Origin of the sequence: Nonomuraea sp. NPDC050478 (assembly GCF_044458265.1) — a bacterium.
GTDB lineage: Bacteria > Actinomycetota > Actinomycetes > Streptosporangiales > Streptosporangiaceae > Nonomuraea > Nonomuraea ferruginea.
Map to the genome: position 1 here is coordinate 270,383 of NZ_JBITHT010000002.1, position 449,052 is coordinate 719,434.

Annotated in this window: 412 protein-coding genes and 2 pseudogenes (1 of these 414 running past the window's edge); 216 read left to right on the top strand and 198 right to left on the bottom strand. The window is 72.0% G+C overall.

Annotation, left to right across the window (positions count from 1 at the left end; translation table 11 throughout):
* The 3 genes from ACIBF7_RS09265 to ACIBF7_RS09275 form a co-directional block, all read right to left on the bottom strand.
* Positions 1–1,654, bottom strand: the start of a protein-coding gene (locus tag ACIBF7_RS09265) for a LamG-like jellyroll fold domain-containing protein (protein ID WP_397196837.1). The gene continues 5,852 nt to the left of window position 1, outside the view; 1,654 of the gene's 7,506 nt are visible here — the first part of the coding sequence; its start codon is at positions 1,652–1,654; its stop codon lies off the left edge, out of view.
* Positions 1,655–2,179: 525 nt separating this feature from the next.
* Positions 2,180–2,584 carry a hypothetical protein gene (locus ACIBF7_RS09270; protein ID WP_397196838.1) on the bottom strand — a complete coding sequence of 135 codons (405 nt, stop codon included), beginning with the start codon at positions 2,582–2,584 and terminating at the stop codon, positions 2,180–2,182.
* An 84-nt stretch (positions 2,585–2,668) separates the two neighbouring features.
* The gene (locus ACIBF7_RS09275) at positions 2,669–2,923 is read right to left on the bottom strand and encodes a DUF397 domain-containing protein (RefSeq protein WP_397196839.1); all 255 of its coding nucleotides are present in this window, start codon (positions 2,921–2,923) and stop codon (positions 2,669–2,671) included.
* 142 nt (positions 2,924–3,065) lie between these two features.
* Between ACIBF7_RS09275 and ACIBF7_RS09280 the strand changes: the two genes are divergently transcribed.
* Both ACIBF7_RS09280 and ACIBF7_RS09285 read left to right on the top strand, forming a co-directional pair.
* Positions 3,066–3,278, top strand: coding sequence for a GntR family transcriptional regulator (locus ACIBF7_RS09280; protein WP_397196840.1), 213 nt, complete (start codon positions 3,066–3,068; stop codon positions 3,276–3,278).
* 227 nt (positions 3,279–3,505) lie between these two features.
* Positions 3,506–4,828 carry a serine/threonine-protein kinase gene (locus tag ACIBF7_RS09285; RefSeq protein ID WP_397196841.1) on the top strand — a complete coding sequence of 441 codons (1,323 nt, stop codon included), beginning with the start codon at positions 3,506–3,508 and terminating at the stop codon, positions 4,826–4,828.
* Positions 4,829–4,890: 62 nt separating this feature from the next.
* On the opposite strand, the gene ACIBF7_RS09290 is transcribed toward ACIBF7_RS09285, so the two are convergent.
* From ACIBF7_RS09290 to ACIBF7_RS09305, 4 genes are all read right to left on the bottom strand, one after another.
* Positions 4,891–5,289 (bottom strand): hypothetical protein, encoded by a 399-nt coding sequence (locus ACIBF7_RS09290; RefSeq protein ID WP_397196842.1) that lies wholly within the window; start codon positions 5,287–5,289, stop codon positions 4,891–4,893.
* A gap of 188 nt (positions 5,290–5,477) precedes the next feature.
* Positions 5,478–5,936: a VOC family protein gene (locus tag ACIBF7_RS09295; RefSeq protein WP_397196843.1), complete on the bottom strand. Its 459-nt coding sequence runs from the start codon at positions 5,934–5,936 to the stop codon at positions 5,478–5,480.
* A gap of 161 nt (positions 5,937–6,097) precedes the next feature.
* A complete protein-coding gene (locus ACIBF7_RS09300) occupies positions 6,098–6,763 on the bottom strand; it encodes a lytic polysaccharide monooxygenase (RefSeq protein WP_397196844.1) in 666 nt (221 codons plus the stop codon).
* Between the two features lie 180 nt (positions 6,764–6,943).
* A complete protein-coding gene (locus ACIBF7_RS09305; protein ID WP_397196845.1) occupies positions 6,944–7,270 on the bottom strand; it encodes a DUF6285 domain-containing protein in 327 nt (108 codons plus the stop codon).
* Positions 7,271–7,316: 46 nt separating this feature from the next.
* Here ACIBF7_RS09305 and ACIBF7_RS09310 point away from each other — a divergent pair, with 46 nt between their 5' ends.
* The 6 genes from ACIBF7_RS09310 (at position 7,317) to ACIBF7_RS09335 (ending at position 13,233) form a co-directional block, all read left to right on the top strand.
* On the top strand, positions 7,317–8,498 hold the full coding sequence (locus ACIBF7_RS09310; protein ID WP_397196847.1) for an acyl-CoA dehydrogenase family protein: 1,182 nt from the start codon (positions 7,317–7,319) through the stop codon (positions 8,496–8,498).
* Positions 8,495–9,442, top strand: a complete 948-nt coding sequence (locus tag ACIBF7_RS09315; RefSeq protein ID WP_397196848.1) for a phosphotransferase family protein — start codon at positions 8,495–8,497, stop codon at positions 9,440–9,442. Before ACIBF7_RS09310 ends, ACIBF7_RS09315 begins: the two co-directional genes overlap by 4 nt.
* 27 nt (positions 9,443–9,469) lie before the next feature.
* The gene (locus ACIBF7_RS09320; RefSeq protein WP_397196849.1) at positions 9,470–10,189 is read left to right on the top strand and encodes an ABC transporter ATP-binding protein; all 720 of its coding nucleotides are present in this window, start codon (positions 9,470–9,472) and stop codon (positions 10,187–10,189) included.
* Positions 10,186–11,007, top strand: a complete 822-nt coding sequence (locus ACIBF7_RS09325; protein WP_148032004.1) for an ABC transporter permease — start codon at positions 10,186–10,188, stop codon at positions 11,005–11,007. The genes ACIBF7_RS09320 and ACIBF7_RS09325 overlap by 4 nt, the downstream gene beginning before the upstream one ends.
* 32 nt (positions 11,008–11,039) lie before the next feature.
* A complete protein-coding gene (locus ACIBF7_RS09330) occupies positions 11,040–11,732 on the top strand; it encodes a class I SAM-dependent methyltransferase (protein WP_397196850.1) in 693 nt (230 codons plus the stop codon).
* A gap of 88 nt (positions 11,733–11,820) precedes the next feature.
* Positions 11,821–13,233 (top strand): NAD(P)/FAD-dependent oxidoreductase, encoded by a 1,413-nt coding sequence (locus tag ACIBF7_RS09335; protein ID WP_271277447.1) that lies wholly within the window; start codon positions 11,821–11,823, stop codon positions 13,231–13,233.
* Here ACIBF7_RS09335 and ACIBF7_RS09340 read toward each other — a convergent pair.
* The 3 genes from ACIBF7_RS09340 to ACIBF7_RS09350 are packed head-to-tail and all read right to left on the bottom strand — an operon-like array spanning position 13,221 to position 16,530.
* Positions 13,221–13,874 (bottom strand): TetR/AcrR family transcriptional regulator, encoded by a 654-nt coding sequence (locus ACIBF7_RS09340; RefSeq protein WP_148032007.1) that lies wholly within the window; start codon positions 13,872–13,874, stop codon positions 13,221–13,223. The two genes, ACIBF7_RS09335 and ACIBF7_RS09340, sit on opposite strands and share 13 nt — an antisense overlap.
* Positions 13,875–13,911: 37 nt before the next feature.
* Positions 13,912–15,675 carry a bifunctional sugar phosphate isomerase/epimerase/4-hydroxyphenylpyruvate dioxygenase family protein gene (locus ACIBF7_RS09345; RefSeq protein WP_397196851.1) on the bottom strand — a complete coding sequence of 588 codons (1,764 nt, stop codon included), beginning with the start codon at positions 15,673–15,675 and terminating at the stop codon, positions 13,912–13,914.
* Between the two features lie 12 nt (positions 15,676–15,687).
* Positions 15,688–16,530: a shikimate dehydrogenase gene (locus tag ACIBF7_RS09350; protein ID WP_364235435.1), complete on the bottom strand. Its 843-nt coding sequence runs from the start codon at positions 16,528–16,530 to the stop codon at positions 15,688–15,690.
* A 195-nt stretch (positions 16,531–16,725) separates the two neighbouring features.
* Here ACIBF7_RS09350 and ACIBF7_RS09355 point away from each other — a divergent pair, with 195 nt between their 5' ends.
* The 5 genes from ACIBF7_RS09355 to ACIBF7_RS09375 all read left to right on the top strand — a co-directional run bounded on the left by ACIBF7_RS09355 (position 16,726) and on the right by ACIBF7_RS09375 (position 22,770).
* Entirely contained in the window at positions 16,726–18,069 is a 1,344-nt protein-coding gene (locus tag ACIBF7_RS09355; protein WP_219544367.1) for an MFS transporter, read from the top strand.
* Between the two features lie 105 nt (positions 18,070–18,174).
* Positions 18,175–18,960, top strand: coding sequence for a hypothetical protein (locus ACIBF7_RS09360; RefSeq protein ID WP_364235431.1), 786 nt, complete (start codon positions 18,175–18,177; stop codon positions 18,958–18,960).
* A complete protein-coding gene (locus tag ACIBF7_RS09365) occupies positions 18,957–20,054 on the top strand; it encodes a hypothetical protein (RefSeq protein WP_148032011.1) in 1,098 nt (365 codons plus the stop codon). Before ACIBF7_RS09360 ends, ACIBF7_RS09365 begins: the two co-directional genes overlap by 4 nt.
* Positions 20,051–21,478 carry a hypothetical protein gene (locus ACIBF7_RS09370; RefSeq protein ID WP_364235428.1) on the top strand — a complete coding sequence of 476 codons (1,428 nt, stop codon included), beginning with the start codon at positions 20,051–20,053 and terminating at the stop codon, positions 21,476–21,478. Before ACIBF7_RS09365 ends, ACIBF7_RS09370 begins: the two co-directional genes overlap by 4 nt.
* Complete coding sequence (locus ACIBF7_RS09375) at positions 21,475–22,770, top strand: AAA family ATPase (protein WP_271277442.1); 1,296 nt, start codon at positions 21,475–21,477, stop codon at positions 22,768–22,770. The genes ACIBF7_RS09370 and ACIBF7_RS09375 overlap by 4 nt, the downstream gene beginning before the upstream one ends.
* On the opposite strand, the gene ACIBF7_RS09380 is transcribed toward ACIBF7_RS09375, so the two are convergent.
* A complete protein-coding gene (locus ACIBF7_RS09380; protein WP_364235421.1) occupies positions 22,767–23,705 on the bottom strand; it encodes a GNAT family N-acetyltransferase in 939 nt (312 codons plus the stop codon). The two genes, ACIBF7_RS09375 and ACIBF7_RS09380, sit on opposite strands and share 4 nt — an antisense overlap.
* 65 nt (positions 23,706–23,770) lie before the next feature.
* On the opposite strand from ACIBF7_RS09380, the gene ACIBF7_RS09385 reads away from it, so the two are divergent.
* Together ACIBF7_RS09385 and ACIBF7_RS09390 are read left to right on the top strand one after the other, a co-directional pair.
* Complete coding sequence (locus ACIBF7_RS09385; protein WP_271279209.1) at positions 23,771–24,091, top strand: STAS domain-containing protein; 321 nt, start codon at positions 23,771–23,773, stop codon at positions 24,089–24,091.
* A 72-nt stretch (positions 24,092–24,163) separates the two neighbouring features.
* A complete protein-coding gene (locus tag ACIBF7_RS09390; protein ID WP_148032014.1) occupies positions 24,164–24,595 on the top strand; it encodes an ATP-binding protein in 432 nt (143 codons plus the stop codon).
* A 5-nt stretch (positions 24,596–24,600) separates the two neighbouring features.
* Here the strand turns inward: ACIBF7_RS09390 and ACIBF7_RS09395 are convergent, their stop codons facing one another.
* On the bottom strand, positions 24,601–24,774 hold the full coding sequence (locus ACIBF7_RS09395) for a hypothetical protein (RefSeq protein WP_187281195.1): 174 nt from the start codon (positions 24,772–24,774) through the stop codon (positions 24,601–24,603).
* An 80-nt stretch (positions 24,775–24,854) separates the two neighbouring features.
* Positions 24,855–25,814, bottom strand: a complete 960-nt coding sequence (locus ACIBF7_RS09400) for a Ppx/GppA phosphatase family protein (protein ID WP_148032015.1) — start codon at positions 25,812–25,814, stop codon at positions 24,855–24,857.
* Positions 25,815–26,046: 232 nt separating this feature from the next.
* On the opposite strand from ACIBF7_RS09400, the gene ACIBF7_RS09405 reads away from it, so the two are divergent.
* Positions 26,047–26,862: a formylglycine-generating enzyme family protein gene (locus tag ACIBF7_RS09405; protein ID WP_219544449.1), complete on the top strand. Its 816-nt coding sequence runs from the start codon at positions 26,047–26,049 to the stop codon at positions 26,860–26,862.
* A 4-nt stretch (positions 26,863–26,866) separates the two neighbouring features.
* Positions 26,867–28,012 (top strand): UDP-N-acetylglucosamine--N-acetylmuramyl-(pentapeptide) pyrophosphoryl-undecaprenol N-acetylglucosamine transferase, encoded by a 1,146-nt coding sequence (locus ACIBF7_RS09410; RefSeq protein WP_364235415.1) that lies wholly within the window; start codon positions 26,867–26,869, stop codon positions 28,010–28,012.
* Here ACIBF7_RS09410 and ACIBF7_RS09415 read toward each other — a convergent pair.
* The 9 genes from ACIBF7_RS09415 to ACIBF7_RS09455 all read right to left on the bottom strand — a co-directional run bounded on the left by ACIBF7_RS09415 (position 28,009) and on the right by ACIBF7_RS09455 (position 41,251).
* Positions 28,009–28,902 carry a hypothetical protein gene (locus tag ACIBF7_RS09415; protein WP_148032018.1) on the bottom strand — a complete coding sequence of 298 codons (894 nt, stop codon included), beginning with the start codon at positions 28,900–28,902 and terminating at the stop codon, positions 28,009–28,011. The two genes, ACIBF7_RS09410 and ACIBF7_RS09415, sit on opposite strands and share 4 nt — an antisense overlap.
* Positions 28,903–29,003: 101 nt before the next feature.
* Positions 29,004–29,873 carry a hypothetical protein gene (locus ACIBF7_RS09420; RefSeq protein ID WP_364235412.1) on the bottom strand — a complete coding sequence of 290 codons (870 nt, stop codon included), beginning with the start codon at positions 29,871–29,873 and terminating at the stop codon, positions 29,004–29,006.
* Positions 29,874–29,945: 72 nt separating this feature from the next.
* On the bottom strand, positions 29,946–30,839 hold the full coding sequence (locus tag ACIBF7_RS09425) for a hypothetical protein (protein ID WP_397196852.1): 894 nt from the start codon (positions 30,837–30,839) through the stop codon (positions 29,946–29,948).
* Between the two features lie 48 nt (positions 30,840–30,887).
* A complete protein-coding gene (locus ACIBF7_RS09430) occupies positions 30,888–32,864 on the bottom strand; it encodes an MMPL family transporter (RefSeq protein ID WP_397196853.1) in 1,977 nt (658 codons plus the stop codon).
* Between the two features lie 141 nt (positions 32,865–33,005).
* Complete coding sequence (locus ACIBF7_RS09435; RefSeq protein WP_397197253.1) at positions 33,006–33,653, bottom strand: response regulator; 648 nt, start codon at positions 33,651–33,653, stop codon at positions 33,006–33,008.
* Complete coding sequence (locus tag ACIBF7_RS09440; RefSeq protein ID WP_397196854.1) at positions 33,650–34,750, bottom strand: sensor histidine kinase; 1,101 nt, start codon at positions 34,748–34,750, stop codon at positions 33,650–33,652. Before ACIBF7_RS09440 ends, ACIBF7_RS09435 begins: the two co-directional genes overlap by 4 nt.
* Complete coding sequence (locus ACIBF7_RS09445) at positions 34,747–36,159, bottom strand: hypothetical protein (protein ID WP_397196855.1); 1,413 nt, start codon at positions 36,157–36,159, stop codon at positions 34,747–34,749. Before ACIBF7_RS09445 ends, ACIBF7_RS09440 begins: the two co-directional genes overlap by 4 nt.
* Before the next feature lie 128 nt (positions 36,160–36,287).
* Complete coding sequence (locus ACIBF7_RS09450) at positions 36,288–39,317, bottom strand: NACHT domain-containing protein (protein ID WP_397196856.1); 3,030 nt, start codon at positions 39,315–39,317, stop codon at positions 36,288–36,290.
* A gap of 71 nt (positions 39,318–39,388) precedes the next feature.
* On the bottom strand, positions 39,389–41,251 hold the full coding sequence (locus ACIBF7_RS09455; RefSeq protein ID WP_271279203.1) for a propionyl-CoA synthetase: 1,863 nt from the start codon (positions 41,249–41,251) through the stop codon (positions 39,389–39,391).
* A 141-nt stretch (positions 41,252–41,392) separates the two neighbouring features.
* On the opposite strand from ACIBF7_RS09455, the gene ACIBF7_RS09460 reads away from it, so the two are divergent.
* From ACIBF7_RS09460 to ACIBF7_RS09470, 3 genes are read left to right on the top strand one after another with little or no spacing between them, the layout of a single operon-like run.
* Positions 41,393–42,031 (top strand): DNA polymerase beta superfamily protein, encoded by a 639-nt coding sequence (locus ACIBF7_RS09460; RefSeq protein ID WP_397196857.1) that lies wholly within the window; start codon positions 41,393–41,395, stop codon positions 42,029–42,031.
* Entirely contained in the window at positions 42,028–42,759 is a 732-nt protein-coding gene (locus ACIBF7_RS09465; RefSeq protein ID WP_148032022.1) for a DNA polymerase beta superfamily protein, read from the top strand. Before ACIBF7_RS09460 ends, ACIBF7_RS09465 begins: the two co-directional genes overlap by 4 nt.
* Before the next feature lie 15 nt (positions 42,760–42,774).
* Positions 42,775–46,071 (top strand): AAA family ATPase, encoded by a 3,297-nt coding sequence (locus ACIBF7_RS09470; protein WP_397196858.1) that lies wholly within the window; start codon positions 42,775–42,777, stop codon positions 46,069–46,071.
* A gap of 247 nt (positions 46,072–46,318) precedes the next feature.
* Here the strand turns inward: ACIBF7_RS09470 and ACIBF7_RS09475 are convergent, their stop codons facing one another.
* Positions 46,319–47,095: an arylamine N-acetyltransferase gene (locus ACIBF7_RS09475; RefSeq protein ID WP_271280058.1), complete on the bottom strand. Its 777-nt coding sequence runs from the start codon at positions 47,093–47,095 to the stop codon at positions 46,319–46,321.
* 43 nt (positions 47,096–47,138) lie between these two features.
* Positions 47,139–48,062 (bottom strand): GNAT family N-acetyltransferase, encoded by a 924-nt coding sequence (locus tag ACIBF7_RS09480; protein ID WP_397196859.1) that lies wholly within the window; start codon positions 48,060–48,062, stop codon positions 47,139–47,141.
* Positions 48,063–48,197: 135 nt separating this feature from the next.
* On the opposite strand from ACIBF7_RS09480, the gene ACIBF7_RS09485 reads away from it, so the two are divergent.
* Together ACIBF7_RS09485 and ACIBF7_RS09490 are read left to right on the top strand one after the other, a co-directional pair.
* A complete protein-coding gene (locus ACIBF7_RS09485; RefSeq protein ID WP_219544352.1) occupies positions 48,198–49,112 on the top strand; it encodes a hypothetical protein in 915 nt (304 codons plus the stop codon).
* A 25-nt stretch (positions 49,113–49,137) separates the two neighbouring features.
* Positions 49,138–49,659 (top strand): hypothetical protein, encoded by a 522-nt coding sequence (locus ACIBF7_RS09490; RefSeq protein ID WP_397196860.1) that lies wholly within the window; start codon positions 49,138–49,140, stop codon positions 49,657–49,659.
* Between the two features lie 10 nt (positions 49,660–49,669).
* Here ACIBF7_RS09490 and ACIBF7_RS09495 read toward each other — a convergent pair whose 3' ends face one another.
* Positions 49,670–50,464 carry a class I SAM-dependent methyltransferase gene (locus tag ACIBF7_RS09495; protein ID WP_271280060.1) on the bottom strand — a complete coding sequence of 265 codons (795 nt, stop codon included), beginning with the start codon at positions 50,462–50,464 and terminating at the stop codon, positions 49,670–49,672.
* Positions 50,465–50,597: 133 nt separating this feature from the next.
* Between ACIBF7_RS09495 and def the strand changes: the two genes are divergently transcribed.
* Genes def through ACIBF7_RS09510 form a run of 3 tightly spaced genes read left to right on the top strand, consistent with a single transcriptional unit; the run spans position 50,598 to position 51,989 of the window.
* Positions 50,598–51,149: a peptide deformylase gene (def, locus tag ACIBF7_RS09500; protein ID WP_397196861.1), complete on the top strand. Its 552-nt coding sequence runs from the start codon at positions 50,598–50,600 to the stop codon at positions 51,147–51,149.
* A gap of 59 nt (positions 51,150–51,208) precedes the next feature.
* On the top strand, positions 51,209–51,640 hold the full coding sequence (locus tag ACIBF7_RS09505; RefSeq protein WP_397196862.1) for a CBS domain-containing protein: 432 nt from the start codon (positions 51,209–51,211) through the stop codon (positions 51,638–51,640).
* A 10-nt stretch (positions 51,641–51,650) separates the two neighbouring features.
* Positions 51,651–51,989, top strand: coding sequence for an MmcQ/YjbR family DNA-binding protein (locus tag ACIBF7_RS09510; protein WP_148032030.1), 339 nt, complete (start codon positions 51,651–51,653; stop codon positions 51,987–51,989).
* 25 nt (positions 51,990–52,014) lie between these two features.
* On the opposite strand, the gene ACIBF7_RS09515 is transcribed toward ACIBF7_RS09510, so the two are convergent.
* Positions 52,015–52,953 (bottom strand): hypothetical protein, encoded by a 939-nt coding sequence (locus ACIBF7_RS09515; RefSeq protein ID WP_364235381.1) that lies wholly within the window; start codon positions 52,951–52,953, stop codon positions 52,015–52,017.
* An 87-nt stretch (positions 52,954–53,040) separates the two neighbouring features.
* Between ACIBF7_RS09515 and ACIBF7_RS09520 the strand changes: the two genes are divergently transcribed.
* The 8 genes from ACIBF7_RS09520 to ptsP are packed head-to-tail and all read left to right on the top strand — an operon-like array spanning position 53,041 to position 59,736.
* Entirely contained in the window at positions 53,041–53,802 is a 762-nt protein-coding gene (locus ACIBF7_RS09520; RefSeq protein WP_148032031.1) for a DeoR/GlpR family DNA-binding transcription regulator, read from the top strand.
* On the top strand, positions 53,799–54,809 hold the full coding sequence (pfkB, locus tag ACIBF7_RS09525) for a 1-phosphofructokinase (RefSeq protein WP_397196863.1): 1,011 nt from the start codon (positions 53,799–53,801) through the stop codon (positions 54,807–54,809). The genes ACIBF7_RS09520 and pfkB overlap by 4 nt, the downstream gene beginning before the upstream one ends.
* A 53-nt stretch (positions 54,810–54,862) precedes the next feature.
* Positions 54,863–56,101, top strand: coding sequence for a mannitol-specific PTS transporter subunit IIC (gene mtlA, locus ACIBF7_RS09530; protein WP_397196864.1), 1,239 nt, complete (start codon positions 54,863–54,865; stop codon positions 56,099–56,101).
* 3 nt (positions 56,102–56,104) lie between these two features.
* Entirely contained in the window at positions 56,105–56,413 is a 309-nt protein-coding gene (locus tag ACIBF7_RS09535) for a PTS lactose transporter subunit IIB (protein ID WP_148032034.1), read from the top strand.
* Entirely contained in the window at positions 56,406–56,831 is a 426-nt protein-coding gene (locus ACIBF7_RS09540; protein WP_148032035.1) for a PTS sugar transporter subunit IIA, read from the top strand. Before ACIBF7_RS09535 ends, ACIBF7_RS09540 begins: the two co-directional genes overlap by 8 nt.
* Positions 56,828–57,832 carry a zinc-binding dehydrogenase gene (locus tag ACIBF7_RS09545; RefSeq protein WP_271276246.1) on the top strand — a complete coding sequence of 335 codons (1,005 nt, stop codon included), beginning with the start codon at positions 56,828–56,830 and terminating at the stop codon, positions 57,830–57,832. The genes ACIBF7_RS09540 and ACIBF7_RS09545 overlap by 4 nt, the downstream gene beginning before the upstream one ends.
* A 10-nt stretch (positions 57,833–57,842) precedes the next feature.
* The gene (locus ACIBF7_RS09550) at positions 57,843–58,124 is read left to right on the top strand and encodes an HPr family phosphocarrier protein (RefSeq protein ID WP_397196865.1); all 282 of its coding nucleotides are present in this window, start codon (positions 57,843–57,845) and stop codon (positions 58,122–58,124) included.
* Complete coding sequence (gene ptsP / locus ACIBF7_RS09555; RefSeq protein WP_397196866.1) at positions 58,117–59,736, top strand: phosphoenolpyruvate--protein phosphotransferase; 1,620 nt, start codon at positions 58,117–58,119, stop codon at positions 59,734–59,736. Before ACIBF7_RS09550 ends, ptsP begins: the two co-directional genes overlap by 8 nt.
* 4 nt (positions 59,737–59,740) lie before the next feature.
* Here ptsP and ACIBF7_RS09560 read toward each other — a convergent pair whose 3' ends face one another.
* Positions 59,741–60,376, bottom strand: coding sequence for an NAD(P)H-binding protein (locus ACIBF7_RS09560; protein ID WP_397196867.1), 636 nt, complete (start codon positions 60,374–60,376; stop codon positions 59,741–59,743).
* Positions 60,377–60,398: 22 nt separating this feature from the next.
* On the opposite strand from ACIBF7_RS09560, the gene ACIBF7_RS09565 reads away from it, so the two are divergent.
* Positions 60,399–61,094, top strand: coding sequence for an HAD family hydrolase (locus ACIBF7_RS09565; protein ID WP_148032040.1), 696 nt, complete (start codon positions 60,399–60,401; stop codon positions 61,092–61,094).
* A gap of 62 nt (positions 61,095–61,156) precedes the next feature.
* Positions 61,157–62,581 (top strand): NADP-dependent phosphogluconate dehydrogenase, encoded by a 1,425-nt coding sequence (gene gndA / locus ACIBF7_RS09570; RefSeq protein WP_148032041.1) that lies wholly within the window; start codon positions 61,157–61,159, stop codon positions 62,579–62,581.
* Here the strand turns inward: gndA and ACIBF7_RS09575 are convergent, their stop codons facing one another.
* Positions 62,582–63,334, bottom strand: coding sequence for a thioesterase family protein (locus tag ACIBF7_RS09575; protein WP_261808599.1), 753 nt, complete (start codon positions 63,332–63,334; stop codon positions 62,582–62,584).
* Positions 63,335–63,429: 95 nt separating this feature from the next.
* Here ACIBF7_RS09575 and ACIBF7_RS09580 point away from each other — a divergent pair, with 95 nt between their 5' ends.
* Together ACIBF7_RS09580 and ACIBF7_RS09585 are read left to right on the top strand one after the other, a co-directional pair.
* Positions 63,430–64,221: a TIGR02569 family protein gene (locus tag ACIBF7_RS09580; protein WP_397196868.1), complete on the top strand. Its 792-nt coding sequence runs from the start codon at positions 63,430–63,432 to the stop codon at positions 64,219–64,221.
* 55 nt (positions 64,222–64,276) lie between these two features.
* Complete coding sequence (locus ACIBF7_RS09585) at positions 64,277–64,708, top strand: type II toxin-antitoxin system PemK/MazF family toxin (protein WP_148032044.1); 432 nt, start codon at positions 64,277–64,279, stop codon at positions 64,706–64,708.
* Between the two features lie 24 nt (positions 64,709–64,732).
* On the opposite strand, the gene ACIBF7_RS09590 is transcribed toward ACIBF7_RS09585, so the two are convergent.
* Genes ACIBF7_RS09590 through ACIBF7_RS09600 form a run of 3 tightly spaced genes read right to left on the bottom strand, consistent with a single transcriptional unit; the run spans position 64,733 to position 67,166 of the window.
* On the bottom strand, positions 64,733–65,140 hold the full coding sequence (locus ACIBF7_RS09590) for a cupin domain-containing protein (RefSeq protein WP_148032045.1): 408 nt from the start codon (positions 65,138–65,140) through the stop codon (positions 64,733–64,735).
* A complete protein-coding gene (locus tag ACIBF7_RS09595) occupies positions 65,140–65,961 on the bottom strand; it encodes a phosphoenolpyruvate hydrolase family protein (RefSeq protein ID WP_219544339.1) in 822 nt (273 codons plus the stop codon). The genes ACIBF7_RS09590 and ACIBF7_RS09595 overlap by 1 nt, the downstream gene beginning before the upstream one ends.
* Entirely contained in the window at positions 65,958–67,166 is a 1,209-nt protein-coding gene (locus ACIBF7_RS09600) for a Tm-1-like ATP-binding domain-containing protein (RefSeq protein WP_397196869.1), read from the bottom strand. Before ACIBF7_RS09600 ends, ACIBF7_RS09595 begins: the two co-directional genes overlap by 4 nt.
* A 34-nt stretch (positions 67,167–67,200) precedes the next feature.
* On the opposite strand from ACIBF7_RS09600, the gene ACIBF7_RS09605 reads away from it, so the two are divergent.
* The 4 genes from ACIBF7_RS09605 to ACIBF7_RS09620 all read left to right on the top strand — a co-directional run bounded on the left by ACIBF7_RS09605 (position 67,201) and on the right by ACIBF7_RS09620 (position 71,681).
* A complete protein-coding gene (locus ACIBF7_RS09605; RefSeq protein ID WP_397196870.1) occupies positions 67,201–68,619 on the top strand; it encodes an FAD-dependent oxidoreductase in 1,419 nt (472 codons plus the stop codon).
* 220 nt (positions 68,620–68,839) lie between these two features.
* On the top strand, positions 68,840–69,502 hold the full coding sequence (locus ACIBF7_RS09610; protein WP_397196871.1) for a DUF3152 domain-containing protein: 663 nt from the start codon (positions 68,840–68,842) through the stop codon (positions 69,500–69,502).
* Positions 69,503–69,627: 125 nt separating this feature from the next.
* Complete coding sequence (locus tag ACIBF7_RS09615) at positions 69,628–70,770, top strand: MBL fold metallo-hydrolase (RefSeq protein WP_148032050.1); 1,143 nt, start codon at positions 69,628–69,630, stop codon at positions 70,768–70,770.
* Positions 70,767–71,681 carry a pirin family protein gene (locus ACIBF7_RS09620; RefSeq protein ID WP_397196873.1) on the top strand — a complete coding sequence of 305 codons (915 nt, stop codon included), beginning with the start codon at positions 70,767–70,769 and terminating at the stop codon, positions 71,679–71,681. The genes ACIBF7_RS09615 and ACIBF7_RS09620 overlap by 4 nt, the downstream gene beginning before the upstream one ends.
* 5 nt (positions 71,682–71,686) lie before the next feature.
* On the opposite strand, the gene ACIBF7_RS09625 is transcribed toward ACIBF7_RS09620, so the two are convergent.
* The 4 genes from ACIBF7_RS09625 to ACIBF7_RS09640 form a co-directional block, all read right to left on the bottom strand.
* Entirely contained in the window at positions 71,687–74,500 is a 2,814-nt protein-coding gene (locus ACIBF7_RS09625; RefSeq protein WP_397196874.1) for an AbfB domain-containing protein, read from the bottom strand.
* 175 nt (positions 74,501–74,675) lie between these two features.
* Positions 74,676–75,164: a hypothetical protein gene (locus tag ACIBF7_RS09630; protein WP_271276238.1), complete on the bottom strand. Its 489-nt coding sequence runs from the start codon at positions 75,162–75,164 to the stop codon at positions 74,676–74,678.
* Positions 75,165–75,373: 209 nt separating this feature from the next.
* Positions 75,374–76,384, bottom strand: coding sequence for a hypothetical protein (locus ACIBF7_RS09635; RefSeq protein ID WP_271276237.1), 1,011 nt, complete (start codon positions 76,382–76,384; stop codon positions 75,374–75,376).
* Between the two features lie 142 nt (positions 76,385–76,526).
* Positions 76,527–77,645, bottom strand: coding sequence for an FAD-dependent oxidoreductase (locus ACIBF7_RS09640; protein ID WP_397196875.1), 1,119 nt, complete (start codon positions 77,643–77,645; stop codon positions 76,527–76,529).
* Positions 77,646–77,731: 86 nt separating this feature from the next.
* On the opposite strand from ACIBF7_RS09640, the gene ACIBF7_RS09645 reads away from it, so the two are divergent.
* Entirely contained in the window at positions 77,732–78,280 is a 549-nt protein-coding gene (locus ACIBF7_RS09645) for a DUF305 domain-containing protein (protein WP_397196876.1), read from the top strand.
* Positions 78,281–78,289: 9 nt separating this feature from the next.
* Here the strand turns inward: ACIBF7_RS09645 and ACIBF7_RS09650 are convergent, their stop codons facing one another.
* The gene (locus ACIBF7_RS09650) at positions 78,290–79,147 is read right to left on the bottom strand and encodes an SMP-30/gluconolactonase/LRE family protein (protein WP_397196877.1); all 858 of its coding nucleotides are present in this window, start codon (positions 79,145–79,147) and stop codon (positions 78,290–78,292) included.
* Positions 79,148–79,206: 59 nt separating this feature from the next.
* Between ACIBF7_RS09650 and ACIBF7_RS09655 the strand changes: the two genes are divergently transcribed.
* The 4 genes from ACIBF7_RS09655 to ACIBF7_RS09670 all read left to right on the top strand — a co-directional run bounded on the left by ACIBF7_RS09655 (position 79,207) and on the right by ACIBF7_RS09670 (position 82,507).
* Complete coding sequence (locus ACIBF7_RS09655) at positions 79,207–80,025, top strand: class I SAM-dependent methyltransferase (RefSeq protein WP_397196878.1); 819 nt, start codon at positions 79,207–79,209, stop codon at positions 80,023–80,025.
* Positions 80,022–80,672: a TetR/AcrR family transcriptional regulator gene (locus tag ACIBF7_RS09660; protein ID WP_397196879.1), complete on the top strand. Its 651-nt coding sequence runs from the start codon at positions 80,022–80,024 to the stop codon at positions 80,670–80,672. Before ACIBF7_RS09655 ends, ACIBF7_RS09660 begins: the two co-directional genes overlap by 4 nt.
* 109 nt (positions 80,673–80,781) lie before the next feature.
* Entirely contained in the window at positions 80,782–81,603 is an 822-nt protein-coding gene (locus tag ACIBF7_RS09665; RefSeq protein WP_148032058.1) for an MBL fold metallo-hydrolase, read from the top strand.
* Between the two features lie 76 nt (positions 81,604–81,679).
* Positions 81,680–82,507, top strand: a complete 828-nt coding sequence (locus ACIBF7_RS09670; protein ID WP_397196880.1) for an alpha/beta fold hydrolase — start codon at positions 81,680–81,682, stop codon at positions 82,505–82,507.
* 262 nt (positions 82,508–82,769) lie between these two features.
* Here ACIBF7_RS09670 and ACIBF7_RS09675 read toward each other — a convergent pair whose 3' ends face one another.
* On the bottom strand, positions 82,770–83,519 hold the full coding sequence (locus tag ACIBF7_RS09675) for a hypothetical protein (protein WP_271276231.1): 750 nt from the start codon (positions 83,517–83,519) through the stop codon (positions 82,770–82,772).
* 1 nt (position 83,520) lies between these two features.
* Complete coding sequence (locus tag ACIBF7_RS09680; RefSeq protein ID WP_271276230.1) at positions 83,521–84,288, bottom strand: DUF4239 domain-containing protein; 768 nt, start codon at positions 84,286–84,288, stop codon at positions 83,521–83,523.
* A gap of 171 nt (positions 84,289–84,459) precedes the next feature.
* Between ACIBF7_RS09680 and ACIBF7_RS09685 the strand changes: the two genes are divergently transcribed.
* Positions 84,460–84,801 carry a hypothetical protein gene (locus tag ACIBF7_RS09685; protein WP_261808604.1) on the top strand — a complete coding sequence of 114 codons (342 nt, stop codon included), beginning with the start codon at positions 84,460–84,462 and terminating at the stop codon, positions 84,799–84,801.
* Between the two features lie 3 nt (positions 84,802–84,804).
* On the opposite strand, the gene ACIBF7_RS09690 is transcribed toward ACIBF7_RS09685, so the two are convergent.
* Entirely contained in the window at positions 84,805–85,440 is a 636-nt protein-coding gene (locus ACIBF7_RS09690; protein ID WP_219544325.1) for an Lrp/AsnC family transcriptional regulator, read from the bottom strand.
* Positions 85,441–85,548: 108 nt separating this feature from the next.
* Here ACIBF7_RS09690 and ACIBF7_RS09695 point away from each other — a divergent pair, with 108 nt between their 5' ends.
* From ACIBF7_RS09695 to menC, 8 genes are all read left to right on the top strand, one after another.
* Entirely contained in the window at positions 85,549–87,123 is a 1,575-nt protein-coding gene (locus ACIBF7_RS09695; RefSeq protein ID WP_397196881.1) for an ABC transporter substrate-binding protein, read from the top strand.
* A gap of 2 nt (positions 87,124–87,125) precedes the next feature.
* The gene (locus ACIBF7_RS09700) at positions 87,126–88,208 is read left to right on the top strand and encodes an ABC transporter permease (RefSeq protein ID WP_397196882.1); all 1,083 of its coding nucleotides are present in this window, start codon (positions 87,126–87,128) and stop codon (positions 88,206–88,208) included.
* Positions 88,205–89,080 (top strand): ABC transporter permease, encoded by an 876-nt coding sequence (locus tag ACIBF7_RS09705; protein WP_148032063.1) that lies wholly within the window; start codon positions 88,205–88,207, stop codon positions 89,078–89,080. The genes ACIBF7_RS09700 and ACIBF7_RS09705 overlap by 4 nt, the downstream gene beginning before the upstream one ends.
* The gene (locus ACIBF7_RS09710; RefSeq protein ID WP_219544323.1) at positions 89,077–89,850 is read left to right on the top strand and encodes an ABC transporter ATP-binding protein; all 774 of its coding nucleotides are present in this window, start codon (positions 89,077–89,079) and stop codon (positions 89,848–89,850) included. The genes ACIBF7_RS09705 and ACIBF7_RS09710 overlap by 4 nt, the downstream gene beginning before the upstream one ends.
* A complete protein-coding gene (locus tag ACIBF7_RS09715; RefSeq protein WP_148032065.1) occupies positions 89,847–90,758 on the top strand; it encodes an ABC transporter ATP-binding protein in 912 nt (303 codons plus the stop codon). The genes ACIBF7_RS09710 and ACIBF7_RS09715 overlap by 4 nt, the downstream gene beginning before the upstream one ends.
* The gene (locus ACIBF7_RS09720; RefSeq protein ID WP_397196883.1) at positions 90,755–91,825 is read left to right on the top strand and encodes a M24 family metallopeptidase; all 1,071 of its coding nucleotides are present in this window, start codon (positions 90,755–90,757) and stop codon (positions 91,823–91,825) included. Before ACIBF7_RS09715 ends, ACIBF7_RS09720 begins: the two co-directional genes overlap by 4 nt.
* 133 nt (positions 91,826–91,958) lie before the next feature.
* Entirely contained in the window at positions 91,959–92,723 is a 765-nt protein-coding gene (locus ACIBF7_RS09725; RefSeq protein ID WP_397196884.1) for a GNAT family N-acetyltransferase, read from the top strand.
* Entirely contained in the window at positions 92,720–93,820 is a 1,101-nt protein-coding gene (gene menC, locus ACIBF7_RS09730; RefSeq protein ID WP_271276226.1) for an o-succinylbenzoate synthase, read from the top strand. Before ACIBF7_RS09725 ends, menC begins: the two co-directional genes overlap by 4 nt.
* A gap of 31 nt (positions 93,821–93,851) precedes the next feature.
* Here the strand turns inward: menC and ACIBF7_RS09735 are convergent, their stop codons facing one another.
* Positions 93,852–95,120: an IS701 family transposase gene (locus ACIBF7_RS09735; RefSeq protein WP_397196885.1), complete on the bottom strand. Its 1,269-nt coding sequence runs from the start codon at positions 95,118–95,120 to the stop codon at positions 93,852–93,854.
* A 464-nt stretch (positions 95,121–95,584) separates the two neighbouring features.
* On the opposite strand from ACIBF7_RS09735, the gene ACIBF7_RS09740 reads away from it, so the two are divergent.
* Positions 95,585–96,196, top strand: a complete 612-nt coding sequence (locus tag ACIBF7_RS09740) for a hypothetical protein (protein WP_271276224.1) — start codon at positions 95,585–95,587, stop codon at positions 96,194–96,196.
* Positions 96,196–97,686, top strand: a complete 1,491-nt coding sequence (locus ACIBF7_RS09745; protein ID WP_345482589.1) for a hypothetical protein — start codon at positions 96,196–96,198, stop codon at positions 97,684–97,686. The genes ACIBF7_RS09740 and ACIBF7_RS09745 overlap by 1 nt, the downstream gene beginning before the upstream one ends.
* A 76-nt stretch (positions 97,687–97,762) precedes the next feature.
* Here the strand turns inward: ACIBF7_RS09745 and ACIBF7_RS09750 are convergent, their stop codons facing one another.
* The 8 genes from ACIBF7_RS09750 to ACIBF7_RS09785 form a co-directional block, all read right to left on the bottom strand.
* Entirely contained in the window at positions 97,763–98,449 is a 687-nt protein-coding gene (locus ACIBF7_RS09750; protein WP_271276222.1) for an ABC transporter ATP-binding protein, read from the bottom strand.
* On the bottom strand, positions 98,446–100,254 hold the full coding sequence (locus ACIBF7_RS09755; protein ID WP_271276221.1) for a dipeptide/oligopeptide/nickel ABC transporter permease/ATP-binding protein: 1,809 nt from the start codon (positions 100,252–100,254) through the stop codon (positions 98,446–98,448). Before ACIBF7_RS09755 ends, ACIBF7_RS09750 begins: the two co-directional genes overlap by 4 nt.
* The gene (locus tag ACIBF7_RS09760; RefSeq protein WP_261808607.1) at positions 100,254–101,192 is read right to left on the bottom strand and encodes an ABC transporter permease; all 939 of its coding nucleotides are present in this window, start codon (positions 101,190–101,192) and stop codon (positions 100,254–100,256) included. The genes ACIBF7_RS09755 and ACIBF7_RS09760 overlap by 1 nt, the downstream gene beginning before the upstream one ends.
* Positions 101,193–102,752 carry an ABC transporter substrate-binding protein gene (locus ACIBF7_RS09765; protein WP_271276220.1) on the bottom strand — a complete coding sequence of 520 codons (1,560 nt, stop codon included), beginning with the start codon at positions 102,750–102,752 and terminating at the stop codon, positions 101,193–101,195.
* Between the two features lie 95 nt (positions 102,753–102,847).
* Positions 102,848–104,434 carry a CdaR family transcriptional regulator gene (locus tag ACIBF7_RS09770; RefSeq protein ID WP_271276219.1) on the bottom strand — a complete coding sequence of 529 codons (1,587 nt, stop codon included), beginning with the start codon at positions 104,432–104,434 and terminating at the stop codon, positions 102,848–102,850.
* Positions 104,435–104,457: 23 nt separating this feature from the next.
* Entirely contained in the window at positions 104,458–105,300 is an 843-nt protein-coding gene (locus ACIBF7_RS09775; protein ID WP_397196886.1) for a serine hydrolase, read from the bottom strand.
* 5 nt (positions 105,301–105,305) lie between these two features.
* Positions 105,306–106,619 carry a serine hydrolase gene (locus ACIBF7_RS09780; protein WP_271276217.1) on the bottom strand — a complete coding sequence of 438 codons (1,314 nt, stop codon included), beginning with the start codon at positions 106,617–106,619 and terminating at the stop codon, positions 105,306–105,308.
* On the bottom strand, positions 106,583–108,499 hold the full coding sequence (locus tag ACIBF7_RS09785) for a S9 family peptidase (protein WP_271276216.1): 1,917 nt from the start codon (positions 108,497–108,499) through the stop codon (positions 106,583–106,585). Before ACIBF7_RS09785 ends, ACIBF7_RS09780 begins: the two co-directional genes overlap by 37 nt.
* Positions 108,500–108,800: 301 nt before the next feature.
* Here ACIBF7_RS09785 and tuf point away from each other — a divergent pair, with 301 nt between their 5' ends.
* Complete coding sequence (tuf, locus tag ACIBF7_RS09790; RefSeq protein ID WP_271276215.1) at positions 108,801–109,967, top strand: elongation factor Tu; 1,167 nt, start codon at positions 108,801–108,803, stop codon at positions 109,965–109,967.
* 46 nt (positions 109,968–110,013) lie between these two features.
* On the opposite strand, the gene ACIBF7_RS09795 is transcribed toward tuf, so the two are convergent.
* Positions 110,014–111,465: a serine/threonine-protein kinase gene (locus ACIBF7_RS09795; protein WP_271276214.1), complete on the bottom strand. Its 1,452-nt coding sequence runs from the start codon at positions 111,463–111,465 to the stop codon at positions 110,014–110,016.
* Between the two features lie 103 nt (positions 111,466–111,568).
* Here ACIBF7_RS09795 and ACIBF7_RS09800 point away from each other — a divergent pair, with 103 nt between their 5' ends.
* Complete coding sequence (locus tag ACIBF7_RS09800; protein ID WP_219544309.1) at positions 111,569–111,904, top strand: hypothetical protein; 336 nt, start codon at positions 111,569–111,571, stop codon at positions 111,902–111,904.
* Positions 111,905–111,919: 15 nt separating this feature from the next.
* Here ACIBF7_RS09800 and ACIBF7_RS09805 read toward each other — a convergent pair whose 3' ends face one another.
* The gene (locus tag ACIBF7_RS09805; RefSeq protein ID WP_148032079.1) at positions 111,920–112,207 is read right to left on the bottom strand and encodes a putative quinol monooxygenase; all 288 of its coding nucleotides are present in this window, start codon (positions 112,205–112,207) and stop codon (positions 111,920–111,922) included.
* An 86-nt stretch (positions 112,208–112,293) separates the two neighbouring features.
* Complete coding sequence (locus tag ACIBF7_RS09810; RefSeq protein ID WP_397196887.1) at positions 112,294–113,472, bottom strand: MFS transporter; 1,179 nt, start codon at positions 113,470–113,472, stop codon at positions 112,294–112,296.
* Positions 113,473–113,577: 105 nt separating this feature from the next.
* Between ACIBF7_RS09810 and ACIBF7_RS09815 the strand changes: the two genes are divergently transcribed.
* Positions 113,578–114,069 (top strand): Lrp/AsnC family transcriptional regulator, encoded by a 492-nt coding sequence (locus tag ACIBF7_RS09815; RefSeq protein WP_271276212.1) that lies wholly within the window; start codon positions 113,578–113,580, stop codon positions 114,067–114,069.
* A gap of 2 nt (positions 114,070–114,071) precedes the next feature.
* Here the strand turns inward: ACIBF7_RS09815 and ACIBF7_RS09820 are convergent, their stop codons facing one another.
* From ACIBF7_RS09820 to ACIBF7_RS09830, 3 genes are all read right to left on the bottom strand, one after another.
* Positions 114,072–114,569 (bottom strand): hypothetical protein, encoded by a 498-nt coding sequence (locus ACIBF7_RS09820; RefSeq protein WP_364235277.1) that lies wholly within the window; start codon positions 114,567–114,569, stop codon positions 114,072–114,074.
* 390 nt (positions 114,570–114,959) lie between these two features.
* Positions 114,960–115,319 carry a hypothetical protein gene (locus tag ACIBF7_RS09825; RefSeq protein ID WP_271276210.1) on the bottom strand — a complete coding sequence of 120 codons (360 nt, stop codon included), beginning with the start codon at positions 115,317–115,319 and terminating at the stop codon, positions 114,960–114,962.
* On the bottom strand, positions 115,316–118,138 hold the full coding sequence (locus ACIBF7_RS09830; RefSeq protein WP_271276209.1) for a glycoside hydrolase family 2 TIM barrel-domain containing protein: 2,823 nt from the start codon (positions 118,136–118,138) through the stop codon (positions 115,316–115,318). Before ACIBF7_RS09830 ends, ACIBF7_RS09825 begins: the two co-directional genes overlap by 4 nt.
* Positions 118,139–118,211: 73 nt before the next feature.
* Here ACIBF7_RS09830 and ACIBF7_RS09835 point away from each other — a divergent pair, with 73 nt between their 5' ends.
* Positions 118,212–118,766, top strand: coding sequence for a dihydrofolate reductase family protein (locus tag ACIBF7_RS09835; RefSeq protein WP_271276208.1), 555 nt, complete (start codon positions 118,212–118,214; stop codon positions 118,764–118,766).
* Positions 118,767–118,771: 5 nt separating this feature from the next.
* On the opposite strand, the gene ACIBF7_RS09840 is transcribed toward ACIBF7_RS09835, so the two are convergent.
* The 6 genes from ACIBF7_RS09840 to ACIBF7_RS09865 form a co-directional block, all read right to left on the bottom strand.
* Positions 118,772–120,148, bottom strand: a complete 1,377-nt coding sequence (locus ACIBF7_RS09840) for a M20 family metallopeptidase (RefSeq protein ID WP_271276207.1) — start codon at positions 120,146–120,148, stop codon at positions 118,772–118,774.
* Entirely contained in the window at positions 120,145–121,293 is a 1,149-nt protein-coding gene (locus ACIBF7_RS09845; RefSeq protein ID WP_271276206.1) for an amidohydrolase family protein, read from the bottom strand. Before ACIBF7_RS09845 ends, ACIBF7_RS09840 begins: the two co-directional genes overlap by 4 nt.
* A gap of 154 nt (positions 121,294–121,447) precedes the next feature.
* Positions 121,448–124,834, bottom strand: a complete 3,387-nt coding sequence (locus tag ACIBF7_RS09850; RefSeq protein WP_271276205.1) for a phosphodiester glycosidase family protein — start codon at positions 124,832–124,834, stop codon at positions 121,448–121,450.
* 62 nt (positions 124,835–124,896) lie between these two features.
* Positions 124,897–126,975, bottom strand: a complete 2,079-nt coding sequence (locus ACIBF7_RS09855; protein WP_364235261.1) for a hypothetical protein — start codon at positions 126,973–126,975, stop codon at positions 124,897–124,899.
* A 103-nt stretch (positions 126,976–127,078) separates the two neighbouring features.
* Positions 127,079–128,287, bottom strand: a complete 1,209-nt coding sequence (locus tag ACIBF7_RS09860; protein WP_397196888.1) for an amidase — start codon at positions 128,285–128,287, stop codon at positions 127,079–127,081.
* Between the two features lie 252 nt (positions 128,288–128,539).
* Positions 128,540–129,544, bottom strand: coding sequence for a Clp protease N-terminal domain-containing protein (locus ACIBF7_RS09865; RefSeq protein ID WP_397196889.1), 1,005 nt, complete (start codon positions 129,542–129,544; stop codon positions 128,540–128,542).
* 218 nt (positions 129,545–129,762) lie between these two features.
* On the opposite strand from ACIBF7_RS09865, the gene ACIBF7_RS09870 reads away from it, so the two are divergent.
* The 4 genes from ACIBF7_RS09870 (at position 129,763) to ACIBF7_RS09885 (ending at position 133,425) form a co-directional block, all read left to right on the top strand.
* A complete protein-coding gene (locus ACIBF7_RS09870; RefSeq protein ID WP_271276201.1) occupies positions 129,763–130,362 on the top strand; it encodes a hypothetical protein in 600 nt (199 codons plus the stop codon).
* 166 nt (positions 130,363–130,528) lie between these two features.
* The gene (locus tag ACIBF7_RS09875) at positions 130,529–131,251 is read left to right on the top strand and encodes a VIT1/CCC1 transporter family protein (RefSeq protein WP_271276200.1); all 723 of its coding nucleotides are present in this window, start codon (positions 130,529–130,531) and stop codon (positions 131,249–131,251) included.
* Between the two features lie 171 nt (positions 131,252–131,422).
* The gene (pgi, locus tag ACIBF7_RS09880) at positions 131,423–133,054 is read left to right on the top strand and encodes a glucose-6-phosphate isomerase (RefSeq protein WP_345482591.1); all 1,632 of its coding nucleotides are present in this window, start codon (positions 131,423–131,425) and stop codon (positions 133,052–133,054) included.
* 14 nt (positions 133,055–133,068) lie between these two features.
* A complete protein-coding gene (locus ACIBF7_RS09885) occupies positions 133,069–133,425 on the top strand; it encodes a spore germination protein GerW family protein (protein WP_219544297.1) in 357 nt (118 codons plus the stop codon).
* Positions 133,426–133,475: 50 nt separating this feature from the next.
* Here ACIBF7_RS09885 and ACIBF7_RS09890 read toward each other — a convergent pair whose 3' ends face one another.
* Positions 133,476–135,182, bottom strand: a complete 1,707-nt coding sequence (locus ACIBF7_RS09890; RefSeq protein ID WP_219544296.1) for an IlvD/Edd family dehydratase — start codon at positions 135,180–135,182, stop codon at positions 133,476–133,478.
* A gap of 96 nt (positions 135,183–135,278) precedes the next feature.
* Here ACIBF7_RS09890 and ACIBF7_RS09895 point away from each other — a divergent pair, with 96 nt between their 5' ends.
* Together ACIBF7_RS09895 and ACIBF7_RS09900 are read left to right on the top strand one after the other, a co-directional pair.
* The gene (locus ACIBF7_RS09895; protein WP_219544295.1) at positions 135,279–137,582 is read left to right on the top strand and encodes a phosphoketolase; all 2,304 of its coding nucleotides are present in this window, start codon (positions 135,279–135,281) and stop codon (positions 137,580–137,582) included.
* Complete coding sequence (locus ACIBF7_RS09900) at positions 137,558–138,739, top strand: acetate/propionate family kinase (protein WP_271276198.1); 1,182 nt, start codon at positions 137,558–137,560, stop codon at positions 138,737–138,739. Before ACIBF7_RS09895 ends, ACIBF7_RS09900 begins: the two co-directional genes overlap by 25 nt.
* Before the next feature lie 6 nt (positions 138,740–138,745).
* On the opposite strand, the gene ACIBF7_RS09905 is transcribed toward ACIBF7_RS09900, so the two are convergent.
* The 4 genes from ACIBF7_RS09905 to ACIBF7_RS09920 all read right to left on the bottom strand — a co-directional run bounded on the left by ACIBF7_RS09905 (position 138,746) and on the right by ACIBF7_RS09920 (position 141,381).
* The gene (locus ACIBF7_RS09905; RefSeq protein WP_148032098.1) at positions 138,746–139,129 is read right to left on the bottom strand and encodes a response regulator transcription factor; all 384 of its coding nucleotides are present in this window, start codon (positions 139,127–139,129) and stop codon (positions 138,746–138,748) included.
* Positions 139,126–140,187 carry a PAS domain-containing sensor histidine kinase gene (locus ACIBF7_RS09910; RefSeq protein ID WP_271279531.1) on the bottom strand — a complete coding sequence of 354 codons (1,062 nt, stop codon included), beginning with the start codon at positions 140,185–140,187 and terminating at the stop codon, positions 139,126–139,128. The genes ACIBF7_RS09905 and ACIBF7_RS09910 overlap by 4 nt, the downstream gene beginning before the upstream one ends.
* A 31-nt stretch (positions 140,188–140,218) precedes the next feature.
* Entirely contained in the window at positions 140,219–140,626 is a 408-nt protein-coding gene (locus ACIBF7_RS09915) for an ATP-binding protein (protein WP_271279530.1), read from the bottom strand.
* A gap of 92 nt (positions 140,627–140,718) precedes the next feature.
* The gene (locus ACIBF7_RS09920) at positions 140,719–141,381 is read right to left on the bottom strand and encodes a response regulator (protein ID WP_271279529.1); all 663 of its coding nucleotides are present in this window, start codon (positions 141,379–141,381) and stop codon (positions 140,719–140,721) included.
* Positions 141,382–141,531: 150 nt separating this feature from the next.
* Here ACIBF7_RS09920 and ACIBF7_RS09925 point away from each other — a divergent pair, with 150 nt between their 5' ends.
* The 3 genes from ACIBF7_RS09925 (at position 141,532) to ACIBF7_RS09935 (ending at position 143,928) form a co-directional block, all read left to right on the top strand.
* On the top strand, positions 141,532–142,014 hold the full coding sequence (locus ACIBF7_RS09925) for a cation:proton antiporter regulatory subunit (RefSeq protein ID WP_148032100.1): 483 nt from the start codon (positions 141,532–141,534) through the stop codon (positions 142,012–142,014).
* A 6-nt stretch (positions 142,015–142,020) separates the two neighbouring features.
* Positions 142,021–143,181 (top strand): cation:proton antiporter, encoded by a 1,161-nt coding sequence (locus tag ACIBF7_RS09930; RefSeq protein ID WP_148032101.1) that lies wholly within the window; start codon positions 142,021–142,023, stop codon positions 143,179–143,181.
* Between the two features lie 147 nt (positions 143,182–143,328).
* On the top strand, positions 143,329–143,928 hold the full coding sequence (locus tag ACIBF7_RS09935; protein WP_364235242.1) for a pentapeptide repeat-containing protein: 600 nt from the start codon (positions 143,329–143,331) through the stop codon (positions 143,926–143,928).
* Positions 143,929–143,935: 7 nt separating this feature from the next.
* On the opposite strand, the gene ACIBF7_RS09940 is transcribed toward ACIBF7_RS09935, so the two are convergent.
* Complete coding sequence (locus ACIBF7_RS09940) at positions 143,936–144,928, bottom strand: aldo/keto reductase (protein ID WP_364235239.1); 993 nt, start codon at positions 144,926–144,928, stop codon at positions 143,936–143,938.
* 135 nt (positions 144,929–145,063) lie between these two features.
* Here ACIBF7_RS09940 and ACIBF7_RS09945 point away from each other — a divergent pair, with 135 nt between their 5' ends.
* Positions 145,064–145,921, top strand: a complete 858-nt coding sequence (locus ACIBF7_RS09945; RefSeq protein ID WP_364235236.1) for a helix-turn-helix domain-containing protein — start codon at positions 145,064–145,066, stop codon at positions 145,919–145,921.
* Between the two features lie 30 nt (positions 145,922–145,951).
* Here ACIBF7_RS09945 and ACIBF7_RS09950 read toward each other — a convergent pair whose 3' ends face one another.
* Complete coding sequence (locus ACIBF7_RS09950) at positions 145,952–146,959, bottom strand: hypothetical protein (RefSeq protein WP_364235234.1); 1,008 nt, start codon at positions 146,957–146,959, stop codon at positions 145,952–145,954.
* A 78-nt stretch (positions 146,960–147,037) separates the two neighbouring features.
* On the opposite strand from ACIBF7_RS09950, the gene ACIBF7_RS09955 reads away from it, so the two are divergent.
* A complete protein-coding gene (locus ACIBF7_RS09955) occupies positions 147,038–147,370 on the top strand; it encodes a hypothetical protein (protein WP_364235232.1) in 333 nt (110 codons plus the stop codon).
* Between the two features lie 81 nt (positions 147,371–147,451).
* The gene (locus tag ACIBF7_RS09960) at positions 147,452–148,546 is read left to right on the top strand and encodes a serine hydrolase domain-containing protein (RefSeq protein WP_364235229.1); all 1,095 of its coding nucleotides are present in this window, start codon (positions 147,452–147,454) and stop codon (positions 148,544–148,546) included.
* Here ACIBF7_RS09960 and ACIBF7_RS09965 read toward each other — a convergent pair.
* The 6 genes from ACIBF7_RS09965 to ACIBF7_RS09990 form a co-directional block, all read right to left on the bottom strand.
* The gene (locus tag ACIBF7_RS09965; RefSeq protein WP_271279522.1) at positions 148,530–149,654 is read right to left on the bottom strand and encodes an FAD-dependent monooxygenase; all 1,125 of its coding nucleotides are present in this window, start codon (positions 149,652–149,654) and stop codon (positions 148,530–148,532) included. The genes ACIBF7_RS09960 and ACIBF7_RS09965 overlap by 17 nt on opposite strands.
* Positions 149,651–151,312 (bottom strand): MFS transporter, encoded by a 1,662-nt coding sequence (locus ACIBF7_RS09970; RefSeq protein WP_187281201.1) that lies wholly within the window; start codon positions 151,310–151,312, stop codon positions 149,651–149,653. The genes ACIBF7_RS09965 and ACIBF7_RS09970 overlap by 4 nt, the downstream gene beginning before the upstream one ends.
* An 85-nt stretch (positions 151,313–151,397) precedes the next feature.
* Positions 151,398–152,798, bottom strand: coding sequence for an FAD-binding oxidoreductase (locus tag ACIBF7_RS09975; protein ID WP_148032110.1), 1,401 nt, complete (start codon positions 152,796–152,798; stop codon positions 151,398–151,400).
* 78 nt (positions 152,799–152,876) lie between these two features.
* On the bottom strand, positions 152,877–153,164 hold the full coding sequence (locus ACIBF7_RS09980) for a hypothetical protein (RefSeq protein ID WP_148032111.1): 288 nt from the start codon (positions 153,162–153,164) through the stop codon (positions 152,877–152,879).
* A gap of 466 nt (positions 153,165–153,630) precedes the next feature.
* Positions 153,631–154,479, bottom strand: coding sequence for a DUF2382 domain-containing protein (locus ACIBF7_RS09985; protein WP_148032112.1), 849 nt, complete (start codon positions 154,477–154,479; stop codon positions 153,631–153,633).
* A 140-nt stretch (positions 154,480–154,619) separates the two neighbouring features.
* Positions 154,620–155,240 (bottom strand): DUF4142 domain-containing protein, encoded by a 621-nt coding sequence (locus tag ACIBF7_RS09990; protein WP_187281202.1) that lies wholly within the window; start codon positions 155,238–155,240, stop codon positions 154,620–154,622.
* 182 nt (positions 155,241–155,422) lie between these two features.
* On the opposite strand from ACIBF7_RS09990, the gene ACIBF7_RS09995 reads away from it, so the two are divergent.
* On the top strand, positions 155,423–155,710 hold the full coding sequence (locus ACIBF7_RS09995) for an iron-sulfur cluster biosynthesis family protein (RefSeq protein ID WP_148032115.1): 288 nt from the start codon (positions 155,423–155,425) through the stop codon (positions 155,708–155,710).
* Between the two features lie 70 nt (positions 155,711–155,780).
* Here the strand turns inward: ACIBF7_RS09995 and ACIBF7_RS10000 are convergent, their stop codons facing one another.
* The gene (locus ACIBF7_RS10000) at positions 155,781–156,755 is read right to left on the bottom strand and encodes an acetylxylan esterase (protein ID WP_148032116.1); all 975 of its coding nucleotides are present in this window, start codon (positions 156,753–156,755) and stop codon (positions 155,781–155,783) included.
* 98 nt (positions 156,756–156,853) lie between these two features.
* Between ACIBF7_RS10000 and ACIBF7_RS10005 the strand changes: the two genes are divergently transcribed.
* The gene (locus tag ACIBF7_RS10005) at positions 156,854–157,126 is read left to right on the top strand and encodes a hypothetical protein (protein WP_271280295.1); all 273 of its coding nucleotides are present in this window, start codon (positions 156,854–156,856) and stop codon (positions 157,124–157,126) included.
* Between the two features lie 6 nt (positions 157,127–157,132).
* Here the strand turns inward: ACIBF7_RS10005 and ACIBF7_RS10010 are convergent, their stop codons facing one another.
* The gene (locus ACIBF7_RS10010; RefSeq protein WP_219544282.1) at positions 157,133–157,639 is read right to left on the bottom strand and encodes an isoprenylcysteine carboxylmethyltransferase family protein; all 507 of its coding nucleotides are present in this window, start codon (positions 157,637–157,639) and stop codon (positions 157,133–157,135) included.
* Positions 157,640–157,864: 225 nt separating this feature from the next.
* Positions 157,865–158,731 carry a hypothetical protein gene (locus ACIBF7_RS10015; protein WP_271280294.1) on the bottom strand — a complete coding sequence of 289 codons (867 nt, stop codon included), beginning with the start codon at positions 158,729–158,731 and terminating at the stop codon, positions 157,865–157,867.
* Here ACIBF7_RS10015 and ACIBF7_RS10020 point away from each other — a divergent pair.
* The 4 genes from ACIBF7_RS10020 (at position 158,724) to ACIBF7_RS10035 (ending at position 161,084) form a co-directional block, all read left to right on the top strand.
* The gene (locus tag ACIBF7_RS10020) at positions 158,724–158,870 is read left to right on the top strand and encodes a hypothetical protein (RefSeq protein ID WP_271280293.1); all 147 of its coding nucleotides are present in this window, start codon (positions 158,724–158,726) and stop codon (positions 158,868–158,870) included. The genes ACIBF7_RS10015 and ACIBF7_RS10020 overlap by 8 nt on opposite strands.
* Before the next feature lie 111 nt (positions 158,871–158,981).
* Entirely contained in the window at positions 158,982–159,707 is a 726-nt protein-coding gene (locus ACIBF7_RS10025; RefSeq protein WP_271280292.1) for a L,D-transpeptidase family protein, read from the top strand.
* Positions 159,708–159,763: 56 nt separating this feature from the next.
* Positions 159,764–160,306 (top strand): GNAT family N-acetyltransferase, encoded by a 543-nt coding sequence (locus tag ACIBF7_RS10030; protein WP_271280291.1) that lies wholly within the window; start codon positions 159,764–159,766, stop codon positions 160,304–160,306.
* Between the two features lie 13 nt (positions 160,307–160,319).
* A complete protein-coding gene (locus tag ACIBF7_RS10035; RefSeq protein ID WP_219549129.1) occupies positions 160,320–161,084 on the top strand; it encodes an SDR family NAD(P)-dependent oxidoreductase in 765 nt (254 codons plus the stop codon).
* A gap of 48 nt (positions 161,085–161,132) precedes the next feature.
* On the opposite strand, the gene ACIBF7_RS10040 is transcribed toward ACIBF7_RS10035, so the two are convergent.
* From ACIBF7_RS10040 to ACIBF7_RS10075, 8 genes are read right to left on the bottom strand one after another with little or no spacing between them, the layout of a single operon-like run.
* Complete coding sequence (locus ACIBF7_RS10040) at positions 161,133–162,560, bottom strand: aldehyde dehydrogenase family protein (RefSeq protein ID WP_219549127.1); 1,428 nt, start codon at positions 162,558–162,560, stop codon at positions 161,133–161,135.
* Positions 162,561–162,583: 23 nt separating this feature from the next.
* On the bottom strand, positions 162,584–163,933 hold the full coding sequence (locus ACIBF7_RS10045; protein ID WP_345482593.1) for a P1 family peptidase: 1,350 nt from the start codon (positions 163,931–163,933) through the stop codon (positions 162,584–162,586).
* Positions 163,930–165,111: a M20 family metallopeptidase gene (locus ACIBF7_RS10050; RefSeq protein ID WP_261808616.1), complete on the bottom strand. Its 1,182-nt coding sequence runs from the start codon at positions 165,109–165,111 to the stop codon at positions 163,930–163,932. Before ACIBF7_RS10050 ends, ACIBF7_RS10045 begins: the two co-directional genes overlap by 4 nt.
* Positions 165,108–165,908, bottom strand: coding sequence for an ATP-binding cassette domain-containing protein (locus tag ACIBF7_RS10055; protein WP_397196890.1), 801 nt, complete (start codon positions 165,906–165,908; stop codon positions 165,108–165,110). Before ACIBF7_RS10055 ends, ACIBF7_RS10050 begins: the two co-directional genes overlap by 4 nt.
* Entirely contained in the window at positions 165,871–166,791 is a 921-nt protein-coding gene (locus ACIBF7_RS10060) for an ABC transporter ATP-binding protein (protein WP_271279295.1), read from the bottom strand. Before ACIBF7_RS10060 ends, ACIBF7_RS10055 begins: the two co-directional genes overlap by 38 nt.
* Entirely contained in the window at positions 166,778–167,611 is an 834-nt protein-coding gene (locus ACIBF7_RS10065; protein WP_219549119.1) for an ABC transporter permease, read from the bottom strand. Before ACIBF7_RS10065 ends, ACIBF7_RS10060 begins: the two co-directional genes overlap by 14 nt.
* A complete protein-coding gene (locus ACIBF7_RS10070) occupies positions 167,608–168,555 on the bottom strand; it encodes an ABC transporter permease (protein ID WP_219549117.1) in 948 nt (315 codons plus the stop codon). Before ACIBF7_RS10070 ends, ACIBF7_RS10065 begins: the two co-directional genes overlap by 4 nt.
* Positions 168,552–170,054 (bottom strand): ABC transporter substrate-binding protein, encoded by a 1,503-nt coding sequence (locus ACIBF7_RS10075; RefSeq protein WP_148032127.1) that lies wholly within the window; start codon positions 170,052–170,054, stop codon positions 168,552–168,554. Before ACIBF7_RS10075 ends, ACIBF7_RS10070 begins: the two co-directional genes overlap by 4 nt.
* A gap of 86 nt (positions 170,055–170,140) precedes the next feature.
* Here ACIBF7_RS10075 and ACIBF7_RS10080 point away from each other — a divergent pair, with 86 nt between their 5' ends.
* From ACIBF7_RS10080 to ACIBF7_RS10100, 5 genes are all read left to right on the top strand, one after another.
* Entirely contained in the window at positions 170,141–170,896 is a 756-nt protein-coding gene (locus tag ACIBF7_RS10080; RefSeq protein WP_148032128.1) for a FadR/GntR family transcriptional regulator, read from the top strand.
* Between the two features lie 46 nt (positions 170,897–170,942).
* Positions 170,943–171,893 (top strand): adenylate/guanylate cyclase domain-containing protein, encoded by a 951-nt coding sequence (locus ACIBF7_RS10085; RefSeq protein WP_271279296.1) that lies wholly within the window; start codon positions 170,943–170,945, stop codon positions 171,891–171,893.
* A 90-nt stretch (positions 171,894–171,983) separates the two neighbouring features.
* Positions 171,984–172,451, top strand: a complete 468-nt coding sequence (locus ACIBF7_RS10090; RefSeq protein WP_148032129.1) for a SigE family RNA polymerase sigma factor — start codon at positions 171,984–171,986, stop codon at positions 172,449–172,451.
* Positions 172,448–173,452 carry a hypothetical protein gene (locus ACIBF7_RS10095; protein WP_397196891.1) on the top strand — a complete coding sequence of 335 codons (1,005 nt, stop codon included), beginning with the start codon at positions 172,448–172,450 and terminating at the stop codon, positions 173,450–173,452. Before ACIBF7_RS10090 ends, ACIBF7_RS10095 begins: the two co-directional genes overlap by 4 nt.
* Before the next feature lie 35 nt (positions 173,453–173,487).
* The gene (locus ACIBF7_RS10100; protein ID WP_397196892.1) at positions 173,488–174,369 is read left to right on the top strand and encodes an MsnO8 family LLM class oxidoreductase; all 882 of its coding nucleotides are present in this window, start codon (positions 173,488–173,490) and stop codon (positions 174,367–174,369) included.
* A 41-nt stretch (positions 174,370–174,410) separates the two neighbouring features.
* Here the strand turns inward: ACIBF7_RS10100 and ACIBF7_RS10105 are convergent, their stop codons facing one another.
* Positions 174,411–174,662, bottom strand: a complete 252-nt coding sequence (locus ACIBF7_RS10105; RefSeq protein WP_148032132.1) for a hypothetical protein — start codon at positions 174,660–174,662, stop codon at positions 174,411–174,413.
* A gap of 345 nt (positions 174,663–175,007) precedes the next feature.
* On the opposite strand from ACIBF7_RS10105, the gene ACIBF7_RS10110 reads away from it, so the two are divergent.
* The 6 genes from ACIBF7_RS10110 to ACIBF7_RS10135 all read left to right on the top strand — a co-directional run bounded on the left by ACIBF7_RS10110 (position 175,008) and on the right by ACIBF7_RS10135 (position 181,435).
* Positions 175,008–176,033 carry an XRE family transcriptional regulator gene (locus ACIBF7_RS10110; protein WP_364235192.1) on the top strand — a complete coding sequence of 342 codons (1,026 nt, stop codon included), beginning with the start codon at positions 175,008–175,010 and terminating at the stop codon, positions 176,031–176,033.
* Positions 176,021–177,130: a hypothetical protein gene (locus ACIBF7_RS10115; protein ID WP_397196893.1), complete on the top strand. Its 1,110-nt coding sequence runs from the start codon at positions 176,021–176,023 to the stop codon at positions 177,128–177,130. The genes ACIBF7_RS10110 and ACIBF7_RS10115 overlap by 13 nt, the downstream gene beginning before the upstream one ends.
* Before the next feature lie 96 nt (positions 177,131–177,226).
* Entirely contained in the window at positions 177,227–177,748 is a 522-nt protein-coding gene (locus ACIBF7_RS10120; RefSeq protein ID WP_148032135.1) for a GNAT family N-acetyltransferase, read from the top strand.
* A 40-nt stretch (positions 177,749–177,788) separates the two neighbouring features.
* Positions 177,789–179,309, top strand: coding sequence for an acyl-CoA synthetase (locus ACIBF7_RS10125; RefSeq protein ID WP_397196894.1), 1,521 nt, complete (start codon positions 177,789–177,791; stop codon positions 179,307–179,309).
* Positions 179,310–179,369: 60 nt separating this feature from the next.
* On the top strand, positions 179,370–180,431 hold the full coding sequence (locus tag ACIBF7_RS10130; RefSeq protein ID WP_271279301.1) for a spore photoproduct lyase family protein: 1,062 nt from the start codon (positions 179,370–179,372) through the stop codon (positions 180,429–180,431).
* Positions 180,432–180,499: 68 nt separating this feature from the next.
* Positions 180,500–181,435: a hypothetical protein gene (locus tag ACIBF7_RS10135; protein ID WP_397196895.1), complete on the top strand. Its 936-nt coding sequence runs from the start codon at positions 180,500–180,502 to the stop codon at positions 181,433–181,435.
* 8 nt (positions 181,436–181,443) lie between these two features.
* Here ACIBF7_RS10135 and ACIBF7_RS10140 read toward each other — a convergent pair whose 3' ends face one another.
* Genes ACIBF7_RS10140 through ACIBF7_RS10150 form a run of 3 tightly spaced genes read right to left on the bottom strand, consistent with a single transcriptional unit; the run spans position 181,444 to position 183,067 of the window.
* Positions 181,444–181,815, bottom strand: a complete 372-nt coding sequence (locus ACIBF7_RS10140; protein ID WP_397196896.1) for a DUF6069 family protein — start codon at positions 181,813–181,815, stop codon at positions 181,444–181,446.
* Positions 181,812–182,468 (bottom strand): VC0807 family protein, encoded by a 657-nt coding sequence (locus ACIBF7_RS10145; protein ID WP_148032140.1) that lies wholly within the window; start codon positions 182,466–182,468, stop codon positions 181,812–181,814. The genes ACIBF7_RS10140 and ACIBF7_RS10145 overlap by 4 nt, the downstream gene beginning before the upstream one ends.
* The gene (locus ACIBF7_RS10150; RefSeq protein ID WP_219549101.1) at positions 182,465–183,067 is read right to left on the bottom strand and encodes a TetR/AcrR family transcriptional regulator; all 603 of its coding nucleotides are present in this window, start codon (positions 183,065–183,067) and stop codon (positions 182,465–182,467) included. The genes ACIBF7_RS10145 and ACIBF7_RS10150 overlap by 4 nt, the downstream gene beginning before the upstream one ends.
* 62 nt (positions 183,068–183,129) lie before the next feature.
* Here ACIBF7_RS10150 and ACIBF7_RS10155 point away from each other — a divergent pair, with 62 nt between their 5' ends.
* From ACIBF7_RS10155 to ACIBF7_RS10170, 4 genes are all read left to right on the top strand, one after another.
* Positions 183,130–184,233, top strand: a complete 1,104-nt coding sequence (locus ACIBF7_RS10155; protein ID WP_397196897.1) for a glycerophosphodiester phosphodiesterase family protein — start codon at positions 183,130–183,132, stop codon at positions 184,231–184,233.
* Between the two features lies 1 nt (position 184,234).
* Entirely contained in the window at positions 184,235–185,647 is a 1,413-nt protein-coding gene (locus tag ACIBF7_RS10160; protein WP_345482594.1) for a tetratricopeptide repeat protein, read from the top strand.
* A 10-nt stretch (positions 185,648–185,657) separates the two neighbouring features.
* Positions 185,658–186,476 carry a PIG-L family deacetylase gene (locus ACIBF7_RS10165; protein ID WP_148032142.1) on the top strand — a complete coding sequence of 273 codons (819 nt, stop codon included), beginning with the start codon at positions 185,658–185,660 and terminating at the stop codon, positions 186,474–186,476.
* 189 nt (positions 186,477–186,665) lie between these two features.
* Positions 186,666–187,583 carry a carbohydrate kinase gene (locus ACIBF7_RS10170; RefSeq protein WP_397196898.1) on the top strand — a complete coding sequence of 306 codons (918 nt, stop codon included), beginning with the start codon at positions 186,666–186,668 and terminating at the stop codon, positions 187,581–187,583.
* A gap of 3 nt (positions 187,584–187,586) precedes the next feature.
* Here the strand turns inward: ACIBF7_RS10170 and ACIBF7_RS10175 are convergent, their stop codons facing one another.
* Positions 187,587–188,153 (bottom strand): NADAR family protein, encoded by a 567-nt coding sequence (locus tag ACIBF7_RS10175; RefSeq protein ID WP_219549090.1) that lies wholly within the window; start codon positions 188,151–188,153, stop codon positions 187,587–187,589.
* Between the two features lie 149 nt (positions 188,154–188,302).
* Here ACIBF7_RS10175 and ACIBF7_RS10180 point away from each other — a divergent pair, with 149 nt between their 5' ends.
* Entirely contained in the window at positions 188,303–188,485 is a 183-nt protein-coding gene (locus ACIBF7_RS10180) for a hypothetical protein (RefSeq protein ID WP_397196899.1), read from the top strand.
* Positions 188,486–188,525: 40 nt separating this feature from the next.
* Here the strand turns inward: ACIBF7_RS10180 and ACIBF7_RS10185 are convergent, their stop codons facing one another.
* Complete coding sequence (locus tag ACIBF7_RS10185; RefSeq protein ID WP_397196900.1) at positions 188,526–189,710, bottom strand: RNA-guided endonuclease InsQ/TnpB family protein; 1,185 nt, start codon at positions 189,708–189,710, stop codon at positions 188,526–188,528.
* A 179-nt stretch (positions 189,711–189,889) separates the two neighbouring features.
* Here ACIBF7_RS10185 and ACIBF7_RS10190 point away from each other — a divergent pair, with 179 nt between their 5' ends.
* From ACIBF7_RS10190 to ACIBF7_RS10215, 6 genes are read left to right on the top strand one after another with little or no spacing between them, the layout of a single operon-like run.
* Positions 189,890–192,625: a Na+/H+ antiporter subunit A gene (locus ACIBF7_RS10190; protein ID WP_397196901.1), complete on the top strand. Its 2,736-nt coding sequence runs from the start codon at positions 189,890–189,892 to the stop codon at positions 192,623–192,625.
* On the top strand, positions 192,622–193,233 hold the full coding sequence (locus ACIBF7_RS10195) for a Na(+)/H(+) antiporter subunit C (protein WP_148032147.1): 612 nt from the start codon (positions 192,622–192,624) through the stop codon (positions 193,231–193,233). The genes ACIBF7_RS10190 and ACIBF7_RS10195 overlap by 4 nt, the downstream gene beginning before the upstream one ends.
* Complete coding sequence (locus ACIBF7_RS10200; protein WP_397196902.1) at positions 193,233–194,765, top strand: Na+/H+ antiporter subunit D; 1,533 nt, start codon at positions 193,233–193,235, stop codon at positions 194,763–194,765. The genes ACIBF7_RS10195 and ACIBF7_RS10200 overlap by 1 nt, the downstream gene beginning before the upstream one ends.
* Positions 194,762–195,358 (top strand): Na+/H+ antiporter subunit E, encoded by a 597-nt coding sequence (locus ACIBF7_RS10205; protein WP_397196903.1) that lies wholly within the window; start codon positions 194,762–194,764, stop codon positions 195,356–195,358. The genes ACIBF7_RS10200 and ACIBF7_RS10205 overlap by 4 nt, the downstream gene beginning before the upstream one ends.
* Positions 195,355–195,615: a monovalent cation/H+ antiporter complex subunit F gene (locus tag ACIBF7_RS10210; protein WP_148032150.1), complete on the top strand. Its 261-nt coding sequence runs from the start codon at positions 195,355–195,357 to the stop codon at positions 195,613–195,615. Before ACIBF7_RS10205 ends, ACIBF7_RS10210 begins: the two co-directional genes overlap by 4 nt.
* Complete coding sequence (locus ACIBF7_RS10215) at positions 195,612–195,914, top strand: monovalent cation/H(+) antiporter subunit G (RefSeq protein WP_148032151.1); 303 nt, start codon at positions 195,612–195,614, stop codon at positions 195,912–195,914. Before ACIBF7_RS10210 ends, ACIBF7_RS10215 begins: the two co-directional genes overlap by 4 nt.
* Here ACIBF7_RS10215 and ACIBF7_RS10220 read toward each other — a convergent pair.
* The gene (locus ACIBF7_RS10220) at positions 195,888–196,451 is read right to left on the bottom strand and encodes a DUF6328 family protein (protein WP_222708972.1); all 564 of its coding nucleotides are present in this window, start codon (positions 196,449–196,451) and stop codon (positions 195,888–195,890) included. The two genes, ACIBF7_RS10215 and ACIBF7_RS10220, sit on opposite strands and share 27 nt — an antisense overlap.
* A 28-nt stretch (positions 196,452–196,479) precedes the next feature.
* Positions 196,480–197,274: an alpha/beta fold hydrolase gene (locus tag ACIBF7_RS10225; protein WP_397196904.1), complete on the bottom strand. Its 795-nt coding sequence runs from the start codon at positions 197,272–197,274 to the stop codon at positions 196,480–196,482.
* Between the two features lie 79 nt (positions 197,275–197,353).
* Between ACIBF7_RS10225 and ACIBF7_RS10230 the strand changes: the two genes are divergently transcribed.
* Positions 197,354–198,496 (top strand): acetate/propionate family kinase, encoded by a 1,143-nt coding sequence (locus tag ACIBF7_RS10230; protein WP_397196905.1) that lies wholly within the window; start codon positions 197,354–197,356, stop codon positions 198,494–198,496.
* Here ACIBF7_RS10230 and ACIBF7_RS10235 read toward each other — a convergent pair.
* Both ACIBF7_RS10235 and ACIBF7_RS10240 read right to left on the bottom strand, forming a co-directional pair.
* On the bottom strand, positions 198,493–199,593 hold the full coding sequence (locus ACIBF7_RS10235; RefSeq protein ID WP_397196906.1) for an arabinogalactan endo-beta-1,4-galactanase: 1,101 nt from the start codon (positions 199,591–199,593) through the stop codon (positions 198,493–198,495). The two genes, ACIBF7_RS10230 and ACIBF7_RS10235, sit on opposite strands and share 4 nt — an antisense overlap.
* A 12-nt stretch (positions 199,594–199,605) precedes the next feature.
* Positions 199,606–201,594 (bottom strand): beta-galactosidase, encoded by a 1,989-nt coding sequence (locus ACIBF7_RS10240; protein WP_397196907.1) that lies wholly within the window; start codon positions 201,592–201,594, stop codon positions 199,606–199,608.
* Between the two features lie 158 nt (positions 201,595–201,752).
* On the opposite strand from ACIBF7_RS10240, the gene ACIBF7_RS10245 reads away from it, so the two are divergent.
* The 4 genes from ACIBF7_RS10245 to ACIBF7_RS10260 are packed head-to-tail and all read left to right on the top strand — an operon-like array spanning position 201,753 to position 205,817.
* Positions 201,753–203,075: an ABC transporter substrate-binding protein gene (locus ACIBF7_RS10245; RefSeq protein ID WP_397196908.1), complete on the top strand. Its 1,323-nt coding sequence runs from the start codon at positions 201,753–201,755 to the stop codon at positions 203,073–203,075.
* A complete protein-coding gene (locus tag ACIBF7_RS10250) occupies positions 203,072–203,980 on the top strand; it encodes a carbohydrate ABC transporter permease (RefSeq protein WP_271275838.1) in 909 nt (302 codons plus the stop codon). The genes ACIBF7_RS10245 and ACIBF7_RS10250 overlap by 4 nt, the downstream gene beginning before the upstream one ends.
* Positions 203,980–204,825 carry a carbohydrate ABC transporter permease gene (locus ACIBF7_RS10255; RefSeq protein WP_148032158.1) on the top strand — a complete coding sequence of 282 codons (846 nt, stop codon included), beginning with the start codon at positions 203,980–203,982 and terminating at the stop codon, positions 204,823–204,825. The genes ACIBF7_RS10250 and ACIBF7_RS10255 overlap by 1 nt, the downstream gene beginning before the upstream one ends.
* A complete protein-coding gene (locus tag ACIBF7_RS10260; protein ID WP_397196909.1) occupies positions 204,822–205,817 on the top strand; it encodes a LacI family DNA-binding transcriptional regulator in 996 nt (331 codons plus the stop codon). Before ACIBF7_RS10255 ends, ACIBF7_RS10260 begins: the two co-directional genes overlap by 4 nt.
* Positions 205,818–205,838: 21 nt before the next feature.
* Here the strand turns inward: ACIBF7_RS10260 and ACIBF7_RS10265 are convergent, their stop codons facing one another.
* Complete coding sequence (locus ACIBF7_RS10265; protein WP_397196910.1) at positions 205,839–208,376, bottom strand: DUF6493 family protein; 2,538 nt, start codon at positions 208,374–208,376, stop codon at positions 205,839–205,841.
* Positions 208,377–208,453: 77 nt separating this feature from the next.
* Here ACIBF7_RS10265 and ACIBF7_RS10270 point away from each other — a divergent pair, with 77 nt between their 5' ends.
* Together ACIBF7_RS10270 and ACIBF7_RS10275 are read left to right on the top strand one after the other, a co-directional pair.
* Positions 208,454–209,431, top strand: coding sequence for an aldo/keto reductase (locus ACIBF7_RS10270; RefSeq protein WP_397196911.1), 978 nt, complete (start codon positions 208,454–208,456; stop codon positions 209,429–209,431).
* On the top strand, positions 209,428–210,168 hold the full coding sequence (locus ACIBF7_RS10275) for an SDR family NAD(P)-dependent oxidoreductase (protein WP_397197254.1): 741 nt from the start codon (positions 209,428–209,430) through the stop codon (positions 210,166–210,168). The genes ACIBF7_RS10270 and ACIBF7_RS10275 overlap by 4 nt, the downstream gene beginning before the upstream one ends.
* 101 nt (positions 210,169–210,269) lie before the next feature.
* Here the strand turns inward: ACIBF7_RS10275 and ACIBF7_RS10280 are convergent, their stop codons facing one another.
* Together ACIBF7_RS10280 and ACIBF7_RS10285 are read right to left on the bottom strand one after the other, a co-directional pair.
* A complete protein-coding gene (locus tag ACIBF7_RS10280; RefSeq protein WP_271275834.1) occupies positions 210,270–211,082 on the bottom strand; it encodes a MerR family transcriptional regulator in 813 nt (270 codons plus the stop codon).
* A gap of 84 nt (positions 211,083–211,166) precedes the next feature.
* A complete protein-coding gene (locus ACIBF7_RS10285; RefSeq protein ID WP_397196912.1) occupies positions 211,167–211,907 on the bottom strand; it encodes a sugar phosphate isomerase/epimerase family protein in 741 nt (246 codons plus the stop codon).
* A 195-nt stretch (positions 211,908–212,102) separates the two neighbouring features.
* Between ACIBF7_RS10285 and ACIBF7_RS10290 the strand changes: the two genes are divergently transcribed.
* Entirely contained in the window at positions 212,103–213,092 is a 990-nt protein-coding gene (locus ACIBF7_RS10290) for a hypothetical protein (protein WP_397196913.1), read from the top strand.
* A 93-nt stretch (positions 213,093–213,185) separates the two neighbouring features.
* On the opposite strand, the pseudogene ACIBF7_RS10295 reads toward ACIBF7_RS10290, so the two are convergent.
* A pseudogene (locus tag ACIBF7_RS10295) lies at positions 213,186–213,515 on the bottom strand (O-methyltransferase); the annotation flags it as partial.
* Between the two features lie 29 nt (positions 213,516–213,544).
* On the opposite strand from ACIBF7_RS10295, the gene ACIBF7_RS10300 reads away from it, so the two are divergent.
* Entirely contained in the window at positions 213,545–214,297 is a 753-nt protein-coding gene (locus tag ACIBF7_RS10300) for an NUDIX domain-containing protein (RefSeq protein WP_364235148.1), read from the top strand.
* Here the strand turns inward: ACIBF7_RS10300 and ACIBF7_RS10305 are convergent.
* The gene (locus ACIBF7_RS10305) at positions 214,294–215,364 is read right to left on the bottom strand and encodes an ADP-ribosylglycohydrolase family protein (RefSeq protein WP_271275832.1); all 1,071 of its coding nucleotides are present in this window, start codon (positions 215,362–215,364) and stop codon (positions 214,294–214,296) included. The genes ACIBF7_RS10300 and ACIBF7_RS10305 overlap by 4 nt on opposite strands.
* Positions 215,365–215,419: 55 nt before the next feature.
* Complete coding sequence (locus ACIBF7_RS10310) at positions 215,420–216,736, bottom strand: M64 family metallopeptidase (RefSeq protein WP_397196914.1); 1,317 nt, start codon at positions 216,734–216,736, stop codon at positions 215,420–215,422.
* 229 nt (positions 216,737–216,965) lie between these two features.
* On the opposite strand from ACIBF7_RS10310, the gene ACIBF7_RS10315 reads away from it, so the two are divergent.
* Positions 216,966–217,922: a LysR family transcriptional regulator gene (locus ACIBF7_RS10315; protein WP_397196915.1), complete on the top strand. Its 957-nt coding sequence runs from the start codon at positions 216,966–216,968 to the stop codon at positions 217,920–217,922.
* Between the two features lie 46 nt (positions 217,923–217,968).
* Here the strand turns inward: ACIBF7_RS10315 and ACIBF7_RS10320 are convergent, their stop codons facing one another.
* Positions 217,969–219,183, bottom strand: coding sequence for a P1 family peptidase (locus tag ACIBF7_RS10320; RefSeq protein WP_397196916.1), 1,215 nt, complete (start codon positions 219,181–219,183; stop codon positions 217,969–217,971).
* A 232-nt stretch (positions 219,184–219,415) separates the two neighbouring features.
* On the opposite strand from ACIBF7_RS10320, the gene ACIBF7_RS10325 reads away from it, so the two are divergent.
* Complete coding sequence (locus tag ACIBF7_RS10325) at positions 219,416–220,591, top strand: esterase-like activity of phytase family protein (RefSeq protein ID WP_364235134.1); 1,176 nt, start codon at positions 219,416–219,418, stop codon at positions 220,589–220,591.
* A 396-nt stretch (positions 220,592–220,987) separates the two neighbouring features.
* Here ACIBF7_RS10325 and ACIBF7_RS10330 read toward each other — a convergent pair whose 3' ends face one another.
* Both ACIBF7_RS10330 and ACIBF7_RS10335 read right to left on the bottom strand, forming a co-directional pair.
* Positions 220,988–221,278, bottom strand: a complete 291-nt coding sequence (locus tag ACIBF7_RS10330; protein ID WP_271275829.1) for a hypothetical protein — start codon at positions 221,276–221,278, stop codon at positions 220,988–220,990.
* Between the two features lie 188 nt (positions 221,279–221,466).
* Complete coding sequence (locus ACIBF7_RS10335; RefSeq protein ID WP_397196917.1) at positions 221,467–221,679, bottom strand: DUF397 domain-containing protein; 213 nt, start codon at positions 221,677–221,679, stop codon at positions 221,467–221,469.
* 153 nt (positions 221,680–221,832) lie between these two features.
* Here ACIBF7_RS10335 and ACIBF7_RS10340 point away from each other — a divergent pair, with 153 nt between their 5' ends.
* The gene (locus ACIBF7_RS10340) at positions 221,833–222,099 is read left to right on the top strand and encodes a winged helix-turn-helix domain-containing protein (RefSeq protein ID WP_271275849.1); all 267 of its coding nucleotides are present in this window, start codon (positions 221,833–221,835) and stop codon (positions 222,097–222,099) included.
* A gap of 33 nt (positions 222,100–222,132) precedes the next feature.
* Here the strand turns inward: ACIBF7_RS10340 and ACIBF7_RS10345 are convergent, their stop codons facing one another.
* Together ACIBF7_RS10345 and ACIBF7_RS10350 are read right to left on the bottom strand one after the other, a co-directional pair.
* Positions 222,133–222,654, bottom strand: coding sequence for an opioid growth factor receptor-related protein (locus ACIBF7_RS10345; protein ID WP_271275827.1), 522 nt, complete (start codon positions 222,652–222,654; stop codon positions 222,133–222,135).
* Positions 222,655–222,661: 7 nt separating this feature from the next.
* Complete coding sequence (locus ACIBF7_RS10350) at positions 222,662–223,600, bottom strand: macro domain-containing protein (protein WP_397196918.1); 939 nt, start codon at positions 223,598–223,600, stop codon at positions 222,662–222,664.
* 160 nt (positions 223,601–223,760) lie between these two features.
* On the opposite strand from ACIBF7_RS10350, the gene ACIBF7_RS10355 reads away from it, so the two are divergent.
* The 7 genes from ACIBF7_RS10355 to ACIBF7_RS10385 all read left to right on the top strand — a co-directional run bounded on the left by ACIBF7_RS10355 (position 223,761) and on the right by ACIBF7_RS10385 (position 229,746).
* Entirely contained in the window at positions 223,761–224,693 is a 933-nt protein-coding gene (locus ACIBF7_RS10355; RefSeq protein WP_397196919.1) for an HNH endonuclease, read from the top strand.
* A gap of 93 nt (positions 224,694–224,786) precedes the next feature.
* A complete protein-coding gene (locus ACIBF7_RS10360) occupies positions 224,787–225,362 on the top strand; it encodes a TetR/AcrR family transcriptional regulator (protein WP_397196920.1) in 576 nt (191 codons plus the stop codon).
* Positions 225,346–226,488 (top strand): prolyl oligopeptidase family serine peptidase, encoded by a 1,143-nt coding sequence (locus ACIBF7_RS10365; protein ID WP_364228012.1) that lies wholly within the window; start codon positions 225,346–225,348, stop codon positions 226,486–226,488. Before ACIBF7_RS10360 ends, ACIBF7_RS10365 begins: the two co-directional genes overlap by 17 nt.
* A 73-nt stretch (positions 226,489–226,561) precedes the next feature.
* The gene (locus tag ACIBF7_RS10370) at positions 226,562–227,512 is read left to right on the top strand and encodes an alpha/beta hydrolase (protein ID WP_364228009.1); all 951 of its coding nucleotides are present in this window, start codon (positions 226,562–226,564) and stop codon (positions 227,510–227,512) included.
* A 148-nt stretch (positions 227,513–227,660) separates the two neighbouring features.
* A complete protein-coding gene (locus ACIBF7_RS10375) occupies positions 227,661–227,963 on the top strand; it encodes a hypothetical protein (RefSeq protein WP_148032174.1) in 303 nt (100 codons plus the stop codon).
* A gap of 186 nt (positions 227,964–228,149) precedes the next feature.
* The gene (locus ACIBF7_RS10380) at positions 228,150–228,527 is read left to right on the top strand and encodes a hypothetical protein (protein ID WP_219549009.1); all 378 of its coding nucleotides are present in this window, start codon (positions 228,150–228,152) and stop codon (positions 228,525–228,527) included.
* A 31-nt stretch (positions 228,528–228,558) separates the two neighbouring features.
* Positions 228,559–229,746 (top strand): serine hydrolase domain-containing protein, encoded by a 1,188-nt coding sequence (locus tag ACIBF7_RS10385; RefSeq protein ID WP_397196921.1) that lies wholly within the window; start codon positions 228,559–228,561, stop codon positions 229,744–229,746.
* On the opposite strand, the gene ACIBF7_RS10390 is transcribed toward ACIBF7_RS10385, so the two are convergent.
* The gene (locus tag ACIBF7_RS10390) at positions 229,740–230,396 is read right to left on the bottom strand and encodes a GntR family transcriptional regulator (RefSeq protein WP_148032177.1); all 657 of its coding nucleotides are present in this window, start codon (positions 230,394–230,396) and stop codon (positions 229,740–229,742) included. The two genes, ACIBF7_RS10385 and ACIBF7_RS10390, sit on opposite strands and share 7 nt — an antisense overlap.
* 443 nt (positions 230,397–230,839) lie before the next feature.
* Here ACIBF7_RS10390 and ACIBF7_RS10395 point away from each other — a divergent pair, with 443 nt between their 5' ends.
* Together ACIBF7_RS10395 and ACIBF7_RS10400 are read left to right on the top strand one after the other, a co-directional pair.
* On the top strand, positions 230,840–232,477 hold the full coding sequence (locus tag ACIBF7_RS10395; protein WP_397196922.1) for a flavin-containing monooxygenase: 1,638 nt from the start codon (positions 230,840–230,842) through the stop codon (positions 232,475–232,477).
* 65 nt (positions 232,478–232,542) lie between these two features.
* A complete protein-coding gene (locus ACIBF7_RS10400) occupies positions 232,543–233,493 on the top strand; it encodes an alpha/beta hydrolase (RefSeq protein WP_271275817.1) in 951 nt (316 codons plus the stop codon).
* Between the two features lie 58 nt (positions 233,494–233,551).
* Here the strand turns inward: ACIBF7_RS10400 and ACIBF7_RS10405 are convergent, their stop codons facing one another.
* The 6 genes from ACIBF7_RS10405 to nhaA all read right to left on the bottom strand — a co-directional run bounded on the left by ACIBF7_RS10405 (position 233,552) and on the right by nhaA (position 241,332).
* On the bottom strand, positions 233,552–235,774 hold the full coding sequence (locus tag ACIBF7_RS10405) for a hypothetical protein (RefSeq protein ID WP_397196923.1): 2,223 nt from the start codon (positions 235,772–235,774) through the stop codon (positions 233,552–233,554).
* Positions 235,775–235,847: 73 nt separating this feature from the next.
* The gene (locus ACIBF7_RS10410; protein WP_271280012.1) at positions 235,848–237,254 is read right to left on the bottom strand and encodes a hypothetical protein; all 1,407 of its coding nucleotides are present in this window, start codon (positions 237,252–237,254) and stop codon (positions 235,848–235,850) included.
* 70 nt (positions 237,255–237,324) lie between these two features.
* Entirely contained in the window at positions 237,325–238,284 is a 960-nt protein-coding gene (locus ACIBF7_RS10415; protein WP_364227993.1) for an arabinan endo-1,5-alpha-L-arabinosidase, read from the bottom strand.
* A gap of 198 nt (positions 238,285–238,482) precedes the next feature.
* Positions 238,483–238,794: a hypothetical protein gene (locus ACIBF7_RS10420; RefSeq protein WP_271280010.1), complete on the bottom strand. Its 312-nt coding sequence runs from the start codon at positions 238,792–238,794 to the stop codon at positions 238,483–238,485.
* A 75-nt stretch (positions 238,795–238,869) separates the two neighbouring features.
* The gene (locus ACIBF7_RS10425) at positions 238,870–240,021 is read right to left on the bottom strand and encodes a CdaR family transcriptional regulator (RefSeq protein ID WP_271280009.1); all 1,152 of its coding nucleotides are present in this window, start codon (positions 240,019–240,021) and stop codon (positions 238,870–238,872) included.
* 54 nt (positions 240,022–240,075) lie between these two features.
* On the bottom strand, positions 240,076–241,332 hold the full coding sequence (gene nhaA, locus ACIBF7_RS10430) for a Na+/H+ antiporter NhaA (protein ID WP_271280008.1): 1,257 nt from the start codon (positions 241,330–241,332) through the stop codon (positions 240,076–240,078).
* A gap of 231 nt (positions 241,333–241,563) precedes the next feature.
* Here nhaA and ACIBF7_RS10435 point away from each other — a divergent pair, with 231 nt between their 5' ends.
* From ACIBF7_RS10435 to ACIBF7_RS10445, 3 genes are read left to right on the top strand one after another with little or no spacing between them, the layout of a single operon-like run.
* Complete coding sequence (locus ACIBF7_RS10435) at positions 241,564–242,712, top strand: glutamate--cysteine ligase (RefSeq protein ID WP_271280007.1); 1,149 nt, start codon at positions 241,564–241,566, stop codon at positions 242,710–242,712.
* A gap of 12 nt (positions 242,713–242,724) precedes the next feature.
* The gene (locus ACIBF7_RS10440) at positions 242,725–244,500 is read left to right on the top strand and encodes an N-acetylglutaminylglutamine amidotransferase (protein WP_219548675.1); all 1,776 of its coding nucleotides are present in this window, start codon (positions 242,725–242,727) and stop codon (positions 244,498–244,500) included.
* On the top strand, positions 244,497–246,326 hold the full coding sequence (locus ACIBF7_RS10445; RefSeq protein ID WP_397196924.1) for a S9 family peptidase: 1,830 nt from the start codon (positions 244,497–244,499) through the stop codon (positions 246,324–246,326). Before ACIBF7_RS10440 ends, ACIBF7_RS10445 begins: the two co-directional genes overlap by 4 nt.
* A gap of 16 nt (positions 246,327–246,342) precedes the next feature.
* Here ACIBF7_RS10445 and ACIBF7_RS10450 read toward each other — a convergent pair whose 3' ends face one another.
* From ACIBF7_RS10450 to ACIBF7_RS10460, 3 genes are all read right to left on the bottom strand, one after another.
* Positions 246,343–247,371, bottom strand: coding sequence for a glycosyltransferase family 9 protein (locus tag ACIBF7_RS10450; RefSeq protein WP_397196925.1), 1,029 nt, complete (start codon positions 247,369–247,371; stop codon positions 246,343–246,345).
* Positions 247,368–247,631, bottom strand: coding sequence for a hypothetical protein (locus tag ACIBF7_RS10455; protein WP_397196926.1), 264 nt, complete (start codon positions 247,629–247,631; stop codon positions 247,368–247,370). Before ACIBF7_RS10455 ends, ACIBF7_RS10450 begins: the two co-directional genes overlap by 4 nt.
* Before the next feature lie 69 nt (positions 247,632–247,700).
* Complete coding sequence (locus tag ACIBF7_RS10460; protein WP_397196928.1) at positions 247,701–248,714, bottom strand: TerC/Alx family metal homeostasis membrane protein; 1,014 nt, start codon at positions 248,712–248,714, stop codon at positions 247,701–247,703.
* 216 nt (positions 248,715–248,930) lie between these two features.
* Between ACIBF7_RS10460 and ACIBF7_RS10465 the strand changes: the two genes are divergently transcribed.
* Positions 248,931–249,563: a pyridoxamine 5'-phosphate oxidase family protein gene (locus ACIBF7_RS10465; protein ID WP_222708974.1), complete on the top strand. Its 633-nt coding sequence runs from the start codon at positions 248,931–248,933 to the stop codon at positions 249,561–249,563.
* Here ACIBF7_RS10465 and ACIBF7_RS10470 read toward each other — a convergent pair whose 3' ends face one another.
* Positions 249,564–250,586 (bottom strand): zinc-dependent alcohol dehydrogenase family protein, encoded by a 1,023-nt coding sequence (locus tag ACIBF7_RS10470; protein WP_397196929.1) that lies wholly within the window; start codon positions 250,584–250,586, stop codon positions 249,564–249,566.
* Positions 250,587–250,755: 169 nt separating this feature from the next.
* Here ACIBF7_RS10470 and ACIBF7_RS10475 point away from each other — a divergent pair, with 169 nt between their 5' ends.
* The 3 genes from ACIBF7_RS10475 to ACIBF7_RS10485 are packed head-to-tail and all read left to right on the top strand — an operon-like array spanning position 250,756 to position 254,500.
* Positions 250,756–251,274, top strand: a complete 519-nt coding sequence (locus ACIBF7_RS10475) for a (2Fe-2S)-binding protein (protein WP_271279942.1) — start codon at positions 250,756–250,758, stop codon at positions 251,272–251,274.
* Positions 251,271–252,263, top strand: a complete 993-nt coding sequence (locus ACIBF7_RS10480; protein WP_364227977.1) for a xanthine dehydrogenase family protein subunit M — start codon at positions 251,271–251,273, stop codon at positions 252,261–252,263. Before ACIBF7_RS10475 ends, ACIBF7_RS10480 begins: the two co-directional genes overlap by 4 nt.
* Positions 252,260–254,500, top strand: a complete 2,241-nt coding sequence (locus ACIBF7_RS10485) for a xanthine dehydrogenase family protein molybdopterin-binding subunit (protein ID WP_397196930.1) — start codon at positions 252,260–252,262, stop codon at positions 254,498–254,500. Before ACIBF7_RS10480 ends, ACIBF7_RS10485 begins: the two co-directional genes overlap by 4 nt.
* A gap of 48 nt (positions 254,501–254,548) precedes the next feature.
* Here the strand turns inward: ACIBF7_RS10485 and fdhA are convergent, their stop codons facing one another.
* The 8 genes from fdhA to ACIBF7_RS10525 form a co-directional block, all read right to left on the bottom strand.
* Positions 254,549–255,769, bottom strand: a complete 1,221-nt coding sequence (gene fdhA, locus ACIBF7_RS10490) for a formaldehyde dehydrogenase, glutathione-independent (RefSeq protein WP_219548689.1) — start codon at positions 255,767–255,769, stop codon at positions 254,549–254,551.
* Positions 255,770–255,818: 49 nt separating this feature from the next.
* Entirely contained in the window at positions 255,819–256,703 is an 885-nt protein-coding gene (locus ACIBF7_RS10495; protein ID WP_148032194.1) for an MIP/aquaporin family protein, read from the bottom strand.
* Positions 256,704–256,782: 79 nt separating this feature from the next.
* Positions 256,783–258,570 carry a SelB C-terminal domain-containing protein gene (locus ACIBF7_RS10500; protein WP_397196931.1) on the bottom strand — a complete coding sequence of 596 codons (1,788 nt, stop codon included), beginning with the start codon at positions 258,568–258,570 and terminating at the stop codon, positions 256,783–256,785.
* A complete protein-coding gene (gene selA / locus ACIBF7_RS10505; protein ID WP_364227966.1) occupies positions 258,570–259,868 on the bottom strand; it encodes an L-seryl-tRNA(Sec) selenium transferase in 1,299 nt (432 codons plus the stop codon). The genes ACIBF7_RS10500 and selA overlap by 1 nt, the downstream gene beginning before the upstream one ends.
* Positions 259,869–259,971: 103 nt before the next feature.
* Positions 259,972–260,895, bottom strand: a complete 924-nt coding sequence (gene nrfD / locus ACIBF7_RS10510) for an NrfD/PsrC family molybdoenzyme membrane anchor subunit (RefSeq protein ID WP_345482599.1) — start codon at positions 260,893–260,895, stop codon at positions 259,972–259,974.
* Complete coding sequence (locus ACIBF7_RS10515) at positions 260,892–261,668, bottom strand: 4Fe-4S dicluster domain-containing protein (RefSeq protein WP_148034666.1); 777 nt, start codon at positions 261,666–261,668, stop codon at positions 260,892–260,894. The genes nrfD and ACIBF7_RS10515 overlap by 4 nt, the downstream gene beginning before the upstream one ends.
* Positions 261,669–261,672: 4 nt before the next feature.
* Entirely contained in the window at positions 261,673–264,849 is a 3,177-nt protein-coding gene (fdh, locus tag ACIBF7_RS10520; protein ID WP_397196932.1) for a formate dehydrogenase, read from the bottom strand.
* A gap of 79 nt (positions 264,850–264,928) precedes the next feature.
* On the bottom strand, positions 264,929–266,092 hold the full coding sequence (locus ACIBF7_RS10525; RefSeq protein WP_397196933.1) for a cysteine desulfurase family protein: 1,164 nt from the start codon (positions 266,090–266,092) through the stop codon (positions 264,929–264,931).
* Positions 266,093–266,357: 265 nt separating this feature from the next.
* Here ACIBF7_RS10525 and ACIBF7_RS10530 point away from each other — a divergent pair.
* The 4 genes and pseudogenes from ACIBF7_RS10530 to ACIBF7_RS10545 all read left to right on the top strand — a co-directional run.
* Positions 266,358–266,474 (top strand): annotated as a pseudogene (locus tag ACIBF7_RS10530) (FmdB family zinc ribbon protein); the annotation flags it as partial.
* Between the two features lie 12 nt (positions 266,475–266,486).
* Positions 266,487–266,639 (top strand): hypothetical protein, encoded by a 153-nt coding sequence (locus ACIBF7_RS10535; RefSeq protein ID WP_246640836.1) that lies wholly within the window; start codon positions 266,487–266,489, stop codon positions 266,637–266,639.
* A 27-nt stretch (positions 266,640–266,666) separates the two neighbouring features.
* On the top strand, positions 266,667–267,923 hold the full coding sequence (gene fmdA / locus ACIBF7_RS10540) for a formamidase (RefSeq protein ID WP_397196934.1): 1,257 nt from the start codon (positions 266,667–266,669) through the stop codon (positions 267,921–267,923).
* Between the two features lie 115 nt (positions 267,924–268,038).
* Positions 268,039–270,117 (top strand): histidine kinase, encoded by a 2,079-nt coding sequence (locus ACIBF7_RS10545; protein WP_397196935.1) that lies wholly within the window; start codon positions 268,039–268,041, stop codon positions 270,115–270,117.
* A gap of 22 nt (positions 270,118–270,139) precedes the next feature.
* On the opposite strand, the gene ACIBF7_RS10550 is transcribed toward ACIBF7_RS10545, so the two are convergent.
* The 4 genes from ACIBF7_RS10550 to ACIBF7_RS10565 form a co-directional block, all read right to left on the bottom strand.
* The gene (locus ACIBF7_RS10550) at positions 270,140–270,262 is read right to left on the bottom strand and encodes a hypothetical protein (protein ID WP_397196936.1); all 123 of its coding nucleotides are present in this window, start codon (positions 270,260–270,262) and stop codon (positions 270,140–270,142) included.
* 91 nt (positions 270,263–270,353) lie between these two features.
* A complete protein-coding gene (gene cobM / locus ACIBF7_RS10555; RefSeq protein ID WP_397196937.1) occupies positions 270,354–271,097 on the bottom strand; it encodes a precorrin-4 C(11)-methyltransferase in 744 nt (247 codons plus the stop codon).
* Positions 271,098–271,100: 3 nt separating this feature from the next.
* Positions 271,101–271,283, bottom strand: coding sequence for a hypothetical protein (locus ACIBF7_RS10560; RefSeq protein WP_397196938.1), 183 nt, complete (start codon positions 271,281–271,283; stop codon positions 271,101–271,103).
* Complete coding sequence (locus tag ACIBF7_RS10565; RefSeq protein ID WP_397196939.1) at positions 271,280–271,666, bottom strand: pyridoxamine 5'-phosphate oxidase family protein; 387 nt, start codon at positions 271,664–271,666, stop codon at positions 271,280–271,282. The genes ACIBF7_RS10560 and ACIBF7_RS10565 overlap by 4 nt, the downstream gene beginning before the upstream one ends.
* Positions 271,667–271,762: 96 nt before the next feature.
* Between ACIBF7_RS10565 and ACIBF7_RS10570 the strand changes: the two genes are divergently transcribed.
* The 3 genes from ACIBF7_RS10570 (at position 271,763) to ACIBF7_RS10580 (ending at position 274,235) form a co-directional block, all read left to right on the top strand.
* Positions 271,763–271,903, top strand: a complete 141-nt coding sequence (locus ACIBF7_RS10570; protein ID WP_364227939.1) for a hypothetical protein — start codon at positions 271,763–271,765, stop codon at positions 271,901–271,903.
* A 243-nt stretch (positions 271,904–272,146) separates the two neighbouring features.
* Entirely contained in the window at positions 272,147–272,707 is a 561-nt protein-coding gene (locus ACIBF7_RS10575) for a hypothetical protein (RefSeq protein WP_271278567.1), read from the top strand.
* A gap of 136 nt (positions 272,708–272,843) precedes the next feature.
* On the top strand, positions 272,844–274,235 hold the full coding sequence (locus ACIBF7_RS10580) for a PepSY-associated TM helix domain-containing protein (protein ID WP_397196940.1): 1,392 nt from the start codon (positions 272,844–272,846) through the stop codon (positions 274,233–274,235).
* On the opposite strand, the gene ACIBF7_RS10585 is transcribed toward ACIBF7_RS10580, so the two are convergent.
* The 4 genes from ACIBF7_RS10585 to ACIBF7_RS10600 form a co-directional block, all read right to left on the bottom strand.
* A complete protein-coding gene (locus tag ACIBF7_RS10585; protein ID WP_397196941.1) occupies positions 274,232–275,356 on the bottom strand; it encodes a DUF917 domain-containing protein in 1,125 nt (374 codons plus the stop codon). The two genes, ACIBF7_RS10580 and ACIBF7_RS10585, sit on opposite strands and share 4 nt — an antisense overlap.
* Positions 275,341–276,933 carry a hydantoinase/oxoprolinase family protein gene (locus ACIBF7_RS10590; protein ID WP_271278564.1) on the bottom strand — a complete coding sequence of 531 codons (1,593 nt, stop codon included), beginning with the start codon at positions 276,931–276,933 and terminating at the stop codon, positions 275,341–275,343. The genes ACIBF7_RS10585 and ACIBF7_RS10590 overlap by 16 nt, the downstream gene beginning before the upstream one ends.
* Before the next feature lie 29 nt (positions 276,934–276,962).
* Complete coding sequence (locus tag ACIBF7_RS10595) at positions 276,963–278,294, bottom strand: cytosine permease (protein ID WP_271278563.1); 1,332 nt, start codon at positions 278,292–278,294, stop codon at positions 276,963–276,965.
* A gap of 247 nt (positions 278,295–278,541) precedes the next feature.
* Positions 278,542–279,879, bottom strand: coding sequence for a WD40 repeat domain-containing protein (locus ACIBF7_RS10600; RefSeq protein ID WP_397196942.1), 1,338 nt, complete (start codon positions 279,877–279,879; stop codon positions 278,542–278,544).
* 330 nt (positions 279,880–280,209) lie between these two features.
* Here ACIBF7_RS10600 and ACIBF7_RS10605 point away from each other — a divergent pair, with 330 nt between their 5' ends.
* Entirely contained in the window at positions 280,210–281,367 is a 1,158-nt protein-coding gene (locus tag ACIBF7_RS10605) for a cytochrome P450 (RefSeq protein ID WP_397196943.1), read from the top strand.
* Here the strand turns inward: ACIBF7_RS10605 and ACIBF7_RS10610 are convergent.
* Positions 281,357–281,578 carry a hypothetical protein gene (locus tag ACIBF7_RS10610; RefSeq protein WP_397196944.1) on the bottom strand — a complete coding sequence of 74 codons (222 nt, stop codon included), beginning with the start codon at positions 281,576–281,578 and terminating at the stop codon, positions 281,357–281,359. The genes ACIBF7_RS10605 and ACIBF7_RS10610 overlap by 11 nt on opposite strands.
* A 399-nt stretch (positions 281,579–281,977) precedes the next feature.
* Between ACIBF7_RS10610 and ACIBF7_RS10615 the strand changes: the two genes are divergently transcribed.
* The 3 genes from ACIBF7_RS10615 to ACIBF7_RS10625 all read left to right on the top strand — a co-directional run bounded on the left by ACIBF7_RS10615 (position 281,978) and on the right by ACIBF7_RS10625 (position 285,145).
* A complete protein-coding gene (locus ACIBF7_RS10615) occupies positions 281,978–283,009 on the top strand; it encodes a TerC/Alx family metal homeostasis membrane protein (protein ID WP_397196945.1) in 1,032 nt (343 codons plus the stop codon).
* A gap of 547 nt (positions 283,010–283,556) precedes the next feature.
* Complete coding sequence (locus tag ACIBF7_RS10620) at positions 283,557–284,426, top strand: alpha/beta fold hydrolase (RefSeq protein WP_397196946.1); 870 nt, start codon at positions 283,557–283,559, stop codon at positions 284,424–284,426.
* Between the two features lie 335 nt (positions 284,427–284,761).
* Positions 284,762–285,145, top strand: a complete 384-nt coding sequence (locus ACIBF7_RS10625; protein WP_148032211.1) for an STAS domain-containing protein — start codon at positions 284,762–284,764, stop codon at positions 285,143–285,145.
* Positions 285,146–285,213: 68 nt separating this feature from the next.
* Here ACIBF7_RS10625 and ACIBF7_RS10630 read toward each other — a convergent pair whose 3' ends face one another.
* Genes ACIBF7_RS10630 through ACIBF7_RS10640 form a run of 3 tightly spaced genes read right to left on the bottom strand, consistent with a single transcriptional unit; the run spans position 285,214 to position 288,991 of the window.
* Entirely contained in the window at positions 285,214–286,368 is a 1,155-nt protein-coding gene (locus ACIBF7_RS10630; protein ID WP_397196947.1) for an FAD-dependent monooxygenase, read from the bottom strand.
* Between the two features lie 14 nt (positions 286,369–286,382).
* Positions 286,383–287,387 carry a reductase gene (locus ACIBF7_RS10635; protein WP_397196948.1) on the bottom strand — a complete coding sequence of 335 codons (1,005 nt, stop codon included), beginning with the start codon at positions 287,385–287,387 and terminating at the stop codon, positions 286,383–286,385.
* On the bottom strand, positions 287,384–288,991 hold the full coding sequence (locus tag ACIBF7_RS10640) for a CocE/NonD family hydrolase (RefSeq protein ID WP_397196949.1): 1,608 nt from the start codon (positions 288,989–288,991) through the stop codon (positions 287,384–287,386). Before ACIBF7_RS10640 ends, ACIBF7_RS10635 begins: the two co-directional genes overlap by 4 nt.
* Before the next feature lie 167 nt (positions 288,992–289,158).
* Here ACIBF7_RS10640 and ACIBF7_RS10645 point away from each other — a divergent pair, with 167 nt between their 5' ends.
* A complete protein-coding gene (locus tag ACIBF7_RS10645; RefSeq protein WP_397196950.1) occupies positions 289,159–289,617 on the top strand; it encodes a GbsR/MarR family transcriptional regulator in 459 nt (152 codons plus the stop codon).
* Positions 289,618–289,726: 109 nt separating this feature from the next.
* Here ACIBF7_RS10645 and ACIBF7_RS10650 read toward each other — a convergent pair whose 3' ends face one another.
* Positions 289,727–291,241, bottom strand: coding sequence for an FAD-dependent monooxygenase (locus ACIBF7_RS10650; RefSeq protein ID WP_397196951.1), 1,515 nt, complete (start codon positions 291,239–291,241; stop codon positions 289,727–289,729).
* Between the two features lie 101 nt (positions 291,242–291,342).
* Between ACIBF7_RS10650 and ACIBF7_RS10655 the strand changes: the two genes are divergently transcribed.
* The gene (locus ACIBF7_RS10655; RefSeq protein ID WP_397196952.1) at positions 291,343–291,954 is read left to right on the top strand and encodes a TetR/AcrR family transcriptional regulator; all 612 of its coding nucleotides are present in this window, start codon (positions 291,343–291,345) and stop codon (positions 291,952–291,954) included.
* A gap of 140 nt (positions 291,955–292,094) precedes the next feature.
* Here ACIBF7_RS10655 and ACIBF7_RS10660 read toward each other — a convergent pair whose 3' ends face one another.
* Entirely contained in the window at positions 292,095–292,361 is a 267-nt protein-coding gene (locus tag ACIBF7_RS10660) for a GlsB/YeaQ/YmgE family stress response membrane protein (protein ID WP_148032218.1), read from the bottom strand.
* Between the two features lie 259 nt (positions 292,362–292,620).
* Between ACIBF7_RS10660 and ACIBF7_RS10665 the strand changes: the two genes are divergently transcribed.
* The 4 genes from ACIBF7_RS10665 to ACIBF7_RS10680 all read left to right on the top strand — a co-directional run bounded on the left by ACIBF7_RS10665 (position 292,621) and on the right by ACIBF7_RS10680 (position 297,134).
* On the top strand, positions 292,621–293,979 hold the full coding sequence (locus tag ACIBF7_RS10665; protein WP_378525099.1) for a TrkH family potassium uptake protein: 1,359 nt from the start codon (positions 292,621–292,623) through the stop codon (positions 293,977–293,979).
* Between the two features lie 71 nt (positions 293,980–294,050).
* Positions 294,051–294,716 carry a TetR/AcrR family transcriptional regulator gene (locus ACIBF7_RS10670; RefSeq protein WP_397196953.1) on the top strand — a complete coding sequence of 222 codons (666 nt, stop codon included), beginning with the start codon at positions 294,051–294,053 and terminating at the stop codon, positions 294,714–294,716.
* Complete coding sequence (locus ACIBF7_RS10675) at positions 294,709–295,581, top strand: ABC transporter ATP-binding protein (protein WP_271280381.1); 873 nt, start codon at positions 294,709–294,711, stop codon at positions 295,579–295,581. The genes ACIBF7_RS10670 and ACIBF7_RS10675 overlap by 8 nt, the downstream gene beginning before the upstream one ends.
* Positions 295,578–297,134, top strand: coding sequence for a hypothetical protein (locus ACIBF7_RS10680; protein WP_345482603.1), 1,557 nt, complete (start codon positions 295,578–295,580; stop codon positions 297,132–297,134). Before ACIBF7_RS10675 ends, ACIBF7_RS10680 begins: the two co-directional genes overlap by 4 nt.
* A gap of 24 nt (positions 297,135–297,158) precedes the next feature.
* On the opposite strand, the gene ACIBF7_RS10685 is transcribed toward ACIBF7_RS10680, so the two are convergent.
* The 8 genes from ACIBF7_RS10685 to ACIBF7_RS10720 form a co-directional block, all read right to left on the bottom strand.
* Positions 297,159–298,460: a TrkH family potassium uptake protein gene (locus ACIBF7_RS10685; protein WP_148032222.1), complete on the bottom strand. Its 1,302-nt coding sequence runs from the start codon at positions 298,458–298,460 to the stop codon at positions 297,159–297,161.
* A 230-nt stretch (positions 298,461–298,690) separates the two neighbouring features.
* Positions 298,691–301,477, bottom strand: a complete 2,787-nt coding sequence (locus ACIBF7_RS10690) for a glycosyl hydrolase family 95 catalytic domain-containing protein (protein WP_397196954.1) — start codon at positions 301,475–301,477, stop codon at positions 298,691–298,693.
* Between the two features lie 123 nt (positions 301,478–301,600).
* Positions 301,601–305,074 carry a ThuA domain-containing protein gene (locus tag ACIBF7_RS10695; protein WP_397196955.1) on the bottom strand — a complete coding sequence of 1,158 codons (3,474 nt, stop codon included), beginning with the start codon at positions 305,072–305,074 and terminating at the stop codon, positions 301,601–301,603.
* A 217-nt stretch (positions 305,075–305,291) separates the two neighbouring features.
* Positions 305,292–306,125 carry a sugar phosphate isomerase/epimerase family protein gene (locus ACIBF7_RS10700; RefSeq protein ID WP_397196956.1) on the bottom strand — a complete coding sequence of 278 codons (834 nt, stop codon included), beginning with the start codon at positions 306,123–306,125 and terminating at the stop codon, positions 305,292–305,294.
* Between the two features lie 36 nt (positions 306,126–306,161).
* The gene (locus tag ACIBF7_RS10705) at positions 306,162–307,358 is read right to left on the bottom strand and encodes a substrate-binding domain-containing protein (RefSeq protein ID WP_397196957.1); all 1,197 of its coding nucleotides are present in this window, start codon (positions 307,356–307,358) and stop codon (positions 306,162–306,164) included.
* A complete protein-coding gene (locus ACIBF7_RS10710) occupies positions 307,345–308,295 on the bottom strand; it encodes an ABC transporter permease (protein WP_271279602.1) in 951 nt (316 codons plus the stop codon). Before ACIBF7_RS10710 ends, ACIBF7_RS10705 begins: the two co-directional genes overlap by 14 nt.
* A complete protein-coding gene (locus tag ACIBF7_RS10715) occupies positions 308,292–309,254 on the bottom strand; it encodes an ABC transporter permease (RefSeq protein WP_364227870.1) in 963 nt (320 codons plus the stop codon). Before ACIBF7_RS10715 ends, ACIBF7_RS10710 begins: the two co-directional genes overlap by 4 nt.
* A complete protein-coding gene (locus tag ACIBF7_RS10720; protein ID WP_148032229.1) occupies positions 309,255–310,694 on the bottom strand; it encodes a sugar ABC transporter ATP-binding protein in 1,440 nt (479 codons plus the stop codon).
* Between the two features lie 280 nt (positions 310,695–310,974).
* Here ACIBF7_RS10720 and ACIBF7_RS10725 point away from each other — a divergent pair, with 280 nt between their 5' ends.
* Genes ACIBF7_RS10725 through ACIBF7_RS10755 form a run of 7 tightly spaced genes read left to right on the top strand, consistent with a single transcriptional unit; the run spans position 310,975 to position 317,553 of the window.
* Positions 310,975–312,105: an inositol-3-phosphate synthase gene (locus tag ACIBF7_RS10725; RefSeq protein ID WP_397196958.1), complete on the top strand. Its 1,131-nt coding sequence runs from the start codon at positions 310,975–310,977 to the stop codon at positions 312,103–312,105.
* Positions 312,102–312,947: an SCO3242 family prenyltransferase gene (locus ACIBF7_RS10730; RefSeq protein ID WP_364227861.1), complete on the top strand. Its 846-nt coding sequence runs from the start codon at positions 312,102–312,104 to the stop codon at positions 312,945–312,947. Before ACIBF7_RS10725 ends, ACIBF7_RS10730 begins: the two co-directional genes overlap by 4 nt.
* Positions 312,917–313,810 carry a sugar phosphate isomerase/epimerase family protein gene (locus ACIBF7_RS10735; protein WP_397196959.1) on the top strand — a complete coding sequence of 298 codons (894 nt, stop codon included), beginning with the start codon at positions 312,917–312,919 and terminating at the stop codon, positions 313,808–313,810. The genes ACIBF7_RS10730 and ACIBF7_RS10735 overlap by 31 nt, the downstream gene beginning before the upstream one ends.
* Positions 313,755–314,261: an EboA domain-containing protein gene (locus tag ACIBF7_RS10740; RefSeq protein ID WP_148032232.1), complete on the top strand. Its 507-nt coding sequence runs from the start codon at positions 313,755–313,757 to the stop codon at positions 314,259–314,261. Before ACIBF7_RS10735 ends, ACIBF7_RS10740 begins: the two co-directional genes overlap by 56 nt.
* Entirely contained in the window at positions 314,262–315,107 is an 846-nt protein-coding gene (locus ACIBF7_RS10745) for a TatD family hydrolase (RefSeq protein ID WP_271277162.1), read from the top strand.
* Between the two features lie 2 nt (positions 315,108–315,109).
* A complete protein-coding gene (gene eboE / locus ACIBF7_RS10750; RefSeq protein ID WP_397196960.1) occupies positions 315,110–316,222 on the top strand; it encodes a metabolite traffic protein EboE in 1,113 nt (370 codons plus the stop codon).
* Positions 316,222–317,553 carry a nucleotide pyrophosphatase/phosphodiesterase family protein gene (locus ACIBF7_RS10755; protein ID WP_397196961.1) on the top strand — a complete coding sequence of 444 codons (1,332 nt, stop codon included), beginning with the start codon at positions 316,222–316,224 and terminating at the stop codon, positions 317,551–317,553. The genes eboE and ACIBF7_RS10755 overlap by 1 nt, the downstream gene beginning before the upstream one ends.
* A 48-nt stretch (positions 317,554–317,601) precedes the next feature.
* On the opposite strand, the gene ACIBF7_RS10760 is transcribed toward ACIBF7_RS10755, so the two are convergent.
* The 3 genes from ACIBF7_RS10760 to ACIBF7_RS10770 form a co-directional block, all read right to left on the bottom strand.
* Positions 317,602–319,338 carry a ThuA domain-containing protein gene (locus tag ACIBF7_RS10760; protein ID WP_219548845.1) on the bottom strand — a complete coding sequence of 579 codons (1,737 nt, stop codon included), beginning with the start codon at positions 319,336–319,338 and terminating at the stop codon, positions 317,602–317,604.
* Positions 319,339–319,350: 12 nt separating this feature from the next.
* On the bottom strand, positions 319,351–322,170 hold the full coding sequence (locus tag ACIBF7_RS10765; protein ID WP_397196962.1) for a carbohydrate-binding protein: 2,820 nt from the start codon (positions 322,168–322,170) through the stop codon (positions 319,351–319,353).
* A gap of 83 nt (positions 322,171–322,253) precedes the next feature.
* Positions 322,254–324,635, bottom strand: coding sequence for a ricin-type beta-trefoil lectin domain protein (locus ACIBF7_RS10770; protein ID WP_397196963.1), 2,382 nt, complete (start codon positions 324,633–324,635; stop codon positions 322,254–322,256).
* A gap of 354 nt (positions 324,636–324,989) precedes the next feature.
* Here ACIBF7_RS10770 and ACIBF7_RS10775 point away from each other — a divergent pair, with 354 nt between their 5' ends.
* On the top strand, positions 324,990–325,727 hold the full coding sequence (locus ACIBF7_RS10775; RefSeq protein ID WP_219552531.1) for a FadR/GntR family transcriptional regulator: 738 nt from the start codon (positions 324,990–324,992) through the stop codon (positions 325,725–325,727).
* 24 nt (positions 325,728–325,751) lie between these two features.
* On the opposite strand, the gene ACIBF7_RS10780 is transcribed toward ACIBF7_RS10775, so the two are convergent.
* From ACIBF7_RS10780 to ACIBF7_RS10795, 4 genes are read right to left on the bottom strand one after another with little or no spacing between them, the layout of a single operon-like run.
* Entirely contained in the window at positions 325,752–326,903 is a 1,152-nt protein-coding gene (locus ACIBF7_RS10780; protein ID WP_397196964.1) for a mandelate racemase/muconate lactonizing enzyme family protein, read from the bottom strand.
* A gap of 25 nt (positions 326,904–326,928) precedes the next feature.
* A complete protein-coding gene (locus ACIBF7_RS10785; protein WP_148032241.1) occupies positions 326,929–327,756 on the bottom strand; it encodes a carbohydrate ABC transporter permease in 828 nt (275 codons plus the stop codon).
* Positions 327,756–328,649, bottom strand: coding sequence for a carbohydrate ABC transporter permease (locus tag ACIBF7_RS10790; protein ID WP_219552528.1), 894 nt, complete (start codon positions 328,647–328,649; stop codon positions 327,756–327,758). The genes ACIBF7_RS10785 and ACIBF7_RS10790 overlap by 1 nt, the downstream gene beginning before the upstream one ends.
* Before the next feature lie 55 nt (positions 328,650–328,704).
* Entirely contained in the window at positions 328,705–329,943 is a 1,239-nt protein-coding gene (locus ACIBF7_RS10795; protein WP_397196965.1) for an ABC transporter substrate-binding protein, read from the bottom strand.
* A gap of 167 nt (positions 329,944–330,110) precedes the next feature.
* Here ACIBF7_RS10795 and ACIBF7_RS10800 point away from each other — a divergent pair, with 167 nt between their 5' ends.
* Positions 330,111–330,881: a FadR/GntR family transcriptional regulator gene (locus tag ACIBF7_RS10800; RefSeq protein ID WP_148032243.1), complete on the top strand. Its 771-nt coding sequence runs from the start codon at positions 330,111–330,113 to the stop codon at positions 330,879–330,881.
* 405 nt (positions 330,882–331,286) lie between these two features.
* Positions 331,287–332,618 (top strand): ricin-type beta-trefoil lectin domain protein, encoded by a 1,332-nt coding sequence (locus tag ACIBF7_RS10805; protein WP_397196966.1) that lies wholly within the window; start codon positions 331,287–331,289, stop codon positions 332,616–332,618.
* A gap of 309 nt (positions 332,619–332,927) precedes the next feature.
* Here the strand turns inward: ACIBF7_RS10805 and ACIBF7_RS10810 are convergent, their stop codons facing one another.
* Entirely contained in the window at positions 332,928–334,151 is a 1,224-nt protein-coding gene (locus tag ACIBF7_RS10810) for a cytochrome P450 (RefSeq protein WP_397196967.1), read from the bottom strand.
* A 64-nt stretch (positions 334,152–334,215) separates the two neighbouring features.
* Positions 334,216–335,157: an RNA polymerase sigma-70 factor gene (locus ACIBF7_RS10815; RefSeq protein ID WP_397196968.1), complete on the bottom strand. Its 942-nt coding sequence runs from the start codon at positions 335,155–335,157 to the stop codon at positions 334,216–334,218.
* Positions 335,158–335,386: 229 nt separating this feature from the next.
* Here ACIBF7_RS10815 and ACIBF7_RS10820 point away from each other — a divergent pair, with 229 nt between their 5' ends.
* From ACIBF7_RS10820 to ACIBF7_RS10840, 5 genes are all read left to right on the top strand, one after another.
* Positions 335,387–336,238 (top strand): SDR family NAD(P)-dependent oxidoreductase, encoded by an 852-nt coding sequence (locus ACIBF7_RS10820; RefSeq protein WP_148032247.1) that lies wholly within the window; start codon positions 335,387–335,389, stop codon positions 336,236–336,238.
* Positions 336,239–336,287: 49 nt separating this feature from the next.
* The gene (locus tag ACIBF7_RS10825; RefSeq protein ID WP_397196969.1) at positions 336,288–337,481 is read left to right on the top strand and encodes an NAD(P)/FAD-dependent oxidoreductase; all 1,194 of its coding nucleotides are present in this window, start codon (positions 336,288–336,290) and stop codon (positions 337,479–337,481) included.
* A 268-nt stretch (positions 337,482–337,749) separates the two neighbouring features.
* Positions 337,750–338,427, top strand: a complete 678-nt coding sequence (locus ACIBF7_RS10830; protein WP_148032249.1) for a response regulator transcription factor — start codon at positions 337,750–337,752, stop codon at positions 338,425–338,427.
* Positions 338,424–339,794 (top strand): sensor histidine kinase, encoded by a 1,371-nt coding sequence (locus tag ACIBF7_RS10835; RefSeq protein WP_397196970.1) that lies wholly within the window; start codon positions 338,424–338,426, stop codon positions 339,792–339,794. The genes ACIBF7_RS10830 and ACIBF7_RS10835 overlap by 4 nt, the downstream gene beginning before the upstream one ends.
* A 68-nt stretch (positions 339,795–339,862) precedes the next feature.
* A complete protein-coding gene (locus ACIBF7_RS10840; protein WP_397196971.1) occupies positions 339,863–340,879 on the top strand; it encodes a serine hydrolase domain-containing protein in 1,017 nt (338 codons plus the stop codon).
* A 554-nt stretch (positions 340,880–341,433) separates the two neighbouring features.
* Here the strand turns inward: ACIBF7_RS10840 and ACIBF7_RS10845 are convergent.
* Genes ACIBF7_RS10845 through ACIBF7_RS10885 form a run of 9 tightly spaced genes read right to left on the bottom strand, consistent with a single transcriptional unit; the run spans position 341,434 to position 349,928 of the window.
* Entirely contained in the window at positions 341,434–342,060 is a 627-nt protein-coding gene (locus ACIBF7_RS10845) for a nuclear transport factor 2 family protein (RefSeq protein ID WP_397196972.1), read from the bottom strand.
* A 13-nt stretch (positions 342,061–342,073) separates the two neighbouring features.
* Positions 342,074–343,501: an aldehyde dehydrogenase family protein gene (locus tag ACIBF7_RS10850; protein ID WP_397196973.1), complete on the bottom strand. Its 1,428-nt coding sequence runs from the start codon at positions 343,499–343,501 to the stop codon at positions 342,074–342,076.
* A 17-nt stretch (positions 343,502–343,518) separates the two neighbouring features.
* Positions 343,519–344,184, bottom strand: a complete 666-nt coding sequence (locus ACIBF7_RS10855) for a 3-oxoacid CoA-transferase subunit B (RefSeq protein ID WP_397196974.1) — start codon at positions 344,182–344,184, stop codon at positions 343,519–343,521.
* Positions 344,181–344,843: a 3-oxoacid CoA-transferase subunit A gene (locus ACIBF7_RS10860; protein WP_397196975.1), complete on the bottom strand. Its 663-nt coding sequence runs from the start codon at positions 344,841–344,843 to the stop codon at positions 344,181–344,183. The genes ACIBF7_RS10855 and ACIBF7_RS10860 overlap by 4 nt, the downstream gene beginning before the upstream one ends.
* Complete coding sequence (locus ACIBF7_RS10865; protein WP_397196976.1) at positions 344,840–346,033, bottom strand: thiolase family protein; 1,194 nt, start codon at positions 346,031–346,033, stop codon at positions 344,840–344,842. The genes ACIBF7_RS10860 and ACIBF7_RS10865 overlap by 4 nt, the downstream gene beginning before the upstream one ends.
* Positions 346,030–347,031: an LLM class flavin-dependent oxidoreductase gene (locus ACIBF7_RS10870; protein ID WP_397196977.1), complete on the bottom strand. Its 1,002-nt coding sequence runs from the start codon at positions 347,029–347,031 to the stop codon at positions 346,030–346,032. The genes ACIBF7_RS10865 and ACIBF7_RS10870 overlap by 4 nt, the downstream gene beginning before the upstream one ends.
* Positions 347,032–348,123: an ABC transporter substrate-binding protein gene (locus ACIBF7_RS10875; protein ID WP_397196978.1), complete on the bottom strand. Its 1,092-nt coding sequence runs from the start codon at positions 348,121–348,123 to the stop codon at positions 347,032–347,034.
* A 15-nt stretch (positions 348,124–348,138) separates the two neighbouring features.
* On the bottom strand, positions 348,139–349,005 hold the full coding sequence (locus ACIBF7_RS10880) for a hypothetical protein (RefSeq protein ID WP_397196979.1): 867 nt from the start codon (positions 349,003–349,005) through the stop codon (positions 348,139–348,141).
* A gap of 32 nt (positions 349,006–349,037) precedes the next feature.
* Positions 349,038–349,928 carry a DUF6282 family protein gene (locus ACIBF7_RS10885; protein ID WP_397196980.1) on the bottom strand — a complete coding sequence of 297 codons (891 nt, stop codon included), beginning with the start codon at positions 349,926–349,928 and terminating at the stop codon, positions 349,038–349,040.
* Positions 349,929–350,122: 194 nt separating this feature from the next.
* Between ACIBF7_RS10885 and ACIBF7_RS10890 the strand changes: the two genes are divergently transcribed.
* The 5 genes from ACIBF7_RS10890 to ACIBF7_RS10910 all read left to right on the top strand — a co-directional run bounded on the left by ACIBF7_RS10890 (position 350,123) and on the right by ACIBF7_RS10910 (position 354,187).
* Entirely contained in the window at positions 350,123–350,902 is a 780-nt protein-coding gene (locus tag ACIBF7_RS10890; protein ID WP_148032259.1) for an IclR family transcriptional regulator, read from the top strand.
* Positions 350,903–350,967: 65 nt separating this feature from the next.
* Positions 350,968–351,756, top strand: a complete 789-nt coding sequence (locus ACIBF7_RS10895) for an ABC transporter ATP-binding protein (protein WP_148032260.1) — start codon at positions 350,968–350,970, stop codon at positions 351,754–351,756.
* An 8-nt stretch (positions 351,757–351,764) separates the two neighbouring features.
* Positions 351,765–352,658, top strand: a complete 894-nt coding sequence (locus ACIBF7_RS10900) for an ABC transporter permease (RefSeq protein ID WP_148032261.1) — start codon at positions 351,765–351,767, stop codon at positions 352,656–352,658.
* 3 nt (positions 352,659–352,661) lie between these two features.
* Positions 352,662–353,432: an HpcH/HpaI aldolase/citrate lyase family protein gene (locus tag ACIBF7_RS10905; protein ID WP_148032262.1), complete on the top strand. Its 771-nt coding sequence runs from the start codon at positions 352,662–352,664 to the stop codon at positions 353,430–353,432.
* Positions 353,429–354,187: an SDR family NAD(P)-dependent oxidoreductase gene (locus ACIBF7_RS10910; RefSeq protein ID WP_397196981.1), complete on the top strand. Its 759-nt coding sequence runs from the start codon at positions 353,429–353,431 to the stop codon at positions 354,185–354,187. Before ACIBF7_RS10905 ends, ACIBF7_RS10910 begins: the two co-directional genes overlap by 4 nt.
* Positions 354,188–354,979: 792 nt before the next feature.
* Here the strand turns inward: ACIBF7_RS10910 and ACIBF7_RS10915 are convergent.
* The 6 genes from ACIBF7_RS10915 to ACIBF7_RS10940 form a co-directional block, all read right to left on the bottom strand.
* Positions 354,980–355,156 (bottom strand): hypothetical protein, encoded by a 177-nt coding sequence (locus ACIBF7_RS10915; protein ID WP_271277133.1) that lies wholly within the window; start codon positions 355,154–355,156, stop codon positions 354,980–354,982.
* Between the two features lie 399 nt (positions 355,157–355,555).
* Positions 355,556–356,764 carry an acyl-CoA dehydrogenase family protein gene (locus ACIBF7_RS10920; RefSeq protein ID WP_397196982.1) on the bottom strand — a complete coding sequence of 403 codons (1,209 nt, stop codon included), beginning with the start codon at positions 356,762–356,764 and terminating at the stop codon, positions 355,556–355,558.
* Positions 356,765–356,867: 103 nt separating this feature from the next.
* Positions 356,868–357,704, bottom strand: a complete 837-nt coding sequence (locus ACIBF7_RS10925) for a carbohydrate ABC transporter permease (protein WP_271277131.1) — start codon at positions 357,702–357,704, stop codon at positions 356,868–356,870.
* Positions 357,701–358,582, bottom strand: a complete 882-nt coding sequence (locus ACIBF7_RS10930; protein ID WP_397196983.1) for a carbohydrate ABC transporter permease — start codon at positions 358,580–358,582, stop codon at positions 357,701–357,703. Before ACIBF7_RS10930 ends, ACIBF7_RS10925 begins: the two co-directional genes overlap by 4 nt.
* Positions 358,582–359,943: an extracellular solute-binding protein gene (locus tag ACIBF7_RS10935; protein ID WP_397196984.1), complete on the bottom strand. Its 1,362-nt coding sequence runs from the start codon at positions 359,941–359,943 to the stop codon at positions 358,582–358,584. Before ACIBF7_RS10935 ends, ACIBF7_RS10930 begins: the two co-directional genes overlap by 1 nt.
* An 11-nt stretch (positions 359,944–359,954) precedes the next feature.
* Positions 359,955–361,832 (bottom strand): glycoside hydrolase family 127 protein, encoded by a 1,878-nt coding sequence (locus ACIBF7_RS10940; RefSeq protein WP_397196985.1) that lies wholly within the window; start codon positions 361,830–361,832, stop codon positions 359,955–359,957.
* Positions 361,833–361,959: 127 nt separating this feature from the next.
* Between ACIBF7_RS10940 and ACIBF7_RS10945 the strand changes: the two genes are divergently transcribed.
* The 4 genes from ACIBF7_RS10945 to ACIBF7_RS10960 all read left to right on the top strand — a co-directional run bounded on the left by ACIBF7_RS10945 (position 361,960) and on the right by ACIBF7_RS10960 (position 369,898).
* Positions 361,960–362,985 (top strand): LacI family DNA-binding transcriptional regulator, encoded by a 1,026-nt coding sequence (locus ACIBF7_RS10945; protein WP_219544610.1) that lies wholly within the window; start codon positions 361,960–361,962, stop codon positions 362,983–362,985.
* Positions 362,986–363,059: 74 nt separating this feature from the next.
* Positions 363,060–364,988 (top strand): Ig domain-containing protein, encoded by a 1,929-nt coding sequence (locus tag ACIBF7_RS10950; RefSeq protein ID WP_397196987.1) that lies wholly within the window; start codon positions 363,060–363,062, stop codon positions 364,986–364,988.
* A 276-nt stretch (positions 364,989–365,264) separates the two neighbouring features.
* On the top strand, positions 365,265–366,653 hold the full coding sequence (locus ACIBF7_RS10955) for a glycoside hydrolase family 43 protein (protein ID WP_397196988.1): 1,389 nt from the start codon (positions 365,265–365,267) through the stop codon (positions 366,651–366,653).
* Positions 366,650–369,898, top strand: coding sequence for a discoidin domain-containing protein (locus ACIBF7_RS10960; protein ID WP_397196989.1), 3,249 nt, complete (start codon positions 366,650–366,652; stop codon positions 369,896–369,898). The genes ACIBF7_RS10955 and ACIBF7_RS10960 overlap by 4 nt, the downstream gene beginning before the upstream one ends.
* A gap of 19 nt (positions 369,899–369,917) precedes the next feature.
* Here ACIBF7_RS10960 and ACIBF7_RS10965 read toward each other — a convergent pair whose 3' ends face one another.
* Together ACIBF7_RS10965 and ACIBF7_RS10970 are read right to left on the bottom strand one after the other, a co-directional pair.
* Positions 369,918–370,841, bottom strand: a complete 924-nt coding sequence (locus ACIBF7_RS10965; RefSeq protein ID WP_148032371.1) for a glucosyl-3-phosphoglycerate synthase — start codon at positions 370,839–370,841, stop codon at positions 369,918–369,920.
* A 42-nt stretch (positions 370,842–370,883) separates the two neighbouring features.
* Entirely contained in the window at positions 370,884–372,356 is a 1,473-nt protein-coding gene (locus tag ACIBF7_RS10970; RefSeq protein ID WP_378525098.1) for a helix-turn-helix domain-containing protein, read from the bottom strand.
* A 258-nt stretch (positions 372,357–372,614) separates the two neighbouring features.
* Here ACIBF7_RS10970 and aceA point away from each other — a divergent pair, with 258 nt between their 5' ends.
* From aceA to ACIBF7_RS10985, 3 genes are all read left to right on the top strand, one after another.
* Positions 372,615–373,901, top strand: a complete 1,287-nt coding sequence (aceA, locus tag ACIBF7_RS10975; protein WP_148032372.1) for an isocitrate lyase — start codon at positions 372,615–372,617, stop codon at positions 373,899–373,901.
* A 140-nt stretch (positions 373,902–374,041) separates the two neighbouring features.
* Positions 374,042–374,575: a SigE family RNA polymerase sigma factor gene (locus ACIBF7_RS10980; RefSeq protein ID WP_364227758.1), complete on the top strand. Its 534-nt coding sequence runs from the start codon at positions 374,042–374,044 to the stop codon at positions 374,573–374,575.
* Positions 374,572–375,849 carry a TolB family protein gene (locus ACIBF7_RS10985; RefSeq protein WP_397196990.1) on the top strand — a complete coding sequence of 426 codons (1,278 nt, stop codon included), beginning with the start codon at positions 374,572–374,574 and terminating at the stop codon, positions 375,847–375,849. Before ACIBF7_RS10980 ends, ACIBF7_RS10985 begins: the two co-directional genes overlap by 4 nt.
* On the opposite strand, the gene ACIBF7_RS10990 is transcribed toward ACIBF7_RS10985, so the two are convergent.
* The gene (locus ACIBF7_RS10990) at positions 375,842–376,675 is read right to left on the bottom strand and encodes a siderophore-interacting protein (RefSeq protein WP_397196991.1); all 834 of its coding nucleotides are present in this window, start codon (positions 376,673–376,675) and stop codon (positions 375,842–375,844) included. The genes ACIBF7_RS10985 and ACIBF7_RS10990 overlap by 8 nt on opposite strands.
* A gap of 131 nt (positions 376,676–376,806) precedes the next feature.
* A complete protein-coding gene (locus ACIBF7_RS10995) occupies positions 376,807–377,787 on the bottom strand; it encodes an alpha/beta hydrolase (RefSeq protein ID WP_219544604.1) in 981 nt (326 codons plus the stop codon).
* Between the two features lie 349 nt (positions 377,788–378,136).
* On the opposite strand from ACIBF7_RS10995, the gene ACIBF7_RS11000 reads away from it, so the two are divergent.
* The 3 genes from ACIBF7_RS11000 to ACIBF7_RS11010 are packed head-to-tail and all read left to right on the top strand — an operon-like array spanning position 378,137 to position 380,365.
* Positions 378,137–378,832 (top strand): ABC transporter permease, encoded by a 696-nt coding sequence (locus ACIBF7_RS11000; RefSeq protein WP_397196992.1) that lies wholly within the window; start codon positions 378,137–378,139, stop codon positions 378,830–378,832.
* Positions 378,825–379,613 carry an ABC transporter permease gene (locus ACIBF7_RS11005; RefSeq protein ID WP_148032378.1) on the top strand — a complete coding sequence of 263 codons (789 nt, stop codon included), beginning with the start codon at positions 378,825–378,827 and terminating at the stop codon, positions 379,611–379,613. Before ACIBF7_RS11000 ends, ACIBF7_RS11005 begins: the two co-directional genes overlap by 8 nt.
* A gap of 8 nt (positions 379,614–379,621) precedes the next feature.
* Entirely contained in the window at positions 379,622–380,365 is a 744-nt protein-coding gene (locus ACIBF7_RS11010; protein WP_397197255.1) for an ATP-binding cassette domain-containing protein, read from the top strand.
* Here the strand turns inward: ACIBF7_RS11010 and ACIBF7_RS11015 are convergent.
* Positions 380,362–380,820 carry a hypothetical protein gene (locus ACIBF7_RS11015; protein ID WP_271279999.1) on the bottom strand — a complete coding sequence of 153 codons (459 nt, stop codon included), beginning with the start codon at positions 380,818–380,820 and terminating at the stop codon, positions 380,362–380,364. The two genes, ACIBF7_RS11010 and ACIBF7_RS11015, sit on opposite strands and share 4 nt — an antisense overlap.
* 146 nt (positions 380,821–380,966) lie before the next feature.
* Here ACIBF7_RS11015 and ACIBF7_RS11020 point away from each other — a divergent pair, with 146 nt between their 5' ends.
* Together ACIBF7_RS11020 and ACIBF7_RS11025 are read left to right on the top strand one after the other, a co-directional pair.
* Positions 380,967–381,503 carry an MFS transporter gene (locus tag ACIBF7_RS11020; RefSeq protein WP_148032379.1) on the top strand — a complete coding sequence of 179 codons (537 nt, stop codon included), beginning with the start codon at positions 380,967–380,969 and terminating at the stop codon, positions 381,501–381,503.
* A 48-nt stretch (positions 381,504–381,551) separates the two neighbouring features.
* Entirely contained in the window at positions 381,552–382,262 is a 711-nt protein-coding gene (locus ACIBF7_RS11025; protein WP_397196993.1) for a YcnI family protein, read from the top strand.
* Positions 382,263–382,331: 69 nt separating this feature from the next.
* Here the strand turns inward: ACIBF7_RS11025 and ACIBF7_RS11030 are convergent, their stop codons facing one another.
* The 3 genes from ACIBF7_RS11030 to ACIBF7_RS11040 are packed head-to-tail and all read right to left on the bottom strand — an operon-like array spanning position 382,332 to position 385,385.
* Positions 382,332–383,285: an ABC transporter permease gene (locus tag ACIBF7_RS11030; protein WP_397196994.1), complete on the bottom strand. Its 954-nt coding sequence runs from the start codon at positions 383,283–383,285 to the stop codon at positions 382,332–382,334.
* Positions 383,272–384,249 carry an ABC transporter ATP-binding protein gene (locus ACIBF7_RS11035; protein WP_364227735.1) on the bottom strand — a complete coding sequence of 326 codons (978 nt, stop codon included), beginning with the start codon at positions 384,247–384,249 and terminating at the stop codon, positions 383,272–383,274. Before ACIBF7_RS11035 ends, ACIBF7_RS11030 begins: the two co-directional genes overlap by 14 nt.
* The gene (locus ACIBF7_RS11040) at positions 384,246–385,385 is read right to left on the bottom strand and encodes an outer membrane lipoprotein carrier protein LolA (protein ID WP_271277675.1); all 1,140 of its coding nucleotides are present in this window, start codon (positions 385,383–385,385) and stop codon (positions 384,246–384,248) included. Before ACIBF7_RS11040 ends, ACIBF7_RS11035 begins: the two co-directional genes overlap by 4 nt.
* A gap of 127 nt (positions 385,386–385,512) precedes the next feature.
* Between ACIBF7_RS11040 and ACIBF7_RS11045 the strand changes: the two genes are divergently transcribed.
* Entirely contained in the window at positions 385,513–386,187 is a 675-nt protein-coding gene (locus tag ACIBF7_RS11045; RefSeq protein ID WP_148032384.1) for a response regulator transcription factor, read from the top strand.
* Complete coding sequence (locus tag ACIBF7_RS11050; RefSeq protein ID WP_148032385.1) at positions 386,180–387,538, top strand: cell wall metabolism sensor histidine kinase WalK; 1,359 nt, start codon at positions 386,180–386,182, stop codon at positions 387,536–387,538. Before ACIBF7_RS11045 ends, ACIBF7_RS11050 begins: the two co-directional genes overlap by 8 nt.
* Before the next feature lie 148 nt (positions 387,539–387,686).
* Here ACIBF7_RS11050 and ACIBF7_RS11055 read toward each other — a convergent pair whose 3' ends face one another.
* Positions 387,687–388,556 (bottom strand): LysR family transcriptional regulator, encoded by an 870-nt coding sequence (locus ACIBF7_RS11055; protein ID WP_148032386.1) that lies wholly within the window; start codon positions 388,554–388,556, stop codon positions 387,687–387,689.
* Between the two features lie 783 nt (positions 388,557–389,339).
* Here ACIBF7_RS11055 and ACIBF7_RS11060 point away from each other — a divergent pair.
* Together ACIBF7_RS11060 and ACIBF7_RS11065 are read left to right on the top strand one after the other, a co-directional pair.
* Positions 389,340–390,347, top strand: a complete 1,008-nt coding sequence (locus tag ACIBF7_RS11060; protein WP_397196996.1) for a neutral zinc metallopeptidase — start codon at positions 389,340–389,342, stop codon at positions 390,345–390,347.
* Between the two features lie 1,596 nt (positions 390,348–391,943).
* Positions 391,944–393,266 carry an LCP family protein gene (locus ACIBF7_RS11065; RefSeq protein ID WP_397196997.1) on the top strand — a complete coding sequence of 441 codons (1,323 nt, stop codon included), beginning with the start codon at positions 391,944–391,946 and terminating at the stop codon, positions 393,264–393,266.
* A 64-nt stretch (positions 393,267–393,330) separates the two neighbouring features.
* On the opposite strand, the gene ACIBF7_RS11070 is transcribed toward ACIBF7_RS11065, so the two are convergent.
* Complete coding sequence (locus tag ACIBF7_RS11070) at positions 393,331–394,011, bottom strand: glycoside hydrolase family 25 protein (protein ID WP_187281232.1); 681 nt, start codon at positions 394,009–394,011, stop codon at positions 393,331–393,333.
* 213 nt (positions 394,012–394,224) lie between these two features.
* A complete protein-coding gene (locus ACIBF7_RS11075) occupies positions 394,225–396,261 on the bottom strand; it encodes a spermidine synthase (RefSeq protein WP_364227716.1) in 2,037 nt (678 codons plus the stop codon).
* Positions 396,262–396,444: 183 nt separating this feature from the next.
* On the opposite strand from ACIBF7_RS11075, the gene ACIBF7_RS11080 reads away from it, so the two are divergent.
* Complete coding sequence (locus tag ACIBF7_RS11080) at positions 396,445–397,800, top strand: S8 family serine peptidase (RefSeq protein WP_364227713.1); 1,356 nt, start codon at positions 396,445–396,447, stop codon at positions 397,798–397,800.
* Between the two features lie 7 nt (positions 397,801–397,807).
* Here ACIBF7_RS11080 and ACIBF7_RS11085 read toward each other — a convergent pair whose 3' ends face one another.
* On the bottom strand, positions 397,808–398,533 hold the full coding sequence (locus ACIBF7_RS11085; RefSeq protein WP_397196998.1) for an ABC transporter permease: 726 nt from the start codon (positions 398,531–398,533) through the stop codon (positions 397,808–397,810).
* Positions 398,530–399,270 (bottom strand): ABC transporter ATP-binding protein, encoded by a 741-nt coding sequence (locus tag ACIBF7_RS11090; RefSeq protein WP_397196999.1) that lies wholly within the window; start codon positions 399,268–399,270, stop codon positions 398,530–398,532. The genes ACIBF7_RS11085 and ACIBF7_RS11090 overlap by 4 nt, the downstream gene beginning before the upstream one ends.
* A gap of 65 nt (positions 399,271–399,335) precedes the next feature.
* Between ACIBF7_RS11090 and ACIBF7_RS11095 the strand changes: the two genes are divergently transcribed.
* Positions 399,336–399,971 carry a TetR/AcrR family transcriptional regulator gene (locus ACIBF7_RS11095; protein WP_397197000.1) on the top strand — a complete coding sequence of 212 codons (636 nt, stop codon included), beginning with the start codon at positions 399,336–399,338 and terminating at the stop codon, positions 399,969–399,971.
* Here ACIBF7_RS11095 and ACIBF7_RS11100 read toward each other — a convergent pair.
* Positions 399,968–400,273, bottom strand: coding sequence for a DUF4190 domain-containing protein (locus tag ACIBF7_RS11100; protein WP_148032393.1), 306 nt, complete (start codon positions 400,271–400,273; stop codon positions 399,968–399,970). The two genes, ACIBF7_RS11095 and ACIBF7_RS11100, sit on opposite strands and share 4 nt — an antisense overlap.
* A gap of 86 nt (positions 400,274–400,359) precedes the next feature.
* Between ACIBF7_RS11100 and ACIBF7_RS11105 the strand changes: the two genes are divergently transcribed.
* The gene (locus ACIBF7_RS11105) at positions 400,360–400,818 is read left to right on the top strand and encodes a nitroreductase family deazaflavin-dependent oxidoreductase (RefSeq protein ID WP_271277668.1); all 459 of its coding nucleotides are present in this window, start codon (positions 400,360–400,362) and stop codon (positions 400,816–400,818) included.
* Between the two features lie 57 nt (positions 400,819–400,875).
* Entirely contained in the window at positions 400,876–401,688 is an 813-nt protein-coding gene (locus ACIBF7_RS11110; RefSeq protein ID WP_271277667.1) for an ion transporter, read from the top strand.
* A gap of 31 nt (positions 401,689–401,719) precedes the next feature.
* Here ACIBF7_RS11110 and rpsD read toward each other — a convergent pair whose 3' ends face one another.
* Positions 401,720–402,334 (bottom strand): 30S ribosomal protein S4, encoded by a 615-nt coding sequence (rpsD, locus tag ACIBF7_RS11115; protein ID WP_148032396.1) that lies wholly within the window; start codon positions 402,332–402,334, stop codon positions 401,720–401,722.
* Positions 402,335–402,400: 66 nt separating this feature from the next.
* Here rpsD and ACIBF7_RS11120 point away from each other — a divergent pair, with 66 nt between their 5' ends.
* Both ACIBF7_RS11120 and ACIBF7_RS11125 read left to right on the top strand, forming a co-directional pair.
* Positions 402,401–403,129 (top strand): DUF2470 domain-containing protein, encoded by a 729-nt coding sequence (locus ACIBF7_RS11120; protein ID WP_271277666.1) that lies wholly within the window; start codon positions 402,401–402,403, stop codon positions 403,127–403,129.
* A 76-nt stretch (positions 403,130–403,205) separates the two neighbouring features.
* On the top strand, positions 403,206–403,724 hold the full coding sequence (locus ACIBF7_RS11125) for a hypothetical protein (protein WP_271277665.1): 519 nt from the start codon (positions 403,206–403,208) through the stop codon (positions 403,722–403,724).
* 344 nt (positions 403,725–404,068) lie between these two features.
* Here ACIBF7_RS11125 and ACIBF7_RS11130 read toward each other — a convergent pair whose 3' ends face one another.
* The gene (locus ACIBF7_RS11130) at positions 404,069–405,271 is read right to left on the bottom strand and encodes an ROK family transcriptional regulator (protein WP_219544588.1); all 1,203 of its coding nucleotides are present in this window, start codon (positions 405,269–405,271) and stop codon (positions 404,069–404,071) included.
* 136 nt (positions 405,272–405,407) lie between these two features.
* Here ACIBF7_RS11130 and zwf point away from each other — a divergent pair, with 136 nt between their 5' ends.
* The 4 genes from zwf (at position 405,408) to eda (ending at position 410,766) form a co-directional block, all read left to right on the top strand.
* Positions 405,408–406,883, top strand: coding sequence for a glucose-6-phosphate dehydrogenase (zwf, locus tag ACIBF7_RS11135; RefSeq protein ID WP_271277664.1), 1,476 nt, complete (start codon positions 405,408–405,410; stop codon positions 406,881–406,883).
* 5 nt (positions 406,884–406,888) lie between these two features.
* Positions 406,889–408,835 carry a phosphogluconate dehydratase gene (gene edd / locus ACIBF7_RS11140; protein ID WP_271277663.1) on the top strand — a complete coding sequence of 649 codons (1,947 nt, stop codon included), beginning with the start codon at positions 406,889–406,891 and terminating at the stop codon, positions 408,833–408,835.
* A gap of 232 nt (positions 408,836–409,067) precedes the next feature.
* Positions 409,068–410,027: a glucokinase gene (gene glk, locus ACIBF7_RS11145; RefSeq protein WP_271277662.1), complete on the top strand. Its 960-nt coding sequence runs from the start codon at positions 409,068–409,070 to the stop codon at positions 410,025–410,027.
* A 127-nt stretch (positions 410,028–410,154) separates the two neighbouring features.
* On the top strand, positions 410,155–410,766 hold the full coding sequence (gene eda / locus ACIBF7_RS11150; RefSeq protein ID WP_148032403.1) for a bifunctional 4-hydroxy-2-oxoglutarate aldolase/2-dehydro-3-deoxy-phosphogluconate aldolase: 612 nt from the start codon (positions 410,155–410,157) through the stop codon (positions 410,764–410,766).
* Here eda and ACIBF7_RS11155 read toward each other — a convergent pair whose 3' ends face one another.
* Positions 410,767–411,348 (bottom strand): hypothetical protein, encoded by a 582-nt coding sequence (locus tag ACIBF7_RS11155; RefSeq protein WP_271277661.1) that lies wholly within the window; start codon positions 411,346–411,348, stop codon positions 410,767–410,769.
* 134 nt (positions 411,349–411,482) lie between these two features.
* Here ACIBF7_RS11155 and ACIBF7_RS11160 point away from each other — a divergent pair, with 134 nt between their 5' ends.
* The 4 genes from ACIBF7_RS11160 (at position 411,483) to ACIBF7_RS11175 (ending at position 414,391) form a co-directional block, all read left to right on the top strand.
* Positions 411,483–412,541 (top strand): helix-turn-helix domain-containing protein, encoded by a 1,059-nt coding sequence (locus ACIBF7_RS11160; RefSeq protein ID WP_397197002.1) that lies wholly within the window; start codon positions 411,483–411,485, stop codon positions 412,539–412,541.
* Between the two features lie 94 nt (positions 412,542–412,635).
* Positions 412,636–413,631: an alpha/beta hydrolase gene (locus tag ACIBF7_RS11165; RefSeq protein ID WP_397197003.1), complete on the top strand. Its 996-nt coding sequence runs from the start codon at positions 412,636–412,638 to the stop codon at positions 413,629–413,631.
* Between the two features lie 122 nt (positions 413,632–413,753).
* Positions 413,754–413,972, top strand: a complete 219-nt coding sequence (locus ACIBF7_RS11170; protein WP_219544582.1) for a hypothetical protein — start codon at positions 413,754–413,756, stop codon at positions 413,970–413,972.
* Positions 413,973–414,169: 197 nt separating this feature from the next.
* Entirely contained in the window at positions 414,170–414,391 is a 222-nt protein-coding gene (locus ACIBF7_RS11175) for a hypothetical protein (RefSeq protein WP_397197004.1), read from the top strand.
* Between the two features lie 84 nt (positions 414,392–414,475).
* Here ACIBF7_RS11175 and ACIBF7_RS11180 read toward each other — a convergent pair whose 3' ends face one another.
* Complete coding sequence (locus ACIBF7_RS11180) at positions 414,476–415,075, bottom strand: hypothetical protein (protein ID WP_397197005.1); 600 nt, start codon at positions 415,073–415,075, stop codon at positions 414,476–414,478.
* Between the two features lie 154 nt (positions 415,076–415,229).
* Here ACIBF7_RS11180 and ACIBF7_RS11185 point away from each other — a divergent pair, with 154 nt between their 5' ends.
* From ACIBF7_RS11185 to ACIBF7_RS11225, 9 genes are all read left to right on the top strand, one after another.
* Positions 415,230–416,342, top strand: a complete 1,113-nt coding sequence (locus ACIBF7_RS11185; RefSeq protein ID WP_397197006.1) for a hypothetical protein — start codon at positions 415,230–415,232, stop codon at positions 416,340–416,342.
* On the top strand, positions 416,309–416,617 hold the full coding sequence (locus ACIBF7_RS11190) for a hypothetical protein (RefSeq protein WP_397197007.1): 309 nt from the start codon (positions 416,309–416,311) through the stop codon (positions 416,615–416,617). Before ACIBF7_RS11185 ends, ACIBF7_RS11190 begins: the two co-directional genes overlap by 34 nt.
* 186 nt (positions 416,618–416,803) lie before the next feature.
* Entirely contained in the window at positions 416,804–418,153 is a 1,350-nt protein-coding gene (locus ACIBF7_RS11195; RefSeq protein ID WP_148032411.1) for an extracellular solute-binding protein, read from the top strand.
* Positions 418,153–419,118, top strand: a complete 966-nt coding sequence (locus tag ACIBF7_RS11200; protein ID WP_261808636.1) for a carbohydrate ABC transporter permease — start codon at positions 418,153–418,155, stop codon at positions 419,116–419,118. The genes ACIBF7_RS11195 and ACIBF7_RS11200 overlap by 1 nt, the downstream gene beginning before the upstream one ends.
* Positions 419,115–419,936, top strand: a complete 822-nt coding sequence (locus tag ACIBF7_RS11205) for a carbohydrate ABC transporter permease (protein ID WP_308248885.1) — start codon at positions 419,115–419,117, stop codon at positions 419,934–419,936. The genes ACIBF7_RS11200 and ACIBF7_RS11205 overlap by 4 nt, the downstream gene beginning before the upstream one ends.
* Entirely contained in the window at positions 419,933–421,195 is a 1,263-nt protein-coding gene (locus ACIBF7_RS11210) for a 6-phospho-beta-glucosidase (protein WP_219544577.1), read from the top strand. Before ACIBF7_RS11205 ends, ACIBF7_RS11210 begins: the two co-directional genes overlap by 4 nt.
* Positions 421,192–422,160: an N-acetylglucosamine kinase gene (locus ACIBF7_RS11215; RefSeq protein ID WP_219544576.1), complete on the top strand. Its 969-nt coding sequence runs from the start codon at positions 421,192–421,194 to the stop codon at positions 422,158–422,160. The genes ACIBF7_RS11210 and ACIBF7_RS11215 overlap by 4 nt, the downstream gene beginning before the upstream one ends.
* Positions 422,157–423,983 carry a glycoside hydrolase family 9 protein gene (locus ACIBF7_RS11220; RefSeq protein WP_397197008.1) on the top strand — a complete coding sequence of 609 codons (1,827 nt, stop codon included), beginning with the start codon at positions 422,157–422,159 and terminating at the stop codon, positions 423,981–423,983. The genes ACIBF7_RS11215 and ACIBF7_RS11220 overlap by 4 nt, the downstream gene beginning before the upstream one ends.
* A 22-nt stretch (positions 423,984–424,005) precedes the next feature.
* Positions 424,006–425,283 (top strand): ROK family transcriptional regulator, encoded by a 1,278-nt coding sequence (locus tag ACIBF7_RS11225; RefSeq protein WP_397197009.1) that lies wholly within the window; start codon positions 424,006–424,008, stop codon positions 425,281–425,283.
* Between the two features lie 60 nt (positions 425,284–425,343).
* On the opposite strand, the gene ACIBF7_RS11230 is transcribed toward ACIBF7_RS11225, so the two are convergent.
* Both ACIBF7_RS11230 and ACIBF7_RS11235 read right to left on the bottom strand, forming a co-directional pair.
* Positions 425,344–426,300 carry a cyclase family protein gene (locus tag ACIBF7_RS11230; RefSeq protein ID WP_397197010.1) on the bottom strand — a complete coding sequence of 319 codons (957 nt, stop codon included), beginning with the start codon at positions 426,298–426,300 and terminating at the stop codon, positions 425,344–425,346.
* A 121-nt stretch (positions 426,301–426,421) separates the two neighbouring features.
* Positions 426,422–427,585 carry a VLRF1 family aeRF1-type release factor gene (locus ACIBF7_RS11235; RefSeq protein WP_397197011.1) on the bottom strand — a complete coding sequence of 388 codons (1,164 nt, stop codon included), beginning with the start codon at positions 427,583–427,585 and terminating at the stop codon, positions 426,422–426,424.
* Between the two features lie 188 nt (positions 427,586–427,773).
* Here ACIBF7_RS11235 and ACIBF7_RS11240 point away from each other — a divergent pair, with 188 nt between their 5' ends.
* The 5 genes from ACIBF7_RS11240 to ACIBF7_RS11260 all read left to right on the top strand — a co-directional run bounded on the left by ACIBF7_RS11240 (position 427,774) and on the right by ACIBF7_RS11260 (position 431,632).
* On the top strand, positions 427,774–428,952 hold the full coding sequence (locus ACIBF7_RS11240; RefSeq protein ID WP_397197012.1) for a cytochrome P450: 1,179 nt from the start codon (positions 427,774–427,776) through the stop codon (positions 428,950–428,952).
* Positions 428,949–429,137: a ferredoxin gene (locus ACIBF7_RS11245; RefSeq protein ID WP_219544573.1), complete on the top strand. Its 189-nt coding sequence runs from the start codon at positions 428,949–428,951 to the stop codon at positions 429,135–429,137. The genes ACIBF7_RS11240 and ACIBF7_RS11245 overlap by 4 nt, the downstream gene beginning before the upstream one ends.
* Positions 429,134–430,234, top strand: a complete 1,101-nt coding sequence (locus ACIBF7_RS11250) for an NAD(P)/FAD-dependent oxidoreductase (RefSeq protein ID WP_397197013.1) — start codon at positions 429,134–429,136, stop codon at positions 430,232–430,234. Before ACIBF7_RS11245 ends, ACIBF7_RS11250 begins: the two co-directional genes overlap by 4 nt.
* Positions 430,235–430,246: 12 nt before the next feature.
* On the top strand, positions 430,247–431,167 hold the full coding sequence (locus tag ACIBF7_RS11255) for a LysR family transcriptional regulator (RefSeq protein ID WP_397197014.1): 921 nt from the start codon (positions 430,247–430,249) through the stop codon (positions 431,165–431,167).
* Between the two features lie 69 nt (positions 431,168–431,236).
* Positions 431,237–431,632 carry a RidA family protein gene (locus ACIBF7_RS11260; RefSeq protein ID WP_148032420.1) on the top strand — a complete coding sequence of 132 codons (396 nt, stop codon included), beginning with the start codon at positions 431,237–431,239 and terminating at the stop codon, positions 431,630–431,632.
* On the opposite strand, the gene ACIBF7_RS11265 is transcribed toward ACIBF7_RS11260, so the two are convergent.
* The 4 genes from ACIBF7_RS11265 to ACIBF7_RS11280 form a co-directional block, all read right to left on the bottom strand.
* The gene (locus ACIBF7_RS11265) at positions 431,629–432,621 is read right to left on the bottom strand and encodes a DUF5937 family protein (RefSeq protein WP_397197015.1); all 993 of its coding nucleotides are present in this window, start codon (positions 432,619–432,621) and stop codon (positions 431,629–431,631) included. The two genes, ACIBF7_RS11260 and ACIBF7_RS11265, sit on opposite strands and share 4 nt — an antisense overlap.
* 92 nt (positions 432,622–432,713) lie before the next feature.
* Positions 432,714–433,781 (bottom strand): ABC transporter substrate-binding protein, encoded by a 1,068-nt coding sequence (locus ACIBF7_RS11270; protein WP_397197016.1) that lies wholly within the window; start codon positions 433,779–433,781, stop codon positions 432,714–432,716.
* Positions 433,778–434,311, bottom strand: a complete 534-nt coding sequence (locus ACIBF7_RS11275) for a SigE family RNA polymerase sigma factor (protein WP_397197018.1) — start codon at positions 434,309–434,311, stop codon at positions 433,778–433,780. The genes ACIBF7_RS11270 and ACIBF7_RS11275 overlap by 4 nt, the downstream gene beginning before the upstream one ends.
* A 77-nt stretch (positions 434,312–434,388) precedes the next feature.
* The gene (locus ACIBF7_RS11280; protein WP_271280189.1) at positions 434,389–435,297 is read right to left on the bottom strand and encodes a LysR family transcriptional regulator; all 909 of its coding nucleotides are present in this window, start codon (positions 435,295–435,297) and stop codon (positions 434,389–434,391) included.
* Between the two features lie 85 nt (positions 435,298–435,382).
* On the opposite strand from ACIBF7_RS11280, the gene ACIBF7_RS11285 reads away from it, so the two are divergent.
* The 5 genes from ACIBF7_RS11285 (at position 435,383) to ACIBF7_RS11305 (ending at position 441,888) form a co-directional block, all read left to right on the top strand.
* Complete coding sequence (locus ACIBF7_RS11285) at positions 435,383–436,243, top strand: FAD binding domain-containing protein (protein ID WP_397197019.1); 861 nt, start codon at positions 435,383–435,385, stop codon at positions 436,241–436,243.
* Position 436,244: 1 nt separating this feature from the next.
* Positions 436,245–436,712 carry a (2Fe-2S)-binding protein gene (locus tag ACIBF7_RS11290; RefSeq protein ID WP_148032426.1) on the top strand — a complete coding sequence of 156 codons (468 nt, stop codon included), beginning with the start codon at positions 436,245–436,247 and terminating at the stop codon, positions 436,710–436,712.
* Positions 436,709–439,057 carry an aerobic carbon-monoxide dehydrogenase large subunit gene (locus tag ACIBF7_RS11295; protein ID WP_397197020.1) on the top strand — a complete coding sequence of 783 codons (2,349 nt, stop codon included), beginning with the start codon at positions 436,709–436,711 and terminating at the stop codon, positions 439,055–439,057. Before ACIBF7_RS11290 ends, ACIBF7_RS11295 begins: the two co-directional genes overlap by 4 nt.
* The gene (locus ACIBF7_RS11300) at positions 439,054–439,830 is read left to right on the top strand and encodes an XdhC family protein (protein ID WP_397197021.1); all 777 of its coding nucleotides are present in this window, start codon (positions 439,054–439,056) and stop codon (positions 439,828–439,830) included. The genes ACIBF7_RS11295 and ACIBF7_RS11300 overlap by 4 nt, the downstream gene beginning before the upstream one ends.
* 117 nt (positions 439,831–439,947) lie before the next feature.
* Positions 439,948–441,888: a protein kinase gene (locus ACIBF7_RS11305; RefSeq protein ID WP_397197022.1), complete on the top strand. Its 1,941-nt coding sequence runs from the start codon at positions 439,948–439,950 to the stop codon at positions 441,886–441,888.
* Between the two features lie 29 nt (positions 441,889–441,917).
* On the opposite strand, the gene ACIBF7_RS11310 is transcribed toward ACIBF7_RS11305, so the two are convergent.
* The 3 genes from ACIBF7_RS11310 to ACIBF7_RS11320 all read right to left on the bottom strand — a co-directional run bounded on the left by ACIBF7_RS11310 (position 441,918) and on the right by ACIBF7_RS11320 (position 445,933).
* A complete protein-coding gene (locus ACIBF7_RS11310) occupies positions 441,918–442,796 on the bottom strand; it encodes a carbohydrate kinase family protein (protein ID WP_397197023.1) in 879 nt (292 codons plus the stop codon).
* Between the two features lie 384 nt (positions 442,797–443,180).
* Positions 443,181–444,206 (bottom strand): LacI family DNA-binding transcriptional regulator, encoded by a 1,026-nt coding sequence (locus ACIBF7_RS11315; RefSeq protein WP_271279752.1) that lies wholly within the window; start codon positions 444,204–444,206, stop codon positions 443,181–443,183.
* Positions 444,207–444,463: 257 nt separating this feature from the next.
* Positions 444,464–445,933, bottom strand: a complete 1,470-nt coding sequence (locus ACIBF7_RS11320) for a glycoside hydrolase family 13 protein (RefSeq protein ID WP_148032431.1) — start codon at positions 445,931–445,933, stop codon at positions 444,464–444,466.
* 229 nt (positions 445,934–446,162) lie between these two features.
* Here ACIBF7_RS11320 and ACIBF7_RS11325 point away from each other — a divergent pair, with 229 nt between their 5' ends.
* The gene (locus ACIBF7_RS11325) at positions 446,163–447,446 is read left to right on the top strand and encodes an ABC transporter ATP-binding protein (RefSeq protein WP_271279751.1); all 1,284 of its coding nucleotides are present in this window, start codon (positions 446,163–446,165) and stop codon (positions 447,444–447,446) included.
* A gap of 84 nt (positions 447,447–447,530) precedes the next feature.
* Here ACIBF7_RS11325 and ACIBF7_RS11330 read toward each other — a convergent pair whose 3' ends face one another.
* Entirely contained in the window at positions 447,531–448,715 is a 1,185-nt protein-coding gene (locus ACIBF7_RS11330; protein WP_148032433.1) for a hypothetical protein, read from the bottom strand.
* Positions 448,716–449,052 lie beyond the last annotated feature (337 nt).

Consider the following 449,052-nt stretch of genomic DNA (forward strand, 5'->3'; position numbering starts at 1 on the left):
GTCCATCGGTACCGACATACACGACGGGCTCAGTCGCCCCGAACTCGTAACCGAACTCACCCGCGGACAAGATGATGCCGTTCTGCGAGGTCTTGAACCAGGCCTCGATGGACACTCGGTCCTGGAGCCGCGACAACAGGTAGAACGGTAGTTGGACATACGACTTGGTGAAGCCGCCGGCAGTATCCGTGCTGCCGCCCAAGGCGCCGGGGCGGCCCGGTGTCACGCTCTTGTAGACGCCGGAACGACCGTCACTGCCCTCGTTGGCGGCCGGGTCGTACTGGGCATCTCCAAGCCGCCAGTAGCCGACTGGGTCGGAGTCGCGGACGAGTCCCCTGTAGCGCGATCCATCCTGGTAGGAGTAGGTCGCACAGTTCGGTGCGGCGACCGGGGCGCAAACCGATGTGAGTGTGTCGCCGCTGTAGGTATAGGTCCAGGTGGCGCTCACACCATCCACCGGATCGGTAGAGACCGACGCTACGCGCGAGCCCGACCAGGTGAAGTGCAGAGACCGTCCGCCTGTGGCTGTGGCACGGCTCATTTTGCCGTCACCGCCGTACTCCAGGGTCTGCTCACGACCTCGTGCGTCTGATATGCGCAGCAGTCGTCCGGAAGAATCGAAGTAGAAGCTGGTCGACGACTTGTCCATGAGGCGCCAGCCACCGCTGTCCACTTCGGCAAGCCGAGCCTGCATTCCAGGAGGCGGTTGATAACTGCCGTCTCCCTTGTCGGCGAAACGCAGCCGTCGGCCGTCGGGATAGTGAACCAGGAGCCCGTCGGGTTCCTCCACCAACTTCATGTCCCAGACGGTCGACCAACCCGCTCCGAAAATTCCATCGGTCCGGGTGTCCAGGCTGTTGTATGTCCGGGTCACGGCAAGAGGGGGGCCGGCTACGGATACCTGCGCGTCTGTTACGGTCGTCGCGTAATTCCCGGGAACCGGGGAGAACTCCTTGTCTCCCCCCGCTCCCAGGAGGGAGCTGTTCAACGGCTGGCGAGGGCCGGTGGTGAACGACTGCCTGTCGCTCTGATCTGAGCTGTTGGACGCGGGGTCGACGACGCGCACCCACCATTCGTATTGCTGACCCCACTTGAGTCTGCCCGCCGGGACACGCCAGGTGTTCTTTCCCTGCTGCCTGCCCGACTGGAAACACTCCGGGGAGGGTGGCGGATTCCCGGCTTCCTCTTCTTCCAGCACTTCGCACACGTTGTAGTAGAAATCGAAATCGGCTTGGGTGCCCCCACCCATGCTGGTCGCCTCGACAGTGAGGAGGGGCGTCACCGTTCCCGTGAGTGTGCCGTGTTCCGGATAAGTGTCGTCGATCAGTGGCCAGCCCAGGACTGCCTGCTCGCGCTGCTCGGCACGCACGACCCCGGACGGCAGTTCCCGGGAGGAGGCATTTTCTTGTGCCCGGGGAAGCCGATCCTCCAACGGCAAAGCGCCTCGCACCGGCGCTTGCGGATTGTCCTCATGTGGCTCAGCGTCGTTCTCGGCACGAGTGACCGCACCATTCACCACACCTGGCAGGACGCCCGCCGTACCCATCATCTGTTTCGGTACGACTACGTCCGCTTGCTCAGCATTGTTCGTATCCGCAATGAGCGAATCGGCCTGGGCGGGGTCAACTGAGAGCGTGAACAGCCCTGGCAACATAGCCGCGAGCAAGAGTGAAACAAGCCATGCCGAACGAGCCCATGACAAATTCCGGCGCATACGCCGTCACACTCCGAACCCAACGAGGCGCCAGAAACGCCGACCGTCAACCCCATCCGGCTGACAGACAATGGGCCGTCTGACTCGCTCGGCTCGGAGCTGTATAGCAAACGGGCAAAGCGTAACTTTTGCATGATCACCCGACAAGGGGCACTTTAGTGATCATGTAGGGACGGAGTGCAACCTTCCTGTTGCGTGACAAGCTTGGCGTCTTACTTGTCCTCAACTCCATACGGCGTCGCTACCGAGGAAAGAAGGAAGCCTTCCCCAGCGAGGGAAGGCTTCTGTTGAGGGCAACTCTCTGTCATCTCCGGCCACCAGATCCAAGGCCAACCAGCAGCCCTGAACCGGGGATCTACCCCGGATCAGAGCGCATCTCCTGTGAGGAGGCAATCCCGCAGTCGCGAAGGGGCGGCGGGTGAGGTCCCATGCATTGGTCACTCGACAACCATGACCTCCGAGCGATTATGAAGACCGGCCACGGGCCGGGCATGGGTGGGGAGCATGCCGGTTGGGGCAGCAGATCACGCCGATGGTGACGAACCGGCCGCCGTGCAGCCACTCGCCCCACTGCACATCCACGCCCCGGGGCAGCAGGTCGCGGGCAGTGTCCAGCCGTTCGTTGACCGGGATCTGCTCGGGCGGCAGGAGCGCCGTGCGGGCTTTGGCGTACTCGTCGGCCATCCAGACCACCGCCGCGGCCACTTCCTCGAAGGTGGCCGCCATCCGCGACCTGTGTTTGAGCAGCCAGTCGCCGGTGCGCATCGGCGGCAGCAGAGAAGTGAGGAATTCGGGTGAGGTGGGGCGGCGGTCGGCCTCGTTGGCGCGTTCCGTTCCGGGTCCGGTCCATTGGTAGGCGTGCCAGTGCATGATGGAGCTCTCCCGGTAAGTTCGGGGATGGGCGGCCCTGCTTGCTTCGATCAGGCAGGGCCGCCCGTCTTACGGGGGTGACCCCTACAGCGTGGACAGGCCGGCGGCGCGAAGCTCGTCACCGGTGAACCGGAGCGTCCCGGCATCCGGGTTCTTCGAGTCACGCACCGCGTAAGCGTCCTCCACCCCCGGGATGGGCGCGATCAAGACACAGGTGTCCATCTCCTCCTCCTGCTGGTTGCCGCCGCAGGCCCGGCTGAACGACACCCCTTCGAGGTGACAGCCGTACAGATCCATCAGGTGATCTCCTCTCGTCTCGTTGACGAACTGTGACGCCATGGATGCGAATCGTCACGAGGAGACAGTAGTGCAGTAATGCTGTAGTACGCCATGTCATGCAGCCGATCGCTAACACAATCTGTGGCGACCTATTCTGATCTCCGTGGTGGAGCTTAAGCCGAATCGCCCCAGGTGGCGCCAGGTGTACGAGATCATCCGAGGTCGGATCCAGAACGGCGCGTACCCTCCTGGCTCTAAGATTCCCACCGTGTTGGAGCTGGTCGCGGAGTTTCAGATCGCCAACGTGACCGCGCAGAAGGTCTACAAGAAGCTCCGTGAGGACGGCTTGATCTACACCGAGCCCGGAATGGGCAGCTTCGTGGTCGAAGATGAAGGTGACTCTCTCCAACCGTAAACGCGACGGAGAAGGCCGCTCTGGTGGATGAGTGAGAGCGGATCGCTGCCGACGAACTACAGCACGTCCCGGAGCGGGCATCGAACTCGACCGCGGACGATTGCCCACAGACGCGATGACCGTCGCCTTCGCATAAGCGCACCGGACAGAGCGAACAGGCATGCACCGATATCGGTGGCTGTACTCTGATCAACTGTTCGTGCCGAGCACGATGGCGGGAGACGGTCATGAGTTCGAGGCTGGCCGGTGACGTGGTCGGCGGGCGCTACCGGCTGGTCGCCGAACTGGGGTCCGGGGGTTTCGGGCGGGTCTGGCGGGCCCGCGACACGACCCTCGACGTGGACGTCGCGATCAAGGAGCTGCGGCTGCCGGCAGGGCTGCCGGAGAACGAACGAGCCGAGCGGCTGGCGCGCGCCACGCGCGAGGCCCGCAATGCCGCCCGGTTGCGCAAGTACGACGGCATCGTCGCGGTCCACGACGTCGTCGTCGACGGCGGCCTTCCTTGGATCGTCATGGAACTCGTCGACGGCCGCTCACTGAGCGAGCACCTCGCGGAGCACGGACCGCTTCCGGCGGGCAGGGCCGCCGAAGTCGCCGCGGCCCTGCTGACGGCCGTCGGCGCGGCGCACCGGGAAGGTGTCGTGCACCGCGACATCAAACCCGCCAACGTCATGCTCGCCGAGGACGGGAAGGTCCTGCTCACCGACTTCGGGACCGCGATCCACAACACCGACACCGCGCTGACCGCCACGGGGATGCTCATCGGCTCGGCCGAGTACACGGCGCCCGAGCGGTTGCGCGGCACCGACGGCCTTCCCGCCGGCGATCTGTTCTCCCTCGGCGTGACCCTCTACCAGGCCGTCGAGGGCGTCTCGCCGTTCCGCCGCGACACCCACGAGGCGACGCTGGCCGCGGTGCTGCTGGAGGAGGCCCCGGCGCCGCGACGGGCCGGACCGCTCACGCAGCTGATCACCCGGTTGCTGGACAAGGACCCGCAGCGCAGGCCGACCGTCGCCGAAGCGCTGACCATGCCAGGGGCACAGCCCGCCGCCGAGGTCCACGTGCAGCGCGACACCAAGATCCTCCCGGCGCGGCCGAAAGCGTGGCAGCCCATGGGTGTTGCCGCGCTGATGGCGATCATCACGGCGGTCGGCGTCGCCGGGCTCCCCGATGCCGGCGGGACGTGGGAGCACTTCGAGCACTACGGGGACGATGCCGTGCTCAGCGTCGCCGTGCTGATCGTCGCCGTTGCCGATGTCGTCCTCACCGGCTTGCTGTGTGCCGGTCTCGCGTGGTTCCTGCCGGTGCGCGCAGGCAAGACCGTCACCGCGCTCGTCGGTGTCGCGGGGTTCGTCTTCGGTTGCGGTGCGGCCGCGTTCGCCTTCCACGGCGCGGGCGAGACCTTGCGGAACACGATGGAGCTCTCAGGGCGAGAGTCGGCGACGGTGTCGCTGGCCCTGATCAGCATCGTCGTCCTGGTCGCGGCCGGGTTGGCCTGGAACGCTCGACACCGGGTCTGTCACGTCGCAGGTGGACTGAGAGGCTCCTGACCGATCGGTCCCGGTCAGGAGCCACGGAAGAGTTGCTCCTCAGCGCCACGCGACCGCGTCGGTCACTGAATCCAGTCGAAGCGGCCGGGTCCGCAGTAACTCTTCCCATTGATCTTTCCGCATACCTGGTACCAGATCTGTACACGACGACTGACGGCCCCGGAGATCGAGAACGAGACCTCGTTTCCGGACCCGTAGAGACGTCTGATCTGCCCGCTACCGGAAACGCTGGGCCTTTCCCAGTAGAGCCCTGCCTCGGTCGCTCCTTCTTCGACCTTCAGCGTGAACGAGTTACGGCCCTTGCTCATGTTGTGAGTTCCGCTGTTGAACCATGCCTTGGCGACCGGCCGGTCATTCCAGTAGGCGGCGCTCTCGCTGGTCGCCGCGCTCGCCGGTGACGCTGCGAAGACAAGGGGCAGGGCGATCGCGGCGGCAATGGTCGATCGGATGGAACTACGCATCGAGAAACTCCTGAAAGTCAGGGACTGGCACCCTCCGTGTTCGGCGGGTGCCTGAGGTTGCACTCCCAAGAATTTCCAGCCTCGCGGAACGGCGCCAATCTTTTCGGCCGTGACGCAAATGCGCAGGTCAAAAGGACCGGGCCCGTGCACCCATTCCAGCCGGCCGGGAAAGCCGAGGCTTGACGCAGTCAGGTGCCGGTGCCGAATCCGTCCATCGCTTCCCGCTCCTCCAGGCTCTGCAGCTCCTGGAACACGGTGATGTGCATGCCACCCGGCGCGTCCAAGCGGGCGTTCAGCGACTGCCACGGCGTGACGGTCGGCGGCGCGACCTCATCCGCTCCCCCGGACGTCAGACGGTCAACGGTCTCCCGCGTGTCGTCCACCTCGAACGCGACCCGGAACTTGGGCGCCACCTGCCGCCCCACCTCCACGTCGTCGATCATCCGCTTCTGCGCCGGATTGGCGATCTCCAGCGTCGCCCGGCCCGCCTCCAGGATCACCACCTCGGCTCCGTCACCCCCGGAGAAGGCGGCCTGCTCCGGCAGCCCCAGCACGTCCCGATAGAAAGCGACGGCAGCCTCGTAATCCTCCGCCTCCACAACCAGACGCAACTGCCGGACCGCCTTCGGCTGACGCTCGCTCGACATGTCATGCCCTCCACAGAAATCCTCCGGCGTGGCCCACCCGTGTGATGCCTGGAACGCCGCGCAACCCATCGTGCTCGAACCGGATCCGGGCGTCGAATGGAGGCAAGACATCGAGCGGCCGCGCGTCCATGCGCGCGGCCGCTCGCGGAGACGGCGACGGGTCAGGTGAAGTTGACGTCGCTGCAGAAGTAGTACGTCTGGTCCATGTGGGACGCCTTCCAGATCGTGTAGATCACGTGGCGGCCGGTGCGCGAGCCCTTGGTCAGGCTGGTGATCAGGTAGTTCTCGGCGGGCGCGTACCGGGGTGTCTCGCGGACGAGTTCCAGGTGGTCCCAGCCGAGCGGGGTCGTGGTGGCGTTGTAGCCCTGGCGGGTGATGTAGACCCTGATGTAGTCGGCGCCGTGGCGGGCCTGGTCGTGCAGCCGCATGCTGAACGAGCTGCCGACGTTCGTCGTGGTCCAGGCGCCGGGGGTGTCCATGGAGCGGTAGCGGCCGTCCTGGGTCCGGCCGGCGCTGCAGAGCTGGCCGTTGGGGACGGCGGCCTGGTGGTTGCCGCCGACGTTGTCGCGGTAGAGGCCGTTCCAGTTCCACATCGCGTTGGTGTTGTCCTGCCAGGCCTGCCAGCACATCGGGTCCTGCTGCTGCATGGCGGGGTTCTGGAAGTCGCTGCCCCAGCGCAGCCAGCAGCCGTAGTTGCGGGAGGCGGGGTCGACGATCGAGCCGTGCGCCGAGGCGGTGCCGGTCAGGGGCATGGCGAGGAGGGTCACCGTGGCGGCGAGCAGCGCGAGGATGCGCCGCGCCAGGCGGCGGGGTCCGGCGTGGGACATAGTGCGGTCTCCGTGTTCCGGTAGGGGGCCGGTGGTGGGAGCGCTCCGTCCGGTGACGGTATCTGACCGCGGAAGGCGACGCCAATGACGGCGTGATGTCAAGGGCCGAAGTGGACGAACCTACCAGGGGATGAGCTGGGGAAAGGGCTTTCCGAAGCAGGCTCGTACGGGCTGAAAATTTCAGCGGTAGTCAGGGTTGGCGACGGCGAGTTTGGCGCGTACGGCCTCCTTCAGGAAGGGCGCCAGCATGGGGTTGTCGTCGAGGCGGCCCTCGCGGATCGCGGCGGCGAGCTCGGCGTCGGAGGCGACGCCGAGGGCGGCCAGGCGGGTCTCGTGGTCGAGGGCCTGGGACGGGCCGAGGTCGATCTCGCGTTCGACCATGGCGAGGACGTTGATGGCGACCCTGGTGTGGAAGCGGACCCGGCCCTCGGCCGCCGGGAGCACGTCCGTTTCGAGGAACTCACGGACCGCGGCGACCAGCTGGGCAGATGTCGGGGCGTCGTGCATGCTGTTCTCCGTTGACCGGACAGTCGTTTTCGGTTGAGATCCTTGCATGAGTTTCGCCGTGCCTGACAGGGTCCGCCCGCTGCGGGATGCCGTGTACGCGTTCATGACCGAGCGGGTGGAGCCCGCGGAGCGCGCCATCGGGGAAGGCGGCCGGGAGGCGCTCCGCGAGCTGCAGGAGGAGGCGAAGAAGGAAGGGCTCTGGGCGCTCGGGCACCCGAAGGAGCTGGGCGGCGGCGGGCTGCCGTTCCTCGACTACGTGTACGTCAACGAGGTGCAGGGGCGCAGCGAGTACGGGCAGCTCGCGCTCGGCACGTACACCTTGCAGGACTCGCTCATGCTGTACGAGCACGGGACCGCCGAGCAGCGGGAGCGGTATCTGGCGCCGCTGGTGCGGGCCGAGATCTCGCCGAGTTTCGCGATGACCGAGCCGGCGGTGTCGAGCAGCGACCCGACGCAGATCGCGACGCGGGCGGTGCTCGACGGCGACGAGTGGGTGGTCAGCGGGCACAAGTGGTTCACCACGGGCGCGTCGCAGGCGGCGTACACGACCGTGATGTGCCGGACCGAGGAGGACGCGCCGCCGCACCTGGCGTTCTCGATGATCCTGGTGCCGACGGACACGCCCGGTTACACGATCGTCCGGGAGACGCCGGTGCTCGGGCTGAACGGGTCGCACTGCGAGGTGCGGTACGAGGACGTGCGGGTGCCCGCGGCCAACCTGCTCGGGCCGCGCGGGCACGGGTTCGTGATCGCGCAGAAGCGGCTCGGGCCGGGGCGGATCTTCCACTGCATGCGGTGGCTGGGGCAGGCGCAGCGGGCGTTCGACCTGATGTGCCGCCGGTTGCACGAGCGGACGGCGTTCGGCGAGCCGCTGGCGAAGAAGCAGCTGATGCGGCAGCACGTGTTCGACTCGTACGCGGAGATCCAGGCGGCGCGGCTGCTGACGCTGCAGGCGGCGGAGGCGGTCGACGCCGGGGGCGACGCGCGGGTGGAGATCGGCGCGATCAAGGTGGTCGGGGCGCGGATGCTGCACAACGTGATCGACCGGGCAATCCAGGTGCACGGGGCGGCGGGGCTGACTCCGGACACGCCGCTGGACCGGATGTACCGGCACGCGCGGGCCGGGCGGATCTACGACGGGCCGGACGAGGTGCACATCGACTCGGTGGGGCGGCGGATACTCGGCGAGTACGCGGGCGGCGGCAACTGGGAGTTCGGGCTCCGGTGACCGACGTCGACGCGGTGGTGCGGGAGGCCTTCGGCGGCGGGGCCTCGGTCGAGGGGCGGGTGCGGCTGCCGGGCGGGGCGTCGCGGGAGACGTGGGCGCTGGACGTGGTCACGCCTGACGGGGTACGTCATCCGCTGATCCTGCGGTCGGGGGCCGAGGGCGGGCTGGGCGCCGGGCTGGCGGCCGAGGCGGGGTTGATGCGGGCCGCGCGGGAGGCCGGGGTGCCGGTGCCCGGCGTGGTGGCGGCGGCTGATTCGTACGTGCTCATGGAGCGGATCGAGGGTGAGACGATCCCGCGGCGGATCCTGCGGGACGACGCCTTCCGCGAGGCGAGGCCGCGGCTGGCCGCGCAGTGCGGTGAGGCGCTGGCGGCGATCCACCGGATGCCGCTGTCCGCGCTCCCCCAGGCCGATGACGGAAGCGACGATCCGCTGGAGCAGTGGCGGGCTGCGCTGGATGCGGCCGGGGAGCCGCATCCGGTCTTCGAGCTGGCCCTGCGGCGCCTGGCGGCGGCGCGGCCGGAGCGCGGCCGGCGGACCGTGGTGCACGGCGACTTCCGCAACGGCAACCTGATCGTCGGGCCCGAGGGCGTCAGGGCGGTGCTCGACTGGGAGCTGGCGCACGCCGGCGACCCGCTGGAGGACCTCGGCTGGCTGTGCGTCAAGGCGTGGCGGTTCGGGTCGCCGCTGCCGGTGGGCGGTTTCGGGTCCTACGACGACCTCGTGACCTCGTACGAGAAGGCGTCGGGACACCCGGTGGACCGGGAGGCGCTGCGCTGGTGGGAGACGTTCGGGGTGCTCAAGTGGGGCGTCATCTGCGTCGTGCAGGCCAGGCGGCATCTCACCGGCGAGTCGCGGTCGGTGGAGCTGGCGGCGATCGGGCGGCGGGTGTGCGAGAACGAGTGGGACCTGCTGGCCATGCTGGAGGAAAACCCGTTGCGGTGACTCACGCCGGGGCAGCACGCTGAAGCGGTGGCCATCCTCGAGGCGATCAAGCTGGTCAAGCGGTTCGGCCCGGTCACCGCGGTCGACGAGGTGAGTTTCGGCGTAGGCCACGGCGAGGTCGTGGGGCTGCTGGGCCTCAACGGGGCGGGCAAGTCGACGACGCTCCACATGCTGCTGGGGCTGATCACTCCCGACGCGGGCCAGGTGCGGGTCTTCGGGCTGGATCTGGCGCGGCACCGCGTCGAGGTGCTCAGCCAGGTCAACTTCGCCGCCAGCTACGTGGACCTCCCTGGGCCGCTGCTGGTGCACGAGGTGCTGGACGCGTTCGCCCGCCTCTACGCGGTGCGGCGGCCGAAGGCGCGGGTGGCGGAGATGATCGAGCTGCTGGAGCTGGGGCCGCTGCGCGGGCGGCGGATGATGGACCTGTCGTCCGGCCAGCGCACCCGGGTGCAGCTGGCCAAGGCGCTGCTGAACGCGCCCCGGCTGCTGGTGCTCGACGAGCCGACGGCCAACCTCGACCCCGACGCGGGCGACCGCATCCGCGGCCTGCTGTCGCGGGTGGCCAGGGAGAACGGCAGCGCGATGCTGATCACCTCGCACAACATGCGCGAGGTGGAGCGGATGTGCGACCGCATCTGCTTCATGGCGGCCGGGCGGATCGTCGCCGCGGGGACGGCCGCGGAGCTGGCCGGTCATTACGGGGCCGTGGACCTGGAAGAGGTGTTCCTGAAGGTGGCGCGCGGATGACGACTCTGACGCTGCCCCCGCTCGGGGCGGCCGCCCGGCGGCAGCGGATCCTCGGCGTGGTGCGGCGCGACTTCGCGGCGTTGCGGCGCAGCCCGATCAGGATGTTCGAGATCCTGTTCTGGCCGACGGTCGAGCTGGTGCTGTGGGGGTTCGTGACGCTTTTCCTGCAGTCGCAGCGGGTGCCGTTCGTGGTCACGTTCCTGCTCGGCGCGGTGCTGCTGTGGCAGGTGCTGCAGAAGGCCAGCAACGAGATCTCCATCGCCTTCCTGGAGGACATCTGGTCCAGGAATCTGCTGAACGTCCAGGTCAGCCCGTTGTCCAGCGTGGAGTACGTGACCGGGCTGATGCTGTTCGCGCTGGGCAAGGTGGCGGTCGCGGTCATGGTCATGGCGGGGCTGGCGTACGCGCTGTACGGGTTCGGGGTGATGACCCTGGGCGTGGGGCTGGTGCCGTTCATGGGGGTGCTGCTGGTGTTCGGCTGGTCGCTCGGGCTGGTCGGCATCTCGGCGGTGCTCAGGTTCGGCGAGAACGCGCAGGTGATCGCCTGGTCGCTGGTGTTCGTGGTGCAGCCGCTGGCGGGGATCTTCTATCCGGTCTCGGTGCTGCCTGAGCCGCTGCGGGTGGTGGCCTGGTTCACGCCCGCGTCCCACGTGTTCGAGGGGATGCGCACGGTCATGGCGGGCGGCGCGGTGCCGTGGGACCGGATGGCGTGGGCGGCGGGGCTGAACGTGGTCTACGTGGCGGCGACGCTGGCGCTGTTCGGGTGGGCGCTGCGGTATGCCCGGCGGCACGGGAAATTGTCCCGGTTCGGCGACTGACGGCGCGTCCTTCCGGGATTAGTGTCGAACGCATGAAGATCACTCCGAACAGCGGGACCGGGTCCGGGGCCATCACCCCCGACGGTTCCTCCGTCGAGGTCTACAAGAGGATCAAGCCGCGCGAGGAGCCGGACGTCGTGGCCGGCCAGGTGCCGGCCGGCGGGTCGGTGCTCGACCTGGGGGCGGGCGTGGGGCGGGTGACGCACGCCCTGATCGAACGCGGCTACGAGGTGGTCGCCGTCGACGAGTCGGCCGAGATGCTGGCCGAGGTGCGCGGCGCGGAGACCGTGTGCACCCGTATCCAGGACCTGCGGCTGGGGCGGCGCTTCGACGGGGTGCTGATGGCCTCGAACCTCGTGCACACCGCCGACGAGGAGGGACGGCACGGCCTGCTGGAGGCGTGCGCGCGGCACGTGGCCGGGGACGGGGCGGTGCTGATCCAGTGGACGCCGCCGGAGCGGCACGACGCCTGGGAGGTCGGCCGCGGCCGCACCGAGGGCGACATGCGGATCGAGATGTCGGCGCTGGAGGAGGTCGCTCCCGGCGTGGTCAACGCCACCATGCGGTCCGTGTGCGGGGAGCACGAGTGGACGCAGTCGTTCACCTCGCGACGGCTGTCGGACGACCAGCTGGCGGCCGCCCTTGAGGCGGCGGGGCTGCGGCTGGACCGGTTCCTGACCGACGACAGAACCTGGGTGAAGGCGGTGCCCTCGACCGGTTCGTGACCGGTTCCGCCGCTCGGTGAGGGCTCTGGAGCGGGCGCTGATCGACTGGCAGACTGCCCCCAGGGGAAACGCCATCCGGGAGGTAACCGTGTCCGACGAGTTCGACGTCATCGTGATCGGAGCAGGCCCGGCCGGTGAGAACGTCGCCCAGCGGGCGGTGCGCGGCGGGCTGTCGGCCGCGGTCGTGGAGGAGCGGCTGGCGGGCGGCGAGTGTTCCTACTGGGCGTGCATCCCGAGCAAGGCGCTGCTGCGCCCGGTCGAGCTGGCCGCCGACGTGTCCCGGGTGCCGGGCCTGGAGGTGGGGCCGATCGACACGCGGGCGGTGCTGGCCCGCCGCGACGAGGCGGTCAGCCGCTACGACGACGCCGGCCAGGTGGGGTGGATCGAGAGCGTGCCCGCCACGTTCGTGCGCGGGCGCGGCAGGCTCGACGGCCCGCGCCGGGTCGTCGTCGACACCCCGGACGGCGGCGAGCGGGTGCTGACCGCCCGCCACGCCGTGGTGCTGGCGACCGGCAGCGTCGCCTCGGTGCCGCCGGTGCCGGGGCTGAGGGAGGCGGAGCCGTGGACCAGCCACGAGGTGACCGCCGCCTCCTCGGTGCCCGACCGGCTCGCGGTGATCGGCGGCGGTGTGGTCGGCTGCGAGATGGCGCAGGCCATGCACGGGCTGGGCGCCAGGCAGACGACGATGCTGGTGCGCGGCGGAGGGCTGCTGGAGCGGATGGAGCCGTTCGCGGGTGAGCTGCTGGCCGAGTCGTTCGCGGCCGCCGGGATCGACGTGCGGCCGCACACCTCGGCGGAGCGGGTGGAGCGGCCGGAGCCGGGCGGCAAGGTGACCGTCCACCTGCCGGAGGGCCCGCCGATCGAGGCCGACGAGGTGCTGGTCGCGACCGGCCGCAGACCCGCCACCAAGGGGCTGGGGCTGGAGAGCGTCGGGCTGCCGGCGGACCGGCCGGTCGAGGTGGACGACAGCCTGCGCGCCACCGGCGTGGACGGCGGCTGGCTGTACGCGGTGGGCGACGTCAACGGGCGCAACCTGCTCACCCACATGGGCAAGTACCAGGCGCGGGCGTGCGGTGACGTCATCGCGGCCCGGGCCAGGGGCGAGGCCGACGACCTGCCGGGGATGCGCGCGGTCGCCGACGGGTTCGGGCCGCCGCAGGTGGTGTTCACCGACCCGCAGATCTGCTCGGTCGGGCGCACCGAGTCGGCCGCGCGCGAGGCCGGGTTCCGGGTGCGGGCGGTCGAGTACGATCTCGCGGACGTGTCCGGCGCCTACCTGCTCGGCGACGGCTACCGCGGCCGGGCCAAGGCGGTGGTGGACGAGGACCGCAAGGTGCTGCTGGGCGTCACGTTCGCCGGGCCGGGCACGGCCGAGCTGCTGCACTCGGCGACCGTCGCGGTGACCGGCGAGGTGCCGCTGGAGCGGCTCTGGCACGCCGTGCCGTCGTTCCCGACGGTGAGCGAGGTGTGGCTGCGGCTGCTGGAGGCCTACGGTTTGTGACCGCCGCGCAGGTAGGCGACGGTCATCTCGCCCACCATGCGGCGCAGCCGGTCGCGGTGTTCGGGCGCGGCCATGTCGCGCCCGAACAGCGCGCCGAACGTGTGCTGGTTGGCCACCCGGAAGAAGCAGAACGCGCTGATCATCATGTGCACGTCGACGGCGTCGGCCTCGGTGTCGAAGTCGCCGCTGGCCCGGCCCGCCTCCAGGATGCGCTCGATGACGCCGAGCACGGGCGTGCCGAGGTTGGCCAGGGCCTGCGACTTGCGTATGTGCTCGGCCCCGTGGATGTTCTCGATCGCGACGAGCTTGATGAAGTCGCGGTGGGCCTCGTGGTGGTCGAAGGTCAGCTGCGCGAGCGTGCGGATCGCCTCGACCGGCGCCAGGTGCTCCACGTCGAGGTCGCGCTCGGCGGCGCGGACCTCGGAGTAGGCCTTCTCCAGGACGGCGATGTAGAGCTTCTCCTTGCTGCCGAAGTAGTAGTAGATCATGCGCTTGGTGGTGCGCATCAGCTCGGCGATCTCGTCGACCCGCGCCCCCGCGTAGCCGCGCCTGGCGAACTCCCGCTGGGCGACCTCGAGGATCTCCGCCCTGGTGCGGTCGGCATCGCGCCGTCGCTCACCGGTGGCTGGCTGCGAGGTCATGTGACTCCACGGGACGGCGGGGACGATACGCCTCATCCTATGACCGCTCGGCGTGCTGCACGGCCAGCCGGACGGCCGCGTTGGCGGCGCCGTACCCGTCGTAGCCGCCGATCCGCTGCACCAGCTCGAAGAACACCCGGCCCGCCGTCACCGTGTACAGGTGCAGGAACTCGCCCTCCTCGTCCCTGTCGTACAGCAGCCCCAGCTCCCTGATCTCCGGGTCCGTCCCGTACCGGGCCTCCAGGTTGTCGTAGTAGTTGGCCGGGATGGGCAGCAGCAGGCCGGGATGGGCCGCGCGCAGCCGCCGGGCGAGCGCCCGCAGGTCGCGGACGGCGAACGCGACGTGCTGCCGGGACGCCTGGCGGGCGACCGTCCTGGCGATGTTGACGACCAGGCGGGTGCCGCCGCCGGCCATGGCGCGGCTGCGCAGCAGGCCGTACGGGTCGGCGACCTCCAGGCTCTCCTGGGGGCGCAGCCCGAGCACGCCGCGGTAGAACAGCGACGCCTCGTCGAAGTGCTGCCAGGGCTGGGTGAGCGCGACGTGGTCGATCCCGGTCACGTCCCCTTCCGGTACGGGCTCCGTACGGGGGAAGTCGGCCGTCCAGTCGGGGTGGTCGGCGTGGCCGGTGCGGCAGAAGAACAGCGCGGTCCCGTCGGGGGCGGCGATGGCGTCCAGCGGCGCGTCGCGGGGCGCGCGCTCGCGCGGCAGCACCGGCGCGAGCAGTTTCCCGGCCCGTTTCACCGAAGCGGCCGGGTCGGGCGTCTCCAGCCCGATCGCCACCAGCGCCGGCTCCTCGTCGGCCGATTCCGCTGGGGCCGCGTTGAGGAGGACGCGGGCGCCGCCCTGCTCCCAGAGCTCGACCGGTTTCGTCCGATGCGTGCCGGTACGGGCGAAGCCGAGGGCCGACAGGATCCCGGAGAGCTCGGCGGAGCCCTCGGTGGCCAGCTCGGCGAAGGCGAACCCGGACGGCACCACCGGCGGCACCCCGTCCGGCGTCAGCGCCTCCTCCAGCGCGATCAGCGACCGCATCGCGTCCAGCGCGGTCCGGCGGGCGTCGGACTGCCGGAAGACGTCGTTGAACACCTCCAGCGACAGCGGTCCCGCGTACCCGGTGGCCAGCACGTGCCGTACCAGGCCCGTCACGTCGAAGCCGCCCTGGCCGGGGAAGCAGCGGTAGTGGCGGCTCCACTGCAGCACGTCCATGGCCAGCCGGGGCGCGTCGGCGAGCTGCAGGAAGAACACCTTCTCCCCCGGGATCGCCTCGATGCCGATGGGGTCGGAGCCGCGCGACAGGATGTGGAAGCTGTCCAGGCAGACGCCGAGCGCGGGATGGTCGGCCGTCCGCACGATCCGCCAGGCGTGCAGATACTCGCTGACGTGCCGTCCCCAGGCGAGCGCCTCGTAGGCGACCCGGATGCCGTGCCCGGCGGCTCGCTCGGCGAGCAGGCGGAGCTGGGCGGCGGCCAGCTCGTCGTCGGGCCGGGCGTCCGGGGAGACGTTCGAGCAGACCAGCAGCGTGTCCGCGCCGAGCCGGTTCATCAGCTCGAACGTGTACTCGGCGCGGCGCAGGTTGCCCTTGAGCACGTCGTCGGGCACCGCCTCGAAGTCGCGCAGCGGCTGGTACATGTCGATGCCCAGCCCCAGGTCGTCCGCCCGCAGGCGGATCTCCTCGGGCGGCAGCGGGCAGGCGACGAGGTCGTTCTCGAACACCTCCACCCCGTCGAAGCCGGCCGCGGCGATCGCCTCCAGCTTCTCGGTCAGCGTGCCGCTCACCGACACGGTCGCGATGGACTTGCGCATGGCGTCCTCCTGTCAGGCGGTGACGAGTTCGGTCAGGTGGGCGAGCATCCGCTCCGCGTCCGGTTTCCTGCCCGTGAACAGGTGGAAGGCGTGGGCCGCCTGGAAGACGACCATGCCGCCGCCGTGGAGGGTGCGGCAGCCCAGGGCTCGGGCCTGGCGCAGCAGCTCGGTCTCCAGCGGCCGGTAGACGATGTCGGCCACCCACAGGTCCGGGCGGAGCAGGGCGGCGGGCAGCGGCAGGCCGGGGTGCCCCGCCATGCCGGTGGGGGTGGCGTGCACCAGCCCGTCGGCGTCCGGCAGCAGCTCCGGCAGGTCGTCCGGGGCCGCCGGGCGCGCCCGGCCCGCGCCGAACCGCTCGGCCAGCTCCCCCGCCAGCGCCCGGGCCCGGCCGGGCTCGGCGTCCACCACCGTCAGCTCGCCCGCGCCCAGCGTGAGCAGCGCGTGCGCGACCGCCGCCCCGGCGCCGCCCGCGCCGAGCTGCGTCACCCGGCGGGTGGGCGCGCCGGGCAGGTCGCGCGCGAACGACTCGGCGAAGCCGGTCCAGTCGGTGTTGTGCCCGACGGCGCGCTCGCCGTCGAACACCACCGTGTTGACCGCGCCCAGCGTGGCCGCGTCCGCCGACAGCTCGTCCAGGTGCGGGAGCACGGCCCGCTTGCAGGGATGGGTGATGTTCAGCCCGTCGAAGCCGAACCGCCGCGCGGCGCGGACCAGCTCCCCCACCTCGGCGGCGTCGGCCGCCTCGATCAGGCGGTAGACGTACGGGATGCCGAGCCGGACCGCCTCCCGCTCGTGCAGGGCGGGGCTGAGTGACGGCCCGATGCCGGAGCCGATGAGCCCGATCAGGTAGGAGGTCATGCTCACCCTCATGAGTTATGTACGAACTAGTGAGTTAGTCATAACATCTCCGGAGCCGTCCCGTGAAGAGACTCTTGACATGAGATCGCGGTCACAGGAGCATGGCGAGCAATTAACTATCTAGTTCGTAACAAGTGCGGGGCCCGGACGGGGGCACGGTCCACACTGACGACGCCGCACCAACAGGGAGCCATCGTGACCGACCAACCCCCCGGCGCCCGCCAGGGCACGCCGCGCAAAGCGGCCGTCGCGGCCTGGATAGGCAGTGCGCTGGAGTACTACGACTTCTTCATCTACGGCAGCGCCGCCGCCCTCATCTTCTCCAAGGTGTTCTTCGACGAGTCCGATCCCACCACGGCGACCCTGCAGTCGCTGGCCAGCTTCGGCGTCGCCTACGCCGCCAGGCCCGTGGGCGCGTTCATCCTCGGTCACGTCGGCGACAGGTTCGGCCGCAAGCGCATCATGGTGTTCACGCTCGTGCTCATGGGCGTGTCGACGTTCCTCATCGGCTGCCTGCCGAGCCGCGACCAGATCGGCGACCTCGCCCCGGTGCTGCTGGTCGTGCTGCGCATCATGCAGGGCCTGTCGGCCGCCGGGGAGCAGGCCAGCGCCAACTCCATGACCCTGGAACACGCCCCCGAGCACCGGCGCGGCTACTACACCAGCTTCACGCTCAACGGCACGCAGTTCGGGCAGATCCTGGCCACCGTCGTGTTCATCCCGGTGGCGGCCATGCCCGAGGAGCAGTTGCTGTCCTGGGGCTGGCGGGTGCCGTTCTGGATGAGCGTGATCGTGGCCGTGGTCGGCTGGGTGATCCGGCGCAAGCTGGAGGAGACGCCGGCGTTCGAGCGCGAGGTGGCCCAGGGCACGGTGCCGCGGATGCCGCTGTCGCTGCTCTTCCGCGACCACTGGGCGAGCGTGGTACGGGTGGTGTGCGCGGCGCTGATCGCGACGGTCAGCACCATCTTCACCGTGTGGGCGCTCAACTACGCCGTCGAGAACGTCGGCCTGGACCGGGCCACCATGCTCTGGGTGAGCACCGTGGCCAACACCGCCGCACTGCTGGCCATCCCGCTGTGGGCCATGCTGTCGGACCGGATCGGGCGCAAGCCCGTGTTCCTCATCGGAGCCGTCGGCAGCCCGATCATGATCTTCGCCTACCTGGCGGCGATCAACTCCGGCAGCTACCCGATGATCTTCCTGGTCGGCATCCTCACCCTCGGCGTCGTCTACAGCGCCTCCAACGGCATCTGGCCCTCGCTCTACGGGGAGATGTTCACCACCAAGGTGCGGCTGTCGGGTATGGCCATCGGCACCCAGATCGGCTTCGCCGTCGCCGGCTTCGCCGTCGCCTCGGCGGCCGGCATCGTCTCCCCCGGAGGCTGGCTCGGCCTGCAGGGCTGGGTCGGCGTCGGCATCTTCACCGCCATCCTCTGCGCGATCAGCGCGGTGGCCGTGGCCACGGCGCGCGAGACGCACAAGGTCCCCACGGACCAGCTCGGCCTCCCGCCCGCCGACCGCGTCACCACCTCCGCCTGACCCTTCCGTACGCGGCCGCGCCCTTCCCGGGTGCGGCCGCGTACGCGTCTCCGGGACACGCACCGAAATACTGGTAATTACTGGAACCCCTGATACCCTCGCGCCATGAGTGACCGGCTGGACGAGCTCGAACGGCGCATCGACGAGCTCAGGGCCGGTGTGCGCAGGGCCATGCGGGCCAGGGACGGCTCGGCGGCCAGGGCGCTGCGGGCCGAGCTCCGCACCGCCGAGAAGGCGTGGGACTCCCTGGTGAGCGGCGAGAAGCCCAACGGGAAGACGCAAGGGCCGCGGCTGGTGACCGTGCGCGAGCAGGTGCACCAGGCGCTGGAGCTGCTGGGCGCGCCCGCGCAGGCCCGGCTGGTGGTGGCGGTGAGCGGCGCGTTCCAGGCCGGCACGATCCGCAGCTCCCAGCTCACCAGCCTGCGCAGGGACGAGGAGCGCTCGTTCCGCTCGTCGCCGTTCGGGCGGCCCTACTACCTGTGCGCGGCGCTGACCGACCGGCTCTCCCCCGCCCGCGGCTACCTCACCGTCAGCACGTGGCCGGTGGAGCGCCGGGTGGTGGGCCCGCTCAGCCCCCGCGTCGACTTCCTCACCTGCGCGATCCGGATCGCCGAGCACACCGCGGGGCGGCGCTCGCCCGACGGCGACCGGCTGTTATCCAGGATGGCGCGCAACATCCCTGGCGCCGGTGACGAGGTGCCGCCCGACCCGGCGCGGGTGGCCGAGGCGGCGCGGCGGGAGCTGGCCGTGCACGCCGGGCGCGACGCCGGCGACCGCGCGGAGCTGGCGGGACGCGCCGACACCCAGCTCGATGACGTGGCCCGGCTATTCGGGGCCACTACGCTGACCACTGTTCCAAGATCAGTCATGGCTATGGGAGGCGGCCGATGAACCGGCTCGACGCGCTGCGCGGCACCACACCGCCGAAGCCGCACGACGCCAGGGCGATCGCCGCGCTGGCGGCCAACCCCGGCTGCACGCGGCGGGCGCTCATGGACGGCGCCGGGATCGACAAAGACGCCGTCGCCCGCCACCTGGGGTTCCCCGCCCCGTTCGGCCAGTCGCCGTTCGCGATCACCCGGGGCAACGCGTTCGAGGCGCTGGTGAAGGCCGACGGGTGCGCGGAGCTGATCCGGATGCTGCGCGAGCTGCTCGGCCTGCCGATCGACGAGGTGGCCTACCACGACGTGGAGAACGTCGGCGCCCACCTGCGCCACACCCACACCCGCGCGCTGATCGACCGCGCGGCCAGGGGCGAGGGCGTGGGCACCGTCTACGACCACCCGCTGTTCACGCTGGGCATCGCCGGCCACACCGCCTATCTGGAGCCCGACGTGGTCGCGTTCCAGCTCGGCGGCCGGTTCCACATCGTGGAGATCAAGTCGTTCGCGGTGGTCGACGGGCAGGCCGACCCGGCCGCGGTGGCGGCGGCCGCGCGGCAGGCGGCGGTGTACGTGCTGGCGCTGCGGACGCTGCTGGAGGAGCTGGGCCACGACCCGCTCCGGGTGGCCGACGACGTGGTGCTGGTCTGCCCGGAGAACTTCGCGAACCGCCCGGTGGCGACGCTGGTCGACGTGCGCCGCCAGCTCGCGGTGCTGCGCCGCCAGCTCTCCCGGATGACGAGCCTGGACCGGCTGCTGGACGCGCTGCCCGAGGACGTGACGTTCGACCTGGCGCCGGACGCCGACGGGCGGCCGGCCAGGCCGGTCGCGGAGCTGGCCGACGCGGTCCGCAGGGCCGAGGCCCGCTACGCGCCCGACTGCCTGTCCACGTGCGACCTGTGCTTCTTCTGCCGCGACGAGGCCCGCCAGGAGGGCGCGTCCGATCTGCTGGGCCGCGCCGTCCGCGACGAGCTCGGCGGCGTGGCGTCGGTGCGGGAGGCGCTGGCGCTGGCCGACGGCTCGCGCGCGCCCGCGCAGGGCCAGGAGGAGATCGCCCGGCTGCTGCGCGGCGCCGAGCGGCTGCGGCGGGAGTGCCTGGCGTGAGCCTGCTCACCTCGCTCGCCCGGCTGCGGGCGATCGACGAGGGCGTCGCGCAGCCGATCGCGACCGTCCGCCACTGCCACCTGTCGGCGCGGCCGATGGTGTTCATCCCGCTGAAGCTGTCGGGTGAGGCGGCGGCGCCGCTGGCCGCCATGCTGGGCACCGACCCCGCCGAGCCGCGGCTGCTGGCGGTGGCCCAGCCGCGCAACCGCGACCTGCGCTTCGCCTGGACGGCCGACCTGGCCGGGGTGCTGCTGCCGTACGTGGCGGGCTTCACGGCCGAGACCGAGACGGTGGAGCGGCGCGGCGCCGACCCGTACGAGCGGGCGCTGGACGCGCCGCAGCTGATCGTGCCGAACCGGGCCGGGGTGGCCTTCACCCGGCTGCTCGGCCGCTCCACCCGGTTCCGGCGCACCGACGGGCCGTTCCCGGTGCCGGAGGGGGTGCCGCTGCTCGGCCGGTGGCTGACGTACTTCGCCGAGCGCGCCGCGTACCCCGGCTCGTCACTCATGCTGGCCGCGACCGACGAGCTGGCCCGTCACTGGGCGAGCGGGCAGAGCGCGCTGGAGGACGCCAACCTGGCGGCGCTGCTCGCCTGGATCACCGACGGGCCCGACGACGCGGCCGAGGACCCGCTGATCTGGCCGCCGGCCGGCCCGGCCACCGATCCGGGGTTCGACGCGGAGGTGCTGGCGCCGGCGATGGAGAGCGGATCGGCCGAGCGGATCACCGAGGCGCTGCGCACCCAGCTGGAGCCGACGTGGCGGCTGGTGTGGCGGGCCGTCGAACTGCTGCGCGGCCTGGAGCCTGGCGCGAGCGTGGCGCAGCGGTGGGAGCACGACCGAGGCTCGTTCAGCGGCATGACCGCGCAGCTCGCGGAGGGGGCGCCGCCGCAGGCCCGCCGCGACGGCGCGGTGGCCGCGGCGGCCCGGCTCTCGCGGATGGAACGCGCCCAGGCCGCCTACGAGGTGCAGCGCGCCTACGACGACCCGCTGGTGATGGCCGAGTACCGGCTCACGGGCGAGGCGTTCGCGGGCGAGGTCGTCGACACGGCGCCCGGCAACACCGAGGGCGAGGGCCGCTCGCGCAAGCTGCGCCCGCTGGTGACGGTCAAGACCGACGATCCCGTACGGATCCCGCCCGGCACCTCGCTGGGCACGCCGGAACGGCGCGGGCAGGGGGCCGAGCTGGTGTCGGCGGGCGACGGCCTGGTCACCTTGAAGATCACCAAGGGCATGGGGCGGGGCAAGACCCCGGCGCCCGGCGCGGTGCCGGAGATCGGCGAGCGGGTCTGCTACAGCTCGCTGACCGACGAGTTCCAGGGCGCGGCGGCGCTGCCGGAGCCGGAGGCGACGCCGTGGACCCACGGCGGCCCGCCGCGCCCGTACGAACCGGCCGACGAGGACGCCCGGGAGGAGTGGTCGTGATCCCTGAGCCCACGCCCGAGCCCACGCCTGAGGAGGTCATCCGGCGGGTGCTGGCCGACCTGCCGGGCCATCGCGGCGTGGTGGTCGACTCGCCGCCCGGCGCGGGCAAGTCCACGCTCGTGGTGCGGGCGGCGGCGCACCTGGCCGCCACCGGCGAGCCGCTGATGATCGTCGCCCAGACGAACGAGCAGGTGGACGACCTGGTGACGCGGATCTGCGAGAAGCATCCGCGGCTCACGGTGGGCCGGCTGTCGGCGGGCGGCTACGTGCCGCGCAAGCGGATGCTGGAGCTGCCAGGGGTGACCTTCGGCACCCGCGTCCAGGATCTCGGCGATCCGGACGTCGTCATCGCCACCGCCGACAAGTGGGCCTGGATCAGCGGCCGGACGTGGCCGTGGGCCATCGTGGACGAGGCCTATCAGATGCGCTCCGACAAGCTGCTGCGCATCGCCGGGCTGTTCGAGCGGGCGTTGTTCGTGGGCGACCCCGGACAGCTCGACCCGTTCTCCATCGTGGACGGCGACCGGTGGTCGGGGCTGTCGTGGGATCCGCTGCAGAGCGCCGTGTCGGTGCTGCTGCGGCACAACCCCGACCTGCCGGTGCACCGGCTGCCGGTGTCGTGGCGGCTGCCCTCGTCGGCGGCGCCCGTGGTGTCGCGGGCGTTCTACCCGTTCACCGGGTTCCGGTCGGGCACCGGGCCTGGCGACCGGCGGCTGGAGCTGGTCACCGGCGGCATGGGCACGGTGCACGACCGGGCGCTGGAGGAGGCGGCCCGCTCCGGGTGGGCGCTGCTGGAGCTGCCGAACCGGCACACCGTGCGCACCGACGCCGAAGCGGTGGAAGCGGTGGCGCTGCTGGCGGCCCGGCTGATGCAGCGCGGCGCGGTGGCGAGTTCGGAGCAGGGCGAGCGGCCGGTGACGGCCGACCGGATCGCGGTCGGCGCGGCCCACCGCGACCAGGTGGCGGCGATCAGGAACGCCGGGCTGCCGCCGGAGATCACCGTCGACACCGCCAACCGGCTGCAGGGCCGCGAGTACGACGTGACGATCGTGCTGCACCCGCTGTCGGGGCGGCGCGACGCGACCGCCTTCCACCTGGAGTCGGGGCGGCTGTGCGTGCTGGCCTCGCGGCACCGGCACGCGTGCGTGGTGGTGGCGAGGGCGGGCATCGCCGAGCTGCTCGACGCGCATCCGTCGGCGGAGCCGGTGCAGCTCGGGGTGCCGGTGAAGTTCCCCGACGGGTGGGAGGCCAACCAGGCGGTGCTGGACCACCTGGCGGCCCACCGGGTCTAACCGGCTTCGACGGTGCGCCGCCAGATGTCGATGACGAGGACCGGGCGCATCCCCTCCGACTCGTACAGGCCCAGCGCGGGGGTGGTGTTGTTGGTGTCGACGTGCAGGATCGTGCCCTCGCGGCCGCGGGCGGCGTCGGCGGCGATGGCGGTGCGCAGCAGCAGGCGGCCCAGGCCCCGGCCGCGGAACTCGGGCCGCACGGCGAGCGTGTCGACGTAGCCGCAGCCCTCGTCGGCGGCGAACTGGTTGTTGCCGAGCACCATCGCGGCCGCGCGGCCGTCCACCCTGGCCAGGGTGAGCTGGCTCCAGTCGGTGGTGGGGATCGCCTGCCTGCGGGCGTACCAGCGGTCGTAGTCGACGTAGGCGTGGCCGAAGTGGTCGGCGAAGCCCTCCTGGTACACCTCGTGGGCCTCGCGGCGGACCTGCTCGTTCTGGCCGCCGTGCAGGGTGACGCCGGGCGGCGGCGTCGGTGGCTCGACGGGGCCGTCGAAGTCGACGCGCATGCGGTGGAAGCTGGTGGCGGCCGCGAACCCGTACCCGGTGACGAGCGCCTGCTTGGCCCGGTCGGCCCGGTAGACGCCGACGTCGGTGACGGCGGCGGGGTGGCCCGCCTCGCGGGCGAGCGCGCCCGCGCGCTCCAGCACGAGCGGCCAGAGCCGCTCGGCGAGACCGGCCACGCCGGGGCGGACGATCACGTCGGCGTCGACGATCTCGCTCGCGCCCTGGCGGCGCGCCCACGCCCAGCCGTCGAGGCGGCCGTCCGGGCCGTGCGCGAGCCAGGCGTCGCTGTCGAGGTCGAAGCCGGGCTCGGCGAGCTCGCCCGCGATGTCGTCGAGGGTGAGGTCGGGCCGTCCGAGCACTTCGGTGTCGCAGGCGGCGCTGAGCTCGTGGATGGCCGGGGCGTCTCCGGCACCCGGTCGGCTGAAGTGATGCATGGGGTGATTGTCATGGTTGTGCCCCTCGCCGCGCGCCGTATTTTCGTGGTGGTTAGGCTGTGAGGGTGCCCGACAAGACCCCGCTGCAGATCGAGATCGACTCGTCCGACAAGACCACGGTCCAGCTCGCGGTCCGCGGTGACCTCGATTTCGACACCGCGGACGAGCTGTCGTCGGTCCTGCTGGGTGACGGATTCGAGCGGGTGGACGTCGACCTGTCGGGGCTGGGGTTCATCGACTCGTCGGGGCTGGCGGCCCTGGTCCGCCTCTACCAGCGGGTGGCCGCCGAGGACGCGGTGCTGCGGGTGGTCGCCGTCACGCCCTATCTGCGCAACCTGATGCGGATGACCGCGCTCGACCGCCTGTTCGGCCTGCCGCCGGGCTGAGCGTCTCCTTCCGTAACGAATGCTTCGCCGGATCATGGGCAGAGGCATTCTCGACACCGAAGGGAGGCGCCGGTGGAGACCACGATGGCGCTGCGGCTGCCCAGGGATGCGGCGAGCGTGCCGCTCATCCGGCAGATGCTCGACGGCACGCTGAACTCGCTGGGTGTGGAGCCGGAGATCCGGGACGACATCGAGCTCATGCTGACGGAGGCGTGCTCCAACGTGGTCAAGCATGCCGCGCCGAGCGACGAGTACACGGTGAGCGCCATGGTCTACGACGATCTGTGCGTGATCCGGGTGGTCGACACCGGCCATGGTTTCGACCCGGCGTCGGTCAGGGACGCGACGCCCGGGTCCGAGAACGGGCGGGGGCTGCAGATCATGCGGGCGCTGGCCGACGACGTCCGCTTCACCAACAAGCGGGAGAACGGCGCGGTGGTGTGCCTGGAGAAGCGGCTGCGCTACTCACCGGGCGCGGCGGGGCCGCACTTCATCCGGACGTGAGGACGTCATGGCTCACGGCCGCTCCGCCGGGCGGAGCCACCGTGTGTCAGGACGATCCCGCTCATGGAGGCCATCAGCGCCAGCCAGATGAGCACGGCCACCGCGATGCCCAGCACCGCGAGGAACGACAAGGAGAGGGCGACCAGCAGCGAGCCGATCGCGCCGAGCAACGTCCACACCCCGTCAGAGTTGCCCGCCGGTGCTCGTTCTCTGCAGTTTCATCGCGGTCAGTTGCCTGTTATGTGGCGATATATCCCTCTTACTCGGTGGCTCCGTCGGGCGCCTCCAGCCGTCCCGGCAGCGCGTCCAGCCGGCGCAGGATGACGCCCTCGCGCAGCGCCCACGGGCAGATCTCCAGCCGCTCCACCTCGAACAGGTCCATCACCGCGTCGGCCACGATCGCGCCCGCCGCGAGCTGGGCCGCCCGCCCCGCCGACACGCCGGACAGCTCGGCCCGCTCGGCGGCCGTCATGGCGGTCAGCTTGGCGGCCCAGTCGGCGGTGTCCTGCCGCGACAGCGAGCGCGGCACGTGGACGCCGTCGCTGGACGGTGCCGCCCCGGCGATCCTGGCCAGCTGCTTGAAGGTCTTGGAGGTGGCCACCGCCCGGTCGGCCCCGCCGTAGCGGACGACGGAGCCGACGGTGCGGGCGATCTCCGCGCGCACGTGGCGGCGCAGCCGGCGCACCTCGTCGGCGGACGGCGGGTCGGCGGTGAACCAGTCGCGGGTCAGCCGCCCGGCGCCGAACGGCAGCGACACCGCGACGTCGGGCTCCTCGTCGACCCCGGCCGCGATCTCCAGGGAGCCGCCGCCGATGTCGAACGCCAGCAGCCGCCCGGACGACCAGCCGAACCAGCGGCGCACCGCCAGGAACGTCAGCCTCGCCTCGTCGCGGCCCGACAGCACGTCGATGAGCACGCCGGTGTGCCGCTGGACCTTCTCCAGCACCCGCTCGCCGTTGGCGGCCTCGCGCACGGCGGAGGTGGCGAAGGCCAGCAGCTCCTCCACGCCCTTGTCCTCGGCGATGACCACGGCCTGCTCGACGAACGCGCGCAGCCGGTCCACGCCCTCGGCGGACAGCTTGTCGTCCGGGCCGAGATGCTCGCTGAGGCGCAGCTCCTCCTTGTGGGAGAACGCCGGGATGGGACGGCCGCCGCGGTGGGCGTCCACGACGAGTAAATGGACGGTGTTCGAGCCGATGTCCAGCACGCCGAGTCGCATGGCGATGACGCTACAGGCAGGCGCTTCGCCCGCGAAGCGGAGGCCGGGGGGCGACGACCGCGTGATCGTGGGCATGCCGGGGCGACTACCCTTCCTAGAGGTCGTGACACATGGGAGGAGCCAGATGAGCGCGTGCTGCGGGCCCGCCAGGGAGGCCGTCACCGGGGCGGACGCCCCCGAGGCGCCGGTCCTCGTGATGCCCGGGCCGGCGCGGCGGGAGCCGCCGCGCGGGATGGTCCGCGTCCCGGGCGGGACGTTCTCGGTGGGCGGCGACGACCCCGACGCCAACCCGGAGGACGGCGAGGGCCCGGTCCGCGAGGTGAAGCTGGATGCGTTCCTGATCGACCCGACCTGCGTGACGAACGCGCAGTTCGCCAGGTTCGTGAAGGAGACCGGATACGTGACCGAGGCCGAGCGGATCGGCTGGTCGTTCGTGTTCCGCCAGTTCGCCTCCCGCGGCGTCATGGACGCGAGCGTGCCGCAGGCTCCCTGGTGGGTCGGGGTGGAAGGAGCCTCCTGGCGCTCCCCCGAGGGGCCCGGCTCGTCGATCGGCGACCGGCAGAACCATCCGGTGGTGCAGGTGTCGTGGCACGACGCGACCGCGTACGCGCGGTGGGCCGGCAAGCGGCTGCCGACGGAGGCCGAGTGGGAGACGGCCGCCCGCGGCGGCCTGCGGCGGACCCGCTATCCGTGGGGCGACGAGCTGGCGCCGAAGGGGCGGCAGCGGTGCAACATCTGGCAGGGCCCGTTCCCCTCGGCGCCGAGCAGGGGCACGATGCCGGTCAAGTCGTTCCAGCCGAACGGCTACGGCCTCTACAACGTGGCGGGCAACGTGTGGGAGTGGACCGCCGACTGGTGGGACACCCGCTGGGAACCGTACGCGGAGAACCCCACGGGCCCGGCCGAGGGCACCATGAAGGTGATCAGGGGCGGCTCCTACATGTGCCATGACTCCTACTGCAACCGCTACCGGCTGGCCGCCCGCACCGCCAACACCCCCGACTCGGCCACCGGACATACGGGTTTCCGGTGCGCGGCCATAGTCTGAGCCCATGTCACAAACCCTGCGACTGCTGATCACCGGCGGCGGCACCGGTGGTCACACCTACCCGGCCCTGACGACCCTGACGGCCATCCAGCGCCGGCAGGTGCCGCACGACGTGCTCTGGGTGGGCACGGCCAACGGCCTGGAGGCCAGGATCACCGCCGAGCACGGCATCCCGTTCAAGGCGATCACGACGGGCAAGCTGCGCCGCCGGCCCAACCTGCGCGAGCTCGGCACCAACCTGGCCGACCTGTTCCGCATCCCCGTCGGGGTGTTCCAGGCGATCGGCCACGCCGCCCGCTACCTGCCCGACGTGGTGCTGTCGACCGGGGGCTACGTGGCGGTGCCGATCGGGGTGGCGGCCAAGCTGATCCGCAGGCCGCTGGTCATGCACGAGCAGACGACGGTGGTGGGGCTGGCCAACCGGATCCTGTCCAGGCTGGCGACGCGGATCGCGCTGTCGCACGAGTCGTCGCTCGAACACCTGCCCGCCAAGGCCAGGGCCAAGGCCGTGGTGACGGGCAACCCGATCCGGCCCGAGCTGCTGCAGGGCAAGCGGGCGGCGGCCTACGACCTGTTCGGGCTGACGTTCGAGGTGCCGCTGATCTACGTGACGGGCGGCGCGCAGGGCAGCAAGCAGATCAACACACTGATCGCGGAGGTCCTGCCCAGGCTGCTGCCGCACGCCCAGATCGTCCACCAGTGCGGCCCCGCCTGGATCGAGCAGATGCGGGCCGTGGAGCTGCCGCCCGAGCTCGCCGACCGCTACCACCCGGTCCCCTACGTGGGGTCCGAGCTGGCCGACCTGTACGCGGCGGCCGACGTGGTGATCTCGCGCAGCGGAGCCGGCACGGTGTCGGAGCTGACCGCGATCGGCAAGCCGTCGCTGCTGATCCCGCTGATCCCGACGGGCGGCGACGAGCAGCGCAAGAACGCCGGCTATCTGGTGTCGGCGGGCGCGGCGCGGGCGCTGCTGGAGCCGAACCCTGCGGCCGACCAGCTGCTGGCCGAGCTGATGCCGCTGCTGGCCGACCCGGGCCTGCGGGCGGCGATGGGCGAGGCGGCCCAGAAGCTGGGCCGCGTGGACGCCGCCGACGTGCTGTGCGACCTGCTGCTGCGGACCGCCCAGCCCGCCCGGCCCGCCGCGGCCTAGGACCGCTCGCCCGGCTCCAGGTGGCGGAAGGCCTCGTGCGCGGAGCTGAGGCTGCGCCGCAGCGCCTGCTCCAGTTGGTCGGCGTCCTCGGCGAGCCGGGCGATCTCCGGCACCGCGAACGCGTCGGCCCCGGTCTCGGCGACCAGTTCCTCGTACTGGTGGATCCGGCCGCGCAGCTCCTCGACCTGCTGGTGGGCGCGGAAGGCGCGCTCGGCCTCGGTGACGTTGGCCGCGTAGCGTTCCAGCGCCTCGACCCGCGCCACCACGGCCTCCTCGCTGCTGTCGAGGGCCCGGGCGAGCGGTTCGGCGACGGCCGCCACCTCGGGGGTGACGGCGCCGGTGACGGTCTCGCGGTGTCTGGTGCGCAGCGCCGACAGCTTGGCCAGCAGGCGGGCGATCTCCCACTCCTGGGCGGGCAGCATCACCGCGTTACGCACCCCGTCGAGCAGCCCTTCGGCGTTGACCGACGACTCGTTGACGGTGGCGATGGCCCGTTGCGCACGGGCCAGCAGCCTGCGCGAGGCCTCGTCGAGGTCGTCGGTGAGCACGTAGCGGCCCTCGTACCAGCGCAGCTGCTCGTAGACCTCGCGGGCGAGCACGGCCTCCTCGTCCTCGTCGGTGAGGTCGTTGCGGATGAAGGCGACGAGCAGCACGGGCACGCCGACGAAGGCGAGCAGCAGCAGGCCGATGCCGCGGCTCATCAGGCCGAGCGCGATCAGCAGCACGGCGACGGCGGTCACGGCGACGGCCACGCCCTTGGACTGGGCGACGCCGGCGCGGGGCGGCGGCTCGGGAACCCAGCCGCGGCGCATCCTGACCAGGACCTGGCCGCTGTCCCTGATCAGTCGCGCGTCCTCCGGTGGCACCCCTGGATCCACCACGACTTCCACAAATCCGGATCCTATGGGAACTCTGCCCTTCGAGCTCGATTCTTTGTACGACAAACGGCGTGCGACCCTCCCTGTTGGCGGACGGCGGGGTGAACGGCCGATCACCCCTGTAAGTGACGGAACGCTTCGTGGGCCGACGTGACGCTGTCGCGCAGCGCCTGTTCGAGCCGGTCGGCGTCCTCGCTGAGCCGGCTCAGCTCGGGCACGGCCGAGTCGTCGGCGCCGGACTCGGCCAGGAGCTCTTCGTAGCGGGGCAACTGGGCGCTGAGCCGCGCGATCTGGTCGCGGGCGTGGTAGGCCCGCTCGGCCTCGGCGACGTGGCCGGCGTAACGTTCCAGCGCCTCGACCCGGGCCACGACCGCGCGCTCGCTGCTGTCGAGCACCTGGGCGAGCGGCTCGGCGATCGCCGCCACCTCGGGGGTGACGCCTTCGGAGACGACCTCCCGGTGTCCGGACCGCAGCGCCGACAGCTTGGCCAGCAGGCGCGCGATCTCCCACTCCTGGGCGGGCAGCATCACGGCGTTGCGCACGTCGTCGAGCAGCCCTCCGGCGTTGACGTGGGACTCCATGACCGCGTCTACGGCGGCCTGGGCGCGGGCCATGAGCCGGCGGGCGCTCTCGTCGAGGTCCTCGCGGAGCACGTAGCGGCCCTCGAACCTGCGGGCGCTGTCGTAGACGTGCCGCTCGACCACCTGGCGCCGCTCGGCCTCGGCGTCGGGCCTGGGTTTGGCGAGCACACCGGCGATGAGCAGCGCGGCCAGCGTCATGACGACGACGAACGGGGTGTAGAGGCCGGCGAGGAAGAAGTCGAGCCCGGCGCCGACGGCGACCAGCGCGACGAGCGTGGTGGTCATCCGGGTGACGAGCCCGAGAGCCGGAGGATGACGCCTGTTCGGCGGGGTCCACCCGGCGCGGATGCGCAGCAGGAGCTTGCGATGGTCACGGAACAGGTCGGCCGTCTCGGCAGGCACCGTCGGCTCCACTACCACCTTCGCATGACGACCCGGCACATTAAGGATCCTATGTGGCGGTCTGTCCGAACGTCAGCCTTCTAAGTAGCGAAAAGCCTCATGCGCGGAGGTGACACTTCGCCGCAGGGCGCGTTCCACGGAGTCGGCGTCCTCCGCGAGGCGTTCGATCTCGGCGACGGCCATCGTGCCGGCCCCGGTCTCGGCCAGCAGTTCCTCGTAACGCGGCAGCCTGGCGCGCAGCTCCTCGATCTGCTCGCGGGCATGGTAGGCCCGCTCGGCCTCGGCGACGTGGCCGGCGTAACGTTCCAGAGCCTCGACGCGCGCGACCACGGCCGCCTCGCTGCCGTCGAGCGCGCCCTGCAGGGGCTTGAGCACGGCCGCGACCTCGGGGGCGAGACCCCGGCCGAGGAGTTCGCGATGGTCGGCGCGCAGCGCCGACAGCTTGGCCAGCAGGCGGGCGATCTCCCATTCCTGCTCCGGCAGCAGGAGCGCGTTGCGCGGGCCGTCGAGCAGCCCTTCGGCGTTGACGTGGGAGCGCAGCACGGTGCCGACGGCCTGCTGGGCCCGGTGGAGCACGGCCGCGGCCTCCTCGTCGAAGTCCTGCGGGATCAGGTAGCGGCCGTGGTGCCGGCGGGCCTTCTCGTACAGGGCCCGCTCCTGGGGCCGGTGGTCGTCGTCGACCGCCTCGCTGATGTTGGCGATCTTGACGAGGACGAGGAAGACGAACCCGCCGAGCAGCAGGAACCCGGCGGGGGCGGCCGGCGAGTCCAGCAGCACGGCCATGAGCGCGATGACGAGCGGGGTGGCGGCGAGCAGCGCCACGCTGGAGGTGTTGCGCCGCCTGGCGGGGACCGGCAGGGCGGCCGGGGGCACCCAGCCCGTCCGGATCCTCGACAGCAGCGGGGCGTTGGCGCGCAGCATCCCCGCGGTCTCCGGCGGCACCGCCGGATCGACGACCACTCCCACGCTCTGCCCTGGCACCTCGGCGCCCCCAACGCTCCTCTGTTCCGGATACTACGAAACATCCCGCTCGGGTGTCAGCCTCGCGAAGGACAGGCCGGGGAACCACCAGTTACGGTCACCGAGCACCTCCATCGCGGCGGGCACCAGGACCATCCGCACGATCGTGGCGTCGACCAGCACTCCGGCGGCCAGCCCGACCCCCATGACGCGCAGCGCCCGGTCGTCGAACGCGCCGAAGGCGGCGAACACGCAGAACATGATCGCGGCGGCGGCGGTGATCACCCGGGCGGTCCCGGCGAGCCCGGCGGCGACCGCGGCGCTGTTGCCCAGCCCGTTCCGGTACTCCTCGCGGATGCGGGAGACGAGGAACACCTCGTAGTCCACGGACAGCCCGAACGTGATCACGAACAGCATCATCGGCACCCAGGCGTCGATCGGCCCGCCGGTGCCGAGCCCGAGCACGTCCCACTGGAAGACGGCGACGACCACCCCGTACGCGGCCCCGATCGACAGCAGGTTGACCAGGATCGCCTTGACGGGCACCGCCACGCTCCTGAACACGGCCATGAGCAGCGCCAGCGAGGCCAGCAGCACCGCGCCGACCGTCCACGGCAGCCGGTCGGCGGCGTGGTCGGCGAAGTCCACGGCGGCGGCGGTCGAGCCGGTCACCAGGACGGGCTCCGGCAGCTCGGCGCGGAGCCGGCGCACCAGGCCGGCGGTGGCCTCGTCCTGCTGCGCCGTGGCGGGCACGACGAGCGCGGCCCGCTCCCCCAGCGGCGTCACGCCCGCCACTCCCGGCGTGGCGCGGGCCCGCTCGACGGCGGCGCCGAGCGGGCGGTCGGAGGCGAGCACGAGCGGCGACCCGGCGCCCGGCCCGAACGCGCCGGCCAGCAGGTCGTGGGCGCGCCTGGTGGTGTCGGTGACGGGCCGGTCGGACGCGTCCGACCAGCCGGTGCGCAGGTCCAGCGCGGGCAGCGCGAGCCCGGCGAGCAGCGCCGTCGCCAGCAGCCCCGCCGTCCACGGCCGGCGCTGCACGGCCCTGCTCCACCGCGCCGACCACGGCTCCCCGCCGGTACGGGCCGGCAGCGAGAACCGGTCGATCCGGTGTCCGATCATGGTCAGCAGCGCGGGCAGGAGGGTGAGGGAGGCGAGCATGACCATGAGCACGCCGCACCCCGCGGCGACCGCGATGCCGCCGCCGAGCCCGGGGCCGAGGAACACGATGCCGGCGCCGGTGACGATGACGGTGACGCCGGCGAACAGCACGGACCTGCCGGCGGTCCGCATGGCCGTGCCGGCGGCTGTCTCGACCTCCTGGCCCTCGTGCAGTCCGGTGCGGAAGCGGGTGACGATGAGCAGGGCGTAGTCGATGCCGACGCCGAGGCCGAGCATGATCGTGAGGTACACGGCGAAGTCGGGCGTGGCGACCAGGTGGCCGAGCAGGGCGAGCAGGCTGGTGCCGGAGACGACGCCGACGACCCCGATGGCGATCGGGAGGGCGGAGGCGAGCAGTGACCGGAACGCGTACAGCAGGATCGCCGCCGCGGCCACCAGCCCGACCCCCTCGGTCAGGCCGCCGGGGGTGAAGTCGGCGAAGTCGTCGCCGGCCAGTTCGGCGGTGACGGCCCCGGCCTCGAAGCCGTCACGGACCTCGGCCAGCTCGCGGGCGGCGGTCTCGTCCGGGTAGTCGATCGGGATCGTGCCGACGGTCGCGTCCGGCGAGATGCGTGCGTATGAGGTCTCGGCACGGACCCCCGGGACCTCGTTCATCCTCGCGACAAGCCCGTCCACGGCTTGGCGTGCGGCCGGGGACTCGACCCCGGCGGGGGCGGACACGACGAGCGTGCCGGGCGGTTCGGCGGGTGCGGGCCCGAGCAGCTCGGCGGCCCGCCCGCTCTCGCTGCCGGGCAGCGCGAACTCACCGGCCACCGGCGCCGGGTTCCAGGCGGCCCCGGCGACAAGCGCGGCGACCAGCGCCAGCCAGGCCAGCAGGACCAGCCGCCGGTGGCGGATACAGAATCGGATCATGCCGCCGACGCTAGGAACGGCCCCCCGCGCCGGTCGTCCCCCCACCACGGTCCCCCGCCTACCACACCCGCGGCATCCAGCACCGAATGACGGAGGATCAGAGGTGGGTGCGGGTCGTCCCCCGCCACACCCGCTGCGTGGTCAGGGGTGGTGGCCGGGGCGGGTGAGGCCGGTTTCGTAGGCGATGACCACGAGCTGGGCTCTGTCGTGGACGCCGAGTTTGGTCATCATGCGGTTGACGTGCGTCTTGACGGTGGCGGGGCTCATGAACAGCTCGCCGGCGATCTGGTCGTTCGTGCGGCCGTGCGCGACGCGGGCGAGGACCTCACGCTCGCGGCCGGTGAGGGGGGCGAGCCGGTCGTCGTTCACGCCGGGCCGGGCGGCGAACTCCTCGATCAGCCTGCGGGTGACCCCCGGGGACAGGAGGGCGTCGCCCCGGGCGGCCACCCGGACCGCGTGCCGGATCTCGGCCGGTTCCGCGTCCTTGACCAGGAATCCGCTGGCACCCGATCGGAGCGCCTCGTACACGTACTCGTCCAGGTCGAAGGTGGTCACCACGACGACGCGGGTCCGCCCGGAGACGATGCGGCGGGTCGCCTCCAGCCCGTCGACGCCGGGCATCCGGATGTCCATCAGCACCACGTCAGGCCCGAGCCGGGCCACCTCGCGCACCGCCTCGGCCCCGTCGGCGGCCTCCCCGACGACGGTGAGATCGTCCTCCGGGTCGAGCAGCGCGCGCAGCCCCGCCCGGACGAGCGGCTGGTCGTCGGCCAGCAGGACGGTGATCACGCGGGCATCCACGCCGCCACCCGGAACCCGCCCGCCGGACCGGCGCCCGTGGTGAGTCTCCCGCCCGCGGCCTCCACCCGCTCGGCCATCCCCCTCAACCCATGGCCTCCCGCGTCCAGACCGAGGGTGCCGGACGGGCCGGTGCCGTCGTCGTCCACGCGCACGCGCACGCCCGCCTCCTCGTACGCCAGCGTCACCGTGGCGCGGGTGGCGCCGGCGTGACGGATGGTGTTGGTCAGGGCTTCCTGGACCACCCGGTAGACGGCCAGGTCCACGGCGGGCGGCAGCAGCCGGGGCTCGCCGGTGGTCTCCAGCGTGACCGGCAGCCCGGCGGTCCTGGCCAGGGCGGGGAGCTGGGCGCTGCCGGGCAGGGGATGCCGGGGCCGGAGCACGCCGAGCACGCCCTTCATCTCGGCCAGCGCCTGCCGGCTGGAGTCGCGGATCACCTGGAGGGCGTCGCGGGCTTCCGGCGGCCCGCCCGCGCGGGCGACGGCCTCGGCCGCGACGGCGGCGTGCAGCGCGATCACCGACACCGTGTGGGAGGTGACGTCGTGCAGTTCCCTGGCCACCCGCAGCCGCTCCTCCTGGGCGCGGCGCAGCGCCTCCTCCTCGCGGCCGCGCTCGGCCTCGGCGGCGCGGCGCTCGACTTCGAGGGTGTAGGCGCGGCGGGCCCGCGACACCTCGGCGGGCTGCGCGGCGACGAGGACGAGCAGCGCCCAGATGACCACGGCCACCGCGTTGTCCACCCCGGGGTGGAGCACCGCCGCGACCGCCGGCACCGCGACCAGGAACGCCGCCCCCGCCCAGCCCGCCGCCCGGCGGCCGGTCGAGATCGTGGCGAAGACCGAGATCAGCGCCGGAGCGGGCCAGAACGCGTACGCGTAGCCGAGGGTGAACAGGGCGGCGACCGCCCCGGCGCTGATCGCCAGCGCGACCTCCGGCCTGCGGGGCAGCCAGGCGAGCGCGAGCACGGCCGTGACGAGCAGCGCGTAGCCGGCCGGGTCGAGGGGCGTGGCCCCGGGCTGGTTGTCGTAGGCCATGACGGTCGAGTACAGGACGACCACCGCCATGCCGCAGACCAGGGCGAGCGTCCTCACATGTTCACGGTAGTGCGCTCGTCCCCCGCCGCGCGATACCGCGGTCGCGGTATCCCGTGTACGGCGAGCGCGGCGGCGACGCAGGCCGGCGGGATCGCGGGCAGCACGTACCGGTGGTCGAAGTCGAGCGCGGCGACCGGCGCCACCAGGAGGAACGCGGCGAACGCCCACGGCAGCAGCGCGGGCCGCCGCCGCCCGACGGACCCGGCGGCCCCGGCCAGCATCAGCACCCCGAAGAGGGTCCCGTGCAGGAACCACGGGTACGGGTAGGCGGCCAGCACCGATCCCCACGGCTCCACCGACCGCATCCCCCTGATGTCCGGGTCGTAGTCGGCGCGGACCGCGCGCACCAGCTCGTTGTCGGGCACGGTCCAGACCCCGTACGGGAACGTGGAGGTCGGCGTCATCCGGTCGGGGTGCGGCACCGGCTCCCAGGTGAAGGCGAGCGCGGTGTCCCCGGCGATCTGCCGCAGGTAGTCCAAGGGCTGGGCGGCGATGGCGCGCAGGGCGAAGGACCTGGCCAGGTCGTTGTACGCGAACCGGTCGCCGGGCAGCAGGTTGAGCGAGGCGCCGGGCGCCCACACGTACTCGGAGGCGGCGTCCATCACGGTGCCGTTCGGGCAGAGTCGCGCCTCGGCGGGCGGCGGCTGGATGACCGAGCAGTCGGCGAACGTCATCGTGCGGGCCCATAACGCCACGCCGTCGGAGCCGCTGAGCGCGAACCGGTCGTGGTGGCGTTCGTACCATCCGGCGTAGGCGAGCAGCGGCAGCGCGCCGGCCACCAGCAGGACGGCCGCCCGCCGGCGCCGGCCCCGCCTGAGCAGGAGCCAGAGCGCGGCCAGGCCGATCAGCGGCACGGCGGCGGTGCGGGTGAGCCCGGCCAGGGCGAGCAGCAGGCCGGCCCCGGCCGCCGCCCGCGCGGTGACCTCCTCCCGGCGGCCCAGCACGAGCAGCGCGGCCATCACCAGGAAGATCGCCTGCAGGTCGGACAGGATCGCGTGCTCCAGCCGGACGAACGACGGGTCGAACAGCACCGGCAGCGTGGCGAGGGTGGCGCCCCAGCCGGGCAGCCCGCGCGAGCGCAGCAGCGCGTACATCAGCACGGCGACGCCCAGCCCCATCGCGTGCTGCACGCCCGCCACGAGTTCCACGCTGTGGAAGGGCCGCAGCAGCCACAGGAAGGCGGAGTATCCGGCGGGGTGGAAGGCCCCGTTCGGCCGCATGCGCACGGCGGTGTCGAGGTACGTGAACGAGTCGTACCAGTACACCATCGCGGTGTCGTACCCCAGCATGACCAGCACGCGCAGCGCGGCGGCGAGCACGAGCACGGCCGCGAACAGGCGGTGGCCGGCCGGTCGCGCCACGGCGGAGCGGCCTGGCGGGACACGGAAGGCGAGGACGGACGCCATGGCAGAGGTTCCCCCGGACGGGCCGGGCGGATCCCGGCGCGGAACCGCGGTTCAGCGGTCGGCGGATACCCTAGCGGTACTTGATCAAGCTATGTCGGCATTTATCCCGCAAAGTCCGGGCGAGCCGGTCAGGGGCTGTGGATCTTGCGGAGCACGTCCTCGGGGATGCCCGCCTCGACGAGGCTCTCCCAGCTCTCGAACCGTTCGGCGATCATGGCTTCCACGAGCGGCCGCAGCAGCGCGTGGTCGGCGCCGGCGTGCAGCAGCTCGCTGACGATGCGGCCGCGGCCCGCGAACGGCAGCCGGGCGCCGTCGATCGTGACCGCGTGCGCGATGAGCGCGAGCAGGCGGGCGTCGGGCGGCAGGCCGGGGGCGGTGGCGGCGGTGATCGCGTCGAGGTAGCGGGCGAGCCGGTCGTCGGGGTTCAGGGGCTCGCCGGTCAGCAGGTCCCGCAGCAGCCGGGGCAGGCTGGCCACCCGGCCCCGCGGGCGCAGCAGGAGCGGCGGGTCGGCGCCCTCGTCGAGCAGGTCGGCCAGCAGGTCGGTGTCGGGGTTGAGCAGGTACGCGCGCTCGGCGAACACCCTGATCCGGTGGCGCAGCACGGTGGCGCGCCGCCCGAGGCCGTGACCGAACCACCAGCCGAGCCCGTCGCCGCCCGGCGGTTCGGCCGGCCCGCCGAGCAGGATGTCGCGCTCGCCGTGCTCGGAGACCCGCAGCGCGGGCATGGCGGCCAGCAGCCCGCTCCAGCCGCCGTCGCCGAGCTGGCTGCGCCACAGGTGGGCGTGCGAGGTCCACCGCGCCAGCGGGTCGGGGCCGCCGAACAGCTCCGACACCAGTACGGGCGCCGCGGACGCGGCCACGATGAGCAGGGTGAGGTTGGCGGAGTAGGCGGCCAGCCGCCGCGTGACCGGCCGCCGCACCGGCTCGAACGCGGTGAAGGAGCGCCGCCGCCGCTCGTACAGCGACTCGCGCAGCAGCACGCCGAGCAGTTCCACGGCCCGCTCGCGCTCCCGCGCGGGCAGCCCGGCGAGCAGTTCGACGGCGAAGCCCACGATCGGCCCGCGCTCGGCCAGGCAGGAGAACGAGGTGACCGCGTACAGCAGGTCGTCGTCCAGGTCCTGGGCGGGCGCGGCGGCCAGCTCGCCGCCGGTCAGGTCGTGTCTCCTGACCAGCTCGCGCACCGCGAACACGGCCAGCCAGCCGACGAGGAACTCGCCGAACGTGGCGTGCGCGAACTCGTAGCCGTCTGTCCCGTTCCCCGGACGGTGCGCGGACGTACGGCGCGCGAAGAAGAACCGCCTGGTGGCCCGGTCCGCCCCGCTGCCCGGCCCGCACAGCGCCGCCAGGTCGGCGTCGAGCGCGGCCGCCGCGGCGACCGGCCGGCCGCGGGCGAATATCGACAGCGCGACCGCCCCGAGCCGCACCAGCTCCCGGTCGACGAGGGCGCGCAGCCGGGGCGGCGGCAGCCCGACGGCGGAGGCGTCCCTGGCGACCTCGCGGCGGGCGAAGCCGCGGATCAGCGCCTCGTACAGCTGGGCGCGGCCGATGGGGCCCGCGCCGCGCACGCCGTCCCCCGTGGCGTCGTGCAGGGCGAGCAGGAGCAGGAGCAGCGGCTGCGTGGCGAGCTCGGGGTGGGCCAGCGCGTCGCCGGCGGACAGCGGGGCGCGGTCACGTCGGGCGAGCACCGCCCGGTTGGCCTGGTCCCAGATGTCGAGCCAGCGCCGCACCTGGTCTTCCTCGAACGGGCGCAGCTGCAGCACGACCAGGCCGTCGGGGAAGCGCACCCGGTCGGCCACGACGGTGCGGCCGGTGACGACGACGGCGACGGGCCGGCCGACGCGGTACTGCCTGGCCTGGAACTCCTGGATCTGCTCCAGGTAGTCGTGGCGGCCCTCGCCGGCGGCCTGGACCAGCTCGTCGAACCCGTCGAGCAGCACCACCGGCAGGGCCTCCTGCCCGGCCTCGACCAGCTCCTCGAAGCGCACGTCCTCGCCGAGCGAGGTACGCAGCCCCTGGTCGATCTGGGACAGCACGGTGGACTCCGCCACCACGTCGTGCAGCCGCACCCGGATCGGCAGGAACTCCGACCCGGCCAGCCGCGCGGCCAGCACCTCCACGAGCGTGGACTTGCCGGCGCCCGGCTCGCCCAGCACGACCAGCGGCGCCTGGGTGGCGCCCAGCGAGGTGAGATGACCGACCAGGAACGCCTCGGTGTCGGGCAGCGCCCGCTGCCCGGCCCACCAGCTCCTGGCGGCCGGCCTGGGCGGCTCGGCGGCGGTCCCCGCCAGCTCAGCGACCCGGCAGCGCGGGGTGATGTAGCCCTCGCCGAGCAGCGGCAGCGTCACGTCATCCGGCGGCTCGCGGCCGGCCATCAGCGGCTGGTCGAGCGCGCCGGCGGCCAGCCGCACCAGGTGGATGACGGGCCGGTCGCCGGTGCGCGGCGGGGCCAGCTCCGCCAGCAGCCGCGCCACCCGCGACAGCCCGGCGCCGGGCGGCGGCTGCTCGGCGGCCAGGCTCCACCTGCCGAACTCGGGGCGGTCCAGGGCGAGCAGCCGGTAGTCCTCGTCGTAGACGCGCAGCGCGTGCGCCTCCGGGCCGTCGGCGAACAGCGCCGGCAGCCGGGCCCGGTCGCCCGCCGGCAGCTCGCCCCACACGGGCAGGCCGCGCGCGTACGACAGGAGCGCCTCCGACATCCGCCGGTGGACCAGCCGCACGGCCTGCCGGGTCTCCTCGTACGGGCGATGCGGCTCGGGCGTCGGCAGCCCGGTGGCGAGCAGGCTCCTGACGAGGGCGGCGTACCGCTCGGCCGCCTCCGGGTGGCGGGTGTGGTCCAGTCGCTCCAGGGTGACCGGGGGCCTCGCCTCCTCGCCCAGGGCCTCGAAGTACGCGGAGACCACGATCACGGCGTGGGCCGCGGCCAGCCGCCGGGTCCTGACGAACCGGGTGTCGCCGCCGCGCCGGGCGGCGACCCCGCGCACCGTGTCCTCGGTGTAGCGGACGATCTCGCCGCGCAGCTCCACCAGGCCCGCGGCGGGCACGGCGGCGCCGCCCCAGCCGGTCGGAGGCACGGCCGCGGCCCGCTCGACGGCCTTGGCCAGCCGGGGCCGCTCACAGCCGAGGATGTCCAGCGCGCCCGCGTAGCTCAGGATGTCCGTCATCGGCGTCTCCGAAGAGCGTGAGAGCTCCCATCATGACGCCGTTGGTCCGGCTTTGGAGGGTTGTCGGATGCTCAGCCCTTGAGCGCGTCGGTGATCTCCGTGAGGGCGGCGGGGTCCTCGATGGTGGACGGCACGCGGTAGGGGGTCCCGGCGGCGATGTCGCGCATGGTGCCGCGCAGGATCTTGCCGGAGCGGGTCTTCGGCAGCCGGCTCACGACGACGGCCCTGCGGAAGGCCGCGACGGGACCGATCCGCTCGCGGACCAGGGCGGTCAGCTCGCGCTCGACGTCGGCGGGGTCGCGTTCCACACCCGCCTTGAGCACCACGAGCCCGACCGGGAGCTGCCCCTTCAGCTCGTCGGTCACGCCGATGACCGCGGACTCGGCGACGTCCGGGTGGTCCGCGAGCACCTCCTCGATGGCCCCGGTGGACAGCCGGTGCCCGGCCACGTTGATGACGTCGTCGATGCGGCCCATGACGAACAGGTAGCCGTCCTCGTCGATGCGGCCGCCGTCGCCGGTCAGGTAGTGGCCTGGGTAGCGCGACAGGTAGGCCTCGGTGAAGCGGTCGTCGTCGCGGTAGAGGGTCGGCAGGCAGCCGGGGGGCAGCGGCAGCCGGACCGTGACGGCGCCCTCGACGCCGGGCGGGCACTCGTTCCCGTCGTCGTCGAGGATGCGCATGTCCCAGCCGGGTACGGGCTTGGTGGGCGAACCCGGCTTGACCGGCAGTTCCTCGATGCCGACGCAGTTGGCGGCCATCGGCCAGCCGGTCTCGGTCTGCCACCAGTGGTCGATGACCGGGATGCCGAGCAGGGCCGAGGCCCAGTGGTAGGTGTCGGGGTCGAGCCGTTCGCCGGCGAGGAAGAGGTAGCGCAGGCTGGACAGATCCCACTTTTTGGCGAAACTGCCGGACGGGTCTTCCTTTTTGATCGCGCGGAACGCGGTGGGCGCCGTGAACAGCGTACGCACCCCGTACGTCGACACCACCCGCCAGAACGCGCCCGGGTCGGGCGTGCCGACGGGCTTGCCCTCGTACAGGACGGTCGTGCAGCCCGCGAGCAGCGGGGCGTAGACGATGTAGGAGTGGCCGACGACCCAGCCGACGTCGGAGGCGGCCCAGTAGACCTCGCCGGGCGCGGCGCCGTACACGTTGGCCATGCTCCAGTGGAGCGCGACCGCGTGGCCGCCGTTGTCACGGACCACGCCCTTCGGGGCGCCGGTGGTGCCGGAGGTGTAGAGGATGTAGAGCGGGTCGGTGGCGGCCACGCTGACGCATCCGGCGGGTTCCGCGTCGCGCACGGCGCTCTCCCAGTCGAGGTCGCGGCCCTCGGTGAGGTCGGCGGGGTGCTGCTCGCGCTGCAGGATCACGCAGTGGGCGGGCCGGTGCGACGCCCGCTCCAGCGCGGCGTCCAGCAGCGGCTTGTACTCCACCAGCCGGGACGGCTCGATCCCGCACGACGCCGACAGCACCACCTTGGGCCTGGCGTGGTCGATGCGGACGGCCAGCTCGCTGGCCGCGAACCCGCCGAACACCACCGAGTGCACCGCCCCGAGCCTGGCGCAGGCGAGCATCGCGACCACGGCCTCGGGCACCATGGGCATGTAGATCACCACGGTGTCGCCGGCCCCGACGCCGAGCCCGCGGAGCATCCCCGCGGTGCGGGACACCAGGTCGAGCAACTCCCGGTAGGTGTAGCGGCGCGCGGACCCGGTGACGGGGCTGTCGTAGATCAGCGCGTCCTGGTCGCCCCGGCCCGCCGCGACGTGCCGGTCGACGGCGTTGTGGCAGGTGTTGAGCCGCCCTCCGGGGAACCACCGCCCGCCGTCGTGGGCCCGCTCGGGCTCCACGTCCCAGTCGACGCCCCGCGCCGCCTCGCGCCAGAACTCCTCCGGCGCCTCGATGCTCTGCCGGTAGACGGACTCGTAGCTACGCATTTCCGGAGCACTTCCCACGACTCAAGACTGTGTCAGCAATCGACGATCATCAACCCGGAACGGGCAACAAAGCCCTAAATTGGGGGATTCGGGCTTCGTGCTGGGCTCGGTGCCGACCACTGGAGGTAGGAGTCGATCCTCATGGGCGATGACCTGATCCTGTCCGTGGTGACCGGTTCGCGCGCGTACGGGCTGGAGACCGAGGCGTCCGACATCGACCGGCGTGGCGTGTTCGCGGCGCCGACCGAGGCGTTCTGGCGGCTGGACAAGCCGCCGACGCACCGCGACGGGCCGCTGCCCGAGCAGTTCTCGTGGGAGGTCGAGCGGTTCTGCGTGCTGGCGCTGCAGGCGAACCCGACGGTGCTGGAGTGCCTGTGGTCGCCGATGGTCGAGCTGGTCACGCCCGCCGGGCGGCGGCTGCTCGACCTGCGCCGCGCGTTCCTGTCGGACCGCGCCCAGGAGACGTTCGCCGGGTACGCGGACGCGCAGTTCCGCCGGCTGGACCCGGAGGCGCCGAAGTGGAAGCAGGCCATGCACATGATCAGGCTGCTGCTGAGCGGCCTCCATCTGGTCCGGCACGGCGAGCCGCGCGTCCGGATGGGCGACGACCGCGAGCGCCTGCTGGCGGTCAAGCGGGGCGAGGTGCCGTGGGCGGAGGTGGACGCCTGGCGCGCGCGGCTGGTCGCCGAGCTGGCGGCGGCCGACTCGGTGCTGCCGGAGCGGCCGGACCGGGACGCGGTCGAGGAGTTCCTGATCGGCGTGCGGAGACAGAACCTGTGAACCTGCCCGCCTGGTTGCCGGAGATCCCGGGTGAGCAGCCGTACCCGCTGGTATTCGCCACCGTGAGCGGGGCCCATCTGTACGGTTTCCCGTCGGCGGACTCGGACGTGGACCTGCGCGGCGTGCACGTGCTGCCCGCCCGGGAGGTCGTCGGGCTGGTCACCGGGCCGGAGACGCTCGACGCGACGTGGACGCGGGACGGCGTCGAGGTGGACCTGGTGACCCACGACCTGGCCAAGTTCTGCCGGTTGCTGCTGAGCCGCAACGGCTACGTGCTGGAGCAGCTCCTGTCGCCGCTGGTGGTGGCGTCGTCGCCGGTGCACGAGGAGCTGGTGGCGCTGGCGCCCGCGTGCCTGACGCGCCATCACGCCCACCACTACCTGGGGTTCGCGCGGACGCAGTGGCGGCTGTTCGGGAAGACGGGCGAGCTGAAGCCGCTGCTGTACACGTTCCGGGTGCTGGCCACCGGGATCCACCTGATGCGGTCGGGCGAGCTGCGGGCCGACCTGACGCAGCTGTATGAGTACGGACCCGCGTACCTGCCCGAGCTGGTGGCCGCCAAGCGGGAGGCCGAGCACGGCGCCGCGCCCGTGATCGCCTCGGCCGCCGCGGACGTGGCGAGGATGACCGCGGAGCTGGAGCGGGCCGGGGACGGCTCGGCGCTGCCCGGCACCGCCTCCGCGCACGCCGCCCTGCACGACCTCGTGGTCCGGATCCGCCTGGGGTAGCGCAGAATCGGTGCCATGACGTTCGTCGGCAGGCGGGAGGCGCTCGCGGCGATCAGCGGCGTGCTGGCCGCGGGTGCGGGATGCGTGCTGGTGGAGGGCCCCGCGGGGATCGGCAAGACCCGGCTGCTCGCGGAGGCCGCCCGCCTCGGCCGCGCACGCGGCCTGACGGTGGCCGCCGGTCGTGCCACCGAGCTGGACCGGGTGGCCCCCTTGTCGACACTGCGCTCGGCACTGGCCGGAGTCGTGCTGATCGACGTCACCGGTGGCGCCGATGTCCGGCAGGCCGCCGAGACGGACCCCACCGGCCACCCCCTCGACCAGCCCCATCCCCTCACGATCACCCACGACGACGTCCGGCGGGCCGCCGATTCGGACTCCATCGGCTATCCCGTGGATCGGGTGGAGATGATCGGGGAGGCGCTGGAGCGGTTCGCCGGGCCGTTGCTCGTGGTGCTGGACGACGTGCAGTGGGCCGACGAGCTGAGCCTGCTGGCGCTGCGCCGGCTGGTGCCGGGCGGGTCGCCGGTGGTGTGGCTGCTGGCCCGGCGGCCGCTGCCCGAGCAGGAGTCGCTGGACCGGCTGGAGGCGGTGCGGGTGCCGCTGCCGCCGCTCAGCCAGGAGGAGGCGGCGGAGCTGAGCGGTCACCTGCTGGGATCGCCGCCGTCGCGACCGGTTCTGGAGCTGGTACGGGCGAGCGGCGGCAATCCGTTCCTGCTGGAGGAGGCGCTGTCGGCGGCGCGTGAGGACGGCCGGGTCAGGATGGACGGCGGCTTCCCTGAGGCGGTGGAGCGGCGGCTGCTGCCGCTCGCGGCGGGGACGCGGCGGCTGCTGGAGGTCGCGGCGGTGCTGCGGCGGCCGTTCTCGGTGCACGAGGCGGCGGGGGTGCTCGGCACGCCGGTGGCCGGGGCGGTCGCGGCGGTGGAGGAGGCGGTCAGGGCCGGGGTGCTGGTGGACGAGGGCGGGCGGCTCGCGTTCCGGCACGACCTGATCAGGGAGGCGGTGTACGGAGGGCTGCCGGAGGCGGTCAGGAGCGCGTGGCACCGGGAGGCGGCCGCCGTGCTCAGGGCCGAGGGCAGGCCCCCGGCGGAGCTGGCCGAGCACCTGCGGCACGGCGCCCGCCGGGGTGACGCCGCGGCCGTGGCGGAGCTGCGTGCGGCGGCGGCCGGCCTCAGGGCCACCGCCCCGTCGGCCGCCGCCGACCTGATGACGCGAGCCCTCGACCTCTCGGACAGCTGGGATCCGGCGTTGGTCGCGGACGCCGTACGCCTCCTCGCCTCGGCGGGCCGCCTCGCCGATGCCCGCACCCTCGCCGACGACTGCTCCACGAGACCGTACGCCCGTCCCTGGTCTCCTGATACCCCGGCTCTCCCAGGTGATGAGAACGACCCGATGGACGGCCCCACCCCCCGGCGGCACGCACCCAGAGAGCCGAGCACGAGAACGGCGACGGCATCGGCGGACGCTCCGAGCGGGCAGACGGAAGCCGGACGGCTGGACACACCCGAAGAGCCGGGCGCGAGGACGGCGACGGCACCGTTGGACGCCCCGAGCGGGCAGACGGAAGCCGGACGGCTGGACACACCCGAAGAGCCTGGCGCGAGGACGGCGACGGCACCGTTGGACGCCCCGAGCGGGCACACGGAAGCCGGACGGCTGGACACACCCGAAGAACCGGGCGCGAGGACGACGACGGCATCGGCGGATGCGCTGGGCGGGCGGCTGAGTGCTGGGGAGGAGGCGGCGATCTGTCTCGGGCTGGCGGAGGCGCTCAAGCATGCCGGCGACGACGCGGGTGTGGTGGAGCGGACGGGGCGGGCGCTGGCGCGGGCCGGGGTGCCGGTGGAGGCGCGGGCGCGGCTGCTCGCGGTACGGGCGCACGCGCTGATGATGACCGGACGGATCGACGAGGCCGACGCGGCGGCGGCGGGAGCGGTGGCCAGTGGGGAGCCGTTCGGGCAGGTGGTGGCGTTGCAGGCGCGTTCGACCGTGGCGCTGTTCCGGGGCGAGCCTCGGGTGGCGCTGGAGCATGCCGAGCGGGCGGTACGGATCGCGGACGCGGCCGGGGGTGAGGTGGCGCACAGGCATCCACGGCTCTGGCTGGGCGCGGCCCTGACCGTGCTGGACCGGTTCGAGGAGGCGGACGCGGTGTACGCGGCGGTCGCGCGGGAGTCGGGCGCGGCGGGCACGGCCTGGTCGCTGCCGTTGCGTCACCGGTTCAGGGCGGATCTGCTGCTGGCGTGGGGCCGGTTGGACGACGCGGAGGCGGAGGCGGAGGCCGGGCTGCGGGTCACCGCCGAGCTGTCGGCGATGGCCCTCGCACCGGCGCTGCTGGCGGTGCTCGGCCACGTGGCTGCGCTGCGCGGCGACTCGGAGGCCGCCCGCCGCCACTTCCGCCAGGGGGCCGAGCTGGCGGGAAGCGGCCCCGGCCTGGTCCACGACGAACTGCGCTTCCGTACGGCACTCTTCGAACGGTCGCTCTACGGGCACGGGACGACGGGCAGGCGGATAAGGAGAGGCGAGGAGTCGGCCGACCGCGATCAGCGGGCTGGCGGAACGCCGACCCACCGCGATCAACCCACTCACGGAACACCGACTCACCCCGATCAACCCACCCACGGAACACCAACCGACCGCGAACAGCCCACCCCCGAATCACCGCTCAACCGCGATCAGGCAGCCCGAGGAACACCAACCGACCGCGATCAGGCAGCCCGGGGAACACTGGCCCACCGCGATCGGCGGGCCCTTGGGACGTCGGATGGTCTGGGTCGGGGCCGTGACGCGCCGGGGCTGGGGTGGCTGGGTGAGGAGGGGAGTGCGCTCACGTACCTGTTGTTGCAGGAGCCGTGGGCGGCGGCGCGGCTGCGTGGGGAGCCCGGGGTGGTGGCGGGCATCCGGGCGCTGGCCGCGCGCAACCCGGAGGTGATGTCGTTACGGGCGGCGGCCGCGCACGCGGAGGGGCGGCTGGCCGAGGCCGTCGAGCTGTACCGGGCGGCGCCGCGACCGCTGGGGCTGGCCGCGGCGCTGGAGGAGGCCGGGCGAAGGGACGAGGCGCTGGAGGTGTACGCGGCGTGCGGCGTCAGGAGGGACGCCGCCGGGCGCCCGCCGACCGGGTGGGCCGCGCTGACCCCGTCCGAACTGAGGGTGGCGCGGCTGGTCGCCCGGGGGTTGACGAACCGGGAGGTGGCCGCCGAGCTGTTCGTGTCCCCGCACACCGTCGACAGCCACCTCCGGCACGCCTTCGCCAAGCTGGGCGTCAGCAGCCGGGTCGAGCTGGCCCGGCACGCCCTGATCAGCGAGGGCCTCACCTGACCCACGCCCAGCCCGGCGGGGCCCGCGCCCGGCCTGAGGCCTCGCTGACCCGCGCCCGGACAGCGAAGGCGGCTCCGGGCCCGCGCCCCGGCCGGAAACCTCGCTGACCCGTGCCCCGACAGCGAAGGCGGCCCCGCGCCAGAGGCCTCTCTGACCCGCGCCCAGACGCGGCGGGGGCGTCCCCTTGCCCAGGCCGGAAACCTCTATGGCCCGTGCTCGGACAGCGAAGGGATGCCGGGCGAAGGCCTCAGTCTGGACGGCCCTCGGGGTAGATCAAGGGCAGCAGCGACGCGGCGTCCGCTTCGGAGATCGTGATGCCGATGCGGTCGCGCAGGCCGTCCCGCAGGCCCTCCGCCGTCCGCGCCCCCAGGTGCTCGATCCGTACGCGCTCGCCGATCGCCGTGCGCTGGGCCAGCACGTGGGAGAGGAACGGGGAGCGGGGGTGGGTGGCCACGTAGTGGTTGGCGACCTCGAAGTCGCTCGGGTAGTGGGGTTCGTCCGTGCGGAACCCGTACAGCTGCTCCTCCCCCGCGTGCAGGATCCAGAGGTCGCCGTCCCGGGTCAGGCGCCACCGCCAGGGGCCCGCCGAGGCGGTCGCCTCCTCGGCGAACGGCATCGGCTCCACCAGCCCGTCGCCGCCGAACCCCACGTCGGCCAGCCACCGCCGCCCGTCCGCGGTCACCAGCAGCATGGCGTGCGAGCGCGGCAGGTGGGAGCGGCCGCCGAGCCGGATGCGGGCCAGCAGCCGCGTCACCGGGAAGCCGAGGCGTTCCAGGGCGGCCGCGAACAGCAGGTTGTGCTCGTGGCAGTAGCCGCCGCGGCCCCCGGTCACCATCTTGTCCTGCAGGGACTTCGGGTCGAGCGGGATGCCCCTGCCGAGCACCACGTCCAGGTTCTCGAACGGGATGGCGGTGACGTGCGCGCGGTGGACCGCGCGCAGCGTCGCGGCGGACGGGGTGCGCGGGCCGCCGTGGCCGATCCGGTCGAGGTACGCGTCCAGGTCGAGATCATCGATGTGCCACATGGCTCAACCGTGCCGGAGCGGGCGGCCCGCGCGCATCACGCGTTCACGGGTTCGCGGAGAGCACGAGCCTGACGGCGAACAGCTCGTACCCGGCCCGCTCGAACGCCCGCGCCATCGGCGCGTTGCCCGTGTCGGTGTCGGCGACGACCCGGTCCGCGCCGCGCCCGGCGTGGCTGCGGGTGATCTCGGCGAGCAGGTCGCCGGCGTAGCCGTGGCCGCGGTGCTCGGGCAGCACGCCCAGGTAGCCGACCACCGGCCCGGAGGCGTTGGCGGACGGCAGCGCGAACCCGGCGAGCTCGCCGGAGCGGGTGTGGGCCAGCCGCCACCACGACCGGTCACCCGGCATCGCCAGGTAGTCGGCCAGGTCCTCCCTGGCCTGGGCCTCGGCGTCCTTGACGAGCAGCGCCTGCCGGGTGTGGTGGTCGAGGCTGCCGGCCGACGCGGCCGCGAAGGCGGCGACGAACGCCTCGTCGTCGGGCTCCTCCCGGAAGACCAGCCTGCCGGACGCCTCCGGCAGCGGCCGGTCCGGCGTCCACGCGTACCGGAGCCGTTCCAGCTCGTCGGTCAGGCCGGCGCGGCGGCAGGCCTCCTGCCGCCAGTCGACGGCGGCGGTGACGGCGTCGTTGCCGCGCCAGCCGACCGGCAGGAACACGTGGTAGGCGGGACGTGCGCCGAACGCGTCATGGGCGTGGCGCAGCAGCTCGGCCGCGAGCGCGACGCGGTCGGTGACCGAAGGATGGGTGTGGAGGCAGTCGAGCGCGAGCGGCCCGGCGCCGGGGAAGCCCCACCAGACGGCGCGGGCGAGGATCTCGCCGTTCTGTTCGGCCACCCAGATCCGGTCGTGGTGGTAGTGGCCGTCGGCGAGGAAGGAGCGCAGCCGTTCAGGATGGGCCCAGCTGACGGGCTCGTCGACGGCGCAGTCGAGCAGGCGGCCGAGATCAGGCGCGGCCGTGGGACGGAAAAGCACGAATCCTCCGAAGAGCGGGGTCGGACGCGGTGAGCGTCCGGAAGGAGCGGGACATCTCAGCGCCTCCTTTCGTCCGGTCTTACGGGGTAGGGGGACCATATCGCACTTGTCAGAAAGGTCCGACAGGATAGGGGAATGCCCGCCTACGAAGACGTTTTCCCGCTCCAGCCGCCCGTCCGTCTGCCGCCTCAGGACGAGCTCGTCGCCGCCGTGCGCGCGGCGCCGCTGGCGGCCGAGTTCCTCGACGGCCAGGAGGACGTGCTGGAGGCCTGGGGCGAGGTGTGCAGGGACCGGCTCGACGAGGGCCTGCTGCTGGAGGTGGTGCGCCTGTTCGTGGCGCGCGAGCCCGCCGTCGGCGACCCTCCCGCGGAGCTGGTGGCCTTCGGCCTGGTGAAGGGCGCGAACCCGTACGAGGCGACGCCGGTCGGGCTGTGGATGGGCCGGAGGCTGATCGGGGAGCTGACCGGGCAGGAGGTGCCCGTCATGGGCTCGCTCGCGGAGCGCGACGGGGCGGGGCTGCTGCTGGGCCTGCGCTCGTACCCGGAGGCGGACCGCGACGAGGAGCTGGCCGGCTGGCTGGCCCGCCGTGACGCGGCGGGGGCGGCCAGGGAGATCGCGGGCGTGCTGCCTGCGGTGAGCCCGCTCAGCCGGGCGATCGGCATCGAGCTGCTCGGCTTCCAGCTGGGCGACGAGGGCCGCCGGGCGCTGGACGACCTGGTGATCGAGCCCAAGGTGGGCGCGGTGATCGCCGCCCGGCTGAGCCGCGACGACCGGCAGCCGGCCACCGAGGAGATCGGCTGGGTGCTGGTGGACATGGCGGCGGCGCTGCTGGAGTTCGGCGGCGAGCCGTCCGAGGTGGTCGAGTCGGTGGCGGCCGGCATGGAGACGGACGAGCAGGCGAGCACGATCACGCTGCTGGCGCTCTGCGACCACCCGGCCACCGAGCCCGTGCTGCGGGTGTTCATCGACTACCACCCGGACGCCGGGGTGGCCGCCGCCGCCCGCAAGGCGCTGCGCCGCCTGCACGGCCTCGCCGCGGCCCGCGGGTGAGGGGCCGGGGGTAGAGTCGGCGACGATGACGAAGCATACGATCACCCGCCTGACCGGGACGATCCTCGGCGACACCTACGGCTGCGACTGCGGGGCCCAGCTGGGCGGGCGGATGGCGGCCGAGGTGCACGCCGCCGAGCACCACCAGTGCTCGGTCTGCCTGGGTTCGGCCGAGGAGGAGCCCGCGCCCGGCCTGACGCGTCCCTGCACCTCCTGCGCCGGCACCGGGCGGCGGCGCGAGCAGATCAACTGGCAGCTCGCGCACGCCGAGGCGGAGCGGCTGGTCACGCCCGTGGTGGTGCGCTCGGTGGTGGACGCCTTCGACGGGCCGTTCCGCCTGTCGGAGGTCGCCGACGCGGTGCGCGACGGGTTCGGGCTGCCGCCGGGCCGCCTGCCGGTGGGGCCGCGGGTGCGCGACCTGCTGCTGGAGATGCAGGCGGCGGGCGAGATCACCATGGTGTCGGCGCCGGACGAGCTGATCGACGGCACCGACGTGGTGCTGTTCCGCGACCCCCAGTGGCAGCGGGCGCGCACGCTCGGGCTCTGACCGCCGGTCGTCAGGCGCGGCAGATGATCTCGCCGTGCAGGATCGACATCCAGCCGTCGTCCGACCCGGCCCATGCGCGCCAGCCGTCGGAGACGCGCCGCAGGTCCTCCGCGGTGGCGGCGCCGGTGGCCAGGGCCTGCTCGGCCATCGCGGAGCGCAGGATCCGGTCGGCCCACATGCCGCCCCACCAGGCGCGGTCTTCCGGGGTGGCGAAGCACCAGGTGGACGAGGTGGCGGTGACGTCGGTGAACCCGGCGGCGCGGGCCCATGACAGCAGCCTCCGGCCGGCGTCCGGCTCGCCGCCGTTGCCGCGCGCCACCTTCTGGTAGAGCTCCATCCAGGTGTCGAGCGCGGGCACGCGCGGATACCACGCGAAGGCCGCGTAGTCGCTGTCGCGGGCGGCCACGACGCCGCCGGGCCGCGCCACCCGCCGCATCTCGCGCAACGCCTGCACGGGGTCGCCGACGTGCTGGAGCACCTGGTGGGCGTGCACGACGTCGTACGACCCGCCGGGGAAGGGCAGCGCGTGCACGTCGGCGACGGCGAAGCCGACGTTGCCCGCGCCTCTGGCCGCCGCCTCGGCCCTGGCCAGCTCCAGCGCCTCCTCGCTCACCTCGGTCGCGGTCACACTGGCCACCCTGGCGGCCAGGTCGGCGGTGATGGTGCCGGGGCCGCTGCCGACGTCGAGCAGGACCGCCTCGGGCCGGAGGTGGGGCAGGAGGTAGGCGGCCGAGTTGCCGGCGGTGCGCCACCGGTGGGAGCGCAGCACGGACTCGTGGTGGCCGTGGGTGTAGACGGCGTTCATCGGAACTCCCTCGTCTCGCCTGATGTCCGGCACGCTACCATTCATCTCGCCATACGAGAGAATATGTCTCATTATATGGATATATGGCGCTCGACCGTACACTGTTCCGGACGACTACGGAAGGGCGGTCGCCATGGGAGAGGTCCGGCCGATCGTGCGCGTGGGCGACCCGGTGCTGCACGCGCCGTGCGAGCCGGTCACCCGGTTCGACGACGCGCTGCGGGCGCTGGTCGACGACATGTTCGCGAGCATGTACGCGGCCGACGGCGTGGGGCTGGCCGCCAACCAGATCGGCGTGCCCCTGCGGGTGTTCGTCTACGACTGCCCGGACGACGACGGCGTCCGCCACCGGGGCGTCGTCGTCAACCCCGCGCTGAAGCTGCCGGGCGTCGGCGAGCGGCGTCTCGACGCGGGCGAGGAGGGCTGCCTGTCGGTCCCCGGCCAGTACGCCCCGCTCCCCCGGTCCGACCGGGCCACGGTGCACGGCTCCGACGCCGAGGGCCGGCCCGTCACGGTCGAGGGCACCGGCATGCTCGCGCGCTGCCTCCAGCACGAGACCGACCACCTCGACGGCCACCTCTACATCGACCGCCTCCCGGCCAAACGCCGCAAGCAGGTGCTGGCCGCGTACGAGCAGTCCCTCACCACAGGGCAAATTCCGACAAACAACCCACCCAGCACGTGAGCGACGGCAAATCGGGTAGATGGTGCTCCTCCGGAAGCAATCCATCGAGGAGACACACCATGGGCAGACACACCATGGCCAGAACCGTGGCAGACGTGATGACCAGCCACCCCGCGACCGTCGACGGCGACCAGCCGGTCAGCGTCGCCGCCGCGCTCATGCGCGACAACGACACCGGCGCGATCATCGTCAACGACCACGGCCGGATGGCCGGCATCGTGACCGACCGCGACATCACGATCAGGTGCGTCGCCGACGACAAGGGCCCCGACACGCCCGTGCGCGAGGCGTGTTCGCCAGGCGTCGAGGCCGTCTGCCCGGAGACCAGCATCGACCAGGCCGTCCAGCTCATGCGCCAGCACCACGTACGCCGCCTCCCGGTGCTCGAGGACGGCCGCGCGGTCGGCATCCTCAGCATCGGCGACCTCGCGATGGAGCGCGACCCGGACTCGGCGCTCGCCGACATCTCCGCGGCGGAGGGCAACCGCTAACGTTGACCACGTGGTCACAGTCGAGGACGTGCGGCGGCTCGCGGCGACTTTCCCGCGGTCATCGGAGCACCTGATCAGAGACCGGATCAAGTTCCGCGTGGGCTCCATCGTCTACGTCGCGTTCTCGCGCGACGAGACGCTGATGGGGTTCGCCTTCCCGAAGGAGGAGCGGGCCGCGCTGGTCGCCGCGGAGCCCGACAAGTTCCTCCTGCCCCCCGAGTCCGATCTGCGCTTCAACTGGGTCGTCGCGCGCCTGGCCGTCCTCGACCCGGACGAGATGCGCGAGCTGGTGCTGGAGGCGTGGCGGATGGTGGTGCCGAAGAAGGTGTACGCGGCCTACGTCGGCTAGCGCGACGGGGCCGCCCTTCAGCCGTTCAGGTGACGCTGCGATAGAGCCCCGCGGTGAGCTTCGTGATCCGGTTCACCGAGCCCCGCCACGCGCTGCCCGCCGGGTGCGCCGTCAGCACCGCCATCACGTACCTCTCGTCCTTGCCCACGAGCCCGGTCGTGTAGAGCACCGGCCGGCCGTAGTCGGGCACGCGCGCGTCGGCGGCGCGCGAGGCGACCAGGGAGATCGACGCGCTCTGCGTCCTGGCGTCACACCTGACCGGCGGCGTCAGCCCGAAGCCGGACCAGCCCTGCTTGACCGCCTTGCGGCCGGGCACCCCGTCGGGGATGCCGAAGGTCTGGTCGAAGCCGTCGCTGCCGCACGGCGTCGCCGCGCGCAGGTGGCCCAGGATCGTGTCACGCACCCGGGGCGAGGCGGTGTCGAGCAGGTAGCGGTAGGTCCGCACGACGTCGTGCGCGCTCAGCGTGGCGTAACCCCAGAAGCCGGGCTTGGACGCGGGCGGCGGCGTGGTGTCCGGCAGCCGGAGTTTGCGCGCCATGCGGGTGACGATGGCGCCCTTGCCGCCCCGGTCCCAGAACGTGGAGGCGGCGTCGTCGTCGCTCTCTCTCAGCATGATCTTCAGCAGCCTGGCGTCGGCCGCGGAGACGGTCCTGCGCGACTCCAGGAAGTCGATCGCGATCAGGATCTTGATGACCGAGGCGGAGCGGTACTTGCGGTGCGCGTGCCGGGTCGCGACGAACTTGCCGCGCTGCCGGTCGAACACCAGCCAGGACGCGGTCGTGCCCGGCGGGACCTTGGGCGGCCGCGCCGTACGTGACGCCGTGGCCCGGGCGGGCGGGCTCTCGGCCGACGAGCTCTGCGAGGTGCCGCTCGACGCGCGGGCGGGGCCCGCCGCGGGGCCGGCGACGCATCCCGCCGCGAGGGGTACGGCCGCGGCGACCGCGGCCCAGGGCTTCAATCGCATCGCACATACCTATCAGAGTCTTGACCAACCACAGAAACGGGGATAAACAAAGGGGAAACCAACCCGAAACGGCGGTGAACCAACATCATGTACGCCGAGGAGCGGCAGCAGGACATCCTGCGCAGGGCGCGCGTGGCGGGCCGCGTCGACGTGGTGTCGCTGGCGGCCGAGCTCGACGTCACCACCGAGACCATCCGCCGCGACCTGACGGCGCTGGAGCGGGCCGGCGTGCTGCGCCGCGTGCACGGCGGCGCCATCCCCGTGGAACGGCTCGGCTTCGAGCCCGCGCTCGCCACCCGCGACGAGGTGATGACCGCGGAGAAGGAGCGCATCGCCAAGGCCGCCCTGGCCGAGCTGCCCGACGACGGTTCGGTCATCATCGACGCGGGCACCACGACGGGCCGCCTGGTCGGCGTGCTGCCCGCCGACCGCGAGCTCACCGTGGTGGTCAACTCGCCGCCGCTCGCCACCGTGCTGGCCGCGCGGAGCAATCTCAACGTGATCATGCTCGGCGGGCGGGTACGCGGCCGCACCCTCGCGACGGTGGACGACTGGGCGCTGCAGCCGCTGGCGCACCTGCACGTGGACGTGGCGTTCATGGCCACCAACGGCTGCTCGGCCGAGAAGGGCCTGACCACGCCCGACCCGGCCGAGGCGGCGATCAAGCGGGCGATGGTGCGGGCCGCCGAGCGCAGCGTGCTGCTCGCCGACCACACCAAGTTCACCAACACCTACCTGGCGAGCTTCGCCGCGCTGAGCGAGATCGACGTGGTGATCACCGACGCCGGAGTGGACGACGCGCTCGCCGCCGAACTGTCCGCCGCCGGACCGCAGGTGGTCCGCGCATGATCGTGACCCTGACGCTCAATCCCAGCCTGGACCGCACGATCGAGATCGCCGCGCTGGACCGCGGCGCGGTCATCCGCGCCGCCGCCGCCCGCCTCGACCCCGGCGGCAAGGGCGTGAACGTCTCCCGCGCCCTGCTGGCCAACGCGGTCGCCTCGCGCGCCGTGGTGCCGTTCGGCGGCGACGAGGGACGGCAGCTCGTGCACCTGCTCCGGCAGGAGGGCCTGGACATGGTGACCGTGCCGGTGGCCGGCCGGACCAGGTCGAACGTGACGCTGGCCGAGCCCGACGGGACCGTCACCAAGATCAACGAGCCGGGTACGGCGCTCTCCCCCGGCGAGCTCGACACGATCGCCGACTCCGTGCTGGCCGAGGCGCGCGAGGCCGACTGGGTGGTCGCCTCCGGCAGCCTGCCGCCCGAGGTGCCCGGCGACGTCTACGCCCGGTTGTGCCGCCGGTTCGCCGGGGCGGGCATCCACGTCGCGGTCGACACCAGCGGCCCGCCGCTCACCCGCGCGCTCGGCGCCGCGCCCGCGCTGATCAAACCCAACCTGGAGGAGCTGGCCGACGCCACCGGCGTGGCGATCACCTGCGTCGGCGACGTGGTGGCGGCCGCGGCCAAGCTGCGGGCGGCGGGCGCGCGTACCGTGCTGGCCAGTCTCGGCGCCGACGGCGCCGTGCTCGTCGAGGACGGCGGGTGCTGGTACGGGGAAGCGCCCGTCGCCGAGCCCCGCAACGCGGTCGGCGCGGGCGACGCCATGCTCGCCGGGTTCCTCGCGGGCGGCGGAAGCGGCGAGACGGCGCTGGTGGAGGCGCTCGCCTGGGGCGCCGCCGCGGTCAGCCTGCCGGGCAGCCGCATGCCGGGGCCCGCGGACATCCGCCGCGACGCCGTCCGCGTCTCCCGCCCCGACCCCGCCCGCCTCCTCATCTCGCCGCTCCCCCGTACCCCCGTGACGGTGCGCGCGGCGGCCACCGGGGCGGCGCCGCATCCGCCGCCGTCCCCCCGCTGACTTACGGCTCACCCACGCACGAGCCTGCTCACCCCCCGAAGGAGCAATGTCCCATGGCCGACACCTATACTCCCCCGGTCTACGGAACCGGCGCCAAAGCCACGATCCAGCGGATCGGCGGTCACCTGGCGGGGATGATCATGCCGAACATCGGCGCGTTCATCGCCTGGGGTCTCATCACCGCCCTGTTCATCCCCACCGGCTGGGTGCCCAACGCGGCGCTCGGCGCGATGATCGACCCGATCATCAAGGTCCTGCTGCCGGTCCTCATCGCCTATACGGGCGGCCGGATGGTGCACGGCCAGCGCGGGGCCGTGGTGGGCGCCGTGGCCGCGATGGGCGTCGTGGTGGGAGCGGACGCCCCGATGTTCCTCGGCGCGATGATCATCGGTCCGCTCACCGCCTGGATCCTGAAGAAGGTGGACGCGTTCACCGAAGCGCGGACCCGGGCCGGGTTCGAGATGCTGGTGGACAACTTCTCCGCGGGCATCATCGGCGGCGCGATGGCGGTGGCCGGCGTGCTGGGCATCGGCCCGATCGTGCAGGTGATCACCGGCGCCGCGGAGGACGCGGTCGGCTGGCTGATCGCCACCGGCCTGCTGCCCTTCGCGTCCGTGCTGATCGAGCCGGCCAAGGTCCTGTTCCTCAACAACGCCGTCAACCACGGCGTCCTCGGCCCGCTCGGCGTGACCCAGGCGGCGGAGACCGGCAAGTCGATCCTGTTCATGCTGGAGTCGAACCCCGGCCCCGGCCTCGGCCTGCTCCTCGCCTTCATGTTCTTCGGCCCGCGGGCCATGCGGCCCAGCACGCCGCCCGCGATGATCATCCACTTCTTCGGCGGCATCCACGAGATCTACTTCCCGTACGTGCTGATGAAGCCCCGCCTCATCCTGGCCGTCATCGGCGGCGGCATGGCCGGCGTGTTCACCTTCATGGTCACCGGCGCCGGTCTGGTCGCCACGCCGTCGCCGGGCAGCATCTTCGCCTACCTGGCCGTCACGCCGCGCGGCGGCCTGTTCGCGTCCATCGCGGGCATCGTGGTCGCCACGGCCGTGTCGTTCGCCCTGGCCGCGCTGCTGCTGGGCTTCGGCCGCGGCGAGAAGGAGGAGCCCGCCGGAGACCTGCCGGCCGAGGGCGCTCCCGAACCCGCCGGCTCCCACCGGGCCGGCGCCGACGACACCGTGCCGGACGTCGTGGCGGACACCCCCGGCGAGCAGCCCGCCAACGGCGAGCGCCGCGACTCCGGCGAGCCCGCGCAGACCGAGACCCGTACCGCCAGCAAGGAGGCGTGAAGCATGCCCAGCATCGACAGCAAGGACATTCACAAGATCATCGTTGCCTGCGACGCGGGGATGGGCAGCAGCGTGATGCTCGCCAGCCAGCTCCGCAAGCAGCTCAAGGACTCCGGGGTCGCCGTCGAGCACACGCCGGTCAACAACATCCCCGCCGACGCCGACGTCGTGCTCTGCCACGCCGGGCTGGCCGCCAGGGCCAGGGCGGCGGCGCCGGGCAAGGTGCTGGTGCCGTTCCAGATCTTCCTGGGCGACCCGGCCGTGACCAAGCTCGTCGCCACGATCAAGAGCGGCGGCACGGTCGATGCGTGAGGACCTGCTCGACCCGCGCGCGGTGCTGCTGCACGAGAGCGCGGCCGACCGCGAGGAGGCCATCCGGCGCTGCGGGCGGGTCCTGGTCGACATCGGCGCGGTCGCGGAGCCGTACATCGACGCGATGCTGGAGCGCGAGCGCTCGATCTCCACGTACGTCGGGGAGGGCGTGGCCATCCCGCACGGCACCGCGGCCGCCAAGGAGGACGTCAGGCGCGACGCGATCTGCGTCGTGCGGTTCCCCGGCGGCGTCGACTGGGACGGCGAGCCCGTCACGGTCTGCGTCGGGATCGCGGCCAAGGACGACGGCCACGTGCCGCTGCTGGCCGCGCTCGCCGAGATCCTCCTCGACCCGGACCGGGCGCGGACGCTGCGCGAGGCGACGGAAGCACACCAGGTGATAGAGGAGTTGACGTGAAGGTCGCCAGATTCCACGCGCCGGGCGACATCCGGATCGAGGACGCGCCGGAGCCGGTCGCCGGCCCCGGCGAGCTGAAGATCCGGGTGCGCAACTGCTCGACGTGCGGCACCGACGCGAAGATCTACAAGTTCGGCCACCACCACATCCGGCCGCCCCGGGTGATGGGCCACGAGATCGCCGGCGAGGTGGTGGACACCGGCGAGCGGGTGCAGGTGATCGCCGCCATCCCGTGCGGCGCCTGCCCCGACTGCGCGCACGGCCGCATGACCGTGTGCCCGAACCAGGAGTCGATGGGCTACCACTACGACGGCGGCTTCGCCGAATACATGATCATCCCGGCCAAGGTGCTGGCCGTGAACGGGGTGAACGCGATCCCGTCCGGCGTCGGGTTCGCCGAGGCGTCGGTGGCCGAGCCGCTGGCGTGCGTGCTCAACGGGCAGGCCCTGGCCCGGGTGGGTACGGGTGACGATGTGGTGGTGATGGGAGCGGGCCCGATCGGCTGCCTGCACGTGCGGCTGGCGCGGGCGCGCGGCGCCGCCCGGGTGTTCCTCGTGGACGTGAACACCGACCGGCTCGCGATGGCGGCCGAGCTGGTACGCCCCGACGCCGCGATCGACGCCGACCCGGTGGAGCAGGTGCTCAAGCTGACCGGCGGCCGGGGCGCGGACGTGGTCATCACCGCGGCCGCGGCCGGCGCCGCCCAGGAGCAGGCCGTGCTGATGACCGCCCGCCAGGGACGCATCAGCTTCTTCGGCGGTCTGCCGAAGGACGACCCGTTCATCCGGCTGGACTCGAACCTGGTGCACTACCGGGAGCTGACCATCGTCGGCGCCAACGGCTCCAGCCCCGGCCACAACGCCGAGGCCCTCCGCCTGATCGCCGAGGGCGCCGTGCCGGTCGCCGACCTGATCACCCACCGGCTCCCGCTGTCGCGGGTGCTGGACGGGATCGGCCTGGTCAGCCAGGGCGCGGCCATCAAGGTCACCATCGAACCGTGAGGAGGCACCCATGCCCGAGAGGACCGTGGCCGTCGCGTCGGCCAGCGGGCTGCACGCCCGGCCCGCCAAACTGTTCGTCCAGGAGGCGGCGCGGCTGGGGGTGCCCGTGCGCATCCGGGTCGGGGAGAAGTCGGTCCCTGCCCACAGCATGCTGGGCGTGCTGTCGCTGGGCGCCGTCCACGGCACCGAGGTGACCCTGGAGTCGGACGCCCCCGGCGCCGACGAGGCCCTCGAAGCCCTGGTGACCCTTCTGTCCCGTGATCTGGACGCGGAAGAGGCCCTGGATGCCTGACCTCCAGCCCTCCGGCCCGGCCTCGCTGGCCGGGCTGGGGGTCAGCCCGGGGCGGACGGCGGGTCCGTGCCTGCGCATGGCCGGGCCCCCGGCGCTGCCCGCCCCGAACCCCGTCACCGACACCGGCGCCGAGCTCGCCGTCGTCGGCGAGGCGCTGGAGGCGGTCGCCGAGGACCTGCGCCGGCGCTCCGCCGCCGTGGCGGGCGGTGACCGCGGCGCCGCGGAGATCCTCGACGCGCTGGCCATGATGGCCGACGACCCCATGCTCAAGGAGGAGGCCGAGCAGGGGGTGCGCGACGGACTGGACGCCCCGCACGCCCTGGACGCGGCCTTCGCCCGTCACCGCGAGGCGCTCGCCGCGCTGGGCGGCTACCTCGCCGAGCGGGCCGCCGACCTGGACGACCTCAAGCACCGCGCGGTGGCCGCTGCCCTCGGCGTGCCGATGCCGGGCGTGCCGTCGCCGGGGCACCCGTTCGTGCTGGTCGCCGAGGACCTCTCCCCCGCCGACACCGCCGGGCTGGGCCCGGACGTGCTGGCGCTGGTGACGGTGAAGGGCGGCCCGACCAGCCACACGGCGATCCTGGCCCGCGGCCGCGGGCTGCCCGCCGTGGTGGCGTGCGCGGGCGCCGCGCACCTGGTGGACGGCACGTACATCGCGGTGGACGGCGCCACCGGCGAGATCGTCACGGGCGTCACGGAGGAGGACGCGGCACGCGTCCGCGAGCAGGACAGCGCCGAGCGGGCCCGGCTCGCGGCCACCAGCGGCCCCGGCAGGACCGCCGACGGCCATCCGGTCAAGCTGCTGCTCAACATCGGCTCGGCCGCCGACCTGCGCCCGGACGGGGAGGGCGTCGGCCTGTTCCGCACCGAGTTCCTGTTCCTGGACCGCAAGCAGGCGCCCACGTACGAGGAGCAGGTCACGGCCTATGCCGACGTCTTCACCGCCGTCCCGTACGTCGTGGTGCGCACCCTCGACGCCGGCACCGACAAGCCGCTGCCGTTCCTCGGGCTGCCCGAGGAGCCGAACCCGGCGCTGGGCGTCCGCGGTCTGCGCGTGGACCGGGTGCTGCCGGACGTCCTGGACACCCAGCTGGACGCGATCGCCGAGGCGGCCCGCCGCACCGGGGCCGAGGCGTGGGTGATGGCCCCGATGGTCAGCACCCCCGGTGAGGCCGCCGCCTTCGCGCGCCGCGCCCGCGCCCGCGGCATCGCCCGGGTGGGCGCGATGGTGGAGGTCCCGGCCGCGGCCCTCCTGGCCGACCGTCTGCTGCGCGAGGTGGATTTCCTGAGCATCGGCACCAACGACCTGAGCCAGTACACCTACGCCGCCGACCGGCAGCATCCCGCGCTGGCCGACCTGCTGGACCCGGCCCAGCCGGCCCTGCTGCGCCTGGTCGAGCTCTGCGCCGAGGCGGGCCGCGCGGCCGGCAAACCGGTGGGCGTCTGCGGCGAGGCGGCCGGCGACGCGAGGCTCGCCCCCATCCTGGCCGGTCTCGGCGTGACGAGCCTCTCGATGGCGCCCGTCTGCGTCCCCGCCGTCCGCGACGCCCTGGCCCGTCACACGCTGGAGGAGTGCAGGGAACTGGCCCGCGCGGCCCTGGACGGCCGCTGACCGTTCACCTTGAGGCGACGGCTTCGGGGATGGGCGTGTCGCCGGAGACGAGTTCGAGCGTGCGCCGGCCGGGAGCGGTCAGCAGGGCGGCGACGACGGCGGCCACGTCGTCGCGGGGCACCGAGCCGGGCGGCACCTCCGGTTCGAGCCGGACCCGGCCGGTGCCGGGCTCGTCGGTGAGGCGGCCGGGGCGCACGATGGTCCAGTCGAGGTCGCGGCGGCGCAGGTCGTCCTCGGCCTCGGTCTTGGCCGTGATGTAGGCGGCCCACACCTCGTCGGTGCCGGCCGCGGGCGGCCGGCCCGCGCCCATGGAGGAGATCTGGACGAACGTGCGCACGCCGGCCCGCTCGGCGGCGTCGGCCATGAGCACGGACGCCCCCCGGTCGACGGTGTCCTTGCGGGCGGCGCCGCTGCCGGGGCCGGCGCCGGCGGCGAACACGATCGCGTCGGCGCCGCGCACGATCCCGGCGACCTCGTCGGGGCTCGCCTTCTCCAGGTCGCACACCACCGCCCGGGCGCCGGCGGCCTCGACGTCGGGGACGTGCGCGGGGTTGCGGACCAGGCCGACGGCGGCGGAGCCGAGCAGCCTGGCCAGCCGCAACGCGATCTGCCCGTGTCCGCCCGCGATGATGATCCTCATGGCCCCATGGTGTCATGGGGGTATGCACGACTTCCCCGAGGCGCCCGCTCCGGCGTTTCTCTTCGACCTCGACGGCACCCTCATCGACAGCGTCTACCAGCACGTCATCGCCTGGCGGCAGGCCCTGTCGGGGATGGGCATCGACCTCGCGGTGTGGCGCATCCACCGGCGCATCGGCATGAGCGGCGGCCTGTTCGTGAACGCGCTGCTGCGCGAGACCGGGCTGAAGCTCACCCAGGCGCAGATCGACGAGTTGCAGACGACGCACGCCGACGCGTACGAGCAGCAGGTCGAGTCGGTGCGGCCGCTGCCGGGCGCGCCGGAGCTGCTGGCGGAGCTGTCGTCGCGGGGCGTGCCGTGGGCGATCGCGACCAGCGGGTACGCCCGCACGGCCCGGCTGGCGCTGGGCATGCTGGGGCTGCCGGATGACGCGCCGCTGGTGACGCGCGACCTGGTGCGCCGGGCCAAGCCGGACCCGGACCTGTTCCTGGCCGGAGCCGCGCTGCTGCGGGCCGATCCGGCGCATGCCATGGTGGTGGGCGACAGCATCTGGGACCTGCTCGCCGCGCGCCGCGCCGGCTCGCTGGGGATCGGGTTGCTGTCCGGCGGCTACGGCAGGGACGAGCTTGAGCGTACGGGGGCGTTCCGGGTGTACGCCGACCCGGCCGACATGCTCGACCGGCTGGACGAGCTGGGCGTCCGGCACGGCGACTACTAGCGGGAATACCGGCCCGAACCTGTGGGCTGGAGCCTGCGTACCACCCATAGAGGAGCTTTCACATGGACTTGGCAGACATCGGCGTCACCGGCCTGGCCGTCATGGGCCGCAACCTGGCCCGCAACCTGGCCAGGCACGGCTACGCGGTGGCGGTGCACAACCGGTCGGCGTCGCGCACGCACGCGCTGGTGCGGGAGTTCGGCGGCGAGGGCACGTTCGTGCCGTCGGAGGAGCTGGCCGACTTCGTGGCGTCGCTGAAGCGGCCGCGGCGGGCGATCATCATGGTGAAGGCCGGCGCGGGCACCGACGCCGTGATCGACGCGCTCGCGGAGCTGATGGAGCCGGGCGACATGATCGTCGACGGCGGCAACGCGCACTTCGAGGACACCCGGCGGCGGGAGGCCGCGCTGCGCGCCAAGGGCATCCACTTCGTCGGCACCGGCATCTCCGGGGGCGAGGAGGGCGCGCTGAACGGCCCGAGCATCATGCCGGGCGGGTCGAAGGAGTCGTGGGAGGCGCTCGGCCCGATCCTTCAGGACATCGCGGCCCAGGTCGACGGGGTGCCGTGCGCGGTGCACGTGGGCCCCGACGGCGCCGGCCACTTCGTGAAGATGGTCCACAACGGCATCGAGTACTCGGACATGCAGCTGATCGCCGAGTCCTACGACCTGCTGCGCCAGGCGCTCGGCGCCACCCCGGCCGAGCTGGCGGAGGTGTTCCGCGAGTGGAACCGGGGCGAGCTGGACTCGTACCTGATCGAGATCACCGCCGAGGTGCTCGACCAGGTGGACGCGGAGACCGGGAAGCCGTTCGTGGACGTCGTGGTCGACCGGGCCGAGCAGAAGGGCACCGGCCGGTGGACCGTGCAGAGCGCGCTGGAGCTGGGCGTGCCGGTGACGGGCATCGCCGAGGCGGTGTTCGCGCGGGCGCTGTCGGGCCATCCCGAGCAGCGGGCGGCGGCCAGGGAGCTGGCGGGCCCGTCGGTGTCCGGGGTGGGCGCCAAGGAGCTGATCGAGGACGTGCGCCAGGCGCTGTACGCGTCCAAGATCGTCGCGTACGCGCAGGGCTTCGACCAGATGGCGGCCGCGTCCAAGGAGTACGGCTGGGACCTGGACCTGGGCGCGATGGCGACGATCTGGCGCGGCGGCTGCATCATCCGGGCCAAGTTCCTGGACCGGATCCGCGCCGCCTACGACGCCGACCGGACCCTGCCGACGCTGCTGGCCGACCCGACGTTCGCGGCCGCGCTGGGCGTGGCGCAGGAGTCGTGGCGGCGGGTGGTCACCACGGCGGTCCAGATCGGCGTGCCGACGCCCGGTTTCTCCTCGGCGCTGGCCTACTACGACGGGCTGCGCCGCGACCGGCTCCCGGCCGCGCTGGTGCAGGGGCTGCGCGACTATTTCGGCGCGCACACGTACCTGCGCGTCGACCGGGAGGGCGCCTTCCACACCGACTGGTCCGGCGACCGCGCGGAGCGGCCCGCCTGATCAGCCGCGCAGCGGCACCGGGTTGGCCAGGGCGGTGACCACGCAGAACCCGAACGGGCCGGTGGTGTCGTGCAGGGTGACCTGGCCGGTGGCGACGCCGGCGGCGGCGACCCGGCCGGTGGCCTCCATGCCGATCAGCTCGCTCCCGGGCATCCGGGCGAGGGTGAGCGTGTAGTCGGCGTTGATGAAGGCCACGCCGCCCTCGGCCATGGAGGTGAGCGGGCTGGCGAAGTCGCCGGCGAGGGCCGTGCGCACGATCGGGGTGAGCTTCTCGTCGTCGACGAGCGGGCGGTCCTCGCGCATCCACAACCGCCGTTGGCCGGGCACCCACCACATCTCGAACGGCGGCTCCCAGCCCGTCGAGGGCTCCGGGGGGCCGTCGGGCGGGGTCTCGTCCCACGGGTCGGTGAGCACCGGCTGGTTCTCCGGCTGCTCGCTGGTGCGCAGCAGGACGGCGCTCACGCGGCCGATCACTCCCTGCTCGGTGCGGATCGTCGCGTCGGCCACCCGGATCCGCCGCCCGTCCCTGACGAGCGCGGTCTCGACCGTGACCGGCAGCATCGGGCTGTTGCGGAACAGGTCGACGGTGAGCCGGGCGACGTGCAGGTCGGGGTCGGCGTAGCGGGACTCGATGGCGCGGGCCGCCAGCCCGCCGAGCAGGCGGCCGTGCAGCATGCCCGGCGACCAGGGGCTGTGCGCGTGGGCGGCCGGGACGAACTCGGCGCCTTGGGAGGTGAAGAACGGGGACGTCACAGAATGAGATTCTAGAGGAGAGCCGCCCGGCCAGGTCGTGCGGCTCGGGCGCCCCGGCTCTTGAACATCCTCGCGGGGCGGCGAAGATCGGAGATATGACGGTCCTACCGCCCGCGGGCGTGCTCGCCGCATTCGGCCTTACCGGCGTCCCCGAGCCGCTGCCCGGTGGTGAGGGCCGCGCCGTACGGGTCGGCGGCGCGGTGCTGAAGCCGGTCGACGGCCGCGAGGAGGCCGAGTGGAGCGCCGGGTTGTTCGAGCGCCTGCCGCCGTCGGTGTCCTTCCGCGTCCCCCGGCCGATCAGGGCCGGTTCCGGCACGTACGTGGTCGGCGGGTGGACGGCGTCCGAGCTCCTCCCCGGCCGGACGGGAACCAGGAGGTGGGCGTCGCTGCTGGCGGTCGGCCGGGCCTTCCACGAGGCGTTGCGGGACGTGCCGCGCCCCGATCTGCTGGACCGGCGCGTACACCCATGGGCCGTCGCGGACCGGGTGGCGTGGCAGGAGGAGGACGTCGCGCTCCGGGGGGACGCCGGGCCGATGCTGGCCGAACTCCTCGGGCTGATCGCGCCGGTCGCCGCGCCCGCCCAGCTCGTGCACGGCGACCTGACGGGCAACGTGCTCTTCCACCGGGGCAGCCCGCCCGCGGTGATCGACTTCTCCCCCTACTGGCGGCCCGCCCCTTACGCGGACGCGATCGTCGTCGCGGACGCCCTTCTCTACCACGACGCCGAACCGGACCTGGTGGAGGCCATCGGCGAGGACGCGCCGCGCTGGCTCGCCCGCGCGCTGGCGTTCAGGCTCGTGGCGCTCGGCCTGCTCACCGAGGATCCCGCCCCCGATGAGCTGGCCCGCTTCGCCGCCGTCACCCGGCTGGCGAGAGCGAGCCTCTGACGATCCGGTGTGACCGCGGGTGCTGGGCGGGCGGGGCGGCCCGTAGAATCCGCGGGTGCGTGACATTGGAGAGGACCCGCGGCCCGTCAGGGGCGCCGTGCGGGAGGTGCGGTCCCTGCGGGAGGCCGCCACGCTGGCCTACTCGCCCGACCTCGACGGGCTCGCCGATCCCGGCGAGATCGTGTGGGCCTGGGTGCCGTACGAGGAGGACCCGTCGCGGGGCAAGGACCGGCCGCTGCTCGTGGTGGGCCGGAGCGGGCGCAGGCTGCTGGGCATGATGCTGTCCAGCCGGGGCGACGACGGGCCCGACTGGTACGAGCTGGGCGCCTGGGGCCGCGACGGCAAGACCTCGTACGTCCGGCTGGACCGGGTGTTCGAGCTGGACGAGGACGACATCCGGCGCGAGGGCGCGGTGCTCGACGCCGACCGGTTCACGCGGCTGGCCGCGCTGCTGATGAGGACGTACGGGTGGGCCGCGGGACGGTGAGTCCCGCGGTGAGTCCCGCGGCGGTCAGGCGGGGCGCCAGGCGGGGATGTCCCCCGCCTGGTGGAGGTGGAAGTCGGGGGCGGCTTCCAGGGCCTTCTCCTCGCCGCCCGGCGTGTAGGTGACGATCAGGCGGAGCGGGCGCCAGGTGGTGTTGAACGTCGAATGGTAGACGCCCGCCGGGATGTGCACGGCGTCGCCCTCGCGGATCGGGAACTCCTCGCCGTCGCCGACCATCTGGCGGGCCTCGCCGGAGATCACGTACAGGACCTCCTCGGCGTCCGGGTGGTTGTGGCGGGCGTGGCCCATGCCGGGGTTCACGATGACCTCGCCCAGGGTGCTGCCCGCGCCGGCGATCGCCGACGGAGTGACGAACCACTTGATCGAGCCCCAGCCGAACGTCATCGTCGGGACCGCGTCGGGATTGATGAGCATCAGATCTCCAGGTTCTTGAAGGCGGCGACCTGCTCGGTGATGGCCCGCTCGGTGGGCAGGCGCTCGACGGAGGACGCGCCGAAGAAGCCGGCCACGCCCTTGGTGCGCGCGAGCACGTGCTGGGCGTCCTGCGGCTCGGCGATCGGCCCACCGTGACACAGGACGAGGACGTCGGGCCGGACGGCGACGGCCGCGTCGCGCATCGCCTGCACGCGGGTCACGGCCTCGTCGAGGGTGAGCGAGGTGCCGGCGCCGATGCTGCCCTTGGTGGTCAGCCCGACATGCGGCACGAGCACGTCGGCCCCGGCCTCGGTCATGGCCCGCGCCTGGTCCTCGTCGAACACGTACGGCGCCGTCACCAGCTCCCGCTCGCGCGCCAGCCTGACCATCTCGACCTCGAGGTCGTACCCCATGCCGGTCTCCTCCAGGTTCTGCCGGAACACGCCGTCGTACAGACCGACCGTCGGGAAGTTCTGCACGCCGGCGAATCCCATGGCCTTGAGCTGGTCGAGGAAGCGCGGCATGACCCGGAACGGGTCGGTGCCGCAGACCCCGGCCAGCACCGGGGTGTCCTTCACCACGGGCAGCACCTCGGCGGCCATCTCGACCACGATCTGGTTGGCGTCGCCGTACGGGAGCAGCCCGGCGAGCGAGCCGCGCCCGGCCATCCGGTAGCGGCCGGAGTTGTAGATGATGATCAGGTCGACGCCGCCGGACTCCGCGCACTTGGCGGACAGCCCGGTGCCCGCGCCCGCGCCGATCACCGGCCTGCCCTCCGCGACGGTCGCGTGGAGCCGTTCGAGCACTGTCTGCCGGTTCACCGCTTGCCTCCGATCATCTCGTGGAGCCGGTCGGCCATCGCCCGCCCGAACTCCGGGTCGTTGATGTGCAGGTCGAGCCGCACGGTCGAGGGGAAGGACGCCAGCGCGGCGAAGCAGGCCCCGTCCGCCTCCGGGTCGTGGAAGGGCATGCCCTCGGCGTCGAGCGCGGACACCCCCTTGAGCGGCACGAACAGCTCGGCCGGTCCGCTCGCCCCGGCCAGCTTGGCCGCCACCCTGCGGCCCAGCTCGGCCATCTCCTCCGGGGTGGTGCGCATGAGGGTCACGGTGGGGTTGTGCACGTACAGGTTGCGGCGGCCGAACCGCTCGGGGACGGTGTCGCGCGGCCCGAAGTTGACCATGTCGAGGGCTCCGGGCGCGACCACCTGCGGCACGCCGTGCCGTCCGGCGGCGGTCAGCCGGTCGGGCCCGGCCGACAGCACGCCTCCCACCAGGTCGTCGGCCAGCTCGGTGGTGGTCAGGTCGAGCACCCCGGCGAGCATGCCGCTTGCGGCGAGCCCTTCCATGGCGCGGCCGCCGCCCCCGGTGGCGTGGAACACCAGCACCTCGTAACCGAGCTCGCGCAGCCGCTCGCGGGCGGCGTCGACGGCGGGCGTGGTCACCCCGAACATGGTCGCCCCGACGAGCGGCCGGTCGCCCTCGGCGGCCCGCTGCTCCCGGTAGGCGGCGGCCATCCCGGCGGCCGCGGCGGCGGCGTTGCCGAGGATCGCCCGGGACAGCCGGTTGACGCCCGCGATGTCGACGACGCTGTACATGAGCGTGACGTCCTTCGCTCCCACGTACGGGGACACGTCGCCGGACGCCATCGTGGAGACGATCAGCTTGGGCAGGCCGATCGGCAGGTCGCGGACGGCCCTCGCGGCGATCGACGACCCGCCGCTGCCGCCCACGGCCAGGACGGCGGAGACCCGCCCCGCCGCGTGCAGCTCTTCCAGCACCGCCGCCGCGCCCTCGCCCATCGCGGTGACCGTCGCCCCCCGGTCGCCGGCCGCGCGCAGGGCTTCCAGGTCGGCGCCGGCGGCGGCCGCGACCCGGTCGTTCGGGTGGTCGACGGGGTACGGCACGCCCGGGTCTCCGGTGCCCGCGTCGATCACCACGACTTCCTGGCCCAGCTCGGTCAGCCGGTCGCGCAGCCATCCGTATTCCTCGCCCTTGGTGTCGAGGGTGCCGATGAGTACGACTGTCATCCTCCGACGTTAACCCGGATGGGATCATGGGGGCATGCGTGTCGTGGTCATCGGGAGTGGCATCGTCGGGGCCGCCGCGGCTCACCGGCTGAGCGGGCGCGGCGTGCCGGTGACGGTGGTGGACGGGGCGTACCCGGGGCAGGCCACCCAGGCGGGGGCCGGGATCGTGTGCCCGTGGGTGGACCATCCGGACGACGAGGACTGGTACCGGCTGACCCGTGAGGGCGCCCGCCGCTACCCGGGGCTGGTGTCGTCACTCGGCGAGTCCCTGGGGTACGCGCGGGTGGGCGCGCTCCTGGTCGCCGGCGAGCCCTCCGACCTGGAGCCGGTGCGCGCCCTGCTGGCCCGGCGGCACGCGGAGGCGCCGGAGATGGGGGACGTGGTGGACGTGGCGGCGCCGTCCGTCCTGTTCCCTCCCCTGGCGGAGGACCTGAGCGCGCTCCTGGTGCCGGGCGCGGCGCGCGTGGACGGGCGGGCGGTGCGGGACGCCCTCCTGCGCGCGGCCATCCGTCAGGGGGCGGAGCTGCGTACGGGCACGGCCACGCTCACCTCGGACGGCGGGGTGCTGGTGCGTGCGGTCCGTGAGGCGGACTCCCACGGGCGCGTCACGGGGTCGCCCGGGGCTCCGGCCGACCGGGAATCCTGGCGTCAGGCCACCCCGGGTTCCCCCCAGGGCCCGCCTTCCGCACACGGAACGCATCCGGCGTCCGAGGCGTCTCCGTCCGGGGCCGTCCGCGACGCCGCCGCAGGCGCCCCGCACGAACCCGGCTCACCGTACGGGGACGAGCCGGAGGCCACGCTTACGGCGGGCACCCCGCACGAACCCCGCTCACCGTACGGGGACGAGCCGGAGGCCACGCTTACGGCGGGCACCCCGCACGAACCCCGCTCACCGTACGGGGACGAGCCGGGGGCGGGCGGTGAGGGGACGCTGGTCGAGGCCGACGTGGTGATCGTGGCCGCCGGTGCGTGGAGCGGGGAGGTGTGCCGGGGGCTCGGGGTGGAGCTGCCGGTGTTCCCGCGCCGGGGGCAGATCGTGCACGTGACGCTGGAGGGCGTGGACACCTCGCGGTGGCCGATCGTGCTGCCCCACGTCGGGCCGTACCTGCTGGGGTTCCCGGGCTCGCGGGTGGTGGTGGGGGCGACGATCGAGGACGCGGGGTTCGCGCCGCGGGTCACCATGGGCGGCCTGGACGAGGTGCTGCGTGCGGGCCTCCGGGTGGCGCCCGGCCTCTCCGAGGCGACGGTGACGGAGACCAGGGTGGGGTTACGGCCGGTGCACGCACCGGGCCCGCCGCTCATCGGACCGGTGAACGACCGGGTGATCGTGGCTACGGGCCTGGGCGCGTACGGCCTGACAGCGGGCCCCTTCACCGGACGGGTAGCGGCCGGACTGGCACTGGGCGAGGAACCACCCCTCAACCTCCGCCCATACCACCCCCGACTCCCCTGACCTCCGACCACCAGCCCAGCCGCGTCGTCGCCTCGGTCCTCTGACAGGACAGTCGGGCCGCTGACCTGGGCCCTCTGACAAGGCTGCAGGGTCGCTGGTCTCCGTCTTCACCGGTGCCGGCGCAGCCGGGTTCCCTGATGGCTGTCGGTCGCCGGTAAGGGGGGTGACGTCGTGGGTACGATCTGTGACATCCCCCGCGTGTGGTCGTGGGGAGGCGTCGTTGCGCGCGTTGGTGGTGCTGCTCGTCGTGGTGGCGGGGTGTGCCGTGTCGGTCCCGTCGAAGCCTCCGCCGTCTCCTCCGGGGACGAGCGCGCCGCCGCCGAGCGCGCCGCCGCGTGCGGAGCCCGAGGTGCCGCGGCAGGCGTCGGGGAGGTACGAGGTGGTCCCGGGCGGCGCGATGGCGAGGCGGGGGCGTGGGAAGGTGATCCGCTACCTGGTGGAGGTTGAGCGGGGGCTGCCGTTCGAGACGCGGGCGTTCGCGGCGGAGGTGCACCGGACGCTCAACGACCCGCGCGGCTGGGGCCGGTTCCGGCGGGTGGACGGGCCGCCGGTGCGGTTGCGGGTCGCGCTGTCCAGCCCGCGGCTCACCGACCGCGAGTGCGTGCCGTTGCGGACCAGCGGCGACCTGTCCTGCTGGAACGGCTCCCGCTCGGTCATCAACGCGCGCCGCTGGGCCGAGGGCGTCCCGCAGTACGGCGGCGACCTGGCCGCCTACCGCCGGTATCTGATCAACCACGAGGTGGGGCACGCGCTCGGCCACCGCCACGCCAGGTGCCCGAGACGCGGCCGGCTCGCGCCGGTGATGGCGCAGCAGTCGAAGTCGTTGCACGGCTGCCGCCCGAACCCGTGGCCGCACCCGGAGCGTGGCCGCGAGGAGCGTTGACGTGGAGAGCACGGCGGCGGTGCGGTCGGCGCGCTCCGATCTTCCGCGATCTATCGTACCGATAGGGAACATCGGGGCTCTCCCGCCGGGTTGACGCGGGAGGACGTTTTCCAGGGGGTGTGAGCATGGCGGGTTTCCGGACGGCACGGCGCGTGCTGGCGGGTGGCGCGGTTCTGGCGGCCGCGGGCTGGGCGCTGCGCCGGGTGCCCGCGGAGCTGGGGCTGCGGCCCCTGGGCTCCGGGCCGGTCCGAGCGGGCCGGATGCGGCGCTCGCCGCAGTTCCGTGACGGTGTCTTCTTCAACCGGATGCCGGAACCGGTCACGTTGATGACCGCGCCGCCGGTCGGCGCGATCGCCGGGCTGCTCAGGAACAAGGAGCTGCGCCGGCCGCCCGGCCCCGTCCCGGTGCTGGCGCCGCCGTCCGGTGAGCCCGCTGCCGGCGGGCTGCGCGCGACCTGGTACGGGCATGCCTCGACGCTGGTGGAGATCGAGGGCAGGCGGGTGCTGCTCGACCCGGTGTGGAGCCGGCGGCCGTCTCCGTCGCAGCTGGTCGGGCCGAAGCGGCATCATCCGGTGCCGGTGCCGATCGGCGGGCTGCCCCAGGTGGACGCCGTGGTGATCTCGCACGACCACTACGACCATCTCGACATGGCCACGGTGCGCGCGCTCACCCACACCCAGAAGGCGCCGTTCCTGGTCCCTCTGGGCATCGGCGCCCACCTGGAGCTCTGGGGCGTGCCGGCGTACCGGATCATCGAGCTCGACTGGGACGAGGAGGCGGAGGTGGCCGGGCTGCGGTTCACGGCCACCGCCGCCCGCCACTTCTCCGGCCGGTCGTTCACCCGCAACGACACGCTGTGGGGGTCGTGGGTGGTGGCCGGGGCCGCCAGGCGGGTCTTCTACGCGGGCGACTCGGGATACTTCCAGGGCTATCGGGGCATCGGCGCCGCCCACGGGCCGTTCGACCTGACGATCATGCCGATCGGCGCCTACAGCCCGTCCTGGCCGGACATCCACATGACCCCTGAGGAGGCGGTGACGGCCACCGTCGACCTCGGCGGGAGGCTGATGCTGCCGGTGCACTGGGCGACGTTCACGCTGGCGCCGCACCCGTGGGCCGAGCCGGTCGACCGGCTCTGGCACGAGGCCAAGGCACGTGACGTGCCGTTCGTGGTGCCCAGGCCCGGTGAGGCCGTCGACACCGCGGACCTCCCCGCCGTCGACACCTGGTGGGAGATGCTGGGCCCGGCCCGTACAGTCGGGGGGTGAGCAACCTGGAACCGGACCCCTCCGAGATCCTCTGCGGCCCCGGCGGCGGCGCGGGCGGCGAGACGCTGGAAGGGCGCGCGGTGCCGCTCGGCGGCCCGCGTGCCATGACCGTGACGCGGACACTCCCCCACGTGCACCGGCGCATGATCGGCGCCTGGTGCTTCGTCGACGCCTACGGCCCGGAGCAGGCGGAGATGCGGGTCGCGCCGCACCCGCACACCGGCCTGCAGACCGTGAGCTGGCTGGTGGCCGGCGAGGTGCTGCACCGCGACAGCCTGGGCAGCCTCCAGGCGATCCGGCCCGGCAGTCTCAACCTCATGACGGCCGGGCGCGGCATCTCCCACTCCGAGGAGTCGCGGCTGGGCACGCTGCACGGGGTGCAGCTGTGGGTGGCGCTGCCCGGCGGGCACCGGGAGGTCGCGCCCGCCTTCGAGCACCACGCCGTGCTGCCCGTGCTGTCAGGGCCCGGCTACGCGGCCACCGTGTTCATGGGCGCGCTGGGCGGGATCCGCTCGCCGGCGACCGCGTACAGCCCGCTCGTGGGGGCGGAGATCGCGGTCGACGGTGACGCCGAGGTGCCGCTCGATCCCGCGTACGAGCACGGGCTGCTGCTGCTCGACGGCGAGGTCGCCGCGCTGCCGCCGGGGCCGCTGCTGTACGTGCCGCCGGGCCGCGAGGTCGTGCGGCTGAGCGGCGCCGGGCGGGTGCTGCTCGTCGGCGGCGAGCCGTTCGCCGAGGAGATCGTCATGTGGTGGAACTTCGTCGGCCGGAGCCACGACGAGATCACCGCCTTCCGCAAGGAGTGGATGGAGGGCGACGGGTTCGGCACGGTGCGCGGCTACGACGGCGCGCCGCTGCCCGCTCCCGCGCTGCCCGGCACGCGGCTCAAGGCCAGAGGCCGGGTTCGCTAGGCCGTTCACGGGGCCCACGGCGCGGCCAGCTGCCACGTGCTGTCGGCCGTCAGCGTCTGCGGGCGGTTCCACGCGGTTCCCGTGCCGTTCGCCGACCACACCTCCGCTTGGTAGTGCCGCAGGTACGAACCCGGATAGTTGATCGATTCGAGGGTCACGCCGTCGCCCTGCAGGCCGGGCCGGGCGCACCAGGTCGCGTCCTGGGCGAACAGCGCGCTTCCGTCGTTCGCGTCCATGCGCACGCGCGAGTTCGCGTGGCGGAGGAACCGTCCCGGGTAGTTGACCGACTCGAAGGCGTAGCAGCTGGAGTCGGCGAGCCCGCGGCGGATGGTCCACGTGGCGTCGTTCTTCAGCAGCGCGCCGCTGCCGGAGTTGACCACCGCGGTGGACGCCAGGCTGTCGGCGTGCCGCAGGTAGCGGTCGGTGAAGCCCCAGGTCCGCACCTGCAGCGACCGGCGCGCGTCCACGGGGAGGTCGGCGGAGCTGCGCCACAGGGCGGGGGCGCTGACGTCCCAGGTGGCGTCGGCGTCGAAGGTGGCGCCGCCGTCGAAGGGGTTGGGGCCGCTCGGCCTGGCCAGGTAGACGTTGTCCGAATGGTGCCGCAGGAACGCCCCGGGGAAGTTCAGCGATTCGAACGAGGCGCCCGTGCCGGTCCGGCCGGGGCGCGCGCACCAGGTGGCGTCCGCGGCGAACGACCCGCCGGTGCTCGCGTCGAGCCGCACCACCGAGTTCGCGTGCCGCAGGTAGCGGCCGGGGAGGTTGACCGACTCGAACGAGTGGCAGCGGGCGTCGGCCAGGCCGGGCACGGCGCGGAACGACGCGTCCCTGCGGGCGAGGTCGGGGCTCGTCGTGGTGATCACGTCGGTGCGCGCGACGGAGTCGGCGTGCCGCAGGTAGCCGCCGGTGTGGGCGGGGGTCGTCACGCGGAACGAGCGCACGTGGCCGGCCGTCAGCCGCGGCGTCGCGTTCTCGTTCGCGGCGGCGGCCAGGAGGTCCCGGTGGGCGGCGCGCACCTGGTTCGTGTCGACCTTCTGGACCCGGCGGTCGTAGGTCATCAGGCCGTTGTACTCGCCTTCCAGGTCGGTGATCTCGGTGTAGACGGACCCGCTCAGGCCCTTCTTGGTGACCAGCTCCCGCAGGTCGCGGACCATGCCGGTGTAGCGGTCGCCGAGCTGCGCGCCGCTGGTCAGGTGCTCGTAGGCGAAGAAGCCGCCGTGCGGGCTGTACTCGTGACCCGGCGTGCGCAGGCCGAGGCCGCCGAACTCGCCCAGGATCGAGACGCGGGTGGAGGAGGGCGCGGGAGCGTCCGGGCCCGTGTACACGTGCCAGTCGACCATGTCGCCGTTGCCCGGGTCGCCCAGCGAGTTGCAGCAGTTGAACCCGCTGTGCCCGTTGACCAGGCGGGTCGGGTCCTGGTTCTTGACGTTCTGGATGACGCGGCGGGTGTCGGCGAGGTTCCACTCGCCCCAGCCCTCGTTGAACGGGACGTAGGCGACGACCGCGGGTGAGCTGCGGTGCTCGTCGACGATCTCCCGCGCCTCGGTCTCGAACTGCTGCGCGTGCGCGGGGGTGATGTTCCTGTTGGACGCCTGCATCGACGGGATGTCCTGCCACACCAGCAGGCCGAGCCGGTCGGCGTGGTAGTACCACCGCTGGGGCTCGACCTTGATGTGCTTGCGCACCATGGTGAAGCCGAGCTCCTTGTGCTTCCGCAGGTCGAAGGCGAGCGCCGCGTCCGTGGGCGCGGTGTAGAGGCCGTCCGGCCAGTAGCCCTGGTCGAGCGTGCCGAGGTGGTAGACGAACTCGCCGTTGAGCGTGGGCCGCAGCACCCCGTTGACGAGCCGCTTGCCGACCTCGCGCATGCCGAAGTAGTGCGTGGTCCGGTCGACGGTCCGCCCGGCGCCGTCGCGCAGCGAGATCCGCAGGTCGTACAGGAACGGGTCGTCAGGCGTCCATCGGCGGGCGTTCGGCACGGGCACGCGGAACTCGGTGAACGCGCCGGTGGCGGTGCCGACGACGGTGGCGCCGTCCAGGGCTTCGGCGAGCACGGAGTGCCCGCTGACGTTCCCGCGCGTGAACACGCGCACCCGGAGCGTGTCGTCGCTCAGGCTGGGGTACGTGTCGACGCTGGAGATGGACGACGTGGGCGTCGGCTCCAGCCACACGGTCTGCCAGATGCCGGACACGGGCGTGTAGAAGATGGCCGACGGGTCGCGGGTCTGTTTGCCGATGACCGGGTGGCTGCCGTTGTGGCCGGAGTCGGTCGGGTCGTACACCTTGACGATCAGCTCGTTCGTGCCGCCGTCGAGCGCGTCGGTGATGTCGAACTCGAAGCGGTCGTATCCGCCCCGGTGGCTGCCCATCGCCCGGCCGTTGACCCAGACCGACGCCTCCCAGTCGACCGCGCCGAAGTGCAGCTGCACCCGGCGGCCCTGCCAGGCGGGCGGGACCGTGAACGTCCGGCGGTAGAAGAGGTAGTGGCGGTCGTCGCCGGCGGGGCGCATCACGCCCGACAGGGCGGACTCGACCGCGAACGGGACGTTGACGCGCTCCGGCAGGGTGACGCCGAACTGCGGCGCGCCGTCGGTCGCCGACTGCCTCAGCTGCCACTCGCCGTTGAGGTTCAGCCAGTCGGGCCGGGTCATCTGGGGGCGGGGGTACTCCGGTAAGGGCGTGCCGACGAGGGCCTGGCTCGTCCACGGGGTCGACAGCGGCGGCGGCTTGGCCGGCGCCGCGTGGGCGGGCTGGGCGGCGAGCGGCAGCCCGGCGAGGAGGGCGAGCAGGAGCGCGCACGCCCTGGCGCGATGGCGGGTCTTCATGGATATCTCCGTTGGGGGGTGGGAGACGGCCGGATCGGATGGTAACCCCGGGCGACAGCCGGGCCGGCAGAGCCGACATGACGTATACGTACACCTTGGTGCGCGCCACCGGCACCCCCGGTCATGGAAGAAGGCCCGCTCGGGCGAGCGGGCCTTCTTCGTCGCGGTCGTCTGATCAGATGGTGACCTGGTGCCAGGCGCCCCGCTTGGTGAGGTTGTTGCTGTAGTAGCCGATCTGGCTGACGCGGATGCGGACCTTGTCCACGTTGTGCTTCCAGAACGTGAAGTTCTTCACGTGGCCGGCGTTGCACAGCTTGTAGGCCCCGGCCTCGTCCCACTTCCAGTTCGGCTGGTAGAGGTGGTGGACCCGGATCTGCACGAACGCGCACTTGCCGCCCTGCTGCAGGGTGCGGAAGTCGAGGTCGTACAGCTTGCCCTTGATCCGGACGTCGTTCTTGGTGTGGGCCGGGTTCCAGTTGGCCTTGACGGTGCCCTTGGCCTTGGCCTTGAAGTTGCTGGAGTAGTAGGAACCCCAGTTCTGCGTCGGCGGGTTCATGATCAGGGGCTGCGGGTCTGTCGAGGCGGCGGCCGGAGCGCCCATGACCACGGCGGTGGCGGCGGAGGCGGCGGCGAGCGTGAGAACGGTGCGAAGCGAGCGGCGCATGACTTCTCCTTGAGGGATGAGTGCTCCCCGGGCTTCTCCCGGGGGCCCCGTGTGCTGTCGGGGTGTGCACCACCTTGATAAGGCCGACCGCCTGCCGGACGCTTGCTCGTGCGATGCCGCGCGCCTGCAGCGCACTGTATCCGTGGTTGCAAGCGCTGACTTACCGCGTTTTCCCGGCCGTCCCGGCTTCGACGGCGAGGAAAGCGCGGCTAGTAGACCGAGATGTGCGGGTGGTCGTAGTGGTTGGCCGTGGTGCCGCCGCGGTCGGTCATCACGCGCCAGGAACCCGTCCTGACGTGCCAGATCCGCTGCCGGTAGATGATGTACATGATGCCGAGGCGCCGGGCGTTCTTGATGGCCCACTCGGCGATCGCGTGGCCGCGCTGGACCTCGGCCGGCGAGGGGAAGGCGCCGCCCCGGCTGAGCATGAAGTCGCAGGCGCGGCCCAGGGGGTGCTCGCCACCGTCCTGGATGGGCCGGTAGCAGCCGATGCCCGGCCCCGTCCCGAAGCGTCGCTCGATGAGCGACTTGACCAGCCGCATGCGCGGGGTGACGTTGTCGGACCCGTCGGGGAGCTGCGGCACGAACGTGCCGTCGGAGCGGCGGCCGGGCGCCTTGTGCAGCTGGTCGATCTTGTCCCTGATCTTCTCGATCGTGGCTTCGGCCTTCTCGCGCCGGCCGGCGAGGTCCTTCACGGTGGCGTCCAGCTCGTCGGCGCGGGCCTCCGCCTCCTCCTTGGCCTGCCGGTGGCCGTCGCGCACCCGGGCGAAGCCCGACAGCTTGGCGTGCTGCTCGTCGGCGAGGTGCCGGGTGAGCGCCAGTCTGCGGATCAGGCCGCCCCGGTCCTCGACGCCGGTGAGCAGCGCCATGTTCTCGGACCCGCCGGTCATGTACTGGGTGATCGCCATGGCGCGCAGCTCGGTGGCGTGCCGGTCGAACACCTCCTGGGATCCGGCCAGCTTCTCACGGGCGGCCTTCTCGGCCTTCTCCGCCTGCTGCTGCTCCCGGCGGCCGTGGTAGTAGTCCTCGATCAGCTTGTCGGACTCCTTCTGGAGTGCGGCCAGCTCCTTCTCCAGCTTCTTGACCGAGGGCTTCGGGTCCGCGAGCGCCGTCAGGGGGACCGCCGCGGTCAGGCCGGGACAGAGTGCCGTCAGGAGGGCCGTCGTGCCCAGAACTCGGAGGAGGCCGCGCCGCCTGCCGGCGGAGGACGCAACGGCCACGCTTCTCCTTCGCCACGTGGTGCAGGACGCGTTTCCGGGCCTGGACTGCACGGGCCGGTCGCGCCCACTATCGAGGCAAAATAGTAGGGGATCTTTCGCTCACCTGTGGCCAATCATGATTTATCCGCATCGGATGTGGTGCTCAGGCGGCGGCTCTGGTGAGGAGCCGGTCGACGGCGCGGGCCACCTCCCGGCCGGCCCGGTTGGCGCCGATCGTGCTCGCGGAGGGCCCGTATCCGACCAGGTGCAGGCGAGGCTCCCGGACCGCGCGGGTGCCGTCGACCTTGATGCCGCCGCCGGGCTCCCTCAGCCGGAGCGGCGCCAGGTGGTCCAGCGCCGACCGGAAGCCGGTGGCCCAGACGATCACGTCGGCTTCCTCGTACCGTCCGCCGGGCCAGACCACGCCGCCGGGGGTGATCCGCTCGAACATCGGCCACCGGCGCAGCGCGCCCGCCTCCAGCGCCTGCCGGACGACGGGGGTGGCGCCGAGGCCGGTCACGCTGACCACGCTCCGCGGCGGCAGGCCGGCGCGGACCCGGGCCTCGACCTGGGCCACCGCCTCGCGCCTGGCCTGCTCGCCGAAGTCGTCGCCCCGCAGGTCGGGCGGCCGGCGCGTCACCCAGAACGTCTCCCGTGCGACCCCCGCCAGCTCCGCCAGCACGTGCGCGGCCGAGTGGCCGCCGCCCACCACGACCACCCGCAGCCCGGCGAACTCGGCGGGCCCGCGATAGGAGACGTAGTGCAGCTGCCGGCCGCGGAAATCCGCCGCGCCCGGATAGTAGGGCCAGTACGGGCGCGTCCACGTGCCGGTGGCGTTGACCACAGCCCGCGCGGCCCACCCTGCGACGACCTCCCCGGCACCGGCCGACGCCGCATCGGTGCTGGAGGTCACGGCGGTGCCGAGGCGGGCGGTGATCAGGAGGCGGTCGGCGGGGCCCGGCTCGACGGCGGTGACCTTGGCGGGGCGGCGCACGTCCAGGCCGAGCTCCCGCTCGTAGGCGGCGTAGTAGGCGGGCACGACGGATGCGGCGGGCCGGTCGTCGCCGTCGCGGGCCGGGTCGCGGCGGACGCCCGGCAGGTCGAAGACGCCGTGGACCTTGTCCATGGTGAGCGTGGGCGAGCGGTGCCGCCACGCGCCGCCGGGCCCGTCGTCCGCGTCCAGGACCAGCGGGTCGTAGCCGAACCGGCGCAGGAAGTAGGCGCTGGACAGCCCCGCCTGCCCGGCGCCGATCACCACCACGTCGACCTCGTCCATGTCCATGCCAACCATCCGCGCGAGCCGGCTCTTCCCCGCTGGTCGTCTACTCTGAGAGAGCGCTCTCACGTCCGTCGTCGTCAGGAGAGTCCATGCGGTGTCCCCCGGCGTGCGCGGCCCTGCTCGCCGCGTTCCTGATCACCTCGTGCGGCACGGGCGGGCACGCTCCCCCGCCCACCCCCGTGGCGTCGGCGAGCGGGTTCAACGGCACCGACGCCGCGTGGCTGCAGCTCATGATCCCGATGGCCGGGCGCGCGCTCCCGATGCTGGACCTGGGCGCCCGGCGCGGTTCCACGCCGGAGGTGCGGGAACTGGCGGCGTCGCTGGCCGGGGCGCACCGCGACGAGCTGGACCGGCTGCGCGAGCTGCGCGCCGCGGCGGGGCTGCCGGACGTGAACGCGCACGAGGGGCACGACATGCCCGGCATGGTGACAGCGGCCCGGCTCGACGCCATGCGCGGGGCCCGGGGCAAGGCGTTCGACCGGCTGTTCCTGGAGAGCGTGCGCGCGCACCTGGACCAGTCGGTCAAGGTGACCCGCGGCGAGCGGGACTCGGGCGCGGACCCGCGAGCCCTGGCCATGGCCGCCGATCTCGGACGGACGCGCACCGAGCAGTTGAAGGCGCTGTCCGCCGTGGAGTGACGGAGGAGGTCAGAGGGTCGTCTCCAGGACGGGACGGCCCCGTACTCCCGGATCGGCCGTGAACAGGGCGCCCGCGAGGGGCTGCTCCGCGCGGTCGACGCCGACCGCGGAGGTGGTGATGAACAGGCGGTCCAGGCCGTCGCCGCCGAACGTCACCGCGGTGACCTTCCGCACCGGCAGCTCGACCACCGCGTCGAGGGTGCCGTCGGGGGCGTAGCGGTGCACGGCGCCGCCGTCGAAGAGCGCCACCCACACGCCGCCCTCGGCGTCGACGGTCAGCCCGTCGGGTTTGCCCCGGTCCACGGTGACGAACGGGCGGCGCGCGGTGAGCCCGTGCTCACGGTCGTAGTCGAGGACGTCCACCCGGCCGGTCATGGTGTCGGCGTAGTAGGCGCGGTCTCCAGAAGGGCTGAAGTCGAGGCCGTTGGAGATGCCCACCCCGGACAGCACCACGGTCAGCGACCCGTCGGGCGCGGCCACGTACAGGGAGCCCTTGCCCGGGGTCTCGTCCCAGGCCATGGAGCCGATGTAGAAGCGGCCCTCGGGGTCGCAGCCGCCCTCGTTCATCCGCACCGACGGGTCCTGCCACGCCTCGCCCAGCGAGCGGAGCGGCGCGTGGAGGTCGTCGGCGTCGGCGAGCAGCAGCTCGCGTTCGGCGGCGACGAGGAACCCGCCGCCCGCGCGCGGCCTGATGACGGCGGCCAGCGATCCGGCGTGCCTGCGCCGCACGCGCCCCTGCGCGTCGAGCGCGAGCAGGTCGCCGGCCAGCATGTCCACCCAGCGCAGGCCGCCCCAGCGCGGGTGCCACGCGGGGCCCTCGCCGTGGTGGGCGACGGGTTCTGTCACGGGATGTGCGGAGATCGCCATGCGGGCATGCTAACATCATGAATGCACGTTCATGAACGCATGTTCATCCAGGAGTTGGTATGACGATCGTCAACACTCACCAGGCCGAGGCGTGGAACGGCTACGAGGGCGCCCACTGGGCCGGCCACCACGACCGCTACGACGCCATGAACGGCGTCTACAACGAGCACCTCCTGCGCTTCGTGCGCGACGGCGACCGGGTGCTCGACGTCGGGTGCGGCGCCGGCCAGCTCACCAGGCTGGCGGCGCGGCGGGGCCGGGAGGCGACCGGGCTCGACCTGTCGGCGCCCATGCTCGCCAAGGCCCGTGAGCTGGCCGCCGCCGAGGGGGTCGGCAACGTGACCTTCACCCAGGGCGACGCCCAGGTGCACGACTTCGGCGAAGGCGCTTACGACCTGGCGGTCAGCCGGTTCGGCATCATGTTCTTCGCCGATCCGGTGGCCGCCTTCCGCAACATCGGGAGCGCGCTGGTGCCCGGCGGGCGGGTGGCGTTCCTCAGCCTGCGCGACATACCGGAGCTGGTCACGGTGCTCGGCGCCATGGCGGCCCACCTGCCGCCGCCGCCCGAGTCGCCCGACGGCACCTCCCCCGCCTCGCTCGCCGACCCCGCCCGCGTCCAGGAGGTGTTCACCGCCGCGGGCTTCACCGATGTGGAGGTGACCCCGGTGGAGGCCGACCAGGTGTGGGGGCGCGACACGGAGGACGCGGCCGCGTTCCTCGCCGGGTGGGGGCCGATCCGCTACCGGCTCTCCCTCGCCGATCCCGCCTCCGCCGAGCGCGCCACGGCCGCCCTCGCGCCGGCCCTGCGCCCGTACGAGCGGGCGGGCGCGGTACGGCTGCGCGGCTACGCCAACCTGATATCGGCCGTACGGGCATGAGCCCTCGTAAAGCGGCAGCCGTCCCCGGCAGTGAGTCGTTGCCCGCGCACCTCATCGCGACGGCCGAGCGGCTGATCGCCCGGCACGGCGCGGCGGGGCTGACCGTGCGGGCCATCGCCAAGGAGGCGGGGGTCGCCGACGGGGTGCTGTACAACCACTTCGCCGACAAGGAGGAGCTGATCGCACGGGCGCTGCTGGCGCACGTCCGGACGGTGGAGCGGAGCCTCCCCGCGCTGCCGGACGGCTCCGGCGAGGGTGACCTGGAGACCGGTCTGCGGGCGTACGTCGACTACGGGGTGGCGCTGCACCTGGCGATCCTGCCCGCCTTCGCCGGGCTCCTGGCCCAGCCGGGCGTCCTGGCCCGCTTCGCCGAGCTCGGCGGCGGCCCCGGCCTCCTCCGAGGGCACGCCGAGGGGCCGGACGGTTTGCGGGGGGCGCTGACGCGTTATCTGCGGGCGGGGCAGGCGGCGGGCAAGGTCGCCGCGCGGGCCGACGCCGAGGCCGCGGCGACCATGGTGGTCGGGGCCTGCCACGAGCTCATCCTGCCGCACCTGTTCACCGGCACCCCGGCCGGCGAGATCCGGGTCCCGCCCGGCTTCGCCGACCGCCTGGTGGCGACGTGCCTGAGTGGCATCGCCCCTGGCTGAACCGTACGGGCGGGTTTGGCGTCAGCAATCGGTGGCATGGGGTCACTTACTGGACGAAAAGGGACAAAAGTCCTGCCCGACCGTTCCACCCGCAGGAGATGAGGACGCCATGCCCGCCACCGGCCGGGGGAGCCTGCTGTTCATCGGGAACGCCACCACGCTCATCCGCTACAACGGTTTCAACCTGCTCACCGACCCGAACTTCCTGCACCGCGGCCAGCGCGCCTACCTCGGCTACGGGCTGACGACCAAGCGCCTGACCGAGCCCGCGCTGCGGATCGACGAGCTGCCGCCGCTGGACGCGGTGGTGCTGTCGCACATGCACGGCGACCACTGGGACCGGGTGACCCGCAAGGGCCTGGACCGGGACACGGAGATCGTGACGACCCGGCACGCGGCGCGGCGGCTGGGCCGGCAGGGGTTCAAGCGGACGACGGGCCTGTCCATCTGGCAGCAGCACGAGCTGCGCGGCCCCGGCGGGTCGGTGACGATCACCGCGCTGCCGGCCCGCCACGCGCCCGGCTCCGCCGAGACGCTGCTGCCTCCCGTCATGGGGAGCATGCTGGAGTTCTGCGACTCGGAAGGGCTGCCCGACCTGCGGCTGCTCATCAGCGGCGACACGCTGATGGACCGGCGGCTGGAGTCGATCCCGATCCGCTTCCCCGACGTCGACGTGGCGGTCGTGCACCTGGGCGGCACGAAGCTGCTCGGCCTGATGACGGTCACGATGGACGGCGAGCAGGGCTCCCGCTACGTCGACCTCGTCGATCCCACCACCGTGGTGCCGGTCCACTTCGACGACTACGCGGCGTTCGCCTCGCCGCTGAGCGACTTCAAGCAGCACATGCTGAGCTGCGGCCTGGACGATCGCGTGGTCTATCTGGAACGGGGCCAGAGCCTCCAGCTGACCGGGCGCCGTTCCAGCGTCTGAGCCCTTGCCTTAACACCAGGCGCGTGGTTCACTGCACTCAATGGAGATCGGTGCTCTCTGATTGGAGCGGTGAACTATGGAAGCGCTGGACGTTCCCGGCGGCCGGATCGCGTACCGGGTCAGCGGCGAGGGCCCGCTGGTGGTGCTGGTCCACGGTATGGGCGACACCCACCGCACCTTCCGCCACCTGATCCCCCGGCTGGCCGGCCATCGGGTCGCGGCCATGGACGTGCGCGGCTACGGCGCCTCCGGCACCGGCTGGCCCGGGTACGGGGTGGACGCGATCGGCTCCGACGTGCTCGCCCTCATCCGCCAGTTGGGCGGCCCGGCGACGGTCATCGGCCACTCGATCGGCTGCTCGTCGGCGGTCTGGGCGGCGGCCGAGTCGCCGGAGTCCGTCTCCGGCCTCGGGCTCATCGGCACGTTCTCCGGTGAGACGAGGGTCAAGGCGTGGATGCGGGCGGCGTCCTGGCTCGTCGGCAGGAACGCCGGGCTTTGGGGGATGTTCCTGCGTACGAGCTACCCCTCGGCCCGGCCGGACGACTTCGACGCGTACCTGGCGGAGCTGAAGGCGGCCCTGCGCGCGCCCGGCGGCATGGTCCCGCTGCGCGCGCAGATCGCGCTCTCCCTGGCCGGGGTGGCGAACCGGTACGCCGAGGTCACCCAGCCGTCCCTGCTGGTGATGGGCGGTAAGGACGCCGACTTCCCCGACCCCGCCGGCGACGCCGCCCGCACCGCCGCCAAGCTCGGCGGCCCTGCCGAGGTACGCGTGATCGACGGCGCGGGCCACTACCCGCACGCCGAGATGCCCGACCAGACCGCCGAGGCCCTGCTCCCCTTCCTGGCAACGGTCACGCCACCCCTTGCGACCCACCACCGAAACGACCGCGCACCGACCAGCTGACCCGCAATCACCGAGCGGCACTCACCCGACCGGGGTGGTCGGGGTGAGTGACTGAGGGCGGGACAGCACCCACCCGACCGGGACACCCACCCGGCCTGGACCAGCGAGCGGCACTCACCTGATCGGGTAGTCGGGCGGAGCTTGCCCGGCTTGGATCAGCGCGGGGTTCACCCGGCCGGGCGGGCAGTGGACGTCTGATGCCGGCGGGCCGGCTCCTTTGCCTGTGTCGAGGGCGACCGGCGGTCAGGCCGGTTGTGGGTGGTTATTTGACGGCGCCGAAGGCGACGGCGGTGGCTGAGGCGATCACGGTGGTCAGCACCGCCATCAGCAGGACGGTGGCGAGGGGGTTGGGCCGTCCTGGTGGGTCGGGGCGGGCGGCCACGATCCTCAGGTTGGAGGTGGGGGTGGGCTCGGCCTTCGTGGGGGTCGGGGTGGGGGTCACGACGGGCGGCGACACCTGGGAGGCGTGCCAGGTGCTCTCCGGGGCGGGGGTGGCGCGGCATCTGCCGATGTGGACGTGGGAGCGCGGGGTCTCGACGCACACGGCGTCTCCGTACACCCGCACGTCAGGCACCGACACCAGCGGCCCCGGCCGCCGCTTCCCCGGCACCCGGCCCTCCCCGACGGAGACCCCGGGCGGCTCGACCCGGGGTTTCGACACCCGGGGTTTCATTACCCGAGGCTCGGCCAGCCGGGGCTTCGACAACCGGGAATCCGGCGTCCGGGACCTCGGCCGGGACAGGTTCCTGGCCAGCCGTTCCGCCCGCTCCCCCAGCTCGGCGGGGTCCGGCGGGCCGTGATCGGCACGTACACCTGTCACGGACCAACGCCCGGCGCGATACGACGCGCCCTCGACACGGCTGACACGCACGGGCGGGAGATCCGAGGGCGCGACGGGACGGACGAGCGGTGGGGCGGGGCCGCTGCCGCGCGCCGCCGGCTCGGCGGGCAGGCAGGCGGAGAGGGTCAGCAGGGTGATCGCCACCAGCAGGGGGGCGAGGGGACGTGGCATGTCAGACGCCTCCGGCGATGCGGGCGAACTCGTTCAGCGCCGCCGTGAAGGCTTCCGGGCCGACTGCCAGAGGACCGTCGAAGGCGCGGGCGATGTCCCAGGTCAGGTAGGTGCCGAAGCCCAGGAGGGCGGCCATCGCCGCCAGCGGCAGCAACGTGATCCCGCGCGGCCGGGCCCCCGCGAGGAACGGGAAGAAGATCACCGCCAGCCCGGTCAGGACCGTGAGGGACAGGAGCCCCGCCGGCGGGGTGGCGGCGGCGTCCGCGGCACGCTGGGCGCGGGCCGCGCCGATGGCCGAGAGGTGGCCGAGCGTGGTGGTCCTGGCCTCCCGCTCGTCGTCGTCGTCCGAGGTCAGCTCGATGATCCGGGAACGCAGCTCGTCGAGCCTGACGCCGCCCATCGGGTCGAGCTCACCCCGGGCCATCCGCGGCCATTCGTCCTCCACGACAAAGGTCGCGTACTCCCGCAACCCGGTGCGGATCGGCTCCACCATGACGGACGGCAGCCCGGCGGCGGCCCAGTAGGCGTCGACCACGGCGCGGCTCTCGACCTGGGTGTTCTGTCTCGCCGCGTCGGCGGTGGTCCAGGGGACGATCACGGCGATCGCGAAGACCAGCAGGAACAGCGCCGAGAGCATGGCCCCCGCGTGCCCGGCAGACGGCCCGTCGGCGCCGCGGTCGTCACTCCCCTTGCCCGCCAGCCGGAACGTGAAGGCGGCGGCCCCCACCAGGGCAACCGCCGCCATGACCGAGAACACGTACGCCACCATGACGATCTCCTCGTTACCGACGGTGATTTGACCAACACATTAAGCGATGTGATCGGAATAGCCAAGGATTCGCCGGGCCCGGCTGGACGGATCGCCGCCCAGCCGGTCGCCGTCGCGCCATCCGTCCAGCCGGTTCCCGGCCGCGGGCGCGCAGCCTCCACGATGGAGCGCGTGAACCTACTCAACGGCCGCAAATTCGTGATGGTGAGCTCGACCGCGAGCAAGGTGGACCCCGACAGCCCCACCGAGTTCGAGTACTGGGAGGAGGACGGCCTGGTGTGGGGCAGCTACACCGGCGACACGGTGACCCTCGGCCGCTTCGTCGGCACCCGGGAGGGCGAGCGGGTCTCGATCTCGTACGTGCACGCGCTGGTGGCGGGCGGCACCGCGGCGGGACGCAGCGACAGCCGGGTGGAGAACGAGTCGGACGGCAGGCTGCGCCTGGTGGAGGAGTTCATGTTCGCCGGTGACGACACGCCGCACGTGAGCGTGTGCACCGAGGTCGTCGCCTGACCGTCAGGTGTCCTTGCGCAGCGCCGCCCTGCCCTCGGCGGCCTGCACGAAGCGCATCTTGCCCAGCGGCACGTCCCCCGGCGTCTCGGGGGCGGGCCGCCGGGCGGGGCGGGCCCGCTCGCGGTCGCTCGGCAGCACGTAGGGCCGCTTGAGCACCTCGTCCAGGATGAACACGGTCTCGGTGGCCTTGACCGCGGGGATGTTGGCCAGCCGGTCGGTCACCATGGCGTGCACCTCGGCCACGTCCGCCACCCTTACCAGGATCATCGCGTCGTGCTGCCCGGTGGTGATCGCGCAGTACTCGACCTCCGGCATGCGCGCCAGCTCGGCCCTGAACTGCTTCCACATCTGCTGCCGGACGGTCACGAAGATGAGCGCGGTGATGCCCAGTCCGGCCTTGACCGGGTCCACCTCGGCGGTGAAGCCCTTGATGGCCCCCTCCGCGCGCAGCGCCTCGAAACGGGTGTAGGCGTTCGCCCGGGAGATGCCGACCCGCTCCGCCAGGGACGCGACCGAGATCCTGCCGTTCTCGCGGAGGACCTCAAGGATCTTCATATGGGTGGAGTCCAGGTCGAGCCCGATGCCGATCCGTCCAGGGTGCGTGCCCCCGGTACCACCATTTCTGGAAATTTCAGTCATTGTTACCTCGCACTCATTTATATCCGTCTCAGTGACCGCACAGAACCTGGACAGATTGACGGACAATCCTGGGCGTTCCCGTTCGAACCGTCCACTTGGAGGACCTACATGGCGACCCGCTCGCAGACGGCGGCAGTGCTGCTCGCCGGTGCGCTCGCCCTCGCCGCCTGCGGAAGCGGCGGCGCACAGGCCCCCGCCGCGCAGAGCGGCGGCAAGACCCTCGTCATCGACACGTCCTTCGACCTGAAGACGGCCGACCCCGGACGCACGTACGAGCCGACCGGCCTCATCGTGGGCAAGGCCACGTACGAGACGTTGCTCACGTTCGACGGGTCGGACGTGACCAAGCCCGTCCCCGCCCTCGCCGAGTCCTACGAGCTGTCCGACGACGGCAAGGTGCTGACGCTCAAGCTCAAGCAGGGAGCCACGTTCGCCGACGGCTCCCCGATCACGGCCGACGACGTGGTCTTCTCGCTCACCCGGGTCCGTGACATGAAGGGTAGCCCGTCGTTCCTGCTCGACGGCGTGGAGGTCGAGAAGACCGACGACACGACGGTCACGATGACGTCGGAGAAGGCCAACGCCGCCCTGCCGTACATCCTGCCGAACCCCGCGCTCGGCATCCTCAACAGCGACGTGGTCAAGGAGAACGGCGGCACCGCCGACGCCCAGGACAAGGCCGAGCAGTACCTCAACGCCAACTCGGCAGGCTCCGGCCCGTACCAGATCGAGACGTTCAACGTCAGCAGCCAGGTCGTGCTGAAGGCGAACCCGCAGTACCACGGCGACAAGCCCGCGTACGAGAAGGTCGTCATCCGCAACGTCGAGTCGGCGACGCAGAAGCTCAACGTGCAGCGCGGCGACAGCCAGCTGGCGCTGAACCTGTCCGGCGACCAGGTGGCGAACATGCCGGACACGCTGCAGGTCAAGAAGACCGCCTCGGCGAACGTCTTCTTCCTGCTGGCCAACCAGGACTCCGAGATCAGCGACGTGACGACGAACGCCAAGTTCGTCGAGGCCGTCCGCAAGGGCGTCGACTACTCGGGCCTGCTGGAACTGGCCGGCGAGGGCGCGGCCAGGGCGCCGGGCGTGATCCCGTCCCAGATCCTGGGCGCGCTGACCGAGGGCGAGGCGGTCCAGCGCGACGTGGAGGGCGCCAAGGCGGCGCTGGCCGAGAGCGGGCTGTCCAACCCGACGGTCAAGCTGGAGTACCCGACCGAGCTGACCGTGAACGGCCTGTCCTTCCAGCCGCTGGCCGAGCGCGTGCAGGCCAACCTCAAGGAGGTCGGCATCACGGTGGACCTCCAGCCCGCCCCGGTGACGACGGCGCTGGACAACTACCGCAACGGCAAGGAGGAGATGGGCCTGTGGTACTGGGGCCCTGACTACCCCGACCCGAACGTCTACCTGGCGTTCCTGCCCGGCCAGCTCGTCGGCGAGCGCGCCGGGTGGAAGGCCGGCGCGAACAAGGAACTGGAGGAGCTCGGCGAGAAGGCGGCCACCGCGATCGGCGACGACGCCCGCACGCAGGCCTACCAGGAGGTGCAGCGCAAGCTGAACGAGTCCGGGCCGTTCGTCCCGCTCATCCAGCCGAGCCAGAACATCGTCGCGGCCACCTCGGTCACCGGCATCGAGTACCACCCGGTGTGGCAGGTCGACGTCGCCGACCTGGGCGTGCAGTAGAAGTGCCCGCGAGCGTGGAGAAGGGCGCGACGGTCACCCCGCCGCGCCCCCGGCGGCCGGCGCTGCCGCCGCTGGCCCGGTTCCTGATCCGCCGGGTGCTGATGGCCATCCTCCTCGCGTGGGGGGTCACCCTGGTGACGTTCGTGCTGACGAACCTCGTACCAGGCGACCCCGTGGCGGCGAACCTGGGCCAGCGGGCCATGAACGACCCGGAGATCGTCGCCCAGTGGCGGGCCGAGCACGGGCTGGACAAGCCGCTGTGGGAGCAGTACGGCCTGTACCTGCAAGGGCTGGTCCAGGGTGACCTGGGCGACAGCCAGCAGAGCCACCGGCCCGTCAGCCAGGACCTGGCGGAGGCGGTGCCGGCCACGCTGGAGCTGGCGGGCGCGGCCATCCTCATCTCGCTGGTGCTCGGCGTGGCCTTCGGCGTGATCGCCGCGCTGCGCCGCGACCGGCTCTCCGACCACCTGCTGCGGCTGCTGAGCCTGATCGGCATCTCGGTGCCGACGTTCTGGCTGGCGCTGGTGGCGTTCTACGTGTTCTTCTACCGGCTGCAGATCACCCCGGGCAGCGGCCGGGTGGACCCGGCGCTCGGCGCGCCGCCCCCGGTGACCGGGCTGCACACGGTGGACGCGCTGCTGGCCGGCCAGTGGGACGTGTTCGGCTCCGCCGTCGGCCACCTGATCACGCCCGCGCTGGTGCTGGCGCTCTACACGATCGGGCTGCTGACCCGGTTCACCCGCTCGGCGGTGCTGGAGGTGCTCGGCCAGGACTACGTACGCGCCGCCCGCGCCAAGGGCCTGCCGGGACGGGTGATCCTGTTCCGGTACGTGCTGCGCTCGGCGCTGGTGCCGGTCATCACGGTGGCGGGCCTGGCGTTCGGCAGCCTGCTGTCCGGCACTGTCCTGGTGGAGGCGATCTTCGCCTGGCCGGGCATCGGCCAGTACGCCTACAAGAGCGCCACCACGCTCGACCTGCCCGCGGTGATGGGCGTCGGCCTGGTGGTGGGCGTGGTGTACCTGGTCATCAACCTGATCGTGGACGTCCTGTACGGCGTGATCGACCCCCGAGTGAGGTTGCGATGAGGCGGGATCCCCTGGCCCGCAAGGGGCTGCTGGGCCGGCTGCCGCAGGCCTGGCGGCAGCCGCTCGCCGTGTCCGGCGTGGTGATCGCGGTGGCCTGGCTGGTGATCGCGGTGGCGGCGCCCTGGCTGGCGCCGCACGACCCGCTCGCCCAGGAGCTGCCGCGGCTGGCGCCGCCGGGGCCCGATCACTGGTTCGGCACGGACCAGCTCGGGCGCGACATCCTGTCGCGGGTCATGCACGGGGCGCGGGTGTCGATCCCGCTGACCCTGGCGCTGGTGGCGCTGTCGTTGCTGATCGGCGGTCTCCTCGGCGCCTGCGCCGGATATTTCGGCCGATGGGTGGACGAGACGATCATGCGGCTGGCGGACCTGGTGTTCGCGTTCCCGACGGTGATCCTGGCCATGGTGGTGGCCGCGGCGCTCGGCGCCAGCCTCACCAACGCGGTGCTGGCCGTGCTGGTCGTGGCCTGGCCCGCGTACGCGCGCGTCACCCGCGGGCTGGTGCTGGGCGTGCGGGAGCGGGAGTTCGTGCTGAGCGGGCGGCTGCTCGGCTTCTCCGCGTGGCGCTCGCTCCGCGTGGACGTGCTGCCGAACGTGACCGGCCCCATCCTGGTGCTGGCCACGCTCGACATCGGCACCGCGCTGCTGCTGCTGTCCGGCCTGTCGTTCCTGGGGCTGGGCGCCAAGCCGCCGTCGCCCGAGTGGGGGGCGATGGTGTCGTCGGGCGTCGAGGTGTTCGACAGCTGGTGGGTCGCCACCTTCCCGGGCCTGGCGATCCTGACCGTGGTGCTCGCGTTCAACTTCCTCGGCGACACCCTCCGCGACGCCCTCGACCCCCGGACCGCTCGCGCGATCAAGGAGCGTGCGCTGTGACGCTGGCGATCACTGACCTGAAGGTGACGATCGGCGGGAAGGACATCCTGCGCGGCGTGGACCTGACGCTGGAGCCCGGCCGGGTGCACGGCCTGGCCGGCGAGAGCGGCTCGGGCAAGACCATGACCGGGCTGGCCGTGCTCGGCCTGCTGCCGCACGGCTCCCGCGTCACCGGCGGCATCGCGCTGGAGGGGCGCGAGCTGCTCACGCTGCCGCCCAAGGAGCTGAACAAGGTGCGCGGCGGCGAGGTCGCCATGGTCTTCCAGGACCCGGCCACCAGCCTGCACCCGATGCTGACCGTCGGCAGGCAGCTCACCGAGCACATGCGCCACCACCTCGGCCTCGGCAGGGCCGAGGCTCGGGACCGGGCCGTCGAGCTGCTGCGCAAGGTCCGCATCCCCGGCGCGGAGGAGGCGTACCGGCGCTATCCGCACCAGTTCTCCGGCGGCATGCGGCAGCGCATCGCGATCGCGGTGGCGCTGGCCTGCTCCCCCAAGGTGCTCATCGCCGACGAGCCGACGACCGCGCTGGACGTGACCGTGCAGGCGGGCGTGCTGCGGCTGCTGCGCGGGCTCTGCGACGAGCTGGGCCTGGCGGTGCTGCTGGTCACGCACGACCTCGGCGTCATGTCGGCGGTCGCGGACGAGGTGAGCGTGATGAAGGACGGCCTGGTCGTGGAGACCGGGCCGCGCTCCCGGGTGCTGCGCGAGCCGGATCACCCGTACACTCGCACGCTGCTGGCGTCGCTGCCCGACGCGGAGGTCTCATGAGTAGCCTGCTGAAGATCGACGACCTGGTCGTCGAGCACCGCACCCCCGGCCGGCCCGTGGTCAGGGCGGTCGCCGGGGCGAGCCTGGAGGTGCGCGCGGGCGAGGTGGTGGGCCTGGTCGGCGAGTCCGGCTGCGGCAAGTCCACGCTGGCCCGCGCCGTGGTCGGGCTGAACCGGGCCGCCTCGGGGTCGATCAGCTTCGAGGGGACGCCGGTGACGCCGCTCGGCCTGCGCCGCAGGACGATGACCGGGGTCCAGATGGTGTTCCAGGACCCGTACGCGTCGCTGAACCCGCGCCGCCGGGTCGGCGACCAGATCGCGGACGGGCTGCGGGTGGCGGGCGACGCCACGAGCAGTCCGGCCGACCTGCTGGAGCGGGTGGGGCTGCCGCGCGAGTTCGCCTCCCGGCACCCGCACGAGTTCTCCGGCGGGCAGCGGCAGCGGATCGCGATCGCGCGGGCGCTGGCCGCGCGGCCGCGGCTGCTCATCGGCGACGAGCCGATCTCGGCGCTGGACGCCTCCGCCCAGTCCCAGGTGGCCACCCTCATGCGGGACCTGGCCGTCTCCTCGGGGGCGGGGCTGCTGTTCATCAGCCACGACCTGTCGGTGGTGCGGCTGATCGCCGACCGGATCGCGGTCATGTACCTGGGGCGGATCGTCGAGGTGGGCGACACGGCCGAGGTGTGGGCCGAGCCTCGTCACCCGTACACGCAGGCCCTGCTGGGGGCGATCCCGAAGCCGGACGGGATGGGGGTGCTGCCGGCCGAGCTGCCGGGCGACGTCCCCGACCCGGCGGACCCGCCACAGGGATGCCGGTTCCATCCCCGGTGCCCGCTGGTGATGGACGTGTGCCGGGTCAAGGAGCCGGAGTTCGGGCCGGTCGCCTGCTGGCTGCACGAGCCGTCGTGACCCCGCCGGACCCCTCCCAGCCCCCGCCGGACCTCCGGCCGGTGGGCGGCGTGCGGGAGGAGCGGACGCGCCCCGCCGTGTCCGTTCCGGTCTCCGGAGGGGACCGGCTGAGTGCCGTGCGGGCGGGGATGGCGGCGGACGGGATCGACGCGCTGGTGCTGCGGCCCTCGCCGGACTTCCGGTTTCTCGGCGGGCGCGGTGACGGCTTCCTCGTGGTGACGATGGACGGGGCCGCCGAGACCGCGGACCCGCGCCCGTACCTGCCGCCGGGGGTGCGGCGGGTCGGGGTGGACCCCGAGATGCGGGTGCGGGAGCTGTTCGGGCTGGCCGTCGACGCGGAACTGGTCCCGGCCGCGCAGGTGCTCGCGCCCCTGCGGCTGCGGAAGGAGCCGTACGAGGTCGCGATGGTCGAGCGGGCTGCACTCGCCGCCGACTCCGTGCTGGCCTGCGCCCCTGAGCTGTCCTGGTTCGGCGCCACCGAGCGGGCCATGGCGACCCGGCTGCGCGTGCTGGCGCTGGAGGCGGGGTGCGAGGAGGTGCTGTCGGTGCGGGTCACGGCCGGTCCAGGCACCGCCGCGCCGGGGAGCGCCCCATCTGACCGGGTGATCAATCCGGGGGACGCGCTGCTGGTGTCGCTGAGCGCGCGCTGGGACGGTTACTGCGCCGAGGTGGCCCGGGTGTTCGCGGTCGCCGAGCCGCCGGAGGACTACGACGCCGTGTACTCGGTCGTGGTGGCGGCCCGCCACGCCGGGATGGCGGCGGCCCGGCCGGGCGTGCCGGCCGCGGCGGTGGCGGCGGCCGTGGCGCAGGCCGTCGACGACAGCGGCTACGGCCGGTTCGCGGCGCCCGGGGCGGGCCGGGGCGTCGGGCTGGGCGCCGACGAGAGCCCCCGGCTGCGCGCGGACGACGACACGCCGCTGGAAGCGGGCATGGTGCTCTGCCTGGAACCGGCGATCTACGTACCCGACCTGTTCGGCGCCCGGGTGGCCGACATCGTGGCGTGCACGGAATCCGGCCCCCGCCCCCTGACCACGGCCCCCTCCTCCCTCCCCGTCCTCGAACGCTGACCCCGCCCAGCGCGGGCTCCTCGGGCGGGGCGACGAAGAAGCCCGCCGTCTTGGTATGCCCGGACGAATCCCGGCGGGGGTGCGGTGGCATAACGTCGCGGTGACATCCGACCCACGGAGAGGGCCGACAGCTTTGAACGCCATCAGAGAGCTCCACGGCATCGCGGAGTTCGAGCAGGTCATGGCGCTGTTCGAGGACATCTGGCACTTCGAGCCGGCCGGGCGGCCGATCACCGCCGAGCTGATGCTGGCCATGGCGCACGCGGGCAACTACGTGGCGGGCGCCTTCGACGGCGAGCGGCTGGTGGGCGCGTCCGTGGCGTTCTTCGGCGCGGACGCCACGCTGCACTCGCACATCACCGGCGTGCTGGGCTCCCCCGGCACCGGGTTCGCGCTGAAGCTGCACCAGCGGCAGTGGGCGCTGGAGCGCGGGGTGCGCCGGATCACCTGGACGTTCGACCCGCTGGTGCGCCGCAACGCCCACTTCAATCTGGCCAAGCTGGGCGCCCGGCCCGAGGAGTACCTGCCGGCCTTCTACGGCGTCATGGACGACGCGATCAACCAGGGCGACGAGGCCGACCGGGTGCTCGCGGTCTGGCCGATCACCGACCGGCGCGTCGAGGCCCTCGTCTCGGGGGCGCGCTCCCCCGTACCGGTGCCGCCGGACGCGGTGGTGGCCCTCGCCGGCGAGGGCGGGCGCCCGGTGCCCGGCCGCGCCGACGCCGCCACCGTCCTGGTCGCCGTGCCCGAGGACGTCGAGCGCCTGCGCCGCACCGACCCCGGCACGGCCAAGGCCTGGCGGCATGCCGTACGGGAGACGCTGGGTGACATGCTGGCTGAGGGACGCAGAGTCACCGGATTTCACGACAAGTCGTACTACGTAGTGGAGAGAGCGTGAAGATCACTGGAGTCGAGCTGCGCCGGGTCGCGATGCCGCTGGTGGCCCCGTTCCGCACCTCGTTCGGCACCGAGACGGCCCGCGACGTGCTGCTGGTGCGGGTGGTGACGCCCGACGCGGAGGGCTGGGGCGAGTGCGTGGCCATGTCGGAGCCGCTCTACTCCTCCGAGTACGTGGACGGCGCGGCCGAGGTGATCCGCCGCTTCCTCCTGCCGAGGCTGCCCGCGAGCGTGGACGCGCAGTCCGCCGGCCGGGCCATGGAACCGGTCAAGGGACACCGGATGGCCAAGGCCGCGCTGGAGACGGCCGTGCTGGACGCGCAGCTGCGGGCGTCGGGCGAGTCGTTCGGCCGCTACCTCGGGGCGTCACGCGACCGGGTGCCGTGCGGGGTCTCGGTGGGCATCATGGACTCGATCCCGCGGCTGCTCGACGCGGTGGAGGGCTACCTGTCCGAGGGGTACGTGCGGATCAAGCTGAAGATCGAGCCCGGCTGGGACATCGAGCCGGTCCGCGCCGTCCGCGAGCGCTTCGGCGACGACGTGCTGCTCCAGGTGGACGCCAACGCCGCCTACACCCTGGCCGACGCCCGCCACCTGGCCCGCCTGGACGCCTTCGACCTGCTGCTCATCGAGCAGCCGCTGGCCAACGACGACTTCGTCCAGCACGCCGCGCTCGCCCGCCGGTTGCGCACCCCCGTCTGCCTGGACGAGTCCATCGAGTCGGCCGAGCACGCGGCGGCGGCGATCGCCCTCGGCTCCTGCTCCATCATCAACATCAAGCCCGGCCGCCTGGGCGGCTACCTGGAGGCCCGCCGCGTCCACGACCTGTGCCGGGCCAACGGGATCGCGGTGTGGTGCGGCGGCATGCTGGAGACGGGCCTCGGCCGCGCGGCGAACGTGGCGCTGGCGGCCCTGCCCGGCTTCACCCTCCCGGGCGACACCTCCGCCTCCCGCCGCTACTTCGCCACCGACCTCACCGAGCCCTTCGAACTCTCGGACGGCCACCTGGCAGTGCCGACGAGGCCTGGCCTCGGCGTGGACCCGATCCCGTCCATCCTGGACGAGATCACCACGTCCAAGGAGTGGATCCCCCTCTAGTACGGCAGCCGCCATTCATTAGTTGACCTGGCTATATGCAGTGGCCAGGCGGGCTCGGTGATGGAACCAGCGGGCGCGGGCTTGATGGCGGCGTCGCCAGGTCGACCAGTGGACGGTGTGTTCCAGCGTCGGTGGATGTCCGGTGACGGCGTTGAACAGGCGCTTGACCTCGGCGACCGTCAATGGGATCAGGCCAGGGTCGGCCGGCGTGGGTGTCGGTTCCATGCCGGGCTGCTGCGGCGGCGACGGCGCAGACGGCCAGGCCGGCCATGACCAGCACGAGGTGCCGCAGTAGTGCCTCATAGAGGCGGACCTGGGACTCGTCCAGGCCGAACTGGTCCTTGCCGGCCTGGAAGCTCTCCTCCACCGGCCATCTCAACCCGGCGGCTGAGATGAGGCGGGCCAGGGTGGCCGGCTGACCGGCGGGCACGTAGCAGTAGTGAAAGGCCAGTTCACCGGTGGTGCGGTGCTTGCGGACCAGCAGGAAGTGGGCAGGGCTGGCGGTGGCGATCCACGCCCAGGCGTAGGTGCGTTCCCCCTTGGAGCCGTGCCCGGCTGAGCGGATGGTCCACCGGCGTTTGGGCCGCAGGTGCTTGGCCACGGCTTGTTCACAGGTCAGGCAGGTGCCGCCGCCGAGGGTGAGGGTGAAGGTGGCGCGGATGCGCAGCACGTAGGCCTGGCCGTGGTTCTCCAGATAGGTGCGTAGCTTGGTGCAGGCGCCGTAGACCTCGTCCCCGGTCACGAAGTCCAGGCGCACGCCGTCGGCGTAGGCCTCGCGCAGCAGGCCGATGGCCAGTTCGCCCTTGGTCGCGAAGCTGAGATCTGGCGGCAGAGCGGTGGTGATGGCGGTGACCGGGTCGCTGATCTGCTCGGCGGGGATCCATTGCCGTGCGCCGATCAGCGCGTGCCCCACGCCGGCGCGCGCGTAGGCGAGGTAGACGGTGTTGATGCCGTTGTCGATGCCGCCGGCGCAGCCCATGTGCTGGCGTTTGACGCCTGCCGTGGCCGTGCCCTTCTTCTCCTGGCCGGACTCGTCCAGCACGCCGACGGTCAGGCTGCCCGGCCGGGTGGCGGCATCCAGCCGGGCGACGGCGAAGCGGCGGACGGTACTCATCGCGCCCGCGGTGTCCCATCGGGCCCGGTTCAGCAGGCGCTGGGTGGCGTCCGGACGGCGGTCACCGATCCACTCGGCGATCGTCCAGCCGTTGCGCCGGGGCAGCTCGGACATCACGGCCCGGACGTACTTGGCGGCCTGCAGTCGCGGTTCGATCCGGGGGAACATCGGGGCCAGCGCGGTCATGAGGTCGTCGAGGTTTTGTTGCGCCCGCCTGGCCTCTACGATGAGGGCAGCAGCCGCTTTGGATCTTGTTCTCGTCACACAGACATGATCACGAGCGGCTGCTCTCGTTGTACGGGGATCCCGCCAGAAACTCACGTCCGGCCCGGCACCACGTCTTCCCAGCTCACACAGCAAATGGCGGCTGCCGTACTAGGCTTGCTTCTTTGTTCCCTAGATCGTCGTGAGGACTCTGGGGATGGGGCTGCGTTTGACGTTCTGCCCATGTCGTAGCGGTGCGCGGGGGCCGCTGATCAGCTGGCCGAGAAAGATCCACTCTATAATGCAATCGGACAAAGCGCACATATGCCTATAATGTATTATCAATACAATTTCGGCGCGCACCAATCAGGCAATAAGCGCACCTAGGCTTGCAATATGTTACAAACAAGCTTGCGCGGCGATTCTCGCTGTATATGATCCGATGCATGACGTGGTGGCAAGGGATACTTGCAGCGGGAACGGGGGGACTTTTCGCAGTCATAGGCGTGCTGATCGGCGTATGGGCAAATCGCAGGAAGATCGCGGCCGAAATTGCGAAACTAGGGGCTGACGCAACGAAGGTGCCACTCGAGGCCGAGAAGATAAGAGTGGACATCGAGAAGACGTTGCAGGAGGCCGAGAAACTGCGCCTGGAAACCCAGAAACTGCGACATGAGATCGGCACTGTGATAACTGCCGTGGACACTGCGAACTCCGGCCACAGTGAGAAACTGGAACAGATTCACGCGGCCGTGGAGGAGGCGGTGAGAGATGTGCGGGAGCTGGATAGCGCGGTGAAGAAGCGCATGCACTGGCAGATAGAGCCGGAAATGCTTCGTGTGTTGACCGCCCTGGTGCAACGATCGGGCCACGCGCTGAACGGCAGGCTCAAACACGCCGAGATGATAGAGACGATTAGCTCTGTCGAAAATACCGAGCCAGCCGAAAGAATAGTCGAGGCGTTGATGAACGAAGGATATATGCGTTCCAGCCCTGACAGTAGATACGAAGTGACGACCAAGGGCCGGCAGGCACTGTCACGGGGAGGTTCCTTCTGATGGCGCGTAGGTCATGGCCGATCAGCAGAATCAAAGAGAACGCGGGGGAAGGAGTGCTGGAGATACCGAGTCTCGCCATACTCCGGTACCGCACTCCTGAAGAGTTGATCTCCAATTTCACCCAGCTGTGGGGTGTCGAACCCACAGCGGTGAGTCTTCCGGCAACAGAGTTCGACGGCCCTCTCTTCGGGGTGGATGGACTTCGGGGCATCAAGTTCTCCACTTATGCCAGCGTCTCCAACGTCCTCAATGGTTTTGAGGACGTCGTCCAGGAGTTCGCCTCCCGCGGCATGGGCATCGTGCTCACCATCTGTCCGAACCTGTCTTTCATCCCAGGCGAAGGGCTATCGGTTCGCGACATCCTCGGTGACGCGTCGCCACAACTGTGTGTGGCGAATCCGCGGAGCGTGGAGGTGATCGCCGCCATCCTGGGCACAGGCGTCGATATCGTTAGAGAAGTATGCGCACAGCAGCCGGGAAAGCTGCAGGGCATCGCCATCGACGCGACCGACCTATGGCCGATGGGCGGAAGCCTGGGGCGCGTGGAGGCCACATGCTTCTGTGCGTTCTGCACCCAGCACTTCGACAGGGTGGCGCCGGATCTCCTGCTGAGGTTCAAAACGTTTCCGAATCCTTGGAGCCTGTTGCTGAAGCCCAGCAACACCGGCATCGGATTCGTTGACGAAGTCGGCCCGCTCACCAGCCCTGAGGAGATCGTCGGCCTGTCACGCCAGCGAGGCTACGTCGAGCAGTTCCAGAATGCCGCCGAGTCGTATCTGCTGGAGAATGCGAATCTCCTTCTGCGCTACATGCGGGCAAGGCACGAACAGACAGTAGGCGCAATAGCGGCTATCTTCGACCAGGCCTGCCACGAGCTGGACGATCTGCCTCGAAGGATACTCATCATCGAAGGCGAGCGGTATGGGTGGACCACAGGCATCTGGGCCGAGGAATTGGATCTGGCCTATCCCGCGGGCGATAGAACATTCGATGAGGTATGGCTCAACGCGAACCCCAACTTCATCCTTACGAGAGTTCCTTACCGAGTCTACATGTGGCGCAGGTCGCGCTACGTCATCTCCTCGTTCTTCGATCTTGCCGCCAGCGCCACGGATCCGACTCGCCGGGCTATATCCCAAATAGCACTGAGACCTCCCGGGCAAATCCGGAAGATTCTCTATCAGCGCTTCTATCAGATGCTGGCATACGGCCTGAACAGCGAAGGAGCGCTGCTGTCGCTGCCGGGAGGGCTCAGGCGCGGGGGAGCATCCGGGGAAGGCGACAGCACGCGGCTGGGATTCGTCGGCGTGTCACTCGATCGCGAATTCGGCGAGCGCTTCATCAATCAACTGAACATCGCCCCCGGCCAAGTGGACATCCTCGGCGACCAAGAGGCTGAAGCTCACCAGTCCCAAGCCGGTGCTTTGAGCAATATAGACCCCCATATCATGCAGCTCTTGCTGCATCAGTTCCAGGCCAGAGAAGGCTAGACATCGCCGGCTTCCTCCTCCCTGAGGAAACGGAGGAGCCGCAGGACCTCTCCGGGTCGTTCGACGCCGACAAACTTCAGCGGCGCAGGCGCGGCACCGCCTCCAGGAGGGTCCGCGTGTACGGATCGGCGGGGCTGGAGACCAGGTCCACCGTGGGGCCGTGTTCGACGACGCGCCCCCGGTGCATGACGGCGATCTCGTCGCACACGTACCGCACCACCGCCAGGTTGTGCGAGATGAAGAGGATCGGCAGCCCCGTCCGGTCGCGCAGGGATCGGATCAGGTTGAGGATGGACCCCTGCACCGACACGTCCAGGGCGCTGGTGATCTCGTCGGCGACCAGGAGGTCGGGGTCGGCGGCGAGGGCGCGGGCGATGGCGACGCGCTGGCGCTGGCCGCCCGACAGCTCGCGCGGGTAGCTCGGCGCCGTCTCCGGGGGCAGGGACACCATGCCCAGCAGGCGGGTCACCTCGGCGGCGCGGGCCCGGCGCGGGAGGTGGAGGAGGGCTTCGCCGACGGAGTCGCCGACGCGCATGCGCGGGTCGAGCGAGGCGTACGGGTCCTGGAAGATCATCTGGATGCGGGAGGCGCCGGTGACGCTGCCGGTGTGCGGGACGAGGCCGCTGACGGCGCGGGCCACGGACGACTTGCCGCTGCCCGACTCGCCGACGAGCCCGACGATGCGGCCGGGCGGGATCTCCAGAGTCACTTTGTCGACGGCGGTGAACGCGCCGTACCGGACGGTCAGGTCGTCGATTCTCACGAAGCCTCCCAGCAGGCGACCCGGTGGTCGTGGCCGTGTGCCTCCAGCGCGGGCCGGTCGGTGGCGCAGCGGCCGGTGGCGAGGGGGCACCGGGGGGCGAACGCGCAGCCGGCGCCCACCTCGGCGGGCGCCGGCTGGCGGCCGGGGATGCTGGCCAGCGGGAGCGCCCGGTCGGTGTCCATGTCGGGCAGGGACGAGATGAGCGCCCGGGTGTACGGGTGGGCGGCGCCGTCGGCGAGGCGGTCCACGGGCAGTTCCTCCACGACCCGGCCCGCGTACATGACCACCACCCGGTCGCACAGCTCGCCGACCACGGCGATGTCGTGGGAGATGAACAGCGCGCCCGCGCCGCTCTCCTCGACGACCTCGCGGAGCAGGCGGAGGATCTGGCGCTGGACGGTGACGTCGAGCGCGGTGGTGGGTTCGTCGGCGATGATCAGCTTCGGGTCGCCCATGAGGCCCATGGCGATGACGGCGCGCTGGCGCATGCCGCCGGAGAGCTGGTGCGGGTGCCGCGCGGCCTGCTTCTCCGGTTCCGGCAGGTGGACGTGGCCGAGCCGGTCGACGGCGCGCCGCCGGGCGTCCTCGCGGGTGGCGCCCTGGTGCACGACGGCGACCTCGGCGAGCTGGCCGCCGATCTTGAGCGCGGGGTTGAGCGAGGCCATCGGGTCCTGGAAGACCATGGCGAGGGAGGTGCCGAGCTGCTTGCGGCTCAGGTTCGGCACGTCCTCGCCGCACAGCCGCAGCCGCTCGTGGCTGACGGTCCCGGGGTACGGGACGAGCCCGCCGACGGCGGCGGCGGTGAGCGACTTGCCGCTGCCCGACTCGCCGACCAGTCCGACGATCTCGCCGGGCCGCACGCTCAGTGACACGCCGCGCACCGGGGTGACGCCGCCGGGGAAGGTGACCGTGAGGCCGGCGACGTCGAGGACGGCGCCGGGCTGGGTCTCCCCCGCGTCCGCGGCGGCGGCCGGCCGTTCCTGGCGGGAGCGCGGAGTCCGTACGGGGGTGCGGGCGGCCCGCCTGGCCAGGGCGTCGCCGAGGAGGTTGAAGCCGATGCCGGCGAGCGCGATGGCGGCGGCCGGGCCGAGCGCGACCTCCGGGTGGATGTAGATGCGGCCGAAGCCGTCGAAGAGCAGCCTGCCCCAGTCGTAGTCCGGCGGCTGCACGCCTAGACCCAGGAACGACATCCCGGCCAGGCCGAGCAGCGCCCCGCCGAGCGCCTGGGTGAGGTTGAGTATGAGCGGCTCGGCGATGTTGGGCAGCACGTGCCGGGCGAGGATGCGGTGGCGCGGCACGCGCAGCATGCGGGCCGCGGCCACGTAGTCGGCCCCGGACACGGAGGCGGCCAGCGTCTGGGTGAGCCGGGCGAAGCCGGGGGCGATGGCCGCGCCGATGCCGAGCACCGCGCCGCGCGCGCCGAGCCCGGCGACCACCGCGGTGAACATGGCCAGCAGCAGGCCGGGGAAGGCGACGAGCGCGTTGACGGCGCCGGTGACGAGCCGTCCGGCGCGGGCGGGCAGCACGGACGGGAGCGCGCCGAGCACGATGCCGGCGCTCGCGCCGATGAGCGCGGCGGCCAGCGCGAGCTGCAGCGAGTACCGGCCGGCGACGAGGACGCGGGCGAGCAGGTCGCGGCCGAGGTTGTCGGTGCCGAGCGGGTGCGCGGCCGAGGAGCCCTGCAGGATCGCGCCGGCGTTGACCAGTTCGGCCGCGTCCCCCCAGATGGGCGGCCCGATCACGGCCAGCACCACCATGAGCGCGGCCAGGGCGGCGCCGGCGATGGCCGCGGGGGTGCGGAGCATCACGACTCCTTGATGGCGGAGGTCGGGTCGAGCACGCCGAGCACGACGTCGACCAGGAGGTTCACGAGCAGGACGATGGTGCCGTAGACGAGGATCACGCCCTGGGCGACCGGGTAGTCCTTCTGGGTGATCGCTTCGACGATCTTCCCTCCGAGCCCTGGCCAGGCGAAGACGTACTCGACCAGCACGCTGCCGGCGATGAGCGAGCCGAGCAGCAGCCCGCCCAGGGTGAGGGTGGCGGTGAGCGTGTTGGGCAGCACGTGCCGCAGGTGCAGCCGGGCGGCGGGCAGCCGCTTGGCCCTGGCCAGCCTGACGTAGTCGGTGCCGAGCACGCGCAGCGTCTCGACCCGGGCGATGCGGGCGATCATGGCGGCCGGTCCGAGTGCCAGCGCGAGCACGGGCAGCAGGTAGGACTCGGGCCCGGCCTTCCCGGCGGGCGGCAGCAGTCCCAGGCCGATGGCGAACACCGCCACGAGCGCGATCGCGTACAGGAACTCGGGGATGGCCACCACGGCGCTCGTGACGGAGCCGAACGTGGCCTCGGTGCCCCGGTTGCGGCCGTTCTCGGTCCGTACGGCGGCCCACATGCCGAGCGGGACGGCGGCGAGCAGCGCCACGACGGTGGCGAGCAGGGCGAGTGCCAGCGTGTTGGGCAGCCGGGCGGCGATCACGGCGGTGACCGGCTCCCCCGTGAGGAACGAGGTGCCCATGTCGCCGGTCACCAGCCCCGACACGTACGCGGCGAGCTGCTCGTGCGGCGGCAGGTCCAGGCCGAGCGCGGCCCGGCGGGTCTCGACCAGCTCGACCGGGGCTGCCGGGCCGAGCGAGGCCCGCACGGGGTCTCCGGGGATCAGGTGGATCATCGCGAACGCGGCCAGCACGAGCACCGCGAGCGACACCGCGAACCGGACGAGCCGCCGGATGAGCGGACGGCGCACTCAGCCTCCTTGGGTGAGCCGGAACGAGCTCGGGTCGAACAGCCCGCCGGCCATCCGGAAGGCGGCGTTCTTGGTGGCGATGAGCGTGGTGTTCCCCACGACGGGCACCAGGTCGGCGCTCTCGAACAGGGCGGACTCGGCCTGGCCCCAGAGCGCGCAGCCCTCCTCTCCGGGCGTGCCGTTGGCCTCGGTCACCAGCTCGGTGTAGCGGTCGTTGTCCAGGTGGGCGAAGTTGGCGCCCTTGGGCGCGGCCGGGCCGGAGAGGAAGCCGACGAGCTGCGACGGCAGCGTGACGGTGATCGGCAGCCAGACGGCGTCCCAGTCCTGGGTGACGTTGAGCGACTCCGACAGCTTGGTGTCGAGCACGCCGTTGAGCTTCACCTCGGCGCCGGCCTTCTTCCAGGCGGCGGCCATGTACTCGGCGGCGGCCTGCACGCCCGGCCCCCGGGTGGTGGCGTAGAGCAGGCGCAGGCTGAGCCGCTCGCCGTCCTTGACCCTGATGCCGTCGGGGCCGGGCTTCCAGCCGGCGGCGTCGAGCGCGGCGGCGGCCGCGGCCTCGTCGAAGGCGGGCACGTGGCCGGTGACGGTGTCGCCGGGGCAGGCGCGGGGTTCGACGACGAGCCCGGTGGCGGGCCGGCCGGTGCCGCCGGAGGCGATGCCGCCCAGCTCGGTCAGGTTGAGCGCCTGGGTGAGCGCCTTGCGGACGACGGGGTCGGCGCCGGGCCGGCCGTCGCCCTGGTGGTAGAAGAACTGGCCGTTGCCGACGGGAGTGACGATCTGCCCGATGCCGGGGGTGGACTCCATGCGGGCGCGGTCGGGGCCGAGGAACTGGGCGCCGTTGAGGGTGCCGGCGACGAGCAGGTTGGCGGCGGTCTGCTCGTTCGGCACGACCTTGAGCACGACCTGCTCGGGCAGGTCCGCGCCGGTGCCGCTGCTCCCCCAGGCGTAGTCGCGGCGCACCTTGAACGTGTAGTGGTCGCCGGGCGCGGCCTCGGACAGCACGTACGGGCCGGAGCCGGAGGTGCCGCGGGCGAGCAGGGAGCGGTCCTCCACCCCCTTGCCGCAGACGATGAAGATGCTCCTGGCGCTCTCCAGGATGAAGCCGAACGGCTCCGGCGTGGACAGCGTGACGGTGCCGTCGCCGGCCTCCGCCTTCATGCCCACCGGTACGAACACGCCGTAGACGGGCGACTTGGTGTCCGGGTCGGCGATGTGGTTGATGGTGCCCGCCACGTCCTCGGGGGTGACCGGGGAGCCGTCGGAGCAGGTGACGTCCTTGCGCAGGGTGAAGGTGACGGCGTCCGGCTTGACGTCCCACTTCTCGGCGAGCCCGGGGACGATGCCGCCGTCCTCGCCGGCCCGCACGAGCGTGTCGTACGCGATCGAGAGCACGGTGTTGGTGACCGACAGCACGCCCGTCGCGGGGTCGAGCACGCCGGGGTCGGCCGGGATCGCGTACGTGAACGTGCCGCCGGTGGACGTGGGCGCCGCCTCGGGCGTGCCCGCGCCACATGCGGTGGCCAACAGGGCCAGCGCGGCGGCGCCTGCTGCTTTCTTCATGGGAACTCCGGGAGGTGGGAGGTGATGCCCCACCTTTTCCGCTTGCGGCGGCTCGTTCTTCGTGCCCGCCCACGAAATCCGCGCGCGCCGTCGTGCTACGGCCCGAAGATCCGCATCTGCAGCATGACCGTGAGCCTGGCCTCGGGGTCGGACAGGTCCAGGCCGCTGATCTCGACCAGCCGCTTGAGCCGGTAACGGAAGGTGTTGGCGTGCACGTGGACGCGCGCCGAGGCGGCGTTCACGTCGCCGAACGCGTCGAGGTAGGCCCGCAGGGTGGCGGCCAGCTCGCTGCCGTGCTCGCGGTCGTGCTCCAGCAGCCGCTGGTAGGGGCCGGTGGGGGTCTGCTCCTCGGCGCCGGCCACGTCGGCGACCTGCAGCAGCAGCGACTCGAAGTGGACATCGGTGTAGCCGGCGGCCTGGCCGGAGGTGCCCCGGGCGCGCAGGACGCGCAGCGCCCGGTCGGCGTCGGCGCGGGACCTGGACGCCTGGGCGAGGGTGCCGGCGAGCCGGCCGACGCCGATGTTGGCGGGGTGGCGGGGGCCGACCCGGGCCAGGAAGTCCTGGGCGATGCGCACCGCGCGGGCCTCCTCGTCCTCCGGGCCCGCGGTGAGCGGCAGCACGGCGTACGCGACGGAGCCGACGAGCGCGGCGGCGGCCTTCGGGTGGATGGTGGCGACGTGCAGGGCGAGCGCGTCGCAGAAGCGCTGGCGGTCGCTCTCGCCGCGGGCGGGGTCGCCTTCCTGCTGGTCGGTGAGCTGGGCGGCGAGCACGCACAGCCGCTGGGTGGCGATGCCGAGCCGGCCCGCCGCCTCGGCCGCGCCCGTCCCGCCGGCGAGGACGGTGGACAGCAGGTCGGCGCGGAGCCGCCGCTGGGCGTCGGCGCCCGCCCGGTCGCGCAGCAGCCGCAGCGCCACGATCTTGGCGGCGTCGGCGAGGGCGCGCTGCCGCTGCTCGGTGAGCGGCTCGCCCACCGCGGCCCAGATCGAGCCGAGGATCTCGTCGCCGGAGCGGACGGCGACGGCGGCCCGGTCGAGCATGTCGGCGGGCAGCTCGATGTGGATGGGGTCGCGGCTCTGGTAGAGCTCCTTGAGCGCGCCGCGCTCGTCGAGCATGCGCCGGTAGCGCTCGGGCACCTGACGGCCGAGCACGGTCTCGACGCGTCCGGGGTCGGCCTCGTCCTGCCGGCCGGAGAAGGCCAGGACGCGGGAGGAGCGGTCCTCGATGGTGACGGGCGCGTCGAGCAGCGCGCAGACGGCGTTGGCGAGGGAGAACAGGTCGCCCTGCGGCTCGTCCTCCGGCCCGTCGAGGTCGCCTTCGGCCAGCAGCGAGCGCAGCAGCGCGGCGACCTGCGACCAGGAGGCGGCGCGGGTGAGGCCGAGCACGGCCACTCCGGTCTCGGTCACCGCGGCGCGGACCCGTTCGTCCACCTCGACCGGCAGTTTGACGACGATGCCCGCCGCCCGCGGCGCCCGCTCCAGCAGGGCGCGGACGCCGTCGGCGCCGCGCACCCCGACGGCGAGCACGATCCCGCCCGGCGCCACCATCGGCTCGTCGTGCGGGTCGTAGATGTGCACGCCGGTGACCTCGGCGTCGAGGTCGCCGGGCGCGGCGGCCACGTCGAGGACGGTGCTGCCCAGGTCCTGCAGGATCCGCCCCAGGCTGGCGCGCGGGCGGGTGGTCATCCACTCACCATAGGGGGCGGCCGTCATGGGCCGCGCAACCGGTCCACCGCCAGCCGGGCGGCCCGCCCGATCACCGCGTCGGCGGCCGGGTCGCGCCCGCCCAGCTTGTCCGTGCGCAGGAACACCGCGACGGCGTAGCGGCCGCCGTCGGGGTACTCGACGACGCCGGCCTCGTTGCGCACCCCCCACAGCGTGCCGGTCTTGCCGGAGACCCGGACCTCGTCGCCGAACCCGGAGGCGAGCCGGTGCGGCCAGATCTGCCTGCCCATGACCGCGCGGACCTCGGCGCACGCCTCGGCGGGGCCTGCCTCGTCCCGCCAGATCCTGGCGAGCAGCGTGGTGATCTCGCGCGGCGTTCCCGACGTGGTCCGCGCCCGGTCGCGCACGGCCAGCGGCTCGATCAGCTCGCGCGGCATCCCGTCGAGCTCGACGGTGCCGAGCTCGGCCTCGACCTGGGCGAACAGCTCGGCGCAGCCGCCGATGAGCCGGGTGCGGCGCAGCCCGAGCCGGGCGAGCGTGGCGTGCACCCGGTCCAGGCCGACCCGGCGCAGCAGCACGTCGGTGGCCGCGTTGTCGCTCATCGTCATCATGAAGTGCGCGAGGTCCCGCAGCGTGAGCGAGACGTCGTCGGCGCAGCCCGAGGTGCCGATGCCGCCGTCCTTGTCGGCGGCGGTGACGGTCAGCCGCTCGGTCCGCGCCAGCTCGCCCGCCGCCGCCTGCAGGGCGTACTCCAGCAGCACGGCGATCTTGAACACGGACGCGAGGACGACGGGCTCGTCCGCGTCGAGGCATGACTCGCGGTCGCCGTCGACGTCGCGGGCGTGCAGGAAACCCCGCGCGCCCGCGCCCTCGAACACCTCACGCACGCCTTTCAGCCCGTCCGGGGCGTGGCGCGGGCGCCCAGGTGCACGTACGGGGAGCCGTCGGGCAGCTCGAAGAACACGGCCGAGAGCCAGTCGGGGTCGCCGTCCCTGCGGCCGACGAAGGTGACCTCGTCGACGGGCCGCAGGTCCAGCTCGACGGGCTCGTCCAGCGCGGCCAGCTCGCCGGTGGACTCCATGCGCAGCCGCAGCCCGCCCTCGCGCTCGCCGATCGTGATGCGGGACCCGGCGCGCTCGTAGACGCCGGCGTAACGGGCGGAGTCGACCTGGACGGGCTGCTCGGGCGGGCCCAGCCTGGCGGGCACGGTGACGCCGTCGAGCTCGGCGAACAGCTCGGTGACGACCCGGTGGGTGAACGCGCCGCTGTGGCCGCCGTTGACGGTGACGCAGGCGATGGTGCCGGTGCCGGGCAGCATCCAGAGCATGGCGTGCTGGCCGATGGTGTTGCCGCCGTGGGAGACGACCTTCCGGCCGTCCCACTCGTCGAGGATCCAGCCGATGCCCCACTGCCTGCCGAGCGTGTGCGGGTTGGGGATGTCGATCTGCGGCTCCCACATGGCGGCCGGGTTCTCCAGCAGGCCGCCTTCGAGATGGGCGCGGGCGAAGGCGACCACGTCGGCGGGGCGGGCGCAGATGAGCCCGGCGGGTCCGGCGGAGCGCATGAGCCCCCAGACCGGGGCGGGGTCCCCGTTCTCCATGTGGCCCATCGCGGCGCGGAAGCGGAGCACGTCCTCGGCCAGGGTGGCGGTGTGGGTGAGGCCGAGCGGATCGATGATCCGCTCGCGCAGCACGTCGTCCCAGCGCTTGCCGGCCAGCTTCTCCAGCACCCGGCCTGCGACGATGAAGCCGGAGTTGCAGTAGGACTGGGTGACGCCGAGCGGGTGGTTCTGGGCCAGGTCGGCGCAGGCGGCCACGTACTTCTCGACGCAGTCGTCGCCGCGGCCGGTGTCCAGGAACAGGTCGCCGTCGATGCCGCTGGTGTGGGAGAGCAGGTGGCGGATCGTGACGGTCTTGGTCACCTCGGGGTCGGCGACCTTGAACTCGGGCAGCACGTCGACGACGGGCGTGTCCAGGGTGAGCCTGCCCTGCTCGATGTCCTGCATGAGCAGGGTGGCGGTCCACACCTTGGTGACGGAGCCGATCTGGAACAGCGAGTCGGGGGTGCTCTCGACCCCCGTCGCCTTGTTGAGCACCCCGGCGGCGAACTCGTGGAGCTCCCCCTGGTGCAGGTAGGCGAGGGCCGCGCCGGGCACCTCGTATTCGGCGATCAGCTCGGCGAGCCGGTGACCCATTGCTGCAGCCACGCGATGATCCTCTCGTTGTAGTCGATCCGGTGTGAGGGGCGTCCGTTGAGGATGAACAGGTGGGAGGCGTCTGGATAGCGCACCAGCCGGACGGGCACGCCGCGCTCGCGCAGCGCCGCGAACCACTGCTCGGCCTGGCCCACTGGGCAGCGGTCGTCGGTGTCGCCGTGCAGCAGGAGGGTGGGGGTCGTGACGTCGTCCACGTGGGTGAGCGGGGACTGGGGTACGACATCACCCCCGCATTCAAACATTTTCAGGAAATATCCCATATCGGAGGTTCCACCCATGCTGACCAGGTCAGTCACGGCACCTCCGGGGATGGCGGCCTTGAACCGCCCGGTCCGCGTGGACAGCCAGCAGGTCATGTAGCCGCCGTAGCTGTAGCCGGTGACGGCCAGCCGCTCCGGGTCCGCGACGCCCTCGGCCACCAGGTCGTCGAGGGGGCCCAGGAAGTCCTGGGTGTCGGCCAGCCCCCAGGCTCCGGCCGCCGCCTTGTAGAAGGCTTCACCGTACCCGTCGCTGGCGCGCGGGTTCAGGGTGAGCACGGTCCAGCCGCGTGCGGCGAGCACCTGGTGGTAGAGGTGCGCGCCGTCGAAGACGGGCGCCCAGGCGTTGTGCGGGCCGCCGTGGATGTCGAGCAGCAGCGGCCCCGGCCCGTCCAGCGTCTCGTCGCGCAGCACGAACCCCTCGACGGGCGTGCCGTCGGCGGCGGTGAACGCGCGGCGGACGGGGGTGAACAGGTCCACGTCAGCGAGCGCGTACGAGGTGAGCGCGCCCTCTGGCGCCGGGGTCTCGGATGGGTCCGGCGGTGACTCTCCCGATGTCTCGGATGTTCCGCCCGGCGGGAGATCCGTCAGGTACACCTCGCCCGCGCTGCGGGCCGTCGCGGCGACGTACGCGAGCTTCCCGGCGGCGGTGCCCGCACCGGCCACCACGGCGTCGCCGCCGACGACCTTCACCGCCGTCCCTCCGGTCAGGGGGACGGTGTAGAGGTGCGTGCAGCCGCGGTCGCGGGCCGCGAACAGCAACTGCCCGCCGGCGAGCTGCGGCGCGGCGCCGGGGTAGCCGGGCGCGCCCATCATGACGTTGCGGTCCAGCCCGGTCTCCAGCTCCCGCGCCCCGTCCGCCTCCACCAGGTGGAGCCGCGTGTGCCCGACCGGCTCGACCGGCCCGGCCACCACCAGCCGACCGCCGAGCCACCACACACCGGTGGCGATCACTTCGGGACCGGTCAGCCGTTTCGGCTCACCCCCGCCCGCCTCGACCGCGTACACCGAGCTCGACAGCCGCAGGTCGCCGTCGGGCTCCATCCCGGCGGTGAACGCCAGCCGCTCCCCGTCCGGCGCCCACGAGGGCTGCCCCGCGTGGAAGCCGCCCTCGGTGAGCCGGACGGTCTCCCCCGACCTCACCTCGGCGACGAAGACCTGCGTGGTGATCCCGCGCAGCAGCCCGGCGCCGTCGGCCTTGTAGTCCAGCCGGTCCGCCACCACGGGAGCGTGCGGGTCGAGCTCGCCGTGCGGACCCGCGTACGCGATCCTGTCGCCGCCGGGCGACCACACCGGCGCGCCCGCTCCGAGCGGCGCGGCGGTGAGGACGCGCGGCTCACCGCCGTCCATGGGCAGCAGGTGGATCTGCGGCCGGCCCTCGACGGGCCGCAGGTACGCCAGCGTGCGCCCGTCCGGCGACCAGCGCGGGCGGCTCCCCTCGGCGAGCCGCCGGGGCTCCGCGCCGGGGGCGGCGAGCCAGATCTCGTCGTGGTTCCCGTCCGGCACGCGCCGGGCCGTGGTGAGCGTGTACGCGACCGCGCCGCCGTCCGGCCGCGGCTGCGGATCGGACGGCACGGCCAGGCGGAACAGGTCGTCCAGCGTGATGCGGGGCATGAGCGAACGCTAGGCCAGCACCGTCACGCCTTCTTCGGTCTGCAGGACGAACCGGGGCCCGCGCCTTGTCCGCCGGACCAAAGGGAATATTCGATTGCCCATCGCTGCTGACAGCAGCACCATGGTCATCATGATCCGGCACGCGCTCCCGACGACGCCCGCCCGCGCGGGCGCGTTCGAGCGTGCCTGCGACGGCCTGGAGCGCTGACCTCTTCCCGTTCGTCCCGGAGTGTGACCCGGCGGGGAGAGGTAGACGGCCCTGCACGGGTCACCACGCATCCAGGTTCGCAAGGAAGGGATCATGGCCAAGCAGGCCTATGTGCGGAACAAGCCGCACCTCAACATCGGCACGATGGGCCACGTCGACCACGGCAAGACCACGCTGACCGCCGCCATCACGAAGGTGCTGGCGGAGCGCGGCCAGGCGACGTACACGCCGTTCGAGCGGATCGACCGCACCCCGGAGGAGCACTCCAGGGGCATCACGATCAACATCTCGCACGTCGAGTACGAGACCGCCACGCGGCACTACGCCCACGTGGACATGCCGGGCCACGCCGACTACGTGAAGAACATGATCACGGGGGCGGCGCAGCTCGACGGCGCCATCCTGGTGGTGTCGGCGCGCGACGGCATCATGCCGCAGACCAGGGAGCACGTCCTGCTCGCCCGGCGCGTGGGCGTCGAGCACCTGGTCGTCGCGGTCAACAAGGCCGACGGGGCCGACCCGGAGCTCACCGACCTGGTGGAGCTGGAGCTGCAGGACCTGCTCGGCGAGCACGGCTTCGGCGGCTCGCCGATGGTGCGCGTCTCCGGGCTGCGGGCGCTCGAGGGCGACCCGGCCTGGACGGCGTCCATCGACGAGCTGCTCCGTACGGTCGACGACCACATCCCGGTCCCGGTCCGGTACGTGGACGCGCCGTTCCTCATGCCCGTGGAGAACGTCATGTCCATCACCGGCCGCGGCACGGTCGTCACCGGGGCCATCGAGCGCGGCGCCGTCCGCGTCGGCGACCCGGTCACGGCCGTCGGGCTGGGCGGCGACCTGTCCGCGGTCGTCACCGGCGTCGAGACGTTCGGCCGCACGATGGAGCGCGGCGAGGCGGGCGACAACGCCGCCCTCCTGCTCCGGGGCGTCCAGCGGCACCAGGTCAGGCGCGGCATGGTGCTCGCGGCCCCGGGCAGCCAGGCGGCGCACCGGGCGTTCACCGCCCGGGTGTACCTGCTGACGGCGGAGGAGGGCGGCCGGCGCAAGCCGATCGCCTCGGGCTACCGGCCGCAGTTCTACCTGCGCACGACGGACGTGCCGGGTGAGCTGCTGCTCACCTCGCCGGCCCGGCCGGGGGACACGATCGAGGTCCCGGTCACCCTCGGCAAGGCGGTCGCCCTGGAGCCGGGCCTCGGCTTCGCCATCCGCGAGGGCGGCCTGACCGTGGGCGCCGGCACGGTGCTCGCCGTGACGGACTGAACCGTGGTCGCCGGGACCTCTTCGGAGGTCCCGGCGACCAGCGGCGTCAGCTGAAGCCCTGGGGACAGAGGAAGGTCTTGATGCTGCCCGGCGCTCTCGCGAGGAGGGCCGGGCGGTCCGACAGTGAGCAGAAGTTGCTGCCGATCTCGGCGTCGACGAACCGGGCTCTGTTCCGCGTCGCGATCAGGGAGATCCCGCCGACACTCGGGGACTCGATCTCGGCCGCGAGCCAGGAGCCCGCGCATTTCCTGCCCCCGACCGCGGCGTCCTGCGGCAGGCTGCCGCCGTTCATCGCGGCGACCTGCTGGAGTATCGCGCTGTCGGACGGGCACGGCGCGGTGGTGGCCGAGGGGCGCGGGCTCGTCTTCCTCGCGGTGGGCGTCTTCACGGGGGTCCTGCTGGGAGTGGGCGACTCCTCGGCGGTCTCGTCCGCCGTCGCCGTCTCCTCCGGGCTCTCGCTCTCATCCGGCTCCGGGCTTTCGCTCCCGCCCGGCTCCGGGCTTCCGGACCGCGTGGACGAGGAAGAGACGCCCGGGCTCCGCAGCGCCTCCGGCGTCCCAGCCGCGTTCACCGTGAAGGCCACGCCGACGGCCGAGACCGCCGCCACGACGGCGACGGCCGACCACAGCGGCACCACGGGGCGCCTGCCGGGCACCGGCATGGGGGTTGTCGCGCCCCTCCTCAGCGCGGTGACCCGGGCGAGCAGCTCGTGCGTGGCCGGCCGCGCCTTCCGATCCTTGGCGAGCGCGCTCCGTACGAGGTCGCGGACGCGCGGCGGCACGCCGGACAGGTCGGCGTCGACGCTCATGACGCGGTAGGCCAGGACATCGGGGGCGCCGGTGCCGAACGGCGGGCGCCCGGTCGAGGCGTACACCATCAGCGCGCCCCAGGCGAAGACGTCGGCGGCCGCGTCCGCCTGGTCGCCCCGGTACTGCTCCGGGCTGATCCAGCCGGGGGTGCCGATCAGCGCGCCGGTCCCCGTGAGCCCGCTCTCGTCGAGGGCGCGGGCGATGCCGAAGTCCAGGACCTTCGCGCCGGAGGCGGAGAGGATGACGTTCCCGGGTTTGAGGTCGCGGTGCACGACGCCGGCTCGATGGATGTCGGTGAGCGCTTCGGCGATGTCGGCGCCGAACGACAGCAACTCGTCCGGCGGCAGCGGCCCGTTGCCCTGCACGTGCGTGCTGAGCGTCGGGCCGGGCACGAACTCGGTGGCCAGCCAGGGAGGCATCGTGGCGGTGTCGGCGGCCAGCACCGAGACCGTGCAGCGCCCGCGCACCCGGGACAGGAGATCGACCTCGCGCACGAAACGGGCATGGAACTGCGGATCGGCGGCCAGCCCCGGATGGATGACCTTGACCGCCACCCGGGCGCCGTCCGCCGCCACCCCCGCGTAGACCACGCCCATGCCGCCGGCGCCCATCCGGCCTTCGACGCGGTACGGGCCGATCACCTCTGGCTCGTCCATTGCCCGGGGGCCGAAGCCGCGGGGGTCGCTCATCGGGGCTCCCGATCGCCGGGGTCATCGCAACGGCAATGATCCTAATGATCTGGGCGTGGTGGTGCTCCATGGCATACTGGCGGCCCCGCGGCATGGAGGTGCCATGTTCGAGTCCGTCAGATTATGGCTGGTGATCGCCCTCGGTTTCCTGACGAGCGCCTGCGCGCTGGGGAACAACGTCCTCTGGGCCGGCGCGATCGCCTGCCTTCCGGTGATCGGCTACATCGGCGTCCGCCGGCTGCGCCACGGGAGCGCGCGCGGGACCGGTGACGTGTTCGGCGCTCTCACCTGGACGCTCGTGGGAGCCATGGCGTTGTACCTCGGCTGTGTGCTCGCCTGGCCGTTTCCCACAGGGCTGGTCGTCTCACTGTTCTTCCTGGTCGTCGCGATGATCATCGGTATCCGGAAGGACGTCTCGGCACGCTACGCGGGCGACTGAGGACCGGCTGACGGCTCAGGTCAGCGAGCGCAGGTCCGCGACGTCGTACTCGGTCACCGAGGCGGCGAGTATGGCGTCCTGCTGGGTGTCGTCGGGGCCGCTGCCGCGGAACGCCTCGACGGCCGCCCGCGACTCCCAGCGTTCGAAGATGTTGACGCGGCCGGCGTCCACCAGGTCCGCGCCGATGGCGAAGTCGAGGCAGCCGGGTGCGCGGCGGGCCAGCTCGACGACGCCCTCGCAATCCGCCAGATAGCGCTCGCGCCGGTGCGGATCGACGACGATGTGCCCCGCGACGATGACCATGTCCTGCTCCTCTGCCGAGTTCGTCCTGACCGTCGTGGTTGTGACCGCCGAGCGAGCCGGAACTCATCGGTGCGCGCACGAGAGGGTCACCTTCGCGCAGGGGCGCGCCGGGTCCGGGCGAGCGTGACCGCGGCCAGGACGAGCAGGGCCATGGCGACCGGCGCGAGGACGGTGTACCCACCAGAGGAAAGGACCATGGTGGAGGCCAGGCCGGCCACGGCGGCCGCGCCCCAGAGTCCGGCGTCGACCGCGCCCTCCACGCGCATCCGGTCGGCCCCCTCCGGCAGCCCCGTGGCGAGGCCGGCGCTGCCGCCGATGAAGCAGAGGTTCCAGCCGTACCCGAGCAGGAACAGGCCGGCCGTCAGCATCGGCATGCGGCCGGGCCCGGCCGCGGCCAGGGCCACGGACAGCGCCATGATCGCCAGCCCGGCGGCCATCACGGGCCGCGCGCCGTACCGGTCGATCAGGTGGCCGGTGAGCGGCGAGAACGCGAACATGCCGAAGGTGTGCGCCGCCAGCGCGGCGCCGACCGCATCCAGGCCGTGGTGGTGCAGGTGCATGTCCGGCGGGGCCGCGGTCATGATGCCGACCATCACGACCTGCGCCGCGGCCATCACCGCGAACGCCGACCGCGCGGCGGGCCCGTGCACCAGGTCGCTGAGCCGTGCCCGCCCAGGGACCGGGCGTGCCCCGGATCCCGCCAGGGCGGCGGAGACGGCCATGGCCGCGGCGCAGGCGACACCGGCCAGCAGGAAGGGGCCGGTGAAGGCGATCCATCCCAGCCCGGTCGCGACCGTGCTCGACGGTGCGAGCAGCAACGGCCCGCCGACCGCGCCGAGCGTGCCGCCCCAGACCACGGTCCCGATCGCGAACCCGCGCCGCGCCGGTGGATACAGGTCCGCCGCCGCGTAGCGGGACAGCTGGGCCCCGGCGTTGCCCACCCCCAGCAGGAGCATGCCCAGGGTCAGCGTGACGATGTCGTACGAGGCGACGGCCACGAGCGCGAGGCAGGCCCCCGCCGTCGCCACCGCGAAGCCGAGCACGAACCCGGCACGCCGCCCGGCGCGGTTCATCACGCGGGTCAGTGCGAGGGCGCCGGCGCCGGTGCCGACGATGCCCGCCGTCACGGGCACGCCGGCCCACGCGAGGCCGAGGCGGTCTGTGGCGACGAGGGTGCTGACCGCGCTCGCCGCCGCCATCGCGGCGTTCATGAGCGCGGTCGCCGTGAACAGGGCGGTTATGCTGCGCCGGTGTCTATTGATCATCCCTTTACGATAGGAATGTCGGTTTTGAGAATGAAGGGGATCTGAACGGTCCTGCGGCGGTTACGCTTCTCGAACGTGATGCATGATCCGGTCAGAGGTTGACGAATGGACAGACAGTTGGATCGTACGGACTGGCGGATCCTCGCCGAACTCCAGCGCGACGGCCGTCTCTCGTACAACCGGCTCGGCCGCCTCGTCAACCTGTCGCCGCCCGCCGTGGCCGAGCGGGTGCGCCGTCTGGAGGAGGCCGGAGTGATCACCGGATATCAGGTCACGATCGATCCGGCCAAGGCGGGGCTGCCGCTCACCGCGTTCGTCCAGATGCGCTGCGCGCCGGGCCGCTGCCTGCTGAAGACCACCACGGCGGGGGACTATCCCGAGGTCGTCGAGGTGCACAAACTGACGGGCGACTCGTGCACCATGCTCAAGATCCGCACCGCCTCGATGCGCCATCTGGAAGGACTGCTCGAACGCCTCGGCGGGCACGGCGAGCTCACCTCGTTCGTCGTCCTGTCCACCCAGTACGAGGGCCGTCCCGTCGAACCTCCGGCCTCCGAGCTCAGACCGGTGACCGACTCCGCCGGGTGGAGCCGCTGACCCTACTTGAGGGACAGGATGCGGCCGTGGTACTTCGGGTGCTTGGTCTCCCAATAGCGCCAGCCCTCCACCTTGGCGGGGACGTTGGCTATGCCGCGGTCGATGAGACGGTGACGGCAGGTGCCGAGCACCGACCAGGCCGACCAGCCGACGCGGTAACCGAAGACGCGGTAGCGCATGTTGCCGTACATGCCCTTGCTGACTTCCCGCGTGTACTCATGGCCGGCGAAGACCATATGGCGCTCCTCCAGGTGCGGGATTCCCAGCCGGCGCAGGTTGCGCACCACGTCTCCGGTGGTGAGGGAGATCTGCTTCTCCGACTCGGTCTCGAGGAAGGCGAGCACCTCGTGCTCACGTGTCACACTCACCGTCATCGTGCCGCCCGGCCCGTCGATGAAACGGGTGCGTGGAATGTAGAAGTTCCGCGGCGAGAGCCGGTGGATCTTGAAGAAGACCCTGGACTCGCACGTCGCGTCGACGTCCCCGAAGCCCCACCTCACCCGCGGAGTCGGGGTCGGGGTCTCCGTCGGGCTCTCGGTGGGGCTCTCCGTGGCGCTGGGCGTGGGAGTCGGGGTAGGACTCGGGGTCGGGCCCGCGCTCGCCGACGGGGACAGGGTGGCGACGAGGGCCGCGGACAGGGTGCCCGCCGCGACCAGTATCGCCGATCTCCCGGCCGGGCGACGCCTTCCCGGCCCGGACGAGGCCACTCTTCCTGGTTTCGCCGTGGACATGTCGGTGAGCTTCCTTTCGACCGGGTCCGTACGATGCTCGCAGCCGACCCGAGCCGCAGGGCGACGGCTCGCCGGTTCCTCCTTTCTGGTACCTGGAAAGAATGGTCGACAAAGGGACCAAGCCGTTCATCGCAACCGGCCCTGGAGGATGATCCGTCTTCACGACGGCGCGTCGTGAAGAGCTCCGATCGGGGCGACCACGTGGGAGCCGCCCTTGCAGCGCCACACGGGCCGCCGCGCCTCGAAGTCGACGTGCAGCCCGAAGTCGTGTGCCGGGCACTCCGGCCACACGATCCAGAGCACCTCCATCATCAGGTCCTGCATGCACTCCGCGACGTTCGCCACGTCGTACTCGGTGTCCGCGCTCAGGTACGCTCCCCCGCTCCAGTACCTGCCGTCCTCCAGGGCGAGGAAGAGCGTCTCGTCCCACCCTTCGGCGAAGTGGAACCGGTGGCGGGCCCTGACCTCGGGCGGCAGGTCGGCGATGACCGTCTCCAGGGCCCGTTCCAAGGGAGTCACGACGGCTCGAAACGGAGGCGGAAGGTGGCCGGGCGGGCGCGCAGTTCGTACCGCGCCAGGGTGGCCGGGCCGCAGGCGGCGCTGCCGATGCCGTGCTGGGCCAGGTCCAGGGTGAGATGGAGGCGGCCGTCCGGGACGAGGTCGGGGCGGTGGGCGGCGGCGTCCAGGGCCGCGGTGCTCCAGGGGCGGACCGTCAGGCCGAACACCGGGGCGCCGGTGATCCGGATCCCGGCGAGCTCGGCCCAGCGGACGGCGGCGCGGTGGCCGTTCTCCTGGGGGTAGACGTACGGGGTCTGCATCCCCTCCACCGTGCTGGTCCACCGGCCGACCCGGGTGGCCATACCGGTGTCCGGGTACGCCTCCCCCGGCCCGAGGCCGTACCAGGTGACCGTCCGCGGGACGGACGGAAGCGTCAGGGCGAGGCCCAGGCGCGGGATCGGCTCGGGCCAGTCGCCTTCGGGGACGATGTCGACCCGGAGGTCGAGGGCGTCGCCCGAGGCGGTCCAGGTGTAGGTGGCGCGCATGCCGAGGTCGGTCGCGGCGGGCGCCACCCTGGTGCGGACGGTGAGCGCGTCGCCGGGCTCGACCGCGTCGACGCGGTGGGTGAGGCGGTGCAGGCCGAGCAGGCGCCAGCGGAACTCGGTGCCGTCGTAGCGGTCGTTGTCGATCGGCGCCCGCCACAGCTCCAGCCGAGGACCTTCGACGTCGAGGCCGAACAGGCGGGTGAGACGGCCGGTCGCCCCGTCGAACACCGCCCCGCCGACCTCGATCTCCGCACCATGAGCGGCTGAGGCGGCGTCCCTGCGGTGAGCGGGTCCATCGGCACGGCGCGGGACGGCGCGGAGGTCGTCCGGCCCCGTGTACGGGGTGCCGTCCGTGTCGAGGGGGACCTGGGCCCACGCCACCTCGTGCCCCGCGTCCGCCCACGGCTCGTCGCGGGCCAGGGAGGCGCGGACGGTGAGCCAGCGCTCGCCTTCCCTCTCCGGGAAGACCGGCAGCTTGACCTCGCCGCCCTCGGCCGGGACCTCCAGCGGGAACGACGCCAGGGGCACGCCCTCCGCCTCGACCTCGCCGGAGAAGGCCAGGTGGGACAGGTCGCGGAAGCCGTACTTGCTCCGGATCGTCACCGAACCCTCCGAGAAGGTGAACGCGACCGGCTCGAACACCTTCTTCAGGTCCAGGAGCCCGGGTGACGGCGTGCGGTCGGGGAAGACGAGGCCGTCGACGACGAAGTTGCCGTCGTGGACGGGCTCGCCGTAGTCGCCGCCGTACGCGTACCCGAGCGCGGGATGCGCCAGGCCGTGGTCGATCCACTCCCAGATGAAGCCGCCGGCCAGCCGCGGATAGCGCTCGAACAGCTCCTGGTACTCGGCGAGCCCGCCGGGGCCGTTGCCCATCGCGTGCGCGTACTCGCACTGCAGGAACGGCATCGCGCGCCGCCGCGCGTCCAGCTCGGGGTCGTCCAGCGGGTCCTCGGCGCCCCTGCCGATCGCCTCGACCTCGGCGTGCGAGGCGTACATGCGCGAGTACACGTCCGTGTGCTCGCACGAGCGGTCGCCCTCGTAGTGGATGGGCCGGGACGGGTCCCGCTCGCGGGTCCACTCCGCCATGGCGCCGAGGTTGCGGCCGACGCCCGCCTCGTTGCCCAGCGACCACATGATGACGCTGGGGTGGTTCTTGTCACGCTCCACCATGCGGCGCATCCGGTCGAGGCACGCCTCCTCCCAGCGCGGGTCGTCGCTGGGGTTGCGCCGCCAGCCGACCTGGCCGAAGCCGTGCGTCTCCAGGTCGCACTCGTCGATCACCCACAGCCCCAGCTCGTCGCAGAGGTCGAGGAAGGCGGGGTGGGGCGGGTAGTGGCTGGTGCGGACGGCGTTGACGTTGTGCCGCTTCATCAGCAGCACGTCCTCGCGCATGGTCTCGTACGAGACCGCCCGCCCGTGCTCGGGGTGGAACTCGTGCCGGTTGACGCCCTTGAGCAGCAGCGGCCGCCCGTTGACGAGCAGCACCCCGTCCTCGATGGCGACGGTGCGGAAGCCGACGCGCAGCCGGACGGTCTCCCCCGGCGCGCGCAGCACCGCCTCGTACAGCCGCGGCGTCTCGGCACTCCACGGCTCGGCTCCGACGGTGACGCGCTCGCCCGGCCCGAGCCCGGTGATGCCCAGCTCGGGCACGTCGAGGGCGCCGTCGCCGTCGAAGCTCAGCGTGCCGCGCCCTTCCTCGTACGAGGCGCGCACGAGCACGTCGGCGGCCGAGCGGGTGAGGGTCACGTCCCGGAAGATGCCGGGAAGCCACCACTGGTCCTGGTCTTCCAGGTAGGAGGCGGCCGACCACTGGTGGACGCGCACGGCCAGCACGTTCCGTCCGGGCTTGAGCCACGGCCCGGCGTCGAACTCGGCGGGCAGCCGGCTGCCGGTGGTGAAGCCCAGCTCGTGCCCGTTCAGCCAGACCTTCGCGTACGATTCGACGCCCTCGAAGCGGAGCCTGCCGCCGCTCCAGCCGTCCGGCAGGTCGAAGGCGCGGCGGTAGTCGCCGGTCGGGTTCTCCGTGGGCACGTGCGGCGGGTCGACGGGGAAGGGATAGGACACGTTGGTGTACGCGGGAGCGCCGTGGCCGTGCAGCGGCCAGTGCGACGGCACCGGTAAGTCGTCCCAGCCCGTGTCGTCGTAGCCGGGGTCGGCGAAGCTCTCGGAGACGGTCGCCACCGGTGACAGGCGGAACCGCCAGGTGCCGTCGAGGTCGAGCGAGGGGGCGTCCGAGCGCAGGGCCGCGCGAGGGTCGAGGCGGCCGGAACCAGGGGTGAAACGTTCGCATTCCATCGCCTGCCGAGCCTAGAGGTTCGGCGCGCTTTCGTCAGCGACGAGTTTCCGGCGGGACGGCGGTCTACCGGGCATGAGCGATGTGGTGCTGAACATGACGGTCTCGGTCGACGGGTTCGCCACCGGGCCGGACGAGGATCTGGAGCGGCTCCACCGGTGGATCTTCGCGGAGAGCGCGGAGGACGCGGAGATCAGGGCGGAGTTCGCCGCCGAGCCGGGCGCGTACGTGATGGGGATGGGCATGTTCCGGTCGGGCCTGGAGCCGTGGGGTGACGCGCCGCCGTTCCCGCACCCGGTGTTCGTGCTCTCCCACACCGAGCGGGAGCCGCTGGTCAAGCCGCCGGCGACGTTCACGTTCGTCACCGGCGGGATCGAGGACGCGGTCGCCCGCGCGCGGGCGGCGGCCGGGGAGCGGGACGTGTGGGTGGTCGGCGGCGCGGACGTGTGCCGGCAGGCGCTGGCCGCCGGGCTGGTCGGCGAGCTGCGGCTGCACGTCGCGCACGTGCTGCTCGGCGACGGGCTGCCGCTGTTCGGGAAGCTCCCGCTGCCGGCCGACCTGGAGGAGGTCAGGACGGTGACGACGCCGGGCATGACGCACCTGACGTTCCGGGTCGCCAGGAACGCCTGATCCCGTCAGGGGATCACCCGTTCCTGGGGATGCCGGCGGACACCCCTCCCGTTGACGCCCGGCGACGGGGACGCGGCGAGATAGCCGGCCAGGAGGCTTTCCGCGACCTCGCCCACGGTGGCGTCATCGGGCAGGAACTCGGGGGTGTGCAGCCCGGCCCGCGTGTCGACGCCGACGAACATCATCAGCGACGGCATCAGCTCGCCGTACTGGGCGAAGTCGTCGCCGCCGCACGAGCGCAGCTCCTCGCTGACCGACCGCCCGCTCTGACGCAGCAGCGCGCCGGTGCGCATGGCGAGCGCGGCGTCGTTGACCAGCACCGGCTCGCCCCGGTGGACCCGGACGTCGGCCTCACAGCCGTAGGTGCGCGCCATGTCCTCGACGAGCTGGGCGAACTGGGCGTGCAGCGTCTCGCGCGCCGGCTGTGACAGGGTGCGCAGGGTGCCGTGGGCGACGGCCTCGGCGGGGATGGCGTTCGGCGCGGTGCCGGCGTGCACGGTGCCGAACGTCACCACGGTCGGCACCATCGGGTCGGCGGTCCGGCTGACGAGGTGCTGGGCTCCGGTGATCACCTGCGCCATGGCGACGATCGGGTCGCGGGCCAGGTGCGGGTAGGCGGCGTGCCCGCTCACGCCCCTGAGCGTCACCCGGAACTCGTCGGCGGAGGCGTTGACCGCGCCCGGCGTGCAGGCGGTCACCCCGGCGTCCAGCACGGGCTGCACGTGCGCGCCGATCATGGCGCAGACGTCGTTGCGGGCCAGGGCTCCCGATCGGACGATGTCGGCGGCGCCCGACGGGTGGCTCTCCTCGCGTGGCTGCAGCACGACCATGAGCGGGGCCGGCCGCTGCTGGGCGGTCACGGACTCGTACCCGGCCTCGGGCCGGCTCTCGTGCGTCTCCAGGATGGCGGTGACCCTGGCGACCGCGCGGGCCAGCGCCACGACGGCGGCCAGGTGGACGTCGTGGCCGCAGGCGTGCATGGCGCCGTTGTCGGCCGCCCAGGGCACGCCGGTGCGCTCGACGATGGGCAGCGCGTCCAGTTCGCCGCGCACGCCCACGGCGGGGCCGGGGCCGCCGATCCTGACCAGCGCGCCGGTCCCGGCGACGTGCTCCACCGGCCCTTCCGGCAGCGCGTCCAGCACCCGTCTGAGCGTGGGCGCCTCCTTGCCCGACACCCTGGGGTCGGCGTGCAGCTCGCGCCGCAGCCGCTCGGCGGCGGGCAGCTCGGCGTGCAGCGCCTCCCGCAGCAGCACCTCGCGGTGGTCGGAGCCGAGGTCGGCGTGGGCGTCCGCGCGCCGGCCGGAGAGCTGATCGGATCGCAGCTCAGCACGGTGGTCCGTACGCCGGTCGGAGTGGCCGTCCGGGCGGGGATAGGAGGTCACGCGGCGCCCCCGAGCCGGTAGAGGCGGCGCGCGTTGGTGGCGCCGATCATGGTGGCGACCCGGACGGCCTGGCCCGCCGACCACTCCCCGTCGGTGACGAAGCCGCCGAGCACCCGCGTCATGGCCCGCCGCCACAGCTCCGCGCCGAGGAAGTGCAGCTCGGCCGGGCCCCATCCGTCGGACGAAAACATGATCTTGGCGAACGGGGCGATCTCCAGGCTCTCGGCCACCACCGCGGCGCTGCCCGCACCGGTGTGGTGGACGGCCAGGCCCAGGTCGAAGAACACGTGCGGGTACGCGTGCGCCAGGTATCCGGCGTGGCGGTGGAACGGGTAGCAGTGCAGCAGCACCAGCGGCACCCCGGCCGGCTGCGTCCGCTCGATCAGCCCGCGCAGCAGCAGCGGGTCGGCGCGGCGCAGGTCCAGGTCGGGGTCGCCGATCCCGGTGTGGAACTGCAGCGGCAGGCCGGTCTCCAGCGCGGTCCAGATGAGGTGCCGCAGCAGCACCGGGTCCGCCAGGCGGCCGCCGGCGGCGAGCCAGCGGCCCGCGGCCTCGGTCACCTCGGCGGGCGAGGGCGGGTCCGGGTCGAGGTCGAGCCCGTGCCGGTAGGCGACGATGCTCTTCAGCGCGCGGGCGGTGCGGATCCGCTCCCCCAGCGCCTCGGCGAACCGGCCGGCGAAGCCCGCGGCGGACACGCCGGAGGCGGCGACCTGCTCGGCCACGGCCTCCAGCCGCACCACCTCGTCGACCGGGACCGCGGCGAGCTCGGCCATGCCGGACGGGCCGACGACCTCGTCGGCGCGGTAGCCGGTCTCGATCAGGTAGTGGCCCGCGCCCGCGGCGCCGAGCAGCAGCCGGTTCACCGCGACGACGCCCAGCCGGGCGCGGCGGGCCAGGTACTCCTCGGGCGAGATGAACGCGTCGAGTCCGAGCACGGGCGCGCAGTGGCGCAGGATGGCGTGGCCCAGCTGCGAGTCGAACGGCGTCATCCAGTCGGGCGCCGGCCCGTGGGCCTCGGTGATCAGCTCCTCGAAGGCGGCACGCGACAGGTCGCGGCCCGTCACCCCGTGGGCGTGCTGGTCGACCAGCGGCAGTTCCTCGATCGTCCGATGGAGCCCGGACAGCACGGTGAGTTCACTGGCCATCGGCGCCCCCGCCCGGCTTCACCTCTACGCGCGACACGTACGTTCTTCCCCTTCGCGGACAACGGCCTCAACCCGAACCGTGCCCGCGTGCGGGGCCGATGAACGTGGGGACGGGCACGACCTGCGCGCCCGTCCCCGCGGATCAGGCGGTCGATCAGGCGGCTGACCTGGCGGCGACCGCCACGGCGGCCTGCTCGGTGACGCCGTTGACGGTGACCGCGACCGTCACCTGACCCTTGCGCAGCGCGGTGAGCGTGCCGGTCTCGGGGTCGAGCACGGCGACGTGCCACGGCTTGGCCTTGGCCCGCGGTCCCACGTGCAGGTTGGGCGAGCCGGACCAGGCCGCCGACACCGGGTAGGCGACGGGCACGTCACGGCCGTCCTGCCGGACCGTGGCCGTGACGGTGGCCGGGGTGCCGGTCTCGACCCTGGCCGGGGCGGTCAGCGTGAGCCGGTCGACGTGCGGGCGCAGTTCGGCGCCGATCCACTCGGGGGCGTCGGCGAACCAGTTGCGCCTGACGTGCTCGGCCTCCTTGCCGGTGACCGGGTCGACGCCCCACAGGGACCAGCCGGTGAAGCCGCCGTCGCCCGCCGGGGTGGACGGGTTCTTGGCGGCGTTGCCGTTGATCACGTAGGGCACCGCGTCCACCCGGGAGGCGTGGAAGGTGCCCACGTGCCCGCCGATGAACGCCGCGCCCTTGCCGGTCTCCCGCTGGAAGTCGGCCAGCCAGCCCTCCACCAGCGCGGCTTCCTTGCGGTCGCCGAGCTGGCTGCCCTTGCCGGGGGTGGGGTCGCGTGGCGGCACGTGGAACAGCACCGCGACCGAGCCGATCGAGCCGTCGTCCGCGGCCCGGTCCAGCTCCGTACGGAGGAGCTCGATCTGCTCGAAGCCGCCGCCGCGCAGGTTGAGGCGGGAGGTGTCGAGCGTGACGAAGCGGGTGCCCTTGTGGTCGAAGGTGGTGTACGTGTCGCCGAAGACGGCCTTGAAGTTGTCGATGCTGCCGCCCATCACCTCGTGGTTACCCGGGATGTAGTGATATTTCAGATCATCGCCGAGTTCTTCGTCGAGGATCCGCTTGGCCAGCGCGAAGTCCTCCGGCGAGGCCTCGTCCACCAGGTCACCGTTGACGAACAGGAAGTCCGGCTTCGCCGCCTTGATCTCGCGGAGCGTGCGGCGCGCGCCCGCGACCAGGTCGCTGTCCGGGTCCCGGGCGACGAACTGCGCGTCCGACATGACCGCGAACCGCCACGGCCGGTCGGCCACGTCCGGCTTGACCACCGGGTCGGCGACCTTCTCCGCCTCCGGCGTCTCCACTGACGGCGGCACCTTCGCGACCAGGCCGTCGATCAGGATCTCGTTGGTGTAGGAGGCGGTGGCCTTGGTCTCGGCCACGTAGAAGCGCCGCAGCTTGAGCGGGTAGCTCACGCCCGGCGGCACCGCGAACTCGACGAACTGCCAGCCGGTCCACGTCATGTACGGGCCGCGCAGGATCTGCGACTGCCCGAGCGCGTCGTAGAACTCGAGGCTGGGCCACTCCCCCTTGCCGGTGGAGTGGATCCACAGCCCGAACGCCTGCGGCTGCCCGTCCACCACGAGCTGCTCGGGCGGGCCGGCGTAGGCGGCGCGGGTCGCCGTCGACTGGGTGAAGTCGTACGAGAGCTTGAGCCCGCCGCCGCTCTGGCCCGGCGCGGCCGAGAGCGAGCCGGTGGCCCGCGCGGCGGCGAACGTCCACGAGGCGGCGTTCTCGAAGTCGGCGACCGGCTGGTCCTCGAAGCCGACGGTCACCGGCAGGGCGGTGCTGATCTTGCCGACCTTGGCGGTGATCAGGGCGGAGCCGGTGTCCTTCTTGGCCTTGACGGTGAAGGATCCGTGCTCGTTCGCGGTGACGTCGAGCAGGGCGCGGTCGTAGTCGAGCGACAGGTCGGCGGGCTCGATCGGGGCGGTGTTGCCGTTGCGGTCGTAGCCGACGACGCCGAAGGTCGCGGTGTCGTCCGCGCCGGCCAGGCCGACCCGGTCACTGGTGACGCCGAGCCGCTGGAGCGGCTGGAGCACGGTCAGCTCCAGGGAGCCGGTGGCCTTGCCGCGGGCGGCGGTGACGGTCGTGGTGCCTGGCACCAGGGCGTGGAACCTGCCGTCCCTGACGATGCCGTGGACCGCGGGCTTGCTCCGCCAGATCGGCGCCCCGGACGCGGGCCCGTACGTCTCGTCGTATCCGGCGGCGGTCAGCCGCCGCGTGAGGCCGGGGAAGACGCGCTCGGGGCGCCCGCCGCCGATGGGCGCCGCGCCGGGGGCCCGGCCGGGGTCGACGGCGGTCTCGACCCAGAAGCCCTTGAGCTTGCCGCTGCCCTCGGGGGCGTAGAGCGCCAGGCCGTTGGGGACGTGCCGCTCGCCGCCGTCGGACGGGCTGTTCTCGACCTGCGGGGCGGCCTGGCCCGGCTCGCGGGCGAGCATGGTGGAGGAGCCGCCGCCGTCGAGGTTGAGCGCGTCGGCCGCGCCCAGTTCGACCATCATCGCGGCCAGCTCGTTGAGCGTGACCCCGCGGCTGTCGGCCTGGCGGCCGTCCACGGTGAGCAGGTACATCTTCTTTCCGTCGGCGGAGAAGCCGACCGCGGTGCGCGGGTGCGCCGACTGGTCGGTGGAGTTCTGCGCCTTGCCGTCCTTGACCAGCACCCAGTTCCCGCCGACCGCGGCCTTGACGTCCCCGCCGTCGGAGGCCTTCGGCCGGTACGCGACCTCGACCTTGTCGCCTGCCTTGAGCCCGGCCAGGGCGGCGGCGCCGGCGTCGCGGCCGAGCAGGATCGAGGTCCCGGCCGGGATGGGGCCCTCACCGGCCTGCCCGCGGACCGCGGCGACCACGCCGTCCTTCAGCTCCACCTCGGTGACGGCGGTGGCGCCCTCGACGGCGCGGGCCCGGGTGTAGGACCCCCACAGCGGGGTGAACAGGCCGACGCCGCCTGACTGGATGCGCTGGTTGAACTGGGTGAGCGTGACCGGTGAGCCGCCCTCGGGGGTGGCGGTGCCCTCGAAGTGCATCTTGAGCACCCGGCCGACGCCGTCGCCGCTGATCGCGACCGCGTTGTCGTGGCCGGCCATCGGCGACTGGACGAGTTCGCCGGTCTGCACGCCGATGCCCTGGGCGGCGCCCGAGTTGTTGATGTCGAAGAAGTCGCCGTTGACGGCGGCGACCGCCCGCGACCGCTGGGCGGGGCCGGACAGCGGCTCGGTCTTCGACACCTCGCCGGAGTACACGTAGTCGGCGCTCGCCCCGCCGGCGAGGTCGGCGGTGAGCGCGTCGGCGCGCAGCCACCCGAGCGGGTCCAGCCGGTCGAAGGAGGTGAGGGTGATGCCCGGGGCCACCGGCCTGGTCTTCTTGGCGGTGTCGAGCCGGTCGCCGGTCGCCTGGGCGGCGACCAGCGTCGAGAGGGGCGGGTAGGACGACGCCGTCGGCGCGTCCTCGATCGGGGGTGCGGGATCGGCCTGTGCGGGCGCGGCGGCGGTGAGCACGAGCGTCGCCGCGGCGAGTAAACGGAGGGTCTGCACGACCGAATGCAATCGTCCGTGCATATAACTTTCAAGACCTTGGGGTGAACTAAAAGAAAATTTCAGATCTTGGCGGCGACAGGGGCCTCCTCGGACGCGGGCTCCGCCAGCGGCTCGCTGTGGATCCCCGCGTACAGCACCAGCGGCACGGCCACCGCCACGACCATCGACAGCACGGCGGTGCCCGAGTCGTTCACCAGCATCCCGACCACCCCGCTGACCAGCGCCCCGATCAGCCCGGCCTTCAGCATGGGCGCGCGCTCGAACGCCTGCGGCACCACCCCGGCGCTGATCTTGCCCGGTCGCATGATCGCGAAGATCAGGAACGCCAGGCCGGTGATCACGATCGGCATCAGGTTGGGCGAGAGCATGGTGTTGAGCATGGCCCCGAGCTTGCGGAGGATCATCGGCATGAACGTCCCTTCGAGCACCATGCCGACGAACCTGCCCAGGTGGGTCTGCGACGGCGCCGGCCGCAGGTAGTCGAGCACCGCGAGCGCCGACACGGTCACCCCGCCCAGGGCGCAGAACCCGACGAACTTCAGCACCGACACCCGCTTGCCCGCCACCAGCAGCGCGGTGACCGCGATGCCGGGCACGAACGCGATCACGCCGCCGAAGTCGCTGCCGATCCCCGGCCAGCCCGCCAGCAGCATCGCGGCCACGCCCAGCGTGGAGACCAGCGCCACCGCGGCCCGCCGCCGCCCGGCCCGCACCAGATGGTCGGCGGCCACCGCGGCGGTCATCAGCACGGAGGTGGCCAGCAGCGCGAACGGGATGTTCGCCAGCCCGTAGTAGCGCCCGCCCACCACGGCGGTGTAGCCCATGAGGCTGTTGAACTGCAGGTTGGTGCCGGTCAGCAGGTCGGCCACCATGACGATGCCGATGATCGCGGCCACCACGCCGGGCGGCCCCAGCGGGCCGCGCCGCCACGGCCCGAGCACGGCGAAGGCGGTGATGGCCGAGGCGATCGCCACCACGCCGGTGAGGACCAGCGCGATCGGGTACGGGCCGTGCCCCCAGGGGAACACGTTCACCGCGTACGTCGAGACGGGCACCGCCGCCAGGCCGAGCGCGACCACGCCGACGGCGCCGGCGTTCCTGCGGCGTGACAGCACGTAGTAGGCGATCGCGTAGAACGACACCGTGATGACGGCGAAGCCGGTGAAGAACAGCCCGGTGGTGTTGCGGATGCCGGTGCCCATCATGTCGGCCCTGCGCAGCTCGGCGACGGCCTCCTCCAGCGGCAGCCGCTCCCCCGCCTGCCAGGGCAGGCCGATCACGGTCGGCGGGACGGGTATGCCCGCGGCGGTGAGCACGGTCGGCGTGGTGTCGGTGATGATGACGATGTCGCCGCGCCGGGTCGAGGCGGTGCCGAGCAGCGCGCCGGACGCCTCGGCCCGCTTCCACATGGCCACCCGCAGGTGCGGCACCGACCCGTGGTCGCCGATGCCGCTGAGCACCACCTGGGCGCCGGCGGGCAGCTTCGCCAGCGCGGCGCCGACCTCCGCGTCGGCGGCCCGCACGGCCTCGCGCCGCCGCTCCGGGCCGAGCGCGTCGGGCACCGCGGGCAGGTGGCCGCCCGCCAGGTAGGGGCGGATCAGCTCGTCCACGTCCACGGCCAGCACCCGGCAGCGCGACCAGTCGGCCAGCGCGGCCGGCTCCGGCGCGTACACGTCCACCTTGCCGCCGGCGTCGGCCAGCGCCAGCGCGGCGCCGGGGCCGACGGCGGTCGTGCAGTGACCGGCGGCGTGCACGGCCGCGCCGAGCGTGCCCGCGTACGTGCCGTCACGCCTCGCGCGCAGCCCGTCGAAGCCCGGCACCCGGGCGCCCTCGCCCGTGCGCTCCGGTTCGGGCGGCAGCCCGCAGCGCTGCCCGACGGCGGAGCGGACGCCGGCGGACACCGACAGCCAGCCGTCGAACGGGCAGGCGAGGGTGCCCACGGTCTTCACCGACACCGACCCCAGGTCGCTCTCCCCGGCCAGCCGCCACAGGTTGGGGGTCGCCTGCGGGTCGACGTCCTCCCAGAGCAGACCGGGCACGCCGATGAGCGCGACCGGGGGCTCCTCTTGCGCGGCGTGCGCGGGCGGCGCGATCCACCACAGCGCCGACGCGACCAGCAGGAAGTACGCCCACCTCACCGTTTGCCCCCATGCGGAGAAGGAGTCAGGTACGGCGACGCGGATCCGGCCGCCGGGGATCAGCAGGCAACGTAGCACGCCACCCCGTGGTTAGGCTCCCTCCTTATCCGGGGGCTTCCGCGCGCTCGATCTCCGCCGCGGCGGCCAGCACGACGTGTTCCTCCCACGGACGGCCGACCACCTGGACGGCCGAGCCGCCGCAGGGCACCACCACGACCGGCGCGCCGGTGAGGCTCCAGGGCAGCGTCCACAGGTAGTCGTCCGTCTCGGACTCCCGCCACGGCGGCGGCTCCTCGGCGGCGGGGATGACGAGGACGTCGGCCCGCGCGGTGGCGGCCAGCATCCGCCTGCGGAACCGGTCCCAGTCCCACAGCACCCGTACGTTCTCCTCTCCGCTCAGCCCCGCCCGGTCCCAGTAGCGCCGGGTCAGCTCCAGCGCCTCCTCCCGCACGTCGGGCAGCGGCCGCTCCGCGACGGCCGCCCCCGCCTCGGCCAGCGTCCGCACCGCCCGCGCCGTCGCCTCGTGGCCGCCGGCCCCGGCCATGGTCGCCACCCGCAGCCCTGGGACGCGCACGGCTCCCGGATCGGCGAGCGGCACCGGCGGCGTCCCGCCGTCCATCCCGTCCGGCCCGGCGATCACCTCCAGCGTGGCGGCGAGGTCGGCGACGGTCCCGGCGATCGGGCCGATGACGGTCCTGCCGTCCTCCAGCGATCCGCAGCGCGGGAAGTGACCGGTCAGCGGCACCCGTCCGAACGTCGGCTTCAGCCCTGCCACCCCGCACCAGGCGGCGGGCAGCCGTACGCTCCCGCCCGAGTCGCTGCCCAGCCCGAGCGGCACGGCACCGGCGGCCACCAGCGCCGCCGTCCCCGACGACGACCCACCGGGCGCCCTGCCCGGATCGCGCGGATTGCCGGTCTTCCCGTGCACGGGGTTGTCGGCCATGGCACTGCTGATCGCGACCACGACCGCCCCGGCGGCCCGCAGCCGCGCCACGGCCGTCGCATCCCGCTCAGGCCGCCGCCCCGGGCTCCCCGACGTCCCCCCGGCCGCCCCGCTCACGGGCCAGCCTGAGACATCGATCCAGTCCTTGACGGTGACGGGCACCCCTTCGAGCACCCCGCCCTCACCGGCCCGCAACCGCCGATCAGCCCGCTCCGCCTCCGCCATACTCCACCCGGCATCAACGGCGGCCACACCCCCGAACCGCTCCCCCGCCCACCGCACCCGCTCGATCGCCTCCCGTACGACGTCGACGGCGGTCGTCTCGCCTGCCCGTAACCCCTCCGCCAGCCCCAACGCGCTCCGCACCATGCGCGCATCCTGACATGTCCCCCGTACGACGGACATCGCGCTTCAGTCCGCGGGACGTCTTCGATAGCCCCCCGCTCCACCGGGAGGCCGGCGGTGTCCCGGCCATGACGCGGTTGCCGTCGACGCCCCGGCCAGGAACGGTGGGAAAGGTACCGCCTCACCAGGTGGCGGCGATGACGACGCCCACCATGACGACGGCCACGACGGCGTAGCGGAACGCTCTGGCGCGCAGGACTCGGGTGATCCGCATTGTCAGTCACCGGAGGCCGGGCCGAGATGCTCCTCCAGCCGGGCGATCCGCTGGACGAGGGGCTGGAGTTGCTGCCGCACGGCCACGGCCACGAGCGCCGCCAGGTCCGGCGCGCCGGGCGACTGGCCGGACGGTTGCGCGGCGGACTCGGCGCGTAGGTGGACGTAGCCGGCGAGGGCCGCCACGACGGCGCGGCGGGTCGGCCGGTGCTCGGCGCCCAGCCCGCGCAGCACCTGACCGGCGATCCCGTCGGGTTCGGCGACGAGCCCGAGGAGGAGGTGCTCGCATCCGACGTAGTTGTGCCCGAGCGAGGTCGCCTCGTTGACCGCGGCTTCCAGAGCGTTCGCCGCGCCCACGCCGAACCGGCGCACCTCTGAACCCGGCTCGCCCGCCCCGGGTTCTTGCACCGGGCCGCTGCCCGGCTCGGGCTCAGAACCCGCAGCCCGTCCCGGCTCGCCGCCAGGATCCTGTCCGGCTCCGAGACCTCCGGACGACATACGACCGCCCGGAGAGTCAGGACCTTCCGCACCTCCCGGGCCCGTAGAAGCTTTCGCAGTCGTACGACTCTCCGGGGACGTAGAACCTTCCGCAGATGCACGACTTCCCGGGGACGTGCGCCCTTCCGCAGACGTACCACCTCCCACGGACATCCGGCCAGCGAGGTCGCGGGTTACCTGGCCGGGGTCGATGTCCATGGCGCGCAGGACGTGGAGGGCGAGGTTGGTGCCCTCCGCCAGCATGCCGGCCAGGAGGTGCTCGGTCTCGACGCCGCCCGCCCCCGCCCGCGACGCCGCGAGCTTGAGCACGGTGCGGGTGCGCGGGGTCAGCAGGGTCAGGGCGCCGGTGGGACGGTCGAGGTCGACGTCGGACAGGGCCGTCTCACGGATGGCCGTGACGCGGCGTACGGCCTGCTCCAGGGCGCGCTGGCAGATGGACGAGACCGGCACGCCCGCCTGCTTGACCGCCTCCGCCAGGTCGTCCGGCAGATACACGTTGATCTTCGGCACGTCACCTCCCCAAGGACTGCCCCCATCATAACCCCCATGTAACCCCACCGCTCCCGACAAGGCCGGGAGTCTTATTCACTGGCATTGGGGCAGATGTCAGCGCAGACTGGAAAGACGGCGATACACCACAAAGTGGAGCACCCGTGGACAATCACCTTGATCACATGCCGGTTCTGTCCCGTGGCAGGCATCGCAACCCGAAGCGTGGTGCTTGCTTCATGGAGTTCGCGTCCTATCTGGCCGGAGAACGGTGGAGCGACCACCCGGCCTGCACACACCCGCTGCTGGCCGCGCTGGCCCGCCTCGTCAACGACAACACCACCGACGAGAGCCGCAGCCGCCTCATCCACCTGGTCCCGTCCATCATCGGCCTGACCAGCACGGACCTCCGGGTCGACGCCCACATCGCGCTCCGCTGCGCGACCACCGCCCTGCCCGTCGCCGCCGCCGAGCGCCAGCTCGCCCTCGCGGTGTCGGTGCTCGCGGCGGAGGAGATGCTGGCCCGGCTGAACGGCGTCCCGCCCGGACGGCTGAGCCCGCGCAGCCAGGAGGCGATGGACCAGGTCCCGCAGGCGGCGGCCCAGGCACGCAGGTTCAGCCGGGCAGCCAAGATCACGGAGAAGGGCTTCCGCAGGTACGCGGCCCCGAACGCGGTGCAACTGGCCGTGGTCGGGATCGTGCAGGCCTGCATCGAGGACCCGGACACGATGCTGCGCGACCTGCTGACGGCGGCGATCGACGACTGCTCCCGCCTGATCCAGGACACCGGGACGACGACCCCGGCCGTGCCGCTGCCCGTCGCGCAGACGGCGTCCTGAGAGTGTCGTTCGTCACCCTGGCCCGCCTTACTTAGGAGGGCCTAAAACACTCGTCCACCTGTTCGTATACGGCGCAGAACCGCAGGTCAGGCAAGCCTCTCCTTCGTTGCGGATCTTTCCGACATTTACCTAATGTCGATGGAAATGCAGCAATAGGAGGGATTTCATGACCATCGAGCTGGAGCGGACGTACACCCCCGAGATGCACCACAGCCACCGTGACGTCACCGGCGGGTGGCTGCGGCCGGCGGTGTTCGGGGCGATGGACGGGCTCGTCTCCAACTTCGCGCTGATCGCCGGTGTGGTGGGGGCCTCGGGTCCCGGGCGGGGCGCCGTGCTCGCCGGGTTCGCCGGGCTGGTGGCGGGTGCGTGCTCGATGGCGGCCGGCGAGTACACGTCGGTCAAGTCCCAGACGGAGCTGATGCGCGCCGAGATCGCCGTGGAGCGGCGCGAGCTGGCCCGCAACCCCGAGGGCGAGCGCGCCGAGCTGGCCGCGCTCTACCGGTCCCGCGGGCTGGAGCCGGAGCTGGCCGAACAGGTCGCGGCCGGGCTGTCGGCCGATCCCGACCAGGCTCTGCGGGTGCACGTGCGCGAGGAGCTCGGGGTGGATCCTGACGACCTGCCTTCGCCGAAACTGGCGGCCGTCTCGTCGTTCTGCGCGTTCTCCGCCGGGGCGCTGGTGCCGCTGGTGCCGTTCTTCTTCGGGGCGTCGGGGCTGGCGCTGGCGGTGGTGCTGAGCGTGCTCGCCCTGTTCGGGTTCGGCGCGGTCGTGGCGCACCTCACGGCCCGCCCGTGGTGGGTGGGCGGCCTGCGCCAGCTCGTGCTCGGCGTCGGCGCCGCCGCGGTGACCTTCGGCATCGGCCACCTGCTCGGCGTCGCCGTCTCCTAGACCCAGCCGTCTCCTGATCCAGCCGTCTCCCGGCCCAGCCGTCTGCTGATCCATGCGCGGAACCCGGCTCCGGCAAAGAGTCCGCTCCGCCATGCGCGGAATCGGAACCTCCGGGTATGCGGATACGGGACGATGGCGTGATCGGTTTGTGACGGCCGCGAGGAGGGCGACGTGAACGGCGACATCACCCAGAGCCAGGAGTGGGCGGCGCTGGAGAAGCACCATGGTGAGCTGGCGGGCATACACCTGCGCGAGCTGTTCGCCGACGACCCCGGCCGGGCCGGCCGCATGACGCTGACGGCGGGCGACCTCTACCTCGACTACGCCAAGCACCGCGTCACCAGTGAGACCGTCGGGCTGCTGGTGCGGCTGGCCGAGCGGGCGGGGCTTCGCGAGCGCATCGAGGCCATGTTCACCGGCGAGCACATCAACGTCAGCGAGGATCGCGCGGTCCTCCACACCGCGCTGCGCGCCCCCGCCGACGCCGCCCTCGTGGTCGACGGCCAGGACGTCATCGGCGACGTGCACGCCGTGCTCGACAAGATGACCGCCTTCGCCGACCGGGTGCGCGCCCAGGAGTGGCGAGGGGCCACCGGGCGACCCATCGCCACCGTGGTCAACATCGGGATCGGCGGCTCCGACCTCGGCCCCGCGATGGCCTACGAGGCGCTGCTCGACTACGCCGACGCCGGCATCGAGGCCAGGTTCGTCTCCAACATCGACCCGGCCGACATCACCGGCAACCTCCGCGGACTCGACCCCGCCACCACGCTCTTCGTGGTCAGTTCCAAGACTTTCACCACGCTCGAGACCCTCACCAACGCCAGGGTGGCCCGGCAGTGGCTGGTCGGCGCGCTGGGCGAGGACGCCGTCGCCAAACACTTCGTGGCCGTCTCCACCAACGCCGCCAAGGTCGCCGAGTTCGGCATCGACACCGACAACATGTTCGGCTTCTGGGACTGGGTCGGCGGCCGCTACTCCTACGACGGCGCCATCGGCCTGTCCCTGATGATCGCCGTCGGGCCGGCCAGGTTCCGCGCGATGCTGGCCGGCTTCCACGCCATCGACCAGCACTTCCGCACCGCGCCTTTCGAGGCCAACATGCCGGTGCTGATGGGCCTGCTCGGGGTGTGGTACGCCGACTTCTTCGGCGCCCAGACCCGCGCCGTGCTGCCCTACAGCCAGCGCCTGCACCGCTTCCCCGCCTACCTCCAGCAGCTCACCATGGAGTCCAACGGCAAGTCGGTGCGCGCCGACGGCGCCCCCGTCACCTGCGACACCGGCGCCATCTTCTGGGGCGAGCCGGGCACCAACGGTCAGCACGCCTTCTACCAGCTGCTCCACCAGGGCACCCACCTGGTGCCCGCCGACTTCATCGGCTTCGCCGAGCCGTACGAGGACCGCGAGGGCATGCACGACCTGCTCACCGCCAACCTGTTCGCGCAGACCTCGGCGCTCGCGTTCGGCAAGACGGCCGAGGAGATCGCCGCCGAGGGCACCGCCGCCGCGGTCGTGCCGCACAAGGTCATGCCGGGCAACCGGCCCACCTCCACCATCCTCGTCCCGAAGCTCTCCCCGTCGACCCTCGGCCAGCTCGTCGCCCTGTACGAGCACGTCGTGTTCGTCGAGGGCACCATCTGGGGCATCGACTCCTTCGACCAGTGGGGCGTGGAGCTGGGCAAGAAGATGGCGCTCGACCTGGCACCCGCGCTCACCTCCGACGAGCCGCAGGCCGCCTTCCCCGACCCCTCGACCGAGCGGCTCGTCCGCGTCTACCGCGAGCTGCGCGGCCGCCCGTCGTGAGCCACCATGAGGGCATGGACATCATGGAGATAGCGGAGAAGTCCAGGGACTCCGCGAACGTCAAGAGGGTGTTCGGCGACCCCGTGCAACACGGCGACGTGGTCGTCATCCCCGTCGCCAGGATCGCCTACGGCGGTGGCGGCGGCACGGGCCAGGGCGAGGACAAGAAGGGCGACAGCGGCAGCGGCAGCGGCGTCGGCTACGGCGTGGCGGCCACCCCCGCCGGGGTGTTCGTGGTCAAGGACGGCGAGGTGCGCTGGCAGCCGGCCGTGGACGTCAACCGCATCGTGGCCGGCGGCCAGATCGTCGCCGTGGTGCTCCTGCTGACGCTGCGCGCCGTCTTCAAGCGCCGCCGTCGCCGCCGTCACTGACGCCCGGGGTCGGCCAGAGACTCCGGGCGCCGCGCTTCCGGTGAAACCGCTCAGTGGGACTCGCGGCCCACCCCGTCGCCGCTCGAACCGGTGAGGAAGTCCAGGTCGACGCCCCGGTCGGCCTGGAGCACGTGGTCCACGTACAACCGCTCCCAGCCGCGTACGGGCCGGGCGTGGCCGGTCATGACCGGCTCCCGGGCGGCCAGTTCGGCCTCCGGCAGGTCCACGTCGAGCCGCCTGGCCGCCACGTCGAGCACGATCGGGTCGCCGGTGCGCACCCTGGCGAGCGGCCCGCCGGCGGCGGCCTCGGGCGCGGCGTGCAGCACGACGGTGCCGTAGGCGGTGCCGCTCATGCGGGCGTCGCTGATGCGCACCATGTCGCGCACGCCCTTGGCCAGCAGCTTGGCGGGCAGCGGCAGGTTGCCCACCTCGGGCATGCCGGGGTAGCCGCGGGGACCGCAGCCGCGCAGCACGAGCACCGACGTCTCGTCCACGTCCAGGTCGGGCGAGTCGAGCCGGGCGTAGACGTCCTCGACGCTGTCGAACACGACGGCCCGGCCCCGGTGGCGCAGCAGTTCGGGCGAGGCGGCGGCGGGCTTGATGACGGCGCCGTCGGGGGCGAGGTTGCCGCGCAGCACGGCGATGCCGGCGTCGGGCAGCAGCGGCTCCGCGCGCCTCCTGATCACGGTCTCGTCCCAGATCTCGGCCCCGGCCAGGGAGCCGGTGAGCGGCTCGCCGGTGACGGTGATCGCGGACGGGTCGAGCAGGTCGGCGACCTCGTTCAGCACGGCGCGCAGGCCGCCCGCCCTGAACATGTCCTCCATCAGGTGCCGGCCGGCGGGCTGCAGGTCGACGAGGAGCGGGACACCGGAGCCGGTGCGGTCGAAGTCGTCGAGGTTCAGCTCGACGCCGAGCCGGCCGGCGATGGCGAGCAGGTGGACGACGGCGTTGGTGGAGCCGCCGACGGCGGCCAGGGTGACGATCGCGTTGAGGAACGAGGCGCGGGTCATCACGTGGCTGGGGCGGCGGCCCTCGCGCACCAGCTCGACGGCGAGGCGGCCGGTGTCGTGCGAGCGTTCCAGCAGCCTGCTGTCGGGGGCGGGGATTCCTGCGGTGCCGGGGATGGTCATGCCGAGCGCCTCGGCCATGCACGCCATGGTGGAGGCGGTGCCCATCGTGTTGCAGTGGCCGCGGCTGCGGATCATGGAGGACTCGGACTCCAGGAACGCCTCACGGGAGAGCGTCCCGGCGCGTACCTCCTCGCTGAGCCGCCACACGTCGGTGCCGCAGCCGAGCGGGACGCCGCGGAAGCGGCCGGTGAGCATGGGGCCGCCGGGCAGCACGACGGCGGGCAGGTCGACGGAGGCGGCGGCCATGAGCAGCGACGGGATGGTCTTGTCGCAGCCGCCGAGCAGCACCACGCCGTCGATCGGGTTGGCGCGCAGCATCTCCTCGGTGGCCATGGCGGCGAGGTTGCGCCAGAGCATGGCGGTGGGCCGGACGTTGGTCTCGCCGATGGAGAGCGCGGGCAGATTGAGGGGGACGCCGCCGGCCGCCCAGATGCCCTGTTTGACGCTGTCGGCGACCTCGTTGAGATGGGAGTTGCAGGGGGTCAGGTCGGAGGCGGTGTTGGCGATCGCGATGTGCGGCCGTTCGCCGTCGAAGGCGTCCCGGGGCAGTCCTCGGCGCATCCACGCGCGGTGGATGTACGAGTTCCTGTCATCGCCCGCGTACCAGTGCGAGCTGCGCAAAACCATAACGGCACCTTAGCCATCGAATCATGGCTAACGGTAGCAATCGTCTACGGAACGTGCCTTGTTCACCATGGCCATAACGGGGGCACTTGTCGGAGCATGGACGACATCGATGCCTATTGGCGTGCGGCCAACTACCTGTCGGTGGGCCAGATCTACCTGCTGGACAACCCACTCCTCACCGAGCCGTTGCGGCGCGAGCACGTCAAGCCGCGCCTGCTCGGCCACTGGGGCACCACCCCCGGGCTGAACTTCTGCTTCGCCCACCTGAACCGCGTCATCCGCGAGCGCGACCAGGACATGATCTACATCGCCGGACCCGGGCACGGGGGCCCCGCCGCCGTGGCGCACTCCTGGCTGGAGGGCTCGTACACCGAGCGCTACCCCGACGTCACGCAGGACGAGGACGGCATGCGCCGCCTGTTCCGGCAGTTCTCCTTCCCCGGCGGGATCCCCAGCCACGTGGCGCCGGAGACCCCCGGCTCAATCCACGAGGGCGGCGAGCTGGGGTACGCGCTCGCGCACGCGTACGGGGCCGCCTTCGACAACCCGGACCTGGTGGTGGCGTGCGTCATCGGCGACGGCGAGGCCGAGACGGGCCCGCTGGCGGCGAGCTGGCACTCCAACAAGTTCCTCAACCGGGAGCGCGACGGCGTGGTGCTGCCGATCCTCTCGCTGAACGGCTACAAGATCGCCAACCCGACGGTGCTCGCCCGCATCCCCGAGGACGAGCTGCTCAAGCTCATGGAGGGGTACGGCTACCGCCCGCACCTCGTGGGCCCGGACCACGAGGAGATGGCGCGCACCCTGGACGAGGCGTTCGAGCAGATCGCCGCGTACCGGGAGGGCGCCGAGAAGCGCCTGCCCATGATCATCCTGCGCACGCCGAAGGGCTGGACGGGCCCGAAGGTGGTCGACGGGCTGCCGGTGGAGGGCACCTGGCGCGCCCACCAGGTGCCGCTGTCGGCGGTGCACGACAACCCCGAGCACCTGGCGATGCTGGAGGAGTGGATGCGCTCCTACCGGCCCGACGAGCTGTTCGACTCCGGCGGGCGGCCGGTCCAGGGCATCCTGGACACGGTGCCGCGCGGCGAGCTCAGGATGAGCGCCAACCCGCACACCAACGGCGGCGAGCTGCTCACGCCGCTGCGGCTGCCGGACTTCCGCGCCCTCGCCGTCGAGGTCAAGGCCCCCGCCACCCAGTCGACCGAGCCGACCCGGGTGATGGGCAGGCTGCTGCGCGACGTCATCGAGCGCAACCCGCGCACGTTCCGGCTGATGGGCCCGGACGAGACCGCCTCGAACCGGCTCAGCGCGGTCTTCGAGGCGACCGACCGGACGTGGGAGGCCGGGCTGCTGCCCACCGACGAGCACCTGGGGCCGGCCGGGCGGGTCATGGAGGTGCTCAGCGAGCACCTGTGCCAGGGCTGGCTGGAGGGCTACCTGCTGACCGGCAGGCACGGCCTGTTCAACTGCTACGAGGCGTTCATCCACATCGTCGACGCGATGTTCAACCAGCACGCCAAGTGGCTGGAGTCGTCGCAGAAGATCCCGTGGCGGCGTCCGGTGGCGTCGCTGACGTATCTGCTGTCGTCGCACGTGTGGCGGCAGGACCACAACGGCTTCAGCCACCAGGACCCGGGCTTCCTGGACGTGGTGGTCAACAAGAAGGCATCGGTGGTGCGGGTGTACCTGCCGCCGGACGCGAACACGCTGCTGTCGGTCACGGACCACTGCCTGCGCTCACGCGACTACGTGAACGTGATCGTGGCGGGCAAGCAGCCGGTGCTGGACCTGTTCGGCATGGACGAGGCCATCGCGCACTGCACGCGCGGGCTGGGCATCCTGCCGTGGGCGTCCACGGACGCCGGCAGCGAGCCGGACGTGGTGCTGGCCTGCGCGGGCGACGTGCCGACGCTGGAGACGCTGGCCGCCGCCTCGATCCTGCGCGAGGAGATGCCGGAGCTGAAGGTCCGGGTCGTCAACGTGGTCGACCTGATGCGGCTGCAGCCGCCGTCGGAGCACCCGCACGGCATGCCGGACTCCGAGTTCGACACGCTGTTCACCACCGAACGGCCGATCATCTTCAACTTCCACGGCTACCCGACGCTGATCCACCAGCTCACCTACCGGCGCACCGGGCACGACAACCTGCACGTGCGCGGCTACAAGGAGGAGGGCACCACGACCACGCCCTTCGACATGTGCATGCTCAACGACATCGACCGCTTCCACCTGGTGATGGACGTGATCGACCGGGTGCCCGGCCTCGGCTCGAAGGCCGCCCACCTGCGCCAGCGCATGTCCGACGCCCGGCTGCAGGCCCGCGCCTACACCCGCATGTACGGCGAGGACGCCCCCGAGATCAGTTCGTGGACATGGCCGCACACATCCTCGTCCTGAACACGGGCTCTTCCTCCATCAAGTACGAGCTGATCGACGCCGAGTCGGGAGCCCGCCCCGCGCGCGGCGTCATCGAGCGGATCCACGAGGGCGAGGGCCTGCTGACCCACCATGCAGGCGACGCTCCCCCGTACCGGAGGAAGTGCGTCTACGCGGACCACGAGCAGGGCCTCGAAGCGGTGCTGGAGGCGTTCCGGACGGTGGGGCCGGAGCTGGACCCGGTGGCGGTCGGCCACCGGGTGGTGCACGGCGGTGAGCGGTTCGGCGAGGCGGTGCTGGTGGACGAGCCGGTGGTGGCCGCCATCGAGGAGCTGGCGCCGCTGGCTCCGCTGCACAACCGGGTGAACGTGACCGGCATCCGGGTGGCGCAGGCCGCCTTCCCCGGGGTGCCGCAGGTGGCGGTGTTCGACACGGCCTTCCACCGGTCGCTGCCGCCCGAGGCGTACACCTACGCGGTGCCGCGCGAGTGGCGCGAGCGGCTGGGCGTGCGCCGGTTCGGCTTCCACGGCACCTCGTGCGCGTACGTGTCCCGCAGGGCGGCCGCGTTCCTGGGCCGCGACCCCGCCGGAGTCAACCTGATCGTGCTGCACCTGGGCAACGGCGCCAGCGCCACCGCGGTCGAGGGAGGGCGCAGCGTCGACACCTCCATGGGCCTGACCCCGCTGGAGGGCCTGGTCATGGGCACCCGCTCGGGCGACGTCGACCCGGCGCTCTGCGCGTATCTGGGCCGGGTGGCCGGGTTCGACACGCAGGACGTGGAGGAGGCGCTCGGCCGCCACGGCGGCCTGCTCGCGCTCGCCGGCACCGGCGACATGCGCGAGGTGCGCCGGCGCGCGGCGGACGGCGACGGCGAGGCGCGGCTGGCGCTGGACGTCTACTGCCGGCGCATCCGCAAGTACGTGGGCGCGTACTACGCGGTGCTGGGCCGGGTGGACGCGATCGTGTTCACCGGCGGCGTCGGCGAGAACGACGCGGCGACGCGGGCCACGTCGCTGGCCGGGCTGGAGAGGTTCGGCGTCGCGGTGGACCCGGCGCGCAACGAGGCCGCGGGCGGCGGCGAGCGGGCGATCTCGCCGCCCGGGGCGGAGGTCGCGGTCCTGGTCATCCCCACCGACGAGGAGTGGGAGATCGCCCGTCAGGCGCTGGAGCTGATCTGAGGGAGGTCAGGAGGTGGCGGCCGTGCGCCGCACGGCCGCCACGATGTCGCTGTTGGGCAGCCCTTTGAGCAGATACTCGCGGACGCCGACGCGGCGCATCTCGTCGACGGAGCGGGAGTCGCCGTAGGCGGAGAACGCCATCACCCTGGTGGCGGGCGACAGCCGGCGGATCTCCCTCGCCGCCCACGCCCCGCCGCCGGGCATCCGCACGTCGAGGATGGCGACCGCGGGCAGGTGGCGGACCGCCAGCCGCACCGCCTCCCGGGCGTCGGCGGCCACGGCGACCACGTCCAGGTCGGGCTCGGCCGTCAGCACCTCGGTGAGCACCTCGCGGATCAGCGGCTGGTCGTCGCCGATCAGGACGGTGAGCCGGTCCGGCGCGGCGCTCATGACCGCCTCGGCCGCACCGCGGGCACCCAGAACTCCACCGTGGACCCCTCGCCGGGACTGCTGTGGAGCTGCCACCAGCCGCCGGAGATCTCGGCTCGCTCGCGCATCTCGATCAGCCCGAAATGCCCCATCCGGGAGGAGCCGTCGCCCTGATCGGCGAAGCCGACGCCGTCGTCACCGACCTTGACGTGCACGCCCTGGTCGGCGGAGGCGAGCGAGACCCGCACGGAGGAGGCGTGGGCGTGCTTGCGCACGTTGGTGAGGGCCTCCTGGCAGATCCGGAACACGGTGATCGCGGTCTCCGGCGGCGGCTCCTCGTCGAGGTCGGGGACGAAGTCGTAGGTGAGGCCCGCGGTGGAGACGACCTGCTCCAGGTAGCCGGACAGGGTGTCGACCAGGCCGCCGCTGTCGAGGCCCGGCGGGTGCAGGAAGAAGGCGAGGTTGCGCAGGCGGCCGACGGCGGCGTTGACCGTGTCGTTGAGGCGCAGCACGGCTTCGGCGTGGTCGCCCGGCAGCTGGGAGGCCAGCAGTTGCAGGCGCATGCCGACGGCCACCATCGACTGGATGGTGTCGTCGTGCACGTCCCAGGCGATGCGCCGCCGCTCCTTCTCCTGGGCCTGCACCAGGTGGGCGAGGAGCCTGCCGCGCTCGTCGAGCGCGCGCTCGGCGTTGCGGCGCTCGCTCATGTCGCGGGTCACCTTGCCGAACCCGCGCAGCCGGCCCTCGCCGTCGCGCAGGGCCGTGATCACCACGTTGGCCCAGAACCGGGTGCCGTCCTTGCGCACCCGCCAGCCCTCGTCCTCGAACCTGCCTTCGGCGGCGGCGGTCTCCAGGCCGCGGGCGGGTCTGCCCGCCGCGATGTCCTCCGGCGGGTAGAAGATCGAGAAGTGACGGCCGGTGACCTCGTCGGCCGCGTAGCCCTTGATGCGCTGGGCGCCGGAGTTCCAGCTCATGACACGGCCGCCCGGATCCAGCATGAAGATCGCGTAGTCGCCGAGGCTCTGCAGGAGGAGCTGAAGGTCGACGTGCTCGTGCTCGGGCATAGTGCAGCTTCGCACGGCGGTGTCCCTCTGAGGGACCCGCACCCCCTCAATCGGCGGTGGTGACAGCGGTGAGAGGGGCCGCGAGCTCACACCAGACCACCTTCCCGCCCTCCTGGAGCGAGGTGCCCCAGGCGATGCTCAGTTCTTCGACGACGTGCAGCCCCCAGCCGTCGGACGGGCCGGGGCTCCGCGGCCTGGGCAACGCGTCGCTGGAGTCGCCGACCTCGACGCGGATGTGGCCGAGACCGCCGGCGATGCGCAGCACGGGTGCCCCGGCGCCGTGCACGAGGGCGTTGGTGACCATCTCGGAGACGACGAGCAGCACGTCCTCGAAGCGGCCTCGATAGCCCCACGTCATCAGGGTGTCACGGGCGACCTGCCGGGCGACGGAGATGCTGCCCATCTCCTCCGCGAGGTGGTGCTCCACCATGTGCGAGTCGAGTCCCGTGCCCATGGTCCTACTTTCGGCCACCCGAAGCCCGGCCGCGAGACGCAACCGCGCCGACCTTTCTGGTGCTGGTGCGGAACGGGACTGGTGCAGGTGCATCAGTCGAGCAGGCCCTCACGCCGGGCGATGGCCACCGCCTCCAGCTTGGACCGGGCCCCGAGCTTCTCCAGCACCCGCTGGATGTGGTTGCGGGCGGTGTTGCGGGCGATGCCGAGCCGCTCGCTCAGCTGGTCGGTGCTCACTCCCTCGGCGAGCAGGTGGAGCGTCTCACGCTCCCGCCCGGTCAGCGCGCCCCGGCCCGCCCGCCCGCGGCCGGCGAGCTGGTCGAGCACGGCGGGCAGCAGGCCCGGCCCGAACGCCACCCCGCCCGAGGCCACCTCGATCACCGCCGACTCGAGCTCGCGCAGCCCCGACGACTTCACCACCAGGCCCGCGCCACCGGCCTCCACCACGCGCACGGCGATCGCCGGCGTCGCCTCGGCGGTCAGAACCAGCACGCGGGCGCCGGGGGCGGCCTGCGAGATGCGGCCGATGGCCGTGATGCCGTCGCCGTCGGGCAGCCGCCGGTCGAGCACCACCACGTCGGGCAGGTGGGCGCGGGCGTCGGCCACGGCGGCGGCCACCGATCGGGACCTGGCCACCACCTTGATGCCGGGGTCGTGGTCGAGCGCCATCGCGATCGCCTCGGCCACCATGTCGTGGTCCTCCACGAGCAGAAGTCGCACGGGGGCGGGCGGGTGCGGCCCCTGCGAGGGTGACACGGCAGCTCCCCTTTTACCTGCTCCCGACGATTGTCTTCTCCGCACACTACCGTTCACCTGCTATGTCGGTTCCTCTCGGTGCCGACACTATGGGTGGAGATTGGTAATGTTCTCCCGTTGTTTTCGGATCAAGATGGATGGGATACAGCCGTGGAGGTCGAGCAGACGGCGCTGCCGGGGATAGGGCTGCGCCATGAGTTCACCACCCATTCAGGCCGAAGAATCGGGGTGATCTCGCACCGCACGGGGCGGCGTGATCTCGTCATCTACAGCAAGGACGACCCCGACCGGGCCTGCGAAGCAGTCAAGCTCAACGACGAGGAGGCCGACGCGCTCGTCGAGCTGCTCGGCGCCCCGCGCATCGTCGCGCGGCTCAACCAGGCGCACGCCGAGGTCGAGGGCCTGGTCAGCCTCCAGCTGCCGATCCCGGCCACCTCCCCGTACGTGAACAGGCCGATGGGCGACGCGCGCGTGCGGACCCGGACGAACGCGTCGATCGTCGCGATCGTCCGCAACGGGCAGGTCTACGCCAGCCCCGGCCCCGACTTCGTGCTCCTTCCCGGCGACATCGTGGTCGTGGTGGGCAGCGCGGACAGCACGGCCGAAGTCGGCGACATATTGGCTGAAGGCTAGGGCCGGGTGCATCACACAGCGATACTCTTCCTCGAATTCGGGGCCGTTCTCCTCGGCCTGGGCGTGCTCGGAGCGCTGGCGCTGCGCGCCGGCATCTCCGCCATCCCCCTCTATCTGATCGCCGGGCTCGCCTTCGGCACCGGCGGCGTCCTTCCTCTGGCCACCAGCGAGGAGTTCATCTCCATCGGCGCGGAGATCGGCGTCGTCCTCCTGCTGCTGACGCTCGGCCTGGAGTACAACGCCGACGAGCTGGTCTCCAGTCTCAAGGGCAACGCCCGCGCCGGCATCGTCGACCTCGTGCTCAACGCCGCGCCCGGCGCGATCCTGGCGCTGCTGCTCGGCTGGGGGCCGGTGGCCGCCCTGGCGATGGCCGGCGTCACGTACGCGACCTCCTCCGGCATCACCGCCAAGGTGCTGAGCGACCTGGGCTGGATCGGCAACCGCGAGACACCGACCGTGCTGTCGCTGCTGGTGTTCGAAGACCTCACGATGGCCGTCTACCTGCCGATCCTGACCGCCACCCTGGCCGGGCTCAGCCTGCTCAGCGGGGCGATCGCGGTGGGCATCGCGCTGGCCACGGTGACCGTGGTGCTGCTGATCGCGCTGCGGTTCGGCAAGTGGATCGAGGCGTTCGTCTCCAGCCCCAACAACGAGGTGCTGCTGCTGAAGGTCGTCGGCCTGGCGCTGCTGGTGGCCGGCATCGCCCAGCAGCTCCAGGTGTCGGCGGCGGTCGGCGCCTTCCTCGTCGGGATCGCCCTGTCCGGCCAGCTCGCGCACGACGCGCAGGCGCTGCTCGCGCCGCTGCGCGACCTGTTCGCGGCGGTGTTCTTCGTCTTCTTCGGCCTGCAGACCGACCCGACGAAGATCCTCCCGGTGGCGGCTATCGCCGCCGCGCTGGCGCTGGTCAGCATGCTCACCAAGCTGGCGACGGGCATGTACGCGGCCAGGCGGGCCGGCATCTCCAAAGCGGGTCAGGCCCGGGCGGGCATCGCCCTGGTGCCGCGCGGTGAGTTCAACATCGTCATCGCGGGTCTCGCGGTGGCGGCCGGCGCCCACCCCGACCTGGGTCCGCTGGCGGCCGCGTACGTCCTGATCCTGGCCGCCTTCGGCCCGCTCGCGGCCAAGCTCGTCCAGCCTCTCTTCGAAGCCATCGCCAAGCGCGCCTGACCGGCCGCGCGCTCTTCCGTTTCTGTCGGTGGGGTGTGGGAGGTTTGCCTCCGATCATCGAAGGAGGCGGCTGACGGTGGAGTTCACGGACAACGCCGGCGGCGACCGCGTGGTCGTCGCCGGCGAGCGGGTGGAGGCGGGCGCGCGATGACGACACGCGTGACGGCCGACACCACGATCGGCCCCGACGAGTGGGACGACCGCGACCTCGACGGCGAGACCTTCCGGCGGGTGCGGTTCGTCGACCTCGACATGATGGAGATGGCCGACGACGGCACGACCTTCGAGGAGTGCACGTTCAGCAACGTCCGCTTCAACGTGTCGGTCCACGCCGACGCCGCCTTCGTCGCGTGCACGTTCGGGAGCTGCTCGTTCTTCGACGCCACGTTCAACGGCTGCAAGCTGACGGGCAGCACGTTCTCGGGGTGCACCTACGGGCTGCTCAAGGTCGACGGCGGCGACTGGTCGTTCACCTCGCTGGCGGGCGCCGACCTGCGGGGCAGCACCTTCGACGGGGTCCGCCTGCGCGAGGCCGACCTGTCGGGGGCCAATCTGACGGGCGCCACCCTGCGCCGCTGCGACCTCAGCGGCGCCGCGCTGCGCCGGGCCGACCTGACCTCGTGCGATCTGCGCGGCAGCGACCTGAGCACGCTCGACCCGTCGGCGGTCACCCTGCGCGACGCGACCGTCGACCCCCACCAGGCCACGGTCATCGTCACCGCCCTGGGTCTCCAGGTCCTCCCCTGATCCGGTGTCAGGGGCGGCCGTCGAGGCGGTCGATCCGGGTGCCGAAGACCCCGCCGGCCTCGGCGATGAAGTCGGCGGGGAAGCCGCGGGTGAAGGGCGCCGCCCGGGCGAGGCGGTCCATGGCCTCCTCGGGGAGGGTGACGTCCGCCGCGGCGAGGTTGTCGGCGAGCTGGCCGGGGGTGCTCGCGCCGACGATGGGGTGCACCACGCGCGAGCGGGCCCGGGTCCAGGCGATCGCCACCTGCGACGGCGTGACGCCCAGGTCGTCGGCCACGTCCATGACGGCTCTGGCCGCCGCGTGCTCGCGTTCCGTCACCGCCCCGGGCTCGATCCTGGTGGGGGTCTCGGGAGCGGGGCCGGCGGTGTACTTGCCGGACAGCACGCCTTGGGCGAGCGTCGCCCAGGCGGCCACCGTCAGCCCCGACTCCTCCGCCATCGGCAGCAGCTCGCGCTCGACGTCGCGCCACAGCAGGCTGTAGGGCACCTGCAGGCCGGCGAACGGCGTCCATCCGCGCCACTCCGCCAGCGTGTTGGCCCGGCTCACCACCCACGCCGGCGCATCCGATATCCCGACATAGAGCACTTTGCCTGCCCGTACCACGTCGTCGAGGGCCCGCATCGTCTCCTCCAGCGGCGTGTGCCGGTCCCAGATGTGCACCCAGAGCAGGTCCACATAGTCGGTGCGCAACCGCCGCAGGCTCCGCTCCAGGGAGAGCACGAGGTTCTTGCGGTGGTTGCCCGCCGCGTTGAGGTCGCCGGCGTCGCGGGTCAGGGTGTACTTGGTCGCCACCACGAACCGGTCCCGCCGCCCTTCCAGCACCTCGCCGACCACGCTCTCAGACTCGCCGTAGGCGGAGGCCGTGTCGACGACGTTGCCGCCCGCGTCCTCGTACAGGTCCATCATCGCGCGCACCCCGGGCGTCACCGCCCGCCACGTCATGGCGCCGAGGAACAGCTCCGACACCCTCAACCCGGTACGCCCGAGCAACCGGTACCTCATGGCCGTCTTCCCTTCACTCGTCATTCCGTACGGGGTCCACCATGGCGGGGCCGCCGGCCGGGGAGGGAGACCGGGCGGAGACTGGCCCTGACAGGGCCACGATGCGCGGGCGCCGTCCCGCCTAGACTGCCCTGCGTGAGCGGGAACGAGCTGGCCGCCTACCTGCGCGGCCTCCGGGAAGCGGTCAGACCGGGCGACGTCGGCCTGCCGGAGGGGCCGCGGCGCCGCACCCCCGGGCTGCGCCGGGCCGAGCTGGCGACGCTGGCGGGCATCAGCGTCGAGTACCTGACCCGGCTGGAGCAGGGCCGCGACCGCAACCCGTCCGCCCAGGTGCTGGGGGCGCTCGCCGACGTGCTCGGGCTGAGCTTCGAGCAGCGGCTGCACCTGCGCCACCTGGCCAAGATGGCCGGCGGCGACGCGCTGCTCTGCTCCGCCGCCGCGTCCTCGCCCGCGCGCACGGTGCGGCCCACGCTCCGTGCGCTGCTCGACCGGCTGGAGCCGGCCCCGGCCGTCCTGCTCAACCGGCTGGACGACGTGCTGGCGCACACCGCCGGCTACGCCCTGATGGTGGCGGCGCTGGGCGTCCTCGACGACGACCGGCCCAACCTGGCCCGCTACGTGTTCACCGACCCCCGGGCGCGGGCCGCCTTCCCCGAGTGGGGCGCGGTGGCCGCCGGGCGGGCCACCGCCCTGCGGCTGGCGGCCGCCATGGGTGACGGGCGGGCCGGACACCTCGTCGAGGAGCTGACGATCACGGCCGGTGCGGTGTTCACCGAGCTGCTCCACGCCCCGCCGGCGCCGCCCGCGACCCCTTACCGCGAGCGGCTGGCCCATCCGGGCGCGGGCGAGCTCCGGCTGGTCGTGGAGTCCCTCGATTTGGCGGACGCCGACCAGCGGCTCGTCGTCTACCTCCCCGCCGACGAGACCACGGCCGCGGCCCTGGACCACCTGACCGGCCGCCAGCCCGGCGCCCTCCACGCGGTCACCGCCTGACCCAGGGCGCCGCGGGGAGTGCGCGCGTGGTCAGGCGGGCGGGGCCAGGTGTCCGGCCGTGCGCCGGAGGGACGGGAGGGCCGCCAGGACGGTGGCGGCGCGGGCCTGGCGGGCGGCGGGGGTGTCCGCGCCCAGGTCGGAGAGCAGTTCGAGGAGGGCGTCCTCGGGGGCCGGCCGACCAGCCGCGGCGAGCTTGAGCAGGCAGCGCGCGTAGGTGGCCGCCAGCCAGAAGACCGCCTCCCGGTGCAGGCCGGCGTCGACGAGGGCGCGGCTGCCGCCGACGGCGATCGGCCGGGCGGCGGCGGTGATGTCGGAGTCGAAGCGGTAGGCGGGGGCGTCCACCCGCGCGGCCGTGTCGAAGAGCCGCTCCAGCCCGTCCAGATGGCGCCGGACCCGGCCCGGGGTCATGGTGGCGCAGCCGAGCAGGTCGAGGAGGTGCTCGTGGTGGTCGGCGAGGCCGCGCCCGTCGAGCAGCTCGCGGGTGGCCGCGTACCGGCGGCGGACGGTCGGATTGCGCAGCCCGGCGACCAGCAGGACGTGCGCCGTCACCCCGGTGCCGAACAGCCACGCGTTCACCTGGCCGGGCAGCGGCCCCGGCGAGCCGGCGCCGGCCAGCCGGGCGCGGACCGTCTCCAGGGCGTGGTCACAGCGGGCCAGCACCCAGCGCCGCCCGGCGAACCGGCGGGACACCTCGCGGCCGAGGTCCCTCAGCCGCCCGGTGGGGTCGGCCAGCACGCCGGGCCGGTGGAAGGCGCCGGCCAGGTGGTAGTCGCGCAGCACGGCCTCGGCCGACTCCACCCGGGTGGCGGGCAGGAACGACACGTCCAGGAGCGCTCCCCCGTACCGGACCTTGCGCCCGTGCCCGGCGGGCTCGTCGAGCACCACCATCACGTCCACGTCGGAGTGCGGCGGCAGCGCGGAGCCGGGCGGCGCCCACAGCGCCGAGCCGGTCAGGAACGCGCCGCCGAAGCCGGGCAGGCGGGCGCCCTCGTCGCGCACCCACCGTCGGGCCGTGTCCACGGCTTCCCCCACGCGCACGCCCGCCATCGTACGGGAGGTACGGCGCTCGCACCTGAGGGTAGGTTCGCGGCGGGCGGTCATGGGCAGCGAGTTGACATGAACGTGGCGGATCCCGAGCTGGAACGCCTGGTGTGCCAGGAGCTCAGAGACGCCGGATTCGCCGTGGCGCCGTCCCGCAAGCCGAGCGACGGCGGGCTCAGCGTGTGGTGCGACCCGGAGCGCGGCGTGGTGGTGCGCTGGAGCGTCCCGTCCGGTGACCCCTCCCGTCACGACACCATCCGCACGGCCGTCCGGCTCGCGTTACGCACGATCCTCGGCGCGGCCGGGTTCGAGGTGGCGGAGGTGGCCGGGCGGGCGGAGCTGGTGGTCACCGCGGCGGGCCGCCCGCCGCGTGAGGACGGCGCGAAGCCCGGGCTCACGACGCCATGACGCCGCGTCCTCCGTGGCGGGGCCGGCCCGCCGATGGCTTCCTGCCACCGGGGCGGTCATACCAGCGTTAAGGTGACAGACATGCAGAAGATCGTGCAGGACATCGCCGACGAGCTGGTGGCGTCGGGCGCGGAGCGCGGGCTGCAGGTGGCCGTCTACCGGCGGGGAGAGCTGCTGGCGGACGTGGTGGCCGGGGTGGCGGACGCGGCGACCGGGCGGCCGTTCACGTCAAGCACCCCCGTGTACGCGACCTCGACCGGCAAGGGCGTCACCGCGGCCGTGGTGCACGTGCTGGCCGAGCGGAAGGTGTTCTCGTACGACACGCCGATCGCCGAGCTGTGGCCGGAGTTCGGCGCGCGCGGCAAGGAGCGGGCGACGATCCGCCACGCCCTCTCCCACCAGGCCGGCGTGCCCGGTGTGCCCGAGGCGACCACGCCGGAGGACCTGTGCGACTGGGACCTGATGTGCGCGGCGATCGCGGACGCCGAGCCGTGGTGGGAGCCGGGCACCCGGTGCGGCTACCACCCGCAGACCTTCGGCTACCTGCTGGGCGAGGTGGTGCGCAGGGCCACGGGCAAGCGGATCTCGCAGGTGCTGGAGGAGGAGGTCGCCGGGCCGCTCGGCGTCTCGGGCGAGCTGTTCTTCGCCGTGCCGGAGGCGGAGCTGGGCCGGCTGGCGCGGATCGAGGAGGTCGCCCCGCCGGTGACGCCGCCGCCGTCGCTGCGGAACGGGATCCCGTTCTTCCGGGTGGTCGGCGGCTACACGGCGGCGCCGATGGCGGCCATGCCGGACGCCGGGTTCAGCAACCGGCGCGACGTGCTCACGGCCGAGATCCCGGCCGGCGGCACGATGACCGCCCGTGCGGTGGCGCGCGTCTACGACGCGCTGCTGACGGGCGAGCTGGTGCCGCCGGCGCGGCTGCGCGAGCTGTCGGCGCCCGCGGTGCGCGGCCTCGACGAGGTCACCGGCGTCGAGGCCGCGTGGGGGCTGGGCTACGCGATCGGGCTCACCCCAGGGCTGGCCGCGCCCACCGTGTTCGGGATGCCGGGCAGCGGCGGCACGGTGGCCTTCGCCGACACCCGGACCGGGCTGGCCGTCGGGATCCTGAAGAACCGCATCGGCGACTTCGCCACCGTGGACCGGATCGGCTCGGCGGTGCTCAGCGCAGCACCCTGACGTACCCGTCGCCGATCGGCTCGGTGTCGCCGAACACGTGCAGGTCCTCGCGGAACACGTCCAGGTAGGCCGCCTTGTCGTGGAACGTCCCTGACAGCGCGTCACCGTAGTCGATCAGCTCGCCGTGCGCGTGCCTGCGCGGCTCGTACCCGGTCTCCAGCCCCTTCTCCAGCAGCGCCGGGTCTCCCTCGGCGGCGCAGATGATCCCGGCGAGGATCTCGGCGTCGTGCATGGTGTAGCTCATGCCCATGCCGGTCATCGGGTGGCAGGCGAACGCGGCCGAGCCGAGCAGGGCGGCGTTGCCCTTGTGGTACACCGGCACCCGCATCGCCGCCACGGGGATCTTCTGCCAGTGCGCGGGGCCGAGGACGTCGTAGGCGTCGTCGTTCTCGGTGACGAACTCCTTGAGCGCGTCCACGAGCAGGCCGTGCCCGAACACCTCGTCGTCGTCTTCCAGCGGCAGGCCGACGAACACCCGGGCCTGCTCCTCGTTGACCGGATACAGGTAGCTGAACCAGCCCTCGGAGTTGAAGTAGAGCCGGTTGAGCCGGGCGACGCTGGCGGTCAGCGGCACGGTGGCCACCCGCAGCATGTGCGGGTAGGAGGTGGTCTCCTTGGTGATGCCGAGCTCCTGGCGCACCATCGAGCGGGTGCCGTCGGCGGCGATGACCACCCCGGGCCGCAGCTCGCGGCCGTCGGCCAGGACCAGCCGGGCCACCCGGTCGCCGTCGCGCTCCAGGCTCTCGATCCGCGAGTCGAACCAGAACTCGACGCCCTCCATCGCGCAGGACGAGTAGATGACCTCGACCAGCTCGCGGTAGGGGCGGATGAGGAAGCCGTCGGGGTAACGGCATTCCTGGATCGGCTCGCCGTCGTGGTAGTAGCGGACGATGTCGCGTTTGAGCGAGTGCCGTTCCACCAGGCTCCCCAGCCCGTGCCGGGCCAGGACCGCCATGCCGGGGCGTTTGACGAAGTCGGCGCCGGCGGCCGGGATGGCCGTGCCCTGCTCCACGACGACGACGCTCCGGCCGCTGCGGCCCAGTAACAGGGCCAGGAAGCAGCCGCCGAGACCGGCGCCGACGATCGCTACGTCGCAGGATGTCGTCATTGCCATGATGAGAGCCCTTCTGGTGTTCTTGCGAGACGCGTGCCCCCGTGCACGCGGGGTTGCGAGCCGGGCCTCATGGCGTGGGCCTGGCCCCGCCCCAGCTGGGGCGGTACCGCCGGGACCGCGGCGTGGCCGGGGTCGGCGGCGGGCTGCGGGGGCAGCAGCGCGTCGGCTTCGGCGGCGACCGTGGCCAGCTGCATGCGCAGCTCCAGCAGCATCTTGCGGGGCACCAGGACCATGACCTCGCCGGTGGCGTGCGGCATCCGCAGCATCTTGATCAGGGCGAGCGTGCCGACCAGCACGGAGACGGCCACGCACACCGCCAGCGCGCTGGCCAGACCGCCCATGGGGCCCACCATGAAGGGATGGCCGATGACGACCGACACGGTGGCCACGCCGACGGCGCCGCCGACCATGCGGGACATGACGGCCGCGCCCACCGCGGAGGCGTACTGGTGCGGCTGGGCGGCCAGGGTGGTGGCCATGGAGGTGCCGGGCGCGAGCGCCCCCACCCCGACGCCCACGCCGACGCTCGCCGCGAGCCCCCACAGCGTGGGACCGCTCTGCGCCAGCGCCACGACACAGGAGCCGCCGCACGCGGTGGCGCCGACGTAGATGAGCCCGTACGGGCCCAGCTTGCGCACGACCTTGCCGCCCAGCCACGCGGTCACCGCCACGGCGACGGAGGTGGGCGTCAGCCACAGCGCGACCTCCAGCATGGGGAAGCCCAGGTGCAGGAGGTAGAGCGGCTGCAGCGCGAGCAGGCCGTACGACAGCACGCCGAATCCCCAGGTCGCGAGCCAGCCCCAGGCGAAGCCGGGCCGCCGCCAGAGCGTCAGGTCGACGGCGGGCACCCGGTGCCGGCGGGACCGCAGGAGCGACAGGACCAGCAGGACGAGCGCGCCGGCGGCCAGGTAGGCGCACACCACGCCCCACGAGGTCGCCTTGGAGATGGCCAGGACGATGGCCCCGATCGAGGCGGCCAGCAGGACCGCGCCGAGCATGTCGGGCCGCGTCCGGGCGCCGCTCCGGCCGGCGGGCAGGCCGGGCGGCAGCCAGGTGGCGGCGAGCAGCAGGAGCATGCCGACCACGACGACCGGCGCGAACAGCGCGCGCCAGCCGAACCCTTCCGCCAGCCAGCCGCCGCCCGCCTGCATGAGCAGGCAGCCGACGCCGGACGCGGAGCTCCACAGCGCGATGGCGCCGCGCCGCTGGTGCTCGGGCAGCTCGCCGAGGAGCACGGCGAGGCTGGCCGGGATCATGGCGGCGGCGCCGACCCCCTGCACGGCCCTGGCCGCGAGGACCATCGGCCAGTCGGGCACGGTGAGCGTGGCGAGCCCGCCGAGGACGAACACCACGAGCCCGATGATCAGCACGCGGCGGCGGCCGAACAGGTCGGCCCAGCGTCCCGCGGTGGCCAGCAGGGCCGCGATCGGCACGAACGCGGCGCTGGTCAGCCAGAGCAGGTCGTTCAGCGGCAGGGCGTTCCCGGCGTCGCCGTGCTGCATCAGGCCGACGGCGAGCGTGGTGGCCGTGGTGTCGGCCATGACGGTGAACATGACGCCGGCGCCTACCAGCCGCAGCAGCGTGCCGCGCCCGCGTGCGGGCTTTCGCGTGACCGGGTATGAGCCCGTCTCGACGACTGGCGACTGACGCAACGTGGCCACCTCCATGAGAGCCCGGATGTCGTTCCCGCCGCCCGGCGCGCCGGGCGGCGGTCGTGCCTTCCCGTCCCCGCCGCCGTCAGGCGCTGTAGCGTCCCGGCGACACCAGTCCGTACGGGTCCAGCGCGCCCTTGAGCCGGTAGAGCATGGACAGGGTCGCCGTCGAGGACTGGGCGTAGACGTCGGCGGCGGCGTTGTCGATGTCGGAGCGGTAGATGGGGCAGCCGTAGCCGCGCAGCAGGCCGTTGGCGTCCTGGCGCAGGCGGTGGGCGCGGGCCGGCGCGTCCGCCACGCCCCGGTCGAAGAAGATCTGGATGACGCCGTTGGCGAGGTTCCTGCTGACCATGTTCCACTCCATCATCGCCGCGGTGCCGTTGCACTCGACGGCCGCGCGGAGCACGGTCAGGAGGTTCTCGGTGGAGATCTCGTCCATCGGGAGCTTGGGCAGCAGCACGAGGAAGCCGATCTGGCCGGCGTCGACGTCGTCGCAGGAGGTGACGCCGAGCGCGTTGTGCACGCTCAGGCAGTTGGGGATGCCCTGGGCCATGAGCGCCCGCGGGTAGAGGGGGTCGTCGGGGCTCACCGCCGCGGCGTCCAGGACGCGGAGCCCTTCGGCGCCCTCGACCTCCAGCAGGTGCTTGCGCAGCAGGTCCTCGGCCAGGCGGACGGTCTCGCCGCTGCCGAGCAGCGGGCCGACGATGGTGAGCAGTTCGGGGTCCACCCCGTCCGGGAGCATCCAGCCGCCCCGGCTGGGCGTCAGCGACAGCTCGCGCACCCGCAGCAGCCCGTCGGCGGGGTTGCCGTTGCGCAGGAACGAACCCACCGCGCCCACGGCCCGGCCGGCCTGGTCGCGCGGGATGCGGGCGTGCACCAGCCCGATGGCCTGCGGGCGGGGCACCAGCGCGATGACGCCCGCGGTGATGATGCCGAGGTTGTGCTGGACGAAGGCGCCGGTCAGGTCGGGACCGGCGACGGCGCCGCGGTAGCGGCCCCAGTGGTCCAGCCCGCCGGTGCTGACGAGGCTGCCGTCGGCGAGCACGGCCTCGAGCCCGGCGAGGTCGTGCACGCGGGAGCGGATCGAGCCGTCGCCGCGCTCCAGCGCGTTGCCGACCACGGAGGTGTCGGCGCACGAGGAGGTGACGTTGAGCATCCAGTCGGTGTCGCGCAGCTCCTCGGCGAGCTGGCGCTGGGTCACTCCGGGCTCGATGACGGCGAAGCCGTTCTCCAGGTCGAGGCTGCGGATGCGGTTCATGGCGCTGAGGTCGACGACCACGTTCTCGTCCTTGGCCGGCACGCCGGAGCCCATGCCCCAGTTGCGCCCGGTGCTCAGCGGATATAGACGACGCCCCTCGACGGCTGCCCGCCGCACCACGGCGCGTACCTCGTCGACGTTCTGGGGCCGCGCGACGCCCGCGATCATCCGCGCGCGGTGTGCTCCGACGTCGCGTACTGCTGACGCCAGTCGCGTGTGACCTTGCATGACACTCCTTGGTGAGCCGAGACATTCCCCGCGGGTCGCCGGCCGCTTCGCCGGGTCTCCCCCCTCATTGGTTCGCGATCAGGCGGTGCGCTTGAGCAGGTCGTCGATGGAGCCGATGGCCCTGTTCGATATCTCCCGGATCTGCCACAGCCGCTCGGTGACCTGGGTGTCAGGCTCGATCGGCTCGGGTGCGGCGATCTCTTCCAGGTGGTCGTAGACGGCCAGACGCGGCTTGGGCGGCTGCCGGTCTCCGTCGTAGGGGTGGCGGTAATCGGGGTGGACGTGCATGGCGGGGCTCCTACCGAACGGGTTCTGGGTCGCGGTCGGCCGTGACGTCGGTGCGGCGCCGTCGGGGGTAACGCTCATCTCGCTGGTCACCTCCCCTTTCAGGACATCCGCGAAGTGCTCTGTAAACCCTGAACTACTTGTTCACGCCCTGATCCTGCCATTTACCGTCAAGCTGTCAACTGCTACTTAACGAATGCGTTGGAATGCCCTCGTGGGTCACAGGGCGGCTCGCAGGAACCTCCAGGCGCGCCGGTCAGCCGGCGTGGAAGACCGCGCGAAACCGTTCCGGTAGTGCTCGGAAAGGGGATCTCGGCCGCGGAAGGGGGCCACGGGCGAGCCGTCCGCCATGTAACCCGAAGGTCAGGCGCGGCTACCCTGCGGGAGGGTAAGAGAGCAACCACGGAGTAACGGGTCGTGACAGCCCGCAAGCGGGATCAGGCCCGCCCGAATTCGGGGGTTTCGTTGCGCTATGTGAGTTCTTTCATCATCTGAAAGCGAGGGCGCGACCGTGCGCCCTCGCCTGAAAACCGCGCGAAAGAGGGCGTCAGCGCCCGCGTCGGTCGTCGCGCTCGTCGCGCTCGTCGATCGTCGCGCCGTCCCGGTCGACCTCGAAGCGCTCCTTGCGGACCTCCCCCTGCACCGTCTCGTCCTTGCGGACTCTCTCCTTGTGCAGGCGCACGCGCTCGACGGGCCGGGTCTCCTTGCCGACGACCGGGCGCTCCTCGTACAGGGTGATGGACTCCTCGTCCTCCTCCAGCTCGCGCCCCTCCAAGGGCTGGCCGCCGGAGATCGGCTCGCGCTCGATCACGACCTCGTCGTGCTCCAGCGGGATGCTCTCCTGGACGTTCTCGCTGTCCACGTACTTGCGCAGCCGGACGTGGCCGGCCTCCCTCGTCTCCTTGCCGACGTGCATCGTCTCCTCGGAGCGGGTCATGTCGACATCCCGCTCGGTCCCCCGCGCGCCGCGCCGCTCGGGCGCGGGCCCGGTGACCTTTCCGGTCATCCCGGCGGTCGTTCCGGACGTTCCGGTCGTTCCGGTGGTCGTTCCGGTCGTGCCCTCGGGCTTGCGCTGGCTGGGGATGGTGGACGGCTGCATGCCGTAGTAGCGGTAGAGCCCGGCCTCCTCCTCCAGGGTCAGGTGTTCGTCCACGTCGATGCTGGGCGCGCCCTTGATGATCTCCTTGACGAACGGGACGCGCAGTTCGTTCCCGGACCGGCGCGAACCGGTCAGCGGCACGAAGTTCTGCTTCATGCCGAACATCCCGGTGCGCACCGTGACCCACTCCGGGTCCCCCGTGCGGTCGCTGAGGTAGACCTGGCCGACCCTGCCGACCCGCTGACCATCGGAGTCGATGACATCGCAGTCGAAAAGGCTCCGGATCTCTGTCTGCATAGCCACGACGATTCCCCCGAATTGTTCGTTCTGACGGCCGCTTCGCCGGACCGACAGGTGGCTCAAGACGGGCAAATACCCCCATACCTGCACAAACGCACGCTCATCCGGGATGTTTTGCGTAATTCGGGGTTGACGCCTCAGGAGTTCTCCGGGGCCGGGGCGCCGCTGTCCGGCGCCGGCGCCTCCCCGCCGGGGATCTTGCCGATCTCGTCGAGATGCATCTCCAGCGCCGGGAGCGCCTTCTCCGCCAGCTGCTTCACCTGGGGCGACGTGCCGCTCTGGATCTCGGTCTGCGTGGCGGTGATGGCCTTCTCGTGCGCCTTGCGCATGGCGATCAGGAACTCCTGGTTGAAGTCGGCGCGCGAGGCGTCGCGGAGCCCGGCGATGACCTTCTTCTGCTCGCCCGAGGTGTTCTTGGGCAGGCTGACGCCGAGCTGCTCGGCGGTCTTCACGACCTCCTGATCGAGCTTGGTGTGGTCCTCGACCAGCATCGTGCCCAGCCTCTGGACCGCCTCGGAGGTGCTCTTGTGCTGGGCCAGGTCCCCCGCCTGGATCTCGGCCATGTTGCCCTGATGGATCTCCCGGAGCCAGATCCGGTCCTGGTCGGAGGGCTGAGCGGGAGAGGCCGTCCCCGGCGAGGCCGCGGTGGGCGAGGCGGGCGTGGCGAGCCCCGCGGACGTGCTGGGGCCGCTGTTGCAGCCGGTGACGGCCGTCACGGCGGCCAGGAGCAGGGCGAGGTACGGGCGCGGAACGGACATGCTGAATCCCCCGACGATCTGTGATGGTGCGTTGACGGAGAGTCATCCAAGCGCGCCCGACGGGCCCGGCCCGCCACGCCACGCCGGTTCGCCGGTAAAAGTCCCGGCCACAAAGGTTAGGACCCGGACAGACCGGGGAATGGCAGGCGACTCATGTACGTCGAATCCGAGGAGGAGCCGTAGTGCTCACCCTGACAGCTAATGCAGCCCAGGCGATCCGCAATCTCACGGCGGGCGCGCCCGAGCCGGCGCAGGGCGGCATCCGCATCGCCTCCAGCGATGACGACGCCAGCTCGCTGACCCTGTCCCTGGCCACGGCTCCCGAGCCGGCTGACGCGGTCGTGGAGTCGGAGGGCGCCCGCGTCTACCTCGACCCGGTGGCCGCGACGGTGCTGGACGACAAGTCACTCGACGCCGGCGCCGACGACCAGGGGGCGGTGTCCTTCCTGGTGACCGAGCGCGCCGGCTGACACCGCAGCTCGGCACGCCGCCGGGTCCGGCACGATCCACGTGCCGGATCGGCGGCGTGCCAGGCGGGCGTCAGGCGAACAGCGCGGCCAGGTGGCGGCGCTGCTCCTCGCGCTGGTAGCCGCTCCCGCCCTCGTGGCCGTTCCACGGCCACACCGTGATCTCCTTCGGCCCCTGCCAGTGGTTGTAGGCGGCGAAGACCGTCGACGGCGGGCAGACGAAGTCCATCAGCGCCACCGAATACAGCGCCGGCACCGTGCCACGAGCCGCGAAGTTGACCCCGTCGAAGTACGAGAGCGTCCGGAACACCTGGTCGGCGGCCTCGCGCCGGGTGGCGAGGAACCGGACCAGTTCCTGGTACGGGTCGCGGTCGGTGATCTCGACGGCCCGGCGGAAGTGCGTCAGGAACGGCACGTCCACGAGCGCCGCCGCCACCGACGGGTGCAGCGCGGCGGTGGCCTGCGCGATGCCGCCGCCCTGGCTGCCGCCTGACACCACGATCCGGCCCGCGTCCACGGACGGGTGGGCCGCCGCCGCGTCGACGGCCCTGACCGCGTCGGCGAACACCCGGCGGTAGTAGTAGTCGTCCGGGTCCATGATCCCGCGGGTCATCATGCCGGGAGCCTGCGGGCCCGCCGCGCCGTGCGGGTCGCCGGTGGCGCCGGGCGACTGCACGCTGGCGCCGCCGTGGCCGCGGGTCTCCATCACGAACACCGCGTACCCGGCCGCCGGCCACATCAGGTGGTCGTGCGGGAAGCCGCGCCCGCCGCTGTAGCCGATGTAGTGCATCACGCACGGCAGCGGGGCCCCGGCGCCGCGCGGGATGAGGAACCAGCCGTTGATCCGGTGCCCGCCCCACCCGGCGAAGGAGACGTCGAACGCGTCCACGTGGGCGAACGGCAGCTCGTACGGGGTGAACTCCGCGTCCAGCGCGAACTCGCGGGCCTCGGCGAGCGTGCGGGCCCAGAACGCGTCGAAGTCGGCGGGTTCGTCACGGTCGGGGCGGTAGTCGCGGAGTCGCTCAAGCGGCAGATCGAACAGGGGCACAGATACTCCAACCTTTCGGGATGGAGACATTTCATCGCATTCACGCACATCAGCGCCACAGCGTGCACGATCATCAGGAATCCGGGTAGCTGACCCCCGTGAACGTGCACCTGTTCCAGACTTCCCGCCCCCACCTGGCGCCGGGCATGATCCTCGACGCCCCTCTGGACTACGACGACTTCATCCTGGGGTTCGGCGACGAGACCGAGGCGCGGGCCGAGCTCTTCTTCATCGGCGGCCGCCCGTTGCTGGTCGTCGGGGGTTACATGACCATGGACGGCACCGTCGTCGACGAGCGCATGTGGACCGTCAGCGAGGTGATCGTGAGCGGCGACCGGCGCATCCTGCGCCTGGGGCACCCGCTGGAGTGACCGGCGTCAGGGGTGGTACGGCCGGACGCGCGGCCACCACCCGGGCACGGCGCGGCGGTATCGCTCGTAGTCGGCGCCGAACCTGCCGAGCAGGCGCGGCTCCTCGTACCAGTGCGCGAAAGCGCCCATCGCCGCCCCGGCCACCGCCGCGTACACCAGCAGCCCGGCGTCGCCGAACAGCAGCGCCTGCCCCAGGATCGCCGCCAGGACGCCCACGTACATCGGGTTGCGCACGTGGCGGTAGAGGCCGCCGACGACCAGCCGCCCGGGCGCCGCGATCGGGGCCGGCGTGCCGGAGCCCTCGGCGACGAACCGGACGAACGCGTCCACGACGACGGCCGCCCCGGCCAGGAGCAGCAGCACGCCCGCCACCCTGAGGGGGATCATCCATGCGCCGGGCAGGGGCGAGCGCGGCTCCCAGCCGGAGACCCACCAGGGGCCCAGGCCCGCGACGACGCCCGGGGCGGCGAGGAAGAAGATCGCACTGCCGATCGCGGCTGATGTCCTGCGCATGGCCCACCCCTTATTTCATCACATGATGACTTCTTCGGATCGGCCCGTCAACCCCGGGGAACGCGAAATGCCGCACCCGTCGAAACGGGTGCGGCATTTCGTCCGCACGATGAATCACCGAAGGGAATCCGCCTGCCGGACTTTCGCCACGGCCTGCGGCCGGGCCGGAAAACGAGCGGCGGGTTCATTCCCCTCCGCTACGGGCGACGAGCCCCAGCGGCTTTTTCAGGCGGTCTTCTTCTTCTGGTCGGTGCGCCACCACGGCTCGCTGCCGTTCTCGACGAACGGCCACACCCACCACTTGTTGTTGTGGTGGTGCTTCTTGGCGTAGTAGCCGTGACCCCACTTCTCCTTGTGAGGAGCCTTGTACTTGCCCCAGTCGCCGCGGGCGTGGTCACCGTTGTACGTGTCCCACTCGGCGCGGTCGCCGTCGCCGTACTTCTCCCACTCGCCGCGGTCGCCGTTGTACTTCTGCCACTCGCCGTGGTCGCCCTTGTACTTGCCCCAGTCACCGTGGTCCTGGATGCCGTTGTACGTGTCCCGCTCGCCGCGGTTCCGGTCGCCGTTGTACTTGTCCCACTCGGCGCGGTCGCCCTTGTACTTGTCCCACTCGCCGCGGTCCTCGTTGTACTGCTTCCAGTCACCGCGGTCCTGGTAGCCCTTGCGCCCGTCCCACTCGCCGCGCTCGTCGTCGCCCTTGCGCTTGCCCCAGTCGCCGTCGCGGTCCTTGTGCTTGAACCCGTCGTCGTGGTGGCGGCCCTTGTGCTCGAACTCGTCGTCGTCGACGTCATCGTCGAGGTCGCGGTGGTGGTGGTGACCCTTGTTCTTGAAGAACCAGTTGCCGTCGTGGTGGCGGTGCCCGCAGTTGTGGCAGCCGCGACGGTGCCCGCAGCTGTGGCACCTGTAGCGGTGCCCGCACTTGCGGTGCTTGCAGAGAATCGGCTTCTCGTGCACGACGACGGCGGTACCGGCCACCTGGCCGGTACCGGCGACGGCCTGTGCCGCGGGGAGGAGCGTCGCTCCGGCGGCGGCCGCCGCCAGCGCGAGACCGGCGACCCGCCTGCCGGAGCGGATACGGCTTGCAATGTTCATGGGCGATGGTTTCCGTTCATGGTTCATCGATCTGGAAGCGGGCTCTGAAACGCCTCGCGACAGCCGCGAACATACCCTTGCCGCGAAGCAGGACTATCTCGCCACTCAGCAATACCGGTTCAAAAAAACGCCATTCTAGGGAACCAAAAAGAAGGCGGCCCAAAATGTCCGAATTTGTCCTGGCCTGCTCTTTACAGAATGAGACCCTCCGGCGGGATCACCATTTCCTAACAAGGGATACGTTAACTCCGTGATCAACGCCTGCCGCATTCTCGCGCTCGTCCTGTGCCTCGCTCTCCCGACGGCCGCCCCTTTCATCTCCCCGGCGGCGGCCGACGACGGCTGGGGCGAGGACGAGGAGATCGACCTGCGGCCCGGAGACCGCGGCGAGGACGTCAGGTGGCTCCAGCAGCGGCTGCGCCAGATGGGCTACCTGTTCACCAAGGCGACCGGCAGCTACGACAAGGACACCCGCTTCGCGGTGTGGGCGTTCAGGAAGAGCCAGGGCATGCAGGCCGCGAACATCGTCGACACCGACGTGTGGCGGAGGCTGACCCGGCCCAGGAAGGTTCGCCCGCTGGTGAAGACCGGGTCGGCCAACCGGGTCGAGATCGACCTGCGCCGCCAGCTCCTGACCGTCTACCGCCGCGGCCGGCCGGTGCTCATCTCGCACACCTCGACGGGCGCCGGGGTGCGGTTCTGCCAGGGCGGCCGCTGCCGCGTCGCCGTCACCCCGATCGGCGACTTCCGCGTCTACAAGCGCGCGCCCGGCTGGACGACGGGCCCGCTGGGCTCGATGTACAACTCGCTGTACTTCGTGGGCGGGGTGGCGATCCACGGCGGCCGGAAGGTGCCGTCGTGGCCCGGCTCCCACGGCTGTGTGCGCCTCCCCATGTCGATAGCCGACCGTCTCTACCGGATGGTGACCATCGGGGAGCCGGTGTACGTCAGGCAGGGCCACAAGCTGAAGGGCTAGGCCGCCGCGCCGAAAATCCGTCGAGGGGCGCGGGACCGGCGATTACCGTGTGCCGGATGGACACGGAACGCCTCATCCTGCGCCCCTTCACGATGGACGACGCCGGCGAGCTCGTCCGCCTGCACAACGACCGCGACGTCATGCGTTTCCTCAACGGCGGCAGGCCGACGCCGCGCGAGACGATCGTGCGCGAGACGCTCCCCCGGTTCATGGCGTCGGGGTTCTTCGCCGCCGAGGAGCGGCGCACCGGCGCCTTCATCGGCTGGTTCCACCTGCGGCCGGGCGGCGAGGGCGAGCTGGAGCTGGGTTACCGGCTGCGCCGGGAGTCCTGGGGACGCGGGTACGCGACCGAGGGGTCGCTGCGGCTGATCGAGCGGGCGTTCGCCGAGCTGGGCGCGCGCCGCGTCTACGCCCAGACGATGGCGGTGAACCTGGGTTCGCGCCGGGTCATGGAGAAGTGCGGGCTGCGGCACGTACGCACCTTCTGGGAGGACTGGGAGGACCCGATCGACGGCGCGGAGCAGGGCGAGGTCGAGTACGAGCTGCTCCGGGAGGAGTGGGAGGCGCGACACCACCTGGTGCACTGGTCTGACCAGTGACTAAGGTGCTGCCATGAAGGCATACGAGGGGTTGTTCCGCCTGGACGGGCGGCGTGCGGTGGTCATCGGGTCGGGCAGCGGCATCGGCAGGGAGGCGGCGCTGGCGCTGGCCGCGCACGGCGCGACGGTGGTGTGCGCGGACCGCGACCTGCCCTCCGCCGAGGAGACGGCGTCCCGCTGCGGCGGCACGTCCCTGGCGCTCGACGTGCTGGACGGCGCGGCCGTGCACGCCGCGGGCGCCGAGCTTGAGGCGGACGTGGTGGTGTTCACCGCGGCCACCAACGTGCGCAAGCGGCTGCTGGACTACACGGCCGAGGAGTTCCAGCGGGTCGTCGACCTCAACCTGAAGGCCTCGTTCGAGGTGGTCCGCGCGTTCGGCGCGGGCATGGTGGCGCGCGGCCGCGGGTCCATCATCGGCTTCGCCTCCATCCGCGCCGCCGTCACCGAGCCCGGCCAGGGCGTCTACTCGGCCACCAAGGCCGGGCTGGTGCAGTTGCTGCGCACCGCGGCGGCCGAGTTCGGGCCGCACGGGGTGCGGGTGAACGCGATCGCGCCCGGCGTGGTGGAGACGCCGCTCACCAAGCAGATCAAGGACGACCCCGGCTGGTACGGGGCGTACGCGGCCAAGAGCGCGCTGGGCCGCTGGGCCACCGCCGGGGAGCTGGCGGGCGCGGTCGTCTACCTGGCCGGCGACGCCGCCAGCTTCGTCACCGGCTCGGTGCTGTACGTCGACGGAGGCTGGACGGCGGTGGACGGCCGCTTCGACCCGCCCAACTGACGGCGGACCAGGAGCCACCCGTCCCCGCCGGACGCCTGTCATCCGTCCTCAGGGGCGGATGATGGCCATCCGGGTCACGGTGAGCTCCTCGATCGCGAACCGGGGGCCCTCCCGGCCGACGCCGGAGTCCTTGACGCCCCCGTACGGCATGTTGTCGGCGCGGAAGCCCGGCACCTCGTTGACCACCACTCCCCCGGCCTCGATCCGCTCGATCGCGGCGAAGGCGGTGGCCAGCGAGCGGGTGAACACCGAGGCGTGCAGCCCGTACCGGGAGGCGTTGACCGCGGCGAAGGCGGCCTCCAGGTCGGGCACCGGGCGCACGCACACGACGGGGCCGAAGATCTCCTCGTCCCAGGCGGCGGCCCCGTCGGGCACGCCGGCCAGCAGCGTGGGCGCGATGGCGCGGCCGTCGCGCACGCCGCCCGTCACCACCTCGGCCCCGGAGGAGGCGACCCAGTCGAGCACCCGGTCGGAGGCGGCCGGGTCGATGAGCGGCGCCACCCGGGTCTCGGGCAGCCGCGGGTCGCCCACCACCACGTCCTTCATCCGTGCGGCCAGCAGCTCCCGGAACCGCGCCGCCACCGGCTCCTCGACGAGCACCCGCTGCACCGAGATGCACGCCTGGCCGGAGGCGTAGTAGCCGCCGCGCACCACCGCGTCGGCGGCGGCCTCCAGGTCGGCGTCGGCGGCCACCACGAGGGCGGCGTTCGAGCCGAGTTCGAGCAGCACCTTCGTGGGGGCGGCGTTGCGGGCGATGGCGTGCCCGGCCGCGGCCGAGCCGGTGAACGAGACGGCGCCGATCCGCCGGTCCTCGACCAGCGTCCGGCCCACCTCGACGTCGCCGGTGACGAGCTGCACCGCCGCCGGCGGCAGCGCGCCGGACTCGCGCAGCAGGTGCACCAGCCAGAGCGTGGCCAGCGGCGTCGCCGGGGCGGGCTTGACGATCACCGGGCACCCGGCGGCCACCGCGGGCGCGATCTTGTGGGCGGCCAGCAGCAGCGGGTAGTTGAACCCGGTGATGCCGACCACCACCCCGATCGGCCGCCGCGTCCAGAACCCGATCAGGCCCTCCCCCGCGGGCAGCAGGTCCAGCGGCACGGTCTCGCCGTGCAGCCTGGCCACCTCCTCGGCGGCCGTGACCAGCGTGACCAGGGTGCGCGCCACCTCGACCCGGCAGTCGACGAGCGGCTTGCCGGTCTCCAGCACGAGCAGCCGCTCGACCTCCTCGCGCCGCTCGGCCAGCGCGTCGTGCGCGGCCATGAGGGCGCGGCGGCGGGCGTGCGACGGCAGCGCCGCCATCGCGGGCGCGACCGCGAGCGCTTCCTCGACCGCCCGCGCGGCCAGCTTCGCGTCCCCGACGGGGGCGGGCATCACCACCGAGCCGTCGTACGGGAAGATCACGTCGGCTTCGGCGGCCGGTTCGACCCATCCGTCGCCGATGGGCAGCCCGGACGGCCACGCATCCTGATATTTCACGCTTTGATCCCCCTTGGTGTGCTTCATGACGTACGCATCGCGCTCGGGAACACGTCGAGATAGGCCGGCGCGCCCTCCCTGCCGGTGGCGGCCAGCACGGCGTGCGCCACGGCCCGGCTGAACACGTCGGCCCCGGCGGCGAGCAGGTCGTGCAGCTCGGCCCCCGGCGGCTCGTCCTCCCCGGCCCGCTCCCCGAACACCCGCTGCTCGCCGCCCGGCGCGGGCAGGGCGCAGGTGGCGACGGCGAAGATCGTGTCGCCGTCGACCATGGTGTGCGCGGGGCGGATGGCGCGGGCCAGGCCGTCGTGCGCGACCGCGGCCAGCTTGGCGCACTGCGCCTTGGTGAGCGTCAGGTCGGTGGCGACGACGCCGATCGTGGTGTTCAGCGAGGTCACCCCGGACGGCCGCCACGCGGCGGTCTCCTCGGCGCTCGGCTCCCGCAGGTGGTCGAACTCGCCGGGCAGCCCGTACCTGGCCCCGGCCAGGGCGCCGCTTCCTGGATCGAGCACCGACCCGGCGGCGTTCACCACAGCCAGCGCGGCGACGGTGGCCCCGGAGGGCAGGATCACGCTCGCGGTCCCCACCCCGCCGGCCAGCCCTCCGGCCACCGCACCCGCGCCCGCGCCGACGGACCCGCTCACATGCCCCGCCGCGCTCACCCCGCACGCCCCTCCAGACGCGGCGCCCGCCTCGCCATCGGCGGCCGAGGCCGAGGTGAAGGAGCCCCGCGCGGACACAGCAGCGCCGCCTGACGCGACGTACGGACCACCGGCGGGGCCGACAGGCGCGACACCGCTCGTCCTGGCCGGCTCGACGTCGGCGGCCGAGGAGGCCCGCGCGGAGGGAGAAGCGCCGGGCGCGGCGTGCAGGGTGCCGTGGCCCGTGACGGGGGCGGCCGGGCGGGCCGGCTTGACGCCGGTGGCCGGGGTCGCCGTGAGAGAGGGAGCGGGGTGGAGGGCGGCGTCGTGGGCGGCTTCGCCGAAGGCGGCGTCCGGGGTGGCGCGGAAGGCGCCGCCGCGGCCGAGGTCGTAGATGACGGCGGCGGGGACGATGGGGACGACGCCGCCCTCGACGGGGAAGCCGACGCCGGCGTCGGCGAGGCGGGACATGACGCCGCAGGCCGCGCTGAGGCCGTACGCGCTGCCGCCGGTCAGGACGATGGCGTGGACGCGTTCCACGAGGTTGCGCGGGTCGAGGAGCTCGGTCTCGCGGGTGCCGGGGGCGGCGCCGCGGACGTCGACCCCGGCGACCATGCCGCCCGAGGGGGCCAGCACGACGGTGGTGCCGGTCCGGTAGCCGCCGCCCGCCCTGTGGTGGTGGCCGACGCGCAGGCCGGCCACGTCCAGCAGGGAGTTGGTGGCACCCGGTGTCACGTCAGGTTCCGGGTGAGGAAGCGCCTGGCCGCCTCGGCGAACACCCGGGTGCAGCGGACGATCTCGTCCACCTCGACGTACTCGTCCGCCTGGTGGGCGATCCACTTGCCGCCCGGGCCGTACACGACGGACGGGACGCCGCCCCAGTGGGTGAGCACGGTGCCGTCGGTGGAGCCGGGGACGCCGCCGTAGACGGGCTCCTCACCGGTGACGTCGCGGTGCGCGGCGGCCAGCGCGGCCACCACCGGGTCGGAGACGGGCACGTCCACCGGCGGCCGGTCCACCAGGATGCTCACCTCGGACGCGATCCCGTCCCAGGCGGCCAGCTCGGCCACCCGGTCGGCGACGTCCTGGTGGCCGACGCCGGGGATGGTGCGCACGTCGACGAAGACGGACGCGGTGGCGGGGATGACGTTGACCTGCTCCTCGCTGCCGGCCCGGACCACGGTCGGGGTCACGTACACCTCGCCGAGGTGCTCGTGGGCGGGGAAGCGCTTCTGCAGCTCGGCCTGGAGCTCGCGCAGGCCGGTGAGCAGCGCGCCGACGGCCTGGACGGGGTTGCGGCCGTGCTGCGGCATCGCGCCGTGCGCCATCTTGCCGGTGAAGTCGACGCGCAGCCGCAGCGCGCCCTTGGCGACGGCGCAGATCTCGCCGGCCTCGGGCTCGGCCACGATGGCGCCGTCGACGTCGGCGGCCAGGCCCTGGTCGACGAAGTGGTGGGCGCCGATCATGAGCCCTTCCTCGTCGGCCAGCGCGCACACCTTGATCCGTCCCGGGAACGGTCCAGCGAGCTGCAGCGCGCGGGTGGCGTAGAGCGTGGCGGCCAGGCCGGACTTCATGTCGGCGCTGCCGCGCCCCCACAGCTTGCCGTCGCGGATCTCGCCGCCGAACGGGTCCACGGTCCACTCCGACAGGTCGCCTTCGGTGACGACGTCGGTGTGGCCCTCGAACATCAGGGTGGGCCCGTCGCCGCCGCCGCCCTCGACCACGGCGACCACGTTCGGCCTGCCGGGGGCGGCCTCGTACACGACCGGCTCCCAGCCCCACTCGCGCATCCTGGCCGCCACCAGGTCGGCGGCGGGCTGCTCGTTGCGGCCGCGCGCCGGGTCGTTGGTGCTGGGGACGCGGACCAGCGCCCGGGTGAACTCGACGACGCCCTGCGCGTCCACTTCGATCACAGCAATCCCTCCAGGGTGGGTACGGCCCGCAGCAACGCCCGGGTGTAGGGGTGGCTCGGCTCGATCCAGATGTCGTCGACGGCGCCGGTCTCCACGATCTCACCGTCGTTCATGACGGCGACCGTCTCGCACACGTGGCGGACGACGGACAGGTCGTGCGAGACGAAGACGAGGGTGAGGCCGTGCTCGTCGACGAGGTCGGCCATCAGGTTGAGTATCTGCCCGCGTACGGACACGTCGAGCGCGCTGACGGGCTCGTCGGCGACGAGCACCTTGGGCCGGGGGGCGAGCGCGCGGGCGATGGCGATGCGCTGGCGCTGGCCGCCGGAGAACTGGTGCGGGTAGCGGTCGGCGGCGGAGGCGGGCAGCCCGACCTCGTCGAGCAGTTCGGCCACCCGGCCGCCGACGGGCTCGCCGAGCGCGACGAGCGGCTCGGCGACCAGGTCGCGGACGCGCATGCGCGGGTCGAGCGAGCTCATCGGGTCCTGGAACACGATCTGCAGGCTGTGGCGCAGGAAGCGCAGCCGCCGTTCGGGCAGGCCGGTGATCTCCTGGCCGTCGAACCGGATGGAGCCGGCGGTGGGCTGGTCGAGCCCGCACAGCAGCCGCAGCAGCGTGGACTTGCCGGAGCCGGACTCGCCGACGATGCCGAACCGCTCGCCCTTGTGCACGGTCAGCGACACGCCGCGCAGCGCGTGCACGGCTCCGCCCGGCTTGGTGAGCGAGGTGCGGGGCCGTTGGTAGACGCGGGTGAGGTGGCTAACCTCGATCAGCGGGGTGCCAGCATGCGTGGGCATGGCCCTCTCCTGTCAGCGCCGGGACTTTCTCACACGTCACGTCGGCGTGCGGGCAACGGTTGCGGAAGACGCATCCGCCGGGGAACCGGCCGGCGGGCGGGACGCTGCCCTTGATCGTGGGCAGGCGGGTGCCGCGCGGCGTCAGCTTGGAGGCGGCCAGCAGGCCTTCGGTGTAGCGGTGGCGGGGCCTGGTGAACACCTCGCGGATCGGGCCGCTCTCCACGACGCGTCCCCCGTACATGACCAGGACGCGCTCGCAGACGGAGGCGACCACGGCCAGGTCGTGGGTGATGAACAGCAGCGCGGGCGCCACCTCGGCGATGAGGTCGAGCATCTGCTTCTGCACGGTGACGTCGAGCGCGGTGGTGGGCTCGTCGCAGATGAGCAGCTCGGGCTCGTTGGCGAGGGCGATGGCGAGCATGACGCGCTGGCGCTGGCCGCCGGAGAGCTGGTGCGGGTAGGCGCGCGCGACCTGTTCGGGGCTGGGCAGGCGGACCCGGCCGAGCAGCTCGACGGCGCGGGCGCGGGCCTGCTCGCGTGGCTTCCCGTGCAGGGTCATGACCTCGGCGACCTGGGCGCCGACCCGCATGAGCGGGTTGAGCGCGGTCATCGGCTCCTGGAACACCATGGACATGGCCCGGCCGCGCAGGTCCTTCAGCCGCGACTCGGGCACGCCGACCAGGTCGCGGTCGCGCAGGCGGGCCCGCCCGGCGGCGGTGACGCCCTCGGGCAGCAGGCCCATCAGCGACAGCGCGGTCAGCGACTTGCCGGAGCCGGACTCGCCGATGAGGCCGACCCGCTCGCCGGGCCCGATCCGGAACGACACGTCGTGCACGAGCTCGGCCGCGTGCGCCCGCACGGTGAGGCCCTCAACGCTCAGCACGGATCCTCCTGAGCTTGGGGTCGAGGTAGTCGCGCAGGCCGTCGCCGAGCAGGTTGAAGCCGAGCACGGCCAGCGCGATGGCCAGGCCGGGCCACAGGGCCAGGCGCGGCGTGGAGAACAGCAGCTCCTGCGACTCCTGCAGCATGCGCCCCCACGACGGGGTGGGCGGGCGGGTGCCGAAGCCGAGGAACGACAGCGCGGCCTCGGCCAGGATGGCGATGGCGAACGACACCGACGCCTGCACGATCAGCATCGAGCCGATGTTCGGCAGCACGTGCCGGAACGCCACGGGAAGGCGGCGGCGGCCGGCGGCGCGGGCGGCGAGGATGTAGTCGGTCACCATGACCTGCATGGTCGCGGCGCGGGCGACCCTGGCGAAGGCGGGCACCGTCGCCACCCCGATGGCGATCATCGCGGTGAGCGTGCCGGCCCCGTACACCGCGCCGAGCATGACGGCCAGCAGCAGCGCGGGGAACGCGAACACCAGGTCGTTGGCCCGCATGACGAGCTCCGACAGCCAGCGCCAGCGGGTCATGCCGGCGATCACGCCGAGCGGCGTGCCGATCAGCGCGGCGATGCCGACGGCCACGATGCCGACGTAGAGGGTGGTGCGCGCGCCCACCATGAGCTGGCTGAAGGTGTCGCGGCCGAACTTGTCGGCGCCCAGCAGGTAGCCGTCGCCGGGGCCGTGCAGCTTGTTGCCCGCGTCCACGAGCACCGGGTCGTGCGGCGTCCACACGAACGACACCAGCGCCATCGCCACGACCAGCCCGACGAGGACGGCGCCGCTGACGAGGCTCGCGTTCAGCCGGCCCTTCATCGTGCCCCCCGCAGCCGGGGGTCGAGCGCCGCGTAGGCCACGTCGACCAGGAAGTTGATCAGCAGGACGGCCAGCACCAGGACCATGACGACGCCCTGGACCAGCAGCAGGTCGCGGCCCGCGACGGCGTTCAGCAGCAGGTCGCCCAGGCCGGGGATGACGAACACCCGCTCCACCACGACCGCGCCGATGAGCAGCGTGGCCAGTTGCAGGCCGAGCACGGTCACCACCGGGACGGAGGCGTTGCGCAGCCCGTGCCGCCACAGCGCGCCCATCCGGCCGCGTCCCTTGGCGCGGGCGGTGCGCAGGAAGTCCTCGCGCATCACGTCCAGCACGGCGGAGCGGACGTAGCGGGTGAGCACCGCGCCCTGCACGAGGCCGAGCGACAGCCACGGCAGCAGCAGGCCGCGGAACCACTCGACGGGGTCCTCGGCCAGCGGCACGTAGCCGCCCGACGGCAGCACCTGGGCCTGCACCGCGAACACGAACACCAGCAGGATGCCCGCCAGGAACGCCGGGATCGCGATGCCCACCTGGCTGAAGGCGCTGATGGCGACGCCGAGCGGGTTGCGGTGGTGCACGGCGGCGAACGTGCCGGCCGGCACCGCGATCAGCAGGGCCACGAGCATGCCGCCGCCCACCAGCACGGCGGTGACGCCCAGCCGGTCGTTGATCTGCTCCCCGATCGGGGAGCTGGTCACGTACGAGGTGCCGAAGTCGCCGGTGGCCAGCCCGCCGAACCAGTCGAAGAACTGGGCCGCCGCCGGCCGGTCGGTGCCGAACTGCTTGCGCAGCTCGGCCACCGCCTCGGGGGTCGCGTTCACGCCCAGCGCCACCTCGGCGGGGTCGCCCGGCAGCACGGCCATGAACGAGAACACCAGCACACCGGCGACCGCGGCGCTCAGGACGAACACCGCGGCCCTCTTCAGCAGGTACAGGATCACTGCTTGGCGAGACCGGTGAAGTCGAAGGACTCGGAGATGGCGTTCTTCGGCAGGCCGGTCACGCCCTTCTTCGCCACGATCAGGTTCGGGAAGCCGAACAGGAAGTCGGCCGCGGCGTCCTCGGACAGCAGCTTGGCCGCCGCCTTGTAGTTGTCGGTCTGCTCCTGCTCGGTGCCCTCGTCGGCGGCGGCGAGCAGCTTGCCGAACTCGGGGTTGTCGTAGCGGAAGTAGTAGGACTTGTCGGCGAAGATGCGGATGTCGCGGGGCTCGACGTGGTTGATGATCGACAGGTCGTAGTCGGCCTTGGTGAACACCGAGTCCAGCCAGCGGGCCGGGAACTCCAGCGGCTCGATCTCGGCGTTGATGCCGACCTGGGCCAGCTGCGACTTGACGACCTGCGCGCTGGCGACCGCGTACGGCAGGTTCGGGATGCGCATCTTCACGTCGTACGTCTTGCCGCCCAGCAGTTCCTTGGCCTTGGCGACGTCGTACGGGTAGTCGCCGGTGCGGTCCTCGTACCACGGGTCGGTCGGCGGCACCATCGACCCGATCAGCTGGCCGCGCCCGGCCCAGGCGGTGTCGAGCAGCGCCTGGTGGTCGATGGCGTGGCGGACGGCCTGGCGCACCTTCTTGTCATCGAACGGCGGGCGGCCGTTGTTCATGGAGAGCACGACCTCGCCGTTGGTGGTGCCCTCGATGGTCTCGAACCGGTTGGGGTCGGCGAACTGCTGCAGCGACTCGGGCGCCTGGACCGCGGAGATGACGTCGATGCCGCCGGTCAGCAGCGCGTTGTTCATCGCCGTGGCGTCCTTGAAGTACTTCAGCGTCACGGACCCGATCTGCGGCTTGGTGCCCCAGTAGCCGTCGTTGGAGTCGAGGCGGATGTGGTCGCCGCGCCGCCACTCGCCCAGCTTGTACGGGCCGGTGCCGACAGGGGTGTTGGCCAGGTCGGAGACGCCGGTGCGGCTGAACATCGCGCCGAGCCGGGTGGCGATCGTGTAGAGGAAGCTGTTGCTCGGCTTGGAGAGCGTGACGACCGCGGTGGCGTCGTCCTTCTTCTCCACCTTCTCCACCACGTCGAGCTGGGAGGTGATCTTCAGCTTCCAGTCGCTCTTCAGCCGCTCGAACGAGAAGACCACGTCGTCGGCGGTGAAGGCCGCGCCGTTGGTGAACTTCACGTCAGGCCGCAGGGTGAAGGTGTAGGTCTTCAGATCGTCCGAGACCTCCCACTTCTCGGCCAGCAGCGGGACGATCTTGCCGTCCTGGTCGAGCTTGACCAGGCCCTCGTAGACGTTCACCAGCAGCGCCTGCGGGATGGCGGCGCCCTCGGTCGAGGTGAAGTCGAGGTTGGCCGGCTCGGCCACGAACCCGACCGACAACGTCTGCGCCTGGGGGGCCTGCTGCTCGCCGCCCGCGGTCTCGGATCCGCCGCCTCCGCCGCAGGCGGCGATGCTCAACAGGAGACCGCCCGCGGCGATCCAGGTCCCGATTCGCCTCATGTCCTTCAGCCTCCTGGCTAGTGCACTGGTCTGACCAGTAGGCTGCACATTGCCAGTCCGCTACGGCTCAGGTCAAGGGGGCTTCAATGGGTGGTCCACGGTTCGAGCCGGTGCGGACCGTACGCGCTTACGAGCGGATCGTGGAGCAGATCGAGGAGGCCGTCGAGACGGGGGCGCTCACGCCGGGCCAGCGGCTGCCGAGCGAGCGCGATCTCATGGCGCAGTTCTCGGTGAGCCGCTCCACGGTGCGTGAGGCGCTGCGCGTGCTGCAGGCGCGCGGGCTGGTCCAGTCGCGGCCCGGGGATCCCAACGGCGCCGAGGTGCAGCCGTTCTCGCCCGCCGCGCTGCACAAGTCGATGACCACGCTCGCCCGGGTGGACGAGCTGTCGCTGGGCGAGCTGGTGCAGTTCAGGATGGTGCTGGACGCGTCGGCCAACCTGCTCGCGGCGCGGCTGCGCACCGACGAGCAGCTCGCCGAGATGGACGCGGCCATCGAGCGGATGCGCCGGGCCGCCGAGGTCAGCTACGACGAGTTCAGCGCCGCCGACGTGGCCTTCCACGACGCGGTGGCGCGGGCCTCGCGCAACAAGCTCATCGAGATCAGCACCGGCGTGGTCCGGTCGATCGTGCTCAACCTGATAGCGGGCAAGATCGCCTCGTCGGACGACCGGGTGGCGCTCATGCGGCGCAGCATCCGGCACCACGAGGAGGTGCTCGACGCCGTGCGCGCCGGCGACGGGCCGCTGGCGGCCCGGCTGTCGCGGGAGACGATGTACGACTACTACGTCGACTACGTCCCGGCCGACGAGCGCCCCGCGCTGCGCGCACTGCTGGAAGAGTGAATGGTGCCGGCGGCGCAATCCGGGTAAAGAGTGTTATGTTGCAGCCGTGGCTGGGGAGGAGTCGGTGGCCGAGGCGTTCCTGCGCGAGCCCCGCCGCTACACCAGCCACCAGGTGGCCGAGATGGCAGGGGTGCCGGTCTACCGCGCGCGGCGGTTCTGGCGGGCGCTCGGCTTCGCGAACGTGGCCGACGACGCGGTGGAGTTCACCGACTCCGACGTCGAGGCGCTCAGGACCCTGCTCGGCATGGTCAGCGACGGCCTCTACGACGAGGAGCACATGCTGCTGATCGCCCGCTCACTCGGGCGGGCGACGGCCCGGCTGGCCGAGTCGCAGGCCGAGCTGGGCGCCGAGGAGCTCGACCAGGCGGGGGTGCCGCTGGCCGAGCGGCCCAGGGCGTGGCGCCGGCGGGCCGAGCGGGTGGTGCCCGACCTGACCGGGCTGCTGGTCTACGCCTGGCGGCGCCAGCTCGCCGCCGCCGCGGGGCGGCTCGCCGTCCAGGACCTCAGCGCCGTACGGGTCACGGTCGGGTTCGCCGACCTGGTCGGGTTCACCAGGCTGAGCAGGCAGATCACCGAGACCGAGCTGGCCGCGCTGGTCGACAGGTTCGAGGGCCGCTCGGCCGACATCGTCACCTCCTACGGCGGCCGGGTGGTCAAGACGCTGGGCGACTCGGTGCTGTTCGTGGCGGACAAGTCGCATGTGGCCGCCGACATCGGGCTGCGGCTGGTGGAGACGCACGCCAAGGGCCGGGGCATGCCGGAGCTGCGGGTGGGCCTGGCGGCCGGGCCGGTGGTGTGGCGCATGGGCGACGTCTTCGGCACGACCGTCAACCTGGCCAGCCGCCTGACCGCGCTGGCCCTGCCGGGGACGATCCTGGCGGACCCGCAGGCGGCCGAGGAGCTGGAGGACGACCGGGCGTTCCAGCTCCGGGCGGTGGACCGGCTGTCGGTCCGGGGTCTCGGCGAGCTGGTCCCGTTCACCGTGACCCGCGCCTGAGCGCCGCCGGGCAACCGGGCCGTCGTCCCATCGCGTCTGTACCGTCAGCAACGCTCTGATGGGGAGGCGCATCCCGTGGCGGATAGAGCCATGTTTCAGGACTTCGTGGTGGCCCGGTCCGACCGGCTGTTACGCACCGCGTACCTGCTGACCGGCGACTGGGGCCTCGCCGAGGACCTGCTGCAGGAGTCGCTGACCAAGGCGTGGTTCGCCTGGCCGCGGGTGGACGAGCCGGAGCCGTACGTCCGCCGTGTCCTGGTCACCACCTACACCTCCTGGTGGCGCCGCAGGTGGCGGGCCGAGGTGCCCAGCGCGAGCCTGCCGGACTTCCCCGTACGGGATGACGACGCCGGGGAGCGGGCGGAGCTGTGGCGCGCGGTGCGCGGGCTGCCGGCCAGGCAGCGCGCGGTGATCGTGCTCCGCTTCTACGAGGACCTGCCGGTGGCCGAGGTGGCCGCGCTGCTCGGCTGCGGGACCGGCACGGTCAAGAGCCAGACGGCCAAGGCGCTGGCCAAGCTGCGGGTGAACGAGTCGATCATGAAGGAGCTGCGGTCATGACCGTTCAGGATCTCCGGGACGCGCTGCGCGAGCGGGCCGACGGCCCTTCTCCGGCGAATCCGTCGCGCCACGAGCAGGTCCTGGCGCGCGTCCGCAGGGCCCGGCTGGGCAGACGGGTGACGGCCGGCGTGGCGGCGGGGGCGGCGGTGGCCGCCGCCGTGGTGCTGGGTGCGGCGGTCATGCCCGGCCCGGCAGCGCCGGAGACCACCGTCGCCGTGCGGCCGGCGGCGAAGCTGCCCGAGCGGTTCACCGCCCCGGACGGCACCGCGTACCGGCGCGTGGCGGTCACCACGATCCGGGCGGGCGGCGCGGACCGGGCGACGGTGCGGGTGCCGGTCACCGGCGAGCGGCTCGACGTGGCGGCCGTGTGCGAGGGCGACCTCCAGGTGAACACCGGCGTGCGCGTCGCGGTCGACGGCCGCTCCAGCGGCCCCGGCTTCGGCCGCTGCTCGGCCAGGCGGGCGCTCCAGCCGCTCACGGTGCCCACCGGCGCCCGGGAGGTGAGCGTCACCTTCGACACGACCACCACCGGCACGGCCTGCGTGGTGCAGGGCGGGACGTGCCGGCCCGTGCCGCGGACCGAGGGCACCTGGACGCTGGGCGTCTACGCCTGGACGCCGCCGGACGCGCCCGTGCGGCCGGAGCCGGTCAAGGACCTGCCGGACAGGCTCGGCGGCCGGCCGCTCCTCGACGCGCGGACCGGGATGTGGCCGGCGGACGACACCGTGCGGTTCGAGTTCGACGCCACCGGTCGGTCCTTCGGCCTCGACCAGATCTGCGCCGGCGACCTCGCCGAGCGGCTCCGGTTCGAGATCACGGTCGACGGCGGGGTGGGCCACGGCAGCGGCTGCGTCGTGTGGCGGTCCGGCCCGTTCCCGCTGGCGATGAGCGAGCACAAGACGCGGCCCGGTGAGCGGGTCGTGGTGACCGCTCGGATCACCGTGGACGGCGGTCATCCCCACCGCCCCGTCCGCTGGTCGATCGGGCTCTACGGCGAGTAGGAACCATTTCCCGCCCGCCCTTGTTGCACCGGGATATGACACCGCTCTCGATCCTCGACCGTTCGCTGGTCCGGCAGGGGCAGTCGCCGGCGTCGGCGCTGCGCGACACCGTGCGCTTCGCCCGCGAGGCCGAAAAGCTCGGCTACCACCGGTTCTGGGTGTCGGAGCACCACAGCGTCCCCGGCGTGGCGGGGTCGGCGCCGACCGTGCTGGCGGCGGCCGTCGCGGCGGCCACCTCCCGCATCAGGGTGGGCACCGGCGGCGTGATGCTGCCCAACCACCGGCCGCTGGTGGTGGCCGAGCAGTTCGGCGTGCTGGAGTCGCTGCACCCGGCGCGGATCGACATGGGCCTGGGGCGGTCGGTGGGGTTCACCGGCGCCCAGGACGCGTACCCGGGGGTGCACGCGCTGCCGGCGGAGGGCCTGCGCCCGCAGGTGTTCGTGCTGGCCATGGGCGCGGGCGCGGACATCGCCGCCGCGCACGGCCTCCCCCTGGTGATCGGCGGCGGAGCCCCGGCCGGGGCCGCCGCCCGTTACCGGGCCGCGTTCCGGCCGTCGGAGTGGAGCGCGGCGCCGTACGTGATGGTGGCGGCGAACATCGCGGTCGGCGAGACCGCCGAGCAGGCGGCGCTGCTGCAGGTGCCGGAGGCGTGGTCGACGGCGCACTCGCGGGTACGCGGCGTGTTCCCGCCGCTGCGCCCGCCGGGCGAGATCCTGCGGATGGACCTGCCGGAGCGCGAGCGCGCGCTGCTGGAGGACGCCCGCAAGGGCCAGATCAGCGGGACGGCGGACGAGGTCGCGACGCGGCTGCGCGACCTGGTGACGGTGACGGGCGCCGACGAGGTCCTGGTGACGATGAACACCTACGACCTGGACGACCGCCTGGAGTCGTACCGGCGGCTGGCCGCCCTGGCGTGAGAGATGGGCGCCGTCTTCGCGCCCATCTCACCGTACGGCCGTCAGCTGAGCTCCAGGATGAGCGCCAGCTGCGCGATGAGCACGACGGCGACCGTGCCGACGGCGGCCAGCGCGACGACCATGAGGGACGCGCGGAACAGCGCGGTGACGACCTTGCCGAGCCGGCGGACGGCCGAGATCACGGTCCAGCCGGCGAGGACGGCCAGGAGGTAGAGGAGGCCGCGGGCCATCGCGACGCCCTCAGGGCTGGCGATCGTTTCCATGAGTGCGGGAAGGGCAGAGGTGACGAACATGGTGGGGTCCCTGTGGTTCGGCATCGAGGGGCCTTGGAGCGTGCGGCACTCCGGGGAGTGACGCCTGTTCGTGAGGATGCTCGCCCGGGCGGCGCGGTCTCGCCGGAGGGTCTCTGATCGTCATCTGAATCCCCGTCTGAACTTCAGTAAATCTTCAGCCCCTGACTGAAGACTTGCCCTCCCTTTGATGCATTAATCCCTCTCCTGGGTAAGTCGTAGTGGATTAGAATGGCCGCTTCGCCGATGCGGCCCCGAAGTTTCGGCGTTGGCCTGCGTGTATGCCCTCGCCCCCGGCAGTGGGTAGAGGTTTACTTAAGGTGTTGAACCTCGGATGGGGGTGTCCTCATGGCGGATTCCGGCCAGGCCCTAGCGCACCGGCTCCGGCAACTGCGCCTTCAGCAGTGGCCCGGCAGGAGAGTCAAGCAGCCGCAGCTGGCCCAGGCGCTCAACGTCAGCGTGCCCCTCATCTCGTCGTGGGAGAACGAGGGCAACCCCAAGGTGCCGCCGGTCTCCCGCCTGGAGGCCTACGCGCTGATCTTCTGCAGCCGCCGCTCGCTCAGGGACGACGACCTCGTCCCGGTCGCCGAGGACGAGCTGACCGCGGAGGAGTCACAGCTGCGCGACAAGCTCCTGCAGGAGCTGCTCGACCTGCGCGCGGCCGCTCTGGACCAGAGACCGTCGAGCGCGGTCGTCAACCCGTGGCAGTTCGACGACGGCAAGCAGGTCGTCATCGTCTGCGCGCGGCTTCCCGGGGAGTGGCTGGCGCGCATGCCCTACGTCGATCCCGACGACCCGCACCACATCGAGCTCTACACCTACGCCGACCTCGACGCGCTCTTCGAGCTGCACGGCCACATCCGCGCCTTCAACCCTGCCAGCGAGGTCCGCCGCCACACCCCGGACGAGCTGGAGCCGGACGACCTCACCTCTCATCTGGTGCTGCTCGGCGGCGTCGACTGGAACGACCTGACCACCAACGTCTTCCAGGACCTCGGGCTTCCGGTCGAGCAGGTGAACGACTGGGACGGCGAGCACGGCCCCTACTTCTCCTCCTCGGACCGGCGTTTCCATCCCAAGCTGAGCGGCGGGCGGCTGCGCGAGGACGTGGCGCTGTTCTACCGGGGGGAGAACCCCTACAACGCCGAGTGCACGCTCACGATCTGCAACGGCATGTACGGCCGCGGCACGCTCGGGGTGGCGCGGGCCCTGACCGACGTCAAGTTCAGGGACCGCAACACCGCCTGGCTCCAGGAGCGCTTCGGCGGCCACGAGGCCTACGCGCTGCTGAGCAAGGTCCGCGTCGTCAACGGCAAGGTCATCACCCCCGACTGGACGCTCGACGAGCTGAGGCTGGTCGAATGGCCCGGCTGACCTCGCCGGCGTCGCATCACCATCCCTCCCACCGGCATCTGCTCCAGGCGACCGGCGCGCCCGCGGGCATGGCCAGGATCGACGCGATCGTGGTGCCCACCGCCCGCCCGAGCCGTTACCTCCGGCACGCCTCCCATCTGGCGGAGGTCCTGGGCTGCCCGCTGGTCGTGCTGTGCAGCGGCAGGTGGACCAGCGCCGAGCGGGTGCGGGCCGGGGCCGCTCCCGGCGCCGACGTGATCGCCATCGACTTCACCGCGAGGTCGGCGGCGCGGCTGCCCGCGCTCGAGACGTCCACCGCGCTCCCCCCTAGGCTGAGACGGCACACCGACACGGCCGCCAAGCGCAATTTCGCGCTGGCGCTGGCCAGGATGGCCGGCTGGGAGCGCATCGTGTTCCTCGACGACGACATCGAGGTGGGAGCGCCTGACGACCTCCGCAGGGCGGCCGGGTTGCTCGACGACTTCGACGCGGCCGGGCTGTCGATCGGCGGGTTCCCGGACAACTCGGTCGTGTGCCACGCCTTCCGCGCCGTCGGCGGGCATCAGGAGACCTTCGTCGGCGGTGGCGCGCTGGTCGTGGAGACGGTGCGCGACGTCGCGTTCTTCCCGGACGTCTACAACGAGGACTGGTTCTATCTGCTGAAGGAGGACGGGCTGCGCCCGCTCGCCGTCACGGGCCTGGTCAAGCAGGCGCCCTACGACCCGTTCCGCACGACCGAGAGGGCCAGGGCGGAGGAGACGGGCGACGTGCTGGCCGAGGGCGTGTTCTGGCTGCTCGACGAGGGCAGGACCCTGCGGGAGGCCGATCTGCGGCATTGGACGGAGTTCCTGGCCAGGCGCCGCCTGTTCATCGAGAGCATCCTCGGCCGCCTGCCGCGGGCCCGGGTGAGCCCGGACGAGCGGCGGCGGATGGAAGAGTCGCTCAAGGCCGCGCGCGGGCGGCTGGCCCTGATCAGTCCCGAGCTCTGTCTCGGATACCTCGACAGGTGGCGGGCCGACAGCAAGGTGTGGCGGGAGTTCGTGGAGCTGCTGCCCCGCGGCAGGCCCGTCGAGCAGGCGTTGCGTTATCTCGCCACGCCCGGCCGGGGCGCGCCGTGACCTCCGGGCGGCGATCCGCTGTCTGTTTCGTCCTTTTGTGACAGATCACCGCGATAAGCTGGTTGCCCGCCGTTTCGCCGCTTGATTGTAGAAGTCATGCTGCATGTCCGGATCCGAGCTGCCGTGCACGGGGATCTCGTCGCCCTGGTCAACTCCCTCGGGCAGGAGCCGTACTTCCGGGAGCGGCTGGCGGGTCAGCGGGAGAAGCACGGGGTGCTGCTGGTCGCGTGGGACGGGTTCACCCCCATCGGGGACGTGTACCTGTGGCTGGACCCGGCCGAGGAGCCGGAGGTGCGGGAGCGGCTGCCCGGCGTGCCGTTGCTGACCCACCTGGAGGTGGCTCCCGAGCATCGCAACCAGCGGATCGGCACCCGGCTGATGGGCGCCGCCGAGCGGCGGTTACGCGAGCTCGGCCACGACCGGGTGGCGCTGGGCGTGGATCCGCGCAACCGCCGGGTGTGGCCGCTCTACAGGCGGCTCGGTTACGTGGAGTGGCCGCATCCTCCTGTGCCGACCACGCGCCGGATCTACCTGCCGGGCGGGCGGGTGGAGCAGGTGCCCGACGTGTGCCGGATCCTGGTGAAAGATCTTCGTGAACCTCGGGCCGGCGAAGGCTAGGATTCCCGAACGAAGTTCGGCCAAGTGAGGGATGTCCGGTATGACGACTCGCCAGCATGCCATCGGAGACCTGTTGCGCCGCTCCGCGGCCCGCTATCCCGCCAAGACCGCCATCATCTACGGCGACCTGCGGCAGAGCTACGCCGAGCTCGACCGTACGGTGAACCGCACCGCCAACGCGCTGGCCTCGCGGGGCGTGGGCAAGGGCGACCGGTTCGCGATCCTCTCGCACAACGACCACGCGTTCGTGGTGGCCTACTTCGCGCTGGCCCGGCTGGGCGCGATCTCGGTGCCGATCAACTTCATGCTGGGCCCGGAGGAGGTCGCGTACATCCTGGAGCACGCGGGCGCGTCCGGGATGCTGGTGGAGGAGGCGCTGCTGCCGGTGGCCGAGGGCGCCGTGAGCGACCGGGTCGCGGTGCGCGGCGTCATCGGGGCGGGCCGGGACGGCTGGGAGCCGGTCGGGGACTGGATGGCGCACGGTGACGACGCCGAGCCGGTGGTGGAGATCGGCGACGACGACCCGATCCAGCTCATGTACACCAGCGGCACCGAGTCCCGGCCGAAGGGGGCGACCCTGTCGAGCCGGAGCCTGATCTCCCAGTACGTGACGTGCGTGGTCGACGGTGAGATGAGCGGCGACGACGTGGAGGTGCACGCGCTGCCGCTGTACCACTGCGCCCAGCTGCACTGCTTCCTCACGCCCGGGATCTATCTGGGGGCGACCAACATCGTGCTGCCCGGCGCCGACCCGGCGGGGATCCTGGCGGCGATCGAGTCGGAGCGGGCCACCAAGCTGTTCTGCCCGCCGACGGTCTGGATCGGGCTGCTGCGCCACCCCGACTTCGACCGCCGTGACCTGTCGTCGCTGCGCAAGGGCTACTACGGCGCCTCGATCATGCCGGTCGAGGTGCTGAAGGAGATCGCGGCCCGGCTGCCCGAGGTGCGGCTGTTCAACTTCTACGGGCAGACGGAGATGGCGCCGGTGGCCACGATCCTGCGCCCTGAGGAGCAGCTGACCCGGCTGGGTTCGGCCGGCCGGCCCGCGCTGAACGTGGAGACGCGGATCGTCGGCGACGACGGCGAGCCGCTGCCGCCGGGCGAGGTGGGCGAGATCGCGCACCGCAGCCCGCACGCGATGCTCGGCTACTGGAACGACCCGGAGAAGACCGCGGAGGCGTTCCGCGGAGGCTGGTTCCACAGCGGCGACCTGGGTGTGATGGACGTGGACGGATACCTGTCGGTGGTCGACAGGAAGAAGGACATGATCAAGACAGGCGGCGAGAACGTGGCCAGCCGCGAGGTCGAGGAGGCGATCTACCAGCACCCGTCCGTGGCGGAGGCGGCAGTGTTCGGGGTGCCGGACGAGCGGTGGATCGAGGCCGTGACGGCCGCGGTCGTGCTGCGCGAGGGCGCGAGCCTCACCGCCGACGAGCTGGTGGCGTTCCTGCGGGGCCGGCTGGCTCCGTTCAAGACGCCCAAGCAGGTCCGGTTCGTCGCCGCGCTGCCCAAGAACGCCAGCGGCAAGGTGCTCAAGCGGGAGCTGCGGGAGGCGTTCTGACCATCCCGTAGAAGCTCGCTGACCAGGGAAGACGACGCCGAGTCACGGTGTTGTACGGGAGTGCGTGACAACCTTCTCGACATCCGACGTATCTACTTCGAGCCCGCCGCCGCCGAGCTGCCGCGCGGCCGGGAGATACTCGGCCGCTTCCCTGGTGCCGAGCTGGTCGAGGTCGAGCGGCACGACCGCATCCCGGAGCTGTACGGCGACGAGGCGAACGTCGCCCGCTGGGTCCGGATCAAGACCGAGTCGCTGGTGCTCGGCACCAAGAAGTCGCTGACCGCCCGCCCGAACGGCCGCTCCAGCGACTTCGTCGCGCCGTCCACGGCCAACGGCTGCGCGATGGCGTGCGCGTACTGTTACGTGCCGCGCCGCAAGGGCTACAGCAACCCGATCACGGTGTTCGCCAACATCGACAAGATCACCGGCTATCTCGCCAGGCACGCCGCCAGGCAGGGCGTCAAGCCCGAGCCGGACCAGGTGGACCCGCACGCCTGGGTGTACGACATCGGCGAGAACTCCGACTGCTCGGTGGACGCGACGATCTCCAGGAACGTCCGTGACCTGGTGGAGCTGTTCCGGGACCTGCCGAACGCCAAGGCCAGCTTCGCCACCAAGTACGTCAACCGCGACCTGCTCGGCTGGGATCCGCGCGGGCGCACCAGGATCAGGTTCAGCCTGATGCCGGAGGCCGACTCCAAGCTGCTCGACATCCGCACCTCCCCGGTGGCCGAGCGCATCGCCGCCATCGACGACTTCGTGGCGGCCGGGTACGAGGTGCACGTCAACTTCAGCCCGGTGGTGGTCAGGGACGGCTGGCTGGAGGACTGGGCTGAGCTGCTGGACCGGCTCGGCGACGGGATCGGCGCGGCCGCGCGCGAGCGGCTCGCCGCCGAGGTGATCTTCCTGACCCACAACGACCGGCTGCACGAGGTCAACCTCGGCTGGCATCCGAAGGCCGAGGAGGTACTGTGGCGGCCGGACCTGCAGCAGCCCAAGCGCTCGCAGACGGGCGGCTGGAACGTCCGCTACCGCACCGGCCAGAAGGGCCGGTACGTGGCCGCGCTCACCGATCTCATCGATGAGCGCCTGCCCTTCTGCCGGATCCGCTACGCCTTCTGACGAAGCCGCCGTCTTGTCCGGGCCCCCCGGCGAGCCCACAATCTGGGTATCCGTCAACGGGGTGCGCCATGGCTGGGGTGTGGGAGGGGCTGGCCGATCCGCTGACCGCCGTCATCGTCGCCGTGATCCTGGTGGTGCTGGCTTCCGTCAGCGAGTCCTGCCTGCTCAAACTGGTGTTGCTGGCCGCCGCCGTCGCGGCGCTGGTGTGGATGGGGCTGAGTCACGCCGCCACCGGGCGGCCCGTGGAGTGGAGGTGGGAGAGCGTGCTCTCCTTCCTCGAACGGCCGATCGTGGCGCTGGTGCTCGCGCTGGTGCTGGCGTTCATCGGCACCCGGTCGGGCTGGCGGCTGGCGAATCTCCTGGCGTTCTGCGGGGCGGCGGCCGCGTTCTTGTGGGCGGCCATCCGCTATCAGGCGGTGGGCGGCATCGTCTCCGCCACCGTGAGCACGGCCGGGACGGTCCTGATCTGGCTGATCGCCGCCATCGTCGTGGTGACGCTGGCGCTCGTCGCCGCCGTGGTGGTCATGTTCCTGGCGTCCCCGCCGCGCCGCCCGCCGCGGCGGCCCCGCCCGACGCGGGACGGGCCGCCGCCGGAGCGCGCCGGCCGTTTCACCGGGCTCGCCGATGAGCTGGCCGAGCTGCTGGAGGACGACCACGTGCTGGACGGTCCCGGTTCGCTGCTGCGCTTCTACTTCTCAGGGCTGCGCGACGTACGGGACGAGATCGCGGACATCCACCGGCGCTGCGACCGGGAGATCGTGGACCTGGCCGAGGCCGCGCCGGCGGAGTTCCCTGAGCTGGAGCCGGGCCCGCTGCGCCGGCTGGCCCGCAGGCGCACGGCGCTGCCGGACCGGGACGAGTGGGCGGAGCTGATGGACGAGCTGGAGGTGCCCGTCCCGTACGCCGCCATGCGGCTGCTGCTGGTGCGCCGCGACTGGCGGGAGGTGGCGACGATCTTCTACAAGTGTTACGTGTGCGCGCGGCTGCTGGGCGGCGCCCCATGAGAGCGGACTCAGCGCGTCGCCGTGCCGCGCATCCCGAAGATGATCACCGCTCCGGCGGCCAGGTGCATCAGGGCGAGCGTGAGCTGTGAGCCCGCGTTCACCCCGCCGAGCGGGCCGAGCAGCGACAGCATGAGGACGGCCGCGGCGACCGCGGTCCAGATGGCGCGGGCGCGCCGGGTGAGGCGTTCGAGGACGGCCAGCAGGGCCCAGCCGGCGAGCCCGGCGACGGCGGTGGCGATCACCACCGCCACGGGCCCGACCGCGATGGTCCCGGCTCCGCCCCGGGCGGCGAGGTCGACGCCGGCGATCGGGACGGCCACGAGCCAGACGGCCAGTGTGGCGGCGACGGCGACGGCGATGGTGGGAAGGCGGCGGGTCATGCGCGCGACTCCTCTCTCCTGAGCGGCTCGTACAGGCTGCTCCAGCCGTTGTAGAGCCCGCTCAGCACGTAGTGGACGTTGGTGATGATCACGGCGACGAGGGTCGCGACCGCGTACAGGAGCATCCCTGTCACGCGCACCGTGTCGACGGGCAGCGCGTACGCGATGGCCACCCGGGCGGCGGCGTCGAGCAGCAGCACGACGCCCCAGACGGCGGACGACACCCGCCAGACGCGGCGGAACCTGGGCAGCCGCTCCCAGTAGACCTCCCACGGCTCGCGCACCGGCCCGAACGGGTAACGGTGCTCCAGCAGCGGCCGGGTGAAGAGGTAGGCGAGAGGCCGGGACATCCTGGTCGAGGCCAGGAACCAGATGCCGGCCGCCGCCGTGACCCAGCCCTCCTTGGCCAGCAGCATCCGCTCGTCGCCGCTGACCAGCGTCACCACCACGGCGACGGCGAACATGGCGGTGAAGAACGCGCTCAGCCCGTCGAGCTTGCGCTCGCGCAGCAGCTTGTAACCGGTGAACCCGGCCGACACCAGCGTGTCGGCCAGCAGCGCCAGGTAGACGCTGACCCCCGCGGCGCGTAACCCGTAATAGATCACGACGGGCACGCCGATGTTGACGGCGATCGTCAGCCACCGCCCCCTCACGGCTCCGCCCTGGTGGCCAGGTCGAACATCGTCTCCAGCTCGCGCGCCGTCAGCTCCAGGTCGAGGCCGGGCCTGGAGCGCAGCAGGAACGGCAGGCCGTCGAGCGAGCGCTGGATCGTGGCGGCCATCACGAACGGGTCGAACGCGCGGAACTCCCCCCGCTCCTGGCCCTCGCGCAGAATGAGCTCCAGGTGGCTCAGCGTCCGAATCTCCTCCTCCGGGCCGTAGGAGCCGGCCTCGCCCGGATGGCTGAGGAAGATCGTCATCAGCGCCTCCATCTCGTCGCGGTGCGCGGCGTTGAACGCGACCAGGCCGCCGATGTAGGCGCGCAGCCGGCTCCTGGCGTCGGGCTGCGCGCTGACCCGCTCGTGCATGAACCGCCCGAGCTTCTCGTGCACGTGCCCGACCACGGCGGCCATCAGCTCGTCCTTGCCGGCGAAGTGGTACGAGATCAGCCGCGTGCTGCTCAGCCCCGCCCGCTCGGCGATCTTCGCGAACGAGGTGTGCCCGTAGCCGAGCCGCCCGAGGGTCTCGATAGTCGCGGCGATGATCTGCGCGCGCCTGGCGTCCCCCGTGAACGTCCGCTTTCTTACTTGCATGAGTAAACAGTAACTCATCCAAGTAACTCCGGGAACCCCTCTCGCGGGTTTACGGTGCGCCCATGACGATCCGCAGCCTGTTCGCGAGTGTGCTGGCCGTGCTGTCGGCCGGTACCGTCGCCCTCGTGGTGACCCCATCGACTTCCGCCGCGACGGCCGCCGACCACGGCCGCCGCGCCCAGCCGCCCGTCGTCATCGGCCATCGCGGCGCCAGTGCCCACCGCCCCGAGCACACGCTGCTCTCGTACGAGGCCGCGATCGCGATGGGAGCCGACTACATCGAGCCCGACCTCGTCCCCACCAAGGACGGCGTCCTCGTCGCCCGGCACGAGAACGAGATCTCGCAGACCACCGACGTGGCCCAGCGGGCGGAGTTCGCCGGCAGGCGCGCCACCAAGACGATCGACGGCCGCGCGGTGACCGGGTGGTTCACCGAGGACTTCACGCTCGCCGAGCTGAAGACCCTGCGGGCCAGGGAGCGGGTGCCCGACCTGCGCCCGGACAACACTGCTTTCGACGGGACGGCCCAGATCCCCACCTTCGAGGAGGTGGTCGAGCTGGCGCTGCGGCACGGGGTGGGCGTCTACCCGGAGACCAAGCACCCGACCTACTTCGACTCCATCGGCCTGTCGCTGGAGGAGCCGCTGCTGGAGACGCTGGAGCGCAACCGCGTGCGGAAGGCGTACATCCAGTCGTTCGAGACGGCCAACCTGCGCGAGCTGTCCGGCAGGACGCGGCTGCCGCTCGTCCAGCTCATCGGCGCGACCGGCGCCCCCTACGACTGGGTCGCGGCCGGGAACGGCCGCACCTACGACGACATGGTCACCCCGGAGGGCCTGCGGGAGGTCGCCCGGTACGCCGGCGCGATCGGCGTCGACACCCGGCGCGTGCTGCCCGTCGGCGCCGACGGCCGGACCCTGGAGCCGACCGCCCTGGTCCGCGACGCCCACCGCGGGCGGCTGGACGTGCACGTGTGGACCGTGCGCAACGAGAACTCCCAGCTCCCCGCCGACCACCGGCTCGGGAACCCCGACAGCCCCGCCTACCCGCGCGCCACCGGTGACGTGGCGGGCTTCCTGGGCCGGCTGCTGGAGCTGGGCGTCGACGGCGCGTTCTGCGACGACCCCGCGATGGGCCGGGCCGTCGTCTCGCGTCACGCCCGCTGACATGACGACCGACCAGCACGGGCTCGCCGTGAGCGGGGCGGGGCGGGCCGCCGTCCGCCACTACGACCGGGCCGTCGACGCGCTGCTGCACTTCCGTCCCGAGGTCGAGGCCGAGACGGCGGCGGCGCTGGCCGAGGCGCCCGGCTTCCCCATGGCCAACGTGCTGAGCGCCTACCTCGGGCTGCTCACCACCGAGCCGGCCCCGGCCCGCGAGGCTCGCGAGCGCTTCGCCGCCTTCCTGCGCCGCGCGGACCCGACGGCGTGGTCACCGCGCGAGCGGGCGCACGCCGAGGCGGCCGGCGCGCTGCTCGGCGGCGACCTCACGCGCTGCGGCGCGCTGCTCGCGCGCATCACCGAGCGGCACCCGCGCGACGCGCTCGCGCTGGCCGCCGGGCACCAGGTCGACTTCTTCACCGGCGACGCCCGCTCCCTGCGCGACCGGATCGGCGGCGCGCTCAGCGCCTGGCACGACGACGACCCGCACTACGGGCATCTGCTCGGGATGTACGCGTTCGGGCTGGAGGAGGCCGGCCACTACGACCGCTCCGAGGAGGTGGGGCTGCGGGCCGTCGAGCTGAACCGGCGCGACGTGTGGGGCATCCACACGGTCGCGCACACGTACGAGATGCAGGGACGTTTCGGTGACGGCATCCGCTTTCTGGACGAGCGGGTCGGCGACTGGTCCACCGGGACGTTCTTCAACGTGCACACCTGGTGGCACTACACCCTGTACGCGCTGGAACGCGGCGAGACCGGCCGGGTGCTGGACATCTACGACGCGGTGCTGGCCGGCGGCGAGACCGCGATGCAGTTGCTGGACGCCTCGGCCCTGCTGTGGCGCCTCTACCTGGAGGGCGTCGTGCCGGACGGGCGGTGGGCGGCGCTGGCGGACGCGTGGCCGGACAAGATGGACGAGGCCTGTCACGCGTTCAACGACATGCACGCGGTCATGGCGTACGTGGGAGCGGGCCGCGCCGGCGAGGCGGAGCGGCTCATCGCGGCGCGGGAGGCGTACGTGCGCGAGCCGCGTCCCGGGGTCACCAACCAGGCGATGACCGCGCGGGTGGGGCTGCCGGTGTGCCGGGCGCTGGTGGCCTACGGGCGGGGCGACCATGACCGGGTCGTCGAGCTGCTCCAGCCGGTCAGGCACCGGGTGAACGAGGCCGGCGGCAGCCACGCGCAGCGGGACGCGGTGCAGAGGACGCTGCTGGAGTCGGCGCTGCGGGCCGGGCGGCACGAGCTGGCGCGGGTGCTGGTGAGCGAGCGGGTGCACCTGCGGCCGTGCAGCCCGTTCAACTGGCTGAAGCGGGGCGCCCTGGCCGAGGCGCTCGGTGACCGCGCCGCCGCGGCCGCCGCGCGGGACGAGGCCGCCCGGCTGGCCCTGGCGGGAGGATCTGTCGGGGGCGCCGAGTAGGGTTTCGGCCATGGAAAGCCGACTGACCTTGATGGCCGTGCACGCCCACCCCGACGACGAGTGCCTGAGCACCGGCGGGGTGCTCGCCCGCTACGCCGCGGAGGGCGTCCGCACGGTTCTGGTCACCTGCACCAACGGCGAGCAGGGTGACGGCCCCGGCGGGGTGAAGCCCGGCGAGGCCGGCCACGACGCCGCCGAGGTGGCCGAGCGCCGGCTGGCCGAGTTGCGCGCCTCCGCCGACCATCTCGGCATCGAGCACGTCGAGCTGCTCGGCTACCGCGACTCCGGCATGGCGGGCTGGTCGACCAACGACCACCCTGACGCCTTCGCCAACGTGTCCGTGGAGTCGGCGGCCGCCCGGCTGACCGAGCTGATGGCGCGTTACCGCCCGCAGGTGGTGGTGACCTACGACGAGACGGGCGGCAGCGGCTACGGCCATCCCGACCACGTCCAGGCCCACCGCGTCGCCGTGGCCGCCGTCAACGGCGGCGGCGTCCCCGACAAGCTCTACTACACGGCGATCCCGCGCGCCGCGATCGCCAACATGGCCGCGACCCTCCGCGAGTCGGGCATCGACCTGGGCTTCGAGCCCGACGACGACTTCGGCACCCCCGACGAGCTGGTCAACGCCATCGTCGACGTCTCGGCCTACGTCGACCGCAAGCTCAAGGCCCTGGAGGCGCACGCCAGCCAGGGCGAAAACATCTTCCCGCTGCGCATGCCCCCGCAGGCCCAGCAGCAGATGTTCTCCCACGAGGCGTTCACCCGCGTCCAGAGCCGCGTCAAGACCCCGGCCCACGAGGACGACCTCTTCACCGGCCTCCGCTGACGCGGCCCTGCCAGGCGGCTCTGCCCGCTCCGACCCGGGCGAAGGAAGGGCCGATGACCTCCGCGGTCACCGGCCCTGGCGCACGCATCGGGCGGCCACCGCCCTCCACACGCATCGGGCCGGCGCGGGAGGACGGATCTCTCCGGACACCGGCTGATCGTGCAGGGTGTGGCGTGAGAGGGTGGGCGGGTGATCGCGGTGCTGGGTGAGTGCGTCGCCGACGCGTTCGCGGAACGGCGGGCGGGTGAGCTGACGCTGCGGGTGCTGCCGGGCGGCGGGCCGGCGAACACGGCGGCGGCGCTGGCCGGGCTCGGCACGCCGGCGCGGTTCCTGGGGCGCATCTCGGGTGACGTGTTCGGGGAGCTGTTCCGGGAGCGGCTGGCCGGGGTGGATCTGACGTACGCCGTCGAGGCCCGCGAGCCGAGCACGCTCGCGGTGGCGGGCCTGGACGACGCCGGCAAGGCGCGTTACGGCTTCCACGCCGAGGGCACCGCCGACTGGCAGTGGACCGGCGCCGAGCTGGCCGGCCCGGTGCTGGACGGCGTGCGGTGCCTGCACACCGGGTCGCTGGCGCTGGTCAGGCCGCCGGGACGGGACGTGGTGGAGGCGTTCGCGGCGGCGGCCGCGCGGCGGGTGACGGTCTCGGTCGATCCCAACGTACGGCCGAGCCTCGCCACGCGGGAGGCGTACGCGGTCGAGCGGTGGTGCGCCTTCGCCGACATCCTGCGGCTCAGCGACGACGACCTGGCCTTCCTGCGGCCCGGCGAGCCGGTGGAGCGGGTGTGCGACGAGTGGCACGCCGCCGGGGCGCGGCTCGTGGTGGTGACGCGGGGCCCGGCGGGGGCGCTGGTGTCGCTCGGCGGGGTCCGGACGGAGGTGCCCGCGCCTCAGGTGGACGTGGTCGACACGGTGGGGGCGGGCGACGCGTTCACGGCCGGGCTGCTGCACTGGTTCGACGGGCGCGGGTTGCTCGGCGGCCGGTTGGACGGGCTGGATCCGGCCACGGCGCGGGAGGCGGCGGCGTTCGCGGCGAAGGTGGCGGCGCTGGCCTGCACGGTGCGGGGCGCCGACCTCCCCCGTGACGCCGGTGCGGTGGCGGGCCGCTGAGCGTCAGCGCGGGCGGGCCAGCGCGTCGCGGACGTCCATGAGGGCGAAGCCGAGCAGGTTGAGCCCGCGCCAGGTGGCGGGCGAGGCGGCGGCCGGGTCGTCGGCGGCCAGCCCGATGCCCCACACCCGGTCCAGCGGGCTGGCCTCGACCAGCACCCGCCCGCCGGTGGTCAGCAGGAACTCCTTCAGCTCGGCGTGCTGCCCGAACTTGGCGAGGTTGCCCCGTACCACGATCTCGTAGCGGTGGGCGGCCCAGGTCTCCTCGTCGAAGCCGCCGACGGCGCGCCCGAGCTTCTTCGCCTCGCCGGGATGGGCGGCGGCGAGGATCTTCTCGGCGGCCACCTCGTCGCCGAACAGCAGCGCCTTGTGCGCCATCATGTAGTGCTCGGCCGACCGGTAGTGGCGCCCGTCCTCGGTGAACCCGGCGGGCCACCACTGGCTGAGGCAGCCGCGGCCCGCCGTGCCGTCGCGGGCGGGCTGGTGGCCCCAGAAGTAGAGATAGCGCGGCGGTCGCCCGGCCAGCTCTGCGGCCACGGCTTCGGGGACTGACCGGGGAAGCTTCTCGGACATGGCCTTACTGTGTCACAGCCTCCCTGTGTAACACCCGCGTCACACCCGCGTCACACCCCGCGCGACGGCATGCCCGTGCGGCGAGGGGCGCGGTTTGCCACAGGGGTGACCGGGGCAGACGAGGTGCTACGGACGAACCGGGAGTTTCCATGGCCGAGTATGAGGCGACGCGTGGCATGCCTGCCGAAAGCAGGGTGGTGTCCGGCGTCGCGTCCGACGTCACGCTGGTGAACAGGTGGCTGCTGCGCGAGCGTGCCGACGAAGTGCGCGGCATGCTCGACGAGTCACTCTCGCGTGAGATCGGTAACCGCCTGAACAACAACTCGGGCTGAATGGGTGACTCCTCCGCTCCCTGAAGGGAGCGGCTTCTCGCTAAGCCGCTTCCGCAGCCTCACGAAGGGCAAGCCCTGCCCTCAAGATGTTGACCGCCGCGTTCACATCAGCGTGCGCGGCATGCCCGCACGACATGCACCGGAACTCAGCCTGGGTGACGCGGTTCTCCTTCGCCACGTGCCCGCATTCGGCGCACGTGCGGGAGGTGCCGGCGGGGTTCACCGCGATCAGCTCTCGACCGGCGCTCTCAGCCTTGTGCGACAGGATCGTCAGGAACACCCCCCAACCCGCATCCAGAATCGAACGGTTGAGACCGGCCTTTTGAGCGACGTTCCGGCCGGAAGCCTCGATCGTGCCGGACGCGCTGCGGGTCATGTTCGTGAGCCGCAGGTCCTCGTGCACGATCACGTCATAGGCGCCGACCAGGACGAGCGCGGCCTTGTGCGCGTGATCGAGCCGCTGACGGCGGACCTTGCCGTGCAGGGCGGCGACGCGGGCCACCGCCTTGCGCCGCCGCCGGGAGCCCCGCCGCTTGCGGGCCAGGTCACGCTGCGCGTCCGCCAGACGGCCGGCGGTCGCGGCCAGATGACGCGGGTTCGCCACCCGCACGCCGTCGGAGGTGGTGACGAGCGAGGCCACACCCAGGTCGATCCCGGCCACCGCACCCGTCGCAGGCAGGGGTTCGGCAGGCACGTCGTCGCACGACAGGACCAGATACCAGCGGGAGCCCTCACGCTTGACGCTGATGGTCTTGACCCGGCCTTTCACGGGCCGGTGCCGGTGGACGCGGACGTGCCCGACACCCTGCAACCGGACGAAGGTCACCTTCGGGTGTTCGGGCTGGGAGCCCCACCGGCAGCCGTCGCCGTCCTTGGGCCACTCGACGGTGTCGAACCGGCCGCGTCCTTTGAAACGCGGGAAGCCCGGGGTGTGCCCGGCCTTGACCCGGCGGAAGAACGCGGCGAACGCCTTGTCGAGGCGTCGCAGGGTGGCCTGCTGGGAGGAGAAGGACCAGCGGCCCTGCCCGCCGGGGTCATCGCCCCGGATATGTTTCAGCTCGGCGGACTGATCGCCGTAGCGGACGCTCACTCCTGCTTTGGCGTAGGCGGTGCGGCGGTGCTCCAGGGCGGCGTTGTAGAGCTGCCGGTGATCCTCCAGGCACTCTGCCAGCGCCGCCGCCTGCTTGGTGGTGGGGCGCAGCAGGAACTTCAACGATCTGCGCACACCCACCTCCTGTCACGTTCGGTAACGACAACACCACGATATCGGCTCGCGCCGACAAAACCAGGAAGGGTATCCGTGACGCGCGGACCTGACCGGTCAGCGCACGCTCGGGCCTTGCAGTCCCTCCCGCTCCCGATTCCCCCGCCGCCTCAAGGCGCCGGTCCCTTCGGGGGGCTCTGATGGAGTGGCTGCTCATCCTGCACGCGGCGGCCGCGTTCTGCGCTCCCTGGCTGGTCCGGCGGTTCGGACGGGACGCGCTGCTGCTGCTCGCGGCGGCACCGGCGGCCGGCTTCGTCTACACCCTGCTGGGGCCGGAGGCGTCCGTCCGTCCGTGGGCTCCGGCGCTCGGCATCTCGCTGGCGTTCCGCGCCGACGCGCTGGGCCTGCTGATGATGGCGCTGGTGACCGGCGTCGGCGCGCTCGTCATGGTCTACAGCTCGCGCTACTTCTACCGGGGCGACGAGGGCCTGGGGCGGTTCGGCGCGGCCATGACGGCGTTCGCCGGCGCCATGCTGGGCCTGGTCACGGCCGACGACCTGCTGCTGCTGTACGTGTTCTGGGAGCTGACGACGGTCTTCTCGTACCTGCTGATCGGGCATCACCCGGAGAGCCGGTCGAGCAGGCGGGCCGGCATGCAGGCGCTGGTCGTCACCACCCTGGGCGGGCTGGCGATGCTGGCCGGGTTCGTGATGATCGGGCAGTCGGCGGGCACCTACCAGATCTCCGCCATCCTGGCGGACCCGCCCGAGGTGGGGCCGGTGGCGCTGGTGCTGGTGCTGGTCGGGGCGCTGTCCAAGTCGGCGATCTTCCCGTTCAGCGCGTGGCTGCCCGCGGCGATGGCCGCCCCCACGCCGGTGTCGGCTTACCTGCACGCGGCGGCGATGGTCAAGGCGGGCGTCTACCTGCTGGCCCGGCTGGGCCCGGCGTTCGGCGACGCGACGGTGTGGCGGGCGGTGGCGGTGCCGCTGGGTGCGCTGACGATGCTGCTGGGCGGCTGGCGGGCGCTGCGGGAGACCGATCTGAAGAGGCTGCTCGCGTACGGGACGGTCGGCCAGCTCGGCTTCCTGATCGTGCTGTTCGGCGCCGGCACCGGGGCGACCGCGCTGGCCGGGGTGGCGATGCTGCTCGGGCACGCGCTGTTCAAGGCGACCCTGTTCCTGGTCGTGGGGGTGGTGGACCGCGCGGCGGGCCGGCGTGATCTGCGCGGGCTGAGCGGGCTGGGCCGTTCGATGCCGTGGACGTGCGCGGCGGCGGTGCTGGCCGGGGCGTCGATGGTGGGGCTGCCGCCGCTGGTCGGGTTCGTGGGCAAGGAGGCGGCGCTGGAGGCGCTGCTGGCCGACCCGTTCGTCCTGGCGGCGGTGGTGGCCGGGTCGGCGCTGACCGCCGCCTACACGCTGCGGTTCCTGTGGGGGGCGTTCGCGGACAAGCCGCACAGGAAGCGGTCGAAGCTGAAGCGGCCGCTGGTGCTCATGGTGGCGCCGGCCGTGCTGCTGGCCGGGCTCGGGCTGGTGCTGGCGCCGCTGGCGGGCATGTTCGAGACGGCCATGTCCGGCTACACGGCCTCCTTCCCCGACCCGGGGCACGGCACCCACCTGGCGCTCTGGAGCGGGGTGGGGGCGCCGCTGCTGCTGTCGGCGGCCACACTGGTCGTCGGCGTGCTGCTGTTCCTGGCGCGCGAGCCGGTGGCGCGGCTGGGGTCGGCGATGCACATCACCGACTCCGGCGTGGCGTTCTGGAACGCGCTGCGCCGCACCGACCTGGCGGCGCTCCAGCTCACCGGCATCGTCCAGCGCGGCTCGGTGCCCGACTACGTGCTCCTCACGCTCGCCACCCTGGCCGGCATCGGGACGCTCGCCCTGTCCTACGGTCCTCCGCTCGCGCTGGACGCGCCGGTGACGGGGTGGCAGCGGCCCGAGCAGCCGCTGCTCGCCGTGCTGATCGCGGCCGCGGTCGTGCTCGCCCTGCGTGCCCACAGCTATCTGCTGCTGGCCATCTCCTGCGGCATGACCGGGTACGGGGTCGCGCTGCTGTTCCTCGCCCACGGCTCCCCCGACCTGGCGCTGACCCAGTTCCTGGCCGAGACCCTCAGCATGGTCATATTCGTGCTGGTGCTGAGACGCGTGTCGAACCCGCCGGTGCCGGCCAGGCTGCCTTTCGCGCTCCGGCTCGGCATCGGTCTCGTGACCGGGGCGGTGGTGGTCGTGGCGGGCATCCTGGCGATGGACGCCCGGCAGGCCCCGCCGGTCGGCGACCTCATGGCCGGGGCGGCGGAGCGGGCCGGGGCCGGCAACATCGTCAGCGCCCTGCTGCTCGACATCCGGGCCTGGGACACGATGGGCGAGAGCACCGTGATCCTGGTGCTCACGCTGGGCGTCACCAGTCTGGTGTACCTGCGCCGCACCTCGTACGCGATCGACAGGCGGCCGGCGCCCCCGCGTCCCGGCCGGCCCTGGCTGGCGTCGGCGCTGCCGGAGGAGCATCGGTCGCTCGCGTTCGAGGTAGCCGCCCGCCTGACCTTCCACACGGTCCTGCTGCTCTCGGTCTTCCTGCTGTTCGTCGGGCACGGGCGGGTCGGCGGCGGTTTCGCGGGCGGGATCGTGGCCGGGCTGGCGATCACGGTCCGCTACCTGGCGGGCGGGCGCGACGAGCTGGCCAGGGCGGTGCCGGTGCACCCGGGGGTGCTGCTCGGGGTCGGGCTCACGATGTCGGTCGGCACGGCGCTCATCGGGATGGCGTTCGGCGGTGAGGCGCTGCGCATGCTGGCCGCCGACGTGACGGTGCCGCTGGTCGGCACCCTGCACCTGTCCACGGTGCTGCTGTTCGACCTGGGGATCTATCTGACGGTGGTGGGAATGGTGCAGGACGTGTTGCGGGCGCTCGGCGCCGAGGTGGACGAGCAGATCGAGGCGCGATGACGATTTCGCTGGTGCCGCTGGCCGTGTGCGGGCTCCTCGTCGCCGCCGGGGTGACGCTGCTGCTGGAGCGGAGCCTGGTCCGGGTGCTGGCGGGCGTGATCCTGCTCGGCAACGGGGTGAACCTGCTGATCCTCACCACCGGCGGCGACGCCGGCGACCCGCCGCTGCTCGGCCGGGCCGAGCCGGACCAGATGGCCGACCCGCTCCCCCAGGCCATGGTCCTGACCGCGATCGTCATCACGCTGGGCGTCACCGCGTTCCTGCTCTCGATGGTGCACCGGGCCTGGCAGCTGCGCGGCTCCGACGAGGTCAGCGACGACACCGAGGACCGCTGGGTGCGGCTGCGCGCCCGGCGCGGGCAGCTGGGCGAGCGGGTGCGCGCCCGGCAGGCGGAGTACGACCGGCTGGTCGCCGAGCAGCGCGCCGAGTTGCACGCCGAGCTGCGTGACGAGCCGACCAGGGGTGAGCGGATGGCGCACCGGCGGGCCGACCGCAGGCGCCTCAAGGCCCGCCAGCGGGAGGCGCGCAAGCAGATGCGGCGGGCCATCAGAGCCGAGCGGGAGCGCCAGGCGCTCGCGCTCGACCCCGAGCTGGAGGGCGACGAGTAGTGGAGGCGCTGATCCCGGTCCCGGTGCTGCTGCCGCTGCTGGCGGCGGGCATCAAGCTGGCCATCGGCGCGCGGCTGCGGCATCTGCAGGGTGTCATCAGCATCTTCGCGCTGGCCGTCAACCTGGTGGTGTCGGCGGTGCTGCTCGCCCAGGTCGACCAGCACGGGCCGATGGTGGCGCGGATCGGCGGCTGGGAGGCGCCGATCGGGATCTCGCTGGTCGCCGACCGGCTGTCCGCGCTCATGCTGGTGACCTCGTCGGCGGTGACGCTGTGCGTGATGGTGTACTCGGTGGTCAGCGCCTACGACCGGCAGGAGGACGTCGCCCCGATGGCGATCTTCCACCCGGCGTTCCTGGTGATGCTGGCCGGGGTGGCGAACGCGTTCCTGACCGGTGACCTGTTCAACCTGTTCGTGGCGTTCGAGATGCTGCTGAGCGGGTCGTACGTGCTGCTCACATTCGGCGGGACCCAGTCCAGGATCCGGGCCGGGGCCACGTACACGGTCATGGCGCTGATGTCGTCGATGCTGTTCCTCATCGCGCTGGCGATCGTGTACGCGGCCACCGGGACGCTGTCGATCGCCCAGCTCGCCGTGCGGTTCGCGGACCTCACGCCGCAGGTGAAGCTGCTGGTGGAGCTGTTCCTGCTGCTGGCGTTCGCGATCAAGGCGGCGATCTTCCCCGTGTCGGGCTGGCTGCCGGACTCCTATCCGACCGCGCCCGCGCCGGCGACGGCGGTGTTCGCCGGGCTGCTCACGAAGGTCGGCGTGTACGCGATCTTCCGGCTGGAGGCGCTGCTGTTCCCCGGCGGGCCGGTGGGGACGCTGCTGCTGTGGGCGGCGCTGGCCACGCTGCTGCTGGGCGTGCTGGGCGCGGTGGCGCAGACGGACATCAAACGGATGCTGTCGTTCACGCTGGTCAGCCACGTCGGCTACATGGTGATGGGGGTGGGCCTGGCGACCGTGGCGGGGCTGGCGGGCGCCGTCTTCTACGCGGTGCACCACATGACCGTGCAGACGAGCCTGTTCCTGGTGGCGGGGCTGATCGAGCGGCGCTCGGGCACCACGTCGGTGAACCGGCTGGGCGGGCTGATGCGGAAGGCGCCGCTGCTGTCGGTGCTGTTCTTCGTGCCCGCGATGAACCTGTCGGGCATCCCGCCGATGTCCGGCTTCCTGGGCAAGCTGGCGCTGATCCAGGCCGGGCTGGAGGTCGGCGGCGCGCTCCCGATCGCGCTGGTCGCGGCCGCGCTGGTGACGAGCCTGCTCACGCTGTACGCGGTGGCGAAGGTGTGGGGCAAGGCGTTCTGGCGGGAGCCGCAGGGCGAGGGCGAGAGCCGGGCGGACGCCGCTGAGGAGCAGATGGAGCGGAGCGCGGCGAACACGCCGGGCCTGTACGGGCCGGTGACGGCGCTGGTGGTCCTGGGGCTGGCCTACACGGTGCTGGCCGGGCCACTGTCGTCGCTGACCGAGCGGGCGGCCGACGAACTGCTGGCGCGGCAGCCGTACATCACCGCGGTCCTGGGGTCGGGATGACGGAGCCTTCGGAGGCCGGCCCTCAGGAGCCGGAGCGGCAGGGGAAGACGCGCGACCGGCTGGCGCCGCGGCTGTTCGGCCGGCCGGTGCCGCTGGCGCTGGTCTGCTGGCTGGCGCTGATCTGGATGATGCTCTGGGGCGATCTGTCCTTCGGCACCCTGGTGGGCGGGCTGATCGCCGGAGCCGTGGTCACGTGGCTGCTGCCGCTGCCGGTGCTCGATCCCGGCATCCGGTTCCGGCCGCTGCCGTTCATCCGGTTCCTGGCCTGGTTCCTGCTCGACCTGGTGACCTCGACGGCGCGGGTGGTGTTCTGGGTGCTGCGGTCGCCGTCGCCGCCGACCGCGATCGTGCCGGTACGCCTGCGCACCTCGTCGGAGGCCATGACGGTCATGATCATGATCGGGGTGACGACGGTGCCGGGCAGCCTCGTGCTGGGAGCCGACCGGGAGCGGCGGGAGCTGACCATCCACGTGCTCGGCCGGTCCGGCCCCCACGCGGTGGTGGCGGCGCTCACCCAGGACGAGGTGACCGCGTTGGAGACGCGGATCGTGGCGGCGTTCGGTACGCGCGCCGACCGGAAGGAGCTCGGATGACCACGGTGTATCTGGTGACGCTGGTGCTGCTCGCCGTCGGCGCGGCGGGGGCGCTCTACCGGCTGGGGAGGGGCCCGACCACGCTGGACCGGGCGGTGTCGGTGGACATGATCACCTCGCTGGCCATGTGCGGCGCGGGAGCGTACGCCGCCGTCTACGGCGACTACTCCGACGTCCCGATCCTGCTGGTGCTGTCGCTGCTCGGGTTCGTCGGGACCGTCTCGCTGGCCCGCTACTTCCCGGAGGGGAACGAGTGAACGTGCTGGACGTCGCGGCGGCCGTCTGCCTGCTCGCCGGGGCGGCGCTCGCGCTGACCGCCGGATGGGGCATGGTGCGCTTCCGCACCACACTCGACCGGATGCACGTCGCCACCAAGCCCCAGGTGCTCTGCGTGCTGCTGGTGCTGCTGGCGATGTGGCTGCGCCAGCCGACCTGGGCCACGGCAGGGCCGTTGCTCATCGTCGCCGTGGCCCAGATCATCACCGTGTCGGTGGCCGCGTACGTGGTGGCGCGGGCCGACTACCGCCGGTCAGACGCCGGCGGCGGCTCCTCCTGAGCGGCGGCCGTCGCTCTCGTCAGGCGCGGTGTCGTCGGGGCGGGCGGACCGGTCGAGCGCCGGCTGGCCGAACCACGCCCAGGCGGCCAGCGCCGCCACCCCGCCCGCGGTGACCCACGCCAGCGTGGAGTGGAACAGGAAGTCGACCACCAGCATCGTCGCGGACGTCATCGACAGGGCCAGCGCGAGGGCGCCCGCGAGACCGTAGTGGTTGGAGCGGCGGACCAGCTTCTCCTTCAGCCCCTGGCGGAACAGCACCCGGTGCTGGTTGGCCGGGGCGATGTAACAGATCGAGGCGCACGCCGCCGACACCAGCGCCACGAAGAACAACCACCGGTCGAACGCGCTCAGCCGCTCGAAGCCCTGCGAGAACGGCACGGTCAGCAGAAAGGCGAACAGCACCTGGACACCGGTCACCGCGACGCGGGCGCCCTGCAGTAACTCGACGAAGTTGCGATCGGCGCGTTCCTGCCGGGTCTCCTTCTCCTGTTCCGGCACCTGTTGCACGAGGACCGCCTCCCACCTGTTCCGATACATCTCGAAAGTCAAGGGGGTACTGCCAACGTCAAGGGATCGCAAACTCCCCGCCCGCCAGGAACGTTCCGACCACGCGGGCGAACTCGGCGGCCCGGTACTCCAGCGGCACCATGCCGCCGGCGATGACCGCGGTCGGCGCCCCCAGCCGGTCGGCCAGCGGGCGCAACTCGGGGAAGGCGAAGGGGTCGTCGTCGGCGCCCACGCACAGGACCGGGCAGCGGATCAGGCCGAGCCGGTCCTCCATCCGGTAGGCGGCGACGGCGCGGTGCCCGCCGGCCAGGCCCGGCCTGGCGGCCAGCGCGTCGCGGACGAAGCGGGCCAGCAGGTCGGGGCGGCCCGGCGGGTAGAAGCCGGCCCGGCCCGCCCACAGCTCGACCAGGTGGGAGCCGTCCTCCCGCTCGGTCACGTGGTCCACCTGCGGCCGGCCTTCACGCCGCCGGCGCGCCTCGGCGTCCACCAGCGGCGTGGACGACAGCACCAGCCTGCTCACCCGCCCGGGGGCGCGGGCCGCCACCTCCACGGCGATCACCCCGCCCGTGTGGTGCCCGGCGACCGCGGCCGTCTCCAGGCCGAGCGCGTCCATGAAGGCCAGCACTCCGTCCGCGTACGCCTCGATCGTGTGCTCGGCCGGCGGCGCGGAGGCGCCGAAGCCGAGGGTGTCCATCGCGATCGCCCGGTGGCCCGCCCCGAGCAGCGGCAGCACCTCGCGGTACTCGTCCCAGGAGCGGGGCGTCTGGTGCAGCAGCAGCACCGGCTCGCCGGTGCCGCACTCGGCGTAGTGGATCTGTCCTAAAGGGGTGCGGGCGTAGCCGAATCCGATCATAGGCACCATCCTCCGTCAGGGGCGGCGGATGTCCTAGACACCATGGTGTCGCCCAGGCGGCGCCGGGTAGGCGTCAGGCATGCTGGATCAGGGACAGAGCTGGGCGGAAGCGGCGGTGCTGACGGTCAACGCCGGCTCGTCGAGCCTCCGCCTCGACCTCGTCGACGGCGGCGTGGTCGTCGACGGCGCGCGTTCCCAGCGGGCGGTGGAGCCGGGGTCCGCGCGGTCGGAGGTGTCGGAGTTCCTGGGCCGCCACCTCGACCGGGACGTGGGCGCGGTGGCGCACCGGCTGGTGCACGGCGGCGAGCTGGTGACCGCGCCGACAGTGGCCGACGACCACCTGGCGGCCGCGCTGCGCCGGATCACCGACCTGGCGCCGCTGCACCTGCCGCCGGCGCTGGACCTGCTGGACGCGGCCCGCGAGCTGCTGCCCGCGGTGCCGCACGTGCTCTGCCCCGACACCGCCTTCCACGCCGGGCTGCCCGACGCGGCCGCGGTCTACGCCCTGCCCAAGGCGTGGCGGGAGAGGTACGGGCTGCGCCGCTACGGCTTCCACGGCCTGTCGTACGCGTGGGCGACCGACCGGGCGGCCGAGCTGCTCGGCCGTCCGGTCGCGGAGCTGGACCTGGTGCTCGCCCACCTGGGCGGCGGCGCGTCGGTGTGCGCGGTGTCGGGCGGGCGCAGCCTCGACACCTCGATGGGGTTCACCCCGCTCGACGGGCTGCCGATGAGCAGGCGCTCCGGCGGCGTCGACCCGGGCATGCTGATGTGGCTGCTCGACGGCCGGCTCAGCGCGGACGAGCTGCGCCACGGGCTGGAGCGCGAGTCGGGGCTGCTCGGCCTGTCCGGCGGCCGCTCGGGCGACACCCGCGACCTCGTCGCCGCCGAACGCGACGGCGACGAGGAGGCGGCGCTGGCCCTGCGGGTGTTCTGCCACCGGGTGAGCCGGGAGATCGCGGCCGCGGCGACGTCGCTGGGCCGCGTCGACGCGCTGGTGTTCACCGGGGAGATCGGCTGGGACCAGCCCGAGGTGCGCGAGGCGGTCTGCCGCCGCCTGCGCCTGCTCGGGGTCGAGCCGCCGGTGGGCGGCAACCGCGCCGACGACGGCCTGATCAGCCCGGCGGGCACCGCGGTGCCGGTGCTCGTCGTCGAACAGCACGAGGAGCTCCAGCTGGCCCGCGAGTGCCTGCGCGAGCTGTACGGGCCCGAGATCGAGGTCTAGCCGCGGCCGAGCGCCCGCATGGCGGGCAGGGCGCGGTCGTCGAAGCCGAACAGGGCCTGGTTCTCCCAGGCGTTGCCGGTGGACGGGTCGGCGGGGTCCCAGCCGTTGCCCGGCACGCCGGTCCAGGTGGCCTCCCAGGAGAAGACGCCCAGGCCGAGCCGGTCGGGGACGTTCCGTACGATGTCGGAGACCTTGCTCAGCAGGGCGGCCTGCCCGGCCGGGGTGGCCTGGTAGCCGGGGTACGGCTCGGGCGACAGGATGAGGTTCTCCCAGCCGTCGTCGTCGGCGGTGGTGAACGGGTAGCCGGTCTCCACGACGGCCACGGGCTTGCGGTAGCGGGTGGCGACGTCGTCGATGTTGGCCTGGAACGCCTCCAGGGTGCCGTGCCAGTACGGGTAGTACGACAGGCCGATCACGTCGTAGCGGATGCCGTGGGCGGCGGCGTTGTCGAACCACCACCGGTACAGGCCGTTGTCGCCGCCGTTGGCCAGGTGGAGCACCACGTCGGTGCGGCGGGAGACGTCCTTGACCGCGTCGTGTCCGGCGTTGAGCAGCCGGGCGGTGTTCGCCCAGTTCTGGTTGCTCCCGTCGGGCCACAGCAGGCCGCCGTTGATCTCGTTGCCGACCTGGACCAGGTCGGCCGGGGTGCCCTGGCGGCGCAGCGCGTCCAGCACGTCGAAGGTGTGCGCGTACACGGCCCGGACCAGCTCGTCGAAGGGCAGGTTCGCCCAGGCGGCGGGCTTGAACTGCTTGCCGGGGTCGGCCCAGGTGTCGGAGTAGTGGAAGTCGACCAGCAGCCGGAGCCCGGCCTTCTTGGCCCGCTTGGCGACGGCCAGGACCTGCGTCTTGGTGTTGTAGCCGTCGGCCGGGTCCACCCAGACCTTGAGCCTGATGTGGGTGAGCCCGGCCTCGGCCAGGATGCGCAGCGCGTCGTCGCGGCGGCCGTCGGCGTGGCGGTAGACGCCGCCGAGCGCCTCGGACTTGGCGAGGCTGGAGACGTCGGCGCCGCGGACGGGCAGCCGCCGTTCGGCCTGGGCGGCGGGAGCCGCCGCGGCCAGGGTGGCGAGGCAGAGCAGAGCGACCAGTAACCGTCTCATGGGAGTGCTCTCCTAGGGGTGGGGGGATTGCTCCTCGACGACCGTCACGGCGCCGGCCGCGACGGTCACCGGCCCGTCGTGGTGCGCCCCGTCGAACACGCCCGTGCCGGTCACCCCCTCGACCGTCACCGGCTCGTCGCCGTGGTTGATGAGGAACAGGTGGCGGCCGCGCCGGACCAGTTCCAGCGTGTCGGGCAGGCCGCGCGGGCGGCTCACGCCGGCGCGGTCGAGCACCCCGGCCAGCAGCTCGCGCAGGCCGGTGACGGGGGCGGTGGCCAGGTACCAGGCGGTGCCGGCGCCGAGGTCGTGGCGGGTGAGCGCGGGATGCCCGGCGTCCGGCCCGGAGGCGAACTCGCGCTCGGCGACGGCCCCGGCCGGGTGGATCCGCTCGGACCAGATCCGCCCGTCGAGCCCGCCGGTGACGGCGACGGTCTCGTGCTCGCGCAGCGGGTGGAACTCCTCGATCGACAGGCCGAGCACCTCGCGCAGCGCGCCCGGGTAGGCGCCGGGGTGGATGGTGTCGTGCTCGTCGACGATGCCGGAGAAGTACGAGACGAGCAGGTTTCCGCCTGCTTCCACGTACCGGTGCAGGTTCTTGGCCGAAGCCTCGGTGAGCAGGTACGCGCTCGGCGCGACCACCACCCGATAACGCGACATGTCGGCGGACGGGTGGACGAAGTCGACGGTGACGTGCTCCCGCCAGAGCGCCTCGTAGAAGGCGTCGGCCCGCTCACGGAACCGCAGGTCCACCGACGGCCGCCAGTCGAGCTCCAGCGCCCAGTACGACTCCCAGTCCCACACCAGGGCGACGTCGGCGCGCACCCGGCTGCCCCGCACGCCGGCGAGCCTGCGCAGGTCGGCGCCGAGGTCGACGATCTCGCGCCACTGCGCGGAGCCGGCGCCGGCGTGCGGCACCATCGCGGAGTGGAACTTCTCCGCGCCGAACCGCGAGGCGCGGAACTGGAAGAACAGCACGCTGTCGGAGCCGCGGGCGACGTGCGCGAGGCTGTTGCGGCGCATCTCGCCGGGCCGCTTGGCGAGGTTGCGCGGCTGCCAGTTGACCGCGCCGGCCGAGTGCTCCATGAGCATCCACGGCTCTCCCCCGGCCACCGAGCGCGCCAGGTCGGCGGACATGGCCAGGTCGATGTGGTTGTCCGGCTGCTCGGCCTTCAGGTAGTGGTCGTTGGCGACCACGTCGAGCTCGCGCGCCCACTGCCACAGGTCGGTCGACTTGCAGTTCACGGTGCCGGCGAAGTTGGTCGTCACCGGCACGCCGGGGGTGATCTCGCGCAGGATGTCGCGCTGCAGCGCGTAGTGCTCGCGGTGCTGGCCGTCGCTGAAGCGGGCGAAGTCGAGCCGCTGGGCCGGGTTGACGGCGGTGTGGTTGTGGCGGGGGGCGTCGATCTGCGCCCAGTCGGTGTAGCGCTGCCCCCAGAACGCGGTGCCCCAGGCGTCGTTGAGCTCGGCCAGGTCGCGGTAGGTGCGGCGCAGCCAGTCGCGCCAGGCGGCGACGCTGTGCTCGCAGTAGCACTCGCCCAGCGGCGCCCCGTACTCGTTGTGCACGTGCCACATGACCACGGCGGGATGGCCGCGGTAGTGGGTGGCTAGCGCGCGCACCAGGCGGGCGGTGGCCTCGCGGAAGGCGGGCGCGCTGGAGCAGGCGTTCTGCCTGCCGCCGAAGCCGATCCGCACGCCGTCGCGGCCGACGGGCAGCGTGTCCGGGTGGCGGGCGGTGAACCAGGCGGGCGGCGCGGCGGTGGGCGTGGCCAGGTCGACCGCGATGCCGGCGGCGTGCAGCCGGTCGATGATCTCGTCCAGCCAGCCGAACTCGTGGCGGCCCTCCTCCGGCTCCATCAGCGCCCACGAGAACATGCCGAGGCTCACCAGGTTGACCCCGGCCTCGCGCATCAGGGCGACGTCCTCCTCGTGCACCTCGCGCGGCCACTGCTCGGGGTTGTAGTCCCCGCCGTAGGCGATACCGGCCGGACGCTCCGGATACATCCATCCCCCTTGTCGTACTTCTGTGAACGTGCACAGTAGCGCGCGTCACGGTTCTTGGAAACCGACCAGGAGACTAACGAGAACATAACGGGCCCTTGACCCCGCACTGATGGCTGATCCAGTCTGTGCACGTTCACAGAGAACATCTGGAGGTATGCATGCGTGCCACACGCCTCGGAGCCGCCTTGGCCGCAGCGCTCGCGGCCACCCTGACCCTGTCCGGATGTGGCGGCGGCGAGCCCGCCGGCACTCCGGAGGCGGCGCGGACGCAGTCTCAGGCCCCGCAGGGCCCGGTCAAGCTCACGTACTGGACGTGGGCTCCCAACATGGACAAGGTCGTCGAGGTGTGGAACAAGGCGCACCCCGACATCCAGGTGACGGTCAGCAAGCAGGCCGGGGGCGACGACGCCGCCGCCAAGTTCCTCACCGCGGCCAAGGCCGGCAACCCGCCGGACCTGGTGCAGGCCGAATACCAGCACCTGCCGTCGTTCGTGGCGGCCGAGGCGGTGGCCGACCTCAAGGCCGAGACGGAGGCGGTCAAGGGCGAGTTCGGCGAGGGCGTGTGGGGGCTCGTCACGCTCGGCACCGAGGGCGTGTACGCGGTCCCGCAGGACAGCGGCCCGATGATGCTCTTCTACCGCCAGGACCTGTTCGACGAGTACGGCATCGAGGTCCCGAAGACCTGGGACGAGTACGCCGAGGCGGCCCGCGCCGTGCGGAAGAAGGACCCCAAGGTCTACCTGGGCACCTTCTCCAGCAAGGACCCCGGCGCGTTCACCGGCCTCGCCCAGCAGGCGGGCGCCCAGTGGTGGTCGATCAGCGGCGAGGCCTGGAAGGTGGACATCGCCGACGCGCCCACCGTCAAGGTCGCCGACTACTGGGACGGCCTGGTCAAGGAGGGCGCCATCGACGACACGCCGTACTTCACCCCCGAGTGGAACAAGGCGCTCGCCGACGGCAAGCTGCTCACCTGGCCGTCGGCGATCTGGGCGCCGGGCACGCTGGAGAGCAACGCGCCCAAGGCCGAGGGCAAGTGGGCGATCGCCCCGATGCCGCAGTGGAACGCCGGCGAGAACCACACCGGCTTCTGGGGCGGCTCCTCCGTGGCGGTCGCCGCCAAGTCGCCGAACAGGGCCGCCGCGGCCCAGTTCGCCACCTGGCTCAACACCGACCCGGAGGCGGTCGACGCGCTGGTGAAGGAGGCCGCGATCTATCCGGCGGCCACCAAGGCGCAGACGGCGCTCACCGAGGCGCCCGGCTACTTCGCCAACCAGCCGGACTTCTGGCAGCAGGCCGCCCAGGCCTCCGCCGGGGCGCGCGGCTTCACCTTCGGGCCCAACGTCGGCGTCACGTACAACGCCTTCAGGGACGGCTTCGACAAGGCGTTGCAGGACGGCAGCCCGTTCTCCGGCGCCGTCAGGGCGATGCACGAGGCCACCGTCGCCGACATGCGCAAGTCCGGGTTCTCGCTCGCGTCATGACGTACTCCGCGAAGAGGCGGCGCGCCGCGCGCCGCCCCTTGCTCGCCCCGTACCTGTTCCTCACCCCGGCGATCGTGCTGTTCGTGCTGTTCCTGGCGGTGCCGATCGGCTACACCGCCTACCTGGCGATGCGCCGGACCCGGGTGTCCGGGCTCGGGCTGGGGGGCGGGTCGCGGCGCGAGGTGTTCGCCGGGTTCGACAACTTCGCCGCCGCGATCACCGACGGCGAGCTGTGGGCCGGGTGGCTGCGGGTGCTCGGGTACGGCGCGATCGTGCTGGTCGTGATGCTGGGGCTGGCGCTGGTGTTCGCGCTGGCCCTGGACTCGGCCCGGGTGCGGCTGGCCCGCTTCGGCCGGATCGCGATCTTCCTGCCGTACGCGGTGCCCGGCGTGGCCGCGTCGCTGCTGTGGGGGTTCCTCTACCTGCCGTCGCTCAGCCCGATCCGGGCGGTGCTGGACGTGGACCTGCTCGGCGCGACCACGGTCACGTACTCGATGGCCAACGTGGCGGTATGGGGCGGGACCGGCTTCAACATGCTGGTGCTCTACACGGCGCTGCGGGCGGTGCCGCGAGACTACTATGAGGCGGCGCGGCTCGACGGCGCCACCGAGACGCAGATCGCGCTGCGGATCAAGATCCCGCTGCTGATGCCGGCGATCATCCTGACCACCGTGTTCTCGATCATCGCGACGATCCAGGTGTTCACCGAGCCGACCACGCTGCGGCCGTTCACGAACACGATCAGCTCCACGTGGAGCCCGCTGATGAAGGTCTACCGGGACGCGTTCGTCACCGGTGACCTGTACGCGGCGGCGGCCACCTCGATCGTCATCGCCGCCGTCTCCTTCGTCCTGGCGTTCGGATTTCTGCGCGTGGTCCGCGACCGCGCCTTCGGGGAGGGCTGATGGCCGCCGTCACGACCCGCCGGTCCACCGGCCTGCTGCCGACCGCCGTGCTGCTGGCCGGCGCGATCTACTGCCTGTTCCCGGTGAGCTGGGTGCTGATCGCGGCGACCAAGTCGCCCGGGGAGCTGTTCACCACGCCGACCATGGCCTTCGGCACCGGCTTCCTCTCCAACGTGTCCGATCTGCTCGCCTACCGCGACGGGGTGTTCTGGCTGTGGCTGGTCAACACGTTCGTCTACGCGGGCGGCGGCTCGCTGCTGGCCACCGTGGTCGCCGCGGTCTCCGGGTACGCGCTGGCCAAGTACCGCTTCCCGGGCCGGGCGCTGATCTTCAACCTGCTGATCGGCGGCATCCTGGTGCCGGCCGTGGTGCTGGCCATCCCGCAGTATCTGCTGTTCTCGAAGGTGGGGATGGCGGACACGTACTGGGCGGTGCTGCTGCCGCAGATCCTGTCCCCGTACAGCATCTACCTCGCCCGGGTGTACGCGACCGCCGCCATCCCGGACTCGCTGCTGGAGGCCGGGCGGATCGACGGGGCCGGCGAGTGGACGCTCATGTCGCGGGTGGCGCTGCCGCTGATGGTGCCGGGCATGGTGACGATCTTCCTTTTCCAGTTCGTGGCCATCTGGAACAACTTCCTGCTGCCGTTCATCATGCTGGGCGACGACGGCAAGTTCCCGCTCACGGTCGGGCTCTACACGCTGCTGGCGGCCGGGGCCAACCAGCCGGCGCTGTACAACCTGATCCTGACCGGCGCGCTGCTGTCGATCATCCCGCTGATCGCGCTCTTCCTCACGATGCAGCGATACTGGAGGACAGACCTGTCCTCCGGAGCGGTGAAATGAAGCGCCCTACCATCCACGACGTCGCCGCTGCCGCGGGCGTGTCCCGCGGCACGGTGTCCAGGCTGCTCAACGGCGACCGCTACGTCAGCCCGGCCGCGCGGGCCGCGATCGAGCGGGCCATCACCGAGACCGGCTACGTCGTCAACCGCGCCGCCCGCAGCCTGGTCACGCAGCGCACCGGCTCCGTGGCCATGGTGCTGTCGGAGCCGGACCAGATGCTGTTCGAGGACCCCAACTACAGCACGCTCATCCGGGTGGCGATCCGCCGCCTGGCCGAGCGCGACATCTCGCTGGTGATGATGCTCGCCGGCAACGAGGGCGACCGCGACCGGGTGGTGCGCTACGTGCGCGGCGGCCACGCCGACGGCGTGCTCCTGGTGACGACCCACGCGGGCGACCCGCTGGCCGACGCCCTCGCCGCCGCCGCCCCCGCCGTCTCGTGCGGCGCGGTCATCGGGCGCGAGAACGTCATCCCGTACGCGGCCGCGGACGATCGCCTGGGCGCCCGGCAGATGACCGAATACCTGGTGAGCCGGGGCCACAAGCGGATCGCCATGATCACCGGCCCGATGGACACCCCCGGCGGCATCCAGCGCCTGGAGGGCTTCGCCGACGTGCTGGGCCGCAAGGCGTCCAAGAAGCTCATCGCGCACGGCGACTGGACCCAGGCCAGCGGCGAGCGAGCCATGGCCGAGCTGCTGGAGCGCACCCCTGACCTCGACGCGGTGTTCGTCGCCTCCGACCTGATGGCGGCCGGCGCCCTGACGACCCTGCGCGCGGCGGGCCGGCGGGTGCCGGACGACGTGGCGGTGGGCGGCTTCGACGACTCCTCGGTGGCCACCTCCACCCTCCCGCCGCTCACGACGATCAGGCAGCCGCTGGCGGAGATGGCGAACGCGACCATCAACCTGCTGCTGGCCCGGCTCGACGGCGCCGAGAAGCCCGAGCCGGTGGTGCTCCCGACCGAGCTGGTGATCCGCGAGTCCGCCTGACAGAAGGCGCTTCGCGAGCTGTCACCCCGCGAGCAGTTGGTGGAGCCGCTGTGCTTCCCGCACCAGCCGGGTGGATCCCTTCCGGGCCGCTACGGCCGCCAGCTCCGGGATCTCGCCGCGTGCCCCGGCGAGCGCGGCGGCCCGGGCGCCCACGGCGAGCAGGTCCGCGAGCCCGTTGCGCGGGCGCTCCCCCGCGGCGGGCAGCACGCGCGGCAGCAGCGGGGCCACCACCGGCCACACCGCCGCGTGCGCCCCGGCCTGGACCGCCTCGTCGAGCGCGGACACCACCCGGGACAGCATGACCAGCCCCGGCGGCAGCAGCCCGGCGACCGCCTTCGCCAGCCGCTGCGCGGGCACCTCGTCCCGGGCGGCCAGGGTGAGGAACGCGTCCACGGCCGCCGCCCGCTTCGCGACGTCCGGCTCGCTCATCCCGATGGCCAGCGCGTGCGCCACCGCCGTCCCGGCGGGCCCGTCGCCGTGCGCCAGCGCGGCGAGCGCGAGATGCCCGTCGCCCCAGGCGTCGAGGGCGGTCAGCAGATGCGCCGCCACCAGCTCGCGATGCGACGGCGCCGCCATCGGCCACCAGCGCATCGTGGAGGACCAGGACGTGTCCCGCCGCGCCAGGTCGTGCAGCGGCTCCGGCAGCTCCAGCTCGGACTGGAGCTCCTCGCGCGTCCACCCGTATCCGACGTGGCCCGTCGCGTATCCGACGTGCTTGACCATCGAGCACCGGACCTCGGGGTCGGGCAGCCCGCCGCCGCGCAGCCACGCCGCGCACTCCCGGCCCGCCCGCGTGCCGAGCTTCTCCGCCCGCTCCGCCACCGCCTCGCCGACCGTACGCGGCAGCCGCAGGAGGGCGTGCGCGAGGTCGGCGGGCAACGGCTCCAGGCCGGCCGACGCCAGCCGTTCGAGGCGGTCGAGCAGCACCTCGGGAGCGATGTGGCCGGTGCCGGAGGTAGGCGTGGCGAGCAGGAGGGGCGGTGCGGACGCCGTCTCGTAGGCGGCGATCAGTTCGCGGGCCCGCGCCTCGTAGAGCCGGTCCAGCCCGCCGCCTTCGCGGTTGACCCGGCCGCCCCGGATCAGCGCGGTGAGCCGCAGGCTGTCTTCCGGTGAGGCGAACGCGAGCACCGCCCGCACGAGCAGCTGGTGAAGCCGCTCGTCGCTCCCATACGGGTGATGGCAGCCGAACAGGTGCGGGTCCAGCGGATGCCACCAGGGTCGCAGCGCCTCGCGCAGGGTGTCCGGCTCCCGGTGCGCCCACTCGGCGAGCCCGGCCAGGACCCGCTCGAACGTGTCCGCTCCCGACTTCGGCCCCACGGCAGCGACCGCCTCGGCGAGTTCGCCCGGCGACGCGATGGGCGACGGCAGGCTCGGCGCGGGCGCCGCGACCAGCGCGGGCGCCTCGGCTTCATCGGCCTCGATGGCTTCCCCGTACGCGCCGGCGATCTTCTCCCGCAGCTCGGCGGGGAGCCCGCCCGCGGCGTCCAGGACGGCCTGCCGACCTTCCTCGCCCGCCCGTCCGGCCAACCGCACCGCCGCCCGGACGGCGTACTCCTGCAGCGCGAGCGTGTCCTGCCGGAACACCGCCGCCACCACCCCCAGCGCGGCGTCGACCCGTTCCGGCCCGCGCCCGGCGGCGTCACGCGCCCACGCGACGGCCGCCCGCACGAGCTTCTTCTCCTGCCGGAACGCCAGCGCCCCCGCCGCCTCGGCGAACAGCTCCGCCTCCAGCCGCCCCGCCTCGTCGGCCTGCCGCAGCCGCGCCAGCGCCATGTCGGCCACGGTGACAGGCGCGGCGGGCAGGATCGCCGCATAGTCGCGGACCCGTCCGGCCACCTCGTCGAGGTCCGGCGCCAGGTCGTCGTGCAGCTGGGCGAGCACCGGCGGCGCGTCGGGCCCGTCGCGCAGCAGCCGTCCCATGACCTGGCCGAGCACCTCGCCGCGATCCAGGCGACCGCTCTCGATCAGCCGCAGCACGCCATCGCGCTGCGGCCACGAGAACGCCTCCCGCAGCCCGGCCGTCTCGAAGATCCTGGGCGCGAGGTGCGGGAACAGGGGATCGTCAGCGCCCGGCGCGGATCCGAGCCGCCGCACCCACCCGGTCAGGAACGGGTCGCTGTCCGGCGGCTCGATGCCGGTCGCCCTGACCAGAGCCGCGACGATCTCCCACTCGCGTTCCTGGTCCGCCCGCAGCCGCAGCACCGTCCGCCGGGCGAGATCCTCCTGCCACTCCACCGGGCGCGTACGGATCAGGCCGAGGACGCGCGGCGCGTCGTCGCCCGCCGGATCGCGCCACCGGAGCTCGCGCCGGAAGATCCACGAGGTCACGGCCGCCGCCCCGCCGAGGCAGCCGACGCCCGCCATGAGCAGGGGCCGTAACTGGCCCGTCCACTCCCAGAACCTGCCGGCGTACGCCTTGTTCTGCGCCGCGAGGTAGGGCGCGAGCTCGGCGGCGACGGCCTTCCTCGCGTCCGCGTCGAAGGCGGCGACGGAGCGGACGGTGCCGGCGGTGTCGCCGGCCTGGATCAGCTTGAGAAGATCTTTCCACGGTGCGGACATGGCGCGGACCCTACTGACCCGGCCCGACAATTCACCGATCCGGCGACCTCAAGCCAGGTATGGAAGAGTTGCCGTCCATGGAACAGCGTGTGTTGGGACGTACCGGACGGCGAGTCGGTGTGGTGGGACTGGGAGCCTGGCAGCTCGGGGCCGACTGGGGGCAGGTGAGCGAGGACGACGCGGTCGCGACGCTCTCGGCGGCGGTCGGCGACGGGGTGACGTTCATCGACACCGCCGACGTCTACGGCGACGGCCGCAGCGAGCAGATCGTCGGCCGGTTCGCCAAGGCCCACCCGGACCTCACGGTGGCCACCAAGATGGGCCGCCGGATGGACCAGGTGCCGGAGAACTACCTGATGGCGAACTTCCGCGCCTGGAACGAGCGCTCCCGCCGCAACCTCGGCGTCGACACCGTCGACCTGGTGCAGCTGCACTGCCCGCCCACGCCGGTGTACTCGTCCGACGCGGTGTTCGACGCGCTCGACACGCTGGTCGCGGAGGAGAAGATCGCCGCGTACGGGGTGAGCGTGGAGACGTGCGAGGAGGCGCTGACGGCGATCGCCCGGCCGGGCGTGGCGACGGTGCAGATCATCCTGAACGCGTTCCGGCTCAAGCCGCTGGAGCGGGTGCTGCCCGCGGCCCGCGAGGCGGGTGTCGGCATCATCGCCCGGGTGCCGCTGGCCAGCGGCCTGCTGTCGGGCCGCTACGACGAGAACACCACGTTCGCGCCCGACGACCACCGCACCTTCAACCGCCACGGCGAGTCGTTCGACGTGGGCGAGACGTTCTCCGGCGTGGACTTCCGCACCGGCCTGGAGGCGGTCCGGCGGCTGGCCCCGCTGGTGCCCGAGGGGGCGACGATGGCGCAGTTCGCGCTGCGCTGGATCCTCGACCAGCCCGGCGTGTCCGTCGTCATCCCCGGCGCCCGCAACCCTGCCCAGGCCGCCGCCAACGCCGCCGCGGCCGCGCTCCCGTCCCTCCCGCCGGAGACCCTCCAGGCCGTACGCGACGTGTACGACGAGCTCATCCGTCCGCAGGTGCACGACCGATGGTGAGCCGGGCGGTTCTCGTCACCGGGGCGTCGCGGGGGATCGGGCGGGCCGTCGCGACGGCGTTCGCGGAGCTGGGTGACCGGGTGGCGGTCCACCATCGCGACTCCCCCGCCCTCGCCTCCGGGCTGCTGGACGAGCTGCCGGGCGAGGGACACACGGTCGTCCAGGCGGACCTGGCCGACCCGGAGGCGGTGCGCCGCGTCGTGGACGAGGCGGCCACCGCCCTGGGCGGCATCGACGTGCTGGTCAACAACGCCGGCGTGTTCCTGCACCACCCGGTCACGGACCTCACCTACGAGGAGTGGCAGGCGGCCTGGCGCCGGACACTCGACCTCAACCTGGTCGGCGCGGCGAACATGATCTGGTGCGCGCTCCCCCACATGCCGCGGGGCGGTCGCATCGTCAACGTCTCCTCGCGCGGCGCCTTCCGCGGCGAGCCCGACAGTCCCGCGTACGGCGCCAGCAAGGCGGGCCTGAACGCGCTCACCCAGTCGCTCGCGGTGTCCCTGGCGCCGAAGGGCATCGCGGTGGCGGCGGTCGCGCCGGGCTTCGTCGAGACGGACATGACGAACGAGCACCTCAAACCGCCCAGGGGCGACGAGATCCGCGCCCAGAGCCCGTTCGGCCGCGTGGCCCGCCCGGAGGAGATCGCCGCCGCCGTCGTGTACCTGGCCTCGCCGGAGGCGGAGTGGGCCAGCGGCACCATCATCGACCTGAACGGCGCCAGCTACCTGCGCTGAGAGGCGGAGCCGGGTGGTAGAAGAATGGCATCTTCGACTTCTGACATCGCCGATCACGGCTCCCAGCGAGATTCTCTGGGAGCCGTGTCGCCGTAACGTGTTCAGACCTTGTTCACCGGTTCCTGGAGTTCGGTGACCCACTCGTCGTGGTTGTCGGGACACTCCAGGTTGATCTCCCGGGGGTAGCCGACGGAACGGTAGCCGTTGGCGTCGATCCAGCGGCCGAGGGTCTGGACGGTGGGCAGGACGGTCTCCATGGAGCCGCGGTGCATGACGGTCGCCGCCTGCTCGACGGGCGGCAGGTCCACGATCCGCAGCCCGTCGTCCTCGCCGAGGGGCGCGGAGACCTCGACGCCCGCTCGGATGAGGATCCCGCCGTCCGGCGCGTCCTCGTAGCAGGCGACCGCGGGCCCGGAGGGGGCGATGCCCGCCGCCTCCAGGCGCCGGGACAGCTCCTCGTAAAGCGGCTGGATGACCGGGCCGACGGTGTCGAAGTCCGGTGCCACCGCGGTCAGTTCGGCCACCCGCACGCTCGGCAGGCTCTTCAGTACGACATCGTTGCTGGGCATCTGCCCCTCGCTCTCGATCGAGCGGAGCCTCGCCTCGACCTGGGCCAGCCGGGCCGCCGCCGCCGTGATCGCCGCCTCCAGGTCGGCGCGCCGCAGCCGGAGCATGGCGCGCAGTTCCCCGATGGTCACCTTCTCGTCCAGGATCGCCCGGACCTGTTGGAGGGTGAAGCCGAGGTCCTTGAGCGCGATGACGCGGTTGAGGCGGGCCAGCTGGGCGGCCGTGTAGTAGCGGTAGCCGGTGGCCGGATCGACGTGGGCCGGGCGCAGCAGGCCGGTGGCGTCGTAGTGACGCAGCATCCGTACCGAGACGCGACCGTGCCTGGCGAAGTCTCCGATGGTGAACATGATGTCTCCAAGTCGACCGCCTGACACGGTGTGAGGGTCAAGAACGCGGCGCGGACGCCGAGGCCTGAGCCGGCGGAACGTGGACTACCCGCCGAGCCCGTCAAGATAGGCGCGGGAGGCGGCGAGGGCTTCGAGCATGTCGCCGTCGCAGCGGTCGAGCTCGACGATCCGCCAGGCGTCGCCGGGGGCGGCCGCCAGGATGTCCGGGATCGGCAGCGTGCCGGAGCCGACCGCGGTCATGGCGTCGTCGACGGTGCCGGGGCCGTCCTTGACGTGCAGGTGGGTGACCCGGTCGCCGAGCCGGGCCAGCAGGCCGGGCACGTCGGCGCCGCCCACCACGGCCCAGTAGAGGTCCACCTCCAGCAGGACGTCCGGGTCGAGCAGTTCGGCGAGCGCCTCAAGGGCGTGCCGGTCGCCGATCCGCGCCGAAAGCTCCCAGTGGTGGTTGTGGTAGCCGAGCCGCAGCCCCGCCCCGGCGGCGCGGGCGGCGGCGGCGTTGATCAGCCGGGCGCTCTCCTCCACGGCGGCACGATCGGAGAACCCGTCCGGCGGGATCGCCGGGATGATCACCGTGTCCGTGCCGATGGCCGTGGCGGCCTCCAGCACGGCGGGCGCGTGCTCGTCCAGCAGCGGCCCGTGCAGCGAGCAGGCGGTGAGCCCGTTCGCCTCCAGCAGGTCGCGAAAGGCGCGGGGGTCGTCGCCCAGGAGCCCGAAGGTGGGCTCCACGGCCCGGTACCCCATCGCGGCGAGGGACGTCAGAGTCGTCGTCGGCCGCACGGACATCTCGGCGCGTACGGAGTAGAGCTGGACGGCGGGAACAAGCACGACATACCCCCTGCTACTACATGATCCAGTCCATCGATCTTAGGGAGCCGCCGGCATCCCGGGAAGCGGCGCCACCGCCGGAGGCTCACCACGCACTGAAGTAATTCGTATTAGCAGGTTGACTGACGCTTTTCGCTGACCGATGCTCGGTGATCACACCGGCCCCCCGCCGGTGTGATCACGAAAGGGCAGAGCATGTCCGATCCGATCCTCGACCGCCGCACGATCCTGCGCGCCGCCGCAGGCACGGCCGTCGCCCTCCCCGCGCTCTCCTCCCCCGCCGCCGCTGCCGCCGCCGGGCCCGCGGGCTTTCCCTCGTACGCCTACCTCGGCCGGTCGCTGAACACCTCGGCGCTGCGCTACAACCCGACCGGCGAGCTGATCTTCCCGTGCGTGCGCGGCACGTACGACCGCATGCCGGGCGGGCTCGGCAGGTACTACCTCTACTACGCCCCGCACGACGCGCCCGGCGGCATCTGCCTGGCCTACGGCGACTCACTCGCCGGGCCGTTCACCGAGTATCACGCCAACCCGATCGTCAGCCGGCAGTGGGGCCCGCACTTCAACGTCAGTCACGTGTCGTCACCGCACGTGCTCTGGCACGCCGCCTCCCGCCGCTGGTACCTGTACTTCCACGGCGAGAACAGCACGACCCGGCTCGCCACCTCGGCCAACGGGGTCGACTTCAGCTACCACGGCGTCGTGCTGAACACCTCGATGGTGCCCGGCATCTCGGAGGCCTCCTACGCGCGGGTCTTCGACCACGCGATCCCGGCGCGGGGCGCCCGGTACGTGATGGTGTTCATGGGCAACCACGGCGGCAACCGCAAGATCTTCTGGGGCTGGTCGGGCGACGCGGTGAGCTGGCAGTTCGCCCCGAACCCGCTCATCTCCCCCGCGGGCGACGGCCTCACCGACCTGAGCGGGCCGCACCTGCTCAAGCGCAACGGCACCACGTACGTCGTCTACCACGGCAACTCGGGCAAGATGTACCTCACCGAGGTCGGCAACTCCTTCGACCGGGAGGTGCACCTCGGCGTCTTCCACACCCCGCTGACCGGCGGCCCCGACTCCCGGCGCTCGGCCGCCCCGGCCTTCGGCACCGACGGCGGCGTCTCGTACATGTTCTACGAGGCGGGCCAGCGCGGCTCCACCGTGATCGCCGTGGCCCGCGCCACCTCCTGATCCCGTACCCCCTCGGCCCCGCTGAGCCCTGCCCTGTCCCTCCCGGGTTCGGCGGGGCCGGGCGTCGCCCGCCGCGTGCTTGCCGGCCGGCGAGTCCGCGAAGATCAGGTCGAACGGCCCGAGCGCGGACAGCATCTCCAGCGCGTCGCCCGTGCGGAACTCCACGAACCCCGGCCACTCCCCCTGCCGCGCGAGCCCGGCGCGCCCGGCGTCGCGCTCGATGGTGGTGACGGTGACGTCCGTGCGCGGCGTCAGCCCGGACACGAGCCAGGCCGTCCCCACTCCCGTCCCGGTCCCGATCTCCAGCACCCGCGCCCGCGCCGGCAGCCCCGCGGCGAGCACGGCGAGGAGCCGTCCGACACCCGGGTCGCACGAGTACGCGAACCCGGCCCGCTCGGTGGCCCGCCGTACGAGATCCTCCATGAGCACAGGATTCCCTATGCTGCCGACCCATGACGATCGACGGCGACTACGGTCTGCCCGGTTCGCTCGGCAGGGTGCTGCGGGCGGTGGCGGACGAGCGGGTGGCGCAGGATCGGCGGTGGGGCGTCCAGGAGGGCCTCACCGACGGCACCGGCCCGCAGCACGGCGACGAGGCGGAGCGGGCGAAGCGGGAGACCGGGGAGGCGTCCCGCGAGGGGCGGCTGACCTGGCGGCACGTGCTGGTGGAGGAGGTGCTGGAGGCGTTCGCCGAGGAGGACCCCGACCGGTTGCGGGCGGAGCTGACGCAGGTGGCGGCCGTGGCGGTCAAGTGGATCCAGGACATCGACCGGCGCGCCGCCCGGGACCGGTTCCGGGCGATCGTGGACGTGCACGTCCTGCTGGTCCGCGACGGCGAGGTGCTGATGGGGCGCCGATCCGGCACCGGGTACGCCGACGGGCTGTGGCACCTGCCGAGCGGCCACCTGGAGGCGGGCGAGTCGGCGACGGAGGCGGCGGCGCGGGAGGCCCGCGAGGAGGTGGGCGTCCGCGTCGACCCCGCCGACCTGGTCTTCGCCCACGTGATGCACCGGGCACCGGAGCGGGTGGGGCTCTTCTTCGTGGCGGAGAGGTGGGCGGGCGAGCCGTACAACGCCGAGCCGCACAAGTGCTCCGAGCTCGGCTGGTTCCCGCTGGACCGGCTGCCGCAGGACACGGTCGGCTATCCGGCCGAGGCGCTGCGCGGCATCGGGCGCGGTGAGGCTTTCGGCCTGTACGGGTTCTAGCCCGGCGGATACTTGGCCGGGTCGGCGCGCCCGCGGCCGGCGAAGTCGTCGGCCAGTTCGGTGATGGTCTCGCGGCCTTCCAGCAGATACAGCCAGGCGACCGGCAGGGCGTCCTCGCCGCGCACGGCGCCGAGAAGATTGCCGGTCATGGAGCCGGTGGAGTCGCTGTCGCCGGAGTGGTTGACGGCCAGCAGCAGCGCCGCGGCGAAGTCCTTCTCGCGCGTGAGCGCGCAGTAGACGGCGATGGCCAGCGCCTCCTCGGCCACCCATCCCCCGCCGAGGCTCTCCACCCGCTCCGGGCTCGGCTCGCCCTTTCCTGCCAGCTCGTCCGCCGCCCGCAGGGCGACGCTGGTCTCCTCGTGCCCGGGGTACGTGGCCAGCAGGCGGAGCGTCTCGTGGACCGCCTCGTACAGGGTCAGATCCTCGGCCACGAAGTGGACGAGGGCGGCGAAGGCGCCGGCCGCGTAGTAGCCGGTGGGGTGGCCGTGGGTGATCCGCGCGCAGGCGGCGGCCAGCTCGAACGCCTCCCGCGCGGAGCCCCCGAGAAGCCCGAACGGCGCCGACCGCATGACGGTGCCGCAGCCCTTGGAGTCGCGGTTGACCGGCCCCGGCTCTCCCAGGGGCCCGTCCCGGCCGGGCCGCGCGCGCAGCCCCGACAGGCACGCGTTGCCGGGCGCCCGCCGCGCGTACAGCCACCGCTGCTCGCGCAGCCAGCCCGTACGGTGGTGCGGGTCGCCGGGCGGGGGCGGGGCGTCGTGCCGCTGGGTGTCGAGCCAGCGCAGGTAGGCGGACCGGACCACCTCCGCGGTGTCCGCGAACCCCCGGGTGGCGGCCCTCAGCTCGGCCCTGATCAGCCCTTCCAGCGTGAAGAGCGTCATCTGGGTGTCGTCGGTGATCAGCCCCGCGCGGCCGATCCCGTCGGTCACCATGCCGGTGACCCCGGCCTGCCCGTGACGGGCGCGGATGCCCGCGATGGACTCGAACTCGATCGCCCCGCCGAGCGCGTCGCCGATCGCCCCGCCCAGCACGCATCCGCGGACCCGGCTGCGGTACGTCACTTCCGCCATGGCCCACACCTTATGCCCGGCCTTGTCGCGTACGGGATGGATGGGCGCGGCCCTGTCAGTGGGCGTGCGCGTGGCCGAACGTCCAGGTGATCGTGGAGGTGAGGGCGTTCTCGCGGTACGCGGGATCGCGGATGAAGCCGGTGGAGTCGGAGACGACGACGGTATAGGTGCACGAGTGCTTCGACCGCAGGTCCTTGCGCCCGCACCACGGAGCCTCGGGCTTGCCGCGCTGCTTGGGCGGCTTGTGCTCGCCGGCCTGCACGGAGGCCAGGCCGGCCCACTCCGCGATCTCGTGCCCGTTGACGAACCACCGGGTGGACACGGTCGGGATGTCGACGTGGGTGACGGTCAGGGTGGCCGACTTGCGGATCGGCCTGTCGCTCGGCGGGGTGGCGGCGTCGACGATGCCGGTCAGCTCGTAGAACTTGCGGGTCATCTCCTCGCGGCCGACCGAGTTGAAGGGCTTGCGCAGGGTGCGCATCAGCGAGTCGTCGCTGGGCCGGTGGATGCCGAGATTGTGGTAGTAGGCGCCTTCGAAGGCGCCGATGACGCCGCCGTCGGGGGTCTCGGCCCCGAGCCAGCGCCACCACTTGGTCCGCCGCGCGGTCTGCTCTCCGGCGTCGTGGACGGAGACGTTGGCGTCCGGCGGCTCCTCGCCGGTGTAGACGCTGCCGTCGTCGGGATAGGCCCAGTACGGGTACTCGTCGGCGAGGTCGCCGAGGGAGTGGCCGAGCTCGTGGGGAAGGATCTCCGGGCCGGAGACGTGTCCGCCGGAGAAGGTGACCAGGTCCTCCTCGATGTAGCCGGCTCCGCCGTACGTGCCGCTGTTGACGACCACGGCGATCTGGTCGAAGGCGGGCGCCAGGGCGGCGTAGGACTCGGCGGCGGGCACGTCGACGCAGACCAGGCGTGCCAGCCCGTCGCAGTAGTAGGTGCTGTGGAGCGCGGTGTCCTTCTCGATCCCTTCGGCGGGGTCGTTGTCGGAGCCGGACTCGTTGGAGACGACGTTGACCTGCCAGACGTTGAACAGCTTCCGGTAGCTCTTGAACGGCTCGCGCTCGGCCAGCAGGTTCCAGCTGGTCTCCACCTGGGAGGTGTAGCGGTCCATCTCGGACTCGGTGAAGCCGTCGCCCAGGTAGACCAGGTCGATGCGCTTGTCGCTGGGGCCGTTCACCTCGATGGGCGTCACGGTGGCGGACGGCGCCTGCCGGGACCTCGCCCGCGGGCCGATCTCGCCCGGCACGTCGGTGTAGCCCCGCGGCCCGCTCTCGTCGAAGATCTCCACCTTGTGGTCATCGGACGCGGTCGCGGGCGGGACCGAGAAACACGTCGCGAGGAGTACGCCCCCCACGACCAAGCCAAGTTTGCGCATATTTGTCTCCATCGACAGCGATATGGCGCAGATTGTTCGCGGCTGCGCGTTCATGGGGCAATAACGCTGCGGTGTCGATCCGGGCCGGCGGCGGAGGGCGCCCGGCGGGCCGCAGGTCGGCACGCCACATAACCCGGGAGTTATCCCCTTTCGGGATGGCCCTCCTCGTGGGTACGGGCACCCACGCGCGCCCGATCACCCTAGGGTTATGTCGTACTAGATTGGCCGCATGCAGCTGGAGTTGCGGCACCTTCGGACGTTGTGCGAGATCGCGAACGCGGGCAGTCTCAGCAAGGCGGCGGTCGTCCTGGGCGTCTCGCAGCCCGCTCTCACCGCCCAGTTGCGGCGGATCGAGGCCACGCTCGGCGGGCAGATCTACCGGCGCGGCCGGCTGGGCATGACCCCGACCCCCTTCGGCCGGTTCGTGCTGATCCGGGCCAGAGCGGCGCTCCAGATCGTGGACGAGCTGATGACGGACACCACGCCCGCCCCGGACCGGCCGCGCGTCGCCCGGATGGGCGGCTACGCCAACCCGGTGCTCGGCGGCCTGCTGCGCAGGCTGTTCGGGACGCCGGGCACGCCGATCACCGTGCACACCGAGCACTCGCCCCGCCTGCTCATGGACCTGCTCGCCTCCAAGCGGCTGGACGCGGCCACGCTCGTCGACTACCCCGGCCACGAACTCGCCGTGCCCGCCGCGATAGGCGTGCGCCCCATCGCCATGGAGCCCGTCTTCGTCGCGATGGCCGCCGGCCACCCTCTCGCGTCACTCGAAGAGGTGCCCCTCGCCCGGCTGGCCGACGACGACTGGGTCCTGTCGCCTCCTGACGGGGCGGGCTGGCCCGAGTGCTTCGTGACGGCGTGCCGGGACGCCGGCTTCGCACCTCGGGTGCCGCACATCATGATCGAGGCGCCGATGATCCGGCTGCTCGTCGCCGCGGGGCAGGCCGTCACGCCGTGCCAGGCCACGTTCCCGCCCGGCGACGGCATCGTGGTCCGCCCGCTGGCGGGCGCCCCGCTGTGGATGAGGCACCTCGTCGCCTGGCGCCTCGACGGCGCGCTCGCCGACCGGGCGGGCGAACTGGTCGCCCTCGCCACGCAGGCCCATCAGGAGGCGCTGGCCGCCCACCCGGTCTACAGCGCCTGGCAGGCACGAGGTCACTTCGGAGGTGATCCGCGACACTGAGCGGGCCGCTCCCCCGGCACGTGCGGGGAAGCGGCCCGATGCGGTGCTACTGGGGCAGCGGGGCCACCTCGCGCACCTTCTCCGCGGCGGCGGCCAGCGCGTCCCTGGTCACCTCAGGCGCCTCGCCCTGCTTGTTCTGCGGCAGCGGCTTCACCTTCTTGCAGGCGGACGGGTAGCGGTCGCAGTAGCTCTGGGTCGTGCCGACTGACGTGGCGTTCAGCATCGCGTGGCCGGTGGCCCGGGTCAGCGTGTCGGTCGCGGCGTTGAAGATCTCGTTGAGCCGGCGCGAGTCGGCCGGGTTGTTGACCCGCAGCGGGGTGCCGGTGCCGGTCGACATGCCGAAGATCGTGTCGCCGTCGCCCAGCGTGTGGATCGGGCTGATCGCGCGGGCCAGACCGTCCTGGGAGTTGCCGGCCATCCGCGCGGCGGCGGCCTTCTCCAGCGGCGCGTTCGTGGCGACCACGGCGATCGTGGTGTTCAGCGACGGGGCGTCGGCCTTGGCTTCCGGCCGGCACTCCTTGGCCTTCGGCGTCTCCAGGCCGCGGAACTCGCCCGCCACCTCGTACCGGGCCGCGAACAGCGAGCAGTCGCGCGGGTCGACCGGCGAACCGGCCGAGTTCACCACCACGATGGCGCCGACCACGGTGCCGTCGCTGAGGGTCATGCTGGCGGTGCCGACGCCGCCCTTCAGCCCGCCCGCGCGGGCACCGGTGCCGCCGCCGACGACGCCCTGACGTACCGGCCCTTCCTTGGCGGCCTGCGCGGCGAGGTAGCCCCACTCGGGCGTGGTACGGGCCTTGAAGTTCCCGCCCCGGCCGAGGTCGAAGATGTCGGCGGCGGGGACGATCGGCGCGACTCCCGAGCCGACCCTGACGCCCTCGCCGCGCTCCTCCAGCCAGCTGATGATGCCGTCGGTGGCGGACAGCCCGTACATGCTGCTGCCGCCGAGCATCACCGCGTTCACGCCGGGGTTGGAGTTGAGCGGGTCGAGCAGGTCCGTCTCCTTCGTGGCGGGGGCGCCGCCGCGCTGGTCGACGCCGGCCACGGACATCGTCGGGGTGTAGATCACGGTGGTGCCGGTCAGGTAGGGCGCCCTGGCCGACTGGACCTGCCCGACCTTGATGCCGGGCACGTCGGTGATCGCGTTGTCGGGGCCGGGCAGCCCGGGGGTGTTCGCGGCGGTGGCGGCCTGCGCGGACGCGCTTCCGGGGACGGTGAGCATCAGTGCTCCGGCCAGCAGTGCGACGAGGCGTGGCTTCATGGATCCCTCATTCCAGTGGGGGGCGGGAAGGGACGTCGGGGAGTGCGCGCGCTACTGAGTGCACTGAGGCTACTGGTCGGACCAGCAAAGGTAAAGATCGTAGTGTGCCGATTTGTAGCTATAGTCGGCGTTTTCGCCAGTACGTCCGCGATCGCGTGAGTTCGCCGGCCCCCTGCCGGAAGGACGTCCGACGTTGGGCGTCGATTAACACGGCCTCCCTAGCGTGCCCGACATGAAACGTGCACTGCTCGCCCTCGGTGTCGCCACGCTGGTCACCGGCCTCGCCGCGCCCGCCGCGGCCAAGCCCGCCGCCCCCGGCCGGGCCACCCTCACCGGGTTCGCCTCGCTGCCCGCCGAGACTTTCGTACCGAACAGCGAGACCTCGGGCACCCAGCTCGGCCCCGACCCGGTCAACGGCCTCACCCCGCCCTTCGCCGGCCAGCCCGTGCAGGGCTTCAGCGGCATCGTGCCCCGGGGCGGCGGCGTCTACGAGATGCTGTCCGACAACGGCTTCGGCAGTAAGGGCAACAGCGCGGACTACCTGCTGCGGGTGCACCGGGTCGAGCCCGACCTGCGGGGCGGCACGGTGAAGGTGCTCGGCGGGTTCGACCTCGCCGACCCCGACCGGCACATCACGTTCCCCATCACCAGGGAGGACCGCCGGCTGACCGGCGCCGACTTCGACGTGGAGTCGATCGTGCGCGCCACCGACGGCACCTACTGGATCGGCGACGAGTTCGGCCCGTTCCTGCTGCACTTCTCCTCGACGGGCAGACTGCTCGAAGCGCCCATCCCCCTGCCCGGCGTCCAGGCGCCGGAGAACCCGTTCCTGAACGGCGCCGAGCCGAACCTGGGCCGCAGCAAGGGCTTCGAGGGCATGGCGCGCTCGCTCGACGGCAAGCGGCTCTACCCGCTGCTGGAGGGCACCGTCAGCGGCGACCCGGCCGGCACCCTGCGCATGTACGAGTTCGACGTGCGCGAGCGGGCCTACACCGGCAAGCGCTGGACCTACCCGCTGGACGCCCCCGGCCACGCCATCGGCGACGCGGTCGTCGTGGACCGGAACCGGTTCCTGATCATCGAGCGTGACGGCGCCCAGGGCGACGCGGCCAGGACCAAGAAGATCTACCTGGCCGACGTCCGCGACCGGAACCACGACGGCGCCATGGACAAGACGCTCGTCGCCGACCTGCTCGACATCGCCAACCCCAAGGGCCTCGGCGGCTTCGGCAGGACGTTCCGCTTCCCGTTCGAGACGATCGAGGACGTGGCCATCCTCGACGACCGCACCCTGATCGTCGCCAACGACAACAACTTCCCGTTCTCCACCGGCCGCACGCCCGGCAAGCCGGACGACAACGAGTTCATCACCATCAAGCTGCCGCGCCCGCTGCACGCCACCCGCTGACCCTCATGTGCCCGTGCCCCTCCCGCCCTGGGAGGGGCACGGGCACGTCGCCTCCTCGGCGTGCACGGTGGAGCCGACCTCGTGGAAGAGCCCTCTTCCGGCCCTCCGCCGATCCGGCAGGTGGTGGCCATCCGGGAGACCGGCAGCAGTGAGCCGTCGCCCCGCTCGAACCACTGACGCTCCCCCTGCGCGGTGCCGCCGGTTCGGCCTGAGGGCTGACCTCCATGATCTGCCCTCGGTTACCCATGAGGACGGCAACGACCACGAGGTTGTGCTCGGCACCGAGACGGTGTGCGGAGGCTTGCCTGCCGGGGCCAAAACAGAAGGCACGTTCGTGATGAACGCGCCTTCCGGGGGGCCGTGGCCCCGGATAAGCATGTCGCCGTAGTGGCTGCTTCAAGCAGACCCCGGGCACTGGTGCGGGACATGCCGGTTCGGGCAGCAGATCATGCCGATCGTGGCGAACCGGCCGCCGTGCAACCACTCACCCCATTGCACGTCCACCCCGCGGGGCAACAGGTCGCGGGCGGACTGCAACCGATCTTTCATCGGGATGCGGTCGGGCCACAGCAGCGCGGTGCAGGTCCTGCCGTACTCCTCAGCCAGCCAGGCCACGGCGGGGCCGACCTGGTCGAAGGTGGCCGCGATCCGTGATGGGGGTTTGAGCAGCCAGTCGCCGGTCCGCATCGGAGGGAGGAGCGACGCGGGAAAGTCCGGCGAGGTGGGGCGGCGACCGGCCTCGTTCGCACGTTCCGATCCCGGGCCGGTCCACTGGTAGGCGTGCCAATGCATGGTGAGGCGCTCCGGGTACGGTTGGGGGCGGCGGCCCCTGCTTGCTGTGATCAGGCAGGGACCGCCGTCGACGCGGGTGATGCCTACAGAGTGGACAGGCCGGCGGCGCGAAGCTCGTCACCGGTGAACCGGAGCGTCCCGGCATCCGGGTTCTTCGAGTCACGCACCGCGTAAGCGTCCTCCACCCCCGGGATGGGCGCGATCAGGACACAGGAGTCCATCTCCTCCTCCTGCTGGTTGCCGCCACAGGCCCGGCTGAACGACACCCCTTCGAGGTGACAGCCATACAGATCCATTGCGTGGTCTTCCTTTCGTCCGAGCCCTCAGGGTCGGGCTCCGTTCTGGCCCACGAACGCTACCTATACCGGCCTATTCATGGCTAGTCCAAGCCCGACCTATACTGTTTGGTCTAGCTATGGAAGTCAGTGACGGTTTAGGGTTCGGCCGTGATGTTGCCTGATACGCCGTGGACTGAAGACGACTGGAATCCGGAGTTCTATCGGTACGAGCAGATCGCGGACTGGATCCAGCAACGGATCGAAGCGGGAGAATATCCTCCACGAACCGTGCTCTCCGAAATTCAGCTCCAGGGATATTTCGGTACGGGACGCACCACCATTCGCAAGGCGTTCGAAATCCTCCGCGAGCGCGGGCTGATCATCACGAAGCCCGGCAGAGGATCCGTGGTCATGCGAAGGGCAGGCACAACGGACTGATATTCAAGCACTGGTTACCCCGCTTGGCACCTGTCACTTGACCACGGCGTTGCGCCAGTAGCGGACGCTCGTCGCACCGATGACATCGGCATACTCCTGATATATCTCCTCCAGACAAGCCAGGAGCGCTTGAGCGTGCTTCTCAAGACCAAGAACGGTGAGCGAACGCAGGATCCTGCTGATACGCAAGAAATTGTGGTTGTACGGGGTGAGCCATACAGAGGCTCGGTCGGAGAAGTCACCACCGGGTGAGACCCGAGGCGACTCGAAGGGACCGTCGAGCCTCAAGCCATAGAAGGCGAGCATCCGGAGCAAGGATTCCGTCAGCTCGTCCTGAAGGCCGCGATCGGACCTGAACGCCTCGATGTCGTTCTCGTTGAGGACTGGTGCGTTGTGATTCGCCATACTGGGCTCTGGTAGCGGGAAAAGCCACTGGATGTAGTCGTGGACCGCTTCCAGGGCAAGGAAGTCCTGGCTGCGGACATCATCAAGCGAACGTCCGCGGTCATCGGTGCCGATCTGCCGGTAGAAGGCGACGACAGCGCTGGTTTTCATAGGCTCTTCACGTTGATGTCGGCTCGCAGACGCTTACAGCGATTCTGAGGAGATGTGCCGCCTCCCGGAGGGAGACTTGGGGAGGACTCTTGTCGTCAGCACGGAAGACGACCACGTTGATGCCGATTCTTCGGTAAGCGTCAGCGTAAAGAATCTCCGACCAGGCGAGCAGCTGGGCAAGGAGTGCACGGGTGGGCTTGATCGAGCCGTGCCCGGCACCGAGTAGAGGAAGATACACGGCGGACAGACGACGGTCGCGGGCCACGGTGCTCGCCCTGCGAGCGATCAGAGCCAGCGCCACCGGATCCGCCCGTAGCCCCTCGCCCTCCCGTTCGGTGGTGGCGGCAGCAACCAGCAGGTGAAAGTTCCCTTCCAGGGGTCGGTCGATGTAGGCCGCCGTCCCCAGCCTGTAGCTGCGGGTCTCCTTGCCGTTGATCTTGACGATCTGGGCAGGCATACCAGCCAGACTCTCGGCGATGGCCCGCTCCAGATCGGCGACGCGCCCCCTGTAGTGGGCATGGACGAAGGCCCCCGCGGCGCTTCTGGTGTCACTCAGGCACGTGCCGTTGAAGTACTCGTTGGCGGGCAGGACGATCAGAGCGCACGACGGGTCGCCGGCGATCTCTTCTATGCGGCCGAGCCTGATGGACAGTTCATTCTCACCGATGCGCGTACTGACGGAGTCAGCGTCCGAGGTGATTCTTATTCGACGCTTGGCAGGCACGGGAAAGGCCATGGCGGGAGTTTGCAAGGTGCTGACGGCGGCGAGTACAACGAGTCCCAACCCCACCAAGGCCACCGGATAGACCGGAGCCGCGAGCGGCACTATATCCAGCTTGGCGATATCCTTGACCTGAAAGAAAGAGACAAGAAGAAATAGAGTGCCGATCGCCAGAGCGATGACCTGGAACCTGACCTGGACTAACGCTTCGATCATGCCTTGCATAGGGCTGGCATCCTTGGCTGTCACCTGCGTTTCTGGCCTGGATCGTACATCAGCCGGCTGGAGCGTCACTTAGGAAAATCACTCCTGGACGTCTCCGATCAGCTACTCTCTCGCCGGCACCCACTGGCGCGGACAGATCATCTCGGTGCACAATCGGCCCGTGAAGGCGTACGTCGGAGTCACCGACGGTGACTGGTATCGCTTCCTCGCGGCACGCCCCGCCCTGACCGAGGCGAACTTCTGGCGGCCCTCGGGAAAGGGCGAGTTCAAGGTCCTCCGGCCGGGCGAGCCGTTCCTGTTCAAAACCCACCACCCACACAACCGGGTAGTCGGCGGCGGCTTCTTCGCCCGTTTCGTCAAGCTGCGCGTCTCCGAAGCCTGGGAGATCTTCGGCGAGGCCAACGGCGCCTCCACCCTCCATGAGATGCGTGCCCGAGTCGGCCACTATCGAAGAGAACCGATCTCGCCAGCTGACGACCCCGTGATCGGCTGCGTCTTACTTCGGGACACCTGCTTCTTCCCTCTCGACGCCGACGCCGGCCCTCCCCCGGCGTTCGCCGCCAACATCGTCCAGGGCAAGGGGTACGATCTCGCCACCCATCCGGACGCCCGGTTCTTCCACGACGTCGTCACCCGGCTCCTCGGCGGCCATGTGGAGATCGACCTGAGCGAGCCGTGGCATCTCGGCGGCCCGGTGTTCGGCGATCCCCGCCTGGTGCCGCAACGACTCGGCCAGCAGGCGTTCAAGGCCGTGGTCCTGGACGCCTACGACCGGCGCTGCGCCATCACCGGCGACAAGATCCGTCCCGTTCTGCAGGCCGCGCACATCCGGCCCGTCCACCGAGGCGGCGAACACCGGCTCGACAACGGACTGCTGCTCCGCTCCGACGTGCACACCTTGTACGACCGCGGCTACCTCGCCGTCGATCCGTCGTACAAGCTGCTGGTCAGCCCTCGATTGCGCGAGGAGTTCGGCAATGGCCGCCAGTTCTACGAGCGGGCCGGGCACCAGATCGCCCTCCCCCGCCAGCGGCCGGACCGGCCGCAGCGGGAAGCCCTGGAGTGGCATCTGGACGAGATCTTCCTTCGCTGACGGTCCGACCCAGCCTCCGATCTTGAGGGACACAGGCCCCAGAAGCGTCGCATGAGGTATACGCGGTAAACCTTCCGGGTATACGTTGTACACATGTCAGTGGCGAAGACGGCCGACAGGGTCGCCGAGGCCGCGCGCGCCATCCTCGAGACCGAGGGCGTCGAGGCCGTGACCATGCGCCGGGTGGCTGACGCCGTAGGCATCACCGCCATGGCGATCTACAAGCACTATCCGAACCGTGAGGCGCTCCTGGCCGCCGTGGCCGATCGCGCTCTCCGCGAACTCGGGGCGAGCTGGGGCGGACGCGACGGCGGCTGGGAGTCACGCGCGATGGGGCTGCTGGACGACTTCCTCGACTTCGCCCTCGGGTCACCGCACCTGTACCGCTTCCTCATCACCGATCGGCGTGAACGGGCGCGGCGGTTCCCTGACGGCTTCAGGGACGGCGCCTCACCGTCGTTCACGAAGATCGTCACCTTGGTCGAGGAGGGCATGCGGGCCGGCCTGCTGCGCCCGGACGATCCGCTGGAGGTCGCGATGACGGTGACGGCCACCGCCCAGGGCCTGGTGCAGCTCTATCTCGGCGGCCGTATCGGGCTGGCAGAGGACGAGTTCCGGGCTCTGTGCACGCGTGCGACGAGGAGGGTCCTCGATGGCGTCCGAGCGTAGGCCGCGCCGCTGGAGACGGCGGGCGTGGATCGCGGCCGGTGTTGCCCTGGCCGTCCTGGTCGCCGGGCTGGGTTACAGCGCCTGGTTCGGGAGCGACCAGGCGATCAAGGTACGGCGCTGGGGGGCGGGAGACGTCATGGTGCTGGCCTCCGGCGACCGTACCGTGACCCTGGCCGACACGCCGGCGACGCGCAAGCCCGGCACGTACTGGCTGGAATGGAGCGGCGCCGGCACCATGCTCGGCGAGGTGACGTCACGGGGCGGCGGCAAGGTGACCCGCGCGGTGCTGGACGGCGCGGTCCCGTCCATCGGCACCTCCGGCAGCCTCAACGTGGCCCCTCCCGGGGATCCGGAGGTGGCGTGGGGCCTGGACTACTCCGAGATCACGGTGCCGACCGAGCTCGGTCCGGCGCCCGCCTGGCACGTCCCCGGCGACGGCACCACCTGGTTCGTCGCCGTCCACGGCCAGAACGCCAGGCGCAAGGCCGTCCAGAAGGTGCTTCCCGTCGTGCACCGGCTCGGCATGCCGTTCCTGGCCATCACCTACCGCAACGACGAGGGCGCCCCGGCCTCCCCAGACGGGCTGATCCATCTGGGCGACACGGAGTGGCGGGACCTGGAGGCGGCCGTCCGCACGGCGCGGGGCCTGGGGGCGCGGCGCGTCGTCCTCTACGGCACGTCCATGGGAGGCGTCGTGGCCGGCCAGTTCCTGGCGAGATCACCGCTGGCGGATCTCGTCTCCGCGGTCATCATGGACGCGCCCCCGTACGATCTGGAGCGCGTGAGCGAGTGGAACGCCGCCCGGTTCGGCATGCCCGCCTTCGCCGGATGGCTCTCCAGCCGGGTGGTGGAATGGCGGATCGGCGTCGACCAGGACGCCCTTCACCTGATCCGTCATCCGCCCGCCGTCAGGCCTCCGCTCCTGCTGATCCACACGGACGACGACACCGAGGTCCCGGTGGGCTCCTCCCGGGAGCTCGCCGCCGCCGGGCCGCGTCTGGGCTGGGACATCCGGTACGAGGAGTTCCCCGGCGGTGACCACACCGAGGCGTGGAACGTCGACCGGCCGAGGTACGACCGGCTCGTCCACGACTTCCTGACCGCGCACGCCGGGGCCGTTCCCTGACGGCGGCCGCCCTCTTGAACTGGGGCCTCCGTGCCAGCACGCTGAATCCACCATCGGAACCCTGGAGGCCGTGATGACCCCCCGCGACCTGATAGACCCCGAGAGCCGTGGCCCGCTGGACGCGCTGCTCGGCATGCTGCCCGGCGGCTTCAACACCATCCCCGACATCGTCCAGCGCCGGGCCGTCGTCTCAGGCCTGCTGGGCGCCATGGAGGTGCCCGACAACCCGAACGTCGTCAAGGAGGACCGGACCATCCCCGGCCCCGACGGCGAGCCTGACATCGCCGTGCGGATCTACCGCCCGGCCGACGCGGCGGGGCAGTTGCCCGGCGTCTACTACATCCATGGTGGCGGCATGATCCTCGGCGACATCGCCGGTGAGGACGCCACCGCCACGATGATCTGTGACCGGGTCGGCGCCGTCGTGGTCTCCGTCGAGTACCGGCTGGCCCCCGAGCATCCGCATCCCGCCCCGGTCGAGGACTGCTACGCCGGCCTGGCGTGGACCGTGAAGAACGCCGCCGACCTGGGCCTGGACCCCGCGCGGCTGGCCCTCTACGGCGGCAGCGCCGGCGGCGGGCTGGCCATCGGCACGGCGCTGCTGGCACGTGACCGCGGCGGGCCGGCGATCTCCTTCATGATGCCGATCTATCCGATGATCGACGACCGGAACGAGACGCCGTCCAGCCAGGAGATCACCGACGTCGGCCTGTGGGACCGGGCGGGCAACATCGAAGCTTGGGCCTGGTACCTCGGCGGCAAGGACGCCGACCAGTACGCCGCCCCGGCCCGCGCCGAGGATCTGACCGGTCTGCCCCCGGCCTACATCGACGTCGGCACCGTCGACCTGTTCAGGGACGAGGACATCGCCTTCGCGCAGCGCCTCATGCAGGCGGGTGTCCCGACCGAACTGCACGTGAACCCGGGCAGCTACCACGCCTCGGAGAACTTCGCCCCGGACGCCGCCCTTTCCCGGCGCATCTGGGACCAGCGGATCGACGCCCTCCGCAGGGCCCTCGCCTGACGAATCGCCCGCGGCGCCGCCGCCGGTACGGAAGCCGCGCGGCGGCGTCATGCACGGGTGGCCTCCAGATCATGATTCACATGTTGACTTAAAGTAATCAGTCAACTACAAATCGAAGGGTTCCATCTCTCCAATCGAAAGGGACCCCGTGCGCCTCCTCAAGAGCACCTTCCTCGCCTGCACCGCCGCCGGATGCCTCCTCACTCTCGCGACGCCCGCCGTGGCCGCGGTTCCGGCGGGCAACGCGCCCTCGTGCGTGGCCGTCTGGCAGACCAAGGGCATCGTCACCAAGACGGGTTACGCCCGCAACGACTGCCGCTACCGACTACGACTGAAGATCAAGTGGGCGCGGGGCACCGACGGCGACTGCTCCACCGTCGATCCGGGCCGGACCATCTCCTCCAAGGTCGCGCGGGGCCCGCGCAACTTCGACGGCGCGGACATCTGCTGACGGCACGCGGAAGGGGCCGTCCGTCTCCGACAGGGAGAACGGGCGGCCCCTCGGCATATGAGCGACGGGTTGCCAACGTCGTCTCCAAGAGAGACAATGTTTCCGGCGCCTCGAGGGGCGGGGCGCCGGACGTGGGTAATACTGGAGATCCGCGAAGGAGGCCGGAAGGGACGAGCTGGTGCGCCCATGACCGAGCGCTACCTCGGTGTCCTCGGCGTCGCCGAGGCCCTGGGAGTCAGCCGGCACGCCGTGCACAAGTGGCGCACGCGCTATCCGGCGGGCTCCGAGCACGCGTTCCCCGAGCCGGACGTCGAAGTCGACGAGACGCCGGGCTGGCGGGCCGATCGGCTGGAGGAGATCCGCCGATGGCGTGCGGGGCTGCCGGGGCGCGGGTCCGGTGGCGGGCGTCCCACCGCCGCGCGTCAGGAGTATCTCAAGGCGGCGATGGCCCTCGGCCTGGACCGCGACGAGGCGCTCCGCGCACTGGCCACGTTCGCGGCGGAGTTCCCCGAGATGAGCGAGCCGGAGCTGTGCGCCTGGCTCGTCGAGAAATTCCGCCGCTGACCTTCTTCCACGGACTGGAAAGGGATGACGCATGCCCGAAATCAGTGGGCTGACCGCACCGGGGTTCGAAGCGGTACGTGACGCGTTCGCGGCCAACCTGGCCTCCGGGCAGGAGGTCGGCGCGGCGGTCAGCGTGTACCTGCACGGACGCCAGGTCGTCGATCTGTGGGGCGGGATCGCCGATCCCGGGACCGGCCGCCGATGGGAGCGCGACACCCTTCAGGTCGTCTACTCCACCACCAAGGCGGTCACGGCGACCTGCGCGCTCCTGCTGGCCCAGCGGGGCGAGCTCGACCTCGACGCTCCCGTGGCCCGTTACTGGCCCGAGTTCGCGGCGGGCGGCAAGGAGCGCGTCCTGGTCCGGTGGCTGCTCACCCACCAGGCCGGCCTGCCCGCTCTCGACCAGCCGGTCACCCCGGCCGAGGTGATCGCCTGGGAACCCGTGGTGAAGGCGCTGGCCGCCCAGCGGCCGTACTGGGAGCCGGGCACCGGGCACGGATACCACGCGCTCACGTACGGATGGCTCGTCGGCGAGGTCGTCCGCAGGGTGAGCGGCCGGAGCGTCGGCGCGTTCCTCGCCGAGGAGATCGCCGCGCCGCTCGGCCTGGACCTGTGGATCGGCCTGCCGCCGTCCGAGCACCACCGGGTCAGCCGCATCCTCACCGATCCGGGCGGCTTCGACCCCGCCGCGATCGACCTGGACTCCATCCCGGAGCCCATGCGCGAGGTGATGGCCGCCTACGCCGATCCGGAGTCGCTGACCGTACGCGCGATGACCCTCGTCCAGCCCGCGCTGGACCACAACGACCCGGCGGAGCAGGCCGCCGAGATCCCCGCCACCAACGGCATCTGCACCGCCCGCGCCCTGGCCCGCTTCTACGCCGCCCTCATCGGCGACGTGGACGGGCACCGCGTCCTCGCCCCCGCCACCCTCGCCGCCGCGACCGCGGAACAGGTCGCCGGCGTCGACCGCGTCCTGCGCGTGCCCGTCCGCATCGGCACGGGCTTCGGCCTGCCCACCCCGGACGCGTACTGGTACTCCCCTGCCGCGTTCGGCTTCGGCGGCATGGGCGGCTCGATCGGCTTCGCCGACCCGGAGAGCGGGCTGGCGTTCGGGTACGTGATGAACCGCGTCCGGGAGGGGGTGCCTGACACGCGGGCGTCGAGCCTGCTCGGCGCCGTCAGGCAGGCGATCGCCGCGCCGGCGAAGCGTCAGTGATCCTCGTCGAACAGCATGGCCTCCACCCGCCGGCGGTAGTCACGGTAGATCTGCCGGTAGCGTCCGGCGGCCCCGGAGCGGTCGCCGCGTTCGAGGAGTTCGAGGACCTCGCGGTAGCCGTCCAGCCACACGTTCCACACCTCGCTCTCGGCGGTGAGGGCGAGCACCCGCAGGGTGCGCGTGACGACCAGGTCGACATGGGTCTGTAGCTCGCGGTTGCCGCTCGCCAGGATGACCACCGTGCTGAAGTCGGCTCCCGCGGCGGCGGCGACCGTCGCGTTGCCGTGGCGCAGTCCCTCGGCGAAGTCGTCGAGTTTGCCGCGCAGGGCGGCGAGGTGCTCGTCGGTGAGGTTGTCGACGCCCCACTCGAAACCCGCGCAGGCCAGCACCATCATCACGTCGATGAGCTCGAGCGCGCTCTTCTGGGTCACCTGGGTGACCTGCCGTGTCCGGTTCGGCGAGATGTCGATCAGACCTTCGGCGGCGAGTTGGGTGACCGCCTCCCGTACCGGGGTGATGCTCACGCCGAGCCGGGCCGCGATCTCCGCGTCCTTGATCGCCGCGCCCGGCTTCAACCGTCCGGTGATGATCTCGTCTCGCAGTTGACGCAGGACCGCTTCTTTCCGCGTCAGCGGTACCGCAAAGGACATGGCGGCGCTCTCGCTCGGAGGGATCTGACGCGGCCATCCTACGAGTTCCTGACCAGTCCGGTCCGGCCCCCACCGGCGGGTTTCCCGTCGGGACGGGCTCTCACCTCGTGGATCCGGAGACTGTTGACGGAATGCAGAATGCATTTTACATTCGAGCTACTTCCAGATGACATGCGTGATGTTCAACCCCTGATCACGAAAGTGCAGGGTCCTCCCCGCTCGCGGCACGGCGTGCCGCGCGAACAGGGGCCAGCTGGTTCACCGAAGCGGCCGCGCCACACCAGGGCCCGCCGCCTCCTCCCCCGGATCCACCCTCCTGAGCTCATCACTCCGTGACCGCGGGGCGATGACGAGCACCCTCATGGCCGGGCGGCGCCCGTGGACACACGGCATCCGCCCGGCACCTGTCGAGGCATCACTTCCACCACCCCCCAGGAGGACGCATGTCCGCACCCCCCTCTGACTCTCAGCCCGCCTCGCGCGCCGTGCCCTCCTCCGTCGACGTCGTCGTCGTGGGCGCGGGCTTCTCGGGCATGTACCTGCTGCACAAGCTCCGGGAGATGAACCTGTCCGCGGTCGCCTTCGAAGCGGGCACCGACGTCGGCGGCACCTGGTACTGGAACCGCTATCCCGGTGCCCGGGTGGACGTGGAGAGCCTGGCGTACTCGTACTCGTTCTCGGAGGACCTCGAGCAGGAGTACGAGTGGCAGGAGCGCTACCCCACCCAGCCGGAGATCCTGCGGTACGCGCGGCACGTCGCCGACCGGTTCGACCTGCGCCGGGACATCTTCTTCCGGACACGCGTGAACGCCGCCGCGTACGACGAGCAGGGCCGGACCTGGCGGGTGCGCACCGAACACGGGGACGCCGTCACCGCCCGCTTCCTCGTCATGGCCACCGGCTGCCTGTCGGCCTCGAAGCTGCCGGAGATCCCCGGGCTCGACCGCTTCGCGGGCGCCACCTACCACACCGCGCACTGGCCGCACGAGGGCGTGGACTTCACCGGGCTGCGGGTCGGGATCATCGGTACGGGATCCTCCGGCGTGCAGTCGATCCCCGTCATCGCCGAGCAGGCCGCGCAGCTCACCGTCTTCCAGCGCACCCCCGCCTACAGTCTCCCGGCGCGCAACCGCAGGCTGCGCCCGGACGAGATCGCCGCCATGAAGGCGAACTACCGGGCGTTCCGCCAGGCCCAGAAGGAGTCGGGGTTCGGTGTCCCCACGCCGATCCCGACGAAGTCCGCCCTGGAGGTCTCCGACGAGGAGCGCGACGCCACCTTCGAGCGGGCCTGGGAGAGCGGCAGCCTGGTCAACCTGCTGACCGCGTACGCCGATCTCAGCATCGACCAGGCGGCCAACGACACGGCCAAGCGGTTCATCCACCGCAAGATCCACCAGATCGTCGAGGACCCGCGGACCGCCGCGGACCTGTGTCCCGAGTATCCCGTCGGGACCAAGCGCCCCTGTCTGGACACCGGCTACTACGAGACGTACAACCGGGAGAACGTGCACCTGGTCAACCTGCGACGCACCCCCATCGTGGAGATCACCGAGAGGGGCATCCGCACCTCGGACCAGGCGTACGAGTTCGACGTGATCGTCTACGCGACAGGGTTCGACGCGATGACGGGCGCGCTGACGAGCGTCGACATCCGGGGCAGGGGCGGGGCGTCGCTCGACGAGGCCTGGAGCGCCGGCCCTCGCACGTACCTGGGGATCAGCTCCGCGGGCTACCCGAACCTGTTCATGATCACCGGTCCGGGCAGCCCGTCGGTGCTCTCGAACATGGTCGTCTCGATCGAGCAGCACGTCGATTGGGTGACCGACGCGATCGCGTATCTCGACCACCAGGGCCTCACCACGATCGAGCCCACCCAGGAAGCCGAGGACGCCTGGGTGGACCATGTCAACCTGATCGCCGACGCCACCCTCTACCCCAAGGCGAACTCCTGGTACATGGGGGCCAACGTGCCCGGCAAGCCGCAGGTCTTCATGCCCTACGCCGGCGGTGTCGGCGAGTATCGCAAGACGTGTGACGAGATCGCCGCCCAGGGCTACAAGGGCTTCGCCCTCTCCGTCTGAGCCCGCCGGGACCACAAGAACACCCACTCCAGACCACCGGATTCATGACCCCCATGGAGGGCTCGATGTCCCGTCGTGACCTGATAGACCCGGAAAGCCGCATCCCCCTGGACGCGCTGCTCGGCATGATGCCCGGCGGCTTCAACGCCATCCCCGACATCGTCCAGCGCCGAGCCGCCGTCCAGGGCATGATGAGCGCGATCGAGGTGCCGGACAACCCGAACGTCACCAAGGAGGACCGGACCGTCCCCGGCCCCGACGGGGAACCCGACATCACCGTGCGGATCTACCGGCCGGTCAACGCGTCCGGCACCCTGCCCGGCATCTACTACATCCACGGCGGTGGCATGATCCTCGGCGACGTCGCCGGTGAGGACGCCAACGCGACGATGATCTGCGACCAGGTCGGCGCCGTCGTGGTCTCCGTCGAGTACCGCCTCGCCCCCGAGCACCCCCATCCCGCCCCGGTCGAGGACTGCTACGCCGGCCTGGCGTGGACCGCGAAGAACGCCGCCGACCTGGGCATCGACCCGGAACGCCTGGCCATCTACGGCGCCAGCGCCGGCGGCGGGCTGACCATCGGCACGGCGCTGCTGGCACGCGACCGCGGCGGGCCCGCGATCTCCTTCATGATGCCGATCTACCCGATGATCGACGACCGGAACGAGACGCCGTCGAGCCACGAGATCACCGACATCGGCATCTGGGACCGGGCGGGCAACATCGAGGCCTGGGCCTGGTACCTCGGCGGCAAGGACGCCGACCAGTACGCCGCCCCGACTCGCGCCGAGGACCTGTCCGGCCTCCCGCCGGCCTTCATCGACGTCGGCACCGTCGATCTCTTCCGGGACGAGGACATCGCCTTCGCACAGCGACTCATGCAGGCGGGCGTCCCGACCGAACTGCACGTCAACCCGGGCAGCTACCACGCCTCCGAGACGTTCGCCGCCGAGGCCCCGCTCTCCCTGCGGATCTGGGCCCGGCGCATCGAGGCGCTCAAGCGGGCCCTGGCCTGAGTGACAGCTCCGGCGCCGTGGGCGGGGCTCCCGCCCACGGCGCCGGTTGTGTCGATCGTCACGCCGGCCTGGCCAGCCTGGCGAAGGAGAGCACGACCACCGTGGACAGCAGCCATCCCAGCAGGCCGGCCACGTTGAGCAGCCCCGACACCAGCGAGCCGCCGCCGGTGCGCGTCTCCGGGTACCACGTCGCCCGCTGGCCCAGGGACAGGAGCGGCACGACGGTGTCGACGGTGTAGAAGAGCGGGTCGAAGCAGCGCACCTGGCCGTCACCGCACGGACCTGGCCGGGGATCCCGGCGGGACACGGTGACGGTGCTGTCGTCCTCCGGGGTCGCCGCCTCGACGGTGACCAGGCGGCCGTCCGCCGCGTACACGTTGCCGCGCGGGTCGGTGGCGCGCAGGGTCTCCTGCACGACGGGGGTGAGCAGCATGGCGTAGACGAGGACGAGCAGGGCGCCGAGCAGCCAGAGCACGCGTCCGGGGCGGTAGCCGTAGCCGACGGTGAGGCCGTAGAGGGCGTCGATGGTGTCCCTGATCCAGCCGCGCCGGGGCGCCCGGCGGCGCAGTTCCATGAGCAGGTGCTCGGCTTCGACCGGGCGGCCGTGCTGGCGGAAGACCCGGGCCGCCTGCTCGTACGGGCTCGCGTCGTACGAGGTCATGGACCGGAGCCAGTCGCGGCGCTGCCGCCAGTCCCAGGCGTCGTCGAAGCGGTCGTAGACGAAGCCGGAGATCGCCGTGTCGGACGGCCACCGGGTCACGTCGTCGGCGAGGACCGTGGTGGCCGCGCCGGTCAGGTCGACGTGCGGCGGCACTTCGGCCCAGCGCAGGCGCATGCCCTCGCGCGTGGTGGCCGACACGGCCTTGATGCCGGCGGTGAAGGTGCCGTCGTCGCAGTCGAGCCGGCCTTCCGCGGCGCACCGGTTGAGCACGACCTCGCCGTCCGCGGTGAAGCCGGCGCTGAGCAGGATCGGGCCCCGGATGAGGGCCTGTTCGAGGGAGAGCGCCTGGCCGCCGGGGTTGTGTAAGCGGGCGTTGCGGACGTTGACCACGCCGCCGACCGTCGCGGCGCGGAAGCCGAGCCGGCCTCCCTCGGTCTTCACCTCCCGCATGTTGACCATGCCGTCGATCACGGCGCCCTGGGCGGAGATGACGGAGGTCTCCTCCGGGTGGCTCCAGCGGGTGCCCCGCAACGTGAGGTCGCCCCGGATGTGGGCGCCGGCCAGGCGGAGCGTGCCCTCGACGGTCGCGCCCTCCTCGATGAGGAGTCTCGACCGCAGCTCGGCGTTGGTCAGGTCGAGGGCGCGGCCGCCGGGGACGGTGAAGACGCTCTCGCGGCTGATCTGGATGGTGCTGAAGGATCCCATGCTCAGGTCCACGCCGCCGCTGATCCTGCACTCGCCCTCGATGCCGAGGGGTCCGCCGACGACGAGTCCGGGGGCGCTGATGGCGGTGCCGGTGCTGCGGCCGCTGGTGTAGTTGACGCCGGTCACCGGGCCTGTGGGGTCGATGGTGGCATTACGGATCAGGACATGTCCGGAGATGCGGGTGTTGCCGAGATCGATCCGGCCGCGGACCAGCGGGCGCCTGCCGGTCTGGTCGTCGATGAGGAACACGCTGCCGCCGATCTCGGCGTCCCCCAGGTCCAGCGCCAGGTCCTGCTGGGGGCGGGTGAGGCTGGCGCCGGTCAGGTCCAGCGACCCCTCGACCCGCGCGCCGATCAGCCGCAGCGCGCCGCGCGCCTCGAACCGGTGCAGCAGCCGGATCGTCCCGCCGACCCTGATGCGATCCGCCTGGATCGCCCGGCCCTCGGACTCGATAAGCGTGTCCAGGCAGAGCAGGCGCCCGCCGATCTCCGACTCGCACAGCCAGACGGCCGCGGTGGACGAGGTGCTGGCGGGAGTCCGGAGGTCGCCGGTGATGCGGGACCTGGACAGATCCAGGTCCCGCCGTACGCGCAGGCCGTTGGCCAGCAGGCCGGGGACCGCGCAGCCGTCGAGCGCCAGCAGGTGGAGGTCGGCGCCGTCCAGGTCGAGGGGCTCGTCGAACACGCACCTGACGAAACGGAGCGGGAAGGTGACCGCCATCCCCGTCAGGTCGAGCCCGCCCGTGATCCTGGCCCCCTCGATCACCAGGCCGCGGGGGTCGATCTCCGCCGGTTCCCGCCGGCACACCTTGCGCACGAGATCGGCGTCGACGACGAGCTCTTCCCCGCGTGACGCCCGCACGACCTGGCCGGCCCGGCAGGCCCGCAGCAGGGCGGCCTCGCCGAAGGACGTCACGACGGGTACGCGATCGCAGACATGGCCATGAGGCCAACCTAGCGCTGAACGATCTCCGCGTCCCGGGCGGAGCCTAGCCGCCGTACAGCCCGGCGAGGCGCTCGCGCAGGTCGGCGCCGTAGTCCCGGTGGTAGACCTGGGCGGAGCAGTAGACGGGGCCGCCGTTACGTGACAGGCCGGACGTCCAGGTGGCGGCGTTCTCGACGCCGGGATCGCTCAGCTGGATGCCGGTCAGCGCGATGTCGTCCACACTCACGTCGACGAAGTAGTTCGTCACGCCCTTGAGCTCGAACAGCCGCCACTGGAGCTTCGCGCTCGTCCGCCCGGCCAGCTGGTCCGTCAGGTCGATCGTGGCCTTGGTCCACGTGTCCTTGGCGTCGGCGGTGACGTCCCGCTGCCACACCAGTTTCCCGTCCACGAGAAGCTGCTTCTTGTGGTAGCCGGCCGGGCTCTCGGAGCCGCGGCCGTCCCGGTGGTAGAAGGTGACCGTGCGCTTGGTCGCTCCGGGCGTCAGCTGGACCGTGCGCTCGGCGCCGCACCACATCCCGGCCTTGGTCGGAGTGCCGGACTCGACGACGAAGCTCAACCGTCCGTCGCCGGTGCGGGAGAGGTCGTCGGTCGCGGGGCGCGTCCAGTTGGCGTCGCGGGGCATGAGCGGGAGCTTGTACTGGATGACGCCCGCGGCCTCTCCCGCGCGGACGAGGTCGAGCGCCTGCTTCGTGATCGTCTCGACGTAGGACACCGTGGGCTTCTGCGCGGCGTGGCTCAGCGGGTGCGCGTACGGCATCACGTAGACGTCGGTGCCGGGAAGGCGCTGGGCGAGCTGCTTGACCTGGTAGGACAGGCTCCACGACCAGGAGGTGTCGCGGTGCGGCGAGTCCCTGAACGGGAAGATCACGCCGTCCAGGAGCGGGATCTGCTGGGCGATGAAGTCGTCGGTGAACTGCTTGTAGTAGACGGTCGGGTTGAACGTGAACGCCGGGTTGACCGCCTTGGCGGCGTCCCTCATCTGGCGGACGTACGCGAGGGTGAAGGTCTTCCCGATGTCGTAGGCGTAGTCGTCCACGGTCCAGCCGGCCAGGTTCGGGTGAGTCTTGGAGAGGGTGGCGAGCTCGCGGGACCAGGCCACGTAGTCGTGCTTGAACGGACGGGAGACGCAGCAGCCCTGCTGGCTCGGCGAGTACACCATCACCCACACCTTGATCCCGGCGTCGGCGGCGGCCGGCAGGAACTCCTCGCGCAGGTCCTCCCAGTGCACGTTGTCACCGGCCATCGGATAGACGTACGTGTTCGCGTCGAGAGCCTTCAGGGCCGCGATCATCGCCTTGGTGTCCATGTGCCTGATCCCGTCGTCCCGTGGCGCCTCCTCCCTGATGAGGTTGCCTTCCGTCCCCCGCACACCGGGGACGTCGGCGTGGACGACGCCGGGGATGAGCGCCGGCAGGAGGGCGGCGAGGGTCACGAGCGCCAGACGGGTCACGGGGGTCCTTCAAGATCAGACGATGGAGGGCCGTCAGCCTAGTGACCACCGGTATGCCGACGGTAAATCGTCAGCTCACGTGCGGCCAGCCGTCGGCGTCCCAGGCGAGCCGGTTGAGCCCGAGCTTGGGTGTGCCGCCGTCGTCGCCGTCGTAGTAGTGGTAGACGAGCACGTCGCGGCCGCGGTCGCGCATGACGCTCTGGCCGCCGGGGCCGACGAAGCGGCCGTGGGTCTCCAGCAGCAGGGTGCCGCCGCCGGTCATCATCGGCTGCCCGTCGCGGCCGGTGTACGGGCCGGTCGGGCTGGTCGAGCGGCCGACCTTGATCTTGTACGTGCTGTCCAGGCCCGCGCAGCAGCGGTCGTAGGAGGCGAACAGGTAGTAGTAGCCGCCGCGCTCGACGATGTCCGGCGCCTCGACCGCGTACGGCGCGTCGGGGCGGGTGGCGAGGTGGTACAGGGTGCGGTCCTTCTCGTGCCGCAGTCCGGTACGGGGGTCGAGGCGGATCATGCGGACGCCGGTCCAGTACGAGCCGAAGCTCAGCCACCAGCGGCCCTCGCGGTCGACGAGCAGGTTGGGGTCGATGGCGTTGTGGTCCATGCCGAGCTCCGTGGCGTACACGATGCCGCGGTCGGTCCAGCTTCCCGGGCGGCCGGTGCGGCTGGTGGCCAGGCCGATGGCCGAGTGGTTGCTGCCGAAGCTGGAGACGGCGTAGTACATCAGGTATTTCCCGCGTTCATGGGAGATGTCGGGGGCCCAGGGGTCGTTCTCGGCCGAGTACGTGCTCCACCAGGCGGGCGGCGTGTCGAACGCGTCGCCGGCGCGGGTGAACGTGACCCCGTCGGCGGAGGTGCGGGCCTCCAGGTGGCCGTGGGTGGAGTACAGGACGTAGCCGAACGGGGTGCGGATCATCGTCGGGTCGTGCACGACCGTGTCACCGGCGACCTGGCCGGGCGGCGGGTAGGCCAGCGCGGGAGTGGTGTTGAGCAGCAGGGTGACGACGGCCGCCATGACGGTGATGGCTGGGCGCACGATGGGTCCTCTCCTGGTGGGGGGTGGAGGAGACCGTGCGCCAGGGGTCGAGGGGAATATAGACACGAAACATGACAACGGTCAACGCCCTTGACTGGCGGTGGCAGTCGGCGTACTTTCATGCGGACACGCAGTGATAACGCTAACAGCGTCGCCGGAGACCGTGCGCCACACAGAACCCGGCCGCGCGGCACCGACTCACCCGAACCGGGCGAGCGCCTGGTCGTAGAACCGGTCGAAGTTGATCTTGAAGTCCCGGCCGTCGGCCGTGGTGAGGGCGATGGTCACGTATTGCGCGTCCGGTTTCGCCCGGATCTCGAAGGTGGTCCCCTCCAGCGGGACGGTCCTGCGGAGGACCTTGACCTCCCTGTCGATGGTGTGGACCACCTTCTCGTCCGAGATCGTCAGCCAGCCGCCGATCCAGCCGTTCTCACGGTCGATCGAGGTGAAGCCGTGGACGGCGCCGGGAACGGTCACCGACCCGTCGGCGTTCGACCTCGCGCGTGGCATCGTCCACCGATGTGGGGGGCTGCCTAAGATCGCGCCCAGTAACCCGAGAAAGAATTCGAGGATCACCCTCCCAGGCTACGTTCCAGGAGAGGACTGCGCGCCGGGCCAGCCCAGGAGGCGGGCGCCCAGGGTGGCCGTCTCCAGGGCGTGCCGCTGGATGGGCTGGCCGAGGTCGTAGCCGGTGAGTCGCTGGATCCGGCCGAGGCGGTAGGTCACCGTGCGGACGCCCACGTGCAGGCGGCTCGCCGTCGCGGTGGCGACGGCGCCGCTGGCGAAGTAGGCGAACAGCGTTTCCAGCAGGGTGGCGGGCCCTCCTCTGGCGGCCCGCAACGGGCCGAGCACGGCCTCGACGAGCTCGGCGATCGCCGCCCTGTCCCGCAGCAGCACCTGAAGGACGAGCAGCTCGGACGCGTACAGCACCTCCTGCTCCAGCTCCAGGAGGCGGCCGAACTCCACCACGCTGCGCGCCTCATCGAAGGAGCGCACCACCCCGCCGGGCCCCTCGTGCGCGCGGCCGACCCCGACGCGCAGCGACTCCTCCCCGCCCAGCGCCTGCCGCACGCGCGCGGCGAACGCCTCGCTCACGCCGTCCGCGTGACCGGGGGCCACGCACACCAGCAGGCCGTCCTTGGTGGCGATCAGCACGTCCCGTACGTCCATCGCGGCCTCGACATGGCGGGCGACGGGGCCGCCGTCGTGGAAGGGGCGGCCGGCCTCGGCGACGCAGACGAGGTGGGCGGCCGCCAGGCGCAGCCCGAAGCGCCCCGCGCGTTCGACCACCGTGCCGAGGTCCCCGCGCCCCTGGAGCAGGTCGTCGACGAACTCCCGGCGTACGGCCTCCTCCCGGCGGATCTCCAGCCGCTGGGCTCCCTCGTACCCCTCGACCAGCGCGCCGGCCGACCGGTCGGCGGCCCGGAAGATCGCCTCCCCCGCGGACCGCAGCTCCTGCGCCCGCCGCGCGCCGACGATCCCCGGCAGCGTCGGCCAGGCCAGCCAGGTGGCGCTCAGGTGGACGTCGATGACGGCGCGCAGCGGGATGCCGTCGCGTGCCGCCGTCTCACCGCACTCGCGCATGCGCGCCAGCGCCGCGCCGTCGAGATGCCCCTGGGTCCTGCTCACCTGGGCCAGCAGCGGCAGGTACTCGCCCAGCCAGCGGGCGGGCACGCCGCCCGCGTCGGCGCTCGCGCGTGCGGCGATCTCCTCGAGGTCGAATTCGGGTACGGTCACGGTGCGGCTCTCCCCCGAAGGCCCGCGCTCTGGATTGCCGAGGTCCGGCAAGCGTCACTGTAGCGTTCCAACCTGGCGCGCGGCGTCGCGGTCGTCGGCTTCGTGGATGCGCCGGTAGGCCCGGTTGCGCAGGCGCAGGATCACCGCGGCCAGCAGGGCGGCGGTGACCGAGCCTGCCAGCACCGCCAGCTTGACGTGGTCGCCGCCGGCCCCGAAGGCCAGCTCGCCAATGAGCAGCGACACCGTGAAGCCGATCCCGGCCAGGATCGACAGGCCCAGCACGTCGAGCCAGCTCAGCCCTTCGTCGAGCTGGGCGCGGGTGAACCGGGCCACCAGCCAGGTGGCGGCCATGATCCCGATCGGCTTGCCGGCGACGAGGCCGGCGACGACTCCCACGGCGACCGGGTCGGTGAGCGCGGTCGCGAGGCCGTTCAGCCCGCCGAGGTGCACACCGGCCGACAGGAACGCGAACAGCGGCACCGCCACCCCCGCCGACAGCGGCCGGAAGCGGCGCTCGAAGTGCTCGGCCGGCCCCCGGCCTTCGCCGCGGACGACGGGCACCGCGAAGGCGAGGAGCACGCCCGCGACCGTGGCGTGGACCCCGGAGGCGTGCACCAGCGCCCAGACCGCGAACGCCAGGGGCAGCAGCAGCCACCAGGAGCGGACCCCGCGCCGTACCAGCACCGCGAAGACCGCCAGCGGGACCAGGGCCGCGAGCAACGGGACCGGCGCCAGGTCACCGGTGTAGAAGACGGCGATGATGACGATGGCCATCAGGTCGTCGACCACGGCCAGGGTGAGCAGGAAGGTCCGCAGCGCCGGGGGCAGGAACGTGCCGAGGACCGCGAGCACCGCCAGCGCGAAGGCGATGTCGGTGGCCGTGGGGATCGCCCACCCGGCCGCGGCTCCGTCGACGTTCCTGGTGGCCAGCAGGTAGACCGCGGCGGGGACGACGACCCCGCCGAAGGCCGCCGCGACCGGCACCGCGGCCCGCCTCACCTGGCGCAGGTCGCCCGCGACGAACTCCCGTTTCAGTTCGAGCCCGGCGACGAAGAAGAAGACGGCAAGCAGCCCGTCGGCCGCCCAGGTCGCCAGGTCGAGGCGCAGATGCAGGGAGGCGGGGCCGACGGTGAAGCCGCGGATCGCCTCGTACACCCCCGACCAGGGCGAGTTCGCCCAGATCAGGGCCAGCGCCGCGCCGCCCAGCAGGAGAGCTCCTCCGATGGTCTCCTTGCGCAGGATGTCGGCGATGCGGCGGGCTTCCGCCCACGAGCCGCGGCCGAAGAGATGGCGGCGTCCGGCGTCGGTCATGGCCCTCCAGATGGGAAACGGTTTTCACATCAAGGCTGGTGTACGGGCATGACGGCGGACAACGACGGCGCCCCGCAGTCTCCCGGCGCGAACGTTGCCGACGACCGGCAAAGTCGCGGAGGACCCGGCGGAACACCGCCCGGACGCGGACCGCGCACAGTGATCGATCCCACGTGAGGAAGGCCTTTTTCAGGGGAGGGGGCATGTCATACGGGCACGAAGGAGGTACTGGTGGCGGGTGACGCGGGATCGATCCGGGTGGGGGTCGAGGAGGAGTTCCATGTGGTCTCCCTGGACACCCGGCGCCTGACCGGGCACGCCGATCTGCTGCTGGAGCAGTTGCCGCCCGATCGCTTCACCCACGAGCTGCAGCGTTCGATGGTGGAGTCCAACAGCTCGCCCTTCCTGCGGCTGGACGACCTGGCGCGGGACCTGGGCGACCTGCGGGGGCGGCTGATCGGGCTGGCCGACGAGGCGGGCCTGGGGATCAGCGCGGCGGGCAGCCCTCCGCTGGTGGACATGCACGAGCTGAAGGTCTCCCCGGACCCCCGCTACGAGCAGATGCTCAGCGACTACCAGCAGCTCACCCGTGAGCAGCTGATCTGCGGCACCCACGTACACGCGGAAGTGGACGATCCGGACCTGGCCGTCACCGTCGCGCACCGGCTGACGCCGTGGCTGCCGCCGCTGCTGGCGCTGTCGGCCAGCTCGCCCTACTGGGACGGCGACGACACCGGATACGCCAGCTACCGCAGCCTGGTGTGGCGGCGCTGGCCCACCGCCGGTCCCATCGCGAAGTACGACTCCGCCGCCGAGTACAAGGAGATGATCAAGGAGCTCATCCGGTCGGGGGTCATCAGCGATCCCGGGATGATCTACTACGACATCCGGCCTTCGCAGCATGTGCCCACGGTCGAGCTGCGGATCTGCGACTCCTGCCCCCGGCTTGAGGACATCGTGCTGATCGCGGGACTGTTCCGGGCGCTGGTGGCCAGGGAGCTGGAGGCGGTGCGCCAGGGCGTGGAGCGCGAGGTGCACCTGGAAGCGGTGCGAGCGGCGACGTGGCAGGCGGCGCGGTCCGGGCTGGAGGGCGAGCTCATCGACCCGGTGGGAGGCGTGCCGCGGGCCGCGCCCGTCGTGATCCGGCGCCTGGTCGAGGGCCTGCGGCCGCAGCTGGAGGAGTCGGCGGACTGGGAGCTCGTCTCCGGGCTGACGCGGGAGGCGCTGGCGCGGGGCAGCTCGGCGGCGCGCCAGCGCCAGGCGTTCGCCCGCCGGGGGCGGCTGGCCGACGTCGTGGACCTGCTGCTGGCCGAGACCCGGGCCTGCGAGTGGAACCGGCCCCTCGGCGACTCCCCGCCGTACCGGTCCGCGGCGTCCTGAAAGGGAGGGACGATGTGCGGGCTGAGTGGTGAGATCCGCTTCGACGACGCGGAGGCGGACCTCGGCGCCGTGGGCCGGATGACCGAGGCCATGCGCGACCGCGGGCCCGACGGCTCCGGCCTGTGGTCGCACGGGCCCATCGCGCTCGGCCACCGCCGCTTGAAGATCATCGACCTGTCGGAGAAGGCGGCCCAGCCCATGGTCGACGCCGAGCTGGGCCTGGCTGCGGTGTTCAACGGCTGCCTCTACAACTACCGGGAGCTGCGCGCCGAGCTGCGCCGCGCGGGCTACCGCTTCCAGTCCGGCTCCGACACCGAGGTGCTGGTGAAGGCGTTCCACCGGTGGGGCGCCGGATGCGTGGACCACTTCACCGGCATGTTCGCGTTCGCGGTCGCCGAACGCGGCGGCGGCAGGCTCACCCTGGGCCGCGACCGGCTCGGCATCAAGCCCCTGTATCTGTCCGAGGACGGCCGGCGGCTGCGCTTCGCCTCGTCGCTGCCCGCCCTGCTGGCCGCCGGCGGGGTGGACACCGGCATCGACCCGGTCGCCCTGCACCACTACATGACCTTCCACTCGCTGGTGCCCGGCGAGCGCACCATCCTGGCCGGGGTCCGCAAGCTGCCCGCGGCCACCGTACGGGTGATCGAGGCGGACGGCACGAGCACCGAGCACCGCTACTGGGAGCCCCGCCACCGGCGCCCGGCGGCGCCCGCGGACGACGGCGAGTGGCGCAGGGCCGTCCTCGACGCGCTGCGCACGGCGGTGCGCAGGCGCATGGTCGCCGACGTGCCGGTGGGCGTGCTGCTGTCCGGCGGGCTCGACTCCAGCCTGATCGTGGCGCTGCTGGCCGAGCAGGGGCAGCGGGAGCCGGCCACGTTCAGCATCGGGTTCGAGCCGGCCGGCGGCGAGCAGGGCGACGAGTTCGCCTACTCCGACCTGGTGGCCCGGCGCTTCGGCACCGACCACCACCGCATCCGCGTCCCGGACTCCCGCCTGGCGCAGGGGGTGGAGCAGGCGGTGCACGCGATGAGCGAGCCGATGGTCAGCCACGACTGCGTCGCCTTCCACCTGCTGTCGCGGGAGGTCGCCGGGCACGTCAAGGTCGTGCAGTCGGGCCAGGGCGCCGACGAGGTGTTCGCCGGCTACGACTGGTTCCCGCCGCTGGCCGGGGTGCCGCGCGAGCGGGCCGCGGACACGTACCTGGAGGCGTTCAGGGACCGCCCGCACCACGACCTGGCGCGTATCCTCGCGCCCGATCACCTGCTGGACTCCGACGTCAGCGGCGACCTCGTCCGCGCCCACCTCGCCAGGCCGGGCGCGGACACCGCGCTGGACGCCGTGCTGCGCCTGGAGACCACCGCCATGATGGTCGACGACCCGGTCAAGCGGCTCGACAACATGACGATGGCGCACGGCCTGGAGGCGCGCACGCCGTTCCTCGACCACGAGCTGGTCGAGCTGGCCGCGGCCTGCCCGGCCGAGCTCAAGCTGGCCGGCGGCGGCAAGGGCGTGCTCAAGGACGCCGCCCGCCGGATGCTGCCCGCCGAGGTCGTCGACCGGCCCAAGGGCTACTTCCCGGTGCCGGCGATCCGGCACGTCGAAGGGCGGCTCCTCGACCTCGTCCGCGACGCGCTCACCAGCCGGGCCGCCCGCGACCGCGGCCTGTTCCGGCGGGACTACGTCGACCGGCTGCTCGCCGACCCCGGCCGCGACAGGGCGGCGACAGGGGTGAACACGCTGTGGCAGCTCGGCCTGCTGGAACTGTGGCTGCAGGCCCACCTCGGATGACGCCGGAGATCATCGGCGGCCTGTCGCACCTGCCGTCGGCCGCCAGCCTGACCGCGTGGAGCTGCCTGGCGCCCGCCCTGGCCCCGGACGACAGCGCCGTCGCCTTCGTCAGCGACAGGGACGGCTCTCCCCGGGTGTGGATCCAGCCGGTCGGCGAGGACGCCGAGGCGTGGGTCGTCGACACCGGGCCGCAGCCCGCCGTCGACGTGAGCTGGGCGCCGACCGGTGCCCGGCTGGCCGTGCTGCTGGCTCCGGGCGGCGGCGAGCACACCCAGGTCTGGACGGTGCGGCCGCACGGCGGCGACCTGCGCCTGCTCTCCGCGCCCGCCGGAGGGTCGGCCGCGCTGGTCCGCTGGACGGGGCGGGGCGAGGAGGTACTGGTCGCCGAGACGTCGGCCGCCGGCCACACCCACGCCGTGCTGGCCGACGCCGCCACGGGCGGGCGTCAGGTCATCGCCACGGGCCGGTTGCTGTGGCCGGCGGCCATCAGCCGCGACCACGCCACGATGCTGCTGCGGCGGGGCCCGCGCGGACGGCGGCACATGTACGTGGCGACCCTCGTCGCCGAGGCGCTGGGCGCGCACCCGCCGAGCGGGGAACGGCCGCTGCTGCCCGGACTGCCGGGATCCACCGACGCCGGCGCCCTCTCCCCCGACGGCCGCACCGCGTACGTGGTCTCCGACGCCGGCCGCGACCGGGCCGCGCTGCTGGCGGTACGGCAGGGCGCGGACGCGGTCGTGCTGGCCGAGCGGCCGGACGCCGAGCTGGACCGGTTCGCGCTGAGCGCGGACGGGCGCCGCGCGCTGCTGGTGTGGAACGAGCACGGCCGCTCCGGGCTGGACGTGCTGGAGCTGGAGACCGAGCAGCCCAGGCCGCTGCCGCCGCCGCCCGCCGACGTGGTGACCTCCGCCAGGATCAGCTGGGACGGCACCCTGGCCGTCCTCGCCGCGGAGAGCCCCGGCGACCCCTCGCACGTGCTGCTGTGCGACCTGGACCGGGGCGGCTACCGGCGGGTCGCGGGCGCCGGCCGGCTGGCCACGGCGGCGGGTGCGGAGCTGGTGCGCTTCCCCGCCCGCGACGGCCTCGTCCTGGCCGCCTGGCTCTACCGGCCGCCGCACGTGCTGGGGCCGGCGCCGTTCCTGGTGTTCCTGCACGGCGGCCCCGAGGACCAGGAGCGTCCCACGTTCAACCCCCTCTACCAGAACCTGCTGGCCGCCGGGATCGGCGTGCTCGCCCCGAACGTGCGCGGCTCCGGCGGATACGGGCGCGCCTTCCGGCAGGCGGACGACCGCGAGCTGCGTTTCCGCGCCGTCGACGACGTGGCCGACTGCGTGGCCGGGCTGGTGCGCACCGGCGCCGCCGCGCGGGACCGGATCGCCTGCATGGGCTGGTCCTACGGCGGCTATCTGACGCTGGCCGCGCTCGTCACCCATCCGGGGCTCTTCCGCGCGGGCGTGACCGTGAGCGGCATCGCCGACTTCGAGACGTTCTACGCCCGCAGCGAGCCGTGGATCGCCGCGGCCGCGATCAGCGAGTACGGACACCCGGAGACCGACCGCGACCTGCTGCGCGCCCTGTCGCCGCTGCGCGCGTTCGACCGGCTGGCCGCCCCGCTGCTGGTCGTGCACGGGGCGCACGACACCAACGTGCCGCTGTACGAGGCCGAACAGGTCGTCGACGCGGCCACGGCCCGCGGCGTCCCGTGCGACCACCTCTTCTTCGAGGACGAGGGCCACGAGATCCGGCGGATCGGCAACCGGATCAGCTTCGTGACCAAGGTGGTGGACTGGCTGACGAACCGCCTGCACATCCACGGAGCCGGGTGACCGCCGGACCGCGGGGTCACTTCAGCAGGTCCCCGGCCTCCGCCGCGACCGCGTCCACCGGCACGTCGGTCACCCATGACACCTCGTGCCCGCACCGCCCGGCGTGCGGGTCGAGCCCGCCCGCGCCGCAGACCGGGCAGGCGGGCGTCCACGACACCAGCGGCCGGTGGCGGTGGCGGGAGAGCGGGCCGGCGTTGATCAGGTTGCCGCACCAGTAGACCGCCACCGTCGCCGTCCCCACCGCGGCCGCCAGGTGGCGCGGCCCGGTGTCGTTGGCCACCAGCAGATCGCACCGCTCGTACAGCGCGGCCAGCCCGCCCACGCTCAGCTCCCCGGCGACCGCGGCCGGTGGCCGCCGCATCGCCCCGGCCACCCTGGCCACCAGGTCGCGCTCCGCCCGCGACCCGGTGACCACGACCGGCCGGCCCAGCCGGTCCGCCACCGCGGCGAAGCGCTCCGGCGGCCACCGCCGCCTCGGGTCGTTGGCCCCCGGATGTATCGCGACCAGCCCTTCCGGCAGCTCGCCCAGCTCCGCCCGGTCGCGCGCCGTCACCGTCAGGCGCGGCTCGGTCAGGCTGGTGTGGCCGCCCACCAGTGCCGCGACCTCCAAATACCGCATCGTCTCGTGCTGGAAGTGGATGTACCGTACCCACCGGTCCAGCGGCGGCGCGTCCGGGGCGCGGAGCCCGGCCGTCGTCCCCGCGCCCAGCGCCCGCACGAACGGGTTGGAGTAGCGCCCGCCGCCATGGATCTGCACCGCCAGGTCGAAGCGCGACTCCCGCAGCCGCTCCAGCAGCCCGGCAGGCGCCCGGTGGCCGTCCTCGGAGGTGGACACCCCGGTGATCGGCGGCAGCGCGATCACCTCGTCCACCGGGCCCGGCCGCCCGGCCAGGAAGTCCGCGTGCCACGGCAGGGCGAGCAGCGTGAGCTCGGCGTCCGGGTAGGCGTTCCTGATCGCCTCGACGCCGGGCAGCGCCAGCAGGAAGTCGCCGAGCGCGTTGGCGCGCAGCACCGCGATCCGCCGCACCCCGGCGACCGTGCTCACGGCTGTCCCAGGACGGTCGTCGGCTGCTCCAGACGGTAGGCCCGGCCCGCTCCCCCGTACCGCTCCCTCACCCGCGGCCACCTCACCACGTCCTCGTACGCGGACTCCGCCGGCGGGTCGTGCGCGACGGGCGCCCGCGACCGGTCGGAGATCACCACGCGGGCGCCGGTCACGCGCCGCGCCGCCAGGCCGGCCAGGGTGACCAGCACGGGACGGTCCCTGGTCGGGACGAGCACGTCGAGGTCGCGGGCGTCGGGCACGGTTGCCGGGCTACCCCCGCCTTCGGGGCGACAAACCGGACAACCCTGCTGACCTGGGCATACGTCAGGTCACCGGTCCGGGCGTTCTCCGGCGCGGCGCTCGTCGCGCTGGTTGGCGCGCACGCTGGTGAGCGTGACGGTGAGCAGGACCGTGACGATGACGCCCAGCGAGGCGAGGGTCGGGATCTCGGGGACCTGCGGCCAGATGCCGTGCGCCCAGTGCAGGACGAGCTTGACGCCGATGAACGCCAGGATGAGCGCGAGCCCGTGGTTGAGGTAGCGGAGCTTGCTGAGGGCTCCCTGCAGCACGAAGTAGAGCGCCCGCAGGCCGAGCAGGGCGAAGGCGTTGGTGGCGAACACCAGGAACGGGTCCTCGGTGACGCCGTAGACGGCGGGCACGGAGTCGACGGCGAACACGATGTCCGTGGCGAAGACCGCCACGATGGCCAGCGCCAGCGGGGTCAGCGCGTACCGCCCGGCCTCCCTGACGACGAGCCGCGAGCCCCGGTAGTCGTCGGTCACCGGCACGAACCGGCGCAGCAGCCGGATCGAGCGGATGGAGGAGATGTCGACCTCCTGCTCCCGGCCGCTCGCCGCGTCCTTGAAGACCTTCCCGGCCGTCAGCACGAGGATCGCGCCGAACAGCAGGAACGCCCACGTGCCGCTCTGCAGGGCGGCGGCTCCGAGCGCGATGAAGACGGCCCGCAGCACCAGCGCCCCGATGATCCCGTAGAGCAGGACACGCTGGGCCAGCGCGGCGGGCACCGCGAAGGCGCCCAGCAGCAGCATGAACACGAACAGGTTGTCCACCGACAGCGACTTCTCCACGACGTAGCCGGTGAAGAACTCCACTGCCACGGTGGCCCCGGCCCACGCCCACAGGCCGAACCCGAACACCACGGGAAGGGCCAGGTAGAAGATCGACCAGCCGGCCGCCTCGCGCATCCGCACCTCGTGCGGGCGCCGCGTGACGACGAAGTCGAGTACGAGCAGGGCGACCAGCCCCGCGATGGTGATCGCCCACAGCTGGGGTGAGGCGATCGTCTGCAGTTCGACGGCAGCCAAGACTGACGTGGCGGGCATGCATCCTCCTCGAACGCTGAGCCGTTCGAGGTCTCCTTCACCCGCTTGACGCGGGCGGCCGCCCGGGGACCCGCCACAGGTCCGTACTGACCGGGTTCGACGCTTGGGAAGTACTCCCCTCGTTGCCCTCCACGGTAAAGCATCCGCAGAGGGTGATCCACCCGGGGATGCTCACGTACGGGCCGGGGGCTGCGTGCCCACCACTATATTGAGGCGGTGCATCACGCTTCTGAGATCCGTACGGTGACGACCGAGGCCGAGCTCCGGGAGATCGTGCCGGAGCCGTCGCAGGGCATCTGGGACAAGGACATCGGCCGGATCGACGAGCACGCCCGCGCGATCATCGCCCACTCGCCGCTCGTGCTGCTGGCGACCTCGAACCCCGACGGGACGTGCGACGTCTCGCCGCGCGGCGACCCGGCCGGGTCGGTGCTGGTCCTCGACGACCACCGCCTGGCGCTCGCCGACCGGCCCGGCAACCACCGCGTCGACAGCTTCCGCAACGTGCTGCGCAACCCCCACGTCGGGCTGCTGTTCATCGTGCCGGGGATGAACGAGACCCTGCGGGTCAACGGCCGCGCCACCCTCGTGGCGGACGCGCCGTTCTTCGACGACCTGGTGGCCCGGGGCAGGCGGCCCCGGCTGGCGGTGCTCGTGGACGTCGAGGAGCTCTACATGCACTGCGCGAAGGCGTTCCTGCGGTCGTCGCTGTGGAAGCCCGAGACCTGGCCGGCCCGCGACAGCCTGCCCACACTCGGGCAGATCGCCAAGGACCACCTGGGCCTCAGGGACGTTCCGGCGGAGGCGATCGACGAAGGGCTCGCCCTGGACGCCCGCACCAACCTGTAGTCAGGGCAGGAGGAGTGCCTTGATCGCGCGGCGCTCGTCCATCGCCCGGTAGCCCTCCGCGGCCTGGTCCAGTGGCAGGGTCAGGTCGAAGACCTGGCCGGGATCGATCTTCCTGTCGCAGATCAGCCCGATCAGCTCGGGAAGATACTGCCGCACCGGCGCCGGCCCGCCGTGCAGGTGCACGAGCGAGAAGAACAGCTCGTCGCCCTGCAGCGCGACGTCGTGGGAGACGCCGACGAAGCCGACGTAGCCGCCGGGGCGGGTGGAGCGGATGGCCTGCGTCATCGACTCCTGGGTGCCGACCGCCTCGATGACGCTGTGCGCGCCGAGCCCGCCCGTCAGCTCCTTGATCCGGGCCACCCCTTCGTCGCCGCGTTCGGTGACGATGTCCGTGGCGCCGAACCGGCGGGCCAGCTCCTGCCGGGGCGCGTGCCGGCTCATCGCGATGACCCGCTCGGCCCCGAGCTGCCCGGCCGCGAGGATCCCGCACAGTCCGACGGCGCCGTCACCGACGACCACGACGGTCTTGCCCGGCCCGGCCGCGGCGGCGACGGCGCCGAACCATCCGGTGCCCAGCACGTCGGAGGCGGCCAGCAGGCTCGGCACCAGATCGGCGTCCGGCATGCCGGGGGTCGCGACGAGCGTGCCGTCGGCGAGCGGTATCCGCGCCAGCTCGGACTGCGTGCCGATCGAGCCCATGAGCACCCGGTGGACGCAGCCGCTCTGGTAGCCCGCCCGGCAGATCTCGCAGGTGTTGTCGGAGGCCCAGAACGAGCCGACCACGAACTGACCCGGCCTGATGGTGGTGACCTGGCTGCCGACCTCCTCCACGACGCCGACGTACTCGTGCCCCATGGGAGCCGCCCCGTCGAGCTTCTCGACCCCCCGGTAGGGCCACAGATCGGATCCGCAGACGCAGGTCGCCGAGAGCCGGATGACCGCGTCGGTCGGCTCGACGATCACCGGGTCGGGACGGTCCTCGACGCGGACGTCGCCCGGAGCGTACAGAACTGCTCCACGCATGGTGAATCCCCTCTTCCACGTAGGTGTCAGGCTTCCCCCGCCCCGCTTCCGAAAACGGGAAGGCCGGGGCGGGGCGCCCGGGTTTACCCGGCCCAAGCCCTCGCCTCAGCTCCTCCGTACCTTCGCCGGGTAGGGAAGGACAGGCCAGCGGCCAGGGGAAGGGAAGACCATGTCCGATACCGATCGCCGCCCGCGCGTCATCCAGGGGCCGGAGAGCGTCCCGGTGTCGCTGAGGATCAACGGCAGGCCCCGGGTCCTCCAGGTCGAGCCGCGCGTGAGCCTGCTCGACGCGCTGCGCGAGCACCTCGGCCTGACCGGCACCAAGAAGGGCTGCGACCAGGGCACCTGCGGGGCCTGCACCGTGTGGTCCGACGGCCGGCGGGTGCTCGCCTGCCTCATGCTGGCCGTCACCGCCGCGGGCCGCGAGATCACCACGATCGAGGGGCTCGCCGGCGACGACGGGCCGCACCCGATGCAGCGGGCCTTCGTCGAGAACGACGCCTTCCAGTGCGGCTACTGCACCCCTGGACAGATCATGTCCGCGGTCAAGCTCATCGAGGAGGGCAACGCCGCCACCGACGAGGACATCGCCGAGTTCATGAGCGGCAACCTCTGCCGTTGCGCGGCGTACCCGAACATCCGCGCCGCCATCCGGCAGGTCCGCGACGGCGCGGGAGGCGCGTCGTGAGGCCGCTCACCTACAGCAGGGCCAGGGACGTCGGCGACGCGATCGCCCTGGCGGCGGCGAGTCCCGCGAGCGCCTTCCTGGCCGGCGGGACCAACGAGGTGGACCTGATCCGGGCGGGCGTCTCCCGCTCCGGCCACCTGGTGGACATCAACGACCTGCCGCTGACGGCCGTCGAGGACCGTCCCGGCGGCGGTCTGCGCATCGGCGCGCTCGCCCGCATGACCGACGTCGCGCGGGCGCCGATCGTCGTCCGCCGCTTCCCGGCGATCTCCCGGGCGCTGCTGCTGGGCGCCTCCGAGCAGTTGCGGAACATGGCGACGATGGGCGGCAACCTCTGCCAGCGCACCCGCTGCCCCTACCTGCGCGACGGCGTCTCGCCCTGCAACAAGCGCGAACCGGGGACGGGCTGCTCGGCGCTCGACGGGCTGAACCGGGGCCACGCGATCCTCGGCACCAGCGAGCGCTGCATCGCCACCCACCCGTCGGACGTCGCCGTCGCGCTGGTGGCGTTCGACGCCGTCATCCGGACGGCGGGGCCCGGCGGCGAGCGGGCGATCGCGGCCGACGACTTCTTCCTTCTTCCCGGCGACACGCCCGAGGTCGAGCACCCGCTGGCGCACGGCGAGCTGATCGTCGGGATCGACGTTCCCGGCGAGCCGCTCGGCCGCGGCTCGGTCTACCTCAAGTTCCGCGACCGGCAGTCGTACGAGTTCGCCCTCGTCTCGGTCGCGGCGGCCGTGGAGGCGGAGGACGGGATCGTCACCGGCGTCCGGCTCGCTCTGGGCGGGGTCGGCACGAAGCCCTGGCGGGCGAGGCGGGCGGAGGCGGCGCTCGTCGGCGGCCCGGCGGACGAGGCGGCCTTCCGGCGGGCCGCCGCGCTCGAACTCGACGCCGCCGTGCCTCGCCGGTACAACGCGTTCAAGGTCGAGCTCGCGCGCCGCGCGGTGGTGCGCGGTCTGACCCACAGCCTGAGGGGAGCCCGGCCATGACCACGGTCGGCACGCCGGTCACGCGGGTGGACGGCCCGGCGAAGGTGACCGGCGCCGCGCGGTATTCAGCGGAGATCTCGCCGCCGGGGGCGGCGCATCTCGCGATCGTCGGCGCGTCCGTCGCCGCCGGCCGGGTGTCCGCGATGGACACCGCCGCGGCGCACGCGGCGGAGGGCGTCCTGTCGGTGCTCACCCACGAGAACCTGCCGAGGATCGCCGCGCCGCCGCGCCTGCTGCCGTCGCTGGCGGGCCTGACCGCGCCCGGCGAGAGCTTCTTCCCGATGCAGGACACCGTCGTGCACTACGCGGGACAGCCGGTGGCCCTGGTCGTCGCCGAGACGTACGAGCAGGCCCGGTACGCGGCTTCGCTGGTGCGCGTCTCGTACGACGTCGTCCAGGCGACCGCCACGATCGAGCAGGGGCGCGGCCGGTCGTACGAGGCGGAGCGCCTGTTCGGCGGGCTGCTGCCGGGGCGCGAGGAGCGCGGCGACGCCGAAGCCGGCCTGGCCCGGGCCGACGTGCGGGTGGAGGCCCGCTATCGGATGGCGGCCAACCACCACAACGCCCTTGAGGCGCCGTCGACGGTCGCCGTCTGGGACGGCGACGACCTGACGTTGTACGAGTCGACCATGGGCGTGCGGGCCACCCAGCAGACCGTGGCCCACCTGCTCGGCCTGCCCGTCTCCCGCGTCCGCGTCATCACGTCCTTCGTCGGCGGCGCGTTCGGCTCCAAGGCGATGGTGTGGCCGCACACGACGCTCACCGCCATGGCCGCGCGGCACGTCGGCCGGCCGGTGAAGCTGATGCTCACCCGGCCGCAGATGTTCACCTCGACGGGGCACCGCGAGGAGCAGGAGCAGAGCATGGCGCTCGGCGCCACCCGGGACGGCCGGCTGACCGCGATCCGGCACGAGAAGCTGTCGGTCACCTCGCCGTTCGACGACTGGGCCGAGCCCGCGACCGGCGTCTCGTCGCAGCTGTACGCGTGCGGCGACTACCTCGGCGTGCACCGCCTCATCAGGGGCAACACCATGACGCCGACCTTCACCCGGGGCCCCGGTGAGACCCTCGGCGTCTTCACCCTTGAGGCGACGATGGACGAGCTGGCCTACCGGCTCGGGATCGACCCGCTCGACCTGCGGCTGCTCAACCACGCGCGGACCGACCCGCACGGCAACCCGTGGTCCAGCGGCGGGCTGGAGGAGTGCCTCCGCCTCGGCGCCGAACGATTCGGCTGGTCCGGGCGTGACCCGGCCCCGCGCACGCGGTCCGACGGAGACTGGCTGATCGGCACCGGGATGGCGGCCGCGGCGTACCCGGTGGCGTTGTTCATGCCGCCCCAGCGCGCCCGGGCCCGTCTCTTCGCCGACGGCAGCGCGGTCGTGCAGACCTCGACGCAGGAGATCGGCACCGGCGTGCTCACCATCGCCACCCAGGTCGGAGCGGACGCGCTCGGTGTCACCCTCGCCGACCTGCAGGTCCAGGCCGGCGACACCGATCTGCCCAACAGCACGGCGGCGGTGGGCTCGACCGGCGCGGGCATGGTCAGCTCCGCCGTCCACGCCGCCGGCACCGCGCTGCGCGAGCAGCTCGTCGCGCTGGCGGTGGGTGACGAGGCGTCACCGCTGCACGGCGTCGCCCCCGCGTCGGTGACCGTGGCCGCCGGGCGCCTGTCCTCCGCCGAACATCCCGGCGCCGCCGACACGTACCGTGAGCTGCTCGAACGCCACCACCTGTCCGACGCGGAGGCGACGGGCACGTGGCGTCCGCCGCCGCTGGACACGCCGCACGGCCTGCTCACCTTCGGCGCCCAGTTCGCCGAGGTCGCCGTGGACCCGGAGTTCGGCCTCGTCCGCGTCCGCCGGCTGAGCGGCGCGTTCGCGCCCGGACGGGTGCTCAACCCGCTCCTGGCCCGCAGCCAGCTGTTGGGCGGCATGCTCTGGGGCCTGGGCCAGGCTCTCCTGGAAGGCAACCACGCGGACCCGCGCACGGGCCGCTGGGCCGCGGCGAACCTGGGCGAGTACCTCGTGCCGGTCAACGCCGACGCGCCCGAGGTCACGGTCGACCTCGTCGAGGTGCGCGACGAGGTCGTCGGCCCGCTCGGCGTCAAGGGGGTCGGGGAGATCGGTCAGGTCGGGGTGGCCGCCGCCATCGCCAACGCCGTCTTCCACGCGACCGGCCGCCGGGTCCGCGGCCTGCCCATCGCGCCCGAGACGGTGATGGACCCGGCCTGGTGACGGCCCGGGGGACCGCGAGCGACGGCTCGCGCCGCTCGCGGCGCATGGTCACCTGGACGCGAGCATGCCGTGCGGGTCGATCACGTACTTGCGCGCCGCGCCCTCGTCGAACTCGTGGTAGCCGCGCGGGGCGTCGTCCAGCGAGATCGGGGTGGCGTTGACCGCCTTGGCGATCTGCACGCGGTCATGCAGGATCGCCTGCATGAGCTGGCGGTTGTACCGCATGACCGGGCACTGGCCGGTGACGAAACTGAGCGACTTGGCCCAGCCGAGACCGATCTGGATCGACAGCGAGCCCTGCTTGGCCGCCTCGTCCGCCGCGCCGGGGTCACCGGTCACGTAGAGTCCCGGGATGCCGAGCGCGCCACCCGCCCGGGTGACGTCCATCACCGTGTTGAGCACGGTCGCGGGCTGCTCCTTCTCCGCCTCCTTGCCGTGGCCGCGGGCCTCGAAGCCGACGGCGTCCACGGCGCAGTCCACCTCGGGCTCGCCGAGGATCTGCTCGATCTGGTCCTTCGGCTCGCCCTCGGCCACGTTGACGGTCTCGCAGCCGAAGCTCCTGGCCTGCTCCAGACGGTCCTTGTTCAGGTCGCCGACGATGACGACGGCGGCGCCGAGCAGGAACGCCGAACTCGCCGCGGCGAGCCCGACCGGTCCGGCCCCGGCGATGTAGACGGTCGAGCCCGGCCCCACCCCGGCGCTCACACAGCCGTGGAACCCCGTCGGGAAGATGTCCGAGAGCATGGCCAGGTCGAGCATCTTCTCCATCGCCTGGTCCTTGTCCGGGAACTTCAGCAGGTTCCAGTCGGCGTACGGCACCAGGACGTACTCCGCCTGGCCGCCCACCCAGCCGCCCATGTCGACGTAGCCGTAGGCGGAGCCGGGCCGGTCCGGGTTGACGTTCTCGCAGATGCCGGTCTTGCGTTCCTTACAGTTGCGGCAGCGGCCGCAGGAGATGTTGAACGGCACGGACACGAGGTCGCCGTTCTTGACGTACTCGACGTCGGGGCCGGTGTCGACCACCTCGCCGGTGATCTCGTGACCGAGGATGAGGCCCGTCGGGGCCGTGGTACGGCCTCGGACCATGTGCTGGTCGCTTCCGCAGATGTTGGTCGCGACCGACTTGAGTATCGCCGCGTGGGGCAGTTTGCGGCCCACGTTGGCCGGGTTGACGCCCGGACCGTCCTTGAGTTCGTAGTCGGGATAGTCGGTCACGCGTACCTCGACCTTGCCGGGGCCCTCGTAGGAGACTCCTCTGTTACCTGACATGACGTGCCCTCTCCCTTGTACGGGGTGCGAATGGCGGGTGGTCACGTGGTCATCGATCACCCCCGGGGCCGGGGCGGCGGCGTGGGCCGTGCGCCGGGCGGTCGCGTACCAGGTCGTCGCGAGAGCTCCGGGCCACCGGGACGTCCCGCGCGAGGTCCTCCTCGTCACCCGGCCGCCGGGTGCCGGTGATCTCCCCGGCGGTGCCCTGCTCGGCCGCCTCGGGCAGCTCGCGCGCCGGGCGCGCCACCTGGTCGTACACGAGCACGGCGAGTACGGCTCCGACGACCGGGCCGATGATGTAGACGCCGAACTCCGACCATGGCGTGTCACCGCCGAACACGCTCGTCGTCAGGTACGGGCCGAAGGTGCGGGCGGGGTTGACGGAGCCGCCCGTCATGGGGCCGATCACGAAGATCTCGCAGGCGACGGCCATGCCGATGATCCACCCCGCCCAGCCGCTCGGCGCCCGGCGGTCCACGGCCATCGCCATGATGGTGAGCATCAGCAGGAACGTGCCCATCACCTCCAGCAGGATGCCCTGCCCATAGCTCACGCCCTCACCGAGAGCGGTGAGCCCGGTGCCCAGGTCGGCGGCCCGGCGGCCGAAGCCGCCCACGATGAGCAGACCGCCGGCGAACGCCCCGATGAGCTGCGCCACGATGTACGGTGGCACCTCCGCCCACGGGAACCTGCGGCCCGCCGCCAGGGCGAGGGTGACGGCCGGGTTGATGTGCGCGCCCGACGTGGTGCCGAAGGCGTAGATGACGAGCGCGACGACCACGGCGAACGACAACGAGATGAAGCCGAGCGCGGCGTAGGAAAGTTCACCGTTGCCCATGAGCAACGCGGCCACCACGGATCCCGGACCGAAGATCACCAGCAGCATTGTCCCGATGGCTTCCGCGACGAGCCGCCGTGGAAGGTCTCCGACCATCGCAACCCCCAGATGACGATGGTTCACAATCCCCCTGATTTCCCAATATATATACCCAGGTCCAGGCCCCTAAGCGGAGTCATCCGCAGCGGCGGCGCACCTCGTCCAGCCGCTCGGTGAGACCGGCCCTGTCGAGGTGTTCGAGCAGCGGCACGGCGACCCGGCGGGTGGTGCCGAGCGCGCGTCTGGCCTGGCTGACCGTGAACGGCTGCGGCAGCCGGCTGAGCACCTCGGCCGCCCGCCCGTCGGCTCCCGGCAGCAGCACGATCCCCTCGCCCACCCGCAGCAGGCTCCCCGCCCGCACGGCCGCCGCCAGCTCCTTCGGGCCCAGCCCCAGCTCGGCCAGCCGCCCCGCCTCCGGCGCCTGGAACGGCCGCGCCGCCAGCTCCCGTTTCACCCGCTCCACCGCCAGCGCGACCGGCCCCGGCAGCCCCGCCGGCCTCGCCACGATCCGCCCGCCGGCGAGGGTGAGCGGCGGCCCTACCAGCGCCGCGACCAGCCGCCGATCCGGCAGCCCCAGCGCGCGCCGGGCCGCCTCGACCGGCATGGCCGGCTCCAGGGGATTGCGCTCCGCGTACCGCCGCGCCGCCTCGCCCAGCCGCCTCCGCGACTCCTCCCAGTAGTCCGGATCGGCGTGCCACTCCCCCGCCACCCCGGGAACCTCGGGCGCCGGCCCCATGGCCCGCAGGTCGGCGGCCCGCAGCAGCCGATGCACCCGCAACGCGAACGCCGCGTCGAGCCCGGCGGGGTCGGGCTTGGGGAGGGCCGTTTCCAGCTGGGCGGCTCGCTCTCTGCCGGCGCCCCGGCCGCGCAGGGCCCGGGGGCGCACGTCGAGGACGGCCGCCCCGGCGAGCACCCGCACCTCGGACCGGTCACGCCCGGGGTCGCGCAGCAGCAGCACGTCGCCGAGATGCAGCGGCACCGGCCGGTCCAGGCGCAGCCGTACGAAGCGGCCGCCGAGGTGCCGCGCCTCGGCCGTCACGGCCGCCGACCCCACGTGGACGGTCAGCCGCCGAGGTAGGCCGGGATCCTCTTGCGGCTGCGCCCCGACGGGCGCGACGCGTACGTCCACCGACTCCGTGTACGTCCACCCGCCCGGTGCGACGAGCGCCTGCCCGCGCTCGGGGAGGTCCTGCCCGCGCAGGTTGACCGCCACCCGGGCGACCCCGGACACCGTGTCCCGCGTCCGCTTCAACGACTCCAGGCCCCTGACCCGCACCGGCTCGCCGTCGAGCAGCAGCTCGTCGCCCACCGACACCGTCCCGGCGGGCAGCGTCCCGGTCACCACCGTCCCACTGCCGGTCACGCTGAACGTCCGGTCGATCCACAACCGGACCGCCGCCCCCGGATCCGGCCGGGGCAGCCCGGCCACCAGCCGGTCCAGCGCCCGCCGCAGTTCGTCCAGCCCCTGACCGGTGCGCCCGCTCACGGCGACCGCCGCCACCCCACCGCCCGGCTTCCCGAGTGCCTCGTCCAGGCGGGCGCGGGACCGCTCGATCGCCGGGGCCGGGTCGGCGAGGTCCGAGCGGGTCACCACCAGCAGGCAGTGCCGTACCCCGAGGGCCTCCAGGGCCACCAGGTGCTCCTCCGACTGCGGCATCCACCCCTCGTCGGCCGCCACCACGAACACCACGGCCGGTACGGGCCCGACCCCCGCGAGCATCGTGCCGAGGAACCGCTCATGACCTGGGACGTCGACGAACGCGAGCGGCTCCCCCGACGGGAGGGACGTCCACGCGTACCCGAGCTCGATGGTGAGGCCGCGCCGGCGTTCCTCGTCCAGCCGGTCTGGTTCCATGCCGGTGAGTGCCCGTACCAGGGTGGACTTGCCGTGGTCGACGTGACCCGCGGTGGCCACGACGTGCATCAGCCCACCACCTCCGCGACCGCCAGCACCGCGCGCGCCACGTCGTCGTCGCGTTCGGGCGGGACGGCACGCAGGTCCAGCAGCAGCTGAGCGCCCTCGATCCGGCCGACGACCGGCGGATCGCCCGTCCGCAGCGGGACGGCGAACCGTTCGGGCAGGCTCACGGCCGCGCTCGGCAGCAGCACGCCGGGCGCGCCGCCGCCGCCGACGGCGGCCTCGCTCGGCACCACCAGGGCGTCGATCCCGGCGCCGGCCAGGCGACCGGCCAGGGCGGCGGCGCGCCTCTCCAGCACGGCCGGATCGGCGTGCAGCGCCCGCCGGACCGGCGGGACGGGACCGCGCAGCGTCGCCTCCAGCGCGGCGAGCGTGAGCTTGTCGACCCGCAGCGCGCGGGCGAGCGGGTGCCGGCGGCAGCGTTCGACCAGGTCGCACCGGCCCAGCAGGAGGCCCGCCTGCGGCCCGCCGAGCAGTTTGTCGCCGCTGGCCGTCACCAGGTCAGCGCCCGCCTCGATCATGGTGGCGGCGTCGGGTTCTGCGGGCAGCAGCGGCTCACGGGCCAGCAGGCCGGAGCCGATGTCCACCACGACGGGCACGCCGAGCCCGGTCAGCTCCGGCACCTCGGCCGAGCCGGTGAAGCCCTCGATCCGGAAGTTCGACGGGTGGACCTTGAGCACGAACCCCGTCGCCGGCCCCACCGCGTCGGCGTAGTCGCGGACGGAGGTGCGGTTGGTGGTGCCCACCTCGCGCAACCGCGCCCCGGTGGAGGCGAGCAGGTCGGGGATGCGGAACCCGTCGCCGATCTCGACCAGCTCGCCCCGGCTGATCACGATCTCCCGCCCGGCGGCGAGCGCGGTGGCGACCAGGACGAGGGCGGCGGCGTTGTTGTTCACGACGTGCACGTCCTGCGCCACCGGCACGGCGCCGGCGAGCGCCTCCAGCGTGCCCCGGCCCCGCCGCGACCGGGCGCCCGTCGCCAGGTCGAACTCCACGTCGGCGGACCCGGCGGCGGCGGTCATCGCCTCGACGGCCGCCGCCGACAGCGGCGCCCGGCCGAGGTTGGTGTGGATCAGCACGCCGGTGGCGTTGACGACCGGACGCAGGCTCGCCGCGCGGGCCGGGAGCGCCGTCACCGCCGCGTCGGCCACCTCCTCGGGGGCGATCTCGCCCTGCCGGGCCCGCTCCTGCGCCGCCGCCACCGCGGCCTTGACCACCGACCGGCCCAGCCGCCCGCCCGCCTCCACCAGGCGCGAGTCGGCGAGCACGGCGTCGGTGCGTGGCACCCGCCTGCGTCGATCCATATTCCCGAACATAAGCGGAAGCGGGCGGGAATCGAACCCGCCGGGCCGAGGACCTCGGCCTCCTGAAAAGTCGGGGCCCGGCGCGCCCGGGCGGGATCCGGCTTCAGGAGGCTTCGTCGAGGCGCCGGCGCTGGGGGACGACGGTGTACTTGGGATCGGCGGCGGAGGCGCGGCCCGCCGCGAGGATGCCGAAGCGGGTGCACAGCGAGCCCGCCGTGAGGGCGAGGCCGGACACGGCGTTGAGTGCGCGGCTGCGTCCGGCGACCACGGCGAGCAGCCCGCCGCCGGCCGTCAGGACGCGCGCGGCGCGCATGAGCCGGCCCGCCCGTCCCACCTGGTACGGCTCCCCCAGGAACCCGAGCCGGCGCTCCATCAGCTGCCCCGCGACCGTCTCCACGCCCGCCCCGAGCGCGGCCACCGCGCGGGCGGGACCGGCGTGGGCCGGCGGCGTGCCGAGCATCCCGGCCGCCCCGGCGGCGGCCATCGCGCTGCCCGCGAACAGGAACGGCAGCTCCCGGTACGCCTCGTGCCAGGCGGGCACGGCGGTGTCGGCGACCAGGACGGCGGTGTAGGTGGCGGTCAGCGGCCCGGTCACCGCGGTGGCCAGCAGCGCCGCGTCACCGGCGGCCGGCAGGATGCCGGTCAGGTCACCGGCCAGGGCGGCGGCCGACAGCCCGCCGTGCGCGGCGAGGATCCACGAGCCGACGCTCATCGGCGAGGTGAGCTTGAAGACGCGGAACATGTTGAGGAACCGTTCGGGCCTGCCCAGCTCGGCGGAGAGCAGCCCGGCGCCCAGGGCCGCCCCGGCCGCCGCCGCGACGCGGGCGGTGCGGTCGAGGCGGGTCCGGCCGGTCAGCCGGGCCATCACGGCCATCGAGGACGAGACTCCCGACACACCTCCCAAATACAGATATGTCGGCATGTGGGGTTCGTGCCAGATGGGCGGCTTGATCACCGGGCGGCCGTAGTAGGACCGGAACTCCGCCTCCGGCACCACCTCCCGCGCCACGGCCCTTTCCCGCTTCACCGCCGCTCCCCCGTACGCAGGAACGCCAGAGCCACGGCGCCGGCCGCCGACAGCGCGGCCGCGCCCGCCCAGCCCCACATGGCGGGCAGGTCGCGGGTGGTCACCACCGGGTCCGGCGGCAGGCCGTACACCTCGGGCTCGTCCAGCAGCAGGAAGAACGCCCCCGTCCCGCCCACCCCGTCATCGGGGCTCTCCCCGTACAGGCGGGCCTGCTCGTTCCCGTCGGCGCGCAGCCGGGCCACCCGCTGCTCGGCGCGCTCCCGCAGCTCGTCGAGCGGGCCGAACTGGATCGAGTCGGTGGGGCACGCCTTGGAACAGGCGGGTTCGAGGCCGCCGCGCTGGCGGTCGTAGCACATCGTGCACTTCCAGGCCCGCCCGTCGCCCTCCCGCCGGTCGATCACGCCGTACGGGCAGGCGGGCACGCAGTAGCCGCACCCGTTGCAGATGTCGGCCTGCACCACCACCGTGTCGAACTCGGTCCGGAACAGCGCCCCGGTCGGGCACACGTCCAGGCAGGCGGCGCGCGTGCAGTGCTTGCACACGTCGGAGGACATCAGCCACCGGTCCACGCCCTCGTCACCGCCGACGGCCACCGGTCGTGACTGCTCGATGAACGCGACGTGCCGCCAGGTGCTCGCCCCCAGCATGCCGGTGTTGTCGTAGGAGGTGGCCTCGAAGACGAAGCCGTCGTCGGGGATCTGGTTCCACTCCTTGCAGGCCACCTCGCACGCCTTGCAGCCGATGCACACGCTCGTGTCGGTGAAGAACCCCATCCGCTCAGCCACGGCGGTACCTCTCCAGCAGGTCGAGCGCCGCCGGGCCCCTCGGCCGGCGCCCCGGCCGCACGTCACAGGTCATCGCCTTGCCTTCCTGGATGTAGACGTTCGGATCGAGGACCAGCGGCGTCAGGTCGTTGGTGACGTCACCGGTGACCAGGCCGCCTCCGCCCCACCCCCAGTGGTACGGCAGGCCGACCTGGTGGACGATCACGCCCCCGAGGCGCAGCGGCCGCATCCGCCCGGTGACCAGCACCCTGGCCTCCACCACGGCGCGGCTGGTCACGATCGTGGCCCAGCCGCCGTTGGTCAGCCCCGCTTCGGCGGCGAGCCGCGGCGACACCTCGCAGAACAGCTCGGGCTGCAGCTCGGCGAGGTAGGCCAGCGGCCGGCTCATCGCGCCCGCCGTGTGGTGCTCGGTCAGCCTGTACGTCGTCAGCACGTAGGGGAAACGTCCGTCCGGCGCGTTGTACGGGCTCTCCGGCCGGTTGTAGGTGTGGCGTGCCGGGTTGGCCTGCTGGGCGTACAGGGGGTTGGCGACCGGAGACTCGTGCGGCTCGTAGTGGGCGGGCAGCGGGCCGTCGACCAGCCCCAGCGGCACGTACAGCCAGCCCTTGCCGTCGGACTGCATGATGAACGGGTCGGTCCCGGCGAGCGCGTCCTCGGCGAAGGCGCCCTCGGGCGGCACGTAACCGGGCGGCTTGCCGATCTCGCAGTCGGGCACGTCGTGGCCGGTCCACTCGCCGCGCTCGGCGTCCCACCACACGTACGCCTTGCGCTCGCTCCACGGGCGGCCCTCGGGATCGGCGGAGGCCCGGTTGTACAGGATGCGCCGGTTGGCCGGCCACGCCCAGCCCCATTCGGGCGCCACCGCGCTCTGCTCCCGGCGGGGTCGGCGGCGGGCGGCCTGGTTGACCTCGTCGGCGTACACCCCGCAGTAGATCCAGCAGCCGCAGGTCGTGGAGCCGTCGGCGCGGAGCTGGCTGGTGGACGACAGCGCCCGCCCGTCGGGGCCGACCCCGTTGATCTCGCGGAGCACGGCCGCGGCCGAGGGCTCGCCGTGCACGCCGAGCTCCGGATAGTCCCAGGTCAGCTCGCGCACCGGCCGGTCGATCTCGTCGTCGGTCAGCCGGCGCCTGATGAGCTTGCCGAGGTGGTAGTAGAACCACAGCTCGCTGCGGCAGTCGCCGGACGGGTCGACCGCCTTCTCCCGCCACTGGAGGAGCCGCTGGGTGTTGGTGAACGTGCCCTCCTTCTCCACGTGGCTCGCGGCGGGCAGGAAGAACACCTCGGTGCCGATGTCCTCGGTGCGCAGTTCGCCCGTCTCCAGCTCCGGGCCATCCAGCCAGAACGTGGCGGTCTCCACCAGGGCCAGGTCACGGACGACGAGCCAGTCGAGGTTCGCCAGGCCGAGGCGCTGCGCCCGGCCGCCGGAGGAGCCGACCACGGGGTTCTCCCCCACCACGAAGTAGCCCTTCACGATGCCGTCGATCTGGTTCATCACGGTGGTGTAGTGGCCGTGGTCGCCGGTCATGCGCGGCAGGTGGCCGAAGCAGAAGTCGTTCTCCTCGGTGGCGGCCTCGCCCCACCACGCCTTCAGCAGGCTCACCAGGTAGGCGCGCCGGTTGCCCCAGAAGCCCGTGCTGCCGCCCTCCAGCTCCAGGTAGTGGTCCAGGCCTTCGTGCCGCCCGGCGTCCGGCATGTCCAGGTAGCCCGGCAGGATGTTGAACAGCGTCGGGATGTCGGTCGAGCCCTGGATGCTGGCGTGGCCGCGCAGCGCCAGGATGCCGCCGCCGGGCCGTCCCATGTTGCCCAGCAGGAGCTGCAGGATCGAGGCGGTGCGGATGTACTGCGCGCCGACGCTGTGCTGGGTCCAGCCGACGGAGTAGACCCAGGCGGTGGTGCGCTCGCGGCCGGAGTTCGCGGTGATCGCCTCGGCCAGCTCGGCGAAGTCGTCACGCGGGATGCCGCAGAGCTGTTCGACCAGCTCCGGGGTGTAGCGGGCGAAGTGCCGTTTCACGATCTGGTAGACGCAGCGCGGGTGGGTCAGCGTCGGGTCCGTGGGCGGGCTGGGGTGCACGGCGGCCCCGCGCGCGCCGTAGGTGTCCGGCCCCGCCGTCTTGGCGTGCCGGGCTCCGCCCTCCGCCTGCTCGGAAGGGTGGCCCTCAGGCGTGGACTCGTACGCCCAGCTCCTCGGGTCGTACGTGGCCGTCTCCGGGTCCCAGCCGGAGAACAGGCCGTCGAGGTCCTCGGTGTCGCGGAAGTCCTCGGACACGAGGGAGGCGGCGTTGGTGTACGCCAGCACGTACTCCCTGAAGTCCAGCTCGTTCGCCAGCACGTGGTTGATCAGCGCGCCGAGCAGCACGATGTCGCTGCCCGCGCGGATCGGCAGGTGCCGGTCGGCCAGCGCGCTGGTGCGGGTGAACCGCGGGTCCACGTGGAAGACCTTCGCCCCGCGCGCCTTGGCCTCCATCACCCACTGGAACCCGACGGGGTGGCACTCGGCCATGTTGGAGCCCTGGATGACGATGCAGTCCGCCTCCGCCAGATCCTGCTGGAAGGTCGTCGCGCCGCCACGCCCGAAGCTGGTCCCCAGACCGGGGACGGTGGAGGAGTGTCAAATACGCGCCTGGTTCTCCACCTGGATGGCGCCGAGGGCGGTGTACAGCTTCTTCATCAGGTAGTTCTCTTCGTTGTCGAGCGTCGCCCCGCCCAGACTGGCGATGCCCATCGTGCGGCGCACGACCTTGCCCTCGTGGGTGTCCTCCCAGGTCTCCCGCCGGGTGCGCACCACCCGGTCGGCGATCATCTCCATCGCGGTGTCCAGGTCGAGCCGCTCCCAGCCGGTGCCGTACGGCCTGCGGTAGAGCACCTGGGTCTGGCGTCCCGAATGGGTGACGAGCTGCTTGCTGGCCGCCCCCTTGGGGCAGAGCCGTCCCCGGGAGATCGGGGAGTCGGGGTCGCCCTCGATCTGGGTGACCTTGCCGCCCTCGACGTAGACGAGCTGGCCGCAGCCGACCGCGCAGTAGGGGCAGATGGACCGGGCCACCGTGGCGGCGTCCTCGGTGCGCGGGCGCAGGGCGTCGGTGCGGCGCGACCGTGCCGCGTCGCCCCTGCCGTCCTGGCCTCTGAGCTGCCGGATCACCGGCCAGCGGGCCGGCCATCCCCTTCCTGCCATGGTGCGATCCATGCCCGGTTTCGGAGGGCATATTCCGGCGACTCGCGGGCGGACTGGTCACGTCCGTGGACGTGACGTTTCAGGCGGCCGCTTCGGCGATCAGCCTCGCCGCCCGCCGCACCTCCCGCTCGGTGCTCCACCGGCCCAGGGACAGCCGCACCGCCTCGGACGCCCGCCCGGCCGGCAGCCCCATGGCGAGCAGTACGGGCGAGGGGGCGTCGACGCCCTCGTGGCAGGCCGATCCGGTGGCGGCGGCGATGCCGGGGACCGCGGCCAGCAGGGCCCGGCCTCCGACGCCGTCGATGCTCACGTTCAGCGTCCCCGGCAGCCGTTCGGCCGGGTGACCGTTGAGATGGACCCGGCCGGGCAACCGGGCCTCCAGTTCGGCGTGCAACAGGTCGCGCAGGGCGGCCAGCCGTACGGCGCTGCCGGGCAGTTCGAGCCGGGCCAGCTCGGCGGCCCTGCCGAGGGCGGCGACCAGGGCGACGTTCTCCGTGCCGGCCCGCAGCCCGCCCTCCTGGCCGCCGCCGTGGATGAGCGGATGGAGCCGGGTGCCGGAGCGCACGTAGAGGGCGCCCACGCCCTTGGGCGCGTACATCTTGTGACCGACCATCGTCAGCAGGTCCACGCCGAGGGCGGACACGTCGAGGGGCACCTTCCCGGCGGCCTGCGCGGCGTCCGTGTGGAACAGGACCCCCGACTCGTGCGCGACGGCGGCCAGCTCGGCGATCGGCTGCAGGGTGCCGGTCTCGCTGTTGCCGTAGGCGATCGAGACCAGGGCGGTCTCCCGCTCCTGGACGGCGGCGCGGAGCACGTCCGGGTCGACGCGGCCGTGCGGGTCCACCGGCACCCGCGTCACGGTGAACCCGTCCGCGCGCAGGCTCTCGCAGGAGCGCAGCACCGCCGGATGCTCGGTGGCCAGGGTGACGACCTGCCGCCCCGGGGAGCCGAGGGCGGCGCCGCGGACGGCCAGCGTGTCGGCTTCGGACCCGCCGCTCGTGAACACGATCTCACCGGGTTGGGCGCCGAGCAGTCCGGCCACGTGGCCGCGGGCGCGCTCCACGGCCCGGCGCGGCTCACCGGCGTAGGAATGGCCGCTGGAGGGGTTGCCGAAGTGCGTCGTCAGGTAGGGCAGCGCGGCCCGCAGCGCCTCGGGGTCGACCGGGGTGGTGGCGTTGTAGTCCAGGTACAGCGCGCCACCGGCCAGCGCGGGATGCGCCTGGGCCCCGTCGTTCTCGCTCACGTACCGATCTTGCTCTCGCCAGGCGTGACTCCGCAACGTACTCCCGTCGATCAGCCATGAACATTCGGGAGGTACGTGGCATGGGTTTTGCCTAGGTATTCGGCGGCCTGCCTTACTCCGCGAGCAAGCTTGGCAGAAGTGCGATCGATCGCAGGTCATTCACGCGTTAAGTTGCGTATATCCGTTTCTGAGGTTGTTTCCCCAGGTCACGTCGATAAGGGTCGTGGCCTGGGGCTTTTGTTCGAAAACGCGGGAGGCACCTTCCATGGCGACATACGGCTATCGCTGTCCGCATTGTCGCGACATCGAGGTCGCCTTTCCGATCGGCACCGCACCCGCCGCGGTGCGGTGCCCGGACTGCGGCGCGACCTCGACGCGGAGGTTCTCGGCACCGATGCTGGCGCGCACTCCGGCCGCCCTGGCGGCCCGGTTGCGGCGGGCGGAGCGCAGCGCCTCCGAGCCCGAGGTCGTCACGTCCCTGCCGCCGCGCCGCGCCCCGGCCGCGGTGCCCATTCATCCCGCCACCGGTCGCCTGCCGCGCCCGTGACCGTCCCTGTGCCGAAAGGATCCAGCCGTGCCAGAGCTGATCTTCCCGCTCGACTCGACCAAGAAGTTCACCGACCAGGCCAAGATCGGTCACAACCGCTGGCATCCCGAGATCCCGCCGGTGGCGCGGGTCAAACCGGGCGACAGCTTCCGGGTCCACTGCCGGGAGTGGTTCGACGGCGCGATCCACAACGACGACTCCGCCGAGGACATCCGTGACGCCCCGCTGACGAAGGTGCACGCGCTCAGCGGCCCGTTCGCGGTGGAGGGGGCAGAGCCGGGCGACCTGCTGATCGTGGACATCCTCGACGTGGGACCCATCCCCCAGGAGGACAGCGGCCCCCTGGCCGGCCAGGGCTGGGGTTACACCGGCATCTTCGCCAAGAAGAACGGCGGCTCGTTCCTCACCGACCAGTTCCCCGACGCCTACAAGGCGATCTGGGACTTCCGCGGCCAGGAAGCCACCTCGCGCCACATCCCGGCGGTGTCGTTCACCGGCATCACCCACATCGGGCTCATGGGCACCGCGCCGTCGGCGGAGCTGCTGGCGAAGTGGAACCAGCGGGAGGGCGCGCTGATCGCCACCGACCCGGCGAGAGTGCCGGCGCTGGCCCTGCCCCCGGAGCCGCAGGACGCCATCCTCGGATCGGTGTCCTCGTCCGCGTTCGACAGGATCGCCGGCGAGGCCGCCCGCACCGCGCCGCCCCGGGAGAACGGCGGCAACCAGGACATCAAGAACCTCACCCAGGGCTCCCGCGTCTTCTATCCGGTGTTCGTGCCCGGGGCGAACCTGTCGCTCGGCGACCTGCACTTCTCCCAGGGCGACGGCGAGATCACCTTCTGCGGCGCCATCGAGATGGGCGGCTTCGTCGACCTGCACGTCGACCTCATCAAGGGCGGCATGCGAACGTACCGCGTCGGCGAGAACACCATCTTCATGCCGGGCCGCACCGCCCCCCAGTACAGCGAGTGGCTGGCGTTCTCCGGGATCTCCGTCACGCTGGACGGCGAGCAGCGCTACCTCGACTCGCAACTGGCCTACCAGCGGGCCTGCCTGCACGCGATCGACTACCTGACGACGTTCGGCTACAGCCCCGAGCAGGCATACCTGCTGCTCGGCGCCGCCCCGATCGAGGGCCGGCTGTCGGGGGTGGTGGACATCCCCAACTCCTGCGCCACCGTCTACCTGCCTACCGCGATCTTCGACGTCGACGTCCGGCCCAGCGCGTCCGGGCCGGTCCGCGTGCCGGAGGGCACCAGCGCACCGCACGCCGCCTTCGGCTGAACCGCCGGGCACGTGCCTGGTCAGGGGCCATGCGCGCCGGATAGCGTTCTACGCTGATGCTCGCGGACGCCTGGTCGGTTCGCCGACGGGCGCTGAGAGTTCCGCGGGGCAGGGGATGCGAGCAGTGAAGGCAGACGGGGGCGGCGCGCCGGGCGCGGGCCGGGTGCGGGCGTGGGTGTCCGTCGTGCTGGCCGTGCTGTCGGTGTCGCTGACCGTGGCCGGCACCGCGATCCAGTTATCGCTGCCCGAGGAGTGGTCGCCGTGGCCGCCCCTGGCGCCCGACCACGGCGCGGGCCTGACGTTCCCGCTGATCGGCGCGTTCCTGATCGCGCACCGTCCCCGTCTGAAGCTGGCCTGGCTGATGTGTGCCGGCGGCCTCGGCTGCGCGGTCAACGTGATGGTGACCGGGCTGCAGTTCGCGCAGGCGTCGGCCGGCGACCTGGAGAGCGCCGGATGGCTGCGCATCCTGGCCGTCGTGGGCTGGATCGTCGGGGCCTGCGCGCTGGGGATCCTGACGCCGCTGCTCTCACCGGACGATCGCCTGCCCTCCCGCCGCTGGCTGCCGGTGGCGATCACCGGTGTGGCCGCGACCGTCGTCGAGGGCGTGCGCACCATCGCGCGGCCGACGCCGCCCGCGAGCACCTACCGCTGGCCGGAGGTCATCCCGAATCCGCTGGCGATCGAGGCCCTGGCTCCCTACCAGGGGGTGCTGACGCGCTCGCTGACTCTGCTGATCAACGCGTGTGTGGTGCTCGCCCTGATCTCCCTGCTGGTGCGGCTGCGGCACGCGTCCCCGGCGGCGCGCAGGCAGATCGCCTGGCCGCTGAGCGCGTTCGTCGTCTACACGGTGTTCGTGCTGCTCGGCGAGGCCTACTGGCTCCCGGCGACGATCTGGACCGGGCTGCTTCCGGTGACGATCGCGTTCGCGGTGCTGCAGTACCGCCTGTACGGCATCGACACCGTCATCAGCCGGACCGTCATCGCGACCGGCCTGATCGCCGCGGTCGGCGGGGCCTACTTCGGCACCGGCGCCCTGGCCGCGCTGCTGGTGTCGGGCTACGACCAGGTGGCGGGGCTGGCCGCCGCGCTGGTGACGGGCGTGTTCTTCCAGCCGCTGCGCACCCGTCTGCGCCGCCTCACCGACGTGATGCTGTACGGCAGGCACGGCCAGCCGGAGGAACTGGCCAGGAGACTGGCGCGCGAGGTCGGCGAGACCGAGCCGGTGAACGCGCTGGCCGCCGTCACGGCCGTGGTGCACGACGGCCTGGGCGTGACCGGGGTCGTCGTCGAGGTCGGCACAGAGGCCGGCACAGAGGCCGGCACCGCGGGCATGCGGGTGGAGCTGGGGACGATCGGTCCGGACCCGCGGGCCGTGCCGCTGGTGTGGCACGGCGAGCCGGTCGGCCGGATGCTGATCGGGCCGCCAGGGCCGCGCCGTTTCTCCGCCGCCTACACCGAGCGGCTGATCAGCACGGCGACCGTCCACGTCGCCGACGTCGCGCACGCCGTACTGATGACGGCCGATCTGCAACGCTCCAGGGAGAACATCCTGAACGCCCGTGAGGAGGAGCGGCGCAGGCTCCGCCGCGACCTGCACGACGGCCTCGGCCAGGCGCTCACCAACATGTCGATGTCCCTGACCATGGCCCAGCTGCGCCTGCGCGAGGTGCCGTCCACCGCCGACCGGATGCTGCGGGACCTGCGCGGCAGCATGGACTCGGTCAGCCAGGAGGTCCGCGAGCTGGTCTACGGCCTGCGCCCGCCCAGCCTGGACGACCTGGGTCTGCTCGGGGCGGTGCGCGCGCTCGCCGCGGAGCCCGGCCCGCCCGTCCAGGTCGAGGTGGAAGGCGAGACCCGCGACCTGCCGGCGGCCGTGGAGGTGGCGGCGTATCGGATCGCGCAGGAGGCGCTGACCAACGTGCGCAAGCACGCCGACGCCACCCGGATCGTCGTCACGCTGGCCTGCTCGGAGCACGCGCTGGTCGTACGGGTGCGCGACGACGGCAAAGGGCTGACCGGCCACCAGCGCTCCGGCGTCGGCTTCGCCTCGATGCGCGAGCGCGCCGCGGAGCTGGGCGGCACCTGCCGGATCACCCAGGCGCCCCTGACCGGGCCGGGGACGCAGGTGGAGGCCACGTTCCCGCTTCCCAAGCCCTCTGACGTCGGTGAGGCAGGCGTGAAGCCTCGATGGTGAGCGCGACCACCTCAAGGGTTGATCAGCGCGCGCTCACCGGGGTGCCGAAGACCTTCGCGGCGTCGAGGTTGCTCAGCAGCGCCGCGCTCTGCTCGTCCAGCTTCCTGGGCAGCATGTCCCAGGCGAAGGCGTAGTAGGCACCCACGCCACCAGCTCTTCCGGCAGGTCGGGCCGGTGCCCGTGTCCTCTGTCACGGGTCCGCGCCTCCGCCGTGCCGCCCAGGATGAGGATCCGCCTCACGTCCTGGCCCGGTTCGTGCTGTAGAGGTGGCTGTCGGGGAACTCCGACGCCGACAGCACCCGCCCGACGACGATCACCGCCGTGCGGCGGATCCCGGCCTCGTGCACCTGCCCGGCGATGTCCGCCAGCGTCCCGCGCAGGATCACCTCGTCCGCCCTGCTCGCCCGCGCCACCACCGCCACCGGGCAGTCCGGCCCGTACGAGGGCAGCAGCTCCGCCACCACGGCGTCGATCCGCTGCACGGACAGATGGAGCACCATCGTCGCCCCGCTCGCCCCGAGCGTGGACAGGTCCTCGCCGTCGGGCATCGGCGTCGCCCTGGCCGACGTGCGGGTCAGGATGATCGTCTGGCCGACGCCGGGGACGGTGAGCTCCCTGCCCAGCGCGGCGGCCGCCGCGGCGAAGGCCGGCACCCCCGGCACCACGTCGTACGGCACCTCCAGCGCGTCCAGGCGGCGCATCTGCTCGGCCACGGCGCTGAACACCGACGGATCGCCGGAGTGCAGCCGCGCCACGTCGAGTCCGGCCCGGTGCGCGGCGACCAGCTCCGCGACGATCTCGTCGAGCGTCAGGTCCGCCGTGTTCACCAGCCGTGCGCCGACCGGGCACGAGTCGAGCAGCTCGCGCGGCACCAGCGAGCCCGCGTACAGGCACACCGGCGACGTCTGGAGCCGCCGCAGGCCGCGCAGCGTGATCAGGTCGGCGGCCCCCGGGCCTGCCCCGATGAAGTAGACGGTCACGGCTCATCCTTCCTGATGACCGACCACACGGTCACCGGCATCGCGGCCCCGCTCAGCCGCGGAGGCGGGGACGAGATCGAGCTGCCTGGGGGCGCCCCTGAGCACCTCCGCCGCCTCCACCGTGCGCCGCGAATCGGCGGGCAGTCCGTCCCGGCCGTCCGCGCCGACGCCGACGACGGTGATCACACGTTGCCCAGCACGCGGGTGATCTCGATCTCCAGGACGACCCTGGACGGGTTCGGGCGAGGCGGCTTGTAGCGGGCGGCGTAGCGGCGTTCGGCGTCGGCCACCCGCTCCGGCTCCGTCCGCACCACGGCCCGGCCCTCCAGCGTGGACCAGCGGCGGCCGTCCACCTGGCACAGCGCCACGAGCGCGCCGGCCTCGCCGATGAGCCGGGCCTTGTACGAGGACCCCGAGGTGATCACCCGGGCGGTGGCGGTCTCCAGATCCAGGGTCGCGCCCACCGGCACCACGTGCGGGGGCCCGCCGGGACGCGCGGTGGCGAGCGTGCACAGATGCCGCTCCTGCCAGAACGCGGCGAAGCCGTCCCCCTGCTCGACCAGATTCACGACCCTCCTCAGGCGATGGCGACCAACATCGTATATCGACGCTTCTGGCATGGTCCGGTCGCGTTCATCCGCTCACCAGTGCCTACACTCCTACGGGTGAAGCGGCTACGCCGCCTGGCCGCGGAAGGCCCCACCGCCGACGACACGGTCGTCATGCTGGACGCCCACTGCTCCTTCACCGGCCTCGACGACTTCGCCGTCTATCGGGGCACGCCCGACGAGATGCCGGTGACTTAAGTGGGCGACCGCATCCGCGAGCTCCGCGCGGAGGCCCGGGCCCGCAAGGGCTGGATCATGGACACGTACCTCCTGCGCCGCACCCCGCCCCAAGACTGAGGACGCGCGTCTCGGCACGGAGTCCTCTCGCCGCGGGTGAAAGGTTCACGGCAGGCGATCCCGCGGCCTGCGACATCCTCGCCGAGCACCACGCCGGACGGGTTCCGGGGTGTCGGCGGTGTGCCCCCAGGGAACGATGTGCGGGTGCATGTCGGCCGGCCCTTCCTGCGTGCGTCGCGTGCCACGGTGTTCGCCGTGGTCTGCGTGCTGGTGTCGGCCGTCGTGCACGTGCTGGCCGGGGGCGCGGCCGTACGGCCCGGGTTCCTGGCCGCGGCGGTGGGGCTGACCTGGGGCGGAGCCTACGCCATCGGTGCCCGCCAGCACGGCCGGGGCGCGCTGCTCGCCGCGTGCTTCGCCGCCCAGTACTGCGTGCACCACCTGTTCAGCGCCGGCGCCGAGGCGTCCGCCGTCCCCCTCGCCCACGCCCACGGCGGCACCGGGGTGGGCATGGTCCTGGTCCATGTGGCGGTGGCTCTGCTGTCGTCGTGGTGGCTGGAACGCGGCGAGACCGCCCTGGCCATGATCGCGCACCTGGCCGTCACGTCGCTGAGCGTGCTCTGGGCCGGCCTGCTGCTCGCCGTCTCGCCGGTCACCGCACGCCTGCCGCGCCGCCCTCTGGCGCATCACGAGCATGCCCGGCTGCGGCTCCTGCTGGCCTCCAGCCTGCGCCGCCGCGGGCCTCCCTTGTTGGCTGCCGCTCTCTGATCGGGCCGTAGCCCGCTTCACGGTCGTGGCCGGCCGCTGCCGCCACCCCCGTCTCCCTGCCGCGCCGACGCGCGGACGAACACCTCATCTCGCGGCGGCACGCACCTGTCGTGGCGCGCCCGTAACGGAGACTCTCGTGACCTCTACTGACACCCGCCCCACCGCCGGCCCCGACCCGTCCCCCCGCCGGGCGTCGGCCTGGACCGCGCTCAAGCCGCTGATCCTTCGCCTGCACTTCTACGCCGGGATCCTCATCGCTCCCTTCCTGCTCGTCGCCGCCTCCACCGGCCTGCTGTACGCCGCCTCCTTCCAGATCGAGCAGGTCGCGCACCGCCACGAGCTGACCGTTCCCGTCGGCGAGCAGCGTCTGCCGCTGAGCCAGCAGGTCGCCGCCGCGCAGGCCGCGCGTCCTGACGGGAAGGTCACCGCGGTGCGCACCCCGGAAGCGGCGGACGCGAGCACCCGCGTCCTGATGGACGTGCCCGGCCTGCCGGAAAGCACTCAGCTGGCCGTCTTCGTCGATCCGTACACGGGTCAGGTGCGCGGCACCCTGGACAGCTACGGCGGCTCGGGCGCGCTCCCGGTCCGCGCCTGGATCTCCAACCTCCACCGTCACCTGCACCTGGGCGAGCCGGGGCGGCTCTACAGCGAGCTGGCGGCCAGCTGGTTGTGGGTCGTCGCCCTGGGCGGCCTGACGCTCTGGGTCACCAGGCGCCGCGGCGCCCGCCGCCTGCGCGGCCTGCTCGCCCCCGACCGGTCCTTGCCGGGAGCGCGCCGGCGCCTGTCCTGGCACGGCTCCGTCGGCCTGTGGGCGGTGCTGGGCCTGCTCTTCCTGTCGGCGACCGGCCTGACCTGGTCCACGTACGCCGGGGAGAACGTCGGCGAGGTGCGCACCGCGCTCGGCTGGACCACGCCGGCGGTCACCACGTCCTCCGGCGACCACGCCGCCCATGCCGGTGAGGGAGTCCACCGGCACGGCGGCACGGCCGTGAGCGTCGATCAGGTCGCCCGGGCCGGGGCGGGCGAAGGCCTGTCGGGCCCGCTGGAGATCGTGTGGCCCGCCGAGCCGGGCGCACCCTATGTGATCAAGGAGATCGACAAGACGGTTCCGCAGCGCCTCGACCAGGTCGCCGTCGACGCCGGCTCCGGTCAGGTCACCGCCGTGCTGCGATTCAGCGACTACAACCTCGCCGCCAAGCTCACGCAGTGGGGCATCGACGGGCACATGGGCCTGCTGTTCGGCCTGGCCAACCAGATCGTGCTGATGCTGCTCGCCGCCGGGGCGATCACGCTCATCGTGCTCGGGTACCGGATGTGGTGGCAGCGTCGTCCCACGCGCGGTTTCGGCGAGCCGTATCCGCGCGGCGGCCGGCACCTGCTGGGCTGGGCGGTCCTCGTACCGCTGATCCTCCTCGTCGCGGCTGTGGGCTGGTTCCTGCCCCTGATGGGCCTGTCGCTGCTCGCCTTCCTGGCCGTCGATGTCCTGCTGGGCCTGCGTGCCCGCGCGGCCCAGCAGGAAGGCGCCTAGGGTGCTGGGGTCTTCGCGAGGCTTCCGGGCAGGAGGTTCTCCAGCGGGACGTACGGGTCGGTCAGGCCGAAGCCTGCCGGGCCGAAGCAGGCCAGCGCGTCAGGCGTACGCATGATCGGCGGCGTGGAGATGGCGAACACGGTCAGCCGCTGGCCGTAGGCGAGCGACTCGGTGGGGACGGGCGCGCCGGTCTCGGTGGCCAGGGTGCAGATCAAGTCGGGGACGATGGCCAGGACGCGACCGTCCCGGCGGGCGACGAGGTGCTCGTTCTGGAAGGTGATCTCCAGGACGTCGCCGGGATCGTCCGCGGCCTGCAGGCGGGCCCTGCCGCGGGCGAAGCCGTCGACGGTGCGGCGCTCGACGTCGACGACCTTGCCGCGGAACAGCACGACGCCCAGGCTGTAGATGGTGCCGGCGAGCATGGCGGTGAGCGCGTCGAACGGGTCGGCGTGCGCGGCGCGGGCCTCGCGCAGCGCGCGTCCTATGTCGCGGCACAGCGACAGCGTGCCGTGCACGGAGGTACGGCGGACCTCGGCGGTGTCCATGGGGTAGTCGCTGATGTAGGAGGCGCCGCCCATCTGGATGGTCAGCGCCCTGGCCAGCTGTTCCATGCGCTTGTTGTCGCCGGCGGTGATGACGCAGACATCGCCGTGGTCGGAGGCGATGGCCATGGGCGAGCCGGACACGCCCAGCACGCCGAAGGTCTGCATCTGCAGTTCGGGGAAGGCGCGGCCCATGCCGTCGGCGTCGACGACGGGCAGGTCGAGCTGGGCGCCGAGCATCAGCGGGATCATGCTGTTGAGCCCGCCGCACTCGGTCGGCATGACGGCGTGCGCCCGGCGGCCGAGGTGCTCTTCCAGAGCGCGGAAGGCGGCCACGTTGCCGCCGCCGGAGGGCAGCTTCTCCACGAACACGGTCGGCGCCCCCATCATCGACGACGGCAGCACCAGCGCGTCGTCGGGCAGCTCGTCGGCGCCGATGACGCGTACTCGGCGGCCGGCGGCCATCTCCCGCTCCACCAGGAGCCGGCCGATGTACGGGTCGCCGCCGCCTCCTGTGCCCAGCACCGCGGCGCCTTCGGCCAGGTCGTGCAGCCCTTGCGGGGTCAGGTCGTAGCCCACTGCGGATCCTCCTCGGGAGTACGGGCGCGGCCGAGGTCCAGGTCGCCGACGGCGCGCACGATGACACGGACGGCGTTGCCCGGCAGGTAGTTCACATGGATCTCGTCGACGTGGACGATCTCGACGCTGGAGGGCACCGCCCCGGCCGAGACGGCCAGGCCGGTCGCCTCGGCGCGGGCCTGGTCCAGCACGTCGTCGCGGGTGAGCTGGGAGCCGATGAGGAACAGCCGGTCGACCTCGCCGCCGATCTGTCCGATGGCGGCGCCGATGGCGTTCGCGACGCCGTGGTGGCCGGGGATGCGCACCTCGGGCACGCCGGGGAGCTCGGCGGGCATGAGGACGGCGCCGCCGCCGACGATGACGACCGGCAGCGGCTCGGCGCTCAGCCGCATCTGATCCACCAGTCCGGCCACCCGGTCCGCCATCCAGGCGGCGCCGCGCCGGACGAGGTCACGGTCCAGGCCGCGCACCAGCGAGCGATCGCCGACCTCGGCCAGCCCGGCGGCGACGGCGAGATCCGTGGCGGTCAGGGTACGGCCGCCGAAGACCAGCGCCTGCTCGGTCAGCTGGTAGCCGACCGAGTCGGGGCCGATCCGCAGCTCCGGCCGCCGGGTGACGCGGCTGCCGCCGCCCAGGCCGACGGAGACCACGTCCGGCATGCGGAAGTTGGTGCGCACCCCGGCGATGTCGACGTCGGTGCCGGCCTGGCGGGGGTAGCCGCCGGTCAGCACGCCGACGTCGGTGGTGGTGCCGCCGATGTCGACCACCGCGGCGTCGGCCAGCCCGGCCAGGAACGCGGCGCCGCGCATGCTGTTGGTGGGGCCGCTGGCGAACGTCCTGACCGGGTAGCGGCGGGTGTACTCGGCGTCCATGAGCGTGCCGTCGTTCTGCGACAGGAACAGCGGCGCGCACACGCCGACGGCGGCCAGGGCGGCGGCGAACGCGTCGACGATCTCGTCGGCCAGGTCGAGCAGGCAGGCGTTGACGACGGTGGCGTTCTCCCGTTCCAGCATGCGGATGCGGCCGATCTGGTGGGAGAGGCTGACGCGCAGGTGCGGCAGCTCGGCGCGCAGGATGTCCGCGGCGGCCAGCTCGGCCTCGGCGGTGACCGGGGAGAACACGGAGCTGATCGCCACGGTGGTGATGTCGTGGGCGGCCAGGTCGGCGGCGACCCGCTTGAGCTCGTCGGGATCGAGCGGGGAGATGGGCCGGCCGTCGAACTCGTGGCCGCCGTGACACAGACGCACCACCGGGCGGACGGCGTCGACCAGCTCGGCCGGCCAGGCGGAGGTGGGCGGCAGCGCGGCGGTGGCGGGCAGCGCGAGCCGGACCACGCCGGTACGGGCCAGCCGGCGGCGGGTGACGAGGGCGTTGGTGAAGTGGGTGGTGCCGATCATGACGGCGGAGATCCGGCCGCGATCGAGACGGCTGCCTTCCAGCAGCGTGGACAGCGCCGTGACGACGCCGCCGGTGACGTCGGCCGTGGTGGCCGTCTTGATGCCGGCCACGACGGTCATGTCCTGGTCCAGGAGGACGGCGTCGGTGTGGGTGCCGCCCACGTCGATCCCTATGCGCACAGCCGCGTGCTCCTTCCCGGGAATCCGGGTCATGACGTCGACGGCCGGGCCGCGCCGGTCAGGCCGAGCCGGCCGGCGACCGCGTACAGGACGAAGGCCGCCAGCAGGGCGTTGAGCGCCGGGATGCCCGCGGTGACGAAGTGGCCGATCAGCGCGGCGGCCACCCAGGCGACCAGCGCGGCCGGGATCCACCCGGGCGCGTGGGCGGGCAGCTCTCCGCGCTCGCGCGAGCTGTCGAGGTCGGCGCGCCAGGTGCGCACCACGAAGTACTCGGCGACCATGATGCCGGCGATGGGCGGGATGGCCACCCCCAGCAGGACCAGGAAGTCCACCAGGTGGTCGGCCATGCCGAGGGCGGCCAGCGCGGTGCCGACGATCCCCAGCACCACGGTGACGGCGGCGCGCCCGGCCTTCACCCCGAACGCGGTGTGCAGGGTGTTGGTGACGCCCAGGCTGGCGGCGTACAGGTTCCAGTCGTTGACCTTGGCGGTGGCGGTGATCAGCACGAGCACGCCGACGGTGCCGGAGGTGGTGGTGACGATGGTGACCACGTCGCCGGTGCGCAGCGCGTGCGCGAGCAGGACGCCGACCAGGGCGAGCACGTACTCGCCGAGCGAGATGCCGAGGACGGTCTGCTTGACGACGTCGGCGGCGTTGCGGTTGAAGCGGCACATGTCGGGCGAGATGACGGCGCCGACGATGAACCCGCCGGCGACCAGGGTGGCGCCCTGGGCGAGGCTCATCGCCGGCCCCGCGGGCTGGGAGGCGATCAGCTCGCCGAGCGGCCGTTCGGCGAGCTCCACGCCGATGGCCCAGCCCGCCAGCGCCAGGAAGGCCGGGACGGTGATCCACGCGGTCCAGGCCATCCCGGCGAAGCCGTGCACGACGATCGCGGTGATCGCCAGGCCGCCGGCGATCGCCCAGATCCACGCCGGTGAGCCGCCGAGCAGGGAGGAGACGCCCTGGGCGAGCACGGCGGTCTGCACGCCGAACCAGCCGAGCAGGCTGACCGCGATCACCAGGCCGACCAGGCCGGAGCCGTAGCGGCCGAACCCGGCCCAGCGGGCCAGCAGGCTGGTGGACAGGCCCTCGCGCATGCCGGCGATGCCCAGCGCGATCGCGACGACCTCGAGGATGACGGCGCCGAGGGTGACGGCCAGGACGGCCTGCCAGAAGGTCATGCCCATGCCGAGGGTGGCGCCGAGCAGGAACTGCGACAGCGCCGACAGCAGACCGAACCGCTGCACGGCGATGGTGGTCCAGCCGTAGCGGGCGGAGGCGGGGACGCGTTCGAGTGCGTAGTCGTCACGGGCCAGGCCGGTGTCGGCGGGTAAGCCGACGGATGCGGGGGGTTGCGCCATCGTGTGTCCTTCGCAGCAGTGATCTACACCGACAACGCGACGTTAGATAAAGGAGGCGCACACGAGAAGAGGCGCGGTATGTGCAGCTTTCTACAGGCCGCTCGGCTGCCGCGGCGGAAGCTGTACACCCGCGCCCAGCACGGTGACACGCCGGGGATGCTCATGCTGCTCGACGCCGGGATCGCCCCCCGATTCCGTGACGGCCGAGCCGCATGTCTGTGCCGCCCCCACCGGTGCTCCCGGTTGTTCAGTCGTGGGACGGCGCGGGGCTGTACAGCCGGATCGTGTGGTGGGCGATGGCAGTTAAGAGATCACCGTCGGGGTGGAACGCCACGGCGCACACGGGGAACGTGTGGCCAGTGAGAGGCTTGCCGACCTGGCGGCCGGTGGTGGGATCCCACAGCCGGACCGTGCCGTCGTAGCTGCCGGAGGCCAGGAGATCGCCGTCCGGATGGACCGCTACCCCGAGCACGGCATAGGTGTGGCCCATGAGCGGGTCCCTGCGCTGTTGTCCGGTGGACGGGTCCCACAGCCGCACCGCGCAGTCCTCACCGCCGGTGGCCAGGAAGTCGCCGCGTGGGTGGAACGCCATCGTGTACACACCGCCAGGGTGACCAGTGAGCGGTTCGCCGACCTGGCGGCCGGTTGTCGTGTCCCACAGCAGGATGTTCCCCTCCTCCTCGGTGCCGGCGGTGGCGAGCAACGAGGAGGAGGGATGGAACGCCACCCCCTTCACGGTCCCGGTGTGGCCGTGGAGCGGCTCGCCGACCTGTCCTCCTGTGGCCGGGTCCCAGAGCCGGACCACACCTTGGGTATCGCCGCTGGCCAGCAGGTGACCGCCGGGGTGGAACGCCATCGCGGTCACCGGACCTTTGTGGTCGGGCTGAGATCGCCCGGTCTGTCGGCGGGCGGCCAGGTCCCACCACCGCACCACACCGTCCTTGCCCGCGGTGGCGAGCAGGTGGCCGCCGGGGTGGAAGGCCACCTCGTTGTAGCCGCTCATGGGTTCGTCGGCGGAGAGGTCGCCCACGAACCGGCGGGCGGCGGGATCCCAGAGCCGTACCGTACGGTCCCAGCCGGTTGTGGCCATCAGGTCACCGTGGGGGCGGAACGCCACCCCCAGAACGAGATCGGTGTGTCCGGTGAGGGGGCCACCGACCGGCTCCCACGAGAGCGGCGAGATGTCTCCCTCGACGTTCTGCCCCGGCTCCAGTCCGGGCGGATAGTGGTGGTTGATGATCTGATTGCCGACCGCTTGATATACCCCACCCTGACCTGATGCCTTCGCCCTCATCTGCACGTTCCGTGCGTCAGCACCATGGGAGGCGATGCCGATGGCCTCCCCCGGGCCCGACAGGCCGGGTGGCGTCCCGGGCTCGGCAGCAGGCCGGTCGGCGGTGACGGCGGATGGGGCATGGCCGGCGCGCGGTCGCAGTAGCGCCACCACCGAGACCACCAGCCCGGCCGCACCGACGAACATACTGATCACGCTCGCCCGCTGATCCAGCACGCCCAGGACCCCCGCCGGCAGGTGCAGCGGGTCGGCGAAGAACCCGATCAACCCTACGGCCAGCAACGCCGTCATTGCCGTGATCGCGGTGATCTTCACCCACCGCCTGCCCCGCGGCCGTGGAGCGCGACCGGAATCTGCCGCATTCGACATGTCTCCAGAGTGCTCCTGAATCGGCAGGAGCGGGACCCCCGAAAGGCGTCCCGAAACCGTTGCTTGGCATCGGCGTCAGCAGCCTGCCATCCACTTGAGACGGTGAATGGCGGACCAGATCAGCGGCGCCTGTGGCGGGTTCGTCGGGAGAGCCCGGAATCCCATCGGCTTGACCTTGACGCGACGTCAACATCTTGACTGGCACCAGGCGAGCGAACACCCGCTGCCCGTCGAAGAAAGGCGCCGAAGGCGATGACCCTCCCGTACGACCGCCCTGACCCCTTCACACCCCCTCCCGAGTACGCGGCCATGCGCGAGACCACCCCCATCGCCCAGGTGAAGACCCCCAGCGGCGGCCCCGCCTGGCTCGTCACCTCCTACGACGCCGTCGCCACCGTCCTGGCGGACCGGAGATTCGGGCTCACCCCTCCCGGGACCGCGCATCCCGGGAACGACACGCTCTTCCAGGACGGCGAGGCGCACGGGCGGCTGAGGCGGCTGGTGTCGAAGGCGTTCGGGCCGCGCGGGATCGAGGCGCTGCGCGATCGGACCGAGCGGCTCGCGGACGACCACGTGGCCGCGATCGCCCGGGGCGGGCCGCCCGCCGAACTCGTCGCGGACGTGGCCGGGCCCGTGTCCATCGCGGCGATCAGCGAGCTGCTCGGGGTGGAGATCGCCGACCGCGAGCACTTCCAGGCCGTCGCCGGTGCCGCCGGCGGCGTCGACTTCGTCTTCGGCGGCGAGGAGGAGATGGCCCAGGGCGCGCAGGCGTGGGAGAGCCTGTCGGCGTACGCCGCGACCCTGGTCGAGGCGAGGCGCGAGGACCTCGGCGATGACCTGCTCAGCTCCCTGATCACCGTACGGGACGCCGAGGACGGCAGGCTCAGCGACAGCGAGCTCGTCGCCATGACCGCCACCATCGTCTCCGCCGGATACCTGTCGGCCCGCAACGCCATCTCCGCGGCCGTGATCAGGCTGCTGCGCGAGGGACGCCTGGCCACGGCCTCCGAGCGGCTGGGCGCGACCGTCGAGGAGGTGCTGCGCCTGCAGTCCGGGCAGACAGGCGAGCCCTTCCCCCGCTTCGCCCAGACCGACGTCGAGCTGGCCGGGACCCGGATCCGAGCCGGTGACCTGGTGTTGGTACGCCTCGAGGCCGCACACCGCGATCCCCGGCACTTCGCCGATCCCGACGCCTTCGTACCGGAACGGAGATCGAGCCCGTCACTGGTGTTCGGGCACGGCGTGCACTATTGCCTCGGCGCGCCGCTGGCCCGCCTCGAGGTCGCGGCCGTGATCGGAGCGCTGGCCCGGCAACTGCCCGGGTTGTGCCTGGCGGGCCCGGCCGAGAGCGTCGAGTGGGTCCGCGACGGGGTCGACGCCGGCCCGAAGGCTCTCCATGTCACCTGGTGAAGCGGTGGGGTGCGCGGTGATCCGCAGCCTGAGAGACGTAGCCCCCCGGCCGCTCCGGGCGGTCCTCGACAGGCGGCGTGCGAGAAGAGGCACGGCGGCGAACGGCGGCGCGGGACCGCGGCGGTGGAACCCAGAGCGCAGCGGCAGCCACGAGCGCAGAGAAGATCAGCAGGACGCCCGCCAGGATCTCCAGCACCACGGTGATCGACATGAGGACTCCTCTTGGGCCTCGCCTGGAGGTGCCGCCACGAGGACGAAGGTCTTCCCGCACCCTCCGCCCCGGCAGCCGCGTCGGCTGCGGCCGGAGGGCCATCCCGCCGGGCCTGTCCAGGCGTGCAGACCGTGATGACGACCGGGATGTCCGACGGCGGGTACTCCCCTTTCTTCCACTATCGGCCCAGCTTGCGGCGCCGGTCAAACGCTTGACGATCACCGCGGGAGCCGCCGAAGTGGAACAGACCGGACCGGTGTGCCTAGCCTGGAAGGGCGAGGGGAGTACTTCCCAAGAGCCGGCCCGGTCAGTACGGGCGTGACTTCGTCCCCGGGCGGCCGCCCGCACGGTCGTGGGCGAAGGAGACCTCGAAAGGCCCGGCCGGTCCGAGGAGGTTCCATGCCCGTCCCCATAGGGCTGATGACGGCTGCCCCTCTGGAATCGATCGGCTCGCCGCAGCTGTGGGCGACCACCGTTGGCGGCCTTGCGCTGCTGCTGGGCGCGGATTTCGTGCTGACCCGGCGCCCGCACGAGGTACGGATGCGTGAGGCGGTCGGCTGGTCGGTCTTCTACCTGACGCTGCCCCTGCTGTTCGGCGTCTACGTGTGGCGCGCGTTCGGGCTGCAGGCCTCGGTGGGCTTCTATACCGGTTACCTGGTGGAGAAGTCGTTGTCGGTGGACAACCTCTTCGTGTTCATGCTGCTGCTGTCGGCCTTCGCGGTGCCTGGTGAGCTGGCCCAGCGGGTCCTGCTGTACGGGATCATCGGGGCATTGGCGCTGCGCGCGATCTTCATCGCCCTGGGCGCGGCCGCGCTGGCCAGCGGCACCTGGGCGTTCCTGCTGTTCGGCGTGATCCTGATCATCACCGCAGGGAAGATCCTCAGAGACGCGCTGCGCGGCACTCAGCAGCAGGTCGACATCTCCTCGATGCGCACCATCCATGTGCTGCGGCACTTCATGCCGGTCACCGCCGACTACCGCGGCTCCCGCCTGATGGTCCGCCAGGGCGGCCGGTTGGCCCTGACGCCGCTGGCGCTTGCCATCGTGGCCGTCTTCGCTACCGACATCGTCTTCGCGGTCGACTCGGTGCCCGCGGTGTACGGGGTCACCGAAGACCCGTTCCTCGTCTTCGTCACCAACGCCTTCGCTCTGCTGGGCCTGCGGGCGCTGTACTTCGTGCTGCTGGGCGTGCTGGAGAAGCTGCGGCACCTCAATCACGGGCTCAGCGTCATCCTGGGGTTCATCGGCGTCAAACTCGTCCTGAACTGGGCGCACAGCGTCTGGCCCACAGTCCCGGACATCCCCACCCTGGTCTCACTCGGCGTCATCGTCGTGGCCCTGACGACCGTCACGATCACGAGCCTGCACGCCAACCGCCGCGCTGCCCACCGTGATGTCCAACGTGTCACCGTCCCGCCGTCGGACGGATGACTCGCGTGGCGCTGGTGACGCTTGTTCTTGGGTTCGCGCCGACCTCGCAACCGGTCGCCTGCATTGGCCGTGGCGGAGGTCGTGGTCGAACGGCCGGCGTCGCAGGCCTGCGCCGGTGATGGCCTCGACGTCGACGATGCTGCGGCCGGTGCCCTGCGGCCTGCGGCCATGTCGCGCATGAGTTCCAGCCGCCGGCGCTGTTCCGGGTCGCCGCCCACCGCTTCGAGCCCTTGCTCCGCCAGCGCGTAGAACTCGCGAACTCGGCCATCTTGACGCGGAACGCGCGGGCGAAGACGTCCTCGGCCAGCCGGTACCGGTCGCGCCGCTCGCCGCGCACCCGGAACCGCTCCACCAGCCCTGCCTGTTCCCCCTCATGGTCCACTTGTTCGGATCAATCTCGTAACTCACAGCATGCTTGTTGCGGGTGGCGTGGATCTTTGCCAGGGTGACATCGTGCCTTGGCCTCACTCACGAGAGGCTCGGGGTTGGTGAGCCGGGAAGCCTGGTCGGCAGATGATCGACCTACCTGCGAGGAAGGGCTCCCCCTGTGGCCTCCCCCACCCTTTACACCTCACCCGCGGGCGAGCGGGAAGTGCGCGACTGGTGCCGTGACCGGCTGCGCTCTTGGAAGGTGCGACACCGGCTCCACACCCTGGAGACCAGTTTGGGCACCACGGCGGTCGTCAGCGCCGGCCAGGGCCGCGGCGTGGTGTTGCTGCCGGGCACCAACTTCTGTGCCGCGACCTCGCTGGAGGTGGCCGAGGCTCTGCTCCCCGGCCACCAGGTGATCATGGTGGACCTGCCGGGCCAGCCGGGCCTGAGCACGGCACGTCGGCCCGGGCGGGGTCGCCTGGCCGGCTACGGCCGCTGGGTCGGAGAGATAGTCGACCAGTTGGACATCGGACCCGTCGTGGTCGTGGGTCACTCGCTGGGAGCGGCGGTAGCCCTGGCGGCGCACCCGGGGCCGCGCATCAGCGGCCTGCTACTGGTGTCCGCGGCCGGTCTGAGCCGGGCCCGCCTGACTCCCGCGCTGATCAGGGTCACGCTGCCCTGGCTGACCGTTCCGACCGTCGAGCGCAGTCAGGCGCTGCTGCGTCACATGAGCGGCCGAGCGCACGAGACGGACGGCTCGGATCACCGGCTGGCGGAGTGGATGACCCTGGTCGCCCGGCACAGTCGCACCAGCTTGGCTCCGTCGCCGATCCCCGCGCCCCTCGTGAGCCGCTGGCGGGGCACCCCGGTGGTGGTGGCCACTGGACAGGAGGATTGTTTCTATCCGCCCGCCCGCCTTCACGGGCCTGCGCTCGCCCTGCTGGATACCAACGTGGTGAATGTGCCGGGCGTGGGTCATCTCGGTCCGCACGAGGACGCGACCCTCCTGCCCGCGCTCCTCGACACCCTGCCAAAGCGCACCTGAGCCGCTCGCGGGTGGAGCTTGATGACACCACTGGTCCGATAACGGCATCACTTCTGCCGACTGTAACCGTTTGCTACGCTCACAATTGGTGCGCCGGGAAGCCTGGTCGGCAATTGTTGTCGCCGACCGAAATCAGAGGCCCTCGATATGCGCACACGGGATTGGTTCATCCCCTTCCCCGGGATCCCTGTGGATGCTCTGCCGCCGGCGGCGGCCCATCCGAGCAGGCTCCACCCGCCCGTATCGCCATCAGGAAGCCGCGGTGTCGTCCGGTGTTCCGCCGGGCCCTCACAGGACGTTTCGCGTCCGCCGGGCGGCCGACGCGAGGATTCGGCATGAACGACAGCGCGCTCATCGTGGGCGTCTCCGAAGAGCACGGCGTGCTCGTCGTCAGGCTCGCCGGAGACTTGAGCTGGGACAACATGACCAGATGGCGATCGTGGCTGGACACGCACCTGGCAACCGACGCGAAGATGCCGGTGCTGATCGATCTGTCGGCTCTGGCCTTCCTCGACTCCTCCGGGCTTGCCAGCCTGATCACAGCCCACCAACGCCTGCAGCGAGCAGGTGTGGCCATGGCCTTCCTGCATCCCGGCGCACCGGTCACACGATGGCTGCGCATCACCGGTCTGGAAGCTCACCTGCCGATCTTCGACACCATGGACGCGGCGATACCGGCCGTCAGTTCACCGCCTCCGCCGGCTTGGCCCCGGCCTTGAGACGAGCGGTCCCACGCGAACGCCGGCCGCAAGCGGTGTGATCTTCCGTTGGCCAGATGGACCGCTGGTCAGCCTTCGATGAAGCGGCGGATCATGTAGCGGCGGACCAGGGGCAGGGAGGCCAGCCGCAGGGGCAGCAAGCTCAGCCACAGCAGGAGCGGGCTGGTGGGGGCGTAGACGCCTTTGACGCGGCGGCCGAGTTTCTGCTTGCGCTCGGCTTCGGGCCGGATGGCGGCCTCCCACGCGGCCAGCGCGGCGGGGACGTCGCCGGGGTGGGCCGCCAGTTCGGTGCCGAGGCGGTCGGCGCCGCCGACGGCCAGGGAGGAGCCGTATCCGGCGAACAGGGTGACGCACCAGGCGGCGTCGCCGAGCAGGACCACCCGGCCCTTGCTCCAGGACGGCGCGACGACCTGGCTGATGGTGTCGAAGTAGACCGACTCGGCCCGCTGAAGTCCGGCCAGGGCTTCGGGGATGACCCAGCCGAGGTCGCCGTAGACGCGCCGCAGTTCGGTGGTCACGTCCTCGCCGGGGCGGGCGTGGTCGGCGCGGTAGCCGAAGAAGGCGACGTTGCGGCCGTCGGGAATGCTGATGACCGCGGCGGTGCGGCCGCCGGAGGACAGGGTGCCGGTGGCGCCGGTGGCGATGGAGGCAGGGCGCTTGTCGAGCATGTAGACGGCGACCTTGTGCTCCAAATCGAGCAGGAAGTCCTCTTCCGGGCCGAACAGCAGGGCGCGGGTGGCCGAGTGCAGGCCGTCGGCGCCGATCAGCAGATCGCCTTCCTCCTCGGTGCCGTCGGTCAAGGTCACGCGTACGGTGTGCTCGTCCTGGTCGACGGCGGTGAGGGTGGCGCCGAAGCGGATTTCGGCGGCGCCCTCACCGCCCTCGACCTTCTCGTACAGGACGGCTTCGAGGTCGCCGCGCAGGATGGTGATCGAGCGGCGGCCGGTGGTGGCGGCGATGGTGGCACGGTCGAGGGAGAAGCGGCGGTCGCCGTTCGGCTTGTGGTAGACGAGTTCGTCGGTGATGAAGCCCTTGCCGAGCAGGCCGGGCAGGATGCCCATGCGTTCGGCGGCGTCGTAGCCGATGCCGCCGAAGGTGACGGCGTAGCCTCCGCCGCGGCGGGCGGGGGCGCGTTCGACGATGAGGGTGTCCCAGCCGATCTGGTGCAGGCGCAGGGCGGTGGCCAGGCCGGCGATGCCGGCTCCGATGATGATGGCGCGCATGAAAGGTTGCTTCCTCAGGAGGCGAGATGGTCGAGTAGCCGCTGTTCGGCGGTGGCGTCCAGCCAGGTGTCGGGAGAAGGGGCGTCCGCGCGGGGTGCCGGATCGCCTTCGGCCCGCAGCCAGGCCCAGGTGTCGGCGAGGGTCTCGCGCAGCGGGCGGGTGGTGAGGCCTTCGGCCAGGGCAGCGCTGACGTCGGCGTCGTGCATGCCGCTCGGCACGCTGCCGTCGGGCAGCCGTAGCCCGAACTCCATGCCGAGCGGCAGGCCGTGCCGCAGGAGCAGGTCCGGCTCCGCCCACACGAGCTCGGTGTCGAACCCGGTCACGTCCAGGGCCGTGGTGAGCAGGTCGCCGAGGGTGATCGCGCCTGGCGGGCCGGTGGTGGTGAAGGCGCCGCTCAGGCCGCGTTCGGCGGACTGGAGCAGCCAGATGGCCAGGTCCCGGACGTCGATGTACTGCAGGGGCGTCTGGGCGGGGGCGGGCGCGAGGACCTTGCCGCCCTTCTCCAGGCGGCGCAGCCACCACGGGATGCGGCCGACGTCCTCGTACGGGCCGAGGATCATCCCGGCTCTGGCCAGCAGCGCCGTCTCGGGGAAGGATTCGAGGACGGCGAGCTCGCCGCCGCGCTTGGCCGCGGCGTAGTCGGCATCGTCGGTGCCGGCGGGGTCGCCGTCGACCAGGGGCGCCTGCTCGTCGGCGCCCGCGGGCCAGGGCCAGCGGTGCACGCCGCGACTGGAGACGTAGCCGTAGTGCCCTGCCCTGCCGGACAGCAGGCGGGCGGTGTCGCGCACCACTCTGGGCGCCCAGGCCCAGGTGTCGATGACCGCGTCCCACTCCTGGCCGCCCAGCGCCCGCCGGACAGCCTCGGGGTCGGTGCGGTCGGCGAGCAGCGCCCGCACGCCGGGCGCGGGGTCACGGCTGAGGCCGCGGTTGAGCGTGCTCACATCGTCACCGCGCTCCAGTGCCGTCTCCACGACGGCGCGGCCCACGTGGTGGGTGCCGCCGAGAACAAGCAGTTTCATGACGCTCCTGGGGTGAGGGGCAGGAAAAGGGCTGATGGGCGCAGGTGGTCGTGGAAGATCTCGTGCTCGGACGCGCGCAGGCCCGTCCCGGTCGCGAGCGGCTCGCCGGTGCCGGGGTTCCGGCCGAAGCGCGGGTGTGCGCCGCTGGAGACCTGCAGCCGGATGCGATGGCCGCGCTGGAACCGGTGGGCCACCGGCCACAGGGTGACCTCGACCGTGCGGATGTCGCCCGGCTCGCGCAGGCGCACGATCCCGTCGCACACGTTCATCGACCGGCCGCGCTCGTCCACGTCACACAGGCGGGCGAAGTAGTCGACGTTCGGATTGGCCGAGCGCGCGTGCAACCGCACGCGGACCGGGCCGACCGCCTCGACGTGGTCGGGCAGGGGCGCGGTCGTGAAGGTCAGCACGTCGGCTCTGGCCTCGACGGCGCGGTTGTCCTGCGTCCCGACCGACATGCCCGCCTGCGTGCCGCCGACGGTCGGGGTCGGGTCGGCGGGGTCGTAGCGGTAGCGGCTGGGTGCGGCCTGACCTTCGTGCGGGGTACGGCTGAGACCGCCGGCTGGATGCAGGAACCAGGGGGTCGGCTCGTGCGGGGGCGGCCACGCGGCCAGGTCGCGCCAGTGGTCCGCCCCGGTGACGAACAGGCGTACACCGGTGGGCGCCTGCCGTCCGAGCAGCACGGCGTCCAGCGAGGCCAGCGCGTCGGCCAGCCCCTGGCGCGTGTAGAGCCCGCGGCCGTGCCCCCATGGGCCGACCAGAAGCCGCACCTGGCGTCCGGCGGCCACCAGGGCGGCGTAGTCCGCAAGCATCCCCGGCAGGAAGCAGTCGTGCCAGCCGCCCTGCAAGTGCACCACCGGCGGCATGCGCGGGGTGTTGGCGCGGTGGTCGGTGCTCGCCCAGTACTCCTGGCTCGCCTCGTGCCGGACCCAGTCCCGGAACCATGGCACGGGGTGACCGGTCAGGGCCTGGTCGGCCTCCTGCAACGGGAGGGCGAGTGTGGCCCTCGACAGCCGCCGGGCGGCGCCCACCATGCCGGCCATCTGGCGGGCGATGCCGCCGGTGAACATCCGCTCCACCAGCTGCACCCAGCCCAGCGCGTTCCCGGTCGCGAAGGCCCCGCCGGGGTACATGAAGCCTTCGGCCAACGACGACGGCGCGTCCTGGATGAGCGCGATCTTCCACTCCGGGATGTCGCGGGCGGCCAGTTCCCACTGCGTGAAGCCGAGGTAGCTGGCGCCCCAGGTGGCCAGTTCGCCGCCGAACCACGGCTGGGCGCGCAGCCAGCTCAGTGTGCCGTCGCCGTCGGCCGGGTCGATGACGAAGCCGTCGAAGCGTCCGCCGGATCCAGCCGTGCCGCGCAGGCTCTGGAACAGCACCTGGTAGCCGCGCTCGGCCAGCAGCGCAGGAAGCCGGTCCAGGACGTTGCCGCGGCCGTACGGGCCGCGCAGCAGCACCAAGGGAGCCTGGCGCTGACCGGCCGGGTAGTAGTGCGTGGCGAGCAGTCGCACACCGTCGGCGGCCGGGATCTCCACGTTCCGCCGCACCCGCACCCGGTGACGCAGGGTGGGCCGCACGCCGTACACACGACTGAGCAGGGTCATAGCCGGTCAACTCCCTATCGACGTGGAACTGGATGTCACATCGCCGACCAGGCTTCCCGGCACACCATCGAACCTCCCGCGGAGGCCGATGCCAACACTATACCGACTTTTCAGAAATTTCTGAAGACATGGCGTGTTCGATATCCTGCTTCCGCAAGGAGGCACACGTGAACGACAGGCATGAGCAGTGGCAGGCGGCCGAACGGCTGGCCCTGACCCTGATCGAAGGCGGGATGCAACGCATGTCCGCGCGCACCCTCGCGGTCTTCCTGTTCACCGACCAGGAAAGCGTCACCGCCGGCGAGATCGCCGACCGGCTGGAGGCCAGCGCGGGCTCGGTCTCCGGCGCGATCAAATCCCTGCTGACGGTCGGCCTGATCGAACGCCTGCCCGCGCCGGGCAGCCGCCGCGAGCACTACCGGCTCCGCGACGACGCCTGGGCCACCCTGTTCACCAGCCAGAACACCGTCATTCAGGCCATGATGCAGGCCGCGGCCGCCGGGATCGCCGCCACCGAAGGCGGCAACCCCGCCCATCAGCGCCTGACCCAGATGCGCGACTTCTACGCGTTCCTGCTCGGCGAGCTCCCCGCCCTGCTGCACCGCTGGCACCAGCAGGGCGCCTGACCCAAGCCCGCCGGCCGGCGCGAGCGCCCAGCCTCGGCCTGCCGCCAGGAACGCCTCGCCACGATCCGCGACAACCGCGCGATGTCTTCGGCGGCACCACGGCGACGACCTATGGCTCGGGGTGTATCGACGCGCGCCGCAGCCAGCGTCCGAGGCCGTCCGAGCCGGGACGGCCGCGCCAGGCCAGATGGGCGTCCGGGCGCACCAGCCACACCTCGTCATCGCGCCAGCCGTCCGGCGTGAGAGTGACGACGCGGTCACCCAGCGCGGCGCTCACCTGCGGCTCGCAGAGCCGCGCGCCCGGGCCGGTGGCCAGCAGGGCCCAGCGTCCGCCCAGCTCGGCGTGCAGCCGCGTGCCGGCGCACGCGAGATCCGCGACCCGGTCACCCGGCCGCGGCCGGCGTCCCAGCCGCGATCCGCGACCGGCCAGCGGGCCGCGACGGTAGGTCACCCCGAGCTGGGAGGCGGCCATGGTTCCCCGGCGCTGCACCGCCGGCCGGTTGAACAGGGGCACCAGCACCCACCTGATCAGCAGACGCAGCAGCGGGCTGTCGCCGATCTGCAACCGGGCGGTCGCGCTGGTGGAGCGGAGCACCTCGGCGGCGAGCGGGCGGCGCTCGGCCTGGTAGGTGTCCAGCAGCCGGTGGCCGGCGCGGCCGTGGACGACCAGCGCGAGCTTCCAGGCGAGGTTCTCGGCGTCGCCCATCCCGGTGACCATGCCCTGGCCGCCCATCGGGCTGTGGATGTGGGCCGCGTCACCGGCCAGCAGGACGCGCCCTTGCCGGTAGCCGGTCGCCAGCCGCCGGTGGACCCGGAACATCGAGGCCCAGACGAGGTCCTTGAGCTGTTCACCCGCGAGCCCCGCGCGCTCGCCCACGACGCGCCGGAACGCCTCCAGGATCTCGGCCTCGTCCAGCTTCTCGTCGGTGGCGCCCGGCAGGTAGGCCATCAGCCGCCACAGGTCGTCGCCCGTGCCGTCGGGCGAGGGCATCGGCATGACGAACAGCGGCCCGTCGGGATGAGCCCAGCCGTGCCCGCCCTCGCGGCCGAGGCCGAAGCCGGCGTGACCGTCGGCCAGCAGCCACTGGTCGGTCAGGGGCGCGCCGGGAAATCCGATGCCGGCCAGCTTGCGTACCGTGCTGTGCGCGCCGTCGCAGCCGGCCAGCCAGCTCGCGCGTACGGTCCGCCCGCCGCCGAGCACGGCCGTGACGCCGTCCCCGTCCTGGCGTGCGTCGACCAGTCCGGTCCCCCATTCCACGCCGCCGCCCAGCTCGGCGAACCGGCGGCGGAGCGCGGCCTCGATCTCGGTCTGGGGCAGCACCAGCGCGGGCCGGGGAGTGCCGAGGATCGGGTCGCCGAAGCGGATCCGCATCACCGGCCGGCCCCCGATGTAGGTGGTGAGCACCAGCCCCTGGGCCGAGCGTTCGGGCAGGTCACCGAGCGCGCCCAGCCGGTCGAGCACCTCGACGCCTCTGGCGTGCAGGAGGTTGGCCCGCGACGTGGTCGCCGGCCCCGCCGCCTGGTCCACCACGCGCACCCGCACGCCGTGCAGCAGCAGGCCGCAGGCCAGCGCCAGCCCGGCCGGCCCGGCGCCGACGACCAGGACATCCGTGGATTCGTTCATGACATCTCCCTTAGAACGGAACGATTCCGTTCCGGCCCTTCCACGGTACGGCCCGCCTACAATGGAACGCAACCGTTCCGTCTCATGGGAGAATGTCGCGCATGTCCGACTCCAGCCGCAGGCCCGCCGGCGCGGCCGTCCTGCGCCAAGAGGTCACCGGCGCGATCATCGAGGCCGCCCTGGCCGAGCTGACCGACCACGGATACGCCCGCATGTCCATGGACGCCGTCGCCCGCCGGGCCGGCGTCGGCAAGGCGGCCATCTACCGGCGCTGGTCTTCCAAGGAGCCCCTGGTGCTGGACCTTCTCACCGAACTCGCCGACCAGGCCGTGCCCCTTCCCGACACGGGCACCCTGTACGAGGACGTCGCCGGCTTCGTCCGCCACACCTCGGCGCTGCGCGCCGACACCCGCGCCATGCGGATCCTCACCGACCTGACCGCCGAGGCGACCCGCAACCCGCGACTGGCGGTGGCCATGCACACCACGGCCGAGCTGCCCCGCCGCGCCGCCGCCACAGAGCTGCTGCAGCGCGCCGTCGACCGCGGCGAACTGCCCGCCGACCTCGACCTCGACCTGGCCACCGACTGCCTGATCGGCCTGGCCTACCTGCGTCCCCGGACGCCGTGGCAGCCCTCGGAGCCGCTGGATCCCGGTGTCCTGGCGCGGCTGGTGGAGGTCATCCTGGCCGCGCTGACCGCCTGCCGCGGCTGAGCCGGCCACGGGTCGAGCGGGCCGGCACTACGGCATCATGACCGCGCTCGTACAGGCCGGTCGAAGAAGCTCCGCGCACGACGGCGGTCGACGAGGCAACGCATGCGCGATCGCCGAACGCGGCGGAGAGCCTGCTGCGATCATCGCACCTCTCGCCGGCGCCTTGAGCCGACGATGGCCTCCGCGGTGCCTACCAAGGCCACCGCGGCGATCACAGCCACGACGAAACCGAGCACATTGAGCTCGAAGATGTCGCCGGTGCCGAGCAGGCTGGCCACGGTGCCGCCGATCAACGAGCCCACCAGGCCCAGCAGCAGGGTCGCCAGCAGGCCGAGGTTCTGCTTGCCCGGCTTGATGAGCCGCGCGAGAGCGCCGATGATGAGCCCTGCGACAATAAAGCCGATCATGAAGGTCCTTCCTGCACCGCTTGTCGGGGAGCGGCGATGTGGGGATTCCGTTGGTCGGTATGCCCCTGGCGTCCGGAACCGAACCCGATCGCCGCCATAGAGGCCAGGTACACAGCGACACGACGAACGCGGGCCGAGCCTTCCTCAGCGTTCGACGTGATTCCGCTGTTCTCAAGGTGAAGTCTGGAGCGGTGAACGTGATGACCACGAAACGGGAGAGGAAATCCGGGACGGTCCGCTACCTGCGCCGGGAAACGTGGTGAGGCGCGGCGGACCGGTCGCGGCTCTGCTGGGCCGGTTCCAGCACCCGGCACAGGTGATCACGACTGGTTTCGCGGCCGCGGTGCTCGTCGGCACCGTACTGTTGTCCTCTCCCCTGGCCAGCGCCTCGGCGGAACCCACCGACTGGATCACTGCGCTGTTCACCGCGACCTCGGCGGTGTGCGTGACCGGCCTGGTGATCGTCGACACGGGCGGACATTGGTCGGCGTTCGGCGAGGCGGTGATCGCCCTGCTGATCCAGGTGGGCGGTCTGGGCATCATGACCCTGGCCACCGTGTTCACCCTGTTGATCTCCGGGCGGCTGGGGCTGCGCGCCCGGCTGTTCGCCCAGGCCGAGACCAAGTCACTCACCGCCGGCGATCTGCGGCGCATCGTGCGGAACGTGGTGCTGTTCAGCCTGTTCAGTGAGGCGGTCGTCGCCGTCATCCTCACCCTGCGGTTTCTTCTCGGGTACGGCGAGCCGTTCGGCCGGGCGCTCTACCTGGGCGTCTTCCACGCCGTGTCGGCCTTCAACAACGCCGGATTCGCGCTGTGGCCGGACAGTCTGACCCGCTTCGCCACCGATCCGTGGATCTGCCTGACCATCGCCGCCGCGGTCGTCGTGGGCGGGCTCGGCTTCCCGGTGCTGTTCGAGCTGCGCCGCTCGTGGCGGCACCCCGGCCGGTGGTCGCTTCTGACCCGCATCACCGTCGGCATGACCGTCATCCTGCTCCTGATCGGCACCCTGGTCTTCCTGGCCGCCGAGTGGAGCAACCCCAGGACGCTGGGGGCGTTGAGCGATGACGACAAGGTGCTGGCCGGCTTCTTCACCGCCGTGATGCCTCGTACCGCCGGCTTCAACAGTCTCGACATCGCTTCCATGACCCCCTCCAGCTTGCTGGTCACCGACGTGCTGATGTTCATCGGCGGAGGCACCGCCGGCACGGCCGGCGGCATCAAGGTCACCACCTTCGGCGTGCTGGCGTTCGTCGTCTGGGCCGAGATGCGCGGCGAGCCGCGGGTCACCATCGGCCACCGGCAGCTGACGTCGGCGACGCAACGCCAGGCGATCACCATCGCCGCGATGAGCATGGGCCTGGTCGCCGTGTCCACCTACGTGCTGCTCGTGCTCACCCCGCACACCCTGGATCAGGTGCTGTTCGAGGTCGTCTCCGCGTTCGGCACGGTCGGGCTGTCCACCGGCATCACCGCTGCCGTCACACCCGCCGGGCACCTGCTGCTGACCGTGCTCATGTTCGTCGGCCGCATCGGCCCGGTGACGCTCGGCTCCGCGCTGGCGCTGAAGGAACGCACACGCCGCTACGAACTGCCGGAGGAAAGGATGATCATCGGCTGACCAGATCGGCCCGCCGGCTTCAGGACAATACGATCTTGCCGGAAACAATATGTCTATATAGTATCCGGGTCATGTGTTCAGCCTATGATCGACCGCCCGAGGATCTGACCGCTCGCGCGCGGATCCGCGACGCGGCTCTGGCGGAGTTCGCCGAGCGCGGTTTCAAGGGGGCGACGCTGAAGGCCGTCGCCGATGCCGCCGGTGTCTCGGTCGGCCTGGTGCAGCATCATTTCGGCTCCAAAGAAGGGCTGCGGGAGGCCTGCGACGCGCACGTCCGTGCCGCCATGATGGGCGCCGCGGGCCAGGTCCAGGACGGCGTCGAGGTCACCCCCGACGTCATCCAGGGCATGTACGAGGCCAACGAGCTCAGCGTCCGCTACCTCGCCCGGGCCCTGGCCGAGGGCTGGGGCGTGGCGGCGGTGTTGTTCGACGAAGGCGCCGACGCCGCCGAGCGGTTCCTCATGGAGAACTGGCCGGACGACTTCCCCCCGCACGAGTCCAAGGTGCGCGAACGCGCCGCCGTGATGGCGGCGATGCACCTCAGCACGATCGTGCTCCACGCGCACCTGTCCCGTCGGATGGGCGTCGACACGCTGAGCAGGACGAATCTGCCCCGGCTCGGCATCGCCATGGCCGACGTCTACGCGCACCTGGGGCAGTGGATCACCTCGGGACCCGGAGACCAGGTCCGCCAGGCCGTCACCGATCACCACATGAAGGAGCACCCCCGTGACTGACGTGATCGAGATCCACGGGCTGACCAAGGAGTTCGGCCGGGTCCGCGCGCTGGACGGCCTGGACATGACCGTGCGGGAAGGAGAGGTGCACGGCTTCCTCGGCCCCAACGGCGCCGGCAAGACCACGACCCTGCGCATCCTCCTCGGCCTGCTGCGCAAGGACGGCGGCCAGGTCCGGCTGCTCGGCGGCGACCCCTGGGCCGACGCCGTCGAGCTGCACCGGCGGCTCGCCTACGTCCCCGGCGACGTCACCCTCTGGCCGAGCCTGTCCGGCGGCGAGGTGATCGACCTGCTCGGCCGGCTGCGCGGCCGCGCCGACGCCAAGCGGCGCGACGAGCTGATCGAACGTTTCGCCCTGGATCCCCGTAAGAAGGCCCGGACCTACTCCAAGGGCAACCGGCAGAAGGTCGCGCTGATCGCCGCGCTCGCCTCCGAGGTGGAGCTGCTCCTGCTGGACGAGCCGACCTCCGGCCTCGATCCGCTGATGGAGGCGATCTTCCGCGAGGTCGTCGCGGAAGAACGGCGCAAGGGCCGCACGGTCCTGCTCTCCAGCCACATCCTCGCCGAGGTCGAGGCGCTCTGCGACCGGGTGAGCATCATCCGCGACGGCCGCATCGTGGAGGCCGGCACCCTCGCGCAGCTGCGCCATCTCACACGCGTCTCCGTCACGGCCGAACTCGCCAGGGTCCCGGCCGGCGGGCTCCCCCATGTCCACGACCTGAGCACGGACGGCGGCCGGGTGCGTTTCCAGGCCGACACCGACCACATCGGCGACGTGCTGGCCCACCTGGCGCAGTACGGCGTGCGCGACATCACCGCCCAGCCGCCCACTCTCGAAGAGCTGTTCATGAGGCACTACCGATGAACACGACAGCGCTGATCCGGCTGATCCTGCGTCGCGACCGCGTCTGGCAGCCGCTGTGGATCCTGTCCGTCGCCCTCTTCGTCGCCACCACGGTGACCACCATCCGGCAACTGCTCCCCACCCGGGACGCGGTCCTGCACTACGTCGAGGAGATCGCGCGGAACCCCGTGATCCTCCTGCTGCAGGGACCCGCGTACGGCGACAGCGTGGGCGCCGCCGCCGCCCAGCAGCGGGCCGCCGCCACCACCATCTTCGCCGCCCTGGCCAGCATCGTCCTCCTGGTCAAGCACACCCGCTCCGACGAGGAGCAAGGGCGGCGGGAGCTCGTCGGCTCGGCCGCCGTGGGACGGCGCGCCCCGCTGACCGCCGCCCTCACCGTCGTGCTGGGCGCGAACCTGGTGCTCGCCGCACTGATCGCGGTGGTCGGCGTGAGCGCCGGGCTCCCTCCGGCCGGCTCCCTCGCCTGGGGCCTGACCGCCGCGTCGGGTGGCTGGGTCGGGGCCGCGCTGGCCGCGGTGACCGTGCAGCTCACCCAGAGCGCCCGCGTGGCCGGAGCCGCGGCCTTCACCGTGTTCTTCGCGGCTTACCTCCTCCGGGGCGTCAGCGACCTGGGCGGCCCCGGGATGGAATGGCTGGGCTGGCTCGTACCGAACGGCTGGTTCCTGCGGGCGCGCGCCTTCGGCGGCGAGCAGTGGTGGGTGTTCGCGCTGGTCGCGGCGTTCGTCGCGGCCATGGCGTGGGCGGCCTACGCGCTGTCGGCCCGCCGCGACCTCGGCGCCGGCCTCCTGCCGCCCCGCCTCGGCCCCGCCCGCGCGCCGGCCGGCCTGCGCGGACCGCTCGGGCTGGCCTGGCGGACGCACCGGGGGGCGGCACTGGTGTGGATCGTGGGCGCCGCCTTCATCGGCGCGGGGCTCGGGCTCGGCGGGCAGACCGCCGTCGAGACGTTCGGTCAGAGCGGAGCGCTGGACTACTGGGCCGGGCGCACGGGAGAGGACGATCCCGCGCGGATCTTCTTCAAGCTCGTCGTGTACGAGCTGGCGGTGTTCTCCGTCTCCCTGTACGCGATCATGACGGTGCTGCGCCTGCGCGGCGACGAGGCCACCGAGCTTTTCCTGTCCGGCCCGGTGAGCCGGACCCGGTGGGCGGCTGCCCATCTCCTGTTCGCGGTGACGGTCCCCGTCGCCATGCTGGTGATCGCCGGCCTCGGGCTGGGCCTCGGCAGCGGCGACTTCGCCGGCGGGTTGGCCCTCACCACGGTCATCCTGCCCGGCATCTGGGTGATGGCCGGGATCGCCGTGGCGGCGTTCGGGCTGTTCCGGCGGGCCGGAGCGGTCGTGGGGTGGACCGCCCTGGTCCTGACCATCGCCCTCGAAGTCGCCTGGGAGGTCGGCCTGGTGAACGACTCGCTCTTCATGATCTCCCCGTTCGCCCACGTCCATTACTCCACGCTGGCCAGCCCCGGACCGGGCACGCTGGCCGGGCTCACCGTCGTGGCGGCAGGCTTGGCCGCGGTGGGTCTGTACGGGCTCCGCCGCCGCGATCTGACCCTGTGAACCTGCTGTGACCGGTGCCTGGTGTCAGCCGACGATCACCTTCTCCTCCGGCAGCTCGTAACGACGAGTGCGCTGCTTCAGGGCGAGCGCGGAGCCCAGCGTCAGCGGGCCGATGCGCCCGATGAACATCAGCACGCTGAGCAGCACATGCCCGGCCAGCGTGGTGTCGGCGGTGATGCCGGTGGACAGGCCGTTGGTGGAGAAGGCCGAGATCACCTCGAACAGCACCTGGTCGAGACTGTGCGGAGAGATCATCAGCATGAGCCAGGTGGAGAACGTGACCAGGATGGCGCCGATCAAGCTGATGGACAGCGCCTGACGCTGGGTGGTGGACGGCAGGCGGCGGTGGCCGATGTTGACCTGGTGCTCGCCGCGCAGCTCCGACCAGATGGCGAACACCAGGAACCCGAACGTGGTGACCTTGATCCCGCCCGCGGTGCCGGCGCTGCCGCCGCCGATGAACATCAGCACGTCGGTGAGCAGCCAGGAGGAGGGGTTCATCTGGCCGATGTCGATGGAGTTGAAGCCCCCGGAGCGTGGCATGACGGCGGCGAAGAAGGCCGCCAGCAGCTTGCCGGAATCATCCAGCGGGCCCATCGTGGCGGGGTTGTGCCACTCGATCGCCAGGAACGTCAACGTACCGCCGCCGAGGAGGACCACGCTCAAGCCGACGGTGACCCGGGTCAGGATCGACCAGCGGCCCGGATGCCGCCAGGTCCGCAGGAGTTCGAAGACGACGGGGTAGCCGAGCCCGCCGACGACGACAGCCAGTGCCACGGGCAGGCAGATCCACGGATCCGCGACGAAGCGCATCAGACTGTCGGGCCACAGGGCGAAGCCGGCATTGTTGAAGGCCGACACCGAGTGAAAGAGGCCCAGGTAGGCTGCCCGGCCGAGCGGCTCGCCGTATCCGGTGACGAAGCGGACCGTGAGGACCACCGCGACGGCGGCCTCGCAGACGATGCTGAACATCACCACCTTCCGCAGAACCCGGCGAAGGTCGGCGGCGACCACCGATTTGGTCTCCAACTGGGCCGACAGGCGGGCGCGCAGGCCGATCCGGCCCGAGATCATCACGATGATCAGCGTGGCCAGTGTCATGATGCCCAGACCGCCCACCTGGATGAGAAAGACGATCACCACCTCGCCGAACACCGACCAGTGCGTTTCGGTGTCCACCACGATCAGGCCGGTCACGCAGACGGCCGAGGTGGCGGTGAACAGCGCGGTGAGCCAGTGGGAGGAGTCGCCCTCGGTGGTGGCCAGCGGGAGGCCGAGCAGCAGCGTGCCGATCAGCACAGCGGTCCCGAATCCCACCGAGATCATCACCGCCGGGTGCCGGCCGCGGCCCGGCACCGCGGGCCGGCGCCGTGCCTTCCGGTTACCCGCCCTCGCCGGCTGCTGGGCAGCAGGCCATGAGCCACGCATCAGGGAGCCCCCGTGGAGTCGTACGGCTGAAGACGCCGCCGACCAGGCTTCCCGGCACTCCGCGCATACCGTAGCGCAGCACGGCATAGCCGCCAACCGCGCACCGTGCCACGGACGGGTATGGACGGTCAGGTGCTCATGATCGTCCACTGGTTGTTGGTGCTGCTGTTCGGCGTCCACAGGGCGACGGTGGAGCCGGCGGTGCTGTTGCCCATGCCGTCCAGGGCGGTGCCGGTGCCCCGGTTGATGATCTGGTGGCGGCCGTTGCCCGTGCTGTTGAGTCGCCACTGCTGGTTGGCGCCGCCGTTCCAGGCCGCCTGCCGGGCGTTGGCGCCGTTGGCGGTGTTGCCCCAGCTGTCGATGACCATGGCGTTGGTGCGGTTGACGATGCGGTACCAGCCGCCGCCCAGGTCCACGAGCTGCCACTGCAGGTTGGTGCTGCCGTCCCAGTTCCACTGCTTGAGGTTCGACCCGGAGGCGACGTTCCCGCCGCTGTCCAGCACCAGGCCGGTGGTCGCGTTGGTGATCCGCACGTGGCTCGCGGGCGCGGGGCCGGACCCGGTCATGCGGTACGTACGACCGGCTTGACCGGTCAGTCTGATGACGTCGTTCTCAGGTTTGGCGACGCTGACGGCATCGCCGGTCGTGGTGTCGACCACCTGGTAGGTCCCGGCGAAGATCCGGGCGCGCACGTTGACCGTCCCGCCACGGTCGAACCTCAGGAGGATCTCGGTGGCCCCGCCGGAGCTCCAGGTCGCGTCCACGGTGTGGCCGCCTCGTCCTCGGAGACCCCGCACCGTGCCGTTCGGCCAGGCCGGCGGCAGCGCCGGCAGCACGTGCAGCTCGCCGTTGTGGCTCTGCAGCAGCATCTCGGCGATGCCGGACGTGGCGCCGAAGTTGCCGTCGATCTGGAACGGCGGGTGCAGGTCGAACATGTTCGGCGCCAGCCGGGCCGTCGTCACCAGGAGGCGGAGCAGCGTGTGCGCGCGGCCGCCCTCCTCCATCCGCGCCCAGTAGTTGATCTTCCAGGCCAGGGACCAGCCGGTCCCGTCGTCCCCGCGGAGTTCGAGGGTGCGCCGGGCGGCGGTGTACAGCGCCGGGGTGCCGCGCTTGGTGATCTGGTTGCTGGGGTGCAGGCCGTAGAGGTGGGAGATGTGCCGGTGGGCGGGCTCGGTCTCGACCCAGTCGTACAGCCACTCCTGGATGTTGCCGCGCGAGCCGATCTTCATCGGCGGTAACCGGTCCCGGGCGGCCAGGACCCGCGCCCGGAAGTCGGCGTCGACGCCGAGCGCCTGCGAGGCCTGGGCGCAGCCGTTGAACAGGTCGCGCAGGATCTGGTTGTCCATGGTGGGGCCGGCGCAGACGCTGACGCCCGCGTGGTGGGCCAGTTCGGGAGAGTTCGACGGGTTGGTGACCAGATACCCGAGCTGAGGTTCCTGTACGAGGGTCTCCAGGAAGAACTGCGCGGCGCCTTTCATCGCGGGGTAGTAGCGACGGAGGAACTCCAGGTCGCCGGTGAAACCGTAGTGGTCCCAGACGAGGGTGGCCAGCCACGCTCCGCCGGTCTGCCACATGCCCCAGAACGCGCCGTCGACGACCGACGTCCCCCGCCACGCGTCGGTGTTGTGATGGGTCACCCAGCCGCCGGCGTCGTACTGGACGCGGGCCGTCCGGGCGCCGCTGACCGCGAGCTCGTCGAGCATGGCGAACACCGGTTCGTAGCACTCGGACAGGTTCGTCGTGTCGGCCGGCCAGTAGTTCATCGGCAGGTTCGCGTTGATGGTGTATTTCGAGTCCCAGGCCGGGGTGAGCGAGTCGTTCCAGATGCCCTGGAGGTTGGCCGGCTGCGTGCCCGGCCGGGAGGAGGAGATCAGCAGATATCGGCCGTACTGGAACAGCAGCGCGGAGAACTGCGGGTCGTCGGTGTTCGCGTGCTGCGCGATCCGCACGTCGGTCGGCTGGTCGGCTGCCGCGGTGCGGCCCAGGTCGAGCGTGGTGCGCCCGAACAACCGCTGGTAGTCGGCGACGTGCCGGCCGCGCAGGTCGTCGTAGGTCCTGCCGGTGGCGGCGTCGAGATGGCGCCGGGCGATGCCCTGGTAGTCGCCGCCGACGTCGCGGAAGTTACGGTAACTGGTGCCGATGGAGACCAGCAGCGTCACGCTGTTGGCGGACCTGACCTGCAGGGTGCCGCCGGAGCTGCTGACGCTGCCGCCCTCGGCGACGGCCCGCGCCAGCGCCAGATAGCGGACCGAGCCGGCCACTCCCTCCATGTCGCCCGAGATGCCGTCGAGCGCGACCGTGGTCCCGTCCGGGCTGGAGCGCGTCGCCCGTTGCGGGCTGCCGAAGGTCGCGGAGAACGTGATCGAGCCCGGCCTGTCGGCGGTCAGGCGGACGGCGATCACCTGATCGGGCGCGCTCGCGAGCACCTCGCGCCGGTACCTGACGCCGTTCTGCAGATAGGACACGGCGGTGGTGGCCGTGGTGAGATCCAGATGACGGTTGTACTCCGCGACCCCGGAGGCGCTGCCGAGGCCGATCCGCAGATCACCGACGGTCTGGTAGGCCAGCTGTCCCACCGGGTTTCCCCGCATGTTCTGGTCGATCATCGTCTGGGCCTGGCTCCACTGGTTCTGGAAGACCAGTTGCCGGATCTGGCCCAGCGCCGCCGCCCCTCGGGGGTTGCTCTGGTCGTACGGTCCACCGGCCCAGACGGTGTCCTCGTTGAGCTGCAACCGCTCGGTGTCGACGTTGCCGAACACCATGGCGCCCAGGCGGCCGTTGCCGATCGGGAGCGCCCGCAGCCAGTCCGTGCCGGCGCTCTCGTCGTACCAGAGGGCCAGATCGTTCGCGGCGCTCACCTCCGGAGGGGGCGCCGAGGCGGCCCGGGCGGCGGCGGTCCATGCCGGCGGCAGCATGAAGGCTCCGGCTCCGGCCGCGCCGAATCTGAGGACTTGCCTTCGTGATAGATCAGACATCTCGCATCCCGTTTCCTACGGAGTGGTGGTCGGTCCCCGGCTTACGCGGGTGTCGCGCGGAGATCAGACGCGGGTCCACTTCTGGTTGGCGCCGCCGGTGCAGGTCCAGATGCGTGCCCTGGTGCCGTTGGCGGTGCCGTTGACGTCCAGGCATTTGTTCGCGCCGACCGCGGTGATGCTGCCGTCGGCGTTGAGGCGCCACTTCTGGTTGTTCTGGCCGTTGCAGTCCCAGATGATCACCGCGGTCCCGTCGGCCGTCCCGGCCCCGTTCACGTCCAGGCACTTGCCGCCGTACACCCGCAGCTCACCCGCACTGGTGACGGTCCACTGCTGGTTCGCCTGGCCGTTGCAGTCCCAGATCAGCACCTGCGCGCCGTTCGCCTGGGAAGCGCCGTTGACGTCCAGGCACCGGTTCGACGCCACGCCCCGCAGCGCGCTCGTGCCGCCCGGGGGCGGGCCGTCGCCCTGCCCGACGCCCGTGCCGTTGAAGGTGACGGAGTCCAGGTCGAACGCGTTCGCGGACGGCGCCTTGAACACCACGTGGACATTGCGGGTGCCACCGGGGTCGGTGACCCGCACCGGGGACAGCGACACGTAGGTGTTCCATCCCCCGGTCGCCGGCACGGGGCTGGAGGCGAGGAGGGCCCCGGTCGGCGAGTCGGCGCGCAGTTCGATGGACGCGCCGGTGCTGGACGGCGCCGAGACGCGGAAGGACACCGTGTCGATCCCGGACAGGTTGATCGGGCTGAAGGAGATCCAGTCGTTGTTGGAGATGTCGCCGATGCGCCTGCCGCCTTCGGCTCCGGACTCGTCGATGACGCGGATGCCGGACGAGCCGGTGAAGTGCTCGGCCTGCTTGTGTTTCGGTTGCAGGGTGAGGCCGGCGGATCCCTTCAGGCCGCCGCTGTCGGTGTAGTCGGCGGACAGGACGTAGTAGACGTTGGAGGCCTCGTCATGGCCGGAGGCGGTGGTCGTGACCGTTCCGGAGCAACCGGTGTACTGGCCGGTGTCGTGGGCGTGCTGGTCATGGCCGAGCGCCGTGATCACGTTGACCTTGGTGCAGTCGGCGGCGCCGTCCTCGGCGTCGGTGACGTTCACCGTGTAGTCCACCTGGTCGCCGAAGTCGATGAACCCGCCGTCGGGCGGGGCCGAGAAGGTCACCCCGGGACGGGTGTTGCCGACGACGATGGGCACCGTGACGCTGCCCGTCTTCCCGCCGGAGTCCCGTACGGTCAGCCTGGCCGTGAAGGTGCCGTTGGCGGTGTAGGTGTGAGAGGGGTTGGCGCCGGTGGAGGTCCCGCCGTCGCCGAAGTCCCACGCGTAGGTGATCGGGTCGCCGTCGGGGTCGGTTGAGCCGGCCGAGGAGAACGCCACCACCAGCGGTGCCGTGCCCGAGTCGGGGTCGGCGCTCGCCTTGGCCAGGGGCGCGCGGTTCCCGGCCACGTAGTCGACCCGGTAGATGCTGTCATCGGTGTTCGCGTGGCCGAAGCCGTTGCCCCAGTCGGCCATGTACAGGGCGCCGTCCGGCCCGAACTTCATGTCGATCGGCGCGCGCGGGGCGATCTGCGCCACGAACGGGTTGATCTTCAGGAGGTTGCCCGAGGAGTCGAGGCGGAACTCCTTGACGAAGTTGCGGCTCCATTCGTAGAAGAACGGCGTGCCGTCGAAGTACGCGGGGAACTTCCGGTCCGAACCGCTGGCCGGGTCATGGCGGTAGAACGGGCCGCCCATCGGGGCGGCGCCGCCGCAGCAGTTGATCTCGGGGAACTGGGCCGAGGCGTGGTAGTCGTACCACACGGTCGCGGGCTTGGCCGCGGGCAGGTTGGTCAGGCCGGTGTTGTTGGGCGAGTCGTTGACCGGTGCCGAGCAGGTGAACTTCGGGCCGGAGGTGTTGGTGGCGAAGTTGTAGTCGTTGAACGGGAGGTTGTCGCCGACGCAGTACGGCCAGCCGTAGAAGCCGGGCTGCTTGATCAGGTTCCACTCGACGGTGCCCTCGGGACCGCGGCCGGGGTTCGCGGCGCCCGCGTCCGGTCCGTAGTCGCCCACCGAGATCCAGCCCGTCACCTTGTCGACCGAGAAGCGGAACGGGTTGCGGAAGCCCATCGCGTAGATCTCCGGCCGGGTCTTGGCGGTGCCGGGCGCGAACAGGTTGCCGGACGGGATCGTGTAGGTGCCGCCGGGCTCGGGGTGGATGCGCAGGATCTTGCCGCGCAGGTCGTTGGTGTTGGCGGAGGACCGCTGAGCGTCGTAGTGCTCCCGGCCGGGCCGCTCGTCGATCGGGGCGTACCCGCTGGACCCGTTGGGATTGGTGTCGTCACCCGGGCCGATGTACAGGTTCCCGCCCGGCCCGAACGCGAGGTAGCCGCCCGTGTGGCCGGGCTCGTCGACGTTGCGGTACGCCGGAACCTCGATGATCTTCTTCTCGCTGGCCAGGTCGAGGCTGGTCCCGTTGAAGGTGAACCTCGACACCCGGTTCACCTCACCGCCGTTCAACGGCGAGTAGTTGACGTAGATCCAGCCGTTGGTGGCGAAGCTCGGATCCAGCGCCAGCCCGATGCCGCCGTCCTCACCGCCGTCGTACACCGGCAGGGTGCCGATGACGCGCGTGCCCCCGCCGTTGGCGGGGATCATGTTCACCTTGCCGGAGCGCGAGATGTAGAAGACCCTGCCGTCGGCGGCCACGTCGAGCTCCATCGGCTGGTCCGGTGCGCCGTCGAGGGTCACCTTCTGGAACCGGGCCGCGACCGTGCCGCCGCAGTCACCCGGCGCCTCGCCCGCCGCCCACCGCACGCCGCCCAGCAGGTGCTGCCGGAACAGGGGCTCCGCGTAGGAGGAGGCCTGGTGGCCCATCGCGGTGGCCCACACCCGGCCGCCCTCCGGGTTGTGACACCAGGAGATCGGGTGGTCGACGCCCATCTTGCTCGGCCCCGCGTCATACGTGGTCTCGTCCGCGGTCACCAGCACGTGCACCGAGCCCCGCATGTTCTTGTCGAAGTTGTACCACTCCTCCGCCCGCACCCACCGGTCGGGCAGCCCGGCCGTGGAGGGGTGGGCCTTGTCGGCCACCTTGGCGGTGCCCTGGAGGATCGACGAGTGCGCGGTCATGTGGGCGCCCGCCAGGACGACCTGGTCCCACCAGGGGAACTGCGTCTCGATGTTCATGTCGGTGGCGTTGTGGATCGCGACGACGCCGTGGCCGGCGCGCACGTAGGCCTGGAAGGCCTGACGCTGGGCGTCGTTGTCCCACACCATGCCGCTGGTCTGGAGCATGATCACCGCGTCGTAGGTGTTCAGGGTCGCGGGCGTGAAGACGGCGGAGTTCTCGCTGTGGTCGAGCTGGAAGTCGTGGTCGGCCGCCAGCTGCTGGAACATCGCGACACCCGCGGGGATGGAGTCGTGCCGGTAGGCGCCGCTCGCCGTCTCGGTGAACAGCAGCACCCTGAACGGCGCGGCCGCCTGCGCCACCTGCGGCGACAAGGACATCAACAGCCCTGACAGGGCTGCGACCAAGGCGGGGAACAGGCGTGATCTTCGCATGAAGGATCTCCTGGGGGGTGCCGGCAACGGGTCGGAGTCGGAGGGAGGACGTGAGGCGTCTCGCCTCGCCACAGACCCATTAAGCCTGCTTATTCAGAGTTGGGAAACCGGCCCTGTCCACCTATCCGGCGAGTGCCCATCGATAACAGCAGGTCAACGCGCCGAAGGTCGCTACCGCACCCGCTTCCACTCAGCAGGATAAGTATGAAACTTTCAATCACAGGGTCCGAAGGTAGGCGAGGCCGTCCACGGCCAGCCTGTCCTGGCTCTCCGCGAGGGGCCGCCAGACGGAGGCCGCGGTGGCGATGGTCCGGTTGTGCGCGGTGAACGACTCGATGACGAGCGGCCCCCGATAGCCGGTGTCGCGCAGGGCCCGGGAGAAGCCCGGCCAGTCGAAGCGGTCGGCTCCCGGCGTGCCGCGATCGGTGCCGCACACCTGCACGTGCGCGATGCGATCCGCCGCCAGCCGCACCGCCTGGGCGGGATCCTTCTCCTCGATGTTCATGTGGTAGACGTCAAGCGCCAGGTGGCAGTCCTCGGGCAGCGCCTCGAGCGCCTGCTCGACCGTGTTGACGAGGCTGGTCTCGTACCTGTTGAGCGGCTCGACGGCGAGCTTCACCCCGCGCTCGGCCGCATGGTCCAGGACGGGCCGCAGATGCTCGCGCAACTCGGCGTAGACCTCCCGGCGTTCGTCCGGCGAGAGCCGCCACGTACGGCCGACCGAGGCGTACGCCGGCCCCCCGATCACCGGGGAGCCGACGGTCACCGCCACGTCGACGCAGTGCCGCAGATAGTCCTGGGTGTCGCGGACGGTCCCCGGGGACGCGGCCACGAGCTCCCGCCCCGGCGGCATGACCAGCACCACGGACGCGGCCAGCCCGTGCTCGGCCAGCACCGCCGCGGCCTTGTCCGGGTTCCAGTCGCCGGGCCGCTCGACGGGCAGCTCGATGACGTCGAAGCCCCACCGGGCGACGCGGGGCGCGAGCCGCGCCAGTTCGTCGTCGGTCAGCGGGGAGACCCAGACCCAGGTGTTCACTCCGATGGAGAACATGGCGTCCCTCTTCGTCGTCGGTTCGGGAGGGGCCGATCAGCCCTTCTTCCCGCCCCAGGTCTCCGGGAACCCGGGCAGGTCCTCACAACCGCAGAGCGCGTAGTGCAGCGGCGGCATGTCGGGCTGGAGGTAGTCCGCCAGGTTGTCGCCGGTGACCTTGGGCTGCGGCAGGTTCCACCTCTCCGGGACCTCCTCGCCCTTGAGGATCTTCAGAGCGGCGATGATCGGGGTGCGCCACTGGTAGGTCGGGTACGTGGGCGCGACGGCGGTGAGACCGGCGTCCTTCCACTTCTGCAGGAAGTCCTGCTGGTCCTCGCCGTTGATCGGCGGCACCGGCAGGCCGGCGTCCTCGAACGCCTCGATCGCGGCCACCGCCGTGGCGCCCGCGTCCATCCAGACACCGTCGATCGTGCCGTGCCGCTGGATATAGTCGCTGACGATGCTCTTGGTCTTGGCGGCGTCACCGTCGGTGAACTCCACCCCCACCACCTGGAGGCGGCTCCTGTCGAAGACCACCTTCGCCGCCGACCAGCGGGTCTCCAGCACGTCGACGCCCGGCAGTATGCGCAGCGCCAGCACCTTCCCGCCCGCCGGCACCTTCTCGGTCAGGAACTCGGCGGCGTCGGCGCCGAAGGCGTAGCCGCCGATGGGCTTGATGAACGTCACCGGGCAGTCCGTTTCCACGCCCCGGTCGAACACGATGACGGGCACCTTCGCGCAGGCGGCCGTCACGGCGGGGGTGAGCGTCGCCGTGGTGTTCGGCGAGACGATCAGCGCGTCGCAGCCCTTGGCCTGCAGCTCGGCGATGTCGGAGATCTGCTTGTCGTCCTTGCCCTCGGCGTCCAGCGCGGTGAACTCCCCGATCTCCTCGTGCAGGCCCACCTCGGCCTGCATCGTCTTCCATCCGACCTGGCGCCAGGGGTTGTTGACCGCCGCGTTGGAGAAGCACAGGTGGTACGGCCCGTCCTTCTTGTACTGTGCCGTGTCGATCATCTTCGGGTCGATGGCCTGCTCCCAGGGCTTGGCCGCGGGGCCCTGAGGTGTCTGGGAGCGCATGGCCAGCTGGGCGTCGAAATCCGCCTGCACGAAGAACTTCGACTGCGTGCCCGTGCCGGAGCCCTGAGCGCTCGTGGCGGGTGCGGCGGGTTGGGTGGTGGCCGTCGGCCTGTCGGTGGTACAGCCGGCGAGAACCAGCGCGGCCAGCACTGCGATTGCGGCCTCAGGACGCGGCATGTGCGTCTCCTCTTCGGGGGGTGGGCTTCCGGGGAAGCCGGATGGCTCCTGCCGCGACCGCGGCGATGATGATGACGCCCTGCACGGTGAACTCCAGCGCCCCGGAGATTCCGTACAGGTTGAGCAGGGTGAACAGCGCCTCCAGCGTGACGGCCCCGGCCATGGCGGCCGGCACGGAGCCGCGGCCGCCGCCGAGCGCCACGCCGCCGAGGACGACGGCGGTGATGGCGGAGAACTCCAGCCCCTGACCGACCTGGGCCGAGACGCCGGCGAAACCGCCGAGCAGGATCGCCGCGACGGCCGCCGCCAGGCCGGAGAGCATGAAAGCGAAGATCTTGACCCGGTCGACCCGGACCCCGGACAGCGCCGCGGCACGCTCGTTGTCGCCGGCGGCCATCAGCGTCTTGCCGAAGTCGGCGCGCATGAGCCGGATCGCCGCCGCGCCCATGGCCACGAGGATCAGCACCGACCACGGCACCGGCCCGAGGCCGCCGCGGCCGAAGACGCGGAAGCCCTCCGACAGCGCGCCACGCGGCGCGCCACCGGTCCACAGGAACACCGCCCCGGACAGGATGAGCAGCATGCCGAGCGTCACGATGAACGACGGCACCCGCAGCTTGGTGGTGGCCACGCCGTTGACCAGCCCGACGAGCAGCCCGATGACGATCAGCAGGGCGAGGACCGGCCAGGTGGCGGACTCGTCGCCGTCGATGAGGCGTGCGGCGATCACCACCTCGGCCGTCACCAGTGAGCCGACCGACAGGTCGAACTCGCCGGAGACGATGACGAAATACTGCCCCGCGGCGAGGATCACCAGCGGCGCGGCCCGTTTGAGGAACGCCAGGAATCCGGCAGGCTCCAGGAAGTGGGGGTTGACCAGGGCGATCGCGGTGAGCAGCGCCACGAGGACCGCGAGGATGGGAAGGGCCCGCCTCATGCGGGCCGTCCCACGGTACGCCGGGCGTAGACGGCCACCGCGACGACGATGACCACGCCGCGGACCACGTCCTTGACGAAGGAGTTGACCTCGAGCTGGTTGAAGACGGTGTCAAGGACGGCCAGCAGCAGGACTCCGCCCACGGTTCCGGCGACGCCGCCCTTGCCGCCGGCCAGCGCGGTCCCGCCGAGCACGACGGCGGCGATGGATTCGAGGTCGTAGCCGCCGTCGGTGCCCACCGTGGGGGCCCCGGCGCCGAGCCTGCCGGCCAGCAGCAGGCCCGCGATGCCGGCGCAGACGGAGCACAGCACGTGGGTGAGCACGATGACCCGGCCGGTGCGGATGCCGGACAGGCGGGCTACCTCCTCGTTCCCGCCGACCGCGTAGATCCGGTATCCGAGCCGGGTCCTGCTCAGCAGGAACCAGGCCAGCACGGCCACGCCCGCCCAGAGCAGCGCGGAGACGGGGATCGGCCCGATCCGGGAGTAGCCGAGGACCTGGAACGACTCGGGCACCTTGCCCGCGGGCCCGTCGTACAGGTGGTCGACGACGCCTTTGATGATCAGGGCGACTCCGAGCGTGGCGATGAAGGCGTGCACCCGGAGCCCGGTGATGACCAGCCCGTTGACCAGCCCCACCAGAGCGCTGATGGCCAGCACCGCGGCGACCGCCGGCCCGATGTTCCCGTCCTGGCCCGCCATGATCTCCGCCGCGACCAGCGAGGCCAGGCTGATCAGGTACGCCACCGACAGGTCGAGCGACCCGGCCAGGATCGCCAGCGTCTGCCCGATCGCCACGATGCCGAGGGCCGCGGAACGCTGCTGGATCCCGACGACGCTCTCCAGGGTGAGGAACTGGCCGCCGTCGAGCGCGACGAGGGCCCAGCCGACCGCGACCAGGCCGAGCAGCGCGAGGAACACCACCTGCGTGGGTTCGCGCAGCCGCGTGAGCAGGGGCATTCAGGCCGCCTCTCCCGCGGCCAGACGCATGACGGCCTCCTCGGAGGCACCGGCGGGCAGCGTGCCCGCCACGCGGCCGTCGCGCAGGACGACGACGCGATCGCTCATGCCGATGAGCTCGGGCAGCTCGGAGGAGATCATCATGATGGCCATGCCGCCGTTCGCCAGTTCGCGCATCAGGTCGTGGATCGTGGCCTTGGCCCCGACGTCGATCCCCCGGGTCGGCTCGTCGAACAGCAGCACCCGCGGCGCCATCGTCAGCCACTTGACCAGCACGACCTTCTGCTGGTTGCCGCCGGACAGGTAACGGACCTCCTGTTCCCGGCGTACGGGCGAGAGACGTACCCGTTCGAGCAGGTCACGGACGCCGGCGCGGTCGCCGGCGCGCACCGCGCGGGCGACGAGCAGGACGTTGTCGCGCACGGACTGGCGCAGCGCGAGCCCTTCGGCCTTGCGGTCCTCGGTCACGAGTCCGATGCCCAGGGCCACGCCTTCCCGGACCGAGCGCGGGCGCGACGGGATCATCTCGCCCGTGGTGAAGGGCTCCGCGCCGAAGATCGCTCTGGCGAGCTCCGATCTGCCGGATCCCTGGAGGCCCGCGATGCCGACGATCTCCCCGGCGCGCAGCTCCAGGTCGATGTCATGGAGCCGGTGATTGCCGGCCGCTCGCAGGCTGAGGCGTACCTCGCCGGCGCCCGCCGAGCGGGGCGGGAAGTAGGTCCCGAGGTCGCGGCCCACCATCAGGCGGATCAGCTCGCCGGGGGTCACCTCACCGATCGGGAGGGTGGTGACGCGCGCGCCGTCCTTGAGCACGGTGACCCGGTCGGCGAGGTCGAACACCTCGCGTAATCGGTGGGAGATGTACACGACGGCGACGCCGCGTTCCCTCAGCCGCCCGATGAGCCGGTAGAGCGACTCGACCTCGTGCTCGGCGAGCGCCGCCGTGGGCTCGTCCATGACGATGAGCCGCGCGTTCACCGACAACGCCTTGACGATCTCGACGATCTGCTGCTGGGCCACCGGCAGGCGCTTGACGGCGTCGCGCGGGCCGAAGGCCTCCTCGCCCAGCTCGTGGAGGAGCCGCGCGGTCGCCTCCTCCATGGCGGCCCGGTCGACCAGGCCGCGCCTGACGGGCTCGCGCCCGAGGAACACGTTCTCGGCGACGGTGCGCTCGGGCAGCAGGTTGAACTCCTGGTAGATGATCGCGATGCCGGAGCGCCGCGCGTCGAGCGGATGGCCGAAGGAGACGGGCCGGCCGTCGAGCTCGATCGTGCCCTCGTCCGGCGCGTGCACCCCGCAGATGATCTTCATGAGGGTGGATTTGCCGGCGCCGTTCTCGCCGACGACGGCGTGGACCTCGCCGGCCGTCACGGCCAGGTCCACCCCGGACAGCACCCGCACGCCCAGGAAGCTCTTGCCGATGCCGCGCAGGCTCAGCATCCGGTCAGCCGTCCCCGCCGACTTTCAGGCCTATGGCTCATGGTGCGGGATGTTAAGCGGGCTTATATCGATGGTCAAGCAAAAGTTGGTCGCCAGTACGCCTAAATTGCCCGGGTTTAGGACGTGACGAACGGGCGGCGATGGCCATAGACGGCAGACCATAAGACAACGATGAGCCTACTTATGCTTGACCATCGACGAAAATACCTTTTACCATCGCGAAGACTCACCTACCGGATGCCTTCGCATGCGGGGTAGTCCCGGACACGATGGAGCTTTCATGGACAAGCTCGGTGTGTGGCTTATCGGGGCACGAGGATCCGTGGCGACCACTGCCATCGTGGGCGCCGCGGCCATCAGGGCGGGAGCGGCCTCCCCCCGTGGATGCGTGAGCGAGTCCGCCGGCTTTCCCGGGCAGCTGGTTCCGCTGACCGACCTGGTCTTCGGCGGACATGACATCGCCGAGACCTCCTTACGCAAGCGCGCCGAACAGCTGGGCAGAGCGGAGGTCATCTCACCGGACCTCCCGGGGCTGCTCGCGTCCGACCTGGAAGCCGCCGACGCCGAGATCCGGCCGGGCCACGTCCCCGGCGACGGACCGGCCGCGACCCGGCTGATCGACGACATCACCGGCTTCCGCGCCCGGCACGGGCTGGCCCGGGTGGTCGTCATCAACGTGTCGTCGACCGAGCCCCCGGTGGATCCGCGCCCGGAGTTCGAGAGGCTGGCCGACCTGGAGGAGCGGCTCGCCGCGGGGGACGACGTCCTGCCGCCGAGCTCGCTGTACGCCTACGCGGCGTTCCATGCGGGATGCGGCTATGTGGAGTTCACCCCCTCCACCGGGCCGACCCTGCCCGCCCTGGCGGAACTCGCCGCCCGGCGGGGCGTGCCGTACGCGGGACGCGACGGCAAGACCGGCGAGACCCTGGTGAAGAGCGCCCTGGCGCCCATGTTCGCGGACCGGGCGCTCCGGGTCCGCTCCTGGTCCGGGCTCAACCTGCTCGGCGGCGGCGACGGGGCGACGCTCGCCGATCCGGCCGCCAGGTCCAGCAAGCGGCTCTCCAAGGACCAGGTCGTCACGAGGGTCCTGGGAGAACCCGTGGAGGGTGAGACGCACATCGACTACGTCCCGGATCTCGGGGAGTGGAAGACCGCCTGGGACCACGTGAGCTTCGAGGGCTTCCTCGGCGTCCGGATGACGCTGCAGTTCACCTGGCAGGGCTGCGATTCGGCGCTCGCCGCCCCGCTCGTCCTGGACCTGGCCCGGCTGGTCGCCCGCGCGCACGAGAAAGGGCGGCACGGCGTCCTGCCCGAGCTCGGGTACTTCTTCAAGAGCCCGCTGGGGACGGACGAGCACGCCCTGGCCGCGCAGTACGCCCGGCTGCGCGCCTTCGCCGAGGAGCTGTCATGAGGGCGCTGCTCGAACTGGTCCGCGCACCCGCCGCGCTGTCGGTGCCGGGGGACACCATCGCGGGGGCCGCCGCCGCGGGACGGCGCCCGGCACCCGGCCTGGCCCTGGCGTCGGTGCTCATGTATTGGTCGGGAATGGCGCTCAACGACTGGGCGGACCGTGAGGCGGACGCCGTCGAGCGTCCCGAGCGCCCGATCCCGTCGGGCCGGGTCCGCCCGGGCGCCGCGCTCGGGCTCGCGGCCGCCCTGACCGGCGCGGGCCTGGCCACCGCCGCCCTCGCCGGCGGCCGTCGCGGTCTCACCGTCGCCGGCCTGCTGGCCGGCGCGGTGTGGGCCTACGACCTGGGTCTCAAACGGACGGCGGCGGGACCGGCGTCGATGGCGGCCTGCCGCGTGCTCGACGTGCTTCTCGGCGCGGGCGAGCAGACCAGGGCCGCCCTGCCGGCGGCGCTGGCGATAGGCGCGCACACCTACGGGATCAGCGTCCTGGGCCGCGCCGAGGTGACGGGGGCGGCACCCGGGACCGCCGGGCGCGCGGTCGCGGCCAGCACGGTGGCGGCCGGGCTCGCGGCCGCCTCCTGCGCGCGGGGCGGAGCCGCCGCGCGGGCCGGGGCGGGCGTCCTCATCGCCGGCTATCTCGCCTCCACCCTCCCGGTCCAGGCCGGGTTACGGACCCTTCCCGACCCCGAGAACGTACGGCGGGCCGTCCGGCTGAGCATCCTCGGCCTGATCCCGCTCCAGGCGGCGGCGGTCGCGGGCGGCGGCCGGTTCGCGACGGCGGGCGCGCTGCTGTGTTCGCTCCCCGTGGGGCGGTGGCTCTCATCCCGGCTGGCGACATCGTGAAGTGGGCCTACTGCACCAACGGATTTGCCGGCCACCGGCTCCCCGAGGCGCTCGCGGTCCTGGCCGATCTGGGGTACACGGGCGCGGCCATCACGCTCGACCACGGTCATCTCGACCCCTTCTCCCCCGGGCTGGCCGCGGAGGTGTCCAGCATCGCCGGGATCTGCGCTCGCCTCGGCCTCGGCACCGTGGTCGAGACGGGCGGGCGCTACACCCTCGATCCGCTGCGCAAACACCATCCGACCCTCATCAGCGAGGACGCCGGACGCAGAGTGGAGTTCCTGGTCATGGCGATGCGCGTCGCCGCCGACCTGGGCGCTCCCGTGGTGCATCTGTGGAGCGGCGTCCGGCCCGACGGCATGCCGGAGGTGGAGGCGTACACGCGACTGGCCCGCCAGTGCGCGCGGCTGCTCGACGAGGCCGATCGGGTGGGTGTCACGCTGGGATTCGAACCCGAACCCGGGATGCTGGTCGCCGACCTGGACGGCTACGAGCGGCTGCGGGCGATGCTCGGCGGCCATCCCCGGTTCGGTCTCACCCTCGACATCGGGCACTGTCACTGCTTGGAGCGGGAGGACCTGGACACGTGTGTCCGGCGGGCGCTGCCGTACACCGTGCACGTGCAGATCGAGGACATGCGCCGGGGAGTCCACGAGCACCTGGAGTTCGGCGAGGGTGAGATCGACTTCGTGCCGGCGCTCGCCGCTCTGCGCGGCTACCGGGGCCTGGTGGCCGTGGAACTGGCCCGGCACAGCCATGCGGCCCCGCAGGTCGCCCGCCGATCGATCGACTTCTTGAGGAGGGCACATGAAGGAGCCCGCACAGGAGTGGCAGGCCTCGGCCGTCCGGCAGGTCGAGGCTGACCCGCACGCGATCCACCGGCTCTTCCCGCAGGCCGGACGGCGGGGCGGTCCAGACGCCCGGCGCGCGCTGCTCGGCGCGCTGCGCGGCGACCCCGCGGTGATCCGAAGCCTGTACGAGGCCGGCGACAGCGGCGAGCGGCTGGCGATCCTGACCGTCCTGCACGAGCTCGACCTGGACGGCACGGCGGTCGCGCTGGTGGAGGACGCGCTTCGCACCAATGACGCGCGGCTGGTCGCCGCGGCCCTCGGCCCGTACGGCTCGGCGTGGCTGGGCGACCACTCCTTCCGGCAAGGGGTGCTCAAGTGCGTCTTCATGTCGATCCCCCTGGACGAGGTGGCCGGGCTGGACCGCCGCTTCGACGCCGAGCTGGCCCGGATGTTGTCGGACTACGCGGCCGAGCTACGGGCGGCCGGCCGCCCCGTCCCGCGTGACGTCCTGGAGAGGATCTGAATGCGCATCTTCGACCCGCACGTCCACATGACCTCCCGGACCACCGACGACTACCGGCGCATGCACGACGCGGGGGTCCGGGCCGTCGTCGAACCCGCCTTCTGGCTGGGGCAGCCCCGGACCAACGTGGGCAGCTTCCTCGACTACTTCGACGCGCTGCTCGGCTGGGAGCCCTACCGCGCCGCGCAGCACGGCATCCGCCACCACTGCGCGCTCGCGCTCAACCCCAAGGAGGCCAACGATCCGCGCTGCGCGCCGGTGCTGGCCGAGTTGCCGCGATACCTGCTGAAGGACTCCGTCGTGGCGGTCGGCGAGGTCGGCTACGACTCGATGACGGCAGAGGAGGAACGGGCGTTCGAGGCCCAGCTGGCGCTCGCCCAGGAGAATGATCTTCCGGTGCTCGTGCACACTCCGCACCGGGACAAGGCTGAGGGCACCCGCCGGACGCTCGACGTGGTGCGGGCCGCCGGGATTCCCCCCGGGCGGGTGCTCGTCGACCACCTCAACGAGTTGACCGTCGGCATGGTCGCGGACTCGGGCTGCTGGATGGGGTTCTCGATCTACCCGGACACCAAGATGGACCCGGACCGGATGGTGACCCTGCTCAAGCAGTACGGCACGGACAGGATGCTGGTGAACTCGGCCGCCGACTGGGGGCGGAGCGATCCGCTCAAGACGCGCGAGGTCGCCGACGCCATGCTCGCGGCCGGCTTCGGCGAGGACGACGTCGATCGGGTGCTGTGGCGCAACCCGGTCGGCTTCTACGGGCAGAGCGGCCGGCTCGACCTCAGTTCCGGCTCGGAATCCGGATCTGACTACGCCGGCAACACGATCAAGCGGGGCTGACCATGCGGCTGCGCCATCCGGACGGCTCGACGGTGCATCTGTCCTACTGCACCAACGTCCACGCCGCCGAGGATCTCCCCGGCATCCACGCTCAGCTGTCCGGCGTCGCGGCGCGGGTCAGGCGCCTGCTCGGCGTCGAACGGCTCGGGCTCGGGCTGTGGCTGTCCCAGCACGCCGCCGCGGACCTCACCGCCCGGCCCGGGGAGCTCGCGGCGCTGCGCGAGCGGCTGACCGCGCTCGGGCTGGAGGTCGTGACCCTCAACGGGTTCCCCTACCGCGGCTTCCACGACGAGGTCGTGAAGTACCGCGTCTACACCCCTGACTGGGCCGACGCGGACCGGCTGCGCTACACGCTCGGGCTCGCCGAGATCCTCACCGCGCTGCTGCCGGACGACGTCACCGAGGGCACCATCTCGACCCTTCCCCTCGCCTGGCGGACCGGGTGGACGAGGGCGAAGGCGGCGGCGGTGACGGCCCATCTCGACGTGGTCGCCCAGGGCCTGCGCGCGCTGGCGAGCCGTACCGGCAAGGTGATCCGGCTGGGCTTCGAGCCGGAGCCCGGCTGCGTCGTCGAGACGACGTCGCAGGCGCGCGCCCTGCTGAGTGACGTGGACCACGACCACCTCGGCCTCTGTCTGGACGCCTGCCACATGGCCGTGGGTTTCGAGGACCCTGACGCGGGCGCGGCCACCGGGTTGCCGATCGTGAAGCTCCAGGCCTCGTGCGCCCTGGTGGCGCCGCCTGGGGCACAGCGGGCGCTGGCGGCGTTCGACGAGGCCCGGTTCCTCCACCAGACGCGCTCCGCCACCGGATACGCCGACGACCTGGGCGAGGCCCTGGCCGGCGGCCTGCCCGCGGACGAGAGCTGGCGCGTGCACTTCCACGTCCCGCTGCACGGCGCGCCGCCCCCTCCGCTCACCACCAGCGCCCCCTACCTGCGGCGCCTGCTGGAGACGCTGCTCGGCGGGGAGCGTCCGCTCACCAGGCACGTCGAGGTGGAGACCTACACGTGGCACGTGCTTCCCGGCGCGCCGGCCGACGTCGCGCAGGGCATAGCCGCCGAGCTCGACTGGATGCGGGGGCAACTGGCCGCCCTCGGGCTGAAGGAGACGTGATGGCACCGCTGATCGTGATCAATGTCGTCGGGCTCACCCCGCGCCTGCTCGCGCACATGCCGAACGTGGCGAAAGCGGGCTCGGCGGCCGCGCTGCGGCCCGTGCTGCCCGCCGTCACCTGCTCGATGCAGGCCACCCTGCTGACCGGTTCGATGCCCCGCGACCACGGCATCGTGGGAAACGGGTGGTATTTCCGGGATCTCGGCGAGGTGCTGCTGTGGCGCCAGCACAACGCGCTCATCCAGGGCGACCAGCTGTGGACCGCCGCGCCCGGCCTGCGCACCGCCAATGTCTGCTGGTGGTACGCGATGGGCGCGCCGGCCGACCTGCTCGTCACCCCGCGTCCCGTCTACCACGCCGACGGCCGCAAGTCGCCCGACTGCTACACCCGCCCGCCCTCACTCCACGACGACCTGGAGGCCGCGCTGGGGCCGTTCCCCCTGTTCACCTACTGGGGACCCAACGCGGGGATCGCCTCCAGCGAATGGATCATCGCCGCGGCCCGCCGCATCCTGGCCCGCGAACGGCCGGATCTGCTGCTGGTCTACGTGCCCCACCTCGACTACGACCTCCAGCGGTACGGCCCCGCCGGTCCTGAGGCGATCGCGGCCGCCCGGGCCGTCGACGCCGCGCTGGCTCCGCTCCTGGCCGAGGACGCCGAGGTCGTCGTGCTCTCCGAATACGGCATCACCCCGGTGTCCCGCCCGGTGGACATCAACCGGGCGCTGCGCGCCGCGGGTCTCCTGGAGGTCTACGTCCAGGCTGGCATGGAGTATCTCGACCCGTGGGCGTCCCGGGCCTTCGCCGTCGCCGACCACCAGGTGGCCCACGTGTACGTGCGCGACCCCGGAGACCTCGACCGCACCCGCGCCGTCATCGCCGAGCTGTCCGGCGTCGACGAGGTGCTCGACCAGGCGGGGAAGGCGAAGTATGGTCTCGACCACGAACGCGCCGGCGAGCTCGTCGCGGTGGCGGAGCCGGACGCCTGGTTCACCTATTACTACTGGCTCTCCGACGACCGCGCCCCGGATTTCGCCAGGCTCGTGGACATTCACCGCAAACCCGGCTACGACCCCGCCGAGCTGTTCATGGACCCGGGCGATCCGTTCGTCAAGCTGCGCGCGGCGGGGGCGCTCGCCAGGAAGAAGCTGGGCTTCCGGTACACGATGCGGGTGGTGCCGCTCGACCCGGCGCCGGTGCGGGGCAGTCACGGCCGGCTGCCCGATCTCCCCGACGACGGACCGCTGATCATCGGTCCCTTCGACCGTGACTTCTACGAGGCGACCGAGGTCAAGGGACTCCTGACCGCCCTGGCCCGGACGAACCGCTGACCGCGCACAGACCCGCCGGCGCGGATCTCCGCGCCGGCGGGTGACCGATCAGACGCGGGTCCAGCGCTGGTTGGTTCCTCCGGTGCAGGTCCAGATGCGGGCCCTGGTGCCGTTGGCGGTGCCGTTGACGTCCAGGCACTTGTTCGCGCCCACGGCGGTGATGGTGCCGTCGGCGTTGAGGCGCCACTTCTGGTTGTTCTGGCCGTTGCAGTTCCAGATGATCACGGCGGTGCCGTCCGCGCTCCCCGCCCCGTTCACGTCCAGGCATTTGCCGCCGTAGACCCGCAGCTCACCGGCGCTGGTGGCGGTCCACTGCTGGTTGGCCTGCCCGTGACAGTCCCAGAGCTGCGCCTGCGCCCCGTTGGCCTGGGAGGCGCCGCTGACGTCCAGGCACCGGTTCGACGCCACGCCCCGCAGCGCGCTCGTACCGCCCGGTGTGCTGGTCAGTTCCTTGACACGGATGTTGCGGAAGGACACCACGTCGCCGGGCCCATGGTTCTGGATGCCGATGTGGCCCTGCTGGAGCGAGCGGGCCGGATCCGCGTTGGTGAAATCGTTGATCTTGCTGCCGTTCAGGAACACCTGCAGCCGCTCGCCCTCCACCAGCAGCTCATAGGTGTTCCACTGCCCCGGCGGGTTGAGCGCCGCGTCGCGGGCGGCGAGGTCGGCGGCCTTGAACCCGTAGATCGCCCCGGTGGTCCTGTCGGGGGTGTCGGTCGCGTCGATCTGCACCTCGTATCCGGTGTCGAGCGCCGCGCCGGGGTCACTGGTGGCCGGGAACCCGACGATCACGCCGGAGTTGGAGTCGCCGGTCAGCTTCCAGTCGAGCTTGAGTGAGTAGGAGCGGAACTCCTTGGCGTTGTACCACAGCATCCCCATGCCGCCCTGGGAGGTCAGCGTGGCGTCGTTGCCGGTGAACGACCCGGGCCCCGCCTGCGACCAGCCCGTGGTCGAGCCGTTGTACAACGTCGTGTACCCGGTCTCCGGGCGGCAGTCGGCGTTGGCGGCCCTGGCCGCGTACCGGATCCCGCCGAGCAGCAGCGTGCGGAAGGCCGGATCGGCGTACGACTCCTGGGTGTGCCCCAGGCCGGTGTAGAACGCGCGACCGGCGGACTGCGGGTGGCACCAGGTGATCGGGTGGTCGCCCATGCTGCCGCCGCTGTAGCTGCCCTCGTCCAGGCTCTGCAGCACGCGGACGTTCGGGCGGGGGTTGGCGCGGTAGTTGTACCATTCGTCGGTGCGTGACCAGGTCGCCCCCAGGTGAGCGGTCGCGGCGTGCGCCCGGTCCTCGTTCCGTACGGTGGCCTGCTGGATGGCCGGGTGACTGGCGAACCAGGCTCCCATGAGCTGCCCGTAATACGGCCAGTTGTACTCGGTGTCCGCGGCCGAATGCACGCCCACGGAACCGCCCCCGCCGTCCACGTACGTCTGGAAGGCGGCCTGCTGGTTGTCGTTGAGCACGTCACCGGTCGTGTTGAGGAACACCACCGCCTGGTACTGGGCCAGGTTGGCCGCGTTGAAGGCGGTCGAGTCCTCGGTGGCGTCGACGGTGAAGTCGTTGGCCGCCCCCAGTTCGCGGATGGCCTGGATGCCGGCGGGGATCGAGTCGTGCCGGAACCCGGCCGTCTTGGAGAACACCAGCACCTTGAAGGCGGCGGCCTGGGCGGGGATGGCGGGGATCAACGTCGCGGCGGCGGTGATCGCGGCCACCGCCACTGACAGGCGCCGCAGTACAGAGGTCTTGCGGCCGCCCCCGGGTGCGGCTGGGGTCAGATGTCGCAACATGGGATGTCCCTTTCAGACGCGGGTCCAGCGCTGGTTGGTTCCTCCGGTGCAGGTCCAGATGCGGGCCTTGGTGCCGTTGGCGGTGCCGTTGACGTCCAGGCACTTGTTCGCGCCGACGGCGGTGATCGTGCCGTCGGTGTTGAGGCGCCACTTCTGGTTGTTCTGGCCGTTGCAGTCCCAGATGATCACCGCGGTGCCGTCCGCGGTCCCGGCCCCGTTCACGTCGAGGCACTTGCCGCCGTACACCCGCAGCTCACCGGCGCTGGTGGCGGTCCACTGCTGGTTGGGCTGGCCGTTGCAGTCCCAGAGCTGCGCCAGGGCGCCGTTGGCCTGGGAGGCGCCGTTGACGTCCAGGCACCGGTTCGACCCCACGCCCTTGAACGCGCTCGTGCTCCCCGAGGGCGGGGTGCCGGTGTCGAGGGTGAAGGCGTCCACGTCGAACAGGTAGCCCTGTCCGGTCGGGCCGCGGAAGACCAGGTACAACGTCGTCGTGCCGGCCGGCGCGCCGCTGAGGTTCGCCGAGACGTCGGTGAAGGTGTCCCATCCGCCGGTGCTCGCCACGTTCGCCGTTCCCAGCAGCGTGCCGGTCGCCGAGCCCGCCCGCACCTCGATCCTGCCGCCCGCGCCGGCCGACGACACCCGGGCGGTGATCCGGGTCGCGCTGCCCAGGCTGTACGGCTGGAAGGAGATCCAGTCGCCGTCGTCGGTGAAGCCGACCGTCTTGCCGCCTTCCGCGGTGGCGTGGTCGGCCGTCTGGACGCCCTGCTGGGCGCCGAAGTGCTCCGCCTGCCGGTGCCGCGGCTGGAGCGTACGGGCGCTGGTGGAGGTCAGACCGCCCCGGTCGGTGTAGGAGGCCTCGAAGACGCCGTAGATGTTGGCCGCGGCGTCGTGCTCGCCGTCGACCGGCACCGCGATGGAGCCCGAGCAGCCGGTCGTGGAGGTGATCTGGTGGCGGTGGCTGTCATGGCCGAGGAAGTAGGCGACGGTGACGCCGCCGCAGTCGATCGTGCCGTCCTCCGGGTCGCTGACGGTGACCTGGAAGGGCACGGTGTCCCCGAAGGAGAACGGCTGCCCGTGGGCGGGGGTGGTGAGGCTCACCGTCGGCGCGGTGTTGCCGACGGTCACGGTCACGCTCGCCGTGCCGGTGAGACCCTGCGGATCCCGGACCGTGAGCGTCACCGTGTATGCGCCGTTCGTGGTGTAGGTCTTGCCCGGGTTCGCCGCCGTGGAGGTGGTGCCGTCGCCGAAGTTCCACGAGTAGGTCAGCGCGCCCCCCTCCGGATCCGAGCTGCCCGCCGAGGAGAAGTTCACCGCGAGCGGAGCCGGTCCCGACGTCCTGTCGGCGGACGCCCTGGCGATCGGGTTGCGGTTGGCGCCGCCGATGTACTCGATGCGATACAGCGCCTGGTTGTTGTTCCCGGTGCCGTAGTCGAGGACGTAGAGGGCTCCGTCAGGACCGAAGGCCATGTCCATCACCTGCGTCCCTGTCCAGGGGAACGCCGAGATCTCGCCGTACGCGCCGTCCTGCTTCACCTCGATCGCCTTGATCCAGCGCCGGCCGTATTCACCGGCGAAGTACCGTCCGTCGAGCGACTGGGGGAACTTGACGGCCGAGTCCAGGCCGGGATCGTAACGGTAGACCGGGCCGCCCATCGGCGACTCCGATCCGGAGCCGAACTCCGGCGGGCTTCCGGCGTCCCCCGCATACCGGATCCACGCCGGCTTGGCCGGAGGCAGCGTGGCCAGGCCGGTGTTGCGGAAGGAGTTGTTGGCCGGGCCGCCCGCGCAGTCGTACTTCGGACCGGTGCTGTTGGTGGCGAAGTTCCATTCGTTGTAGGTCTCGCTCGTGGTGTTCGTGCCCGTGCAGTACGGCCAGCCGTAGTTGCCCGGACCGGTGATGCGGTCGAACTCCACCTGCCCGCTCGGGCCGCGGTTGGAGGAGGTCACGCCCGCGTCCGGCCCGTAGTCGCCGAGGTAGACGATGCCGGTCGCCTTGTCCACGCTCATCCGGAACGGGTTACGGAAGCCCATCGCGTAGATCTCCGGCCGGGTCCTCGCCGTGCCCGGCGGGAACAGGTTGCCGGCGGGGATCGTGTAGGTGCCGTCGGGCTGCGGTTTGATGCGCAGGAGCTTGCCACGCAGGTCGTTGGTGTTGGCGGACGAGCGCTGGGCGTCGTACTGCGGGTTGCGGTTGGTCCGCTCGTCCAGCGGGGAGTAGCCGCTCGACTCGAACGGGTTGGTGTCGTCGCCGGTGGTCAGATACAGGTTGCCGGCGGCGTCGAAGTCGATGTCCCCGCCCACGTGACAGCACTGTCCGCGGTCGTTCTGGACCCGGAGGACCACCTTCTCGCTGGCCATGTCGAGAGTGTCGTCCGCCTTGAGGGTGAACCGGGACAGGTACAGCTCGCCCTTCCACTGGTCGAACTGGGCCTGCGTGCCGGTGCTCGGCGCGTCGCCGTTCGGGGTGCTCAGCCTCGGGGAGTAGTAGATCCACAGGTGCCGGTTCGACGCGAAGCCGGGGTCGACCGCCACTCCCTGCAGGCCCTCCTCGTCGTGGGTGTAGACGTTGAGCCTGCCGGCCACCTTCGTGGCGCCGGTGGCGTCGGTGACACGCAGCGTGCCGTCGCGCGCCGTGTGCACCACCGACCGGTTCGGCATCACGGCCAGCGACATCGCCTCACCCAGCTCGGCGCCACCTGACGCGAGGGACACCTGCTGGTAGTCGGACGGCGGGATGTCGAGGGCGTTCGCCGGGGAGGCGTCGAGCGCGAGCGCTCCTGAAGTGACGAGTGCCATCGTGGTCAGCAAGGTGAGCCACGGACGTCGGGACATGGGTGTTCCCTCCTGCGACAGGAAGACCAGTCAGGGCAAGGCGCCCGGGATTCCGCCTCGGGCCGCGGTGGAGACGGGGCCCGTCAGGCGCGGGTCCACTTCTGGTTTGTGCCGCCGTGGCAGGTCCAGATCTGCGTCCTGGTGCCGTTGGCGGTGCCGGCGCCGCTGACGTCCAGGCACTTGTTCGCGCCGACCGCGGTGATGCTGCCGTCGGCGTTGAGGCGCCACTTCTGGTTGTTCTGGCCGTTGCAGTCCCAGATGATCACCGCGCTGCCGTCCGCCGTCCCCGCCCCGTTCACGTCCAGGCACTTGCCGCCGTACACCCGCAACTCACCCGCGCTGGTCACGGTCCACTGCTGATTGGGCTGGCCGTTGCAGTCCCAAATGAGCACCTGCGCGCCGTTCGCCTGGGAAGCGCCGTTGACGTCCAGGCACCGGTTCGACCCGACTCCCCTGAACGCGCCCGTGTCCCCCGAGGGCTGCCCCCCGGGCCCGGCGGACGCGATCACGGCCTGGGCGCCGGCCGGCCAGGCGCCGTTGGTGACGGTGACGTTGGTGTTCACCACGTTGCCGCGGTCGCCGTTGGTGACGTTGGTGCTGCCGTTGGTCGACCAGTTGCCGGTGACGGTGAAGTCGCCCATGTTCTCGCCGTACCAGTAGTTGGCGGTGGCCCAGGTGCCGGTGTTCGCCAGCACGTTGTTCCTGACGGTGTAGTACCGGGAACCCTCGTCGAAGTAGATGCCGAACCAGCCGTTGGTGCGCAGGCAGTGGTTGTCGCTGATCACCGCGCCCGGGTTCCACGACAGCGTGTAGATGCAGCCGCCGTCGGTCATCTGCTGCATGACGTCGTGCACGTAGTTGCCGACGAGCCGGTTGCCGGAGGCGGTGGTGGGCGTGGTGTAGCGCGGCTGGAAGTCGTACAGGCCGCGGTCGGCGTAGTGGGTGCTGCCGCCCGGCTCGTTGGCGCCCCAGCCGTACCCGATCGACATGCCGGTGTACGGCATGTTGTAGACCTCGTTGTGGGACACGTCGGTGCCGGTGACGTAGGTGGACAGGACCGAGACGACGCCCCGGTGGTCCAGGCCGAGATCGTGGATGCGGTTGTGGCTGACGGTGATGTCCCGGTTGACCATCCGCTGGTCACTCGGGTGGTGGGCGTCCGCGCGCACGCCGCCGACCACGATGCCGCCGGCCGAGCTGCGGGCGATCTCCGACCGGGTGACCGTGATGCCGGCGGCGCCCAGGCCGACACCGCTGGCGTGCGCGTTGGCGTCGTTGCCGATGCCGATGACCGTCTGTCCCAGGTTGACGAAGCGCGAGTCGGTGAAGGTGACGGTGTTCGCCGCGGAGACCTGCACGGCGGCCGGCATCTGGTACCAGTTCGGCCGGGTCGCCTCGAACTGCCGGCAGCCCTGGTGGCAGGAGGTGAAGGCGGGCCAGCTCCAGTTGCCCGCTATGTAGGCGCCGGTCTGCTGGTCCGCGTAGCCCTGGTTGACGCCGGGGCCGAGCCAGCTCGTGCCGGTGAAGGTGATCCCGCTGAAGGTGATGTGGTGCGCGGGCGCGTCGTAGGTTCCCCCCACGTGCACCAGCGACTGGAGCACCGGCAGCTCCACGCTGACCTGGCTCATGTTCTGCCCGGGGAGCGGGATGTAGGACAGGGTGCCGGTCGCGGGGGCGAGGTACCACTCCCCCGGCGAGTCGAGGAACTCGTAGGCGTTGGTCAGGTGGAGCGGCCCCGCCCGGTGCGGACTGGTGAAGGTGTCGTACCCGAAGTTGTTGTTGTTCCAGGCGGGCTGCCGCATCGTGATGAGGTTTCCGCTGATGCTCTGCACCGGCGCGTACCGGTCGGTGAAGGAGCCGACGCTCTCCATCTCCACCCGGCCCTGGTCGGCGAGGTTGTTCAGGTAGCTCAGCGCGCTGCTGGTGAACCTCATCCCGGTGCTGCTCGCGGTGAAGTCGGACCGGTTGACGGCGGTGCGCGCCCGGGTGGCGAGCGCGCCGTCGACGTACAACTGCCGGGTGTCGATCCCCGCCCCGACGTTGGCGCGCCAGATGTTCCTCGCCGAGTCGGCCAGGGTCCATCCGGTGACCGCCCTGGCTCCGCTGATGACCGGGACGGCCCCCGCCGCGGCCTGCCATCTGACGACGTAGCCGTTGTCGCCGGAGTCGGCGGCGGTCAGCCGGAGCGGCGAGGACAGCCGATACACCCCGCCGGCCAGCTCCACGACGATGTCACCGGACATCCCGGCGTTCAGCGAACGTACCGCCGTCTGCGCCGCGGCCAGCGAGCACGGCTGGCTGGAGGTGCAGCCGGTGCCGGTGCCGGCGGGTGACGCGTACAGGGTCGTGGTGGCCGCGCGGGCCGGGGTGGCGGGGGCGACGAGGGCGAACGCCGCGGCCAGCGCGGCGGTGACGACGCCGATCAGGACCGGTCTGAGCATCGTGACGGGTGGCGGTAAGTGCACAGTCGTTCCTTCGGGGGGTAGGCGTTTGGCCAGGTCACGCCCTGGTCGTCAGGCAGGTGACGCCGTTGCGGGGCCGAGCGGGCGTGGACCGCCGGTCTCGCTCCTAATTACCTTTGGAGTAGGGATACCCGTCAACCCCTTAAGCCTTCTTATTTCCCGATGCGCGCACTGAGAGTGCGACCATGGGGCGCCGCTTTACGCTTTTACCAGTGGTAACACCGGTGACCACGCTTGTCTGCGCCCGCGACTCTCGAATGAACCGTTCATATGTGTCGTACTTATTGGGCGGCGCCGGAGGCGTGGAGGGTCGGCTCTTCCGTCATACTCTTCAGGGAACGCCGAGGAGGAAGCACGGTGACTGAGGCCCCGCGCGAGAGCGGATACCGGCCGGGCTACGAGGTAGCCGCCGAGCAGGTGCTCGAACTGATCGTCAGGCTCGGCCTGCGTCCGGGTGACCGCATGCCGACCGAGAACGAGCTGGCCCGGCAACTGGGCACCAGCCGCACCGTGGTGCGCGAGGCGGTGAAGATCCTCTCCGCGCTCGGCCGCGTACGCGCCCAGAAGGGCCGCGGCCTGTACGTGGCCGACGACGAGGGGATGTTCGGCACCGGGCGCTGGGGGGCCTTCTTCCTCCCGACCGACCTCGACCACGTCTACATGCTGTTCGAGTTCCGCCGGACGCAGGAGATGGAGACCAGCCGGCTGGCCGCCCGGCGCGCCACGCCCGCCGAGCTGCGGGCCATCGAAGAAGCGGCCGGACTGTGCCGCCGCGGCTACGAGACCGGACGCGAGGAGCTGTTCAACGAGGGCGACGACGCCTTCCACACCGCTGTCGCCGCCGCCTCGCACAACATGTTCCTCCAGGTCGGCGTGCGGGAGGCCCGCAGGCTGCAGGCGCAGTCGAGCCTCATCGGCCTGCGCGGCTCGGTGGGCGGGCACGCCGCCAAGGCCGTGGAGGAGCACGACGCCATCTACCAGGCCATCCGCGCCGGCGACCCCGAGGCCGCCGCCCAGTCCGCGGCCCTGCACATCGACAACACGCTCGACGACTACCGCAAGGAGATCCAGCAGCGTCTCTTCTCGTCCCCCTGATCCGGGCGGGCGCCCGGCTCCGGCTCATCCCGGAGACCGCGTCGCGGGTGAGCGGTCGTCGACCGCCAGCAGCCGCCGCCCGGCGTGCTCCGGCCGGATGTGGGGGCCCTCGGCCGCCCTGGTGTCCGGACTGCGGGCGAACGCGTTGATCGCCTGCTCATCGACCGTGATGCCCAGACCCGGCGAGTCGCCGAGGACGAACGCGCCGTCCTCGACGTACAGGTCGAGCGACAGCCCGAACGGCGGGTGCAGATCCTGCAGCTCGCTGGCCAGATGGTTCGGCACCGACGTCGCGGCGTGCAGCAGCGCGACGGGCGTGGCGCCGATCGGGCTGACCGGCAGGTCGTGGGCGTGCGCCAGCGCGGACACCCGGAGAAAATGGGACACCCCCCAGACGACGGCCGTCTGGACGATGTCCACGGCGCCCGCGGCCAGCAGCGGGCGGAACTGCTCAAGGCCGGTGAGGTTCTCCCCCGTGGCGACGGAGGCGCGGATCCCGCGGCCGACCGCGGCCAGGCCGTCGGCGTCCCACCGCCGCACCGGCTCCTCGATCCACGTGAGATCCAGCGTGCGTTCGAGCTCGCAGACGTGCCGGACCGCCTGCTTGCGGTTCCAGGCCTCGTTCACGTCGAGCATCAGGCCCGGCCGCGCTCCGCGCCCCGCCTCGGTCAGGACCTCCCGTACCAGCGTGAGGCGGTGCCGGTCGCGTTCGATGTCGAGGCCGCCCTTGACCTTGGCCGCGCGCAGACCGTGCCCTGCGTAGACCTGGTAGACGGAGACGAGTTCGTCGTCGGACAGGCCGATGTCGAGGCCGGAGGCGTAGGCGGGCACCCCCCGGTCGCGCCCGCCGAGCAGGCGCCAGAGCGGCTCACCGGCCGCCCGCGCCTTGATGTCCCACAGGGCGGTGTCGAGCGCGCCGATCGTGCCGAACACGGCCCCGGCGTGGCCCGCCTTGAAGGTCCGCCGCAGCATGCGGTCGTAGAGCGCCGTCACGCCGCGCGGATCCTCTCCCTCGATCGCGGCGAAGACCGTCTCGATCTCCACGTGCGGCCCGAGGCCGACGCCGGTGATCCCCTCGTCGGTGTCCACCATGACGAGCGGCACCGGGACGACTCCGTCGGCGAAGACACCGTTGACGTCACCGACGGGACGACCCCATTCCTGGACCGTCGTCATGGTGCGATAGCCAGTGATCCGCATGTCAGCCTTTCGTGGAGCCGGCGGTGATCCCGTCGGTGATCTGGCGCTGGAGGAACAGGTAGATCATCAGCACGGGCACCGCGGCGATCAGGACACCCGAGGCGAAGACGGGGATGTCGCCGGAATACTGCCCGCGCAGGGCGTTGACCCCGATCATGAGGGTGCGGTTCTCCGGCGACGGCATCATGAGCAGGGCGATGAGCACGTCGTTCCAGCAGAACAGGGCGTCGAGAATGCCGACCGACAGCAGCGCGGGAGCGCCCAGCGGGAGCATGATCCGAAGGTACACGCCGTACACCGTGTTGCCGTCGATCCTGGCCGCGTCGACGATCTCCGCCGGAATGGTCCTGTAGTGACTCGTCATCAGGAAGACGGTGAACGGGAGGAACTGGGCGACGTAGGCCAGGATCAGCCCCGGATAGGTGTCGATGAGCCCGCTGTCGGCCATGACCCTGGTGAGCGGGACCATGATCACCTGGAACGGGACGAACAGTCCCGCGAGACAACCCAGGAAGATCATCGAGGAACCGCGGAACCGGAGCCGAGCCAGCGCGAAGCCCGCCATCGACCCCAACAGCAGCAGCAGGGCCACGGCGCACGCCACGACGATGAACGAGTTGACGAAGTACCCCGCCATTCCGGCGCCGGCCCACGCCTCGGCGAGGTTGTCCCACCGCGGGGAACCCGCCGGGGAGAACCGGTCGAGGACGTACTCCCGGCGGGTCTTCATCGCGACGTTGGCGGTGAACACGAGAGGATAGATCGTCGCCAGCGCGAGAGCGGCCATCGGAACGGCGGCCACCCACCTGGCCGGACGCGTCCTGGGCATCAGTCCTGCCTCCCGGCGCGACGGAGCAGGGTGATCTGCAGGAGCCCCACCACGAGCATGACGACGAAGAGAACCGTCGAGGCGGCCGAGGCGAGCGCCGGCCGGTTCATCTGTCCCTGCTGGTGCCAGATGTAATACTCCGGCAGGTAGGTGGACCCCTCCGGGCCCCCGCTGGTCATGACGAAGAGCAGGCCGAACATGGACGTCAGCATTCCGATCATCGTCGTCACGAAGACGAACTGAATGGTGCGGGTCAGGCTCGGGATGATCACGTGCCAGATGGTCCGGCGGAGTGACGCGCCGTCCACGCGGGCGGCGTCCAGCAGCGAGGCGTCCAGGGTGCTGAATCCCGCGAGGAACACCACCAGGGCCATCCCGAACGTCGCCCAGATGTGCACGCCGACCACCGTGAACATGGCGATGCCCGGATCGCCCAGCCAGTCGACGGGGCCGGCGCCGATCGCCGCGAGGGCGGAGTTCAACGGGCCCTCGTACCCGAGCATCAGGTTGAAGATCGCGCCGACGATCACCGGTGAGAGCACGGCCGGGAAGAAGTAGACGCTGCGGTAGACCCGGTGACCCGGCACCCGCAGATAGATGAAGGTCGCGAGCAGACCCGGAATCGCCACCGCCAGGGGAAGCAGCAGCACCAGCAGCCCGACGTTGCGCAGCGAGAGGTGGAACAGCGGGTCGCCGGCCAGCTCCAGGTAGTTGCCCGGCCCGACGAAGGTTCCGTTGAACTCGCCATCGCCCGTGAAGGAGAAGTTGACTCCCAGGGCCAGCGGCCACAGCCGCAGCGCCACGATGATCAGTACGGCCGGGGCCACCAGGACGTAGGGCGCGAGGCGCTCGGCGCGCACCGTGCCGGCTGCCGTACGGGCTCGTCGCTTCACGGCCGCTCCGCCGGCCGGCCGGGCCGGCGGCGACGGGCCTCCGATCGGCACGCGGTCAGCCCGTCCGGTCGGAGGCGGCCAGTTGCTCCACGGCCTCGCCCACGGTGGCCGACCCGCTCAGGAGCTGCTGGGACAGCCGTCCCATCAAATCCAGGGTCTTGGACGACAGCGCCACGTGCAGGGCGGGCCTGCCGGTCCTGATCTCAGAGACGATCGCGGTGGCGGCCGGGCCGGCCCGCGAGACGTCGATCGTGGTGTCGGACGTGATCGCGCCGGCCTCGGCGTAGAACGCCGTCAAGGCGTCGGTCGAGGTCAGGGCTCGCACCAGATCGGCGGCCAGTGCGGGGTCCTTCGTCCCCTTCGCGACCGCGTAGCCGATGCCGCCGTCATACGGAAGGCTCGGGGTGGCTCCGTCGGTGACGACCGGGGCCCGCATGACGCCGATCTTCTCGGGCGGCAGGAACTCTCCGAAGTCCTTCCAGTGCCCGATATCCGACATCAGGCCGATGATGTGAGCGGCCTTTCCGGTCTCGAAGACTGTGAAGATGTCGGTGAACATCGCGGTGGAGTTGGCGCCGCGGTTGTTCAGCCCCTTGTCGCCGGCGTCCTTCCACAGCTCGAAGATCCGCCGTACGTGGGGAGAGGTCCAGTCGCGCTTTCCGGCGATCCAGTCGTCGTACTCCCGGGGCGTGAGGATCCCGGATCCGAGGCCCGACAGGAAGAACTGGATGCCGAAGCCTTCCTTGTTCCCGAGCGCGAAGCAGGCGGCCCCGGTCGCCTTCTTGATGGCGGCGCAGCCGCTGACGAACTCGTGCCAGGTCTTGGGCGGGTCAGCCGGGTCGAGGCCGGCCGCTTCGTAGAGCGTCTTGTTGTAGTAGATCGGGTGCCCCTGCAGGGTCACCGGTGCGGCGTAGACCTTGCCGTCCTCGCTGAACGCGTCCCAGCCCGCCAGCCGGCTCCTGTCCTCGGCCACGTACCGGTCCAGCGGAAGGAGCGTGCCGGCCCGGTCACGGATCTGCCCACCCCCGTTGAAGAGCATGACGTCGGGCGCCTTGTCCGACTGGCTCGCCGTGCCGAGCAGGGTGTAGTACTGGTCGTACGGCTGGGCGACGAACTCGACAGTGACCCCCGGATGCCGCTGGGCGAAGTCCGCCTTCGCCTTCTCGACGTAGGCCGCGGCGGCCGGTTCACCGGACTTCCAGTCCCAGACCACGAGCTTCCGCTGCGAGTCTCCGGACGGGGTGCCCGTCCGGGTCGCGCTTCCACAGCCGGCCACGGCCAGGGCCGCGACCATCAGGGCCGACCATAACGCTCGGTGCTTCATCGCTGCCCGCTTTCCGGGAGCGGCCGCCGGATCAGGCCGTCTGCGGTCAAACGTAATTCGTATGACGTCTCACGGCAAGGGATCGTGCGTATACTGACCGCGGTGACGCTGTCACCTGCCAGGCCACCGGAGGCGACATGACGGCATCGCGGGAAACGGCCGGCAGTGACCCGGCGCCACCGGCCTGGGTACGCCGCCCGGCGAGTCTCGCCAGAGCGGTTACCGCCGAGCTGGTGGAGCGCATCGTGCGCGGTGTGCACCCGCCGGGGACACCGTTGCCCCCCGAGCCCGCGCTGTGCGAGACCTTCTCCGTGAGCCGCACCGTCGTGCGGGAGGCGGTGAAGATCCTGCAGGAGAAAGGGCTGGTGCAGGTCCGCCAGGGCTCCGGCACCATGGTCACTCCCCCGGCGACCTGGGACATGCTCGACGAGCTCGTCCTCACCGCGACCATCGCCGAGGACGAGAGCCTGGCGATCCTCGACGACCTCGTCGTCACCCGGCGCGTGCTGGAGTCCGACATGGCCAACGTCGCCGCCCGCCTGGCCGGGCCGGACACCGTAGATCAGCTACGAGCGCTGGTGGATCACATGGACGAGCTCGTGGACGATCCGGTCACGTACGCCGAGAGCGACCGCGCCTTCCACGACACCATCATGCGGGCCTCGGGCAACCGCATCGCTCGTGGCGTCGTACGGTCACTCGAAGGCCAGGTCGTCAACACCGCCCGCTACCTGGGCAGGACCGAGCGGGCCCTGTGCGTGGCGTCGAACCTCGGCCACCGCCGCATCTACGAACGCATCGCCGCGCACGATCCCGACGGCGCCGCCGAGGCGATGTTCCGCCACATCACCGACGCCTGGATCGTCCGCCGCAGCGGGACGGCCGATCCCGTACGGCTGCAGCGCTAGCACGGGCACCCCGCTCGGGCATCCGGACGATCTGAAAGTTTCATCTCGGCAGATCAGGGGTGGCCGCGGCGGCTTGTCCTGGTCAGGCGGAGGAGCGGCGGGATCTCCCCGGGCGAGGGCCCGCGACGTCGGGCGGGCCGGGCCTTGACAGGTCTTGTCACGGTCATATTTGCTCCGCTGCACCATCGCCATCAGCCGCCCGAAAGAAAGGGGGACCGATTACAGCGCTATTGCGTTAGCGCTAACACCTGAAATTACCGACCAGCTGACCGATGCGCGCCGGTCGGCGGGTTTCGATCGGCGGAACGTGGCGGCGTCGACCCTGATATCACCGGCGCCCGCAAGGCGAGGCACATACTTCCCATTCACGTGTGGCACCACCACAACGGCAAAGGAAATCGCGTGATGTCGAGGTTCAGGCTCCTCCTCACCGCCATCGCGTCGGCGGCACTGCTCGTCGTTCCGACCACGGGGCAGACGGCGCTGGGCGACAGCGCGACCCCGTCGCGCGCGCAACAGAGCGCCCTCGCGCCCACCGCGGGATGCGGCAAGACCCCGACGCTCAGAAGCGGCGCCCAATCGATTACCACGAACGGCAGAAATCGAAGCTTCGTCCTGAGAATTCCAGACGGCTACAACAACACCACCCCCTACCGGTTGATTTTCGGATTCCACTGGAACGGCGGCACCGCCAACGACGTCGACTCGGGCGGAACCAGTGGTTATCCGTGGTCCTATTACGGGCTCAGGGCGTTGTCGAACGGCACCGCGATCTTCGTCGCGCCCCAGGGACTCAACAACGGCTGGGCCAACTCGGGCGGTGAGGACGTCACCTTCGTCGACGACATGATCCGGAGGATCGAGGCGGACCTCTGCGTGGACACCGCACAGCGCTTCGCCCTGGGCTTCAGCTACGGCGGCGGCATGAGCTACGCGCTCGCGTGCGCCCGGGCGACGGTCTTCCGCGCGGTGGCGGTCTACGCCGGCGCGCAGCTCAGCGGGTGCAGCGGCGGCACGGAGCCCGTCGCGTACATCGGACTGCACGGCCTCAGGGATTCGGTGCTCAACATCTCCGCGGGCCGGTCGCTACGTGACCGGTTCGTCAGGAACAACGGCTGCACACCCCAGAACCCGCAGGAGCCCGCGCAGGGCAGCCTGACGCACATCGTCACCTACTACTCGGGGTGCCGGACCGGGTATCCGGTGGCGTGGGCGGCGTTCGACGCCGGCCACACCCCCGGTCCCGTGGACGGGAGACCTGGCGACTTCGAACCCGGCGAGAACTCCTGGACCAGGCCCGTGGTCTGGAACTTCTTCACGCAACTGGGAGGCGGCGACCCGAATCCGCCCGACACGAGCGCGCTGCGGGGTGTCGGGTCGAACCGCTGCCTGGACGTCAACGGCGCTTCCCAGGCGAACGGCGCGCAGGCGCTGATCTGGGACTGCAACGGCCAGGCCAATCAGCAGTGGACCGTGACCAGTGCCGGTGAGCTGCGGGTGTACGGCGGCAAGTGCCTGGACGTGAACGGGGCCGGGACGGCCGACGGCAGCGCGGTGATCATCTGGGACTGCAACGGCCAGAACAACCAGAAGTGGCGCCTCAACGCCGACGGCAGCATCACCGCGGTCGGCGCGAACAAGTGCCTGGACGTCAGCGGCGCCGGCACCGCCAACGGCACCAGGACGCAGATCTGGACCTGCCACGGCGGCGCCAACCAGAAGTGGACCCGCGCCTGACGGTCCGCGAGGGCGCCACCGCCGGGGCGAGTCACCGCCCCCCGCTCACCTCCACCGACCGCATCATCGACGCCCGCACCCACCACATCTCCGCCGGCGGGTACGTCCTGCAGAGCTCTACCTGGGCCACACCCAGGAGCGTGTCGGCTCCTGGGTGTGGCCCAGGAGCCGACACCTTCGTCCCGCTCCTGTTCTGCATGTCCGGGCGAGTGGAGGCTGCGTTCCGGACGGTGCCCTGGCCAGGTCAGGACGCATGGGCCGGAGCCGACGCGGAGTCCGGTGCCGGCTGTGATCCGCACCGTGTCCTGCTCACCAGGTGACCGGGAGTTCGTGGACGCCGTAGACGACGGCGTCGCTCTTGAACGGCAGGTGCTCGGCCGGTGTGGCGAGCCGCAGGGTGGGGACGCGGCGGAACAGCGTGTCGAAGACGATCTGCAGTTCCATCCGGGCCAGGTTCTGGCCGAGGCACTGGTGCGGGCCGAAGCCGAAGGCGAGGTGGTGGCGGGCCCCGCGCTCGACGTCCAGTTCGGCCGGGTCCTTGAACGCCGCCGGGTCCCAGTTGGCCGACAGGGCCGAGACGATGACGCCCTCGCCGGCCTTGATACGCGCCCCGCCGATCTCCACGTCTTCGATGGCCACCCGGGAGGTGACTCCGTCGGCGATGGTGAAGTAGCGCAGCAGTTCCTCCACGGCCATGGGTGTCTTGTCCGGATTAGCGGTGATCAGGGCGAGTTGCTGCGGGTGGGTGAGCAGTGCGACCACGCCGAGCGAGATCATGTTCGCTGTGGTCTCGTGTCCGGCGGTCAGCAGCAGGAAGGCCAGGCTCACCAGGCCCGCGTGATCGAGGGCACCTTGCCGGCGTTGCCGGGCGATCTGCCGGCTGAACAGGTCGTCGCCGGGTTCGGACTCCTTGCGGGTGACCAGGTCGTCGATGTAGGCGCGCAGTTCGGCGAAGGCTCGCTGCCGGTCCTCCAGGGAGGTCCGGCTCACCATCATGGTGGTGCGGCTTTGGAAGAAGTCGTGGTCGCTGTAGGGGACGCCGAGCAGTTCGCAGATCACCAGGGAGGGCACCGGCAGGGACAGCGCCTGTACCAGGTCGACCGGCTGCTGGTCGGTGGCGAGCAGGTCGTCGATGAAGCGGTCGACGATGTCCTGGATCCGTGGGCGCAGCGCGGCCAGCCGCCTGACGGTGAATTCGCCGATCACCGGGCGGCGGGCAGCGGCGTGTTCCGCGCCGTCCATGCCGAGCATCAACGGCGGCTGGCTGCGGAGTTGCCGCAAGGTCGCCGCATCGAGGGTGAAGAGCGGGAAGCCGTCCTTGCGCTTGTCGCAGGAGAAGCGGGGGTCGGCGAGGACGGCACGGCCTTCCTCGTGCCCGGACACCCACCACGCCTCGCCGCCGCTGGTCAGGCGGACCCTGCTGATCGGTGCCCGCTCGCGCAGCCGTTCGTAGGCGGCGGGCGGGGCGAAGGGGCAGCCACGCTCGACAGGCACTTCCAGGTCGGCGCGTTCGCCGGCGACGCTGTTCGTCATGAAGAACCTCCTGGTAAAAAGTCCGGGATGAAGCCGGAGGCGGTGTGGGCTGTTCCGCCGGTGTTCATCGCAGGGTGAGTGGGATCTCGGATGCGATGCGGGTCAGCTTGTCGGGGTTGCGGACGTAGTAGAGGCCGGTGATGCGGGCGTCCTCGACCCGGGCTGCTATGACGCCGTCGATCTCGCCGTCCACGCGCAGGAGGAGCGCCGGGTTGCCGTTGACCACGGTGGGCTCGCTGGTGAGCGTGACCTGGGCCTTGCCGAGGCCGCTGACGATCATGCGGGCCACCTTGCCCGCGCCGGTGATCGGCTGCGGCGCGGCCTGCTTGACGCCGCCGCCGTCGCTCACCAGAACGACCTCAGGGGCGAGCACGTCGAGCAGGCCCTGCAGGTCCCTGGTCTCCAACGCGCGCCGGAACGACTCCAGAGCCGCCCGGGCCTGGCCCGGGGAGACCACCTCGCGAGGACGCCGGGCGTCGACGTGCCGGCGGGCCCGGTGCGCGATCTGGCGTACGGTCCCCGGCGTCTTGCAGACGGCGGCCGCGATCTCCTCGTAGCCGATGGCGAAGACCTCGCGCAGCACGAAGACGGCCCGCTCGGTCGGCGACAGCGTCTCCAGGACGAGCATCAGCGCCATCGACACGCTCTCGGCCAGTTCGACGTCCTCGGCCACGTCCGGCGCGGTGAGCAGTGGCTCGGGCAACCAGGAGCCGACGTAGTCCTCCTTGAGACGCCTCATGGTGCGCAGCCGATCCAGCGAGCGCCGGGTGGCGATCCGTATCAGGTAGGCGCGCTGGTCGGACACCTGTCCCAGGTCGACCTTGACCCACCGAAGCCAGGTCTCCTGCAGGGCGTCTTCGGCGTCGGCCGCCGAGCCGAGCATCTCGTAGGCGACGGTGAACAGCAGGTTGCGATGGGCGAGGAACACCTCGGTGGCCGGGCCCATCTGACCGCCACCGGCCATCGGCTCGGCTGCGCCCGTCGTCGCGTCCCTGCGCTCCCGCATACCTGGCTCCTGCCCGCTCATTCGCGACTGCTGCTCTATGCATAAGGCGCCGGCGCCTGCCGATGTGTGACACCCGTGATGGGTGACACACCTCACGTCACCGCACTGTCACAAAGTCCGGGGCGCGAACGCCGCATGGTCGTCAGGGTGCCGACTCCCTGAGCGATCACCTTGGCCCCGCTGCGGGGTGACCGCGCAACCGCCATCTCACAAGGAACGGAAAGACATCATGAGCAAGGTCTGGTTCGTCACCGGTTCGTCTCGCGGCCTGGGCCGCCACTTCGTCGAGGCCGCCCTGTCGCGCGGCGACAAAGTGGCCGCGACCGCCCGTACCGCCGCAAGCCTTGACGAGCTGGTCGCCGGCTACGGCGACGCGGTGCTTCCGCTGGAGCTGGACGTGACCGACAAGGCGGTCGTCTTCGACGGTGTGAAGCGGGCCGCCGAGCACTTCGGCCGTCTCGACGTCATCATCAACAACGCCGGGTACGCCCAGGTCGGCGCGGTCGAGGAGATCACCGAACAGCAGTTGCGCGACCAGATGGAGACCAACCTGTTCGGCGCGGTGTGGGTGATCCAGGCCGCACTGCCCTACCTGCGCGAGCAGGGCTCGGGACACATCATCCAGTTGTCCTCGGCCGCCGGGCTCATGGCCATGCCGCTCAGCGCCGCCTACAGCGCCTCCAAGTGGGCCTTGGAAGCCGTGAACGAATCCCTCGCCCAGGAGGTCGCCGACTTCGGTATCAAGGTGACCGTCATCGAGCCCGGCGGCTTCGCCACCAGGGGCGGCAAGAACCCCGATCCCCTCGACAACGGCCACCTGGCCGAGCCCGACCCGATCTACGACGGCCTTCGCCGGCGCATCGCCGCGTTCGCGGGAAAGCAGCCCGCCGGCGACCCGGCCGCCGCGGCCCAGGCTCTCCTCGAGATCGTCGACTCCGACGACCCGCCCCTGCGGGTGCTCTTCGGCCAGGGCTTCTACCCGATCCTCCAGCAGGTCTACGCCGACCGGCTCAAGACCTGGGCCGACTGGCAGGACCTTTCGGCGCAGGCTCACGGCAACCTCGATCAAGAAGATCGGTGACCCGGCCGAGTCATTCCATCGCAAGCAAGCGAACCGACAGGAGCACCACATGAAGCACCGCATCGTCGTCCTCGGCGCCGGCTACGCCGGGGCCTACGGGGCCGGGATCCTGGCCCGCCGGTTGTCCCCGGCGGACTTCGAGATCACCGTGGTCAACGCCGAGCCGGAATTCGTCCAGCGCATGCGGCTGCCCCAGTTGGCGGCCGGTCAGGAGATCGACACTCCGAACCTCGCCGACGTCTTCGCCGGCACGGGGATACGGCTGCGCCTGGCCCGTGTCACCGCCGTCGACCCCGAGCGCCGGGTCGTCACCCTGGCCGACGCCGGCGGCGAGCTCGGCTACGACACGCTTGTCTACGCGCTCGGCAGCCACGGTGACGTCGAAGGCGCCCCGGGCGTGGCCGAGCACGCCTTCGACGTCGCCGCCCGGCCCTCGGCTCTGCGCCTGCGCGAACGCCTGGACAGCCTGGTCACGCGGGGCGGAGGCGGGAACGTGGTGGTCGTCGGCGACGGGCTGACCGGCATCGAGACCGCCACCGAGCTCGCCGAATCCCGGCCCGGCCTGTCCGTGACGCTCATCGCCCGCGGACAGCTGGGCGCCCGGCTTTCGGCCGGAGCCCGCGGCCACCTGCGGCAGGCCTGCGACCGGCTGGGCATCACCGTCCTGGAGCACACCAGCGTCGAAGCCGTCGAAGCGGAGCGGGTGCTGTGCACGGACGGCACCGCCCTGACCTCCGACGCGACCGTGTGGACGGCCGGGTTCGCGGTCAGCCCCGTCGCCGCCGCCGCCGGGCTGAAGGTCACCGGGACTGGTCAGATCGTCGTCGACCGCACCATGCGGTCGGTCTCGCACCCCGACGTCTACGCCATCGGCGACAGCGCCTGCGCCGTCGGCGACAACGGCCGGCCGCTGCCGATGTCCTGCGCCTCGGCCGGCTACACGAGCCGGCAGGCCATCGAGGCGATCGTGGGACGCCTGACCGGCCGCAAGGTCCCACACACCAAGCTGGTCTACACGTACAACCAGATCAGCCTCGGGCGGCGGGACGGGATCCGGCAGGCGGTCGACGACGAAGGGCGAGCGAGGGCGAAGTACCAGGGCGGCCGGAAGTCCGCACAGATCAAGTCGGTCATTCTCAGGATGGCGCTGTGGGCCACCTCGCACCCGACCTTCGGCATGCCCAGGCGCAAGCACCGCCTGGCCGCCGCACCGGACGCGACAGCCGCGAAGGCGGCCGTGTAGCCGCCTCATAGGGTGTGGTCCACGTGGACAACCCCGCCGCTGATCGACCCCAGCCGGTTCGAGGCCGGAGAAGCCGGCCGGCCGCAGGAGTTGTCGCCGTCCGGCTCTGACGGCCTGGGGTGACGCTCGCTTCGACGGCGACGATCGGGGCGTCGTGCACGCAGGCGACCTGAGTTGCGGCGCCGGCCCGGCGGCCAACATCCTGTTCGTGCTCCAGACCTGACGAAGTAGGATCTGGGCCCCTCGGCTGTTCCCCCTGGAGGTGTCGTTGGCCGGTCACCAGATCCTCGCGGTCGATGACGACCCGGCGATCCTGCGGGCGCTGCGGCGCGGGCTGCGGCTGGAAGGGTTCGGCGTCGACACCGCCGGCTCCGGGCAGCGGGCGCTGGAGCTCGTCGCCGTCCGCAGGCCGGACGCGGTCGTGCTCGACGTGTCCATGCCCGGCCTGTCCGGCATCGATGTGTGCGCCCGCCTGCGGTCCGGCGGGGCCGACGTGCCGGTGCTCATGCTGTCCGCCATGGACGACGTGGCCGACCGGGTCGCCGGGCTCGCCGCGGGCGCCGACGACTACGTGGTCAAGCCGTTCGACCTCGGCGAGCTGGTGCTGCGGCTGCGCGCGCTGCTGCGCCGGGCCGGCCGGGTCCCCGGCGCCGCGGTACGGGTCGGGCCGCTGGTCGTCGAGCCGGCCGCGCGCAGGGTGACGATGCACGGGCGCGAGGTCGAGGTGACCCGGCGCGAGTTCGACCTGCTGGAGGTGCTGGCGCTCAACGCCGGCCTGGTGCTGTCCCGCGAGGTGCTGCTGGAGCGGGTCTGGGGCTACGACTTCGACGTCACCGAGAACGCCGTCGACACCTTCGTCGGCTACCTCCGGCGCAAGCTGGGTGAGCCCCGCATGGTGCACACCGTCCGCGGTGTCGGCTTCGTCCTGCGGGCGCCGGCGGCGTGAAGCTGTCCACCCGCTTCGCGCTCTGCCTGGCCGTGCTCGTCCCGCTCATGGTGTCGCTGGCCGGGCTGCTGGTGCTGGCCCTGGTCTCCGCCGATCTGCGCGCCGAGCGCGACGAACGGCTGCTGGCGCGGCTGAACGCGCTCCGGCCGATGGCCACCTCGTACGCCTGGCGGGCCCGCGTCGCGCCCGCCGTGCCGCCGGACTTCATGGAGCGGCGGCTGGCCGCCGCGGTCGGTACGGGCGCGTACGTGCACGTCCACGGCGCGGAACCGCTGACGATCGGCGACGTGCCCGCGCGCCCGCCCGCCGGCGACGGCCCCGCCGACCACGCCGAAGGGGCGGGCGAGTGGCGGTACGTGGCCACCGACCTGGGGCGGCGGGGCAGCCGGTTATGGCTGTTCGAGCCGCGGGAACGGCTCGACGCCCAGCTCGCGCTGCTGCGCCGGCGGGTGTGGACGGTCACGCTGGCCGGCGCCGCGGCGGGCGCGGCGGCCGGGCTGGCGCTCGGGCGGTACGCGGTACGACCGCTCGTCCGGCTCGGCCGGCAGGCCGCGGCCCTCGACACCCCGCCGGAGCCGTCCGCCCGCACGGGGATCCGGCTGGACACCGGGTCCCGCGTCGGTGAGATCGACCACCTGGCCGGGGTGCTCAACGACCTGCTGGACCGGCGCGACGCGGCGGTGACCCGCACCGCCGAGGCGCTCGACACCGCCCGCGCCTTCGCCGCCACCGCCGCGCACGAGCTGCGCACCCCGCTCACCAGCATGGGCGCCAACCTCGCCCTGCTCGACCACCCCGGCCTCACCTCCGCCGACCGCGACGAACTCGTCGCCGACCTGACCGCCGAGCACGCCCGCGTCCAGCGGCTCATCACCGTGCTCCGCCAACTCGCCGCCGGAGAGCTGCTCGACCCCGCGACCTCCGCCCCCGCCGACCTGAGCGGCATCGTGCGCGAAGCCGCCGCCGCGGCCCGCCGCCGCCACCCCGGCACGACGATCACCGAGTCCGTGGCGGACGGCGTGACCGTGCGCGGCTGGGCCGAGGGGCTCCGGCTGATCGCCGGCAACCTGCTCGACAACGCCGCCAGGCACGGCGAGCCCCCGATCACCGTGGAACTCGCCCTTGACGGGGCGACCGCCGTCCTCACCGTCACCGACGGCGGCCCCGGCGTCCCCGCCGGGGAGCGTGAAGCCGTGTTCGCCCGGTTCCGCCGCCGTCCGGGCAGCCCCGGCTCCGGCCTCGGCCTGACGCTCGTCCGTCAGCAGGCCGAGCTGCACGGCGGCGCCGCCACCGCGACCGGCTCCCGCTTCGAGATCCGGCTGCCCACGGCAGGCGGGACCGGCCGGGCCCGCTCGTGGCTGGAGTGACTGCCAGAGATTTGCCAAGGACGCCCGCCATCATCGCCCCTGTCCCATCACCCACTCCAGGAGGCGACGTGCGCAGCATCCTCATCGCGCTCACCCTGGCCGCTCCCGCGGCCCCGTCCGCCGACGTCATCCGGCCGTCGGCGAACCCGGTCAACCTGGTCGACGCCAACCGGCCGCTCTCGGCCACGTACACCTACCAGGGCGAGCGGCGCACCCTTGACGACTTCCTCACCCGTACGAAGACCAACGGATTCCTCGTCCTGCGCGGTCAGAAGATCGTCCACGAGCGGTACACCGACGCGAACCGGAACACCCGCTTCCAGTCGTGGTCGATGGCCAAGTCCTTCACCTCGGCGGCACTCGGCATCGCGCTGCGGGAGGGGCACATCCGGTCGCTCGACGAGCCCGTCACCAAGTACCTGCCCGAACTGCGCAAGTCCGGCTACAACAACGTGTCCATCCGGCACCTGCTGTGGATGTCGTCCGGCACCGACTGGGACGAGCGCGAGGACGTCCCCCGGATGCAGATCGCCGCGAACCAGGGCCAGTCGCTCACCCGGATGGCCGCCCGTCAGCAGCCCGACTGGACCCCAGGAAGCCAGTTCGAGTACAACAGCATGAACTCGTACGTCCTGGCCCGCGTGATCACCGAGGCGACCGGCACCCCCTACCACCGCTACGTCGAGAAGAAGATCTGGCAGCCCGCGGGCATGGCGGGCGCGGCCCAGATCTCCAGTGACGGCAAGGGCGAGAGCCTCGGCTACTGCTGCTTCCAGGCCACCGACCGCGACTACGCCCGCTTCGGCCTCCTCTACCTGCGCCAGGGCAAGGCTCACGGCAAGCAGGTGGTCCCGGCGTCGTGGGTGAAGTCGTCCACCAGCCCGTCCGAGGTCAACCCGAAGTACGGGCTGCACTGGTGGCTGGGCGGCGAGCGTGACTTCATGGCGGCGGGGTTCGGCGGACAGTACATCTACGTCTCGCCGGAGCACGACGTGGTGATCGTCAAGTCGACCACGTCGACCGGCGCGCACGACCAGGAGGAGGTGCTGGCCGCCTTCCGCGCCGTCGCCGCCAAGGTCTCCTGAGCGCGCCGTACGACACCCGGGTCACCTCGTACGGTCACCGTCGGGCGACGGCCTGCGGCGAGCCGGCGTCACGGGCTGTTCCGGCTCGTCCCGGTACCGCCACCCCGACCAGTGACCTGGACGACGATCACCGGCCCGGCGGGGCGGACCAGGAGACCGTCACCGTCACGTGTCGGGTATGAACGGGCCTTAGTACTGAGGCGTAAGAGTCACCTGGCGACGGCCACCGCGGGATCATCCGGAGTCGGTGAAGACAACCGAAGATCGTGCGGTGGCCGCGGACCGCCGGTCGGTTCGGCCGCATCGAACCACGTCGCGCCGCGCATGCGTACGTGCGCGGGCTGCCGGCCGACACCGACCGCGAGAACTGCTGGAACGTGGCCGAACACGCCGGGCTGCTCGGTCCGCGGTCGCGCGGCCGGGGACCGAGACGATGTCGGGCTCGTCGTCCTGGCCGATGCCGGCGGTGCAGGTGCAGAGCGAACCTACGGCTCGACCTGCCCAGGACTCGTGCACGCCCGGGCCCGTCGCAGCGGGGCCCGCGGCGCTGACCGCTAGCCCGTGCCGGCGAGCCAGGCGGTCTCGCCCTGGTGGAACGCGTCGAGCTCGGCCGGCCGGTCGTCGCCGAGCAGGTCTTGGCTCACCGTCACGCCGCGGGTCGACTGAATCCAGGTGAGGAACCGGTAGGACGGCCGAAGCCCGGCAAGCTGGGCCACGTCCACCGGAAGCGCGTCACCCGCGTGGACGGGGCGCAGCTCGTCGCGCTCCATCAGGACCTCGAAGGTCATCAGCCTCCACCGTCCTTCGTCCCGAACCGCACGTGAGAAGAAGCGGCAGTAGGCGTGGAAGTCGACCTCCACTCCCTTCACCGTGGTCCGGTTGAAGATCTTCGCCGGGCTCTCGACGGTCGCCCGATCGCCCTCGACCCGCGCGTAGGCGGGGAAGACCCAGTGCTTGCTGTTCCCGGTCCGCTCCATCCACGTCTTCGTCGCCTCGACGTAGGCCTCGCCGCCGCGTCCCTCGTACCACGTGGTCCGGACGTAGGCGTCGTCGTGGAAGCAGTCACGCATCATGTCGAAGAGTCGCTGGTCGCGGGCGAAGCGTTCCCGCCTCACCAGGTCGAAGAGCTCCTCGCGGTCCAGGAGGACTGCCAGCCGCCGGCTGTGGTCAGGGTTCACCATGTCGTCCTCTCGTTCACCGCGGATAGCCGAGCACGGCCTTCACCTCGAGGTACTCCTCGAAGCCGAACCGCCCGAACTCCCGTCCGTTCCCGGACTGCTTGTAGCCGCCGAACGGCAGGCTGCGGTCGAACGGAGCGCCGTTGAGGTAGACGCGGCCCGCACGGATGCGGTTGGCGACCCTGCGGGCGCGGTCGGGGTCCTTCGACTGCACGAAGCCCGCCAGCCCGTACGGCGTGTCGTTCGCGATCTCGACGGCCTCGTCCTCGGTCTCGTAGAGCAGGATCGAGAGCACGGGGCCGAAGATCTCCTCGCGCGCGATCCGCATCTGCGGCGTGACGTCGCCGAACACGGTCGGGCGGACGTAGAACCCCTTGTCGAGCCCGTCGGGGCGTCCCGGGCCGCCGGCCACGAGCGTCGCGCCCTCGTCGATCCCCGACTGCACGAGCGCGGTGATCTTCTCCAGCTGCGCCTGGCTCACCACGGGCCCCATCGTGGTCGACGGATCGAACGGGTCCCCGAGACGGACCTCCTCGACCGCCCGTCGCGCAGCGGCGTACGCCTCGTCGCGCTGCGAGCGGTGCACGAGCATCCGCGTGGGCGACTGACAGTTCTGGCCGCCATTGGTGTAGCACGAGTGCACCCCGGCGACGACCGCGGACTCCAGGTCCGCGTCGGGCAGGATGATGTTGGCCGACTTGCCGCCGAGCTCGAGCGCGACGCGCTTCACCGTGTCGGCCGCGAGCTTGGCGACCCTGATGCCGGCACCGGTCGAGCCGGTGAGCGAGACCATGTCGATGCCGGGGTGCGCCGCGATGGCCTCACCCACCGTGGGACCGTCACCGTTGACGAGGTTGAACACGCCGGGCGGCAGTCCGGCGTCGTGGATGACCTCGGCGAGCACCATGGCGCTGAGCGGCGCGATCTCGCTCGGCTTGAGCACCACGGTGCATCCCGTGGCGAGGGCCGGGGCCACCTTCGACGCGACCTGGTTCAGCGGCCAGTTCCACGGCGTGATGAGACCGCAGACGCCGATCGGCTCGCGCCGCACGATCCCGGCTCCCATCTTGTCCTCGAAGCGATAGTCCGCGAGCACGCGGGCCGCCTCCTCGAAGTGGAACAGCGCCACCGTGGCCTGGCGTTCCGTCGAGAACGTGATCGGCGCCCCCATCTCGCGCGTCATCGTCCGGGCGATCTCGGGCAGCCGAGCCCGGAAGCCGGAGATGATCCGCTCGAGGTACTCCAGCCGTTGCTCCACGCTGACGTGCGCGTACGCGGCGAAGGCCGCGCGCGCCGCCACCACCGCGCGGTCGACGTCCTCGGCCGTCCCGAGGCTGATCTCCGCGAACGTCTCCTCGGTCGCGGGGTCGAGGACGCCCAAGGTGCGCGGCGCGGCCGGATCGACCCACGCACCCCCGATGTAGAACTGGTGCCTGGTGGACATGTCGCTCTCCAACCTCCTCATGGTGTCGCCGCGGCGAGCGGGACGTCGAGTCGCGAGCGGAGCTCATGGAACGAGATCCCCCACGTCTCCCGGACGAGGACCTGGTCCCCTCCGGTGATCTCGAATATGGCGACGTCCGTATAAATCCGGTCCACGCACCGCAGCGCGGTGAGCGGATACGTGCATTCCCTGACGAGCTTCGGCTCGCCGGTCCTGGTGAACAGCGACATCAGCACGAAGACCTGCTTGGCGCCCACGGCGAGGTCCATCGCCCCGCCGACCGCCGGGATCGCGTCGGGCTCGCCGGTGTGCCAGTTGGCGAGATCCCCCGATGCCGAGACCTGGTAGGCGCCGAGGACGCACAGGTCGAGGTGGCCGCCTCGCATCATGGCGAACGAGTCGGCATGGTGGAAGTACGAGGCGCCGGGCAGCTCGGTCACCGGGAACTTGCCGGCATTGATCAGGTCGGGATCGATCGCGTCGCCCGTCGCCGCCGGCCCCATGCCGAGCATGCCGTTCTCGGTGTGGAGGATGACCCCCGACTCCGGGGGGAGGTGGTCGCCGACGGTCGTGGGCTGACCTATGCCGAGGTTGACGTACGCCCCGCGGGGAATGTCGCGCGCGAGCACCCGGGCCATCTCGTCCCGCCCGAGGGGGCTGCGGTCAATGTGCTGAGCGATCATGACGCCACCTGCACGATCCGGTCGACGTGGATGCCTGGGGTGACCACGGCCTCAGGATCCAGCACTCCCGGCTCGACGACGTGCCGCACCTGCACGACGGTGGTCGTCGCGGCCGTCGCCATGACGGGAGCGAAGTTGCGTGCCGTCTTGCGGTAGACGAGGTTCCCGAAGGCGTCCGCGGTGTGGGCGCTGATGAGCGCGACGTCGGCGGCGATGGGCAGCTCCAGGACGTACGTCCGGCCGTCGATCTCGCGGGTCTCCTTTCCCTCCGCGAGGAGGGTCCCGGCTCCGGTGCGGGTGTAGAACCCGCCGATCCCGGCTCCGGCGGCGCGCATGCGCTCGGCCAGGTTCCCCTGCGGCGCGACCTCGAGCTCGATCTTCCCGCTGCGGTACAGCTCGTCGAAGACCCAGGAGTCCGTCTGCCGGGGGAACGAGCACACGATCTTGCGCACCCGCCCGGCCGCGAGCAGCGCCGCGAGCCCGGTGTCCCCGTTGCCCGCGTTGTTCGACACGACGGTCAGGTCTCGCGCTCCCTGCCGGATCAACGCGTCGATCAGGTCGAACGGCATGCCGGTCGTGCCGAAGCCGCCGACCAGCACCGTCGAGCCGTCGGCGATGCCGCTGACCGCCTCGTCGGCAGAGGTGCAGAGCAGCGTCATGCGACGTTCTCCAGCACGACCGCCAAGCCCTGACCCACACCGATGCAGATGGCCGCCACGCCCCATCGTTCACCGGACTCCACGAGCCGCGCCGCGAGGGTCCCGAGAACGCGCCCGCCCGAGGCGCCCAGCGGGTGCCCGATGGCGATCGCCCCGCCCTTGGCGTTGACGACCTCGGCGTCCCGCAGCCCGAGCTTCAGCCAGGCGTCGACACAGGCGATCGACTGGACGGCGAACGCCTCGTTCAGCTCGACGGCGCCGATGTCGTCCCAGGTGATGCCCGCCCGCTCGAGCGCGTCGCCCGCGGCCTCGACCGGGGCGTAGCCGAACTGCTGCGGCTCCAGCGCCGCCCAGCCGCGACCGGCGACCCGCGCGACCGGGTCACGGCCGATGGTCGCGGCCGCGCTCGCCGAGCCCAGCAGGACCGCGCTCGCGCCGTCGTTCAACGGTGAGCAGTTGCCGGCGGTGATCGTCCCGTCGGGCCGGAACGCCGGCTTCAGCTTCGCCAGCGCCTCGAGCGAGGTGCCGGCACGGATGCTCTCGTCCTGGACCAGGTCGGCGCCGGGGACGGGCACCACGAGGTCGTCGTAGAAGCCCTTCGCCCACGCCTCCGCCGCGAGGCGGTGCGAGCGGGCGCCGAACTCGTCCTGCCGCTCACGCGAGATCGAGAACTTCTCCCGCAGTTGCTCGTTGCACTCGCCCAGCGAGGCCGTCCACTCGGCGGGCATCCGCTCGTTCACCAGACGCCAGCCCAGCGTCGTGGAGACGGCGGTGACGTCGCCTGCCGGGAACCGGCGCGACGGCTTCGGCAGGACCCACGGCGCCCGCGTCATCGACTCCACGCCTCCGGCGATCGCGATCTCCGCGTCGCCGGCCTCGATCATGCGTGCGGCCATCATGGCGGCGTCCAGCGACGAGCCGCAGAGCCGGTTCACCGTGGTGGCGGTCACCGAGACGGGCATGCCCGCCAGCAGCACGGCCATCCGGCCGACGTTGCGATTGTCCTCGCCGGCGCCGTTGGCGTTGCCCCAGAACACGTCGTCGACCAGGCCGGGATCCAGGCCCGGCGAGCGGTCGAGAAGTCCCTTCAACGCAGTCGCGGCCAGATCGTCGGTCCTCGTGTCGGCCAAGGCTCCGTTGAACCGGCCGAACGGGGTCCGGACCGACGCGTACACGAATGAGCTGCTCATCGGAGCGTCTCCACTTCCTGCCCCATCTCAGGAGGCGTCCTTCGCTTGCTTGCGGATGTCGTGTGGTGCCAGTGCGGGAGGACGTGCCGCCCGACGAGGTCGAGTGTGTGGCGGGCGACCTCCGGCGGCATGCCGAACGGGGCGATCCGCAGCTGGACGGACGTGACCCCCGCCCGGACGTACCGGGCGATCGTCGCGTCGATCTGGTCGGGCGTGCCCACCATGGGGAGCTCGATCTCGGCAGGGCCGTCCGCACCCATCCACAAGCCCCGCTCGGTGTAGTAGCCGGTCGCGGCCTTCAGGTGGCGCGCGGCGAGCTCGCGGGCAGTGGCGGCATCCTCGTGGACGACGCAGAACCTGGTGGTGGCGACCACTCCCTCCGTCCCGTCCGGCCGTCCGCCGCGACACGACCAGTAGGCGGCCGACTGCTTGGTCAACAGGTCGTCGCAGTAGTTCGTCGCGCCGTAGAATCCGTCGGCGAGCGTCGCGGCACGACGGGCCGAGGCAGCCACCTTGCCGCCCACCAGGATCCGCGGCCCCCCGCGCCGCACCGGAGGCGGGACCGCCACCGGCGCGTCGGCGGACCAGGCGTCGCGCAGCGACTTCAGCGTGGCGTCGAAGGCCGCGCCGGCCGGACCTGACGCGGGCAGCCCGGCCCGTTGGGCGACCTCCGGGCCGCCGAGCCCGAGGCCGAGGGTGAGTTTCCCGCCGCACAGCTGGTCGAGCAGCGCGGCCTCGTACGCCAGCTTCTCCGGACTGTACGCGCGCAGGAGCAGCACCGCCGACCCCAGCGCCAGGGACGTCCGCCCGGCCAGATGCCCCAGGACCATCAGGGCGGACGGAAGGTGGAACGGCTGAGCCGCCGCGTGATAGCTCTCACCCACCCACGCGGAGTCGAAACCGTGCCGCTCCGCGCGGGCGAGCAGCGTGACCGCGCGATCCACCTGCGGGCGGACCGGCTCCTGGGAGCTCAGGTCGAGCGCGACCCCCAGCCGCATTCAGCCGGCGCTCTCTGCTTGCTTGACGACCTCGTCGTAGGAGAACTCGTTGAACGCCTTGAACATCGCGTCGGTGTAGATCTCCTTCGCCGGGAACTTCTTGATGAGTCCGGCCGAGGCCATGAAGTCGAGCGAACGGGTGAACGCCGCCTCGTCGATCCGGCCCAGGGTCTTGTCGTCGAAGCCCTGCCCGTCCAGGCGTACCTCGAGGACCTTGACCCCGTCGGCCAGCGCCTTCTCCTCCGGTTCCGACCCGCGGGTCTCCGGATAGAGCTTCCACAGGTCACGGATCGCGGCCTCCGGGTTGGCCTTGGCGAAGACGAACGCCTTCGCCACCGCACGGCCGAACCGTTCGAGGACGTCCTTCTTGGCCTCGAGGTTCTTCCGGGTCGTCGCGAAGCCGCCGCCCCACGCGTCCGCCGTCTCCTTGACGGGAAGCGGCGTCAAGGTGACGCCGGCGTTCTTGACGATCTGGTACTGGATGTCCCAGAGCGCCAGCGCATCGACCTGGCCGCTCTTGATGGCGTTGATCTGCTGGGCGCCGGCGCCGATCGGCACCAGCGTGGCTCCGTTCTGGCCCAGCCCGTTGAGCTCCATCGCGGTCCGGGCGAACGTCGCGCCGGAGCTCGCGACCGCGGAGACGCCGATCTTCTTGCCGTTCAGGTTGGCGATGCTCTTCACGTCCGAACCGTCCGGCAACTGCAGGCTGTAGATCCACTTCGCCCAGTAGGAGCTGAAGTAGGCCAGGTCCAGGTCCTTGTCGTGCCCGATGGCCACGGGCTCGACCGTCATGAGGCCGAGGTCGGCCCCGCCGCCGGCGACCTGCTGCGCTGCCTGGGTGGCCGACGGGAACAGGTTGGTCGTGACCTTCAGACCCTCCTGCTCGTAGAAACCCTCGGCCTCCACGACGGCCATGACCGCGTAGCCGGCGTTCCAGCTCGGGGACGCCATCGCGAACGTCACCGGCGTCAGCCCGCCGGACTTGGCCGAGGCGTCGGATCCGCTGCCGGAACCGCACGCGCTCAGCGTCACGACCGCGCACAAGACCGCGACCGCACCACTGACGACTTTCACCGCTCGTCCGGTCTTCACGATGGAACCTGCCTCTTACTGGTTGGGGAGGGGGTAGGTGTCTTCGTTGAGCACTCGGCCCGGCGTCAGGGAGAAGTCCAGACGCGGCGGGCAGAAGATGTCGATCAGCTGGTTGGTCCCCGAACCGACGGCCTCGCTGGTGTGGATCATGGGCGGCGGGATCACGGCCACGGAAGGACTGCCGCACTTCAGGTGCCGGTCCTCGCGCCACTCGCTGCGCCGCCTGGACCACGGGGTCCGCAGGTGGTGGACGTACTCACCCTCCACGGCGAGCGAGCACTGTTCGAAGTCGTCGTGGTCGTGCGGCGAGAGGGTGTCCGGATCGCGCGGGCCGATCCTGGGCGCCAGGAAGTTGATCATGAAGGTGCTGCACCGCACGATCTGGCCCGGGCGGACGGCGTCCTGCGTCACCTGCAGGTCGGCCAGCCGGTAGGCCCTGATGCGGTAACCTCCGGGCGGGTCGGGCCACGGCTCGAACGGCTTGGTGTTCGGGTGCGGATCGGCGTACGAGTCCCGGTTGCGCGCCTTGTCCAGCAGGTCGGCGGACCGGGAGCTGAACAGCCGTACGACGGTGCAGTCGTCGACGCCGGCGATCGCGCTGCTGCCCGGCGGGACCATCACCACGGCCTTGCCCGAGACCGGCTCGGACTCCCGCGACGCACGGATGACGACGCCGCACTCCTCGTACGGGAGGATCGCGACGTACTCGTCCGGCTGGTCATCCCGCTCCAGCACGTCGCCGGCGACCAGCGTCGTGTAGGCGAGGACGAAGTTGTGTCCGCGGAAGTACCACGTCGACGATCCACCAGGGGTCGTCTCGTCGGGATCGCCCGTACCGAGGTCGGAGAACTCCACGTCGGGTGGGGTGGCCAAGGTGGTCATCGTCTGTCCTCATCTGTCGTGGGGGTGGTCGTTCAGTCGTCCAGGCCGAGCAGGAAGGCCGGGTTGTCGCAGAAGATCTGCCGCAGCGACCTCTCGTCCAGGCCGAGGTCCAGCAGCGCCGTCGCGACGCGGATGTAGGAGTCCACCGGCAGCGGCCGGTCCTTCTGGCCAAGGTCGGAGGCGATCACGGTGTGCTCCGGGCCGATCTTCTCGATCCAGTCCATGAGGATCTTCGGGTCCCACTTCTTGGTCCCCTCGGGGTCGTAGAAGCCGGTCTCGTGCTCGACGAACGCTCCGTAGCCGACGAGCTCACGGCACTTCGCCTCGTCCGCGCCGATGACGTAGTCGGGATGGTTGAGCAGCATCCGGGTGACACCCTTGTCCTTGGCCGCGGCGAACAACTGGGTGATCGACTCGGTCTCCATGTGCCCGCCGGTCACCATCGCGCCGGTCTCCTTGACCAGGTCGAGCACCTCGTGGACCTCGGGGATCAGCTCGCCGTTCTCCTGGTGGATGCCGACCCTGGACGACGGCACCTCGACGCTCGCCGTGGGGAAGCCGACGCCCTCCGGATGGCACTCGATGTGCCGGCCGGCCGAGAACGTCGGGAACCACACCGCCTTGCCCCCCATGCGCAGGCACATGGCCACCGCCTGGGGGTTGATGCCGCCGATCATGCTGTTCAGGGTGATGCCGCCGAAGACCGGGGTCTTGATCTTGGCCAGCCGGTCGCTCATCGCGAGCAGGTCCATGACGGTGTTGTGGTGGTGGGACTTCACCAGCACACCCCGCATGCCGAGCCGCTCGCCGTCCTTGCCGGCCTCGGCATGGTCGATGCGTCGGGGGAACGGGTTCGGGCCGGAATGGCAGTGCAGGTCAACGCAGCCGTTCAGCAGCTTGATGATGGCGGGTGTGGCAGTCACGAAGTCTCCAGGCGTCGGCGGTGTTCGCATCACAGACTGAGAGTTCGCTATCCGGTCTGTCAATAGGGTGCGTTCGAGGAAGGCTTCCGCGAATTCGCAGGAAAATCTTGCAGCGAGACGTGGGACACGCTTACTCTCTGTCCGTACTGCGAACTACGGGCACTCTTTATGGACACTCAACGAGGCGGGGGCCGATGACGAAGCGCCAGGTCGACAAGCCAGTGACTGCTCGCGAGCAGGACATCCAGGCGGTGAGCCGGACCGCGCAGATCCTCGGACTGTTCGGTCCGGAGACTCCGGAGCTCTCCGTCGCGGAGGCCACCCGCCGGCTGGGTCTGAACCGGACCACGGTGCATCGCTACTTCAGCTCGATGATCGGCTCCGGCCTGCTCGAGCGTGTGGAGGACTCCGCACTCGTTCGTCCCGGACGGTCGATCCTGCAGCTCGGCAGCTTCATGCTGGGACAGCAGCGCATCATGCAGAAGGCGCCGGCCTACATGCGCGAGCTCGTGCTCGAGATCAAGGTCAGCACCGTGCTGTCGCTGTGGGGCACCTCCGGCCCGGTGGTCTCGCTGGTGGAGGAGGCCGAGCATCCCACCCTGGTGACAGTGCGCGTGGGCTCGCAGCTCGCCCTGGACTCCTCGCAGGCCAAGGTCTTCCTGGCCTTCCTCCCCGACCAGTTCCACGCCGACCGGCTCACCGGCAGCCTCCCCGAGCCCCAGCGCACCGAGACTCGCCGTCGTATCGAGGCGATCCAGCAGGCCGGCATGAGCAGCCACGTCAACCACCGCGGCATCTGCGTCGTCGCGGCGCCGGTGTTCGCGGCGACCGGGATCTGCGCCACGATCGCGGCCGTCGGCACCGAGCGGATGCTGCCGGAGGCGCTGGACTCCCGAGAGGCCACGGCGTTAAAGGCCGCCTGCAAGCGACTGACCAAGGAGATGGGCGGCACGTGGCCCGAGGCGGCCGACTGATCGCTGCCGGCACGACGACCAAGGCGCGGGCAGCCTGCGCTCGAACCAGGTGAGGAATGACAGACATGCCGACCAGCACCGACACCGACTGCGTCATCCGCCTGGACTCGCTGTCCATGCTCTACCCGACGAAGTCCGGCGGGACCGTCCAGGCTCTCGACGACGTCTCCCTCAGCGTCCGAGCCGGTGAGTTCATCTCCATCGTCGGCCCCAGCGGCTGCGGCAAGAGCACGCTGCTGCGGATCATCATGGGCCTGTCCCGCCAGACCTCCGGACAGGTCACCTTCGGGCCGTCGGAGGACACCCACCGCAACCAGCTCGGGATGGTCTTCCAGCAGCCGCTGCTGCTGCCATGGCGCACCGTGCGGAAGAACCTGCTGACGTCGCCGGACCTTCACGGCGCCCGGGACGCCGCGACCCACGCGAAGGCCGACGAGCTGCTGGTGATGCTCGGCCTGGAGGAGTTCGGCGATCGGTACCCCAACGAGCTGTCCGGCGGGATGCAGCAGCGGGTCGGGATCGGCCGTGCCCTGATGCACGACCCGCGCATCCTGCTCATGGACGAGCCGTTCGGCGCCCTCGACGCGATGACCCGCGACCAGATGGGACTGGACCTGCTGAAGATCTGGGACCAGGACCGCAAGACCGTGCTGTTCGTGACGCACAGCATCCCCGAGGCGGTGCTCCTCGCCGACCGCGTCGTGGTCATGACACCGCGACCCGGCCGGTTGGCGGACGTCGTCGAGGTCGCGCTCCCTCGACCGCGGCGGCTCGAGAACATCAACACGCCCGAGTTCGGGGAGATCGTCCTGAAGATCCGCAAGCTGCTCGACTCCGAGCACAGCGCCCACTAGGAGTCCTGATGTCCACCAACACCAAGCGCCACGCAGCCGGCGGCGAGGCACTCGCCGCCCCGGACGGCGGGACCGCGCCGGTGGAGGCGCCCACGAGCTCGGACACCCCGGTCCGATCCCGACGCCGCCGAGTACCGGAGATCACCTACAGCGTGCTGGTGTTCATCGGGCTGTTGGTGGTCTGGCAGGCCGTCGTGGAGATTTTCGACGTCTCCGACATCCTCGTCCCCGCACCCACGGCCGTCGCCGGCTCCCTGGTCGACGGCTTCCAGGACGGCAGCCTGATGACCCACTCGATCGTCACCCTGAAGGAGATCCTGATCGGGTTCGGCATCGCGGTCGGCTCGGCACTGGTCTCCGCGGTGCTCATCACCCAGTTCCGGACGGTGGAGCGCGTGCTCTTCCCGCTGCTCATCCTGACCCAGACCATCCCGAAGGTCGCCATGGCGCCTCTGCTGATCGTCTGGTTCGGCATCGGGATCAGCTCGAAGGTGCTGACCGTGGCGCTGATCGCGTTCTTCCCCCTCCTCATCAACGCCATCTTGGGATTCCGGTCCGCCGCCTACGAGCAGGTCGAGATGCTCAGGTCCTTCGGCGCGTCCCGCATGCAGGTCATGCGGCACCTGCAGATCCCGTCGGCGCTTCCGCACATCTTCGCGGGACTGGAGGTCGCCGTCATCCTTTCCGTGACCGGCGCCGTGGTCGCGGAGTTCGTGGGCAGCTCCGCAGGTCTGGGCTACCTGATCCAGGCGAGCAACTTCACCCTGGACGTGGCCAGGACCTTCGCGGTGATCGTCGTGCTGTCGGCCGTCGGCATCGCACTGCACGCGGTCGTCGTGCAGCTCGGCAAGTGGCTGGTCTTCTGGACCGCCGCCCCCACCGACACCACCAGCGGGATCTGAGCCATGACACGAGTACGCAACGGGATCAACGACGGCACGCTCGGGACCTGGATCAAGCTCGCCAGCCCCGAGAGCGTCGAGATCATGGCCTACGCGGGCTTCGACTTCGTGGTCATCGACCTCGAGCACACGACACTGGACCTGGGCGCCGCCTCGACCCACATCGCGACGGCCCGCGCCCTCGGCGTGGACCCGCTCGTCAGGGTGCCTGACCACGGCCTCAGCGTGATCCAGCGGGTCCTGGACGCCGGCGCGGCCGGTGTGATCGTGCCGCACGTGGACACGGCTCAGCAGGCCCGGGCGGTCGTACGGGCCACCCGCTTCCCGCCGCGCGGCGACCGCGGGTCCGGCGGCACCAGCCGAGCGGGTCGCTGGGGGCTGCTGCCACGGGCGGACTACCTCGAGTACGGCAACGAGCAGGTTCTGTGCGTCGTCCAGCTCGAGAGCGAGGCGGCGATCAGGAACGCGAGGGAGATCCTGGCCCTCGACGGCATCGGTGCCGCGCTCGTCGGGACGGCCGACCTCTCGATGTCGATGGGCGTCGCGGCGGGACGCGACGAGGTGGACCGGCTCGCCACGTCCGCGCTGGAGGCCGCCGCCGCGGCAGGTGTTCCCATCGGCACCGCCTCCGCCACGAGTGAGGAGGCCCGGACCGCGCTGGCCCGCGGCTACGACTACGTGGTGGTCAGCAACGACACCTCGATCCTCGCCAGCGGAAGCCGGGCGATCGTGAACGCGCTGAAAGCGCCCGTCGCCGAGCGAGTCGCCCGGTGAGCGCGCCACGGGTCGCCATCGTGACGGGCTCGAGCTCCGGGATCGGAGAAGGGATCGCCCATGCGCTCGCGGCAGACGGCTTCACCGTCGTGGTGAACTCGGCCACCTCGGTCGACGCCGGTGAGCGGCTCGCGGCCCGGCTCCCGGGGGCGAGCTACGTCCAGGCCGACATCGCCGATCCCTCCGACGCCGTGCGCTTGGTGGAGACGACCGTGGAGCGGCACGGCCGGCTCGACCTGCTGGTGAACAACGCCGGAGTGTCTCGACCCGTCCCCCACGCCGACCTGGATGCGATCACCGCTGACGACTGGCACCGGATCCTCGGCGTCAACGTCGTCGGGACGTGGCAGGTCTCCGTCGCCGCCGTGAAGGTCATGGAGCCCGGCAGCCAGATCATCAACATCACCTCGGTGGGCGGATCGCGCCCCCTCGGCAGCTCGATCCCCTACTCCGTCAGCAAGGCCGCGCTCGACCACCTGACGAGGCTGCTGGCCAAGGCCGTGGGTCCAGACGTCCGGGTGAACGCGATCGCCCCGGGGCCGCTCCAGACCCGACTGACCTCGGACAGCCTCACCACGCGGGCGGCGCGCACCGTGGCCATGACACCGCTGGGCCGGCTCGGGCAACCATCCGACGTCGCAGCGATGGTCCTGGCGCTCACCAAGGTCCCCTTCGTCACCGGTGAGGTGATCCACGTCGACGGCGGCATCAACCTCGTCACCCACCTCGACGCGCCTCGCAACGACGACGCGTGATCCGTACCCGCCCCTGAGGGCCAACCGGGGCGCTGCGCGGCGTCGATGGCATGCGCGACACCTTTGAGCCGGCCGGAATCCTCGAAGCGGTTGGGGGACTTGCCGACCTTCAACCGGCTCGGCGGCCGGACGGCGGGTTCTCGGTGCTGCGGTTGGCCACGCTGCTGGACCAGCCGGTACTGGCGGGGTCCGGCCTCCCTACCGGCCGGTCTGGCATTTTCGAGGACGGCCGGCCGGTCCGGCGCTTCCCTTCCTACAAGGGGCGGAAGCACTTTCGGACCGGTGGTGGTCAGCGACGATGGGCCGGCACGTCGGTTACGAGTCCTGGCTAGAACGCGATCACCTGATGTTGGACTACGACCCGCAGGTGGTCGGCATCGCCACCTACTGCCGGGGCGGACCATCGTCGAGGTGGAGACCAGGCTGCCGCCGGACGCTCCGACCGAGGCGGTCCCACGGGAGGAGTTCGATCCGTCACGGCGGAGCTCGGCCGAGCGGAAGCAGGCCAAGGCAGTGGAGCTGGACGTTACCGCCCGCACGATCGAGCGGCGGAGGGCCCGCGACGCTTGCTGCTCCCATGCCGGGTTTCCGGTGGTCCCGCACGATCATGCAGTCGGCTCCCCCGGCCGCCTACAGCCGAGAGCCCTGCCCCGGTTCCGGCTCGCGGAAGCGGAGCGGGGCTCGCTCAGGTGGGTCAGAATCCGCTGGCAGAACCCCCGGCCGGTCCTACGGCACCAACACGTCGGTGCTCGAATTTGAGACAGTGCCTAGTCGAGCCCGACGAGCGCCGGATCAGCGGCAGTGGTGCGGATGGGTATCGCAGTCGATGGGGTCTTGGTCGGGGTAGATCGACGACACTCCTGCGCCGTTCAGGGGCGCGGCTGTGGCAGACCCGGCGCCGATGACCTGTGCTGCCCCGATGGTGAAGAACGCAGCCATGATCATTACAGCCGTGCGCTTTTTGTTCATGTGACCCTCTCTTTGATCGTCGTACACGAGCCATGCTCGCTGGCCGATCTTGAGGATCAGTTGTGGATCACTGCAGGTGCTGCCCGCGTTCGTGGTGGGCGCCCCGAGATGCAGGTCGAAGCCATTGAGGAGCCGTGCAGAGGGAGGAACGAACAGCTCGCCCCACGGCTGAGGCCCCGAGCGAAGACCGGCAGTTGAACATCGCGGACCGTCCGGACCGCGGCGAGGGTGCCGGGACCTGCCATCCCGTGACGGTCCACCCGGGCCACGGTCCAACGACGGTCCAGACAGCGAGAAGGCCGGTCACCCCGTTGGAGAACCGGCCTCTGACCTGCTGCGATGTGGTGGGCGATACGGGGATCGAACCAGTGACGGTGTGAAGACTGCAGACGCCGGGGTTCAGCGAACCTGCAGGCCCGTCACCGCGCGCCCGATGATCAGCCGCTGGATCTCCGACGTCCCCTCGAAGATGGTGTAGATCTTGGCGTCGCGGTGGAAGCGCTCCACCGGGTGCTCGCGGGTGTACCCCGCGCCGCCCAGGATCTGGATGGCCTGCTCGGTCACCCACACCGCCGTCTCCCCCGCGACCAGTTTCGACATCGAGCCCTCGGCCTGTTCGAAGCGCTTGCCCTGCCGGGCCATCCAGGCCGCTCGCCAGGTCATCAGGCGGGCGATGTCGACCCGGGTGGCCATGTCCGCCAGCAGGAAGGCGATGGCCTGGTTCTCGCCGATCTTGCGGCCGAACTGCTCGCGTTCGCGGGCGTAGTCGCGGGCGTACTCGTAGGCGGCCCGGGCGATGCCGACGGCCATGGCGGCGACCGTGGGGCGGGTGGTCTCGAAGGTGCCCATCGCCGCCTGCTCGCCGGCGCGCTCGCCGTTGCGGACGCGGGCCAGGCGGGCGTCCAGTTTCTCCTTGCCGCCCAGCAGGCACGAGCCGGGTACGCGGACGCCGTCGAGGACGACCTCGGCCGTGTGGGAGGCGCGGATGCCGTGCTTCCTGAACTTCTGGCCCATGGACAGGCCCGGGGTGCCGGGCGGGATGATGAAGGAGGCCTGGCCGCGGGTGCCGAGGCCGGGGTCCACGGAGGCGACGACGATGTGCACGTCGGCGATGCCGCCGTTGGTGGCCCAGGTCTTGACGCCGTTGATGACCCAGTCGCCGTTGTCGTACACGGCTCTGGTGCGGATGGCGCCGACGTCGGAGCCGGCGTCGGGCTCGGAGGCGCAGAAGGCGCCCAGCTTGACGTCGTTCTCCGTGCCGAACATCTCCGGCAGCCACTGGCCCGCCTGCTCGGGCGTGCCGCTGCCGGACAGCGCCGCGGCGGCGAGGCAGCTGCCGACGATCGACAGGCCGATGCCGGCGTCGCCCCAGAACAGCTCCTCGAACACCACGGGCAGCGCGAGGCCGCTCCCCTCGAACCACTGGGTGGCGAAGAAGTCCAGCGAGTAGAGGCCGATCTTGGCCGCCTCCTGGATGACCGGCCAGGGGGTCTCCTCGCGCTCGTCCCATTCGGCGCCGGCGGGGCGGACCACGTCGCGGGCGAAGGCGTGCACCCAGTCCCGGACCTCGATCACGTCCTGGTTGAGGTCCAGACTGAAGCCGCTCATGTGGTCGCTCCCTGAGATCTTCCGGTGAGGCCTGGCCCGACGCCAGTATGCTACCGGCCAGTAGTCGCAGGCCGGCGTGACGGGCCGCGGCGCGCGACCGTCTTCAGTTCTTGATCCCGGTCAGCGTGACCCCCTCGATGAAGTACCGCTGCAGGAGGAAGAACAGCGCGATGATCGGCGCGATCACCGCCGCCGAGGCGGCCATGAGATAGCCCCACTGCGTCAGGTAGATGCTCTGGAACGACGCCAGGCCCAGGGACAGCGTGTAGTTCTCCTCGCTCTGCAGGTAGAGCAGCGGCCCGAGGAAGTCGTTCCAGGTGCCGATGAACGCGAAGATGGTGACCACGATGATGGCGGGCCTGGACAGCGGCATGACGACGGTCCAGAACACCCGCCAGGGCGAGGCGCCGTCGATGTAGGCGGCCTCGTCCAGCTCGAAGGGGATCGTCAGGAAGAACTGCCGCAGCAGGAAGACGTTGAACACGCCTCCGCCCGCCCCGGCGAACCAGCTCGGGACGGTGAGCGGCGCGATCGTGTCCAGCGCGCCGAGCCGCTGCCACATCACGAACGTCGGGATGAGCGTGACCGCGTACGGCAGCATGACGCCGGTCAGCAGCAGCGCGAAGACCACGTCGCGGCCACGCCAGCGCAGCCGGGAGAAGCTGAAGGCGGCCACCGAGCAGGTCAGCACCGTGCCGACCACGCTGACGACGGCGATGACCAGCGTGTTGACGAAGTAGCGGCCGAAAGGCTGGGTGGTGAGCGCCTCGCTGAAGTTCGACCACTGGAACGGCGAGGGGATCCACTCCGGCGGGGCGACGAACATCTGGGCGTCCCGCATGAGCGCGCTGCGCACCAGCCACACGAACGGGAGCAACGTCGGTACGGCGCCGGCCAGCAGTGCCAGGTAGAGCAGGAGCCGGCGCGGCCCGCGAGTCACCGGGCGCCTGCCATCTCGTAGTGGACCCAGCGGCGCGCGTTCCTGAACAGGAGGAACGTCACCACCATGATGATCATGAACAGGGTCCAGGCGAGCGCGCTGGCGTAGCCCATCTCGCTCTCGTTGAACGCCTTGCGGAACAGGTAGTAGACGTAGGAGAGGGTGGCGTGGTTGGGGCCGCCCTCGGTCATCACGTACGCCTGGTTGAACACCTGGAAGGTGCCGACCACGCCGACCACCAGGTTGTAGAAGATGGTCGGCGTCATCATCGGCAGCGTCACGTGCCAGAAGCGCCGCAACGGCCCGCCGCCGTCGATCGAGACGGCCTCGTACAGGTGCCGCGGCACCCCCTGCAACCCTGCCAGGAAGATCACCATGGTGTTGCCGAAGGCCCAGGTGCTCATGATGATCAGCGACGGCACCGCGGTGGACTCGGCGTAGATCCACTGGGAGGTGGGCAGCCCGCCCTGCCGCAGCAGGGAGTTGAGCAGCCCGAAGTCCGGGTTGAAGATCCAGATCCAGAGCACGACGTTGGCGATCGCGGGCACCAGCGTTGGGAGGTAGAAGATCGTCCGCCACACCGACAGGCCGCGGACGCGCTGGTTCAGCAGCATGGCCACGGCGAAGCTGACGATGAGCACCAGCGGGACCGAGCCGAGCGTGTAGTACGTGGTGGTGGTCAGCGACTTCCAGAACAGCTCGTCGCCGGCCATGGCCGCGTAGTTGCCGAGCCCGACGTACACCGGGGCGGCGCCGATCCGCCAGTCGGTGAGGCTGAAGAACGCCGAGGCCGCCATCGGGCCGATCGTGAAGATCAGGAATCCGAGAATGGCGGGCAGCGCCATGAGGATGCCCCAGCGCGTCTCAAGGCGGCGCATCACACCTCCTGGGTGTGATGCCAGCCCTGCAGCATGCCGGTGATCTTGGGGGTGGCGGCCTTGAGGATCTCGCCGGCCGGACGCTTGCCGGTCTCGATCTCCTGCAGGGCGGGGGTGAGCACGTCGCCGGCGATGGCCGACAGGTTCCTGAGCCGGTTGCGGAAGTCGGGCACGCCGTGCTCCCGGGTGTAGTCGACGACGGCGGTGCGGAACTCCGGCGGGTGCTGGTCGTTCTTGGTCCAGGCGTCGATCGCCGCCTGGTCCTCGTAGTACTTCTTCTCCTGCGGCATCCACAGGCCCCGCGCGTACAGGTCGACGTAGCGGGGGTCGTTGTGGAAGGCGAACAGCTCGACCGCCTCCTGCTCGTGCGCGGTGCCGGCGAACACCGCCGACGCCCCGGCGACCTGGGTGGCGGTGTACGGCTCGGCGTACTTCGGCAGCACGCCGATGCCGTAGTCGACCGCGCTCTCGTTCATGTCGAGCAGGCTCCAGTGGCCGTCCACGACCATCGCCACCCGCTTGGTCTTGAGCAGGATGTTGGTGCCGGGCACGTCGTCGCCGGTGGCGGCGAGCTGACCGGGGCCGGGCGCGACGCGGTGCTCGTAGATGAGGTCCTGCAGGTTCTGGAACACCTCGATCGCCTCGGGCGTGTCCAGCCGGCAGGTCCTGCCGGTCTCGTCGGCGATGTCGCCGCCGTTGGAGCGCAGGTAGCCGTACCAGGCCGCGCCGTAGGTGATGCTGCTGGAGACGCCGAACTGCCTGACCTGCCCGGGGTCGAAGCCGGACTCGTCCGGGTGCCTGCCGTTCTGGTCGACGGTGAGCTTGTAGGCGTTCTCGACGAGCTGGTCCCACGTCCAGGCCGAGGCGGCGGCGGCCGGCGGGGTGACGCCGGCCGCGGCCACGGCGGACCTGCTGAACCACAGCAGCATGGACTCGTTCGCGGTGGCGAGGCCGTGCAGGTCGTCCCGGCCACTCCACAGGTAGGCGTCGGGAAGGTAGCCGGCCAGCTGCGGATACTTCTTCAGGTACGGGAACAGGTTGACCAGCTTGCCCTGCTCGCCGAGCCGGAACGACATCGCCATCGGGACGTAGCCGGCGTCCGGCAGGCGGTCGCCGGCCACCAGGGTGTTGAGCTTCACGTCGTACTCGTCGGGGGTGTAGAGCGGTTTGACCGTGACGCCCGGGTTCTTCTGCTCGTACTGCTTGAGCATGTTCTCGACGGCCTTCTTCTCGAACGTCGAGCCCCAGAACATGAACTGCAACTGTGTCCTGCCGGCCCGCTCCTGGTCACCGCCGCAGGCCGCGGCCGTGGCCCCGAGAGCGGCGAGGCCGCCGAGCTTCAACAGGTCGCGTCTTCTCATCGGCGTGTTCCTTACGCGAGGGGGATCCAGACCCGCATCGCGCCACCGTCGCGGTTGTCCCACTGGAAGTAGGGGACTGCCGTCGCGGTCACGCGGGTGCTGGTCGCGAGGGACTTGCTGGTGTACGGGAGACCGTCGCGCGGCTCGTGCACCACGACCGCGTCGACGTCGAGCAGGACGGTGCGGCCGACGCCCGGCAGGTCGTCCCTGGGGACCGGGCGGGGGACGGCGTCACGGGCGATGGCCAGGTCGTCCACCTCGACGCGGCCGGGCTGGTCGGCCTGCTCGAAGCAGTAGACGAGGGGGCCGCGCTGCAGCGCGGCGCTGCCCCTGACGGCGTCGACGCGGTGGTGCGGGCGCAGGAGCCTGGGGGTCAGGTCGAGGTTCAGCTCAACGGTGTCGCCGGCCCGCCAGCCCGAGCGACGAATCCTGAAATATCCGTCTTCGTGGGGCTGGGCGAGGTGGCTGTCGACGTACGTGGTCTCGCTCCAGGAAGGGATCCGGAGCGCCAGCTCCCACTCCCCCGCCGGGGCCTCCTCGACCGTCACGCGGACCAGGCCGTCCCACGGGTAGTCGGTGTCCACCCGCACCCGTCCGCCGCCTCCGCTCACCACGCCCTCGGCGTACTGGTGGAGTTGCAGCCCGGCCTCGCTCCACGTGGCGAGGTAGCCGCCGAGCGAGGCCACCAGCCGCATGATGTTCGGCGGGCAGCAGGCGCAGGCGAACCACTCCCTGCGCCGCCCGAGGTAGGCGTCCTCGACCAGGTCGTTCCTGCGCTGCAGGGGATTGACGTAGCAGAACCGCCGGCCGTCGGCCGAGGTGCTCGCCGCGAAGGCGTTGAACAGCACCCGTTCGAGCAGGTCGGCGTAGCGGCCGTGGCCGGTGGCCAGCAGCAGCCGCCAGTTCCAGTGGATGCTCGCGACGGCCGCGCAGCTCTCGCTGTAGGCGCGGTCGGGCGGCAGTTCGTAGCGCTCGCCGAACGCCTCGCCGTCGTGCCGCGAGCCGTTGCCGCCGGTGACGTAGGTCTTGGTGGCGACCATGTCCTCCCACCGGCGCACCGAGCACTCCAGCAGCGACTCGTCGCCCGTCTCCAGGTAGAGGTCGACGACGCCGGCCTCCAGGTAGAGCTGGCGTACGGCGTGCCCGACCGGCGTGTCCGCCTCCCGTACCGGCAGATGGTCCTGGGCGTAGAGCGGGCCCATGCCGCTGTCGCGGATCAGCCCCTTGCCGCGGTTGTCGACCAGCTTGGCCGCCAGGTCGAGGTAGGCGGGATCAGCGGTCAGCCGGTGCAGCTCGACCAGCGCGGTCTCGACCTCGGCGTGACCGTCGATGCCGTCGTTCCCACCGGTGAGGAACACCTGGACGAGGTGGTCGGCCAGGCGGCGGGCGACCGGGAGCAGCGTGTCCCCGGCGCCCGCGCGGGCGACCGCCACCGCCGCCTGGAGCAGGTGGCCGGCGCAGTACATCTCGTGGCTGTACTCCAGCTCGGCGTAGATCTTCTCGGGCTTGACGACCTGGTAGTGGGAGTTGAGGTAGCCGTCGGGCCGCTGCGCGGCGGCCAGCACGGCCGCGGCCCGCTCGATGAACGCCGTGTACCGGGGGTCGGGAGCGCGGGCGTGCTCCCAGGCGACGGCCTCCAGCTGCTTGTAGAGGTCGGAGTCCTGGAACCGGTATCCCTGGAACTGGCCGTCGCGCTCCCCCGCCGCGCGGCGGAGGTTGGGCAGCGCGCCCGATCGTTCCATCCGCTCCAGGCCGAGCGGGATGCTCGTCTCACGGTTCACCCGCTGCCACCGGGCGAGCGGCCCGCCGGTGACGCGGGCGTCACGGAGGCCGATCGGCCGCAGGACGGCGCGGGCGGAAGGGACGGCGGGACCGGGGATCTGATCCATCGAGCTCCTCACCGGGAGAGAGAAAACGGTGGGAATAGGTTTTCTCAACCCGGAGGGTAAGGTGTGATACACCACGGGTCAAGAGGTGGACGGCCACGCTAAGGTGTGACCGCGAAGGGGGAGTCGGTTGGCCAGCCCATCCGAGCGGACGGCGAAGACCGTCACGATCAGAGACGTCGCCGCGGCCGCGCAGGTGTCGATCGGCACCGCGTCCAAGGCGCTCAACGGCCGGGGCCGCATGCGCGCCGAGACCCGCGACCGGGTCCTCACCGCCGCCCGGCGGCTCAGCTTCCGCCCCAACCCGCTGGCCCAGGGCCTGCTGGCCGGGCGCACCTACACGGTCGGCCTGGTCACCGGCGACAGCTTCGGGCGCTTCAGCATCCCGGTGATGCTCGGCGCCGAGGACGCGCTGGACGCGGGCCAGATCTCGGTGTTCATGTGCGACACCCGCGACGACCCCATCAGGGAGCGCCACTACGTCGAGCGGCTGCTGGCCAGGCGGGTCGAGGCGATCATCGTCACCGGCCGGCGCACCGAGCCGAGGCCCGGCATCGGGCGGCTGCCCGTCCCCGTCGTCTACGCGATGACGCAGTCCACCGACGAGGGCGACGTGTCGCTCGTCCCCGACGACGAGGGCGGCGCCGCGCTGGCCGCGCGCCACCTGCTGGCCACCGGCCGCACCCGCGTCGGCCACATCACCGGGCCGCGTCGGTTCCAGGCGGCGCGGCGGCGCGCCCAGGGGCTCACCGCCGCGCTGGCCGAGGCCGGGCTGCGGCCGGCCGGGGAGGTGCTGTTCGGGCAGTGGAGCGAGGAGTGGGGCAGGCAGGCCGCCGACGTGCTGCTGCACGCCGCGCCCGACGTCGACGCCGTCTTCTGCGGCAGTGACCAGATCGCCAGAGGCGTGGCCGAGACGCTGCGCGAGCGGGGCCGTCGGGTGCCCGACGACGTGGCGCTCGTGGGGTTCGACAACTGGGAGCCGATGGCGCTGGGCTGCCGCCCGCCGCTGACCACGGTCGACATGAACCTGGGCGAGATCGGCCGGCTGGCCGCCCGGCACATCATGGACGCGATCGACGGGCGCCCGGCGGCGGGCGGGGTGACGGTCGTCCCGGCGAGCCTGGTGATCCGCGAGTCGACCCGGCGGACGGGCTGACGGTTGACGGGCGCTGTGGGACATCTTACGGTCCCGGTTGGGAAAACCTATTCCCAACTCACGAGGAGTCCAGTATGGACCGTGGATCCCGCCGCACGCGCTCGGCCGTGGCGGCGCTGTTGCTCAGCTCCTTACTCACCGGCGGTGTGACGACACCCGCGCATGCCGCCTCCCCCGCCGAGGTCGTTGACCTGTTCGGCAGGACCGTCAACGGCCACGGCGTCCAGCTGGTCGACTGGCAGGGCTACCTGGCCAACCCGTACGTCGAGCTCACCGTCAAGCCCCCGGCCGACGCCCGCTACCCCGTCACCGTGGACCTGAAGGCCGAGGGCACCTCCCGGCTGATGATGGACCTGCCGAGCCGGCTCACCGCGACCGGCGCCACCAAGACGCTCACCTTCGCCGGCGCGGCCGAGCGGAAGACGTTCAAGCTCGCCATCCACTCCAGGCGCGGCCCCGGCCAGGACGAGACCCACACGCTGCGGCTGTCCGTCAGGGAGGCGGGCGGCGCGACGTCCCAGCAGTCGATGCCGATCCGGGTGCAGCAGGACGAGAAGACGCCGCTGGAGCCGACGCTGCCGGTCACGTTCGACTACCGGTACGACACGATCACCGGCTACTTCTCGGACCCCGCGTTCAGGACGGCGTCGGAGGAGGCGGTCAAGGACTGGTTCCGGTTCTTCGACATGGCGCCGTTCGACACCGTGGCCGCCGGCGCGGAGACCAACCACCTGCCGGGCGACGACTGGCAGAACACGATCACGGTCACCAACCAGACCGCCTACAACGGCATGTACGTGTTCTTCAGAGGCATCCAGACCCCGTACTCGACCGGCTACCCCGCGGCCAACGGCCGCTACAGCACCAGGAACGGGCAGCGGCTCCCGGGCCCGCTCCACCGCTCCACGTCCATGATCTTCGAGTACGACGAGGCGGGGAAGCGGCTGTTCACCTCGCTCGCCGACGAGGACTGGTACCGGACGGAGATCCAGGGCGACGTGCTCGACGTGCACGGCCTGGTAATGCACGAGTACGGCCACGCCGTCGCCTTCCACAGCGACTGGGCGGGCATGCGCGCCTACGTCCAGGGCGGCGGGAACGACCCGGACGTCTCCGCCTACCAGGGCTACCCCGTGCCGCTCGATTCGAGCTACCACATCCCCGGCGAGCAGCGGTACTGGGACCGGCTCAGCGGCCAGAGCGGCGGCTGGACCCATCTGTTCCCCACCCGCCGGTGGATGCTGACGAAGCTCGCGCTGCTGGTGGCCGAGAACGCGGGCTGGCGGCTCAACCGCGAGCTCACCCCGTTCCTGCCGCCGTCCATCGTCACCACCTCGCTCCCCCAGGCCACCCCGGGCGCGGCCTACCAGCAGCGGCTGACCGCCAAGGGCGGCGTGCCGTTCTACGACTGGCAGATCGACGGCGGCACGCTGCCGGCCGGACTGAGCCTGGACCGGTTCACCGGCGCCATCACCGGCACCCCCTCCACGGCCGGCACGTCCACGTTCACCGTCAGGCTCCGCGACTACGACCGGCTCAGCACCCCGGTGACCAGGACGTTCACGATCACCGTGGGCGGCGGCGCGGCGAACCTGGCCGGCACCGCCACGCCGACGGCCTCGTACACCTCGCCCTGGGAGAGCGTGGCGGCGATCAACGACGGGATCGACCCGCCGCGCTCGAACGACACCGCCAACCCGCGCTGGGGCACCTGGCCGCAGACCGGCGCCCAGTGGGCCGAGCTGACCTGGCCCGGCAGCCAGACGATCCGCTCCGCCGAGGTCTACTTCTTCGACGACGGCGGTGGCGTGCGGCTGCCGGCCTCCTGGAAGCTCCAGCGCTGGACGGGCAGCGGGTACGCCGACATCCCCGGCACCTACCCGGTGGCGCCGAACGCCTACAACCGGGTCACGTTCGACCCTGTCAGCACCACCAGGCTCAGGGTCGCGCTTCAGAGCGGCCCGGCGTCGGTCGGGCTGCTGGAAGTGAAGGCCTTCTCCTGAACGCGGTGAAAGGTTTTCGGTCCACCAGCCGCTGTTGAGCCCCCTGGCCGCTTCCTCCGGCAGAGGGGCCGGCCCTGGAAAGAAGGCGGCTTCGAAAACCTTTCACTAGCCTCTGACCTGCTCGAACATGACTTTTCGAAACTTGGGTCTTGACGGTTTCTGCGGTGCCGCGAACACTCGGGTGAACCAAGAACGCACCTGCCTTCCACGAGGCGAACCGTGATGTTAGCGCTAACACGATCGTCTCAAGAACCCCCCAGGTAGGAGGACCCGTCCATGTCCCGATTAAGAGCCCTGGCCGCGCTGTTCGCGGTCGCCCTGCTCCCCGCCCTCGCCGCGCCCGCCTCCGCGGCGGCCCCGATCACCACCTCGATCTACACCGCCGACCCGGCCGCCCTCGTCGCGGGCGACACCCTGTACCTCTACACCGGGCGTGACGAGGCCCCGGCCGGCGGCACCAACTTCGTCATGCGCGACTGGCACGTCTTCAGCTCCACCGACGGCACGTCCTTCACCGGCCACGGCGCCCGCCTCTCGGTCTCCAGCTTCCCCTGGGCCGGCGCGGACGCCTGGGCCAGCGAGGTCGAGCGCGGCGCCGACGGCCGCTACTACTGGTACGTCTCCGTCAACGGCAACGGACCCGGCTGGATGAACATCGGGGTGGCCGTCGGCGACAGCCCGCTCGGCCCGTTCACCGACGCCAAGGGCGGGCCGCTGATCAGCGACAGCACCCCGAACTCGTCCCCGCTGAACATCGACCCGACCGTGTTCACCGACGACGACGGCCAGGTCTACATGTACTGGGGCTCGTACTACGGGCTGCGCGCGGCCAAGCTCAGGCCGGACATGGTCACCCTGGACGGCCCCGTCGTCACCCCGCAGGGCGTGTCGAACTTCTGGGAGGCGCCCTGGATGTTCAAGCGCAACGGGACCTACTACCTCGCCTACGCGGCCAACGACTCCGGGTGCTCGGCGCCGAACTACGCGTGCATCCGGTACGCCACCGCGAGCAACCCGCTCGGGCCGTGGACGCACCGCGGGGTCGTGCTCGACCAGGTCAGCTCGACGACGAACCATCCGGCGATCATCGAGTTCAAGGGCCAGTGGTACATGGTGTACCACAACGCCGGCGCGCCGGGCGGCGGGAACTTCCGCCGCTCCGTCACCCTCGACAAGCTCTACTGGAACGCCGACGGCACCATGCAGAAGGTCGTCCAGACCACCGGGCCGGGAGGCTCGCAGAACCTGGCCCTGTCGGCGACGCCGTCCACCTCCTACGTGTCCCCGTGGGAGACGCTCGGCGCCATCAAGGACGGGTACGCGCCCACCGGCTCGGCCGACCACAGCCACGGCGCCTACGGCAACTGGCCGCAGCAGGGCACCCAGTGGGTCGAGTACCAGTGGCCTGCCGCCCAGAGCGTCAGCAGGGTGGAGACGTACTGGTTCGACGACGACCTGGGCATCGACCTGCCCGCCTCCTGCCAGGTGCAGTACTGGAACGGCAGCGCGTACGTGAACGTGCCCGGCCAGTCGGCGTGCGGCGTCGCCCCGCACACCTTCAACGTCACCACGTTCAACGCGGTCACCACCACCCGGCTGCGGCTGAACATCACCTCGAAGAGCGGCTACTCGACCGGTGTCCTGGAATGGAGGGCGCTGTCATGAGACGGATCCTCACCGCCCTACTGCTGGTCGCGGCGACGCTCGTGGCCGGCGCCCCGGCGCAGGCTGACCAGACCATCGGCTATCCGACGTTCGGCGGCCCGGCGATCCCCGCCGTGCCGGCCGCGTACACCGCGGGCGACATGATGCGGGCCATCTACGACGCCGAGAGCTCCGGCACCGACTTCTGGATGGACCGGCTGCTGGCCAGGCCCGGCAACGACCCGGCGGGCACCTGGCTGATGACGCGGGGCCGCGCCCTGTTCATGAAGACGCACACCCCGTCGGTCATCGGGTTCGGCGGGCAGGTCGCGTACTGGGAGAGCATCAGCAACCAGAACGCCTACAGCATCGCGCTGGGCTCCGGAAGCTGGACCGAGCAGCCCGGCCAGCGCTGGCAGGCGCCCAGCCACTGGAAGAGCGTGCACACCAGCGGCTCGCTGGTCGCCAACGTCACCAAGTTCATCACCAACGAGAACGTCGCGGTCACCAACGTGGCCGTCACCAACAACGGCGGCTCGTCGGCGACGCTGAACCTGCGCGCCACCTCGCCCTACACCAGCACGGGCAGCGGCAGCGAGCTGACCGGGCAGGTCAACGCCTACAACAACCTGACCACGATCTACCCGCGGCTGTCCGGGGACGGGTTCACCGTCAGCTCCGGCGGGCTGAACCGGTCGGTCACCGTGGCGGCCGGGCAGACGGTGACGGTCAAGGTGCAGATGGGGTTCGTCACCAACGAGCTGCCCGGGTCGCTCACCGAGTACAACGCCTACCGCGGCCACTCCCCCGCCACCGCGTTCGCCACCCACGTGCGGGAGTACAACCGGTGGTGGGCCGACAACGTGCCCTACATCGACGTGCCCGAGCCGGCGATCAAGAAGAACGTCTACTACCGCTGGTGGCTGATGCGCTACAACCACCTCGACGCCGACATCCCCGGGCAGACCTTCCAGTTCCCCACGTCCATGGAGGGGGTGCTGGGCTACAACAACGCGATCGTGCTCACCCAGCCGATGCACATCGACGACCTGAAGTACCTGCGCGACCCGGTGTGGTCGTACGGGCCGTGGCTGTCGATCGGGCAGACCTCGAAGAGCGGCCGGTTCGCCGACAACCCCGGCGACCCGGAGAACTGGTCCAACAGCTACACGCAGTACGTCGCCGAGGCGGCGTGGAAGAGCTACCAGATCCACGGCGGCCAGCCCGGCATCGTGGGCAACCTGGCCCGCTACGCCGAGCAGGACGTCAAGGGGCAGTTGTCCTTCTACGACCACGACAACGACAAGGTCATCGAGTACGACTGGGGCGCCCTGACCGGCAACGACGCCGACGCCGTCTCCTTCCACTGGCGTTCCGGCTGGCTGGACCGGGCCGAGGGCGCCTACCAGTACAGCGGGGTGAAGGCCGCGGCGCAGGCGTACGCGCTGCTCGGCAACACCGCCAAGGCCAACGAGATGAACACCCTGGCCACCGACATCGGCAACGCGCTGGTCAACGTGCTGTGGAACCCGAACCGGCAGCTGTTCGAGCACCGGCACGTCTCCACCAACGAGTGGGTGCCGTGGAAGGAGATCAACAACTACTACCCGTTCGCGGTGGGCGCCGTGCCCAACACCGCGACCTACCGGCAGGCGCTGCGTCTGTTCGACGACCCGGCCGAGTATCCGATCTTCCCGTTCTACACCGCCAACCAGCGGGACAAGGCGGCCTCGGGCACGGGCAGCAACAACTTCTCCACGATCAACTCGACGGTGCAGTTCCGGCTGCTCTCCTCGGTGCTGCGCAACTACCCCAACGAGTGGATCGACGCCACCTGGTACAAGAAGCTGCTCTACTGGAACGCCTGGGCGCAGTACGTCGGCGGCAACACCCAGTGGCCCGACGCCAACGAGTTCTGGGCCGACTGGAACGGCAGCAGCATCCAGTACCGATCCTGGATCCACCACAACATCCTGGGCAGCAGCAACTGGACCGTGATCGAGGACGTCGCGGGCCTGCGCCCCCGCTCGGACGCCCAGGTGGAGCTGAGCCCGATCGACATCGGCTGGTCCCACTTCACCGTCAACAACCTGCGCTACCGCAACAGCGACCTGACCATCGTCTGGGACGATCCGGCCGACGGCGTGGTGCGCTACGCCGGGATCCCGCAGGGCTACTCCATCTACGTCAACGGGGTCCGCCGGGCGACGATCGACCGGCTGGCGCCGCTGACCTACAACCCGGCCACCGGCGCGGTCACCACCTCGGCGAACGTCCTCTACAACAGTGCCGCGTCCGGCATGCAGGCGCCCGCGCAGGTCGCGCACACCGGCGCCCGCATGGTGGACATGCTCGCCAAGGCGGGCGTCGACCTGACGGCCGGCCTCACCAACCTGGCCGCCATGGGCTCGGCCACCGCCTCCCACACCGGGTCCGGCACCAGCGTGGCCGGGGCGCGCGACGGCCTGCCGACCAACGAGCCGTTCTGGGGCGCGGGCGGCTCGCCCAACAGCCAGGACTGGTACGAGGTCGACTTCGGGTCGCCGCAGACCTTCAACGAGGTCTGGCTCCACTTCCGTGACAGCCGGCCGGCCAGCGGCACCTACCGGGCGCCCGCGTCCTACGACATCCAGTACTGGAACGGCAGCTCCTGGGTGACCGTGAGCAGCCAGGTCAAGTCGCCCGGCAGCCCGCGGGCGAACCTCAACAAGGTCACGTTCACCCCGGTCACGGCCCAGCGGGTGCGGATGCTGGCCGCGAACGCCTCCGGGTCCAAGGTGGGCCTGACCGAGTTCAAGGTGGTCAACCGGGGCGGCGTCCAGCCTCCGGCCAACCGGGCGCTGTCGGCCACCGCGTCCTGCTCCTACACCTCGGCGTGGGAGAGCTGCGCCGCCGTCAACGACGGCGGCGAGCCGGCCAGCTCCAACATCCCCGGCCCCAACCAGGGCACCCGCTGGGGCACCTGGCCCGAGACGGGCCAGCACTGGGCGGAGCTCACCTGGTCGTCGGCGCAGGCGCTCAACCGTGCCGACGTGTACTTCTTCGACGACGAGCAGGGCATCGACATGCCGGCGTCGTGGAAGCTGCAGTACTGGAACGGCAGCGCGTACGCGGACGTCCCGGGCGCGAGCGCCTACGGGCTGGCCAAGAACCAGTACAACACCGTCACCTTCTCCTCGGTGAACACCACCCGCCTGCGGGTGCTGCTCACCGGCAACGGCTCGTCCTCCGTGGGCCTGCTGGAGGTGAAGGCCTTCGGAACGTAGGACCCGGCGTCGTCCTGCCTCACCGCAGTGTCAGCATCGGGGGTCGTTCGGCGATGGAGACGTCGCTGCTGACCACCCGGTGGCCGCCCGCGCAGCGGCGGAACTGGTCGAGGCAGGACGACAGGTCGTGGCAGCGGCCGAGCTTGCCCTGGCGGAGCAGCCGCGAGTAGGCGGCCAGCATGATCTGGGCCGCCATGTTGCCCAGGGCCTCGGTCGACTGCGGCGCGTGCTCGCGGGAGCCCAGGTCGACCTGGGCGAACGCGTCCAGCCCCGCCAGGTCGAGCAGGTCGACGAGCAGCCCGAGCTCGACCCCGTACCGGGTGAGGAACGGCACCCGCTCCAGCGCGGAGCGGCGGCCGGCGTACTCGCCGGCGAGCGGCTGGACGAACCCGGCGAGCTCGGGCCAGTGGAGGTTGATGAGCGGGCGGGCGACCAGTTCGGTGACGCGGCCGCCGCCGTTGGGTGCGCCGTCGAGCGGCCGGTCGTAGCAGCCCTTGGCGTAGGCGACGCTGCGGTCGGTGAGCAGCGGGCCGAGCAGTCCGCTCACCAGGGACGACTGGAAGCCGCGGATGTCGGCGTCGACGAACGCCACGATGTCGCCGCTGGTGACGGCGAGGGACTTCCACAGCGCCTCGCCCTTGCCGTCGAGCGGGCCCAGCTCGGGCAGGATGGCGTCCTGGGCGTGCACGTCGGCGCCGGCGCGGGCGGCGACGGCGGCGGTGTCGTCGGTGGAGCAGGAGTCGATGACCACGACCTCGTCCACGAGGCCGCCCAGCTCGTCGAGGATGACGCCGACGATGTGACCCACGGTGTCGCGTTCGTCACGCGCGGGTAGAACCACGCTGACAGACGTGCGGCCCTTCGCCTCGGCCAGCTCGCGCACCGGCCAGTCGGTCGTGCGTGTGGTGCGGCGCCGCAACCAGGTCCGAACTTCAGGCAGCATGCGACCACCCCCGTTCATCCCCTGAGTTCTGCCCTCCGGGGGTCAACCCGTGACGGCGTGGCGCTCCAAGAATGTGTAAACATCCGCCTCGTCGACGCCGGGGAAGGAACCGGGCGGCAGGGCGGCGAGCACGTGCGAGTTGGCGCGGGCCGACGGCCAGGCGTAGCCCTCCCAGCGCTCGGCCAGCGCGGTGGGCGGGCGGCGGCAGCAGTCGCCGTTGGGGCAGGTGGACTTGGTGCGGTTGGTGGTCTCGCGGCCGCGGAACCAGCGCGACTCCTTGAACGGCACCCCGAGCGTGATGGCGAAGTCGCGCTCCCGTGACGGGTCGACGTGCGCGACGCAGAAGTAGGTGCCCGTGGGCGAGTCGGAGTACTGGTAGTAGACGGAGAAGCGGTCGGGCGAGGCGAACACCTGGCGGCCCGACCACTGCAGGCACATCCGCTGCCCCTCGATGGCGCCCTGCTCGTCGGCGGGGAAGACGATGCCGTCGTTCTCGTACGCCTTGTAGATGATGCCGCCGGCGTCGTTGCGGACGAAGTGGCAGACCAGGTCGAGGTGGTGGGTGGCGAGGTTGGTGAAGCGGTGGGCGGCCATCTCGTACGAGACCGCGAACACGTCGCGCAGGTCCTCCACCGACAGCGCCCGGTCGGCCTTGGCCTCCTGCAGGTAGACGGCGGCGGCCTTCTCCGGCACGAGCACGGCGGCGGCGAAGTAGTTGGCCTCGGTGCGCTGGCGCAGGAAGTCGGCGAAGTCGCGGGGCTTGTTGTGGCCGAGCGCGAGGTGGCCGAGCGTCTGGAGCAGGATGGTGCGCGGGGTGTGCATGCCGAGCTGCTCGTGCTTGACGTAGATGCGGCGGTTGCGCATGTCGGTGATGGAACGCACCGACCGGGGCAGGTCCTGGGCGGTGTGCACGGTGTAGCCGAAGTGCGTCACCAGGCTCTGGATCATGCTCTGCGAGAGGGCGCCGGCGCGGTAGCCGACGGAGCCGAGCGCCTCGGCGGCGGCCTGCTCGATCTCGGGGAAGTAGTTGCCCAGCTCGCGCTGGCGGCGGCGCAGCTCGGCGTTGGCAGCCCTGGCCTCCTCGGGGGTGGCGGTGCCGCGCGCCTCGCGGGAGCGCAGCTCGCCGTAGAGGCCGAGGATGTGTTCCAGCACGTCGTTGGGCACGCGGGCGGAGACCTTGAGACGCGGCAGCCCGAGGTCGGCGTAGATGGGGTCGCGCTGGGCCTCTTCGAGGGCGATCTCCAGCTGGGCGCGGCGGTTGGGCGGCTGGCGGCGCAGCAGCTCCTCGACCGGCACGTTCAGCGCCGAGGCGAGCGACTTGAGCAGGGAGAGCTTGGGCTCGCGCTTGCCGTTCTCCAGCAGGGAGAGCTGGCTGGGCGCCCTGCTGACCCGTTCGCCCAGGTCGGAGAGGGTGAGCCCGCGCTGCTTGCGGAGGTGGCGCAGGCGTTGCCCGAACGCGATGAGATCGAGCTCATGCGTCAAAGTCAGCGGTTCTTCACCCAGCAAGGACGCCATGCACGCATCTTAGTCGGAAATTCCGCTCATCTTCTAGACGTACGGGAGGCGCCCGCAGGCCCTGTGAGGCCGGGCACACCACCTCTGACCAGTGGTCTAGTCCATAGAGAAAACTCTCGATTTTTTCTCCCCTGAAGACCGGCCAGTAGTTGCGTGTGGCGGAAATTCGCAGGTTTTTCTCTCCCGTTCTGGCTGTTGCCGGGGGTCACGGGGGCACAGACTCGGCATACGCCCCAGGGGACGACAAAGGAGTGAACGATGAACGATCGCCTCAAGGGAGCCGCCGAGCAGCTGCGGGACGAGTGGGAGAACGACCCGCGCTGGGCCGGCATCGAGCGCACCTACAGCGCCGAGGACGTGATCCGGTTGCGTGGCAGCGTCCAGGAGGAGCACACGCTCGCCCGGCTCGGCGCCGAACGGCTGTGGAGCCTGTTGCACACCGAGGAGTACGTGCACTCGCTCGGCGCGCTGACCGGCAACCAGGCCGTGCAGCAGGTGAAGGCCGGGCTGAAGGCCATCTACCTGTCCGGCTGGCAGGTCGCCGCCGACGCCAACCTGGGGGCGCAGACCTACCCCGACCAGAGCCTCTACCCGGCCAACTCCGTGCCGGCCGTGGTGCGCCGCATCAACAACGCGCTGCTGCGCGCCGACCAGATCACCTGGTCGGAGGGCCGGGAGGACGCGCCGCACTGGCTGGCGCCCATCGTGGCCGACGCCGAGGCCGGGTTCGGCGGCGTACTCAACGCCTTCGAGCTGATGAAGGGCATGATCGCCGCCGGCGCCGCCGGCGTGCACTGGGAGGACCAGCTCGCCTCCGAGAAGAAGTGCGGCCACCTCGGCGGGAAGGTGCTCATCCCGACCGGCCAGCACATCAAGACCCTCAACGCCGCCCGCCTCGCCGCGGACGTCGCGGGAGTCCCCTCCCTGGTCATCGCGCGGACCGACGCCCAGGCCGCGACGCTCCTGACCAGCGACGTGGACCCGCGCGACCAGGAGTTCTGCACCGGCGAGCGCACCGCCGAAGGCTTCTACCGGGTGCGCAACGGCATCGAGGCGTGCATCGCCCGCGGCCTCGCCTACGCCCCGCACTCCGACCTGCTCTGGATGGAGACCGGCACGCCCGACCTGGACGTGGCCCGCGAGTTCGCCGAGGCGATCAAGGCCCGGTATCCGGACCAGATGCTGGCCTACAACTGCTCGCCTTCCTTCAACTGGAAGCAGCACCTGGACGACTCCACCATCGCCAAGTTCCAGCGCGAGCTGGGGCACATGGGGTACAAGTTCCAGTTCATCACCCTCGCCGGGTTCCACTCGCTGAACTACTCGATGTTCCACCTCGCCCAGGGGTACGCGACCGACGGCATGACCGCGTACGTGGACCTGCAGGAGGCGGAGTTCGCCGCGGAGGCGCACGGATACACCGCCACCCGCCACCAGCGCGAGGTCGGCACCGGCTACTTCGACCTGGTCAGCACGGCCATCTCGCCCGACTCCTCGACCACCGCGCTCAAGGGGTCGACCGAGGAGGAGCAGTTCGCCCACTGACCGCATGAGCTCGCCGGTTACCTCCAGGGCATGGGTGGTTCCCCCCGGCGAACGGCCGCGCCAGACCTTCCCCGGCCTGGCGCGGCCGACCCATGTCCGCCAGCCCGTGCAACGGATCGGCCGCGTTCCTTCTCTGAGAGGTGGAAGGAATCGACGGAAGGCTGGAGCAGGTGGATGGAGACGCCCGATTCGCGGAGTTCGTCGCCGAGCGGGGTGAGGCGCTGATGCGCTACGGCTACGTGCTCGCGGGCAACCCGCACGACGCCGCCGACCTGGTGCAGGAGGCGCTGCTCAAGGTGCGGGCCGCCTGGCCGCGGCTGCGCTCCAAGGACAACCCCGAGAGCTACGCGCGCACCACGATGGCACGGCTGCACATCGCGGCCTGGCGGCGGCGCAGACGCGAACAGCTCACCTGGGAGCCACCTGACAGGGAGCACCGCGACGCGCTGCCCAGCGGCGACGAGCGCGCCATGTGGCTGGCGCTGGCCGGCCTGCCCCGCAAGCAGCGCGCCGTCCTGGTGCTGCGCTACTACGAGCAGCTCGACGACGCCGAGATCGCCAAGGTGCTCGGCGTCTCCCGCGGCACCGTGCGCAGCCAGGCGTCGCGGGCGCTGGACAAGCTGCGCGCCGCCGTCCCCGCCGAGTGGAGCGCGGTCGGGGAGGGAGCGCGATGAACCGGACGCCCGACGTGGAGGACACCCTGCGCAGGACGCTGCGGCAGGCCGCAGGCCAGGCGCCCGGACTGCCCGCCGAGGCGGCCGCCTCCCAGGTGGAGGCCCGCTACCGGCGGCGCAGGCAGCGCAGGCAGGCGCTGCTCGCCGGCGCGGCGGTCGTGGTGATCGCGGGCGGGGTCGCGGGCGGCCTGCGCGCCGCAGACAGAGCCGCCGACAGGGCCGCCGACCGGGCCGCCACCGTCACCCCGGACGCGACGGCGACGGCGGCAGTGTCGCCGCCCGTGTCGCCGGCCCAGTCCCACGCCCCGTCCTACGACGTCAAGCCGGAGCCGATCGGATCGGTGTGGCCGGAGGCGCTGCGTGAGGTTCCCGCCAAGACGCCAGAAGGCAAGAAGATCCAGCCGATCCTCCTCCTCGACGACGACCGGACCCTGCTCGTCTCCACCTGGGCCTCGTTCGAGAAGACCGACGCCCTGTACGCCTACGACCTGGACACGCTCGCCCTGCGCGAGATCACCCACGTGGTGACCCCCAAGGGGACCGCGCTGTTCGCGTCGGGCTTCGACGCCGCCGGCGGGCACGTCGCCTGGTGGACGCAGCTCAAGGACGGCACCGCCCAGATCTGGGCGGCTCCCCTCGCGGGCGGCGAGGCGCGGCTGATCGGGAGCCGGCTCGACGAGCGCGGCCTGGACAAGGTCGAGATCGTCGGCGACCGGGTCGCGTTCTCGGCCCGCTCCGGGGGAGTGTTCACGGTCCCGCTCGGCGGCGGCGAGGTGGAGCCGCTCGAGAACGGGGCGGGCATGCACCTGCTGTCCTGGCCGTGGATCGGCACCCCCGGCCCGTACAGCGGGGGCGAAGGCGCGCACTACGGCCTGATCCGCAACCTGCGGACCGGCGAGACCGACCGGGCCCTGGCAAGGGACGGCGAGCAGGTGCATGCCTGCGGCGTGACACTCTGCGTCGGCAGCTCCGGGGCGACCGCCTTCCACCGGCTGCGCGACGGCTCCCGGCAGCAGGAGTTGCCCGGCGGCATGGCCTGGACGCCGCCCGCCCTGGACCGCTTCCACGTCGCCACGATCCCCTACGGCGAGGACTCGGTCGGCGTCGTCCTCTTCGACCTGCGCACCGGTGCTTCCGCCGACCTCGGCGTCCCGTCGAAGCGGACGGACGGCGGCGTCAGCGTCATGAGTCCCGGCTTCGACGACGACGGCAGGCTCCTCGCCTACCCGGCCGGGGACACCCTGCGCGTGATCGACGTCACGAAGATCAGGTGAGGCTGGCGGCTTCCTCGGCCTCGACCTGCTTGTTCCAGTCCTTCTTGACCGCGCGCCACGACTCGTCGTCCGCTCCGGCCCGCCAGTAACCGGAGATCGACAGGTGCGCCATCGGGATGCCCAGGCCGACCCGCAGGTGGCGGCGGAGCTGCTTGACGAACCCGGCCTCGCCGTGCACGAACGCCTGCACCCGCCCGGCCGGGAAGCCGAAGGAGCACACCGCCTCCACCAGGGCCTGCCCGACCGGGCGGTCGCCCCGGTACAACCAGACCACCTCGACGTCGCCGGGCGTGCTCAGCTTGATCTCCTCCTCCGGCCCCGCCACCTCGATGAACGCGAACGCCCGCGCCCCCTCGGGCAGCGCCTCCAGGGACGCGGCGATGGCGGGCAGCGCGCTCTCGTCACCGGCGAACAGGTGCCAGTCGGCCTCCGGGCCGGGCGCGTAGCCGCCGCCGGGTCCGATCATGAGCAGCTCGTCACCCGGTCCGGCGTTGGCCGCCCACGGGCCGGCCAGGCCCTCGTCGCCGTGGTAGACGAAGTCGAGCGTCAGCTCGCGGGTGTCGGGGTCCCAGGCGCGCACGGTGTAGGTGCGCAGCCGCGGCCAGAACTCGCGCGGCATGGTCTCCCGTACCTGCTTGACGCTGAACGGCTGGGGGTAGTCGACCCCCTCGTGCGGGAACACGATCTTCACGTAAGTGTCGGTGTGGCCGGACGTCTCGAAGTCGCGGAGTCCGTCACCTCCGACGATGACCCGGATCATGTGCGGCGCGATGCGCTCGGTACGCAGCACGACGCCTCGGTGGTGATCCCTCGGCTTACCGGTCATGCGGAACAGCTCCTTGCTTAGGGGTGCCTAACCTACACTCTGCTCCCCGCGCGGCGTCAGCGCGATGCGAAATGTCACTCTCGCCCCTCTGCCCCTGTCCCGGCAGCCGATTCACCCCCCGTGCGCGACCTTCAGGCGGCGGCCTCGTCCTCCGCCGCCAGCTCCTCCAGACCGGCCACGGCCGCCAGGAACATCGCCATGTGCCGGAACGCCAGCCGCGCCTCCGGCAGCACGTCCGCCAGGATCGGGAACACGTGCGGCATGCGCGGCCACTCCTCGTAGGTCACCGGCACGCCGCCGTCCCTGGCCCGCTCGGCGACGCGGCGGGCCTCGTCCCTGAGCACCTCGGTCGACCCGGTGACGATCATCAGCGGCGGCAGCCCGGTGAAGTCGCCGAGCACCGGGGAGACCAGCGGGTCGCGCGGGTCCAGCCCGTCGGTCCAGCGGCGGGCCAGCCAGCGCACCCGCCCGGCCGGCAGCATCGGGTCCTGCCAGCGGTTCGCGCGCCGGGGGAAGTCGGTCAGGTCGGCCCAGGGCGACAGGCACAGGGCCGCCGACGGCAGCGGCAGGCCGCGGTCACGCAGCGCCAGCAGCGTCGCCAGGGTCAGGTGCCCGCCCGCGGAGTCGCCCGCGATGATCATGTCTTCCGGCTCGTACCCGCGCCCCAGCAGGCAGTCGTAGGCTTCGAGGGAGTCGCTCAGCGAGTCGGCCAGCTTGTGCACCGGACCCTGGCGGTAGTCCAGCGCCAGCACCGGGCGGCCCGCCACCGCCGACAGGCGCCAGGTGATCGGCCGGTGCGTGCGGGGTGAGCACGAGAAGTAGCCGCCGCCGTGCAGATACAGCACCACCTTGTGCTCGTCCAGCGTGTCACGCCCGCGTACCCACTCGCCGCCGCACGCGGAGAACGCGGCGGGAACCAGCGAGACGTGGTCGGGCGTCGCCGCGGGGAGCAGCCTGACCAGCTCTCCCAGCTGGGACGCGGCGGTCAGCGCCAGGGCGTGGCGCAGGAACAGATGGGAGGCCGGCTTGAGGGTGTGACGCATGAGGCCGGTGAGAGCGCGGGCCTGCCAGCTCAGTGGATACTCGGGAGCGACATCCCTGTCCAGGTGCATTTCGGGCCTCCGGCATGTTGATTCCCCGCCAGAACATCGCTCTACCCGTCGGTAAGTATCTCATCGCTTTTCCCGGACATTTCGGCAATGCTGCCTGCTAGAGGGTTATGCCCGCCGACGCCGGGGCGCCATCTATCCCGTTGCCAACCGCTGACCGCCGGTTGGATAATTCCAGGCCTTCCATCCGACCGGCCCGTGCGCGCGCACGGTCCCGGGCACGCGCCGTCACCGTGCCCTCACCCTCCGGAGGTGCCAAACCATACCCCTCTACCTGCGGCTCGCCCGGTACGGCTTCCGCAAGCACGCCACCTACGTCTGGGCCGCGCTCGCCGGCGCCTTCACCAACACCGTGTTCGGCATCCTGCGCGCCTACATCCTCATCGCCCTCTGGCAGGCCAGGCCCGGCCTGGCCGGCTACGACGTCGCCCAGGCCGTCACCTTCTGCTTCGTCACCCAGGCCTTCATCGGGCCGATGCAGCTGTTCGGCGGCGGCCTCGCCATCCCCCAGCGCATCCGCAGCGGCGACATCGCGCTCGACCTGGTCCGTCCCGCCCCGCTCCAGCTCTGGACACTGGCCGAGGACCTCGGCCGCGCCGGCTACCTCCTGCTCGTCCGGGGCATCCCGCCGATGCTCGTCGGCGCCGCCCTGTTCGGCATCGTCGTGCCCGACGGACCGGGCCGCTGGGCGGGGCTGCTCGCCGGTCTGCTCCTCGGCGTCGTCACCAGCTTCGGCTGGCGCTACCTGGTGGCGCTGTCGGCCTGCTGGCTCGCCGACGACCGGGGCGTCAACGTCGCCTCCACCGTGCTCACCACCTTCCTCAGCGGCCTGGTCCTGCCCCTGACGATCTTCCCCGGCTGGCTCGGCGACATCGCCAGGGTGCTGCCCTGGGCCGCCATGGCGCAGGCCCCCGCCGACCTCTACCTCGGCACCGCCCCCGTCCTCGACACCCTCGCCTTCCAGGCGTTCTGGGCCGCCGCGCTGCTCGCCCTGGGCGCGCTCGGCACCCGCGCCATCCGCCACAAGGTGGTGATCCAGGGTGGTTAGGACCTACCTGCTCCTCGCCTGGACCTGGACCCGCGCCGCCGCCGCCTACCCCGCCTCCTTCGCGCTGCTCCTGGTGCTCGGCTGCGCCACCGCCGCGCTCGACCTCGCCGCCATCCTGATCGTCTTCGCCAACACCACCTCGCTCGGCGGGTTCACCCGCGAGGAGGTCCTCTTCCTGTACGGGACCGCCGGGATCGCCTTCACCCTCACCGACCTGCTGTTCAGCAACCTCGACCGGGTCAGCGCGCACATCAGGGACGGCACGCTCGACACGTTCCTGATCCGGCCCGTGAACGCCTGGATCCAGATCGCCACAGACCGGTTCGTGCCCGCCAGGATCGGCCGCGTCCTGCAGGCCGCCGCCGCCCTCGGCTACGCCCTCGCCGCGCTCGACCTGGACCCGCGGCGGCTCTGGATGGTGCCCGTCATGATCCTCTCCGGCGTGGTGATCTTCACCTCGCTCTGGACGCTGGCCGCAGCTCTCCAGTTCGCGCTGGTCGACGCGCCGGAGGTGAGCAGCGCCTTCACCTACGGCAGCGCGCAGCTCGCCCAGTACCCGTTCAGCGTCTACGGCCGCGAACTCGTCCGCGGCGTCACGTACGTGCTCCCGCTGGCCTTCATCAACTGGCAGCCGGGCCTGTACGCGCTGGGCCGCGACGACCCGTTCGGCACGCCCGGCTTCATGCGCTTCCTCGGGCCCGTCGCGGCCCTCGTCCTCGCCCTGCTGGCCGCGCTCGCCTGGCGCCAGGGGCTGCGCCGTTACCGATCGACAGGGAGTTGACCATGACCATGATCGAGCTGAACCAGGCGGGCCGCACCTTCAAGGTGAAGCGGCGGACCGTGCACGCCGTACGCGATCTGACCTTCACCGTCGCGCCCGGGGAGTTCGTCGGCTACCTCGGCCCGAACGGCGCCGGCAAGTCCACCACGATCAAGATGCTGTGCGGCATCCTGACGCCCAGCTCCGGCACCGTGCGGGTGGCGGGGCTCGACCCGTCGCGCCGGCGCACCACGCTGGCCCGGCACATCGGCGTGGTCTTCGGCCAGCGCACCACGCTCTGGTGGGACCTGCCGCTCAAGGACAGTTTCGAGCTGATCCGGCTCCTTTACATAGTAGATCGAAAAGTGTTCGCGGAACGGCTGGCGGAGCTGACGGCGACGCTGGACCTCGGCCCGTTCATGAGCACGCCGGTGCGCCAGCTCAGCCTCGGCCAGCGGATGCGCGGCGACCTGGCCGCGGCGCTGCTGCACACGCCGGAGGTGCTCGTGCTCGACGAGCCCACGATCGGGCTCGACGTGGTGAGCAAGGCCGGCATCCGCGAGTTCCTGGCCAGGATCAACGCCGAGCGCGGCACGACCGTGCTGCTGACCACCCACGACCTGGGCGACATCGAGCGGCTGTGCCGCCGCGTGATGCTGATCGACCACGGCCGGCTGGCCTTCGACGGGACGCTGGACGACCTGATGGCGAGCGCTCCCGGCCTCTCCTCCATCGAGGAGGTGGTCACCCACCTCTACACCGCCGGGCGCTAGTAGTAGCTGCCCTCCCGGGTCTGCTCCTCGTAGTCGTCGTCGTCCTCGTCGTAGCGGCGCGCCCAGCGCGAGGGCATCAGCACGGGGATGAACAGCGCGACGCCCAGCAGTGCGAGCACGCCGCCGCGGAGCAGGATGTGGGCGCCGGAGACGATCTCCCTGACGATGCCGTTCACCGCCGGGCCGTCGGGCAGCAGGGTCAGCGCCCGGTTCGCGTCCAGTGCGTACACCACGGTCCAGGCCAGCAGGACCATCGACGGGATGAAGGTGGCGACCGGTGACACCCGGCCCGCCACCACGAGCCCCACGACGAGGCCGACGGCGGCCATGGAGCCCAGCGCGATCCAGAGCGACGGGCCGACCGGCGGTGCGGCCTGGACGTCCGCCATCGTCTGCCGCACCGCCCAGCCGCCACCTCCCAGCACGGCCGCGGTCACCACAAGCCCGAGGAGCAAACCACCTAAGTGCCGCAACGTTCTCACCTCATGTCGACGTGGTCGGCACGACCCTAGCGAACAAACGCCGCGAATCACCCGGTCATCATGCGGCTTCCCGCTTGAGCTTTCGCACGTCTTCTGCCCGTGGCACCATGAGCACACTCATGCGAGCGCACCTGCCTTTCCGGCTCATCCGGACGGCGGCCTTCGCCGCCGTCTGTGTGCTCCTCGCGGCCCTGGCCCACTGGCTGAGCGGCGGATCGCGGCCCCCGCCGTGGACCCTGCCGGCCGGGGGCGGCGCGGTGTTCGGGCTCGCCGCCGCGCTGGGCGGCAGGGAGCGCTCACCGGCCCAGGTCGGCTGGCTGCTGGTCGCGGCCCAGCTCGGGCTGCACGAGCTGTTCGGCGGCGACGGCACGGGCTACGTCGCCGCCCACATCCACGGGCAGGGGCTGGGCGAGGCGCTCGGCATGCTGGTGGCCCACCTGACGGCCACGCTCCTCACCGGCTGGTGGCTGTCGCGCGGCGAGGCCGCGCTCTGGGCGCTGCTGCGCCGCCTGGCCCGCCGCCTCCTGCTCCCCCGGCCCGTCCCCGCGCGTCCCGCCGCCCGGCCGCCCGTGCCCGTCGTACGGGTGCGCGACGTGCCGCCGGACCCGGCGGTCCGCCACAGCGTCACCAGGCGAGGTCCTCCACTTCCCGCCTGACCTGCTGACACCTCTCATCCCCTATGCCCACCAAGTGGAGTTATCGCCATGTCCTTCTTCAGACGTGCGGCGACCGTGCTCGCCGCCACCACCGCTCTCACCGCCGCGCTCGCCCTGCCCGCGCTGGCGCACGTCACGATCAACCCCGGCACCGCCGTGGCGGGCGGGTTCACCAAGGTCGCCTTCCGGGTGCCGAACGAGCGCGACGGCGCCAGGACGACCAAGATCGAGGTGACCTTCCCCACCGATCATCCGCTGGCGTTCGTCTCCGTCAGGCCGGTGCCCGGCTGGACCGTCAAGGTCACCGAGGGCAAGCTGCCCAAGCCCGTCACCACCGAGCACGGTGAGCTCACCGAGGCCGTCACCACGATCGCCTGGTCGGGAGGTGAGATCGGCCAGGGCGAGTTCCAGGAGTTCGAGGTGTCGATGGGACGGCTGCCGACCGGGGTCGACCAGCTGGTGTTCCCGACCAAGCAGACGTACTCCAGCGGCGAGGTCGTCTCCTGGGCCGACGCCCCGGCGGCCGACGGGTCCGAGCCCGAGCACCCGGCGCCCGTGCTCAAACTGACTCCGCCCGCCGAAGCCTCCCCCACGGCACACGCCTCCCCGGCTGCCGGCCCCACCGCGGCGCCGGCCGCGTCCGGTGCGGCCCCCGCCTCCTCGGACGGGACGGCCCGCCTGCTGGCCGGCGCCGGCCTCGCCGTCGGCGTCGCCGGCGTGGTGATCGCCGCCCTGGCCCTCCGCCGCCGCCCTTCCTGATCACCACCTTCGCCCCGTACGCGACCCGTACGGGGCGAAGCCCTTACCCCCGCACCGGCCCCATGTGGGTCAGGACGTGACGTCCTTGCCGGTGAAGTGGGCCCAGGCGATCGAGAGGGACATCACGATGTAGGCGCCGAACGTCAGCAGGCCCTCCGTCAGCGCCCCGGTGTCGATCGGGCTGCGCAGGACCGCGTCGAAGCCGGTGAACCTGGTCGGCAGCAGGTAGGGCGCGATCGCTTCGAGCGCGGGGATGGCCCGCAGCACCTGGCAGGCGATGATCAGCACGACGGTGCCCGCGATCGCCCCGATGGGCACCTCGGTGAACGCCGAGATGGCCAGCGCCACCGCCGCGACCGCCGACAGGGCGAAGCCGACGTAGCCGACGGTGAGCGCGATGCGCAGCAGCCCGTCGGTCATGGTGACGGTGGTGCCCGACAGCAGGACCACGTCACCGGCGGGGAACAGCACGAGCCCGGTCACCAGCGCCGACAGCGCCACGACCGCGGTGACCGCGTACGCGTACACGACCGCGTTCAGGTACTTGACGGCCAGCAGCCGGGTGCGCCCGGCGGGCGCGGCGAGCAGGTAGCGCAGCGTGCCGCCGCCAGCCTCGCCGGCGAGCGCGTCGCCGGCCACCACGCTGACCGCGATCGGCATCATCAGCAGCACCAGGGCCGAGAGCGCGAGGAACGTCAGCATGAGGCTGTTGCCGGCCACGGCGGCGATCATGCCGCCGACCTGGTCGTCCCCGGCGAACAGCCGCAGGGACACGCCCATGATCACGGGCACCGTCGCGAGCGCGGCCAGCATGGCCAGGTTGCGCGGCCGGTGGAAGGTGAGGCTCAGCTCGGAGACGAGCAGCCGCCAGAACGCGCCCGCGCGGCGCCCGGCCTGCGGCGCCAGCGGCGCGGGCGGGGCGGAGGGCTCCTCCGGGCGGCGTTCGACGGTGCTCAGGGTCTCGGTCACGGGCACCAGCCCGGGGGTGCGACGGGTGCGGGTGCCCGTGTCAGCCGTCGACATCGAATCCCTCTCCTGTCAGTCCGACGAACACGTCCTCCAGGCTCGGCCGCACGACGGCGAGCCCCCGTACGGCCACGCCCTCGCCGACGAGGGCGGCGTTGACCCGCTCGGGAGCGTGACCCCCCAACTCGGCGGTCACGGCGCCGGCGGCGGAGCGCACGTCGGCCAGCCCGAGCGCCGCGAGCACGCGCGCCGCGTCGGCCGCGTCGGGCGTCTCGACGCTGACGCGGGTGGCCAGGCCGCCGCTCAGCGAGGCGATCGTGCCGTCCGCGACGAGGCGGCCGGTGCGCATGATGGCGGCGTGCGTGCACATCTGCTCGACCTCGGCCAGCAGGTGGGAGGAGACGAACACGGTGGTGCCGCCGGCGGCGATCTCCTTGACCAGTGCCCGCACCTCGCGGGTGCCCTGCGGGTCGAGCCCGTTGGTGGGCTCGTCCAGGATGAGCAGCTCGCGCGGCCCGAGCAGGGCGGCCGCGATGGCGAGCCGCTGGCGCATGCCGAGCGAGTAGTTGCGGTAGCGCTTGCCCGCCGCGGCGGTGAGGCCGACGCGTTCCAGCGCCTCGCCGACGCGCCGCCGGACGGTCGCCCCGGAGGCGGTGGGGTCGGCGGCGTCGAACCGGCGCAGGTTGGCCTCGCCCGTCAGGTAGGGGTAGAAGGCCGGTCCCTCGACCAGCGCGCCCACCCGGGGCAGGGCCAGCGCGAGCGGCAGGCCGAGCAGGGAGCAGCTGCCGCCGGTGGGCGTGATCAGGCCGAGCAGCATCCGGATCGTGGTGGTCTTGCCCGAGCCGTTCGGCCCCAGGAAGCCGTAGACGGAGCCGCGCGGCACGGTCAGGTCGAGCGCGTCGACGGCCGTCTGGCCGCCGCGGAAGCGCTTGGTCAGCCCGGACGTCACGATGGCGGCGCCGGGGTCGGAGGGCGGGGCCGCCCCGGTGGGCGCCCCCGCTTCCTGCGCGACGGTCGTCACCTGACGCCCGCCGCCTTCATGATCTCCTCCGGGGTGACCGCGCCGACCAGCAGGCGGCCGTCGTCGGTCAGCAGCACGGTGACGAGCTTCGTCCTGATCATCTTGCCGGAGCCCCAGGTGCCGCTCACCGGGGTGGCCGTCTTCAGCACGTTGTCGAAGAGCGCCCGCGCGTCGGCGCCCTCGCCGCCGGGAGCGCCGGGAGCACCGTCCGCGTCGCCCTGCGGCATCGCGGCGTCGGCGGGCAGCACCGCAACCGCGGTCCAGCCCTCGCCGCGCACCTTCAGGTCCCCGGCGGTGCGCCTGGCCTCCTCGGCGTGCTCCTGTCGCGCGTCGGACGGCCCGAACGTCTTCTCCTCCACCTTGGCCCCGGCCGGCGGGGTGAAGGCGAAGTTCTCCTCGGCGGGCGGGGTGAAGGTCAGCTGGGTGAACCCGACCTGGAAGGCCGGCTCGGCCGAGCCCTTGGCGAACACCTGGACCCGCAGCGGCACGTAGTGCTCGCCGTCGATGGCCAGGCGCACCTCCTGGACCAGGGACGCGGGGTCCTTCGGGGTGAGCGTGAGCTGGTAGGCCGGGCGGCCCGCGACCTCGGCGGTGTTGCTCACCGAGATCGTGGTCGACTCGTCCACCTGCTCCAGGAGCCGCTGCGCCGCCTGGTCGGGCGTCATGACGGTCGGGGCGGCCGTGGGCAGGCCTTCCCGGGGGTGCTCGCCCTGCAGCTTGACCCTGGTGGCGGTGTTGCTGTCGCTGTCCCAGTACCACACCTGGTCGCCGTTGACGATCACGTTGGTCTCGTTGAACTGGGTGGGCAGCGCCAGCCGCATCTTGTCCTCGTCGCCGTACCAGAGCTTCACCTCGTGGGAGCCGGACAGCAGCGACAGCGGCGAGCCGTCGCCCGTGTCGGGCAGCGCCGGCAGGCCGAGCGAGGCCGTCTGCTGGACGGTGCCGGACATGGGGGGCATGCCCTCGCTCTTCTCCGCCGCCGCGGCGGCGTCGGCCAGCAGCTGCTGGGCCGACCGTTCGGGAAGCACGGGGTCGCCGCTCACCGCGGCGATCACCGGCCCGGCGCCTATCGCCGCGCCGATCACGGCCGCCGCCGCGATCGGCACTCCCCACCTCACGTACGTGCCTCTACGCATGTCACTCCTCAACGGTATGTCGATACACGCAGCCTGCGTGATGCATCCTTAGGCGAACCTGAGACGGGCTGAGATCCCTCTCAGCGTTCTCAGCGGGCTCTCAGCGCACGGACGGGAGAATCGGCACATGCGGGTACTGGTCGTCGAGGACGAACGCCGGATGGCGGCCGCGCTCCAGCGCGGGCTGCAGGCGGAGGGGTTCGCCGTCGATCTCGCCCACGACGGCGAGCAGGGGCTCCACGAGGCGAGACACGGCGACTACGACGTGGTCGTGCTCGACATCATGCTGCCCAGGCTGTCCGGCTACAACGTGTGCAAGCAGTTGCGCGCGGAGGAAAACTGGGTGCCGATCCTCATGCTGTCGGCCAAGGACGGCGAGTACGACATGGCCGACGGCCTCGACCTGGGCGCCGACGACTACCTGACCAAGCCGTTCTCGTACGTGGTGCTGGTGGCCAGGCTGCGGGCGCTGCTGCGGCGCGACTCCGGGCGGCGGCCGGCCGTGCTGGCCGCCGGCGACCTGTCGCTGGACCCGGCGCGGCGGCGGGTGCGGCGCGGCGAACGCGACGTCGAGCTGACGCCGCGCGAGTTCGCGCTGCTGGAGTACCTGCTGCGCAGGCGCGACGAGGTGGTGTCCAAGTCGGAGATCCTGGAGCACGTCTGGGACACCTTCGACACCGACCCGAACGTGGTCGAGGTGTACGTGGGCTACCTGCGGCGCAAGATCGACGCCCCGTTCGGCAGGAACGCGCTGCAGACCGTGCGCGGCGCGGGCTACCGGCTGGCCGGCGACGGTGGCTGAGTTCCCGGCCGCGCGCCCGTCGGCCTGGTGGCGGCGGCAGGGGTTGCGGTTCCGGCTGACGGTGGTGGCCGTCGCCGTGCTGGCGGTGGCGCTGGCGGTGTCGGCGTCGGTGCTGCTCTCGGTGCTGGACCGGACACTCCTGGCCACCGTGGACGAGTCGGTCAGCCGGCAGGCGCACACCGTGCGGGTGCAGGCCGACGCCGGCACGCTGACCACCCCGATCACCACCCACGACGGCACGATCGTGCAGGTCATCGGCGCGGACGGGCGGATCACGCACGTCACCTACGGCGCCGACCGGCTGGTGCCGCTGCTGGACGCGCGGGGCCGGGCGCGGGCGCTGGAGGACGGGCGGGCCACGTTCGTCGACGGTCATCCGTACGCGATCCCGGCGCAGCTGCGGGTGGTGGTGCTGAGCGCCGACCGCGGGCAGACGGTGATCGCGGCCCGGTCGGTGTCGGAGATCCAGACGAGCGTCCGCACGGCCGGGCGGGTGCTGCTGGTGGGCACGCCGCTGCTGGTGGTGCTGCTCGCGGGCGCCAGCTGGATGATCGTCGGGCGTACGCTGCGGCCCATCACGGCGCTGCGCAGGGGCGCGGCCGAGATCACGCACACCGCCCGGTCGCGCCGCCTGCCGGTGCCGGAGTCGCGCGACGAGGTGCACTCGCTGGCCACCACGCTCAACGACATGCTGGCGCGGTTGGAGGAGGCCGAGAAGCGGCAGCGGGCGCTGGTCTCCGACGCGGCGCACGAGCTGCGCAGCCCGCTCGCCAGCATCCGGCTGCAGCTGGAGGTGGCGCTCGGGCACCCGCAGGGGCAGGACTGGCCGGAGACGGCCGAGGGCGTGCTGGAGGACACCCTGCGGCTGTCGCGGCTGGCCGAGGACCTGCTGGCGCTGGCCAGGCTGGACGAGCGCGGCGGCGTCCCGGCCCGGCGCGAGCCCGTCGACCTGGACGAGGTCGTGCGGCAGACGGCCGAGCGGTACGCCGAGGTGAGGCTGGCCGCCTGCGACCCGGTGGAGGTGCGCGGCGACGCCATGGACCTCAGCCGGGTGCTGACCAACCTGATCGACAACGCGGTGCGGCACACCGCGTCGAAGGTCGAGGTCGCGCTGACCGCCGACGGGATCCTCACCGTCACCGACGACGGGCCGGGCATCCCGGAGGAGGACAGGGAGCGGGTGTTCAACCGGTTCACCCGGCTCGACACCGGGCGCAGCCGGGACGAGGGCGGTGCGGGGCTGGGGCTGGCCATCGTCCGGGAGACGGTGCGCGCGCACGGCGGCACCGTCCACCTGGAGGACGCCTCCCCCGGCCTCCGCGCCGTCGTCTCCCTCCCCCCGTCCCTCTGAACGGGACGTCCGTCACCGGGGCGTTCACCAGGAGCGCGTCGGCACGACTGCACGCCGACCGGTGTGACGGTGGAGCCTGACGGCGCCTGCCACGTGTCCACGGGGGCACACGGGCCGGCGACGGCGAGGTGCTGAGAATCCGACCGCGCTAGGCGGTCGTGCCCCTCTCGGCGGTCGCCAGGAAGTCCTGGGCGATCAGCGGGAGGCGGCGGCGCGTGTGCACGACGGCGATCACGCGTCTGACGGCGGGCTCCAGCGAGCGGACCACGAGGCCCGCCCTGGCGGCCTGTTCGGCCATCCCGCGGTACCACAGCAGCGACGCCTTCCCGGCGCGCACCGCGTTCAGCCAGCCGTTGCGTTCGTCGGTTTCGAGCACCACGACGGGGCTCACCGAGAACTTGCCGAACATCGCGTCGAGCTCCCTGCGGCGGACGCTGCCGCGCGCGGGCAGGGCCAGGCGCATGCCGTGGAGTCTGCCCATGGGAACGGGGTTGGGGAGTTCGAGCCCGGGCGGGGAGATCAGCACGATCTCCTGGCGCTCGAGCGGGTGGGTGATCAGGTCGCCGGGGACGGGCAGATCGGTCAGGCCGAGGTCGGCCCGCTGGTCCCGGATGGCGCTGACGACGGCCTCGCGGCCCTCGCAGCGGACGATGTGCACGCGGACGCCGGGGTGCTCGGAGGCGTAGGCGGGCAACAGCCGCCCCGCCAGACCGGGCTCCAGGCTGGGGGTGGAGGCGATGCGGAGCTCCGCTTCGCCGGCGCCGCCGTGGTTGGCGAGGCCTTCGATCTCGCGGACGGCGTCGAGCGCCTCCCGAGCCAGCTTCACCACGCGGCGACCTTGCGAGGTCACCACTACCCCCCGCCCCGAACGCGCGAAGAGCGTCATTCCGAGCTCTCGTTCCAGATCGCGGATCGCACGCGAAAGCGCAGGTTGTGCGATATAGAGCGACCTTGCCGCGTCAGTCATGGTGCGGTGCTCCGCAGTCGCGACCACATAGCGGAGCTGCTGGAGGTTCATGGCAAAGAACGCTAGGACAACGGCAGGTCCGTGGTCCGGAACATGACTGAGATCACCTCGAATGATTTCGGACCGTAACCGAGTACCGCTACATCCGTGACGGGTGGGAAATCAGTATGCTTCTGCCCCATATTCGGCAAAGGCACGATGTGTGACAGGAGAGGTCGCGCATCTCGGACAACCGAGTAAAGGGGCGACACGGTGACAGGGAACGGGCAATATCCTCCCGCGCCACAGGGGCCAGGACAGCCCCAGAGGCCGCCCTCGCTACCATGGCCGCCGCCTGGCCACCGCCAGCCACAGCCGCAGGGCAACCAATACCCCGGTCAAGGCGTTCCCAATCCTGGCGGACCCCATCCGGGTCAGGGACCGTACCCCGGAGGGGGCGCACCGCCGCCGGGGCAAGGCCCCTACCCGGGCCAGCCACCACCCGGCCAGGGGCCGTACCCGGGCCAGGGACCTTATCCAGACCAGGGGCCGTATCCCGGACAGGGGCCGTATCCCGGACAGGGGCCGTATCCCGGACAGGGCGCACCCCCGGGCGCGGGGCCCTATCCCGGCCAGGGGCCCTATCCGGGCCAGGGCACTCCACCCGGCCAAGGGCCGTACCCGGGCCAGGGCCCGCCGCACGGGCAGGGGGCGTACCCCGGGCAGGGGGGCGGCTATCCGCCGGGCGGCGGGTACCCGGGCGGTCCTCCGCCCCCGCAGGGGCCCTGGCCGGGCGGGCAGCCGTCCTTCCCGCCGCACGGGCAGTGGCACCACCGGCCGCGCCGCAAGTCCGGCATGGGCGTGGTCGGCGTGCTCGGGCTGGTGTGCGGGACGATCGCGGGACTGTTCGTGCTGGTGATCGTCGGGGCGGCGTTCCTGGGTTCGTCGTCCGGTTCGGACACGACGACGCCGATCGCGCAGCCGACGTACTCCCCGTACGACGAGCCGACGCGGTCGAGGGGTGAGCCGACGAGCAGCCCGACCCGGGACGACGTGCCCACCGAGCGTCCGACCCAGCGGCCCACGCAGGACGACGAGCCGGACGACGACCCGCCGAGGCAGGTGACGCTCGACCGCAGCCTGAAGAACAACACCGTCTACCGGGCCGGCGTGCTGCCCAGGCTCACCTGCCGGGCGGGCAACGTGAGCATCTTCAGCCACAGCCAGCTCAAGTCGCTGATCCTCAAGACCGGCAAGTGCATGGACCAGGCATGGGGCCCGATCCTGCAGAAGCAGGGCATCCCGTTCAGCCCGCCGAGGTACGCCATCGCGGCCAGGAGCGGCAGGGGCGCCTGCGGCGACTACCCCCAGCGGGGCAGCATCGTGCCGTACTACTGCCCGCGCAACAACACGATCTACGCCTCCACCTCGGCCATGGCCAGGGGGAACGGCAACTCGCGCGGCTACGGCCAGATCATCAGCTGGCACGGCGGCATCATCAGCATGATGGCCCACGAGTACGGGCACCACGTGCAGAACCTGACCGGGCTGCTGGACTCCTGGTGGGGTCAGACGCTGGAGACCTCGAACCAGAACGGCAAGCTGGCGCTGAGCCGACGGCTGGAGCTCCAGGCAACCTGCTTCGGCGGGATGTGGATGCGGTCGGTCGCGGCCTCGTACCCGGTGAGCACGAGCAGCCGGCAGCGGTTGTTCTGGTTCTACGGCCAGGTGGGCGACCATCCCGGATACCCGCGTGACCACGGGTCGACGGCGAACAACCACCGGTGGTTCCGGCAGGGCTGGGAGAAGAACAAGGCCTACCAGTGCAACACGTGGGCCGCGCCGTCTTCGACCACCTCCTGATGGTTACTTGAGGTTCATCTCATGTTGGGCACATGTCTTTGATGTCCATATATGGCGACTAGAATCCTGGCAATCTTGTGCCATCGGGGGGCAAACCCAGCGGGTTATGCCTGGTAGGCGTGCGAAGGAGCCGGTGTGAGCAAACGCGATGGGGTGGACGCCGTGCCCGGAGGCCGGAAACGGCGCCCCCCTCGCCGACCCCGGCCCGCGCCGGGCAATCCCGCCGACCCCGCGCCCGACCCGGCCGCCCCCCATCCGGACCCGTCCGGCGCCGTCGACCCCAGGGCCGCCGAACCGCGAGCCGGCGAGCCGCGGAGCGGGCGGACCCGCAGGACCCGGCGCTCCGGCGACCCTGCGTCAGGCACCCCACGCCCCCGCAGGGACCCCGCGGACGCGCCGGGCCAAACTCCGGACGCCCGCGAAACCCCACACCCCGGCGCCCCCACCCGAGGCGAAACCTCCGCCCGACACGAATCCTCCGGCAGAGGCGACCACCTGGCAGGAGGAGCCTCCGGCAGAGGCGACCGTTCGGTACGGGGAACCTCCGGCAGAGGCGACCACCCGGCAGGGGGAACCACCGGCGACCACGGCTCCGCCGGGAGAGGAAGCTCCGGCGGAACCGGCCGCCCCCGCGAAGAGGCGGCCGGGAGAGGCGCGGGCTCCGCCCCGGGCCTGAGCGGCAGAAGCGCGGGCGAAGGCCCCGTCACAGGCGGCTCTGGCCATGGCAGCGTCGGCAGGGGCGTCCACCCCAGCGCCGACTCAGCCAGGGTCTCTGGCGAGGGCGGCTCCGGCTTCAGCGGCGGCGCCGCTTCCGGCGCCGGCACAGGCAGAGGCTCCGGCAGGAGCGCCGGTGCCGACAGCGGCGGCCCCGGCGGCGGCCCTGGCGCCGGAGACGGTTCCGGCAGGGGCCCCAGCGGCGGCTCCAGCAGAGGCTCAGGTGCAGGCTCCGGCATGGGTGCCGGAGCCGGTGCCGGCGGCGACTCCGGTACTGGAGGCGGCTCCGGCAGGAGCGCCGGTGCCAGTAGCGGCAGAGGCTCTGGTGCCGGAGGCAGTTCGGGCAGAGGCTCTGGCGCCGGAGGCGGCTCCAGCAGGAGCGGCGGCTCTGGTGCCGGGAGCGGCTCCGGCAGGGGCACCGGTGCCGGTAGCGGCAGAGGCCCCAGCGCCGGAGGTGGTTCCGGCAGCGGCCCAGGTGCCGCCGGCGGCTCCGGAAGGGACCCAGGTGCCGGCGGCGGCTCTGGCAGAGGCTCAGGTGCGGGAAGGGGCTCTGGCAGAGGCTCAGGGCCCAGTGGCGGCTCGGGCAGAGGTTCAGGGGCTGGAGGCGGTTCCGGCAGGAGCGGTGGCTCTGGCGCCGGGGGTGGCTCGGGGCCAGGTCGTGGCGATGACGGGCGGGCACGTTCGGGCGGCAACCGGAGTGGGGGGATCGCGGGGAGGCTTGCCGGGATCGGTGGGGGGAGCGCGGCGCCGCGGTTCGCGAAGCCGCTCACGCCGGCGTCCATCCTGGGCTGGACCCTGCTGTCGATCTTCGTTCCGGGCGCCGCGCACCTGCGGGCCGGGCACCGGCGCACCGGTCTGGTCCTCGTCGGCGTCTTCGTCGCCGTGCTGCTCGGCCTGCTGGCGTTCGTGCTGGCCAACCTGGACAACGCGGGGATCGTCACGCGCGACAGCGTGATGATGACCGTCGTGGTCCTGGCCTCCGTGGGCGCGCTGAGCTGGTTCGCGCTAGCGGTCTCCTCGTACGTCGCACTCGGCCCGAACCGGCTCACCCAGCAGGGCCAGATCATCTCCGGCGTCGCGGTGGGCCTGCTGTGTGTGGTGGTGATGGCCCCGTTCGCGCTGTCGGCCACGTCGGTCTACGCGGTGTGGGACGCGAAGAAGCACGTCTTCAAGAGCGCGGAGGACAACCCGGACGTCGCGCCGATCAAGGAGGAGGACCCGTGGAACGGCAAGGACCGGGTCAACTTCCTGCTGGTCGGCGGTGACGCCGCGGGCAACCGCACCGGCGTGCGCACCGACAGCATGAACGTGGCCAGCGTGCACATCCCGACGGGCGCCACGGTGCTGTTCAGCCTGCCGCGCAACCTGCAGCACGTGCGCTTCCCGCCGTCGTCGCCGCTGCGCAGGCACTTCCCGAACGGCTTCATGGCGGAGCTGCCCAACGGCGGCCTGCTGAACGAGGTGTGGCAGTACGCCAACGACCATCCGGAGCAGGCGGGCGGCAAGAACCGGGGCCCGCGCGCGCTGATGGACGCGATCAGCTACACGCTCAACCTCGACATCGACTACTACGTGCTGATGAACATGTACGGGTTCGCCGACCTGGTGGACGCCATCGGCGGGCTGACCATCCACGTGGAGCAGGACGTCAAGTGGGGCGGCCTGTACGGGACCGCGGGCACGATCAGGGCGGGCACCCGGCGGCTGTCGGGCGAGGAGGCCCTCTGGTACGGCCGGTCCCGGGTGGGCAGCGACGACTTCTCCCGGATGAGCCGCCAGCGCTGCGTCATCGGCGCGTTCGCGCAGCAGGCGACGCCGCAGAAGATCCTGGCGAACTTCAACAGCATCGCCACGGCGACCAAACGGCTGGCCGAGACGAACATCCCCGAGGAACTCCTGGAACCGCTGCTGGACCTGGCGCTCAAGGTCAAGGACGCGAAGATGAGCAGCCTGCAGTTCGTGCCGCCGAAGTACTGGCCGGGCAGCCCCGACTGGGTCAAGATCCGGCGGGCGTCGGCCAAGGCGGTCCAGGACTCGCTCAAGCCGCGTCGCGCCAAGGCCGCCACGCAGGCCGCGCCGACGGCGTCGGCTTCCCCGTCGGTCTCGCGTACGCAGGTGCGTGCGGCCCAGCCGACCGAGACGCCGACCCGCAACTCGCAGAAGGCGAACGACAGCGCCGAGTCGCTCGACGAGCTGTGCGGCTGACGCCCTGACCACGACCTCGCCCCGCCTCCTGCCGGTCGGCAGGAGGCGGGGCGAGATACGGGGGTCAGCTGCGGCCGAGGGCGCGCAGCTGGTCGATGCTCAGCGCGGAGACGTTCTGGTCGACGGGCGCGTCGGAGTACTGGTGGATGGTCCAGGACTTCCAGTCGGCCGGCGTGGCGACCGTGCCCTTGGCCTTGTCGTAGTGGGCGACCCACAGCGGGTACTCGCCCAGGCCCTTGCCGTACTGGTCGGCGAAGGCGTAGCCGCTGTAGAACAGCGGGGTGACGCCGGTCTTGGCCTTGACCCGCTCCAGGAACGTCTTGGCCCACTTGTTCACGTGCTCGACCGACTTGCCGTCGCTGGTCTCCAGGTCGAGGGCGAGCAGGTCGCCCTTCTCGGCGGGCTGGCTGTTCACCACGGACAGGAAGAAGTCGGCCTCGGCGACGGGGTCGTTCTTCGGGTGCCCGAAGTGGTAGGCGCCGCGCACGACCTCGTGCTTGTCGAGTTCCTTCCAGTGGCGGGCGAAGGTCTTGTCCTTGAAGTCCAGGCCCTCGGTGGCCTTGACGATGCCGAAGTCGGCGCCGCTGGCACCCCAGTCGTGGGTGGGCTGGTAGTTGGAGACGTCCTGGCCGTACGGGAGCTCGGCGGCCTGGGCGGGGGCGGTGAAGGCGGGAGCCGCCACGGTGGTGGCGACGGCCAGGGCCGCGGTGGCGCCGAACTTGCGCAGGGTACGGGTGATCGTCATGGTGTTCCTCCAGAGTCGCGCACAATTAGTGATCATTCGTACACATAGAGCTACGTGAGCACCTCTGCGGGACACGCTGCGGAGCGAGGTGCGCTGGGAGTGGAGCGGCCGCTGTCAGATTGATGGGCGCTCAGATGTTGGTTACAACGGCGCGGCTTTCCCAGGCATTCCAAAACCGCAGGTAAAGCCTCACGTGGCCGGGCAAACAGGGGCTTACGCGAGTGCCCGCCGGGGCAACAGCAGGAACGCGCCGAGGTAAAGCACGCCGGCGACGACGAGCAGCCCTTGATAGCCGATGACCAGCGCCAGGTACTCCAGGCAGCCGCCGACCATGGCGCCGAGCAGGTTGGCGCCGAAGGAGGTGGTGGCGTCGGCGGTGTCGGCGAACCGCTTGGCGAACACCACGTTCGCGGCGAAGATCGGCAGGAAGGCGACGATGACGGCGGCCACCGCGCGCACCGGCACGGGCAGCGACAGCAGCCACGCGTTCGGCACCAGCCAGGCCAGCAGCAGTCCGGCGAAGAGCACCCCGTACATGACGGGCAGCGGCGGGGTGCGGAAGCGGCGGGTCACCTCGACGGCGGCGAGCACGGCGACGAGCACCCCGGCGAACACGATGGCGTTGACCACCCAGGTGGTGCCGAACAGCAGCGCGAACCCGGTCACGCTCTTGGTCTCCAGCAGCAGGAACGCCACCCCGAGCAGGAACAGGTCGGCGTACGGGCGCATCCTGCGGTACGGGCCGGCCACGACGCGGACGGCGAGCAGGCTGACCGCGAGGATCAGGCCGAGCGTGACGAGGTAGAGCGACGGGATCGTGCGGTCCTTCAGGTAGAGGAAGGGCCGGTCGTCGTCGGCGGGCGGCGGGGTGCCGGCGGCCGCGCCCGCCCAGGGGGCGCCGCAGCGCTGCGCCTCGGGGGTCGCCCCGGCGGTGATGACGGCCTGCTGGCCGGTGGTGCTGACCACGTCCACGCAGGGCGCGTGGCCGAAGGCGCGCTGGGCGGTGGCGGCGAGCCGGTCCACCAGCCAGCTCTCGCGGTAGTAGTTGTACATGGAGAACGCGCCGCCGGGCTTGAGGCGCTCACGGGCGGCCCGCATGGCCTCCTCGGTGAACAGGTAGCTCTCCAGCCGCAGCGAGCTGGCCCCCGACACGAGTGTGAGCGAGTCGGGCAGCGCGAACAGGATCAGGTCGTACGAGCGATCGGTCTGTTCCAGGAAGGCGCGGCCGTCGGTGACGTGCGTGGTCACGCGGGAATCGTCGTACGGCTTGTCCGGGTGGGTGGAGCCGCCGAGCTCGCGCAGCTTGGGGTCGATCTCGACGGCGTCGACGTGGCGGGCGCCCTTGGACAGCGCGATGGAGACGTCGGTGCCGCTGCCCGCACCGATGATGAGCACGTCGTCGGGCCTGGCGGCGGCCCGCTCGTAGGGCAGCCCGTACTGGGCCTCCCACTGGAGCCGGGCGTGGGCGGGCACGGCCTGCTGGTGGGGGATGCCGTTGACGGAGATGTCGGTCACCGGCACGCCGAGCTGCTCGAACTGGCGGTGGGTCACCTTGTAGTACGGCGACCAGAGCGCCCCGGCGGTGAGCGTCTCGGCCAGCAGCAGGCCGACCACGGCGAGCGAGGGGACGGCCACCAGCCCGATGTAGGCGGCGCGGGGCCGGGGCACCAGCAGCACGGCGTACGCGGCGGCGGCGAGGATGCCCCAGAAGACGGGCGGCGCGCTGAGGAACGACAGCCCGGTGAACACCGCGATGCCGGTCAGGCTGCCGATGAGGTCGTAGCGGTAGGCCTCCAGCCGGGGCAGCTCGGGGAAGCAGCGCCCGACCAGCTCGGCGGGGCCCATGAGGACGAGCGCGGCGGCGCAGAAGACGATGGGCAGGCTGATCCAGGCGGGCGGCCCGACCGTGGACAGGCTCGTCCAGTAGAGCACCCCGTCGGTGTCGCGGTCGACCGTCACCGGGAACGCCAGCACCACCATGACCAGCCCGAACAGCACGACCGGCGAGTAGTAGGGCTGGGCGGTGGTGCGGCCGACGCGCAGGAACCCGAGCCCGATGCCCAGGAACGAGCCGAGCAGCACGAAGTTGGTGAAGTAGCTCAGGTGCACGATGTTGGAGCCGGTCCAGCGGATCAGCGCCAGCTCCAGGAAGAGCATGAACGCGCTGGCGAGGATCAGCCGGGGCCGCACCGCCAGCCAGTGTCCGCCCGTGCCACCGCTTTCGACCGGCTTGCGCGCCTGGAGCGTCATGGTGACTCAACCTAGTCAACAGATCGCCCGCACGGAAGCCTCACGATTACGCCAGGATGTCGTCCCATTCGTCGCATTTTGCGGCGTTTCCGCAGGTCACAGGCTTGGCAAAACCCTGGACGGCGACAGCTCGATGACGCACGGTAAGGGAGTCGCTCCATCCATACACGCTCGGTGGTGATCATGCGGGTCCTCATCCAACTCCGCCCCTCCCCTGACCTCGTCGCGGCCGTGGCCGACCCCGGCCGCGCCGTGACCACGGCCGACGTCGCGGACGGCCTGCCCGGTGTCGAGCTCGACACCGGGTTCGCGCCCGTGGCGCTGCCGCGCCCGGTGCCCGCCACGGGCGGCGATCCGCTCTCGCTCAACCAGCCGCTGCGGTTCTCGATGGCCGCCGCGGACGCCTCCGTGCTGGTCCGCGGCACGATCTCCGACGACGAGGTGGCCACCAGGGTCTCGCTGCTGCCCGGGCTGCGTCCCGACGTGGTGGGGGTGTTCTCCGACCCGGTCATCGAGACCTGCCCGACGTGTGGCGGCGACCCGCCGGCCGGCACCTGGCGTGACGTGGAGCGGCTGCTGGACGGGCCCCGGATGCGCGCCGAGGGCCTCGACGGGTCCGACGTGCACGTGGCCGTGGTCGACACCGGCGTCAACCTGGACCACCTGAGCGGCAAGCTGGGGCGCGACGTGCGCCTCGACGCCGGGCGGAGCTGGCTGCCGCCGACCGTGCCGGGCACGCCCGGGGAGTTCCCTGTCGACCACGGCACGATGTGCGCCTTCGACGCGCTCATCGGCGCCCCGGCGGCGACCCTGCTCGACCTGCCGCTGCTGCGCTCCACCCGGCCGGGCGGCTCGGTCATGGACGGGCTGCTGTCCGACGCGGTGGCCGCGTTCGCGCACCTGCGCGGCGTGCTCGACGCCCAGCCCGAGGAGTCGCGGGCACTGGTGGTCAACAACTCGTGGGGGTCGTTCTCCCCGGAGTGGGACTTCCCCGTGGGGCATCCGGGCAACTACTCCGACAACGGGGCGCACCCGTTCAACCTGATGGTGGCGAGCCTCGACCAGGCGGGCGCGGACATCCTGTTCGCGGCGGGCAACTGCGGACGCGACTGCCCCGACGGGCGCTGCGCCTTCCCCGAGCGGCCGATCACCGGCGCCAACTCCCATCCGCGGGTGCTCTCGATCGGCGGGGTGAACGTGCGCGGCGAGCGCGTCGGCTACTCCTCGCAGGGCCCGGGACGGCTGGCCGAGCGCAAGCCGGACGTGTGCGCGTACACGCACTTCGCCGGCTCCGGCGCGTACGGCGACGAACCCGACTCCGGCACGTCGGCGGCGGCCCCGGTGGCGGCCGGGCTGGTGGCGGCGGTGCGGACGCGCTGGCCCGCCTCGCGGCTGTCGCCGGCCCAGCTGCGCGCCCTGCTGCGCCGCACCGCCGAGGACCGCAGCACGGTGGGCTTCGACTACGACTACGGCTACGGCATCGTGGACCCGGCCGCGATCCTGGCCGCGCTGGGGCGGCGGGCCAGGAGCGCGGCCTGAGCCGTCGCTACGCGGCCTGGCGGTTGAACACGCGGGTGCCGACCGCCAGGCCGGCCACGGCGAACAGCGCCGTCACCACCACTCCGGCCAGCACCGTGCCCGTCAGGTAGTGGCCGGCGAACAGCTCGCGCAGCGCCTCCACCGCATATCTGAACGGGCTGACGTACGAGAGCGCGTCGAGCCAGCCGGGGGCCATCGACATCGGCAGGAACGACCCCGACAGCAGCGCCAGCGGGATCACCGCGGTGCTCATCACGGGCGCGAACAACTGCTCGTCCATGGTGAGCGCGATCGCGTACGAGAGCGCGGCCATGCTGGTGCCGAGCACCACGATCAGCGCGAGCCCGGCCAGCAGCCCCGCGGCGGGGGCGCGCAGCCCGAAGGCGTAGCCGATCGCGACCAGCAGCACGACCTGGACCACCAGCGTGACCACGTTGGTGAGCACGCGGCCGAGCAGCAGCGCCAGGCGGGAGGCCGGGGTGACCCGCATCCGCTCCAGCACGCCGGTGCGTCTCTCGAAGACCACGCCGAACCCTGCCATGCCCGTGCTCAGCAGGCTGAGCTGGATGATCAGCCCGGGCACCAGCACCTCCCAGGTGCCGAACGTGGCGAAGATGGGACCGAACAGCACGAGGAAAAAGAGCGGCTGGATGGCTCCGAAGATCATCCCGACCTTCTGGCGGAGCGTGATCCGCAGGTTGTGCCGGAAGAGCACCCAGGTGTCGCGGATCATCGGACGCCGGCCTCCTCACGCAGGCTCCTGCCGGTGATGTCCAGGAACGCCGCGTCGAGGGTACGCCCGGCCTTGAGCTCGGCCGGGGTGCCCGAGGCGGCGATCTCGCCGTGGTCGATGATCAGCAGCCGGTCGCAGAGGGCGTCGGCCTCGTCCAGATAGTGGGTGGTCAAGAAGATCGTCACTCCGTGGTCGTCGCGCAGCGCGCGGATGTGGTCCCACAGGTGGGCCCGGGTCTGCGGGTCGAGCCCGGTGGTGGGCTCGTCCAGGAACAGCAGCGCCGGCCGGTGCGGCAGCGCGAACGCGATGTCGGCGCGGCGCCGCTGCCCGCCGGAGAGCGCGCCGCCCGGCCTGTCCCGCACGCCGTCGAGGCCGAGCATGGCCAGCACCTCGGCGGCCCGGGCCCGCGCCTCGACACGGGAGAGCCCGTACAGCATGCCCTGCAGCTCCAGTTCGCCGCCGATCGGGACGGTCGGGTCCGTCCAGCCGGACTGGGACACGTAGCCGATACGGCGCCGCACCTCTCTCGGGCCGGCCAGCAGGTCCTGGCCGGCCACGGTCGCGGTGCCCGCGGTGGGCGGCAGCAGAGTGGTCAGCATGCGCATGGTCGTGGTCTTGCCCGCGCCGTTCGGGCCGAGGAAGCCGACGATCTCGCCGCTCCGCACGGACATGGTCACGTTCCTGACGGCTTCGACGCCGCCGGTGAAGGTCTTGCTCAGACCTGATGTCTCGATCACTTCATCGCCTCCAAATTTAGAGTAGACACAATTTTGGTGTCACTGCAATATTGGTACGATGAAGCATGGAAGAAGGGCTGCGGGAGCGGAAGAAGCGCGAGACCCGGGAGCGCATCGCGGACACGGCGATGGGGCTGTTCATGACGCGCGGGTTCGACAACGTGACCGTGGCCGAGGTGGCTCGGGCCGCCGACGTGTCGGTGAACACGGTGTTCAACTACTTCCGCACGAAAGAGGACCTGTTCGCCGACCGGCAGGAGTTCGTCGAGAGCCTGCCGGTGGAGGTGCTGCGCGCGCGGGAGAAGGGCGAGAGCGCGGTGCGGGCGTTCCGCCGCGACTTCGTGGCGGCGGTCGAGACCCGGGGGTGGCAGTACGGCCTGCAGGACGGGGCCGACGTGTTCGCCAAGATGGTGGGCGAGAGCCCGTCACTGCTGGCCCGGATGCGGGAGATCCATCAGCAACGCGAAGAGGCGCTCGCGGAGGCGCTGGCCGACGAGCTCGACGCGGACGCCGACGATCCGGCCCCGCGGCTGGTGGCCGCCCAGATCCTCACCACGACCCGGCTGCTGTCGGACTACGCCGTGCGGCGCTCGCTGGCCGGTGAGCCGTGGGAGACGATAGCGCCCGACCTCCGGGCGCAGGCCGAGGCGGCTTTCGGCCTGCTGGAGTCGGGCATCGGCGACTACTGCGTGCGGCGCTAGCTGACCGACGCCATGACGATGGCGAACACGATGAACACCCCGTAGATGAGGATGATCCCGCCCATGATGCAGGTGCTGACGATGCCGCAGATCCGGCCGGCCTGCACCATGCCGCGGTTCTCGTACACGTAACCGCTGGCGTCGATCTCCCGCAGCGCCTTGGTGCCCATGTTCCAGGCGAACGGCCCGAGGATCTGGCAGATGACCAGGCTGAGGATGCCCATCACCAGGATGGTCGTCCCGTTGGGGTGCGTCTGCGGTGGCGGGCCGTAGTAGCCGGGGCCGTAGTGGGGATAGGACATGGGTGACTTGACCCCTCGGTTGTCAGGCAATCAGGTGGGTTTTATACCACAGCAGCCTCATTGCCAGCCGCTTGTACACTGCTTGAATGATCAAGGGCGCGTTCCAGTGGCTGGCCGGTACCGAGTGGTTCATGCGAGCCGGTCCGAGGATGGTGCCGAAGGTCGAGCGGCTGATCGACAAGATGTCCGGCGGCAAGCCGGTCGGCGGCGACCGCTCCCTGGTCCTGATGACCACCGGCGCCCGGTCCGGGGAGCCGCGCCGCACCCGGCTGGCGTGCGTCCGCGAGCCCGACGGGTCGCTGCTGGTCGTGGGCAGCAACTTCGGCGCCGAGCGCCACCCCGCGTGGACGGCCAATCTGCTGGCCCGTCCGGAGGCGGCCGTGTCCTTCCAGGGGCGCGAGATCCCGGTGAGCGCGCGCCTGCTGACCGGTGACGAGCGGGCCGCGGTGTGGCCGGGGCTGGTGGCGGGCTCGCCGTTCTACGAGCGCTACACGGCCAGGTCCGGGCGGGAACTGCGGGTCTTCCGGCTGATACCGGAGCAGTGATCCTTTTACGCCAAAATAGTCGGGCAATCCATCCCTTTCGAGGAGGAGCCCTCCCCCGTGCGTGAACGCCTCGGCGCCGTCCTGGCGCACCGGCACTTCCAGCGGTTCATCGTCGCCGTGATCCTGGTCAACGCCGCGGTCCTCGGTCTGGAGACCGTTCCCTCCGTGGCGTCCCGCTACGGCGACCTGCTGGCCCTGCTGGACCAGCTCGCGCTGGCGATCTTCGTGGTCGAGCTGGCGGCCAAGATCTACGTGGAGCGTTCACGGTTCCACCGCGACCCGTGGAACATCTTCGACACGGTGATCGTCCTGATCGCGGTGGCGCCCGCCACGGCGAGCAGCCTGTCGGTGCTGCGCTCGCTGCGCATCCTGCGCGCGCTGCGCCTGCTGTCGGCGGTGCCGAGCCTGCGCAAGGTGGTCTCGGCCCTGCTGCGCGCGATGCCGGGGATGAGCTCGATCGTGGTGCTGCTGTCGCTGGTGCTCTACGTGGCCGCGGTGCTGGCGACCAAGCTGTACGGGCAGACGGCGCCGGAGCGCTTCGGCAGCCTGCCGACGTCGTTGTTCACGCTGTTCCAGACGATGACGGGCGACGACTGGGGCAACATCGCGCGTGAGGTGATGGAGGTCCACCCGTCGGCCTGGATCTTCTTCACGATCTTCATACTGCTCTGCACGTTCGTGGTGCTCAACCTGTTCATGGCGGTGGTGGTGAGCGCCATGGACGAGGAGGCGAAGGAGGAGCGGGCCGAGATGGAGGACCTGTCGGCCGCCTCGACCCAGCGCATCCTGGACGAGCTGGCGGAGCTGCGCAAGGAGGTGGCGGCGCTGCGCCGCGTCACCCCGCGGGCCAAGAAGCGCACCAGCGCCTGACGGCCCGCCGGGCACGCGCGCGCCGCGAGGGTCAGCGGGAGTAGAACTCGACCACGAGCAGCTCGTCCACGGGCACGGGCACCTGCTCCCGCATCGGGACGGCCAGCAGGGTGAAGGTCAGCGCGGGCAGGTCCACGCTCAGGTACGGGGCGGTGCGCTCGTCCGCGTGGATCCCCTCGGCCGCGGCCACGAACGGCTGCATCCGGCGCGACCGCTCCCGCACCGACACGACCTGGCCGGGCTTGACCAGGTAGCTGGGGATGTCCACCTTGCGGCCGTCCACCGCGATGTGCCCGTGCGCCACGTACTGGCGGGCCGCGTAGATCGACGGCGCGAGCCCGGAGCGCATCACCAGCGAGGCCAGCCGGGACTCCAGGATGGAGACCAGCTCGGCGCCGGAGGCCCCCGGCCGGCGCTCGGCCAGGTCCCAGTAGCGGCGCAGCTGCCGCTCCGACACGTCGTAGTACCAGCGCAGCTTCTGCTTCTCCAGCAGGCGGACCCCGTAGTCGCCGGTGTTGCGGCGATTGGTCTTGCGGCCGTGCTCGCCCGGCGGGTACGGGCGCTGCTCGAAGTAGCGGACGGCTTTCCTGGTCAGCGGCACTCCCGCGCGGCGCGACAGGCGCACCTTGGGACCGGTGTAGCGCACGTTCACCTCATTGTGCTTAGGTAATGCTTACTTAGGTAAGGCTAACCTACACGCCAAGGAGGCGCCATGCTGCCCATCCCGCAGCGGATCCGCACTCTCGCCGCGACCGCCTCGGTGGTCAAGCTGACCGTCGACGGCGTCCCTGCCCGCGCCAGGGGCGGGGTCGACGAGCGGGGCAGGCCGGTGCTGCTGGCGCTGCCCGGCGAGCCGCTGCACGGGCTGCACCGGCTGCACGAGGACGCCGTGGTGGCGGTCAACCTGGCGGCGATGCGCAGGCTCGGGGACGACGAGCACCCGCGCGGGCTGATGGAGGTGCAGGGCTGGGCCCAGCCGGTGCCGGCGGGCGAGGCGCGGGCGGCGGCGGTCGCGGTGGCGGCGAACACGGCCGACGAGGCGCTGTTCGACGCCCTGGAGCGCTACGGGCGGCCGGACGCGCCCCGGCTGCTGCGGGTGGACGTGGCCCAGGTGGTGTACCTGACCGGGCAGGAGTCCGGGGTGCTGGACGCCGACGACTACCTGGACGCCGAGCCCGACCCGCTCGCCGAACCTGCCGAGCGGGTGCTGGCGCACGTCAACGCCGCGCACCGCGAGCAGTTGGCCAACGGGGTGTCCCGGCATCTCGGCAGGCCCGCCGGGGAGGTGTGGCTGTGGGAGCTGGACAGCCGGGGGGTCACGGTGCGGGCGGACGGCTCGCTCGTCCGCTTCCTCTTCCCGGCGCCCACGAGCAGCGGGAGCGACCTGGAGGCGGCGCTGAACGGCCTGCTCTGCACCTGCGGCCACCACCCGGCGGCCTGAACCGGGACGTCCTTCTTGATCACGATTCTCCGCTTCGCCGTTCGAGCACCGCCAGGGCTGACTATCATCTGCCTCTGTGAGAGAGACCGAACGGCGCGGGCGGATCCTGCAGATCGCCGGCACGCTGACCGGCACCCTCATGCTCGTCCTCGCCGGCGTCCTGGCCGCCGCCGGGTCGCCGGGCACGTCGCTCTCCACCGCCAGCATGCCCCAGCCGGGCGTGCCGGGTCTCGCCGAGCCGCGGGGGGCGATCGAGTCGGCGTCCGGCCGGGCCGACCCGCGTCACCTGTCAATGCCCCGCCGTGACGCGCGCCCGTCCCCCACGGGCACCCCTGACCGGCCCACCGCCCGGAGCTCCCCCCGCCCCTCGCCGTCGTCCGCACCGTCCTCGGTGGCGCCGTCCCCGGGCGAGACCTCCCTTGCCACCCCGTCCTCCCGTACGGACAGGGAAAGCCGGGCGGGCGCCCTCGCCCCCGCCGGCCCGGCCCTCACCACGGCCCACCCCGCCCCGGGCACCCGCCCCACCCCGACGGCCACCAAGACCAAGACGAAGAAGCGCCTCACGCGCCCCAACCGCATCCCCGGCCACCGCTGAGCACCCGGGAGAGCACCCCTCCCCAACCCGGCACTACGGCGAGCTGAGCGGGCCAAAGGCACGCACGACGGCGCCCAGCCCGAGGGGGTTCCCACAAGGTTTTCTCTCCCCGACGCCAGAGAGATCGAGCCTGCGGCGCCCAGCCGGAGGGGGGGTTCGCCCGAAGGTTCCCTCCCCGACGCCTGCGGCGCCCAGCCCGGAGTCCCCACAGAGGTTTCTCTCGGCGACGCGTGCGGCGCCCAGCCTGAGGGGGTTCCCACGGAGGTTCCCTCCCCGGCACGTACGACGCACAGCCCGAGAGTTCCCGAAGAGATTTCTCTCCCTGACGCGTGCGACGCCCGTCGTCAGAGGGGTTTCGTGGGGTGCAGGGGGCGGCGGGTGGCGAGGGATTCGTCGACGGCCTCGGGTGAGAGGACGTGGTCGAGGACCATGACGGCGCAGCCGCTGATGCCGGCGGCCGGCCCCAGCCGGCTCGGCTCGATGCGCAGCCGTCTGGTGGCCAGCGCGGTGGAGCGGCGGTAGACGACCTCGCGGATGCTGGACACCAGCGGCCCGAACGCCTCAGCCATGTCGCCGCCGAGCACCACGACCGACGGGTTGAGTATGTTGACCGCCCCGGCCACGACCTCGCCGATCCGGCGCCCGGCCTCGCGCACGGTCGCCATCGTCTCGGCGTCGCCGGCCCGCACCAGGCGGGTCACGTCGGCGATGTTCTTGACGTCCTTGCCGGCGGCGCGCAGGTCACGCAGGAGCGCGGTGCCGCTGGCGACGGAGTCGACGCAGTCGACGTTGCCGCACCGGCACAGCACGCCGCCGCCGTCGCGTACCGGGATGTGGCCGATCTCGCCGGCCGCGCCGAGCGCGCCGCGCAGGATGCCGCCCCCGGCGATGATGCCGGCGCCGATCCGGGTGGACACCTTGATGAACATCAGGTCGTCCAGGTCGGGGTAGGCGCCCCGGTGCTCGCCGATGGCCAGCACGTTCACGTCGTTGTCGACCAGCACGGGCACCGGGAAGCGGGCCCGGACCAGCGGCGGGATCACCACGCCCGTCCAGGACGCCATCACCCTGGCGCTCTCGGTGCGGCCCTCGGCGAACTCGACGGTGGCGGGCATGCCCATCCCGACGCCCTTGACCATGGAGCGCGGCCGGTCGCCGAGCAGTTCGTCCCAGGTGTCCATGACGAGGGGCAGCACCACGTCGGGGCCCTGCTCGACGTCGATCGCGAAGTCCTGCCCGGCGAGCTCGCGGGCGCTCAGGTCGCAGATGGACACGCGGGTGCGGCTCGCGCCCAGCGCCGCGACCAGGACGACGCCGCCGGACGCGTTGAACTCCAGCCGCACCGGCGGGCGCCCGCCGGTCGAGGGAGCGTCCGCGCGCTCGACGACCAGGCCGCGTTCCAGCAGCTCGTCGACGCGGAGCTGCACCGCGGGGCGTGACAGGCCGGTGACCCGGCCGATGTCGGTCCGCGTCACGGCCGTACCGGTGCGGATCAGCTGCAGTACGTCACCGCTGGTGGCGAGGGTGGCTGCGGTACGTCGAGACATCGGCTAAGTGAACCACACCTAGTTGTGTCATGAAAAGTCGCTACTTTTTCATCTCAAATAGCAAAACTATGCTTGTGTAGGACCGAAACCCTAGCTAGTGTCCGTTCTGTCCCCGCATTGGTAGATCATCGGAGTCGTGTTCGTGTCCCCGCTCTCGCCCTCCCCGGCCGCCCACACCGCCGACCTGGTGGTCTTCGGCGGTACGGGTGACCTGTCCATGCGCAAGCTGCTCCCCGCGCTGTACCACAGCGACAGGGACGGCCGGCTCTCGCCGGAGACGCGCGTCATCGCCCTGTCCAGGGGCGGGCTGACGGACGCGGACTTCCGCGGCAAGGTGGACGCCCAGGTACGCGACGTGGTGCCGGTCGACGACCACGCCATGTGGCAGCGCTTCCTGGGCCGCCTGCACCATCTGACGGTGGACGTGGGCGGGCAGGACCGCACCGGCTGGGACGCGCTGCGCGCGACGCTGGCCGAGGACCGCGACCGCGTGTTCTACCTGGCGAGCCCGCCCCGGACGTTCGGCCCGTTCTGCCGGGAGGTGGACCGGGCGGGGCTGGTGACCCCGCGCTCCCGGGTGGTGCTGGAGAAGCCGCTCGGCCACGACCTGCCGAGCGCCCAGCGGATCAACGACGAGGTCGGTGCCATCTTCGACGAGCACCAGATCTTCCGCATCGACCACTACCTGGGCAAGGAGACGGTGCAGAACCTGCTCGTGCTCCGCTTCGCCAACGCGTTCCTGGAGCCGATCTGGAACTCGCTCTGGATCGACCACGTACAGATCACCGCCGCCGAGACCGTCGGCACGCCCGGCCGGCGCGGCTACTACGACCACGCCGGCGCGCTCCGCGACATGGTGCAGAACCACCTGCTGCAGCTGCTGACGCTGACCGCGATGGAGCCGCCCGCGCGCAACGACCGCGAGGCGATCCGCGACGAGAAGGTGAAGGTGCTGCAGGCGCTGCGCCCGATCACCGGCGGCGAGGTCGGCCGCTTCACCGTGCGCGGCCAGTACACCGCCGCCGACGGCATGGCCGGCTACCTGGAGGAGCCCGGCTCGACGCCGCCGACCGAGTCGTCGGAGCGGGTGGAGACGTTCACCGCGATCCGCGCCGAGATCCGCAACTGGCGCTGGGCCGGGGTGCCGTTCTACCTGCGCACCGGCAAGCGGCTGCCGAACCGGCGCTCGGAGATCGTGGTGCAGTTCAAGGACGTGCCGCACTCCATCTTCCCCGGCGGCTCGCCGAACCGCCTGGTGCTGCGGCTGCAGCCGGAGGAGGGCATCGAGCTGCACATCATGGCCAAGGAGCCGGGCGCGGGCGAGGTGTCGCTCAAGCCGGTGCCGCTCAGCCTGAACTTCGGCGAGACGTTCCCCGCCCGCGTTCCCGAGGCGTACGAGCGGCTGCTGAGCGACGTGCTGGCCGGCAACCCGACGCTCTTCATGCGCCGTGACGAGGTGGAGGCCGCGTGGCGCTGGATCGACCCGATCCTGGACGCCTGGCGCTCCTCCCCCGAACTGCCCGAACCGTATCCCGCCGGGACGACCGGCCCCGCAGGCGCGCACGAGCTCCTCGGCCGCAGTGGCCGCGCCTGGCACGAGGAGGAGGCGTGACTTCTATGACTTCCATGCACCCCGTCATCCAGCAGATCACCGACCGCATCGCCGGACGCAGCGCGACCAGCCGGGCCGCGTACCTGGCCAGGATCCGCCGCGACGGCGAGAACGCCCGCGCGAAGGGCCCGGCCCGCGCGCACCTGGGCTGCGCGAACCTCGCGCACGGCTTCGCCGCCGCGCCCGACTCCGACAAGCCCGCCCTGCGCGGCACGGCCAAGCCGGGCGTGGCGATCGTCACCAGCTACAACGACATGCTCTCCGCCCATCAGCCGTACGAGACGTACCCGCCGGAGCTGAAGGCGGCGGTGCGCGCGGCCGGGGGCGTGGCCCAGGTGGCGGGCGGCGTGCCCGCCATGTGCGACGGCATCACGCAGGGCAGGGCCGGCATGGAGCTGTCCCTCTATAGCCGCGACGTGATCGCGATGGCGACGGCCATCGCGCTGTCGCACGACATGTTCGACGCGAGCCTGCTGCTGGGCGTCTGCGACAAGATCGTGCCGGGCCTGCTGATCGGCGCGCTGCACTTCGGCCACCTGCCCGCGATCTTCGTGCCGGCCGGGCCGATGACGTCGGGCCTGCCGAACAAGGTCAAGGCCCGCACCCGCCAGCTCTTCGCCGAGGGCAAACTGGGCAGGGGCGAACTGCTGGACGCCGAGGCGAAGTCCTACCACTCCCCCGGCACGTGCACCTTCTACGGCACCGCCAACTCCAACCAGGCGCTGATGGAGGTCATGGGCCTGCACCTGCCGGGCTCGACGTTCGTCAACCCGCACACCGAGCTGCGGCACGCGCTGACGGCTGCGGCGGGCCGCCGCGCGGTCGAGATCACCGCGCACGGCGCCGAGTACACGCCGATCGGCGAACTGGTCGACGAGAAGGCGATCGTGAACGCGTGCGTGGCGCTGCTGGCCACGGGCGGCTCGACCAACCACACGCTGCACCTGGTGGCCATGGCGGCCGCCGCCGGGATCGTGCTGACCTGGGATGACCTGTCGTGCCTGTCCAAGGTGGTGCCGTCACTCACCAGGATCTACCCGAACGGCCAGGCGGACGTGAACCACTTCCGCGAGGCGGGCGGCATGCAGGTGCTGATCGGCGAGCTGCTGGACGCGGGCCTGCTGCACGCCGACGTGATGACCGTGGCCGGGCCCGGCCTGGACCGTTACCGGTCGGCGCCGGAGCTGCGTGACGGCGAGCTGGCATGGGAGCCGGTCATCGGCAGCTCCGACCTGGACGTGCTGCGCCCGGTGTCGGACCCGTTCGCGGCCGACGGCGGCATCCACATGCTCTCCGGCAACCTGGGCACGGCCGTGAGCAAGGTGTCGGCGGTCAAGCCGGAGCACCTGGTGATCGAGGCGCCGGCGAAGGTCTTCGACGACCAGCTCGACCTGCTGCGCGCCTTCGAGGCGGGCGAGCTGGACGGGCAGGACTTCGTCGCGGTCATCCGCTATCAGGGGCCGAGCGCCAACGGCATGCCGGAGCTGCACAAGCTCACGCCGCCGCTGGCGGTGCTGCTGGACCGGGGACAGCGGGTGGCGATCGTCACCGACGGCCGCATGTCGGGCGCCTCCGGCAAGGTGCCCGCCGCCATCCACCTGTCGCCCGAGGCGGCGGACGGCGGGCCGATCGCGCTGGTCCGCGACGGCGACGTGGTCCGCCTCGACTCGGCCGGGGGCACCCTGGACCTGCTCGTGCCGGCCGGGGAGCTGGCCCGCCGTACTCCCGCGGGCCGCGCGCTCAGCGACGCCGAATGGGTCGGCACCGGCCGCGAGCTGTTCGCCACCTTCCGCCGCATGGCGGGCCACGCCGAGCAGGGGGCCGGCATCTTCGGCGTCAGCGGCGCCGAGTCGCCGCACCACGGCCCCGGGCTGGCGTTCCCCGCCGAGTCGGGCGCCTCCCACCTGGAGGCGGGCATCCCGCTGCCCGCTCCCTCGGGAGCCTCCCGGTGACTCCTTCCTGGTCTCCCTCCGAGGGCACGCCCGCCCTTCGGCCCTCGGAGGGCATCTCCCGCGGCGGGAAACTCCCGGCCGCGCCCGGCCACCACCCCTCGGAAAGCATCCACGGCGGCGACCGCCTGGCCGGGTCCGTCCTCCGGGCCTTCGGCGGCGGGAGCCTCATGCTCTCGCAGGGCATGCGCTTCTCCCGGCCCTGCGGCTGTTCTGCACGCGCCGGACGGTCGCGATGAGGGCGCCGGAGCTGCCGTGGCTGGTCGCCGACATCGGGGGGACGAACGCCCGGTTCGGTCTCGTCACGGCGCCAGGAGCCGCGCCGTCACACGTGGCGGTGCTGTCCGGGGCCGTCTACCCGACGCTGCCCGACGCCGTGGCCGCCTATCTCTCCGAGCATGCGGGCGGGGTGCGGCCGGGTGCGGCGTGCCTGGCCGTGGCCGGGCCGATCGACGGGGACCGCTACCGGCTGACGAACTCGCCCTGGGCCGGGTCCACGCGAGACCTGGACGTCCCGTACGTGAAACTGCTCAACGACTTCGAGGCGCTGGCCGTGTCGCTGCCGCACCTGCGCGCGGACGAGCTGGTGCCGCTGGGCGGCCCCGAGCCTTCGTACGGGGTGAAGGCGGTGCTCGGCCCCGGGACCGGGCTCGGCGTGGGCGGGCTGGTGCCGACCGATCACGGCTGGGTGCCGATCCCCGGCGAGGGCGGTCACGTCACGGTGCCCGCGGCCGACGACAGGGAGCTGGAGATCGTCCGCGCGCTCCGTGCGGAGGGCCTGGACCAGGTGGTGGCCGAGCACGTGCTGTCGGGGCCCGGCCTGGCCCGCCTGCACCGGGCGCTGGCCCGGGTCAACGGCGTCGCGGCGCCGTCCCTGGCCGCTTCGGAGATCGTGGCGCGGCTCGGCGACCCGCTGTGCGCGGAGACGGTGGAGGTGTTCTGCGGGATGCTGGGGAGCTTCGCCGGGAACGTCGCGCTGACTCTCGGCGCGCGGGGTGGTGTCTACCTGGGCGGAGGCGTCCTTCCCCGTATCGTGGAGCGCGTGTGCGCCAGCAACTTCCGTGCCAGGTTCGCCACTAATCCCGACATGTCCGCATACCTGGCGGAGATCGGCACCTCGCTCATCGTCGCGCCGCAGCCCGCCCTGACGGGCGCCGCCGCCTGGCTCACCCAGCACGCGCCGGCGGCCCGATGACCACCCACGCCACCCACCGGCCGACGCGGTGGCGGGACTGGCGGCCGGCGTGGCCCGTCCCGATCGACCACCGTGCGCCGGGCGCCTCGCCGCGTCCCGGGCGTTTTCCGTACCTGAGGAGTTCCCGATGAGCCTGCTCGACCTCGCCCCCGTGATCCCCGTCGTGGTGATCGACGACGTGGAGACCGCCGTGCCGATGGCGCGGGCGCTGGTGGCCGGCGGCCTGCCCGTGATCGAGGTGACGCTCCGTACGGCCCCCGCGCTGGAGGCCATCGCCCGGATCTCCGCCGAGGTCCCCGAGGCCAAGGTGGGCGCGGGCACGATCCGCAACTCGCAGGACATCGCGGCCGCCCTGGAGGCCGGCGCGGGCTTCCTCGTGTCCCCCGGCACGACGCTGTCGCTCGTGGAGGCGATGGAGTCCAGCGGCCTGCCCTACCTGCCGGGCGCCGCCACCGCCTCGGAGGCGATGGCGCTGGCGGAGCGGGGCATCAAGGAGCTGAAGTTCTTCCCGGCCGAGGCGGCGGGCGGCGTCGCGTACCTGAAGTCCCTGCAGGGCCCGCTGCCGGACGTCCGCTTCTGCCCGACGGGCGGCATCCGCCCGGCCACCGCCCCTGACTACCTCGCCCTGCCGAACGTCGGCTGCGTCGGCGGCACCTGGCTCACCCCGGCCGACGCCCTGTCCGCCGGCGACTGGTCCCGCGTCGAGAAGCTCGCCTCGGAGGCCGCCGCCCTGAGGTGATCACCACCCGTCCCAGCCGTGGTAGCCGTACCAGTCGCCCACGATGCGCACGTAGATGTCGTCGGCGGTTTCCTGCGGGACGGCTCCTGGATGCCAGGCGAAGCCGGTGTTGCTGTAGATGGCCCATTCCGTCGTCGCGAAGCCGGCGCTGCCAGGGACCGGCACGCCGTCCAGGCTTCCGTGCTCGGCTCCTCCACCGCACACCCGGTACAGCCCCGCCCACTCGCAGGACTCGTAGTGGATCGGCCCTCGTTCCATGATCCTCTCCGCGTAGGCGCCCAGGGCCGACGCCGACAGCGAGAACCGCAGCGCGAAAGGGGCGTTGTAGGCCAGCGCGACCACGGTCGCCCAGGTGATCAACCAGGGCGCCAGGCAGCGTCCGGCCCGGCCGGTGACCCCGCCTCTGTCAGCCGCCAGGGCGAACCGCAGCGCCCAGTAGACCATCAGAGGAAGACCGACGAGGACGACCGCCAAGAGCATCTCGACCCCGTACCAGAAGGGCACGCTCGCCCAGTACATGATCACTAGGGCCAAGGTGGACCACACGATCACGAAGGGCCATCCGGGCGGCTTGGCGATCATCGCCGCACCCTAGCGCAATCTCGGGACGATCCGGCTCGTTCCCGGCAAGCTGTGGCCCGGTCTGTGTAGGACCGGGTGAGAGCGGGTCGTCACGGATCGCTACCGCTGTGGTCCGGCTCACCTAGGCTGAGGGGATGAGAGAGCTGGTGGGCCGGGTGTCGGCGCTCGACACCGAGGCCGGGGCCGCGGTGCGGGTCATCGCCTACTTCGACCGTCTCGTCCAGGCCCATGCCGGTCTGGAGGCGATCGTGCGCGGCGCCGCCATGCTGGCCGGCTGTCCCGCCTGCCTCTCCGATCCCGACCGTCACCTGCGGATCCGCGTACGGGCCGACGGCGAGCGCGAGGACGCCCGGACCGCGCCCGACCCGGGCTGGCCCGCCCACCACGTGGGCAGCGGAGCGGCGGCGCTCCGGCTGGAGCGTCCCGGACGAGCGGGGCCCGTCGACGCCATCGTGCTCGAACGGGCCGCCGCCGCGGCGCGCGACGTGCTCGACCGCACCTGGGGCCGCGCGCCCGCCCGGCCGGGTGAGGATCCCGCCCTGGTCGAGCTGCTCCTCGACGCGGCCGCGCCGCCGCAGGCCCGGCTGATCGCCGCCCGGCGGCTCAACCTGGCAGGTGACGTACGGGTCCGCGCGGTCGCGGAGGAGGGCGGGCGGGCCCGGATCGAGCGTGACCCGGTGATCATCACTGACCGGCCCGGCGAGAAGCGCCAGGGGGTCGGCCCCGCCGTGCCCGTGCCGGAGCTTCCCGAGTCGTGGCGGCTGGCCCGCGTCGCGCTGCGCCTGGCGGCCGAGGGATCCGCCCAGGATCCCGGCCCGCGCGTGGTGTTCGCGGACGAGCTGGGCGGGCTGATGGTGCTCGCCGCCGCGGCCCGCCCGGACGGCGAGGCGGTCCCCGACGTCCTCGCCCTGGAGCGGGCCGGGTCGGCGGCGCCCTGGACTCTCGCCACCCTCCACGCCGTCGCCTACGCCCAGAGCCTGCGCGCGGCCGCCACGGAGCTGACCATCCACCACTCCACCCTGCAGGAACGGATGACCCACGCCGAGCACCTGCTGGGCTGGGACGTACGCACCCCGCAGGGCCGCCTGCGCCTGCAGCTCGCGTTCGCACTCCGGCGGCTGGCCCGCCACCCCGAGCCGGGCAGGCCCGCCGATCGGCGGGGTCGCCGGGTAAACCCGCCGAGTGGCGGGTAAGGCCCGCCATCTGGCGGTCGATCCACCGGCCCGGCCGCGGCCACCATGGTCCCAGCGGCAAGCCGGCCGCGACGTCCGACCGAAAGGTTCTCCGATGAGCATCGACGAGTCCCCCGCCCGGCCGGCCGCGCCGGTGCCGTTCGACCCCGAACTCGGCGCGGCCCTGACCCTGATCCAGCAGCACATGCCCCCGCTCACGTCGCTGGACGAGATCCCCGCGCTGCGCGCGAACTCGGCCCTGATGCCGGTGCCCACCGCCGAGCAGCTCAGCCGCGACGGGGCGTTCGACGTGGAGGAGCGCGAGGTGCCCGGCCCGGCCGGAGCGCCCGACGTCACCCTGCTCATCTGCCGCCCCACCGGCTCCACCACTCCGCTGGCGGCCATCTACAACATCCACGGCGGCGGCATGATCGGCGGGAACCGGCTCGTCGGCCTGGACTCGCTGCTGGACGTGGCGCAGGAGCTGCGTCTGGTGCTCGTGTCGGTCGAGTACCGGCTCGCGCCCGAGCACCCGCACCCGGCCCCGGTGGAAGACTGCTACGCGGGTCTGGTGTGGACCGCCGAGCACGCCGCCGAGCTGGGCATCGACCCGGCCCGCATCCTCGTGGCCGGAGGCAGCGCGGGCGGCGGGCTCGCGGCGGCCGTGGCCCTGCTGGCCCGCGACCGCGAGGGCCCGGCCCTGGTGGGGCAGATGCTGATGTGCCCGATGCTGGACGACCGCAACGACACCCCCTCGTCCCTGCAGATGGCCGGTCTCGGCATCTGGGACCACGCGGCCAACGAGATCGGCTGGACCGCCCTGCTCGGCGACCGGCGCGGCGGCCCCGACGTCTCCCCCTACGCGGCCCCGGCCCGGGCCACCGACCTGTCGGGGCTGCCCCCGGCGTTCATCGACGTCGGCTCGGCCGAGACGTTCCGCGACGAGGGCGTCGCCTACGCCACCCGCATCTGGCAGGCCGGCGGCCAGGCCGAGCTGCACGTCTGGCCGGGCGGGTTCCACGGCTTCGAAGGCATCGTCCCGCACGCCGCGATCTCCCAGGACGCCGGTGTGCCCCGGATGCGCTGGCTCCGCCGTATCCTCGCCCCCTGAGCCGCCCGCGCCAGCGGAACGGTCAGGAACGGAGAAGCGGCGGCCACCGCGCCGCGCCTAGCGTGATCGTCATGGATGTCCCCGCTCACCGGAGCGGGGTCTCTCGTCTCGCAAGGAGAGCCATGAACGGGAACACGTGGGTCCGGCGGGCGCACCGCTGGCTGTCCATGACCTTCACGGTGACCGTCGTCGTCACCGTCGTCGCCATCGCCGTCGCGGGGCAGGAGGGGCCGGCCGAGTGGATCTACTACCTGCCGCTCCTGCCCCTTGCCCTGCTCCTGCCCACCGGCCTGTACCTGTTCGTCCTGCCGTATACCGCCAAGCGGCGCAGCAGGCGGTGACGCGCCCGAGCTTGTCGTCACGTTGGGTAAAGTGTTCATTACCTCAGGTGCCCGGCGACGGTTGCCGAGCGACCGCACCGGACTGCCACCTCGTGGTCTCTCGGCGACCAGCCAGGCACCGACTAACCTTGACGACAGCCGGGACCTGACTGCGGTCATCAGCCAGGTCCCTGCCCCCCACGGTATGGGAGATCGACTTGAGCACCAAGAGCACGGAGGAGCGTGTGAGCGCCTTGGAGTCTTGGGCTTTCCAAACCGGCCGGGACCTCTCCGAGATCAAAGCGGTTCAGGGGGAACACACGAATCGGCTCGCGGCCATGGACGAACGACTGACCGGCATGGACGAGCGGCTGGTCCGTCTCGAATACGGCGTGGGCCTGCTGCTCGATCACCACGGCATCCAACGTCCTCAGCCATAGCCCTCAGAAGGGAGAGTGCTTCCGGTAGTGATGCCGGAGGCGTTCTCCGCGTACGGCCAGTGCGGGCTGCGACCTGCCGTCAGGTCAGCACAGTCTCCTGAGGTCGGCGAAGTCCGCGTTGATGTCCGCGATCACCTGGTTGGGATCGCCACCCGTCATACCGGTCAGGCGGAAGTTCAGCTCCTGGAACTCGTCTGCCAGCCGGCGGATGGTCGTTCCCACCGCTCCTTGCGCGTCGAGGCCCGCGCCCATCAGGTCGTGGTGTGCCTGGCGGGCCGCGGCTGCCTGGCCTGCGCGGGTGGTCCCGGCGTCCCGGCGGTATGTGGCCAGCGCCGTCTCCGTTTCGTCGCAGCCGGCGGGCCGGACCGCTGGCAGCGTTGCGGGGGGATCCTTGGCCACCGGGGTGGAGCTCGGCACCGGCAATTCGGGGGTGCTGGATTCGGGGGTGCTGGATTCGGGGGTGCTGGGCTCGGGCGGGGGGCTCGAGGTCTGCGGTGCGGGCGAGGTGGGCGCGGGATCCGGTGACGACTGCGCGGCCGAGGGGGTGGGTTCCGGGCCGGGCTGCGGGGGCTGCGGCATCAGGTACGCGACCAGGGCGACCACGGCGGCAGCCGCGGTCGCCATAGCGCTCACGGCCGTCCAGTCCGGGCCACCTTTCGGTCGTGCTGATCGCTTCTCCGCCATGGCCTCATCCTCGCCGAGCCGCCGGGCCGGGTCCAGAAACGCCTCCTGCCGATCTTGATCGCCCGCGTGGAGATCCCCCGGCGTTCCAGGAAGCGGCCGGCGACTACCCGCACGGTTAAGATCGCCTTTCCGGCGATCTCCAGGGCAGGCCACCGTGTACCTGATCTACCGCTCATGGGACCAGGGCGTTCTCGGCAAGCGCGTGTGGCGGATGCCCCAGCCGACGGTGCTGGAGTGGGTCCATGACGTGTGGGAGGACGCCACCGCCGGGGACCCGCACGAGTGGTTCGAGCGCGAACTGGGCACGGACGTCTGGTATCTCGCGGCCCTCTTCGAAGGCGGCGCACCGCCGCGGAGCATGGAGGAACTGCGCACCCTGGCCCGGACCCGGGTGTCGGAACTCCAGCAGTGCAACGTCGACGCCCACAGTGTGCGCGTGCTCGCCGACTCCCTCTGGTATGAGGTGGCGTACTACCTCGTCGACGACTCCGCCGTGGCGGCCAGCCCCGGCCTCTGGTCCTACGCCGTGCACGACGGGCCGCTGCCCGCGACCGCGAACACCCCCGCCGGCGGGTTCACACCACCGTGGAAGACCGTCGACCTGGCCGGATCGTCCGGGACGGGCACCGTCTACGCGGTCCTGCTCACCTGCAGGGCGAGGCACTTCAGCATCGGACGGGACGACACCTACGCCTTCCGGGGCGTCCGGCTCCCGGAGTTCGCCGCCGCGCTGCGCTCGCTCGGCACCACCGGCGAATGGCCGCTGGAACTGATGGTGTTACGGTCGCTGATCGCGCCGGACGAGGACGGCATCGCGGCGGCGCTGGAGCGCTGCAACCGATGGCCCGGCTATGCCGAGCCGCCGGACGACTACCTCGCCGACCTCAGCTCCCACGCGGCGGCGCTGGAGCTGATCCGGACCGCCCGCGGCCGCGAAGGCACGGTCATCCACGTGGACGAGCATGTGGTCCAGATGCTCATCGCGGAATGGGGCGAGACACGTGAGCAGTGGTTCTTCTTCGACGACCGGTGGGCCGGCAGCCATCCCGATCTCGCCGCGTCGCTGATGTGGTTCGCCTACCACTGGGATCCTCTCTGCTCGCGCCACCACTTCAGAGACAAGCCGTGCTCTGACAACCGCGTGCTCTACATCGCCGTGGTGGAAGAGGACGGCCGGGTACGGGTGCGCGAGGCGGGGCCGATGGACGACGAGCGGTTCTGGAAGTTCTACCGTTGGCACACAGCAGGCGACCGCTCGGCGAGGTGACCGCCGGCGACGTGCTCGGCGCGGTGGAGGTCCAGTTCCAGCAGCCGGCGCCCGACTCGTGCGGGTTCACCGAGTTCCAGATCACCCGCACGAGCCACGGCCCGGCCGTCGCCGCGATGCTCGCGGACCGCATCCGGCACGACCTCAAGGAAGCGGGCATCACCCGGTCCGACGGCTGGTTGCAGACCCGCTATCCGCACGGGAGTCGCTTCTTCCGCGCCGTCGGCCGGCTGCGCCGGTCCGCTGATGGGTCCGACTTCCTCGTCATCGGCTGACCGGCCTCTCGATAGTCAACATTCTTACCCTTGACGCTCCGTACCACTCGCCTTGGGCGGCGTCACGAGTTGGTTTCGGGCCTTGACCGCTTCGGGCTGCCCGCTTACCGTCACCGTTGAGTTAGGAAGCTTTACTATCTCTTGGTGGACGACGTAACCCCCCACACCAGCTCATAGGAGACTCTCGTGCGCTTCGTCCCTCTCGTGGCGGCCGGGCTGCTGGCCCTGTCGCTCACCGCATGCACCGCGGGCAAGGAGGCACCTCCGTCGCTCGGCGCCCAGCCCGCCGCGAGCGGCACCGGCCCCGCCGCCGCCGCGCTGCCCCCCGCCACGCTGGAGCTGTGGCACGGCTTCTCCACCGACGTCGAGACGAAGGCCTTCGAGGAGGCGGTCGCGGGCTTCACGGCGAAGTTCCCGCAGATCAAGGTCACCACGAAGAAGGGCATCCAGGACGCCCAGATCACCCAGGCGATCCGCGGCGGCAAGGCGCCCGACGTGGCGGCCTCGTTCACCACCGACAACGTCGCCCAGTGGTGCAGGAGCGGCGCGTTCCAGGACCTCACCGCGGTCATCGAGCAGGACGGCATCGATCTGGGCGTGCTCCCGGCCGCGGCCCGCGCCTACACCGAGTTCGAGGGCAGGCGGTGCACGATGCCGCTGCTCGCGGACGCGTACGGGCTCTACTACAACAAGGCGCTGATGAAGGGCGAGCAGCCGCCGAAGACCCTGTCGGAGCTGACCGAGCTGACCAAGAAGCTCACGGTCCGCGACGCCGACGGGAACATCGAGGTCGCCGGGTTCATCCCGAGCTTCCAGTATTACGAGAACTCCCCCAGCCACCTCGGCCCGATGGTCGGCGCGAAGTGGTACGAGGACGACGGCACCTCGGCCATCGGCTCCGACCCGGCGTGGAAACAACTGCTGCGGTGGCAGAAGGAACTGGTCGACTGGTACGGCTACGACAAGCTGGAGAAGTTCCGCAAGGGCCTGGGCGACGAGTGGGGCGCCGAGCACCCGTTCTTCGAGGGCAAGGTCGCCATGATCCTCGACGGCGAGTGGCGCAACGCCATGATCGCCAACGACCCCGAAGCCAAGGACCTGGACTACGGCACCGCCCCGCTGCCCGTCGCCGACGACAAGCCCGAGCTGTACGGCAGCGGCTTCACCGCCGGCACGGTGATCGGCGTGCCGAGGGGCGCCGCGCACCCGCAGCACGCCTGGGAGCTGGTCAAGCACCTCACCACGGACACCGAGTCGCTGGTGACGCTGTCGAACGCGCTGCGCAACGTACCGACCACCAAGGCCGCCATGGAGCACCCGGACCTGGCCAAGGACGCGAACTTCGCGACGTTCCTCGACATCTTCAACCACCCGAAGACGACGTCGATGCCGGCCAGCGTCAACAGCGTCTTCAACCAGGACGCCTTCTCCACCTTCCTCATCCAGTGGGAGAAGGGCGCGGTCAAGGACCTCGACGCCGGGCTGGCCGGGGTGGACAAGCGGATCGACGACAAGCTGAAGCTGTCCGGGGGCTGATGATGGCCTCCACCCACGTCGCGCGGCGCGGGCACGCCCTCGCCCGGCCGTCGCGCCGGCGGCCCGGCGAGGGCCTGCGCGCCCTGCTGTGGCTGTCGCCGTGGATCGCCGGCGTGGCGGTCTTCTTCGTCTACCCGCTCCTGTCCACGGTCTACTTCTCCTTCCACCGGTACGACCTGTTCACGCTGGAGTTCATCGGCCTGGACAACTACCGCTACGCCTTCTCCGACCCGCGCGTGCTGCAGTCGGCGCTGAACACCCTCTGGCTCGTGGTGTTCATGGTCCCGGCCCAGGTGGTGTTCGCGCTGGGCGTGGCGCAGCTGCTGGCCAAGCTGAAGAGCGGCGGCGGGATCCTGCGGACGATCTTCTACCTGCCGTCGCTGGTGCCGATGGTGGCGGGCACGGTCGCCTTCGTCTACCTGCTCAACCCGGCGACGGGCCCGGTCAACCAGCTGCTGGCCTGGTTCGGGATCGCCGGCCCCGACTGGTTCGGCAGCGCCGCCTGGGCCAAGCCCAGCCTCACCCTGCTCGCCCTGTGGGGCGCCGGCAACACCATCATGATCTTCCTGGCGGCGCTGCTGGACGTGCCCAGGCATCTGTACGAGGCCGCCGCGATCGACGGAGCGGGCGCCTGGCGGCAGTTCCGCAGCATCACGCTGCCGACGATCTCCCCCGTGCTGATGTTCTCCGCCGTCACCGGCGTGATCTACGCCGTGCAGTACTTCACCCAGGCGATGATCGCCTCCCGGGTGGCGTCCGGCGCGACCGACTCGGCCGGCACCACGTTCACCCCCGGCTATCCGGACGGGTCGCTGCTCACCCTGCCCCAGCACCTGTTCCACACCGGGTTCCGCGACTGGTCGATGGGGCTGGCGTGCGTGCACGCGCTGCTGCTGTTCGCGGTCGCGATGCTGTTCACGCTGATCCTGCTGCGTCAGTTCGGCAAGGCGGAGGTGACGTCGTGAGGCGCCGCCTGATGTGGGTCGCCCAGCACTCGCTGGCCATCGCGCTGGCGCTGATGTTCCTCGGGCCGGTCGCGTTCGTGACCCTGACCGCGCTCATGACGGACGAGCAGGCTCTCACCAGCCGGCTCTGGCCGGAACAGTGGAACTGGGCCAACTTCGCCGACGTCTTCGCCCGCTCGGAGCTGCTCACCTGGACGCTCAACACGTTCCTGTACGCGTCGCTGGCGACGGTGTTCATGCTGGTGTCGTCCATCCCGGCGGCCTACGCCCTGTCCCGCTTCCGCTTCCGCGGCCGCAAGGCGGCGTTCCTCGTGGTGATCAGCGCGATGATGCTGCCGCCGCAGGTCGTGGCGGTGCCGATCTACCTGGTGTGGGCGCGGCTGGACCTGACGGACTCGCTGTGGCCGCTGATCCTGCCGATGCTCTTCGGCGACGCGTTCTCGATCTTCCTGCTGCGCCAGTTCCTCATCACGATCCCGCGCGACTACACCGACGCGGCCAAGGTGGACGGCTGCTCGGACGCGCGGATCCTGTTCCGCGTCATCCTGCCGATGGCCCGGCCCGCGATCGCGGCGGTGGCGCTGTTCTCGTTCTTCTACTGCTGGAACGACTACTACGGGCCGCTGCTGTACGCCGGGGTCGACCAGGAGGGCTGGACCCTGTCCCTCGGGCTGGCCACCTTCAAGGCCTTCCACAGCGTGCAGTGGAACCTCACCATGGCCGCCACCCTGCTGGTGACCGCCCCGGTGATCATCGTTTTCCTCTTCGCCCAGCGGGTCTTCATCGAGGGCGTGACATTGACGGGGGTGAAGGGTTGAAGCTCGCCGTGGTCGGGGGCGGCTCGACGTACACGCCGGAGCTGGTCGACGGGTTCGCCCGGCTCAGTGAGGATCTGCCGCTGACCGAGCTCGCCCTGGTCGATCCGGCCGCGGAGCGGCTGGAACCGGTGGCGGGCATGGCCCGCCGGATGCTGCGGGCGGCCGGACACCCGGCCGCCGTGACCGCGACCGGCGACGTGCGGGCGGGGGTCGAGGGGGCGGCGGTCGTGCTGCTGCAGCTCCGGGTGGGCGGGCAGGCGGCGCGCGAGGTGGACGAGACGCTGCCGCCGCGCTGCGGCTGCGTCGGCCAGGAGACGACGGGCGCGGGCGGGCTGGCCAAGGCGCTGCGGACGGTGCCGGTGGTGCTGGACATCGCCGAGACGGTCGCCCGGCACGCCCCCGGCGCGTGGATCGTCGACTTCACCAACCCGGTCGGCATCGTCACCAGGGCGCTGCTGGACGCCGGGCACCGCGCGATCGGGCTGTGCAACGTGGCGATCGGCTTCCAGCGCCGCTTCGCGGCCACGCTGGGCGCCGACCCGTCGCGGGTGTCGCTCGGGCACGCCGGGCTCAACCACCTCACCTGGGTGCGGTCGGTCCTCCTGGACGGCGAGGACGTGCTCCCCGGCCTGATCCGGGAGCACGGCCGGGAGATCGCGGCCGACGTCGGGCTGCCGGTCGAGCTGATCACCAGGCTGGGCGCGGTGCCGTCGTACTACCTGCGCTACTTCTACGCTCACGACCTGGTGGTGGCCGAGCAGCGGACCGAGCCGTCGCGCGCGGCGCGGGTGGCGGAGATCGAGCGGGAGCTGCTGGCCCTGTACGCCGACCCGGCGGTGACGGCCAAGCCGGAGCTGCTGGGGCAGCGGGGCGGCGCGTTCTACTCCGAGGCCGCGGTGGCGCTCATCGCCTCGCTGCTCGGCGACCGCGGCGACGTCCAGGTCGTCAACGCGCGCAACGGCGGCGTGCTGCCGTTCCTGCCGGACGAGGCGGTCGTCGAGGTGCCCGCCAGGATCACCGCTTCGGGCGCGGAGCCGCTGCCGGTCGCCCCTCTTGAGCCGCTGTACGCCGGGCTCGTCGCGCACGTCTCGGCGTACGAGACGCTCGCCCTGGAAGCCGCCCTGCGCGGCGGGCGCGAACGGGTCGCCGACGCGCTGCTCGCCCATCCGCTCGTCGGCCAGGAGCATCTGGCGCGCGAGCTGACCGGGCTGCTGCTGGAGGCCAACCGCGCGCATCTGCCCTGGGCGGGGACCCGTTGAGGACGATCCTGGCGGTCGACGGCGGCAACAGCAAGACCGACCTCGCGCTGGTGGCCGAGGACGGCACCGTGCTCGCCACCGGCCGGGCCGGGCCGTTCGTGCCGCAGAGCGCCGGAGTGAGCGCCGCCGCCGACGTGGTGGAGCGCGCCGCCCTGGCGCTGCGCGACGGCATGGCCGCGCCGTACGCCGATGTCCTGGCGGCCTTCCTGGCCGGCGCCGACTTCCCGCGCGAGGAGGAGGCGCTGCGCGCGGAGTTCCTGGCGCGCGGCTGCGCGGGCGAGGTGTCGGTGGCCAACGACACCTTCGCGGTGCTGCGCGCGGGCGCGTCCCGGCCGTGGGGCGTCGTCGTGGTGTGCGGGGCCGGCATGAACGCCGCCGGCGTCTCCCCCACCGGCGAGGTGGCCCGCTTCCCCGCGCTCGGCAGGCGCAGCGGCGACTGGGGCGGCGGCGAGGACCTGGCCGAGCACGTGCTCTGGCATGCCGCCCGCGCGGAGGACGGGCGCGGCCCGGACACGGCGCTGGCCGAGCTGGTCCGCACGCGGTTCGGCACGGCGAGCGTCACGGAGGTGGTGCTGGCCCTGCACTTCGGCGAGCTGGACCCGGCCCGGCTCCACGAACTGGTGCCGGGCCTGTTCGCCGTCGCGGCCGGCGGCGATGCCGTGGCCAGGGGCCTGGTCGCGCGGCAGGCCGACGAGGTCGCGGTGATGGCCAGGGTGTGCCTGGACCGGCTCGGCCTGCTGGACACGCCCGCCGAGGTCGTGCTCGGCGGCAGCGTGCTGACCGCGCGCGACCCGTACCTGCACGGTCTGATCGAGACCTCGCTCGGCGCGAGCGCGCCGCACGCGCGCGTCCTCGTCACCGCCCTTCCCCCGGTCGCGGGCGCCGCCCTGGCCGGGCTGGACCTGCTCGGCGCGGCCGAGGCCGCGCACGCCCGAGTTCGCGAACACTTCAGGAGGAGCACGTGAGGAAGCTGATCCCCGCCGCGCTCGCGCTGGCGCTGCTGGCCACCGTGAACGGTCCCGCCGCGGCCACCGACCAGCCCGCCCGCCAGGCCGACGCGACCGGGCTGATCCGGGTGGATCAGGTCGGTTACCTGCCGGGCGAGAGCAAGCACGCGTACCTGATGACGAGCGGCCCCGCCGGGCGCTTCACCGTGGTCGACGGGCGCGGGCGGACGGTGCTCACCGGGCGGGCCGGCCCTGACCGGGGCGCCTGGAACAGCCGCTACCCGCACGTCCACGACCTCGACCTGACCCGGCTGCGCACGCCCGGCCGCTACCGGATCAAGGCGGGAGGGGCGACGTCGGCCGAGTTCGAGATCGCGCCGTCGCGGAACCCGGCGGCCAAGGTGCTGGGTTTCCTCGGCCTGCAGCGCGACGGCGCCGACGCGGTGCGCCGGCCGAGTCATCTCAACGACCGGGCCGCCTCCGTCTACGCGTGGCCCGAGTTCACCGGCCCGGACACCGACCAGATCAAGGGCGGTCTGACGCGGATCGGCGGCCCGGTCGACGTCGAGGGCGGCTGGTTCGACGCGGGCGATTACCTCAAGTTCACCCACATCCTGGCGTACGTGGACACGCTGCTGTGGGCGGCCCAGCGGGACGGCGCGAGCAGCCCGGCCTTGAGGAAGGAAGCAGCCCATGGCCTGAAATATCTGGACAAGATGTGGGATGAGGAGTCGAAGACGCTCTACATCCAGGTCGGCATCGGCGCCGGCGACGCCGAGGGCACGTTCGTCGGCGACCACGACATCTGGCGGCTGCCCGAGGCCGACGACGGCGACGACGCCGAAGGTCACCAGTTCATCCGCGACCGCCCGGTCTTCCGCGCCGCCGACCCCGGCGAGCCGATCAGCCCGAACCTGGCCGGGCGCACCGCCGCCGCCTTCGCGCTGGCCGCCCAGCTCGAACCGTCCAGGCCGCGCGCCGCCCGCCTGCTCGACCAGGCCGCGTCCGTCTACGCCATGGCCCGGACCACCGGCGTGGACCGGCTGGTGACCTCCCTGCCGCACGCCTTCTACCCGGAGAGCGTGTGGCGCGACGACATGCAGCTCGGCGCCGCCGAGCTGGCCCTGGCCGCGCAGCGCCTGCGCGACCCGCGCGCCGGACGGTGGCTGGCGGACTCGGCCCGCTGGGCGCGCGGCTACCTCGACGAGGAGCAGGGCGACACGCTCAACCTTTACGACGTGAGCGCTCTGGCCCACGCCGACCTGATCAGGGCCATCCGCGCTTCCCGGGCCGAGGGACTCGCCGTCACCGAGGCCGACCTGGTCGCCGGGCTGCGGGCCCAGCTCGACCTCGGCGCCCGCCGCGCCGCCGCCGACCCGTTCCGGGCGGGGGCTCTCTATGACACGTTCGACTCCGTACCGCATGCTTTCGGCCTGGCCGCCACCGCGCACCTGTACCGGTCGGTGACCGGCGACCGCTCCTACGACGCCTTCGGCACGGCGCAGCGCAACTGGGCGCTCGGCGCGAACCCGTGGGGCGTGTCCTTCGTCGCCGGAGTGGGAGAGAACGCGATCGCCTGCCCGCACCACCAGATCGCCAACATCACCGGCAGGCCCGCCACCGGCGCGGTCGTCAACGGGCCCAACGACGCCGGGCTGTTCGAGGACGGCCTCGGCGGGCACTTCGAGGAGATGCCGCCCTGCCCGGCGGACGGCACGGACCGCTACGAGCGGTTCACCGGCCACGGCAGCCGTTTCGTCGACGACGTGCGCTCCTGGCAGGCCTCCGAACCGGCCGACGATTTCGCGGCGATCGCCCTGTACGCTCTCACGTTGACGTGACGCTGCTCACTCCGGAGGTGACGTGAAGCCCCCTGTCCACGGGACGCCGCGGCTGATGCGCGCGATCAACGACCGCGCCGCGCTCCGCATCCTGCTGGAGAAGGGCCCGCTGACCCGCCCCGAGCTGAGCAGGCTCACCGGCCTGTCCAAGCCGACGGCGTTCCAGCTCCTGGCCCGCCTGCAGGAGGCGGGCCTGGTCGTCAACGACGGCGTCCGCACGGGGCAGGCCGGGCGCACGGCCGAGGTCTACCGGGTCAACGGCGCCGCCGCGTACGTGGCCGCGCTGGACGTCACCCCGGGGAGGATCGGCGTCCGGGTGGCCGACATCACCGGCGCCGTCGTCGGCGAGGCCGACTATCCCGCGCCTTTCCCCGAACCTTCACCCGCGTCTTCACCGGCACCCTTTCCCGCGTCTTCCCCCGTACAGCCGCCTGAGGGGGGCGGCCTCGTCGAGCGGCTGCGGGCGGCGGTGGAGGCGGCACGACCGCCGGGCCCGCTGCGCCGCGTCGTCATCGGCGTGCAGGGTGCCGTCGACCCCACGACCGGCAGGCTCGACCACGCCGCCGCCGAGGACATGCCCGGCTGGCAGATCCCCGATCTGGTGCCTACGCTCACCGCCGGGCTCGGCGTCACCGTCGACGTGGAGAACGACGTCAACCTCGCCGCCCTCGCCGAGCAGGCGCACGGGGCGGCGGCCGGCTGCCCGGACTTCGTGCTGCTCTGGGCCGGCGAGGGGCTGGGCGCCGCCCTCGTGATCGGCGGGCGGCTGCACCGCGGCTTCTTCGGCGGCGCCGGCGAGGTCGGCTACATGCCGATCCCCGGCGCGGCCACGGCCCGCGACGGCGGCCGGTTCGGCCACCACGGCTACCAGGCGCTGGCCGGTGGGCCCGCGCTGCAGGACCTGCTGCGCTCGTACGGGGTGCGCGGGGCCGACTTCCGCGAGTCGGTGGCGACCGCGGCGCGCCTGGCCCAGGGCACCGGGAGAGCCGCCCAGGAAGCGGCGGCGGGCCTGCGTACGGTGGCCTCCCGGGTCGCGCTCGGCCTGGCGACCATCGCCGCGGTCGTCGACCCCGGGCTCGTGGTGCTGGCCGGGGGCCTGATGTCCGCCGGGGGCGAGCCGCTGCGCGACCTCGTCGAGCGCGAGCTGCGGGTGCTCGACGTCGACCGGCCGCAGGTCCGGCTCTCCGCCGTCCACGGCAACCCGGTGCTGGTGGGCGGGCTGGACCTGGCACTGGCCCGGGTCAGGGACGAGGTCTTCGGCCACGCCCGCGACGGCGCCCCGGCCGAGGCGGGCCGCTGACCGCTGTCGCGTACGGCGACTTGGGCCGGGTCCTTGAGCGTCCTCGTCGTAGAAACGCGGTCAGAATGTGGCGATCGGGTTGACCGGGCTGCCGGACGTGCCGGCGAAGCGGACCGGCGCGACCGTGAGGTGGAAGTCCCACTGGCCGAGTTCGGCAGCCGTCGTCGCGCACGCCTCCAGGTCGCAGTTGTCGAGCATCCACAGACCCATCGCGACGAGGCTCACGGCGTGGACCGGCATCAGCACGCCTTCGTACCCCGATGGCAGAACGTCCTGGGGGGTGTCGGCACCGATCAGCGCGACCTCCCGTTCGTGCAGCCACGGCAGGCAGGACGCGTGCCACCCGGCCTGGGTGAAACCGCTGACCGCACCGGTCTCGTGCCGGACGCGGCCGTAACCGGTCCGCAGGAGCACCGCATCGCCGGATCGCACCCGCACACCCTGGCGACACTCGGCCTCCTCCAGATCGTCGGGGAACACCCCCTGCCCCGGTTCCAGCCACGGCACATCCCGCGCGCTCGCGACGTCCAGCAGGACACCCCGCGTGACGATCCCGTTCGCCGCCGCCGTGACGGCCGCCCACGCCGAGCCCGTCGCGGCGTCGACCAGCGCGTGCGACCGCCCGTTGTACATCGCGCCGTCCCAGAAGATGTGGCACGGCGAGTCGACGTGGGTGAGGGTGTTGCCGTGGAACGTGACGCCGATCCGCTCGGACGAGAAGCCCCAGTGCCGGTCATGACGGAATCCGGGCGCCGGCATGTTCTCCGCACCCGGCATGTCCGCGGCGCACGGGCACGCCGTCGTCGACCGCTCCATGTCCTCCGGTACGGCGACCTCCCATGCGCACGACACGCTCCTGCCGTGGCGCACGGCCCGCGCCGCCGCCAGCCGGACGTCGTCGGTGATGTGGTTCAGCGTGCCGAGCTCGTCGTCGTCGCCCCACCGTCCCCAGTTCGACAGCGTGTCGAAGTATCCGAGCACGTCGTCCTGCGTGGGCACCGGTCGCCCTGCCGTCATCCCGGCATCGACTCCTCCGGTCGCGTGGTTGGAGACACCGCAGGCAGGGTATCCCGCTCGCTCCCTCAGGAACCAGCGAGTCAATCGTGACGGCGGACGATCCCGGGGCCCGCCGCATGCCTCACCATCGCAGCAGGGCGCCGATGCCTCCGGCGTCGCCGAGGACTCCGGCGCCGGCCCCCTCGATCGGGCTGACCCGGGCGCTGGTGGCGAGGGCCCGTTCCACCAGCCGCTCGTTCAGCCGGGGCTCGGGCGTGTGAGGCTGGGCGCCGGTCTCTTCGCCGGCGTACAGCAGACCGTCGGCGTCGACCGAGCCGACGTAACGTACCTCCGGGTCGTAGACCAGGTGGGCGACCCGACCCTCGTTCAGCGCCCCGGCCACCTGGGACAGGCCCAGCGCGCCCTTCTTGCTCAGCCCGGCGTCCAGGACCTGTTCGAGCAGCCGGCGCTCGCTCGCGGTGTGCTCGGCGTGGAGCCGTTCGGTCACCGCGGCCAGCAGCCCTGAGTCGTCGAGCCCGGCGAGCACGCGCGTGTCCCGGATCACCCGGTCCCGCAAGGGCTCCGGGAGCCTGCCGGCGAGGATCTCGGCCCACTGATCGCCACCGCTGACGAGGATCCGCTCCCACCGCCGTTCCTCGGTCAGGTTCGTGACGGTCTCCGCCACCCGGTCCAGGAACCGCTGCGCCCAGGCCCGCTCGCGGGCCTTGCGCTGCTCCCGCATCGGCGTGTTGTACTGGCCCGCCGGTCCACCGCCGATCTGGCCGGCCCGCTCGTGCGGCGCCTCCAGGTCCTCCTGTTCCAGCCGGCTCACCTCCCGCAGGCGGCCGAGCCGCCATTCCAGCAGCCGGGCGTCGTCGCTGGAGACGAGCACGACCCCGGCAGGCCGGCCCTCGTCCAGCAACTCCAGCAACGGGTGGACGAACGGGCCGTCGTCGAGCACGACCCGATTCGGCACCGGCATCTGGCTGTCCAGGCGTACCACCCAGTCGTCGCCGAGCGCGGCGAAGGCGATCCGGCCGCGGCCGGACTCGATGGGTGCGGCGAGCTCTTCCACCTCGGGGCCGAACCGGTCCAGCGCGGCGACCACCTCGCGACGGCGCTCCGCCGGTCCCTCCTCGGCCACCCGGCGCCGCAGCTCCCGGTAGCGGTTCTTCAGGTCGATCGCCGCGGCGTTCCGGTCCCCGCCCGGATCGGCGTTCACGTACACCGACAGCACCCCGGCCGCGTCGGTGCGCCCCGACAGCTCCAGCAGGGCCTTGTCATCCAGTTCCTCGATGGCCGCCAAGACTCTCATCCTTTCCCCCGGTGGCTGTGAGCTGCTCCCTACCCGAACGTGTCCGCTTCGCACCGTTTTGAGGTGTTTGGCGCATTCGCCATGCATCGCATTCATGTCCATCCATACAGAACATGCGTTTGCCTGATGTGACGCCGGTCGCTTCACTGGGTTACGCGATGACCGACCCGAGGTGAACGATGACCGACTCCGCCCCCGTCTCCGATCTCGACCTGTTCGACGACACGGTGCTCGTCGATCCCTACCCCTCCTACGCGGCGCTGCGCGACCTGGGAGGCGTCGTCCGCCTTCCGGCGAACGACGTGTACGCGCTCACGAGGTACGACGTGATCCGCAACGCCCTGGGCGACTGGGAGAGCTTCTCCTCCGCCGGGGCCATCGGCTTCAACCCGATGGTCAACGAGGCGCTGACCGGCACGTCCCTGTCCTCGGACCCGCCGGTGCACACCCAGTTGCGGGCGACCTTGACCGCCAACCTGTCGCCGCGGGCGCTGCGCGGGCTCAAGTCCGGCATCGACGCCAAGGCCGACGCGCTGGTCGGGGAGCTGGTCGACCGGGGCTCGTTCGAGGCCATCGACGCGCTGGCCCGCGCGTTCCCGCTGGAGGTCGTCGCGGATCTCATCGGGTTCACCGGTCACGTCCGCGACAACATGCTGCGCTGGGGACAGGCGGCGATGCAGGTGATCGGGCCGATGAACCGGCGCACCGCGGAGAGCTTCCCCATCGCGGGCGAGCTGTACGGCTGGTGCTCGGGCGTGACCGCCGATGATCTGGCGCCCGGCTCGGTGGGGCGGGGGATCTTCGAGGCCGAGGCGCGCGGCGACATCCCGCCGGGCACGGCCGGCCACATCATCCACCAGTATCTCGGCGCCGGCGTCGACACGACGATCGCCGCCATCGGGAACGTCGTCGCGCTCTTCGCCGCGCACCCCGGCCAGCTCGCGCTGGTGCGGGAGAACCCGTCGCTGGTGCCGGCCGCGCTGAACGAGGTGCTCCGCTACTGGGCACCGCTGCACGCCTGGGGACGTCGTACGACCCGGGACGTGGAGATCGACGGCGTCGTGGTCCCGGCGGGGGCGCAGGTGGCGATCCTGTTCGGGGCCGGCAACCGGGACCCGCGCCACTACGAGAACCCCGACGCGTTCCTGGTCGAGCGGAACCCGGTCGACCACCTGTCGTTCGGCTACGGCCCGCACGGCTGCGCCGGCCAGGGGCTGGCCCGGCTGGAGGCGCACGCGGTCATCGAGGCCCTGGCGCGCCGCGTGCGGCGGCTCGTCGTCGGCCCCGAGGTGCGGGTGCCGAGCAACGTCACCCGGAGCATCGAGGAGCTCCCCGTCCTGGAGGTGGTCCCGGTATGAAGATCGTCCTCGACCGTCCCCGCTGTGAAGGGCACGGCCTGTGCGAGGAGGCCGCGCCGGAGCTGATGCACCTCGACGACGACGGCGAGCTCGTGCTCGACCGCGAGGAGATCGGCGACGCCGAGGTCCCGCTGGCCAGCGCCGCCGTCCGGGTCTGCCCGGTGGCGGCCCTGCGGCTCGCGTGAGTACGCGGATCAGGCGGGTCGTCGTCGTCGGCAACGGCGTCGCCGGGCTCACCGCGGCCGACTCGCTGCGCGCGAGCGGGTTCGACGGGGAGCTGACCGTCGTCGGCGACGAGCCGCACGCCGCCTACAGCCGTCCCGCGCTGTCGAAGGCGCTCCTGCTCGACGGCGGCGGAGCGGCGCACGAGCTCCCGCCGGCCACGCACGGGGCGACCGAGCTTCTCGGGGTCCGGGCTCGCGGGCTTGACCTGGAGCGCCGGCTCGTCACCCTCGGCGACGGCACCGAACTGCCGTACGACCGGCTCGTGATCGCCACCGGGGCCCGCGCGCGGCGGCTGTCCGGCCTGCCCGAGGAGCACACGCTGCGTGGCCTGGACGACGCGCTGGCCCTGCGCGACCGGCTGGCCGCGAGCCCGTCCGTGGTCGTGGCCGGCGGCGGCCCGCTCGGCATGGAGATCGCCTCGGCGTGCCTGGCCGCGGGGTGCGAGGTCACGCTCGTCTCCCAGGGGGTGCCGCTGATCGGGCATCTGGGACCGTACCTGGCCGGGGTCTTCGGCGAGGCCGCGCGGGAGCTTGGGCTCACCGTCGTGGAGACCGGCGCCGCGCGGGTCGAGCGGGGCGGGGGCGGCGTGCGCGTCGTCCTGGACGACGGCGCGGTCGTCGAGGCCGAGCTGCTGGTGTCGGCCGCCGGTGACGTCCCCAACACGGAGTGGCTCGCGGGCACGGGCCTCGCCGCGGGCGGGGTCGTCCGGGTCGACGCGCGCGGGCTGGCCCGCCCCGGCGTCGCGGCGGTCGGCGACCTGGCGGCGTTCCCGACACCGTACGGGCCGCGCCGCGTCCCGCTGTGGAACAGCGCGATCGAGCAGGCGAAGGTGGCCGCGGCCGCCCTCGTGCGCGGGGACGGGGCGCCGCCGCTGCGGTTCCAGCCGTACTTCTGGACCGAACAGTTCGGGCTCAGCCTCAAGGCGGTGGGCTATCTCCCGGTGGACGGGGAGCCGGAGCACCTGGAGCCGGGCCTGATGCGCTGGTCCCGCGCCGGTGTGGCCGTGGCGCTGAACCACCGGATCCCGATCCCGCGGCTGCGCCGGGCCGCCGCGTAGAGTTTCCTCACGATGAGCGGCGAGGGTGCGGACACCACGGGTTCGGGGCTGGATCGGCTGGCGTCGGTCAACCTCAACCTGCTGGTGCCCCTCCTGGCGATGCTGGAGGAGCGCTCGGTGACCAGGGCCGCCGAGCGCGTCGGGCTCTCCCAGTCGGCGATGAGCCACGCCCTGGGCCGCATGCGACGCCTGCTCGGCGACGACCTCCTCGTCCGGCAGGGCAACGCCGTCACGCTGACCCCGCGCGCCGTGCAGTTGATCGCCCCGTTGCGGGCGACGCTCCAGCAGGCCGCGGGCCTGGTCAGCCTGCCCGTCTTCGACCCGGCGACCGATCGCCGGGTCATCACCGTCGCGATGACCACCAGCACGGCCTTCGTCCTCGGCGCGCGGCTGGGGCGGCTGGTGGCGGAGCGGGCGCCGCACGCGACGCTGCGCCTGCGCACGATCACCGTGCCGGCCGAGTCGACCTTCACCGAGCACGGCGTGCACGTCGTGCTGATCTCCGAGGCGTTCGCGTCGCCGCACCCGCGCGAGCGCCTGTACGACGACCGCATCGTGGTGGTGGCCTCGGCGGACACGCCGCCGGGGATGAGCGCGCTCGACCTGCTGACCACGCAGCCGCACGTCGTCGTGGACGCGGAGCGGCGGGTCTTCCCGTATCCGGTGCTCGACGAGCAGGGCGTCCCCTACCGGGTCGGGCTGCGGGTCTCCGACTTCCTGCTCGTCCCGTACCTGGTCGGACGGGCGGGCGGGGTCGCCCTGCTGCGCCACCGGGTCGCCGCGGAGATGCGGGCGCTCGTCGGCCTGCGGATCGAGGAGTTCCCGTTCCCGATCCCCGGGCTGGGCATCGACATGGTCTGGAACCCGCATCTCGGTGACCACCCCTTCATGGCCTGGCTGCGTCAGCTCCTGTTCGACGCGGCCCGGCCCTGAAGGGGTCTCGATTAGACGGATCGGCGAAGGGTTTGCGGCCCGCGCGGGCCGGTTCCTAGGGTCGCCGCCATGGACGATCTTCTGGTACGGCCCGTCGATCCCGCGTCGTTGCCGGCGGCGACGGGCGACTACACGCACGGCACCGTGGTGACCGGTGCCCGGCGCACCCTGTTCGTCAGCGGCCAGGTCCCCTGGGGCGGGCCGGGCCCGCTGCCGGATGACTTCGACTCCCAGTGCCGCCTGACGTGGCGCAACGTGCTCGCCGTGCTGGCCGAGGCCGGCATGGGGGTGCGCAACCTCGCCAAGGTCACGACGTACCTCTCCGACCGCCGGTATCGCGAGGCCAACAGCCGCATCCGCCAGGAGGTGCTCGGCGACCACCGGCCCGCCCTCACCATCGTCATCACCGGCATCTACGCCGAGGAGTGGCTGCTGGAGATCGAGGCGATCGCCGTCGAGGGCTAGCCGGCGTTCAGGTCCAGCAGGTCCCAGCCCAGCGGGGTCAGCTCGTGCCGGGCCGTGCGCGCCACCCGGGTGGTGACGACCAGCCCGGCGCGCCGCAGGTTGGCCACGTGCGCCGAGGCGGTCGCCGGCGTGACCCCCAGCGCCGCGGCGAGGTCGGCGGTGCCGCACCCGGAACGGCGGGCGAGAGCCCGCAGGACGGCCGCCCGGCGCTCGCCGACCGCCCCCGCCAGGCGTCCGTCCGGCCAGTCGCGTCCCCCGCTGTCGCGCCAGAACGCCCCGGCGGTGCGCGCCGGGTAGAAGAGCATCGGCTGCTGCCGGTCGTTGAGCTGCCGGTGCACCCCGTCGGTCAGGAACATGCTCGGCACCAGGACCAGCCCCCGGCCGCCGAGGGCGTGGTCGGGCGCGACCGGCCCGGCGAACTCCAGGTACGGATGTTCCCAGCGCACGTGGGGAGGGCAGAGCGTGGCGAGCATGGCCTCCACCCCGTGCCGCGCCGCGAGCCGGGCACGATAGGCCACGTCCGCCGCGAGCTGGGCGCGCAGCCGCGGCCAGTCGGCGGCCAGCACCGCCCGGTGGAACGCCGCGAACGCGTCCCGCAGCGCTCGCCGGGCGCGGGTGGGCTGGCGCAGCAGCGTGCCGACGACCGGCGGGACGGTCTCCAGCACCCCGGCGAACGCGGCGGTGTCCTGCAGCACCGGCGCGGCCGGGTCGTCGAGTGCCGCGTGAAGCTCGTCCTCGAACGTCATCGGGCCGGCGGCGGGCTGCGGCGTCAGGAAGTCGGGCAGATGCCTGGGGTGCGCCGAGCACAGGGCCACCACCGGCCGGGCCGCCGCGGGCAGCGCCGCCCGGCCGGCGTGCCGCCAGGCGGCCAGGCCGGGCGGAGGCGCCGGCAGCCCGAGGCCGCGCGCCGCCTTCAGCGTCTCCTGGAAGGGCAGGACGGCGAAGCGGACGCGGCCGAGGTCCGAGTCGGAGAACACCAGACGCGGCATGCGCCCGAGGCTAGCCGCACCGGGCGCCTGCCGACGGGGCTCTCTTCGCATCCTGTATGACGCGGCACGGCCTGGGTCTCGGGCGTGCCGGATCACCCGCCGACGGCATCACCGAGATCCACCGGGCGTTCCGTGAACCCGTGGGCGTGGGTCAGGTCGGCGACCCGCTTGAGCTCCGTCATGTCGAGTTCGGCCGGATAGGAGCCGAACGTCATGGCGGCCGCCTCCTCGGGGGAGGTTTTCGTGTAGGTCGGCACCACCTCACGCACCTGACGGGGATCGCTCGCGATCAGGTGCCGCGCCTTGGCCAGCGCGCGCTGGAAAGCCGCCAGCGTGCGCGGGTGCTTCCGGACCCACTCGGCGGTGGCCGCCAGGCCGGCGGTGTGCAGGTCCGCGAACTCCCGGGGGATCGCGTCCGCCAGGATCCGCGAGCGCTCGCCGCCCACGGTGACGAACGGCTCTGCCAGCAGGGCGGCGTCGAACTGCCCGCTGTTCAGCGCGTGGAGCATCTCGGGATAGGGCTTCTCGACCATCACGACGTCCCGCGGCTTCAGCCCGGCCCGCTTCAGCGCGGCCGTCACCGTCAGCTGCCCGAGACCTCCGAGGTTCGGGATCGCGATCTGCTTGCGCTTCAGGTCGCGCACTGTCCTGATCCTCGACTTGGCGCTCACGACGATCGCGAGGTCTCCCGGCGAGGACCGGTACAGGCCGGCGACGATCCTGAAGTCCTTGCCCTTCTCGTTCGCCCGGAAGAGGGTGGCGTAGTCGGTGTACGCCAGATCCAGCGCGCCGACTTCGACCTGCGCCGTCGCGGCCCCCGCGCCGGTGACGAACACCGGCTCCACCGTGAGGCCCTCCTCCTGGAAGTAGCCCTCGGACTGGGCCACGAACACGGGCGCCGACTCCACGGTCGGCACCGTCCCGACCTTGATGACCGGCAGCTCCGGCGGGGCGGACGGGCGGGCGGCGGCGCGCGGCTCACCGGGCAGCGCCCGCACCGCGACGGTGACCGCGATCATGGTGACGACGACCACCGCGGCGGCGGCGAACGCCATGACGTTGCGCCGCCTGCGCTGATGCACGGCGACCGCCCGGGCGGCCAGGTCGCGCTCCGGCATGTCGTCCGCGATGCGGCCGAGCTGTTCTCCGAGCCAGGTCATCGGCGTGCCCCCTCACTTCGGGCCGGGTCCTCCAGAACGGGCAGTCTGGGCGCCAGTTCCGGCGCGAGCGCGCGCAGGCGCGCCAGGGCGTGGTGCGCCTGGCTCTTCACGGTGCCGACGGAGCATCCCAGCAGGTCGGAGACGTCACGTTCGGTACGGTCCTCGTAGAAGCGCAGGACGAGCACGGCGCGCTGCTTGGGCGTCAGCCGCATGAGCGCCTGGCGCAGGACGATCCGCAGGACGGCGGAGTCCTCGCAGGAGTAGGCGCGCTCGGGCGGCTCGGCGCTCGGCACCTCGCCGGAACCGCGCCGCCGTCGCCACGAGATGTACTGGTTCACCATGGTCCTGCGCGCGTAGGCGTCGAGGTTGTCGATGTGGCGTAACTTCGGCCACCGCCCGATCATGCGGACCAGCACGCTCTGCCAGAGGTCCTCCGCGAGGTGGACCTCTCCGGTGAGCAGGTAGGCCAGGCGCATCAACGGGCGTTGGTGAGCATCCACGAACGCCCGGAAACCGGCATCGCGATCCAACGTCTCTCCTCAGGTCGATACCCCCCAGACGCCGTGGCCGCCGTGGAAGGTTGGCACTTCTGAGGAGGGAGTGACGGTCAGCTCCAGATCGACACGTGGACCGGGGGGCGGAAGCGCGCTCGGGGGATGCCCTCGTCCGGGGAGCGCATCACCTGGGTGGCCGCCGGGGTCGTGAGGAAGTCCAGGAAGGCGTCCGCCGAGGCCGACCGGGTGCCGGGTTCCAGGACGGTCGCGTACCAGGAGACCGGCATGGGGGTGGCCGCCGTCTCCACGACCACCAGTTCCCCGCGCCGGACCTGGGACGCCACCAGGTGCGCGACGGCGGGGGCGACGCCGGCGCCCTCCGCCGCCGCCTTCCATGCCGCCGTCTGGTTGGCGAAGACGCGTACGTGCGACTCCGGTACGCGCAGCAGCCGCAGCAGCCGGCCGCTGTCGCCGGCCGGGTCGGTGCCGGAGGGACCGACGAGCCAGTGGTCGCGGTGGCCGTGCGGGGCGGCGACGGCGACGAGGCGGCAGCGCAGGACCGGCCGGCTGACCAGTCCGGGGCCGGTCAGCTGCGGTCCGACGGCGACGTCGGCGAGGCGGCTGGTGAGCAGCAGCGGCATCTCGGCGGTGGCGGCGACGCCGGTGCTGGCGTCCATGGACTTGCGCTGGTTGAACAGGCAGACCAGCGGCCCTGCGACGTGCTCGGCGAGGACGCCGTCCATGACCACGTGCAGCCGGGCCGGGCCGCCGGGCTGGACGGCGGCGACGGCCTCGGCGCCGAGTGCGACGATCTGGGAGGCGATGCCGAGCAGGCGGCGGCCGCCCTCGGTGAGCACCATGCCGCCGGCGGAGCGGGTGAGCAGGGGGTCGCCGAGGTGGCGGCGGAGCTGCGCCAGCGATTGCGACACGGCGGGCTCGCTGATGCCGAGCGCGCGGGCGGCGGCCTTGACGGAACCGAGGCGGGCCACGAAGACGAAGGCGCCGAGCTGGCTCAGGGTCACCCTTTCTTCATAGATTCCCGGCGCGGATTAAGGAATCCCTTATTTCTGGATTGTCCAGCCGAAAGGGTGACAGCACTGTGCAGGCATGCAAGTTCCCGCGACGTTCGCGTACGAAAGAGCGGGCAGCGTCCCGCACGCGTTAGAGCTGCTGGACAGGTACGGCCCCGACGCCCGGGTCGTGGCCGGCGGCCACAGCCTGATCCCGATGATGAAACTGCGCCTGGCCCAGCCCGAGGCGCTGATCGACATCAACGGCCTGTCCGAGCTGGCCCAGCTCTCGGTGGAGGACGGCGAGCTGGTCATCGGCTCGATGGTGCGCCACGCCGAACTCCTGGCCAGTGCGGTCGCCACCGGACCGTACCCGATCTTCGAGGACGCCGAACGGGTGATCGCCGACCCGATCGTCCGCAACCGGGGCACGGTGGGCGGCTCGCTCTGCCAGGGCGACCCGTCGGAGGACCTGGCGGCGGTGTTCGCGGCGCTCCGCGCCACCGCGGTCATCCAGGGCCCGGCGGGTGTCCGGAAGGTCCCGGTCAGGGAGTTCCATGAGGGACCGTACGAGACCGCGGTCGGCGACGGGGAGCTGCTGCTCGCGCTCCGGGTGCCGATCCTGGACGGGGCGGGGAGCGCGTACGAGAAGGTGGAGCGGCGCGTCGGCGACTGGCCGGTGGCGGCGGCCGGGGCGGTGCTCCAGCTGGACGGCGGGGTGATCGCGCGGGCCGGGATCGGGCTCACGGCGGTCGGCGCCGAGCACTTCTGCGCGCCCGAGGCGGAGGCGCACCTGATCGGGAAGCCGCCGGGCGTGGAGGTGTTCGCGGAGGCGGGCCGGATCGCCGCCGAGCACTGCGAACCCCACTCCGACCAGCGGGGACCCGCCGACTACAAGCGCCACCTGGCCGCCGAGCTGACCCGGCGGGCACTGGCCAGGGCTGTGGAGAGGATCTGACATGCGGATCACGGTGACGGTGAACGGGCAGCCGTACGAGCGCGACGTGGAGCCGCGGCTCCTGCTGACCCACTTCCTGCGCGACGAGCTGGACCTGACGGGCACCCACTGGGGCTGCGACACCTCCAACTGCGGGGTGTGCACCGTCCAGCTTGACGGGGTGCCGGTCAAGTCGTGCACGGTGCTGGCGGTGATGGCCGACGGCCACGAGGTGACGACCGTCGAGGGGCTGGAGAAGGACGGTGAGCTGGACGCGGTGCAGAAGGGGTTCGTGGAGTGCCACGGCCTGCAGTGCGGGTTCTGCACGCCGGGGATGCTGCTGACGGCGCGGTGGCTGCTGGACAACAAGCCCGACCCGGACGAGGGCGAGATCCGCGAGGCGATCTCCGGCCAGCTCTGCCGGTGCACCGGTTACGAGAACATCGTCCGGTCCATCCGCTGGGCGGCAGAGGCGGAGGCGAAGTCATGAGCTTCGGACGCATGCACCGCAAGGAGGACGCCCGCTTCATCCGGGGCCGCGGCAATTACGTCGACGACGTCAAGCTGCCCGGCATGCTGCACGGCGCGATCCTGCGCAGCCCCTACGCGCACGCGCGGATCGTGTCGATCGACACCTCGGCGGCCGAGGCGCACCCCAAGGTCAAGGCCGTCGTCACCGGCGCCACCCTCGCCGGGCTGAACCTGGCCTGGATGCCCACCCTGTCCAACGACGTGCAGGCGGTGCTCGCCACGGACAAGGTGCGCTTCCAGGGGCAGGAGGTCGCGTTCGTGGTGGCCGAGGACCGCTACGCGGCGCGCGACGCCCTGGAGCTGATCGAGGTCGAGTACGAGCCCCTGGACGCGGTCATCGACGCCAGGACCGCGCTCGACGCGGGCGCCCCGGTGATCAGGGACGACCTGGAGGGCAAGGCCGACAACCACATCTTCGACTGGCAGGCGGGCGACAGGGCCAGGACGGACGAGCTGTTCGAGCGGGCCGAGGTGAAGGTCGCGCAGGACATGCTCTACCCGCGCGTGCACCCGGCGCCGCTGGAGACGTGCGGCGCGCTCGCCGACTTCGACAAGGTGACCGGCAAGCTGACCGTGTGGTGCCCGACGCAGGCGCCGCACGCGCACCGGACGCTGTACGCGATGGTGGCGGGCCTGCCCGAGCACAAGATCAGGGTGATCTCGCCGGACATCGGCGGCGGGTTCGGCAACAAGGTCGGGATCTACCCCGGGTACGTGTGCGCGATCGTCGGCTCGATCGTCACCGGCCGCCCGGTCAAGTGGATGGAGGACCGCTCGGAGAACCTGATGAGCACCTCCTTCGCCCGCGACTACCACATGCACGGCGAGATCGCCGCCGACCGGGACGGCCGGATCAAGGCGATCCGGGTGAAGGTGCTGGCCGACCACGGGGCGTTCAACGGCACGGCCCAGCCGACGAAGTTCCCCGCCGGGTTCTTCCACGTCTTCACCGGCTCGTACGACCTCGAAGCCGCGCACTGCGAGGTCACCGGCGTCTACACGAACAAGGCGCCAGGAGGCGTCGCGTACGCGTGCTCGTTCCGCATCACCGAGGCCGTCTACCTGGTGGAGCGCCTGATGGACGTGCTGGCGGCCGAGCTGGGCGTGGACCCGGCCGAGCTGCGCATGCGCAACCTGCTCAAGCCCGACCAGTTCCCCTACACCTCACCCACCGGCTGGGAGTACGACTCGGGCGACTACCCCAAGACGCTGAGGCTGGCGCTGGACATGGCCGGCTACGACGAGCTCCGCGCCGAGCAGGCCGCCAAGCGGGCCAGGGGCGAGCTGATGGGCATCGGCATCAGCTTCTTCACCGAGGCGGTCGGCGCCGGGCCGCGCAAGCACATGGACATCCTCGGCCTCGGCATGGCCGACGGCGCCGAGCTGCGCGTGCACCCGACGGGCAAGGCGGTGCTGCGGGTGTCGTGCCAGTCGCAGGGCCAGGGGCACGAGACCACGTTCGCCCAGATCGTCGGGAACGAGCTGGGCATCCCGGCCGACGACGTGGAGGTGGTGCACGGCGACACCGACCAGACGCCGTTCGGTCTCGGCACGTACGGGTCGCGCTCGACGCCGGTGTCGGGCGCGGCGACCGCGGTGGTGGCCAGGAAGGTGCGCGACCGGGCCAAGCTGGTGGCCGCGGCCATGCTGGAGGCCAGCCCGGACGACCTGGAGTGGCAGGACGGCAAGTGGTCGGTGGTCGGCGACCCGTCGACCGCCAAGTCGCTCGCGGAGATCGCGCTGGCCGCGCACTCGAACCTGGAGCTGCCCGAGGGCGTCGAAGGGCACCTGGACGCGGTGACCGTCTACAACCCGCCGAACCTCACCTACCCGTTCGGCGCCTACATCTGCGTGGTCGACGTCGACCCGGGCACCGGGCAGGTGAAGGTGCGCCGGTTCGTGGCGGTGGACGACTGCGGGGTGCGCATCAACCCCATGATCGTCGAAGGGCAGGTGCACGGCGGCCTGGCCGACGGGGTGGGCATGGCGCTCATGCAGGTGATGGCGTTCGACGAGGACGGCAACCACCTGGGCGCCTCCTTCATGGACTACCTGCTGCCCACGTCCATGGAGTGCCCGTCGTGGGAGCTGGGCGAGACGGTCAGCCCGTCGCCGTTCCACCCGATCGGGGCCAAGGGCGTCGGCGAGTCGGCCACCGTCGGCTCCCCCGCCGCCGTGGTCAACGCCGTGGTGGACGCGCTCGCGCCGTACGGGATCCGGCACGCGGACATGCCGCTGACCCCGGCGAACGTGTGGCGGACCATCGACGGGCGGCCGTTCAGGACGGACCTGGCCATCTCATGAGCGAGTTCATCGGCATGCCGGCGCCCCGCCGCCGTGATCGGACGGGCGGGGCGCCGGCCCCGCCGCGCGACGTGCGGGAGCGGGCCGCCGAGCTGCGGTCCGGGCGGGAGCCGTACGTGCTGGCCACGGTCGTGCGCGCGCAGCGGCCGACCAGCGCGAAGGCCGGCGACCGGGCGCTCGTGCTGGCCGACGGGACCGTGGAGGGGTTCGTCGGCGGGCACTGCGCGCTCGACACGGTACGGGCCCAGGGGCTGCGGCTGCTGGAGCCGAGGCGCACCGGGCACTCGACGCTGCTGCGCATCACGCCCGAGGAGGGCGAGCCGCGCGAGGAGGAGGGGCTGGTCGCCGTCGGCCAGCCGTGCCTGTCCGGCGGCACGCTGGAGATCTTCCTGGAGGCCGTGCTGCCGCCGGTGCTCGTGCACGTGTACGGTGACGGGCCGATCGCGCGGGCGTTCGCCGAGGTGGGGCGGGCGCTCGGCTACCAGGTGGAGGCGTCGGCCGACCCGTGGGCCGCGATCGCCGCCGACACCACCGCGGTGCTGGTGGCCTCGCACGGCGTGTCCGAGGAGCCGGTGCTGCGGGCCGCGCTGGCGGCCGGCGTCCCGTACGTGGGTCTCATCGCCAGCCGCAGGCGGGGAGCAGACGTGCTGGCAGGGGTGGACGGCGGCGACCGGGTGCGCGTGCCGGCCGGGCTGGACATCGGCGCGCGGACGCCGGGAGAGGTGGCGGTGTCGGTCCACGCGGAGATCATCCAGCTCGGCGTCCGGTCCTAGCTCCCGGCCAGCGGGCAGGCCCTTACTCCGTTAGAGTCTGGGGTGCACAAAGGCATGCCGGGCGGAGGAAACGGTCGGTTGAGTCGACGGGATGACGACGGCGAGAGGACAGCGACGTTGGGGCAGCAGGGCCGCTCCGCTGGCACTCCGCTGACGCCAGAGGACCCGCCCGCGATCGGGCCGTACGAGCTGGCCGGCCGGCTCGGGTCCGGTGGCATGGGCACCGTCTATCTGGCGAAGGGGCCGGACGGCGCGACGGTGGCGCTCAAGGCGATCCGGCGTGACTTCACCGCCGACCCCGTCTACCGGGCGCGCTTCCACGAGGAGGTGTCGAACGCGCGCAAGGTCGCGTCGTTCTGCACGGCCCGGGTGCTCGACCACGGTGAGCACGACGGGGTGCTCTACCTCGTCACCGAGTTCATCGACGGCGTCTCGCTGGAGGACCACCTCATCGAGCACGGCCGGCTGTCGCCGTCGATGCTCCACTCCGCGGCCGTCGGGGTGGCCGCGGCGCTGACCGCCATCCACGCGGCCGGGCTGGTCCACCGCGACCTCAAGCCGGCCAACGTGATGCTGACGCTGGCCGGGCCGCGAGTGATCGACTTCGGGCTGGCCAGGTCCACGCACGTCAGCTCGCGTCACACGAACGCCGGCATGGTGATGGGCACGCCGGGGTGGATCGCTCCCGAGCAGGTCTTCGAGGGCCGCACCAGCCCGGCGGGCGACGTGTTCGCGTGGGGGTCGCTGATCGCGTACGCGGGGCTGGGCGGGCATCCGTTCGGCGAGGGCGACGCCTACGTGATGGCGGCCAGGGCCCGCACCGCCCCGCCCGACCTGCGCGGGCTGCCCGCGCCGCTCGACCGGCTGGTGGCCGCGGCCATCCATCCCGACCCGGCGCGGCGGCCGACGGCCAAGCAGCTGCTGCTGGAGCTGGTGAGCGCCACCGACGAGCCGGCGGCCCAGCTCGCGGCCTCCCGCCATCTCACGGACTCCTGGAACCCCGCGGAGTTCCCCCCGCTGGCCCACCGTCCCGGCGCGCACCCTCACCCGGGCCCACGTGCCCCGCACCAGGGCGGCAGGGCGGAGCCGCACCCCGAGACCTCCGGCCGTTTCGCCCGCCCGGAGCCGGGCGCGCCCCACCAGCCCCCGCCGGGCGCCCCCAGCGGCCCCCCGCCCGCCGACACTTCCGGCCGCTTCCCCATGCCGGCTCCCGACGCGTCCCGTCAACCGGCTCCCGCAGGCCCCGCCCCGAGACCCACCGACGCCCCACCCCCAGCCGAAACCCCTGGAAACTTCCCGGGCGCGCACCAGGCACCGCCTGCCGAGGCGCCCGGACACTTCCCAGGCTCCGGGCAGGGCGCGCACCAGGCGCCGCCCGCGGAGACGTCCGGGAACGTGCCGCGGCCGGGGCCGGGCGGGCCGCATCAGGGGCCGCGCCCCACCGTTCCGCCTGCCGAGACGTCGGGGAACTTCCGGCGTTCCGGGCCCGGAGGGCCGTACCAGGCGCCGCCTGCCGAGACGTCCGGGAACGTGCCGCGGCCGGGGCCGGGCGGGCCGCATCAGGGGCCGCGCCCCACCGTTCCGCCTGCCGAGACGTCGGGGAACGTGCCGAGGTCCGGGGGGCGTGGGCCGCGTCAGGGGCCGCCCGGCGAGGCGTCGGGGACCTTCCAGGGGCCGCGGCAGGCGGCGCCCATGCCGCCCGCCGAGACGTCCGGGCGCTTCCCGCGGCCGGGGCGTCAGGCGCCGCAGGTGCCTCCGCATCAGACCGGGCAGGGCCCGCTGCCCCGCCGTGGCCCGCTGCCGCCGGGCGCCCGGCCCGCCAAGCCGGGCCGGAACCTGTTCACCGGCTGCCTGGCCGCCGTGGTGATCATGCTGGTCCTGCTCGCGCTGCTGGTCGCCGTGCTGGTGTGGATGTCCCGCGGCCCATCCGCGGGCGAGGCGGGCAACCCGGTACAGGACGGCAAGCTGACCTTAACCGTCAGCGACACCGAGTGCGCCGAGCCGCCCTCGTCCGGGATGCCGCCCGCCTGCCGCGTAGCACTCGACCGAGTCAGGTGATCGGCGGACGCTAAGGTCTCGACCGAGGCTCAGGTGTCTGCTGAGGCGCGGGCCAGGAGGACGGGCTCGGTGATCGGGGACTCGTGGGTGCCCGGCACCGTGCAGGCGTGCGCCCCGGCGACCGCCCCCAGCGTGACGCACCGCTCCAGCGGCAGCCCGTTGAGCGTCCCGTACAGGAAGCCGGAGACGAACGCGTCGCCCGCGCCGTTGCTGTCGGCGACCGGTGCCGGCAGCGGGGCGGCGGGGAAGGCCCGCACCTCGCCGCCGCGCGTCAGGACGAGGCAGCCGCCGGCGCCGCGGGTGCAGACGACGGTGCGGGCCCGCCCGCGGGCCAGGATGCCGCGCATCGCCGCCACCGGGTCCTCCAGCGCTGTGGCTGACAGGAACACCAGGTCGGAGCGGTACGCGAAGTCCCGGTGGAAGTCGTCGGCCCCGTCCCAGTCGTGCAGGTCGGTGGAGACGGGCACGCCGCCGAGGTCATCGAAGACGTCGCGGCAGATGTCGGAGAGCGACACGTGCACGTGACGGGCCTGGACGCCGGCGTAGAGCGCGCGGGGCAGGCGCTCGCCGGGGGTGGCCTTGGCGTCGAAGAACGACGTGCGGCGGCCGTCGGGGGCGACCAGCAGGACGCTGCGCCGGGTGCCCCCGGCGGCGGTGCCCCACGCGCAGGCGACGTGGCGCAGCGCGTCACGGACGAGCGCGCCCTGCGGATCGTCGCCGATCAGGTCGGCGAAGGCGACGTCCATCCCGAGGGCCGCGCACCCGAGGCTCACCCCTGACCCGGTGTTCCCGATCCGATCGACCACGGGCGGCACCGGATAGGTGTCACGGTAGGGCAGCGGCAGCCCCGGCACGTAAACGGTGGTATCGACCCCCGCCCCGCCCAGCACCAGCACGTCACACGTCACAGTCCCGCCCTCCCTGACACAGCCACCTCGCACGAGCACTCACGGCGGCCACAGAGGCACGCATAACGACGCCCGGCCCGAGGGGTTCCCCAAGGCCCTTGCCTGCCCCGACAACGGCCCGCGGCCACCCGAAGCGGCCCTCAGCCGGGGGTTCCCAGAAGAATCACCCGAAAAGACCCTCAACTCCCCGACAGCGAGCCCCCGGACATGCGAAGCGACACCCAGCCGCAGGTTCCAGAACCATCACCCCGCAAACACCCTCAACTCCCCGACGGCGAGCCCCCAGAGCGGCACCCTGCCGGAGATTTCCGGAATCATCACCCGAAACCGACAGCGAGCCACCGGACACCAGGAGCGGCACCCGGCCAGGGGTTGCCAGAACCATCACCTGTTGACCAGCGGGCCGGAGCCGGTGGAGCCGCGGACCACCAGCTCGGGCTGGAAGATGAGCTCGACGTGCTTGGCGGACGCGCCGCCGACCTCTTCGAGGAGGGTCTGCACGGCGGCCGTGGCCATCGGGCCGATCGGTTTGCGCACGGTGGTCAGCGGCGGGTCGGTGAAGGCGATGAGCGGCGAGTCGTCGAAGCCGACCACCGACACCTCGCCCGGCACGGTGAGCCCGCGCTGGCGGCAGGCGCGGATCGCGCCCAGCGCCATCAGGTCGCTGGCGCACACGATGCCGGTGCAGCCGCGGTCGAGGAGCTGCGTGGCGGCGGCCTGGCCGCCCTCGACGGAGAACAGCGAGTGGGTGATGAGGTCGTCCACGTCGTCGGCGCCGAGGAGCACCCTCATGGCCTCGCGGAAGCCTTCGATCTTGCGGATGACGGGGACGAACCGGCGCGGCCCGAGCGCCAGCCCGATGCGCTCGTGGCCGAGGTCGGCCAGGTGACGGACGGCGAGGCGGGCGGCCATGCGGTCGTCGGCCGAGATGAACGGGGCGTCGATGTGCTCGTTGTAGCCGTCGACCAGCACGATCGGCAGGCCGCGGTCGGTGAGCCGGGTGTAGCGGTCCATGCGGGCGGTGGTGTCGGCGTGTAACCCTGACACGAACACGATGCCGCTCACCCCGCGGTCGACCAGCAGTTCGGTGAACTCGTCCTCGGGGGCGCCGCCGGGCAGCTGCGTGCAGAGCACGGGCGTGTAGCCGTGCTGGGTCAGCGCCTTCTCGATGGCCTGCGCGAACGCCGGGAAGATCGGGTTGTCGAGCTCGGGGGTGACCAGCCCGATGAGGCCGTTGCTGCGCTGGCGCAGCCGGGGCGGCCGCTCGTAGCCCATGAGGTCGAGCGCGGTCATGACCGCCTGGCGGGTCGTCGCCGAGACGCCCGGCTTGCCGTTGAGCACGCGGCTGACCGTGGCCTCGCTCACCCCGGCCTGGGCGGCGATGTCGGCAAGGCGGGCGGGTCCGTTCATCAGAAACCTCCGAGTAAGCCCCCGCCTTCAGGCGGGGGAGGAATCGGACCCTTGCGGAGCATCACAAGAGGCAGGCGATTCACGGTCCGGCACATCGTCTCATATCGAACAGCAGTGCGAACCGGCCTCGATCGTCCGGCAGACGGCCCGAGGCGCTCGCCGTGGGGTCGGCGGAGCGCCGGAAGGCCTGTGGAGCCGGTGTGGGACCTCAACGAGAATCCTCTCGCGCGGGCGACGGGCCGTGAAGCGGGAACCCGTCAGGCCGGATGCCTCATTCTCCACCAGGCCGCCGAATCGGGCGCGCCGGGCTCGTCCGAGGCCAGGAGGAGGTCGCCGTCGACGGCGAAGCCGACCGGTGACCCTGTCAGGTTGACGGTGCACAGCAGGTCGCCCCGCGACAGCACGAGGGTCCCCTCGGGAGAGTCGTGCCAGGTCAGGTCGCCGTCGAAGGAGCGGCGCAGCCGGAGCGCCTCCCGGTAGAGCTCCAGGGTGGAGCCGGGCACGCCCTGCTGGGCCTCCACGCTGAGCCCGGCCCACGCGGCGGGGATGGGCAGCCACGGCTCACGCCAGCCGAGGTCGCGCGTCCAGGGCAGCGGCACCCGGCAGCCGTCGCGGCCGCTGTCGGGGTCGCGCAGCCGCTGCGGGTCGCGCAGGACCTCCTCCGGCAGGTCGAGCACCTCGGGCAGGCCCAGCTCGTCGCCCTGGTAGATGTAGGCGGAGCCGGGCAGGGCGAGCGTGAGCAGGGCGGCGGCGCGGGCCCTGGCCAGGCTGCCGTAGCGGGTGACGTGGCGCTTGACGTCGTGGTTGGACAGCACCCAGGTGGTCGGCGCGCCGACCGAGGCGGCGGTGGCGAGCGAGCTGTCGATCACCTCGCGCAGCGCCTGAGCCTCCCAGGGGGCGAACAGGTAGTGGAAGTTGAACGCCTGGTGCAGCTCGTCCGGCCGCACGTAGAGGGCCAGGCGCTCGGGGGTGGGCGCCCAGGCCTCGGCCACGCCGATCCGCTCCCCCGGGTACGAGTCGAGGATGCGCCGCCACGACCGGTGGATCTCGTGCACGCCGTCGTTGTCGAAGTACGGCACCACGTCGTTGCCGATGAGCCGGGTCTGCCCGGAGTGACCGATGTCGGGCAGGCCGGCCGGTTTGACCATGCCGTGCGCCACGTCGATCCGGAAGCCGTCGACGCCCAGGTCGAGCCAGAAGCGCAGGATCGACTCGAACTCGGCCCGCACCTCGGGATGCTCCCAGTTGAGGTCGGGCTGGGAGGGGTCGAACAGGTGGAGGTACCACTGGCCGTCGGCGACCTGGGTCCAGGCCGGGCCGCCGAAGATGGACTCCCAGTCGTTGGGCCGGTCACGGAAGACGTAGCGGTCGCGGTTGGCCCCGCGCAGCGCCTCCTGGAACCAGGGGTGCTGGTCGGAGGTGTGGTTGGGCACGATGTCGACGATCACCCGCAGGCCGAGCCCGTGTGACTCGTCGATCAGCGCCTTGGCGTCGCCGAGCGTGCCGAAGAGCGGGTCGACGTCGCGGTAGTCGGCGACGTCGTAGCCGAAGTCGGCCATCGGCGAGGGGTAGAAGGGCGTCAGCCAGATCGCGTCCACGCCGAGCGCGGCGAGGTAGGGCAGGCGATCACGGACGCCTATCAGGTCGCCGACCCCGTCGCCGTCGCCGTCGGCGAAACTACGCACGTACACCTGGTAGATCGCGGCGTCCCGCCACCACGTCGCCATAAGCCACCCCCTGAGTCCCGACCATTGAAAGACCTTACCGCAAGTTTTCGCAAGCCCTTCCAAGTAACACATTTCGGAAATAACGGCGTAAGGCACCCCAAAACTCTCGACCGAAACCAGGTATCAGCAGAACTTTTATGTCAAGGGTGGACATGCAGTGTTAATGCGCGATGTACTACCTCTTCAATCCGTCCCCGTCACAGGTGACACGCGCGCAAGGTGTGGGCCCATGAGCTCAGTCGTTCTCGACAACGTGACCAAGGTGTATCCAGGTGATTACCTGGCGGTCGACAAGCTGAGCCTTAGGGCCGAGGACGGCGAGTTCCTCGTCCTCCTCGGCCCGTCCGGTTGCGGCAAGTCCACACTGCTGCGCATGATCGCCGGCCTTGAGGACATCACCGAGGGCGAGCTCTGGCTCGACGGCCAGCTCGCCAACCACGTGGCCCCCCGCGACCGCGACGTGGCCATGGTGTTCCAGAGCGGCGCGCTCTACCCGCACCGGACCGTGCGCGGCAACATCGCCTTCCCCCTGGAGATCGCCAAGGCGGACCCGCAGATGGTGCGCGACCGCGTCACCGAGTTGTCCAAGGCCCTGCACATCGACGAGACCCTGGAGCGGCGGCCGGGAACGCTCTCCGGCGGCCAGCGCCAGCGGGTGGCCATGGGCCGCGCGATCGTCAGGCAGCCCAAGCTGTTCCTGATGGACGAGCCGCTGTCGAACCTGGACGCGGGGATGCGGACCGAGTTGCGCATGGAGATCTCCGCGCTGGTCAGGTCGCTCGGCATCACCACCATCTACGTGACGCACGACCAGGTGGAGGCGCTGACGCTGGCCGACCGCATCGCGATCCTGAACCGCGGCGTGCTGCAGGACGTCGGCACTCCGGCCCAGATTTACAACGATCCAGCGACCGCCTTCGTCGCCGCGTTCCTCAACTCCCAGCAGCTCAACCTGCTCTCGGCCAACGTGCACACGCCGCAGAACCAGTTCGTCCTGCTCGACTTCGGCCCGCACCGGCTGTCCATCCCGTGGAGCGACCCGCGCGCGTACGCGATCTCGCAGCACACCGGCGGGCAGGTGCTGGTCGGCATGCGGCCGGACGGGCTGGCGCCGGTGCCGGAGTCGTACGACGGACCGGCCTTCTACGGGCGGGTGCGCACGCTGGAGTATCACGGCCACGAGTGGATGGCCTACATCGAGTGCGGGGTGCCGGCCGTGCCGGTGCCCGAGCCGCCGGACCCGCGCGAGGGGCGCAACGGCCATCACGCCGCCTCGGGCGGGATCGGCGCGCTGATGCGGCGCATGTTCCCGCAGCGGGAGGAGGAGCCGCAGGAACAGGAGCAGGTCGGCCAGAACGTCGGCAACGGCGTGCACCGCCGCGCCGACCTGACGGTCCGGCTGGGCAACCGCCCGGTGTGGCGTACGGGCGACGCGGCCAAGGTGGGCGTGGACATGAGCCGGTTGATGATCTTCACCCCCGACGGCGCCCGCATCGACAAGCCGCGCCGCTAGACACCGCACGTCGCCGCCTCCCTCGCCGGAGCCCTCGCAGACAGGTACGCGCCCGCGCGCCCCGGGGTTCGATCCCGCGATGGCTCACCGGGGGCGCGGCGGGGGCACGACCGACCAGCGCGGGCCGTCGGGGGTGTCTTCCACCAGCACGCCGCCCTCCAGCAGGGCCTCGCGCAGCGCGTCGGCCACCTCGTAGCGGCCCTGGGCGCGCAGCTCGCCGCGGAGCGCCAGGAGCGGGCCCATGACGGTGTGGACGCCCGCCGTGGCCGCCTGCTCGCCGAGCCGGGCGATCAGCAGCCGCATCAGCTCTCTGGCCTGGTCGACGCCGCCCGCGTCTTCCTCGGTGTCGGCCGCCCAGGAGACGATCCCGGCCTCCAGCTCCAGCACCGCGCGGGCGGCCGCCGCCAGGTCGGGCGCGGCCACCGCCGCGGCGAAGGCGCGCTCGGCGGCACTCATGGTCTCCTCCAGCGTCACCCCGGCCTGCCGGACCGCCGGCGGCGGGGCCGGGACGGGCGTGCCGGCGCCGCCCTCGGCGAGGCGGCGCAGCTCGGCGAGCCCGGTGCGGGTGCCCGCGGGCAGCACGGTGACCGAGCCGGGCAGCCGGACCGTGACGCCGCCGCGGCCCGCCACCTCGACGGCCTCCGTCTCCAGGTCGATGACGAGCGCGGTGTGCTCGTCGACGCCGAGCACGGCGGTGCCCGGCGGCAGCTCGCGCTCCATCCGCGACAGCCGCCGCTCCCCCAGGTAGCAGTAGCGGGTGTCGTGGGTGCCGCCCTCGGCGTTGTCGAAGTGGGGGATCAGCACGGCGTGCAGCCCGAGCGGCTCCAGCAGGTCGATGCCCTCGCGCCAGCAGGGCTCGGCGCCGACCTTGTAGATCTCGTACACCGGCACCGTCGCCAGGCCGGCCGTGCAGGCGGCGGCGGAGGCGAGCACGGTCACCCCGGACCGCGCCCGCACCCTGGCCCGCAGGTCTCCGGCCACGCCGGAGTGGGTCCAGCGGTCGAGCGCGTAGGTGGGGCTGCCCGGCCCGGAGAACACCCAGTCGGCGCCGGCGACGCCGGGCGCCACCTCGACGTCCAGGCCGACACTGCGGGCGAAGTAGCGGCGGGCGCGCGCGGAGATGTCGGCCGCGTTCTCCTGGAACGCGTACGGCGTGTCGAGCAGCACGGCCCGCGCCCCCGGCCGCAGTCGGCGCGCGGCGGCGCGGTGCACCTCCACCATGGTCGGGCTCGTCTCTCCCGATCCCATCAGCACGAGCAAGCCGGGCATGGGCCCTCCCCCTTCCGTCGTCCGCCTCCCGACCACTACCGCAAGAGAGGCGACACACATGCGGGATTTACGTTATTGCGTATGATTGGCAGTAAGCTGCGGACGGTGACGGGAAGACACGTGGTCTGGGTCGAGACGCTCATGCTAAGGGCGGACGCCGACAGTTCGTGGGCTTACCGGCGCGCCGAGACGCGTCCGGAGCCCGGCGAGAGCCCCGACGAGGCCGCGCGCCGCGCCTGCGGGATCTCCGCCGGCGACCCGCTCACCGTCGTCCACTCCACGAGCTGGCGCCACCTGCCGGGCGGCGAGATCGTGCTCACCTACGCGGTGTGCCCCG

Bases quoted from the DNA above. Each gene is read 5' to 3' on its own strand.
- ACIBF7_RS09300 (WP_397196844.1), bottom strand. From the start codon at position 6,763: ATGTCCCACGCCGGACCCCGCCGCCTGGCGCGGCGCATCCTCGCGCTG.
- ACIBF7_RS09310 (WP_397196847.1), top strand. From the start codon at position 7,317: ATGAGTTTCGCCGTGCCTGACAGGGTCCGCCCGCTGCGGGATGCCGTG.
- ACIBF7_RS11170 (WP_219544582.1), top strand. From the start codon at position 413,754: ATGAACGGGAACACGTGGGTCCGGCGGGCGCACCGCTGGCTGTCCATG.
- ACIBF7_RS09515 (WP_364235381.1), bottom strand. From the start codon at position 52,953: ATGCGATTGAAGCCCTGGGCCGCGGTCGCCGCGGCCGTACCCCTCGCG.
- ACIBF7_RS09665 (WP_148032058.1), top strand. From the start codon at position 80,782: ATGCCCGCCACCGGCCGGGGGAGCCTGCTGTTCATCGGGAACGCCACC.
- ACIBF7_RS09805 (WP_148032079.1), bottom strand. From the start codon at position 112,207: ATGGTCATCGTCGCGGGGCACATCGTCGTCGATCCGCACCGGCGCGAG.
- ACIBF7_RS10965 (WP_148032371.1), bottom strand. From the start codon at position 370,841: ATGCTGCCTGAAGTTCGGACCTGGTTGCGGCGCCGCACCACACGCACG.
- ACIBF7_RS10155 (WP_397196897.1), top strand. From the start codon at position 183,130: ATGACGATCCGCAGCCTGTTCGCGAGTGTGCTGGCCGTGCTGTCGGCC.
- ACIBF7_RS10330 (WP_271275829.1), bottom strand. From the start codon at position 221,278: ATGCGGACCGGCGACTGGCTGCTCAAACCCCCATCACGGATCGCGGCC.
- ACIBF7_RS10240 (WP_397196907.1), bottom strand. From the start codon at position 201,594: ATGTATCCGGAGCGTCCGGCCGGTATCGCCTACGGCGGGGACTACAAC.
- ACIBF7_RS09350 (WP_364235435.1), bottom strand. From the start codon at position 16,530: ATGACCTCCTACCTGATCGGGCTCATCGGCTCCGGCATCGGGCCGTCA.
- ACIBF7_RS09560 (WP_397196867.1), bottom strand. From the start codon at position 60,376: ATGAGGATCATCATCGCGGGCGGACACGGGCAGATCGCGTTGCGGCTG.
- ACIBF7_RS09770 (WP_271276219.1), bottom strand. From the start codon at position 104,434: ATGACCACCCGCCCGCGCGCCAGCCTGGGGCGGATCCTGCAGGACCTG.
- ACIBF7_RS10075 (WP_148032127.1), bottom strand. From the start codon at position 170,054: ATGAGGCGAATCGGGACCTGGATCGCCGCGGGCGGTCTCCTGTTGAGC.
- ACIBF7_RS09460 (WP_397196857.1), top strand. From the start codon at position 41,393: ATGGGCGATGACCTGATCCTGTCCGTGGTGACCGGTTCGCGCGCGTAC.
- ACIBF7_RS10230 (WP_397196905.1), top strand. From the start codon at position 197,354: ATGCTGGATCAGGGACAGAGCTGGGCGGAAGCGGCGGTGCTGACGGTC.
- ACIBF7_RS10225 (WP_397196904.1), bottom strand. From the start codon at position 197,274: ATGATCGGATTCGGCTACGCCCGCACCCCTTTAGGACAGATCCACTAC.
- ACIBF7_RS09680 (WP_271276230.1), bottom strand. From the start codon at position 84,288: ATGGTGGCGTACGTGTTCTCGGTCATGGCGGCGGTTGCCCTGGTGGGG.
- ACIBF7_RS11100 (WP_148032393.1), bottom strand. From the start codon at position 400,273: ATGTCCTATCCCCACTACGGCCCCGGCTACTACGGCCCGCCACCGCAG.
- ACIBF7_RS09285 (WP_397196841.1), top strand. From the start codon at position 3,506: ATGAGTTCGAGGCTGGCCGGTGACGTGGTCGGCGGGCGCTACCGGCTG.
- ACIBF7_RS09740 (WP_271276224.1), top strand. From the start codon at position 95,585: ATGACGTGGTGGCAAGGGATACTTGCAGCGGGAACGGGGGGACTTTTC.
- ACIBF7_RS09615 (WP_148032050.1), top strand. From the start codon at position 69,628: ATGGCGGGTTTCCGGACGGCACGGCGCGTGCTGGCGGGTGGCGCGGTT.
- ACIBF7_RS09505 (WP_397196862.1), top strand. From the start codon at position 51,209: ATGGGCAGACACACCATGGCCAGAACCGTGGCAGACGTGATGACCAGC.
- ACIBF7_RS09330 (WP_397196850.1), top strand. From the start codon at position 11,040: ATGAAGATCACTCCGAACAGCGGGACCGGGTCCGGGGCCATCACCCCC.
- ACIBF7_RS11255 (WP_397197014.1), top strand. From the start codon at position 430,247: ATGAGCGGCGAGGGTGCGGACACCACGGGTTCGGGGCTGGATCGGCTG.
- ACIBF7_RS09980 (WP_148032111.1), bottom strand. From the start codon at position 153,164: ATGAGCGTTACCCCCGACGGCGCCGCACCGACGTCACGGCCGACCGCG.
- ACIBF7_RS09985 (WP_148032112.1), bottom strand. From the start codon at position 154,479: ATGCAGACAGAGATCCGGAGCCTTTTCGACTGCGATGTCATCGACTCC.
- ACIBF7_RS10760 (WP_219548845.1), bottom strand. From the start codon at position 319,338: ATGTTGCGACATCTGACCCCAGCCGCACCCGGGGGCGGCCGCAAGACC.
- ACIBF7_RS09475 (WP_271280058.1), bottom strand. From the start codon at position 47,095: ATGTGGCACATCGATGATCTCGACCTGGACGCGTACCTCGACCGGATC.
- ACIBF7_RS10715 (WP_364227870.1), bottom strand. From the start codon at position 309,254: ATGCCCCTGCTCACGCGGCTGCGCGAACCCACGCAGGTGGTGTTCCTC.
- ACIBF7_RS10970 (WP_378525098.1), bottom strand. From the start codon at position 372,356: ATGGCGTCCTTGCTGGGTGAAGAACCGCTGACTTTGACGCATGAGCTC.
- ACIBF7_RS09565 (WP_148032040.1), top strand. From the start codon at position 60,399: ATGCACGACTTCCCCGAGGCGCCCGCTCCGGCGTTTCTCTTCGACCTC.
- ACIBF7_RS11295 (WP_397197020.1), top strand. From the start codon at position 436,709: ATGAGCTTCGGACGCATGCACCGCAAGGAGGACGCCCGCTTCATCCGG.
- ACIBF7_RS09755 (WP_271276221.1), bottom strand. From the start codon at position 100,254: ATGCTCCGCACCCCCGCGGCCATCGCCGGCGCCGCCCTGGCCGCGCTC.
- ACIBF7_RS09520 (WP_148032031.1), top strand. From the start codon at position 53,041: ATGTACGCCGAGGAGCGGCAGCAGGACATCCTGCGCAGGGCGCGCGTG.
- ACIBF7_RS10730 (WP_364227861.1), top strand. From the start codon at position 312,102: ATGAGGGCGCTGCTCGAACTGGTCCGCGCACCCGCCGCGCTGTCGGTG.
- ACIBF7_RS10595 (WP_271278563.1), bottom strand. From the start codon at position 278,294: ATGGCGCAACCCCCCGCATCCGTCGGCTTACCCGCCGACACCGGCCTG.
- ACIBF7_RS09705 (WP_148032063.1), top strand. From the start codon at position 88,205: ATGAGGCGGGATCCCCTGGCCCGCAAGGGGCTGCTGGGCCGGCTGCCG.
- ACIBF7_RS09715 (WP_148032065.1), top strand. From the start codon at position 89,847: ATGAGTAGCCTGCTGAAGATCGACGACCTGGTCGTCGAGCACCGCACC.
- fdhA (WP_219548689.1), bottom strand. From the start codon at position 255,769: ATGTCAGGTAACAGAGGAGTCTCCTACGAGGGCCCCGGCAAGGTCGAG.
- ACIBF7_RS09815 (WP_271276212.1), top strand. From the start codon at position 113,578: ATGGACAGACAGTTGGATCGTACGGACTGGCGGATCCTCGCCGAACTC.
- ACIBF7_RS10250 (WP_271275838.1), top strand. From the start codon at position 203,072: ATGACGTACTCCGCGAAGAGGCGGCGCGCCGCGCGCCGCCCCTTGCTC.
- ACIBF7_RS11095 (WP_397197000.1), top strand. From the start codon at position 399,336: ATGGAAGAAGGGCTGCGGGAGCGGAAGAAGCGCGAGACCCGGGAGCGC.
- ACIBF7_RS10495 (WP_148032194.1), bottom strand. From the start codon at position 256,703: ATGGTCGGAGACCTTCCACGGCGGCTCGTCGCGGAAGCCATCGGGACA.
- ACIBF7_RS11030 (WP_397196994.1), bottom strand. From the start codon at position 383,285: ATGTCGACGGCTGACACGGGCACCCGCACCCGTCGCACCCCCGGGCTG.
- ACIBF7_RS10985 (WP_397196990.1), top strand. From the start codon at position 374,572: ATGAACCGGACGCCCGACGTGGAGGACACCCTGCGCAGGACGCTGCGG.
- ACIBF7_RS11290 (WP_148032426.1), top strand. From the start codon at position 436,245: ATGCGGATCACGGTGACGGTGAACGGGCAGCCGTACGAGCGCGACGTG.
- ACIBF7_RS10845 (WP_397196972.1), bottom strand. From the start codon at position 342,060: ATGGTGAACCCTGACCACAGCCGGCGGCTGGCAGTCCTCCTGGACCGC.
- ACIBF7_RS10915 (WP_271277133.1), bottom strand. From the start codon at position 355,156: ATGAACAAAAAGCGCACGGCTGTAATGATCATGGCTGCGTTCTTCACC.
- ACIBF7_RS10500 (WP_397196931.1), bottom strand. From the start codon at position 258,570: ATGCACGTCGTGGCCACCGCGGGTCACGTCGACCACGGCAAGTCCACC.
- ACIBF7_RS10260 (WP_397196909.1), top strand. From the start codon at position 204,822: ATGAAGCGCCCTACCATCCACGACGTCGCCGCTGCCGCGGGCGTGTCC.
- ACIBF7_RS09455 (WP_271279203.1), bottom strand. From the start codon at position 41,251: ATGCGTAGCTACGAGTCCGTCTACCGGCAGAGCATCGAGGCGCCGGAG.
- ACIBF7_RS10720 (WP_148032229.1), bottom strand. From the start codon at position 310,694: ATGCTGAGCCTGCGCGGCATCGGCAAGAGCTTCCTGGGCGTGCGGGTG.
- ACIBF7_RS11070 (WP_187281232.1), bottom strand. From the start codon at position 394,011: ATGACGATCACCCGTACCCTGCGCAAGTTCGGCGCCACCGCGGCCCTG.
- ACIBF7_RS10920 (WP_397196982.1), bottom strand. From the start codon at position 356,764: ATGAGCGGCTTCAGTCTGGACCTCAACCAGGACGTGATCGAGGTCCGG.
- ACIBF7_RS11240 (WP_397197012.1), top strand. From the start codon at position 427,774: ATGACCGACTCCGCCCCCGTCTCCGATCTCGACCTGTTCGACGACACG.
- ACIBF7_RS11155 (WP_271277661.1), bottom strand. From the start codon at position 411,348: ATGATCGCCAAGCCGCCCGGATGGCCCTTCGTGATCGTGTGGTCCACC.
- ACIBF7_RS10475 (WP_271279942.1), top strand. From the start codon at position 250,756: ATGTCCGATACCGATCGCCGCCCGCGCGTCATCCAGGGGCCGGAGAGC.
- ACIBF7_RS10485 (WP_397196930.1), top strand. From the start codon at position 252,260: ATGACCACGGTCGGCACGCCGGTCACGCGGGTGGACGGCCCGGCGAAG.
- ACIBF7_RS10420 (WP_271280010.1), bottom strand. From the start codon at position 238,794: ATGCCACGCGCGAGGTCGAACGCCGACGGGTCGGTGACCGTTCCCGGC.
- ACIBF7_RS09340 (WP_148032007.1), bottom strand. From the start codon at position 13,874: ATGACCTCGCAGCCAGCCACCGGTGAGCGACGGCGCGATGCCGACCGC.
- ACIBF7_RS09345 (WP_397196851.1), bottom strand. From the start codon at position 15,675: ATGCGCAAGTCCATCGCGACCGTGTCGGTGAGCGGCACGCTGACCGAG.
- ACIBF7_RS10740 (WP_148032232.1), top strand. From the start codon at position 313,755: ATGAAGGAGCCCGCACAGGAGTGGCAGGCCTCGGCCGTCCGGCAGGTC.
- ACIBF7_RS11120 (WP_271277666.1), top strand. From the start codon at position 402,401: ATGCTGCCCATCCCGCAGCGGATCCGCACTCTCGCCGCGACCGCCTCG.
- eboE (WP_397196960.1), top strand. From the start codon at position 315,110: ATGCGGCTGCGCCATCCGGACGGCTCGACGGTGCATCTGTCCTACTGC.
- ACIBF7_RS10690 (WP_397196954.1), bottom strand. From the start codon at position 301,477: ATGCTGCCGCCGGCATGGACCGCCGCCGCCCGGGCCGCCTCGGCGCCC.
- gndA (WP_148032041.1), top strand. From the start codon at position 61,157: ATGGACTTGGCAGACATCGGCGTCACCGGCCTGGCCGTCATGGGCCGC.
- aceA (WP_148032372.1), top strand. From the start codon at position 372,615: ATGAACGATCGCCTCAAGGGAGCCGCCGAGCAGCTGCGGGACGAGTGG.
- ACIBF7_RS10015 (WP_271280294.1), bottom strand. From the start codon at position 158,731: ATGAACATTGCAAGCCGTATCCGCTCCGGCAGGCGGGTCGCCGGTCTC.
- ACIBF7_RS10195 (WP_148032147.1), top strand. From the start codon at position 192,622: ATGACGATTTCGCTGGTGCCGCTGGCCGTGTGCGGGCTCCTCGTCGCC.
- ACIBF7_RS10950 (WP_397196987.1), top strand. From the start codon at position 363,060: ATGGACCGTGGATCCCGCCGCACGCGCTCGGCCGTGGCGGCGCTGTTG.
- ACIBF7_RS11025 (WP_397196993.1), top strand. From the start codon at position 381,552: ATGTCCTTCTTCAGACGTGCGGCGACCGTGCTCGCCGCCACCACCGCT.
- ACIBF7_RS09885 (WP_219544297.1), top strand. From the start codon at position 133,069: ATGGACATCATGGAGATAGCGGAGAAGTCCAGGGACTCCGCGAACGTC.
- ACIBF7_RS10725 (WP_397196958.1), top strand. From the start codon at position 310,975: ATGGACAAGCTCGGTGTGTGGCTTATCGGGGCACGAGGATCCGTGGCG.
- ACIBF7_RS11055 (WP_148032386.1), bottom strand. From the start codon at position 388,556: ATGAACCTCCAGCAGCTCCGCTATGTGGTCGCGACTGCGGAGCACCGC.
- ACIBF7_RS10345 (WP_271275827.1), bottom strand. From the start codon at position 222,654: ATGAAAACCAGCGCTGTCGTCGCCTTCTACCGGCAGATCGGCACCGAT.
- ACIBF7_RS10115 (WP_397196893.1), top strand. From the start codon at position 176,021: ATGGCCCGGCTGACCTCGCCGGCGTCGCATCACCATCCCTCCCACCGG.
- ACIBF7_RS10905 (WP_148032262.1), top strand. From the start codon at position 352,662: ATGACACGAGTACGCAACGGGATCAACGACGGCACGCTCGGGACCTGG.
- ACIBF7_RS10210 (WP_148032150.1), top strand. From the start codon at position 195,355: ATGACCACGGTGTATCTGGTGACGCTGGTGCTGCTCGCCGTCGGCGCG.
- ACIBF7_RS10180 (WP_397196899.1), top strand. From the start codon at position 188,303: ATGGCCGAGTATGAGGCGACGCGTGGCATGCCTGCCGAAAGCAGGGTG.
- ACIBF7_RS09990 (WP_187281202.1), bottom strand. From the start codon at position 155,240: ATGTCCGTTCCGCGCCCGTACCTCGCCCTGCTCCTGGCCGCCGTGACG.
- ACIBF7_RS10100 (WP_397196892.1), top strand. From the start codon at position 173,488: ATGACACCGCTCTCGATCCTCGACCGTTCGCTGGTCCGGCAGGGGCAG.
- ACIBF7_RS09975 (WP_148032110.1), bottom strand. From the start codon at position 152,798: ATGCAAGGTCACACGCGACTGGCGTCAGCAGTACGCGACGTCGGAGCA.
- ACIBF7_RS09270 (WP_397196838.1), bottom strand. From the start codon at position 2,584: ATGCACTGGCACGCCTACCAATGGACCGGACCCGGAACGGAACGCGCC.
- ACIBF7_RS10440 (WP_219548675.1), top strand. From the start codon at position 242,725: ATGTGCGGGCTGAGTGGTGAGATCCGCTTCGACGACGCGGAGGCGGAC.
- ACIBF7_RS10765 (WP_397196962.1), bottom strand. From the start codon at position 322,170: ATGTCCCGACGTCCGTGGCTCACCTTGCTGACCACGATGGCACTCGTC.
- ACIBF7_RS09380 (WP_364235421.1), bottom strand. From the start codon at position 23,705: ATGCATCACTTCAGCCGACCGGGTGCCGGAGACGCCCCGGCCATCCAC.
- ACIBF7_RS09890 (WP_219544296.1), bottom strand. From the start codon at position 135,182: ATGGTTTTGCGCAGCTCGCACTGGTACGCGGGCGATGACAGGAACTCG.
- ACIBF7_RS09540 (WP_148032035.1), top strand. From the start codon at position 56,406: ATGCGTGAGGACCTGCTCGACCCGCGCGCGGTGCTGCTGCACGAGAGC.
- ACIBF7_RS09690 (WP_219544325.1), bottom strand. From the start codon at position 85,440: ATGACTGAAATTTCCAGAAATGGTGGTACCGGGGGCACGCACCCTGGA.
- ACIBF7_RS09860 (WP_397196888.1), bottom strand. From the start codon at position 128,287: ATGGTGCGGAGCGCGTTGGGGCTGGCGGAGGGGTTACGGGCAGGCGAG.
- ACIBF7_RS09450 (WP_397196856.1), bottom strand. From the start codon at position 39,317: ATGACGGACATCCTGAGCTACGCGGGCGCGCTGGACATCCTCGGCTGT.
- ACIBF7_RS09875 (WP_271276200.1), top strand. From the start codon at position 130,529: ATGACCATCGAGCTGGAGCGGACGTACACCCCCGAGATGCACCACAGC.
- ACIBF7_RS10610 (WP_397196944.1), bottom strand. From the start codon at position 281,578: ATGTCGATCACCGTGGTGCTGGAGATCCTGGCGGGCGTCCTGCTGATC.
- ACIBF7_RS09695 (WP_397196881.1), top strand. From the start codon at position 85,549: ATGGCGACCCGCTCGCAGACGGCGGCAGTGCTGCTCGCCGGTGCGCTC.
- ACIBF7_RS10315 (WP_397196915.1), top strand. From the start codon at position 216,966: ATGCAGCTGGAGTTGCGGCACCTTCGGACGTTGTGCGAGATCGCGAAC.
- ACIBF7_RS10940 (WP_397196985.1), bottom strand. From the start codon at position 361,832: ATGGATCAGATCCCCGGTCCCGCCGTCCCTTCCGCCCGCGCCGTCCTG.
- ACIBF7_RS10460 (WP_397196928.1), bottom strand. From the start codon at position 248,714: ATGCCCGCCACGTCAGTCTTGGCTGCCGTCGAACTGCAGACGATCGCC.
- ACIBF7_RS11130 (WP_219544588.1), bottom strand. From the start codon at position 405,271: ATGTCTCGACGTACCGCAGCCACCCTCGCCACCAGCGGTGACGTACTG.
- ACIBF7_RS09625 (WP_397196874.1), bottom strand. From the start codon at position 74,500: ATGAAGACCCGCCATCGCGCCAGGGCGTGCGCGCTCCTGCTCGCCCTC.
- ACIBF7_RS10310 (WP_397196914.1), bottom strand. From the start codon at position 216,736: ATGCGCAAACTTGGCTTGGTCGTGGGGGGCGTACTCCTCGCGACGTGT.
- ACIBF7_RS10140 (WP_397196896.1), bottom strand. From the start codon at position 181,815: ATGACCCGCCGCCTTCCCACCATCGCCGTCGCCGTCGCCGCCACACTG.
- ACIBF7_RS09430 (WP_397196853.1), bottom strand. From the start codon at position 32,864: ATGATCCGATTCTGTATCCGCCACCGGCGGCTGGTCCTGCTGGCCTGG.
- ACIBF7_RS10265 (WP_397196910.1), bottom strand. From the start codon at position 208,376: ATGTCCGCACCGTGGAAAGATCTTCTCAAGCTGATCCAGGCCGGCGAC.
- ACIBF7_RS11200 (WP_261808636.1), top strand. From the start codon at position 418,153: ATGATGGCCTCCACCCACGTCGCGCGGCGCGGGCACGCCCTCGCCCGG.
- ACIBF7_RS11180 (WP_397197005.1), bottom strand. From the start codon at position 415,075: ATGGCGGAGAAGCGATCAGCACGACCGAAAGGTGGCCCGGACTGGACG.
- tuf (WP_271276215.1), top strand. From the start codon at position 108,801: ATGGCCAAGCAGGCCTATGTGCGGAACAAGCCGCACCTCAACATCGGC.
- ACIBF7_RS10630 (WP_397196947.1), bottom strand. From the start codon at position 286,368: ATGCGCGCCATCATCATCGGAGCCGGCATCGCCGGCCTGGCCACCGCC.
- ACIBF7_RS11325 (WP_271279751.1), top strand. From the start codon at position 446,163: ATGAGCTCAGTCGTTCTCGACAACGTGACCAAGGTGTATCCAGGTGAT.
- ACIBF7_RS11245 (WP_219544573.1), top strand. From the start codon at position 428,949: ATGAAGATCGTCCTCGACCGTCCCCGCTGTGAAGGGCACGGCCTGTGC.
- ACIBF7_RS10350 (WP_397196918.1), bottom strand. From the start codon at position 223,600: ATGCAAGGCATGATCGAAGCGTTAGTCCAGGTCAGGTTCCAGGTCATC.
- ACIBF7_RS09735 (WP_397196885.1), bottom strand. From the start codon at position 95,120: ATGACCGCGCTGGCCCCGATGTTCCCCCGGATCGAACCGCGACTGCAG.
- ACIBF7_RS09895 (WP_219544295.1), top strand. From the start codon at position 135,279: ATGGACGACATCGATGCCTATTGGCGTGCGGCCAACTACCTGTCGGTG.
- pfkB (WP_397196863.1), top strand. From the start codon at position 53,799: ATGATCGTGACCCTGACGCTCAATCCCAGCCTGGACCGCACGATCGAG.
- ACIBF7_RS09580 (WP_397196868.1), top strand. From the start codon at position 63,430: ATGACGGTCCTACCGCCCGCGGGCGTGCTCGCCGCATTCGGCCTTACC.
- ACIBF7_RS09490 (WP_397196860.1), top strand. From the start codon at position 49,138: ATGACGAAGCATACGATCACCCGCCTGACCGGGACGATCCTCGGCGAC.
- ACIBF7_RS10780 (WP_397196964.1), bottom strand. From the start codon at position 326,903: ATGACGACGGTCCAGGAATGGGGTCGTCCCGTCGGTGACGTCAACGGT.
- ACIBF7_RS09365 (WP_148032011.1), top strand. From the start codon at position 18,957: ATGAACCGGCTCGACGCGCTGCGCGGCACCACACCGCCGAAGCCGCAC.
- ACIBF7_RS09485 (WP_219544352.1), top strand. From the start codon at position 48,198: ATGCCCGCCTACGAAGACGTTTTCCCGCTCCAGCCGCCCGTCCGTCTG.
- ACIBF7_RS11105 (WP_271277668.1), top strand. From the start codon at position 400,360: ATGATCAAGGGCGCGTTCCAGTGGCTGGCCGGTACCGAGTGGTTCATG.
- ACIBF7_RS10670 (WP_397196953.1), top strand. From the start codon at position 294,051: ATGTGTTCAGCCTATGATCGACCGCCCGAGGATCTGACCGCTCGCGCG.
- ACIBF7_RS09305 (WP_397196845.1), bottom strand. From the start codon at position 7,270: ATGCACGACGCCCCGACATCTGCCCAGCTGGTCGCCGCGGTCCGTGAG.
- ACIBF7_RS11165 (WP_397197003.1), top strand. From the start codon at position 412,636: ATGAGCATCGACGAGTCCCCCGCCCGGCCGGCCGCGCCGGTGCCGTTC.
- ACIBF7_RS09935 (WP_364235242.1), top strand. From the start codon at position 143,329: ATGACGACACGCGTGACGGCCGACACCACGATCGGCCCCGACGAGTGG.
- ACIBF7_RS10105 (WP_148032132.1), bottom strand. From the start codon at position 174,662: ATGTTCGTCACCTCTGCCCTTCCCGCACTCATGGAAACGATCGCCAGC.
- ACIBF7_RS10605 (WP_397196943.1), top strand. From the start codon at position 280,210: ATGACCCTCCCGTACGACCGCCCTGACCCCTTCACACCCCCTCCCGAG.
- ACIBF7_RS09660 (WP_397196879.1), top strand. From the start codon at position 80,022: ATGAGCCCTCGTAAAGCGGCAGCCGTCCCCGGCAGTGAGTCGTTGCCC.
- ACIBF7_RS11265 (WP_397197015.1), bottom strand. From the start codon at position 432,621: ATGCCGCGTCTGGTGTTCTCCGACTCGGACCTCGGCCGCGTCCGCTTC.
- ACIBF7_RS10010 (WP_219544282.1), bottom strand. From the start codon at position 157,639: ATGCGCAGGACATCAGCCGCGATCGGCAGTGCGATCTTCTTCCTCGCC.
- ACIBF7_RS11045 (WP_148032384.1), top strand. From the start codon at position 385,513: ATGCGGGTACTGGTCGTCGAGGACGAACGCCGGATGGCGGCCGCGCTC.
- ACIBF7_RS10860 (WP_397196975.1), bottom strand. From the start codon at position 344,843: ATGACGCTGCTCTGCACCTCTGCCGACGAGGCGGTCAGCGGCATCGCC.
- ACIBF7_RS10895 (WP_148032260.1), top strand. From the start codon at position 350,968: ATGCCGACCAGCACCGACACCGACTGCGTCATCCGCCTGGACTCGCTG.
- ACIBF7_RS10700 (WP_397196956.1), bottom strand. From the start codon at position 306,125: ATGTTCTCCATCGGAGTGAACACCTGGGTCTGGGTCTCCCCGCTGACC.
- ACIBF7_RS10470 (WP_397196929.1), bottom strand. From the start codon at position 250,586: ATGCGTGGAGCAGTTCTGTACGCTCCGGGCGACGTCCGCGTCGAGGAC.
- ACIBF7_RS09800 (WP_219544309.1), top strand. From the start codon at position 111,569: ATGTTCGAGTCCGTCAGATTATGGCTGGTGATCGCCCTCGGTTTCCTG.
- ACIBF7_RS10400 (WP_271275817.1), top strand. From the start codon at position 232,543: ATGTCCCGTCGTGACCTGATAGACCCGGAAAGCCGCATCCCCCTGGAC.
- ACIBF7_RS10900 (WP_148032261.1), top strand. From the start codon at position 351,765: ATGTCCACCAACACCAAGCGCCACGCAGCCGGCGGCGAGGCACTCGCC.
- ACIBF7_RS10235 (WP_397196906.1), bottom strand. From the start codon at position 199,593: ATGAGACGGTTACTGGTCGCTCTGCTCTGCCTCGCCACCCTGGCCGCG.
- ACIBF7_RS11160 (WP_397197002.1), top strand. From the start codon at position 411,483: ATGAGAGAGCTGGTGGGCCGGGTGTCGGCGCTCGACACCGAGGCCGGG.
- ACIBF7_RS11315 (WP_271279752.1), bottom strand. From the start codon at position 444,206: ATGAACGGACCCGCCCGCCTTGCCGACATCGCCGCCCAGGCCGGGGTG.
- ACIBF7_RS10325 (WP_364235134.1), top strand. From the start codon at position 219,416: ATGAAACGTGCACTGCTCGCCCTCGGTGTCGCCACGCTGGTCACCGGC.
- nhaA (WP_271280008.1), bottom strand. From the start codon at position 241,332: ATGACCGACGCCGGACGCCGCCATCTCTTCGGCCGCGGCTCGTGGGCG.
- ACIBF7_RS10955 (WP_397196988.1), top strand. From the start codon at position 365,265: ATGTCCCGATTAAGAGCCCTGGCCGCGCTGTTCGCGGTCGCCCTGCTC.
- ACIBF7_RS09655 (WP_397196878.1), top strand. From the start codon at position 79,207: ATGACGATCGTCAACACTCACCAGGCCGAGGCGTGGAACGGCTACGAG.
- ACIBF7_RS09955 (WP_364235232.1), top strand. From the start codon at position 147,038: ATGAACGTGGCGGATCCCGAGCTGGAACGCCTGGTGTGCCAGGAGCTC.
- ACIBF7_RS10880 (WP_397196979.1), bottom strand. From the start codon at position 349,005: ATGACCACCTTGGCCACCCCACCCGACGTGGAGTTCTCCGACCTCGGT.
- ACIBF7_RS10055 (WP_397196890.1), bottom strand. From the start codon at position 165,908: ATGCCCACGCATGCTGGCACCCCGCTGATCGAGGTTAGCCACCTCACC.
- glk (WP_271277662.1), top strand. From the start codon at position 409,068: ATGAGGGCGCCGGAGCTGCCGTGGCTGGTCGCCGACATCGGGGGGACG.
- ACIBF7_RS09400 (WP_148032015.1), bottom strand. From the start codon at position 25,814: ATGCGACTCGGCGTGCTGGACATCGGCTCGAACACCGTCCATTTACTC.
- ACIBF7_RS10655 (WP_397196952.1), top strand. From the start codon at position 291,343: ATGTCCGACTCCAGCCGCAGGCCCGCCGGCGCGGCCGTCCTGCGCCAA.
- ACIBF7_RS09650 (WP_397196877.1), bottom strand. From the start codon at position 79,147: ATGGCGATCTCCGCACATCCCGTGACAGAACCCGTCGCCCACCACGGC.
- ACIBF7_RS10160 (WP_345482594.1), top strand. From the start codon at position 184,235: ATGACGACCGACCAGCACGGGCTCGCCGTGAGCGGGGCGGGGCGGGCC.
- ACIBF7_RS10090 (WP_148032129.1), top strand. From the start codon at position 171,984: ATGTTTCAGGACTTCGTGGTGGCCCGGTCCGACCGGCTGTTACGCACC.
- eda (WP_148032403.1), top strand. From the start codon at position 410,155: ATGAGCCTGCTCGACCTCGCCCCCGTGATCCCCGTCGTGGTGATCGAC.
- ACIBF7_RS09445 (WP_397196855.1), bottom strand. From the start codon at position 36,159: ATGGCGTCCGTCCTCGCCTTCCGTGTCCCGCCAGGCCGCTCCGCCGTG.
- selA (WP_364227966.1), bottom strand. From the start codon at position 259,868: ATGGATCGACGCAGGCGGGTGCCACGCACCGACGCCGTGCTCGCCGAC.
- ACIBF7_RS10270 (WP_397196911.1), top strand. From the start codon at position 208,454: ATGGAACAGCGTGTGTTGGGACGTACCGGACGGCGAGTCGGTGTGGTG.
- ACIBF7_RS10815 (WP_397196968.1), bottom strand. From the start codon at position 335,157: ATGCGGGAGCGCAGGGACGCGACGACGGGCGCAGCCGAGCCGATGGCC.
- ACIBF7_RS10300 (WP_364235148.1), top strand. From the start codon at position 213,545: ATGACGATCGACGGCGACTACGGTCTGCCCGGTTCGCTCGGCAGGGTG.
- ACIBF7_RS10020 (WP_271280293.1), top strand. From the start codon at position 158,724: ATGTTCATGGGCGATGGTTTCCGTTCATGGTTCATCGATCTGGAAGCG.
- ACIBF7_RS09905 (WP_148032098.1), bottom strand. From the start codon at position 139,129: ATGAGCGCCGCGCCGGACCGGCTCACCGTCCTGATCGGCGACGACCAG.
- ACIBF7_RS11075 (WP_364227716.1), bottom strand. From the start codon at position 396,261: ATGACGCTCCAGGCGCGCAAGCCGGTCGAAAGCGGTGGCACGGGCGGA.
- ACIBF7_RS10370 (WP_364228009.1), top strand. From the start codon at position 226,562: ATGACCCCCCGCGACCTGATAGACCCCGAGAGCCGTGGCCCGCTGGAC.
- ACIBF7_RS10785 (WP_148032241.1), bottom strand. From the start codon at position 327,756: ATGCCCAGGACGCGTCCGGCCAGGTGGGTGGCCGCCGTTCCGATGGCC.
- ACIBF7_RS10635 (WP_397196948.1), bottom strand. From the start codon at position 287,387: ATGAAACTGCTTGTTCTCGGCGGCACCCACCACGTGGGCCGCGCCGTC.
- ACIBF7_RS09600 (WP_397196869.1), bottom strand. From the start codon at position 67,166: ATGACAGTCGTACTCATCGGCACCCTCGACACCAAGGGCGAGGAATAC.
- ACIBF7_RS10290 (WP_397196913.1), top strand. From the start codon at position 212,103: ATGTCCGATCCGATCCTCGACCGCCGCACGATCCTGCGCGCCGCCGCA.
- ACIBF7_RS10065 (WP_219549119.1), bottom strand. From the start codon at position 167,611: ATGAAGGGCCGGCTGAACGCGAGCCTCGTCAGCGGCGCCGTCCTCGTC.
- ACIBF7_RS10795 (WP_397196965.1), bottom strand. From the start codon at position 329,943: ATGGTCGCGGCCCTGGCCGTGGCCGGCTGTGGAAGCGCGACCCGGACG.
- ACIBF7_RS10205 (WP_397196903.1), top strand. From the start codon at position 194,762: ATGACGGAGCCTTCGGAGGCCGGCCCTCAGGAGCCGGAGCGGCAGGGG.
- ACIBF7_RS10175 (WP_219549090.1), bottom strand. From the start codon at position 188,153: ATGTCCGAGAAGCTTCCCCGGTCAGTCCCCGAAGCCGTGGCCGCAGAG.
- ACIBF7_RS10080 (WP_148032128.1), top strand. From the start codon at position 170,141: ATGGGTGGTCCACGGTTCGAGCCGGTGCGGACCGTACGCGCTTACGAG.
- ACIBF7_RS10680 (WP_345482603.1), top strand. From the start codon at position 295,578: ATGAACACGACAGCGCTGATCCGGCTGATCCTGCGTCGCGACCGCGTC.
- ACIBF7_RS10705 (WP_397196957.1), bottom strand. From the start codon at position 307,358: ATGCCGCGTCCTGAGGCCGCAATCGCAGTGCTGGCCGCGCTGGTTCTC.
- ACIBF7_RS09900 (WP_271276198.1), top strand. From the start codon at position 137,558: ATGGCCGCACACATCCTCGTCCTGAACACGGGCTCTTCCTCCATCAAG.
- ACIBF7_RS10660 (WP_148032218.1), bottom strand. From the start codon at position 292,361: ATGATCGGCTTTATTGTCGCAGGGCTCATCATCGGCGCTCTCGCGCGG.
- ACIBF7_RS09645 (WP_397196876.1), top strand. From the start codon at position 77,732: ATGCGGTGTCCCCCGGCGTGCGCGGCCCTGCTCGCCGCGTTCCTGATC.
- ACIBF7_RS11285 (WP_397197019.1), top strand. From the start codon at position 435,383: ATGCAAGTTCCCGCGACGTTCGCGTACGAAAGAGCGGGCAGCGTCCCG.
- ACIBF7_RS09590 (WP_148032045.1), bottom strand. From the start codon at position 65,140: ATGCTCATCAATCCCGACGCGGTCCCGACGATGACGTTCGGCTGGGGC.
- ACIBF7_RS09785 (WP_271276216.1), bottom strand. From the start codon at position 108,499: ATGCCCCGCATCACGCTGGACGACCTGTTCCGCCTGGCCGTGCCGTCC.
- ACIBF7_RS10545 (WP_397196935.1), top strand. From the start codon at position 268,039: ATGCGAGCAGTGAAGGCAGACGGGGGCGGCGCGCCGGGCGCGGGCCGG.
- ACIBF7_RS09410 (WP_364235415.1), top strand. From the start codon at position 26,867: ATGTCACAAACCCTGCGACTGCTGATCACCGGCGGCGGCACCGGTGGT.
- ACIBF7_RS10640 (WP_397196949.1), bottom strand. From the start codon at position 288,991: ATGACCCTGCTCAGTCGTGTGTACGGCGTGCGGCCCACCCTGCGTCAC.
- ACIBF7_RS10650 (WP_397196951.1), bottom strand. From the start codon at position 291,241: ATGAACGAATCCACGGATGTCCTGGTCGTCGGCGCCGGGCCGGCCGGG.
- ACIBF7_RS10810 (WP_397196967.1), bottom strand. From the start codon at position 334,151: ATGACGAACAGCGTCGCCGGCGAACGCGCCGACCTGGAAGTGCCTGTC.
- ACIBF7_RS11040 (WP_271277675.1), bottom strand. From the start codon at position 385,385: ATGCGTAGAGGCACGTACGTGAGGTGGGGAGTGCCGATCGCGGCGGCG.
- ACIBF7_RS09765 (WP_271276220.1), bottom strand. From the start codon at position 102,752: ATGAAGAAAGCAGCAGGCGCCGCCGCGCTGGCCCTGTTGGCCACCGCA.
- ACIBF7_RS10745 (WP_271277162.1), top strand. From the start codon at position 314,262: ATGCGCATCTTCGACCCGCACGTCCACATGACCTCCCGGACCACCGAC.
- ACIBF7_RS10870 (WP_397196977.1), bottom strand. From the start codon at position 347,031: ATGCGGCTGGGGGTCGCGCTCGACCTGAGCTCCCAGGAGCCGGTCCGC.
- ACIBF7_RS09360 (WP_364235431.1), top strand. From the start codon at position 18,175: ATGAGTGACCGGCTGGACGAGCTCGAACGGCGCATCGACGAGCTCAGG.
- ACIBF7_RS10625 (WP_148032211.1), top strand. From the start codon at position 284,762: ATGAACGACAGCGCGCTCATCGTGGGCGTCTCCGAAGAGCACGGCGTG.
- ACIBF7_RS10255 (WP_148032158.1), top strand. From the start codon at position 203,980: ATGGCCGCCGTCACGACCCGCCGGTCCACCGGCCTGCTGCCGACCGCC.
- ACIBF7_RS10855 (WP_397196974.1), bottom strand. From the start codon at position 344,184: ATGATCGCTCAGCACATTGACCGCAGCCCCCTCGGGCGGGACGAGATG.
- ACIBF7_RS10150 (WP_219549101.1), bottom strand. From the start codon at position 183,067: ATGCAAGTAAGAAAGCGGACGTTCACGGGGGACGCCAGGCGCGCGCAG.
- ACIBF7_RS10190 (WP_397196901.1), top strand. From the start codon at position 189,890: ATGGAGTGGCTGCTCATCCTGCACGCGGCGGCCGCGTTCTGCGCTCCC.
- ACIBF7_RS09870 (WP_271276201.1), top strand. From the start codon at position 129,763: ATGGAGTTCGCGTCCTATCTGGCCGGAGAACGGTGGAGCGACCACCCG.
- ACIBF7_RS11060 (WP_397196996.1), top strand. From the start codon at position 389,340: ATGGGCGTGGTCGGCGTGCTCGGGCTGGTGTGCGGGACGATCGCGGGA.
- ACIBF7_RS09795 (WP_271276214.1), bottom strand. From the start codon at position 111,465: ATGAGCGACCCCCGCGGCTTCGGCCCCCGGGCAATGGACGAGCCAGAG.
- ACIBF7_RS09745 (WP_345482589.1), top strand. From the start codon at position 96,196: ATGGCGCGTAGGTCATGGCCGATCAGCAGAATCAAAGAGAACGCGGGG.
- ACIBF7_RS10890 (WP_148032259.1), top strand. From the start codon at position 350,123: ATGACGAAGCGCCAGGTCGACAAGCCAGTGACTGCTCGCGAGCAGGAC.
- ACIBF7_RS10135 (WP_397196895.1), top strand. From the start codon at position 180,500: ATGGCTGGGGTGTGGGAGGGGCTGGCCGATCCGCTGACCGCCGTCATC.
- ACIBF7_RS10710 (WP_271279602.1), bottom strand. From the start codon at position 308,295: ATGAGGCGGGCCCTTCCCATCCTCGCGGTCCTCGTGGCGCTGCTCACC.
- ACIBF7_RS10340 (WP_271275849.1), top strand. From the start codon at position 221,833: ATGTTGCCTGATACGCCGTGGACTGAAGACGACTGGAATCCGGAGTTC.
- ACIBF7_RS11080 (WP_364227713.1), top strand. From the start codon at position 396,445: ATGCGGGTCCTCATCCAACTCCGCCCCTCCCCTGACCTCGTCGCGGCC.
- ACIBF7_RS10995 (WP_219544604.1), bottom strand. From the start codon at position 377,787: ATGCACCTGGACAGGGATGTCGCTCCCGAGTATCCACTGAGCTGGCAG.
- ACIBF7_RS10365 (WP_364228012.1), top strand. From the start codon at position 225,346: ATGGCGTCCGAGCGTAGGCCGCGCCGCTGGAGACGGCGGGCGTGGATC.
- ACIBF7_RS11260 (WP_148032420.1), top strand. From the start codon at position 431,237: ATGGACGATCTTCTGGTACGGCCCGTCGATCCCGCGTCGTTGCCGGCG.
- ACIBF7_RS11230 (WP_397197010.1), bottom strand. From the start codon at position 426,300: ATGACGGCAGGGCGACCGGTGCCCACGCAGGACGACGTGCTCGGATAC.
- ACIBF7_RS09940 (WP_364235239.1), bottom strand. From the start codon at position 144,928: ATGAGGTACCGGTTGCTCGGGCGTACCGGGTTGAGGGTGTCGGAGCTG.
- ACIBF7_RS09965 (WP_271279522.1), bottom strand. From the start codon at position 149,654: ATGACGACATCCTGCGACGTAGCGATCGTCGGCGCCGGTCTCGGCGGC.
- ACIBF7_RS10095 (WP_397196891.1), top strand. From the start codon at position 172,448: ATGACCGTTCAGGATCTCCGGGACGCGCTGCGCGAGCGGGCCGACGGC.
- ACIBF7_RS10445 (WP_397196924.1), top strand. From the start codon at position 244,497: ATGACGCCGGAGATCATCGGCGGCCTGTCGCACCTGCCGTCGGCCGCC.
- ACIBF7_RS09275 (WP_397196839.1), bottom strand. From the start codon at position 2,923: ATGGCGTCACAGTTCGTCAACGAGACGAGAGGAGATCACCTGATGGAT.
- ACIBF7_RS10695 (WP_397196955.1), bottom strand. From the start codon at position 305,074: ATGCGAAGATCACGCCTGTTCCCCGCCTTGGTCGCAGCCCTGTCAGGG.
- ACIBF7_RS11300 (WP_397197021.1), top strand. From the start codon at position 439,054: ATGAGCGAGTTCATCGGCATGCCGGCGCCCCGCCGCCGTGATCGGACG.
- ACIBF7_RS11320 (WP_148032431.1), bottom strand. From the start codon at position 445,933: ATGGCGACGTGGTGGCGGGACGCCGCGATCTACCAGGTGTACGTGCGT.
- ptsP (WP_397196866.1), top strand. From the start codon at position 58,117: ATGCCTGACCTCCAGCCCTCCGGCCCGGCCTCGCTGGCCGGGCTGGGG.
- def (WP_397196861.1), top strand. From the start codon at position 50,598: ATGGGAGAGGTCCGGCCGATCGTGCGCGTGGGCGACCCGGTGCTGCAC.
- ACIBF7_RS10825 (WP_397196969.1), top strand. From the start codon at position 336,288: ATGAAGCACCGCATCGTCGTCCTCGGCGCCGGCTACGCCGGGGCCTAC.
- ACIBF7_RS09830 (WP_271276209.1), bottom strand. From the start codon at position 118,138: ATGGAATGCGAACGTTTCACCCCTGGTTCCGGCCGCCTCGACCCTCGC.
- ACIBF7_RS10125 (WP_397196894.1), top strand. From the start codon at position 177,789: ATGACGACTCGCCAGCATGCCATCGGAGACCTGTTGCGCCGCTCCGCG.
- ACIBF7_RS10220 (WP_222708972.1), bottom strand. From the start codon at position 196,451: ATGTATCGGAACAGGTGGGAGGCGGTCCTCGTGCAACAGGTGCCGGAA.
- ACIBF7_RS10385 (WP_397196921.1), top strand. From the start codon at position 228,559: ATGCCCGAAATCAGTGGGCTGACCGCACCGGGGTTCGAAGCGGTACGT.
- ACIBF7_RS10305 (WP_271275832.1), bottom strand. From the start codon at position 215,364: ATGGCGGAAGTGACGTACCGCAGCCGGGTCCGCGGATGCGTGCTGGGC.
- ACIBF7_RS09675 (WP_271276231.1), bottom strand. From the start codon at position 83,519: ATGCCACGTCCCCTCGCCCCCCTGCTGGTGGCGATCACCCTGCTGACC.
- ACIBF7_RS11010 (WP_397197255.1), top strand. From the start codon at position 379,622: ATGATCGAGCTGAACCAGGCGGGCCGCACCTTCAAGGTGAAGCGGCGG.
- ACIBF7_RS09845 (WP_271276206.1), bottom strand. From the start codon at position 121,293: ATGGCCAGTGAACTCACCGTGCTGTCCGGGCTCCATCGGACGATCGAG.
- ACIBF7_RS09835 (WP_271276208.1), top strand. From the start codon at position 118,212: ATGAGCGATGTGGTGCTGAACATGACGGTCTCGGTCGACGGGTTCGCC.
- ACIBF7_RS10280 (WP_271275834.1), bottom strand. From the start codon at position 211,082: ATGTTCACCATCGGAGACTTCGCCAGGCACGGTCGCGTCTCGGTACGG.
- ACIBF7_RS10110 (WP_364235192.1), top strand. From the start codon at position 175,008: ATGGCGGATTCCGGCCAGGCCCTAGCGCACCGGCTCCGGCAACTGCGC.
- ACIBF7_RS10245 (WP_397196908.1), top strand. From the start codon at position 201,753: ATGCGTGCCACACGCCTCGGAGCCGCCTTGGCCGCAGCGCTCGCGGCC.
- ACIBF7_RS10685 (WP_148032222.1), bottom strand. From the start codon at position 298,460: ATGATCTCGGTGGGATTCGGGACCGCTGTGCTGATCGGCACGCTGCTG.
- ACIBF7_RS10320 (WP_397196916.1), bottom strand. From the start codon at position 219,183: ATGAAGCCACGCCTCGTCGCACTGCTGGCCGGAGCACTGATGCTCACC.
- ACIBF7_RS11085 (WP_397196998.1), bottom strand. From the start codon at position 398,533: ATGATCCGCGACACCTGGGTGCTCTTCCGGCACAACCTGCGGATCACG.
- ACIBF7_RS10535 (WP_246640836.1), top strand. From the start codon at position 266,487: ATGCTGGCGCGCACTCCGGCCGCCCTGGCGGCCCGGTTGCGGCGGGCG.
- ACIBF7_RS10930 (WP_397196983.1), bottom strand. From the start codon at position 358,582: ATGCGCCGCCTTGAGACGCGCTGGGGCATCCTCATGGCGCTGCCCGCC.
- ACIBF7_RS11020 (WP_148032379.1), top strand. From the start codon at position 380,967: ATGCGAGCGCACCTGCCTTTCCGGCTCATCCGGACGGCGGCCTTCGCC.
- ACIBF7_RS10390 (WP_148032177.1), bottom strand. From the start codon at position 230,396: ATGTCCTTTGCGGTACCGCTGACGCGGAAAGAAGCGGTCCTGCGTCAA.
- ACIBF7_RS09535 (WP_148032034.1), top strand. From the start codon at position 56,105: ATGCCCAGCATCGACAGCAAGGACATTCACAAGATCATCGTTGCCTGC.
- ACIBF7_RS10990 (WP_397196991.1), bottom strand. From the start codon at position 376,675: ATGACCGGTAAGCCGAGGGATCACCACCGAGGCGTCGTGCTGCGTACC.
- ACIBF7_RS10120 (WP_148032135.1), top strand. From the start codon at position 177,227: ATGCTGCATGTCCGGATCCGAGCTGCCGTGCACGGGGATCTCGTCGCC.
- ACIBF7_RS11270 (WP_397197016.1), bottom strand. From the start codon at position 433,781: ATGACCTGGCTCGGAGAACAGCTCGGCCGCATCGCGGACGACATGCCG.
- ACIBF7_RS09640 (WP_397196875.1), bottom strand. From the start codon at position 77,645: ATGGACATGGACGAGGTCGACGTGGTGGTGATCGGCGCCGGGCAGGCG.
- ACIBF7_RS10935 (WP_397196984.1), bottom strand. From the start codon at position 359,943: ATGAGAAGACGCGACCTGTTGAAGCTCGGCGGCCTCGCCGCTCTCGGG.
- ACIBF7_RS10865 (WP_397196976.1), bottom strand. From the start codon at position 346,033: ATGAGCAGCTCATTCGTGTACGCGTCGGTCCGGACCCCGTTCGGCCGG.
- ACIBF7_RS09550 (WP_397196865.1), top strand. From the start codon at position 57,843: ATGCCCGAGAGGACCGTGGCCGTCGCGTCGGCCAGCGGGCTGCACGCC.
- ACIBF7_RS09605 (WP_397196870.1), top strand. From the start codon at position 67,201: ATGCGTGTCGTGGTCATCGGGAGTGGCATCGTCGGGGCCGCCGCGGCT.
- ACIBF7_RS10515 (WP_148034666.1), bottom strand. From the start codon at position 261,668: ATGGGGTTCTTCACCGACACGAGCGTGTGCATCGGCTGCAAGGCGTGC.
- ACIBF7_RS09630 (WP_271276238.1), bottom strand. From the start codon at position 75,164: ATGCGCCGCTCGCTTCGCACCGTTCTCACGCTCGCCGCCGCCTCCGCC.
- ACIBF7_RS11330 (WP_148032433.1), bottom strand. From the start codon at position 448,715: ATGCCCGGCTTGCTCGTGCTGATGGGATCGGGAGAGACGAGCCCGACC.
- ACIBF7_RS10800 (WP_148032243.1), top strand. From the start codon at position 330,111: ATGACGGCATCGCGGGAAACGGCCGGCAGTGACCCGGCGCCACCGGCC.
- ACIBF7_RS10600 (WP_397196942.1), bottom strand. From the start codon at position 279,879: ATGACGGCGTTGCTGGCCGTAGGGTTGATCGGGTTCTTCGCCGACCCG.
- ACIBF7_RS10960 (WP_397196989.1), top strand. From the start codon at position 366,650: ATGAGACGGATCCTCACCGCCCTACTGCTGGTCGCGGCGACGCTCGTG.
- ACIBF7_RS09325 (WP_148032004.1), top strand. From the start codon at position 10,186: ATGACGACTCTGACGCTGCCCCCGCTCGGGGCGGCCGCCCGGCGGCAG.
- ACIBF7_RS09960 (WP_364235229.1), top strand. From the start codon at position 147,452: ATGCAGAAGATCGTGCAGGACATCGCCGACGAGCTGGTGGCGTCGGGC.
- ACIBF7_RS09915 (WP_271279530.1), bottom strand. From the start codon at position 140,626: ATGGGCACGGGACTCGACTCGCACATGGTGGAGCACCACCTCGCGGAG.
- ACIBF7_RS10035 (WP_219549129.1), top strand. From the start codon at position 160,320: ATGAAGGCATACGAGGGGTTGTTCCGCCTGGACGGGCGGCGTGCGGTG.
- ACIBF7_RS10820 (WP_148032247.1), top strand. From the start codon at position 335,387: ATGAGCAAGGTCTGGTTCGTCACCGGTTCGTCTCGCGGCCTGGGCCGC.
- ACIBF7_RS10165 (WP_148032142.1), top strand. From the start codon at position 185,658: ATGGAAAGCCGACTGACCTTGATGGCCGTGCACGCCCACCCCGACGAC.
- ACIBF7_RS09405 (WP_219544449.1), top strand. From the start codon at position 26,047: ATGGTCCGCGTCCCGGGCGGGACGTTCTCGGTGGGCGGCGACGACCCC.
- ACIBF7_RS10805 (WP_397196966.1), top strand. From the start codon at position 331,287: ATGTCGAGGTTCAGGCTCCTCCTCACCGCCATCGCGTCGGCGGCACTG.
- mtlA (WP_397196864.1), top strand. From the start codon at position 54,863: ATGGCCGACACCTATACTCCCCCGGTCTACGGAACCGGCGCCAAAGCC.
- ACIBF7_RS09810 (WP_397196887.1), bottom strand. From the start codon at position 113,472: ATGATCAATAGACACCGGCGCAGCATAACCGCCCTGTTCACGGCGACC.
- ACIBF7_RS10380 (WP_219549009.1), top strand. From the start codon at position 228,150: ATGACCGAGCGCTACCTCGGTGTCCTCGGCGTCGCCGAGGCCCTGGGA.
- ACIBF7_RS10615 (WP_397196945.1), top strand. From the start codon at position 281,978: ATGCCCGTCCCCATAGGGCTGATGACGGCTGCCCCTCTGGAATCGATC.
- ACIBF7_RS10335 (WP_397196917.1), bottom strand. From the start codon at position 221,679: ATGGATCTGTATGGCTGTCACCTCGAAGGGGTGTCGTTCAGCCGGGCC.
- ACIBF7_RS10395 (WP_397196922.1), top strand. From the start codon at position 230,840: ATGTCCGCACCCCCCTCTGACTCTCAGCCCGCCTCGCGCGCCGTGCCC.
- ACIBF7_RS10030 (WP_271280291.1), top strand. From the start codon at position 159,764: ATGGACACGGAACGCCTCATCCTGCGCCCCTTCACGATGGACGACGCC.
- edd (WP_271277663.1), top strand. From the start codon at position 406,889: ATGACTTCCATGCACCCCGTCATCCAGCAGATCACCGACCGCATCGCC.
- ACIBF7_RS10755 (WP_397196961.1), top strand. From the start codon at position 316,222: ATGGCACCGCTGATCGTGATCAATGTCGTCGGGCTCACCCCGCGCCTG.
- ACIBF7_RS10850 (WP_397196973.1), bottom strand. From the start codon at position 343,501: ATGTCCACCAGGCACCAGTTCTACATCGGGGGTGCGTGGGTCGATCCG.
- ACIBF7_RS10360 (WP_397196920.1), top strand. From the start codon at position 224,787: ATGTCAGTGGCGAAGACGGCCGACAGGGTCGCCGAGGCCGCGCGCGCC.
- ACIBF7_RS09495 (WP_271280060.1), bottom strand. From the start codon at position 50,464: ATGAACGCCGTCTACACCCACGGCCACCACGAGTCCGTGCTGCGCTCC.
- ACIBF7_RS09290 (WP_397196842.1), bottom strand. From the start codon at position 5,289: ATGCGTAGTTCCATCCGATCGACCATTGCCGCCGCGATCGCCCTGCCC.
- ACIBF7_RS09670 (WP_397196880.1), top strand. From the start codon at position 81,680: ATGGAAGCGCTGGACGTTCCCGGCGGCCGGATCGCGTACCGGGTCAGC.
- ACIBF7_RS09295 (WP_397196843.1), bottom strand. From the start codon at position 5,936: ATGTCGAGCGAGCGTCAGCCGAAGGCGGTCCGGCAGTTGCGTCTGGTT.
- ACIBF7_RS09470 (WP_397196858.1), top strand. From the start codon at position 42,775: ATGACGTTCGTCGGCAGGCGGGAGGCGCTCGCGGCGATCAGCGGCGTG.